Source organism: Algoriphagus aquatilis, from assembly GCF_042657405.1.
Taxonomy (GTDB): domain Bacteria; phylum Bacteroidota; class Bacteroidia; order Cytophagales; family Cyclobacteriaceae; genus Algoriphagus; species Algoriphagus aquatilis.
Window position 1 is genome coordinate 114651 of record NZ_JBHSKS010000002.1, and the last position, 351263, is coordinate 465913.

At 42.8% G+C, this 351263-nt stretch carries 316 protein-coding genes, 4 tRNA genes and 1 riboswitch (1 of these 321 only partly in view); of the genes, 180 read left to right on the forward strand and 140 right to left on the reverse strand.

What is annotated here, in order from left to right:
* A protein-coding gene (locus ACFPIK_RS02805) for an acyl-CoA dehydrogenase family protein (RefSeq protein WP_377911999.1) crosses the window boundary here: on the reverse strand, positions 1-751 show its 5' portion. 455 nt of this gene lie to the left of the window's left edge; the window shows 751 of its 1206 coding nt (coding positions 1-751); its start codon is at positions 749-751; the stop codon falls past the left edge of the window.
* Positions 752-867: 116 nt separating this feature from the next.
* Here ACFPIK_RS02805 and ACFPIK_RS02810 point away from each other — a divergent pair, with 116 nt between their 5' ends.
* Entirely contained in the window at positions 868-1842 is a 975-nt protein-coding gene (locus tag ACFPIK_RS02810) for a tryptophan 2,3-dioxygenase family protein (protein WP_377912001.1), read from the forward strand.
* 85 nt (positions 1843-1927) lie between these two features.
* Here ACFPIK_RS02810 and ggt (ACFPIK_RS02815) read toward each other — a convergent pair whose 3' ends face one another.
* Both ggt (ACFPIK_RS02815) and ACFPIK_RS02820 read right to left on the reverse strand, forming a co-directional pair.
* On the reverse strand, positions 1928-3631 hold the full coding sequence (ggt, locus tag ACFPIK_RS02815) for a gamma-glutamyltransferase (protein ID WP_377912003.1): 1704 nt from the start codon (positions 3629-3631) through the stop codon (positions 1928-1930).
* Between the two features lie 169 nt (positions 3632-3800).
* Positions 3801-4460, reverse strand: coding sequence for a metal-dependent transcriptional regulator (locus tag ACFPIK_RS02820; RefSeq protein WP_377912005.1), 660 nt, complete (start codon positions 4458-4460; stop codon positions 3801-3803).
* 252 nt (positions 4461-4712) lie between these two features.
* On the opposite strand from ACFPIK_RS02820, the gene ACFPIK_RS02825 reads away from it, so the two are divergent.
* On the forward strand, positions 4713-6917 hold the full coding sequence (locus tag ACFPIK_RS02825; protein WP_377912007.1) for a TonB-dependent receptor: 2205 nt from the start codon (positions 4713-4715) through the stop codon (positions 6915-6917).
* 436 nt (positions 6918-7353) lie between these two features.
* Here the strand turns inward: ACFPIK_RS02825 and ACFPIK_RS02830 are convergent, their stop codons facing one another.
* The 3 genes from ACFPIK_RS02830 to sdaAB are packed head-to-tail and all read right to left on the reverse strand — an operon-like array spanning position 7354 to position 10740.
* Entirely contained in the window at positions 7354-8676 is a 1323-nt protein-coding gene (locus ACFPIK_RS02830; RefSeq protein ID WP_377912009.1) for an efflux RND transporter periplasmic adaptor subunit, read from the reverse strand.
* A 3-nt stretch (positions 8677-8679) separates the two neighbouring features.
* A complete protein-coding gene (locus tag ACFPIK_RS02835) occupies positions 8680-10035 on the reverse strand; it encodes a TolC family protein (RefSeq protein WP_377912011.1) in 1356 nt (451 codons plus the stop codon).
* A 27-nt stretch (positions 10036-10062) separates the two neighbouring features.
* Positions 10063-10740 carry an L-serine ammonia-lyase, iron-sulfur-dependent subunit beta gene (gene sdaAB, locus ACFPIK_RS02840; protein WP_377912013.1) on the reverse strand — a complete coding sequence of 226 codons (678 nt, stop codon included), beginning with the start codon at positions 10738-10740 and terminating at the stop codon, positions 10063-10065.
* A 165-nt stretch (positions 10741-10905) separates the two neighbouring features.
* Here sdaAB and ACFPIK_RS02845 point away from each other — a divergent pair, with 165 nt between their 5' ends.
* The 5 genes from ACFPIK_RS02845 (at position 10906) to ACFPIK_RS02865 (ending at position 18328) form a co-directional block, all read left to right on the forward strand.
* Positions 10906-11718 carry an aminotransferase class IV gene (locus ACFPIK_RS02845; RefSeq protein WP_377912015.1) on the forward strand — a complete coding sequence of 271 codons (813 nt, stop codon included), beginning with the start codon at positions 10906-10908 and terminating at the stop codon, positions 11716-11718.
* Between the two features lie 125 nt (positions 11719-11843).
* A complete protein-coding gene (locus tag ACFPIK_RS02850; RefSeq protein ID WP_377912017.1) occupies positions 11844-13487 on the forward strand; it encodes a sodium/sugar symporter in 1644 nt (547 codons plus the stop codon).
* Position 13488: 1 nt separating this feature from the next.
* On the forward strand, positions 13489-14994 hold the full coding sequence (locus ACFPIK_RS02855) for a xylulokinase (protein ID WP_377912018.1): 1506 nt from the start codon (positions 13489-13491) through the stop codon (positions 14992-14994).
* 63 nt (positions 14995-15057) lie between these two features.
* Positions 15058-16371 (forward strand): xylose isomerase, encoded by a 1314-nt coding sequence (xylA, locus tag ACFPIK_RS02860; protein WP_377912020.1) that lies wholly within the window; start codon positions 15058-15060, stop codon positions 16369-16371.
* A 52-nt stretch (positions 16372-16423) separates the two neighbouring features.
* Positions 16424-18328 (forward strand): sialate O-acetylesterase, encoded by a 1905-nt coding sequence (locus tag ACFPIK_RS02865; protein ID WP_377912022.1) that lies wholly within the window; start codon positions 16424-16426, stop codon positions 18326-18328.
* Positions 18329-18441: 113 nt separating this feature from the next.
* Here the strand turns inward: ACFPIK_RS02865 and ACFPIK_RS02870 are convergent, their stop codons facing one another.
* From ACFPIK_RS02870 to ACFPIK_RS02880, 3 genes are all read right to left on the reverse strand, one after another.
* Positions 18442-19035: a hypothetical protein gene (locus ACFPIK_RS02870; RefSeq protein WP_377912024.1), complete on the reverse strand. Its 594-nt coding sequence runs from the start codon at positions 19033-19035 to the stop codon at positions 18442-18444.
* Between the two features lie 152 nt (positions 19036-19187).
* Positions 19188-20258, reverse strand: coding sequence for an alpha/beta hydrolase (locus tag ACFPIK_RS02875; protein ID WP_377912026.1), 1071 nt, complete (start codon positions 20256-20258; stop codon positions 19188-19190).
* A gap of 4 nt (positions 20259-20262) precedes the next feature.
* Positions 20263-20832: a hypothetical protein gene (locus ACFPIK_RS02880; RefSeq protein ID WP_377912028.1), complete on the reverse strand. Its 570-nt coding sequence runs from the start codon at positions 20830-20832 to the stop codon at positions 20263-20265.
* Between the two features lie 152 nt (positions 20833-20984).
* On the opposite strand from ACFPIK_RS02880, the gene ACFPIK_RS02885 reads away from it, so the two are divergent.
* The 5 genes from ACFPIK_RS02885 (at position 20985) to ACFPIK_RS02905 (ending at position 27125) form a co-directional block, all read left to right on the forward strand.
* Complete coding sequence (locus ACFPIK_RS02885) at positions 20985-21554, forward strand: hypothetical protein (RefSeq protein WP_377912030.1); 570 nt, start codon at positions 20985-20987, stop codon at positions 21552-21554.
* A gap of 376 nt (positions 21555-21930) precedes the next feature.
* Positions 21931-22524, forward strand: coding sequence for a hypothetical protein (locus tag ACFPIK_RS02890; protein ID WP_377912032.1), 594 nt, complete (start codon positions 21931-21933; stop codon positions 22522-22524).
* A 147-nt stretch (positions 22525-22671) separates the two neighbouring features.
* The gene (locus ACFPIK_RS02895; protein ID WP_377912034.1) at positions 22672-23829 is read left to right on the forward strand and encodes an acyl-CoA dehydrogenase family protein; all 1158 of its coding nucleotides are present in this window, start codon (positions 22672-22674) and stop codon (positions 23827-23829) included.
* A gap of 71 nt (positions 23830-23900) precedes the next feature.
* Positions 23901-25583, forward strand: coding sequence for an AMP-binding protein (locus tag ACFPIK_RS02900; RefSeq protein WP_377912036.1), 1683 nt, complete (start codon positions 23901-23903; stop codon positions 25581-25583).
* Between the two features lie 162 nt (positions 25584-25745).
* Positions 25746-27125: an MATE family efflux transporter gene (locus tag ACFPIK_RS02905; protein ID WP_377912038.1), complete on the forward strand. Its 1380-nt coding sequence runs from the start codon at positions 25746-25748 to the stop codon at positions 27123-27125.
* A 58-nt stretch (positions 27126-27183) separates the two neighbouring features.
* On the opposite strand, the gene ACFPIK_RS02910 is transcribed toward ACFPIK_RS02905, so the two are convergent.
* Positions 27184-29733 (reverse strand): TonB-dependent receptor, encoded by a 2550-nt coding sequence (locus ACFPIK_RS02910; protein ID WP_377912040.1) that lies wholly within the window; start codon positions 29731-29733, stop codon positions 27184-27186.
* Positions 29734-29947: 214 nt separating this feature from the next.
* Between ACFPIK_RS02910 and ACFPIK_RS02915 the strand changes: the two genes are divergently transcribed.
* Positions 29948-30358 (forward strand): RrF2 family transcriptional regulator, encoded by a 411-nt coding sequence (locus ACFPIK_RS02915; protein ID WP_377912042.1) that lies wholly within the window; start codon positions 29948-29950, stop codon positions 30356-30358.
* Between the two features lie 48 nt (positions 30359-30406).
* Here ACFPIK_RS02915 and ACFPIK_RS02920 read toward each other — a convergent pair whose 3' ends face one another.
* The 5 genes from ACFPIK_RS02920 to ACFPIK_RS02940 form a co-directional block, all read right to left on the reverse strand.
* Positions 30407-30730 carry a hypothetical protein gene (locus tag ACFPIK_RS02920; RefSeq protein ID WP_377912044.1) on the reverse strand — a complete coding sequence of 108 codons (324 nt, stop codon included), beginning with the start codon at positions 30728-30730 and terminating at the stop codon, positions 30407-30409.
* A gap of 192 nt (positions 30731-30922) precedes the next feature.
* Positions 30923-31285 (reverse strand): diacylglycerol kinase family protein, encoded by a 363-nt coding sequence (locus ACFPIK_RS02925; protein WP_377912046.1) that lies wholly within the window; start codon positions 31283-31285, stop codon positions 30923-30925.
* A gap of 5 nt (positions 31286-31290) precedes the next feature.
* Positions 31291-32094, reverse strand: coding sequence for a peptidylprolyl isomerase (locus ACFPIK_RS02930; RefSeq protein ID WP_377912048.1), 804 nt, complete (start codon positions 32092-32094; stop codon positions 31291-31293).
* A gap of 67 nt (positions 32095-32161) precedes the next feature.
* Positions 32162-32572 carry a c-type cytochrome gene (locus ACFPIK_RS02935; protein ID WP_377912050.1) on the reverse strand — a complete coding sequence of 137 codons (411 nt, stop codon included), beginning with the start codon at positions 32570-32572 and terminating at the stop codon, positions 32162-32164.
* A 73-nt stretch (positions 32573-32645) separates the two neighbouring features.
* Positions 32646-35297 carry a DUF7133 domain-containing protein gene (locus tag ACFPIK_RS02940; RefSeq protein ID WP_377912052.1) on the reverse strand — a complete coding sequence of 884 codons (2652 nt, stop codon included), beginning with the start codon at positions 35295-35297 and terminating at the stop codon, positions 32646-32648.
* Positions 35298-35502: 205 nt separating this feature from the next.
* On the opposite strand from ACFPIK_RS02940, the gene ACFPIK_RS02945 reads away from it, so the two are divergent.
* Positions 35503-36570 (forward strand): hypothetical protein, encoded by a 1068-nt coding sequence (locus ACFPIK_RS02945; RefSeq protein ID WP_377912054.1) that lies wholly within the window; start codon positions 35503-35505, stop codon positions 36568-36570.
* Positions 36567-37304, forward strand: coding sequence for a polysaccharide deacetylase family protein (locus ACFPIK_RS02950; RefSeq protein WP_377912056.1), 738 nt, complete (start codon positions 36567-36569; stop codon positions 37302-37304). The genes ACFPIK_RS02945 and ACFPIK_RS02950 overlap by 4 nt, the downstream gene beginning before the upstream one ends.
* A gap of 75 nt (positions 37305-37379) precedes the next feature.
* Here ACFPIK_RS02950 and ACFPIK_RS02955 read toward each other — a convergent pair whose 3' ends face one another.
* Positions 37380-38483 carry an alanine racemase gene (locus ACFPIK_RS02955; protein WP_377912057.1) on the reverse strand — a complete coding sequence of 368 codons (1104 nt, stop codon included), beginning with the start codon at positions 38481-38483 and terminating at the stop codon, positions 37380-37382.
* A 217-nt stretch (positions 38484-38700) separates the two neighbouring features.
* Between ACFPIK_RS02955 and ACFPIK_RS02960 the strand changes: the two genes are divergently transcribed.
* The 6 genes from ACFPIK_RS02960 (at position 38701) to ACFPIK_RS02985 (ending at position 46617) form a co-directional block, all read left to right on the forward strand.
* Positions 38701-39474, forward strand: a complete 774-nt coding sequence (locus ACFPIK_RS02960; RefSeq protein WP_377912059.1) for an MlaE family ABC transporter permease — start codon at positions 38701-38703, stop codon at positions 39472-39474.
* 7 nt (positions 39475-39481) lie between these two features.
* On the forward strand, positions 39482-40219 hold the full coding sequence (locus ACFPIK_RS02965; RefSeq protein WP_377912061.1) for an ABC transporter ATP-binding protein: 738 nt from the start codon (positions 39482-39484) through the stop codon (positions 40217-40219).
* A gap of 2 nt (positions 40220-40221) precedes the next feature.
* Positions 40222-41184 (forward strand): MlaD family protein, encoded by a 963-nt coding sequence (locus tag ACFPIK_RS02970; protein ID WP_377912063.1) that lies wholly within the window; start codon positions 40222-40224, stop codon positions 41182-41184.
* Positions 41185-41396: 212 nt separating this feature from the next.
* The gene (gene alaS / locus ACFPIK_RS02975) at positions 41397-44021 is read left to right on the forward strand and encodes an alanine--tRNA ligase (protein WP_377912614.1); all 2625 of its coding nucleotides are present in this window, start codon (positions 41397-41399) and stop codon (positions 44019-44021) included.
* An 18-nt stretch (positions 44022-44039) separates the two neighbouring features.
* Complete coding sequence (gene gatB / locus ACFPIK_RS02980; protein WP_377912065.1) at positions 44040-45500, forward strand: Asp-tRNA(Asn)/Glu-tRNA(Gln) amidotransferase subunit GatB; 1461 nt, start codon at positions 44040-44042, stop codon at positions 45498-45500.
* A 16-nt stretch (positions 45501-45516) separates the two neighbouring features.
* Positions 45517-46617: a redoxin domain-containing protein gene (locus ACFPIK_RS02985; protein ID WP_377912067.1), complete on the forward strand. Its 1101-nt coding sequence runs from the start codon at positions 45517-45519 to the stop codon at positions 46615-46617.
* Between the two features lie 376 nt (positions 46618-46993).
* On the opposite strand, the gene proC is transcribed toward ACFPIK_RS02985, so the two are convergent.
* Positions 46994-47794, reverse strand: a complete 801-nt coding sequence (gene proC / locus ACFPIK_RS02990; protein ID WP_377912069.1) for a pyrroline-5-carboxylate reductase — start codon at positions 47792-47794, stop codon at positions 46994-46996.
* A gap of 204 nt (positions 47795-47998) precedes the next feature.
* On the opposite strand from proC, the gene ACFPIK_RS02995 reads away from it, so the two are divergent.
* The 5 genes from ACFPIK_RS02995 to rfbB all read left to right on the forward strand — a co-directional run bounded on the left by ACFPIK_RS02995 (position 47999) and on the right by rfbB (position 52165).
* Positions 47999-48445, forward strand: a complete 447-nt coding sequence (locus tag ACFPIK_RS02995; protein ID WP_377912071.1) for a hypothetical protein — start codon at positions 47999-48001, stop codon at positions 48443-48445.
* A 10-nt stretch (positions 48446-48455) separates the two neighbouring features.
* Positions 48456-48656: a helix-turn-helix transcriptional regulator gene (locus ACFPIK_RS03000; RefSeq protein WP_377912073.1), complete on the forward strand. Its 201-nt coding sequence runs from the start codon at positions 48456-48458 to the stop codon at positions 48654-48656.
* A gap of 196 nt (positions 48657-48852) precedes the next feature.
* Complete coding sequence (locus tag ACFPIK_RS03005) at positions 48853-50019, forward strand: glycosyltransferase family 4 protein (protein WP_377912075.1); 1167 nt, start codon at positions 48853-48855, stop codon at positions 50017-50019.
* Positions 50020-50058: 39 nt separating this feature from the next.
* A complete protein-coding gene (locus tag ACFPIK_RS03010) occupies positions 50059-51111 on the forward strand; it encodes an NAD-dependent epimerase (RefSeq protein ID WP_377912077.1) in 1053 nt (350 codons plus the stop codon).
* 1 nt (position 51112) lies between these two features.
* On the forward strand, positions 51113-52165 hold the full coding sequence (gene rfbB, locus ACFPIK_RS03015) for a dTDP-glucose 4,6-dehydratase (RefSeq protein WP_377912079.1): 1053 nt from the start codon (positions 51113-51115) through the stop codon (positions 52163-52165).
* A 68-nt stretch (positions 52166-52233) separates the two neighbouring features.
* On the opposite strand, the gene serA is transcribed toward rfbB, so the two are convergent.
* On the reverse strand, positions 52234-54126 hold the full coding sequence (gene serA, locus ACFPIK_RS03020; RefSeq protein WP_377912081.1) for a phosphoglycerate dehydrogenase: 1893 nt from the start codon (positions 54124-54126) through the stop codon (positions 52234-52236).
* 218 nt (positions 54127-54344) lie between these two features.
* Between serA and ACFPIK_RS03025 the strand changes: the two genes are divergently transcribed.
* Both ACFPIK_RS03025 and ACFPIK_RS03030 read left to right on the forward strand, forming a co-directional pair.
* Positions 54345-54860, forward strand: a complete 516-nt coding sequence (locus ACFPIK_RS03025; RefSeq protein WP_377912083.1) for a DUF4920 domain-containing protein — start codon at positions 54345-54347, stop codon at positions 54858-54860.
* A 3-nt stretch (positions 54861-54863) separates the two neighbouring features.
* Positions 54864-55067: a hypothetical protein gene (locus ACFPIK_RS03030; protein WP_377912085.1), complete on the forward strand. Its 204-nt coding sequence runs from the start codon at positions 54864-54866 to the stop codon at positions 55065-55067.
* Between the two features lie 22 nt (positions 55068-55089).
* Here the strand turns inward: ACFPIK_RS03030 and ACFPIK_RS03035 are convergent, their stop codons facing one another.
* Complete coding sequence (locus ACFPIK_RS03035) at positions 55090-55971, reverse strand: HAEPLYID family protein (protein WP_377912087.1); 882 nt, start codon at positions 55969-55971, stop codon at positions 55090-55092.
* A gap of 42 nt (positions 55972-56013) precedes the next feature.
* On the reverse strand, positions 56014-56310 hold the full coding sequence (locus tag ACFPIK_RS03040) for a hypothetical protein (RefSeq protein WP_377912089.1): 297 nt from the start codon (positions 56308-56310) through the stop codon (positions 56014-56016).
* Positions 56311-56757: 447 nt separating this feature from the next.
* On the opposite strand from ACFPIK_RS03040, the gene ACFPIK_RS03045 reads away from it, so the two are divergent.
* The 7 genes from ACFPIK_RS03045 to ACFPIK_RS03075 all read left to right on the forward strand — a co-directional run bounded on the left by ACFPIK_RS03045 (position 56758) and on the right by ACFPIK_RS03075 (position 63191).
* Complete coding sequence (locus ACFPIK_RS03045; RefSeq protein ID WP_377912091.1) at positions 56758-57129, forward strand: DUF983 domain-containing protein; 372 nt, start codon at positions 56758-56760, stop codon at positions 57127-57129.
* A gap of 88 nt (positions 57130-57217) precedes the next feature.
* Positions 57218-57613: a DoxX family protein gene (locus ACFPIK_RS03050; protein WP_377912093.1), complete on the forward strand. Its 396-nt coding sequence runs from the start codon at positions 57218-57220 to the stop codon at positions 57611-57613.
* Positions 57606-57974: a DUF2237 family protein gene (locus ACFPIK_RS03055; RefSeq protein WP_377912095.1), complete on the forward strand. Its 369-nt coding sequence runs from the start codon at positions 57606-57608 to the stop codon at positions 57972-57974. The genes ACFPIK_RS03050 and ACFPIK_RS03055 overlap by 8 nt, the downstream gene beginning before the upstream one ends.
* 95 nt (positions 57975-58069) lie before the next feature.
* Positions 58070-58741 (forward strand): TetR/AcrR family transcriptional regulator, encoded by a 672-nt coding sequence (locus ACFPIK_RS03060; RefSeq protein WP_377912097.1) that lies wholly within the window; start codon positions 58070-58072, stop codon positions 58739-58741.
* A complete protein-coding gene (locus ACFPIK_RS03065; RefSeq protein ID WP_377912099.1) occupies positions 58741-60438 on the forward strand; it encodes a peptidase domain-containing ABC transporter in 1698 nt (565 codons plus the stop codon). The genes ACFPIK_RS03060 and ACFPIK_RS03065 overlap by 1 nt, the downstream gene beginning before the upstream one ends.
* A gap of 6 nt (positions 60439-60444) precedes the next feature.
* Complete coding sequence (locus tag ACFPIK_RS03070; protein ID WP_377912101.1) at positions 60445-61800, forward strand: HlyD family secretion protein; 1356 nt, start codon at positions 60445-60447, stop codon at positions 61798-61800.
* Positions 61797-63191, forward strand: a complete 1395-nt coding sequence (locus tag ACFPIK_RS03075; RefSeq protein ID WP_377912103.1) for a TolC family protein — start codon at positions 61797-61799, stop codon at positions 63189-63191. Before ACFPIK_RS03070 ends, ACFPIK_RS03075 begins: the two co-directional genes overlap by 4 nt.
* 3 nt (positions 63192-63194) lie before the next feature.
* Here the strand turns inward: ACFPIK_RS03075 and ACFPIK_RS03080 are convergent, their stop codons facing one another.
* The gene (locus ACFPIK_RS03080; protein WP_377912105.1) at positions 63195-64508 is read right to left on the reverse strand and encodes a tagaturonate reductase; all 1314 of its coding nucleotides are present in this window, start codon (positions 64506-64508) and stop codon (positions 63195-63197) included.
* A 43-nt stretch (positions 64509-64551) separates the two neighbouring features.
* Between ACFPIK_RS03080 and ACFPIK_RS03085 the strand changes: the two genes are divergently transcribed.
* Both ACFPIK_RS03085 and ACFPIK_RS03090 read left to right on the forward strand, forming a co-directional pair.
* A complete protein-coding gene (locus ACFPIK_RS03085; protein WP_377912107.1) occupies positions 64552-64833 on the forward strand; it encodes a DUF1330 domain-containing protein in 282 nt (93 codons plus the stop codon).
* Positions 64834-64972: 139 nt separating this feature from the next.
* Positions 64973-65635 carry a hypothetical protein gene (locus ACFPIK_RS03090; RefSeq protein ID WP_377912109.1) on the forward strand — a complete coding sequence of 221 codons (663 nt, stop codon included), beginning with the start codon at positions 64973-64975 and terminating at the stop codon, positions 65633-65635.
* Between the two features lie 55 nt (positions 65636-65690).
* On the opposite strand, the gene ACFPIK_RS03095 is transcribed toward ACFPIK_RS03090, so the two are convergent.
* Positions 65691-67319, reverse strand: a complete 1629-nt coding sequence (locus ACFPIK_RS03095; RefSeq protein WP_377912111.1) for a UxaA family hydrolase — start codon at positions 67317-67319, stop codon at positions 65691-65693.
* 48 nt (positions 67320-67367) lie between these two features.
* Here ACFPIK_RS03095 and ACFPIK_RS03100 point away from each other — a divergent pair, with 48 nt between their 5' ends.
* The 10 genes from ACFPIK_RS03100 (at position 67368) to ACFPIK_RS03145 (ending at position 75661) form a co-directional block, all read left to right on the forward strand.
* Positions 67368-68360 carry a sugar kinase gene (locus ACFPIK_RS03100; RefSeq protein WP_377912113.1) on the forward strand — a complete coding sequence of 331 codons (993 nt, stop codon included), beginning with the start codon at positions 67368-67370 and terminating at the stop codon, positions 68358-68360.
* Positions 68360-69028 carry a beta/alpha barrel domain-containing protein gene (locus ACFPIK_RS03105; protein ID WP_377912115.1) on the forward strand — a complete coding sequence of 223 codons (669 nt, stop codon included), beginning with the start codon at positions 68360-68362 and terminating at the stop codon, positions 69026-69028. The genes ACFPIK_RS03100 and ACFPIK_RS03105 overlap by 1 nt, the downstream gene beginning before the upstream one ends.
* Entirely contained in the window at positions 69028-70011 is a 984-nt protein-coding gene (locus tag ACFPIK_RS03110) for a TRAP transporter substrate-binding protein (RefSeq protein ID WP_377912117.1), read from the forward strand. The genes ACFPIK_RS03105 and ACFPIK_RS03110 overlap by 1 nt, the downstream gene beginning before the upstream one ends.
* Positions 70011-70484, forward strand: a complete 474-nt coding sequence (locus tag ACFPIK_RS03115; protein WP_377912119.1) for a TRAP transporter small permease — start codon at positions 70011-70013, stop codon at positions 70482-70484. The genes ACFPIK_RS03110 and ACFPIK_RS03115 overlap by 1 nt, the downstream gene beginning before the upstream one ends.
* A 2-nt stretch (positions 70485-70486) precedes the next feature.
* Positions 70487-71785 (forward strand): TRAP transporter large permease, encoded by a 1299-nt coding sequence (locus ACFPIK_RS03120; RefSeq protein WP_377912121.1) that lies wholly within the window; start codon positions 70487-70489, stop codon positions 71783-71785.
* A gap of 283 nt (positions 71786-72068) precedes the next feature.
* Complete coding sequence (locus tag ACFPIK_RS03125) at positions 72069-72401, forward strand: arsenosugar biosynthesis-associated peroxidase-like protein (protein WP_377912123.1); 333 nt, start codon at positions 72069-72071, stop codon at positions 72399-72401.
* Between the two features lie 40 nt (positions 72402-72441).
* Positions 72442-73497 (forward strand): arsenosugar biosynthesis radical SAM (seleno)protein ArsS, encoded by a 1056-nt coding sequence (gene arsS, locus ACFPIK_RS03130; protein ID WP_377912125.1) that lies wholly within the window; start codon positions 72442-72444, stop codon positions 73495-73497.
* Positions 73494-74117, forward strand: a complete 624-nt coding sequence (locus ACFPIK_RS03135) for a TIGR04282 family arsenosugar biosynthesis glycosyltransferase (RefSeq protein ID WP_377912127.1) — start codon at positions 73494-73496, stop codon at positions 74115-74117. The genes arsS and ACFPIK_RS03135 overlap by 4 nt, the downstream gene beginning before the upstream one ends.
* On the forward strand, positions 74089-75060 hold the full coding sequence (gene arsM / locus ACFPIK_RS03140) for an arsenosugar biosynthesis arsenite methyltransferase ArsM (protein ID WP_377912129.1): 972 nt from the start codon (positions 74089-74091) through the stop codon (positions 75058-75060). Before ACFPIK_RS03135 ends, arsM begins: the two co-directional genes overlap by 29 nt.
* Entirely contained in the window at positions 75041-75661 is a 621-nt protein-coding gene (locus tag ACFPIK_RS03145) for a DUF6134 family protein (RefSeq protein WP_377912131.1), read from the forward strand. The genes arsM and ACFPIK_RS03145 overlap by 20 nt, the downstream gene beginning before the upstream one ends.
* An 83-nt stretch (positions 75662-75744) precedes the next feature.
* Here ACFPIK_RS03145 and gap read toward each other — a convergent pair whose 3' ends face one another.
* Positions 75745-76758: a type I glyceraldehyde-3-phosphate dehydrogenase gene (gene gap / locus ACFPIK_RS03150; protein WP_377912133.1), complete on the reverse strand. Its 1014-nt coding sequence runs from the start codon at positions 76756-76758 to the stop codon at positions 75745-75747.
* Positions 76759-76942: 184 nt separating this feature from the next.
* On the opposite strand from gap, the gene ACFPIK_RS03155 reads away from it, so the two are divergent.
* The 4 genes from ACFPIK_RS03155 to ACFPIK_RS03170 all read left to right on the forward strand — a co-directional run bounded on the left by ACFPIK_RS03155 (position 76943) and on the right by ACFPIK_RS03170 (position 81587).
* Positions 76943-77014, forward strand: a tRNA-Glu gene (locus tag ACFPIK_RS03155).
* A 53-nt stretch (positions 77015-77067) separates the two neighbouring features.
* Positions 77068-77139: transfer RNA gene (locus tag ACFPIK_RS03160), tRNA-Glu, on the forward strand.
* A gap of 183 nt (positions 77140-77322) precedes the next feature.
* Positions 77323-80733 carry a DUF7133 domain-containing protein gene (locus tag ACFPIK_RS03165; RefSeq protein ID WP_377912135.1) on the forward strand — a complete coding sequence of 1137 codons (3411 nt, stop codon included), beginning with the start codon at positions 77323-77325 and terminating at the stop codon, positions 80731-80733.
* The gene (locus ACFPIK_RS03170) at positions 80730-81587 is read left to right on the forward strand and encodes a PIG-L deacetylase family protein (protein ID WP_377912137.1); all 858 of its coding nucleotides are present in this window, start codon (positions 80730-80732) and stop codon (positions 81585-81587) included. The genes ACFPIK_RS03165 and ACFPIK_RS03170 overlap by 4 nt, the downstream gene beginning before the upstream one ends.
* A gap of 34 nt (positions 81588-81621) precedes the next feature.
* On the opposite strand, the gene trpS is transcribed toward ACFPIK_RS03170, so the two are convergent.
* Positions 81622-82599, reverse strand: a complete 978-nt coding sequence (gene trpS / locus ACFPIK_RS03175; protein WP_377912139.1) for a tryptophan--tRNA ligase — start codon at positions 82597-82599, stop codon at positions 81622-81624.
* Positions 82600-82669: 70 nt separating this feature from the next.
* On the opposite strand from trpS, the gene ACFPIK_RS03180 reads away from it, so the two are divergent.
* From ACFPIK_RS03180 to ACFPIK_RS03195, 4 genes are read left to right on the forward strand one after another with little or no spacing between them, the layout of a single operon-like run.
* Entirely contained in the window at positions 82670-83767 is a 1098-nt protein-coding gene (locus ACFPIK_RS03180; protein WP_377912141.1) for a DUF1573 domain-containing protein, read from the forward strand.
* Between the two features lie 54 nt (positions 83768-83821).
* Positions 83822-88288, forward strand: a complete 4467-nt coding sequence (locus ACFPIK_RS03185) for a metallophosphoesterase (RefSeq protein WP_377912143.1) — start codon at positions 83822-83824, stop codon at positions 88286-88288.
* Between the two features lie 9 nt (positions 88289-88297).
* Positions 88298-89179, forward strand: a complete 882-nt coding sequence (locus ACFPIK_RS03190) for a hypothetical protein (RefSeq protein WP_377912145.1) — start codon at positions 88298-88300, stop codon at positions 89177-89179.
* 53 nt (positions 89180-89232) lie between these two features.
* The gene (locus ACFPIK_RS03195) at positions 89233-90279 is read left to right on the forward strand and encodes an acyloxyacyl hydrolase (RefSeq protein WP_377912147.1); all 1047 of its coding nucleotides are present in this window, start codon (positions 89233-89235) and stop codon (positions 90277-90279) included.
* A 158-nt stretch (positions 90280-90437) separates the two neighbouring features.
* Here ACFPIK_RS03195 and ACFPIK_RS03200 read toward each other — a convergent pair whose 3' ends face one another.
* The 3 genes from ACFPIK_RS03200 to mnmA form a co-directional block, all read right to left on the reverse strand.
* Complete coding sequence (locus tag ACFPIK_RS03200; RefSeq protein ID WP_377912149.1) at positions 90438-91898, reverse strand: M28 family peptidase; 1461 nt, start codon at positions 91896-91898, stop codon at positions 90438-90440.
* A 56-nt stretch (positions 91899-91954) separates the two neighbouring features.
* Positions 91955-92659, reverse strand: coding sequence for a pseudouridine synthase (locus ACFPIK_RS03205; RefSeq protein WP_377912151.1), 705 nt, complete (start codon positions 92657-92659; stop codon positions 91955-91957).
* Between the two features lie 106 nt (positions 92660-92765).
* Positions 92766-93977, reverse strand: a complete 1212-nt coding sequence (mnmA, locus tag ACFPIK_RS03210; RefSeq protein WP_377912153.1) for a tRNA 2-thiouridine(34) synthase MnmA — start codon at positions 93975-93977, stop codon at positions 92766-92768.
* A 169-nt stretch (positions 93978-94146) separates the two neighbouring features.
* On the opposite strand from mnmA, the gene arfB reads away from it, so the two are divergent.
* Positions 94147-94566: an alternative ribosome rescue aminoacyl-tRNA hydrolase ArfB gene (arfB, locus tag ACFPIK_RS03215; RefSeq protein WP_377912155.1), complete on the forward strand. Its 420-nt coding sequence runs from the start codon at positions 94147-94149 to the stop codon at positions 94564-94566.
* Between the two features lie 202 nt (positions 94567-94768).
* On the opposite strand, the gene ACFPIK_RS03220 is transcribed toward arfB, so the two are convergent.
* The 12 genes from ACFPIK_RS03220 to ACFPIK_RS03275 form a co-directional block, all read right to left on the reverse strand.
* On the reverse strand, positions 94769-95350 hold the full coding sequence (locus ACFPIK_RS03220) for a DUF2911 domain-containing protein (RefSeq protein WP_377912157.1): 582 nt from the start codon (positions 95348-95350) through the stop codon (positions 94769-94771).
* A gap of 28 nt (positions 95351-95378) precedes the next feature.
* Positions 95379-95819, reverse strand: coding sequence for a CHY zinc finger protein (locus ACFPIK_RS03225; RefSeq protein ID WP_377912159.1), 441 nt, complete (start codon positions 95817-95819; stop codon positions 95379-95381).
* Between the two features lie 54 nt (positions 95820-95873).
* Entirely contained in the window at positions 95874-96449 is a 576-nt protein-coding gene (locus ACFPIK_RS03230) for a DUF3347 domain-containing protein (protein ID WP_377912161.1), read from the reverse strand.
* Positions 96450-96579: 130 nt separating this feature from the next.
* Positions 96580-98349, reverse strand: a complete 1770-nt coding sequence (locus ACFPIK_RS03235; protein WP_377912163.1) for an efflux RND transporter periplasmic adaptor subunit — start codon at positions 98347-98349, stop codon at positions 96580-96582.
* Between the two features lie 6 nt (positions 98350-98355).
* The gene (locus tag ACFPIK_RS03240; protein WP_377912165.1) at positions 98356-99882 is read right to left on the reverse strand and encodes a TolC family protein; all 1527 of its coding nucleotides are present in this window, start codon (positions 99880-99882) and stop codon (positions 98356-98358) included.
* A gap of 4 nt (positions 99883-99886) precedes the next feature.
* A complete protein-coding gene (locus tag ACFPIK_RS03245; protein WP_377912167.1) occupies positions 99887-103717 on the reverse strand; it encodes an efflux RND transporter permease subunit in 3831 nt (1276 codons plus the stop codon).
* A gap of 91 nt (positions 103718-103808) precedes the next feature.
* A complete protein-coding gene (locus ACFPIK_RS03250) occupies positions 103809-104222 on the reverse strand; it encodes an HYC_CC_PP family protein (RefSeq protein WP_377912169.1) in 414 nt (137 codons plus the stop codon).
* 207 nt (positions 104223-104429) lie between these two features.
* Entirely contained in the window at positions 104430-104639 is a 210-nt protein-coding gene (locus ACFPIK_RS03255; protein ID WP_377912171.1) for a heavy-metal-associated domain-containing protein, read from the reverse strand.
* A 132-nt stretch (positions 104640-104771) separates the two neighbouring features.
* The gene (locus ACFPIK_RS03260) at positions 104772-107069 is read right to left on the reverse strand and encodes a heavy metal translocating P-type ATPase (protein WP_377912173.1); all 2298 of its coding nucleotides are present in this window, start codon (positions 107067-107069) and stop codon (positions 104772-104774) included.
* Between the two features lie 146 nt (positions 107070-107215).
* On the reverse strand, positions 107216-108550 hold the full coding sequence (locus ACFPIK_RS03265) for a metal-dependent hydrolase family protein (RefSeq protein WP_377912175.1): 1335 nt from the start codon (positions 108548-108550) through the stop codon (positions 107216-107218).
* Between the two features lie 199 nt (positions 108551-108749).
* Positions 108750-109334: a helix-turn-helix domain-containing protein gene (locus ACFPIK_RS03270; protein WP_377912616.1), complete on the reverse strand. Its 585-nt coding sequence runs from the start codon at positions 109332-109334 to the stop codon at positions 108750-108752.
* The gene (locus tag ACFPIK_RS03275) at positions 109309-111819 is read right to left on the reverse strand and encodes a TonB-dependent receptor (protein WP_377912177.1); all 2511 of its coding nucleotides are present in this window, start codon (positions 111817-111819) and stop codon (positions 109309-109311) included. Before ACFPIK_RS03275 ends, ACFPIK_RS03270 begins: the two co-directional genes overlap by 26 nt.
* A 72-nt stretch (positions 111820-111891) precedes the next feature.
* Between ACFPIK_RS03275 and ACFPIK_RS03280 the strand changes: the two genes are divergently transcribed.
* The 3 genes from ACFPIK_RS03280 (at position 111892) to ACFPIK_RS03290 (ending at position 114234) form a co-directional block, all read left to right on the forward strand.
* On the forward strand, positions 111892-112467 hold the full coding sequence (locus tag ACFPIK_RS03280; protein WP_377912179.1) for a Crp/Fnr family transcriptional regulator: 576 nt from the start codon (positions 111892-111894) through the stop codon (positions 112465-112467).
* Positions 112468-112751: 284 nt separating this feature from the next.
* Positions 112752-113960, forward strand: a complete 1209-nt coding sequence (locus ACFPIK_RS03285; RefSeq protein ID WP_377912181.1) for an MFS transporter — start codon at positions 112752-112754, stop codon at positions 113958-113960.
* Between the two features lie 64 nt (positions 113961-114024).
* On the forward strand, positions 114025-114234 hold the full coding sequence (locus ACFPIK_RS03290) for a hypothetical protein (RefSeq protein ID WP_377912183.1): 210 nt from the start codon (positions 114025-114027) through the stop codon (positions 114232-114234).
* A 61-nt stretch (positions 114235-114295) separates the two neighbouring features.
* On the opposite strand, the gene ACFPIK_RS03295 is transcribed toward ACFPIK_RS03290, so the two are convergent.
* The 17 genes from ACFPIK_RS03295 to ACFPIK_RS03375 form a co-directional block, all read right to left on the reverse strand.
* On the reverse strand, positions 114296-115630 hold the full coding sequence (locus ACFPIK_RS03295; RefSeq protein ID WP_377912185.1) for a transglutaminase-like domain-containing protein: 1335 nt from the start codon (positions 115628-115630) through the stop codon (positions 114296-114298).
* A 9-nt stretch (positions 115631-115639) separates the two neighbouring features.
* Positions 115640-116401 (reverse strand): malonate transporter subunit MadM, encoded by a 762-nt coding sequence (gene madM / locus ACFPIK_RS03300; protein WP_377912187.1) that lies wholly within the window; start codon positions 116399-116401, stop codon positions 115640-115642.
* Between the two features lies 1 nt (position 116402).
* Complete coding sequence (madL, locus tag ACFPIK_RS03305; protein WP_377912189.1) at positions 116403-116759, reverse strand: malonate transporter subunit MadL; 357 nt, start codon at positions 116757-116759, stop codon at positions 116403-116405.
* A 34-nt stretch (positions 116760-116793) separates the two neighbouring features.
* Positions 116794-118275 carry an acyl-CoA synthetase gene (locus tag ACFPIK_RS03310; protein ID WP_377912191.1) on the reverse strand — a complete coding sequence of 494 codons (1482 nt, stop codon included), beginning with the start codon at positions 118273-118275 and terminating at the stop codon, positions 116794-116796.
* Positions 118276-118370: 95 nt separating this feature from the next.
* Entirely contained in the window at positions 118371-118781 is a 411-nt protein-coding gene (locus ACFPIK_RS03315) for a hypothetical protein (RefSeq protein ID WP_377912193.1), read from the reverse strand.
* Positions 118782-118957: 176 nt separating this feature from the next.
* Positions 118958-119656, reverse strand: a complete 699-nt coding sequence (pgl, locus tag ACFPIK_RS03320; protein ID WP_377912195.1) for a 6-phosphogluconolactonase — start codon at positions 119654-119656, stop codon at positions 118958-118960.
* A 1-nt stretch (position 119657) separates the two neighbouring features.
* Positions 119658-121037, reverse strand: a complete 1380-nt coding sequence (gene zwf, locus ACFPIK_RS03325; RefSeq protein ID WP_377912197.1) for a glucose-6-phosphate dehydrogenase — start codon at positions 121035-121037, stop codon at positions 119658-119660.
* A 76-nt stretch (positions 121038-121113) separates the two neighbouring features.
* The gene (locus ACFPIK_RS03330) at positions 121114-121773 is read right to left on the reverse strand and encodes an ROK family protein (protein WP_377912199.1); all 660 of its coding nucleotides are present in this window, start codon (positions 121771-121773) and stop codon (positions 121114-121116) included.
* A gap of 241 nt (positions 121774-122014) precedes the next feature.
* Positions 122015-122608: an NAD(P)-binding domain-containing protein gene (locus ACFPIK_RS03335; RefSeq protein WP_377912201.1), complete on the reverse strand. Its 594-nt coding sequence runs from the start codon at positions 122606-122608 to the stop codon at positions 122015-122017.
* 221 nt (positions 122609-122829) lie between these two features.
* Positions 122830-124212 carry a tRNA uridine-5-carboxymethylaminomethyl(34) synthesis GTPase MnmE gene (gene mnmE / locus ACFPIK_RS03340; RefSeq protein WP_377912203.1) on the reverse strand — a complete coding sequence of 461 codons (1383 nt, stop codon included), beginning with the start codon at positions 124210-124212 and terminating at the stop codon, positions 122830-122832.
* On the reverse strand, positions 124209-124676 hold the full coding sequence (locus ACFPIK_RS03345; RefSeq protein WP_377912205.1) for a thioredoxin family protein: 468 nt from the start codon (positions 124674-124676) through the stop codon (positions 124209-124211). The genes mnmE and ACFPIK_RS03345 overlap by 4 nt, the downstream gene beginning before the upstream one ends.
* A gap of 2 nt (positions 124677-124678) precedes the next feature.
* The gene (locus ACFPIK_RS03350; RefSeq protein ID WP_377912207.1) at positions 124679-125575 is read right to left on the reverse strand and encodes a metal ABC transporter permease; all 897 of its coding nucleotides are present in this window, start codon (positions 125573-125575) and stop codon (positions 124679-124681) included.
* Positions 125565-126857, reverse strand: a complete 1293-nt coding sequence (locus ACFPIK_RS03355; RefSeq protein ID WP_377912209.1) for a metal ABC transporter permease — start codon at positions 126855-126857, stop codon at positions 125565-125567. The genes ACFPIK_RS03350 and ACFPIK_RS03355 overlap by 11 nt, the downstream gene beginning before the upstream one ends.
* A gap of 1 nt (position 126858) precedes the next feature.
* Positions 126859-127647, reverse strand: a complete 789-nt coding sequence (locus tag ACFPIK_RS03360; RefSeq protein WP_377912211.1) for a metal ABC transporter ATP-binding protein — start codon at positions 127645-127647, stop codon at positions 126859-126861.
* A complete protein-coding gene (locus ACFPIK_RS03365; protein WP_377912213.1) occupies positions 127644-128564 on the reverse strand; it encodes a metal ABC transporter solute-binding protein, Zn/Mn family in 921 nt (306 codons plus the stop codon). The genes ACFPIK_RS03360 and ACFPIK_RS03365 overlap by 4 nt, the downstream gene beginning before the upstream one ends.
* The gene (locus ACFPIK_RS03370; RefSeq protein WP_377912215.1) at positions 128561-129223 is read right to left on the reverse strand and encodes a metal-dependent transcriptional regulator; all 663 of its coding nucleotides are present in this window, start codon (positions 129221-129223) and stop codon (positions 128561-128563) included. The genes ACFPIK_RS03365 and ACFPIK_RS03370 overlap by 4 nt, the downstream gene beginning before the upstream one ends.
* A 323-nt stretch (positions 129224-129546) precedes the next feature.
* On the reverse strand, positions 129547-130674 hold the full coding sequence (locus ACFPIK_RS03375) for a glycosyltransferase family protein (RefSeq protein ID WP_377912217.1): 1128 nt from the start codon (positions 130672-130674) through the stop codon (positions 129547-129549).
* A gap of 21 nt (positions 130675-130695) precedes the next feature.
* On the opposite strand from ACFPIK_RS03375, the gene ACFPIK_RS03380 reads away from it, so the two are divergent.
* Positions 130696-131511 (forward strand): 2,3,4,5-tetrahydropyridine-2,6-dicarboxylate N-succinyltransferase, encoded by an 816-nt coding sequence (locus tag ACFPIK_RS03380; RefSeq protein WP_377912219.1) that lies wholly within the window; start codon positions 130696-130698, stop codon positions 131509-131511.
* A gap of 10 nt (positions 131512-131521) precedes the next feature.
* Positions 131522-132124 carry a tetratricopeptide repeat protein gene (locus ACFPIK_RS03385; RefSeq protein ID WP_377912221.1) on the forward strand — a complete coding sequence of 201 codons (603 nt, stop codon included), beginning with the start codon at positions 131522-131524 and terminating at the stop codon, positions 132122-132124.
* A 149-nt stretch (positions 132125-132273) separates the two neighbouring features.
* On the opposite strand, the gene ACFPIK_RS03390 is transcribed toward ACFPIK_RS03385, so the two are convergent.
* Complete coding sequence (locus ACFPIK_RS03390; protein ID WP_377912223.1) at positions 132274-133005, reverse strand: molecular chaperone DnaJ; 732 nt, start codon at positions 133003-133005, stop codon at positions 132274-132276.
* A 219-nt stretch (positions 133006-133224) separates the two neighbouring features.
* On the opposite strand from ACFPIK_RS03390, the gene ACFPIK_RS03395 reads away from it, so the two are divergent.
* The 4 genes from ACFPIK_RS03395 (at position 133225) to ACFPIK_RS03410 (ending at position 137392) form a co-directional block, all read left to right on the forward strand.
* Positions 133225-134760 carry a helicase HerA-like domain-containing protein gene (locus tag ACFPIK_RS03395; protein ID WP_377912225.1) on the forward strand — a complete coding sequence of 512 codons (1536 nt, stop codon included), beginning with the start codon at positions 133225-133227 and terminating at the stop codon, positions 134758-134760.
* Positions 134761-134795: 35 nt separating this feature from the next.
* Positions 134796-136010 (forward strand): BaiN/RdsA family NAD(P)/FAD-dependent oxidoreductase, encoded by a 1215-nt coding sequence (locus tag ACFPIK_RS03400; RefSeq protein WP_377912227.1) that lies wholly within the window; start codon positions 134796-134798, stop codon positions 136008-136010.
* Entirely contained in the window at positions 136007-136354 is a 348-nt protein-coding gene (locus ACFPIK_RS03405; RefSeq protein ID WP_377912229.1) for a hypothetical protein, read from the forward strand. Before ACFPIK_RS03400 ends, ACFPIK_RS03405 begins: the two co-directional genes overlap by 4 nt.
* A 78-nt stretch (positions 136355-136432) precedes the next feature.
* Positions 136433-137392 carry a YheT family hydrolase gene (locus tag ACFPIK_RS03410; RefSeq protein WP_377912231.1) on the forward strand — a complete coding sequence of 320 codons (960 nt, stop codon included), beginning with the start codon at positions 136433-136435 and terminating at the stop codon, positions 137390-137392.
* A 36-nt stretch (positions 137393-137428) separates the two neighbouring features.
* Here ACFPIK_RS03410 and lhgO read toward each other — a convergent pair whose 3' ends face one another.
* Positions 137429-138628: an L-2-hydroxyglutarate oxidase gene (lhgO, locus tag ACFPIK_RS03415; protein ID WP_377912233.1), complete on the reverse strand. Its 1200-nt coding sequence runs from the start codon at positions 138626-138628 to the stop codon at positions 137429-137431.
* Between the two features lie 68 nt (positions 138629-138696).
* Here lhgO and ACFPIK_RS03420 point away from each other — a divergent pair, with 68 nt between their 5' ends.
* The 5 genes from ACFPIK_RS03420 (at position 138697) to rplT (ending at position 144639) form a co-directional block, all read left to right on the forward strand.
* Positions 138697-141273, forward strand: a complete 2577-nt coding sequence (locus ACFPIK_RS03420) for a DUF5686 and carboxypeptidase-like regulatory domain-containing protein (RefSeq protein WP_377912235.1) — start codon at positions 138697-138699, stop codon at positions 141271-141273.
* Between the two features lie 108 nt (positions 141274-141381).
* A complete protein-coding gene (thrS, locus tag ACFPIK_RS03425) occupies positions 141382-143331 on the forward strand; it encodes a threonine--tRNA ligase (protein WP_377912237.1) in 1950 nt (649 codons plus the stop codon).
* An 84-nt stretch (positions 143332-143415) separates the two neighbouring features.
* On the forward strand, positions 143416-143970 hold the full coding sequence (gene infC, locus ACFPIK_RS03430; protein WP_377912239.1) for a translation initiation factor IF-3: 555 nt from the start codon (positions 143416-143418) through the stop codon (positions 143968-143970).
* A 24-nt stretch (positions 143971-143994) separates the two neighbouring features.
* Positions 143995-144189 carry a 50S ribosomal protein L35 gene (rpmI, locus tag ACFPIK_RS03435; RefSeq protein WP_377912241.1) on the forward strand — a complete coding sequence of 65 codons (195 nt, stop codon included), beginning with the start codon at positions 143995-143997 and terminating at the stop codon, positions 144187-144189.
* Between the two features lie 105 nt (positions 144190-144294).
* Complete coding sequence (gene rplT / locus ACFPIK_RS03440) at positions 144295-144639, forward strand: 50S ribosomal protein L20 (RefSeq protein ID WP_077350132.1); 345 nt, start codon at positions 144295-144297, stop codon at positions 144637-144639.
* Between the two features lie 50 nt (positions 144640-144689).
* Here rplT and ACFPIK_RS03445 read toward each other — a convergent pair whose 3' ends face one another.
* Positions 144690-146027 carry an Nramp family divalent metal transporter gene (locus ACFPIK_RS03445; protein WP_377912243.1) on the reverse strand — a complete coding sequence of 446 codons (1338 nt, stop codon included), beginning with the start codon at positions 146025-146027 and terminating at the stop codon, positions 144690-144692.
* A gap of 63 nt (positions 146028-146090) precedes the next feature.
* Positions 146091-146486, reverse strand: coding sequence for an START-like domain-containing protein (locus ACFPIK_RS03450; RefSeq protein WP_377912245.1), 396 nt, complete (start codon positions 146484-146486; stop codon positions 146091-146093).
* A gap of 212 nt (positions 146487-146698) precedes the next feature.
* Here ACFPIK_RS03450 and ACFPIK_RS03455 point away from each other — a divergent pair.
* The 8 genes from ACFPIK_RS03455 to bshB1 all read left to right on the forward strand — a co-directional run bounded on the left by ACFPIK_RS03455 (position 146699) and on the right by bshB1 (position 155091).
* Positions 146699-146772 (forward strand) — tRNA-Met (locus tag ACFPIK_RS03455).
* A gap of 169 nt (positions 146773-146941) precedes the next feature.
* Entirely contained in the window at positions 146942-148696 is a 1755-nt protein-coding gene (locus ACFPIK_RS03460) for an LptF/LptG family permease (protein WP_377912247.1), read from the forward strand.
* Positions 148697-148762: 66 nt separating this feature from the next.
* On the forward strand, positions 148763-149038 hold the full coding sequence (gene rpsO, locus ACFPIK_RS03465) for a 30S ribosomal protein S15 (protein WP_377912249.1): 276 nt from the start codon (positions 148763-148765) through the stop codon (positions 149036-149038).
* Between the two features lie 102 nt (positions 149039-149140).
* Entirely contained in the window at positions 149141-151282 is a 2142-nt protein-coding gene (pnp, locus tag ACFPIK_RS03470) for a polyribonucleotide nucleotidyltransferase (protein WP_377912251.1), read from the forward strand.
* Between the two features lie 63 nt (positions 151283-151345).
* Positions 151346-152209 (forward strand): sigma-70 family RNA polymerase sigma factor, encoded by an 864-nt coding sequence (locus ACFPIK_RS03475; protein WP_026954085.1) that lies wholly within the window; start codon positions 151346-151348, stop codon positions 152207-152209.
* 159 nt (positions 152210-152368) lie between these two features.
* Positions 152369-153313 carry a thioredoxin-disulfide reductase gene (trxB, locus tag ACFPIK_RS03480; protein WP_377912254.1) on the forward strand — a complete coding sequence of 315 codons (945 nt, stop codon included), beginning with the start codon at positions 152369-152371 and terminating at the stop codon, positions 153311-153313.
* A 9-nt stretch (positions 153314-153322) separates the two neighbouring features.
* Complete coding sequence (locus ACFPIK_RS03485) at positions 153323-154360, forward strand: peptidoglycan DD-metalloendopeptidase family protein (RefSeq protein WP_377912256.1); 1038 nt, start codon at positions 153323-153325, stop codon at positions 154358-154360.
* An 11-nt stretch (positions 154361-154371) separates the two neighbouring features.
* A complete protein-coding gene (gene bshB1 / locus ACFPIK_RS03490) occupies positions 154372-155091 on the forward strand; it encodes a bacillithiol biosynthesis deacetylase BshB1 (protein ID WP_377912258.1) in 720 nt (239 codons plus the stop codon).
* Here bshB1 and pdxH read toward each other — a convergent pair whose 3' ends face one another.
* Positions 155092-155727 carry a pyridoxamine 5'-phosphate oxidase gene (gene pdxH, locus ACFPIK_RS03495; protein ID WP_377912260.1) on the reverse strand — a complete coding sequence of 212 codons (636 nt, stop codon included), beginning with the start codon at positions 155725-155727 and terminating at the stop codon, positions 155092-155094.
* A gap of 96 nt (positions 155728-155823) precedes the next feature.
* Here pdxH and ACFPIK_RS03500 point away from each other — a divergent pair, with 96 nt between their 5' ends.
* The 5 genes from ACFPIK_RS03500 to ACFPIK_RS03520 all read left to right on the forward strand — a co-directional run bounded on the left by ACFPIK_RS03500 (position 155824) and on the right by ACFPIK_RS03520 (position 160068).
* On the forward strand, positions 155824-156393 hold the full coding sequence (locus tag ACFPIK_RS03500) for a YqgE/AlgH family protein (RefSeq protein WP_377912262.1): 570 nt from the start codon (positions 155824-155826) through the stop codon (positions 156391-156393).
* Between the two features lie 48 nt (positions 156394-156441).
* Positions 156442-158427, forward strand: coding sequence for a DUF349 domain-containing protein (locus ACFPIK_RS03505; RefSeq protein WP_377912264.1), 1986 nt, complete (start codon positions 156442-156444; stop codon positions 158425-158427).
* 109 nt (positions 158428-158536) lie between these two features.
* A tRNA-Thr gene (locus tag ACFPIK_RS03510) sits at positions 158537-158609 on the forward strand.
* Positions 158610-158973: 364 nt separating this feature from the next.
* Entirely contained in the window at positions 158974-159354 is a 381-nt protein-coding gene (locus tag ACFPIK_RS03515; RefSeq protein WP_377912266.1) for a GAF domain-containing protein, read from the forward strand.
* A gap of 21 nt (positions 159355-159375) precedes the next feature.
* A complete protein-coding gene (locus tag ACFPIK_RS03520) occupies positions 159376-160068 on the forward strand; it encodes a histidine kinase dimerization/phospho-acceptor domain-containing protein (protein WP_377912268.1) in 693 nt (230 codons plus the stop codon).
* A gap of 191 nt (positions 160069-160259) precedes the next feature.
* Here ACFPIK_RS03520 and ACFPIK_RS03525 read toward each other — a convergent pair whose 3' ends face one another.
* Positions 160260-161468: a glycoside hydrolase family 18 protein gene (locus ACFPIK_RS03525; protein ID WP_377912270.1), complete on the reverse strand. Its 1209-nt coding sequence runs from the start codon at positions 161466-161468 to the stop codon at positions 160260-160262.
* A gap of 194 nt (positions 161469-161662) precedes the next feature.
* Here ACFPIK_RS03525 and ACFPIK_RS03530 point away from each other — a divergent pair, with 194 nt between their 5' ends.
* A complete protein-coding gene (locus tag ACFPIK_RS03530; RefSeq protein WP_377912272.1) occupies positions 161663-164356 on the forward strand; it encodes a PVC-type heme-binding CxxCH protein in 2694 nt (897 codons plus the stop codon).
* A 176-nt stretch (positions 164357-164532) separates the two neighbouring features.
* Entirely contained in the window at positions 164533-164910 is a 378-nt protein-coding gene (locus ACFPIK_RS03535) for a hypothetical protein (RefSeq protein ID WP_377912274.1), read from the forward strand.
* Positions 164911-165037: 127 nt separating this feature from the next.
* On the opposite strand, the gene ACFPIK_RS03540 is transcribed toward ACFPIK_RS03535, so the two are convergent.
* The 3 genes from ACFPIK_RS03540 to ACFPIK_RS03550 form a co-directional block, all read right to left on the reverse strand.
* The gene (locus ACFPIK_RS03540; RefSeq protein WP_377912276.1) at positions 165038-166156 is read right to left on the reverse strand and encodes a Gfo/Idh/MocA family protein; all 1119 of its coding nucleotides are present in this window, start codon (positions 166154-166156) and stop codon (positions 165038-165040) included.
* Between the two features lie 321 nt (positions 166157-166477).
* Complete coding sequence (locus tag ACFPIK_RS03545) at positions 166478-167338, reverse strand: sugar phosphate isomerase/epimerase family protein (protein ID WP_377912278.1); 861 nt, start codon at positions 167336-167338, stop codon at positions 166478-166480.
* A gap of 3 nt (positions 167339-167341) precedes the next feature.
* Positions 167342-170812, reverse strand: coding sequence for a PVC-type heme-binding CxxCH protein (locus tag ACFPIK_RS03550; protein WP_417281685.1), 3471 nt, complete (start codon positions 170810-170812; stop codon positions 167342-167344).
* 150 nt (positions 170813-170962) lie between these two features.
* On the opposite strand from ACFPIK_RS03550, the gene ACFPIK_RS03555 reads away from it, so the two are divergent.
* Positions 170963-171847, forward strand: coding sequence for an AraC family transcriptional regulator (locus ACFPIK_RS03555; RefSeq protein ID WP_377912282.1), 885 nt, complete (start codon positions 170963-170965; stop codon positions 171845-171847).
* On the opposite strand, the gene ACFPIK_RS03560 is transcribed toward ACFPIK_RS03555, so the two are convergent.
* The 5 genes from ACFPIK_RS03560 to ACFPIK_RS03580 form a co-directional block, all read right to left on the reverse strand.
* Positions 171844-172521 (reverse strand): LytR/AlgR family response regulator transcription factor, encoded by a 678-nt coding sequence (locus ACFPIK_RS03560; RefSeq protein ID WP_377912284.1) that lies wholly within the window; start codon positions 172519-172521, stop codon positions 171844-171846. The two genes, ACFPIK_RS03555 and ACFPIK_RS03560, sit on opposite strands and share 4 nt — an antisense overlap.
* Entirely contained in the window at positions 172521-173945 is a 1425-nt protein-coding gene (locus tag ACFPIK_RS03565; protein ID WP_377912286.1) for a sensor histidine kinase, read from the reverse strand. The genes ACFPIK_RS03560 and ACFPIK_RS03565 overlap by 1 nt, the downstream gene beginning before the upstream one ends.
* A gap of 554 nt (positions 173946-174499) precedes the next feature.
* On the reverse strand, positions 174500-175966 hold the full coding sequence (locus tag ACFPIK_RS03570; protein ID WP_377912288.1) for an SLC13 family permease: 1467 nt from the start codon (positions 175964-175966) through the stop codon (positions 174500-174502).
* A 141-nt stretch (positions 175967-176107) separates the two neighbouring features.
* On the reverse strand, positions 176108-178135 hold the full coding sequence (locus ACFPIK_RS03575) for a M13 family metallopeptidase (protein ID WP_377912290.1): 2028 nt from the start codon (positions 178133-178135) through the stop codon (positions 176108-176110).
* A gap of 76 nt (positions 178136-178211) precedes the next feature.
* Positions 178212-179855: a M1 family metallopeptidase gene (locus tag ACFPIK_RS03580; RefSeq protein ID WP_377912292.1), complete on the reverse strand. Its 1644-nt coding sequence runs from the start codon at positions 179853-179855 to the stop codon at positions 178212-178214.
* 210 nt (positions 179856-180065) lie between these two features.
* On the opposite strand from ACFPIK_RS03580, the gene ACFPIK_RS03585 reads away from it, so the two are divergent.
* Positions 180066-180473 (forward strand): hypothetical protein, encoded by a 408-nt coding sequence (locus tag ACFPIK_RS03585; protein ID WP_377912294.1) that lies wholly within the window; start codon positions 180066-180068, stop codon positions 180471-180473.
* Positions 180474-180670: 197 nt separating this feature from the next.
* On the opposite strand, the gene ACFPIK_RS03590 is transcribed toward ACFPIK_RS03585, so the two are convergent.
* The 7 genes from ACFPIK_RS03590 to ACFPIK_RS03620 form a co-directional block, all read right to left on the reverse strand.
* Entirely contained in the window at positions 180671-181672 is a 1002-nt protein-coding gene (locus tag ACFPIK_RS03590; RefSeq protein WP_377912296.1) for a Gfo/Idh/MocA family protein, read from the reverse strand.
* 285 nt (positions 181673-181957) lie between these two features.
* Positions 181958-183076 carry an acyltransferase family protein gene (locus ACFPIK_RS03595; RefSeq protein WP_377912298.1) on the reverse strand — a complete coding sequence of 373 codons (1119 nt, stop codon included), beginning with the start codon at positions 183074-183076 and terminating at the stop codon, positions 181958-181960.
* A gap of 5 nt (positions 183077-183081) precedes the next feature.
* Complete coding sequence (locus ACFPIK_RS03600) at positions 183082-184419, reverse strand: Gfo/Idh/MocA family protein (RefSeq protein ID WP_377912300.1); 1338 nt, start codon at positions 184417-184419, stop codon at positions 183082-183084.
* Between the two features lie 23 nt (positions 184420-184442).
* Entirely contained in the window at positions 184443-185591 is a 1149-nt protein-coding gene (locus ACFPIK_RS03605; RefSeq protein WP_377912302.1) for an N-acetylglucosamine-6-phosphate deacetylase, read from the reverse strand.
* The gene (locus tag ACFPIK_RS03610; protein ID WP_377912304.1) at positions 185576-186901 is read right to left on the reverse strand and encodes a sugar MFS transporter; all 1326 of its coding nucleotides are present in this window, start codon (positions 186899-186901) and stop codon (positions 185576-185578) included. The genes ACFPIK_RS03605 and ACFPIK_RS03610 overlap by 16 nt, the downstream gene beginning before the upstream one ends.
* 286 nt (positions 186902-187187) lie before the next feature.
* On the reverse strand, positions 187188-187928 hold the full coding sequence (locus ACFPIK_RS03615) for a glucosamine-6-phosphate deaminase (protein ID WP_377912306.1): 741 nt from the start codon (positions 187926-187928) through the stop codon (positions 187188-187190).
* Between the two features lie 10 nt (positions 187929-187938).
* Positions 187939-188412 carry a hypothetical protein gene (locus ACFPIK_RS03620; RefSeq protein WP_377912308.1) on the reverse strand — a complete coding sequence of 158 codons (474 nt, stop codon included), beginning with the start codon at positions 188410-188412 and terminating at the stop codon, positions 187939-187941.
* Positions 188413-188466: 54 nt separating this feature from the next.
* Here ACFPIK_RS03620 and ACFPIK_RS03625 point away from each other — a divergent pair, with 54 nt between their 5' ends.
* From ACFPIK_RS03625 to ACFPIK_RS03645, 5 genes are all read left to right on the forward strand, one after another.
* Positions 188467-189816: a sterol desaturase family protein gene (locus ACFPIK_RS03625; protein WP_377912310.1), complete on the forward strand. Its 1350-nt coding sequence runs from the start codon at positions 188467-188469 to the stop codon at positions 189814-189816.
* 14 nt (positions 189817-189830) lie between these two features.
* A complete protein-coding gene (locus ACFPIK_RS03630) occupies positions 189831-190949 on the forward strand; it encodes an XdhC family protein (protein WP_377912312.1) in 1119 nt (372 codons plus the stop codon).
* Positions 190946-191527, forward strand: a complete 582-nt coding sequence (locus ACFPIK_RS03635) for a nucleotidyltransferase family protein (protein WP_377912314.1) — start codon at positions 190946-190948, stop codon at positions 191525-191527. Before ACFPIK_RS03630 ends, ACFPIK_RS03635 begins: the two co-directional genes overlap by 4 nt.
* A gap of 122 nt (positions 191528-191649) precedes the next feature.
* Entirely contained in the window at positions 191650-192027 is a 378-nt protein-coding gene (locus ACFPIK_RS03640) for a DUF4221 family protein (protein ID WP_377912316.1), read from the forward strand.
* Positions 192024-192833: a DUF4221 family protein gene (locus ACFPIK_RS03645; protein ID WP_377912318.1), complete on the forward strand. Its 810-nt coding sequence runs from the start codon at positions 192024-192026 to the stop codon at positions 192831-192833. The genes ACFPIK_RS03640 and ACFPIK_RS03645 overlap by 4 nt, the downstream gene beginning before the upstream one ends.
* A 359-nt stretch (positions 192834-193192) precedes the next feature.
* On the opposite strand, the gene ACFPIK_RS03650 is transcribed toward ACFPIK_RS03645, so the two are convergent.
* Positions 193193-193801 (reverse strand): Uma2 family endonuclease, encoded by a 609-nt coding sequence (locus tag ACFPIK_RS03650; RefSeq protein WP_377912320.1) that lies wholly within the window; start codon positions 193799-193801, stop codon positions 193193-193195.
* Between the two features lie 66 nt (positions 193802-193867).
* Complete coding sequence (locus ACFPIK_RS03655; protein WP_377912322.1) at positions 193868-195010, reverse strand: cysteine desulfurase family protein; 1143 nt, start codon at positions 195008-195010, stop codon at positions 193868-193870.
* Positions 195011-195082: 72 nt separating this feature from the next.
* On the opposite strand from ACFPIK_RS03655, the gene ACFPIK_RS03660 reads away from it, so the two are divergent.
* Both ACFPIK_RS03660 and ACFPIK_RS03665 read left to right on the forward strand, forming a co-directional pair.
* On the forward strand, positions 195083-195430 hold the full coding sequence (locus ACFPIK_RS03660; protein ID WP_377912324.1) for a hypothetical protein: 348 nt from the start codon (positions 195083-195085) through the stop codon (positions 195428-195430).
* Between the two features lie 267 nt (positions 195431-195697).
* A complete protein-coding gene (locus ACFPIK_RS03665; protein ID WP_377912326.1) occupies positions 195698-197734 on the forward strand; it encodes a glutamine--tRNA ligase/YqeY domain fusion protein in 2037 nt (678 codons plus the stop codon).
* Positions 197735-198540: 806 nt separating this feature from the next.
* On the opposite strand, the gene ACFPIK_RS03670 is transcribed toward ACFPIK_RS03665, so the two are convergent.
* Positions 198541-200703, reverse strand: a complete 2163-nt coding sequence (locus ACFPIK_RS03670) for a xanthine dehydrogenase family protein molybdopterin-binding subunit (protein WP_377912328.1) — start codon at positions 200701-200703, stop codon at positions 198541-198543.
* Positions 200704-200706: 3 nt separating this feature from the next.
* Entirely contained in the window at positions 200707-201165 is a 459-nt protein-coding gene (locus ACFPIK_RS03675) for a (2Fe-2S)-binding protein (protein WP_377912330.1), read from the reverse strand.
* Between the two features lie 249 nt (positions 201166-201414).
* Here ACFPIK_RS03675 and ACFPIK_RS03680 point away from each other — a divergent pair, with 249 nt between their 5' ends.
* The 3 genes from ACFPIK_RS03680 (at position 201415) to hrpB (ending at position 205794) form a co-directional block, all read left to right on the forward strand.
* Complete coding sequence (locus ACFPIK_RS03680) at positions 201415-202563, forward strand: Gfo/Idh/MocA family protein (RefSeq protein ID WP_377912332.1); 1149 nt, start codon at positions 201415-201417, stop codon at positions 202561-202563.
* 128 nt (positions 202564-202691) lie between these two features.
* Positions 202692-203198: a DUF2911 domain-containing protein gene (locus tag ACFPIK_RS03685; protein WP_377912334.1), complete on the forward strand. Its 507-nt coding sequence runs from the start codon at positions 202692-202694 to the stop codon at positions 203196-203198.
* 109 nt (positions 203199-203307) lie between these two features.
* The gene (gene hrpB, locus ACFPIK_RS03690; RefSeq protein WP_377912336.1) at positions 203308-205794 is read left to right on the forward strand and encodes an ATP-dependent helicase HrpB; all 2487 of its coding nucleotides are present in this window, start codon (positions 203308-203310) and stop codon (positions 205792-205794) included.
* 2 nt (positions 205795-205796) lie between these two features.
* On the opposite strand, the gene ACFPIK_RS03695 is transcribed toward hrpB, so the two are convergent.
* Together ACFPIK_RS03695 and ACFPIK_RS03700 are read right to left on the reverse strand one after the other, a co-directional pair.
* Positions 205797-206414 carry a hypothetical protein gene (locus ACFPIK_RS03695; protein WP_377912338.1) on the reverse strand — a complete coding sequence of 206 codons (618 nt, stop codon included), beginning with the start codon at positions 206412-206414 and terminating at the stop codon, positions 205797-205799.
* Positions 206415-206453: 39 nt separating this feature from the next.
* Positions 206454-206975, reverse strand: coding sequence for a HEAT repeat domain-containing protein (locus ACFPIK_RS03700; protein WP_377912340.1), 522 nt, complete (start codon positions 206973-206975; stop codon positions 206454-206456).
* Between the two features lie 48 nt (positions 206976-207023).
* On the opposite strand from ACFPIK_RS03700, the gene ACFPIK_RS03705 reads away from it, so the two are divergent.
* The 3 genes from ACFPIK_RS03705 (at position 207024) to ACFPIK_RS03715 (ending at position 209837) form a co-directional block, all read left to right on the forward strand.
* Positions 207024-207728, forward strand: a complete 705-nt coding sequence (locus tag ACFPIK_RS03705; RefSeq protein WP_377912342.1) for a hypothetical protein — start codon at positions 207024-207026, stop codon at positions 207726-207728.
* Positions 207729-208056: 328 nt separating this feature from the next.
* A complete protein-coding gene (locus tag ACFPIK_RS03710; protein WP_377912344.1) occupies positions 208057-208758 on the forward strand; it encodes a DUF4304 domain-containing protein in 702 nt (233 codons plus the stop codon).
* Between the two features lie 260 nt (positions 208759-209018).
* Entirely contained in the window at positions 209019-209837 is an 819-nt protein-coding gene (locus tag ACFPIK_RS03715; RefSeq protein WP_377912346.1) for a hypothetical protein, read from the forward strand.
* Positions 209838-210150: 313 nt separating this feature from the next.
* On the opposite strand, the gene ltrA is transcribed toward ACFPIK_RS03715, so the two are convergent.
* The gene (gene ltrA, locus ACFPIK_RS03720; protein WP_377912348.1) at positions 210151-211245 is read right to left on the reverse strand and encodes a group II intron reverse transcriptase/maturase; all 1095 of its coding nucleotides are present in this window, start codon (positions 211243-211245) and stop codon (positions 210151-210153) included.
* A gap of 658 nt (positions 211246-211903) precedes the next feature.
* Here ltrA and ACFPIK_RS03725 point away from each other — a divergent pair.
* Positions 211904-213022, forward strand: coding sequence for a hypothetical protein (locus ACFPIK_RS03725; RefSeq protein WP_377912350.1), 1119 nt, complete (start codon positions 211904-211906; stop codon positions 213020-213022).
* Between the two features lie 319 nt (positions 213023-213341).
* Here ACFPIK_RS03725 and ACFPIK_RS03730 read toward each other — a convergent pair whose 3' ends face one another.
* The 3 genes from ACFPIK_RS03730 to ACFPIK_RS03740 all read right to left on the reverse strand — a co-directional run bounded on the left by ACFPIK_RS03730 (position 213342) and on the right by ACFPIK_RS03740 (position 215208).
* The gene (locus tag ACFPIK_RS03730; RefSeq protein WP_377912352.1) at positions 213342-213719 is read right to left on the reverse strand and encodes a TM2 domain-containing protein; all 378 of its coding nucleotides are present in this window, start codon (positions 213717-213719) and stop codon (positions 213342-213344) included.
* Entirely contained in the window at positions 213712-214017 is a 306-nt protein-coding gene (locus ACFPIK_RS03735; RefSeq protein ID WP_377912354.1) for a DUF2752 domain-containing protein, read from the reverse strand. Before ACFPIK_RS03735 ends, ACFPIK_RS03730 begins: the two co-directional genes overlap by 8 nt.
* A 108-nt stretch (positions 214018-214125) precedes the next feature.
* Positions 214126-215208 (reverse strand): oxygenase MpaB family protein, encoded by a 1083-nt coding sequence (locus ACFPIK_RS03740; protein ID WP_377912356.1) that lies wholly within the window; start codon positions 215206-215208, stop codon positions 214126-214128.
* Between the two features lie 49 nt (positions 215209-215257).
* Here ACFPIK_RS03740 and ACFPIK_RS03745 point away from each other — a divergent pair, with 49 nt between their 5' ends.
* Together ACFPIK_RS03745 and ACFPIK_RS03750 are read left to right on the forward strand one after the other, a co-directional pair.
* Entirely contained in the window at positions 215258-216151 is an 894-nt protein-coding gene (locus ACFPIK_RS03745; protein ID WP_377912358.1) for a TolB family protein, read from the forward strand.
* Between the two features lie 13 nt (positions 216152-216164).
* On the forward strand, positions 216165-217088 hold the full coding sequence (locus tag ACFPIK_RS03750; protein ID WP_377912360.1) for an SMP-30/gluconolactonase/LRE family protein: 924 nt from the start codon (positions 216165-216167) through the stop codon (positions 217086-217088).
* A gap of 68 nt (positions 217089-217156) precedes the next feature.
* Here ACFPIK_RS03750 and ACFPIK_RS03755 read toward each other — a convergent pair whose 3' ends face one another.
* Positions 217157-217867 (reverse strand): DsbA family oxidoreductase, encoded by a 711-nt coding sequence (locus ACFPIK_RS03755; protein ID WP_377912362.1) that lies wholly within the window; start codon positions 217865-217867, stop codon positions 217157-217159.
* 63 nt (positions 217868-217930) lie between these two features.
* Here ACFPIK_RS03755 and ACFPIK_RS03760 point away from each other — a divergent pair, with 63 nt between their 5' ends.
* The 14 genes from ACFPIK_RS03760 (at position 217931) to ACFPIK_RS03825 (ending at position 233244) form a co-directional block, all read left to right on the forward strand.
* Positions 217931-218158: a hypothetical protein gene (locus ACFPIK_RS03760; protein WP_377912364.1), complete on the forward strand. Its 228-nt coding sequence runs from the start codon at positions 217931-217933 to the stop codon at positions 218156-218158.
* Between the two features lie 14 nt (positions 218159-218172).
* Positions 218173-219417, forward strand: coding sequence for an aminotransferase class V-fold PLP-dependent enzyme (locus tag ACFPIK_RS03765; RefSeq protein WP_377912366.1), 1245 nt, complete (start codon positions 218173-218175; stop codon positions 219415-219417).
* A 388-nt stretch (positions 219418-219805) separates the two neighbouring features.
* Entirely contained in the window at positions 219806-220489 is a 684-nt protein-coding gene (locus tag ACFPIK_RS03770; RefSeq protein ID WP_377912368.1) for a GNAT family N-acetyltransferase, read from the forward strand.
* 38 nt (positions 220490-220527) lie between these two features.
* On the forward strand, positions 220528-221721 hold the full coding sequence (locus ACFPIK_RS03775; RefSeq protein ID WP_377912370.1) for an argininosuccinate synthase: 1194 nt from the start codon (positions 220528-220530) through the stop codon (positions 221719-221721).
* The gene (gene argC / locus ACFPIK_RS03780; protein ID WP_377912372.1) at positions 221714-222679 is read left to right on the forward strand and encodes an N-acetyl-gamma-glutamyl-phosphate reductase; all 966 of its coding nucleotides are present in this window, start codon (positions 221714-221716) and stop codon (positions 222677-222679) included. The genes ACFPIK_RS03775 and argC overlap by 8 nt, the downstream gene beginning before the upstream one ends.
* A gap of 87 nt (positions 222680-222766) precedes the next feature.
* The gene (locus ACFPIK_RS03785) at positions 222767-223900 is read left to right on the forward strand and encodes an aspartate aminotransferase family protein (protein WP_377912374.1); all 1134 of its coding nucleotides are present in this window, start codon (positions 222767-222769) and stop codon (positions 223898-223900) included.
* A gap of 28 nt (positions 223901-223928) precedes the next feature.
* Entirely contained in the window at positions 223929-224873 is a 945-nt protein-coding gene (locus tag ACFPIK_RS03790) for a Rossmann-fold NAD(P)-binding domain-containing protein (protein ID WP_377912376.1), read from the forward strand.
* Positions 224874-224985: 112 nt separating this feature from the next.
* Positions 224986-225786 (forward strand): acetylglutamate kinase, encoded by an 801-nt coding sequence (gene argB / locus ACFPIK_RS03795; protein ID WP_377912378.1) that lies wholly within the window; start codon positions 224986-224988, stop codon positions 225784-225786.
* Positions 225786-226856, forward strand: coding sequence for a M20 family metallo-hydrolase (locus ACFPIK_RS03800; RefSeq protein WP_377912380.1), 1071 nt, complete (start codon positions 225786-225788; stop codon positions 226854-226856). The genes argB and ACFPIK_RS03800 overlap by 1 nt, the downstream gene beginning before the upstream one ends.
* A gap of 10 nt (positions 226857-226866) precedes the next feature.
* Positions 226867-228201, forward strand: a complete 1335-nt coding sequence (gene argH, locus ACFPIK_RS03805) for an argininosuccinate lyase (protein ID WP_377912382.1) — start codon at positions 226867-226869, stop codon at positions 228199-228201.
* 106 nt (positions 228202-228307) lie between these two features.
* Positions 228308-229849 (forward strand): SulP family inorganic anion transporter, encoded by a 1542-nt coding sequence (locus tag ACFPIK_RS03810; protein ID WP_377912384.1) that lies wholly within the window; start codon positions 228308-228310, stop codon positions 229847-229849.
* The gene (gene can, locus ACFPIK_RS03815) at positions 229846-230487 is read left to right on the forward strand and encodes a carbonate dehydratase (protein WP_377912386.1); all 642 of its coding nucleotides are present in this window, start codon (positions 229846-229848) and stop codon (positions 230485-230487) included. Before ACFPIK_RS03810 ends, can begins: the two co-directional genes overlap by 4 nt.
* Before the next feature lie 92 nt (positions 230488-230579).
* Positions 230580-230688: riboswitch (SAM riboswitch) on the forward strand.
* A gap of 183 nt (positions 230689-230871) precedes the next feature.
* Positions 230872-232176 (forward strand): O-acetylhomoserine aminocarboxypropyltransferase/cysteine synthase family protein, encoded by a 1305-nt coding sequence (locus tag ACFPIK_RS03820; RefSeq protein ID WP_377912388.1) that lies wholly within the window; start codon positions 230872-230874, stop codon positions 232174-232176.
* A gap of 18 nt (positions 232177-232194) precedes the next feature.
* Complete coding sequence (locus ACFPIK_RS03825) at positions 232195-233244, forward strand: homoserine O-acetyltransferase family protein (RefSeq protein ID WP_377912390.1); 1050 nt, start codon at positions 232195-232197, stop codon at positions 233242-233244.
* A gap of 51 nt (positions 233245-233295) precedes the next feature.
* On the opposite strand, the gene ACFPIK_RS03830 is transcribed toward ACFPIK_RS03825, so the two are convergent.
* A complete protein-coding gene (locus ACFPIK_RS03830) occupies positions 233296-233739 on the reverse strand; it encodes a DUF2147 domain-containing protein (protein WP_377912392.1) in 444 nt (147 codons plus the stop codon).
* A gap of 80 nt (positions 233740-233819) precedes the next feature.
* Here ACFPIK_RS03830 and pdeM point away from each other — a divergent pair, with 80 nt between their 5' ends.
* From pdeM to ACFPIK_RS03875, 9 genes are all read left to right on the forward strand, one after another.
* Positions 233820-234485, forward strand: coding sequence for a ligase-associated DNA damage response endonuclease PdeM (gene pdeM / locus ACFPIK_RS03835; RefSeq protein ID WP_377912394.1), 666 nt, complete (start codon positions 233820-233822; stop codon positions 234483-234485).
* 42 nt (positions 234486-234527) lie between these two features.
* Positions 234528-235418: a cell division protein FtsX gene (locus ACFPIK_RS03840; RefSeq protein WP_377912396.1), complete on the forward strand. Its 891-nt coding sequence runs from the start codon at positions 234528-234530 to the stop codon at positions 235416-235418.
* A gap of 3 nt (positions 235419-235421) precedes the next feature.
* Positions 235422-235631 carry a DUF3098 domain-containing protein gene (locus ACFPIK_RS03845; protein ID WP_377912398.1) on the forward strand — a complete coding sequence of 70 codons (210 nt, stop codon included), beginning with the start codon at positions 235422-235424 and terminating at the stop codon, positions 235629-235631.
* A gap of 38 nt (positions 235632-235669) precedes the next feature.
* Positions 235670-236353 carry a tRNA pseudouridine(55) synthase TruB gene (truB, locus tag ACFPIK_RS03850; RefSeq protein WP_377912400.1) on the forward strand — a complete coding sequence of 228 codons (684 nt, stop codon included), beginning with the start codon at positions 235670-235672 and terminating at the stop codon, positions 236351-236353.
* On the forward strand, positions 236340-237263 hold the full coding sequence (locus tag ACFPIK_RS03855; RefSeq protein WP_377912402.1) for a bifunctional riboflavin kinase/FAD synthetase: 924 nt from the start codon (positions 236340-236342) through the stop codon (positions 237261-237263). The genes truB and ACFPIK_RS03855 overlap by 14 nt, the downstream gene beginning before the upstream one ends.
* A 10-nt stretch (positions 237264-237273) precedes the next feature.
* On the forward strand, positions 237274-237969 hold the full coding sequence (locus tag ACFPIK_RS03860; protein WP_377912404.1) for a CoA transferase subunit A: 696 nt from the start codon (positions 237274-237276) through the stop codon (positions 237967-237969).
* Positions 237970-238030: 61 nt separating this feature from the next.
* Positions 238031-238690 (forward strand): 3-oxoacid CoA-transferase subunit B, encoded by a 660-nt coding sequence (locus ACFPIK_RS03865; RefSeq protein WP_377912406.1) that lies wholly within the window; start codon positions 238031-238033, stop codon positions 238688-238690.
* 57 nt (positions 238691-238747) lie between these two features.
* The gene (gene gldC, locus ACFPIK_RS03870) at positions 238748-239089 is read left to right on the forward strand and encodes a gliding motility protein GldC (RefSeq protein WP_377912408.1); all 342 of its coding nucleotides are present in this window, start codon (positions 238748-238750) and stop codon (positions 239087-239089) included.
* Positions 239090-239408: 319 nt separating this feature from the next.
* Positions 239409-242441 (forward strand): carboxypeptidase-like regulatory domain-containing protein, encoded by a 3033-nt coding sequence (locus ACFPIK_RS03875; protein WP_377912410.1) that lies wholly within the window; start codon positions 239409-239411, stop codon positions 242439-242441.
* A gap of 456 nt (positions 242442-242897) precedes the next feature.
* Here ACFPIK_RS03875 and ACFPIK_RS03880 read toward each other — a convergent pair whose 3' ends face one another.
* Positions 242898-244397: a peptide MFS transporter gene (locus ACFPIK_RS03880; RefSeq protein ID WP_377912618.1), complete on the reverse strand. Its 1500-nt coding sequence runs from the start codon at positions 244395-244397 to the stop codon at positions 242898-242900.
* A gap of 342 nt (positions 244398-244739) precedes the next feature.
* Between ACFPIK_RS03880 and pckA the strand changes: the two genes are divergently transcribed.
* Both pckA and ACFPIK_RS03890 read left to right on the forward strand, forming a co-directional pair.
* Complete coding sequence (gene pckA / locus ACFPIK_RS03885; protein WP_377912412.1) at positions 244740-246344, forward strand: phosphoenolpyruvate carboxykinase (ATP); 1605 nt, start codon at positions 244740-244742, stop codon at positions 246342-246344.
* Between the two features lie 110 nt (positions 246345-246454).
* Positions 246455-246892, forward strand: a complete 438-nt coding sequence (locus ACFPIK_RS03890; protein ID WP_377912414.1) for a peptidylprolyl isomerase — start codon at positions 246455-246457, stop codon at positions 246890-246892.
* 48 nt (positions 246893-246940) lie between these two features.
* Here the strand turns inward: ACFPIK_RS03890 and ACFPIK_RS03895 are convergent, their stop codons facing one another.
* Positions 246941-248512: a hypothetical protein gene (locus ACFPIK_RS03895; protein WP_377912416.1), complete on the reverse strand. Its 1572-nt coding sequence runs from the start codon at positions 248510-248512 to the stop codon at positions 246941-246943.
* 112 nt (positions 248513-248624) lie between these two features.
* On the opposite strand from ACFPIK_RS03895, the gene ACFPIK_RS03900 reads away from it, so the two are divergent.
* Complete coding sequence (locus tag ACFPIK_RS03900) at positions 248625-249221, forward strand: hypothetical protein (RefSeq protein WP_377912418.1); 597 nt, start codon at positions 248625-248627, stop codon at positions 249219-249221.
* Positions 249222-249228: 7 nt separating this feature from the next.
* Here the strand turns inward: ACFPIK_RS03900 and ACFPIK_RS03905 are convergent, their stop codons facing one another.
* The 4 genes from ACFPIK_RS03905 to ACFPIK_RS03920 are packed head-to-tail and all read right to left on the reverse strand — an operon-like array spanning position 249229 to position 255014.
* Positions 249229-249936, reverse strand: a complete 708-nt coding sequence (locus ACFPIK_RS03905) for a TrmH family RNA methyltransferase (RefSeq protein WP_377912420.1) — start codon at positions 249934-249936, stop codon at positions 249229-249231.
* A gap of 18 nt (positions 249937-249954) precedes the next feature.
* The gene (locus tag ACFPIK_RS03910; protein ID WP_377912422.1) at positions 249955-252573 is read right to left on the reverse strand and encodes a DNA gyrase/topoisomerase IV subunit A; all 2619 of its coding nucleotides are present in this window, start codon (positions 252571-252573) and stop codon (positions 249955-249957) included.
* A 41-nt stretch (positions 252574-252614) separates the two neighbouring features.
* Complete coding sequence (locus ACFPIK_RS03915; RefSeq protein ID WP_377912424.1) at positions 252615-254513, reverse strand: DNA topoisomerase IV subunit B; 1899 nt, start codon at positions 254511-254513, stop codon at positions 252615-252617.
* Positions 254514-254522: 9 nt separating this feature from the next.
* The gene (locus ACFPIK_RS03920) at positions 254523-255014 is read right to left on the reverse strand and encodes a DNA topoisomerase IV (RefSeq protein WP_377912426.1); all 492 of its coding nucleotides are present in this window, start codon (positions 255012-255014) and stop codon (positions 254523-254525) included.
* Positions 255015-255237: 223 nt separating this feature from the next.
* Between ACFPIK_RS03920 and ACFPIK_RS03925 the strand changes: the two genes are divergently transcribed.
* Positions 255238-255624: a hypothetical protein gene (locus ACFPIK_RS03925; RefSeq protein ID WP_377912428.1), complete on the forward strand. Its 387-nt coding sequence runs from the start codon at positions 255238-255240 to the stop codon at positions 255622-255624.
* Here the strand turns inward: ACFPIK_RS03925 and ACFPIK_RS03930 are convergent.
* Together ACFPIK_RS03930 and ACFPIK_RS03935 are read right to left on the reverse strand one after the other, a co-directional pair.
* On the reverse strand, positions 255605-256537 hold the full coding sequence (locus ACFPIK_RS03930; protein WP_377912430.1) for an ROK family protein: 933 nt from the start codon (positions 256535-256537) through the stop codon (positions 255605-255607). The two genes, ACFPIK_RS03925 and ACFPIK_RS03930, sit on opposite strands and share 20 nt — an antisense overlap.
* A 45-nt stretch (positions 256538-256582) precedes the next feature.
* Positions 256583-257077, reverse strand: a complete 495-nt coding sequence (locus tag ACFPIK_RS03935; protein WP_377912620.1) for a YkgJ family cysteine cluster protein — start codon at positions 257075-257077, stop codon at positions 256583-256585.
* A 72-nt stretch (positions 257078-257149) separates the two neighbouring features.
* Between ACFPIK_RS03935 and ACFPIK_RS03940 the strand changes: the two genes are divergently transcribed.
* Entirely contained in the window at positions 257150-257509 is a 360-nt protein-coding gene (locus ACFPIK_RS03940; protein WP_377912432.1) for an arsenate reductase family protein, read from the forward strand.
* Here ACFPIK_RS03940 and ACFPIK_RS03945 read toward each other — a convergent pair.
* Positions 257506-258339: a CvfB family protein gene (locus tag ACFPIK_RS03945; protein ID WP_377912434.1), complete on the reverse strand. Its 834-nt coding sequence runs from the start codon at positions 258337-258339 to the stop codon at positions 257506-257508. The two genes, ACFPIK_RS03940 and ACFPIK_RS03945, sit on opposite strands and share 4 nt — an antisense overlap.
* A gap of 288 nt (positions 258340-258627) precedes the next feature.
* Between ACFPIK_RS03945 and ACFPIK_RS03950 the strand changes: the two genes are divergently transcribed.
* Both ACFPIK_RS03950 and ACFPIK_RS03955 read left to right on the forward strand, forming a co-directional pair.
* Positions 258628-259518 carry a 3-hydroxybutyryl-CoA dehydrogenase gene (locus ACFPIK_RS03950; RefSeq protein ID WP_377912436.1) on the forward strand — a complete coding sequence of 297 codons (891 nt, stop codon included), beginning with the start codon at positions 258628-258630 and terminating at the stop codon, positions 259516-259518.
* A gap of 14 nt (positions 259519-259532) precedes the next feature.
* Positions 259533-260150: a deoxynucleoside kinase gene (locus ACFPIK_RS03955; RefSeq protein ID WP_377912438.1), complete on the forward strand. Its 618-nt coding sequence runs from the start codon at positions 259533-259535 to the stop codon at positions 260148-260150.
* A gap of 396 nt (positions 260151-260546) precedes the next feature.
* On the opposite strand, the gene ACFPIK_RS03960 is transcribed toward ACFPIK_RS03955, so the two are convergent.
* Genes ACFPIK_RS03960 through ACFPIK_RS03970 form a run of 3 tightly spaced genes read right to left on the reverse strand, consistent with a single transcriptional unit; the run spans position 260547 to position 261809 of the window.
* Positions 260547-261191, reverse strand: a complete 645-nt coding sequence (locus ACFPIK_RS03960; protein WP_377912440.1) for a DUF7255 family protein — start codon at positions 261189-261191, stop codon at positions 260547-260549.
* Between the two features lie 4 nt (positions 261192-261195).
* Positions 261196-261654, reverse strand: coding sequence for a DUF2452 domain-containing protein (locus ACFPIK_RS03965; RefSeq protein WP_377912442.1), 459 nt, complete (start codon positions 261652-261654; stop codon positions 261196-261198).
* Positions 261651-261809, reverse strand: coding sequence for a hypothetical protein (locus ACFPIK_RS03970; RefSeq protein WP_377912444.1), 159 nt, complete (start codon positions 261807-261809; stop codon positions 261651-261653). Before ACFPIK_RS03970 ends, ACFPIK_RS03965 begins: the two co-directional genes overlap by 4 nt.
* Positions 261810-261971: 162 nt before the next feature.
* On the opposite strand from ACFPIK_RS03970, the gene ACFPIK_RS03975 reads away from it, so the two are divergent.
* From ACFPIK_RS03975 to ggt (ACFPIK_RS03985), 3 genes are read left to right on the forward strand one after another with little or no spacing between them, the layout of a single operon-like run.
* The gene (locus ACFPIK_RS03975; protein ID WP_377912446.1) at positions 261972-262307 is read left to right on the forward strand and encodes an Hpt domain-containing protein; all 336 of its coding nucleotides are present in this window, start codon (positions 261972-261974) and stop codon (positions 262305-262307) included.
* 33 nt (positions 262308-262340) lie between these two features.
* A complete protein-coding gene (locus ACFPIK_RS03980; RefSeq protein WP_377912448.1) occupies positions 262341-264713 on the forward strand; it encodes a S9 family peptidase in 2373 nt (790 codons plus the stop codon).
* A complete protein-coding gene (gene ggt / locus ACFPIK_RS03985) occupies positions 264710-266413 on the forward strand; it encodes a gamma-glutamyltransferase (protein WP_377912450.1) in 1704 nt (567 codons plus the stop codon). Before ACFPIK_RS03980 ends, ggt (ACFPIK_RS03985) begins: the two co-directional genes overlap by 4 nt.
* 154 nt (positions 266414-266567) lie before the next feature.
* On the opposite strand, the gene ACFPIK_RS03990 is transcribed toward ggt (ACFPIK_RS03985), so the two are convergent.
* From ACFPIK_RS03990 to ACFPIK_RS04000, 3 genes are read right to left on the reverse strand one after another with little or no spacing between them, the layout of a single operon-like run.
* On the reverse strand, positions 266568-267296 hold the full coding sequence (locus ACFPIK_RS03990; protein WP_377912452.1) for a LytR/AlgR family response regulator transcription factor: 729 nt from the start codon (positions 267294-267296) through the stop codon (positions 266568-266570).
* Entirely contained in the window at positions 267293-268345 is a 1053-nt protein-coding gene (locus ACFPIK_RS03995; protein ID WP_377912454.1) for a sensor histidine kinase, read from the reverse strand. Before ACFPIK_RS03995 ends, ACFPIK_RS03990 begins: the two co-directional genes overlap by 4 nt.
* 22 nt (positions 268346-268367) lie before the next feature.
* Positions 268368-269234, reverse strand: a complete 867-nt coding sequence (locus tag ACFPIK_RS04000) for a TraB/GumN family protein (protein WP_377912456.1) — start codon at positions 269232-269234, stop codon at positions 268368-268370.
* 324 nt (positions 269235-269558) lie between these two features.
* Here ACFPIK_RS04000 and ACFPIK_RS04005 point away from each other — a divergent pair, with 324 nt between their 5' ends.
* Complete coding sequence (locus ACFPIK_RS04005) at positions 269559-270587, forward strand: sugar phosphate isomerase/epimerase family protein (protein ID WP_377912458.1); 1029 nt, start codon at positions 269559-269561, stop codon at positions 270585-270587.
* A gap of 35 nt (positions 270588-270622) precedes the next feature.
* On the opposite strand, the gene ACFPIK_RS04010 is transcribed toward ACFPIK_RS04005, so the two are convergent.
* From ACFPIK_RS04010 to ACFPIK_RS04025, 4 genes are all read right to left on the reverse strand, one after another.
* Entirely contained in the window at positions 270623-271492 is an 870-nt protein-coding gene (locus tag ACFPIK_RS04010; protein ID WP_377912460.1) for a DUF1684 domain-containing protein, read from the reverse strand.
* Positions 271493-271499: 7 nt separating this feature from the next.
* Complete coding sequence (locus ACFPIK_RS04015) at positions 271500-272369, reverse strand: sulfite exporter TauE/SafE family protein (protein WP_377912462.1); 870 nt, start codon at positions 272367-272369, stop codon at positions 271500-271502.
* Between the two features lie 109 nt (positions 272370-272478).
* Positions 272479-273636 carry a methionine aminotransferase gene (locus ACFPIK_RS04020; RefSeq protein WP_377912464.1) on the reverse strand — a complete coding sequence of 386 codons (1158 nt, stop codon included), beginning with the start codon at positions 273634-273636 and terminating at the stop codon, positions 272479-272481.
* 111 nt (positions 273637-273747) lie between these two features.
* Positions 273748-273990, reverse strand: coding sequence for a hypothetical protein (locus ACFPIK_RS04025; RefSeq protein WP_377912466.1), 243 nt, complete (start codon positions 273988-273990; stop codon positions 273748-273750).
* Between the two features lie 240 nt (positions 273991-274230).
* On the opposite strand from ACFPIK_RS04025, the gene ACFPIK_RS04030 reads away from it, so the two are divergent.
* Positions 274231-274746: a YdeI/OmpD-associated family protein gene (locus tag ACFPIK_RS04030; RefSeq protein WP_377912468.1), complete on the forward strand. Its 516-nt coding sequence runs from the start codon at positions 274231-274233 to the stop codon at positions 274744-274746.
* A 56-nt stretch (positions 274747-274802) separates the two neighbouring features.
* Positions 274803-275090, forward strand: coding sequence for a hypothetical protein (locus ACFPIK_RS04035; protein ID WP_377912470.1), 288 nt, complete (start codon positions 274803-274805; stop codon positions 275088-275090).
* 36 nt (positions 275091-275126) lie between these two features.
* Here the strand turns inward: ACFPIK_RS04035 and ACFPIK_RS04040 are convergent, their stop codons facing one another.
* Positions 275127-275249, reverse strand: coding sequence for a 30S ribosomal protein THX (locus ACFPIK_RS04040; RefSeq protein ID WP_377912472.1), 123 nt, complete (start codon positions 275247-275249; stop codon positions 275127-275129).
* 118 nt (positions 275250-275367) lie between these two features.
* Here ACFPIK_RS04040 and ACFPIK_RS04045 point away from each other — a divergent pair, with 118 nt between their 5' ends.
* The 5 genes from ACFPIK_RS04045 to ACFPIK_RS04065 all read left to right on the forward strand — a co-directional run bounded on the left by ACFPIK_RS04045 (position 275368) and on the right by ACFPIK_RS04065 (position 279879).
* Positions 275368-276099 (forward strand): LamB/YcsF family protein, encoded by a 732-nt coding sequence (locus ACFPIK_RS04045; protein WP_377912474.1) that lies wholly within the window; start codon positions 275368-275370, stop codon positions 276097-276099.
* Positions 276096-276785: a 5-oxoprolinase subunit B family protein gene (locus ACFPIK_RS04050; RefSeq protein ID WP_377912476.1), complete on the forward strand. Its 690-nt coding sequence runs from the start codon at positions 276096-276098 to the stop codon at positions 276783-276785. The genes ACFPIK_RS04045 and ACFPIK_RS04050 overlap by 4 nt, the downstream gene beginning before the upstream one ends.
* Positions 276782-277654: a 5-oxoprolinase subunit C family protein gene (locus tag ACFPIK_RS04055; protein WP_377912478.1), complete on the forward strand. Its 873-nt coding sequence runs from the start codon at positions 276782-276784 to the stop codon at positions 277652-277654. The genes ACFPIK_RS04050 and ACFPIK_RS04055 overlap by 4 nt, the downstream gene beginning before the upstream one ends.
* 98 nt (positions 277655-277752) lie before the next feature.
* Positions 277753-279264: a DUF4301 family protein gene (locus ACFPIK_RS04060; protein ID WP_377912480.1), complete on the forward strand. Its 1512-nt coding sequence runs from the start codon at positions 277753-277755 to the stop codon at positions 279262-279264.
* Between the two features lie 174 nt (positions 279265-279438).
* Positions 279439-279879 carry a hypothetical protein gene (locus ACFPIK_RS04065; protein WP_377912482.1) on the forward strand — a complete coding sequence of 147 codons (441 nt, stop codon included), beginning with the start codon at positions 279439-279441 and terminating at the stop codon, positions 279877-279879.
* A gap of 107 nt (positions 279880-279986) precedes the next feature.
* Here ACFPIK_RS04065 and ACFPIK_RS04070 read toward each other — a convergent pair whose 3' ends face one another.
* Entirely contained in the window at positions 279987-280901 is a 915-nt protein-coding gene (locus ACFPIK_RS04070) for a helix-turn-helix transcriptional regulator (protein WP_377912484.1), read from the reverse strand.
* Positions 280902-281050: 149 nt separating this feature from the next.
* On the opposite strand from ACFPIK_RS04070, the gene ACFPIK_RS04075 reads away from it, so the two are divergent.
* On the forward strand, positions 281051-282634 hold the full coding sequence (locus tag ACFPIK_RS04075; RefSeq protein WP_377912486.1) for a hypothetical protein: 1584 nt from the start codon (positions 281051-281053) through the stop codon (positions 282632-282634).
* On the opposite strand, the gene ACFPIK_RS04080 is transcribed toward ACFPIK_RS04075, so the two are convergent.
* The 4 genes from ACFPIK_RS04080 to ACFPIK_RS04095 form a co-directional block, all read right to left on the reverse strand.
* Complete coding sequence (locus tag ACFPIK_RS04080; RefSeq protein ID WP_377912488.1) at positions 282628-283503, reverse strand: DUF5777 family beta-barrel protein; 876 nt, start codon at positions 283501-283503, stop codon at positions 282628-282630. The genes ACFPIK_RS04075 and ACFPIK_RS04080 overlap by 7 nt on opposite strands.
* A complete protein-coding gene (locus ACFPIK_RS04085; protein ID WP_377912490.1) occupies positions 283500-284039 on the reverse strand; it encodes a YceI family protein in 540 nt (179 codons plus the stop codon). Before ACFPIK_RS04085 ends, ACFPIK_RS04080 begins: the two co-directional genes overlap by 4 nt.
* The gene (locus ACFPIK_RS04090) at positions 284036-284536 is read right to left on the reverse strand and encodes a QcrA and Rieske domain-containing protein (RefSeq protein ID WP_377912492.1); all 501 of its coding nucleotides are present in this window, start codon (positions 284534-284536) and stop codon (positions 284036-284038) included. Before ACFPIK_RS04090 ends, ACFPIK_RS04085 begins: the two co-directional genes overlap by 4 nt.
* Positions 284537-284613: 77 nt before the next feature.
* Entirely contained in the window at positions 284614-285135 is a 522-nt protein-coding gene (locus ACFPIK_RS04095) for a hypothetical protein (protein ID WP_377912494.1), read from the reverse strand.
* Between the two features lie 524 nt (positions 285136-285659).
* Here ACFPIK_RS04095 and smc point away from each other — a divergent pair.
* The 5 genes from smc (at position 285660) to ACFPIK_RS04120 (ending at position 292984) form a co-directional block, all read left to right on the forward strand.
* Positions 285660-289199: a chromosome segregation protein SMC gene (gene smc, locus ACFPIK_RS04100; protein WP_377912496.1), complete on the forward strand. Its 3540-nt coding sequence runs from the start codon at positions 285660-285662 to the stop codon at positions 289197-289199.
* 208 nt (positions 289200-289407) lie between these two features.
* Positions 289408-289845: an IS200/IS605 family transposase gene (gene tnpA / locus ACFPIK_RS04105; RefSeq protein WP_377912498.1), complete on the forward strand. Its 438-nt coding sequence runs from the start codon at positions 289408-289410 to the stop codon at positions 289843-289845.
* A 655-nt stretch (positions 289846-290500) separates the two neighbouring features.
* Positions 290501-291136 carry a KilA-N domain-containing protein gene (locus ACFPIK_RS04110; RefSeq protein ID WP_465251611.1) on the forward strand — a complete coding sequence of 212 codons (636 nt, stop codon included), beginning with the start codon at positions 290501-290503 and terminating at the stop codon, positions 291134-291136.
* Positions 291137-291376: 240 nt separating this feature from the next.
* Entirely contained in the window at positions 291377-292195 is an 819-nt protein-coding gene (locus ACFPIK_RS04115) for an ORF6N domain-containing protein (protein WP_377912500.1), read from the forward strand.
* Between the two features lie 285 nt (positions 292196-292480).
* Positions 292481-292984 (forward strand): hypothetical protein, encoded by a 504-nt coding sequence (locus tag ACFPIK_RS04120; protein ID WP_377912502.1) that lies wholly within the window; start codon positions 292481-292483, stop codon positions 292982-292984.
* Between the two features lie 3 nt (positions 292985-292987).
* Here the strand turns inward: ACFPIK_RS04120 and ACFPIK_RS04125 are convergent, their stop codons facing one another.
* Positions 292988-293761, reverse strand: a complete 774-nt coding sequence (locus tag ACFPIK_RS04125; RefSeq protein WP_377912504.1) for an HNH endonuclease — start codon at positions 293759-293761, stop codon at positions 292988-292990.
* 226 nt (positions 293762-293987) lie between these two features.
* Between ACFPIK_RS04125 and ACFPIK_RS04130 the strand changes: the two genes are divergently transcribed.
* Entirely contained in the window at positions 293988-294551 is a 564-nt protein-coding gene (locus ACFPIK_RS04130; protein WP_377912506.1) for a hypothetical protein, read from the forward strand.
* Between the two features lie 26 nt (positions 294552-294577).
* Here ACFPIK_RS04130 and ACFPIK_RS04135 read toward each other — a convergent pair whose 3' ends face one another.
* Positions 294578-295492: a ceramidase domain-containing protein gene (locus ACFPIK_RS04135; RefSeq protein WP_377912508.1), complete on the reverse strand. Its 915-nt coding sequence runs from the start codon at positions 295490-295492 to the stop codon at positions 294578-294580.
* A 226-nt stretch (positions 295493-295718) separates the two neighbouring features.
* Between ACFPIK_RS04135 and ACFPIK_RS04140 the strand changes: the two genes are divergently transcribed.
* Positions 295719-296678, forward strand: a complete 960-nt coding sequence (locus ACFPIK_RS04140; RefSeq protein WP_377912510.1) for a succinylglutamate desuccinylase/aspartoacylase family protein — start codon at positions 295719-295721, stop codon at positions 296676-296678.
* A gap of 39 nt (positions 296679-296717) precedes the next feature.
* Here the strand turns inward: ACFPIK_RS04140 and ACFPIK_RS04145 are convergent, their stop codons facing one another.
* Positions 296718-297806, reverse strand: a complete 1089-nt coding sequence (locus ACFPIK_RS04145; protein WP_377912512.1) for an aromatic ring-hydroxylating oxygenase subunit alpha — start codon at positions 297804-297806, stop codon at positions 296718-296720.
* 56 nt (positions 297807-297862) lie between these two features.
* Here ACFPIK_RS04145 and ACFPIK_RS04150 point away from each other — a divergent pair, with 56 nt between their 5' ends.
* On the forward strand, positions 297863-299173 hold the full coding sequence (locus ACFPIK_RS04150) for an APC family permease (protein ID WP_377912514.1): 1311 nt from the start codon (positions 297863-297865) through the stop codon (positions 299171-299173).
* A 343-nt stretch (positions 299174-299516) separates the two neighbouring features.
* Here ACFPIK_RS04150 and ACFPIK_RS04155 read toward each other — a convergent pair whose 3' ends face one another.
* The 4 genes from ACFPIK_RS04155 to ACFPIK_RS04170 all read right to left on the reverse strand — a co-directional run bounded on the left by ACFPIK_RS04155 (position 299517) and on the right by ACFPIK_RS04170 (position 304395).
* Positions 299517-301172: an amidase gene (locus ACFPIK_RS04155; protein ID WP_377912516.1), complete on the reverse strand. Its 1656-nt coding sequence runs from the start codon at positions 301170-301172 to the stop codon at positions 299517-299519.
* Positions 301173-301340: 168 nt separating this feature from the next.
* Complete coding sequence (locus ACFPIK_RS04160; RefSeq protein WP_377912518.1) at positions 301341-301898, reverse strand: CIA30 family protein; 558 nt, start codon at positions 301896-301898, stop codon at positions 301341-301343.
* Between the two features lie 206 nt (positions 301899-302104).
* Positions 302105-303010, reverse strand: coding sequence for a hypothetical protein (locus ACFPIK_RS04165; RefSeq protein ID WP_377912520.1), 906 nt, complete (start codon positions 303008-303010; stop codon positions 302105-302107).
* Positions 303011-303297: 287 nt separating this feature from the next.
* The gene (locus ACFPIK_RS04170) at positions 303298-304395 is read right to left on the reverse strand and encodes an alpha/beta fold hydrolase (RefSeq protein ID WP_377912522.1); all 1098 of its coding nucleotides are present in this window, start codon (positions 304393-304395) and stop codon (positions 303298-303300) included.
* 216 nt (positions 304396-304611) lie between these two features.
* On the opposite strand from ACFPIK_RS04170, the gene ACFPIK_RS04175 reads away from it, so the two are divergent.
* Together ACFPIK_RS04175 and ACFPIK_RS04180 are read left to right on the forward strand one after the other, a co-directional pair.
* Positions 304612-305187: a Crp/Fnr family transcriptional regulator gene (locus ACFPIK_RS04175; protein ID WP_377912524.1), complete on the forward strand. Its 576-nt coding sequence runs from the start codon at positions 304612-304614 to the stop codon at positions 305185-305187.
* A 74-nt stretch (positions 305188-305261) separates the two neighbouring features.
* Positions 305262-305942 (forward strand): hypothetical protein, encoded by a 681-nt coding sequence (locus tag ACFPIK_RS04180; protein ID WP_377912526.1) that lies wholly within the window; start codon positions 305262-305264, stop codon positions 305940-305942.
* Positions 305943-306057: 115 nt separating this feature from the next.
* Here ACFPIK_RS04180 and ACFPIK_RS04185 read toward each other — a convergent pair whose 3' ends face one another.
* Positions 306058-307059 carry a hypothetical protein gene (locus tag ACFPIK_RS04185; RefSeq protein ID WP_377912528.1) on the reverse strand — a complete coding sequence of 334 codons (1002 nt, stop codon included), beginning with the start codon at positions 307057-307059 and terminating at the stop codon, positions 306058-306060.
* A gap of 293 nt (positions 307060-307352) precedes the next feature.
* Here ACFPIK_RS04185 and ACFPIK_RS04190 point away from each other — a divergent pair, with 293 nt between their 5' ends.
* The 3 genes from ACFPIK_RS04190 (at position 307353) to ACFPIK_RS04200 (ending at position 310871) form a co-directional block, all read left to right on the forward strand.
* Positions 307353-309215, forward strand: a complete 1863-nt coding sequence (locus tag ACFPIK_RS04190; protein ID WP_377912530.1) for a sensor histidine kinase — start codon at positions 307353-307355, stop codon at positions 309213-309215.
* Complete coding sequence (locus tag ACFPIK_RS04195; protein ID WP_377912532.1) at positions 309208-309843, forward strand: response regulator; 636 nt, start codon at positions 309208-309210, stop codon at positions 309841-309843. Before ACFPIK_RS04190 ends, ACFPIK_RS04195 begins: the two co-directional genes overlap by 8 nt.
* Positions 309844-310157: 314 nt before the next feature.
* A complete protein-coding gene (locus ACFPIK_RS04200; RefSeq protein WP_377912534.1) occupies positions 310158-310871 on the forward strand; it encodes a head GIN domain-containing protein in 714 nt (237 codons plus the stop codon).
* 2 nt (positions 310872-310873) lie between these two features.
* On the opposite strand, the gene ACFPIK_RS04205 is transcribed toward ACFPIK_RS04200, so the two are convergent.
* Together ACFPIK_RS04205 and ACFPIK_RS04210 are read right to left on the reverse strand one after the other, a co-directional pair.
* Positions 310874-311224 (reverse strand): bleomycin resistance protein, encoded by a 351-nt coding sequence (locus tag ACFPIK_RS04205; RefSeq protein ID WP_377912536.1) that lies wholly within the window; start codon positions 311222-311224, stop codon positions 310874-310876.
* A gap of 97 nt (positions 311225-311321) precedes the next feature.
* A complete protein-coding gene (locus ACFPIK_RS04210; RefSeq protein WP_377912538.1) occupies positions 311322-312614 on the reverse strand; it encodes a sensor histidine kinase in 1293 nt (430 codons plus the stop codon).
* A 287-nt stretch (positions 312615-312901) separates the two neighbouring features.
* Here ACFPIK_RS04210 and ACFPIK_RS04215 point away from each other — a divergent pair, with 287 nt between their 5' ends.
* The 3 genes from ACFPIK_RS04215 to hppD all read left to right on the forward strand — a co-directional run bounded on the left by ACFPIK_RS04215 (position 312902) and on the right by hppD (position 316083).
* Entirely contained in the window at positions 312902-313801 is a 900-nt protein-coding gene (locus ACFPIK_RS04215) for a bile acid:sodium symporter family protein (RefSeq protein WP_377912540.1), read from the forward strand.
* Positions 313798-314799, forward strand: coding sequence for a 1-acyl-sn-glycerol-3-phosphate acyltransferase (locus tag ACFPIK_RS04220; protein ID WP_377912542.1), 1002 nt, complete (start codon positions 313798-313800; stop codon positions 314797-314799). Before ACFPIK_RS04215 ends, ACFPIK_RS04220 begins: the two co-directional genes overlap by 4 nt.
* A gap of 189 nt (positions 314800-314988) precedes the next feature.
* The gene (gene hppD / locus ACFPIK_RS04225) at positions 314989-316083 is read left to right on the forward strand and encodes a 4-hydroxyphenylpyruvate dioxygenase (RefSeq protein ID WP_377912544.1); all 1095 of its coding nucleotides are present in this window, start codon (positions 314989-314991) and stop codon (positions 316081-316083) included.
* Between the two features lie 262 nt (positions 316084-316345).
* Here the strand turns inward: hppD and ACFPIK_RS04230 are convergent, their stop codons facing one another.
* Positions 316346-318160 (reverse strand): glycoside hydrolase family 2 protein, encoded by a 1815-nt coding sequence (locus ACFPIK_RS04230; protein ID WP_377912546.1) that lies wholly within the window; start codon positions 318158-318160, stop codon positions 316346-316348.
* 29 nt (positions 318161-318189) lie between these two features.
* Positions 318190-319020: a hypothetical protein gene (locus ACFPIK_RS04235; protein WP_377912548.1), complete on the reverse strand. Its 831-nt coding sequence runs from the start codon at positions 319018-319020 to the stop codon at positions 318190-318192.
* A 181-nt stretch (positions 319021-319201) separates the two neighbouring features.
* Between ACFPIK_RS04235 and ACFPIK_RS04240 the strand changes: the two genes are divergently transcribed.
* Positions 319202-320932 (forward strand): phospho-sugar mutase, encoded by a 1731-nt coding sequence (locus ACFPIK_RS04240; protein ID WP_377912550.1) that lies wholly within the window; start codon positions 319202-319204, stop codon positions 320930-320932.
* A 76-nt stretch (positions 320933-321008) separates the two neighbouring features.
* Here the strand turns inward: ACFPIK_RS04240 and ACFPIK_RS04245 are convergent, their stop codons facing one another.
* Positions 321009-321953 carry a succinylglutamate desuccinylase/aspartoacylase family protein gene (locus ACFPIK_RS04245; protein ID WP_377912552.1) on the reverse strand — a complete coding sequence of 315 codons (945 nt, stop codon included), beginning with the start codon at positions 321951-321953 and terminating at the stop codon, positions 321009-321011.
* Positions 321954-322031: 78 nt separating this feature from the next.
* Here ACFPIK_RS04245 and murB point away from each other — a divergent pair, with 78 nt between their 5' ends.
* Positions 322032-323045, forward strand: a complete 1014-nt coding sequence (gene murB, locus ACFPIK_RS04250) for a UDP-N-acetylmuramate dehydrogenase (protein ID WP_377912554.1) — start codon at positions 322032-322034, stop codon at positions 323043-323045.
* Here the strand turns inward: murB and ACFPIK_RS04255 are convergent.
* Positions 323042-323524: a deoxycytidylate deaminase gene (locus ACFPIK_RS04255; RefSeq protein ID WP_377912556.1), complete on the reverse strand. Its 483-nt coding sequence runs from the start codon at positions 323522-323524 to the stop codon at positions 323042-323044. The two genes, murB and ACFPIK_RS04255, sit on opposite strands and share 4 nt — an antisense overlap.
* 137 nt (positions 323525-323661) lie before the next feature.
* Between ACFPIK_RS04255 and ACFPIK_RS04260 the strand changes: the two genes are divergently transcribed.
* The 7 genes from ACFPIK_RS04260 (at position 323662) to ACFPIK_RS04290 (ending at position 326679) form a co-directional block, all read left to right on the forward strand.
* Positions 323662-324240, forward strand: coding sequence for a DUF4136 domain-containing protein (locus ACFPIK_RS04260; protein WP_377912558.1), 579 nt, complete (start codon positions 323662-323664; stop codon positions 324238-324240).
* A 2-nt stretch (positions 324241-324242) separates the two neighbouring features.
* Positions 324243-324557, forward strand: a complete 315-nt coding sequence (locus ACFPIK_RS04265) for an Mpo1-like protein (protein WP_377912560.1) — start codon at positions 324243-324245, stop codon at positions 324555-324557.
* A gap of 111 nt (positions 324558-324668) precedes the next feature.
* Positions 324669-325025 (forward strand): response regulator, encoded by a 357-nt coding sequence (locus ACFPIK_RS04270; RefSeq protein WP_377912562.1) that lies wholly within the window; start codon positions 324669-324671, stop codon positions 325023-325025.
* A gap of 79 nt (positions 325026-325104) precedes the next feature.
* Positions 325105-325590 (forward strand): hypothetical protein, encoded by a 486-nt coding sequence (locus tag ACFPIK_RS04275; protein ID WP_377912564.1) that lies wholly within the window; start codon positions 325105-325107, stop codon positions 325588-325590.
* 58 nt (positions 325591-325648) lie between these two features.
* The gene (locus ACFPIK_RS04280; RefSeq protein WP_377912566.1) at positions 325649-325849 is read left to right on the forward strand and encodes a hypothetical protein; all 201 of its coding nucleotides are present in this window, start codon (positions 325649-325651) and stop codon (positions 325847-325849) included.
* A gap of 88 nt (positions 325850-325937) precedes the next feature.
* Positions 325938-326084, forward strand: coding sequence for a hypothetical protein (locus ACFPIK_RS04285; protein WP_377912568.1), 147 nt, complete (start codon positions 325938-325940; stop codon positions 326082-326084).
* Positions 326085-326241: 157 nt separating this feature from the next.
* A complete protein-coding gene (locus ACFPIK_RS04290; protein ID WP_377912570.1) occupies positions 326242-326679 on the forward strand; it encodes a DUF6526 family protein in 438 nt (145 codons plus the stop codon).
* Here ACFPIK_RS04290 and ACFPIK_RS04295 read toward each other — a convergent pair.
* The 3 genes from ACFPIK_RS04295 to ACFPIK_RS04305 form a co-directional block, all read right to left on the reverse strand.
* The gene (locus tag ACFPIK_RS04295; RefSeq protein WP_377912572.1) at positions 326664-327788 is read right to left on the reverse strand and encodes a glycerate kinase; all 1125 of its coding nucleotides are present in this window, start codon (positions 327786-327788) and stop codon (positions 326664-326666) included. The two genes, ACFPIK_RS04290 and ACFPIK_RS04295, sit on opposite strands and share 16 nt — an antisense overlap.
* Positions 327785-329134: an alanine/glycine:cation symporter family protein gene (locus tag ACFPIK_RS04300; RefSeq protein WP_377912574.1), complete on the reverse strand. Its 1350-nt coding sequence runs from the start codon at positions 329132-329134 to the stop codon at positions 327785-327787. Before ACFPIK_RS04300 ends, ACFPIK_RS04295 begins: the two co-directional genes overlap by 4 nt.
* A gap of 167 nt (positions 329135-329301) precedes the next feature.
* Entirely contained in the window at positions 329302-330894 is a 1593-nt protein-coding gene (locus tag ACFPIK_RS04305; protein WP_377912576.1) for a beta-N-acetylhexosaminidase, read from the reverse strand.
* Between the two features lie 228 nt (positions 330895-331122).
* On the opposite strand from ACFPIK_RS04305, the gene ACFPIK_RS04310 reads away from it, so the two are divergent.
* Positions 331123-332583 (forward strand): Gfo/Idh/MocA family protein, encoded by a 1461-nt coding sequence (locus tag ACFPIK_RS04310; RefSeq protein ID WP_377912578.1) that lies wholly within the window; start codon positions 331123-331125, stop codon positions 332581-332583.
* Positions 332584-332625: 42 nt separating this feature from the next.
* On the opposite strand, the gene ACFPIK_RS04315 is transcribed toward ACFPIK_RS04310, so the two are convergent.
* The 5 genes from ACFPIK_RS04315 to ACFPIK_RS04335 all read right to left on the reverse strand — a co-directional run bounded on the left by ACFPIK_RS04315 (position 332626) and on the right by ACFPIK_RS04335 (position 337743).
* A complete protein-coding gene (locus tag ACFPIK_RS04315) occupies positions 332626-334209 on the reverse strand; it encodes an OmpA family protein (RefSeq protein ID WP_377912580.1) in 1584 nt (527 codons plus the stop codon).
* 44 nt (positions 334210-334253) lie between these two features.
* Positions 334254-335225 (reverse strand): deoxyhypusine synthase family protein, encoded by a 972-nt coding sequence (locus ACFPIK_RS04320; RefSeq protein WP_377912582.1) that lies wholly within the window; start codon positions 335223-335225, stop codon positions 334254-334256.
* Positions 335226-335496: 271 nt separating this feature from the next.
* On the reverse strand, positions 335497-336126 hold the full coding sequence (locus ACFPIK_RS04325; RefSeq protein WP_377912584.1) for an OmpH/Skp family outer membrane protein: 630 nt from the start codon (positions 336124-336126) through the stop codon (positions 335497-335499).
* Between the two features lie 96 nt (positions 336127-336222).
* A complete protein-coding gene (locus ACFPIK_RS04330) occupies positions 336223-337125 on the reverse strand; it encodes a histone deacetylase family protein (protein ID WP_377912622.1) in 903 nt (300 codons plus the stop codon).
* A 60-nt stretch (positions 337126-337185) separates the two neighbouring features.
* Positions 337186-337743, reverse strand: a complete 558-nt coding sequence (locus ACFPIK_RS04335) for a hypothetical protein (protein ID WP_377912586.1) — start codon at positions 337741-337743, stop codon at positions 337186-337188.
* 93 nt (positions 337744-337836) lie between these two features.
* Between ACFPIK_RS04335 and ACFPIK_RS04340 the strand changes: the two genes are divergently transcribed.
* Positions 337837-338259 (forward strand): AlbA family DNA-binding domain-containing protein, encoded by a 423-nt coding sequence (locus tag ACFPIK_RS04340; RefSeq protein WP_377912588.1) that lies wholly within the window; start codon positions 337837-337839, stop codon positions 338257-338259.
* On the opposite strand, the gene ACFPIK_RS04345 is transcribed toward ACFPIK_RS04340, so the two are convergent.
* Positions 338248-338613, reverse strand: coding sequence for a phage holin family protein (locus tag ACFPIK_RS04345; RefSeq protein WP_377912590.1), 366 nt, complete (start codon positions 338611-338613; stop codon positions 338248-338250). The genes ACFPIK_RS04340 and ACFPIK_RS04345 overlap by 12 nt on opposite strands.
* A gap of 132 nt (positions 338614-338745) precedes the next feature.
* On the opposite strand from ACFPIK_RS04345, the gene ACFPIK_RS04350 reads away from it, so the two are divergent.
* Together ACFPIK_RS04350 and ACFPIK_RS04355 are read left to right on the forward strand one after the other, a co-directional pair.
* Positions 338746-339495 carry an acyl-CoA desaturase gene (locus ACFPIK_RS04350; RefSeq protein ID WP_377912592.1) on the forward strand — a complete coding sequence of 250 codons (750 nt, stop codon included), beginning with the start codon at positions 338746-338748 and terminating at the stop codon, positions 339493-339495.
* A gap of 174 nt (positions 339496-339669) precedes the next feature.
* Positions 339670-339999, forward strand: coding sequence for a BlaI/MecI/CopY family transcriptional regulator (locus tag ACFPIK_RS04355; RefSeq protein WP_377912594.1), 330 nt, complete (start codon positions 339670-339672; stop codon positions 339997-339999).
* 59 nt (positions 340000-340058) lie between these two features.
* Here ACFPIK_RS04355 and ACFPIK_RS04360 read toward each other — a convergent pair whose 3' ends face one another.
* Positions 340059-343301, reverse strand: coding sequence for a S41 family peptidase (locus ACFPIK_RS04360; RefSeq protein ID WP_377912596.1), 3243 nt, complete (start codon positions 343299-343301; stop codon positions 340059-340061).
* 173 nt (positions 343302-343474) lie between these two features.
* Here ACFPIK_RS04360 and tyrS point away from each other — a divergent pair, with 173 nt between their 5' ends.
* Together tyrS and ACFPIK_RS04370 are read left to right on the forward strand one after the other, a co-directional pair.
* Positions 343475-344767: a tyrosine--tRNA ligase gene (tyrS, locus tag ACFPIK_RS04365; RefSeq protein ID WP_377912598.1), complete on the forward strand. Its 1293-nt coding sequence runs from the start codon at positions 343475-343477 to the stop codon at positions 344765-344767.
* A gap of 138 nt (positions 344768-344905) precedes the next feature.
* Entirely contained in the window at positions 344906-345601 is a 696-nt protein-coding gene (locus ACFPIK_RS04370; RefSeq protein WP_111392916.1) for a TetR/AcrR family transcriptional regulator, read from the forward strand.
* A gap of 35 nt (positions 345602-345636) precedes the next feature.
* Here the strand turns inward: ACFPIK_RS04370 and ACFPIK_RS04375 are convergent, their stop codons facing one another.
* Together ACFPIK_RS04375 and ACFPIK_RS04380 are read right to left on the reverse strand one after the other, a co-directional pair.
* Positions 345637-346059: a hypothetical protein gene (locus ACFPIK_RS04375; RefSeq protein ID WP_377912600.1), complete on the reverse strand. Its 423-nt coding sequence runs from the start codon at positions 346057-346059 to the stop codon at positions 345637-345639.
* 69 nt (positions 346060-346128) lie between these two features.
* Positions 346129-347100 (reverse strand): zinc-dependent alcohol dehydrogenase family protein, encoded by a 972-nt coding sequence (locus tag ACFPIK_RS04380; RefSeq protein ID WP_377912602.1) that lies wholly within the window; start codon positions 347098-347100, stop codon positions 346129-346131.
* Between the two features lie 100 nt (positions 347101-347200).
* Here ACFPIK_RS04380 and ACFPIK_RS04385 point away from each other — a divergent pair, with 100 nt between their 5' ends.
* The 4 genes from ACFPIK_RS04385 to ACFPIK_RS04400 are packed head-to-tail and all read left to right on the forward strand — an operon-like array spanning position 347201 to position 351100.
* A complete protein-coding gene (locus tag ACFPIK_RS04385) occupies positions 347201-347968 on the forward strand; it encodes a glucose 1-dehydrogenase (RefSeq protein ID WP_377912604.1) in 768 nt (255 codons plus the stop codon).
* 9 nt (positions 347969-347977) lie between these two features.
* A complete protein-coding gene (locus ACFPIK_RS04390; protein ID WP_377912606.1) occupies positions 347978-349186 on the forward strand; it encodes an acyl-CoA dehydrogenase family protein in 1209 nt (402 codons plus the stop codon).
* Complete coding sequence (locus ACFPIK_RS04395) at positions 349183-350211, forward strand: phosphotransferase family protein (protein WP_377912608.1); 1029 nt, start codon at positions 349183-349185, stop codon at positions 350209-350211. Before ACFPIK_RS04390 ends, ACFPIK_RS04395 begins: the two co-directional genes overlap by 4 nt.
* A 4-nt stretch (positions 350212-350215) precedes the next feature.
* Positions 350216-351100 carry a 3-hydroxyacyl-CoA dehydrogenase gene (locus ACFPIK_RS04400; RefSeq protein ID WP_377912610.1) on the forward strand — a complete coding sequence of 295 codons (885 nt, stop codon included), beginning with the start codon at positions 350216-350218 and terminating at the stop codon, positions 351098-351100.
* The last annotated feature ends 163 nt before the right edge of the window (positions 351101-351263 follow it).

Here is a 351263-nt window from a genome sequence, read left to right on the forward strand (position 1 = left end):
CACCAAGCCCTGATTTGCCAGGAAGGAGGTTTTCCTTTGGCACTTTGACATTATCAAATACCAACTCACCGGTGCAAGAGGCACGAAGTGACCATTTATTGTGAGTTTCAGGGGTGGAAAAACCTTCCATGCCACGCTCTACAATCAACCCGTGAATTCTGCCTTCTTCATTTTTTGCCCAAACGACTGCAATATCTGCTTTTGGAGAATTGGAAATCCACATCTTGGCACCATTGAGCAGGTAGTGATCACCCATATCTTTGAAATTGGTGACCATACCACTTGGGTTGGAGCCATGATCAGGTTCGGTCAAGCCAAAGCAACCTAGCAATTCGCCGGAGGCCAGTTTGGGAAGGTACTTTTTCCGCTGCTCTTCTGTACCAAACTTGTAGATGGGATACATCACCAATGAACCTTGCACGGAAGCTGTTGATCTCATTCCGGAATCACCCCGCTCAATTTCTTGCATAATCAAGCCGTAGGAAATGTAATCCAATCCACCACAGCCGTATTCAACCGGAAGCTGTGGGCCAAAAGCACCTACTTCTCCAAACTTCTTGACTATTTCGTAGGGAAAATATGCCTTTTGAGCCCAATCCTCGATGTAGGGAGAGATTTCTTTTTTTACAAAATCCCTGATTGAAGATCTTATCAAAATCTGCTCCTCTGTGAGCAAGTCGTCAATGTCTAGAAAATCCACCCCTTCAAAAAGATCCTGTTTTAGGGATTTCTGGATCGCTGCCACCTCCATAGAATATTTGGTTTATAATTGGGAATAAGTCAATTTTGTCGGCATCATGGCCGCTCTTTGGTTTCGAAATTAAGGAGAAAGGCGCTGAAAAAACTACCTTTTTGACTAAAAATCCCATGTACGAAACCCAATTTGACCCAAAAATTTTAGAGAAAATCCATCAGCTTCAAGAAAAATTCAAAGCATCAGGTCAGGATATGCTATCCTACCTCGAGGGATTGCTATATGCAGACTATTTGACCTATTGGGAATATATCAATCTGGATACGCTTTTGTCGCTTCAGCAACCCAAAACGAGCTTCAAGGATGAAAAGATTTTTATCATTTATCATCAGATTACTGAGCTGTATTTCAAATTGATCATCTCCGAGATGGAGCAAATTGCAGATCAAAATCCAATTACCGAGAAATTTTTTCAAGCCCGGCTAGAGCGAATTCTAATGTATTTTGATCATCTGATTAGTTCCTTTGCCATGATGTGGAAAGGAATGGAGAAAGAACAATTTCTCAAATTTCGGATGTCCTTGTTGCCATCTTCAGGTTTTCAAAGTGCCCAATTCAGGGAAATAGAATTAATGGCTACGGATGCTTTTCACCTGATCACCTTGAGCAAAAGAACTGAATTTGATTACCATAGCCCTTCCGACGACTTATTTGACCATCTGTATTGGCAGCAGGGAGCGATTGAGTTGGCTACGGGTCAAAAAACACTTACACTGAAAAACTTTGAGGCCAAGTATGGTAAGAAACTCATTGAGTTGATAGATGATTACCGCCGAAAAAACTTATGGCAAAAGTACATGGAACTTGAAAATCCTTCCAAAGAAATGACCGAGCTAATGCGTCAATTTGATCTCAAAGCCAATGTTTTTTGGCCGTTGGCGCATTACAAATCTGCTGTCCGATACCTGCAAAGAGACCCGGTAGACATTGCTGCTACAGGCGGAACCAACTGGCAGAAATACCTGCCTCCAAGATTCCAGAAAGTGATCTTTTTCCCTGAACTCTGGACTGAGAAAGAAAAAGAGGAATGGGGTAAAGGTTGGGTAGTGAAGGAGATTTTCGGAGAAGAGATTCAAAAAGGAGAATAGGATCTTGCGAGAAGATCCGATGTTTCAGAATGTAGCTTTCTTTTTGAGAAAAATAAAGAATCTCAGAAAATCTCCATAGCCCTATCTAATAACCCGCCGCCTGTCCGTCCTTTCTGGATTCAGAGGCACCGATATAGACTTTGTTGACCTTGTCATAATAGATGGCTTGGTACCCGCCATAATGACCTACGGTGTATTCTACCCGATGGCCCATTTCCTTGAGCTTGCGGATGACTTCATAGGAAAATCCGCTTTCCAGGTTAAGCGAGCCTCCATTGGTCATTTTTGAGCCAGTCGGTTCTGATGAACCGTTATGCCGCATTCTTGGCGCATCGCCTGCTTCCTGCAGATTCATACCAAAATCAATCAGGTTGACCACAATCTGAGTATGTCCCTGAGGCTGAACCGATCCACCCATCAGACCAAAGCTGATCAGAGGCTCTCCATCTTTGGTGACAAAAGCCGGGATAATGGTATGAAAAGGACGCTTCCCTTTGGCTAGGGAGTTCCAATGGTTTGGATCTTGGACATTGAATTGTTGACCTCTGTTTTGCAAGACAAAACCTAATCCATCGGGAACCATGCCCGACCCAAACTCATCGTATATGCTTTGGATAAAGGAAACCATATTGCCTTCCTTGTCCGCCACAGTGAGGTAGGTAGTGTTTCCTTTTTCGATTTCCCCTGCAGGATAGGCTGTTGCTGCCTTGTTTGGATCGATAAGCTTTCGGCGTTCGGCTGCGTAATCTTTGGAGATCAATTTTTCCACCGGGATTTGATTGAATGCCGGATCGGCATAGAATTTTGCGCGGTCCTCGAATGCTAATTTCTTGGCTTCGGTCAGCACATGCAGGTATTCAGCACTGCCAAAGCCCATGGATCGGATATCATAACCTTCGAGGATATTCAGCATTTGTAGAACTGCAATTCCTTGTCCGTTTGGCGGAAGTTCCCATACGTCGTATCCGCGGTAATTGGTGCTGACGGGTTCCACCCATTCGGAGGTGTGCTTTTTCAGATCTTCATAGCGGAGATAGCCTCCGTTTTCTTTCATAAATCGGTCTATAGTTCGGGCGATTTCACCTTCATAAAAAGCGGATCTACCTTCCTTGGCGATCAAGGAGTAAGTTCTGCCTAGGTCCGGATTTTTGAAGACTTCCCCTTTTCGAGGGGTGTTTTTGCCATTAGGCATAAAAGTTTTTCGGAAACCTGGAATGTCCTGCATCTCAGGCCACATGTGATCCATTTGCCAAGCAATCACTTCGGTTATCGGAAAGCCGTTGTTGGCATAATCGATAGAAGGCTGGAGGATTTCCTGCATGGAAAGTTTCCCAAACCGCTTGTGCATCTCAAACCAACCGTCTACACATCCCGGAACCGATACGGGTAAAGGTCCGAGTAAAGGCACCGTGTTTAATCCCTTTTCCTTGAATACGTCCATAGTCAGTAATTCCGGTGCACGGCCACTGCCATTGAATCCGTAGAGCTTCTTGGTTTTGGCATCCCAGATGATCGCAAAGACATCACCGCCGATTCCGCAGCCGTTAGGTTCTACCAAACCCAGCATGGCATTGGCAGCGATGGCTGCATCCATGGCCGAACCGCCTTTTTTCAGGATGTCCAATGCAACCTGCGTGGCAAGAGGTTGGGCGGTGGCTGCCATGCCGTTTTGAGCAATGACTTCTGATCTGGTGGTAAAGGTTTTTCCTGTGACCCGGTCTTGGGAAAAGGAGAGGAGGGGAATGAAAATAGCAAACGATAGGAGAAAGAAAATCTTGAGGGAGCTCATAATTACAAAGTGATATAGATTTCTAATGTAGGATGAAGTAAAAAAATTGGATGTACCGAAAGTGTAAAATATCTACTTCTCACAGTTGAAACGGTGGGCCACTAGATGGTGAAACTGTGTGTCATTTGACTTACTTCAGTACTCTCAATTGAAACTGTGGGTCAAGGAGTTATTCCAAGACCCTTACTAATAGCCGTTCACAGACTTTTTCACTCAAGGTTTCCGAAGGATGGCCTGAATAACTTACCACCATGCTTTGGTCATAGGATTCCTTGGATAAAATACTCAATTGGGTTCCTAGGGAAAGATTTCTACTGTTGAGAAACTCTAAAAACTCGGTGGAAGAATTGGTCAGGGCTGCCAATTGGACCTTTTGTCCCGGCTTGGCATAGGAGAGTGGGGTGTAGGAAAGAGGAGTGACTTTTCCCTGAGGATCCGGAATGGGTGAACCATGTGGATCCACCGTGGGAAAACCTAACATCTGATCCATTCGCTCAAAAAATTTAGGTGCGTGGATGTGCTCAATCTGCTCGGCGACTTCATGCACTTCTTCCCAACCGAAGTTCATGACCTTCACCAAAAACATCTCCATAAGTCGGTGTTTTCGGATGATCAAGGCTGCTGTTTTTTGACCCTCTTTGGTTAATGTTACCGGCTTGTATTTTTCATACACTACCCAACCGCTCTTTTGGAGGGATTTTACCATGCTATTGGCTGTTGGTAAACTCACCTGCAAGCTTCCTGCTAAATCTGATAGATTCACTTCTCCTTGGGCATTTGCCAAGTTGTACAAGGACTTAAGGTAGTTTTCTTCTGTACTTGAGGCCATACTGATTAATTCTTTTCAAATTAAAATGTACTAGATTTAAAAAACAAATTTGTTAGAATAGTCTAACAATGTAATTTTGTGATTCTAATATGGCTATGGAATAGTTTTCTTTCCTAGAAAAATTACCTAAAGTCTAGAACCTTATTTTCAATTGTTAAGTATAAATGCAATATTGTTGCATAAATGAAAATGAAAAAGTTTATTCTATTGGTTGTAATTGGTATAATTTGCTCAAGTCTGTCGGCACAAGTTATGCTTAAGGGGCAAGTTAAATCCCCAAAAGGTGAATCACTTGAGATGGTCCAAGTGTTGATCAAAGAGACCGGAAAAGGAATCTTGACTGATAGCTTGGGAAAGTTTGAATTGGCTATACCTTCCAAAGAAAAAGTTACCCTACAATTTTCAAGGTTGGGCTTTCAGACTTTTTACAAAGAGTCTGGTCCACTAGATGGGGATCTTCAGATTGTCCTAACTGCAATAGATAATCAATTGGACGAAGTCGTCGTGAGTGGTACACTTCAGGAAGTCTCTCGTTTGGATAGCCCGGTACCGGTGGAAGTGTATAAAAGTTCCTTTTTCCGATCCAACCCAGCGCCCTCACTTTTTGAATCTTTTCAAAATATTAACGGGGTTCGACCCCAGGTCAATTGTAACATTTGTAATACAGGGGATATCCAAATCAACGGGTTAGCCGGACCTTACACGATGATTTTGATCGATGGGATGCCAATTGTAAGTGGATTGGCGACTGTCTATGGGCTTTCAGGGATTCCTCAGGCCCTTATTGACCGGATCGAGGTGGTCAAAGGACCTGCATCGACACTTTATGGCTCGGAGGCTGTAGCTGGTCTGATCAACGTGATAACCAAGAGACCGGAAAATGCGCCATTGGTTTCCTTGGATGCCTTTGGGTCTACTTGGGGAGAGCTCAATTTGGATTTGGGTATCAAATCTTCTTTTGGAAAAAATATCCAGTCCCTTACAGGAGTCAACACATTTTGGTATGATACACCGATAGACAACAATAAGGACGGGATGACCGATTTGACGCTTCAAAAGCGTTTCTCTGTTTTTCAAAAACTGCAAATCACCCAAAAGAAAGGAACTATTTTTTCGCTGGCAGGCAGATACATCCATGAGGACCGATGGGGTGGTCAGATGAACTGGACTCCTGCTTTTAGAGGTGGGGATGTGGTCTATGGAGAAAGCATCCGTACGCAGCGTTGGGAGATTTTCGGCAATTATCAGTTGCCAGTTAAAGAACAGATCAATTTCCAGTTTTCGGCAAATGGTCATAACCAAGATTCCTATTACGGCAATGTCTTTTATGGAGCAGATCAGCGGATTGGATTCGGTCAGATGACTTGGAATAAGTCGGTCGGAAAAAACCAGCTGTTGGCTGGGGCCGCTTACCGATTGACTTACTATGATGACAGTACTCCTGCCACAGCCGAAAGAAATGGTCAGGATAATTCTCCTTTTGTCACGCACCTTCCTGGGCTATTTCTTCAAAATGAGTTGAAGTTATCCTCGACTCAGAGCCTTTTGGGAGGGATCCGATACGATTACAACACGGTGCACGGCTCGATTTGGTCCCCAAGATTGAATTATAAAATCAGCTCCGATGACAAATCATTGATCTGGAGAACTTCCATCGGAAATGGATTCCGAGTGGCCAATGTATTTACCGAAGATCATGCTGCCTTGACCGGCGCTCGTCAGGTAGTCTTCGAAGAAGAGTTGGACCCTGAGAGAAGCTGGAATGTAAATACCAACTTGGTTAAAAAAATCTACAGCGATCGAGGCAATTATTTTAGTTTGGAAGGCAGTGTTTTTTACACTCAATTTTCCAATCAGATTATACCTGATTACGAAACCAATCCCAATCAGATCATTTACGCCAACCTAGACGGGACTTCCCGAAGTCAAGGGGCTAGTTTCAATTTTGATGGCTTGTGGGCTAATGGATTTAAGCTATTGGCAGGCGTGACGCTGATGGATGTATCTTTTGAGGAAAATGGAACCAGGGAAAGGCAGTTGTTTACCGAACGGTTTTCCGGAGTATGGACCGTGGGATATCACCTTCATCCCTTGGAACTGACGATTGACTATACCGGAAATGTGTATAGTCCGATGAGACTTCCGCTCTTGGGTGAATTGGATGACCGAGCTGAGTATTCCCCTTGGTGGAGTTTACAGAATATCCAGGTCACCAAAGGGTTGGGGGAAAAATGGGAGATTTATGGAGGGATTAAAAATCTACTGAATTATACACCTCCTGCCAACAGCATAGCGAGAGCTTTTGATCCTTTTGATCGTGGGGTGACTTTTGACGGAGTAGGGAATGTGGTCCCAACTCCAGAAAATCCGAATGGACTTACTTTTGACCCGACGTACATGTTTGCTCCCAATCAGGGCATCAGAGGATTTCTGGGGGTGAGGTATACTTGGAGGTAAGGTAAGTTTATGGGGATTTATCGTCTTTATATGGCTAGTGGTTCTATCTAGATTTCGCCGCTGGTAGGATCTCTACCAACAACCTTCGCCGCTGTTAGAGTCTTCACTAACAGCTTTAAAATCGCATGATTAGATTGAAAATTCCATTAATTTCTTTACGACGGCCTAATACATCCAAAAAAATCCATTTTCCTCAAAACCGTGAGTTGGGACACGCACGGAGGTATAGAAAGGGACTTCGACTCCGCTCAGTCCGCAATAGATCAATCTACAGATCAGGACCTTTTCTGAAGTTTTTAATCAATTCATCCAACTTGGTCATAACATTTATTGAGGACACTTAAGTTGGCAAGATAAAATCAATCCTATCTGACTAAAACCAAAAATCCCCATCCAATTTGATTTGGATGGGGATTTCTATTTATTCAAAGGGAAGTTATTTTTTCTCTTCTTCCTTCTCTTCAGGTTTTACTGCGCTCGCCTTTTTTACTTTTTCGCCTTCTTTGAGCTGTTTGCTTACCACGAAATAGGGGCCGGAGATCACTTCATCTCCTTCTTTCAATCCTTCAAGAATTTCAATGTTTTCGTAGTCAGAGATGCCTGTTTTTACCACACGAATTTTAGCCTCACCGTTTTCGCTGACAAATACAATTTCTTTAGACTTTGTGGTACCTCCCGAAAGGGTGTCTTGATGCGTTTCTCTGGTGGTTACTGCGGAGAGTGGAATAGCCACAGCATCATTTTTGGCATTGGTCATAATTTCTACTGAAGCAGTCATTCCTGGACGGAAAGGATAACGGTTTCCAGCTTTTACCAAGTCTTGGTAGGATTCATTCAGGATTCTGATTTTCACTTTGAATTCGGTCACTGCATCGGCAGAGGCCTTGGTGTTCGCCGTGTTTGCGATGCTGGTTACGATTCCTTTGAATTTTTTACCCGTAGAAGAATAGGCGTCCACGTCGATGATGGTAGTGTCTCCGAGAGAAAGTCTTACGATGTCATTTTCGTTTACATCTACTCTGACTTCCATTCTGGAAAGGTCAGCGATGGTCATCATCTCAGTACCTGCCATTTGCTGAGTTCCTACGACTCTTTCACCTTGCTCTACTTTAAGACTGGATACAATTCCCGAAACTGGAGAATTTACGTTGGTCAATCGAAGGTTTTCAGATGCTTCATTGACGGAAGCTTGGGAGCTCTTTACAATAAATTCTGCAGCAACAACACTTTGCTTGGCAGCTTCCAGATCTTTTTGAGCTGTGATGTAATTGGCAACAGCCTGCTCATAATCCGCATCAGAAATCGCCTTGGAGTCATGGAGTGTCTTTTGTCTTTTGAAATCCAGTTCAGATCGGGTAAACTGTGCTTCTGCACGCTGTAGGCTAGCTTTGGATTGAGCCAAGTTTGCCATTTGTTGGTTGAGATTAGCCCGGGTTCGGTCCAAAGCAGAGATGAAGTTGTCAGGTCGGATTTTGACAAGTAGCCTTCCCATTTCTACGGAGTCACCTTCCTGCACATTCAGTTCGATGATTTCACCAGCCACGTCAGGAGAAAGTTTAACTTCCACCTCAGGCTGAATTTCTCCTGATGCGCTCACCTTTTCGATAATCGCTGTTTTCTTTACCGTAGCAAATTCCACTTCGGTTTCTTTTGCTCCGCCAATCCAGCCTGCAGAACGGCCAATGATGGCAAATACAATAATCAAACCTACTGCTCCGAGTAGGTAATAGAGTAGTTTGTTAGACTTTTTAGTAGCCATGGTTTAGTTAAGATTGATGGGGTTTCCTAAATAGAAATCAAGCACCTTGATTCTGAAAATATAAGTGTATTTGGCATTAAGTAAATCTGCCTGTGCATTGAACAGGTTGTTTTGTGCAACCTGAAAATCGACTGAGTTGATAGCGCCTAAGTCGAATCGCTGTTGAGCGATTCGGAAAGTTTCTTCCAGACTTTTTACTCGAATCAATGATGCCTGATAGGATTGTTCAGCTGCAAAAGCTGAGTTATAAGCTGTTTCGATATCTTGTCTGAGTTTGTTTTTGGCTTCCATTTCAGAAACTTCAGCAAGTTGCTGCTGTACTTTTGCTCTTTGAAGATTTGCTTTGTTTCCAAACCGGGTAAAAATAGGAATGCTAAGGTTCAAAGTACCAGACTGTGAAAAGTTATTGTCCACTTGAGTCTTGAATGGGATGATTTCTCTGGATCCAGGAATAAATGCCTGATCTACGTAGTTGGAAAATGCAGAGATACCAGCATCCAGAGAAGGGTAGAATGCGCCTTTTGCGATTTTAACCCCATACTCTGCACTTTTCACATCTGCATTAGCAGCTTTGATTTGAGGCATCAATTTAACGGCTACTTCAAAAATCTCTGCTGGAGTTTCTCCTGTCATAGCTGCACGGCTTACCTCATATTCAGGTTCGATTACGTCAAAACTATCCGTGAATGGAATCTGTAAGGCTTGTGCAAGGCTTAACTTAGCTGATCGAAGCCCGTTTTTTGCGTTGATCAAATTAAGTTCATTGGTCGCGTTTTGCGATTGAAGATCCAACTGATCAGAAAGTGGGAGAGAGCCAGCTTCTACCAGCTTTTTGGTTCTAACAAGCTGTTCGGTGGTAGTTTTGAGTTGGTTCTCAGCGATTTTAACCTGCTCTCTATTGAATACCACATCAATGAAAAGGTTGATCACATTGAGTGTGATGTCATTTCTGGTAGCCTCTAGTGTGTACATGCCTGATTCCAGGTTTGTTTTGGCTTGGGCTACGCTGTTGTTGATTCTCATCCCTTGGAAAATCGGGGCGCCGGTATTACCAAAAAGGTTTACGTTGCCGATTCTTCTGGTTTCAAACAAGTTGGTTACGGGGTTGATTGAACGACCCCATCGGTAACCTGAGCTAGCTCCGGCGGTTAAGCTTGGCAACCTTCTACCTTGGCTTTCCATCAGGTTAGCTTCTGTGATTTGTTGGTTTAGCTCAGTTCTTTTGAGTGTAAGGTTGTTTTCGATGGCCACTGCAACACAGGTCTCCAAGTCTAATGGACCTGAAGGAACATTAGTCTGGGCTTGTGTTTGCTGCATCCAAAAGAGGCCAAAAAACAACAGGAGAAAAAGTTTTTTCATTTTTGATTCAGTTGGTTTACGTGATGGTTAAAGATCAATGTAGGGAATGTAAATTAACTCTTTTACCCATGGAAGGGATTTTAAATAGGAGGTTGTAATTTCTCTGATACCGGTGTCCATTTCTATGACATGGCAAGCCAAGTCATTTTTTCCTTTTCTGGAGACAGACATGGTGGCAATGTTGGTTTTTTCCTGAGCGATTACACTGGAAATAAAGGCAATGGCGCCGGAAACGTCATCTGCCTTAATGATTAAGGTGTGTGACTGGGCGGAAAAATTGGCTACAAATCCATCTACTTCTGCAATATTAATCACTCCGCCCCCCAGACTTTCTCCTACAACTTCTATAGATCTTCCATCTTTTTTCAGGTTGAGCTTGATGGTATTGGGGTGGTGGATGGAAGAATTTCCGACAGATTTGAAGATGTATTTTAAGTTTGAGCTTGAAGCCATTTCCAAGGCACTTTTGATTCTTGGATCATCGGTTTTAAAATCCATCAAGCCACCTAATATAGCCCGGTCACTGCCGTGTCCTTCATAAGTTCTGGCAAAGGAATTATAAAAAGTTACTGTAGCTTCATCAGGAACTCCTCCGAGTACTCGAATTGCAGCTCTTGCGATTCTGACCACTCCGGCAGTATGAGAGGATGAAGGTCCGATCATCACCGGTCCAATCATATCAAATACACTGCTTTTATTCGCCATAGGTCCGTATTGCCCAATTATAATGCTAACTCAATTAGAGATTCAAGATTACTTCATTTTTTGCAATCTATCGGTATTTTTCCGCCCTATTCGATGGTTTGTTTATCTATTTTAACACCTCTGATTCAGAACAGATATATAATCTGACCGAAAACGAACATAATCATGAGCGATACTGATACAACTTTTGTTTTTGATCCCCAAACTCAAACTTGGCTTTCACAAGATACTTTTTCAATACCCAACAGGGGAATCAATTTTGGTGATGGGATTTTTGAAACAATGGTTTACGATGGTCGAGGGATCAAGTTCTTTGATGAGCATCGATCCAGATTGATTCTTGGTTTGGAAACTTTAGGAATTTCGAAAAGCCAAATTGATATTCACGGATTGTCGGATTTTTTGAGCCATCAATTTTCGGATCAAAAGCTTCGTGTCCGTTGGACCATTTTTAGATCGGGTCTTGGGAAATATACTCCACTTGATAACGAATCGGTTCAAGTCCTCATGATCGAACCATTCCAAGCAGCCCCATTATTGAAAAAGATTGCCGGTGTATCCAATAAGGTTGCTTTGTCTTTTTCCTTGTGGAGCAGGTGTAAGACCTTGAATGCCATACCGTATGTATTAGCTGGAATGGAAAGACAGCAAAAAGGATGGGATGAAATCATTTTGTTGGATACGAGAGGAAAAGTAGCTGAGGCAGGTGCTTCGTCTATTTTTTGGGAGAAAAGGGGGGTGGTTTTTACTCCTAGTCTTTCCTGTGGATGCATTGCGGGTGTTTCTCGGTCGGTAATAATGGATAATCTGGTTCAAGCTGACGTTCCCATCGTCGAGGGTGAGTTTGAATTAGATGATTTGCTGTCAGCGGATAAAGTATGGACTTCCAATGTCACAGGTATTAGTTATTTGGAATCAATCGGTTCTTCCAAATTTTCTACTGAATCCATTCCTTTCCTTCAAGAAATTTTCGAATAATACTCCAATTAGAAGTTTGGGATATTTTCAGTTAGATCCAATCCCTTATATTTATCGACCTTAAAATGTAAATTTTAAACTAATAACCTTACTCATTACCCAAAAACCTCAATTAACCTTCGCGTATGCTCTTAGAACCCATTGACCTACTCGTCTTCTTTGGCTACTGCTTTCTGATCATCGGTATGGGAATTTTCGTTTCCCGTGAGAAGAAAGGCCATGTCAAAAACTCTTCTGATTATTTCCTTGCCAGTAAAGCCCTCCCTTGGTGGGCTGTCGGCGCTTCGTTGATTGCTTCCAATATTTCGGCAGAGCAATTTATCGGGATGTCCGGTTCCGGATTTGCACTTGGGCTAGCAATCTCTACTTATGAATGGATGGCTGCAGCTACCCTGTTGGTCGTTGCTATTTTCTTTTTACCGGTTTACATCAAAAAGGGTATTTATACCATGCCTGGTTTCCTCTTGGATCGTTACGATACCCGAGTGAGAACCACCATGGCTGTTTTCTGGCTTCTGCTTTATGTCTTTGTTAACCTGACTTCAGTACTTTACTTGGGTGCACTAAGCTTGAATACCATTCTGAACGTGCCATTAACCTATGGAATCATTGGTCTGGCACTTTTTGCAATGATCTATTCCATTTATGGTGGTCTAAAAGCGGTAGCGTGGACAGATGTGATTCAAGTAGTTTTCTTGATTGCCGGTGGCTTGGCCACGACCTACATTGCCCTTGGTATGGTGGGTAATGGAGATGCATGGGAAGGGCTCAATCTTTTGAGAAAAGAAGTTCCGGGTCACTTTTCCATGATCCTTTCCAAAGGTGAAATGATGATTCCTGATGGAAAAGGAGGTACAAGAGATGCGTATTTGGATTTGCCGGGGCTATCAGTTTTGGTAGGCGGGATGTGGATTACCAACCTTAGCTATTGGGGATTCAATCAATACATCACACAGCGTGCCCTGGCGGCCAAGAGCTTGGATGAAGCACAGAAAGGGATGATTTTCGCAGGTTTCCTTAAGCTTCTGATGCCTTTGATCGTGGTTATACCTGGTATTGCAGCTTTGGTGATTGTGAACAAAGGAATGGACGTTTCTTTCATTGAGTCTATGAAAGATCCTGTGACAGGAATTATCAAGTCTGACCGTGCTTACCCAACCCTTCTCCAAGTACTCCCTACAGGATTGAAAGGTCTTGCTTTTGCGGCTTTGACTGCAGCAATTGTTTCTTCTTTGGCTTCTATGGCCAACAGTACCTCGACCATTTTCACCATGGACATTTACAGTAAGTATTTTGGAAAAAATTCTTCTGAAGCAAATCAGGTAAAAGTAGGCCGAATCACTGCGGTGGTTGCCTTTGTAATCGCAGCTATTGTAGCCCCTGCTTTGGGTCAGTTGGATCAGGCATTCCAGTTTATTCAGGAATATACCGGATTTATCAGCCCGGGTGTTTTTGCGATTTTCTTCTTTGGTGTGTTCTGGAAAAAGACCACTTCCAATGCCGCTTTGGTTGGAGCTTCCTTGAGTATTCCTCTTTCGGTTGTGCTTAAAGTGGTGTTTCCTGCCTTACCATTTATCGATCGAATGGGTTTGGTATTCTTGATTTTAGCTATTTTGATGATTGTCATCTCTTTGGTGGAGGGCAAAGGGAAGGATCATCCAAACAGCATTGATGTCAATGCTGACTTGTTCCGTACCAGTACAGGATTTAAGATCGGTGCTATCATGATTTCGGGTATCATCGCTGCGCTTTACACTATCTTCTGGTAAAATGAGAAAGCTTTTATTGGGATTGGACATCGGTAGTTCATCGGTGAAAGCCTCCCTTCTTGACGCTGATTCAGGCAAATCAATTGCCTCTAAGGCATTTCCGGAAGAGGAAATGCCCATCAATTCCCCGCAGTCTGGCTGGGCCGAACAAGACCCCGACATGTGGTGGAAGTATGTCAAAGAATGTATTTCCTTTGTTCAGCATAAAGCTGAAGTCAAAAAGGGAGAACTTAAGGCTATCGGCATCGCATACCAAATGCATGGCTTGGTCTGTGTGGATAAAAATCAACAGGTGCTCCGTCCGTCCATTATTTGGTGTGATAGTCGTGCCGTGGCGATCGGAGAGAAAGCTTTTGCTGACTTGGGCAAAGACTACTGCCTGCCGCACTTGCTTAATTCGCCGGGCAATTTCACCGCTTCCAAGCTTCGTTGGGTGATTGAAAATCAACCTGAGATAGCTTCTAAAATTCACAAAATCATGCTCCCAGGAGATTTCATTGCGATGAAGCTGACCGGAGAAATCATAACCTCAGAGACAGGGTTGTCGGAGGGGATTTTTTGGGATTTCAAGCAAAATGGATTGAGTGAAAAGCTCCTGACGGCTATGGAAATTGCCAAAGAATGGATTCCTGAAGTAGTTCCTTCATTTTCAGTTCAGGGGAAAGTATCATCCGCTGCAGCAAAGGAAACGGGATTGGAAGCCGGTATACCAATTGCCTACCGTGCAGGTGATCAGCCTAACAATGCTTTTTCTCTTCAAGTCCTCAAACCCGGAGAGCTTGCAACAACAGCTGGGACTTCCGGAACGGTCTATGGAGTATGTGATGAGCCACTCTATGATCCGGATTCTCGAGTGAATACCTTTGTCCACGTCAACCATTCACAGAAAAAACCTTCCTATGGTGTGTTACTTTGTGTAAATGGCACTGGAATTCTGAATTCTTGGTTGAAAAAAGTCATGGGTGGACCTCGAATCACCTATGAAGAAATGAACAGTCTTGGAAACGGAGCTTCGATCGGATCAGAAGGATTGGTCTTTATTCCTTTCGGAAACGGAGTGGAACGAATCATGAAAAACAAGCCTGTAGGCGCTCAGCTCCTTGGATTGGATTTGCTTAAGCATGACAAAAAACATGTGGTCAGAGCAGCACAGGAAGGCATCGTGTCGGCTTTGACGTATGGATTCAGAATCATGAAAGACATGGGAATGAACCTACAAACCGTAAAAGCAGGTCATGCCAACATGTTTTTGAGTCCGCTTTTCCGTAAGACTTTTGTACACATGAACCGGGTAAATCTGGAATTGTACAACACGGACGGAGCACAAGGCGCAGCAAGAGGTGCAGGAATTGGAGCCGGGATTTTCGGTACCGAATCAGAGGCTTTTCATGGCCTTGAGCTTCTTGAGACCTTGGAGCCAAACACCAATTTCTATGACGTTTACGAAGAAGTTTATGCGAATTGGGAAAGACGCCTCTCTGAACTGATTAAAAGCAGAGAGATTTGATACCTTTTGCATGTTAAGCAACGAATAACCTATTTTCCTATTTTATAAAAACCCAAAAAGACAATGTCAAAGACTTATTTTCCAAACATCGGTAAAATCCAGTTTGAAGGAAGAGAAAGCGACAATCCATTAGCGTTTCGCTTTTATGATGAAAATCGCGTGATCGCGGGCAAGACTATGAAGGAGCACTTCAAGTTTGCCATTGCCTACTGGCATTCCTTCTGCGGCACCGGCGGTGATCCATTTGGACCAGGCACGATCGTGCATCCATGGGATGCCAGTGCGGATCCTATCCAGCGTGCCAAAGATAAAATGGATGCAGCTTTTGAATTCATTACCAAAATCGGCGTGGATTACTACTGTTTTCATGATATCGACTTGATCGATGAAGGCCCAAGTCTTGCCGAATACGAAAAGCGCATGCAGATCATTACGGATTATGCAGCAGATCACCAAAAAGCTTCCGGAGTGAAGTTGCTTTGGGGTACAGCCAATGTATTCAGCAATCCGCGCTACATGAACGGTGCTTCTACCAATCCAAACTTTGACGTATTGGCTTTTGCAGGTACTCAGGTGAAAAATGCTCTCGATGCTACCATCAAGTTGGGCGGTGAAAATTACGTGTTCTGGGGTGGTAGAGAAGGATACATGTCCTTGCTCAACACCGATATGAAACGTGAAAAAGAGCACCTTGCTAGATTCTTGACTATGGCTAGAGACTATGCCAGAAAGAACGGATTCAAAGGGACCTTCTTTATTGAGCCAAAACCGATGGAGCCTACAAAGCACCAGTATGATTATGACTCAGAAACAGTAATCGGATTCTTGCGTCACTTTGGTTTGGACAAAGATTTTAAACTCAATATCGAAGTCAATCACGCAACCTTGGCGGGTCATACCTTTCAGCACGAGCTTCAGGTAGCTGCCGATTCAGGAATGTTGGGATCAATTGACGCCAACCGAGGTGATTACCAAAACGGTTGGGATACCGATCAGTTTGCTTTGAACCTTCAAGAGCTCGCTGAATCCATGTTGGTGATTTTAGCTGCAGGTGGATTGCAGGGTGGTGGAGTCAACTTTGATGCGAAAGTGAGAAGAAACTCTACCGATCCGGATGATTTATTCTTGGCGCATATCGGAAGTATGGATGCTTTTGCGAGAGGATTGATCATCGCCGCTGATATCATGGAGAAGTCTGATTACCTCGAGCGCAGAAAGAATCGCTATGCTAGCTTTGACTCCGGTAAAGGAAAAGCCTTTGAGGAAGGTAAGCTGACTTTGGAAGATCTCAGAACCTATGCGTTTGAAGTGGGTGAACCTACCCAATTCAGCGGAAAGCAGGAGTATTTCGAAAACTTGATAAATCGATTCATTTAATCGAACTTGAAGGGAGGCAAAAGCCTCCCTTTTTCTTTTAACCCTTGAATTTATGAGAAGTCATTTTGCAGCACTTGGAATACTGATCTTGCTTTGGAGTTGTGAAGTCCCCATCCCACAGTCTCCGGTTGCCTTTCCCCGATTGATTTCAGAAGGTATGGTATTACAGCGTGACCAGACCATTCAGATTTGGGGAAAAGGGATTCCCAATGAGAAAGTGAGAGTTTCACTGGCTGGTGCCGTGGGAAGTACCAAAGTGCTTGAAGACAGTACTTGGATAGTTCAACTGCCTCCTATGCCCGCTGGAGGACCTTATGAGTTGGAGGTCAATGTTCAGAAAATCTCAGATGTGTACCTAGGTGATGTGTGGGTAGCCGGAGGTCAGTCCAACATGGAATGGGCACTCAAGGCCGGAGTAATTGGCAGGGAAGAGGAGTTTGCTAATGCCGATTTTCCTCAGATCCGATTTTTTAAAGTGCCTCAGGACTACAGTGCCCAGGAAAAAGATGATGTTTCCGGAGGTAGTTGGAAAATAGCCAATCAGGATAATTTACCGGACTTTTCTGCAGTAGCTTGGTTTTTTGCCAAGAAAAATCACCTCGAAAAAAATGTCCCGGTAGGAATCATCGAGTCTAACTGGGGTGGCACGCCTGCTGAAGGCTGGACGGAAGCATCTATTCTGGCTAATATCAAAGACAGGTCTTACACCGAAGAATCCAAAGAAATCATAGAAAATCAAGCCAAATGGAAGGAGATTCTTACCGAAAATGAGAAGCGTAAAGAGATGAGAGACTTGCTGGTCCGCCGTCCTGATTCACTCATGGCAGGGGAAGTAGCTTCGCTTGCCTACCCCGAACCGGGCTGGAAAAGTATTTCTTTGCCTTCATCAAATCCCCTTGAGCACATCGCGTGGGCACGCAAAAAATTCAACCTTTCCTCCAAAGCTCCTGTCTCGCTCACCTTGGCTAAAGTGGAGCAGATGGCGTTTGTTTACCTCAATGGAGTTCAGATTCATTACAAAGACTGGGGCGCACCGATGCCTGTCATGGATCTTCCGGAAGAGCTGCTCAAGGTGGGACAAAACGTCCTGACTGTGAGAGCGATCAATACTTGGGACAATCGACCAGTGATCGGATCATCGGGTGAAATGTACCTGACTCAAAGCGGAAAGAAAATCAATCTCGAAGGTGCTTGGTCTTATTCCAATGACGTGGTCGAGCCTCAACTTCCCAAAGTGGAGTATTTGAATTGGAAGCCGGGATTTATGTTTAATGCCATGATTGCGCCGTTGACAAACTACTCGGTCAAAGGAGTGATTTGGTATCAAGGCGAAAGCAATGCCGGACGGCCGGAGGAGTACAGAGAGTTGTTTGGTACGATGATTACCAACTGGAAGACGAGGTGGGGACAAGAGGAAATGCCTTTTTTGTTTGTACAGTTAGCCAATTTCATGGAACGAAAGGAATTGCAGCCGGATAGCAATTGGGCACTATTGAGAGAAGCACAGACCAAGACTTTGGAACTCCCCAAAACAGGAATGGCTACGATCATTGATATCGGCGAGGCTGAAGATATTCATCCGAGGAATAAAAAGGATGTGGGTGAAAGACTTTGGCTACAGGCTCGAAAAGTGGCATTTGATGAAGATGTGTTGGCTTCCGGGCCCATATTCAAAGAAATAAAGCGGGAAGGAAATCAATTGATGCTTACTTTTGGTGAAGTAGGAGATGGGCTGAAGTTGAGTAGTGGAGACTCAGTTGCAGGGTTTATTTTGGAAGATGCCGAAGGCCAATTTGAGGTGGCTAAAGGGATCATTTCAGGCTTGGAACAAGTGACTTTGACCATTCCAGAAGGTCTTACCCCAGTTGGAATCCGCTATGCTTGGGCAGACAATCCGGAAGTGAATTTGACCAATTCGATCAATTTGCCTGCAGTTCCTTTTCGTGCTTCTTTTTGATCATGAATTGAAGAATAAATAAAGCCGGAGTAGGTAACTGCTCCGGCTTTTCTACTTAGGCATGAGTTGGATTATCCTTTCTCTAGGATCACATTTTTTTAAAACCTGAAGACTTACTTTCTTCGAGGAGTTACTCCTGAAAAAGTGAGTCCGATCGCGTTAGCGCCGTATGAAACGCCAAATTCGTCCTCATAAGTTAGAATGGTGTATGAAAGTCCAATGCCTTTGTAAGCTATTTCTATCACTGGCCCTGCAGGGCTGGTAAGGCTAAAATTTCTACCCACACCGTCTGCATTGAATCGGATTGCCTGATGGCTTACAATTCCTGCTCCGATTCTCCAGTCGTCTTGAATGACCCAGTTGGCAGTAAAAATCATCGGGATTCGAGTAAGTCGAATGTGTGCATTGTCAGCAGCGGTGGTCACATATTTGATCCCAATACTTCCTCTTAGACGAAACTGCTCATTTTTGAGCATGCTCAATTCTCCACCTACACCAACTGAAATTCCCTGACCTGCATTTACTTTTTGAGAATCCCCATTGGTAAATGCAACCGTAGCTACTGGGTCACCTCCAAGCTCGAGTGCACCATTAATAAGCAATCGAAGCTTTGGCGTGCTTTTCACTTCTTGAGCAAAAGAGGTAGTGAAAAAGCAAAAAGAAGTTGCAAAGTAAAGGAAAGCGATTTTGAGTAGTTGTTTTCTCATTTGCGTTTGTTTCAAAAGGTTTGGGATAAAGTTTTTGATGAGGATGAAGGGTTTGATGCAGTAAAAAGTTTTGCTTTTTCACATGTTTTGGCCACAAGCATTAACCTTCCTATTGCCGTAGGAAGGGCTGCAAAGAAGTTGTGCTTGGTTGATCAGTCTTTTTGGATTTCTTTGAGTAATTCGTTCGCTTTGGCCATTTCCTCTACGCGTTCCTGAAAAGCAGCACGGGCCGGAACTTTGGCCACATTTTCCAGAAAATCAATGGTGCTGAACATGACTGTCTGCCAATCTTTGGAGGTGATCGATGAGGCGATGACATGGTCAGCTGTTCCTGGAAATGCCATCTCTTTTTTCAATTCAGGTGCTGTTCCAAGCTGACCGTACATTTCCAGCATTTTGGGCACTGATACCACAAAGTCTTGTTCCTGTTCACTCTTATAATAATATCCCAAAAAGACAGGCTGCTTCACTTTTTCAAAAGTCACCTTGTTCATGTTGCTATACATCAGTTTGGCTAGACTTTCATAGCCGTTGATATGTTGCACTTCAGACCAAAACTGACCTTTTTCTCCAGTACGCTTCATGTCCATTGACCCGTTTTCCGTCATGGTTTTTTCCATGATCAGCTTGGTCCAAGGTTTAAAAAATGTCTCCAGTCTGCCACCTGCGTCTCGAATTGCCGGGGAATACAGGACTAGCGCTTTGATATCCGGCTGCTGACTTGCCAAAAGCAATGTAAGGGCACCGCCCATCGAGGTGCCGACCACAATGACCGAATCTCCAAGGCTTTTGCCGATTTGGTATGCTTCTCCTGCACCATCCGCCAGTTTTTGAGCAGTCATGTACTCCATTCCATTTGGCCGACGAATGCCATGTTCAGGTAGACGGGTCACAAATACATTAGCTCCGAAATGTTCGCCTAAAAATCGATGAACTGGATCTCCTTCCATAGGCCCCGCACCAAACCCATGAATGTAAACTATGGAATAGGTGGTTTTTTGCTTGGTGCTGTCTGCCCATTGGATGTAGGCTTCGTTTCCGGGTTTAAGTCCTTTGACAGTATCTTCCCGCTGCTTGAGGTAGGCTTCTAGTTCATCTAGTTGGGTGGGAACTTCCGGAAAATGAATGGTAAGTTTTTCCTCTTGAACTTTCGGTCCTAGCATGTAAAGTACCGCTAGAATCATAGCTGATGCAAAGAGGCCCAAGAAAATTTTTCTTAGCATGGGGTCAGTTGGTTTTCAAATAGGGTGAAGTGGCGTCTAAATAGGATCTCGATCCATCTTTAAAGAATACAAATATTCTGCTTTTTAGCTGAGTAATGGTGTTTGGCTTCAGAGTTAATTTTGCTCCAAAGTAAACACTGACTTGGTCGAAAGTCTTAAGTTGAGCTATGTTTTTGCCTTCGGGGGTAAGTAGTGCATAAGAAATATCGGTGCCTACAGGAAGCCCGGCAAAGGGGTTAGTTAATATTACGGCCAAGTTGGAAATATTTTCGATACGAAAAGTCTCCTCACAGACCAAGGGATAAGCAAGGCTAGAGTCAGAAGAGTTGCTATTTCCGATCAGGCTTAGATCTAATTCGAAATTGTACCTGAAATCGGAAATAGAAACTGTATCTGAGGCCGTAGCATACCGTTGGTTTTTGTATGGGCTGAAGAAAACCTGCTTTATGCCAACAGCGTTGGCTGCTTTGGGAGAGGGACAACGATTGTAGGGATCTTCGTCAATTCGAATGCAAGATTGGATCATTGCAATTACAAAAAGTAGCGAAAACAATTGAGTGCCTCTATTTCTCATCCTGATCAATCTCCTTATTCTCAACATCCTTAAAATTAAATAAGCATTGGGAATTGTTCTAGTGGGGTGGATTTTTCCTGCCAAAGTTTAAATCTGTAGCAGGATTGTGGCCGGTATCGTTCTAATTTAGCAACATCTAAACTAAACCCACTATGAAAAAAGCACTGCTTTCCTTGTTTATATTCCTTACTGCCTATGGTATTCAGGCACAGGAAGTGATCACACCTTATCGATCTGTCTACCTCGAACTTGGAGGGGCAGGTATGGCTTACAGCTTCAATTATGATTTTAGATTTGATCAGAGCCGGATGGATTCTTGGGGGATGAGAGTAGGGGCGGGCGGTTACGGCAGAGAGGGAGATTCCTTTTTCTCCTTGCCGGTAATGGTCAATCGACTCTATGGCAAAGGCCCTCATTACTTCGAGTTAGGAGCTGGGCTTACCTTTTTCGCTTTTAACAATGAGCGCTATTCCTATTGTACCTCCGGCTATGTGGATACCAATGGCATGTATATCTGCACCAGTACTTCTTCGGAGGAATATCCTTACGAATTTATACTTCCAGTGGACGGTTCGCCGAGTGTGATGGGTACGATGAACTTTGGCTATCGTAAAATACCGGTGGATGGCGGATTTACCTGGAGAGTTAGCCTTACACCCATTTTTAACAACAACGGTTTTTGGCCGCTATTCGCAGGCTTTGGGTTTGGCTATGCCTTTTGATTTGGGCTAAAGCTAGTCTCATTTCGGACGAAACCTGTACGATCCCGTACAGGTTTTTTTGTTCCTAACTGGTTGATTTCAATGAGTTTGAAAATAAATCAAAATTAACTTTCCTTAATTTTAGCAAACTCGTGCAACCCGTGTTTTATTCTTTTTTCCTAGTAATCTGTTCGGTCTTGTGACAAGTGGACAAGCATTTTCCCAGAAGTGGTCAAAAAATGAGGAATTTTCGGATTAAGGTAAACTGACCAAAAAAACCTCATCCAGTTTTTTTAATCAATTTATTTGGTTTTTTACGCAGTTCATTTTTTTCGTTTTGGCATGTTGGTATGCGCTTGGCAAGAAGCTTAGCACAACACTAAACCAACAAATCATTATGAAAACCTTATTCACTTTCGCTCTTGCAGGTGCTTTATCTTTAAGCAGCCTTGCAGCAAATGCTTCCGACGACTTGATGGCATTGTCCGAAGTCAAAGCAAAATTTAAAACCGTCAACGTGCTTCTTAAAGGTGGAGTAGGCGAAGCCAAAGTATCTATTCTGGATCAATTTGGTAAAAAGCTTCATCAGCGGAAAGTTAAAGTCGGTGACAAGGATTTGATAATTCCGTACAATCTTGACCTCATGCCATGCGGGGAGTACCAAGTCAAAATTTCCACTGATCAGGAAGAGGTAACTTATGAGATTTCGACATTTGAGCCACTGAAAAAAACCGAGGAATTGCCTTTGGTAGCTTTCGGGAAAAAGGTCAGCGACGAGACCATCAACCTTACTGTAGCTGGATTGGACAGTCCCGGTGTGGATGTACAGATCAGGCATAATGAAACCAATAAGTTAATCTTCTCAGAAAAAGTAAACGAACCAGCTGCTTTCAAAAAGAACTATAAACTCAAGGGAATAAGTCCAGAGGAGGTTTATGTAAAAGTGACTGACAACCTAGGTCGATCCAAGGAACTGTTTTTTGAAAAATAATCCAGATAGAACAAAGGCTAAAACCCGGACTTAGAATCCGGGTTTTTTTTTGAAAAAAAGGAAAAGATTCGGTTTTCACATTTTCCAAGTGAAAAGGCATACAAGCTAAATTCTCTATTTTTGAAATAAGAAAAACTAAACCCAAATATGTTCGGACTACACAGATCGCTCTTCACCGAGGAGCATGAACTTTTCAGACAGAGTGTTCGCGATTTTATCGCCAAAGAGATTACTCCCAAAAATGCGGAATGGGAAAAGCAAAAGATGGTTAGCCGGGAATCTTGGCTGAAGCTCGGTGAAAATGGATTCCTAGGTATGCAAGCCCCGGAAGAGTTGGGTGGTTTGAATCTGAAAGACTTTCGATACAATGCCATTTTGATCGAAGAGCTTGGTTTGAGTGGCTGTTCAGGTCCCGCGATCGGGTATCCCCTGCATAGTGACATCGTAATGCCTTACATTTTGCACTATGCTACTCAGGCAGCAAAGCATAAATATATCCCAAAAATGATTTCAGGGGAGTACATCGGAGCGGTCGCCATGACCGAACCGGGTGCAGGGTCCGACTTGCAGGGTATGCGAACTACCGCGGTGGACCAGGGCGATCATTACCTGATCAATGGTTCCAAGACCTTTATTACCAATGGTTATTTGTCTGATGTCGTAGTGGTCGCTGCCAAAACAGATCCTACTAAAGGTGCTAAAGGCATTTCACTTTTTCTGATTGATAAAGACATGCCTGGTTTCTCAAAGGGAGTACCCTTCGAAAAAGTCGGCCTTCATGCCCAAGATACCTGCGAATTGTTTTTTGAAGAGGTGAAGGTTCCCAAAGAAAATCTGTTGGGAAAGGTGGGAGAGGGATTCAAATACCTGATGACCGAACTGGCCCAGGAAAGATTGGTGGTTGCTTTGGCAGCCTTGGCTTTGGCAGAGTTTGCGCTTTCAGCCACGATAGACTATGTCAAACAGCGAAAAGCATTCAATAAAAGCCTTTCGGATTTCCAGAATACCCGGTTCAAACTGGCCGAAATGGCAGCCCAAGTGGAGCAAGGGAGAATCTATTGCGACTACTTGGTTTTGCTTCACAATGAAGGAAAATTAGACTCTGCCATGGCTTCTGCTGCCAAATACAACATGACCGAACTCCAATGCAAAGTGGCCGACGAGTGCGTGCAGCTTCATGGTGGCTATGGCTACATGTGGGAATATGGCGTAGCGAGGGCTTGGGCAGATGCTCGCGTACAGCGGATCTACGCAGGCACCAATGAGATCATGAAGGAGTTGATTGCCAGAAAAATTTTGAGCTAGTTCAAAACCTTTGGTAGAACAAAGGAATTTTAAGTAATTGGAATCACAGAATCACCCAAAATCTCCGCGACATGAAAGACTTCCCATGGTTTAAATTCTATCCAGCCTTGGTAGAAAAAGAAGTAGACTGCAATGCTTACTCCAGCGTCAACGATCTCTTTGAAGAAAGTGTAAAAAAATTCAGTTCCTCGGTAGCCTATGAGTGCATGGGGAAGACGCTTTCATTCAGTGAGTTGGATCGCTTGAGTGCTCATTTTGCCAACTATTTGACCCAAGAGTTGAAATTGGCCAAAGGTTCAAGGGTAGCTATTCAAATGCCCAATGTGCTTCAATATCCTGTGGTGATGTTTGGTGCGCTTCGTGCAGGGATGGTGGTCGTCAATACCAATCCGCTCTATACACCGTCGGAGATGAAGCACCAGTTCAATGACTCAGGGGCTGACGTGGTAGTGATCGTGGCCAATTTTGCCTCCAACTTGGAGAAAATCAGAACTGAGATTCAAGCAAAGCATATCATTACCACAGAGCTTGGCGATCTATTGGGTGGACTGAAAGGTACCATTGTCAATCTCGTCGTGAAGCACGTCAAAAAGATGGTGCCTGCTTATTCACTGCCTGGTGCTGTTTCTCTTAAAGCTGCCCTTTCCAAAGGTGCCACTTATCAGCTGAAGCGTGTGAAGTGCAGCTTGGATGATGCGGCTTTTTTGCAATACACGGGTGGTACTACAGGAGTCTCCAAAGGGGCTGAATTGACCCATGGAAATATTGTGGCCAACATGCAGCAGATTTCTGCCTGGATGAAGCCAAAGCTTCGAGAGAAGGAAGAGATTGTGATTACTGCTTTGCCTTTGTACCACATCTTTGCCTTGACGGTCAATTGTCTGGCAATGCTCAAAATTGGTGCGCATAACGTATTGATCACCAATCCGAGAGATATGAAGGCTTTTATGGGAGATTTAGCTAAAAAGCGCTTCACCGTGATTACCGGGGTTAATACCTTATTCAATGGCTTACTCAATCAGGAGGCATTCAAATCTCTTGACTTTTCAGGATTGAAAATCGCAGTTGGAGGGGGTATGGCCGTGCAGAAAGCTACTGCGGAAAAATGGAAAGCTGTCACCGGAGTGCCATTGGCTGAAGGGTATGGACTAACCGAGACTGCACCTGTAGCCACCTGTAATCCTATCGATGGCACTGAGCGAATCGGTACCATCGGGATGCCATTGCCCAATACTGAAGTGATGATAGCTGATGATCAGGGTAATCCTGTTCCGATCGGAGAGCGTGGTGAAATTTTCATCAAAGGTCCTCAGGTGATGAGAGGCTACTGGAAAAGACCTGAAGAAACAGCCAATGTGATGCACGGTGAATGGTTCAAATCAGGTGATATCGGCGTGATGGATGAAGATGGATTTACCAAAATCGTCGATCGTAAGAAGGAAATGATTTTGGTCTCCGGTTTCAATGTGTATCCTAACGAAGTGGAAGATGCAATTGCCTCCTGCAATGGCGTCTTGGAAGTAGGAGTCATTGGCATGCCTGATCCAAAATCTACCGAAAAGGTGGTGGCTTATGTGGTGAAGAAAGATGCTTCACTCACTTCGGAGCAGGTTATTGAGCATTGCAAAGGCTATTTGACCAATTACAAAGTGCCCAAAGAAGTGTATTTCACCGACGAACTACCGAAAACCAACGTGGGTAAAATCCTCCGAAGAAAGATCAAAGAAGCTCATGTCGAAAAAGTCGGGGCTTGAGATTGGACTCTTGTTTAATCATTAGATAACTGAAGAAAACCGCGAATTCCCGCGGTTTTTTTCTTTTTTTTGCACCTCTCATCCAAAAGGAAAGTAAGCCTGATTTGGATGATCCCGATCAAAAATTTTCAAATCTTCCAATATCACAATTTTTCAATCCCAATGACCTGGCAATTAATCAAAGATGCAATTCAAGGGAAAGAGCAGGATTTCACCCGCCTTTCGCTGAAGACTGCCATTTTCATCTTGGCTATTCCGATGATACTCGAGATGATGATGGAATCTGCGTTTGCGGTGGTAGACATTTTCTTCGTGGCCAAGCTTGGGGAATATGCCATTGCCACGGTAGGATTGACGGAGTCGGTGATTGTCTTGACTTATGCGATTGGCTTTGGGATCAGTATGGCAGCCACAGCTTTAGTTTCGAGAAGATTTGGGGAAAAAGAGTATGACGAGGCAGGTTCGGCCACTTTCCAATTATTGGTAGTAGGCAGTATTATTTCAGTGGTGTTGGGAGTAGGAGGCTGGATGTTTGCGCCTCAGCTCTTGCAGCTAATGGGCGCAGAGGCCGAGGTAATTGCATCAGGTACGAACTATGCCCGAATAGTTTTTGCAGGGAATACAGCGATCATGCTGCTTTTTCTAATCAATGGGGCCTTTCGGGGAGCTGGACAAGCGCATCATGCCATGCGTTCGCTTTGGATTTCAAATGGGTTAAACATTGTCTTGGACCCCATTTTGATTTTCGGAATTGGATCTTGGGATGGGTTTGGATTGGATGGGGCCGCTATGGCTACCACATTTGGCAGAAGTATGGGAGTGCTGTATCAGCTGTACCATTTGTTTAATAGAAAGCATAGGCTTCGAATTCTTTCCCATCATTTCCGAATCAAATGGCTAACGATCAAGAAGATTTTGGATTTGTCTCTAGGAGGCATGGGCCAGTTTTTGATCGATTCTTTGTCTTGGGTGGCTCTCACCAGGATCAATGCTGAATTTGGCTCGGAATCCTTAGCGGGGTATACCATTGCATCAAGGATATTGATATTTACGATTTTACCTGCTTGGGGTCTTTCCGGTGCAGCGGCCACCTTGGTTGGACAAAATCTTGGAGCCAAAAAAATCAAACGTGCAGAGCAGGCAGTTTGGCTGACTACCCGTTACAATGTCATTTTCTTAGCCTCGGTGACCGGGATTTACATCTTGTTCAGCAATCAACTGGCAGGAATCTTTACTGACCTAGAGACTGTGAAGGCCGTGGCGGCACAAGGACTCTGGGTGGTGGCATTGGGTTACATTTTCTTTGCCATAGGCATGGTGTTGACTCAGGCTTTCAATGGTGCCGGAGACACTCGCACGCCTGCATGGATAAATATTGTTGTCCTTTTGGGAATAGAAGTGCCATTGGCTTATTTTCTTGCTTTTCCCATGGGCTTAGAATCTTTGGGAGTCTTTATTTCGATAGCACTTTGTCATTCATTTCATGCCTTGGTTTCTCTGTACTTTTTCAAAAAAGGGAAATGGAAGAGTAAGATGGTGTAGAGTCAGTTAATAAGAAAGCCAACTTAAATTGGCTTTCTTTCATCTGTTTTTGCAAAAGTTAAAATGCATATCGGAAAGTCAATCCATACGTAACAGGATCACCCAATACCGCTGCAAAGTGTCCTGCATTGCCCGCAGCAGGCAGCAATTGCTCGTAGTAGTTTTGATTGAGTAGATTTCTGGCCCAAACAAAGGCTGAGAACCCTTCTGTTACTCTGAATCCTGCTCTTGCATTGACTAGGGCATACCCATCCACATTCAAAAACTGCGAAGGCGATGGACTGGAAGAAAATTCAGATCGGAAAAACACATCTGTGCCTATGAAAAAGGTGCCTGACTTTTTGAAGAATTTGGCAGCTTTCGTGTATTCTCCACCAAATGAGCCAGCCCATTTAGAGACTCCCGGAAGCCTTCCTCCCGAAATATCTTTGAAAGCAGATTCACCCCCCGTTTCTTCCAATGGCACCGGTGCATTTGGAAAGGACACATAGATTGCATCTGTATAAGCCAACGCCGCATTGATCGATAAGAAAGGACTGACTTTTACATTTCCATCAAGTTCGACACCAGTTACACTCACTTCTTCAGCATTTGCCAGGTAGCCTCTGTTTACGCCCACCTCAGCTGTCTGAACTAATGTCTGGTAATCTTGAATGTTGGTATTGAAGAAGGTGACATTCAGCGAAGAGCCTTTGACCGGAGTGGTTTTGATACCCAATTCGAAATGCTTGACAAATTCAGGCTTGACTTCGGCTAGCTCCAGGAGGGGTTGCCCATTGGCAGTTGGGAGACCACCGAGATTGATTCCCACGGGCTTGTAACTAGTCGAAAAGGTCCCGAAACTGTTGATCTTGTCGTTGAATTGATAGGAAATGGTCGCTTGACCGGACCAATTATGATCTTCTACATCTGCTACAAATTGCTGAGGAGCATAAACCGACCGCTTGATCGCCAACAAGGCAGGGTCTGTAGTTTGGAGCCCTCCATAGGTTTCTCTCTTGAAATCCACGGCTTTTTGATCATAGTTGAATCGTATTCCGGGAAGAAAGTGGAGTTTTTCTGTGATTGCCCAGTCTAATTGTCCAAAAACAGCTGCGCCTACAGACTCCAGCGTGGAGAAGGTTCGTATTCCATAGCCGTCAAGGAGTCCTGGTGTAGCCCAAAGTGCGCTGGTTGAACTTTGGGAAAATCGCCATTGAGCAGCTCCTGATTCCTCAGTATGGTATGGGCTTGTTTTTAGATTTTGGCTTAAGTAAAACACACCCAAAACCCCGCTGAGTTTTTTGGAAAAATCACCTGCATAGCGAATTTCCTGTGAAAACTGCTCATGTCTGGATGGGGCTTGGGAAAGCGTCAGCACGGGTAATCCTGTGAAATCCCGGTCATTGGAAGGGCCCCAGTTCCAATACCTCCAAGCTGTCGTAGACGTGAGTGTCCCTTCCCCCAATTGCACATCTGTATTGAGTGAGATGCCCCCTAGGTCATTGTTAGACCTCCATGGCGTGTCATGATCTACAATTCGGTCAAATGCATTTCTGGATGGAAGTTGGTAATTCAAATCGTTAATGATTTGTTCGAATCGTCGATATGGCGCTCTTTTCGTCTCCACCACTCCTGCCACTACTTGCGCATAGCCATCAGGTCGTTGGGAGGTGGCATCAGCAGCCAGGATTAGTTCAACTTTACTGGATGGATTGAACAACAATTGACCTCTCACGCCAAAATTGTTAAGGTCATTGATCGCTTTACCTGTAGCGATGTTTTCGATTACTCCATTTCGTTGTGTGCCTGAAAAAGAGACCCTGGCTGCCAGATTTTTAGAAAGAGGCCCTGTAATGGAAGATTTGGCTTGAATGAATCCGTAATTCCCATAGCTCAATTCCACGGTTCCTCCCGGAGTATAACTTGGCAGACGGGTGGTGATATTGAATGCACCCGCGGTGGTATTTTTTCCAAACAAAGTTCCTTGAGGACCTCTCAATACTTCAATTTGTTCGATATCAATGAAATCCAAGGAGGTAGCTGCAGGCCTGGCATAGTAGACGCCATCCACATAATATCCCACTCCCGGATCAATGCCGTCATTGGTCAAGCCAAAGGTGGAGCCAAGGCCACGGATGTTCAGGGTGGTGTTTCGGGGATTTGAAGAATACAACTGAACGGTTGGGACCAGTTCCTTGACCCGGTTCACATTGAATGAACCTGATTCTTCTATCCGAGGGCCTCCGACTACCGATAGGGGAATGGGAACCTTTTGTACCTCTTCCGATCTGCGACGTGCAGTGATCAGGACTTCAGAGAGTTCGAGGTCGTCTTCCAATTTAATTTCAATCAATTGATCCGAAGGACTGGTCAAAGTGATCTGAGTTTCTTTGAAACTCACAAAATTGATTTGTAAGGAAATAGGATATTCTTTCTGATTGGCTAGGGTAAAGAAGCCCGATTCATCTGTTAATGTGTATGTATTAGAGTCTTTAATCAAAACAGTAGCTCCAATTAATGGAATGTTTTGGCTGTCAGTTACTCTTCCTTTAATAGCTGTCTGAGACCATAAGGGTGCGATTCCTGAGAAAAGTAATAGCCAAGCTAAGAGTAGGTTTTTGTTCATGTTATAGGTTTGAGAAATTATGTAAAATCTATTATTCCTATAAAAATGATAGGAAATATAGGCAAAGGTAAAAACCGATTTATTTTTTCAAATAGACAGCAGGTTTTTTTTTGAAAAAAACTAGGAAATGACTTAAGATGAATTCGAAAAATGAATTGCGAACTATTTGAAAGATTCTTTTTTGTACTTTTAAAATCTGTCGAAAATCTTTGTCATGCTTTCTAAAAAAGCCAAATACGCGATTAAAACCATTCTTTTTCTTCAAGACCATCCCGAACTATTGCCTATTTCGGCTAAAGCGATTGCAGAGAAAGAACACATACCCTACAAATTTTTGGAAAACATCCTTCGTGATTTAAAATCCCATCAGTTGGTGAAAAGTATCCGGGGTGCGGAAGGTGGTTATGCTTTGGCCAAAGACCCAAGCCAAATCAGTATAGCTCAAGTAATGCGGGCTATGGACGGACCGATTGCATTGATTCCTTGTATTTCGGAAAGGTTTTACGAGTCTTGTGCTGAATGTGAGGATGAGGAAACCTGTCGCATTAGAAAACTCTTTTCTGAGGTACGAACTGAGATGGTTGAAATTTTGGAAAGACCCATTACCACTTTGGCGTCTAAATGAAAAAAGCAGGATTTTCTTCCTGCTTTGAGTTGATTTTGCAATCAGAAGTTATTTAGTAATCAAGTAGATGCGCTGAGTATGATCACCTGCCAAAAGAGAAGCATTGTCGAATGTGGCTCCAAATTGCTGCTTTAGCTTTTCAGTGCTTCCATAAAACTCTGCGACCACTTCCAGGTTTTTGTTCACCAAGATGATGCTTGGCTGCGCTTTAAAACCTTCAATTTTCACTTCTATTTCTTCTTTGAACTCGGAGTCTGCAGATGGACTAAAAGACGACTTTGCAGCCTGACTTGGGGATGAAAGTAAAATCGAACCGATACTAATCCCCAAAATGAAAAGCTTTTTGGTAATGGATTGACTGTTCTTTTGCATGTTGTTATGTAGTTAGTTTAGTTATTAAAACTATCCCTACTAACGGGGCCTAAGCTCCAAGGTTGGCTCTTGTTTACAAAAAATCAGAATAAAAGATATAAATAATATTAATTTAAAATTTTTTATTTTGAAAAAACTTATAAAAACAAACTTATTTTGGATTTTGTCTCTGCTATGTCCTGATAAAATTTGCTATCCGAGCCAATAGGGGAAATAAATTAAACCGCCCACAATGAGTGAAGTAAGTGCTGCAAAAGTCACCGCGCCGGAGGCTACATCTTTGATGATTCCGATTTTTGGGTGGTAATCGGGGTGGATGAAATCACAGACTTTTTCAATTGCCGTATTTAGGCTTTCGGCACTCAATACCATCCCGATTGCCAGGATTTGCCAAATCCATTCTTCTCTGGTAATTCCAAAATAGAATCCCATAGCCGTAAAAATCCCTGCAATGATTAATTGGGAGATGATGGCATGCTCCGTTTGGATCAAAAAGAAAAATCCCTTGAATGCATACCCGATACTTCTTATTCTGCCGATTATAAACCTTTTCATTTTGCTTAAGGTAAAATTTTCATGCTGATGATTCTTACTTCGGTAGTGGGTCTATCTCTTTGATTGGTTGGAACCGTAGCAAGGGCATCAATTACCTCCAATCCACTAATGACCTCACCAAATAAGGTGTAGTTTTGGTCCAGGTGAGGTGATCCTCCTATCGATTTGTAAACCTCCCGATGAGCTTCGGGTAGTTGATACCTTTCAAATTTGCTATACTCCTTTGATCTCAAGGTCCATTTGGAAGTGAGTTCCTTGACCAAGATACTGTCCTTTGCCACTCTTGCAGCGTCCAAAGAGTCTAAGAGCGGTTTGTTTTCAGGGTCATTGACTGCATAGTGACTGGCAAGAAATTGATTGATTCGATTCTCATTGTGATTGAGTAGGCTGTCATTCATCACCCTGCCTTGTACGATGTAAAACTGAGTACTGCTCGATGCACGTTCAGGATTGTTGGTTCGTGCAGCTCCGAGTGCGCCTTTTTTATGAAAATGTTGAGGGACAATTTCTGCAGGAATCCGATAGCCGAGGTCAGAACCACCCAAGGTGTCGGTCAGTGTGGCATGTTTGCTCCGGATATCACCAGCTTGCACCATGAAGTTTTTGATTATTCGGTGAAATTGTAAGCTGTCGTAGGTGCCATTTTTCACCAACTTGATAAAATTATCCCTGTGCAAGGGAGTCTCATCATACAACTGGATTATCATGGTCCCATAGTTGGTTACCACTTCTACCTTGACAGGTTGGGAAAGTGGTAAAATGGACGTTAAAAAAAGGAATAGAAGAGATGAAACGAAGTGATAAGGCATAAAACAAGTGAATTGAGTTTTTGAATTAAAAACATTTTCAGCACAAACACTCAAGTCGCCTTAAGTTTTACTTTACATCCATTGAAAGAATGTAAGTCACCATGGATCGGGCTTCTGTTTCTGAAAGTTTGGGATGGGCACTCATGACCGGATAGCCCCAAGTACCTGAACCACCCGAAATGATTTTTCTGGAAAGAAGCTCGATATAGGATTTCTGAAGGGGATAGCGCTTGGCAATAGCAGAAAAGGAAGGTCCTTTTGCCCGATTTTCTTCGCGGTGACACTGATAGCAATCACTATAGGCAATAAGTACTTTTCCCTTTTGCGCCAAAAGTGTGTCTAGAGGTTCATTTTCTCCTTCAATTATATAAAAATCTTCTTCCACGACGGGGGAGACTAGGTCGATTTTCTCCTCCTTTTTAGTAGTAGTACATGCGGAAAGGATGAAAAATAGGGAAATAAGGACCTGGCGAATCATGATTTTCCTTTAGGATAAAGTAAAAACAGAAAGGTGAGTCCATCTACGAGACTCACCTTTCTCTTGATCAAGCTTACTTCTGCTGTTGCAAATAGCTGACTAATGATGCCAGTTCCTCGAAGGATAGTGAATTGGCTAATCCAGCAGGCATCATCGAAGTGTCCAATTGCTTTCGGCTTTTGATGGCTGATTTTTCTAGGGTTGTGGCATTTCCTCCGATATCTCGGATAGTAAGTTTTTCGGCAGATTCAGCAGTGACAAAGCCGGTGTAGGTTTTTCCGTCTTTGGTGTCCAAAAGTACCGTGGCAAAACCCTGTGAAATGGAAGCGTTTGGCTTCAAGATAGATTCGACAATCTGGTCTCGACTCATGATTGAGCCGATCTGTCCCATGTATGGACCTTTCATAGGCTGACCTTTTTCGATGGTATGGCAGGCCAAGCATCCCTGACTTGCAAACAAGGCCTTACCTTTTACAGCATCTCCCTTGACATCGGCCACACCCAAAATCACATCTTCGATGGAGGAATTTCCAACTTGACCTTTTTTGTTTTTGATCGACTCCAGATCGACTTTTTCCTCTTCTTCAGCTTCGGCAAGAAGGGTAGTTCCGAGTTCATTTATACCCAATCGGTTTCGATCATTCAACTCTGAGAGATAGGATTGTAGCTCGAGGTTAGTCTGCTGGGCTAGGAGAAACTCCCGGATTTTGGCAGAACCTTCCCATTCTTCGCCTTTGTAGTAAGGCCCATGGGTGTCAGGTCGCGTGCCCCACCACCAGCTGGCATCGTATGGAGCTTCTCGTTGATAAGTGCGTGACAGGGTGAAAAGAATCTCTTTTTGAACTTCTGGACTGGCATCTGAATAAGCAGAAATCAATCCATTTACTGCCTTTGTAACGTGTATGTACCGTAAGGCCCATAGTGCAAGTTTGGATTCATCGGAATCTATCGCTTCGATCAACTCATCCACAGGCTTGATTTCTACCAAAGCCTTCACTGCCAAATGAGGTAAAATGATTTCTGAATTTGGAGTAGCATGAGGTCCTTCGGTTTGGTAAGCGGGACTTTGAAAAGTGCCTGGAACTTTCATCGCCAATAGGCTTTTGGTAGCTTCAGGATTTCCAATTCGTCCCAAACCGATTATAGCAGCAGCCTGAACTCTCGGGTTGGCATCTTGGGTAGCAGCGGTAAATGCATCTAAAGGGACCTGTTGGAGGCAGCTTTTTCGATCTGACAACGCTCTCAAGGCAAACTCTCTCATCTTATCTTCCTTGCTCAGCTCTGCTAAAGCTTCGATCCCTTCCGCACATGTCAATTGAGCATAGGTATACACTGCGGCGACTCGATTTTGCAGGGGAAGTGATTTATCTTGAGCTAAAGCAAGGATCTCAGGGGAAATCTCTTTTGCTCCTCTTTGAAGTAATTCTTGCTGTGCAGCTAACCGAATTACTGCGTTTGGCGCTTTCAGTAATTCAACCAATGCTGAGGAAGTAGAATTTTTGAAATCAGGTGCAGCTTCCGGATTGAGTCCAACAGGAACCATCCGGATGACATAACCTTTTTCGGGATTTCCACGGTAGCCGGCACCGTCCCATGCGGACAAGTACATGATTCCTGAAGCATCCAAATCTAAATCCGTGATCTGGGAGAGTTTAAGAAAATGCTCTTCTTGCTGCTGAAAACCTGGCCCATCCGGCTTGACTCGATGTACAAAAAGCTCACTTTTTCCCCAATCTGCCATCAAAGGCGTGTGGTTGTAAGCAGAAGGCCATCTTGGATCATCCAAGAAAAAAGAACCTGTACCCGAACCACCACCCACGTCGACTAAAGCAGGCAGGATCTCTTCGGTGAAGTTTTTGAAAAGGCTAGGGTAGCCGTATTCTCCGGTCTGGTTGTAGGCGATAAAACGAACATTCCAACCACCTCCATCATTGGTATTGCCTCGGGTGAAAATATTCATGAAAGGATCAATCGCCACATCATAGATATTTCTGGTGCCATGGGCGTACACTTCCATTTCCGTACCGTCAGGACGCACGCGAACAATGCCTCCTCCGAGCATGGTCAATTTTTTTCCACTTCGGTCTTCTGCCTCAAAAAAACCAAAATCTCCAATAGCAATATAAATCCAGCCATCTATTCCCATGCGGATGCCATTGGTGCTGTGGTCGGTTCCTCGAGATCTGAGGGAATTTTGGTTACTGATGTTTTTGATCAGTGGCTGCGAAGGTCCGTCAGCGATGCCGTCTGCATTTTTATCTTCAAACACCACCAAATCCATATTGGAGGCAATGCTGTCTGTGCCAAAAACGGTGTGCAACACATAGACTTTTTCGCCCATGGCGATGATTCCTCTCGGATTGTCCACTTGAGCAAAAACCGTATGGCTATCCATGACACCATCTTTGTCTTGATCAATAAGGCGGACGATTTTTCCTTTTCCGGGCTCTTTTCCCAAGGAACCAATCATGTCCACGCCTACAAAAACTTCTCCTGTGGCTGCCACAGACAGACAAGATGGGCTGGGAACTAGATCCGGTCCTGCAAAATTGGTTAAGATGAATTGAGTTGAATCAATTCCGGACTGGCTGAAATCCGGTCCATTGAGTTGGTAGTAGTCGGTGAGCTCCTGTGAGTCAGCTGTCTTTGAGGGGCTAAACTCTGAGCAGGAATTCAGGGCCAAAAGCAGGGCTAGGCCTAGAAAAGGTCGATTAAATCGGGTCATTTGTGCTGGGATTGGTGGGTATGAAACTCAAGATAGCAGGATGAGTCTATTTTGCCGTCCTTCTTTGGCATTTACTCCATCTGCTGAACTAATACAGGATAAAAGGCGCTCAGATTGGGAGAATGGACTCGAGTTTTGAGGTATTTTTTTCAAATAGAGATTTCTTGAATACTTACATTTCTCAGGTTAGTTTCTATTTTTAGTCATGAACAAAACCAAAATTTGGATCACTTCGGCATTCTCCATTTCCTTGATTGGGTTTCTAGCCTGGATCTTCTTGGACACCAGTCCATTTGCTGAGAAGGGGGTGGAAAAAGTGAGTGAAGGATTGGAAGAGCTTGCTGAGGATAATGTTTTGCAAAAGATCGTCGACCAAGTCTTCCTTCCCGAGCACCTTGATACGGCTGACTTTGAAAAGCGGATCAAAGCCTTGGCTCATGACAGTATTCCAAAGCCTTGGCAGGTTTTTTCGGTTTTTCCTGAAAAGGGAGCACTTCTACCTTTTCACCGAATCGTGGCCATGTACGGTAATTTTTATTCGAAAAACATGGGGATTTTGGGACGTATTCCAGAAGAGGAATTAAAGGCCCTGTTCCAAAAAGAAGTTGAATTTTGGACCCAAGCCGATACAGTGACACCCGCACTTCCCGCTGTTCATTACATCGCGATCACAGCTCAAAAAGATCCCGGGAAAGAATCAGCTTATCGCATCCGAATGCCTGAAGCTCAAATACAAAAAGCGATTGAATTGGGCAGATCGATCAATGGCATCACGTTTTTGGACGTCCAAATTGGACATAGTACGGTGGAGCGTGAAGTGCCTACCTTGGAAAAATTTCTACTGGAAAAGGACGTTCATCTTGGTCTAGATCCCGAATGGTCCATGAAAGACGGAAGTGTCCCGGGAACCAAGATCGGAACCATGGATGCGGCAGAGATCAACTTTGCGATTGAGTACCTTTCTAAATTAGTCAAAGAAAATGGATTGCCTCCGAAGATTCTGGTGGTGCATCGTTTTACCAGAAATATGATCACCAATCACCAAGAAATCAAAGCGACTCCACAAGTGCAAGTTGTTATCAACATGGATGGCTTTGGATTTCCAGCCAAAAAAGTCTCCAGTTACCGAAGCTTTGTAGGTGGCATGCCGGTGCAATTCACGGGAATCAAGCTTTTTTACGTCAATGACACCCTTGAAGCGCCCCATCGACTGATGACTCCCCAGGAGATTTTCAAGCTGTATCCCATGCCGATTTATATTCAATACCAATGAGACAATCTCTTTTAATCCTTGGATTTTGGGTGATTGGGATCGCGTTTTGCCTAGGGCAGCAGACTTCTTTTCAGGCAGCACCTTCCCTGAGTTATCATAACGTGCGGCCATTTACCACGCAGGAACCGGCTTATTTTATTGATCCGGCGCGATTGGAGGAGCACATGAAAAAGTTGAAAGAACTGGGCTTTCAGTCTGTCCTTCCAGAGCATGTTGAGGCAAGGTTTTATCAAGGGAAAAAGCTTCCCGGAAAATCTATTCTGATCAGTTTTGATGACACTCGAGCGGATCATTTTCTTGCTGCAGCTCCGATTTTGGAGAAGTACGGTTTCCGAGGAGTCTTTTACATCATGACCGTGTCTATTGGGAAGTCAGGCTACATGACCAAAGCACAAATCAAAGAGTTATCGGATAGGGGACACACAATCGGCCTACACACTTGGGATCATCAGGATTTAAGAAAGTTGCCCGACGATCAATGGAAAATCCAGATCGATAAGCCCAAGGCACTTTTGGAAGAGGTCACTGGAAGAAAGGTCACATCCTTGGCCTATCCGTTTGGTCTTTGGAATACTATGGCTGTACAGGAACTGAAATCCAGAGGCCTTCGCTCTGCCTACCAGTTGGGTGGAAAAATGGATCCGAATGATCCTGTATTCACTATGCCGAGAATTCTGGTGCCGGGAAATTGGTCCGCTGAGCGATTGGTAAAGGAAATTGAAACCAGGTTCTAATTGATCTTTCTAAACAAAAAATGGCCTTCAGATTGAGCTGAAGGCCATTTTTACTTTAAAATCTTTGAATAGAAATCAATGGCAACCTTCTGCGTGGTCAATCTTTTTTTCATCCAAACTCAAGTATTCACCCATACAGTCTGCCGTCATGCACGAGTGGACAGGCAAAATGCCAAGCAGATCACCCACTTTTACCGCAGCCAAAAGCTCATCAGAAGCCTTGACGATGCCATGTTCCTGAGAAATGCTTTTCATGTAAGAGTAATGGGAAGGAATGCTCCAGCCTTTTTCATCCAGAAGCACCACTTCACCGAAGTTCTTACTTCCGTCGGCATTTACCAAAACGTCCTTGGCTAGGTGAACACCGCCTCCATGAACAAGGATCTCTTTTCGCTCCAGATTAATATCTACAACAGGCACAGCGAGGCACACGGCGATATCTTCTTTACGACAACTCCCCAGTTGGACTTGCATCAAATCGAAGAAGACAAAATTTCCAGGGCCCAGTTCATCTACATCTCCAAACTCTTCCATCACTGCACAGCCAGGCGTATCACCCAAACGGGTGACTAGATTTGGATAGGAGGATTGGTAAGTGGTTTTCAAAATGTGCAGGGCCTCCCGACTTTCTTCATGGATTTTTTGCTTATCGACTCCGTAATAGGTATGACCTGGATGCAGGTAAAAACCCTTGAATTGAAGTGCCGAAGAGGTTTTGGAAATTGAGAGGATCGCGTCTATGGTTTGAAAATCCGAAGTGGCTACACCTGTACGGCCGTAGCCCGCATCGATTTCGATGAAAAATCCGACTGTTTGAGTGAGTTGATCCGCCAGTGCTTGTATGGTTGAGGTATTGACAATTTGTACTGAAATACCTTGATTTTCAGCCAGTCGATTAAGTCTTGAAATTTCCCTCACATTGAAAGGAAAGGCGATGTGAATGTTTTCCCAACCCTGACCACAGAGGTATTCTGCTAGTTTAATAGAGGAGGCAGTGACTTCAGTAATGCCGTATTCTTTAGCCCAGTTTCCGATTTCATGAGATTGGGCAGTTTTCCAGTGAGGGATAAGCTTTTTCCCATGGCGATTGGCTTTTTCTGCCATTCGCTGGATATTGGCTCGGGTGATTGTTTCGTTTATTACTAAAGTCGGAGAGGCGATTAGATCCAGGTAAGGCATAATGAAAATTAGCTCGGGTTTATTGAAATTTTCATGAAAGTAGAAAAGGAAACATGATTTATGAAATTGAAATTAAGATAGAACCTCCTTCGCCATTGTTCCTCAGTTCTTTCCAAACACAACATTTGATTAAACCTGATTTTTATCAGGAATTATTTTGACTAAAAAGTCAGAAACTTGGCTAAGTTCTTTCCAATTTGAATGAATATATAATGTTATGAACTATCCCAATTTTTTTGGAAGTGAGTTTTTGAAAGAAGTAGGAGAAATCTCCCGCTTCACAGCTCGCTTTTTCAAAGAAGTAACCAAGCCCCGCCAGGAATGGGAGGAGTTTATCAACCAATGCTATTGGATAGGATACAAGACACTGACATTGGTAAGTATCACCGCATTTATCATGGGCTTGGTATTGACCATTCAGTCTCGGCCAACTTTGGTGGAATTTGGAGCGGCTTCTCTTTTGCCAGCTATGGTTTCTGTCTCGCTCGTTAGGGAAATTACCCCTGTGATTACCTCTTTGATCTGTGCTGGGAAAATCGGTTCGGGCATCGGGGCTGAGCTGGGTTCTATGCGGGTGACCGAGCAAATCGATGCCATGGAGGTGTCGGGTACCAATCCATTTAAATACTTGGTGGTCACACGAGTACTTGCCTCTACCGTGATGGTTCCAGTGCTTTCCTCTTTAGCCATTGCTATTTCCTTGTATGGAGGTTATTTGGGAGCGAATATCCGAGGAGAAGTGAGCTGGTCTTTGTTTTGGTTTCAGGCATACGATTCCCTTTCTTATGGAGATTTTATTCCGGCAATGATCAAGACCATTTTCTTTGGTTTTGCGATTGGCATCGTGGGTTGTTACAAGGGCTACACTTCACAAAAAGGAACTGAAGGAGTTGGCCGATCAGCTACCACTGCCGTGATTGTGGCCTCTTTGATGGTGTTTGTGATTGATTTGATCGCTGTACAGATTACTGATTTATTGGGACTAACCTGATTTCAACATGGAGCAGAAAACCATCATCGAAGTCAAATCCCTTTACAAGTCATTTGGAAAAAATCAGGTACTGAAGGATTTTTCCCTGACTCTCAAGGAGGAAGAAAATCTGGTGATTTTGGGAAAATCTGGTTCGGGCAAGTCGGTTTTGATTAAATGCATCATTCGACTCATCGAGCCGGATGCCGGAGAGATCCGAGTGTTGGGTCAGGATATCTCTGAGTTGGATCAGGATCAGATGGATTTATTGCGAAAAGATGTAGGATTCCTATTCCAAAGTAATGCGCTGTATGATTCCATGACGGTCAGGCAAAACTTGGAGTTTCCGCTCAGGCGTCATTGGTCAGCAGAAGAGCGTCAAGCAAATGCTGAATCGGCCGTTTTGGAGGCCTTGGAAGATGTGGGTCTTGCGCATACTATCGACATGATGCCTGCCGAACTTTCAGGTGGGATGCGAAAACGAATTGCATTGGCAAGAACTCTGATATTAAAGCCTAAAGTCATTTTGTATGATGAACCTACCACTGGTTTGGATCCGATTACGGGTAGAGAAATCAGTGAATTGATCGTCAAAATCCAGAAAAAGTATCAGTCCTCAGCGATTATCATTTCTCACGACATGAACTGTATTAAGATCACTTCAAACAGGATCATCATGCTGATCGAAGGGAGAAATTATGCAAGTGACACCTTTGAAAACCTAACCAAACTCCCTGACCCTAAGGTTAGAGAGTTCTTTGAATGATTATGAAGGATAACAAAAAAATAGCAAATACAAAGCTTGGGGCTTTAGTGGTGGCGGGGATGATTTTCTTGGTTTTCTCGCTCTACATGATCGGGAAAAATCAAAATATCTTCGGTTCATCTATAATCGTGATTGCAGAGGTAACTGAGGTAAATGGTCTCCTTCCCGGGAATAATGTCCGGTTTAAAGGAATGGACATCGGTACGGTTAGGGATATCGAAATGTGGAACGATTCGACCATTCATATCCGAATGCTCATTCACAAGTCCATGGTGCCCTATATCCAAAAAAACGCACTGACTACCATCAATTCAGATGGACTGATGGGGAATAAGATCATTCAAATTCACCCTCAAGAAGGGGGATCAGCGCCGATTGAGCCAGGAGATATTTTGTATTCCTTGCCTCAGCTGGACACCGAGGCGCTGATGGGGAAATTGGAAAATTCGGGAGAATACTTGGAAAAGACTTTAGCCAATCTGGCCGAAATCACCGATAAACTCAATCAAAGCGAGGCCTTTTGGAACCTGCTTTCGGATCCTACACTTTCGTCAGAGATCAAATCCTCTGTGGTCGAATTCAGAAATGCAGGAGCAAATGCTGCTCAGTTGGCGAAAGAGGGTAGAGACATGATTCGTACCCTCAGAGAGGGAGACGGGATGGTGAATAAGATTTTCACTGATACAGTCAGCGCCGCAAGGCTAGAGAATTCCTTAAAACAGCTGGAGCAAGCGGGTGCTGATGCGGCTTTGGTTATGAAAAGCGTTAGAGAAGTCATGGCTCAAGTGGAGTCAGGACAAGGAACAGCCGGGATGATTCTATCCGATTCCGCATTCAAAGCCCAAATGCAACGAACTATGCTAAATGTGGAAAGCAGTACCTACAATTTCAACCAAAATATGGAAGCCTTGAAGAGTAATTTTCTCTTTAGGAAGTATTTCAAAAAACAGGAAAAGGAAAAATAATAGGAGAATTAGAGACACCAAATGGAGTTTGACCGAACTGGATTCCTTTGGGACAGCATTGATGTAGTTTTTTTCTAATAGGGGTGAGGTATTCAATTTCCTGATCCATTTGCTCATAAGCCCATCAATTCTGTTAATTTTGTCACCCGATAAAAAGTGCCCAAATCAGGGGCTTGAACAAGATTTTACCTAAACAGCATCTCATACCTTCCATGGAAGCCAAGAAAATCAGAAGTACCTTCATCGAGTTTTTCCAATCCAAACAACATCAGTACGTTCCTTCTTCCCCCATCGTGGTCAAAAACGACCCTACCTTGATGTTTACCAACGCGGGGATGAACCAATTCAAAGACGCCTTCCTCGGTAATGAGATTGCCAAATATTCCCGTGTAGCCAATTCACAAAAATGCCTTCGCGTCAGCGGTAAGCACAATGACCTCGAAGAAGTAGGGGTGGATACCTATCACCACACCATGTTTGAGATGTTGGGAAACTGGTCCTTCGGAGATTATTTCAAAAAGGAAGCCATCGAATGGGCGTGGGAGCTTTTGACTGAAGTTTACAAACTTCCGAAAGACCGACTATATGTTTCTGTTTTTCAGGGTGATGAAGGAGATAAGCTAGAAAAAGATCAAGAAGCCTATGACCTTTGGAAAGGCATCGTGGCCGAGGATCGAATCATCATGGGCTCCAAGAAGGACAACTTCTGGGAAATGGGTGATACGGGACCTTGCGGCCCTTGCTCCGAGATTCACGTGGACTTGAGATCAGAAGCTGAGCGAGCAGCTATTCCAGGTCGAGACTTGGTCAACAATGACCATCCCCAAGTAATCGAAATCTGGAATTTGGTATTCATGCAGTTTAACCGTTTGGCAGATGGTAGCTTGAAAGAACTTCCTGCTAAGCATGTGGATACGGGAATGGGTTTCGAACGCCTGGTTCGTGCCATTCAGTTTAAGTCTTCCAATTACGATACAGACCTTTTTGGTCCATTCATCAAGGCGTTGGAAGTAAAATCAGGAAAGACTTATGGTAAGGATGAGCCGACTGATATTGCATTCCGGGTGATCGTAGATCACATCCGTGCGATTTCTTTCACCATCGCAGACGGTCAGATCCCTTCCAACAATAAAGCCGGATACGTCATTCGAAGAATCCTGAGAAGAGCGGTTCGATACGGCTACACTTTCCTAGGCTTCCATCAGCCATTTTTATATGAACTGACTCCATTGATTGCTGAGTATTTTGGAGATGTCTTCCCTGAGGTTAGAGCGCAGCAGGAGTTTATCTCCAAGGTGATTCAGGAGGAAGAGGCTTCTTTCTTGAGAACTTTGGACAATGGCCTAAAAATGCTCGAGACAATCAAAGCAGAACTCAATGCCAAAGGTGAAAAGGTAATTACAGGCAAGACTGCTTTCGAACTTTACGATACTTACGGATTCCCACTTGATTTAACTTCCTTGATTGCCAGAGAAAATGGGTTCTCGGTAGATGAGAAAGGCTTTGGAGAGGAGATGGAAAAGCAAAAGACACGCTCCAGAGCTGCTTCAGAGCAGGAGACAGGCGATTGGGTTTTTGTGCATGATGATCATGGCGTCGAATTTATCGGGTACGATTTTATGGAGACCTATTCTCATATCATCAAGCACAGAACCATCACCGATAAGAAGGGTGACCGATTTCAATTGGTTTTGGATAAGACCCCATTCTATGCAGAAAGCGGCGGACAGGTAGGAGATACCGGTTGGTTGATATCTGATTCTGAAAAGATTCGTGTGATCGATACCAAAAAAGAAAATGACTTGATTGTTCATTTTGTTGAAAAGCTACCATCAAGCCCTCAGAAACGCTTTTCCGCAGAAGTAGATCGTGAAAAGCGACAGCTTACCATGAATAACCACACCGCAACGCACTTGCTCCAGTCAGCTTTGAAAGAAGTTTTGGGTGACCATATTCAGCAGCGTGGTTCTTTGGTAAATGAAAACCTGCTTCGTTTTGACTTTTCACATTTTGGCAAAATGACAGACGAGGAAATAGCTAAGGTAGAAGATATCGTTAATGCGAAGGTTCGTGAGAATATTTCCCTAGTGGAGCAGCGGAATGTGCCGATTGAAGAAGCCAAGAAAATGGGTGCAACTGCACTTTTCGGAGAAAAATACGGTGACTTTGTGCGTGTGATCACATTTGATAAGGACTTTTCCGTTGAGCTTTGTGGAGGTACTCACGTATCTTCCACAGGTCAAATTGGGCTATTCAAAATTACATCAGAGGGATCTATTTCTTCGGGAGTAAGGAGAATTGAAGCAATTACTTCCAAAGCCGCCGAGTCCTATTTGCGTGAGCAAGAGACCTTGTTGAAAGAACTTCAGGAATTGCTGAAAAACCCAAGAGACTTGAAAAAGGCCATTGAATCGCTGATTCAGGAGCGAAACGAGCTGAAAAAGGAAATAGAAAGTTTGCATTTGGAGAAAGCCTCCGGTGTCAAAAATCAATTGCTGAGTCAGTTTGTAGGAAAAGAAGGGGTAAACATTCTGATTGCTCAGGTCGAGTTGCCAAATGCAGATTCTTTGAAGAAGTTGGCGTATGAGTTGAAAAATGAGGTGTCAAATGCCTTGGTGATTTTGGCAGCCAAGATTGAAGACAAGCCGCAGATTGCAGTCATTTTAGAAGATGCTTTGGTCGCTTCCAAAGGCTGGAATGCCGGTCAGCTCGTGAGAGACTTGGCAAAAGTAATTCAAGGTGGAGGTGGTGGACAGCCATTCTTTGCAACCGCAGGTGGAAAGGATTTGGCAGGTTTGGAGAAAGTGGTCGCGAAAGCAAAAGAAATGTTTTTATAATCGCCCAAAGTCCATGTAATGCTAAGCGAAGAAATCAAGAATAAATATCAGTTGGTAGTCGGGCTGGAGGTTCATGCCCAGCTACTTACTGAGAGTAAAATTTTTGCTGCCGACTCCACGGTATACGGTAATTTGCCCAACCGTCAGGTATCGGTGATTACACTTGGTCATCCGGGCACTTTACCAAAATTGAATAAAAAAGTCATTGAATATGCCGTGAAAATGGGCTTGGCATGCAATTCCGAGATTACTCGATACAATATTTTTTCCCGAAAAAATTATTTCTATCCAGATCTTCCCAAGGGCTATCAGATCACTCAGGATGTCGGGCCAATCTGCGTGGGCGGAATTGTTCCAATTATTTTGGCAGATGGTACCGAAAAGGAAATCAGACTCAATCGGGTGCATATGGAGGAAGACGCCGGCAAATCCATTCACCTGGCTGGGGAGACAGATACCTTGGTGGACTTTAATCGTGCTGGCACTCCATTGATCGAAATCGTATCAGAACCAGACCTTCGTACTTCAGAAGAAGCTTATGCATTTTTGGCAGAGATCAAAAAGCTTGTCAAATACTTGGATATCTGTGATGGGAATATGGAAGAAGGATCGCTTCGTTGCGATGCCAATGTGTCCATCATGCTTAAAGGTGCGACTGAATATGGTAAAAAGGTAGAGATCAAAAACATGAACTCTTTCCGAAATGTAGCCAAGGCGATAGACCATGAATTTGAGCGGCAGGTAGAATTGATCGAAAGTGGCCAAACCATTATTTCTGAGACCCGAACTTACGATCCAAACACAGGTACTTCTACCAGTATGCGGACTAAGGAAGACCTAAACGATTACAGGTATTTTCCGGAGCCAGATTTGAGCCCTGTGGTGATTTCAGAAGAGTGGCTTAATTCGATAAAGGCAACTATGCCTTTGCTTCCCAAAGAATTGTATCACAAGTTTGTGGATGTCTATGGACTGCCGACCTATGATTCGAGCTTTTTGACAGAAGCAAAGGAAATCGCAGGATGGTTTGAGGACCTATGTACCAAAACGACCAATTACAAAGCAGCATCCAATTGGGTAATGGGCCCAATCAAGTCGCTTCTCAATGAATATGCATTGCATATCAATGATTTTCCGATCAAAACCGAAACTTTGGCTAGCCTAATCGCTTTAATAGACGAGGGCAAAGTGTCCTTCACGGCAGCTTCTCAAAAGATCTATCCGGAGTTGGTTAAAGCGTCTGGAGAGCCCCCCTTGGAAATTGCCAAGCGCCTCAACTTGATTCAGGAGAGTGATGCAAGTTCTTTGAAGCCGATCGTGGAAATGGTGATCGCTGAGAATTCGGCAAAAGTGGCTGAATATAGATCAGGAAAAAAGGGCTTGATGGGGATGTTTATGGGAGAAGTCATGAAAAAATCTCAGGGTAAAGCAGATCCTAAAGTAGCTACCCAACTATTGACAGAATTATTGGAAAAGTAATCTTATGAAGAAAACTATGATTGGAGTATGGACCCTGGCCGTGATGGCCTTTTTTTCCTGTGGAGGGAATGACGCTGCCTCTGAGGGCAAAGTCCAGATCACCGGAAAAATAGAAAATGCACCGGAAGGTTTGGTTGTATTGACACAATACACCGACAGCAGACCGAAAGTACTGGACACCTTGGAGGTGGATTCCAAAGGTGAGTTTACCTATGACTTGGAGGTGACTACACCTACATTCTATGAATTGAATCTGTATGGTCAGCGTGCGGTAAAACTCGCCCTTTTCAAGGAAAATGTGGAGGTAATCTATAATTTTTCAGATCCAGCCAGTCTTCAAATTGAAGGTTCTGCAGATTCTAAAGAAATGCTCAAGCTTGAAAAGTTGATGGAAGAATACCAACTCACTGTCAACAAGCTAAACGAGCAGTACTACGAGGCGATGAGTAAAAATGATGTGGAGACGATCAAGCGAATTCAACTTGATGCCATGACTTTGGAATCTCAGCAAGCCGAAAAAGTAAAAGAAATGATTACCAGCATGGGGGACTCGTTCGCGTCATTGGCTGCTATAGGATTACTTAATCCTAAAAATGACTTTCCGTTTATTGACGAATTGATTACCAAGCTGAATACCAATTATCCCGGTACATCATCCATCATGCAGATGAAGCAGCAGCTGGACGAGATGAGAGCACTATCGGTAGGACAGGTTGCTCCTGACTTCGAGCTTCCTGACCCAAATGGAAAAATGGTAAAGCTTTCCGATTTGAGAGGAAAATACGTGTTGATTGATTTCTGGGCAGCTTGGTGTAAGCCTTGCAGACAGGAAAACCCCAATGTGGTGAGGTTATATAATCAATACAAAGACAAAGGATTTGAAGTGTTTGGAGTTTCCCTTGATCGTACCAAGGAAGATTGGGTGAAAGCGATCGCCGATGATCAATTGACTTGGACACATGTTTCGGATCTGAAGTATTTCAATTCAGCGGCTGCTGAACTCTATAAAATCGAGGCGATACCTGCAACTTACATGATCGATCCAGATGGCAAAATCATCGCTAGAGATCTGAGAGGTCCAAGTTTGGAAAATAAATTGGCAGAGCTGTTTGATTGATTTGAATTAAGTTTAAATCCTATAGAAATAGAAAAGCCTTCTGAGAAATCAGAAGGCTTTTTTAATGAGCAGAATTAATAAAAGAAAGGAAGGAGGAAAAAGTAACCAAACAGTCCTTCCTTCAAAAGTCGCTTCGCTGAAAAAGGAATAGCAAAAGTTGTTTATCACCCGAGACAAAACTAATGAAAATATTCAAAAGAAAAACAATTCATAATTTATTCTTTTTTCTAAATATTGTATTTTATTTATAAATAGTATGATTATATTGTTAAAGTAAATTTCCGTAAACGTTTTACTTTTTGGTAAAGGCATTTTTATAAGGGTAAAAAAAAATGCCTGCTATTTCAGCAGGCATTTAGAATGTATCAGGTAAAAATCACTTTTCTATTTTCTCATAACTGGCAATGACTCCTCTTACCATAGCCGAACTAAATCCTTGATGTTCCATTTCGTTTAGGCCAACGATCGTGCAGCCTTTTGGGGTGGTTACTTTATCTATGGCCGCTTCAGGGTGGATGTTTTTTTGAATCATTAATTCCGCTGCGCCTTTGACGGTTTGGTTTACGATTTTGCTGGCAGTCACAGAATCAAATCCAATCTGAATTCCTCCTTGAATCATTGCTCTCATGAACCTGAGCACGTAAGCGATGCCACATGCACCCAATACAGTCGCTGCTTCCATCAGACTTTCGTCAATGCTGATGGTAAATCCTATAGCATCAAACAACTCTTTGACTAAGTCTACTTGGCTGGACAGTGCATTTTGGTGGCAGACGCAGGTGATGGATTCCTGAATATCAGCTGCAATATTCGGCATGGCTCGGAATGCCACCGTAGCAGGATTGATTACCTCAAACATTTCACTTAAGGTAATTCCCGTAGCTAGAGATATGATGATTTGCTTTTTAGGATCAAGGACAGGGTTGATTTCTCTTAGGATGTTGGCGACGTTGTAGGGTTTCACACCCAAAAGCACCAAATCCGCATGTTCAGCAGCAGCCGCATTATTGGAATGTACATGAACCCCTTTGGCTTCAAATTCTGCAAGGCTTTCAGTATTCCTTTTGGTCAGGATCAGATTTTTCGGATCAAAGTCGCTCCGCATCAGCAGTCCGCTGGCTATGGAAGTACCGAGATTGCCACATCCGATGATGGCTATTTTTTGCTTGGATATCATGGATTTGATTTCAATAGGTTTGTTGGTCTAAAGTTAGTCAAAACCAAGGCCTTTTTGACACATTCAACGCTTCGATCAAATTGTCTCAGGCTTGAAATTGATTTTATATATTTTTTTTGGAAAAAAATTTTGACATAAAGTAAAGTTTATTTTACATTTAGTAAAAAATAGCTTACTTATTCATCCTGTAAACCAACGAACGTTATGCCTACTAAAATCCTGCTGCCGCATCACTTCCAGAAGTTTGGCTGGATATTCATTCTTCCTTTTGCCTCACTGCTGTTTGCAAGCAATTACTTCGAATTCAGTTTTTCCTTTTTGAATTTACCCATTCGGGTAGGGTCGTTATTTGAAGACTCCGTGGAAAATTTCACGAATGAATTTGCTTTGATTGGGGTGTTTGTATCTCTATTTCTGATTGCTTTTTCCAGAGAGAAAGAAGAGGATGAATTCATTCAAAAACTCAGATTAGATTCTTTATTAGTAGCCTGCTATGCTAATACCTTCATCTTGATTATCGGTACTTTGCTATTTTATGGCTTTGGTTACCTTGAATTTATGGGGTATAATATGTTTACCATCCAACTCATTTTCATAGCAAGGTTTCGATGGGTATTGTATAAGCAAGGACAATCACTTTTGGCTAGTTAAGATCTAGGAAATGAAAAACACCATCAAAGTAGAGCGCGCTAAAAAAGACATGACTCAGCAAGATTTGGCTGAGAAGGTTCAGGTATCCCGACAAACTATCAATTCGATTGAGGCTGGAAAATATGTTCCATCTACGGTTTTAGCTTTAAAAATCGCACGGGTTTTTGGAGTACGAATGGATGAAATTTTCGAATTGGAAGAAGGAGATTAGTCAGTAGAAAACCTCCAATTTTCTTTAACATTTTGGTTCTTGGGTAAAGTAAATAATGATTCATTGGGCAATATTCAAACTTGAGTTTTGCTGTTGAAATCAATCAGGTCCACTGAGATTTTGCTTTTTCCTTTGAAAATTTAGAAGGACTTCATTCGTTAAAATCTTACCTTTGACGCTTTAGAAATCCTTTTTGATGCCCAAACTTATTCGAATTACCACCGTTCCGCTTTCTCTCAAACTTTTGCTTTCTGGTCAAATGAAGTTTATGAAAGAACAGGACTGGGAAGTGATCATGGTGAGTGCAGATGGTAGGGAGGTGACCCAAGTGGTGAGAAATGAAGGCGTCAGACATGAGGTAATTCCGTTTACAAGAAAAATCACCCCAATACAGGATCTAAAATGTATTTGGAAGCTTTACAGACTTTTTAAAAAAGAAAGACCTGACATTGTTCATACCCATACGCCAAAGGCGGGTCTTTTGGGAATGATTGCAGCCAATTTAGCTGGTGTGAAAATCCGGATTCATACACTTGCAGGTATCCCGGCAATGGCAGCCGAAGGTGGCAAAAAGAGCCTGCTAGAAAGTGCTGAAAAATGGACCTATGCCAATGCAACTGAAGTCTGGCCTAATTCACGTGGTCTTTACCAATTTATCCTAGACCAGGGGTTGGCTTCTCCTTCTAAAATCAGAATCATAGGTAACGGATCCTCCAATGGAATTGATCTGGAGAAGTACAATCGAGAATCTTTGAAAGAAAATCACTTGGTGGCCGCGACTATGCGAATCATGCCAGGAGAAGATGATTTCATTATTTTGACCATTGGTCGATTGGTGAAGGATAAGGGAATCGAAGAGCTGGTTTCGGCATTTGTCAACTCCAAAATTGTTGGAATGTCCAAATTGGTGCTTTTGGGTGCTTTTGAGCAGGATCTCAATCCCCTTTCTCAAGAGACCATCCAGATTATTCGAGAGCATCCCAAAATTGTCCAAATCGACTGGACTGATCATGTAGCACACTACCTTGCTTTGGCAGATGTATTGGTTCATCCTTCACATAGAGAAGGGTTTCCAAATGTTCTATTGGAAGCAGGAGCCATGCATGTACCTATTATTTGCTCGGATATCATTGGAAACACAGATTTGATTTTTCAGCAAAAAACAGGATTGCTTTTCCCAGTTAAAGAGGCCATGGTTCTAAAAGAAGCCCTTGAATTTGCCTATGTAAAGCGGGATAAAATGGCCTATTATGCCAATAATCTTTATGACCATATCGTAGAGAATTTTAACAGAAATAAGATTCATCAAGAATTATTAACAAACTATCACCGTCTTCTTAAGGACTCCGATAAGGCGGAATAGTCTATATTTGCACTTTAAACCAATGCATTGCTTTTCAATATGAAATTCCTCGTGACCGGAACAGCCGGATTTATAGGTTTCCATGTAGCTCAGTATTTAGTAGATCGGGGAGATGAGGTAGTAGGCCTAGACGTGATTAATGATTACTATGATGTAAATCTGAAATATGCTCGATTAGAACATCATGGAATCCAAAAATCTTCAATTCAACTGGGTGAATTAGTTCAATCAACCACGATTCTCAAATACCGATTCATTCAATTGGATATATGTGAGAAAAAGCCTTTGATGGCACTTTTTGAGAAAGAAAAATTTGATATGGTGATTCATTTGGCCGCACAGGCAGGGGTCAGACATTCACTTACTCATCCTGAGGTCTATATTCAAAGTAATATTTCTGCTTTTCTAAATATCTTAGAATGCTGCCGTTTTCATCCGGTCAAGCATTTAGTCTATGCTTCCTCAAGTTCGGTCTATGGCTCCAACGAGAAGATGCCATTCTCCACTTCGGATTCTGTAGACCATCCTATTTCCCTATATGCAGCCTCGAAAAAGGCTAATGAATTGATGGCTCATACGTATAGCCATTTATTTGGAGTACCTACCACAGGATTGAGGTTTTTTACAGTATATGGACCATGGGGAAGGCCAGATATGGCATTGTTCTTATTTACAGAAGCCATTTTGAAAGGAGAAACCATAAAGGTCTTTAACTATGGAAAGATGAAACGTGATTTCACTTATGTTGATGATATAGTAAAGGGTGTTGTAAAAGTGGCAGATAGGCCTGCCAGTCCAAATCCCCATTTTGATCCACAAAATCCAGATCCAGGAAGTTCTAAGGCCCCTTATAAGATTTACAACATTGGTAATTCCTCACCTGTGCTATTGATGGACTATATCCATGCAGTGGAAAAGGGACTCGGAAAAACAGCAAAAATGGAACTTTTACCTTTACAACCAGGGGATGTACCCGCTTCTCATGCAGATGTAAGTGACCTTGTGAGAGATACTGGATATAAACCTGAAACCTCCGTTAATGAGGGAGTTAAGGCATTTACAGATTGGTATTTAAGCTATTACAAAAAATAAGATGTCAAAAATTATTTTAATTACAGGAGGTGCTGGTTTTATCGGTAGCCATGTGGTTCAACTTTTTGTGACCAAATATCCGGAATATACCATCGTCAATTTAGACGCATTGACCTACGCTGGCAATCTGGAAAATCTAAAATCGGTAGAGAATGCCCCCAATTATCTATTTGAAAAAGCAGATATTCAGGATGAAGCAGCTTTAGATAGAATATTTAAGAAACACAAAATCACTGATGTGATTCATTTGGCAGCTGAGTCTCATGTGGATCGATCGATCTCAGACCCATTGGCATTTGTTAAAACCAATGTTTTTGGAACGGTCAATCTCCTCAATGCTGCAAAAAAATATTGGACAGGTGAGCTGGAAAAGCATCTTTTCTATCATGTGTCTACCGATGAGGTATATGGATCATTACATGATGGTGGATTTTTCTTAGAAACAACTCCTTACGATCCCCAATCTCCTTATTCTGCATCCAAGGCTGCTTCAGACCATTTCGTAAGGGCCTATGCCAATACCTACAAGATGAAAACTGTGGTATCTAATTGTTCCAACAATTATGGCCCAAATCATTTTCCCGAAAAACTAATTCCACTGGTTATCAATAACATCAAAAACCTAAAACCTCTTCCTGTTTATGGAAAAGGAGAAAATGTAAGGGATTGGTTGTATGTAAAAGACCATGCGAGAGCAATTGACACCGTTTTCCATAAAGGAGTTCCTGGTGAGACGTATAATATCGGGGGCTTTAACGAATGGAAAAACATCGACATTGTTCGATTGCTTTGTCAGAAGATGGATGAAAAACTGGGGAGAGAACCGGGAACCTCTGAAAAGCTGATCACCTTTGTTCAGGATCGTGCAGGTCATGACTTGCGCTATGCAATCGATGCTACCAAAATTCAAAAAGAATTGGGCTGGGAGCCAAGCCTACAGTTTGAAGAAGGGATCGAAATCACCATCGATTGGTATCTTCAAAACGAAGAGTGGCTTTCCAGGGTCACTTCAGGAGCATACCAAGATTATTACAAAGAACATTACGGAAACTGACCTATAAATCAAAAATCCCTGAGAGTCAATCTCAGGGATTTTTGCTTGTAAATAGATGGAGTGATTAGTTAATAAAGAGTTCTAAATCTAATCGTACCCGGAATATTTTTCAAAGCTTCAATTGCATCTGTTTCATACACTTTATCAATGTCTGTGATTACATAGCCAATTTTCTCATTGGTCTTCAGGTATTGACCCACGATGTTGATGTTGTAGCTGGCCAGTACTTGGTTGATTTTTGCCAATACACCAGGTTCATTGTGGTGAATATGGATCAAGCGATGAGCATCTTTCAAGAATGGCAACTGAATATTTGGGAAGTTAACCGAATTGTAAGTATTGCCTGTGTTGATGTACTCCATGATTTTGCCAGGAACAAAACGTGCGATGTTCTCCTGTGCCTCCAGCGTACTTCCTCCAATATGTGGGGTCAAGATGGTATTTGGAAGGCCTTTTAGCTCAGATTCAAACGGTTCTTTGTTGTTTTTCGGTTCCTCAGGGAAGACATCTACCGCACAACCAGCCAAATGCCCCGATAAGATAGCGTCTCTCAAGGCCGGAATGTCCACCACGTGGCCACGACTCAAATTGACCAAAATGGCACCGGGCTTCATTTGGTTGATTTTTTCTCGATCAATCAGGCATTTATTATCCTTTCTCCCATCTACATGAAGTGATACCACATCACAGCTGCTCAATAATTCCTCCAAAGAATTGAGTTTGGTGGCATTTCCAAGCGCTAGTTTTTCGATGACATCGTAGTAGAAAACGTTCATTCCCAGATTTTCAGCAAGGACTGATAGCTGAGCTCCGATGTTTCCGTAGCCAACTATTCCCAGTTTTTTTCCTCGTATTTCAAATGAACCGGTTGCGGATTTGTCCCATTTTCCCTCATGCATACCTACTGACTTATCCTGAAATCTTCTCATTAGGAAAATGATTTCGGCAATAGCCATCTCTACTACCGAACGAGTGTTTGAAAATGGTGCATTGAAAACTGCAATGCCTTTTCTCTGACACTCTTCTAGGTCAATCTGATTGGTGCCGATGCAAAAGGCTCCAACTGCAAGAAGTCGGTTTGCATTGTCCAGAACTTTCTTGGTCACATTGGTTTTAGACCTGATTCCAAGAATGGATACATTCTTGATTTTTTCGCAAAGTTCCTCTTCACTCATGGCCCCTGTGGCGACTTCCACCTGGTAGCCTTCTTCTTTCAGAAGTTCCACGCCAATTGGATGAACATTCTCGAGAAGTAGAACTTTGATTCGGCTCTTGGGATAAGAAAACTTAGTGTTCAATTTATTGATGTATAAAATTTCGTCAAAACTAGGTGCAATATGATCCGCCTGACTGGTTACTCTAGGCCGGTGGACATTTTCTGTAAACGCATAAAACTTGTTTGCCAGTCCCGAGGCCTTAATTTCATAATCTGTATACCCGTCCCCGATGACAAAGATTTCGCCTTCCAGATTGACGTTTCTCAGCGTTTCAGACTTGCCATTATTTTTGGAAAGGGGGTTGTCTCTGTTGAAATCGATGATTTTTCCATTTTCATCATAGACAAAATCATTGGCAAAGACATTTTCCTTTTGGATTCCATATTGGCTGACGATCGGAATAATAAAGTCCTTGAATCCATTGGAAATGATGTAAACATCTTTTCCATTGTCTTTCAGCCATTCTTTATTTCGCTCAAAAGATTTGGAAACTTTCAATTTCAGTCGCTCAATGAGCTCTGAGATTTGATCACGATTAGCTTGAAGAATGGTGAGTCGTTGCTCCAGACTTTCTCTAAACGTAATCGTTCCTTCCATCCCTTTATCGGTGATGTCTTTGATGGCTTGGAGTTTAGAATCTTGATCTGGATCGTTTTTTAGACTTATTTCTCCCAAAATATCCAGGGCTTCGACCTGGGTAAACGTACTGTCAAAATCGATAATAAACTTCTTGGTATAAGGCATAAGAGCAGGGTCAATAGGTGCTAGCGTCTGTAAAATTACAGGATTGTTAAAAAAATTGAAGTTTTGTTGATAGAATTAATTCGAAAGTTTTTAATGCATTAGCTTTTTTGTAAAAAACACCCTAAAAATCAATCAAAATGACTGATTTAATTGCTGCTAATAATTTTGCTTTTTCAAGTTGGTTGATTCACTTACTTTTGGAATTAAATATTCTTTCTATGAAAAATACACATCTAATTTTGATTTTAGCTGTTCTTTTAGGGTTTGCCTCTTGCCAAAAAGCTGCTGAAGTGGCTCAGAAAACCACTTATGAAGTAGTGGGAGAGGCAGAAGTAGTTCCGGGTAATTATGGAGACTTGATCAATGAGGAGGCTGTCTTGACGACTGCGGAGATGGTCAGTAAAGTGGAAGCAGATGGTACTTTTGAAGGGAAGATTTCCGGTGAGATCAAGGAAGTCTGTACTAAAAAGGGATGCTGGTTTGCCATGGAATTGCCTAATGGTCAGTCTATGAGAGTGACATTTAAGGATTATGGGTTTTTCATTCCTACCAATTCTCAAGGATTTCCGATTGTCATGGATGGGGTTGCCACATTGTCCGAGACTGATGTAGAGACACTTCGTCATTTTGCTGAGGATCAAGGGAAATCCAAAGAAGAAGTAGAAGCTATCACTGAACCAAAAAAGGAGATTACTTTCGAGGCCACTGGCGTGGTCATCAAATCAAAAGCATAAGTAATGGCTTTGGCACTGGACAACCTAAGAGTAGGGAGGGTTTATCGATTGGTGAATCAGGGAGAGATCAGAAAGATAGAGGTGGTAGATCGGCTTTCGGGTGAAAATTTCCGAGTTAAAGACCTTGATACCTTGGAGTTTTATACGCTTTATGAGTTGCTTCAGTGGGGTAGAGGTAAGGATTATGATCTTGAGGAAATAAGATAAAAAGGGGCTGTAAGCCCCTTTTTTAATGAAAAGCCCTGAATCCAGGTTCATAAATGATCCTCATAAATGAACCAAGGCCGGCATCAGTTTGACCGATGGGAATAGCTGAGACAATTCCGATCATTAGGTTTTCGGCCAATCCCAATCTCATTTGTGGCCTTAGCGTGGTCGAAAGGGTTCCTCTTTGAATTTCTTGATTGACCTCCAAGCCAATGAAATTACGAGTTCCCGTGACCATGTAATGAAAATTCAGGTTAATGCCCAGATTGACCTCGGTATTATAATTAAATTCTTTTATGACTTTAGGACCGGTGTAAATCAGGGTATGATAATTGGTCCCCCATCTTTTGGCTGCTACTAAAAAAGGATTAAATACATTACCCTTCCATGCCTTTTCTTTACCCAATCGATTAAAATCTTGAATCTCAAATTCATGGATGTAGCCCAATGCCATGGATACATTTCTTTTTTCAGATACCAAAAAGGTGTATTGGGAAGCCAGTTTTAATGACTCAAGTCTGTTTGCAGGTGTTTTTCCTTCTCGCTGACCATTCCTGAAAGAATAAGTACTAAATGGCAATTCAATCTCCAGTCCTAGCCGATCGATGGGAGCCCATTCATATTCGATTAAAGTGTGAAACTCATCATATTTTCGTTTATCCTGCATACCCATACCCACATTCCATTCCTTTTCCCCTTTCCGAGCCCCAAGGTCTCTTATGAGATCAATGTACAGTGGTTCAGCATGTAAGAGTTTAGGTTTTCGAAAGGGACCAGGATTCTCTATTTCTTCCAAAAAGAGACTATCTAGTTGCTGTCTTTGGATCTTTAGGCTGTCTTGTTCGGTTTGCGCAAAGGCGTTTATAGTCCAAAGCCAAATGGCTAGGAATACTAATTTTTTCATTGATAATATGGTGTAGATTTTTGATTGATTAAAAGCAAAATTTCAATCTAAATCAGGCGGGGGGGAACTTAGAGAAAGAAAAATAGGCGTAAAATGACTTATATAGGCGTCACCGATTTGACTTAAAAATAGTTTTTCCACCATCCAAGAAAAACCCAAGACCGAAACGAAAAATATCTTCAAAGGCTTTAGGTGCTGATCTTCTTGTTCTGTTCCATTATCAGGTATAGCTTCAGTGTCACCTTCGAGACACCATTCGAAGATCATTTCAGAAACAGTATCCACAGGATCTTCAAGTTCCTGATTCTTCTCAGCAAAATTTACCGAAAGGTTGATCAAGTTGATTACCAGCACAGAATGGATGAATGATCTCCATCCATTTGATCTAAATGCTGTAATCAAATTTCCACTTTTAGTTTTTGCCATATTCAAAGTTACGTCATGGCTCTAGCTAAGTTTCTTAAAATAGCTTAAACCTGCAGAAATGAAATCTTACTTTGAATGTAAAGATGTGGTAAGAGATTGCCATCTAAGGCTGAAATGTGGTATTGTTCGATTCCAGGATGGCAAACGATAGGATAAATTTTTCAAGTCAAAAAATGAAAAACACCAAAGCCGATAGGTATTGCGTTCCTGGTAACTCAAAACGTATGTCTGACTATTTCTTTTACCTAGTCGAAAGTGGACGTAATTTTCTCCTGTTCTTGAATTAGCGATTGGATTGGTAACTCAAGTCACAGATGAATTACTGGGAATAAAGATAATTTCGTGTATAATTTTCAAGTTATGGCCAAGAGTCTAGGATTAGCAATTGCTACCGCTAAGTGTCCTTGTTGCAGAGAAGGAAATCTCTTTCCTGTTTCACCATTTAGTTATCGAAAACTGTCTGCAACGCAGAAACATTGTGAGGTTTGCGGATCAAACCTGATTCCCGAACCCGGTTTTTACGATGGGGCTATGTACATCAGTTATGCTTTCTCGGTGGCATTGGTAATAACCTCATTGGTCTCGGTAACGGTTTTGGTAGAGGATCCCAAGCTTTGGATGTATATGGCAACTGTGGTGGTCTTGAATATCATATTGCTTCCTGCTATGCTGCGATATTCCAAGACATTGTACCAATATGCAGCCGGTAAGCTGAAGTACAGAGGAGATTAATCTCCAAGTCGATGTAAATATTTGAACAAAAATTCCTCCGCTGACTTTAATTCAGGTACATTTTGGAAATTAATTACTACCTGAAATCATGAAGATTTGGCAAAAGAAAGTTATCATTCATTCACTAGCCTATTTTTATTTGGCAGCGGGGATCAATCATTTTGTTTCCCCTGATTTTTATCTTCCATTGATTCCTCCCTTTTTCTCCAATCCTGACCTTATCAATAGTTTATCAGGAGTTGCTGAAATCTTGCTTGGTTTGGGGATTATGTATTTTCCCACCCGAACTCGTGCTGCTTTTGGGATAGTCCTGATGCTTTTAGCATTTATTCCTTCTCATGTTTATTTCATTCAGATCGGATCATGCATAGATAATGGACTATGTGTAGATGCTTGGATTGGCTGGGTAAGACTCTTGCTTATCCATCCTATTTTGATCTATTGGGCCTATTGGGTAGCCAAAAATCCTAGGATATATGTTTAGAAATGTATTTGGGGAGCCTTTGATGCCATGCAGTCTTGATCCTCTTACCGGTTTTTTCAGGAATGGCTGTTGCGAAACAAGCCCTCAAGATTTGGGGACACATACGGTATGCGCGGTTGTAACAGCCGAGTTTTTGGAATTCTCAAAATCAAGGGGAAATGATTTAATGACTCCCAGACCTGAATATTTATTTCCAGGCTTGAAACCTGGAGATAAATGGTGCCTCTGTGTGATGCGTTGGGTAGAAGCTAAAAATGCAGGCGTAGCGCCATTTGTAGTGTTAGAAGCGACAAATGAAGCTTCACTTCACTATGTCACTTTAGAGGAATTAGTGGCTTTGGCTTGGCGGAGCGGTAATTAAAATTAACTTTTTGCGATTAATACTAACAAAAAGAATAGAAAAACAAACTTTTTAATTTTTAGACCCGTTTAGACTGAAGATTTGATTCACTCAAAATGGAATCTATACTGAAAAAAATACGAGTTGATGTCAGTTCCAGCCTTTATTTGAAAGATCCATTCAGTTCAGATTTGGGTATTTCGATCGTAAGGGAAGGATCTCTGATGATCCAAGAACTTGGACTAGAACAGTTTACTTTCAAAAAATTGGCTGCGAAAATAGGAAGTGCCGAGGCAGCTATCTATAGGTATTTTGAAAATAAACATAAGCTGCTCCTTTATCTAAATGCCTGGTATTGGGCATGGTTGGAGCACAATTTTGTGTTTGCCACTGCCAATTTAATTGACCCTGAGGAGAGATTGTCCCTAGCAATCCGGTTGATGGTCGAAGGACCTATTTATCGCCAAAATGATCATCTTGATCCTGATTTGCTTCGATATATAGTAGTAAATGAATCCTTGAAGGGATATATGACAAAGGAGGTTGACAGTGAGCATGAATCAGGAATATTTTCTCAAGTTTATAAATTCAGTGATCGAGTGACTTCTCTTATAAAGGAAATCAACCCTTCTTATTTATATCCGAAAACCTTGGTATCAACTCTGATGGAGTCCTCTCTGATGCAGTCCTTTAATTCCCAACATCTGCCCGGAATGATTGACGCCCAGCCCGGCAGCGGAGATCGTTTTAAATTCTTTCATCAATTAGTGAAAAAAGCCATATCCTAATGCATAGCTCATCCGGTTTAACACCAACTCAACGATTTTTTGGCCTCTTGAAGGAGGAAAAAAATCAAGTCTACGCGATATATTTTTATGCCGTATTGAATGGGTTGATTACCCTTTCTTTACCCTTGGGAATCCAGGCCATCCTTAATTTTATCCTAGGTGGACGAATTACCACCTCTTGGGTGATATTAGTGGTCATTGTGGCATTGGGGGTGGTTTTTGGAGGATTTCTCCAAATCTCCCAACTTCAGATTATGGAAAGATTGCAGCAGCGGATTTTTTCCAAATCAGGGTTATCTATCGCGTATCGATTGCCAAAAGTCAAAACTGAAATTCTTCACGGTGAGTATGGCCCCGAGATAGTAAACAGATTCTTTGATACCGTCAATCTCCAGAAAGGACTAGCTAAGATTTTGATTGACTTCTCAGCTGCTTTACTGCAGGTAGTATTTGGCTTGTTACTACTTTCCTTCTACCATCCGAGCTTTATTTTATTTGGATTGGGATTGTTCGGAATATTGGCATTGATTTTCTATTTCACAGCCCCGCGAGGTATGGAAACCGCTCTCAAAGAGTCCTCCTACAAATACCAAACTGCCTATTGGCTGGAAGAAGTGGGTAGAACACTCAATTCCTTCAAATTGGTGGGGAGCACTCGTTTGCCGATTCTCAGGGCGGATAAATTGATCCAGAAATATGTGGAATTCAGATCCAAACATTTCCATGTGTTGATTTTCCAATATAAAGTCATGATTGCCTTTAAAGTGCTAATTGTGACAAGTTTATTATTGGCAGGGAGCTTTTTATTGATCAATGACCAGATTTCTATCGGGCAGTTTGTAGCCGCAGAGGTAATCATTGTCTTGGTGGTCAACTCAGTGGAAAAGTTGATTCTTTCCTTGGAAACAGTATATGATACCCTTGTGTCTGTAGAAAAATTGGGGCACATCATGGATTTGGAACTGGAGCATCATGGCCCAGGAGAGAAGATCATCCAATCTCAGCCAGAAGGTTTGAAGTTTGGATTAGAGGATGTTATTTTTCAGCCTTTGGATTCACCAGAGCCATTGCTTAAGGGGGTTTCATTGACAATTCAGCCTGGTAAAAAAGTGGTGGTTACGGGTGAAAGCGGTAGTGGCAAGAGTGCCATGATGGCTTTATTCTCAGGACTCTATGAAGAATATGAGGGCAAAGTTTTGGTAAATGATCTTTCCTTGGAGTATATCAATCTGGAGAAATACAGAGGAATGGTAGGAGACTTCCTAGAGCTGCAGCAGATTTTTCATGGCACAATCAAGGAAAACATTTTGATGGGAAGAGATTACGATCAGGATCAAGTTGACTTCATTCTTGGCCTTGTAGATTTAAAAGACCACATCTATCAACAGCCTCTAGGCTTGGAGACCATGCTCCAACCTGAAGGCAAAGGCCTTTCTAAAACATTAGCCCATCAGATATTGCTAGCTCGTGGATTTGTCGGACATCCCAAAGCCCTGATTATGGAAAATGTCTTGAGTTACGTAGATCCACATATCAAAGAAAAGGTAGTGAACTTCATCATGAAAGGGGCGTGGACTCTCTTGATAGTATCTAATGAGGAAGCTGTCCAGAAAATGGCAGATGAGATCATTTACATGGAAAAAGGTAAACTCCTTTTCCAAGGAAGCTTTGAAGAGTATAAAAAATTTAAAAAGTAAAAGGCCATGTTGAACATATCTTCAAATACGATTAAGGAATCCATTCCTTTCAGCGGTGCCAAAAGTCTTGTGATGACACTTCCTCGAAAGGAAAGTCAAAAACGTCTCAGAATCCTTACAGGAGTATTGATAGCTGCTTTTATTATGCTTTTCCTGCCGTGGACTCAAAATATCCGATCCAAAGGCTATGTAACGGCACTACGACCAGACCAAAGACCACAGACAGTACATTCTATTATCGCAGGTAGAATAGAAAAATGGTACGTGGCCGAAGGCGATTTTGTGGCAGCAGGTGATACTATTTTGAGGATTTCTGAGGTAAAAGACGAGTATTTCGACTCTTTGCTTTTGCCTAGGACGCAACAGCAGGTAGACGCCAAATCTCTTGCAGCAAGATCCTATGGGGATAAGGTTTCAGCACTTCAGGATCAAATCGAAGCGCTACGGAGAAATAATGTACTGAAACTTCAGCAAGCACAGAACAAGCTGAAAATCGCAGAGCTAAAGGTTCAATCCGATAGTATTGGATTTGTACAGGCTAAAGTTGACTATGACATCGGAAAGTATCAGCTGGATCGAGCGGAGCAATTGTTCAAAGAAGGATTGAACTCTCTGACAGTTCTGGAAAGCCGAAGATTGAAATTTCAGGATGTTCAGGCAAAGCTCATTTCTTCTGAGAATAAATTACTAAGCAGTCAGAATGAACTCATTACGGCCAGAATCGATCTGGATGCCATTGACAATGAATTCAAAGACAAGCTTGCAAAAGCCGAGTCGGACAAATACACAGCGCTTTCTTCCCAATTTGACGCTGAAGCGACTGTGACCAAATTGGAAAATCAGTATTCCAATTATGAGCAAAGAACTCGTTACAGATACATTTTGGCTCCACAAAACGGCTACATCGCTAAAGCCATTCAAGTGGGTATTGGTGAAACGATCAAAGAGGGTGCTGAAATAGTGAATATCGTTCCATCAGAGGCTGAATTGGCAGTGGAGATGTATGTTCAGCCAGTGGATTTACCTTTGATCAAGGTGGGTAACAAGGTCAGATTCATATTTGATGGGTGGCCAGCCATTGTATTCTCAGGATGGCCACAGATTTCCAACGGTACATTTGGCGGTGTTGTAGTTGCGATTGATCAGTTTGCTGGTTCAAATAATCAATACAGGGTGTTGGTTGTAGAAGATCCTGAGGAGGATAATTGGCCTGATTTGTTGAGAATTGGATCAGGTGCTGATGGCATTGCCTTACTCAATGATGTGCCGGTTTGGTATGAGATCTGGCGTCAATTGAACGGTTTCCCGGCAGACTACTATTCTCAAGAAGAAAAAGACAAAGCAGCTTCTACCAAGAAATGAAAAAAGGAATTTTAATAGTATTGGTCAGTTTGATCTCTCTTACATCAAGAGCTCAGGATTCACTCAAATTGAATTTTGAGCAATTTATGGAGTGGGTAGAGCTTTACCATCCTATTGCTGTACAAGCTGAAATCAATCTGAGAATGGGGCAGATGGAAGTGAGGCAGGCAAGAGGCGGATTTGATCCGATGATTTATGGGAATCTGGACAAGAAAGAATACAAGGAATCAACCTATTTTGATAAAAGAGAAGCTGGCGTGGTGGTTCCTACTTGGATGGGGGTGGAGTTGAATGGGATTTTTGAACAAAATACGGGCAGATTTCTAAACTCAGAGAGTAATGTGCCTGCTACTGGATTGCTTTCCGCTGGTGCTTCAGTCAATTTGGGGCAAGGACTAATTTTGGACGATCGAAGAGCTACGCTTCGAAAAGCCCAAATCTATCAGCAATCCACAGAAGTAGAGCGTCAAAATATGCTCAATCAGCTTAATCTACAGGCAACTGACATGTATTGGAGATGGTCATTGGCAAAGGAAAACGTGGATGTCCTGCGTGAAGGAGTGGAGCTGGCAAAATTCAGGTTTAATGCGGTGAAGCGATTCTTCGAATTGGGAGATCAAGCCGCAATCGATACAGTAGAGGCCTTTACCCAATTGCTAAACCGTCAATATCGCCTGCAGATCGCTGAAAATACCTTCTTTGCAGCTACTCAGGAGTTAAATACATTTCTTTGGGATGAAGATGGTAATCCCATGGAACTTGGCCTCGGCGTCTTTCCTCAGGGACTCTTTGAGGAGTTTACTGAGGTTCCTGATGCCCAAGAACTCAGAACTCTGGTGGCAAGACATCCTGAATTGAGGTTGACTGATTTTGAATTGGCTAGTCTGGACGTGGAAAAAAGACTTAAAACCCAACAGCTTTTGCCCGTTGTCAAATTGAAATACAATTTCTTATCTGAGACGATTTCAGAGTTTAATCCCTCTCCCTTTTTTGAAAACAATTATAAATGGGGCGTTTCATTTTACACCCCTTTATTATTAAGGAAAACCAGAGGTGCTGTTGGTCTTACAAAGGCTAAAATCGAAATGAAACAGACTTCACGGGATCTAAAGGAACTTCAGTTGCGGACTAAGCTTGATTCAGAGTTGTATAATTGGTCTATTCTTAATCAGCAAGTCAATACGATTTCCCAAAATGTAAAAAGCTTGGAAGCACTTTTAGCCGGTGAAATGCGAAGATTTGAAATAGGGGAAAGCACTCTTTTTCTGGTCAATGCCCGGGAAGTAGCGGTATTTGATTCTAGACTTACTTTGAATGACTTGGCCTCGAAGCTTCGTACATCCTATGCAAAAATCAGATTTGCAGCAGGTTTAGGTTTTGAGGAAAACTAGAGTTTACCTAGTTTTCCTCACTTTTTCATAAGCAACTAAAAGGCTTCCTAAATCTTCAAATCCAAAGAGATCTTTGATTGAAATAGTGATTTTTTCAAATTCAGACAGTGATTCATTTTGGTTTAAGAAGTACTCTTTCACCTCTGCGGTATCTCTAATTTTATCAGAATGATTTAAGTAAAAAAGGATAAGAGAAACGAGTCCTAAAGTGGCAATAGGAGGTAAAGACCCTGTTTGTTGGATATGGAAGTCAAAGATTGGAGCAAGCCTACTCTTGAATTTAGCGATAGAATTCAATGATATATCTGCCAATTTGTGAGAAACGAAAGGATTTCTGAATCGATCCAGAACCTGATTTGCATAGCGTTCGAGGTCTTCTTTGGGACCTGGCAAACAAGGGTAGATTTCCATTTCCAATAATTGATTTAATACAATTAGATTTTCTTCATTGGACACATACTCTCCCACAGTTACAATTCCCTCTAGTAGTCCTTTTGCAGCCATAAAGGTGTGAAGTCCATTAAGTATCCTGATTTTCCGTAAGGAATAATAGTCGATTGAATTGCTTAATACAACTTCAGCTTTGCTATCTAAAAAAGGCAGCAAATGTCTGTCTTTCTCATCTCCCTCGATGGCCCAAAAGCAATAGGGTTCAGTCTGCACGACAAACGCATCATTTTCTTTTTCTTTCAATTCTAAATGGGAAGGAAATCCCGGGACAATTCGGTCTACCAAGGAATTCAAAAACCTGCATTGCTTATTGATCCAAAGGCTAAACTCTGTAGGTAACTGCCAATCTTGTGCGTGGTTCAACACAAATTCCTTGAGAAGGTCTCCGTTTTTAGGAAGCAGTTCACAGGGTAAAATGACTGTTTGGGCCGAAGGTAAATTCAGAAACCTACGATAAAGCCATTGGGTTAACCTGCCCGCAAAGGATTCCGCAAATTTTGTAATCGGACCTTCATTTTTCCAGACCATTCCTGCCTCCGTTACATTGGAAATGATCCATTTGACATCAGGATTAGCGGCGAAATCAAAAAACTTATCCGCTTCGGCAGGCAGGTGAAGACCATCTTTAACACAGGTTATCTTCTGAATTTCCTCCACCTTATTTCCAGTATCTATGCCAGCTACTGCCACGTGGTATTGAAACGTTTGATTTTTTAGACCTGCTAGGGTATTTCCACCTGTGCTTTGTATCATGCAGATATTCAGAGGTTTTTCTGGCGAAGAAATATCCTGAACCATAGGTTCAATGAATGCCCTGAGAAAATTTCCTGTCCCAAATTGAAGTATTTGAATAGTGCTGTTTTCCATTTCGTATTTATTAATCAGATTGGGCTTTCAAACCTTAAAGATTATGTCCGCCTTTATTTTAGGAGAAGTAGATATCCATAATATGGAAGTTTATGAAGATTACAAAAAATTAACTCCTGGGAGTCTGGAACCATTCGGGGGGAAGTTTGTCATTCGAGGATTACCCATTGAAGCATTGGAAGGAGAGTGGAAACATGACCGCTTGGTTTTATTGGAATTTCCCAATAGAGAAAAAGCCTTGGAATGGTACAATTCTGAAACTTACCAAGAGGCTAAGAAAATTCGAAAAAAAGCCTCTTCTGCCAACTTTTTTATTGTAGGTTGATGCATTTGGCATTTTTATTGGTATGAACTACAAAAAAAATGTTTTGAGGAGATTTGAAACTAATTTTTCAAAACAGTTTTTTTCTCGGAAATGTTAAAATAATGTCAAAAAAGATCAATCACCTAAATCAAAAAGTACTATGAAAAAGAATTACTTAAAATTAACAGGCTTGAGTTTGGCAATTGCCTTGCTCATTTCATCCTGTATGCCAGAGGGTGAAACACCCATGACTAGTGAAGCTGCTAAGCTAGCAAATGAAGTTGCTGATGCTGGTAGTCAAGAAGGGGGTTTTGAGAATTTGAGGAAATCTCCGAATGGTGTTGCCTATCAGGAGAAATTTACAAATTCTATTGGATTTGTACCCGCTGAGGGATTTAATCCAGATCTTAAGTTGCCAGCATTTTATCCAGGAACTGGAGTTGGGAATGCGACCTATATGGGAAAGGCTTATTCATTCATTAATCAGAGAGCTGAATTTGGGCCACAGGGTCCCGTTACCGTAGGTGCACCTGTTACTATGTTCTTTGCAGAACAGTTAGCTAATGAGTTTGGATTGACAAATATTCCTGATGAAGTGAGTTCTCTTACTACTGATGGTAAGGGAAATACCATTTACTTTAAAAATATTTTGAATGTAACCTCTCCAGTATCTGAGACAAGGATAAATTTTACAGCAGATGTCGAAATTATTGGAGGTACAGGAAAATTTGAAACTGCCTCAGGAATGGGTAAAGTAGTTGGTTTTTTTAATCCTGGAAATGGTGCTGGAGAAACCACATTAAGAGCAACAATAGTATTCTAATCACCCCTTTTAATTAAAAAAGAGCGGCCTTGAGTTCAAGTGCCGCTCTTTTATTTTATAGGGATACCCCTCTCTTCCAAGGGATAAAATCAAAGTTTCTTTTTTCCTCAGCTTTGGTTTGTATCCTTCCGCTTGCCACATCTATGATGTAATTCATCAGTTTATCTCCGGCTGATTCGATGGTATCTTCTCCAGTGATTACTGTACCCGTGTTAAAATCAATAATATCAGGCATTTTGGTGGCCATTTTAGTATTAGTTGATATCTTGATGACAGGGCTGATTGGATTCCCGGTAGGTGTTCCCAGTCCGGTAGTGAATAAAATGACATTAGCTCCGCTTCCTGCCAGTCCAGTGGTACTTTCCACATCATTACCAGGTGTACATAGCAAATTCAAACCAGGGGTTTTCACATATTCTGTATAGTCCAAAACATCCGAAATAGGAGCTGTTCCTCCTTTTTTGGCGGCACCACAAGACTTGATGGCATCAGTTAGCAAGCCATCTTTAATATTCCCCGGACTAGGATTCATGTCAAAACCACTTCCTACTCGCTTGGCAGCATCGTTATACGCTTCCATCAAGTGTACAAACTTCTCTGCGAGGCCAGGTGTCTCGCATCGATTGATCAAGGTTTGCTCTGCACCGCAGAGTTCCGGGAATTCTGATAGTATAGCGATCCCTCCCAAGGCAACAATTAAATCAGAAACCCTTCCTAATGTAGGATTGGCAGAGATTCCTGAAAAACCATCCGAACCTCCACATTCAAGGCCAATGACGAGTTTGCTCAAGGGTACAGGTTCTCTTTTGCATTTATTCGCCTCAATCAACCCCTCAAATGTTTCCTGAATTGCTTTAGAAATCAGAGCCTCAGTGGTACCTTCCTGCTGCTGTTCACAAATGACCAAGGGTTTTTGGCAGTTGAGTTGGGCCAGTTTTTCTTTTAGTATACTTACTTGAGCGTTTTGGCATCCTAGACTCAAGATGGTGGCGCCGGCAACATTCGGGTGGTGGATATAACCTGCCAATAAAGCACACAGTGCCTCGGCATCACTTCGCGTACCTCCACAACCCATGGAATGGGTCAGAAACCGAATTCCGTCGAGGTTTTCGAAGATTTTCGAGCCGGTTTTCGAGTGATTTTGCGAAACCGTTTCCGTAAATTTTTCGGTTTTTAGCCCCGAAATGAGGTTTTTGATCTGGATTTCATAAGGATTCGGTTGGGAAAAACCAAGTGCATTTTCAAAAGCCTCCTGGAGTAATTTTACATTGGTGTTTTCACAAAAAACCATAGGTAAAACCAACCAATAATTGGCTGTTCCTACCTGATTATCAGCTCTTTTATAGCCTAAAAAAGTCTTGTCTTTCCAAGCTTCAATAGCTGGTGAATTCCATTCAAAATTACCTGCTGTAAGTTCGTATTCACGAGTTTTATGCTTGATATTGGCAAGAGTGATGGCATACCCTGTAGGGATAGCCTGGGTAGCTTCTCCGACGACTGTACCATACATTAATATGTCCTCGCCCTTTGAAAAATCACGTAAGGCGAACTTGTGTTTGGCGGGTACAAATTCCTGAATATCAAGTTCAAATGAATTGGTTTTGACTTTTTCTCCTGGCTTAAGGTCAGTGAGTGCGACACCGACATTGTCCAATGGATCTAAAAGTAGGGAAGTGTTGTGCATCGTTTTTATTCCTTATTTTGGTCAAATTAGAGAAAAAAATATTCTTCCATGAAGAAAATTGTCACTATCGGTGAAGTCATGCTGAGACTTTCACCACCCGGAAATCAGCGTTTCTTCCAGACCCATTCCTTTGATGTGGAATTTGGAGGATCAGAAGCCAATGTCGGAGCTGCATTAGCTTATTGGGGGATGCACGTCGCTCATATCACTGCTTTTCCTGATCACGAGATCGGTTGGGCAGCGGCAGGTCAGCTTCGAAAAAATGGAATCGATACGCGATTCATTCCTCATATTCCCGGTAGAATGGGTGTCTATTACTTGGAGCAAGGTGCAATGCAACGGAGCTCGCAAGTAATCTACGATCGGGCTGGTTCTGCCTTTGCAAATTTTGACGGAAGTAAACTGGATTGGGATTCGATTTTGGATGGAGTAGATTGGGTGCATTGGTCTGGTATTACGCCGGCACTTTCCCAGCATTGTGCAGACTTAACTTTGACAGCCCTAAAAAAAGCTAACGAAAAAGGCATCAAAGTAAGTGGAGATCTCAATTACCGGAGCAATCTCTGGCAATTTGGAAAGGCTCCTCATGAAATTATGCCTGCTTTGATGGAACTCACTCACGTGATCATAGCAGGGACAAGAGACTTCAAGCAATGTCTCAATGAGGATTACAAGAGCTTTACTGAAGTAAGGAATATGGCTTTTGATCGGTATCCTAAGCTGGAATATATCGTGAAGACAGACAGAATCTCACACAGTTCATCAAATAACACCATCTCGGCCTCTCTTTACAGCAAAAAAAAGACATACTCCTCCAGATCCTATGAGTTGACCCACATTGTGGATCGGGTAGGTACTGGAGATGCTTTTGGTGGTGGATTGATCTACGGCCTGCTCCACCTGGGACCAAAAGATGCCATAGAGTTTGCTATGGCAGCCGGTGCTATCAAGCACAGTGTACCCGGTGATATTCTGCTTTGTTCTCTTCAAGAAGTTCAAGAATTGGCTGCCGGTGAAGGTGGCGGAAAAATCAAGCGATAATGAGAAACCCAACTCCCTTTATTAAGCGCATGCATGCCGGTGGTATGATGCCAATTTTCTTTCATCCTGATGAGCAAGTTTGTCTGGATCTACTTTATTCTGCCTATGAAGGAGGAGTGAGGGTAATCGAAATGGTCAATCGTGGCAAGGAAGCCAAATCAATATTTCCAAAAATAAGGGAAGCGGCCGACCGTATGCCAGGATTATATTTGGGTGCAGGCACAATTTATCATCCACATGAAGCGGAGGAGTTCATTGATATGGGTGCTGAATTTATTGTAGCGCCTGTGATGAATCCAAAATTGGGAGAATATTGTGCTAGGGTAGAAGTGCCATGGATCCCCGGATGCGGAACCGTTTCCGAAGTTTTTTTCGCGCAGGAACTTGGTTCTGAGCTAGTAAAGATCTATCCTGCTAACATTCTGACACCTGAGTTTGTCCCTGCAGTCCACGCAGTGATGCCAAAAATTGAAATCATCCCAACGGGTGGGGTAGAACCCACTGAAAAAAGCATGAAATCTTGGTTTGATGCCGGAGTGCTCTGTGTGGGTATGGGTTCTCAATTATTCAGAAAGGACCTGATTGCAAAAGGGGCCTTTTTGGAAATTCAGGAATCTGTCAAGAATGCTATGAACATTATCGCCTCTCTAAGAGACAATAGACCCTAATGAAATACAACCGATTCCTTCTCTTTGGATTGCTTCTTCTCTTTGGATATGGAGGCTGTCAGTCCGACTCCCGCATAAAAGTCATCAAAATGGGCCATGCTCAGGTGACGGCTCACCCAGTTCACAATGCCATGGTTTTTCTAGCCAAAAAGCTAGAAGAGAAATCCAAAGGTAGGATTAGAGTAAAAGTTTATCCCAATCAACAGTTGGGTACTGAACGCGAGCTTTTGGAGCTTTTACAGATAGGAAGCCTTGGTATGACCAAAGTTTCTGCGGCATCTCTCGAAGCTTTTTCTCCTGAGATCAGTGTTTTAGGGTTGCCTTTTCTTTTTAGAGATGATGACCATATTTCAAAAGTGTTAAATGGTGAAATAGGGACTGAGCTATTGCTGAGCTCCGAAAAATTTTGGCTTCGGGGTTTATGCTTTTATGATGCTGGAAAAAGAAGTTTCTACAGCAAAGCTAAACCTATTGAAACACCTGCTGACTTGACTGGGCTAAAAGTCAGAGTACAGGAATCAAAAATGGCGATCAATATGATCCGAAGTATGGGAGGTTCTCCGACTCCCGTTGCTTACGGGGAATTATACACTGCCTTGCAACAGGGAATTGTAGATGCCGCAGAAAATAACCTTCCGAGCTTTTACAATTCACGTCACTATGAGGTATGTAAATACCTCTCTATTGATGAGCATACGGCTATTCCCGATGTGGTTTTGGTAAGCACAGTGGTTTGGGATCAGTTGAGTCCAGAGGAACAACAATGGATGCAGGAAGCTGCAGATGAGTCTGCCATTTATCAATCCGAGCTATGGAAAGCTTCTGTGGAAGAATCCATGAGGGAAGTACAAAAGGCTGGTGTTCAAATTAGTTATCCTTCCAAAGAGCCATTCCAAACTCAAGTACAATCTGTTTATGAGTTGGTGACCAAAGAGAATCCGCAATTAGGTCAACTCATCCAACGAATTCAAAACACAAAGTGATGATATTGAAAGAGAAATTAGATCAATTTATCCGGGTTCTCATCGCTGTATTGATGGGATTGATGGTTATTAATGTGACCTGGCAGGTTTTTTCTCGTTACGTCATGGGAGATCCAAGCTCTTTCACAGATGAGCTTTCCAGGTATAGCATGATATGGTTGGGATTGGCAGGGGCAGCATATGTTTCCGGTAAAAATGGTCACTTAGCTATTGATATATTGCCAGAAAAACTGAAGGGTAAAAAGCTTCTTTACCTTCAATTATTTATCCATTCAATGGTGATTTTTTTTGGTGCAGTGATTATGGTTTGGGGAGGCGGTAACTTGGTATACATCACTCAGATTTTGCAACAGAAATCAGCTACACTTCAGATACCCTTGTCGTGGGTTTATGGCATCGTACCAGTTTCAGGATTGCTGGTCGTGTATTACCACATTTTCCATATCGTACAACTTATTAAAAATCAGGAATAATCATGGAGTGGATTGGTATTTTGATCTTGGTACTCAGCTTTGTGACCCTGTTGGTCTTAGGAGTACCCGTGGCTTGGAGTTTAGGACTTTCAAGCTTTTTCACCTTGATTATTACGGTAGCAGCCCTGCCTTCAGCGACTACTATTGCCCAACGGTTGGCTACTGGTTTAGATAGCTTTTCTCTTTTGGCGATCCCCTTTTTCGTATTGGCAGGAGAGATTATGAATAAAGGTGGAATAGCCAATCGATTAATTGATTTTGCAAAAGGACTTACAGGAAGATTACCGGGAGGTCTATTGTATGTGAATGTAATTGCCTCTATGCTGTTTGGTGCAATTGCAGGTTCTGCTGCTGCTGCTGCTTCTGCATTAGGAAGTATTTTGGGAAAGCGAATGGATGAGGAGGGCTATCCAAAAACCCTAGGGGCTGCGGTTAACATTACATCTTCCACCACTGGATTGATCATCCCTCCATCCAATGTTCTGATTATTTATTCTTTAGCCAGTGGTGGGGTCTCTATTGCGGCATTGTTTGTAGCTGGGTACTTACCGGGTATTCTGTTAGGTTTGGTTCTGATGGCCTGTGCTGCCATTTTTATCAAGAAAAATAATTTGCCTGCCGGTGAGCGCGTCACCTTGAGCTTCTTAGGTAAGTCCTTCTGGAGAGCAGTACCGAGTTTATTCTTATTGTTTGTGGTAATTGGAGGTATTGTCGCAGGTGTTTTCACTGCTACTGAAGCTTCTGCAATTGCTGTCGTGTATACCTTGGTTTTATCCTTTGCTTACAGGGAACTAAAATGGAGTGAGCTTCCGGGAATTTTGGTTAGATCATCTGAAACTACAGCTGTGGTTCTCTTATTGATCGGTACGTCCATGAGTATGTCCTGGGTAATGTCAGCAGAGGATATCCCGCAGAAGATCAGTGAGTTTATGCTCAATGTCAGTGATAACAAATGGGTGATTCTCATTTTGATCAATATTATTTTACTTATTGTAGGAGTATTTATGGATATAACGCCTGCAGTGTTGATTTTTACACCAATCTTCCTGCCTGTAGTTACCAAGGTTGGAGTCGATCCCGTTCATTTTGGGATAATGATGGTGGTCAACCTCTGTATTGGCCTTTGCACTCCCCCGGTAGGTTCTTTATTATTTGTAGGAGTTTCTATCGCAAAAATTTCACTTACCCAAGTCATTAAGCCACTTCTGCCATTCTTCCTTGCTATGATTATTGCCTTGGCTTTAATCATGCTTTTTCCTGAAATCACTTTGTTCTTGCCGAGGTTATTTGACCTCCTCTAATCATGCAAAAAGGGTCGCTGACAGCGACCCTTTTTTATTTCCCCTCATTTTAAAATTGAGTTGTGCTTGGAGTCCCATTCTTTTTCATGAAATCGCTGCAGTTAATTCAATGCTTCCTTGAAAGGTTTTGACTAATTTCTTCAGCTTAAAAAATGTCCTTGGATTCTAGAGCTTTAGCTATTGTTAGAATACTTTTTGAAACAACTTACATGAATAGGTTTTTTGGAGTATATGCATTCTGTATTTTCAAAATTGCTAAAACATCAATCCATATCCATTTATAATGAAAACCTACTACAATCCGGAAGACCTCAAGAAATTTGGTAAAATCACAGATCTTCAAAAGCCAATGGGAGATAAGTTTTTTACTTATTATGCTGAAGTCTTTAAAGAGGGAGCACTCACAGCTAGAGAAAAATCCCTTATTGCTCTAGCTGTTGCTCATGCTATCCAATGCCCTTATTGCATTGATGCTTACACGACAGATACCTTGGAAAAAGGCTGTGATGAAGAGCAAATGATGGAAGCTGTTCACGTAGCTGCGGCCATTCGCGGTGGTGCTTCTTTGGTTCATGCGACACAGATGATGAATAAGATCAATGAAATCTCCATGTAAGCGGTTTGTTTAAAGTCCCTCAAATTCAAAAAACCAAAAAGTGAAAACATTAAAAGCACAGCAACATGCTTTGGCCAACCCGGATGAGGAGCTTCACATATTGGAAACAGAGCTACCTTCTGGCTTTGCCAGCTTTAGCCAGCGTCTAGAGCAAGTTGGACTGTTTCCATTAATGCCTACAGGATTGGAGATTTTTCAAATGAATTTGGGAAAAATGTGCAATCAGGTATGTAAGCATTGTCATGTTGATGCAGGACCAGATCGCAAGGAAATCATGACCAAGGAGACCATGATGCAATGTCTCGAAATCATTGCAGTTGAGAAAAGTATTCACACTGTGGACCTTACAGGTGGTGCGCCTGAAATGAATTCGGAGTTTCGATGGCTGGTTTCCGAAATAAGGAAGGTCAGACCCGAGGTCAAAATTATTGTGCGATGTAACCTTACAATCATATTGGCAAACCCAAGATTTCACGATTTACCAGAGTTTTTCAAGGAAAACAGGGTAGAGGTGGTATCCTCTTTGCCTTACTTTACCGCACTCAAGACGGATGCACAGCGTGGCCAAGGTGTTTTTGAAAAGTCGATCGAAGCTTTGAAAATGCTTAATTCTGTGGGTTATGGAAATGATCATACTGATTTGATTATCAATTTAGTATATAATCCTTCAGGTGCGTTTTTACCTGGCTCACAAAATGAATTAGAAGCGGAGTTTAAAAAGAAACTCTGGGAAAGATATCAGATCAGATTCAATTCCTTATTTACGATTACCAATCTTCCCATTTCCAGATTTTTGGAATATCTGCTGAGGTCAGGTAATTATGAAAATTACATGGAAAAGCTCATTTCAGCTTTTAATCCTGTGGCTGCAGAAGGAGTAATGTGCCGGAATACCTTATCCATTGGTTGGGATGGTTACCTGTTTGATTGTGACTTTAACCAAATGCTTAATCTGAAGGTAGAGGTTAAAAATCATCAACACATATCGAATTGGAATTCCTCTGCCGTTTCCCAAAGAGCGATTGTAGTAAACAACCATTGCTTCGGATGTACTGCCGGGGCAGGTTCAAGCTGCGGAGGAGCTACGGCTGGATGAGTCAAGAGGCGCTTATTATTTTTCAGAAAAACCCAATCAAAGGCCTGGTTAAAACCCGGCTTGCATCTACAGTTGGAGATGAGTTGGCTTTGTCGATTTATACATTTCTTTTGAGGAAGACTTTCGAAGAAGTAGAACAGATTCCTCAAGAGAAAATGGTTTTTTTTTCCGACTTCATCCCAGGAAATAATCCTAATCCAAATCATTCTCTTTATCTCCAGGAAGGTGTGGATTTAGGAGAAAAAATGAAGAATGCTTTTCAAAAGATCTTTTCCATGGGGTTTCAAAAAGCAGTAATTATCGGGACAGATTGTCCTGAATTGACCCATGAATTTTTGAATCAGGCCTTCAATCTTTTGAACCAATCTGATTTGGTGATTGGTCCTGCAGCAGATGGAGGGTATTACCTACTTGGAATGAAGTCAGCGCATTCTTGTTTATTTCAGGGAATCAAATGGAGCACTTCACAGGTCTTTTCCCGAACTTTGGAACAAGCTAATCACCATAATCTTACTTTCAGTTTGCTTCCCAAACTCCACGATATAGATGAGGAAGAAGATTGGATGAGGTTTATTACCCAAAACCCTATCTATGGAAAATTACCTGGATACCACCATTGATGTCTACAAACAGGCAGCATTAAAGCCAGATGTAGGCCTTTGCTGTACCACCACACCTATTTGGCAATTACCGGATCTCAGCATTCCTAAAATCATGCAAGAGATGAATTATGGCTGTGGCAGCACTGTACACCCGAGAGATTTGGTCAATCAACCCAAAATTCTCTATGTAGGTGTGGGGGGCGGCATGGAAGTATTGCAGTTTGCCTATTTCTCCAGACAAATAAATGGGGTGATCGGTGTGGATGTCGTGGATGAAATGTTAGAGGCTTGTGATAAAAATCTCTCTTTAGCGGAACAATCCAATCATTGGTTTAAGCGAGAGTATGTTTCCCTAAAAAAAGGAAATGCGCTTTCGCTTCCTGTTGAAAATAATTCGATTGATGTGGCTGCGCAAAATTGCCTCTTCAATATTTTCACACCTGAGGATTTGAAGAGAGCACTTAAGGAAATGTATCGGGTACTAAAACCACATGGTAGACTTGTTCTCAGTGACCCGATCACCCAAAACCCAATGCCTGAAAATCTCAAAAAAGACGAGCGTTTGAGGGCACTTTGCCTTAGTGGTTCGCTCGCGATGCAGGACTATCTTAAGTTGATTACAGATGCAGGGTTTGGCACCGTGGAAGTACGTGCTAAGCGTCCCTATCGAATCTTAGCACCGGGACATTATAATACTCCTGAACTTATCTTTTTGGATTCCATAGAGGTATGCGCGATCAAAGATCCAATGCCGGAAGATGGCCCTTGCATTTTTACAGGCAAAACAGCCATCTACTTCGGAGATCAGGAATATTTCGATGATCATAAAGGTCATGTTTTGTTAAATAATCAGCCTTTAGCCGTGTGTGATAAGACGGCATCGGTCCTTAGCTCTTTGGAGAGAAAAGATATATATATTTCAGAATCAACCTTTTTTTACGATGGAGGAGGTTGCTGTTAAATTGAAAAAGATTACTTTATTTCTAGTCTTGGTTCTGTTTTTTTCGCAAAAAGGATCTGCCCAGACTGCTGAGTCTGCCAAGTATGAAATTGTCGTTTTGGGAATGAAAATCGGAAATATGGTGGCCCAAAAAGTGAGTCATTCTGACTCTTTGCTATATAAAGTGGACAGTCAAGTGAAATTTTGGTTTTTTGGAAATGTTGAATTGAAATTCAACACCCGGTCTCACTTTCTGGGAGGTAAACTGGTCAAGGCTAGATCTGACTCCAAAACCAATAGAGGGGATTTTTCTTCCAAAATTGATTGGAAGGGTAATCACTATGCTGTCAATGCTGCCTCTTATGAATATGAGAACGAAAGGCCTTTAAAAGGTCCGTATGCATGGAGTAGTGCTAAAATGTTTTTTCATGAACCAACCGATCGTGAGATTTTCCTATCAGAGGTTTATGGAGTGACTGGGCCAATTAAGAAAATTGGACCCGGAGCTTATGAGATTACGGTTGATGGAAATACAAACCGCTATTATTATGAAGGGGGTAAATTGGAAAAAATTATCCTCGAAAACGCAATTAAAAATTACCAGGTGAGGCTGATAAAATAAATTCGTGAGATGGGTTAATCACTGTTTATAGTTTGATAATAACCCATTTAATCCCCTCTTTCATATAAAAAGTCCAGCTGGCTTTACTTTTTGAAAAGCTTAACAGTCAAATCAACAAGTCGGTTGGCATAGCCGGATTCATTATCATACCATCCTACTACTTTAACCATTGATCCTTTTGAGGAGGTAAGTGCCTCATCGATGATACAAGAATGAGGATTTCCTATGATGTCCATCGAAACTATCGGATCTGATTCCACTTGGAGATATCCTTTTAAGCTCTCATTTTCTGCCTTTTTAAATGCAGAATTTACCTCCTCTACACTCACTTCTTTTCCCAATTCTACAATCAAGTCAGTCAAGGAGCCGTCTGGTACCGGGACCCTCATAGCTGATGCTTCAATCTTTCCTGACAACTCGGGAAGTACCCGATCCAAGGCCTTTCCAGCATTAGTTGTGGTAGGAATGATGGAATAAGCTGCAGCCCTAGCTCTTCTCAAATCCCGATGGGGTGCATCATGAAGGTTTTGATCATTGGTATAGGAGTGGACCGTCGAGGCAAATCCTTTGATCACCCCAAAATGCTGGTCTAATACCTGAATCATGGGTGCAAGGCAATTGGTAGTACAGGAAGCGTTGGAAACGATTTGCTCGGTTCCATCTAAATGATGGTCATTTACCCCCATCACGACCATCGGTATGGAATCCTCTTGAGAAGGTGCTGAGATGATGACTTTTTTGGCACCTGCTATGAGATGCATGTTGGCGCCCTCTCTATGTGTAAATCTTCCGGTGCATTCGATCACCACGTCTATATTGAGTTTTTTCCATGGCAATTCCTTCGGGTCTGATTTAGAAAGTAGGTTGATCTCATGATTGTTAACTCTAAGTTTGTCTGATACCAAGCTTATGTCAGATTCATATTTTCCATGAACCGAATCATATTTGAGCAAATGAGCAATGGCTGATCTATCTGCCAAATCATTTATTGCCACCAAGTTGAGCTGTGGATGAGTAAGCATAAGTTTGGCGGTGTATCGGCCTATTCTGCCAAATCCATTGATGGCTACTCGGATGATTTGAGGAGTGGTACTCATGAGGGCGATGTGTTTGGGCGAAATTAGATAAAAGCAAGAATACCTTTTCAAGTAAAATTTTAACCCTTTGGTTCAGCTTTTTAGGTATAATACCAAAGAAATATTTGTGGCCACTTTGGGATTATAAATCCAACCCTCTATATTTGCACAACCTTTTGAAAAAGCACGTTTTTCAGGTCAAAATGGTCCGTTCGTCTAGGGGTTAGGACGTATCCCTTTCACGGATAAAACACGGGTTCGATTCCCGTACGGACTACTAAATAGCTGATTAATAACAACTTAATTGGTTTTTGACATTTTTATTTTCATGGTCCGTTCGTCTAGGGGTTAGGACGTATCCCTTTCACGGATAAAACACGGGTTCGATTCCCGTACGGACTACAAGTTAGTTTGTCGATTAAAAAAAATTGACTTTACTAATTTTTGTTTTATGGTTGTTAGTGGTTAAAGTGAACAAAATCCCGGCCTTTGGTCGGGATTTTTGTTTTTTAGTCGATTTATATCAACGGTTAAAAAGGCATTTCCATTTTTTTTATTTTTCAGATTGTTAACTCCTTTTAAACTATGCTCAAAACCCATTATCAACCTATTAAAAAAGTCATCTACCTAGCTTCACTGGGCTTATTGTTATCCTGTAAAAAAGAAGAGCCAGTTGACCTTAGAATTACCACGCTTACCAAAGAAGAAATAGCACCACAGGCAGAAGCTGCGCGAAATTCAGTAACCCCTGTTTTGGCGGAGGGCTTGAAGTTGGAGGTATGGGGTGTCGACTCCCTGGTACGAGATCCGATTGCCATCCATGTCAGTGATGATGGCTCGATTTATTATTCAAGATCTCCTAGGAGGAATAATGCTGAGTTTGATATCCGTGGCCATCAGGATTGGGAAATCAGATCCATTGCCCTGCAGACAGTGGAAGACAAACGGAATTTTCTCCGAACAGAACTTTCTCCAGAAAGATCTTCAGAAAACACTTGGCTTAAAGATCTCAATGGTGACGGTTCTCACGATTGGAAGGACATGTTGGTCGAGCGAAATGAAGTCTATCAGCTTAAAGATACAGACGGAGATGGTCTAGCTGACTGGTCACAGATGCAGGTCTATGACTTTCACGAGGAAGTCACTGACGTAGCCGGAGGGATCATGAAAACCGATGATGCACTTTATGTTGCAGCCGGTCCTGACATGTGGAGACTGATGGATACCAATGGCGACGGCATCATGGATGATAAAAAATCCCTTTCCCATGGTTATGCCATACACATTGGCTTTGGTGCGCATGGGATGTCAGGTGTAGAAATGGGACCTGATGGTCGGATTTATTGGGGGATTGGTGATATCGGATTTAATGGAAAAGGGGATGATGGTACAGCGTACAAATACCCAAATCGAGGTGTAATCGCCCGTTCAAATCCTGATGGTAGCGATTTTGAAATTTTTGCGATGGGAGTGAGGAATACCCATGAGTTTGTTTTTGATCAGTATACTAACCTGATTTCGGTAGATAATGACGGGGATCATGCAGGAGAAAAAGAGCGTTTGGTTTACTTGACCCGTGGATCAGATTCAGGGTGGAGAATCAACTGGCAGTTTGGAAAGTACCGAGACCCTGACAATAATACGTACAAAGTATGGATGGACGAAAAGCTCTATTTACCGAGATGGGAAGGTCAAGCTGCGTACATTACTCCGCCAATTCTTAATTATGTGAGTGGTCCGACTGGAATGGTTTTCAACCCAGGTGCCGGATTGGGAGAGCGATGGAAGGATCACTTCTTCGTAGTCGAGTTTGTGGGTAGCCCTGCCAGCTCCGGATTGCATGCATTTCAGCTTCAGCCCAAAGGTGCTTCATTTGAATTGACCAAGACTGAGAAAATTGTAGGTTCATTTTTACCTACGGGCATAGACTTTGGACCTGACGGTGCCTTGTACATGGCAGATTGGGTGAATGGTTGGAATGATAAAAACTATGGAAGAATCTGGAAGCTGACCGATGAAACAGCCAAAGGGTGGGCGCTTCAAAAGCAAACAGAGGCTGAAATCAAGGCTGATTACAAGAAACTCTCCGAAGCTAACCTGAAGTCAAAGCTTTACTTTGAAGACTTGAGAATCAGAAGAAAGGCACAATTTGAACTTGTGAAGAGAGGAAAAAAGGGAGCCGAGATTTTTCAGCAAGTTATTCAGGATAAGAACAATCAAATCGCTCGAATCCACGGTATTTTGGGCTTAAGTCAATTGGGAAGGCTAAATGACATGAGTATGGCGGATCCTTTGGTCGCGCTATTAAAAGATGCCGATCCAGAGATAGCAGCTCAAGCTGCCAAATGGCTAGGGGATATCCGATACGCCAAAGCTGGCAAGGAATTGATTGCCAACTTGACTCATGAAAATGCCCGCGTTCGATTTTTTAGTGCTGAAGCATTGGGTCGTTCCAAAAACCAAGAGGCTATTCAGCCTTTGATTGCCTTGCTTGAAAGCAACAATGACGAAGATGCTTACCTAAGACATGGGGTCACCTATGCGCTTTCTCAGATCGGGAAAGTTGAACCGTTGGCTGCTTTAGCTACTCATCCTTCCAAAGCGGTCAGACTCGGTGCAGTCCTTGCTTTGCGTAGATTAGAATCTCCCGAACTCGCGAAATTTCTTAATGATTCGGACGAATACATTGTGACCGAAGTAGCTCGTGCCATTCATGACGATTTCTCTGTTGAAGCAGCATTGCCTGCGTTAGGAGCCCTTCTTTCTACTACCTCCTTTCAAAATGAACCACTCATCAGAAGGGCCATCAGTGCCAATCAACGGGTAGGAAAGGAGGAAAATCTAAACCATCTGATCACCTATTTGGCTAAGCCGGGAATTCCTGAAGTACTCAAAAAGGAAACAATCGCAGCAATCGGAACTTGGGCTAAGCCATCCTTGGTGGATCGAGTGGATGGAAGATACCGTGGTGAAGTGACTCGAGATCCTGGTGCGATCAAAGGAAAGGTGCAACCAGTCCTCGTCAGCCAAGCTTCAGCCAAAGAAGAAGCATTGCGAGTTGAATCAATCAAAGCGATAGGTAAGCTGGAAATCAAAGAATCAGCAGATTTGCTTTTAAGCAAGTTGAAAACAGATCCGGCTGAAGCAGTCAAAGTGCAAGCGTTGAATTCCTTGGTGGCTATGAATGCATTAAATCTAAGTGAAGCCATTTCCTATGCAATGAGCGACAATGCCGAGGCTGTTCGAGTGGCAGGTTTGGGACTATTAGCGCAGACTAGCCTTCCTAATGATCAAAAAGTGACTTTGTTGACAGATATTATTAAGAAAAGAACTTTGTCCGAAAAGCAAACAGCCCTTTTGACTTTGGGAGGTTTGGAAGGAAGCAAAGATCTTCCGGTTTGGAAAACTATCTTGGCGGATTTTGATGCTGGTAAATTGCCAGAGGGCACTTGGATCGAATTGGAAGAAGCGATTGCTGCTACAACTTCGGCAGATCTCAAAACCCAATTTGACGGAATCTTGGAGAAAAAGGCAGCAGGTGAAACTTGGAAGAAATACGCTGGAGCTTTGGCAGAAGGAAATGCAAGAAGAGGCCGAAATATATTCTTTGAAAATCAAACTGCACAGTGTATCCGCTGCCATGCCTATGACGACATGGGGGGCAATGCAGGCCCTGCACTTGACGCCATTGGAAAGACCCTATCCAAAGAGGAGTTACTGATTGCCTTGGTGGAGCCAAGTAAGAGACTGGCTCCGGGCTATGGAACGATTACCATCGAAATGGCTACCGGAGAAAAGGTTACCGGAACTCTTCTCGAGGAAAAGAAAGATTCGATGAGTGTAAAAGTGGGTAGTGATACCAAAGAAATTCAGAAAAAAGATATCAAATCCTCTCAAATGGCCGCTTCAAGCATGCCTCCAATGGGTACGTTATTGACCAAAAGGGAGCTACGAGATTTGGTAAGTTATCTGACCAACCTCCGCCGTTCTGAATGAAAAAGTTATTGATTGTTTCGTTGGGGATTATCGTGTTTATCCTGCTTTCTCTCCCTTGGGTATTGATCCTGGTGGGTAGAAACAAGCTGCATGATTACGATATTCCTCAAAGGGAACAATTGATTCCAAGTTCAGACTCAAAGAAAAAAGTCCTTGCCCTTTTCCCTCATCCTGATGATGAAGTGACTGTAGCAGGCACCCTGATGCGACTCAAGGAGGATGGCCATGAAGTCGTCCTTGTGTGTCTCACTCGAGGTGAAAAAGGAAAATCTTCAGGCATCCAAGATGAACAAGAGCTAGCCAGACTTCGAACTTCCGAGATGGAAGAAAGTGCCCGATTGATTGGTGTAGATCAGCTAATTATTTCAGATTACCCGGATAGCGGAATCGAAGATTTGGGTATGGATAGTTTGAAGAAGGTGGTTTTGAATCTAATTCTTGAAAAACAACCTGATATTCTGATTTCTTACGATTCCAACGTCGGATTGTATGGTCATCCCGATCACCGCTTGACTGGCAAAGCTATAGAAAAGGTGTTTTTGAAGGAAAAAGGGAAAGAGGGCTTTTCTCCGGATAGATTATTTCAAGTGACACTCTGCAAAAAGCAAGTCGAAGTTGCACTGAAACTTTCCTCAGGGTTTCAGAGGAATTATCCTGAAAACCCTGAAATGGGACTACCTCAACCTGACTTTTCAGTAAGGACTCAGCCTTATTTTGACCGGATTCTTCAAGTGATGCAAGCCCATCAGACTCAGCAAAATGTGCTAAAAGACCTGATGCCTTTTCACGACAAAGTTCCTGCCTGGATTTATTCAAGGATTTTTGACCGGGAGTATTTCAGGGAAGTGAAGTAAACAAAAAAGGTCCGACAAAATCGGACCTTTTTTCTTACCGGAATCCCAGTTTCTCTCTGATTTGATTCAAAAGTGGATACGCTACTTTTTTCGCTTTTTCTTCACCTTCGATTAGCCTTTTTTCGATTTCCTCGGGATGATTCATATAAAATTCAAACAATTCCCGCTCTTTAGCATACTTGGTCAAGACCACATCCAAGAGCTCCTTTTTTGCATGTCCATAACCGAAATTGCCACCAAGGTATTTCTCTCGAAGTGCCTGGACTTGCTCTTCGCTTGCGATCAGGCTATAGATTTTGTACACATTACAGGTATCGGGATTCTTGGGTTCTTCCAGTGGGGTACTGTCTGTAACGATGGTATTGATGTTCTTTTTCAGTTCTTTTTCCGGCAAAAAGATATCGATGATATTATTGTAAGACTTACTCATTTTCTGACCATCGGTCCCTGGCACAGTCATTACCTCTTCACTGATTCTTGCCTCCGGAATCGTTAGGATTTCTTCTCCTATGATCCTGTTGAAAGTGCTAGCCATGTCTCTCGTCATCTCCAGGTGCTGAAGTTGATCTTTTCCTACCGGTACCAGATTGGCAGAATAAAGCAAAATATCACTGGCCATCAGGACGGGGTAAGTGAATAGACCCGCGTTTACATCCGCAAGTCTTGAAGATTTATCCTTGAAGCTGTGTGCATTGGCCAGCATTGGAAATGGCGTAAAGCAGTTTAGATACCAAGTCAATTCGGTCACCTCCGGGATTCTTGATTGTCTGTAGAATACTGTCTTAGTGATGTCTAGTCCGAAGGCAAGCCAAGCAGCTGCTACTGCCAACGTATTTTCTTTGCGAATGCTTCCGTCCTTCTGTGTGGTGAGGGAGTGGAAATCAGCTATGAAAATAAAGGATTCCTCCTCACTGTTTTGGTTAATCAACTGGATTGCCGGAACAATCGCTCCCAAGATGTTCCCGAGATGGGGTCTACCTGAGCTTTGAATTCCTGTAAGTACTCTTGCCATTTGCTCAATTTTGGCGCAAATTAAGTAAATCGGGCTACAATCATGGGGAAAATATGCGTTAATTGCAGGTATGAACCGTTCGCTATCTTTTCTTTTTTCACTCGTGTTTCTGATGGTTTTTGGCCAAATGGCAAATGCACAAACACCTTTGATTCCAAAGTTGATATGGAAAGTGAATCGGATTGATCTAGGAACTATTCTCGAAGAACAAGGCCTTCAACGTGCCGAGTTTGAATTTACCAATCCTCAAGATTCTTCATTTATTCTCGAAGAAATATTGGCTGAGTGTGGTTGCACTTCCGTGGAATTTTCTCGGGATACACTTAAAAAAGGAGATAAAGGAAAAGTGATTATATCTTTTGATCCGACTTCAGCTGCAGGCTTTTTTTCCAAATTGGTCGTGGTAAAAGGGGATTCAGGAAGGATTCAAGATTCTCTTTTTTTGGAAGGCATCGCAATTCCATATCCTACTAACTTAAAGCTTGCTTACCCGGTCAAACTGGGTTCCTTGGGATTTAGGTTGAAGAAAATCAACATGGGAGACGTCTTCGACAATGAACCTAAAGTAAAGTACGTGGAGTTTTTCAATTTCGGGGAAGAACTTTTGGAACAGGGAAAATTTTCATTCAATGCCCCAGAATACATCAAAATGGAGCAAGTTCAGCCTTTTGTAAGGTCACAAGAACGAGGATTGATCAGAATCACCTACGATTCCAGACTTAAAAATGACCTTGGATTTTTTGAGGATGAAGTGTCATTGAGTTGGAAATCCAGCCCTTCTGATGAATTTAAACTACATGTGATCGCAGATTTGTTTGAGTATTTTCCACCTATTTCAAAAGATAAATTGGAAGAGGTCCCTCAGCTTTTGATTGCTCAGAAGGTGATTGACCTAAGAGAAATCAGCGCAAATTCCATCGTGAGAAGACAGGTTACTATCTCCAATGCAGGAAAAATGCCCTTGGAAATCCGAAAAATTCAGGGGAATTGTGACTGTCTTACGATAGAATCCCCAAAAAACACCTTGGCGCCTGGAGAAAGCATCCAGTTAAATCTGATTTTCGACCCTATGGGAAGAAAAGGAATCGATCAGAGAAATATTTATTTGTTCACTAATGATCCCTTAAATCCGGTTCAATTGATTTTGTTAAAGAGTAAAATTGAGTAAAGATGCCTCAATACCCAGTGCGTCTTTTGGAGGTTCAATTTAGTCTACACTACTATGAAAAGCAGGAAAAGACAGTTTGTTTTCGTTTTGATTTGGAGCCTCTGTTGCTTTCATCTTGCTTTTTCCCAGTCTAATTTTCGGATAAATCCTTACCTGCAAATCAATCAGCAAAAGGTTCAGATTCGCTGGTTTTCAGGAGAAAATCATTCTTCCAATCTTATTGTCAAAGACCATTCTGGCCAAACCGTTTTTTCAGGTGCAATTACCGGAAGTGAGGTTTCGGAACTCTATTACACGCAAGCCGAAAAGAGCCAAAGTATTGCTGGTCTTACCAATGGAAGTTGGATAGGACCCGACAACTATTTCCGCTATGAGAAATCATTGACTCTTCAAGCTGGAAAGACCTATCAGTATACAGTCAGCCTCAATGGACAGAATTTTTCCTCAAGTTTTAAAACTGCTCCCACATTTACCGATTGGGAATCCATTCGATTCGTGGCGCTTTCAGATTCAGAGACAGAGCCCCGAGGTCGCGTGACCCATAGAGCTTGGTATCCCGGTAAACCACTTTTCAGGCTTTTACCTGTTCCTGCCGCATGGAAAGCAGCATTTGGCACTACTACAGAAGAGAACATAGAGTTGCCAAATTACATGCTCACGGAGCAGAAGGGCTTTGCAGAAAATCTAAAGATCCTCAAATCCAGAAATCCTGACTTTGTGCTTATTCCAGGGGATTTGGTTCAAGGAGGTGCTTACATGCCCGGGTGGGATGAGTTTTGGAGACACACCGCAGGGGAGTTTGATCAAGTTTTTGACAAGTTTCCTGTTATTCCTGCCATTGGTAATTGGGAAGCTTTTGGGGCTATCAGTGGGGGATATGGGTTTAATGAACGTGGTGCATTCAATCCAGTATTGGGAAGAAGTCGCTTTCATCGATTTTTTGAATTTCCTTCAGAAGATCCCGATCAATACCATCGGCAAAGCTACTACCGCACGGATTATGGTCCGATCACCATTTTGACACTGGATTCCTCCAATGGAACGCCCGACCAAAAAAGATCCGATTTTTCTGATGCCCAAAAAGTAAAAAACAAGGAGCTGACAGATATAGGAACTGACACACAGGAAAATTATACCCAAGCCGAGTACAATGCCGCTGGGGGTACTGATTTGTCAGGTTTTGGGCCAGGTAGTCCTCAGTACCAATGGTTGGAAAAAAATCTACAGCAAGCTCAAGCTCAAGGTCAATTGATTTTCGTCCAGTTTCATCATATACCTTACAGTTCGGGGGAGCATGGTGTACCGATCAACCATGAATTGGCAACTGGTCAAGAGGGAGTCCCGATGCGGGTACTCAATCCGATTTTGGAGCAATACGGAGTGATTGCAGTTTTTGCTGGTCACGATGAGCTATTCGAACGAAGCTTTGTGGATGCAGATGGAGACGGCAAAGGGATTCATTACTACGATGTCGGGGTAGCAGGAGATGGAATGAGAGGAGTGAAGCGCAATTGGCTTGTAGATCCGCTTAGTACGCTGGATTATAACTCATTTTCCAAATGGACGGCAGATCAGAGTTCTGCCGAAATTTGGGATAATTCGGGTGGTAATCCTGTCTTGATGGATGGAGGAAAGCATTACGGGCATCTTGAAGTCAATGTGAAAAAAGTACTGGAAGGTGGTAAAACCTTTGCACAAATTGATTTTGAACCTGTTTATGCCTTTCCAGTAATGAATTCTCAATATCAGCTCCAGCGAGTGGAACGAAGGGTGTATTCAGATCCTGTCAGAATCATGGTGGAATTGAAAACAGCTGAACCTGCCGAGGTGCCGCAGTTTAAATCAAGCTTAACCGTTGAGCTGGATGCACAAGGCAATTACCAAACCAAGGCTTCAGATTTTCTCACCAATTCGGTCCAGGCAGATTGGACATTTACCTATTCAAGAAGTTTACTTTTTACCTGTATCGATCTTGGAGTAAAGGAAATTACAGTTACAGTCAAAAACGCCCAAAATCAGGAGTGGAGTGGGAAAGTAGATGTAACAGTTTTGGACAAAATCGCTCCTGACTTTGAAGCAACCGATGCCTTTCTAGCTTTCGATAAAATAGTAGGAAAAGTAACCTTGGATCCTGAGAGTTTTTACATCCGACAAGAGTTCATTACCGAAAACTGTTTGAATAATGGGGGAGTAAGTATTGAATTTGATCGGAGAGAATTGACCTGTGCTGATTTGACCGGTGACCCAATTTCGATTAGGATTACCCTTACTGACCGATCAGGAAATGCCACTACTAAAACAAGAAAAGTCACACTCAATCCAATTGAATCGAAGAAAATCTCCATTAGTCCAATTGACTCTTATCAAGGTATAGCCGGTGAAACCGTTGAAATTAAACTGGGTGAGGAGTTTACCTATACGGTGGATTCTTGGATTAGGGATGGTCAGGTTATCACGGGAGAAAAAGGAAAAACCTTGAGCGTTTCCCAATCAGGAACTTATTATGCCAGATTGATCCCATCTAGTGGATGCTTGGTTGAATCCAAAGCAGTAACTGTGAATTTACTTTCAAAGCCCTATGGTCCTTTCAAAAACCCTATTGAGCTCAATCTTAATGTTTCAGGTAATGCAACCTTAAGTCCATCTCAGGTATTTGTGACTTGGCCTTTGGCAGATCCTTCCCTGTCAGTGACTTTGAGTAAAACTGCATTTACTTGTGATGATCTTGGGGAAAAAGAAATACAAGTCACCATCAAAAATCAGTCGGGGCAGACTTGGACTGAACAGACCAAAGTAAAGATTCAAGATAAGGAAGCACCTGTTTTGGTTTCAAAAAGTCCAAATTTGATTTTTGATAAGGTCTTGGGAGTTTTAGATTTAAAAGCAGAAGATTTTGTCGGATCTGTAACTGACAATTGTGGAATCAAGTCCATTACCATCAATAAGGCTCGGATCACCTGTGATGATGTGGGATTGCCTATTGAGATTATTCTTACAGCTACAGACCTATCAGGAAATGTGACCTCCAAGGTGATTACGGTCCTTCCTTCAACTCAGGAATCCAAGAAAATTTCCATTTCCCCTGCTGATTCTTACGAGGGGACAGCAGGCGAGACTGTGGAGATCAAGCTAGGCGAAGAGTTTGTCTACACGGTGGAATCTTGGATAAGGGATGGTCAGGTTATCCCAGGAGAAAAAGGTAAGACTCTTAGAACTACCCAATCGGGAACCTATTTTGCCCGGGTGATCCCTAGCGGAGGGTGCTTGGTAGAATCCAAAGCGGTGACCCTCAATCTTCTTTCCAAGCCTTTTGGCCCGTTGAAAAATCCTGTTGAACTCAACCTAAATTCTAGTGGAAAAGCTTTTTTAAGTCCATCTCAGGTATTCGTGACTTGGCCATTAGATGCTTCCTTATCTGTCACTTTAAGCAAGACTGAGTTTACCTGTGCGGATCTTGGAGAAAAAGAAGTGATCGTCACGATCAAGAATCAGATTGGACAGTCTTGGACCGAAAAAACCAAAATAAAGGTTCAGGACAAGGAAGCACCAGCTTTGGTGACTAAGGAATTCATCTTGAATTACGATATTCAAAAAGGCCCTGTTGAACTAAAACCTGAGAATTTTCTTTCTTCTATTCTTGACAATTGCGCTGTGGCTCAAGTGACTGTTTCAAAAAATACGGTGACCTGCGAGGATTTGGGAAAAGAGATTTCGGTGGTAATCCGTGCTGTTGATACTTCTGGAAATGTCTCTGAAGCCACAGCTAAACTTACGGTTAGGAGATTGGAATCTACGCCTATTGCCATTTCAGGGCCTACACAGTTTTGCCAGGGGGAAAAAGGAACTTTGACTTTGACTTCATCGGCTTCATTTGAAGTGGTTCGTTGGAGAAGAAACGGTATAGAAATCCCTGGTCAAACAGGCAAGACCTTGGAAGTTAGCGAATCAGGTAAGTACCATGCCGTAATTAGGTATGTAGGAGGATGCCTTTCGGAGTCGGTTGATGTGGATGTAAAGGTCAATCCATTGCCTAGTGGGGAGATTCAGGTGGACGGAAATATACTAAGGGCTCCTGAGGGTAGTTTTACCTATCAGTGGTTTAGAAATGGAGAAAAACTGATCGGTTCTACCACCCGAATCCTCACGGTCGATTCGATGGGAGATTATTCGGTAGAATTGACTTCTTCTTCAGGTTGTGTTTCCAGACTTAAATCGGTGACCTTGACGGTTTCAGGTTTGGGTGGAAATTGGGTAAACCAACCGATGAATTTGATCCTTTTCCCTAATCCAAGCTCCTTCAAAATCCAACTCCTCCTGCCAAAAGATGACCTTTTGGATCCTTCTGCCATTCAAATATTTTCGTTGGATGGGAAGAAGGTGACAGACTTGGTGCCTATCGTTAAAGTTTCCGAAAATCAAGCTGAACTTGGCATTTTCGCTCTACCTTCAGGCACCTATATGGTGTGGATTTCTGGAAATTCACAAAACTCCTACCTTGGAAAATTCGTAGTTTTGAAATAAACCACAGTTATGAAATACCTCATTCGTTTAGTTATCTCTTTATTTTCCATTTCATTTTTTCTGATACCCATGACTTATGGTCAGACCATTCCTTTTTCTACTGGCCGTATTATTATTAGTTCAGATGGAAATGAACACGATGAAGATGACTGGGCTGCTACACCGATGTCATTAGCCCTGCTTGCCGCCAATGGTTTGCAGGATCGAGTTACAGTCTATTCATTTAGCGATCATACCTGGGGTTCAGACAAAGAAAAGCCCGGCGCAGCAGCACAAATGCGAGAAAGTGCATTTATCGGTGCTAAAATGTTTGGCTTCAAAAAGACCAAGTTTATCGAAGCAGTCAACGCTCCAAATTATGCCATCATTGAAATCACCACTCAAATCAATGAAAGCTCAGCGAAAAATCCATTGACCATCATCGCTGCAGGCCCAATGGAAGTGATCGGAAACTCACTGAATGAAGCGGATTCGACCAAATTGAAATACGTGCGATTGATTTCTCATTCTACCTGGAATGATGAGCATGCCGATAAGCCCTATGAATGGGAAACTCACAAAGGCTGGACTTGGGAAAAAATCAAAGAAAGCTTCGGTTCGAAAGGTCTTCAACTGGACCATATTTTGGATCAAAATGGAGGGGAAGGTTATGAGGGATTGAAAGCTAAAAAATCAGCCTACGACTGGATTAAAACTTCACCCAAAAAGGACGGAAAACCATTTGAAAAGGGATCTTGGGATTGGTTATATGGCAGATTGGAAGCTGCGCAAAAAGGAGATGAGTTTGATCCTTCCGATGCAGGAATGATCATCTATTTGCTCACCGGCAAGCAAAATACAAGTCCGGAGGATGTAAGAGCAATTTTAGAAAATCCACAAAAATTCAAATAAGGAGAGCAATCTCCTTTTTTTGTTTTTCGTAAGAAAAAACAGTGGAAAAGCTGATGAAAAAAGGACTGTTGCTGTTTGTTTTCCTGGTCTCTTTCGGAGCGAATGCCCAACAAAACTGGCATAGATTATCTCTGGAGAGCCAATATGGTTGGATTATTCCCCACAATTCCGAGCTCAAACAGATTTCTTCCAGCAATCCATTTTCGATCGGATTTTCTTCCCATTGGATGCGGACCACCCGAAAAAACTGGGATGCCTGCCATTGTTTTCATTACCTAGGGCTGAATTTTTCCCTAGTTGATTACCAAAATCCCCATGAGTTGGGGCAAGCTTGGAATCTATCCGGTACCTTCGAACCCATATTGCATCGAACCGATTCATTCATTTTTAGCCTCTCTACCGGTTTGGGAGTCAGCTACCTTACTCGAGTTTTTGATCCTATAGAAAATCCCAGAAATACCTTTTTCAGTGCTCCGATCAGTTTTTTATTGACTTTAGCTCCCAAAGCAATTTATAACCTCAATAATCATTGGGCCCTTCAAGCTTCCATGTCTTATCACCATATTTCCAACGGTGGGCAGCGCCAACCTAACAGAGGAATGAATTTTCCTATGTTGGGATTAGGGATAGTTCACTTCACCAGAAAGTCTGATTTGCCTGATTATGAGAAAAAGTCAACTTCCAACCGCTGGAATTTTTATACAGACTTGGCCATGAATACCCGTGAATCAACAGAGAAAACGCGTAGACCAAATTTGGTTCTATCTGTGGGTACTTTTCGCAAAATATCCGGAATAATTGGACTTGGAGGTGGTTTGGAAGTGGCCCGAGATTTTTCTCTACCCGTGCAGGAGAGAAGGATAGAGTCACTGATATCAGGTATGTATTTGGAGAATCATTTTCTTTTTGGCCGATTTGATTTCAGTCAGCGTTTTGGCAAATACCTACACAAACCTGAAGAGTATCTGCCAAACGAAGACTTTTTTCAGCGCTACACGCTCACTTATTTGATGGGTAATCACTTTGCGATAGGGGCAGGACTTAAAGTTCACGGACATGTGGCAGAGTATCTTGATTTAAGAGTAGGGTGGAAGTTTTAAATAGAAGGCGACTCCCTATAAAAACTTGGTCAATCATAAAGTAATAAGGAACCTATAATGCTCATAAAAACAAAAGCTTGATTTCTATCCGAAATCAAGCTTTTGTTAAAGGATTGCAGATTTACTGGATTAATGTCCAATCCAGGCTCCTAACCATTTTACTTGCCATACAATTGTTTGCTAACAGACTCATATTTATCGCCCTCTTTCCAAACAGGTTTTTGATCCCAATTAGCGATTTTTTGAGCTGAAAGAATGTAGGATTTCCAGTAGGTTTGAGCATAGTTCAGATCAAAACTACTCACATGGTCACCTGCTTTGTGGTAATATTTGTTGATCTCATCGTCAAAGGCGGTGAAGCCCAAGGAGAAGGTCGGTGCAGGAATTCCTTTTCTGGCAAAATTCACATTGTCAGAGCGATCGTATAATCCTTGCTCAGGAGACGGATCAGCCATGGCTTTTACCCCAAACTCACTCACAGCCTCTTCGATTAGGAAGTCAGCACTTGTACGACCCAATCCGATTACGGTTATTCTTGAGGTATCGTTATATCCTCCGTTGTCAATGTTCAGGTTGTAAATGATCTGATTGAGCGGAATGAGTGGATTATTTGCGAAGTAGGCGCTGCCTAACAGTCCTTTTTCCTCAGCTGTCCAGAGTGCGATCAAAATGGAGCGCTTGGGAGGATTTTTTGCAAAATACTTGGCGGCATTCATGACTGCCACTGTGCCCACCGCATTGTCGCGTGCACCATTGTAGATCGAATCTCCCTGTGCATCTGGCGTCCCCACACCTACGTGGTCATAATGTGCCGAGAGCAAAATGTATTCATTTTTCAGCTTTGGATCAGTACCTTCAATCCATGCTACCACATTTTTGCCGTCCACTGACCGATTCTCTTTTCCGGTAATGGCAAGATTTGCTGTGGTCAAAGCATCACCACGCAATTGGTTTTTTTGATCCTCCACCCATACATAAGTGAGATCACTGGCACTACCCTGATCAATGGTCAATTGACTTCTGTTTAGGAAATTGGCAGCCAACTGCCAAGGTACAGACGGAGCATTAAATCGCTCGATCAAGGCCACGGCACCGGCTTCTTTGGCACGTTTGGTTTTTTCTCCTCCTAGCGAAAAAAGATCAGAGGGTGTCAATCGATTGGGTGCGCCGACATTGGCGATGGCAATCTTTCCCTTCAGGTCTTTCCCTGCAAAATCCTCTGCCATTCCAAAACCTACTTCGACTACCTCAAAATTTCCTGAAAGGGATTTACCATCCAATACCAGCATGTTTTTGCCTTGAGTATAGTCTGCCGCCCCGATTTTGAGAGTCCCTGATTTGGGAGGGGTAGAAAGTCTGAAAGGTACGTTTTGGTAGTATCCGTCTGCTCCTGGAAGCGGCTTTGCTCCAGACTTTTTTAATTGATCGGCAATAAACGTGTAGGCGAGCTTCATTTCAGGACGTGCAGGATCGCGTCCTTTCAGTTCGTCAGATGCCAGATACGTAAAATGTGAAATGGCTTCCTTGCCATCAAATTTCTTCTCAATGTCTTGTTTTTGTGCCCAAACCAGGGAACTGGAGGCTATCAAAAAACTTAGTGTCAAAAGGGATTTTTGCATAGGGTTAGTATTGTTCTGGTCTAAAGTAAATCAAATTTCGGAAGAGGGTAATTGGTTCATAAAAAATCCTTGGGATTCCAATTCAATTCCTGCATAATTCTTTGGAAATGGACAGGAGGAGGGCAGGTGAGTGCTATTTTTTTATTTGAAATGGGATGCGAAAAACTCAGCTTCCATGAGTGAAGCAAGAGATTTTGCAAGGCAAATTGCTTCTCAAAAAAGATGTTTTGTTTATTGTCTCCGTGCTTTTTGTCTCCGATGATGTAGTGACGAATATGGGCGAGGTGACGTCTGATTTGATGGGTTCGCCCGGTGAGTAAGTCCATTTCCAGCAAACTGTACCGACTGGTTGGATAGCGTCCTGTGGAATTGTAGGGGATTTCTGACTCAGCCAATACACGGTAATTTGTCTGTGCTTCTTGGAGCCTGTTGGATCGCTCACTGTGGAGTGGATGGTCAATCAATCCTTCTTTTTCGGAAGGAATGCCGCGAACAATGGTGAGGTAATTTTTCTTGATTTCCCGTTCCATAAAGATGGCTTTGAGGGAAGGTAGGACATCCTCATTTTTTGCAAAGAGTAAAATCCCGCTTGTGGCCCGATCCAATCGGTGTACCGGAGATACCCAAGACCCGATCTGATCGCGAAGCTGAATCAGGGCATTTTCATCCTCCCCAAAAGCCTGACGCGTGCGATGAACCAATAAACCGGCAGGCTTATCAATAATCACTAAATGTTCGTCTTCGAAAAGGATTTCAAGCATTTCAATAGCCACGAAGGCAGAAAGTCACAAATAATTAGGAAGAAAGCCACAGATGCACAGATAATAAACCAATCTGTGCATCTGTGACAAATATTTAAATAGCAAATCAGAAAATCGTCCCGGAACCGATGCATTCTTCACCTTGGTACCAAGCTACAAACTGTCCCGAAGCGATTCCTTTTTGCGCGTTTTCGAAAACAACATACAAGCCGTTTTCACGCATAATCAAAGTGGCTTTGGAAAGGGGCTGACGGTATCGGATTCGGGAAACATATTCAGCGGATTCACCGGGAGTTAAGGCTAAATCTTCTCGAATCCAGTGTACTTGATTTTTTTTGACAAAAAGACCATATCGGTTCAAGCCGGGATGCTCTTCACCCAAACCGGTGTAGATCACGTTTTCTTGGGTATCAGTAGCGATCACGAAAAGTGGTTTTCCAGTACCTCCCACTTGAAGGCCTTTTCGTTGTCCCACCGTGAAATAATGCGCGCCAGTATGTTCGCCTAATACTTTTCCCTGATCTTGACTGTAATGGATCGGAAGGCAGATTGTATCCAAGGTGTCCTGATCCCAATCCACTGGGTCGATTCCTGCAGGAACACTCAATCGGTCAAAAACAGGCAAATTCTCAGGAATTTGGATGATTTTTCCCTTTTTAGGTTTGAGCTGCTGCTGAAGGAAGTCGGGGAGGCGGACCTTTCCAATAAAGCAAAGCCCTTGAGAATCTTTCTTTTCGGCAGTAATCAAGTCTGCAGCTTTGGCGATTTCCCGAACTTGAGGCTTTTGCAAATGGCCGATTGGAAAAAGTGCTTTGGCCAGTTGTTCCTGAGAAAGCTGACAAAGAAAATAGCTTTGATCTTTGTTGGGATCAGCTCCGGCGATGAGTTGGTAGATAGGGTTTCCATCCACCTCGATTTCCCGCTTTTGGCAGTAATGGCCAGTTGCCACAAAGTCCGCTTTGAGCTTTTGGGCAGCTTTTAGAAAGATGTCAAATTTGATTTCTCGATTGCAAAGAATATCCGGATTGGGTGTTCGTCCGGCTTCATACTCGGCAAACATGTAATCCACGATGCGTTCACGGTATTCTTCGCTGAGGTCGATGGCTTGGAAGGGGATTCCGAGTTTTTCGGCCACGAGCATGGCATCGGTAGAGTCTTCCATCCAAGGACATTCGTTGGAGATCGTGACGGATTCATCGTGCCAGTTTTTCATAAACATGCCGATGACCTCGTATCCTTGGTCAAGTAAAAGTTTGGCAGCCACGCTGCTGTCTACACCTCCGGAGAGGCCGACGACTACTCTAGGTTTTGTTCGCATAGGTAATGGTTAATGGATTCAAGGTCCATTAGGTTACGGGATGGAAACGCGTTGGCACTTTGAATAAGTTCACGAAGGTAATTTAAAAGAGTTATAAGGTTGCAATGTGATAAAGTTGTAAGGTTGGTACCTAACTTTACCATCTTGCAACTTTCCAACTTTTGAACTCATGAACTCCCTCGAAACCCGAATCAAGAACGGTGACTTTTTAGTCGAACTTCAGTTCCAAACAGCTCGTAGTGGGGGGCCCGGAGGACAGAATGTGAATAAGGTGGAAACCAAAGTTCAGCTCAAGTTTGATGTGAATAATTCTTTGATTTTAAGTGAAGAAGAAAAATTGACTCTACTTCAAAAAGTATCGAACAAGATCGATCAGGAGGGTTTTTTACAGCTTTCTTCTCAGGAGAAAAGGTCACAAATTCAAAATAAGGAGTTGGTAGTGAGGAAGTTTTATGATTTGTTGCGAACTGCATTTCACAAGAAAAAAGTCCGAAAAGCCACCAAACCTTCCAAAGGGGCCATCGAAGACCGCCTAAAATCCAAAAAAGCGCAGGCCGAGAAAAAGGCCAATCGGAATTGGAAGCACTAATGATTTACTGGGGGTCACTGTATAGCCTGAAAGTGAAAAGAGCAGTTCAATATTCAATGTTTACTTCCGGTTAAAAAGGGAAACCAGACTTTTCCAAAGTCTTTACTTTGGAAAAGTCTGGTTTTAATCATTTGTCCAACTGGCTAACTATTGGCTTTAGGAAGTTTTTAAACAACTAGAGCTTCCTATTTTAAGACAACCGTTAAAGATTTTTCATGTCAAATTTGATTTTGGTCTTATCCCAAGCCACGGAGATTGCTGCAGTTCCTTTTGAAGTTTCCTCTACAGTGTAGGTCAAGGATTCTACCACATCTTGTAATTGTTCCGGAACGACTGTAAAGCGAACCAAATCTTTGCTTGCATCATAGTCGTCGGCTAGATGCATATCCCATACTTGGTTGATAATTACTGTCCATTCCTTTTCTCCGGGGATAGTGAAAAATCCATACTTCCCGGCAGGAATTTCTTTATCGCCAATTTTTACACCTTTATCAAACTGAATCGATGTAGCCTTATGCGCACCCGTCACCCAAACTTCCCCAAAGGCCACAAGGCCTCCGAAAATCTGTCTTCCTCTTACGCTGGGCGAAGAGTAATCGAAATGAATATGGTTCCCATCCACCATCGCCATGGCTGAGGTTCTTGGACTTTTGGATGGCTTGTTTTCGGACTGTGCTGGTTGATGTTGGCTATGGTCTTCTGCGGCAGAAGATTGATTTTCTGTTTTCCCACTGCACGCAGCGGCTAACAAAAGGATTAAAAAGAGATGGATGGTATTTCTCATAGTTAAAGTAGTTTTTGGTGGATCAAAATTATTTTTGAAGTGGGACCTCAGTTTGGAAATACAAATGGTAATGCTTGCTGCAACCGGGGTTGAAACCTGATTTGCAATGCGGACAGGTATTGTTAGAGGCCATGTAATCTTTGATGCTCAACTCGTTTCCACAGACTCCGCAAAGAATGGCTTTCTGGTCAAATTCGGTTTTTGGCCAAACTTGATGCTCGTGATTGGCTTCTTCTTGGTGACAGGAAAAGCAGGGATAGTACTTCTCGCAGCACTTGAATTTGATGGCAATGATATCCAATTCGGAATGCCAATGCACACAGCGAGTTTGGTTGTCTACCGGCTTTCCATACACATTGATTCCACGGATTTGGGATACTTTAAGCGGTTCCAATACTTTTTGCTGGAAAAATGAAAGTGTGGAAAAAAGCAGAAGAAGGCTAAGGGTGAATAGGAGGTATTTTCTCATTTGGTATATTAATCAAAAGGCGAGTAAATGCGAGTACCCGCCTTTGAAAGGAAATCAGTTCAATGCCAAAGTTTCTTCCACTCGACCGCAAGTCAACATGGAGCTGCCAAACAGCGGATTTTTGACATCCTCGCTGGCGCTCAGCCACATGCCACCCGTATTTCCTTTGTACATCGGGCAATATTGATGGTATAATGTGCGGTCAGTTCCTGCGATTTTCAGCATGTCTTTCAATACCACACTCAAGGCTTGAAAACTTTCCCGCTGGGCTGCGATGTCTGCTGTGGCAAGTTTTTCGGCAAAGCCAGTGGCTTCCACTTGCAGTCTTTCCAATTCCTCAGGGTCATTGGTTTGAGCACCTGCGATGTCGTAGGATTTTAGGACAGCAACCAAGTCCGCACTTTTCGCAGCTGCAGAGGCAGCATCATCCGCAACCAAGGCATCTTTTACCGCCAAATAAGCATCGATGATTCCGCTGGTGGTTTTGGAGCTGCTTACCGAAACTGAATTGGCTGAGGATGCATCGCCTGAGGCGTGAGTTTCTGATCCAGTTTCAGTCGTGGTCGATTTTTCTCCGCAGGAAAAGAGCGCGAAAGAAAGGAGGGAAGCGAATAAAAGGGTCTTTTTCATGAGATTATATATGTATTGTTTTTTGAATTTTCTTTTTCAACCTGTGAGTGGGGACACTCACAGGGGCCACAGTTTTCAAGGAATTGAGACCTGTCAGGTTTTCAAAACCTGACAGGTCTGGATAGGTAAATTAATGCTTATGTGCTGCAGGAGCTGAAGGAGTTCCAGCAAGATTCATTACCGGCTGACCTTTGAAATAGGTTTGTTTTACTTCTCCACAAGCAAGCATGGATGCTCCGAAATAAGGGTTGGTGATGTCTTTTTTCTCACTCAACCAATAAGCCCCCTGATCTCCGAAAGCCATCGGACAGTAGTCTTTGTAGACCACATCTTTGTTGATGCCAAAGGTCTCGGTCATTTCCAATAGGTGAAAGGAAAGCATGGAAAAATGCTTTCGGGCCTCTTCGATATCTTTTGCCGAAGCCATTTTTACCCGGGCATCTTTCATCCCTTTCAGCATTTCCATCCATTTGTCGTGGGCCTGATCTTTCACCAAACCCATATTCACTTTGGAAAGGCTTTGATCGATGGCGACTAGAGCTTTTTGGGATTCATCCAGCTTATCTTTCACCAATCCATTTTTCACCTGAAAATAGGCATCTGCTACGCCAGTGATTTGATTTCTGAATTCCTCCGAAACCTCCAAGGATTTGGTTTGCGGACGCTTCATCATGCTGTATTGTCCTGAAAGCTGAGCAGCTGCATCTATGGCAAAAACTCCGTTGGTGACAATCTCTTCACCCGCCTGAAGACCGGACTCGATCAGGTAATTGTCTCCCATTCGGTTGCCCAAGGTCACTTCCCGCATTTCAAATCCCGGGATTTCGGAATTGGGAACTTTCACATACACCACCGAACGCTTTCCTGACCAAAGGACAGAGGTTCGGGGAACTGTAACTCCTGCCGAACTAGGTTTCTTTGCCGTTTGAATTTTGGCGGTGACAAACATTTCCGGCTTGAGTTTTCCGCCTGAATTGGTGACTTCAGCACGAACAGAGGCTGCCCGGGTATTGGCATTCAGGAGCGGATCGATAAATGAGATTCTTGCTTTGAAGTTTTCCTCCGGCATTCCTGCTACAGTAAAACTGATTTCATTTCCTGTGGAAAGTAAAGGCAAATCTGACTCATAGGCATCCAAGAGCACCCAAAGCTTGTTGAGATTGACCACATTAAACAATACAGATCCCGTGCTCACATAATCACCCACCGCAATATTCCGTTGAGTCACCACACCGGATTGGTCAGCAAGGATGTCAAATTTCTCCCGGATTGTTCCGCTTTGCTCGATTTCCGTGATTTGAGTTTCGGTCAGTTTCCAAAGCTTGAGTTTTTCCTTTGCAGCAATGTAGAGTTGAGGGAAATTGCCTTTGCTTTTTACCGCCTCAAGCAATTCCCGCTGCGCCGTGAGCAATTCCGGGGAATAAATTGTGGCAAGCCGCTGGCCTGCTTTGACTTGCTCTCCAGTGAAGGTCACAAATAGTTTTTCTATTCTTCCGGGAAACTTTGCCGTGATGGCTGCATTTTCTCTTTCGTCAGCCTGAATTTTTCCGGTGAGGAAAAGTTCTCCGGATCCATTGCTTCCACCGATTTTGGTGGTATGGATTTGTGCCAAAGCCACCGCTTCCGGAGTCATTTCAAAGACCATGGGATTGTCACTTCCCGAACTGGCTTGGGAGGCTGGAATCAAATCCATCCCGCAAATTGGACAGTCTCCCGGTTCGCCCAACTTGATCTGCGGGTGCATGGAGCAGGTCCAAAGTGTAAGAACACCGGATTCATTTTCGTGGGCATGTCCTTCATGGGATTCAGAGGAGGATGGTTTGAGTATCCATCCAATCCATCCTCCGACGACCAAGGTCACGAGGATCAGTGCTAATTTATTTTCAAGTATTTTTTTCATTTCAAATCACGGTTGAAGGGTGAGTGAAGTAGCAGCCAAAGCTTCCAATTGGGCAAGACTTTGCAGCTGCTGATTGAGTGCATTGATACGCTTTTGGTGATAGTCCAAAAGCTGCTGATTAGCCCGAAGCACCTCTTCGAGACCGGTGGCATTGCTGATAAAGGAAGTCTCCAAAAGTTGGATTTGCTGATTGACCAGCAGGATTTGGTCCTCGTAAAGTCGAAAATTTCGCTCGCTTTCCTCCCAAGTCCGGAAGGCATTTGCCCATTCCATAGCGAGGAGATTTTCCGTTTTTTGGCGATCCAACAGGGTCGACTCTTTGAGATATTCAGTCTCCTTGATTTTGGAATTGATTTTCTTTCGGTAGATCGGAAGGGTCAAACTGACCATGGGCATAACCATATTTTCACCGCCCATCTGCATGCCGTTTTCAGGCCTTGGTGCAAAGGTCATGTAATTGACTCCAGCACCCAGCATAGGCTTTCCTTCGAGTTTGGCCATTTTGGCTTGTTGTTCGAAGGCTCCGATTTCGGCCTGATACATGGCGAGCATGGGGTTGTTTTGGCGGATGCTGTCCAGAATTTCCTGTTTTTCCAAGCTCAATACGGGTTTTTCTAATTGGTCCGGGAGATTGATTTCCGCCCGGATTTCCCGATTAAGCAACTGATTAAATTTAATCTGAAGCGGTTCCTGATTGGCCTTTAGCTGCTCAATGGAGTTCTCCAACTCCCGTATTTGCATTCGGATCTGTAGCACGGCACTCATCCCTGTAGCGGAACCTCCCATCGGAGCTGCACTCATCCCAGAGCTCATTGGATTCGGGCTACTCATGGCGCTTGAGGTATTTCCACCCATGCCACCCATTCCACTTGAACTTCCAGCCGAGGTAGAATTCACAGTGGGCTGCGGCATAGATTGGGAACGAGCTGAGCTTGGTGCAGAGGTACCTGCCTGAAACCGAATCAGTGCCAGTTCCTCGTATTTTTTGAGGTATTCGAGGTTTTCCTGAGCGATCTTGATTTCCTCCTTTAGCCGAATCTGCTCATACCAAGTGGATTTGACCAGAAGTAGCAACTGATTCTTTTCCTCCAAGAAAAGCTGATACCGCGCTTTCGCCATTTGATTGGCTTCTTCCTTTTGGGTACCGATCATCCCAAACCAAGGGAACATTTGCATCAGGCGAAATTCGGCAGTTTGATTTCCCATCACAAATGCCATCGGTTCTATGAATACTCCTGCCTGTAGCTCTGGATCGGGCAAACTCGGTTGATTCACCCGCTCCGCCATGGCCTGATATCGGGCATAGGAAGCCTTCAGTCCGGGGTTGTTTTCAGCGGCTTGGATGAGGTAGTCGTCGAGGGATTGGGCTTTTACTTGGATTGTGAAAAGGGATGAAAGAATGAAAGTAGAAATCAGAAAGCTGAAGTCAGAAAGCTTAAACTTGGATTTCAACTGTCGAATATCGAATGAGGAATCCCGAAATCCGAAATCCCAACTCCGAAATCCCCAATTAATTAGTCTTTTGTTTTCCATGACCTTATGCGTTTGATTCATCGGTGAAAACCTCCGAATTGTGTTTCAATTTGCGTTCGGCCCACCAGCAATACAGGGTAGGCACAATAAATACCGTGGTGACTTCAAGGATCATTCCGCCCAAAGAAGGAATCGCCATCGGAATCATGATATCCGAACCCCGACCGGTCGAGGTAAACACGGGGACTAAGGCCAACAAAGTGGTTGCGGTAGTCATCATACAAGGCAAGACTCTGCGCTTTCCGGCTTCCAACACTGCCGCTCGAATTTCCTGTACGGTTGATGGCTTGTTTTCCTTGAAGCTTTGGTCCAAGTAGGAAGCAACCACCACACCATCATCCGTGGCTATTCCGAACAAGGCAATAAAGCCCACCCAAACTGCCACACTGAGGTTATACACTTTCATCTGGAACAAGTCGCGGAAATTGGTTCCAAAGAGGCTGAAGTCCATAAACCAGTCTTGTCCATAAAACCAAATCATCAGGAATCCGCCCGAGAAAGCCATGGCTATCCCTGTAAAGACAAACAGGGTAGTGGAGACAGCTTTGAACTGGAAATAGAGAATCAGGAAAATCAGGATCAAACACAAGGGAACCACGATGGCTAAGCGTTGCTCAGCTCGGATTTGGTTTTCATAAGATCCCGAAAACTCAAATCGAACACCATTAGGGACCTTCAATTCTCCCGAATCCATCTTTTCCTGCAGGTAACGCTTGGCATCTTCGACCACCGTTACTTCAGCAAATCCCGGCATTTTGTCCAGCAACACATAACCCACCAAGAAGCTGTTTTCGCCCCGAATCATATCTGGTCCAGGACGGTAGGTGATGTTGGCCACCTGACCCAAGGGAATGTAATTGCCCATGGGAGTTGGGATTTGAAGGTTTTCGATCGCATCCGGATCGTCCCGATATTCCCGTGCATAGCGTACCCGAATTGGAAAACGCTCCCGGCCTTCCACGGTCGTACTGAGTTTCATCCCACCAATCGCTGTCTCGATAAAGTCCTGCACGTCGACCACATTCATGCCATAGCGGGAGATTTGCTCCCGGTCGATATCGAGTTCGAGGTAAGGTTTACCTACAATCCGATCGGCAAAGACCGCTTCTTTTTTCACAGATGGCACCTCTTTCAGGTACTTTTCCAACTCTAAGCCAAAGGTTTCAATAGTCTGTAAATCTGGGCCATATACTTTGATCCCCATAGGAGCACGCATGCCGGTCTGAAGCATAACAAGACGCGTTTCGATAGGCTGAAGTTTGGGTGATGAAGTCACTCCAGGAAGATTGATCACACTGACGATCTCATTCCAGATATCATCCGGGGTGCGGATATGAGCTCTCCACTGACGGAAATATTCCCCGTCCTCATCTTCGATCAGGTCGGAAACCTTGATCTGATTGGGAGTCATGGTCGCAGGATCGTAGAAGGAACCATCCTTTAAGTCATACTTTCCATCCGAAACCTTGAAGCGAAGTCGGTTGCCATTGATATCCGTTGCGTACTCCGACTTGTAGTTGATCGTATTTTCAAACATGGAAATCGGGGCAGGGTCGATGGCAGTTTCTGCCCGTCCCGCTTTTCCTACCACCATATCGACTTCAGGAATCGCAGTCACCAACATGTCTAGCTTTTGAAGGACTTCTTTGTTTTCCTGTATTCCTGAATGCGGCATAGTTGTCGGCATCAAGAGGAAGGAACCCTCATTGAGCGATGGCATAAATTCCTTTCCCAAACCCGGAAAAGTATGCGACAATCCAGACCATACTCCGGTGGTACGGATGTTTACGCCCACGGCGTCGAAAGCTTTGGGGATAATTCCAAAGACTCGACCTAAACCTAACCAAACACTCGCTCCCAAAAGAATAACAACCAGTGGAAAGAGCAGGAAAGTGCCCTTATTCGCCAAACACCAATTCAGGATGCGGGGATAGACTTTGATAAATCCGACAAATCCTCCCAAAACCAGCCCCAAAAGCAAGGCTATGAAGATAAAGTTGGTTAGGATACTGACCGATACACCCAAAGGCATCCATTGCTGGGTCAGTAGCCAGGCCACAAAAATCAAGGTTACAGCAATGATGAGTAAGCTTTTACGCTTTTCAACTTTCTCTGGGAAATGATAAGCAAGCGTATGGACTAAGCCATAGCTAAACAGTAACCAACCCGCCCAAGACCAAAGTGTGAAGGCTACGATCGGACCCAAAATCACCAATCCATAATTCAGGAATCGACCGATTTTTCCCTTGGCCGATTTCATGCTGAATACCCAATGGGAAAACGCGGGCATAATCAACAAGGTGAAAATCACCGCTGATATCAGTGCGAAAGTCTTGGTGTAAGCCAAAGGACCAAAGAGCTTTCCTTCGGCTGCTTGAAGGGTAAAGACAGGTAAAAAGCTGATAATCGTGGTGCTGACAGCAGTCAATATGGCTCCCGAAACCTCCGCAGAAGCCAAGTAAACCGTCTTGAGCTTGGATTGGCCTTTGGGTGCCATTTCCAAATGGCGGAGGACATTTTCATTGAGAATAATGCCCAAATCCACCATGGTTCCGATCGCAATCGCAATCCCGGAAAGTGCCACGATATTGGCGTCTACTCCAAAGTACTTCATGAAAATAAAACACATCAGCACCGCCATCGGAAGCAAAGCCGAGATCAGGAGCGAAGCCCTGAGATTGTACACCATCACGATGATCACCAAGATGGTGACTAAAATTTGAAGGTTGATCGCTTCGTAAAGCGTGCCTAAGGTCTCATAGATTAGGCCTGTTCGGTCATAGAAGGGTACCAAAGTGACTTTCGAAACTGTGCCGTCGGCTAGAGTTTTGGTGGGAAGACCCTGAGAAAGTTTTTCGATCTCCGCTTTTACGCCTTCGATTACTTTCAGGGGATTATCTCCATAGCGGGCAATCACCACTCCGCCAACTGCCTCAGCCCCGCTCTTGTCGAGTATGCCTGACATGTTTCGGGTTTGGGGACCAATATTGACCTTGCCTATATCCTGAATGCGAATGGGAACATTATTGGTGACTTTGACTACGGCTTTGTCCAGGTCAGAAAGTTCTTCCACATAACCCAAGCCCCGGATAAAGTAATCCACTCGGTTAACCTCGATGGTATTGGCAGACACGTCCAAGTTGGATTTTCGTACCGCTTCCATCACATCCATTAGGGTGACACCGTGGGCTTTGAGTGCTGCAGGATCTACATCCACTTGGTATTCTTTGACATAACCTCCTACAGAAGCCACCTCTGCCACGCCTTCCACCGCGGTTAAGGCATAGCGGACGTAGTAATCCTGGATGGTTCGGAGTTCGTGCAGGTCCCAGCCACCAGTTGGATTTCCGTTTTCATCCCGACCTTCCAAAGTGTACCAATACACTTGTCCCAATGCGGTGGCATCCGGTCCGAGTTTGGGTTGAACACCTTCCGGCAAAAGTCCGGCTGGAAGGGAATTGAGTTTTTCCAGAACACGGGAACGGCTCCAGTAAAACTCGATGTCCTCTTCGAAAATGATATAGATACTGGAAAAGCCGAATGCAGAACTGGAACGAACACTTTTTACTCCAGGAAGTCCGAGCAGGGAGGTGGTGAGGGGATAGGTGATTTGGTCCTCCACATCCTGAGGAGACCGGCCCATCCATTCGGTAAAGACGATTTGTTGATTTTCCCCGATATCGGGAATGGCGTCAACAGGCACGGGATCTCGGGGAAGAAAACCCACGTTCCAGTTGAACGGTGCGGTGACGATGCCCCAACCGATAATCAGCAGGAGGAAAAGTACCGTAACCAGTTTGTTTTCAAGAAAATACTTGAGGATTCGGTTAATCATAATTCCAAGGTTTTAATACAGAATATGTATCCCGTTGCCTTTTGGCAAAAGGGTTTACTGCGGGCAAAAGTGATTTGCCCAAACCTTGGGTTTAGATTAAGTAGGTTTCGTAAAGGACGTGAAGATCCTCAACAGGTGGGGGGGAAGAGTAGCGGGGAAGTTCTGGATTTTCCTGAAGGGAAGGATCCATTTCAAAAATAAATATCTGAACAAGTGCTATTGCAAAGTTCAGGTCAAGTTTGATTTCAAATTTTTTGAGTTGAACATCCTCATCCACCTGGAGGTGTTCGGTGATGTTTTCGCAGCAGGACTTTTTGTCTTGGTGTTTATCCTCTTCATTTTCGCTGTGATCCATATCCATGGCCATACCGCAGTCGAGATGCTTTTCACCAAAACCAATTTCCGACTTCATCTCATGGCCCATGCAAAAATGCGTGGTCTTCGCCATCCCGATGGTGGAGAAGAGCACAAAAAAGGCAAGTGATATGGAAACAATAGTTTTCACTGAGTCAAAAGTACGGAATTTTAGTTGGGAAGTTCAAAATTAGACACAAGATGCAAGACATTAGACGCTAGACTTTGTAACTCAATTGTAGATTACAACTTTTCCAAAGTTTCAAACTTTGGAAAAGTTCTAAGGCCAGGCCTTTCATTTTGGAATAAGCATCTTGCTTCTAAAATCTTGTGTCTAACGTCTATTGTCTAGCGTCTCTTACTTCACATTCGCAATAAACCCTGCCTTCAGCACCGCTTTTTTGATGTCATCGGGTTCAAGATTTTCGGTTTCCACAGTTAGCGTTCGCTCAGGGTCTTGGAGATCCACGTTCCATGAATCGATTCCGCTTTGCTCATTGAGTTTGGGAGTGACTTTGGCGAGGCAGTTGGAACACTGGATGTTGGTTTTGAATTTGAGGACTTTCATCTTTTAAGATAGTTTTTTAAAATTAAAGAAGATAAAAAGATAGGAGATAAGAGATAGGAAGATAGGCACTTATCTCAGGTTTGGAGATCATCAAAGTCTCGTAAATCGTAATTCTGAAATCGTAAATTCTCATCAAATCTTCAAATTTTTCAATCTCAGGCTATTCATCACTACCGAAACCGAGCTAAAGGCCATGGCAGCACCCGCGATCATGGGATCGAGGAGAAAGCCATTGATGGGATAGAGCACGCCAGCCGCAATCGGAATTCCGATCACATTATAGATAAATGCCCAAAAGAGGTTTTGTTTGATTCCATTTACAGTCAGATGTGACAACCGGAATGCCTGAGGGATTTTCTCCAGATCGGACGTAATCAGGGTGATTTTGGCTACATCCATTGCGATATCCGAACCATGTCCCATGGCAATGCTGACATCGGCCTGAGCCAAGGCTTCTGAATCGTTGATTCCGTCTCCAACCATAGCCACTACTTTGCCTTTTTGCTGAAGTAATTTGATAAAGCTTGACTTATCCGAGGGCATCACCTCGGCTTTGAAGTGGTCAATCCCTACCTCATCAGCAACTGCTTTGGCAGTTTGCAGATTGTCTCCGGTTAGCATATAGACTTCCACCCCGGAATTCTGGAGCTTGGCAATGGCTGATTTTGAACTCGGTTTAATCTGATCCTGAATGCCTAAAATTGCCAGTGCATTTTCTTCATCCGCAAACCAAATCACGGTTTGTGCTTTTTCGCTCCATGATTTAGCTTCTGATTCAAGTTCGGTAGGAATATAAATTCCATTTTCGCTCAGCAGTTTTGCATTGCCCACAAAGTAGGTTTTGCCTTCAAATTTACCTTTTACTCCTCTGGCAGTGATGCTCTCGAAGCTTTCTAATTCGACCGATTGGAGATCTTGTTCTTTCAGGTATTTGACTACGGCCTCGGCTAGGGGGTGCTCGGATTTGGATTCGAGAGCTAGTAAAGTTTGTAAGTAGTTATTGGTTAGTGGTAAGAGGTCTTGTATTTCATTATTTACTGCTGACTTCTCACTATTTACTTCTAACTGAGACTGTTCACTGACCACTGACCACTGCATACTCACCACAGAAGGCTTGCCAGATGTAATCGTCCCAGTTTTATCCAAAATAATCGCATTGACCCTGTGACCGAGTTCAAGGCTTTCGGCATCACGAATCAAAATTTGATTTTCGGCACCTTTGCCCACACCCACCATAATCGCTGTAGGAGTGGCCAATCCCAAGGCACAGGGACAGGCAATGACAAGCACTGAGACCGCAGCAAGTAGGGCATGCGAAAAGGCATTTTCTCCTCCTACAAGCATCCAAACCGAAAAGGTAATCAACGCTATCCCGATAACCACAGGGACAAAAATCCCGGCTATCTTATCCACGAGTTTCTGTACAGGTGCCTTGCTTCCTTGGGCTTCCTGGACATGCTGGATGATTTGAGAAAGCAGGGTAGAAGCCCCCACTTTTTCGGCCAAGATTTCCAGACTGCCTTTTTGATTGATCGTTCCGGCAAAGACCTTGTCGCCGGCTTTTTTTTCCACTGGCACAGGTTCTCCGCTGATCATACTTTCGTCGATGTAGCTGGAGCCGACTTCCACTATTCCGTCCACCGGGATTTTTTCTCCGGGTTTGATCAGGATACGGTCTCCCAGTTGTACCTCTTCGATTTTGATTTCAAGGGTTTGACCGTTTTGGATTCGGGTTAATGTTTTTGGCTGAAGGCCGATCAGTTTTTTTAGGGCAGTTCCGGTTTGGGATTTGGCTCGTTCTTCCAGCATTTTTCCAAAGGAAATAAATACCACGATCACCGTAGCTGCCTCATAATAGACATGGGGGTGAATTCCTTGAGCATGCCAAAATTCCGGAAAAAAAGTGTTGAAGGCTGAAAAGAGGAAGGCAATCCCGGTACTCAATGCCACCAAGGTGTCCATGTTGGCTTTTCGGTGGCGGGCTTGTTTCCAGGCATTGGCATAGAAGTGTCGACCAAAGTAGAAAAGCACCGGAATACTCAGCGCCATGCTGATCCATTGGCCTGCTTCCCAATCCATAAAAAACATCCCCAAAACAAATACCGGTAAGGTCAATAATCCGGCTCCGATGGTCCGGGCTTTGACTTCCTGGTATATTTTAACTTGTTCTTCCTGAACAGTTTCACTGACAGCTTTTTCGCTAATGATGATTCCATAGCCCACATCCTGAAGGGCCAAATTGATGCTTTCAGGGGTTAGGCGATCATCCCATTCGACTTGGACGGTATTGGTGGCAAAGTTGACCGAGGCAGCGTGGATTCCATCGGTGTATTGGAGGATCGTCTCCACACTGGATGCGCAAGCTGCGCAGGTCATGCCGGTAACCGCAAAAGTCTGCTTATGTGTTTTTGTGGTAGTAGCTGTTTCCATTTTGTGAAATGATTACGCTACAAAGATGAGAGGTCCTTTGCTGGAAAGTTTTACAGGATTTTGCGAAAAAGTTATAAGATTTTGAAAAGCAAAAGTCCAGGCCGAAAGACTTGGGCCAAGGGATCTGAATGCGTTTATCCAAATATTTATTGAATCGAGTTCTTATAAATCTTCCCGTCTTTTATTACCACCAGAATGTTTTTCTCGGGTTCATTGATTAATTCTAAATTTTGGATCAGGTTGCCATTGATCAGTAGGATATCTGCCAAAGCCCCTTCTTCAATCACTCCCAATTTACCCGTGTAAGGACTTCTTTTTCCCGATAAGGCCAATAGTTCTCCATTGTTGCCCGTGGCCATTTGAAGGATTTCGACGTTGGAAAACCAGCGCTTCATTTTCAATAGCTGTACACCGGTTAAAGAAGCCTTTTGAGCATCGAAAAGTACATCTGAACCAAAGGCAATTTTCATTTTATACTTCTTTGCCAATTCAAATGCGGTATCTGTTCCCTGATACATTTCAAGTTGTTTGGCCCGGCTATCAGGGCTGAGTACACCTTTGTCACCTTCATCAATAAATGGCTGTAAGCTCCAAAATACTCCTTTATCTACCATCATTTTGACGGTTTCCTCGTCAATCATTTGACCGTGATCGATGCATTTCACTCCTGCACGAATCGATTGTTGGATAGCTCTTGGGGTATAAGCGTGGACGGTGACATAGGTTCCCCAGTTTTCGGCAGCTTCCACCGCAGCACGGATTTCCGCTTCGGTATATTGGGTCACATCCAGTGGATCATAGACAGAGGAAACGCCACCTCCAGCCATCAGTTTGATCTGGCTTGCTCCCAGCATCAACTGCTCGCGTGCTTTGAGTCGGACAGCATCGGGACTGTCTGCAATGGCAGCGGCATTGATCCGCTCGGCATAGCTGAAACCATTGGAAGCATCAGAAGGTACATCATTGGGAAGCCGAAAATCCCCATGACCTCCAGTCTGCGATATAAATGCACCTGAAGGCCAGATTCTTGGACCGGAGATCACCCCTGCATCGATGGCTTGTTTCAATCCGAAAACAGGCCCTCCCAAATCCCGAATACTCGTGAATCCCTTCATCAAAAGTGATTCGGCATTCTTTCCGGCTACCAGATTGACAAAGCCGATGTTTCCGGTCAATAGCGCGATTTGTGAAAGATTAGAAAACATCGCATGGTAGTGGGCATCGATCAAGCCCGGCATCAGGAATTTTCCTTTTCCATCGATGATTTTCACATTGGCGCTTTTGTTGGTAGGAATAGGAGAGGAGGAGATTTTTTTGATCGTATTTCCTTCGATCAGCACATTGCCCTTGATGGTGTTCGCATCTTTACCGTTGAAAATCTCCACATTGTTGATTAAGATGGTCTTTTGCTGAGAAACCGAAGGATGGTTTATTCCCAAAGCAAAAACAACAAGGAAAAAAGCTAGCATAAAAGTTTTCATACTCCAATAAGATTAAATCTGTTGATTAAGATAAGGAAGAAATTGGTTAAAGATTGTCCGTAACTGAACTATCATTCAAAAATTCATCGACTATTGTGTAGAAAGCCTGATGACCGAAAGATCAAAACCTGTAAGTTTTAGTCCAAAATGTAGTTGACAAAAGGCTTTCAGAAAAAAACCTGTTTCTAAGAACATGGAATTAAATCTCATCCAAACCTTTCCTTTTGGCTTTTCCCGAGCTTTTGAATTCTCTTGGGGTCAGTCCGGTTTCTTTTTTGAATTGTGCACTTAGATAAGCGACACTGCTGTATCCCATTTGAAAGGAAATTTCCGATAGGGTCATTTCTCCATAGAAAAGCAACTCTTTTACCTTTTCAACTTTTTGCTTGGTAAAATACCGTTCAATGGTGACTCCCTCTACGGCCGAAAAAAGTCGACTTAAGGAAGCATAATCTTGGTTTAAAGCTTTCGAAAGCTGTGTAGACAGATTTTCGTTCATTTCATTATCACGGTGATGAACCAGCTCTACAATCTTTGTTTTGATTTGTGAAATCAGTGCTGATTTCCCATCTTCCAACAATTCAAAACCTTTTTCTTTCAGCTTATTAGCCACTAATTCTTTTTCTTCCAAAGTCATTGGAGTAACTGTGACGGCATGTCCAAGAGTAACGGAAACACTTTTTCCCATTGAACTAAAAACATGCTCTACTGCTTCGATGCAGCGAGGGCAGACCATGTTTTTGATCCGAAAGACAGACTCAGAATTCTTTTTCTCCAAACTCACTTTTGACAAACTTAGATCGGTTTTTAGAACCGTTGATTGTGTAGGATAAGTTCACGATCAGCATATCCACTTCATAAATGTAATTGGTGGTGGTGTAGAAATCCCTTGGTCGGAAAGTAGTGATTCGCTGTTCATTGGACCTCAGTAATCCAAGATCCATGTTTAGCCACTGCAAATTCAAGGAGAGTCGATTGTCCAAGAAGGACTTTTTCACATTGAGCGATGGCTGATAAAATCTAGAATCCTCACCCTGGGCTGTTACCCGGTTGGAAAGGTAGTTAAAGGTAAATTGGGTAGTCAGGGTAGGAGAAAGGATCACAGTGGTGTTGAAGTTTATGGAATACACCCATGCCGATTGATTGATTGGACGATTGTCAAAATCTCCTTTAATCGAATATCGGTAGACATTTCCTCCAAAAAACCCCTTCCATTTTTGGGTAAAGAATAATTCACTGCCCATTTCCAAACCCACTGATTGCCCGATTCCCACATTGGAATAGATTCGATTCAGGATAGAGTCATTGTAGACCGTATTGACGCGATTTACCAGATTTTTGACGCGGGTGTAATAAGCCGTGGCAAAGAAGCTGTTGTCTTTCCAGGTTTTGATCATTCCTCCCTCGAGTTGGTCGATAAACTCCGGAAGTACGTTTGGATCGCCTTGTTCAAGGGTTTCACTGTGTTCTCTTTCGGGAAAAGGATTCATTTTGAAAGTAGTCTCCCGCTCCACTCGCTGACTAAAATTCAACTTCCATGTCAGGTCTTCTTTTGCTTGGTAAGCCAGATTTCCCGAGAAAAACGGCCGGATGTAATTGTATTGGTAAAGCGTGTCGATGGTGTTTCTTTTATCCTGAAGCTGAAAATCACGGTTCATGAATTCTACACGCACACCAACTCCGTAGCTCCAATTTTTGATGGATTTGTTGAGTTGAAGATATCCTGCATGGATCAAGCGATTGAGATTGACCTCGCTTGAAAACTCAGGAACAAGCTCAAAAAGGCCAGTTTCATTGTTTTTCCTTTCGTAGAAAAAGTCTCCCACGTGATTGAGGTAGCGAAACTGATATCCAGCCTGAAGCTGACCAATACTCAAGGGTTTGAAGGTGTAGTCCAAATTCCAGCGGACCCCATTGAGCGGATTGTCGTTGGTATTGTATTCATCCTGATACACGAAGCTTAAATTTGGATAGCCCAAGTTTCGGTTGATGGTGGGACCACCAAGCATGGTGTATTCGTAGAGAAAGGACGAGGAAAGTTTGGCTTTCGACCCAAACGTGTGGTTGTAATCCAAACTTCCTAGGACAAAGTCGCCTCGGCGATTTTGGTCGTTAGCATTAAAATATTGGAAAGGAGGAGTTCGCTGTCCGTTGACAACCCGATGATTGTCAAAGTAAAGGATATCGGCCGTTCTCACTCGGTCTCTCACACCTGCATAGAATCCTAGGGTAAAATTAGTATTGGCACTTGGAGTATATCCCAAGGTAAATCGACCGGAATAATTGAGTTCGTTGATACTTCGCTCCCCATTAGATGGAAAGTGTGTCTCCGTATCTACACTATAAGTGATGACATTGCCCACCCTTCTTCCGGATTGATCGTTTCGCTGATAGCTGCCTCCGAGGGAGATATCCCATTTGTCCTTGACATAGTTTAGATTGAAGTCGCCCCCGAAGCGTTTTTGGGATTCGGCATTGTCATAATTTTCGATAGAAGGAAGGCCAGCTCGAGTGTTGACTTGGAGGAATAGGCCATCTGTGGAACCTTTGGAAGTGGTGATGTTGATGATCCCGGCTTTGCCTTCCGAATCGTACTGGGCAGAAGGAGAGGAGATCCACTCTACTTTTTCGATGGCATTGGCCGGTAGCTGTCCAAGTATGCCTACGGGATCACCCTGTACGGGCTTTCCGTTGATCATCACGACGAACCCAGAGCTTCCTCGGATTGCCACTTGTCCCTCTGCATTGATACTCACACCGGGGAGATTTCGGAGTACATCGGTGGCAGTTCCACCTTTGGAAGACTCGAAATTATCAGCTGAGAAGCTTTGTTTCTGTGTTTGAAAATCTGTCGAGATTCGCTGTCCTTGCACCTCTACTCCTTGTAGTTCCTGGAGATCAGAACTGAGAAAAATGGGTTCCAAAGGCTTTTTTTCATTTTTGGAAAGTTGGATGCTGCTTATGATTAAGGTTTTATACCCTAAAAAACTAGCCATCGCGTAATATGAACCCTGAGGCAGATTGTCTATTAAAAACTTTCCTTCTGCATCAGTGATCCCACCGTTTAGAAGGGTACTGTCCGAACTCTTATATAAAGCCACCGAGGCAAACTCAATCGGTTTTTGAGAGGATTTATCATTTACCACACCTGATAATTGCCCTTGAGAAAACGCAATTTGGGAGAATAAACCAAGCGTAAAGAGGATAGAAAGTGCTTTCATTGCAGCCAAAATAGGGTTACTTTGATAAACAAAAACTAGAAAATCCATGAAAGGCTTTTATCTACCAAAAGTTTAAATTCCATCCCTCTTCACTGAAGGATTTGCCTAAATTGGCTTTCTATGGAATCAATGGACTCATTAGTATCCTTTTTAAAAAAGCTCCAGCCTATTTCATCGGAAGCAGAAACCGAATTGCTTGGCTTGTGTGAATGGAAAAACTATGTAAAAAATGAAGAAATCCAGGCCATAGGAGCTACTTGCAAGACCATTTATTTTATGGTTTCGGGAGTAGGGAGGATTTATTATCTCAAAGACGGAGTCGAAGTGACAGAATATTTTGCTTTTCCCAATGAGCTGATCATCCGCGCCGAAAGCCTATTTACCCAAAGCCCAAGTAAAAAGGCTATTCAAGTTTTGGAAGATTCCCAGGTGGTAGCTATTTCTGCCGATCCCCTGTTCCGCCTTTTTGAAAAGCATCATGAATTGGAGCGGCTTTTCCATAAATTGATCCAACAAGCTTATGTAGAGACGCTTAAACGGTTGGAAAATATCCAGTTTTTGACTGCCGAGGAGCGCTATGAAAAGTTGCTTGAAGAAAAACCCGAATTGATTCAAAAGATCCCGCTCAAACATGTGGCTTCTTTTTTGGGAATTACACAGGTGAGCTTGAGTAGAATTCGCGGGCAGAGAAGGTAGTGATCAGTGTTCAGTCGCAGTATTCAGTCGCAGTGTTCAGTCTGAGTGTGCAGTTTCTGGATACTGAGCTCTGATTACTAATCACTTACTTCTGATAACTGGTTACTCAGTACTGATTACAGACCTCTGACCTCTGATTACTGAACACTGACATCTGAACACTGACATCTGAACACTGATTACTGAACACTAAACACTAACAACTCCGCGATGAGTATTTTTTAACATATGTAAAAGCTTACCGAATCTGAACAACTGACTTTTGTAGGGTAAATCAAAAACCCATGGAAGCTCAACTCGGACTTCGACAAAACTGGAAGCAATTCTCCCTTTTAGTCTTGATTAATGCCTTTGTAGGCGGAATGATAGGGATGGAGCGCTCCATTTTCCCCGACTTTGCTTCTCAGGAATTTGGATTGGAATCACATGCCGCGATGCTTTCCTTTATTGTGGCATTTGGGCTGAGCAAGTCAGCTACCAATTACTTTTCTGGCCGATTTGCTAACCGATATGGTAGGAAAAACTTACTTCTATTCGGTTGGATGATGGTGTTGCCGGTTCCCTTGATACTCAATTTTGGTGAATCTTGGAGCTGGATAGTTTTTTCAAATGTTCTATTGGGAATCAGCCAAGGTCTTACCTGGAGCAGCACAGTGGTGATGAAAATTGACCTGGTGGGCGATAAAAACCGTGGTCTAGCCATGGGCTTGAATGAATTTGCCGGTTATTTGGCTGTAGGATTAGCGGCGGTTTTTAGTGCATATTTAGCATCAGAATATGGAATGAGACCGATACCCTTCGGGGTAATGATGACCATTGCTCTGATCGGTTTTTTACTTTCCTTTCTTGTAAGAGATACTCGGATTTTTGTCAAAGCTGAAGCAAAGTCCAATGAATTGCATCAAGCCAAAGGAGTCTTTTGGAATACTACCTTCAAAGACAAAACCCTTAGCTCAGTTACTCAGGCGGGATTGGTTAATAATCTAAACGATGGAATGATTTGGGGACTATTGCCAGTATTGTTGATTTCAAAGGGATTTGAATTGGAAGAAATTGGAAAGATTGCATCGATTTATCCAATCGTTTGGGGAGTTGGTCAGTTAGTGACGGGTAAAATGGCCGACTATTATTCCAAGAAGCGAATGCTTTTCTGGGGCATGTTGGTTCAAGGATTGGCTATTTTAGGATTGATTTGGTCAGATTCATATTTCGCTTTCACATTTCTTTCGGTAATTCTTGGTCTGGGTACAGCGGTAGTTTATCCCACTTTTTTGACGGCAATCGCAGCAGGCAGTCATCCGATCCAGCGCGCGGAGAGTTTGGGAACCTTCCGGTTTTGGAGAGATTTGGGATATGCAGTTGGAGCCCTGATTTCAGGAGTGTTGGCTGATCAATTTGGAATCTATGTGGCTGTTGGGTTTATTGGAATAGTGACATTGATTTCATCCTCCGTGATTGGTTTTAGGATGCCATCTCAAGAAAAGAGGTTCTAAAATGACAAGCTTTTAATTGATAATCCGTAATTTTGAACATCAATCACTTCAACCTTATCACATCATGAGAAAATTTAGATTTACCATTGCCAGTCTAATGATTGTTGGATTTCTATCTGCTACGCTTTTCACTTCTTGCGGAGGTAAAAAAGAAGAAGCAGCTGAAGAGGCTACAGAACAAGCTGAGCATCCTACAGAGGGTGGCGAGCATCCAGCAGGTGGTGAGCATCCAGCTGCAGACAGTACTGCTGCGGATAGTGCTGCTGCTCAGTAATTCAGAAGTAAAAAAAGAGGCCCGATTTACAAAATCGGGCCTCTTTTTTTTGTTCTTTATTTTAGGATTTTCTTTGGAAAGTAAAAATAGTAGGAGCTTTGACTTCCTTACCGTCAATCTCCAAATAAGGATAAGCTAAAAAATTAATGGGTCCTTGAGATGGGCCGGGATTGAGTTCTAAATCTCGTCCTCTGGTAAATTCAATTCGATTTGCCGGATGTCTTCCAAAATAATAAGTGGCCAAGGCTGTGTATTTATTGGCTTCGGAGATATCAACAGGCCACCATTTGCCATCAGCATAGAACTCCGCCCAGCAATGGTATCCGTCGATCCCTCCTTCATTGCGATCAGATGGAATTGACGCTCCAATGGCAAAACGGGCAGGAATACCCACCGACCGTGCCAAGGAAATAAAGAAAGAGTGAAATTCAGAGCAATTTCCAGTTTTGGAATCACAGGCATAGTTGGAATCTCCACGTCCAAAGTCCCCAAATTTCATGTAGCGCATGTTGTCAATAATGTAATCGTATAGCGCGCGGGCTTGAACCAAGTGGGAATCATTGAGTTTTGCCCCCAAGGTTTCTTTGGCAATCTGCTCAAAACGACCGCCTTTTGGCATCAATTTGTTGGAAACTAGGTCAATTTTAGGATCCGGAGCAGGTGCCTCGTAAGGTGTTTTTTCACGTCGCTGCACGGCATAGGAAATCTCAATGGTTTTTCCGCTGTCTTCCGGTTTGAGCTCCAGATATAATACTTTGTTTCGGTTCACTTGATCCAAGAGTTGACTGGATTTTCCGGGGACTTTCATGTCCAAGAGCTGCACTTCCTGAAAATCATCTGAAAGTGCGATGGGAATCCATATCTCTGCTTTTTCCTTTAACTCAGGAATATTCACAGTATAGTAAAATTCAAAATTGTCCTTTCCCTCAATGACACCGAGGAGATTATTGTCAGCTTGTTCGAGTGGCATTCTGTACCAGGTTTTATCTTCTTTTTGTTTCCAACTGTAAAATGGCTTTCCGTTCAGTTTGTGCACAGTGGTCTGAGTCACCGTCATTTCACCAGGTTTACCTTCCATGAAAAAATCCACGTCATATACGTCGCCCTTTTCATCCACTAAATCCACACAGGCAAAATGACTGTCAGGGCCAAGGTTAGAAAGGTATTCGGTGTGAACCCGTACCAGTTTCATCCGGAGGTCATGGTTTTCATCTTTTACCGGAAAAACACCTCCATTTTCAGCGGTTTTTTGATCGATGAAGGATTTGATTCCGGCTTCGATTTCAGCAATTTCAATTCTGGGACCGGAAATTATGGCTTTTTCCTCTTTTTCTTTTTGAGGAGCAGCGCAGGAGAAAAGCAGTGCGAACAGTCCGTAGGAAAAGATTTTTTTCATAGTGAGTTTTCAGCTTAATAGCCAATTTAATATCAAATAAAAGAGGGAAGGACACACCAAACAACCCAAGCCCGTGTAAAAGGTTGCTGTGACTGCCCCATAAGGAACTAATTTGGGATCTGTGGCTGCAAGTCCTGCCGCCACTCCGCTGGATGTACCCATGATTCCTCCAAATGCCATGGCTGCACCCGGAGAATCTAAGCCTATTTTTTTGGCAAGAATAGGTGTGAAAATCGTCACCGCGATGGTTTTAACCACGCCCGAACCAATACTAAGGGCAATCACTTCCGAACTCGCACCGATTGCTCCACCTGTAACCGGCCCTACGATATAGGTGCATGCACCGGCCCCAATCGTACACAAGCTTACTGCATCCCGATACCCCATCAACCAAGCCAAAGCAACACCTCCAAGGAAAAATACACCGATACCGAAGACCAAGGAAATCATTCCTATCCATCCGCTTTTTCGGATTAAGAAAAAACTTGCACCAGAGGCAGTCGCTACGATGGCAAAATCCCGGAACATAGAGCCGCCAAGCAGTGAAAGGCCTTGAAAAAGCTTTAAATCTGCTAATCCTTTTTCCCCATCTCCTAATAATCCTCCTAAATAACCGAATACCAAGGCCAAGAAAATAGCGATGGCTGATCCAGGTATCCTGGAAGCCAAGACTTTTTTGGAAAATACATCTGTAATCCAAGTCAATAGTCCAACCAGAAGGAAGGCGACAATCAAGCCGTTTTTGTCGATCAATTTTAGCAGTTCCTCCATTTCAGTCAAACTTCACGGATTTGATCAATACCTTAAAAACCCAAAAAGCAAGGAAAACGGGAACCGTCCCGGCCAAAATGGCTAATACTCCCGAGGAAAGGGCTGATTTTACATTGAGGCTAGCAGCCATCGCAATGACTACAGGAATGTAAAGCTTATTCCAAAACTCAATTCCAAATTCCAACTCATCCTTCCACCATCCCTTCTTTACAAATCCTTCCTTTACCAAAATCAAAAATATCATGGCAAAACCCACACCTCCTACATTGGCATCAATGCCAAGAAGGGTGCCCAATAAATCACCCATCCACATGCCAAGTAGAAAAGTGAATGAAAGTAAAGCGAGGCCTTTGATCATAAATAGAGGCGAGTTTTAGGGAATTGACTGAAGGTTAAACAAAGAGTTTTTTGAGGTCGTTCTTGACGACTTTACCCATGGCATTTCGGGGAAGTTCGTCAAGGATAAGGTATTTCCTTGGAGTTTTATAGGCGGGCATTTGTTCTCTCATCCACTGGTTGAGGACTTGGCTGTTGATTTCTCCCAAAGGAATAAGCGCTGCTACTACTAATTCGCCCCATTCTTCATCAGGAACTCCCACTACGCTACAGTCTTTGATCAGGGGATGCTTTCGCAAAACTTCTTCGATCTCCAAAGCAGATATTTTATAACCTCCTGATTTGATGATGTCGACTGAGTCTCTGCCCAAAATACGGTAATAGCCTTCCTCGACTATTGCAATGTCTCCGGTTTTGAACCAACCATCCGAAGTGAAAGTCTTGGCTGTGGCTTCTGCTTTACCCCAATATTCTTTGAAAACAGACGGTCCTTTGATCTGTATTTCTCCGGGCTGACCTGCAGGTACTTCTTCATTTTTTTCATCGACCAATCTGGCTTGTACTTCCGGAAGAGGTTTTCCAATGAAGCCAGCTCTTCTTTCACCATCATACGGATTGCTTATTGCCATGCCGATTTCAGTCATGCCATAGCGCTCAAGCAGGTAATGCCCTGAGATTTTTTGCCAAGTTTCCATGACAGACACGGGCAAGGCGGCCGAACCTGAAACCATCAATCGGAAGCGCTTCATACACTCATGAAGCTGAATTTTCTCAGATTCTGAACGAGATTCAAATTCAGTCACCAACTTGAAATAGATGGTAGGTACAGCCATGAATACATTGATTTTTCCTTCAAGAAAAAGTTCAAAAACCTGCTTGGCATCAAAAGGATGAAGAAATTGAACAGTAGCTCCCGCCCAAAGTGCACAAGACATCACATTGATGATGCCATGTACATGGTGGAGTGGGAGTAGGCATAGCGTGTAATCCTCTGCGGTCCATTTCCAAGCCTGAATCAGCGTGCTTACCTGAGATTCGATATTGGCATGCGTGGTCAATACGCCTTTGGGTAGGCTTGTCGTGCCAGAGGTGTAAAGGATCATGGCTCCACGGTCAGTGGATAGGTCAGGGAGAATTGTAGGAGAGATTGGTTTTTGAAGATCCATCAAGGTCAGCCACCTGAGGTTTTTATCTAGCGCATACTCTTTCAGAATACCTTCATATTCTGGGCCTGCAATAATGATTTCTGCTTGAGTATCTTCGATGACGTAGGCCAGCGAGGGAAGTGGATAAGTAATGCAAAGTGGAACAGCTATACCTCCGGCTTTCCAGATTCCCCATTGCACGGCCGTGTAGTCAATCCCCGGAGTAACCATAAATGCCACACGCGCTTCGTTTAGGTCGGTTTTACCCTCTAAAAGGTGAGTAGCCACCTGTTGACTACGTAGCGTAAGTTCTTGATAATTATGTGCACCGAGTGAATCGATGATAGCTGTTTTTGAGGGGTCTAAAAGGGCTTGGGTAAATAGGCGAAGCATGAATTCAGAATTTTGGGGAAGATAAAAAAACGCAGTGGATTCAGGCTTTCCAAAAATAAAAAAGCCTGATTCAATCAGGCTTAAAGTGGGTGGAATTACTCCTTTACTGGTTTTTTCCAGGAAGATCGGGTTCCTTCATTGAGGTCAAAGACCAAGTAAAGTCTCTCCGGTTTTTTAAAAGATCGAGTAGATTCGTAAATACAGTCTACACTATACTCATTGGCTAAAGTGTGTTCCTCCCATTTTCCTTCGTACTGCGCATAGTTGATCACCGTGATTTCATGATTTCCCTTTGGGACATCTACCGTAAATGATCCGGTTTTACTTTCAAGAGTTTCCGGTGATACACCGATTTCTCTGCCATCTATCCAAACGGATGTTCGGGTTAGATGATCAAAGCCATCTTCAATACCTGTGAATTTCACAAAAACGGTCAGCTTGGTGGTTTGAGCAAATGTCAATTGAAAAGAAAAGGCCAATAAAGCCAGCAAAAGAAGTTTTTTCATCTGATTAAATAGATTGAAACCGGGTTAAACTCCATTCGCTAAAGGTATGGATTTGGAAAAAAGTAAGGGTAAGGATAGGCATACGGAGAAATCCGTATTCTTTCACTTAGGGAGGAATTTCCTGGTCGACTTAGATAGAAAAGTAAAAAGACAGCTTGATGAGCTGTCTTTTCCGATTATGATTTCGAGAGATGTTTAGCTGCGGCCCGATCAGCAAAAATGGTAGCATGAGTCGGGTTTACTTTCCCCGCCGGAATACCTGGATCTTGCTGGAGAAGTCGTTGGAGCATTTCAGCTTTTTCTTCTCCTGTAACCAGCCAAAGGATTTCTTTAGCACGGTTGATCAGGGGATAGGTCATGGTCATACGCATTCGGCCTTGGTAGGGGAATGCAGTCATGGCAATATCCGAATCAGTCACCTCGCAAACCGAATCTCCGGGAATCAGAGAGGCTGTATGCCCATCGGCACCCATGCCCAAATGAATAAGATCCAACTCTCCCTGTTCTGCCACTTTCCGAATAGCCTCTTCGTAGGCTTTGGTTTCCTCATCGAGGTTTTCGGAGATGACATGCATGGGGAATACGTTGATTCGGGTCATAATACCCGATCCTTCTATGGATTTGAACAATTGGGTGAGGTTTCGCTCCTCATTTCCATCGGGGGCAACTCGCTCATCCACTTGAAAGAGAAACACTTTTTCCCATCTCAATTTGGCTTTAGCCAAGATCTTGAGCATCTGCCAAGGTGTCTTTCCTCCACTGATGGCCATTGTAAAGCTTCCTTTAGTCAGGATTGCAGTCCTTATTTTCTCTTCAATGTACTGAGCGGCTTTCTCTGCTACTTCGTCCGAATTATTAAAAATTTCCAGTGTCATATTATTTTTTGTTTACCTCAGGATTGTTCCAGCCTCCCGTGGGTACGATCAATTCATTGACTTGGTCGGGACCCCAGTTTCCCGGTTCGTACTCAAATACCGGATAGTCAGATTTTAGGTAATCATCCACGATCTTCCAGGCCTCTTCGACATAATCTTGTCGTGCAAAATGAGTCGGATCTCCCGCCATCGCATCGGTGAGTACACGCTCATAAGCATCCTTTTCATTGGGGAAAGGAGTAGGATTTCCCTGAATTTCAGATAATACCGAAGACATATCTTCCCCCTGCGCCATAATCAACATGCCGAAGGCAACCGTCACATCAGGGCTGATTCGGAAACGGATATGATTGGGTTGGGATGCAATGGAGGAATAGGCTGAAGGTAAATGTTTGAATTTGACCAGGATCTCAGTGCAGGTGACAGGCAGGTACTTACCGGCCCGGATATAAAAAGGTACACCTTCCCAACGAGGCGAGTCGATATGGAGTCTCATGGCTGCGAAGGTTTCCGTTTTGGAGTTGGGCTGAACCGCCTTTTCTCCCAAATAGCCTTTGTATTGGCCTTTGACCACGTCTTGGGCTTTGAGAGGAGCAATAGCTTTGAGCACTTTTACCTTTTCATCCCGGATGGATTCGCTGTCCAGTGCTTTGGGTGGTTCCATGGTCAGGTTGCAAAGAATCTGGAACAGGTGGTTTTGAATGACATCGCGGATGGCGCCTGTGACATCGTAGAATGCACCCCGGCTTTGGATTCCAAAATCTTCGGCCATCGTGATTTCCATGGACTCGATGTGGTTTTTGTTCCAAACGGGTTCGAGCAGGGAATTGACAAAGCGGAAAAAGACAATGTTGTTTACCGGCCGCTTGCCTAGGTAATGGTCGATTCGGTAGATTGCGCTTTCCGAAAACTTGGAAAGGAGCACTTTATTCAGTGCACTCGCTGACTCAAAATCTGTCCCAAAAGGCTTTTCCACAATCACTCGGGCACCTTTGGCACAGCCTGAGAGCTCCAATTGCTCGACGATTTTGGGAAAAAGGACAGGAGGGATAGCTAGGTAGTGAGTAGGATTTTTGGCATTTCCCAAAGCCTCTCGGATTCTTATAAAGGTCTGTGTATCGGTATAGTCACCGCCCACAAACCCAAGGAGGCTGTAGAATTTGGCGAACGATTCTTCATCGTATTGGCCGTATTTCTGCACACTTTCTTTGGCCCTTGCTCTGAGTTTTTCCAGGTCATAATCGCCTCTGGCTACACCGATGATAGGGGAATTGAGATTCCCTCTTTTGACCATCAAATGCAAGGCAGGGAATATTTTTTTATAAGCCAGATCGCCTGTTGCACCGTAAAATACCAGCGCGTCTGATTTTACTTGAGCCATAAATAGCTTGTGATATTGCGTTGAGATAAAATGAAATTGGAAGAAAATAGAACCTTCAAAGGAGTTTTATAGGAAATCAAACCTTAAAAGATCGCTCCCATAACCGGAAGCCACCAGTGAATGCATTTTTGTTTGATCCAAGTCTACAGTCAGCAGGGATTTCTTCCAGCAGTTTGGAATTTCCTCCTCCTAGCACAATTTGATCTGGCTGAAAACAGTGTCTAAAGTGATCGATGGTCAAGTAAACCATCTCCATCCATTTTTTCTTGCCCAATTTTTTAAGGGCTGCATTGCCTACGTGAGTTTCAAAAGTTCCCATTTTAAACGGGAGATGTCCGCCTTCCAGCGGCAGTAGTAGGTCTTCAAAAACCATAGCTGTACCCAGGCCTGTACCAAAACCCATGAATAAAAGTTTGCCTCCTTCATAGCTTCCAAGTGCCTGCATCACTGCATCATTGATAATTTTTACCGGACAACCAAAGGCTTTTTCAAAATCAAATCCTTTCCATCCGCCACCCATATTGACAGGGTCAGCTTCTATTTTACCGTGTTTTACTACGCCAGGAAATCCGATTGAAATCACCTCATACTTCCAATTTTTGGCGGCTTCTTTGACCAGAGGTACTAGTTCTTCCGGTCTGAAGTCGTTGCCAGACGGGATTTTGATCCGTTCGGGCTGACCGGTAGCTAGAATTTTGATGTTGGATCCTCCTATGTCAATGACCAGTACATTCATTCTTTTGAGTCAGGTTTGATTTTGACGGGTAAGGCAGCCCGTAGCAGATTTAGGTTTCAAAGCTTAAAGATAGTATATACTGAGTGGAGATGCAGAATTAAATTTTGATTCTAAGCTTCTAAGTCAATTTAACCGAATTAAAAATCAATGGTTTAGGTTTGAGAAAAATTAAAGACTAATGGTTTGATTTAATATAAAAATGAAAAAGGCGAGTATTGCTCGCCTTTTTTGATGAGATGATTTAGATCGATGCTGACTTCAGCGGATAGTTTGGATGCAAAATTCGGGTCTTAGTGGTTTTAGAACCGAAGATCTCCGGTTCGACAGTGATTTGGTCAGCGTCGATAGCCTTGTAGCCGATCAGTTCGACTAAACGGCGGACACGCAGTTTCTGAGGTATGGCTTCTCCAAATACCTTGGTTTCCTCTAATCGGCGGAATATGCCCGATTTGGGATAATCCACTCCAAAGTTGTTGAAAGCTCTGAAATGATATGCCTTTGGTGCTGCAGATCGGATCAAAACTGAGTTTGGGAGTTGGGAAATATCGGTGTGCGTACAATCAATGAGGATTTTATCGTCTGTCTCTGCGGTGTTAAGCACCTTGATGATTTCTGCCAAAGAGGTAGTCTCAGCACAGATCAGAATAATTTCTGATTGAATGATGGCTGATTCGTAGGGGCAAATGCGATGATTCAGTCGATTAAGGAGTTTCCACTCCGGAGCTTCGGTATCGAAATCCGAACTTACTCCAAACACTACCTCAAGACCTGCCTCGAGGTACTTTTTACCTAGCGTGTTGGAGAGCGAAGTGCCTCCAAGAAATCCAATTTTCATGTGCGTTCAATTAAATGAAACTGATAAAATGAGCTTTAAAAACTTCTGTTGATTTTTTGTAAACGACTGAAAACTAGGATAAATGAAGTATTTATCAAAATAAAATTTTGAAAAAATTCATAATACAATATATTATTCATTTTTCTTACTAAGAACTTCAAAAAAATTGTAATCAAATAACTAAGTAGATTTTTAGAATTCTGAAAATCAGTCTTGTGAAGTTACTTCCCGATACAAAACTTACTAAAAATATTCGCCAGCAAGTCATCCGTAGTCACTTGACCGGTGATTTCGCCGAGGTAGTGCAGGGCCCTTCGAATGTCCATCGCGAGGAAGTCGTTGGTCACTAGGCTGTCCAGTCCGGTGAGGACATCGAGTAGGGATTCGCGGGTTTTGGTCAGGCTATCGTAGTGACGTACGTTGGTGATGATGGTATTTCCGGTGCGGAATTTATCCAAGTTGACCAGCTCAAGGATGCGGAGTTTGAGGCCTTCCAGGTTTTCTTTTTGGCCCGCTGAAATAAAAATGGTGTCGGGATGATTGGCTTTTAACTCACTGATAATATTTGCCTTAGCCTTGTCCGTCTTATTTGCCACTTTCAGGAAAGGCACGCCCAAGTTTTCCAGTTTGTTGATGTCTCGATTGATCTCTACCAGATCGGTATCGCTCAGGTCAAAGAGGTACAGAATCAGGGAAGCGGTCTTCATTTTTTCCTGAGTTCGGCTTACGCCGATGGCCTCGATGGTATCGGTAGTTTCCCTCAAACCTGCTGTATCGATAAAGCGGAAGATGACGCCACCGATGCTGATTTCATCTTCGATAAAGTCTCGCGTGGTGCCTGCAATATCTGATACGATGGCTTTTTCCTCGTTAAGCAAGGCATTGAGCAGGGTAGATTTTCCTGCGTTGGGCTTGCCGGCAATCACGGTGGGAACCCCGTTTTTGATCACGTTGCCCAGGTCAAAGCTGAGGATGAGTTCCTCGACTATCCTGAGAATCCGCTCTACCAACCTTCTCAAGTCGTCTCTACTGGCAAACTCGACATCTTCCTCCACAAAGTCGAGTTCCAGCTCGATCATGGAAGCAAAGTGGATGAGTTGATTTCGGAGTTCTTGAATCTCTGAGGAAAAGCCTCCACGCATCTGGTTGAGTGCAGCTTGGTGGCTGGTTTCGGAGTCGGCATGGATTAGATCGGCCACCGCTTCTGCCTGTGCGAGGTCAAACTGCCCATTCAAAAATGCCCGTTGGGTGAATTCTCCGGGCTTGGCCAAGCGGATGCCCTTGCGGACAAAGAGCTTGAGCACCTGATTGATGATGTAGGAGGAACCGTGCGTGGAGATTTCCACTACGTTTTCCTTGGTAAAGGAGCGAGGGGCTTTGAAAATAGAGACCAATACCTCGTCAATGATCTTTTCCCCATCTCGAATGGTGCCGAAATGGATGGTGTGGGAAGGCTGATTTTCCAGGTTTTTACCAAAAAAGACCTCATTGGTCACGCGGATGGCGTCTTTTCCGGAAAGTCGAATCACGGCAATGGCCCCAACTCCCTGAGGAGTGGCTAGGGCGATGATAGTGTCTTCGCGCTCGGCGATATTGAAACTCATGGTTGTTTGACTCCGAAGGCTTTTTTCACTAAATCATTTAATCCTGCCAAAAAATCAGTTGCAGGTCGGTAGCCGGGGAGTTGGGCGATGTTTTGCAAGCCCGGTTCGATGATCACAAAGTTGGGATAGGACCGCACCCGCATGGCTGCTGCCATGTCGGCTTCAGAGTAGGTCTTGCCCATGAACTCAAATTTCCGATTGGTATCCTCGGCGTTGAGTTTGACGGCATAGAAGTTCTTTTTCAGATGGGCCACTACCGCAGGATCCACAAAGGTTTCTTTGTCCATCTTTTTGCACCAGCCACACCAGTCCGTGTACACGTCCACCAAAATCATTTTTGGGCTTTTGGCATTGGCCGCGATAGCCTCTTCAAATTTCATCCAGGTGATTTGTTCTTGCGCCGTAGCATTCAAGCTAAGCATCAGACCAAAGACCAACAAAAGGATTAAGTTCAGTTTTTTCATAATCACATCTCTAACGACGGGTTGGGGGAAGGAGTTCCTTTCCACCAAGTGGCATTTTTTCTCTTGAGGATGGCGCTAAGTAAAAAGAAAAATCCCGCTACAGTGACCATCATCCCTGCAATCGAACTGTCCATCCAATAGGCAAGGTAGTATCCAAAAATGGCAATTAAAATGCCAAGTCCTGCGGTGAGTTTTAAAAGTGGAATCAGACTTTTGGTCCAGAGGAAAGCTGTCGCCGGCGGCACGACTAACAAGGCCACCACCAATATCGCCCCAACGGATTCAAAGCTGCTGACAGTAGTATAGGACACCATGCTCATCAGGGCGAGGTTGATTCCCTTGGCATTGATACCAATTACAGAGCTAAAGCTTTCATCGAAGCTTGTTAGGATCAACTCTTTAAATAACAAGTAGATAAATCCTATGACGAACAGGAAATTCAAGCCCGAAAGCCAGGTGATTCTCGGGCCAAGATTCAGACCACTTTTCGTAATCCAAAGGTCAATCGGTAGGTAAGCAATCTCTCCATACAGCACACATTCCTGATCCAAGTCTACCTTGTAGGCAAATAGGTTGATTAGAATAATACCAATCGCAAAGAGTAGAGTAAAGGTGATCCCGATGGAGGCATCGAGCTGAACTTTGGCTTTTTTGCGCAAGCCTTCTATCATCAGCGTAGCCAAAATGCCCAACAATCCGGCACCGATGATGACTTCAAGGCTTCGCTGACTTCCTGATACAAAGAAGCCAATGACAATCCCAGGCAATACGGCATGAGAGATGGCGTCTCCGGTCATGGACATTTTGCGAAGCATCATAAATACACCCAGGAAACCACAAGAAATGGCGATAAGGGCGCCGGTGAAAATGATCAAAAACGCGTTGCTGTCAAAGGTCATGGTTTTCTCGGGGGATAGTTTCCTGATGGGGATCGAGGGTAGGAAAGTTGAGCCGCTTCTCGAGCAAGGCTTCCAGTTCCGGAGTGATCAAATGCTCCATTTGTTCGGCGGATTCATGGACGTGATCGGGAGCGATATTCATGAATTCATTGAGATAGAGTTCCCACAATCGGTGCAGACGAACGATACGCATTGCGTCTGAAATACCCTGTGGGGTTAGATTCACAAGTGATTCATTTTTAGCAATAAAACCTTCTTGTAGTAAATCTTTGATAGATTGGTCTATTTGGGCTTTCTGGTAGGGGTAGAGCTCATAGATTTCGTCTATGGTGAGGCCATTTTTGTTTTCTTCTTTTGCTTTATACAGCGCTTTCATCAGGTGGTCGCGGTGGGTTTTTCTCAAGTAGCTTTTTCTGGAAAAATACCGGAAGATGATCCCACTTTTCGGGGAAAACATAAAAGAAAGCAAGGCAAAAAGAGAAAGAAAAACCACCACCCAAGGACCTGTGGGCATTTGCGGCAGCACAAAGGAAATGTATGTACCCAAGATGCCGGAGACGATAGAAAAGCAGGCTGCCAAAATCAAAAGCGGATTGAGTCGGTCGGTCCAAAATCTCGCAGCGGCACCGGGCGTAATCAGAAGTGCAGCCATCAAGACTACCCCAATCGCCTGGATGCCGATGACCACAGCAAGAATCATGAGGACATTAAAGAGAAAACGGATCGCTTCCATGGGAAAACCGATCGCTTTCCCATAGTTCGGATCAAAGACCATCAGGCGAAACTCCTTTAACAACAGCGTGAGAACGGCGATAATGGTGAGTGAAAGTCCTCCATATATCATCAAATCGGTCTCTGAGATGCCTATGGCATTTCCAAAAATAAAGGAGTTTAAGCCCGCGATTTCAGGATTGCCTGACTTTTGGAGTGCGGTCAACATTACGATGCCAATTCCGAAAAAGACGGATAGAATCGTAGCGATGATGGTGTCTTCGCTTAGCTTGGTGTTTTTCTTCAGCCAGGAACTCAGAAATGTAGCCAAGGCACCTGACAGAAATGCTCCAGTGACGATGTAGACGGGGTTCTTTTCTCCTGCCAAAATGAACCCCAAACAGATTCCGGGCAATACCGCATGGGAAATGGCATCTCCCAAAAGCGCTTTCTTATCCAAAAAAGAAAAGGTGCCGACATAAGCCGAACCGATTCCCAACAGGGTGATGCCCAGTACCACCCAGGTGATCGAGGGATCTTGAAAGGTGAAGAAATAGACAAAGTCTTCCATACTAGCTTTTGAGCGGGTTAAAGTCTTTGTTTCGGATCAGGTCGGTGACCTTCGTCAGCAGATTCAATTTTCCACCATAAGTTTTGCGAAGCAAATCCTCTGTAATTACCGATTCTTTAGGGCCGGAGGCCACGAGGTGGAGATTGAGCATGATTACCCAATCGAAGAAGTTCATCGCCGAGTGTATGTCGTGGTGAACCACTAAAACGGTTTTTCCGGAATCGGCCATTTCTTTCAGCAACTGGAAAATGGCAGTTTCTGTGGCCATATCTACTCCTGCAAAAGGCTCATCCATGAGGTACAAGTCTGCCTGCTGCGCCAATGCGCGTGCGATAAACACCCGCTGCTGCTGACCACCGGACAATTCGGAAATTTGTCTTTCTAAAAATCCAGTCATGCCTACTTGCTCCAGACATTGCATGGCGAGATCTTTTTCTTTTTTTCCGGGTCTACGGAAAAGCCCCAATTTCCCATACGTTCCCATCATCACCACATCAAGCACCGAAGCGGGGAAATTCCAATCCACCGATTCCCGCTGCGGCACATAGCTGATTCTAGCCCGGACATCGTTGAGGGGTTTGTCAAAAATCCGAACATAGCCCGAAGTAGGAGGTACCAGCCCCATGATGGCTTTGATCAGGGTGGATTTGCCAGCACCATTGGGGCCAAGGATGCCGACAAGCTTGCCCGACGGTAGACTCAAGTCCACATTCCAAAGCACCGGATTTTGATCGTAGCTGACGGTGAGGTCATGGATTTCCAACACAGGATTTTCTACTTGGGTGATCATGGCAATAGGTTTTGGTAGATGATGTTGAGGTTGGTGGCAAACATTCCGAGGTAGGTGCCAGCGGGAGTATCCGGAGCGTCGAGGCTGTCGGTGTAGAGGGGACCTGCCAACTGTACGTTTTGTTTTTTTTCTGCAGCTCCGTTGGCTACCGCTTTTAGAGCTTTGGGAGAAATGGTTTGCTCTGCGAAAATGGCTTTGACCTGGTGCTCCTGAATGATTTGGATCAACTCCGTCAAGTCTCGGAGCCCGGGTTCGCTGAGTGTGGAGAGTCCCTGAAGTGAGTACACTTCGAGGCCATAGGCTTTTCCAAAATAGGCGAAAGCATCATGGGCTGTAACTAACACCTGATTTTTTGACTTCAATTCATTGACTTTGGTTCTAGTCTCTTGCTCAAGGATTTCCAGTTTTTTGAAGTAAGTGGCTGAATTCAATTCAATGTTTGACTTCCATTCAGGCTTCCATTTGACAAGTTCTGAACTGGCGTGCTTCAGGGCTTTTGACCAAAGGTTAATATCAAACCAAATGTGTGGATCGACACTGTGAGCTTCCGGACCGGAGCGGATGAGTTGGTCTTGTGGCACTCCTTGGGACACATCGATGATGGATTGAGTTAGGGTCAACTTTTCGAATATCTCGGTCATTTTGCCCTCCAGGTACAGGCCGTGATAGACAACCAGGTCAGCATTTGTAAGCAAGTCTAGATCTCTGACGGAAGCTTTATATAAATGTGGATCTACTCCGGCTGGCATGAGTGCAAATACATCAGCTTGTTCTCCTACCAGATTTTTGATCCCATCAGCCAAAATACTCGTCGTAGCCACGATTAGGGGCTTTTCTCTTTGGGTTTCGGAGTCAGGCTTGCATGCTCCTAGCAGGAGAATGGAAAAGAAGAAAAGAGCTAGAGGCTTTAAGTTCATGACTGTAACACCAAAATATTGCTTGCGACGTCTTTGGACATAAACAAGGTCTTTTTCTGATCCACAAGGATTTCCAGCGACCCATCAAATTCTACTTTATCCAGCACTTTGATTCGTGCGCCAATGTAGGCACCTACCTTGTCGAGGTAGCGGAGAAAAGCAGCCGAACTGTCCTTAACGGCTACGATTTGTCCGGTTTGGTTTACTTCCATTTCATTGAGTTGAACTCTTGGTCTTGCTCTTACGTCGCCAAACTCATCCGGAATGGGATCACCGTGCGGGTCAAATTTTGGAAAGTTTAGATAAGCATCGAGTCTTTGGATGAGCAAGGGGGACTGAATGTGCTCGAGTTGCTCGGCGACTTCATGTACTTCATCCCAAGCGAAGTTTAATTTCTCCACCAAAAAAACTTCCCAGAGTCGGTGCTTCCGGATGGTTTGTAGGGCTAGTCGCTTGCCGGTTTCTGTGATTTGCAGTCCGTAATACTTGCGGTACTCGATCACTTCTTTTTCGCCCAGCTTTCTGAGCATGTCGCTCACAGAGGCTGCTTTGGTTTTAATCTCCGCCGCAATGTCATTGGTAGATACACTTTTTTTCCCTCCGTCGGAGAGGTGGTAGATGGCTTTCAGGTAATTCTCTTCAGCAACAGTCAATTCCATAGGTAGCTCAAAATAATGAGTCAAATGTAAAAATTAAATTAGATATATCTAAAAATAAATTTCAGAAAAGCTAAATCGAGTGTGGAAAACCCAAAAATAGTCGTGTTTTCAGGTTTAGACTATTCTAAAAATATATTTAGATTTAAATTAAAAATGTTGTAAATACTTATTTATCAATTAAATAAAGGATTGATTTATTCCTGATTTAGACCAAAAAGAGTGAAAAAAGCCAGTTTCCACTTCTTGAATTTGAGTGTAAAAAATAGGGTAGGGGTGGATAAGTTTCCACACATATCCACTCTTTGGGGAAGAAAATGGAGGAATTAAGAAAGGAGATTTTGGATAGCTTGCTGAAAAAGAAGCTTTTGACTTTTCCATAGCACGGACTCGGGCACCAATGTGGAAAAGTAAGTTTGGTCTAAAGCATGTTGAAAAGTCGTGAGCGCGTTCTCTTTGTCGAAGAAGTCAACAGTTATCCCTCCTTGGTAGGAATTGAAAAATTTCTCCCACGTTGGATTTTGGTTCATCAGTACCGGAATTCCCAACGCTGCGCATTCAAAGAGTTTGGTTGGGATTTTTTCCTGAATCGCAGGATGTATCACGTAGGGCAAAAGTGCAGCATTTGAATTGATCACAACCTGCTCAATTCGGTAATAAGCAATGGGAGAATTTGAAATCTCCAGATGGATCTGAGGGCAAGTAATGGCCTGTTGGAGTAGCTGAATCTTGTAGGCATCCAGAGGACAATGCCCGATGACCTTCAGTTGAAAGTGAGGATATGCTTCCAGGATTTTTTGAAACCAAATCAATCCCTCCAAAGTGCCATACGCAGGAGTTAGAGTTCCAGTAATGCAGAATTTAAGTTCCTTAGTCGGATCCAGTCGGACTTGTGAAACCTCTTTGATGGCACCTTGGTATTTGTTTTCCAAGACTAAAAAAGGCGTCTTATCGGGCATTTCATCGCTGTAGCAGGTTTCAGCCAATAGGTACAAATCGATTCCTTTTATGCCCTCAGCTTTTCGGATGAGGTAGCTCGCCCATTTTTTCTTTACTTCATTTAAACTTGGATTTAAATCCAAATTTGTGATATAGTTCTCCTGCACATCGTAGACCAGCCGATACTTTAAAAATGACTTGAAGAAAGAGGCTAAAGGCAGGTATTCATACGTGCAGCAGATGAGCAGTTTTGGCTTCAGGTCAAGAAGTTTTTTTGCGAATCTCACTTGGGCCAACAGTCGATCTAACTTAGATCCAAAATGACTCATAGAAGAAAAAAATCGGTAATTACCAGATTCTACTGCCTTTTCATCAGAAAAACCTATGATGTTTAGCCTGTATTTACTTGTTTCGCCCAGCGAAAGGGCAAGCTTTTCATATGCCCGCACATCTCTAACCGGTTTTAAGGTAGAGGCGATCAAAACCTGCACCGGAGAAAACTGCTTTTGACTCATAAACGAAACTAAATAAAACTAATGGAACTCAAAACGATCATTGAGAACGCCTGGGAAAACAGGGAATTGCTTAAGGAAAAAGAAACTGAAATCGCTATCAAGACCATTATTGCTGATTTGGACGCAGGTCAAATCCGAGTAGCTGAGCCTACTGAGGATGGCAATTGGAAAGTAAACGATTGGGTAAAGAAGGCAGTGATCCTATATTTTCCGATCCAAAAGATGCAAACCATTGAGGTTGGCCCTTTTGAATTTCACGATAAAATGGCCCTTAAAACCAACTATGCCAAGCAAGGTGTACGAGTTGTTCCTCATGCCGTAACGCGATATGGTGCCTACTTGGCAAGTGGTGTAGTGATGATGCCAAGTTATGTTAATATCGGAGCCTATGTGGACAGTGGCACGATGGTTGATACTTGGGCTACTGTCGGATCTTGTGCACAGATCGGCAAAAACGTTCATTTGAGTGGTGGAGTGGGTATCGGAGGTGTGTTGGAGCCTGTCCAGGCAGCACCGGTGATCGTAGAGGATGGCGCCTTCATCGGAAGCCGGGCGATCATCGTAGAGGGAGTAAGAATAGGAAAAGAGGCCGTCATTGGGGCAGGTGTGACTTTGACCGCGAGTTCAAAAATCATCGATGTCACAGGTTCTGAGCCGGTGGAATATAAAGGATACGTGCCGCCTCGCTCGGTGGTGATACCGGGTTCGATTTCAAAAACTTTCCCTTCAGGGACCTATCAGGTTCCGTGCGCGTTGATCATTGGTCAGCGCAAGGCTTCTACTGATCTCAAGACCTCACTCAATGATGCGCTTAGAGAAAATAACGTAGCAGTCTAAACCAACTATCATGAGTATTTTAAGAAAAGTATTTTTAGTCCCGGTGATCGCCGGGACTTTGTTTTCTTGTTCTGAACAAAAGTCAAACCCCTCTGATCGATACTTTGAAAGTGGAGATTATCAGCAAGCTGTAGAAAGCTATACAGCGGACATGAAAAATAAGCCAAGCGATGTGAAAATGATTTACAATCGTGGCCGTGCTTACCAAGAAATGGGGAAATTGCTTGAAGCCCAAGCGGACTTTGAAGCCGCTTTAAATCTTGATCCCACCAATTTTCAGGTTTTATTGAGTTTGGCGGCTATCCAATTGGAGCAAAAAAGCTATGCAAGCGCCTTACTTTATGCGACCAAGGCAGAAGAAATTCCTGGAGCTCCAGCGATGGCTTCTTTTTTGAAAGCACGGGCTCTTCATCAGTTGGGGATGCCGGAGGACGCGCTTAAAGCCTATGGCAATGCAATCCAAATCGATAAGGAATTTGGACAGGCATATTATAATCGAGGACTATTGAAAATCGCAATGGAAAGAACCAAACAGGCCTGTGAAGATTTCAAACTGGCCTCGGCATTGGAATATCCGGGTGCATCAGAAGCATTTCAGAACTATTGCAAATGATTTAAAAGAGGTTGTCTGATTAGAGTATGGATTGTCACATGGAGCGTAGTTGAAATGTTGTTCCATTTACTGTATATGGCCTTCGACTTTGAGACTCCCGTCTCTCAGGTGCTCAGGCTGGCTCCAATATACCTTTTTAGACAACCTATTTATTTTTTCTCTGAATCGTGACTGTGGTCGTGAGCTGTGTGATCGCAAATGGCATCGGTGGCCAACTTACCCGATCCGGTGCAAGTACGGCATTCGGATACTTCTTTGCCGGAACCAGCGCATTCAGGACAGGTTAATCTTCCTTTTCCCGCACAACGCTCGCATTCAAAAAACTCAACAATGTTGAACACGTTCACTTTCTTGATCATTCCTGTGGCGGCACATCTGCTACAACCTACTATTCCTTTGGACTTGCAATAGTTACACGATTGTTCGATTTGTTTTTTCCCTTCGCAAGTGAAGCAAGCCCCAAACCGATAGCCTCTTCGGTCGCAAAGTTCGCAGGCTTGGATTTTTGCAAGTGGACCTTTCAGCTTTTCTTTTAGCTCAGATGCTCCTTGATAATTTTGACCTTTAAATCCAGTCAATTCCAAGTATTTGTTGAGAAAATTGTTGCTATTATCATATTGACCCAATTCAAAAAGAGTTTCTGAAAAGTAGTATGGCATCTCGTCAGGCAAAGGAAGACCAGAGTCGATTAGATTTCTGAAGATGGAATTGGCAGTTTGATAATCTTTTCGCTCCATAGCAGCCAAGGCACCTTTCATCCAACGGTCTGTTTGACCGAGGTTCACTTGCGAAAAGGTGTGAATAGAGGGAAATAAGACTAAGGAAAAGAGAAGGAGGAGTAAGTATCCGTATTTCACTGCATTTGGGTTAACGAGTAGCAATTACGTAACTAGATTTCTTTCCTTCAAGTTAAAAGTTGTGGGAATGCATTTTTTGAATCTTTCTACCTGTCATGATTGCAAACTCGACTGTTTCCAGGTAAGGGGTGAAAAGGTGTTTGAGTAGTTTTATGAATTGAAGAAATTCACACCAACATAGAACCATTTAGGCAAGAGTTGGCTCGGAGATTTTGTGTAGTTTGGGTTCAAATTTTTTACCAAATGACTAAATCAGACCAGTTTAAAAATCATCTTGCTGAAGGGCAACAGTTTAAAAAGGATTTCATCATACTCGGAACAGGTATCCTAGATGGAAGCCCTGTAGATCAAGCTCAAGTTAAAATTCCGCTGAAAACGCTCAACCGACATGGATTAATCGCTGGAGCTACAGGTACTGGAAAAACCAAAACCTTGCAGGTCATTGCCGAGCAGCTATCTCTAAAAGGCATTCCCTCGGTGTTGATGGATTTGAAAGGAGATCTTTCAGGAATAGCTACTCCCGGCGTAACCACTGATTTTATTTTAAAACGGTCCGCAACTATTGGGGTGGATTACCAGCCACAAGGACTTCCTGTGGAGCTAATGTCTATTTCTAATGAGAAAGGAGTTCAGCTGAAAGCCACTGTTTCGGAGTTTGGGCCAGTGCTGATATCGCAGATTTTGGAATTGAATGATACCCAAAGAGGGGTGGTGGCCTTGATTTTCAGGTATTGCGATCTTCACCATTTGCCGTTGGTAGACCTTAAAGATTTCAAGCGGGTCCTTCAATACATCACCAACGAAGGAAAAGCAGCGATTGAAAAGGAATTTGGCCAAGTTTCAGCTGCCTCAGTCAATACGATCATGCGCAAAATCATTGAGTTGGAGCAGCAGGGTGCAGAGCGATTCTTTGGCGAGCCATCCTTTGAGGTAGAAGATTTTGTTCGCGCAAAAGACGGTAAGGGAGTGATTTCCATTATTCGATTGACTGATATCCAAAGTAAGCCAAAGCTGTTTTCCACGTTTATGCTGAGTTTGCTCTCAGAGATTTATGAGACCTTTCCCGAGCAGGGAGATTCGGATCAGCCCAAACTTTGCTTATTCATCGACGAAGCACATTTGGTCTTTTCTACCGCTTCCAAGGACCTTTTGGAGAAAATTGAAGCGATCATCAAGCTCATCCGCTCCAAGGGCGTCGGTGTGTTTTTCTGTACCCAAACTCCCACGGATGTACCGGACAGCATTCTTGGCCAGCTCGGATTGAAAGTGCAGCATGCTCTTCGTGCGTTTACCGCCAAAGACAGAAAGGCGATTACCAAAACGGCCGAAAACTATCCGGATTCCCCTTTTTACAATACTGCCGACGTACTTACCTCCATGGGGATAGGCGAGGCACTGGTAACTGCACTTAATGAAAAAGGGATTCCTACACCTCTGGCTCATACCTTGATGAGGGCACCGATTACTCGAATGGATATTTTATCAGAATTGGAGATCCTTGGATTGGTGGCTAGTTCAGACTTGGTTAAAAAGTATAATGTGGATATCGACCGCGAAAGCGCCTTTGAACTGCTAGAACGAAAAATGATGTCTGTACAATCCGAACAGGAGAAAACCCTACCTCCGAGTACCCATTCACGCACAAGTACTCGAACCAAAGAAGACGAGTCTCTTCTGGAAGAGCTAAGTAAAAATACCATGGTAAGACAGATCGGAAGGACACTTTTTCGAGAGCTGGCCAGGGGAATTTTGGGTTCTTTTTCGGGTAGAAAAAGGTGATACTAATTAATTGTTAATCATAAGATTATACTGAGTTGAAAATTGCAGTAATCGGAGGTGGAGCGGCTGGATTTTTTGCAGCGATCCATGCCAGTGGACCCGGAATGGATGTGACTATTCTCGAAAAATCGCCAAAAGTACTTTCCAAAGTAAAAATCTCCGGAGGAGGCAGATGTAATGTGACCCATCAGCCTATGGAGATTTCTAAGTTGGTCAAAAACTATCCCCGAGGAGAGAAATTTCTAAAAAAGGCATTTCGCCACTTTTGTATTCCAGATACCATCGAATGGTTTGAGTCCCGTGGAGTGAAGTTGAAAATTGAATCCGATGGGCGGGTATTTCCTGTCTCCGATGACTCCCAATCCATCATTAATGCCCTTCAAAATGAAGTAGAAAAAAAGCGAATCAAAATCTGCTATTCGACTGGTGTGGAAGATATAGTAGCCACGGAGTCTGGATTTAAGGTTAGGACTACAAAAGGAGAATTTACTTATTCTAAGCTGATCATTGCTACAGGTGGACATCCTTCTTTGACTTCTTATGGTTTTCTTAAGAGCCTTAAGCACAAGGTTATAAATCCTATTCCTTCTCTTTTTACTTTCAACACACCTGGGGAAACCATTCGAGAACTTATGGGTATTTCGGTACCTGATGCCACCGTCAAACTGGAGAGTACCAAGTTGAGTTATCGTGGTCCTGTATTGATTACCCATTGGGGAGTAAGTGGTCCGGCAGTTCTCAAACTTTCAGCTTTCGGGGCGCAATGGATGCATGACCAATACTATCAGGCCAAAGCTATCATCAATTGGAATTCATCCTTTGGAGAACAAGAGTACCTTGATCATTTGACTAATTATGCCAAATCCCATCCACAGCGAAAGGTGTTGTCTCACCCGCTTTTTGGTATACCAAACAGACTTTGGGAACACTTTTGCGAAAAGGCAGGGCTTGAAGCTGACTTGATTTTTGGGAATACTTCAAAAAAACATTTCAATAGACTGGTGCAAAACCTTTTTTGCTATATTTTGGATGTTAAAGGTAAAACCACTTTCAAAGAAGAATTTGTCACCGCAGGAGGAATTGCACTGGATGAAGTAGATCCTGACACCATGCAAAGTAAGTTTCATTCGAATCTTTATTTTGCGGGGGAAGTTTTGAATTTGGATGGTATCACAGGTGGTTTTAACTTTCAGGCAGCTTGGACAACTGGATATATAGCCGGTATTTCAGTAAAACTAACACAACTATGACGAGTTATTACCCGGAATTGAATCAACGAATAGCCGAAATGTCAGATGGGGACGAGGAGTTCAGAGTGGAACTGACTCAAGCCATTTATAGAGGATTGGTTGAACTCAAGAAGGTCTATTCTGAAGGAAGTCAAGAAAAAGACATGCATAAGATTCAGCAAATTAGGCATAAGCTAAAGCCTACTTTGTCCATGTTTGATTTCGGATTGCTGACTCACAATCTGCAAGAAGGAAAGGAGATCCTTGAATCAAATGGGTTTGATGATCGGTTTCAGGTTCATTTTGCAGATTTCATCCAGCATGTAGAACAGGCCATAAAAGAAGTGGAATTGCTGGTCAACTAACCTACTTTAACTTTTCATAGTTTATTTGAATTCAACTCAGACCCAAGGATAGATTTGGGTCTTTTCTTTTGAATCCTAATGCCAATTCTTTCCTCTACTTACTCCAAACCGCCATTTTATCTCTTCAATGGTCATTTAGAAACGATCATTCCCAGCCTTTGGAGGAAAATTGAGGGGGTTAATTACTCTCGGGAGAAAATAACTACTCCAGATGAAGACTTTTTGAATTTGGATTGGTCTAAGGTGGGATCAAACAAGCTTTTAATTATTTCCCATGGTTTGGAAGGAGATTCCAACCGGCATTATGCCAAAGCTTTAGTCAAATTTTTCAATCAAGGCGATTGGGACGTTTTGGTTTGGAACAACAGAACCTGTGGTGGAGAAATGAATCTTCGCCCCATTTTATATCATCATGGAGCTAGCTACGATCTTGACACTGTCATTGAACATGTTTTGAAATCAGAAAACTATCAAGAAGTTGCACTTGCGGGGATCAGCATGGGAGGTGCGCAAACGCTAAAATATCTTGGTGAGAAGGGAGCATCACTTCCTTCACAAATCAAAAAAGCTGCGGTCTATTCGGTGCCTTGCAATCTTCCCTCAAGTGCTGAGACGCTAAAGCTTTCCTTCAATAGGTTTTATAAAAACCGCTTTCTTGGAAAATTGAAAAATAAAATGGCATTGAAAGCCGAGCAATTTCCGGAGCTAATCGATAAGGACTTGCTACATAGAGTTACAAGCTTTGATGAATTTGATACTTTTTTCACCGCCAAGCTGCATGGGTTCAAAGATGCATCAGACTTTTACCAAGGTGTCAGTGCAGATAATTGGATGGATCAAATTGCCATTCCGACTTTGATTATCAATGCGCTGAACGATCCACTTTTAGGAGAAAAATGCTATCCGGTAAAATTGGCTGAATCTAAGTCAGAAATCTTTCTGGAAATGCCAAAAAGGGGTGGTCATACCGGATTCACACTTGCCAATCAGGAATTTATGTGGGCAGAGTATCGGTTGTTTGAGTTTTTGAACTCATAAAAAAAGGGAAGCGAACGCCTCCCTTTTCTATTTCACTTAAAATCTTTTCAGTGCCATTTCTGCAACCGTACCCCCAATGGAAAGCGAACTTGTCGCCGCAGGTGAGGGGGCATTGAGTACATTGATCGCAAACGGAGATTCTCGGATGGCAAAGTCATCGAGTAAACCTCCCGTACGGTCGCAAGCTTGCGCACGAACACCAGCACCGCCATCTACCAAATCTGATTCTTGAATCTCCGGGATCAATTCCTGCAAGGCTTTGGTAAAAGCTGATTTTGAAAAGGAACGATAGAGTTCACCAAAACCCGTTTTCCAATACTTTCCTGCAACTTTTTGGAAACCTGGCCAAGCCAATGTTTCGGCCAATTCTGCAAGATTGATTTGAGACTTTTTGTATCCTTCTCTCCTGAATGCCAATACCGCATTCGGGCCTGCTTCTACACCACCTTTTTTCATTCGGGTAAAATGTACCCCCAAGAATGGGAAATTAGGATCAGGAACAGGGTAGATGAGGTTTTTAACCAGGTATTCTCTTTCCTTTTTGAGTTTATAATATTCGCCTCTGAACGGGATGATTTTCACATCATCAATCGCTTCGTCATTCATCCGAGCAACCTTGTCAGAATATAAACCTGCACAGTTGATGACCAACTTTGCTTTAAACTCACCTTTTGAAGTTTCAATGATATTGATTCCTTCTTTTTGGTTTATTTCCAATACTTTATGCTCCAAATATATTGCTCCTCCCTGCTGCATGATCTTTCGGCCGTAAGCCAAAGCCACCTGAAAATAATCCACGATGCCAGTTTGCGGAACGTGGATGGCAGCGACTCCTGTGCAATAAGGTTCATATTCTTTAAGCTCTTCCAAGGTGATTTTACGAGTACCAGTAAGGCCATTTTGGAGCCCACGCGCAAGCAGCGTATCGAGTAGGGGTTTTTGCTCTTCCCGGGTAGCTACGACCACTTTACCGGTGATCTCGAAAGGGATTTTTTCCTCCTTACAAAAAGTCACCAATTCGTGGTAACCATTGATACAGTTGGTGGCCTTTAGCGAACCCGGCTTGTAATAAAGCCCTGAATGGATCACTCCGGAATTGTTAGCAGTCTGATGCTTGGCTAGCTGATTTTCCTTTTCAAAAAGGGCAATTTTCAGATCGGGTCTAGACTTTAGGATTTTCATCCCCGTGGCTAAACCTACTATTCCTCCGCCTACAATTGCAATATCGTATGTCATTTCTGAATCAAATTTGCTCCAAATATAAGAGCGGTCATTTCAATTTTCCTTCTTGAAAACTTTTATGAATGACATACCGTTTTCAAATCTTCAAAAAGAAACAGGCCACCTGCGAAAATGCAGTTAACTTGCGAGAGTTTTCAAATATTTCAGACGCCAATCGATCAATGATTCGATCTTTTCTCATAGGATTTCTACTCCTTTTTTCATTCTCTTCCTACGGACAATACAGTATCAAAGGAAAAGTAACCGACGCCGAAACTGGGGATCCAATAGCATTTGCGAATGTCATCTTAACAGGCACTACTGTAGGGATCACAACAGACTTTGATGGAAGTTTTTTTATAGAATCCAAGGTGATTGCAGACAGTATCAAAGTCAGTTACCTCGGATATGTGACTCAAAGCAAAGCGCTTTCAAAGGAATCCACTCAAACTATCAACTTTCAATTAAGGCCCACTGCTTTTGAATTAGGCACTTTTGTATTTGAGGCAGGAGAAAATCCTGCATTTGAAATCATTCGCAGAGCTTCAGCCAAGCGAAAAGTTTTTGACAAAAGGGAATTAATCGCCTACGAAACGAAGAATTACACTAAGATCGAATTGGACGTGGATAACCTTTCGGAAAGTTTTATGCGAAGGAAATCTGTGCAATCGGTGACCTCGGTATTGGACAGTATCCGTCAGCTGACCAATGATGAAGGGGAAAAAATCCTTCCGGTGTTTTTTTCAGAGACAGTTTCTAAGTTTTATTATCGAAACAATCCCGAACTGAGGAAAGAAATCATCGAAAAGACCAAAGTGACAGGGGTGGGGATTACCGATGGATCCACCACTTCACAAATTACCGGATCGGTTTTTCAGGAGTATAATTTTTATAAAAACTGGTTACGGATACTTGAAAAAGACTTTATCTCACCGATTGCCGATGGTTGGAAGACGTATTACGATTACGACCTCTTGGACTCCGTATTGGTAGGTCAGGATACTTGCTACAAACTTCAAGTGTATCCAAGGAGAGAACAGGATTTGGCATTTACAGGCACAATTTGGATCAAAAAAGATGACTATGCCTTAAAGCAAGTGGACTTGACTATTCCAAAGGCTGCCAACCTCAATTTTGTAGAGCGGATTAAAATCCAGCAGGAATTAGCGCCAACTGTAGAAGGACCGCTTTTACCTTCTAAAACACGGGTTTTGATCAAAATTGGTCAGATTTCAGAAAGTACAGCAGGGCTTTTGGCGAAGTTTTATACGGCTACAGATAGTGCCATTATCAATCAACCCAAACCGACGGCATTTTTTAATCAGGCAGTCGAACTCAAACCGGACTTTAGTCAATATCCAGCTGATTTTTGGACTTCAACCCGTCCGGAGCTTTTGAGTGAGGAAGAGCTTGCAGTTTTGCAAATGGTGGATACGCTAAAGAAAATTCCGATTGTGAGGTTTTATTCCGAGGGATTAAAATTCTTTGCAACAGGCTATTTACCGATCAGGAAAGTGGATTTCGGCCCTTGGACAGAGTTTGGAAATTATAACAATGTGGAAGGTTTTCGCTTTGGTTTTGGCTTAAGGTCAAATTATAAGTTTTCCAATAAGTGGCTTTTGGAAGGATATGGAGCCTATGGCTTGGTAGATCAGCGTTGGAAATACAAAGCAGCGGTGACCAGAATTTTGGACAGAAAAAGATGGACAACTCTCCAAGTTCGCACCTCCCGAGAACTCGATCAGGTGGGATTGGAAATGGAAAATCTGGAGGGAAACAGTGTTTTTCTGGCAGCCAGTCGATTTGGTACATTGAGACGACCATTCGTTTCTACCAATCAGCGCCTGACATTCCAACGAGAGTTTTTTAAGGGATTTTTACTCACTTCAGGGTTGAATGTGGCTCAATTTGATCCGCTGTATAATTTCTACTACAGAGAAAAAGACACACAAGAGCTGCGGAGCAACTTTCAAACCACAGAACTGAGAGCGGGAATCCGCTACGGAAGGGATGAAGTTATCATCATCAATGATAACGTCAGAGCCTCTTTAGGTTCCAACAAATGGCCGATTGTAGAGCTGAATTATGCGCAGGGAATCCAGTCTCTTGGCGGGCAAATCTCCTACACAAAGCTGAACTTTTACCTGTATCAGCGTCTCACAATGGGCATTTTTGGAGTAGGTAGGTATGAGCTTGATGCGGGTAAAGTATGGGGCGAGGTGCCTTATCCTGTATTAAAAAATCATTTGGGGAATGAAACCCTGTTCTACACCACGGCTGCCTTCAACACGATGAATTTCAATGAGTTTGCCTCAGATCAGTTTATCAGCTTGAGATACAGACAATCTTTCGAAGGTTTTCTTCTGAATTCTATCCCGTTGATTAAAAAGCTTAAATGGAGAATGGTCGGCAGTGCCAATGTGCTGATGGGGTCTGTGCGGGATGAAAACATCCAAAATGTGCCGGCATTTGATCCATTTGGAAATTCATTGACTTCTTTCGGTAGATTGGATCCGACCAAACCTTATTTGGAACTTGGGTATGGCGTGGAAAATGTCTTCCGCTTTTTCAGGGTGGACTTTTTTCATAGAATGAGTTACCTCGATAATCCAGGGGCGAAACCTTTCCATGTGAAAGTGAGTGCGCAGATTATTTTGTAGTGCTTGATTTCAGTATTCATTCCTCAAAATTTTTCCTTTGCCCTCAGCTTACGCATATTTGCAAATTAATACACCTGCCTGTTTGTATAGGCAGAAACTAAAAAACACATGTCACAACAAATTAACATCACCCTCCCTGATGGCTCAGTGAGGGTTTATGACAAAGGAACCACCGGCCTACAGATTGCTGCAAGTATCAGCGAGGGTTTAGCCCGGAATGTCCTTGCAGCCAAAGTCAACGGTCATGTATGGGATGCTTCCCGCGAGATCCACGAGGATTCGAACCTACAATTACTCACCTGGAATGACTTAGAAGGTAAAAGTACCTTTTGGCACTCTTCTGCGCACTTGATGGCAGAAGCTTTGGAGTCGCTATTTCCAGGAATCAAGTTTGGTATCGGTCCGCCGATCGAAACGGGATTCTATTACGACGTGGACTTTGGAGATCACAAACTGGAAGGAGAAGAGCTCGAAATGATCGAAAACAAGATCATGGAGCTGGCCAAGTTGAAGTCAGAATTTATCCGTAAGGAAGTTTCCAAAAAAGACGCAGTAGCCTATTTCCAGGAAAAAGGAGATGAGTACAAACTTGACTTGTTGGAAGGTTTGGAAGATGGTTCGATTACCTTCTACGAACAAGGCAATTTCACAGACCTTTGTCGAGGTCCACATATTCCAAACACTGGATTCATCAAAGCGGTCAAGTTGACCAATATTGCGGGTGCCTATTGGAGAGGGGACGAGAAGCGAAAAATGCTAACCCGTATCTATGGGGTCACTTTCCCTAAAGCCCAAGAGCTTAAGGATTATCTCACTCTTTTGGAAGAGGCCAAAAAGCGGGATCACCGAAAACTTGGTCGTGAGCTGGAGCTATTCATGTTCTCTGAAAAAGTAGGCATGGGTCTGCCGCTCTGGCTACCAAAAGGCACCTTGCTGCGTGAGCGCTTGGTGGCATTTATGAAAAGGGCTCAGGATAAGTCAGGCTATCAGCAAGTGACTACCCCGCACATCGGAAGCAAGGTACTTTACGAGACCTCCGGACACTATGAAAAGTATGGGAAAGATTCGTTTCAGCCGATCACAACTCCACACGAAGGGGAAACCTTCTTGCTGAAACCGATGAACTGCCCTCACCATTGTGAGATTTATAAGCACAAGCCGAGGTCTTACAAGGACCTTCCTATCCGATATGCTGAGTTTGGTACCGTTTACCGATACGAGCAAAGTGGTGAGTTGCATGGCTTGACCCGAGTAAGAGGTTTTACCCAAGATGATGCGCATATTTTCTGCCGACCTGACCAGGTGAAAGAGGAATTCATCAAGGTGATTGATTTGGTGTTGTATGTGTTTAAGGCATTGGGCTTTGATGATTACACGGCCCAGATTTCACTTCGAGATCCTGAAAACAAGCAAAAGTACATCGGAAGTGATGAAGCTTGGGAAAAGGCAGAGTCGTCCATTATAGAAGCCTGCGCTGAAAAAGGGATGGAAACCGTGACAGAATTAGGCGAAGCGGCATTTTATGGACCGAAGCTTGATTTCATGGTAAAAGATGCCCTTGGCAGAAAATGGCAGTTGGGTACTATTCAAGTGGATTACCAGCTCCCTGAGCGATTCCAGTTGGAATACATCGGATCTGATAACCAAAAGCATAGACCGGTAATGATTCACCGAGCGCCATTTGGTTCTTTGGAGCGATTTGTAGCCGTATTGATTGAACATTGTGGGGGAGAATTTCCTCTTTGGCTTGCACCTGAGCAGATCAATATTCTTCCTATTTCCGAAAAATTCATCCAGTATGCAGAGGAGATTAAAGGAATCCTTGAAGATGCGGGCATTACCGGTCAGCTGGATAACCGGGATGAGAAGATCGGTCGAAAAATTCGGGATGCTGAAGTGAAGAAAGTTCCGTTCATGTTAATCGTCGGAGAGAAAGAACAAGAAGAAGGTAAAGTTGCGGTAAGAAAACACGGACAGGGCGACTTAGGCTCGTTCTCCATCGAAGAGTTTATCAACTACTTTCAAGGAATCATATCAGAATCATTAAAGAAAGAGTAATTCGGTAAAAATCCACTTCGTTTTTTGAATTGGAAATAATTCCGATATTTGCAGGCAATTTACTTTAAAACAATCATAGCTAACTTGAATCCAAGACCACAGCAGCCAAGAGGAAGACAAGAAGAACCTTATCGAATCAATCATAAGATTAGAGTCAGAGAGGTTAGGGTAGTAGGTGACTTTGTAGAAGGAGGGAACGCAGTTCTCACTGTCGAAAAAGCCATTAAAATAGCTCAGGACAATGAGCTTGACCTAGTTGAAATTTCTCCCAATGCAGATCCACCCGTTTGCAAAATTATCGATTACGCGAAGTTTAAATACGAGCAGAAAAAAAAGCAAAAGGAGATCAAGGCCAATGCGGCTAAAGTTGTTTTAAAGGAAATTCGTTTCGGACCTAACACGGATGATCACGATTTCAATTTCAAATTGAAACATGCTATCAACTTCTTGAAGGAAGGAGCAAAAGTAAAAGCCTATGTACACTTTGTCGGAAGAACGATTGTCTTCAAAGAACGTGGTGAAATGTTGCTTTTGAAGTTTGCGCAAGCCTTGGAAGATGTAGGTGTGGTGGAGCAAATGCCGAAGTTGGAAGGAAAGAGGATGAATATTTTCCTCGCTCCGAAACCAGGAAAGAAATAATTTCAACCAACTAAATACAGCAAAATGCCAAAAGTAAAAACCAAATCCAGTGCAAAAAAGCGGTTTTCCCTAACAGGAACCGGTAAAATCAAAAGGAAACACGCTTTTAAAAGCCACATCCTGACGAAAAAATCTACTAAGCGTAAGCACAACTTGACCAAAGCTGGTCTGGTACACGTTGCGGACGAAGGTAGAGTAAGAGATATGTTGAAAATCTGATTTTCAGCCCAACTCTTTAAAAATTAAGGTTTATTTATTCACCAGATGCTTTGGTAAACAAGTTCTCGATATTTCGAGGCACCAAGTGTCAAAAAACAAAAAACTATGCCTAGATCAGTAAACGCGGTAGCGTCAAGAGCAAGAAGAAAAAAAGTGCTTAAGGCCACAAGAGGTTACTTCGGAAGAGGTAAAAACGTGTGGACGGTAGCAAAAAACAAGTATGAGAAAGGTCTTCAGTACGCTTACAGAGACCGTAAAGCAAAGAAAAGAGAATTCAGAGCTTTGTGGATTCAGCGTATCAATGCCGGTGCCAGAGAGCACGGTGTTTCCTATTCTCAATTGATGGGATTGTTGAAAAAAGCAGAAATCGAACTTAACAGAAAGGTTTTGGCTGATCTTGCAATGAACCATCCAGAGGCATTCAAAGCTGTAGTTGAAAGAGTGAAATAAGGTCGGCACTACCTTATTTCGCGGAAGCCTTCCTTCGGGAAGGCTTTTTTTTAGAATAATTTGAAAATACCGTAACCCGATACCAGAAGGATAGCTGCAGTGCTAAGCCAAAACATCATTCGGGCAAAAAAGCCATTAAATAAAGCTAGAGGTTGATTCTTTTTATAAAAGTTGACTCCTCCAAAGACTACTATCAAAAGCATTACGGAACCGATAACTCCTCCAATCAAGACCATAAATCCTGGTTCTTTCAAAAACAGAAAGGTTAAAACCCAACAGACAGGAAATGTGATCGATAAGATCCTGATCGTTTTTGACCAAGATTCAGGGCTTTTGGAAATCCAGCCTAGTTGACTTAAAATATCTGGAAAAAGTCTTGTCCAATAAGCTAATGTGGCAAACACGCTGGAAAAAAGTGCAAAAAAGCCACCTATCAAGTAGGCAAAACGGGCTTCAGGTCCGAGTGCCTCTGTATAAATTTTAGCCAAACTACTAATCAGATCTGTTCCTTCCGGAATTATCTCTCTTCCATTTAAAATCGAAGCGCCTAATAGGTAGAATGCAGCTGTCACTACAGTGTAAACAAGCATAGCAACAAATGCATCCAAATACATGATTCCAATCCATCCTTTTGCCCTATTTTTCCATTCCACTGAGCCATCATTATGACCTACATAGGATGCATATCCCTTTTCCTGACACCAATAAGTGTAAGCGATGATTTCATCACTGGCTACTCCGGTAATGCCAAATGCACCAATTGCCACAAAAATTAATTCTGAGGGAAGTTGGAAAGTGAGCCCTGAAGCTACCTGCCCCCATGTGAAGCCAAATGGCGTGTAAAAAAGCGAAATCAGGGAGACCAAAGTGAGAACCGTAAATCCAAAAACCAGAAATGTTGAGGTTCTTTCGATCACCGTGTAATAGTTTTTGAGGAAAAAAAGAATCAAGGTAAAGCCTAGAAAAATGGCTATAAAACTCAGAGGGAGTCCCGGAAACATTAAATGAACCGTTATTGCCGCCCCTCCAAGCATTCCTCCTAACTGCAAGATTTTTAATAGGGTCAGCAGAAAAATCCCCCAAATTGACCAATGCCCTTTTCCAAGTTTTGGTCCCAAGAGCTCATTAAACTCGGCCATTAAAGGTTTGCTCGTAATGATGGCGTTTTTTCCATATTCCAATTGAATGGCAACTTTAATTAGACAGCTAACCAGAATTACCCAAAACGTGATGAATCCACCTTTTGCACCCAGTATTGTGGTGGCAATTAATTCACCCGAACCGACGATGGAGGCTGATAGAATAAATCCTGGTCCCAAAAATTTCAGTTTGGCAAAAAAGGAAGTTGGGGGAGTAAGGATTGAACCTTGCTTTTTTAATTCCTGCATAGGGGACGGTGGTAAAAGTGATTCAAGGGGATCTTATCTTCTTTGAATCACTTTTTAAAATGCTTATCCTCCAATAATTTCCTTGAGCTTACCGACCATTCCCTCCCAAATCGCAGAAAGTTCCTCTTCTTCATACTCATTGGAATAATCGATTACTTTTAAAAATAATGACTGGGTTAATTCATTTTCTTCAAGTTTAAACTCTATGAAGGAATGGTCTGAATTATCAGGATCTTTTGGGTCAAAAAACTCAAACTTTACATGAGCATTTGATCTCAGGATGACAAGCTTGGCAAAATGGTCTTCGTTGTCAAAATTAAATATGTAATTCTTGTCTTCGTCAATCCTTACTTCATCTGCAAACCACTCTTCTAAACCGCTCGCAGTACTCAGGTAATTGAAAACAATCTTCTTGGAAGCATTTATTTGATAATCAGCAACAAACTTATTTTTGACCATGATTGGGCGATTTAGGAGTGAAATTTTCACACATTTTATTAAAACTGAACTTGGATTTAAAAGGACAAGACATCATATTTGCATTCCCATTTGGGGAGGGCTTTTAATCCCTGATTTCATAAGGAAATTTGCTCTTGAATTCATTGGTTTGTGGTTTAATATAGCCATTAATTCGACAAATCAATATTAGAAAATGGTTTAAAAAATATCCCGGCGAGGTAGCTCAGTTGGTTAGAGCGCAGGATTCATAACCCTGAGGTCACGGGTTCAACTCCCGTCCTCGCTACAAAGGCTTTCAGAGATGAAAGCCTTTTATTTTTTAAATTTCTTTCTAAAACTTCAACCTTATTTATCGAATAGAGCTCATAATTCAGTTGAATAAAACCCTGCTCAGTTTTTTAATTTTGAACTTGGTACGCTGAAAATCGTTTTCTTTGCCGAGCAAGTTTTCGCTGATGAAAAAACTGGATAAGCTTATTCTAGGGTCATTTCTTGGTCCATTTATTTTAACCTTTTTGGTGGTAGACTTTATTCTACTGATTGTCAATATGCTTAAGTATTTTGACGAGATTTTTGGGAAAGGGCTTGGGTTTTGGATATATGCTGAATTAATCGGCTATTTCGTCATCAGTATTTCCCCGATGGCTCTTCCTTTGGCGGTGCTTTTATCTAGTCTGATGACCTTCGGGAATTTAGGCGAGCATTTTGAATTGACTGCCATAAAGAGTAGCGGTATTTCGCTTACACGAGCCCTCAGACCAATCGGGATTTTTTCAGTGATCCTTACGATTGTGGCATTTTTGTCCAATAATTACCTCGTGCCAAAAGTCAATCTGAAGACGTTTGGGCTTTTGTATGACATCCGGATGAAAACACCGGCCTTGGATATTAAAGAAGGAGTTTTTTACGCTGGAATTAATGGGTATAGCATCAAGGTAAACCGTAAGTTAGATGATGTCAGATTGCAGGATATTATCATCTATAACCACACAGAAGGACTGGGGAACGTCAACGTGACTTTGGCGGATTCAGGCAGGATGGAGACATTTTTAAATGATTCCTACTTGAAGCTAACACTTTATAAAGGTCAAAATTATAAAGAAGCAAGATCTACCAGGGGAATTTCTGAAGCTCCGGTAGAATTTTCACGTACTGAGTTTGAAGAAAATATCATGGTACTTGACCTATCCGCCTTCCAATTAAGCAGAACCCCTGAAGATCAATGGTCTACCAATCGAGCGATAAAAAGAATTGATGAAATTAAAGAAGGTCTTGATTCGATTAATTTCATTATCAATGATCTAAAATTCCAAAATTACACCAACGCTGCTAGCATTTATCCATTTTTTACCAGAAACAGGAAACTGACACCAGCTCAAGAGATTCTTGAATTGAAGGCTGAATATGACACGCTTCGTAAAGTGAAAATCGAGAATGAGAAATCATTGAAAGATAGTATCGATCGGGTTAGGAGGGAAGATTCATTAAGTAAATTGTCTGTTCTGAAAACTGATACCGCCACTAAAGTGGCCATTTCCTCAGAGGCAGTCATTCCTGATTCCGATTCACTTTTCAAAAGAAAATTAGCGGTGAAAAAAAATCAGGATTGGGATACAATCAGTCCAAAGCCAGACATCATTACCACTGTGGATACCATGGGAATACCCTTGGTTAATAAGAAGATACGAACTGAACCACTTACGGTCCGTGAAAGAGAAATTTTGGATTCAGTCATTTATGACCGTGGTTATATCACCAACGCCATTACGATGGCATTGAATAATGCGCGGAATTTGAAAAATACTTTCAATATAAAGATGAGCCAACATGATGGCCATTTGCGGGAGTATAGAAGATATGAAATTGCGTGGTATCAAAAATACAGTCAAGCCATTGCTTGCTTTATGATGTTTTTGATTGGAGCACCTTTGGGGTCAATTATTAAAAAAGGGGGCCTTGGATTGCCTGTTTTGATTTCTATTCTTTTCTTTATTTTATTTTACATGCTCACCATTACAGGTGAAAAATGGGCAAAAGAAGGGGTAACGGATCCGTTTTTAGGGACTATATTTTCTAACCTTTGCTTATTGCCATTTGGTCTCTTCTTCCTAAGGCAAGCCAGGAGGGATGCAAGATTGTTTGAGGCAGACTTTTACACAGGTATTTGGAAGAAAATCCAACAAATCATACCGCTGAAAAAAGCAATTTGAAGCCTCTATTTTATTATTGAATTTAAAACAATACCTTTGTAACTGTTTTATTAAATTTAGCTAAACATGTATTTAACATCAGAGAAAAAACAAGAGTTGTTTAAAAATCATGGACGGTTAAAATCTGCTACTGATACAGGATCTCCTGAATCACAGATTGCCCTCTTTTCACACAGAATCCAGCATTTGACTCAGCATCTGAAGTCAAACAAGAAAGATCACTCCTCCAGACTTGGTTTGATGAAGCTGGTCGGTAAAAGAAGAAGTCTTCTAGACTACCTCCATAAAAGAGATATCGAGCGTTACAGAGCAATTATTGCCGAGCTCGGAATCAGAAAATAATCCTTTCAGTAAGGTTCTCTTGGTTGAGAACCTTACTTTTTTCTTTTTAACCGATGAACCAGATTTTTTATTACTAAGACGCTTTAATTCTAACACGTATTTATGTTACCAAATTTGATCACCAAATCCATCACCCTTCAGGATGGTAGAGAAATTATCATTGAGACCGGAGCTTTAGCCAAACAGGCGGACGGTTCAGTAGTTGTGCGAATGGGAAAAGCAATGCTGTTGGCTACAGTAGTTGCAAAAAAAGACGCCTTGGATGGCGTTGACTTTTTACCTTTGTCAGTGGATTACCAAGAGAAATTTGCCGCTTCAGGTAAGATTCCAGGTGGATTTTTAAAAAGAGAAGGCAAACTCTCTGATTACGAAGTTTTGATTAGCAGACTAGTAGATCGTGCGATCAGACCTATTTTTCCAGATGATTATCATGCAGATACACAAGTGGCTATCACGCTGATGTCCAATGATGAGGAAGTTTTGCCTGATGCTTTGGCGGGTCTTGCGGCCTCAGCAGCCTTGGCCGTTTCGGATATTCCTTTCAATGGTCCGATTTCAGAAGTAAGAGTAGCTAAGATTGACGGCCAGCTTGTCATTAATCCTACTCCTTCGGCTTTATCTAAAGCTTCTCTTGAATTTATTGTAGCAGGTTCACTAGAGTATATCTTGATGGTGGAAGGTGAAGCATCTGAAATCCAGGAAGATGAAATGGTAGAAGCACTTCAGTTTGCACATGAGGAGATCAAGCGTCATTGCCTAGCTCAAATGGAGCTTACCAAGCTCGTTGGCAAAGAACAAAAAAGAGAATACTGCCACGAAAAATCGGATGCAGCCCTTTACGATAAAATGAGAGCGGAGCTTTACGATAGACTTTTTGAAGCAGTAAGTCGGCAGATTGCCAACAAATCCGAAAGATCAGCGATCGTAAAGGAAATCAAAGACTCTTTCATAGCGAGTTTGGACGAAAATCATGGATTTGAGACAAGCCTTATTGGGCCTTATTTTCATAAAATCCACAAAGAGGCTGCAAGGAATCTGACTCTTGAAACCAAAAAGAGATTGGACGGCCGAAATCTTGATGAAATCAGACCGATCTGGTCTGTGGTTGATTATTTACCATCTGCACACGGTTCGGCTGTATTTACAAGAGGCGAAACTCAATCTGTGACTACCTGTACATTGGGTACAAAGATGGACGAGCAAATGATCGACGGTGCTGTAATTTCCGGTTACAACAAATTCTATTTGCATTACAATTTCCCTGGATTCTCTACGGGTGAGGTAAAGCCAAACCGTGGTCCGGGAAGAAGAGAGGTTGGACATGGCAATTTGGCTATGAGAGCTCTAAAGAAAGTTTTGCCTCCTGAAAATGAAAATCCCTATACTATCCGTATCGTTTCTGACATTCTAGAATCCAATGGATCGTCTTCAATGGCCACAGTCTGTGCAGGTTCACTTGCCTTGATGGATGCCGGAGTTCAAATTACTGCTCCAGTGACCGGTATAGCGATGGGGATGATTTCAGATGCCAAAACCGGAAAGTATGCCATCCTTTCGGATATTCTTGGTGATGAAGACCATTTGGGTGACATGGACTTTAAAGTGACTGGAACTGAAAAAGGTATCACGGCTTGTCAAATGGATTTGAAAGTAGAAGGCCTTGATTATTCAGTTTTGAAAGAAGCGCTTTACCAAGCAAAAGAAGGAAGACTTCATATTTTAAGAGAAATATCCAAAACTCTTGCCGCTCCTAAACCAGATCTTAAGCCTCATACTCCACGTTCATTTATGATGTGGATTCCTAAAGAGTTGATTGGTGCGGTTATTGGACCAGGAGGAAAGGTAATCCAGGAAATGCAAAAAGATACCCAGACAACCATTGTTATCGAAGAGATTGACAATCAGGGTAAAATCAACATCTTCTCAGCTAATCAAGCCAATATGGATGCGGCTATCAGAAGAGTAAAGGCCATCGTTGCACAACCTGAGATTGGGGAAGTCTACACGGGTAAAGTGAAAAATATTCAGCCTTTTGGCGCCTTCGTGGAATTTATGCCAGGTAAGGATGGTTTACTTCATATCTCAGAAATCAAGTGGGAAAGACTTGAAAGTATGGAAGGTGTACTTGAGCCAGGAGAAGAAATCATGGTTAAGCTTATCGATGTCGATAAAAAGACCGGTAAGTTCAAGTTGTCCCGAAAGGTTTTGTTGCCTAAGCCTGAAAAACCAGAGCAAAAAGGGTAAGCCTGAAAGTACAAATACCTATCTTATCGAATATATTTTCAATTATAAAATAGTTAATCCTGAATGAGGCAGCTAAAAATTAGCAAGCAGATTACCAACAGAGAGTCACAATCCCTTGACAAATACCTTCAAGAGATTGGTAAAGTCGACCTGTTGACAGCTGATGAAGAGGTGGTATTGGCCAAAAGAATCCGTGAGGGTGATCAACTAGCGTTGGAGAAATTGACCAAAGCCAACCTTCGATTCGTAGTTTCTGTAGCCAAGCAGTATCAAAACCAAGGGCTTTCTTTGGGGGACTTGATCAATGAAGGCAACCTAGGTTTGATTAAGGCAGCTCAGCGTTTTGATGAGACTAGAGGCTTTAAATTTATCTCCTATGCAGTATGGTGGATCAGACAATCTATCCTACAGGCATTAGCCGAACAATCTAGAATTGTCAGACTTCCGCTTAACCGAGTAGGATCTTTGAATAAAATCTCCAAAACGTTCAGTGAATTGGAGCAAAAGTTTGAGCGTGAACCTTCTCCTGAAGAATTGGCTGAAGTATTGGAAGTAACTGCTTCTGAAGTAGTTGATACCATGAAAATTTCAGGCAGACACGTATCCATGGATGCTCCGTTTGTTCAGGGTGAAGAAAACAGCCTTTTGGATGTATTGGAAAATGACGGTGATGAAAAGCCAGACGATGGATTGATGAATGATTCCTTGAGAAAGGAAGTACAGCGAGCGCTGTCTACTTTGACTCAAAGAGAAGCAGACGTCATCACACTCTATTTCGGATTGAATGGCGAACATGCCATGACACTCGAGGAAATAGGCGAAAAATTCAACCTTACCAGAGAGCGTGTAAGGCAGATTAAAGAAAAAGCCATTAGAAGATTGAGGCATACTTCAAGAAGCAAAACCCTCAAACCTTATTTGGGATAATATACAAAAGGGGGCTCAGGCCCCCTTTTTCTTTCCTACATGTAAGTGAAACTTTATCATATTGATTATAAAGTAACAAGGCTCACTTTAGGGAATTTTAACTTTTCCCAGTTTTGTTGCTAGATAGTAAATCATAAAATTTAACCGATTAAAGGTATAATGAGCCAAGAAATTGAAAAGGTTAAGGTCCTGATTATTGGATCTGGCCCTGCAGGGTACACTGCGGCGATCTACGCTGCGAGGGCAGGTATGAAACCTGTGTTATATACAGGCGGACAGCCTGGAGGACAACTCACCATCACCACCGATGTAGAAAATTATCCTGGATATCCGGATGGAATCATGGGGCCCGAAATGATGGAAGATTTCAAAAAGCAGGCTGAAAGATTTGGAACAGACATCCGATATGGTTTGGTTACTCAAGTGGACTTTACTTTAAGACCGCATAAGGTTACCGTTGACGATCAGATAGAGATACAGGCCGAGACCGTAATCATCAGTACAGGAGCGTCTGCCAAATGGTTAGGATTGGAAAGCGAAAATAGACTGAACGGTAGGGGAGTTTCAGCTTGTGCTGTTTGTGATGGATTCTTTTTCCGAGGACAGGAAGTAGCCATTGTAGGCGCAGGGGATACTGCCTGCGAAGAAGCTTCTTACCTCGCCAATATTTGCTCAAAAGTCTACATGATTGTAAGAAAAAGCGAGATGCGTGCATCCCAAATCATGCAAAACCGTGTAAAAAACAATCCGAAGATTGAAATTCTCTGGAATTCTGAAACCGAAGAAATCCTCGGTGAAGAAGAAGTGACTGGGGTGAAAGTTTTGAACAATAAAACAGGGGAAATCAGAGAAATCGCAATTTCTGGCTTCTTTGTTGCTATTGGACACCAACCAAACACCGAGATATTCCGGAAATTCATCGATATGGATGAGGCTGGCTATATCAAAACCATTCCTGGAACTACCAAAACCAATGTGGAAGGAGTTTTCGCCTGTGGAGATGCGCAAGACAATGTGTACAGACAGGCGGTTACTGCAGCAGGTACAGGATGTATGGCGGCATTGGACGCTGAGCGTTTTTTGGCAGCGCATGAATTACATTAAAAACAGTTAATGAGGAGTTTAATTCTTAAGTCAATATTGGGATTTATCTTGAGCATTGGTCTTTTTCAGGCCAATGCTCAAGTTTTTCCTAAGATCATCAAAAAAAATCCCACAAATCCTGCACAGGCTCAGGAAAGGAGAAATATTGAACTGAGAGAATTTGACCAAGAAGGTTATCTGAGAACGATCTCTACCCAAACAGATTCTTTACTTTTTCAAAATAACGTAAACCTAGCAAGAATCAGGTCCATCATCAGTGAAGACCCATTTTCCTTAAACTGGGCACCTACCAATCAACTAATTCAGATTTCAGAGCAAATTCAGATAGACAGTATTTGGATTACCGCCTTTGAATATTTTTCAAACTGGGACAGCAAAAAGGTAGATATCTATAATCTTGATATTAAGAATTTCCAGGATAGCTTGGTTTTGAAGCTATATGATCAAAAATATGGTCAACATTGGAAGATGCCCCTCGATGATTTGTTGGTCAATTCCCGATTTGGACCAAGATGGGGTAGAATGCACTCCGGTACAGATTTGGACCTAAATACAGGTGATCCTATCTATTCTGCTTTTGATGGAATCGTTCGTGTGAAATCCTATGACAGGTATGGTTATGGCTATTATTATGTGGTCAGGCATAAGAACGGTTTAGAGACCCTTTACGGTCACTTATCCAAGCATGTGGCGGAAGTTGGGCAAGAAGTCAAAGCGGGAGACTACCTTGGAAAAGGAGGTTCTACGGGCAGAAGCACTGGCCCTCACCTTCATTATGAACTTAGATATAAGGGGCTTGCCTTTGATCCTGAAACAGTTTACGACTTTGAAAAGGGGGAATTGACCAAGCAGGAACTTTTGATCAATAAGCAGCTGTTTGGACATATTGCAAAAGCTCGAGCCGCTGCCTATCACCGCGTAAAAAGAGGAGATAATTTGGGTTCAATCGCCAGAAGATATGGAGTATCTGTTTCTCAGATCACCAGGCTCAATGGAATCTCCACAAGAACAATCCTAAGAATCGGTCAAAATCTAAGGGTCAAATAAGAATTACCACCATGAATAAATTGGATATTTTAGTCATTGCAGCGCATCCCGACGATGCAGAACTTGGATGTTCCGGTACTATCGCTGCTCACATTGCCAAAGGGTTTAAAGTTGGTATCGTGGATTTGACTCATGGGGAAATGGGAACCCGAGGTACACCCGAGATTAGGCTTCAGGAAGCAGCCGATGCGGCTAAAATTCTAGGTCTTTCTGCTAGAGAAAATCTGGGATTCAAAGACATCTATTTTAAAGATGATGAAGCACACCAGCTTGAATTAATCAAAGTCATTCGGAAATACCAACCAGAAATTGTGTTGGCAAATGCCATAACTGACAGACATCCGGATCATGGCAAAGGAGCTTCTTTGGCGTCAAATGCCTGTTTCATGAGCGGACTTCGAAAGATTGAAACCGAATTGGATGGGGTTGCACAGCAAGCTTGGCGGCCAAAATTTGTCTACCACTATATCCAAAACAATTACATTCAGCCGGATTTTATTGTGGATATCTCGGCACATTGGGATACTAAAGTGGCCAGTATCATGGCTTTCAAATCCCAATTCTACGATCCTGCCAGCCAAGAACCGGCTAGCTTCATCTCTTCTCCTGAATTTCTTCCATTTATTGAATCCAGATCGCGTGAATTAGGCCATCGAATCATGGTCAAATATGGAGAGGGTTTCACCGTGGAGCGATTTATAGGCGTCGATAATCTTTTTGACCTGAGGTAATCAAGGAGCAAGTCTCGAAATTTTCCAATCACCTTTAGCTTCTTTGGTGTAACAGATCCGATCATGCAGCCTGCTCGGTCTGCCTTGCCAAAATTCCATCCGATGGGGGACAAGCCTATATCCACCCCAGTGAGGAGGCCGTACCATGGTGGTTGGGGTGAATTTTTCTTCGATGACTCGCTGATTGGCTTCGATCACTTCTCTTCCAGAAATTTCCCTGCTTTGAGGCGAGGCCCAGGCTCCAATTTGTGAACCAAATGGTCTTGAGAAAAAATACTCATCGGATTCTTCTTCACTGATTTTGGCTACTTCGCCGATCACCCGCACTTGACGCTCGATTTCGGCCCAAAAAAAGGTGAGTGAAGCCTTCGGATTTGAATTCAGCTCATTGCCTTTTTCACTTTCGTAATTGGTAAAAAATACAAAGCCATGATCCAATTCTTTAAGCAAAACGATTCTTCCATTGGGAAATCCATCCAAGCCTAGGGTAGATAGACACATGGCATTGACTTCCAGTGCTTCTGAATCTATAGCTTCATCCATCCAAAGTTTGAATTGACGAAGAGGGTCTAGACTTACATCCTTTATTTCCAGGGATTTTAGGGTATAGTCCTTACGAATATCTGCTAATCTCATGGGATTGGGTTAATTTTCTGATCATTATACGAAGCTACTAGGGACATTGCATTTTTGAAATTTAAACTTATCTTTTTCTATCGATTTTGATTCAGCATGAATAACAACCCAAACAAAACCCCTCTTCCCGGTAATCTTTTAATCTCAGAACCTTTTTTGCAGGATGAAAACTTCATGCGCTCTGTCGTATTGCTCTGTGAACATAATTCAGAAGGAAGTTTTGGTTTGGTGCTGAACAAGCCCTCCATTCTTCACCTAAGCGAATTGGTAGAAGAGTTGTCTTTCATAGAAAGTGAGGTTTACATTGGAGGACCAGTAGAGCAAAATACACTGCATTTCATCTATTTCGGGGCTAAAGAATTGGAAGGCAGCATTCAAGTAGGGGAAGACCTTTGGTGGGGAGGGGATTTTTATGCGTTGGTAGAAAAATTAAAACTCAACATGATATCCCCACACTCCATTCGATTTTTTCTGGGCTACAGTGGTTGGTCATCAGGTCAACTTTCAGATGAATTGTCAGAAAATACCTGGATCATCTGCACCGAAAAAATTGACGCCCAAATCCTGGAAAACACCCCTGAAGAGCTCTGGAAAATACTTCTAAAAAACATGGGAGGGGAATTTAAGGTTATTGCAAATTATCCCCTTGACCCAAGATTAAATTAGGCAAAATGCCTACATTTGCCCATATTGCCTTGAAATAGTATCGATTTTATGACCGAGAAAAGTAACGAATTGTCCGATCAGGACAAGGTGACCCAAGCTTCTGAAAAAGAAGCAACAGGTATTGAGAATACAGCAGAAAGCGCTGAATCTTCTGTGGAACAAACAGAAACTTCAATACCTGAATCCGCAGATCAGCAAGATCCAACAGATCAGGTTTCTGAACCTGCTGCGCAAGTTGAACCCGTATCCGAAGAGGAAACTCCGACACCTGCTGAAGATTCTGCCAATGAGGCCGATGAAGCAACGGAAGAGGAAGATGATCATACTCCCGAGGATCTTTCTGGTTTGACTAAAAGCCAACTGCTTCACTTGCTGAAAGATAAGCTTCAGCATGGTGTATCTCTCAAGCTCGATAAACTTGCTCATGAAATCAAAGCTGCCTTTGATGATTTGGTAGCCAAGGATACGGAAGCTGCACTTTTGAAATTCAAATCAGAAGGCGGATCAGAAGATGATTTTCAATATCGCTACCACGAAGAAGAAAGAGAATTCAATAAGCTCTTCAATGACTTCCGTCATCAGCTCAATTCCCTAAGAAAAGAGGCTGAAAAGCAGAAGGAGCGCAACCTTCAATTGAAAACCGAACTACTCAACAAACTGAGAGATTTGGTGGATGGTGAAGAGACAACTTTGAGCATGGGTGCGATTAAGGCTATCCAGGAAGAATGGAAGTCGCTTGGTCCGGTACCTGCTGCACAAAGCAGAAACCTTTGGGCGAGCTTCAATGCCCTAATGGACCGTTTCTATGACAACAGAAGTATTTACTTTGAGCTGAAAGAACTCGACCGCAAAAAAAATCTGGAAAGCAAACTGGAGCTTTGCGAAAAGGCGGATGCGCTTAAAGAAGTAAAAGACCTCAAAGAAGCCATCAAACAGTTGAATGAACTTCATGAGGAGTTTAAGCATATCGGACCTGTGCCGAGAGACGAACAGGAAAATCTTTGGCAGCGATTCAAAGCAGCCTCCGATGCGGTTTACGACAGAAGAAAGGAATTCTTTGAAGGTCAAAAAGAAGTCTTTAAAAAGAATCTGACTGAAAAAGAAGCCCTGATCGGTCTATTGGCTCCATTTGGGGAATTTAAAGCGGACCGAATCAAAGATTGGAATACCAAAACCAAGGAAATCCTGGACATTCAAAAGGCTTGGGAAAAAATCGGTCCTGTGCCAAAAGAATCCGGGAAAGACATTAACAAAGCTTTCTGGGCTTCATTTAAGCAGTTTTTCCATCACAAAAACCTGTTCTTCAAAGAACTTGATGAAATACGGGCGACCAATCAGAAGAAAGCAGAAGAACTGATTGCCCAAGCGGAAGCTCTGATGGAAAACACCGATTGGCAAAGTACAGCTAATCAACTGGTAAAGCTGCAGCAAGAGTGGAAGAAGCTCGGTCCTACACCGGAGAAAAACCGTGATGCGCTTTACAAGAAATTTAAAGCAGCCTGTGATTCTTTCTTCGAAAACAGAAGAACATCCACCAAGCAGGCCAACAATGAATTTGATGCCAACCTCAAACTGAAGCAGGACCTGATCGCGGCCATCCATAGCGCAGCAGCAGGAGAGAGCCGCTCAGAGGAGGAATTGAGTGGATTTGTGACCGAATTCAATGAGATTGGATTTGTGCCTCGCAAAAACATAAAGGAGATTCAAAACCAGTTCAAAGAGGCTGTAGATAGCTATTTGGAAAAACTGGATCCTTCAGGCACCGGTAGGGAAGATTTCTTGTTTAGACTCAACTTAAACAAAATCCAATCAGACCCTAATGCCATTAAGACACTCAACAAAAAAGAGCATGGCATCCGCAAGCAAATCACCGATTTGGAAAACAGCATTTCCTTGTGGAAAAACAACCTTGAATTCTTTGCTGCATCCAAAACTGCAGACAAATTGAGAGATCAGTTTGATGTGAAGATTCAAAAGGCAGAAGAGGAGATCGATAAGTTGAAGAAGAAGCTTACCATCCTGAAGGAATTCTAAATTTTTCCGGCTCAAAATCTGAGAGATAGCGTTTTTTATGAAATTTCTCAGGTTTTGGGTTTGGAGTAAAAGAGAGTAAGCCTATATTTGCACCACCTAAACGGGGAACGCCTCTTTAGCTCAGCTGGTAGAGCAACTGACTTGTAATCAGTAGGTCGCTGGTTCGATCCCGGCAAGGGGCTCTGTTTTAAAACACCTAGATATTTCTAGGTGTTTTTTTTTTGCCCCATTGTAAACCCTAAACCTCTAAAATTTTTTGTTCTTATGTAAAAGAAAAAAGCATCCTGACGATTTTTACGGTGCGCTGTGATCTCCAGTGTTGATTACCTCTAGCAAGTGACTTTCCCTAATTTTTTGATCTGATCAATTGTGGGAAATAAAAGTGAGTTCAAAAGCCCCGAAACCTAGCTAGGAATTACGTAGGACCAGTTTTTTGGACACATACGGTTTACAAAAATGAACTTTTGGTTAAAGTTTAAAACCCTTTTGGTTTTCATTCTAACTATAGATTTTTTAATTTGAATTTGAAACCCGCTATAACTGAGAATGAACCGGCTAGCTGAACTCCGCTCTTTTGAAATCATGGATACCGATCCGGAGATTGAAATGCAGGAGATTGCTGAAATGGCCAAGACAATCTTCAATACACCCATTTCTGTGGTTTCGTTTATAGATGATCGCAGACAGTGGTACAAAGCCAAGATTGGAGTCAACTGGTCGGAGGTGCCTTTGGAAGATACATTTTGTCGATTTACACTCGATTCACCGGATCAAACGCTGGTGATTCTTGATCCACTATCCGACAAACGAGTACATGAAAACCCCTATTTGACCGCTGCGGATGGGATTCGTTTTTATGTGAGTGCCCCAATTGTTTCTTTTCAAGGGAATGTCCTGGGGACAGTGTGTGCTTGGGATCACCAATAGCATGAAGTCAAAGAGGCCCAATTGGAAGCGCTAAAATTATTAGCGAAGCGTGTAGCCATTTCTCTGGAAACAAGAAAACTACTAAAAGATCAACATCAAAAAATTGAGCTCTTTGGTCAAAAACTTCAAAAGCTTACCGAGCTGTCTCCAGGGGCATGGTTTAAGTTAAAAACTGAACCAGCTGCTAAGCATATCAAACTGGATTTTTTGAGTTCTGGAATATCCCGATTGATTCCGGAGGCCAATCGGGAAGAAATAATTACCAACCCATCTGTTTTCCTGCATTGGATAAGTCCAAATTTGAGGTTTTCATTTCTGCGTCAGTTTATCCATTCTGCCAAATGCAACAGCTCATTTGAAATGGATATTCCGGTGATTGTGGACGGTAAAAAGAAAATCTGGCTATGGATCAAAGCTCGACCTGATTTTGAAGACGGGGAAATCAATTTTTACGGTACCATACAGGACATCAGTCAAAAAATAGCTCATGTCAAATCTTTACGAAAATTCCTCTTTGATATTTCGCATAAGTTGCGTGCTCCCGTAGCCAAAATCAAAGGGGTAATTCATCTCTTACAAGAAGAAAATAACCCTGATTCTACCTTGGAAATGACTCCGATTCTCTATCGCAGCATGGATGAATTGGATCAGATTTTACATCAATTGAATCATGAGTATTCTGACTTGATCGATTTTGTTGAGGATGAAAACTGAACAATAAAGTCTGTAGCATCCGATTTTTTGCTGTTGTGGATTTGGAGATTGCTTTTCTCTAGCACAGAGGGAAAATATCCTGTTAGGTTACTACTTCCTTTCTAGATCAAATCCAAACCTACTTTCATCTGCCAAAAAAAAAGGAATGAGAGTTTCTCCCATTCCTTTCCCCTCAAAATTTCACTTTGGGCTTACTTTATGCCTTTTTTGGCTTCTTTATCGATCGCATCCAGCAAGCTTCCGGTCTCCTTGGTATCATTTCCCAATTCCCAAAACATGATGCCTCCCAACTGCTTGTCGATCGCATAGCGGGTTTTGAGAGCCACGGAGACGGTGTCATCATAAGAGACCAAGAGACTGTCGGCGGCTTGATACATAAAGGGAGCTTTGGCATTTTCATCCCAATACCTCACAAAACTGCTTTCAGCTTCATACTTGGATCGGATCTCGTGGTAGGCATACCAACCGATGTGAATGTCACGGCTCTTTTGATACAAACCCTGATGGGTAGGAGGGACGCCTTTCCAGACTCTGCCATAGAAGGCCGAGCCGATTACAATCTGAGCTGGCTTGACTCCACGAGCGACCAAGTAATCGACTATTTTTTCCACGGAGTGGGGTTCATGATCGGTTTTTTTCTTGGCGAGGTAGAGGCTGTCTAGGTGTGCTTGAAAGGGCGTACCTGCCAAATCCTCCTTGCTGGCACGTCCGAGCGGAGTATGGTGTCCGGTGTAGATGGACTCGCCCGATACCTGGTCGTAGGTCATTACATTCATGTAGTCCGCGTACTTCATGACTTCATCCACCTCGATAAAATCGTAATACCGCTCCCAACCGGCCGAGGCAAAGGTCAAGATCTTGGGAGAATCAAAGGTGTCCAGCATCTCTCGGAGGCCTTTCATCAGTGCGGTGAAGTTTTGGGTGTCTTCGGGTCTCGCCATGGTGCCCGCACCGGAGATTCCCGGATATTCCCAATCCATGTCCATGCCGTCGAGTTGGTACTGTTGGATAAATGCTCGGGCGCTTTCGATGAATTTGGCGCGGCTTTCGGCAGTCAAGGCCATGTCGGAGAATCCATCCGCTCCCCAGCCTCCGCAGGCAATCATCACTTTGAGGTTCGGATTTCGCTCTTTTTGCTTCACCAAAGCTTCAAGTTTGGGTCCAGAATCTTCTGGATTTCTAAACTTCATTTCCCCATCTACCACATTGGTGAAGGAAAAAATGATGTGGGTGAGCTTTTCCACGGGGATTTTTTCGGGTTGGTAATCCCTCTCCGGTACGTAATAGGCCATGACCACAGGACCCTTTGGCTGGGAAGGAGCAGGTTTTTCACAGGAGGTAAAAAGTACACCTACCCAAAGTAAAAGCAGGAATGGAAGAAGTTGAAATCTGGAAAACATAAAGATCTTGGTTGAAATTTTCAATGAATGTGAAATTACTTTTTGAAAAAAATTATAAAATAGGCAAAAAGCAAATATTTTTATCCCTGGATATCGAGTTTGTCCAAGGGTGGCACAAGAGAGTGAATAGGTTTGGAAAATAGTAAAAGGCGGTATCTTAAGAAACTGAAACAGAAGTTGCGAAACTTGATCATATGAGATTGAATTTGAAAAGAATGCTTTGCTTGAGTATCTGTGTGGCAGTCTATGCCTGTCAGGCACCTGAGCGATCCCCATTTGATGTGTCTCCTGCAGAGTCCATGGACCCTAAGCGTTTGGAGGAGCCTTTTCCTAGTGTTCCACTTCCTGAAGGGATAGACTTGGAATCTCCGATTTGGAAAGGCATTGACCTGAGTCCAAAACCACCCGTGGTGCCCGTCTCTGCCAATGAGCAGAAGAAATCCTTTGTGCTTAAGCCGGGATTTTCGATGGATCCGGTGCTTTCCGAGCCTCAGATTCGGGAACCTGCCTCCATACAGTTTGACGGAAATGGAAGAATGTACGTGCTGGAGCTCCGGACTTACATGCAGGACTTGGATGCCACCGGTGAGCTTTTACCCACCTCAAGAATTTCCCGTTGGGAAGACTTGGATGAGGATGGTGTGTATGAGACGGGGACAGTCTTTTTGGACAGTTTGGTGTTTCCTCGCTACGTGGTTCCTTTTGGCCCAAACAGCATCCTTTCGATGGAATCCAACGAGGATCATGTGTACCGATTTACCGACACGGATGGGGATGGCAAGGCAGATAAAAAAGAACTTTTTGCTTCTGGCCTGGGCAGATCCGGCAATGTGGAACATCAGACGAGTTTCCTCACTTGGGCCTTGGACAACTGGATGTACAGCACGTACAACAATAAGCGCATCCGCTGGACACCTACAGGAGTGATCCAAGAAGAAAGCGGTAATCCTTGGGGGCAGTGGGGTGTGACCCAGGATAATTACGGCACGATTTTCTTCCAAGATGGGGCAGGTGGCGTACCACAGGGCTTCCAATTTCCGATCGTCTATGGCAATTTTTCTGTCAAGGGTGCACTCAAGGAAGGATTTCGAGTTCCGTACAGCTTGGTGAAATTGGCCGATTTCCAACCCGGCATGCAGGAAGCTAAGCCTGACGGCTCCTTGGCCAATGTGACCGGAGCTGCCGGAAATGACGTCTTTCGTGGTGATCGTTTGCCCAAGGATTTGGTGGGTGATTACCTCTACGGAGAGCCTGTGGGCCGAATCGTAAGAAGAGTGGTCACCGAAAAGGTGGAAGGACTTTCCTACCTCCAAAACAAGTACATCAGCGAGGAGTCAGAGTTCATCCAATCAACAGATCCTTTGTTTAGACCGGTGGATATGGCCACCGCTCCGGATGGCACACTATACATTGTGGATATGTACCGAGGAATCATTCAGGAAGGGGAGTGGACGCAGGAGGGAAGCTACCTCCGTACCAAAATCCAGCAATACCAAATGGATGATGTGATTGGAAACGGTCGAATTTGGAGGCTTTCCTACGAGGGGATGCCTAGAAATACCGAAAAGCCTCGAATGTACGAGGAGACTTCCAAACAGCTGATTCGTCACCTCGAGCATCCCAATGGCTGGTGGAGAGACATGGCACAGCAGACCATGATCCTGAATCAAGACAAGTCGATTATTCCTGATCTGGTAGTGATGGCAAGTTCTTCCAAAAATGAACTCGCGCGCGTTCACGCCCTTTGGACCTTGGAAGGGTTAGGTGGATTGAATTCAGAATTGGTGAAAAAATTCATTTCAGATCCCAATCCCAAACTCAAGATGCAGGGATTGCGAGCGGCTGAAACCTTGTATAAGTATGGTGAAAAATCCTTGGCTGACCTTTATGCTTCAGCCGCATTGGATGCCAATCCTGAGGTGGCCATTCAGGCCTTGTTAAGTGCACGTGTACTCAAAATCGACAAGGTCGATCAACTAATCAAAGCAGTACTTCAAAAAAATTCATCACAAGGGATTCAAGTGGTGGGGACGCAACTTTTGGAAAAACTGGAAGAAGCCAAAAAAGCGGCAGAAACCAAGTTTGAAAAGGAGGAGTTGGCGCTGTTTGTAAAAGGGAAGACGATTTTTGACAGCTATTGCTCGACCTGTCATGGTCCAAAAGGCTTGGGTTCTCCGGCTGGAGAAGGCCGCCTGATCGCTCCGCCTTTCTCAGGTTCGCCGAGGATCCTTGGTCATCCGGAGTATGCTACCAAGGTAATGTTGCATGGCTTGAAGGGTGCGATTGAAAAGAAAGAGTACGAAGGGGTGATGATCTCCATGAAGACCAATACAGACGAATACATCGCCTCGGTACTTTCCTATATCCGCAATGATTTCGGCAATTCAGGTTCCTTTATCTCGCCTGAGTATGTGGCCAAAATCAGAAAGGAAACCGAGTCTAGAAAAGATGCTTATTCCTTTGAGGAATTGATCGGGGAAATCCCAAAGGCCTTGACTTTTCAGGACAATTGGAAAGCAACGGCTAGCAGCACAGCCCTTCAAGGTGTAGGATCTTCCAAAGATCCCGGTTATGCCTTTTCTTACAAAGGTTGGAAGACGGAAACTCCACAAGCACCGGGAATGTGGTTTATGGTGCAGTTGCCGAGTCCGCAAGCCATTTCAGAAGTCCAGTTTGATGCAGGCAAGGAAGGATTTCCATTGGAATACACGGTTTCCCTGAGTACAGATGGTAAAAGTTGGACCAAAGTAGCTCAAGGAAAAGGTAATCCAGGGATTAATTCATTGAGTTGGACAGGCACTGGCAAATTTATTTACCTGAAGATGGAGTCTCAAAGCAAGGGGGAACAACCTTGGTCTATGAAAAAATTGACGTTGTATTCGAGGTAATTCCCCTGAAAAATAGTCCTTAACGTCAATTATTTTCTAAAGAAAAACAGCTGATGGCTTTGAATAGCTTTCAGCTGTTTTTTTTTTAACCAGAAAAGAATTGCTCATTTCTAGTCCATCAGAAATTTGGATTTGATTTTTTCCTAAATTTTGAAACAATCTAACCCTTTCATCACATGAAAAAATTATCCAACATCTTACTCATTACCCTTTTTGCTGTAGTCGCAACGGCAGGTTTGTCAAGTTTCAAGACGCTTACACCAGAATATTTTGAAGGAAAATGGGCGGTAACCGTGAAGGACACTCCTCAGGGAACTGCTACTATTCCGATGAGATTTGAAACTAAAGAAGGAAAGACTATGGGCTACTTTATGGAAGATGCCTCTGGCACGGAAAAAGTGATGTCTTCCGTATCTATCTCCGGTGATGTCCTTACAGGCTATTTTAATATTCAAGGCTATGATGTTTACATCAGTTTGAAAAAAGTGGACGACGAAAATGCCGCTGGTTCGCTGATGGATATGTTTACCGCTGAGGCGAAGAAAGTGAAGTGATACCTCGAAAAGCTCGGTAACCATTTCTTGACAAGCTCGGTATCCTTTTCTCGACAAGCTTGGTAACTCTTCTCAGAATGATTAAGAGCAAAAAATAAGGCCTGGAGATCCTCCAGGCCTTTTGTTTTTACTTTTTGCTGAGTGTAAACTCAGGGAGGTATTTGATTTTGCCACCTTCCATAGCTGACTCATGCGCCAATATCCCCACGCAGGTGATGTTAGCTGACTGAGCTGCATCCGGGTAAGGTGCCCGACCCTCTGTCAAGGCCATCAAAAACTCGTGAACCAAGTGCGGGTGAGATCCTCCGTGGCCCGAACCTTGGATAAAGGAAAGGTGCTGATTTTCGTCCGAATCGTACACTCCTTGAGTGGTGAATGGAGCGATTTCCGCAGGAAGTAGATGCGCATAGTCAGGGATTTTCACTTTCTCAGGCACTTCGCCAGTATGGATCACGGAATCCTCATGCTCGATCAAGGTCCATTCAAATGACTTTTTGGATCCGTAGACGTCAAAGCTTTCGCGGTATTGTCTTGCGGTATTGAACAGCGATCGGGTCACCTCTGCTGCTAGATCAGAATCCTTCAACTTAATGTGGCAGGTCTCAATGGCGAAAGGCGAACCGTATTTTGGAATCAGATTTTCATCAATTCGACCTGATCCAAGGCAAGACACATATTCTGCCTGACCCTTTGGCAATGCCAAAACCGGACCTACACAGTGCGTAGCATAATGCATAGGAGGGAGTCCTTCCCAATAGCCCGGCCAACCTGCCATTTCCTGTTGATGGGAAGCACGCAGGAATTGGATTTTACCCAATTCACCTTTTTCATACATCTCCTTCACGAAGAGGAATTCACGGCTGTAGATTACCGTCTCCATCATCATGTAAGTCAAGCCTGTCTGTGCGCACAATTCCACGATTTGACGGCATTCTTCTACAGTCGTGGCCATAGGCACGGTACACGCGACGTGCTTTCCTGCTTTCAAGGCCTTGATACTTTGCTCGGCGTGATTTTGAATCGGCGTATTGATGTGTACCGCGTCGATAGTGGGATCTTTCAGCAGTTCATCGTAGTCGGTATAGACTTTTTCGATGCCAAATGCTTTTCCGATTTCTTCTGCTTTTTCTTTGTTCCGCTGGCACACGGCATACATGTTTGCCAAAGGATGTTTTTGGTAGATAGGGATAAATTCGGCACCAAAGCCTAGGCCTATGATGGCAATGTTAATTTGTTTTTGACTCATGGGTATTTAGTTTTTTAAAAAAGATGGAAGACCGAAGACGGAAGACGGAAGATACAAATTCAGAATGCTGAAGTATGAAATCCGAAATCTCCAAAAGCTGCCTTCGGAAGACCATTTCATTTTTTTGGGTTTCTTTTTGATTTAATTTTTTATTAAGTGATTAATTATTCTTGATTAGCTTTGGACTTCCTTGGTATCTTACTTTTACTCGATCTTCCGTCTCCTGTCTTCCGTCTTCTCGCTTATTTTTTATTCTGGTTCAGATTCGGACAGCCTTTATATTTTTCCATTTCTTCGGTCTCCTGTCTTCCGTCTTCTCGCTTAATCAGCGGCCCACTTCTTTAGAAACTCCAAGCCTTCCTTGGCAAAGCCATCTTGGCTAGGCACTAAGGGCTTCCAGATACAAACTGCACCCGCTAGCTCCTTTACATTAGGCGTGAAGCTTTCAATAGAGATTGTACCGGAATAGTTTATGGCTTCCAAACCTCGTTTCCAAGCCGCCCAGTTGGTTTGACCTGTTCCGGGTGTTCCTCGGTAGTTTTCAGACACCTGCACGTGGATCAATTTGTCTCCAGCCCGACGGATAGCCGCTTCGATGTCCGGTTCCTCAATATTCATGTGAAATCCGTCCAAAATCGCTTTGGCCTGAGGTTCATTGATGTCATGAATCAGCTGCATCAATTCCTCGGCCGTATTGATCAGGTCGGTTTCGAAGCGATTGAGTGTTTCGATGGCGATCTCCAATCCAAATTCACCTGCTCTTTTACTTACTTTCTGAAGGTTGGTGACGGCGCGATTCCATTCGATTTTCTTTTGCTCAGGAGATACCAATCTTGCTTTTCCTACTGCCGAATACATTGGTCCAGCCACAAATCCGGCGCTCAATTCCGACGCAATGTGAAAGCAGGCATCGAGGTAGTCAAAGCAGGTCTGGTGATAGTGAGGATCCTCATGGGTCAAGTCCCGTGTTGGTCCAAAAGCCCCGCAGATAATGGGACTAAGCCCATTATCCGCAAGTGCATTTTTTACCAGATCGATATCGATCAAGGCAGGATCTTCCACGGGAATCTCCACCGAATCGTAGCCGTAGCTTTTGATTTTTGGAAAAAGAGCGACCGTTTCTTTATTGAAAGGCGAAGTCCACAGCCAAGTACTGACTGCAAATTTTACGTCTAAAGCCATGTATTACTGCACGATCATGATCCCGTTCATAATTCTCCAGTGGCCTGGCACGGTACACACAAATGGGTATTCGCCCGGCTCAGTAGGTGCTACGAACACCAGTGATTCGCGTCCTTCCGGATCTACCAGTCGGGTGGCTGAGATTACTTGAGGGATCTTAGGCACAAAGTTCATTTCAGCACCTTTCGGATCACGAGCTAATTCGTCCGCTGCCTTTCCAATGGTTTCCATGGCACCTTTTTGACCTACGACCAAGTTGTGCTGCATGAAGTCAGGGTTTTCGAAGTCAATGGTAACCTGTGAACCTGCTTTTACGGTGAAGGAAGCCTTGTCAAACTTCATTTCATGAGGTATCACACTCAATTTGACAAAAGAGGTTCCATTTGCTTTGGCAGCATCAGCCAGGCTGGCCTCAGCCTCTAGGGAAGTACCAGGTTTCTTGAGTGAAAGGGTAGACTTGTTGCTCAAGCGACCACCAAACCACCACGTTCCTTCGTATTTGCCGACTACATTTTTGCTGTCATTTCTACCCACTCTTACACTTCTAGGCGAAAGTTCCTTAGGGAACAATCCTTTGGTTTTTCCTTTTCCGATTTCCTCACCGTTGATTTTGAGGCTCATGCTGCCGTCTGCAGTGAGTGTGGCATCGATGGTAAACTGCTCCTCAGGAAGAGCTTTTTTGGAACTCAAGATGGTCAGTTTTTCATCTTGTGCTACTGCAAAGTGAAGGGCATCTTGATAGATGTACAAGCTGTAGCCATTGGTATTATTTCCTTGAGCCACAAGCACCCCTTCCAATGGATTTTCAGCTTTAGAAATCATCATTCGGATCGCGATTTCTTTACCAGCCACGTCAGGTGGGAATAGGATGCTGTTTCGCTGATCCAACGGATATTGCTCCGCTACCAAACTTCTGCTGATTCGGTCTGACAGCGAAAGCTCAGTGTCACCACCTGCCTGAAGTGCTTTGGTATTGTCACGCTTGGCAAACTCAGTCGGATGGGAAAGAACAGCGGCAAACACCGCTTGAGGCAAGTAGGCATCTTTTCCGTTTTCCTCATTCTTAGCAGCTTCCAACAATGCCTTTGCAGCTTGCTCGGAGAATGGCATGTCAGATATGGCAAGGAAGGCATATTTACGTGTATGTAAATCCGGGTCATTGATGACTCCAGAAGCCAAAATTGCGCTAAGAGAAGCTTCAGATTTTGGAAGTACGCGGAGAGCGTTTTTGCGGACTGCGGCAGACGGATGAGAAAGTGCTTTTTCCACGGCTGCATTTGCATCGGCATTTTCTCCGGTCAATTCTCCCAAGCCATGAAGGGTCCAAAGTGCGTTGATGGCTGGACCGTTCAGACCCACTTTGTCCACTTTAGGATCTGCAATGATTTTGTATAGATCTGCCAATATTGACTTGTCTTGCTTTTCAACGATCAATCGCTGAGCAGTCAATCTCCAGAACATGTTATCACTTTGCAATGCCTCGATAAGTTCGTCACCGTCGGCATCTTTCAAGTCAAATGTTTCGGAATCTTCACCACCCTTGTATTTGATTCGATAAATACGGCCATGCTTGCTGTCACGAAGTGGGTTGATGTAGGCATTGCCCGCACCGTTTTCAAATCCTCTTGGGGTTGGGTTGTGCTGGATGATGAAGTTGTACCAATCTGCTACCCAAAGTGCTCCATCGGGACCTACTTCGGCATGAACAGGAGAGAACCATTCATCGGAACTCGCCAAAATGTTGAATCCGTTTTTCTCTTTGAAACCTGAACCATCCGGGTTGATGATGGCATTATGAAGCACGCGGCCAGTTGGTTCGGCTACGAAGGCTATTCGGTTCCAATATTTCTCAGGGAAACTTCTCGCGGTGTAGAAGTTGTGTCCTGCGGCTGCAGTGTAGCTTCCATGCCAATCTACCTGTCTCAAGAATGGAGTCAAATGTGGCATGTCGTAGTGACTGTCGATGCCATGGACCGTATTGGCAGAACCTTGGAAAATCGGACGCTTCAGGTAATTGTTAGCCATAGAGAAATACACGCTGTGCTGTCCGTTGGCTGTAGAAATGAAGGTTTCGAAATCTTCGGTGAAACCTAGACCCCAGGTATTGTTGGAGGTGTTGCCTAGGTATTGGAGGTTTTCTCCAGTCGGATCAAAGCGATAAACACCTTGTCCGAAAGAGTGACGACGTCCGCTTACTTCTCCATTGAAACCGGAGTAGCCTAGCACACCCCAGATTTTGTTATCAAAGCCATATTTCAGGTTTGAAGGACCAGCATGCGTATCGCTTTTGCCCCATCCAGTCAAAATGACTTCTCTTACGTCAGCGACATCGTCTCCGTCAGTATCTTTTAAGAAGACAAAATCAGGAGCCATGGAAATCAAAATACCTCCATTGACTGCCATGATTGAAGTAGGGATATTCAGGTTGTCTGCGAAAACTGTTGCTTTATCTGCTTTTCCATCGCCATCGGTATCTTCCAAGATTTTGATTTTGTCATTTCCTCCTTCCGTGCGTACCTCGTTAGGATAATCCACTGTTTCGATGACAAAGAGGCGACCACGCTCATCCCATGCAAAAGCCATCGGGTTGATGATCATCGGTTCGCTGGCAAATAGCTCCATTTCAAACTCAATAGGAAGCTGAACCAGTTTCATACTTTCTTCTGGTGAAAGCGGAAGCTGAAATCGAGGTGCCGGATCCTTCTTTTCGTAGTTTGGAATCTCAGCATCCTGGAATTGTGGGGTTGGGATCTGATAGGCTGCAAGCAGTTCATTTACTTTATCGCCTACAGCCCAAAGAATCCCGTTGGCGATCAATTCCTGAAACTCAGGTTGCTTCCAAGTCTCTTCATTGTGGCCATAAGCTGTATAAAATACTCTACCATCACCCTCTTCCAAAGTCCAGGTATAGGGCTCCTGATCGCGCTGCATCAAGACATGCATGGCAGGATTGAGTTGTGAATGGACATAGGTTTCATCCCAAGTTTCAAACTCAGAAATACCCTGCATGATAGGGTGTGCAGCGTCTACGATTTTGGCGGTGAACTTACCGTCGCCGTGGGATTTGAACTGACCGCCTACTGTTTTCACATACCAATCTGAATTTCGGAAGCACCAAGAGGCACTGTGAACCGGGATCAGGGCTTTGCCACTTTGGACATAATCCTTCAAAGCAGCTTCTTGACTGGCGCTGATAGAATCATGATTGGCATAAATCATCAGACCGTCGTAATTGTAAAGTACCTCCTCATTAAGATCATTTAGATCTGTGGTGTAGGTAAGGTTGATGCCTTTTTGGAAAAGGGGAGTTCCAAGGTGTAGCATCAATTTTTCCGAATTATGGTGTTCGCTTTCATGGCCGAGAACAAGGATTTCCACTCTTCTTGGTTCGGTCATGGAAAGGAATTGATTTTTTCTTCCACAGGAAGAAAAAAAGAGCACCATACTCAAGATCAAGAGACTGAGAGGTCTCAAATTCATGTTTTGGTTCATACTTTGGGTTATAATTTTTTTTGAAGATAATATTCTGGATTTAGCTCATGAATTCCTTACTGTTTTTCCTTGATTTATGACTGTTTTTTACCAAAATTAAGGGGGATTAGCAGTCAAAACGGTAATAATACAGTGAAAAATCCAGTACAAAAATCTCGAATACCAGAAGGCAAAGCCTTTGTTATCAAAGAGTTAATTGCTCCATACTTTGATGTCAACTGGCATTTTCACTCTGAATACCAATTATTTGTCGTGCTCAAAGGCAAAGGAACAAGGTTTATTGGTGACCATACCAAGAGCTTTAGAGAAGGGGACATGGTGCTGACCGGACCCAATTTGCCCCACTTATGGAAAAATGACAAAGCCTATCATGAGCCGGAAAACAAATTGGAAACCCATGGTGTGGTGATCTATTTTCCGGATAACTTTTTGAATGAGTCTGTATTTCAGTTGGATGAGTTTGAAGGAATTTCGAGGATGCTCAAGTTATCTGAAAGAGGCATCGAAGTGACCGGTGAGACCAATATCCAAGTGAAGAGAATGATGCTGGAGCTGCTCCATCTCAAAGGCACGAAGAGTATTTTGCACTTGCTCAAACTGTTGGATTTGTTGGTGGATTCGAAGGATTGTAAACTCATCGCCGATGCGGGATACATCAATACCAACAAAGAATCAGAAAAAGACCGAATGGGGCAGGTGTACGAATATGTGATGCAGAATTTTCAGTCAAAAGTGAGTTTGGAAGAAGCTGCTCAACTTTCCAATCTTTCGGTTTCTGCTTTCAGTAGGTATTTTAAATCACGAGTGAATAAATCCTTTTCTGATTTTTTGACCGAAGTTAGAATTGCCCATGCTTGCAAGCTTTTGCATGAAAGCGACCTGAACATCAGCGAAATTTCCTATGAATGTGGATTTTTTACCCTCTCCAATTTCAACAAACTATTCAGAGAACGGATGAAAAAGACTCCAATGGAATACAGAAGGGAATTTAAATCTTCATTTTACCCTAGAAACTAGCCATGGAGCTTTATTTTCACCTGGTCCAGAAAGGAGGAACTCACGGGCACAGTGAAACTTTTAGCCCAGACCTGGTGACGCTCCACTTTGGTGATTAGGTTTTGATTCACCAAAAAAGAACGGTGGGTTCTCAAGAAGTAGGATGGGAGTAATTTTTCAGTTTCAGCAAGGGTCATCCTGCTTTGGATTTTTTGAGCAGATAGTTGAAAAGTCACATAATTTCCTTGTGCCTCACAGTAAAGTAAGTCCGAAAAATCCACCCGGACCTGTCCATCTGAAGTTTTAACAAAAAGAAATGCAGGCTCATTTTTTGGCCTGAGGTCAATCCATTCTTGAGCCTTTTGGCAGGATTTGAGAAAGCGACTGAGGTTAAAAGGCTTCAATAAATAATCCAAGGCATCCAACTCAAAACCTTTGACCGCGTAGTCCGAATAGGCAGTCGTGAATACCACCAAGGTTTCTTTGGGTACCAATGCTGCAAGGTCAATACCTGAGATATCAGGCATATTGATATCCAGAAAAAGCAGATCAACCGACTGGTTTTTTAAATATTCCAAGCCAAGAATAGCATCGGTAAATACAGCCTCAAGCTTGAGAAAAGGTACCTTGGAGGCATGAGATTTAATCACCTCCAAGGCAAAAGATTCATCATCAATGGCGATAGCCTTAATCATTAGGAATGAATTTGAACTGAAAGATGAACAAAGAAATCAGTGTCGTTGGAAACAATGCTCAATTGATGCTTTTCCGGATAGAGAATTTCCAGACGTTTTTTGACATTGTCCAGACCGATGCCGGATTCTTCGCGGGATTTCTCATTTTGAGGCTTTTCAGGATGCACACTATTGACCAAGTCTAAATGTACCGAACCGGCCATGCAGCGGAGATTGAGACGTATCCAGGATTTTTCTTTGGCTGAAATGCCATGCTTGAAGGCATTTTCTACAAAGGGAATGATCAGCATCGGAGCGATTTCTCCCTGACATTGTGCATCGTTCAGCTGAATGTCCAGTTCGAGATTTGACTGAGATCCAAATCGCAAGAGCTGCAGGTCAAGGTAGTTTTTGAGGTAGTCAATTTCCCGGGAAAGAGGGATGGAGGGAAGCTGATTTTCATGAAGCATAAAGCGCATCATGTCGCCGAGCTTTTGGATTCCGTCAGATGTTTTTTCTGCATTTTCGATCAAAGCACTGGCATAAAGGGTATTCAGGGCGTTGAATAGAAAGTGTGGGTTGATCTGAGATCGCAGAAAGTCAAAGCTGGCATTTCCCTGATCAACTTGGGTAGAAAGGGTAGATATTCTTCCAATGAAGGAATCATATTTTCTAAAAAGTAAGGATGTCAGCGGAAAAAAGATCAATTGGATAAAGGCATTAACACCTAAGCCTCCGATGACGAAGATTTCTTCTTGATCTTCATTGGCGGCAATGATTCCAAACAAAATGAATAATACAGCCACTAGGCCCCAATTGTACCATCGGGACTGTTTGACTTTGCCTTGTTTCCTTTTGCCATACACCAAAAAGAAATTGTAGAAGCTGGCAATCAAAATCACAGGAATAAAAATCCCGAAAATAATGGAAGGTCCTTCACTGCTGACAGGATTGATTTGGATCAGAAAAAAGAAGGTAAACAGATAGGTGAAAATCAGGCGGGTGATATTGTACGCTTGGAAATCACGAAGTTTCGGTGGGGTGAGTGCTTGTGTGAGGAGATTGGAAGCAATGAGATAGCAGGCGTAAAGGACAATGATTCCAAGGTAGAACGTGGGAAAAGGAGCTGAAGTCAACTGAGCCTGATAGCCGAAAATGGCTGACACAGCAAATGCAACCAATCCAGTGAGGATGATTTTGAGGATGTTTTTCCATTTTTTTGGTTCGGTTTGGTAGCTGGGAATCAGGACCATGTGGACCAAATGGAAAGCTGAATATAGAACAGCAAGGATAAGAAGCCGGCTGGCGAATTTGAAAATTTCAAAACCAGAATCTTCAGAAAAACGAGGGCTGTAGCCAAAGAGAATAAATAGGAAAGCGATCAGGGTGGCACTGGTGACGATCCACCATTCGATTTGTCGGAAATCAAGACTTTTGGATTTCATGTGAGGAAGATAGAAATGATTTTTTAGAGAGTAAGAGTTGGTTTAACAATACCTTATCCATGAAGGGAATGAAAAAGGTGGTAAATGACGGCCAATAGGATGAGCAGGAAATAGGCCTTTTTCTGTTTTTGATTTCGCGCTAGTTCGGCATCCATAGAAGAACTATTCTTTTTTGGGAAAATAGCCAAGCAGAAACTTTGGGCGACTGGTAATTCATAAATGAGTTGGTTTAGCTTTCAGGTTGAAATTTTCAACAAGCTTAACCCAAGCTGCAGAAGCAGTCAAAAAAGTGTGACGAAAGAGGGGGTTTTTGGGGTGGAAATGGTTTTGGTCTACGGATTTTAGACCAAATACAAGAATTCAAAATTCGTCATCAAGCACTATATGTTGCATGTATTTTGAAAATCGAAGAATGATGGATGTCATTGCGGAATTAAGCTTGAATACCGAACACTGAATGAAGAATATCGAACACCGAACTGAAAATGCCGATTGAAGAACATCGAACGGCGAATAACGAATTGGTGAATATACACCTCGGATCTTGCTCAAACTCAAAACGGATAAGCCTCCAATTCAATACCCCAAAGCCATGGAAGGATGTAATAAATCATCAACGTAATGATGAGGATGGAAAGGATATTTAACCAAAGCCCCGCCTTTACCATGTCTTTCATCTGCAAATAGCCAGATCCAAACACCACGGCATTGGGCGGAGTAGCCACAGGAAGCATAAAAGCACAGCTTGCTGCTAAAGTCGCTCCCACCATTAGACCAAAAGGATGTAAATCCAACTTGATTGCCACTGAGGCCAGAATAGGCAAAAGCATCGATGCAGTTGCCACATTGGAGGTGACTTCTGTTAGAAAATTGACAGAGCTGATTATTATCAGAAGCAAAACAAAAAATCCTACTCCTTCGATCAGAGTAAACTTTTGGCCAATCCATTCTGCTAAACCAGTTTCTTTGAAACCTTCGGCCAATGCCAAACCACCACCAAATAGAATTAAAACACCCCAAGGAATCTTTTCTGCGGTTTTCCAGTCTAAAATCCGTTCGCCGGATCGAGAGGAGGGGAGAAGCAGTAGTAAAACCACCCCAATCAATACGATGATAGTATCGTCAATTCCAGGAATAAGCTTTGCCAAAAAGAAACTTCGGGTAATCCAAGAGAAACATACCAGCCCAAATACTGCAAGTACAATTTTTTCTTCAAAGGTTATTTTTCCTAAAGCTTTAAGCTGTTGATTTACAACTGATTTTGCGTCTCCTAAGCGAAAGTTTTTAGGCAGAGGATTGCCAAAAGACACCAAATAATACCAACAAATCCCTAATAGAATCAAAGAAAATGGGAGCCCAAAAAGCATCCACTCATCAAAAGCAATGCTGTAATCATACATTTCTTTGACTACTGCAGAAAGTATGGCATTGGTGGGTGTACCGATTAAGGTGGCCATCCCACCAATGGAGGCCGCATAAGCGATCCCCAACATGATGTTTTTGCCGAGATGGGACGCTAATGATTCATTGGAATTCCCAAGTTGCTCCTTAAACTGCCCAACCACTGCCAAACCAATAGGAAGCATCATCAACGCCGTGGCTGAATTGGAAATCCACATGGAAAGAAAACCAGTGGCGAGAATAAATCCCAAAACAATCCTCCTCAGGTCAGTTCCTAATAAATTTATTATGTTAAGTGCAATTCGTTTGTGCAGATTCCATTTTTCGATGCCCGTAGCCAAAAGAAATCCTCCCATGTACAGGAGAACCGTAGGATGCATGTAGTTGGCTGAAACTGCATCAATTTTCAATAATCCCAATAAGGGCATCAGAATAAGGGGAAGTATCGCTGTGCCTGCAATAGGCATAGCTTCGGTGATCCACCAGATAGCCATCCATAAAGTCATAGCCAACATAGCTTGCGCTTGCGGATTTAGATCAGGTGAAGAAAATGAAAATTGGATGATTAGGAAGGAAGCAGGACCTAAATAAAGACCTAGGCGAGGTAGCCATTGATTCATGACGGGTGAAAGTCGAAGGTTAAGTTGGGTTTTGGAAATACTCAGTTAGGCTAAGGAAATAGAAGATATGGATGATTTTATTTAATTTAACATAATATAAATTATACAACAAATAAAGCAGAGACAAAGGAGGAATTCATCCTACCAAATCTTAATTCTTTCCTCCGGAGCCTTGTAGTTTTTATCCCCGGGCTTTATTCCGTAGGCAGCATAGAATGGATCAAAGTTCATTAATGGCCCATTGACTCGCCACATAGCTGGAGAATGGGAATTGGTATTGACATAGGTGCGCATATACTCGTCCCGAACTTTCACTCTCCAGATTCTGGCGATTGAATAGCTAAAGCGCTGATCTGGAGTGAACCCATCAATCTTAGTGGTGTCTTGACCTTGCTTGGTCAATTTGAAAGCATCGTAAGCGATGTAGATTCCTCCATTGTCTGCGGTGTTTTCACCAATGGTCATCGCACCTTTGATAGGTACCGAATCCAGCACGGTAAATGAATCATACCGATCGATCAGCAATTGAGTTTTTGCTTTAAACTTTTCATAATCAGCTTTCGTCCACCAGTTTTTCAAGTTGCCATCCTTATCAAATTGAGCTCCCTGATCATCAAATGCATGGGTTAATTCGTGGCCGATGACCATTCCGATTCCTCCATAGTTGATGGCATCGTCTGCATTTTGATCGAAATAAGGGTATTGAAGAATTCCTGCCGGAAAGACGATTTCATTAAGCGATGGATTGTAATAAGCGGTCACTGTACTCGGTGTAGTCCCCCACTCTGTTTTATCCGGCGCCTTACCTAATTTCTTAAACTGATATTCTGCCTCATTTTTGCGAAGTGCCAAGACATTTTCGAAATAGGCTTCACGGTTGATTTCCACTGGATATTCACGCCATTTGTCAGGATAACCGATTTTTTTGGTGATGGCATACAGCTTTTCTTTTGCTTGGGTTTTCGTACTGTCACTCATCCAATCGAGCTGGTTGATCCGTTGCTCAAAGGCTTTTTGCAGGTTATTGACCAAGTCCAGCACGCGCTGTTTGGCGGCTTCATTGAAATATCTTTTTACATAAAGTTGTCCCAAGTCAAAGCCTAAATTCTGATCCACTTGCTGCACCATTTGTTGAGCTCGGGTTAATTGTTTGGATTGGCCTGAAACCACCTTGTTGTACTCAAAAGCAGCTTTTCTAAAAGGTGTACTCAGGTAATTGGCATTGGCAACCAGGGTTTGAGCTTTGAGGTAAGTCTTCCAATCTTCCAGAGCTTTTGTTTGAAGCAAAACATTGAGCTTGTCATAGTAAGCGGGCTGACGGATATCCAGGGAATCTGCTTTCAGACCTAAGTTGTCAAAAATGGATTTCCAGGAGATTTGCGAATGTTTTTTATCCAAATCAGCCACTGCTACTTTGTGGTAGTTTTCTTTCACAACTCTCCGTTCGATTCGGGTTTTGTGAGATTCTGCCAGTTGCTTTTCTAAGGCATAGACAGTTTGTGCAGCAGTTTGAGCCTTGGCTTCGTTTTCACCTGTCATCATCAGCAAGTCTGCCAGATACTTTTGATAGGCTTTTTGGATTCCCAAGGTGGACGAATCAGTCTTGAAATAGTAATCTCGATCAGGCAGGCCTAGACCGGATTGGCTCAAATGGATGATATTGATGGTACTGTTTTGATCATCTGGTGAAATACGCAATCCGATTAGCGATTGATTGTTAAACTTCAGTTCCGAAACCAGAAAATCCTCCATTTCCTTCAGATTGCTGATTTTATCGATTTGAGCCAAAATGGGTTGAATCGGCTTTACCCCGCGTGCATCGATGTCTGAAGTATCCATCCCTGAGGCATAAAAATCCCCAACTTTTTGTTCGATGCTTCCTTTAGGATGAGTTGTAGATGATACCTCATCCAAGATTGTTTCCAGGAGTTTACGTTGGGGAATGTTCAAATAAGAATAGGAACCTACACCTACTTGGTCTTCATCAATTTGTACCGAATTGTACCATTTGCCATTGACATGCATGAAAAAATTGTCTCCAGGGCTTATGGTAGAATCGAGCCCTTCCAAGTCCACAAATTGTCTTATTTCAGAATCATTTGGCTGAGGAGTATTAGACGTACAGGCTGTTGCAAAGGCAAGCAACGCAAAGAGGATTTTCTGCTTCATGGGTGATTGGATTTGACAAGAAATTAAAATAAAAAAAGGATGAGCTGTTTGCCCATCCATATAATTGTGATCAGGTTTAACGCATTTGACTTAAACCCACATAGTAATCCGGATCGACTTTTACCTCGGATTTAATTTTTACTTTTAGTTCTGACCAAGTGGTTTTAGGCTGAATTCTGATCTTTTCTCCAGCGATTTCCACGTCCACCGGCATGGTGAATGATGATAAGCAGGATATCCAACGGTAATTAAGTGTTTGATTATCTGAATAATAATATTCCAAAACCGGAACTCGCTCGTCTCTTAAATATTGGTCAAAGATTGGCTTTAAATCAGTCCCAAAAGCCTGAGAAATAAAGCTTTCCACCTGCTTTGTGGTCACGGTTTGATGATAAAATTCCCGATTCAAACCTCTGAGAATTTGTCTCCATTTCTCATCATCATTCAGAATTTCTCGGAGCATGTTGAGCAAATTTCCTCCTTTGTAGTACATATCTCCCGAACCTCGCTGATTCACTCCATAGGTGCCGATAATCGGACGATCATTGGCGATGTTCATTCGTGTGCCTCTGACATACTCCTGACCGGCTTCTTTTCCATAGTGGTAATCCAAAAAGAGGCTTTCAGAATAGTTGGTAAAGCTCTCATGAATCCACATATCGGCCACATCTTTATAGGTGATGTTATTAGCAAACCATTCATGTCCAGCCTCATGGATGATGATAAAGTCAAACTTTAAACCCCAGCCTGTGCCGCTCAGATCCCTGCCCCGATAGCCCATTTGGTAACCGTTGCCATAGGTCACAGAGCTCTGGTGCTCCATGCCTAGATAGGGCGCATCCACGAGCTTAAAGCCGTCTTCATAAAATGGATAGGGACCAAACCAATGCTCGAATGCCTTCATCATGCGTCCTGCATCCTGAAAATGAACTTTTGCCTTCTCCAGATTTTCTCTTAGGACAAAATAATCCATATCCAAAGTGCCTTTTTCTCCGGCGTACTTTTCTCCAAAATGAACGTAATCACCGATGTTGATATTCACTCCGTAATCATTGATCGGATTGACTACTGACCAATGGAAGGTGTCAGTATTTTGCCCCATATCAATGCCGACCAAACGTCCATTCGAAATATCCATCAAGCCCTTTGGCACGGTGACACTAATCATCAGGCTGTCCACCTCATCCGCCGGATGGTCTTTGAGAGGCCACCAGATGCTGGAACCGATTCCCTGATTGGAGGAGGCAATGAAAGGTTTTCCGTTGCTGTCTTTGGTCCAGGTAATTCCTCCATCCCAAGGCGGTCGGATGGCTTCTTTAGGTTGACCTTCGTACGATACAAGCAATTCTTCCAAGGTTCCAGGAACCTGTTTTTTCTTTAGCGTAACAAAGTGGGCCGCTCCTTCCCTTTTAAAATCCAGCTTCTCTCCTGCTTGAACTATCGATGTGATTTTCAATGGTTCTTGCAAGTCAAGCTGTAAAACCTGATGTTCAGATAGTACTCGATATCTTATTGTATTTGAACCTTTTATGGATTTGGTTTCAGGAAAGATTTCCACTGCCAAATGGTAGTAGTTCAGATCCCACCAAGCGCGTTCGGGTGTGATGCTTCCCCGGAGCGTATCCGCTCGGGTGATGCTTTGCTGGCCAATTCCAGCTAGGTGAGTTGAGAAAAAAAGGAGGCTGAATCCAATCAGTATTTTCACATTCAGTTTTGACATATTCTATAAAATTTCACTAAGAAAGTGACTTTTATCTAACATCTCAATACTAAAAACCAAAGACGTAGCTAATGTCCAAATCCATCCAATTTAATGTTGATTTCTGTTTCCAATTTGTGATTTGAATAAGGCTACGATCTTTGTCTTTGATATCTGGATTGTAGCGTGCTGTAATGAAATAACGTATTTTGAAAAAACACCCTTAGAAATATGCGGCCATTGATCATATCCTTCATTATTGCTTTACTTTTTTCCAGTTGCAATGTAGAAGATGGGCAATTAGAAAACAGGTTTGAGGAAGGTACTTACAGCGGTAAGTTCATCAGAAATTGGCCTTCGGGCCAAAGAAATACAGCGACCATCACCATGACTTTTGAGGATAATAAATGGAGTGGCTCTAGCAACATTCCGAAGTTTCCTGCCCTATGCCGAGGCACCTATTCTATCACTGGTAATAAAATCACTTTTCAGAATGAATGCCCATGGACCGCTGAATTTGATTGGAGCCTCATTCTTTTAGGTGAATTTACCTTAGAGAAAAGCGGTAAAGAATTGGAGTTCTCAAATTATAACCGTTCCGCTACTTTCACTGATCATTATAAGCTGATTAAAGAATAAGAACTACCTATATAAAACTCTTTGCCAACTCAACAATTCTTGAAAAGAATAACATTAACTCTTGAATAGCCTAAGTCTCTATTTAAGATTAGTATTAATGGATTCAAATGGTATTAAATACTGTAAGCGAGCACACAATCAAATGTAAAACAGAAGGTCGAAGTAGGTTAAATCCTACTGGTTTTTGATCTTCATCATTACATTGGAACTTCCAAATTTACTTTTGCCCCTCCCCGTCTTTTGCTTTCATCCGCCGCTTCCATAAAGGCATAGATTTCAAGTGTTTCTCTGGAATCGATGGGTGATTTTTTGGTACGGAAAAACTCTGCAATCTGAACTACCAAAGGTTCATACCCTTCAAAGGGTCCAAAAAACAGATTTCCATCGGTCCCAAAGGCCGTTCCTCCATAATCGTGTTTTCCGGATAGCATGCCCCGAAAGGTTCCAATCCGACCGTCTTTCCAAGTTCCCACTACGACTTCAGCATCCGGAGTCGAAAAGCGTGTCACTGATTCACAACCCGGTCCCATCGCTGTAAACAGGATTTCCACCCCATGAATCCCGTACCAAAACAGATCTGGATGACTGGGTTCGAGTGTCGCAGGGCTGAATGCATCACAGGCCAAAACTTTTCCGACTTTGTTTTCATGGCGGACGGCATGCACGTTTTTTTGGTAACGCAATGAGGAACAGGAAAACATCGGAACGCCCGCTGCTTCCGCTTCTTGGTAGATTTTTACGGCATCTGCAAAAGAAACCGCAACCGGCTTGTCGATAAATACAGGCTTTTTAGCCTTAAATACGGCTCTTGCCTGTTCCAAGTGAGGTTTGCCGTCATTGGTCTCCAGAAGCACCACATCTACTTTTTGAAGTAAAGCTTCGATGGAATCCACGATTTCCACACCTTGTTCTTTCACTTGATCGATGTAACCCGGAATTCGGTCCATACTGGATTTGATATCGCGGCTGCCGTAAGGATAGGCGGCTACGACGCGAAATCCCGCTAGTTCAGGCTTGGGATTCTCGGCATTAAAAAGCTTGGTAAAGGCTGGAGCATGTGAGGTGTCCAAACCAATGATTCCGATTTTAATTGGATTTATTTGGGTATTTCCAAGGAGGGAAAAAGGCAAGGAGCTTAAGCTTGCTGCAGCACTGAGAGCGGTGGTTTTCTTTATAAATGATCGACGGGATGGATTCATATAGTCTTGATGCAATGGGTTTTATAATGTTTTTTCAATTAATGGTTTTAATACAGATCGTGCCTATGGCACTCTTGGCGAAATCCTTTTCACAATATTCCCAGAATTGAATTCTGGGCTATTATAGAACGCGCTTTCAGCGCTTTTCCTTGATTTCAAGTTAGACACATGCCCTGAAGGGGCATCTTGTACAAGCCCCAAATTCAATTTGGGGCATTAAATTCAATCCGATTCAAAGAGCACCAAAGGTGCGATCTGTATTTAATCGTTTGGGAATCATTTTTCCTACACCTTAAAGAAAATCTTCTTGCGATACAGGAAGTAGAGCAATAGCCAAACCAACCCCAAAGCCCCCAAATTTTCCATCACCGGCATCCAATTTTCTCCTAAAGGTTTGTAAAGTCCCTCAAACAACAGCCTCGATGTATACCTGAAATTGACAAAGCGGTAAATCATGTAGATCGTCAAACTGTTCATTCCTACCACCACAAAGAAGAAGGCCCATTTCTGGAATTTCAGCATGTCGATAACCAAGTAGAAAAGTCCTAAAGACAGAAAGGCCAAACCCGAGGTAAGCATGATAAAAGAACTCGTCCACATGCGCTTGAAAATCGGGAAATGAAGATTCCAAATCAGCGCAATGCCTATGCACACCAGTCCGATCACCACCAACTCTTTGAGTTTTTGGTTGTCGGAGGATGCGACTTTTTTCAGGATTTCTCCTGCATGCGCTCCAAAGATTGTCAAACAGATTGCCGGAAAGGTGGTCAGAATTCCCAATTCATCAAATTGCCCTTGTAGCAGCCTTCCAGGCAAAAATGTTCGATCAAACCAACCTACCAGATTTCCCTCGAAACTCAAATCGCCTGCTGCAAATCCCGGCACAGGAACCAGAAATACTGCCGCATGGTACAACCCTAAAATTCCAGCGACAATCAACAGCCGCTTAATCGAATCAAAATTGAGAACCAGCACGACGGTAATAAATCCAGCTATTCCGATCCTTCCCAGCACGCTTCCCAGCCGGATCTGCTCCCAATCGAAAAACGGAAAAGGTGCATTTTTGTCGAGCATGCCCAATCCAATCAGAATCAACATTCGGACAAAAGCTTTCCTATAAATCTCATTTTTAGGAGCATGAGTTTCCAGAGTTTTGGCAAGAGAAAAAGGAATAGAAACTCCTGAAATGAACAGGAAAAGCGGGAAAATAAAGTCGTAAAAGGCAAATCCAACCCACTCCGGATGCTCAAATTGTAGGGCAATGGCATCTACCCATCCCATACCTGTTTTACCTTCAAGGCTTCTGAAAAACGCATCAGCACCACAAATCATCAACATGTCAAAGCCTCGAAGGGCATCGATGGAAACCAGTCGTTTTGATCCGTTGGAAAGGCTCATAGTCATGTGAATCAGAGTTTAGGTTCCCAGCCTTTTTGGTATTCCCTGCCCCAAAGTTTCATCGCTTCCTTGTCACCAAGGATCTTTCCTGAATTTTGGTCAATTTCTAAAGCTCTGCCTGTTCGGTAAGAAATATTGCCCAAATGGCATAGTAGCACGCTTTTTTGAATTTCAGGGTAAGGGGAAATCTGACTTTCTCCCTTATCGATGGCATTGATAAAATTGGTGAAGTGAGCGATGTCCATGTCAAAACCAGCGCCGCGTTGATCCACCACGGTATTGGTAGTGGGCTCGGCAGATTTCACTAGCTTATTGGCGTTGTCGTAGATTTTGTAGGAGTTGTTCAGGAGTTCGAGTGTTCCGTTTTCTCCGTGGAAAGAGACTCCTGAGCCCATCGCGTTGATGTCGCGAGCGTTGCAGCTACGACCTTCCCAAAGGATGGATTTTCCGTCTGCGAAATTGTATGAGGCAATTTGAGTATCAGGCGTTTCCCAATCGTCCTGAAAGTGATACCGTCCGCCGCTAGAATAGCATTTTTCTGGATATTCTACTTGCAATCCCCATCTGGCCAAATCCAAAAAGTGAACACCATTGTTGACGATTTCTCCTGTGCCCCAGTGCCAGAACCAGTGCCAATTGTAATGAATCAGGTTGTCTTTAAATTCTGCTCGGGGCGCAGGCCCTTGCCAAAGTTCAAAATCCAGCCATTCTGGAACGGCAGCGGGCTTTCCGTAGCCGATGGATTTTCGTGTATTCGTATACCAAGCTCTGGCATAATAAGCCTTTCCAATTGCGCCGGAGTGAAGTTCTTTCATCGCCTCCTGCACTCTTGGCCAGGATCGGCGCTGATTGCCCATCTGAACGATTTTACCATACTTTTTGGTGGCTTCCACGAGTAGTTCAGATTCGGCGGGATTGTGCGAACCGGGCTTTTCCAAATACACATGTTTTCCTGCCTGAAGCGCCATAATGGAGGCTGGCGTATGCCAAAAATCAGGCATGGCAATCGAGACTGCATCCAGCGTTTTGTCTTCCAAGGCTTTTCTGAAGTCAACCAAACCCGTTGGAGCCGTTTTTACTCCTTCTTTTAAGGCCAAGGCAATCCCGTTTTCCCGAGCACGGGAATCCACATCGCAGATGTAAGCGATTTCCACATTCGGGATTTTGGCGAACGCCTGAATATGCTGCGAGCCCCTGCTGTTGACGCCAATCACGGCAACACGGTATTTGTCTTTAAGTGGGTATTGGGAAAGGATATTAAAGGAAAAAGCGGAAGAAGCTGCACTGAGTCCCAAGGCTCCGGTTGCAGCAGTTTTGATAAAATGGCGGCGGTTGAGGTTATTTTTCATGGTGCTGTGGTTTTGAGTTTGGGTTAATCGAGCGGTATTTCTACTCCGTTTTTTAGGACTTTGAGAATTTTTAAAGTTTGATCTGGAGCTTGTTCTGCTACAATCAAGTCCGCATTTTGACCGATTTGGATAGGCTCAAAAGAAGTATCAAAGAGCCTTTGAGCTCGTATGGAAGCCATTTGCCAGGCTTCTGAAAGATTGGTCTGTTCGTTTTTTAGCAGAAAATTGATCCCTTGGAGGATATTCATGGCAGACCCCGCAAGGGTATTGGGATTTCCGAAAAGGTGGAGTTTGTTATTGAGAGTTAAGGTCACTTTTCCTCCAACTGCAGCATCATAATCCCCTGGTGGCATGCCTGCCAAAGCCACGGAATCGCTGACAAGGATGAGTTTTTCAGCTTTCACTTTCCTAAACACCTGAATCACTTCAGCAGGAAGATGAAATCCGTCCGCAATGATGGTGGCAGATAGGTTTTCGGCAGCCAGTTGAGACCAGAGGTAATTGGGATGACGGGCAATGATGCCGTGCATTCCATTTCCCAAGTGGGTGGAAAGCCCCGCTCCTGCTGTTACGGCTTCCAAGATTTGGGCATGGCTGGCATTGGTATGACCGATGGAAACCAAAATCCCGTATTCCATGCATTTTTCAATAAATGAGGCGCTTCCCTCCCATTCCGGAGAAAGGGTGATCATCCTAATCAGGCCTTCGCTTTCTTCAATCCACTTTTGAAACAAATTCCAGTTCGGAGCCTGTACAAATTCTCTGTAATGTGCACCTCTTGGTCCGTCTTCAGGAGAAATAAAAGGCCCCTCAATATGAATTCCTGTGATACAAGATTGGGCCAGGGAATCCATTTTGCGGTGCTGAACCACCTGCTGAATCAAGGCTGAAATCTTCTCCGGAGAGTTGGTAATAATCGTGGGAAAATGGCTTGTAACGCCGTATGAAAGAAGTTTTCTAGAAATTTGACCCAAAGCCAAAACGTCGGATTGAATAGCATTATAATCCAGGCCTCCGTAGCCATTCACTTGAATATCCGTGAATCCAGGTCCGACCCAGACATTTTCGGGACTAGTTTCGATAGATAAAACTGACTTGATCTTTCCTTCGGAAATTAAGATTTCCAGTGGCTTTCCATCCAAAAAAGACTTTCCGATCAGGCGAGTTTCCATCTTCTGATTTTATGTCCATGTATTGCATAAAACATCAAATACAGGTAGCAAGGAAATAGCACCCAATAGGCCTGCTGCACATTGACCGCGTCTGCCACGGCACCATAAGCAAGCGGCATAATCGCATTTCCGCAAAGTCCCATGATCATGATGGAAGCTCCGAGTTTGGTAAATCGACCCAATCCGTCCAAAGCCAAAGGCCAAATTCCCGCCCAGACCAATGAATTGGCCAAGCCCAACAACACCACAAACCAGATCGACACATCCGTCGTGATCCCCAAAATCGTCACTTGACCGGAGCTGAAAATGATCAGCAGGGTGAATACCGTGCCCAACAGCGTACAAATCCTAAGCACATTCACCTGAGAAATAACCTTGGGAATCAAAGAAATACCGATCAGATAGCCCAAAATGGTAAATGCCAGTGTGTAGGACGGAAAGACCTTGGCTTCCATCAATCCAATCCCAAAGGAATTGGCATAAGGAATGACCGTATCGATCGCGATGACCTGAGTACCTACATGCAGGAAAATTGCCACAGCCCCCAAAATCAAGTGAGGAAACTGAAAAATGGAGTTTTTTCCAGAATTCGCTTCTGCGACTTCAGCCGTCTCATGCTCGGTGTCAATTTCCGGAAGTGGAGAAAATCGTACAAATATCCCCAATGCCAAAAGCACGGTTCCTACTACGGAATAAGGCAAAATGACTCGCCGGATCAATTCATCTAAGGCTGCGTCTTTCGCCTCCGGAGTCATGGTGTCCAACTGCTGGAAAAGCTCATTATCCCCAACTCTTAGAATAACTGCCGCGAAAAGAATCGGTGCCAAAATTCCAGCTCCTTTGTTGAAAATACCCATCACGCTAATGCGTTGGGCAGCATTTTCTTTCGGACCCAAAACCGTCACGTAAGGATTTGCAGCAGTCTGAAGAACCGCCAAACCGGTTCCTAAAGTAAACAACCCCAATAGGAAAATCTCATAGGTTCGGCTCATTGCAGCAGGCACGAAAATGAAAGCTCCCACTGCCATGGCGAAGAATCCAACCATCATTCCTTTCTTAAATCCCACCGCTTTGAGCAGGTAGGAAGAAGGAACGGACATAACGAGGTAGGAAATGTAAAAAGCAAAAGCAACAAGGTAGGAATCGAAGTTGCTGAGGGTAAAGGCGATTTTGAAATAGGGAATCAAGATCGCATTGACCCAAGATACAAATCCGAAAATGAAGAAAAGCATCCCGATGATGCCGATGGAGATCCAAGTGTCCCGTTGGCTCAGCTGATCGGCACGAACCGCAGCGGTGGTTTTTGACATAGGCTGGTTTTGGGTTATAAGAAAAAAAGATGATTTAAAAATTATTGATGTGAGTGAAGACCTGCCTGAGGCAGACAGGCACTCACATCGGCGGTATTTTCGCCACCGTGAGTGTCCTCACTCACGGATTATCCTTTTAAATTCTCTTTTTCCATTTGCCTTAAATACCAATTTTTATGTCACCCATCCAAAAAATTTCCGATCAATGGTTGTAAAGCAAGGATGAAGCGGGTTCATCCAGAAAAATCTTCGCCCCCGTGAGTGTCCTCACTCACGGAACATTCATTTAAAGCTTATGAAGCAAAGATGAAGCAGGGTGATCCAAAAGGATCTGACAATCTTGATGCTCTTGCAAGATCGAAGCCGGGTGAAGATTGGAGATTTCTCCTTTCAAGCAGTCCTTAACAGCCTTCGCTTTTCTCAAATCAGGGACCGAACAAATGATGGATTTTGATTTCATAATTTGACGGATTGACATGCTGATGGCTTGGGTCGGTACTGCCTCCAAATTGGGAAACCACCCCTCTCCAAACTGTTGCATTCGGCAGGCATGGTCCAAATTGACTACTAAATAAGGCTTTTCCGTTTCAAAATCAGCAGGAGGATCATTGAACGCCAAGTGTCCATTTTCCCCAATTCCCACAAATGCCACATCAATCGGGTGGTTTTGAATCAAAGTCGACAGCCGCTCACATTCTTTTTCAGGGTCATTTTCTCCGTCAATCAAATGATAGGCTTTTAGCTGTGGGACATGATTGAAGAACCTTTCAACCAGATACTTTCTAAAACTGGCTGGATGCGTGATCGAAAGTCCAAGGTATTCATCCAAGTGAAACACAACCACCTTGCTCCAATCGATGTCTTTTTCAGCCGACAGCTGCTTCAGTGTTTCAAATTGACTCGTTCCAGTTGCCAAAATGATATTGGCAAAACCTTGGGTGGAAATTGCCTTTCTGATCAATTCAGCGCCGATTTTACCTGCTTTTTGACCTAGGTCGAGTGAGTTTGGAGAAATGGAAACGGTCATGGTTTGGGGTTTATTCAAGTTCTTCGAGACGGTAGTCAAAATCGCTTTGCAGGTCCTCATGAAGCGTGGAAATCAGCTTTTTTGCCTTTCCGATTTGGACTTCATACAGGTTGGTAATCACCGGGTGACGGAAACTCAGATAACCGTATTTCTTCATCATTCCACAGAAATACAAAATCAATTCCGCTTGGTCTGCTTTGTTTTTACTGAGTTTAAGCGCCTTGTTGAGTTTGCGGCGAATGGCTTGAGCAGCTTTTTTGGCCACATGATAATTTCGGGTGTTAGCCGTTTGAAAGGCCTCGTCCAGCTCCTCTTTGACCGAATCCACAAACAAGTTGGGCTGATCCCGTTCATTCAGTTTGAAGTAAAGGAAAGCCTTATTATCCCTGCTGAATTTGGCCAAATCAGTAATCAGGGCAATTAATTCCTTTTCAGAGAGGTAACCGAGGTCTTTTTTGAGATCTGCTAAAGATGGAATTTCCATGGCTAAAAGTAAGAAGTTTCCGATTGAGGCGATTTTCCACTTAAACCCCTTCTCTTGATTTTCATCAAAAATACCGCTCAAACCAAAGAAATCTTGAATGAAACCGAGTTTATCAATAAGTTTAAATCCAGAACGATAAACCCGATGGAAGCTTACGGACAGATCTTATTAATCGCCATGCCGGCCTTTTTTGTGCTGGTGTTATTTGAAAAATTCTGGGGGATTTGGAAAGGCAATGACACCGTCCCGCTCAATGACATGATAGCGTCCTTGAGTTCGGGCATTACCAATGTGACCAAAGACGTGCTGGGACTCAGTATTGCAGTGATTTCCTATAGTTGGTTGTTTGAAAAATTCTCCTTTTTCCAAATCGAAGCAACTTGGCTGGTATATGTGATTGCCTTTTTCGCTTTGGATTTTGCAGGGTATTGGACGCATCGGATTGCCCACGAATACAATATTTTTTGGAACAATCACATCGTTCATCACAGCTCGGAGGAGTTTAACCTCGCCTGTGCACTACGCCAAAGCATTTCTTCTATTGTGAAGATTTTCGCGATTTTTCTTATTCCTGCAGCAATTTTGGGAGTACCCCCACAAGTCATTGGTATCGTTGCACCGCTTCATTTGTTTGCTCAGTTTTGGTATCATACCCGTCATATTGGAAGAATGGGTTTTTTGGAAAAAATCATTGTCACCCCATCTCATCACCGCGTGCACCATGCGATCAATCCGGAGTATTTGGACAAAAACTACGGTCAAATCTTCATCTTTTGGGACAGGTGGTTTGGAACTTATCAAGAGGAAAAAGACGAGATTCCAGCTGTATACGGCGTGACTCGACCCGTTCAAACTTGGAATCCGATTAAGATTAATTTTATGCACCTTTGGCTTTTGATCAAGGATGCCTGGAGAGCTGAAAAGTGGTCAGATAAACTTAAAATCTGGTTTATGCCACTGGGCTGGAGACCTGCTGATGTAGCAAAGAAATACCCTGTCTCCAAAATCGAGGACGTGTACCATTTTGACAAGTACAATCCTTCACTTACCAAAGGCATGCTTATTTGGAGCTTCGGTCAATTGATCGCGTTGTTGCTTTTACTTAGCTACCTCTTTGGAAATTTGGCTGACATCGGCGCTCCGGGAATTTTCTATTATGGAGGTTTCGTTTTTCTTACCGTATATGCCTATACCGAACTCATGGATCGAAATCCGAATGCTTGGGCTTGGGAAGTGCTTAAGGCAGTTTACGCGATGTATTTCGTATTAACCTCAGGTGATTGGTTTGGATTGAATAAGTTTTTACCGGGTTCGGTATACATTTTCGTAGGGTACTTGGTGGTTTCAGCATTACTTTCGATTTGGTTTTCTTTTAAAAAAGAAAAACTTCAGCTTGCCAACTAATTCAGCCTATCTAAATGAAAGAACTTCAGCAGATCATCCAGGCTTACGAAGTTTGTAAATCAGAAAATCAATCCGTAGCCTTGGCCACCGTGGTGCAAGTGGATGGTTCAGCATACCGTCGGCCAGGTGCCAGAATGTTGGTCACTCAGGAAGGAAATCTGACTGGGGCAATCAGTGGTGGTTGCTTGGAAGGTGATGCACTTCGCAAAGCCCAAGCGGTGATCTTTCAGCAAAAATCCATGTTGGTTACCTATGATACTACGGATGAGGATGATCAGAAATTCGGTGTAGGCCTTGGTTGTAATGGAATCATTCACGTCCTGATCGAACCAATCAACTTCAAGAATACTGAAAATCCGGTTGAACTGATCAAAAAAGCACTTTCTGATCGGGAGACTTCACTCCTGCTCACACTTTTCTCCGTTCCAAATTCCAAATCAGAACAAATTGGAACGATTTACCTTAGAAAAGGAGGTCGGGAATTCGGGAGTTTATCCAAGGTTCATGCGGATTTCAGACAAGAATTAGAAAAGGAAATTATGGATTTTGATTCTCCTCAAAATCTAATTCAAGCTTATTCAGAATACCAGCAACTCTCGGTTTTCTTCGAAGTCATCAAGCCTCCAACTCGGATTCTCCTTTTTGGTGCCGGAAATGATACCATTCCGGTAGCTAAACTTGCAGAGATTTTAGGTTTTGAATTGGTTTTGATCGATGGAAGGAAAAACCTGGCGACTGCAGCCCGATTTCCACAGGCAAAACAGATTATTCAGGGACCCGCTGAAGAAGTCATCGATCAATTCGAAACGGATCTGAATACGGTGGCTTTGCTCATGACTCACAATTTTGAATACGAAGTCATTGTCTTGGAAAAACTCCTGTCCTTCATGATTCAATACATCGGGATTTTAGGACCAAAGAGGAAAACCGAAAAACTAATCCAAAGACTCGAATCCAGAGGAGTTCAAGTTTCTACAGACAATATCTATGCGCCGATCGGGTTGGAAATCGGTGCGGAAACTTCCGAGGAAATCGCCCTTTCAATTTTGGCTGAAATCAAGGCGGTTCTCAATAAAAAGCAGCCGATTTTCCTGCGGGACAAGCAAGGTCCTATTCATGAAAAGGTGGGATGAAAACCGCGATAATCCTCTTAGCAGCCGGCTCATCTTCCCGTTTAGGAAGACCCAAGCAATTGATTGAATTTCAAGGAAAAAAATTAATCCAAAAAGCTATTGATGAGGCCAAAAAAAGCAAGGCTGATTCTTTGGTGGTGGTGCTGGGATGGAATCATGAATTGATCAAAACAGGCTTTGATTCCAGTCAAACTTCCATTGTGATCAACGAAAGTTGGGAACAAGGTATGGCCACCAGTATGCAGGCTGGTCTTCGTTTTTTGAGGGAAAAAGAACATCCTGACCAAGTTATTTTGATGCTGGTAGACCAGCCCTATGTAGAGTCAAAGCTTTTGGATCGATTGATTTTGGAAAAGGAAAGAACCGGAAAAGGAATTGTGGCTTGCAGCTATTCGGATACTTTGGGAGTTCCGGTGATTTTTGACCAGAAATATTTTGAGGAATTGCTTATGCTAAAAGGTTCTGATGGAGCCAAAAAGGTGATTCTGAGAAATAAAGCTGATGTTTTTGAAATTGAATTTCCACTTGGAGCAGTGGATTTGGATACGGAAGATGATCTTTTACTTTTTAAAGATTAAAATTTTAATTTCTGTAAATCATTGATTTATAATTTCTTAAATAGAAATAAGATTAAAAAATTCATTTTTAATTTTTTTATAAGTAAAATTACTTGATAATTAATTATAAAAACGACGAATTCATGAAAAATTTTGTCAAACTTGGTTCAAGTTACCTTCTACTTACGGTTTTCATCTCCTGCACAAATTCAAACGATTCTAAAGTTGGAATTCCTTTCGCACAACCTGTCTCAAATATCGCGATCTCATTAGACAACGAAACACCAAATTTTTCAAACATTTTTGTACAACATTATTCAGAGGAAAATGAAGAATATTTATTTTTATACAATGATTTAGTAAATAGATTGTATAAATATAACCTTAATGATGGCAAGATTATCGATTCCAAGGACTTTCAAAAAGAAGGAGATTTCGGAATAGGTGAACCTAAATATTTCAAATTCATTAATAAAGATACTATTTTTTTTCAAATAATAGTGTTAATTATTTTTACTTGACTGATTTTAAAAATAGCTATAGCAAAAGATTTATATTTAATGTTTCAAAAGAAAAAAGAGGATTTGTTCCTCTTACTTCACATCGCTCAGGTATAATTTTTTATAAAGAAAAAGTGTATCTTACGAATCCGATGGCCTATATTCCGAGTGTAAAAGTGGCTCCTGATTTTTTTAAAGATTATAACAATTCAAGATTCATATTTGAATATGACATCCTTAGAGATTCAATTTTTGAAAATAATATGCTATTTCCTATCGAATATAATAAGGCGATTTATTCTGATTACTTTAACTTTATGAGTCAATGGTTTGTAGATGATAAAATATTATACTCTTTCCCGCTTTCTGATTCTTTGATTGAATATGCTATTTCTTCCAAACTTAGTAAAAGAATATATGCCGGATTTAGCAAGCGAAATAAATTTAAAAGCGAAGAATTGGCAAGTTCACAGACAGATTTGATAGATGTATCGTCAAATGAACAATTTAACTCCTTTATTGGCCAGTTCAACTATGATAAAATCTTATATGATGAATATAGGAAGTTATTTTACAGATTCATTGAATTTCCTATTCCCAATAATGTATTGGAAATTCCAGCAAGAATCAAACCATTAGGCATTTTGATCTTTGATCAAGATTTTAATAAAATTGGCGAATACGACCTAGGTTATGGGAAATACACTATTTCACATTGTTTTATATCATCAAAAGGATTGAATTTAATAAATTATGAAAAAATAATTTCTGAAGAGTCAAGTATTACTTTTGACATTTTTGACTTTAGCATGCCAGAGCAATTGTGAAAAATTAAAATCATTTGAAGGTTTAATTCTTGTTTATGATTAATATTCCTATCCAAAATGTTTAAATCAAGCTCTTGAATACTTAAACATTTTAAAGGAGACAAATGAATTTGAATTATTTGTTTTAGCTCCAAATTCATTTTCTCAAAAGAAATTATCCATTTTATTTCGTGAATATAAACCGCTGAAAATTCTATACGGCGTTGAAGCTGAATTAGATTGTGGAATGAAGAAAAACACTTCCCTATATATCAGAAATAAAGATCATATCAGAATATTGATGGATTTTTATTAAGGGGTTTTTCTGATATTTTTATTAATTTTATTTAAAAAAAATTTGAATAAATCTTTAGAATTCATTACTCAATATCTTTAAAAAACTCCTCCAGATCCAAGGTAAACCCTTCAATAACACTCGATTCCATCACATCTCCTGAAGTCAGTAATCTCGAGGGAACATATTTTCCATCCACCAAAGTATAGATCATTAAATCCTGGTTTTCGGGATGGTTGATCCAATATTCCCTGACTCCATGAGATTCATAGAGGCTGTATTTGTGTTTGAGTTCTGTCTTACTGTTTCCAGGAGAAAGGATCTCCACAATTAGATCTGGCGCGCCAATGCAACCACGATCGTCTAGTTTTTCAGGATCGCAAATCACGCAGATATCAGGTTGGACAACATCGTGTATTTTATTGTCTTCATTAGAGCCCTTTGGGAAACGAACATCAAAGGGAGCTGTATAGACTTGGCATTTTTGGCCCTTTAGAAAAGATCCAATTCTTAAGAAAAGCTCTCCTGAAGCTTTTTGATGAATTCTTCTAGGTGCTGCAGCAGCTTTTTTAAAAATCTTTCCACGGATCAGTTCGACGACTTCCTCAAACTGCCAAGTCAAGTAATCGGCATAGGAATACATGCCGTATTCAGCTTGAGGTTCATTGACAGTATCTGGCCTATTCGTTTCCATAGCTTAAATATACTGATCCTAAACTGCTTATGTTTTGATTGCCTTAAAATCAATCCTGCATTTTCTTTACTTTCTCAATTCTAGGACTACTTTTGTCACCCAATCCAAAGTTTGCTCAATATCGGATTCAGAAGTGCTCTTTCCTAAACTAAACCGGATCGAAGCTCTTCCCAAATCAGCGTTTAGCCCCATAGCAGCCAGTACATGACTGGGTTTGGGAGAGATGGAGGTACAGGCCGAACCAGAACTCACAGCCACCTTTTGATTCACTTTTTTGAGCAACTCCTCTCCTTCCACACCACCAAAAGCAATGTTGGCCACATGAGGCAATCGAGCTAGCTGACTTCCGTTCAGAGAAGTGTCTGATAATTCCAAAAGGCCTTTTTCCAGTCGATTTCGAAGAATTTCCAATCGATCTGCTTCCCTATTCATTTCCGCCAAGCGAAGCTCTGCAGCTTTTCCAAAACCTACGATTCCAGGCACATTAAGTGTACCGCTTCGCATTCCCTTTTCGTGACCACCGCCATGGATTTGAGCCAAGGGTTTGGGTAAATCATGGTTATGTCTCACATAGAGCGCCCCGACTCCTTTTGGACCGTAAAGTTTATGAGCAGAAATGGCCATCAGGTGAATTCCTTTGGTGAAAACGGGAATTTTCCCTGCTGCCTGAACTGCATCGGTGAAGAAAATCAGGTTTTTTGATTCTGCCAATTGAGCGATTTTTTCCACCGGATGAATCACCCCTGTCTCATTATTTGCCCACATTAGGCAGATTAGTTTAGTATGAGGCAAAATGGAATTTTCCAGTTCCTCTAAACTGACAGTTCCCTTGGAATCGACGGGCAAATAAGTTACTTCAGCACCACTTTTTTCGATTTCTGAAAAGGTATCCAAAACGGCTTTGTGCTCGGTCAGGGCAGTGATGTAATGCTGTTTTTCTCCCGAGTAAGCTTCAAAAGTTCCTTTGATTCCCAGGTTGATGGCTTCTGTAGCCCCTGAAGTAAAAATGATCTCTTTGGCTTTTGCACAGATCAGATTGGCTACTTTTTCGCGAGCTTCTTCCACGGCATTTTCTGCCACCCACCCGTAAGGATGACTTTTACTTGCTGCATTTCCGAAATGTGATCCAAAATAAGGAAGCATAGCTTCAATTACTTCCGAAGCACAAGGAGTGGTGGCATTGTAATCGAGATAAATCGGGTAATTCATGACCTAAAAATACACGATTCTCATTCGATCAATTACTGATTTCCATAACTTCAATTTCCAAACCATCAAAAAATGCAAGAAACCTGGACTTTTGATTTCCCTTTTTCCCAAAACCCAAATGAGGATTTAGCAAGACTTTTAGCAGAAAAAGATCGGGAACTCGGCATTTTCCTCTCCTACTATTACAAAAAAGAAGGAGCCGTCACCGAAAACGTAAAGCTCAAACTCGGGCCTGAATTTGAGTCAAACACTGCTGGTTCTATGGTCTTGGATTTTGATTTAGTACATTTTAATGCCTGTCTCGCTATCCATGAGCAGGTTCGTGAGGAAATGAAGATCAGATTCGAAATTGATCCAAAAGCCCAAAAAATCAAGCTGATAGGAGCCTATTGGCCGAGTCGGGAAATGGATGAGATTTAGACTTTAGACACAAGACGCTAGACATGAGATACAAAGTGATAAAAAGAGGAAGGGACAAGAACTCAAATTTTTGCGCACCTACGAGACTTTTCCAAAGTCTCTAAGCTTTTCAAAAGTAATAGTTCGGCAAATCGCTAAGATCTTGTGTCTAATGTCTTATGTCTAGCGTCTTATATGCTATCTAGATTTCCTTGCTTCTCGTCTCAAATATCCTTTTTGATTGCATTTCCTTTCAATTAAAGTATTTTTGGGCCTCTTAATTGCCTTATGAAAGAATCTGAAGAATCACTGAATTTTATTGAACATATCATCGAGGAAGACTTGGCCAACGGCTTTCCGCAAGAAAACTTACGCTTTCGTTTTCCGCCCGAACCAAACGGATACCTGCACATCGGTCACGCAGCTTCGATTTGCATGAACTTTGGTTTGGGTGAGAAATACAATGCCCCTGTAAACCTGAGATTTGACGATACCAACCCTTCCAAAGAAGAGCAAGAATATGTGGATGCGATCAAGCGAGACATTGCTTGGTTGGGTTTCCGTTGGGCCAACGAATGCTATGCTTCAGATTACTTTCAGCAGCTACACGATTGGGCAGTTCAGCTGATCAAAGATGACAAGGCTTATGTCGATCAGCAGACATCTGAGCAGATCGCTGCGCAAAAAGGTACTCCCACTACGCCAGGAACTGACAGCCCTTTCAGAAATCGTCCCATAGCTGAAAGCCTTGATTTATTTGCCCGAATGAAAAACGGGGAGTTTCCTGCCGGAAGCTACGTGCTGAGAGCCAAAATCGACATGGCTTCACCCAACATGCACATGCGTGATCCGATTATGTACCGGATCATAAATGCCCATCACCACAGAACAGGCAATGATTGGTGCATTTACCCCATGTATGACTGGGCGCATGGTGAATCTGATTATGTAGAGCAGGTTTCTCACTCTCTATGTACGCTAGAGTTTAAGGCCCATCGTGAACTTTACGATTGGTATGTAGATCAGATTATTGATCCGAAAAAACTCAGACCAAAGCAGCGCGAGTTTGCGAGGAGAAATCTTAGCTATACCGTGATGAGTAAGCGAAAGCTGCTCGAGTTGGTACAAAAGAATATAGTTTCCGGTTGGGACGATCCGCGAATGCCCACCATTTCTGGTTTGAGAAGAAGAGGCTACACTCCTACCTCGATACGTAAATTCAGTGATTTGGCGGGTATTGCCAAGCGTGACAATGTAACGGATGTCTCTTTGCTCGAATTCTGTATCCGTGAAGACCTGAATAAAACGGCTACCCGAGTCATGGCCGTGCTAAATCCGGTAAAATTGGTAATCACCAATTATCCTGAAGGCCAAACCGAGATCCTTCAATTGGAAAACAATCCGGAACAGGAAAATTCCGGAACCCACGATGTGCCATTTTCCAGAGAATTGTACATTGAAAGGGAGGATTTTAAAGAAGACGGTGGTAAAAACTTCTTCCGACTTTCCTTAGGTAATGAAGTTCGTCTGAAAAGTGCTTACATCATTAAGGGTGAATCTGTGGTGAAGGATGATTCCGGAAATATTCTGGAAATTCATTGTACCTACGATCCGGAAACCCGCTCTGGTAGCGGAACAGAAGCTAGTGAGCGAAAAGTAAAGGGCACCCTTCATTGGGTTTCAATTGCCCATGCGATCACAGCTGAAGTCAGAGAATATGACCGTTTGTTTTTGGATGAGGCACCTGATTCACATGAAAACAAGGGGTTTTTGGAGTTTATTAACCCGAACTCTTTGAATGTCATCAAGGAAGCGTATTGCGAACCGTTCTTAGCAAATGCGACGATGAGTGATAAATTCCAATTCCAGCGTTTGGGCTATTTTACCCTCGATCCTGATTCCAAAGATGGAAAATTGGTCTTTAACAAAACCGTTGGTTTGAAAGATACCTGGGCCAAGCAAAACACTCAGACTCCAGCTCCAAATCAACCGAAACCTCAGGTTCAGCCACAGCCTCAAGCTCAGAAAAAAGCCTTGAACGAGATCCAGCAAATTGGAAAGAAATTGACCAATCTGTCTGGTGAAAAGCTGGAAACAGCCATGAATTCTATCAAAGAGTTTGCGGAAGAAGTGACTTATGAGGAATTGGAACCTTTGTTTGCAACTGCAGCTAAGAAAACGGGAACCCGAATAGCCACGATGCTGGCTTTGGGAGTGTTATTGAATAAAGGTCAGGCTAAAAATCAGGCTATTACAGAATTTATTGAGTCTGGAAAAGTAGATGAAAATGAGATTCTGAGAGCTGAGGCAGAGAAATTAGGCTAAATTAGAAATTGTACTGAAAGTGATAGACCTGCTGGGTGTTGAAATCCTGGCAGGTCTTATTTTTTGAACCATTAAGGAAGTTAAGGGAATTGAGGTTTTATTATTAGGAGTTGTCCTGCTCCTCCAGAAACTTGACGCTATGAATTGGAAAATGTTGTTTTTGGAAAGCAGCATAACACGAATGTCAACTATTTAAAATTTTCCACCACATAGCCACAATAGAAAACATAGAGTTTTAAAAAATTCATCTTAAAAACTATGTGGCTCTATGTATCTATGTGGTAAATACTATTTTGTCTAGCGTCACCAGATACTTTACTAATTCCATTAATCCGCGAATGCTTCTTTTGGAAAAGCAGCATAACACGAATGTCAACTTTTTAAAATTTTCCACCACATAGCCACAATAGAAAACATAGAAGTTAAGCTAATCACCTCAAAAATTATGTGCCTCTATGTGTCTATGTGGTTAAATCAATTTAGTCCTGCATCGCCCCTTACACTTGGCTAAAAAAAGTGGAAATGCTGCTTTTGAGAAAAAATTGAAATAAAAGTTCCCGCAGATTTTCGCAGAAAAAGACACAGATGATCACAGATTGGTGATACTTCTGTAAACGTTGATCATTTTTTTGCAGCATGCAAATTCTGTTTTTCAGAAAGCAGCATAACGCAACACCTAAATTCCCTTAATTTCTTCATGGTGAAATACAAAAAATGCTGCCTCCGAAGAAGCAGCATTCCAATTTTTGTGCTGAGCGATTTGTGCTGAGCTTGACGAAGTAAGTCGAAGCTTCAAATTTTAAATTCTAAGCTCTTTTTATTTCCAACTTGATATCTGAAAATTCCTTCTGCTCGATAAATGGCTGACTTCTAAGTCTCCTGCCGGTTGCGGCGAATATCGCATTAGCAATCGCTCCGCCCGTAGGAGGCAATGCAGGCTCTCCCAATCCGGTCGGATCAAATCCTGAATCGATGAAATGGGTATCGATTTCCGGTACTTCCTTCATTCGGATCAGTCGGTAAGTATCGTAGTTGCGCTGCTTTGGAACCCCATTCTCAAAGGTCAGGTTGGTGTACATTGCATGGCCCATTCCATCTACGATTCCACCTCTTACTTGATGGTTTGCGCCTGTTGGATTGACCACCATGCCACAATCGGTTACAGCTGTGATCTTTTTCAAGGTTGGGGTATTTCCCTGCATTTCGATATCAGCTACTTGAGCCACATACGAACGGTGTGAAAAATACACACTGAAGCCCTGTTTTACATTTGGATTCTTTCCCCAATTGGATTTTTCAGCGGCAGTTTTTACCACTCCGATCATTCGATCCACATCGTAACCCAACTCACCCACTGGATTGGTTTTGGCTCGATTAAGCAATTCCAATCGGAAATCCACCGGGTCTTTTCCTGCTGCCAAAGCGACTTCATCCAGGAAGCTTTGCTCTGCATAGGCCAAGAAGTTGGTAATTGGAGCTCTCCAAGCGTTTGTCGTGATGCTTGACTTGTGTTCAATGCTTTCGATCAACACATGGTCAACCGCACCTGATGGGAAGTTATTTTCACGAGTGGTATTTCCTGCATTCATCCCTACCCCACGAAGTTTGTATCCAATCATTGTATTATTGGCATCCAATGCGGCTTCAAATCGATATCGAACAGCAGGACGGTAAGCACCTCCCGTCAGTTCATCCTCTCTACTCCATGTTACTTTCACAGGGGCATTGATCGAACGGGAAACTTCAACTGCTTCAATCACATAATCTGCCCGAAGTCTTCGACCAAATCCTCCGCCCAAACGGGTGATTTCTACGGTAACATTTTCCGGAGGAATCCCTAAAAGGGTTGCAGTTTCTTGTCTGGCCCGATCCGGAGTTTGCGTAGGTCCGACCAGTTCTACTTTGTCTCCTTGAACATGAGCAAAGAAGTTTTCGGGTTCCATCGGAGAATGGGCCACGAAAGGACACTGATATTCTGCAGTTACCACTTTGGCTGCAGACTTGAAGGCCACATCCACATTTCCATCTTTCCGCTTGGTTTCGGCTTTTCCTTTGACCAACAGCTCGGCAAATAGACGATCATGATCGGCTGTACTTTCCACTGCGCCATCTGGTTCGTATTCAACCTTAAGGAGTTTTTTGGCTTTCAAAAGCGGCCAAGTGGTATTTCCAACCACCGCAACACTGGTTCCGAATGTCACAACATCTGTTACACCTGACACGGCTCTAGCCGCCGAATCATCCACGGATTTGATTTTCATTCCGAAAGGAGCACGCTGAATCATCGCATGCTTCATCCCTTCTCTCTGAAAGTCTAATCCATAAAGTGGCTTACCGGTATACATATCCTTGGCATCCACGTTTTTCACAGGGGTGCCAATAATTTTGAAATCCTTTTTGTCTTTTAAGGTCACCTCTTCTGGCGCAGTCATGGCAGCTGCTTCTGTGACAAACTCACCGAAATGGCCCTTTTTGCCAGATCCTGGGTGAGAAATAATGCCCTTTTCAACAGTGATTTCCTCAGCAGGTACATTCCAAGTTTTAGCTGCTGCTGCCACTAGAACAAACTTGGCTGTAGCTCCAGCTTTTCTCAGTCTTTCCCAGCTGTGAGGCATTGCACCCGAACCACCCGTAAGTTGACGGTCATATTTTTCAGGATCAAGATTGGCCTGGACCACTCTTACTTTTTCCCAATCCGCCTCCAACTCCTCGGCCACGACCATGGGAAATGATGTCTTGATGTTTTGTCCCAATTCCGGATTAGGTGAATAGATCACCACATCTCCCGTTGGAGAAATGGATAAGTAACTGTTAAAGGATTTGGCTTGTGAAAGGATCTCTTCTGTGCTCAACACTTCCACTTTGGGAGAATCACAGCTGAACCAATTGAACCCGATAAACAAGCCTCCTGCTGTCGTACCGGCTATCTTCAGAAAATCTCTTCTGCTTGCTTTAGTGACTGTTTTCATGGCTTATTTGGTTTTGGCGGCTAAGGCTACTGCTTCACGAATCTTATGATAGGTACCGCAACGGCAGATATTTCTGTTCATCGCGTTATCAATTTCTTCCATGCTTGGATTTGGATTTTGCTCCAAAAATGCCGCCGCAGTCATGATTTGACCTGCCTGACAATAACCGCATTGGGCTACATCCACTTCTTCCCAAGCTTTCTGAACCGGATGGTCACCTTCTTCCGAAAGACCTTCGATGGTCGTCACTTCAGAATTGCCGACGCTGGAAATCGGAGTCACACAGGAGAAAGTTGCTTTTCCGTCTAAATGAACCGTACAGGCACCGCATTGTGCAATGCCGCATGAAAATTTGGTTCCGACCATTCCTAGACTGTCACGAAGTACCCACAAAAGCGGGGTATCATCTTCGACATCCACGGTATGGGACTTGCCGTTGATTTTTAGGTTAAAGTTTGCCATGGGTTATAAGTTGTTAAGACTTTCAAGTTAGGGATAATTTTTTTTGAAAATACCTGCTTTTGAATACTTGGTTTTAAGAAGGTTATGAATTGCAAATGGCTTACATGACTGTCATCTCAAGGGTTACTTTATCTCAGAAATTGAATTGTAAGAATCACTGAGCAGCTTATTTACGTCCTAAATTGATTTTTCTAAGCTGATAAAATTTCTAACTTCGATCCGTCTGTTTTTTAACAAAACCCTAAACCTATGTCCCAAACCATCAAAGCGGCTATCGTAGGTACCGGATTTATCGGTCCGGCGCACCTTGAGGCCCTGAGAAGAATTCCCAATGTCGAAGTAGTTGCCTTGGTTGAAGTCAATCAAGAATTGGCTAATGAAAAAGCCAAAATGCTTGGAATACCCAGAGCTTATACTTTTGACGACATGCTCAAGCAGGCCGATATTGATGTAGTGCACATCTGTACGCCAAACTTTCTCCACTACTCCCAAGCCAAGGCGGTCATGGAAGCGGAAAAGCATGTGATCTGTGAAAAACCTCTGGCAGTAAAAATTCATGAAGCTGAAGAACTTGTAAAAATTGCAAGTACCACCGGCTTGGTCAATGCTGTTCACTTCAACTTACGCTACTACCCGATGGTACGTCAGATGAAAGTGATGCGTGAAAAAGGTGAACTCGGGGAAGTGTACTCAATTATGGGTTCTTACCTTCAGGATTGGCTTTTCCTTCAGACTGACTATAACTGGAGATTGGAACCGGACAAATCCGGGGACTCCCGTGCCATCGCCGATATCGGATCTCACCTTTTGGACATTACCGAATACGTCACTGGCTTGAAAATCACCGAAGTGATGGCTGATTTCTCTACGGTTCACAAGACCCGATTGAAGCCATTGAAGCCGATCGAAACCTATTCGGGTAAAATGCTAACCATGGATGACTATCAAGAAGTGTCGATCAATACCGAAGATCATGCGACGGTTATGCTTCGTTTTGATAACGGTTCGAAAGGTTCTATCACCGTGTCACAAGTAAATGCAGGACGTAAAAACCGATTAAATATCGAAATCGCAGGTTCCAAGTCTAATTTTGAATTCAATTCAGAGCGACCAAACGAACTGTGGATCGGCAAACGTGAAAAAGCAAATGAGCACTTGATGAAAGATCCATCCTTGTTCCATAGAGAAGCATCATCCCTGATCAGTTTCCCCGGTGGACACAATGAAGGCTTCCCTGATACCTCCAAGCAGATGTTTAAAGAGGTCTATGCGGCCATTGCGACAGGCAAGCAGCCCGAAAATCCAAGCTTCCCGACCTTTGCGGATGGTCTCAGAGAACTCATCATCGGTGAGCGTATTGTAGAAAGCAACAAAAAACAAGCTTGGGTTAGAATCTAAGCTTTGATATCGAAGCCTTCCAATTTTTACGGAAGGCTTTTTTCATTTCGCTGCAACTTTGTTTTGCAATTAGGAGTTAGCAGAATGGAATTAATTTAAATCATTTCTATAACCAACCCTTTATTAACATGAACTTCAAAAAAATCTTCTTTTCACTTTCCCTAGCCTTATTGGCGTCTGTGGTTTCTTTTGCTCAGGAAAAAGCAAGTCCGGCAAGAACAGCTGAAGGAACAGCTGCAGGCAGCAAAATCACCATCAAATATTCCTCTCCCGCTGTCAAAGGCAGAACAATTTGGGGTGACCTTGTGCCACTGGGTCAAGTATGGAGAGCTGGTGCCGATGATGCAACCACCTTTACTACTACCAAAGACATTAGCATAGAGGGACAAAAACTACCTGCAGGTACTTACAGCTTCTTTATTATTCCCGGAGAAAGTCAGTCAACCTTCATTTTCAACAAGGTGGCCAAGCAATGGGGAGCATATACCTATGATGCAAAACAAGACGCATTAAGGGTAAACGTACCTTCTCAGCAAACTTCTACAATGGAAGAAAGACTCGTATATGAAGTGAAGCCTGACTCTTTCGAGATTCGTTGGGAATATGCAAAAGCTTCAGCTAAAATCGGTTCTTAAGTGTTAGATCCACTTTGAAAAAAACCATCGGAAATAATTCGATGGTTTTTTTATGCCTTTTTTAAGCTGAATCTCGATTAGTAACTTCTCGTGGGTAATTTTGTGGACCATGCCAAAATTTGATCCTTTTTCATTTGACCTACCCGTTTCAGAAATCATCCCCGAGGTCAAAAAACACCTTTCAGCTTCCAACTCCTTAATCATCCAAGCCCCTCCAGGTGCCGGAAAAAGTACACTCTTGCCTTTGACTCTTTTAGATGAACCATGGCTTGCAGGCAAAAAGATCATTATGCTTGAGCCTCGTCGCTTGGCCACCAAAAGCATCGCCCAGCGAATGGCTGATATGCTTGGTGAAGAAGTCGGAAAAACAGTGGGCTATCGAATCCGATTTGAATCGGCCATCTCCAATCAAACCCGGCTAGAAGTGATTACAGAGGGGATTCTGACCCGAATGATGCATCAGGACAATGCTCTGGAAGAGGTTGGATTGGTGATTTTTGACGAATTCCACGAACGCAATCTCTTTTCTGAGGTGGCTTTGGCGCTAGCCAGAGAAGTACAGCAAGTGCTTCGACCGGATTTGAGAATTCTGCTAATGTCAGCCACCATAGATGCAGACCAGCTTTCTCAGCTATTAGGATCAAAAGTGATCCAAAGCCAAGGAAGACAATATCCCGTAGAGGTGAATTACCTCAATGAAGTGGACGAATATGCCATCGGTGAGGATACCGCTCGGCAAATCATCCCTTTGACCAAGAAGCACACCGGCGATTTTCTGGTCTTTTTGCCCGGTCAGGGCGAAATCAAAAAGACCGAAGAAATCCTCAAAAGAGCACTTCCTGAGGATGTCATTGTCCCACTTTTTGGGCAACTTTCTCCATCGGAGCAAAATCGCGCTATTCTCCCCCATCCTTCAGGAAAGCGGAAAATCGTTCTTTCCACAGACATTGCAGAGACATCCTTGACCATCGAAGGTGTCCGGGTGGTGGTTGATTCCGGCTTTGCCAAATCGAATCGATTTGATGCCCGTTCAGGACTTTCCCGTTTGGTTCTGCATCGCATCAGCAAGGATTCGGCGGATCAGCGAAGTGGACGGGCAGGCAGACTGTCTTCCGGTCATTCTTATCGGCTGTGGTCAAAAGCCACCCAAGCGCAATTGGCAGAATATCGGACTCCAGAACTTTTGGAGGCAGATTTGACTTCGCTGGTGCTCGATATGAAAGCTTGGGGCAAAGAAGATATCCGATCCATGACTTGGCTGACACCACCTCCAGCAGGTACGTTGGCACTTTCTGAAAAAGTACTCGAAGCCATCGATGCGGTGGAAGTCGGAAAATTGACCGACCACGGGAAGGAAATCCATCAGCTGCCCGTTCATCCACGAATCGCACACATGCTCATCTATGCCAAACGGATGAATCAATTGGCTTTGGCCACGGATATCGCTGCGGTATTGGAGGAAAGAGACCCGCTCCCTGCTGATGCAGGCGTGGATTTGAATTTGCGGATTGATGCCTTGAGAAAGTTTCGTGATCGAGGTGTCAGCATGTCTCGGATCAAAAAAATCGAAAAAGTAGCCGCGCAGTATCGCCGTCTTTTCAACATTCAGCCCGAAAATAAACCCGCTGACCCATGGGCCACAGGGCTACTTTTGGCCTATGCCTATCCAGAACGAATTGCTGCTGCTCGTCCGGGAAACAATGCCCAATTTCAGCTTTCCAATGGGAAAATCGCCCAAATCGGTCATCGCGATGACTTGGCGCACGAGTCTTGGTTGGCGGTTGCGCATGTAGATGCACGAGAAGGCCTGGGTAAAATCTGGATGGCAGCCCCGCTCAACCCAAAAGACTTGGCTCCTTTGCTCAAGACCAAGGAAGTCTTGGAATGGGATCGAAAAAAAGGGGGACTGATCGCGCATTCAGAAATCCGGATTGGTGCCATCATTTTAGGAACAAGACCGCTCCAAAAGTTCGATAAGTCCTTGGCCAAGCAAGCTATTCTTGAGGCAATTCAGGAAGAAGGACAATTCCTCCTGGATTGGAATGAGGAGGTGATGCAGCTGATTTTTCGGGTGCAATCCTTGAAAAAATGGAATCCAGATCAAAATTGGCCGGATTGGTCAGTTGAAACGCTTTGTCAAAGCTCACCGGAATGGTTGGAACCTTATTTGGAAAATATCTCCAAAAACGAGGATTTCAAAAAACTGGACTTGAGTCAAATTCTCCTTCATTCCCTTTCTTTTGAGCAGCAACAACTTTTGGAATCTTTGGCCCCTTCAAAAATTACTGTTCCTTCGGGCAGTCAGATCAGGCTCGAATACAAAGAAGAGGGAGTTACTCCCCTGCTTTCCGTTCGACTGCAAGAATTATTCGGCTTACTCGACACGCCCAAAGTCAATCAGGGAAAAGTGGCGGTATTGATCGAAATGCTGTCTCCGGGTTACAAACCGGTGCAGCTTACTCAGGATTTAAAGAGCTTTTGGGCCAATGGCTATTTCGAAGTGAAAAAAGAACTGAAAAGGCGCTACCCCAAACACGAATGGCCAGAAGATCCCATCAGTGCCGAAGCGGTACGAGGAGTCAAAAAACGGTTTTAAACTTAGAGATGATCCAAAAAATCAAGCAATTGGAGAAATGAGGCGATGGTAAACGGTGTCAATTCCTTTTGTTTGATTTGGTGAAGATATAGTTGCCTTAACTCTTCATATCCCTCCCTGTGGTACAATCTGGCTAGAGTAACCCCTCTAAAAGCGTGATAAACAAAATTTTGGTTGGGAAAGGGTTGTGCTTGCTGTATTTCAAATGCCAATTCTAAAGATTTAGAATCAGACATCGTATCCAGCCAGTGAAACCCATGTTTGACCAAAAATTCCTCGCCTTTTTCGATGGCTTCAATTAGATTGAATTCATGATCCAACACAAATCTCTTCGGAAAGCCCGCCTGAATCGCATCGGGAGATTGAATTAGGGTAATTGATCGCTGTGCGTAATCGCTCAGCGTGGGAAGGAACTTGTGAATAATAGTCTCCACCAAATGATTCCTGATTCCCAATTTGTACTCTAAATAAGAAACATCAGGATACTCGGTATAATGCACGAAGATTACCTGGTTACCTTCGGTAAATGGCTTTTCAAACAATAGATGTTGGGGATGAAAGGCAAATCCAAAATCTCTGAAAAACCCAAAATGCAGATCGATAACTTCCTCTTTCCTCATAGTTTAAAAACAGAGGAAAATGGCAAATGTTGTATCCGATCAGGAGAATAATTCTTTCAGCTCCTGTAGCATAGGCTCCACTTCTGACTTTTTCAAGATCAGACTTCCTTCATCTTCAGGATTGTGCAAGTAATGGTTCCAGTGTTTTTCCGCTTTTCGGATGGTACGCGGGGTAATGTCAAATTCCACACTGTCCAAGTAATCTTTGGCTAAGGTAGATGCCTTAAAATTGCCAAACAGGTACACTCTAAAAATGTCCACAAAACGCTCAGCCAAGTCAAATTCCTCTAAAATCTGAGCGAATGCCCCTTGAACTGACTTATTCTTTTTGTCAAAAATCGCCTCAAAAATCGCATCCAAAGACTCTTCATTCCATGAGGTCTTGGATAGTGCACGACATGCGAGGTAAGCGATCTCCCAATTATCTCCTTTCACGAGGGTAATCAGATGATTTTTAGTTTCTTCATCCGCCATCGCTCCCAATTTATCCGCAAAGTGATAGGCTTCGTCTTCTTTTGGGTCGCACATCCGGTTGAGGACTTTTTGGATTTCTTCCTGCATGATTTTTCGGTTTCTTTGCACAAAGATAGCCTAAATGGCTTCCCAAACATGACCATTCCCCAATCCATTTCTTTAAGCTTATCTGATGCGGAGCAAATCCTTACTCATGCAAAGGAGTCCCATTGGATCGTGAATTACGAGGAGGAAAAGCATCAGTTGGTTTTGGAAAAGGAAAATGAGTGGCTGGCAAAAATGTACTTGCCTTGGACTTACGAGTGGGATGAAAAGAAGGGATTGGACGTTCGGCCTGAAACCCATTTTTCCTTGGCTTTGATCCGTGCAGGGCAGGCTGCGGTAGGGTATTTTCATCAAGGGCAACTGATCGATCACCGGGTTTTTCGGGCTTATATGGTCCGACAAAAGCAAGGAAAATCCCAAATCAAACACCTGAAAACCAAAGGAAAATCCAGAGCCGGTTCACGTATCAGATTAGCTGAAACCGCACGTTTTTTTGAAGAAATCAACGAACGGCTTCAAACCTACTCCGCGCAGTATCCCATGGATTTTTGGGGGATCAGTTGTGCCAAAACGATGTGGCCCTACTTTTTTGATTCGGAGGTCTCTCCTCCTTTTTCTTCCAAGGATGCCAACTTGATCGAACTGCCTTTTCATATCGCACAGGCCTCTTTTGAAGAACTGGAAAAAGCCGGGAAGCTATTATCCCAATTTCACCTGATCCTATCTGACAAGGGAAAAGATGCGATTAATCTGAAGTCAAAAGAAATAGAAATCACCGATTCGGAAGACTGGTAAGATTTGGAAGGTTGTTCATCCGAGAGATTCACTAGTTCTCCAAATCTTAGAGATCATACTTGTATCGGCACAGATCGCCTTCTTATTCAGGGAGGTACAGCGGAAACCATAAAAATCTATGAGTTCTATTTGCCAGGCCAAGTGCGCGAACTGGTAAACTAAGATTTGGAGGAGAAAGGTAATCGGGCTATTTTGATAAAGATTTCGGAGGAAGAAGGGCTGAAAAATAATAGTTACCTCAAGGTGCACTAATCTGCCGAAAATTGGGTGCATTAGAGTGCCAAAGGTGTATAAATAAATGAGTTACCGGCAAGCTTAAAAAACTGCAATGCAAGAAGCTAAATTAAAACAACAGTTTGATGATATACTTAAATTGACCATTACACCTGCATTGAAAGGTTTGGGGTTCAAGAAAAAAGGACTTCATTTTAATAGAAGTATGAATGATATTTTCCAATGTTTGAATATTCAGAAAAGTAAGTGGAATTCTTATGATGAAAGCATAAGCTTTACTTTTAATTTGGGTTTTTACAGTGGAAAAATCAACAGTATTTTAACTGAAAAGGAGGATTCAATTTTGTCACCTCAGTTTAATGATTGTTTTATTCAAGGAAGAATCGGAAATCTCACTAAACGTAAAGACCATTGGTACGAATTAAATAATAAAGAAAGTTTTGAGGTAATAAGAGAACAAGTTGCAAACCACATTGAAAGCTTTTTAATTCCTCACTTTGAAAAGTATAATTCCCTCGCAAAACTTGTAGAGCTTGTAGAAAAAAATGAAAGTGACCGAATTTACATGGTTTCGCCAATAGGGAAGTTTATATTATTGATGATAACAAATCAAAAAGAGATTGCTACCAAACATATAAAGGTTGAGTATGAAAACGCTTTGAATCCACAAGAAACAACACATACAATAAATTATCCTAATGGAACAAGCAAAGTTTACACTTCAAAGCCTCATGTAAATCAAGTTTATGTAGACTTCATAAAAAAGTTTGCAAAATATTATGATATCGAACTCTAAAACAAAAGGAAGCCAGGTGGTAACATCACCTTGGATACAGCGGGCGGTTCCGGGTAAATAGAAAGTTCAGTATCTTTAATAAGTTAGGAGTAGGCTGGAAGCGAACGGCTCCAAATGCCCGCCATCTCCAAGCTGAATCACGTTAGCACCCATACTTAAACAGACAACAACTAATGAGAACATTTCTAATTCTTACAATATTACTTCTGACTTTTGGCTGTTCCAATAAGGACAATTCTAAACGTTCAAACAGTGACAGTTTGCAAACGACCAATATTGACACTTTACAAACGAATAAAGATTTACTGAATGAGAACATTCAATACATTGGCTTCATAGACAAATTTTATTTTTCTAAGGACAATGAAGCCTATGTTGAACTGTATTTCATAAAAGACCAGACAAACGCAGACGAGTACGAGAGAATAGTAAAACTTGCTGACTCTTTAATTTATGAAGACGATGAAAACAGCAGGCACAAATTTCCCGACAATTTATCGCAAAAATATTTTGACCTTCGGGGACTTTCAAAACTTAAAATATATGACCGAAACAACAAACTTTTTTGTAATGCTGACTTTGTTCGTGTTGAGTATTTAAATCAAAACATTTCTTCACCTTTTATCGCTGTATTCAAGACAGAGAAATTAATCAAAGAAGATGGTTATTATGGAATAAGTAGTTTTAGTGGGATGTTTGAGCAATTAAGTTATAAGGTTTCAAAAGACACTATAATGACGCAGAATATTTTGACAAAGCTAAACGAGCTGAGACCTTATTACGGACTTGAAAACAACGGAACTCATTTATCCTTTTCAGACAACGACACAATACTATCAATTATTAATTCAGAGAATTTTGCTTATGTTACATTGACAATTAACAAGGACTTTAAAGTTTTATACAAAAGCACAGACTTTGAAAACATTGATGAAATAAGAATTATTCAACTAACTAAAAATGGACTCCCATATATCTTAACAAGAAATGTAAAACCCGATACAGATGTAATGTGGGACAACTTATTAATTTACGATGGAACAAATTATAAAGCGACAAACAGACAACGGAATGAATAGTACGGGTGCTAATCGAGTAGACGGCCCTACCGAGTTTCCTCGATAGGGTGCGCCTCTCACACCACCGTACGTACGGGTCTTCCCGAATCAAGTTCGGGACAGGCTGTATACGGCGGTTCACTGGATTGTAGGTTGCGATTTTTGGTAATAGGAAAGCATCGATTCATACCCTTTCCTTCTCAGACGAGACAGCGTGATAGTCGTCGTCAGAATCGGACTCTGAGCGACTGCCCACCCCCCTTTCCTAGTTCTGCTAAATGCATAGGCATGGTCTGGGTCTACTCCCAATCTGATCAGGTTTTTACGTTTCCGCTCAGGCTTTTTCTCCCGAAAGCTTTCGGGACCAGATGCAGTAGCGAAGTCGGTTTCTCAGCCACTCATCGAGTGATTTCAGTTTAGCTGTGATGCTGGCAAGGCGGTAGTTATTTACCCAGCCCCGCCATACCTCGCTCAACTTTTGAAGCCTTTCCTCAAAACTATACGGTTTTGTCTTCTTGGTGATCTGTTTGAGTTTACGTTTGAGTGAGACCCAGCTGTTTTTCTTCACTACCAACTGATATTTTCCTTTGACTCCTCTTTCGTAGGTCGGGACAAATGCATGTCCTAATAACTCAAAATCGGATGGTCTTCGGATGCCACTCTTTTCCCTGTTGATGGGCAATTTGAGTTTGTCTCTTAGGAAGAGATAAATCTCATTGCCGACTTTTCTGGCTTCCTTCTTTGACTTGGTGTAGATGCTGAAATCGTCCGCATAGCGGACGTATTTCAGGTTTCTCCGTTCCAGTTCCTTGTCCAACACATCCAGAAGGATATTGCTTAGGAGGGGGCTGATCGGGGAACCTTGCGGAACGCCTTTTCGACGTTTGTGCAGTTTTCCGTTGATCTGGATCGGTGCACGCAGCCACTTTCGGATGAGCCTTAGAGTGGTCTGACATTTTACCCGTTGGTAAATGAGTTCAAGTAAAATCGAATGGTCCACTTCGTCAAAGAATCCTTTCAGGTCGATGTCCACAATATCCTGATAGCCATCATTGATGTAATTCAGCGCTTGTGTCACGGCCTTGTGGATGTTCTTTTCGGGACGGAACCCATAGCTGTGATCTTCAAACGTGAGTTCATACTTGGTCATCAGTACTTGGCTTACCGCCTGTTGGAGCCATCTGTCCACTACGGTGGGAACTCCAAGCAACCTTGTCTTTCCGTTACTCTTGGGGATTTCCACTCCCTTGATAGGCTTGGGTACATAACTATGGTTGAGGATGGAGGTCAGAAGGCTGTTCCTGTTGCTTTCCAGAAAGGAAAACAGTTCGGTGACCTTCATATCGTCCACACCTGACGAACCTTTGTTCTGCACCACCTTTCGGTAGGCTTTGTACAGGTTCTTACGGTTGAGTACTTGTTCTATCATTCTTTAATCTGTTAACCCTGTCCGCTTAAGAAAAGGCTATTCCGCAGGACGGAACTCCTCATCGAATTTGGACGTAATCCAATGTTCGGCCCTTCGCCAGTTTCATGAGGCCTCCATAGTTCTTATGGCTCGTTTCTGCTGGTTACTATGACCTCTGCTGACTTCTCTTGGATGTTCTCGACATCCAGAGACCTCCCCAGGTAAGAGCATATTCCTTCCCCCAATTTCCACTGGATCTACCAGGCAGGCACTTGATGGTTCCCCACCCTTGGGACGTCAGTATGCTGTGCTACCTTATCCGACCTGTCAGGCCTCTGTATCCAGTTCCTGTACGTTGGAACCGGGGTTTGCAGGCTCGCTTCCTTCAGTGCATGCCTTACGACAAACCACCTTGCGACTTGCTAATGCTTCAGGACGTTACCCCCGCGCACAAGGGACTTCCACCCTCTGGAATATTTTGATATCTTCGATACCAGATGCCCATGCTGGGCACACACAGCCGTTTTGCAAAAGCGGGGGTTTCGTGCTTCTATGACAGTGAAGTGCTAAATTCAAGCTTTGTGCATCTAATGAAGTTTAGTGCTGAAAATCCCCGCCTTCGCAAAGCGGCAAACCGTTAGTACCAATATTAAATGACATCAGAACCAACAAATAGAGAATGACAACAATTTCAAGATGGGTAGTTCCGAGTTATTTTACGGAAGAAAAACATAAAACAGACGAGTTGATTTTCGACTTGACTGACCACTTGAAACTTATGCTGAAAAATGAAGTTTGGAATAGAAAATTTGATTACAGTTTTAGCACTGGACTAAAAAACACTAATCAAACAGAAATAAAAAGTGCAATAATAAAAGTTTATCCTCGTTTTATTTCGGGATATGTTAATGAAAAACGAATCCCAGAACTAATCGAAAAAGTTTGTGGAAAAATTGCGACTCATTTAAAAGTTAAGAGTTACAAAGAATGGTCTCATCAAATTGGTTTTTCAATAATTGAAATAGAATACAATACCAAAACCAAAAATATCCCTTCAAAGAAAGATTTGATTGATGATTACATTCCACATTATGAAATGGAATTCATTGAGATATATCATCAACAATTAGCAGTCCTTAAAGAATTGGCTTCCTTTTTTCTTGCTGGTCTTCATTTAAGTTTTCCAACTCAATCAATTATGATGAGGAATGACACACCATTAAATGACGGATTTTTTCAAATAAAATCAGGTAGTAAAAGTTATGCAACTAAAGTAGCTTCTAATGCCTTTATGCACGAAATACTTATTGAAACAAGCAAAAAATCGAATATTGATATAAATCTTAAGGGACTTGCGTCTGTATGGCATTATGATTTATGGCCATTAAAGAGATACCTCAATGCTGTTGAATCAGACCAAATTTCAATGGACAATTTACTAGATTTGATTTATGCCCTTGAAGGTTTATTTGAAAAGAACACGTCCTCTGACTTTGTTAAATCAATGTGCATACTAAGTTTATGCAAGACAAGGAAAGATGCACGACAAATGAAAAGCTTATTAGATGTTGCTTATCGAATAAGAAATGACATTGCTCACGGAGAGCGTTCATATGACCCTTATGATTATGTAAAACTTGATGGAAAAGAAACACTCGCTCAAATGATTTATTGGAAAATGAAAACCATTGTTGCAGTAATGATGATTAGAGGTATTTCCAAACTTCTGAATAATCCAGAAATGCGAAACTTAAGATTTAATACTGACGACTTTATAAATTTGACCTTTGAGAAATGATAAGAAATACTGGTGCTAACAGCCGTTTGCCGCAATGGGGGCTGACGTGGTTAAATCAAGTGCAGTGCTTCTATCAACATTTGTGCTTGCAACAATTGTGCTTGGTTGACAGTGAAGTGCTCCGAAATCCGCCACTGCGCCAAGCGCCAAAACGTTATATCCAATCTTAGAAAGACACTTTATTTTCAGCCCTTCCCAACCCGTTTTGGAAGGGCTTTTTGTTGGCAACCTTCACTAGTAATCTACAAACAAAAAAACCTTTGGCCTCGACGAGCGAAACCAAAGGTTAGGTTAGTGGTGTAAGTAATTAGGCTAGTTCTTAGAAGCTTGAGCTTCCAGAACTTGGGAAATTGTTGGAAATCATCGCCATGGTCTCATGGGCTACTTTGATGTTAAACTCATAAGCCAAGCTCTTGTAATTGACCAAGTCCACGATGGTACCGATGAAGCACAAGCCAAGGGTTAGGATGTAGAGAATACCCAAACCCACCTGACCAAGTATAAATCGGTGTAGTCCGGCGAATCCAAAGAAACCAAGCAAGGTCAAGATCAAAATCATCTGAGAATCCTTTCTTCTAGCCCGGTAAACCTGCGCAAAGAGCGAAGCTTGATCCTCGTCCATATTTTTCATCAATCCCTGAATGTAGCCCAGTTCCATACCTTCCAGTTCAGGGAGATGCCTCAATACATTAGCCATAATTGTGTGTTGTTTTTAGGTTTTTGATTAAAGTCCAAATTCGGTGAAGGATCACACCAAAGGCCAGCATTGCCAGTGGGTGCATGGACCAGGAGGCCTGAATCTCTCCCCGCGCGAGGAGGCTCATCGACCGTCCCAATCCACATCCCGGACACCAGCTGAAGCCCATGCTATCCAGTGGGCAAAGGCTGAAATGATGTCCTGCATCTGGATTGATCGTGAAGATGGCAATTAAGCTACCGATCCAAAAGATCAATTCCAAAGGGATGCGTCTAAGCCATGAGGTGATTTCCTTCATGCAGGACAAAGTACGAAAAAGGTGCCATCTGGCAAATGTGGCCTATATGCCCTGATTTCCGCGTTGGTGTAAAAATCTTGGATGATTTGCGTACAAGAAAGTGTCCGATTATGTACGCTTTAATTCGGGAAGTTTGATTTCGAGTACTTTTCCAAACTGGGCTTGCTGCTGAGTTTGGAGGTTTTTCCTCAGCGCTTTGTATCCTTTCTTTCCTCCAAAATTCTTCCTTCCTGCAAAGTTAAACACCAAACCCAAGATCTCTCCCGGGACCTTGATTCCTGGTTTCAGGTTTAATGCTTCTGATGCCTCTTGACCTAAGAAAAAGGAAAGAATTCCCTCCGCCTGAGCGTTGAGCACCGGATCGAGTATTGTTTTTTGGTAAAAATGAAGCAGACCTTTTACCAAACGCTGCCCTGCTTCTGAGGATTTCAAATGCCTTTTTCGGATCAGCTTATCCAATTCAAATGCCTCCTTAGTCGTGGTTGGCCAAAATTGAGTTTCTATTCCCATCAGCTCCCCGATCCATTTCCAATAGCTCAAGACCGATTCGTATTCTTTTTCCGAAGGTGCTGCGCCCATTTTGGCCAAACCTCTCAATACGATATGGCTAAAGGCCAGATTGGTGCCGAGCATATCTTCTTGATTCACAGGTTGCCCGAAAGCCAACTCCCAGTCTTTAGCATAATTCATGATGAAATACCTACTCAATGCATGGATCAATCGGACTTTAGCACAAACCAAATATGCTTGATCTTGCTCTGAAAAAGCTCCCGGGCGAAAGATCTCCAAGACAAAGGAGGCAGTCTCCCCTAGCCTCTCCCCGATCTGATCCAAAATCCGATTGGACCGAACCAATACCTGCGCACCATCGGCAAAGGCATAGCAGTAAGGCAGCGCATAAAAGCCAAGCATAGCGAGGTAGAGGTCTCCTTTTTCCTCAAAAAAATCCTGAGCTGATCGGAGATCGGATTCAGCATACTCCTGTGCCTTATCAAGGTAAAAAGTAAAAAATGCCTTCAGTTCGGCTGGAAATTCCTTTGGAAGTTCTTCAGGAATCACATTCCATGCATTGATCTCAGTGATCAAACTTGGGTTTTGGACCAAAGAAAAAACCGCCTGATCAGCTAAGGTATCCTGCCTCTTTCTGAGTTGATCAAAAACGGAATTGGTGTAAAACTGTAATTTCTCCACGCCATTCTAACCTGCATTTTGTAATTTGGTTGGCCTAGAATCTGATTTCATGTCAAAAAATATAGCTCTTCTTGTTTTTCTTTCTTTGGCGATCTGTCAAACCCTTCACGCTCAGGCTGCTTCTGATCTTTGGGTAGTCGATACCGAAGGAAAGGGTGGAAAGATCAAACTCCTTACTTCCACTGCAAAACCCCTCACCAATCGGCCGGAATACGACAATCAGCCCAATTTCATCAACGACTCGGAATTGGTCTTTTCGGCAGCGGATCAAAATGGCAACCATGACATTATCCTGTATAGTTTCCGCACAGGCAATTTTACCAACCTGTCCAAAACGCCCGACCGAAGCGAATATTCCCCAAATCTCACCGACTGCAAGCAATACATTTCGGCGGTAGTCGTAGAGCCGGATGGAAAGCAGCGGCTTTGGCTGTATCCGATTATCGGTGAAGCGCCCGAGCTTTTGTATGATGACATTGCCCCGGTGGGCTATTACGACTGGTATGACAACAAAGCGGCCATGTTTGTATTAGGAGAACCCAACAAACTGGTCTATGCCCGAGGAAAAGGGAATGTGCAGGAGATTTCTAAAAATATTGGCAGATCTGTCAAAAAACGCCCAAATACATCCGAAATCGCCTACCTGGACCGTAATGACTTAAAGTCAACCTCAGAAGGAGATCAAGTAAGCATCAAGTCAATTAACTTGAAAACCAATACCACCGAATCCTTTGGATACACCCTGTCGGGTTCGCAGGATTTGATTTGGATCGACAAAAACCATTTGCTGATGGCAAAAGGAAATGAGGTCTTTATCAAAAATGTGAGAGATTCAGATTGGCTTTCTCTCGGAAAAATCGAATCTTCGACCCATCAGAACATTACCCGAATGGCATACAGTCCAGAGTTGAACAAGCTCGTGTTTGTCATGAATAGAAAATAACACCCAATAACCTATGAACAACTTATTCAAATCTGCGGTGGTTTTGTCCGCACTTCTTTTGGCAGGAAATACGCTGCAAGCTCAAATCGATGACAAACGCGGTATTGTAGCCAAAGGAGCACAATTGGAAAAAGTAAAGGACGGCTTCAGTTTCACGGAAGGTCCTGCAGTCAACCGTCAGGGAGACATTTTTTTCACAGATCAGCCAAATGATAAAATCTACCGCTGGAATCCCAATTCCAATCAGATTACACTATTCAAAGAAGGTGCAGGCAGATCCAATGGCTTGTATTTTCAGTTGGATGGCAAGCTCATCGCTGCGGCTGACTTGAACAATGAATTGTGGGAGATAGATCCTCAGACCGGAAAAGAAACTGTGTTGGTACCTTCTTTTCGAGGTAAAAAGCTCAACGGTCCAAATGACGTTTGGGTGAGACCCAAAGGAGGCTTGTACTTCACTGATCCACTCTATCCAAGACCCTATTGGGAAGGAATCCGGAGCAAAGAAATGCAACAGGACGGGCAGCACGTGTATTACTTATCTGCGGATCGAACTGAACTATTTCGGGTAGCTGAAGACCTCAAACAGCCCAATGGCATTGTGGGTACTCCTGATGGCAAATACCTGTATGTAGCAGATATCGGAGACAAAAAAACCTGGAAATATGAGATTCAGGAAGACGGGTATTTGACCAACAAAACACTTTTCTGCGAAATGGGATCCGATGGAATGACCATTGACGAGCGTGGCAATGTGTACCTGACCGGAAAAGGAGTCACCGTATTTGACCGAAACGGAGAGCAAATCGCACATATTCCGGTTCCTGAAAACTGGACCGCTAATGTGGCTTTTGGTTCACTTACCCGAAATACCTTGTTTATCACTGCGATGGGATCTGTCTATACCCTAAAAATGAAACACAGAGGAGTTTGGTGAAAAAGCTGGAAGTGGGAAGACCGAAGACCGAAGTTTTCTTCCGTCTTCGGTCTTCCGTCTTCGCGCTACTACCAACAATTCCCATCCACATCGCAGCTTTCGCCTTCGTTTCCGGAAGCAATGTCTAGCACAGGGTTATTTTTAGCGTATTCCGCCCAAGCCTTTTCCAGAGTCTGATCAAATACCTCATCCGGTTGAGCTCCTGAGATGCCGAATTTTCGATCCAACACAAAGAAAGGCACTCCCCTCACTCCGATTTGTCTGGATTCATAAATATCCTGATAAACAGCTTCTTCATACTGATTGGATTCAAGCATGGGTTTAATTTTTTCCTCAGGCACCCCAACTTCTTTTCCAAGCTGTATCAAGGTATCGGTATCATCCACATTGAGACCATCGGTAAAGTAAGCCTTCAGCAATCGCTCCTTCATAGCGTCTTGAACGCCAAATTCTTTGGCCAAGTGAATCAGGCGATGGGCATTTTTGGTATTGGCTACCACAGCCTTATCAAAGTCAAAAGTCAAGCCTTCTGCCTTGGCCAATCCCACTACTTGGGAAGTGATCTGTTTGGTTTGCTCCATGGACCAGCCTTTAGATTTGGAGAGATCTTCCAAAGTGCTGACACCTGGCTTGGTTTGCTGATCAGGATTTAACTGAAAACTCTTCCACTCGATTTCGACTTTTTCTTTAAATGGAAATTTCTGTAGCGCCTTTTCCATCTTTCTTTTTCCGATGTAGCAAAAAGGACACACGACGTCAGACCAAATCTCGATTTTCATAAGTTTCTATTTTTCAATTCACCAGAAAAAGAAGGCACTGCACCTACGGCACCTTTTTTTCTCATGGCATTTGATTGGATTTTTACTTTACTTAAAGCACAAATCGGAAATCACCCTAAAGAGTTCACCAAAACTGTGAAAACCAAAGAATGCCCTTCCTGTGCCATGGAAGTCGATGCCAAGGCAAAAGTTTGCCCCATTTGCCAGTTTGAATTCCCCAAGCGCTCGCCTTGGATTACATGGATGGCGATCTTTTTGGTGATCATTTGGCTACTTTCCTACATCCTTTGAAACCACCCACACCTATGAATAAACGATCTTTCCTGAAGTATTTGGCCGCTTTTGGCATTGGAGGAAGTGTCTTTCCTGCGGCTGCAAAACCTTTTTCACTAGATCAACTCGACTGGAATTCCGATGACATTTGGGATCAAATCCGTGCCGGCTACCGAATCAAGCGAGACTACATCAACTTCGAAAATGGATACTATTGCTTTCTCCCCGAAGAATTGTTGGAAAAGCAAATCGCTCACATCCGAGAAGTGAATTTTCAGGCTTCCCACTACATGCGAGGGGTTCAATTTGAAAATAAAGCCAAGTCCGCAGCAGCCCTTGCCGCTTTGGTTGGTGCAGATGCAGAGGAAGTGGTATTAACCAGAAACACGACCGAATCTTTGGATTTGATTATTTCCGGTTATCCTTGGAAGCCCGGTGATGAAGCAGTTTTTTCTAATCAGGATTATGGAAGCATGCAGACGATGTTTGAGATGGCTTCCAAACGCTGGGGGATTAAGACGGTAAAAATCGACATCCCGATGGACCCCAAAAATGATGAGGAGGTGGTCGAGGCCTACCGAAAAGCCATCACCCCGAAGACCAAACTGATGATGGTGCCGCATATCGTCAACATTACAGGGCATATTTTACCCGTGAGAAAAATTGCAGACATGGCTCATTCCTATGGAGTAGAGGTTATGCTCGATGGGGCACATGCGGTAGGTCATTTCACTTTTAACATGCATGAACTCGACTGTGACTACTACGGATCCAGTCTTCATAAGTGGTTGAGTGTACCTCTTGGAGCTGGAATGCTGTATGTGAAAAAAGACAAAATCAGTAAAATCCAACCGCTTTTGGCTCCTTTTGACCTCAATTTAAAAACAATCGCATACCTCAATCATATCGGAACACACCCTGCTGCAACGGATTTGACAGTGATCGATTCCATTGAATTTCAAAACCGCATTGGAGCAAAGAGAAAGGAAGATCGATTGAGATTTATCCAAAAATATTGGTCGGATCAGGTCCGAAACCATCCTGGAATCAAAGTAAACACTCCAGAAGATCCTTCCCGTTGCTGCGGCATTGGAAATGTATGGGTGGAAAAATACACACCTGCGGAAATGGGTAAAATCCTGTTGGAGAAATACAAAATCTTCACCGCTCCGATCGATGGCTCCGGGGTGAAAGGCGTGAGAGTAAGTCCCAATATCTATACTACCACTGCCGAATGCGACCAATTGGTAAAAGCACTCAAGGAAATGGCTTCTTAGAATTAGAATTTCCCAAATAAAAGCAAGGCCTTTGTACCGATTACAAAGGCCTTTTTTGCTTTTATTTCAAAATTTTCAAGAAATAGGCCTGAATTTTAAAAAATAATCCTTGCAATTGTTTTTTTGAGGTATAACATTTGCAGCCTCAAAAGCATGATCAAGTTCAACACCATAGCGAACCTTTCTTTTCTTCAAGTCAACTTCTCGTTGGCATCTGAAGCTATGGTTAATTTTTCTCCTTTGTTGAGGTCTAGGCAGACGTTTAGGGTTTGACCCTGCGTACTTTATTGTTTTCCTACGTGGAAAACTCCTCCCGACCAATCCATTTACTAAATCTTAATTCACAAGCCCTGCTCTCTCCGGAGACAGTACAATTCATGCAATTTCAATGGAAGAAATCTCTTTCAACATCATTGTAGCCGATTCCACTCATAAGAAGTATTCCGAGCAGATTACAGCTGAAATGGAAAACTCTGCAAAAGCTAGAGGAACAGGTATTGCCAAGCGGAGCCCGGCCTATATCGAAACCAAAATGGATGAAGGAAAGGCAGTCATTGCCTTGACTTCGGATGGGGTTTGGGCAGGATTCTGCTATATTGAAGCTTGGGGTCACGGCAAGTTTGTGGCTAACTCCGGTTTGATTGTGTCGCCGCAATTCAGGAAGTATGGATTGGCAAGAAAAATCAAGCAGGAAGTTTTCAAACTGAGCCGTAAAAAATATCCGGAATCCAAAATCTTCGGTTTGACTACCGGTGCAGCCGTGATGAAGATCAACTCGGAATTGGGCTACATTCCTGTATCCTACTCTGATCTGACCGATGATCAAGAATTTTGGAAAGGCTGCCAAAGCTGCGTGAATTATGAGATTCTCATGTCGAAAAATCGACAGAATTGTCTCTGTACAGCAATGCTGTATGATCCACAAGCCAAAAAGAACCACACCGAGGATCTTGCGCTGAGGGATGATTTTGAGAAGGAACTGAAGCTGTTTGATCGTTGGGTCAGATTGAAAAAGTTCGTCATGCTCAAACTCACCAAGTCGAAAGACACCTTGAAAAGTATATTTCTATAACCTACTCATCCCGTGATGGGACAAACCTACTAGACAATATGAAAAAAGTCGTTTTAGCGTACAGCGGAGGTCTTGACACGACATTTTGCGCCTTGCATTTGACCAAAGATCTGGGCTACGAAGTCCATGCAGCTATAGTAAATACGGGAGGATTTTCTTCCGAAGAATTGAAAACCATCGAAGAGCGCGCAAAGACACTAGGTGTATCTTCTTTCACGATTTTGGATGTGGTGGATTATTACTACGAGTCCGTGATCAAATATTTGGTTTTCGGCAATGTGCTGAAAAATGCAACTTATCCCCTTTCGGTATCTGCCGAGCGAATCGTGCAGGCTAAATCTCTGGCTGAATATGCCAAATCCATTGGCGCAAAAGCTGTAGCCCACGGATCTACCGGTGCCGGAAATGATCAGGTGCGCTTTGATATGATTTTTCAAACCATCGTGCCGGATATCGAGATCATCACTCCTATTCGTGATTTGAAACTTTCCCGTCAGGAAGAAATCGAATACCTTAAAAAGCATGGCGTTTCCATGAATTTTGAGAAAGCCGCTTATTCGATCAACAAAGGAATCTGGGGTACATCGGTGGGTGGAAAAGAAACCCTGACCTCTTCCGAATACCTTCCTGAGGAAGCTTGGCCTACGCAAGTATCTGAGCACGAGCCAAAAGAAATTAAATTGACTTTTGATCAAGGTGAATTGAAAGGTGTAAACGGAGTGACTTATGATAATCCGGTGGATGCTATCTTGAAGGTTCAGGCTTTGGCAGCACCTTATGGAATCGGTCGTGATATTCACGTGGGTGATACGATCATCGGCATCAAAGGCCGCGTAGGATTTGAAGCGGCTGCACCGATTATCATTATCAAAGCCCATCAGTTGTTGGAAAAACACACCTTGACCAAGTGGCAGATGTTCTGGAAAAATCAGCAGGCTGAATTCTACGGAAATCACCTCCATGAAGGTCATTACCTCGATCCGGTGATGAGAAATCTCGAGGCTTTCTTGGCAAGTACCCAAGAGTTTGTTTCCGGTGATGTTCGTGTATTGCTTCAGCCTTACCGTTTCACCTTACTTGGAATTCATTCCGAGCATGATTTGATGTCTTCCAAGTTTGGAAGCTATGGAGAAATGAACAAAGGCTACACAGGAGAAGATGTCAAAGGATTTACCCGAATCTTGGGTAACCAAACTGCCATCTTCCACAAAGTCAACAGCGGAAATGACTAAGATCAAAACAGCGGTCATTGGAGCGGCAGGCTACACCGGAGGCGAACTCCTTCGGATTTTGGTTCATCATCCGGCGGTCGAACTGGTATGTGTCCACTCCAATAGCCAAAAAGGAAAAAAAGTCATCGAATCACATCCGGATTTGATTGGAGATTGTGACTTGGTATTTACCGACGTAGTGCCTTCTGAAGTGGATGCCGTGTTTTTGGGCCTTCCCCACGGAGAGACCAAAGGCTTTTTGGAAGCTCACTCCTTTTCTCCTGAAACGGTTATCATTGACCTTTCAACAGATTTCAGAGATGAATCGCACGGGTTCATTTATGGCCTTCCTGAGGTAAACTCCTCTAAAATTAAAACCGCGAAACGAATCGCAAATCCAGGTTGCTTCGCTACAGGGATTCAATTGGCTTTGGCACCGGCAATTTCTAAAGGTTGGATCAAAGATCAGGTACACATTAGTGGAATAACAGGTTCTACAGGTGCAGGAAAAAAGCTTGCTGAGACTTCCCATTTCAGCTATCGAACAGGCAATATGTCGGTTTACAAGCTTTTCACCCATCAGCATCTCAAGGAAATCAAGCAGACTTTCAGGCAATTGAATCCTGACTTTGGGTCAGAACTCTTGTTTGTTCCTTATCGGGGCAATTTCTCCCGTGGAATTTGGGTGACGGCTTATTTTCCTTTTGAAGGATCCGAAGTCGAGGCAGTGGCAGCTTATCAGGAATTCTATAAGGATGCGGCTTTTACGTTCGTGTCCACTCAGGATATCGACTTGAAGCAAGCAGTCAATACCAATAAGTGCATTCTATTTGTCCAAAAAGAAGCCGGACAATTGGTCATTTATTCAGCGATTGACAACCTATTAAAAGGTGCTTCCGGTCAGGCCGTGCAAAACTTCAATTTGGCCTTTGGACTGGAAGAGAAGTTGGGACTCAATCTTAAATCAATAGCTTTCTGATTTCGGAAATGGGATTTCGGATTTCGGACCAACCGAAATCATACATCCGAAATTCGAAATAAATCAAGCAGTAAATCGTAATTCCCCATGAATCTTTTCGACGTATATCCCCTCATTCCCGTCACCATTGACCGCGCAGAAGGCTGTCGGCTTTGGGACGATCAGGGGCAAGAATATTTGGATCTCTATGGAGGTCACGCAGTGATTTCCATCGGGCATACGCATCCGCATTACGTGAAGCGAATCAAAGATCAACTGGACAAAATCGCTTTTTACTCCAACTCAGTTGAGATTCCAATTCAGCAAGAGTTGGCCAAAAAACTAGGACACCTCTCCTGCCTACATGACTACCAGCTTTTCTTGGTCAACTCAGGCGCAGAAGCCAATGAAAATGCCATTAAAATGGCCTCGTTTGCTTCTGGCAAGTCTGGTTTCATCGCATTTTCAGGCGCTTTCCATGGCCGAACTTCCGGAGCTGTGGCTTTGACAGACAATCCGAAAATCGTAGCTCCATGCAATGCTCGAGAAGATTTTCACATCCTTCCTTGGGGTGATATCGAAGCGGTAGAAGAAGCGCTGAAGTCCAATACCATCGCAGGCATCATCATAGAAGGAATTCAAGGGGTGGGTGGAATTCAGGTTCCCGAACCAGATTTTCTCCGTGGCATTTCCTCTTTGGCTAAGAAATACGAAGCCAAATTAATCCTCGATGAGGTGCAATCCGGCTATGGCCGTACGGGTCGTTTCTTTGCCCATCAGTGGGTAGATGGCATCATGCCTGACCTCATCACGATGGCCAAAGGTATGGGCAACGGTTTCCCAATCGGTGGCTTGATGATTTCTCCGGAATTCAAAGCGAGCTATGGCTTGTTAGGAACCACTTTTGGAGGAAATCATTTGGCTTGCGCGGCGGGATTGGCAGTGTTGGAGGTTTTGGAACAAGAAAATCTGCAAGCTAAAGCATTGGAGCTTGGAGATCGATTGATCGAGGAATTGAAGACGATTCCGGGAATCATTGAGGTTCGAGGAAAAGGGTTGATGATCGGGATTGACCTAGATCGGGATGCGGGTCCTGTCCGCAATGAATTGGTCAAAAAATACCACATGTTCACCGGTTCGGCTGCCGGAAAACAGACAATACGTCTGCTCCCACCTTTGTCTGTCGAATGGAATCAGTTAAATTCGTTCTTGACCGCTCTGAAGGAAATTCTAGCCAATTGAGTTTCTCGGAGCCAATTCAACCCACTACATGAAGTACTTCACCCAATTTGAATCCAAAGAGCTAGGTCAGGAATTGATCGATTTGGCTCTCGCCTATAAAGCCAATCCACGTCTTGACCAAGCCAAAGGCCAAGGCAAGCGTGTCGGTTGTATTTTCCTCAATCCTTCTCTCAGAACACGAGTTTCTACTCAAATCGCTGCCCAAAATCTGGGCATGGAAGCCATGGTGCTCAACATGGACAAGGAAGGTTGGGCCCTAGAGATGCAGGAAGGTGCCATCATGAACAAAGGCACCGTGGAGCATATCAAAGATGCTGCAGGAGTCTTGGGTTCCTATTTTGACATTTTAGCGATCCGTGCATTTCCTTCTCTGACCAACAAAGAAGAAGATATGACGGACTTCATCTTTGGTCAATTCATCAAACACAGCGGAATTCCAGTGGTGAGTTTGGAATCGGCTACCCGACATCCTTTGCAAAGTTTAGCCGATCAGATCACCATTCAGGAGCATTTGATAGGGAAAAAGAAACCAAAAGTAGTTCTTACCTGGGGGCCTCATATCAAATCTATTCCTCATGCCGTGGCCAACAGCTTTGCCGAATGGTCACTTGGAATGGGACATGACCTCACGATCACCCATCCCGAAGGCTACGAACTCCATGAGTCTTTCACCGCGGGTGCTACCATCGAATACGATCAAAGCAAAGCCCTTCAGGATGCTGATTTTGTGTATGTTAAAAACTGGTCGGCATTTAATGAGTATGGGAAAATCTTATGCACAGATTCCCGCTGGATGCTGACAGAGGATCACTTTAAAAATGCATCTAACGGTAAGGTAATGCATTGCTTACCGGTGAGAAGAAACCTCGAGCTTTCTGATGAAATCTTAGACGGTTCCCGCTCTTTGGTACAAAAGCAAGCTGAAAATAGAATCTACGCTGCACAGGCAGTACTTAGTAAAATGCTCGGTTAACCTTTTTTAGCTTCCAAACCTATGAAATCGAGCATGACAAAAATGATGAACTTTACTTTTCAGGTTCAACATGCGAGATTCCATGTGGCAAATAAAAAAAATTAACGATCACATGAAAATCTCTATTATCAAAATCGGCGGAAACGTCATCGACTTCCCGGAGAAGTTGGATGAGTTCTTGGCCCTTTTCGCCAAGTTTCCTGGGCATAAAATTCTCATTCACGGAGGAGGTGTGTTGGCTTCCCGATTTGGAGAAAGTATGGGCGTGATGCCGGAAATGGTCGATGGTCGACGAATTACGGACAAGGATACCCTGGACATCGTAACGATGGTCTATGCGGGTCTGATCAATAAGAACATTGTGGCCAAACTTCAGGCTTTGAAAGTGAATGCCATCGGGATGACCGGTGCGGACGGCAACCTGATCCGATCCATCAAGCGGCCGGTCAAAGGGATTGATTATGGGTTTGTAGGAGATATTCAGGAGATCAACACCGAATTGGTGGATACCCTGCTCAGTGCGGGACTTCAACCGGTGGTCAATGCCATCACCCACGATAAAAAAGGCCAATTACTCAATACCAACGCGGATTCCATTGCCTCGGCTTTGGCTACCAGTCTGGCAAAAGATCACCATGTCAACCTTTACTTTTGCTTCAATAAAGCTGGGGTATTGATTGATGAGAAAAACGAAAATTCAATCATCCCACTGATCAATGAGGATATTTATGCCGAATTGAGAAAGGAAAATGTGATTCATTCCGGAATGATTCCCAAGCTGGACAATGCCTTTGAGGCCTTGAAAAAAGGGGTACATCATGTGTGGATTGGAAAAGCTGAAAATCTTCTTTTGGCAGCCAAAGGAAAAAAATCCGGAACCATCATCGAGCGTCAACGATACGATTTGTACTGATGGAAGATTTGAAAAGATTGTTTGATGATGCGGTAGATCTTCTGGAAAAGTTGATTTCCACTTCTTCCTTTTCCAAAGAAGAAAAAGAAACCGGTGATCTCATCGAGCAGTTTTTAAAGGAAAAAGGAGTAGAAACCCATCGCAGCGGAAACAACATTTGGGCTTTTGCATCTGAATACAATCCTGTTTTGCCAACAGTTTGGCTTAATTCCCACCACGACACCGTCAAGCCGAATTCTGGCTATACCAAAGATCCCTTTATCCCGATCGTAGAAGACGGGAAGCTTTTTGGCCTCGGGTCAAATGACGCCGGTGGCCCGTTGGTGTCGCTCTTGGCCACCTTTTGCCATTTTATAGGAAAAGACCTACCCTTCAACTTGTTGATGATAGCTTCTGCGGAAGAAGAAATCTCCGGTCAAAACGGTATTGCTTCCCTCATTTCTCAGCTTCCCGAAGCTGAATTGGCCATTGTTGGAGAACCTACGCAGATGCGATTGGCAGTTGCAGAAAAAGGATTACTTGTCGTCGATGCCAAAATTCACGGCAAAGCAGGTCACGCCGCAAGAGAAGAAGGAATCAATGCCATCTATCTGGCTTTGGAGGATTTGGAAGAAATCCGAAACTTCCAATTCAGCAAAACCTCACCTTTTCTAGGTCGCACCAAAGTCACTTGTACGGTGATTAAAGCCGGGCAGCAGCACAACGTAGTTCCTGACCTTTGCGAATATGTACTGGACGTCAGAGTAACCGATGCTTATACGTTGGAAGAAGCATTGGAAGAACTGCGGGATATTCTCAAAGCTGAATTAACTCCCCGCTCGCTCCGTCTTCAATCATCACATTTACCCAATGATCACTTAATGTATCGCGTGGCGGATGCTTTGGACTTGGAGACCTTTGGCAGCCCTACCCTCTCGGACCAAGCCTTGATTCCCTACCCTTCGGTCAAAATCGGCCCAGGAGACTCGGCCCGTTCGCATACCGCAGACGAATACATTTACCTGGAAGAAATTAAATCCGGTATCCAAGGTTATATCTCCATTATCAATCACTACGCAGCACTCAGCTAAACTTTGAATCATGAAAATCTGGCAAAAAGCTACCGATAGCAAAAAAGAAGTCGAACAATTTACCATCGGTCGTGATCCGGAATTTGATATTCTTCTCGCACCGTTTGATGTTCTCGGATCGATGGCCCATGCGCATATGCTTACCAAAATTGGTCTGTTGACTCAAGAGGACAATCTGATCCTCCAGAAAGGATTGAAGGAAATCTATTTCGAAATCGAAAAGGGTCAGTTTCAAATCGCTCCGGGCGTGGAAGATGTTCATTCACAAGTAGAATTTTTGTTGACCGAGCGATATGGAGAGGTAGGGAAAAAGTTACACAGCGGAAGAAGCAGAAATGATCAGGTTTTGGTGGATCTGAAGCTGTATTACCGCGCTGCCATTCGGGAGATTCTTGAAGAAACTCAGACTCTTTTTGATTTGCTGATTTCCTTGGCAGAAAAGCACAAAAACGATTTGATGCCAGGCTATACCCATACCCAATTAGCCATGCCTTCTTCGTTTGGATTGTGGTTTGGGTCATTTGCGGAAGGTCTCACGGAAGATCTAGGAATGCTGAAGGCAGCATTTGACCTGAGTAATAAAAACCCGTTGGGTTCTGCTGCGGGTTATGGGTCGAGTTTTCCCCTTGATCGAACTTTAACCACCGAGCTTTTGGGATTTGCTGATCTGCACCACAATGTAATCAATGCCCAAAACAGCCGTGGAAAAACAGAAAGAACCCTAGCTTTTGCTTTGGCAGGTATCGCCGGAACGCTCAACAAACTAGCGACCGATGTGTGCTTGTTTATGAACCAGCATTTTGCGTTCATTACCTTTCCTGACAATCTGACTACAGGAAGCAGCATTATGCCCCACAAGAAAAACCCGGATGTTTTTGAACTGATCCGGGCAAAAACCAATCAGATACAGGCGGTGCCGACTGCTGTGAGCTTTCTTTTGACAAACATGAGTACAGGTTATCACCGGGATATGCAGCTGCTGAAGGAGGAGATTTTTCCTGCTTTTGATACGTTGAAGTCCTGTCTGTGCATGAGCACCTTTATGCTTAAAGAAATCAAAGTGAAGCAAAACATCCTTCAAGATTCATTTTACAAGCATCTCTTTTCAGTCGAAGTAGTGAATGACCTCGTACTACAGGGTGTGCCTTTCCGAGATGCTTACAAAAAAGTGGGCCTGGATATCGAGGCGGGTCAATTTGCACCCGATCAGAGTCAAGTCAATCATTCCCATGAAGGAAGTATTGGAAACCTTTGTTTATCAGCAATAAAATCAAAAATGGCGACCCAGCTTTCTGACTTTGATTTCAAGAAAATAGATCGGGCATTTCAAGAATTACTCAAATAACTCGAGCAATTTAGCTAAAGGCAGAAATCTTAATTTTCATTTGTGAATTTTACCTTTATCTTAAAATGTTTTTATGATAAAAACTTCAGAGCAAGAGTAAACTTCTATGAAAAGCCTTTTAGGTTCCAATTTACGCTATGATCTTAAGGCCAGTTTGGTGGTCTTTTTGGTAGCACTTCCCCTTTGTTTAGGTATAGCCATCGCAAGTGGCGCTCCTCCTATGTCAGGTTTAATCGCAGGTATAGTTGGTGGAGTAATAGTGGGAGCATTTTCCAAATCTCATGTGTCAGTCAGTGGTCCTGCTGCAGGCTTGACAGTCATTGTTTTGGATTCCATTTCCAGTCTGGGAACATTTGAGCTTTTTCTGGGAGCGTTGGTGGCGGCAGGCTTGATCCAATTGATTTTAGGTTTTGCCAAGGCTGGAGTTTTGGGATACTATTTTCCTCATTCAGTCATCAAGGGAATGCTTACCGCCATTGGATTGATCTTGATTTTGAAGCAGATTCCACATGCGCTAGGCTATGACAAGGACTTCATAGGTGACTTTGCCTTTCAGCAGATGGATAAGCATAATTCCTTCACAGAGATTTATTATGCATTTCAGTATTACAGTCCAGGAGCTATCCCAATTGTATTGATCGCTTTAGCCATTTTGATATTTTTTGAAAGACCTCAAGTCAAAAATCACAAACTGCTCGGAGCAATACCGGGAGCATTATGGGCTGTTTTATCTGGAATTTTATTGAATAGTTTATACGCTAAGGTTCAGCCTGATTGGCTATTGAAGGATGAGCATTTGGTTTCTATTCCTTCTTTAACCAGTTTGAGTCAACTTCCTTCACTTCTCACTTTTCCCGACTTTGGGTTGATTGCCGATTCAGCTTTTTGGATTGTGGCCGTGACATTGGCTGTGATTGGAAGCATTGAAACTTTACTATCCATAGAAGCAGGCGACAAAATGGATCCATACAAGCGGATCACACCTTCCAGCAAAGAATTGGTCGCTCAAGGAATTGGCAATACAATTTCGGGATTGATCGGTGGACTACCGGTGACAGCCGTGATCGTGAGAACATCCGCCAATATTGCCTCAGGAGCGCGGACGAAGCTTTCCGCGATTTTTCATGGTATACTTTTAATGGTTTTAGTGTTGAGTATTCCAGGATTTTTGAACCAAATTCCTTTGAGTTGCCTTGCGGCTGTGCTTTTTATGGTAGGCTATAAACTTGCCAAACCTTCGATTTTTATTCATGAATTTGAAAAAGGATGGAACCAGTTTTTACCATTTTTTTTCACAGTAATTGCCATTCTATTGACAGACCTGTTGGTGGGAATTGGTATTGGAATGGTGGTTGGGTTGTTTTTTGTAATGAAAACCAATTTTCAACGATCCGTCACCGTTACAGAACTGAACGGCAACTACTTAGTGAAGCTTCAAAAAGATGTTTCTTTTCTCAATAAAGCTCCATTGATGAAGGAATTGACTCAAATACCTGAAGGAAGTTATGTGATTTTGAATGCTTCCAAAGCGGTATTTATCGATCATGATATTCAAGAGGTTTTGAATGATTTCATTGCTTCAGCACATTCCAAAAATATTACCATCACCATAGAAGGATACACCTATCACTTAAGAGAAGTCCAATGAACCCATACGAGAAACTACTATTACAAAACAAAGCTTGGTCGGAAGAGAAGCTTCAAGTAGATAAGGACTTTTTCAACCGTCTAGCCCATCAGCAGCGACCGAAATTCCTTTGGATAGGCTGCTCAGACAGCCGTGTTCCTGCGAATGAAATCACGGGAACCGATCCTGGTGAAGTTTTCGTCCACCGGAATATCGCAAATATGGTGGTGCATACTGATTTGAATTTGCTCTCAGTCCTACAGTATGCGGTGGAAGTGCTCAAGGTAGAGCATATCATCGTATGCGGGCATTATGGCTGTGGTGGTGTAGAAGCTGCCCTGGGCCATCAAAGCTTTGGATTGATCAATAAGTGGCTGCGAAATATCAAAGAGGTATATAAAACCTATGAATCAGAGATCGATTCAATCCCAGACCATAAAGCCCGCGTCAACCGTCTTGTGGAGTTAAATGTCCTGGAGCAATGCCAGGATTTACTGAAGACTTCAATTATTCAAAAAGCATGGAAAGACCGCCAGTCACCTGAAATTCATGGTTGGGTATATGGCTTGGATAATGGATTGGTGAAGGAATTAACTACGATTAAACCAGATTTTGACAACATTCATCCTGTCTTCAGGTATTCAGACGATCAATTCTGAAAAATTCAAAAAAGAATTTAAGCCCCTATTGTTTGATTTTCAAAAATAGGGGCTTTTCTTTGCAGCATCCTTTCACTTTTTTCCAGTGTGAGGATTTATAAAGAAGAGGCGAGAGACAGGCTCTAAGACCCTCTGGCAACCTGGAAAATCCAAGGTGCCAATTCCTGCCAAATGAGAAGGTCTCATTTGGAACTATAAATTCCTCGTATGATGAAAAGGCATCTTTACCTCCTCCAATTTCTTAGGCTTCAAGCCAAAAAATCAAAATCTTCAGGATCATCGGACAGATTGAATCATTCTGGTTCTATGCTCTTTTCGTGTTTTTCAGGATTTAACAAAACCTTTCTTTTCTAATAAATTCTTAACCCTTTAAACCTCAATTTTATGTCAGCAATCTATCGTTTTGAAACTCTTCAGCTACATGCCGGACAAGCTCCTGACCCTGCAACTAATTCGCGGGCTGTACCGATTTATCAGACCACATCGTATGTTTTCAACTCTGCCGAGCATGGTGCCAATCTGTTTGGATTAAAAGAATTTGGAAACATCTACACCCGGATCATGAATCCGACCACGGATGTTTTTGAAAAAAGAATTGCAGCCTTGGAAGGCGGTGTAGCAGCTGTAGCTACCAGTTCAGGGCAAGCAGCACAACTATTGGCCTTGCACAACATTCTTCAGGCAGGGGAAAATTTTGTCTCCTCTCCTTACTTGTATGGAGGAACTTACAATCAGTTTAAGGTGGCATTTAAGCGCCTAGGGATTGATGCTCGATTTGCCAAAAGTGACAAAGCAGAAGATTTGGAGAAACTGATTGATGATAAAACCAAAGCCATCTATCTGGAAACAATCGGAAATCCTGAGTTTAACATTCCGGATTTTGAATCAGTAGCTGCACTAGCCAAAAAGCATGGAATACCCTTGGTCGTAGATAATACTTTTGGTGCGGGTGGATTCCTTTGCCAACCTATCGCTCATGGAGCAAATATTGTGACAGCTTCAGCGACCAAATGGATCGGTGGACACGGAACTTCCATTGGTGGTATCATCGTAGACGGAGGTAACTTCAATTGGGGTAATGGAAAATTTCCTCAATTCTCAGAGCCATCTGAAGGATACCATGGCTTGAATTTCTGGGAGGTTTTTGGCGAAAACAACCCACTTGGACTTCCCAATATTGCTTTTGCCATTCGCACACGGGTAGAAGGTCTACGGGATCTGGGACCTGCTATTAGCCCATTTAACTCGTTCCTCTTACTTCAAGGCATCGAGACACTTTCCCTTCGAGTGCAACGTACGGTGGACAATGCTTTGGAAATTGCCAAATGGCTGGAAGCTCATCCAAAGGTCTCCAAAGTAAATTACCCTGGACTTACCTCTTCACCTTATCACGATGCTGCCAAAAAATACCTTAAACATGGTTTTGGAGGAGTGCTGAGTTTTGAGATCAAAGGCGATAAAGCATCCACTTCTCATTTCATCAATAAGCTCCAGTTGATTTCTCACTTAGCGAATGTAGGAGATGCCAAGACGCTGATTATTCAGCCCTCTGCTACAACGCATCAGCAACTCAACGATGAGGAACAAAAAGCTGCTGGTGTGACTCCTACCCTGCTTCGATTATCCCTTGGCATCGAACACATCGAAGATATCAAGGCTGATTTGCAGCAGGCATTTGACCAAATCTAATTACTCCTAATTACCCCAATGAACCTTATCAGCGAATTCGCAGACTTGACTATGACGCAGGAAATTTTCCATTCCCAAGAGCCTCTAACCTTAGAATCAGGTGAAATTCTTTCTCAATTTCATCTCGCCTACACTACCTATGGTCAGCTCAATCCGGAAAAATCCAATGTCATCTGGGTGGTCCATGCTCTGACAGGAGATTCAAAAGCTGCAGAATGGTGGAGCGGACTGATCGGAGAAGATAAATTCTTTGATCCGGGCAATCATTTCATCATCTGCGCCAATCTTCTGGGAAGCAATTATGGCTCATCAAATCCATTCAGCATCAATCCCGAAACAGGAGAAGCTTATTTCTATGACTTTCCCCAAGTAACGCCAAGGGACTTAGCTGCAAGTCTGGAAGCCCTGCGAATTCATCTGGAGTTAGAGAAAATCCATACGCTGATCGGAGGTTCACTAGGTGGGCAAGTTGCACTGGAGTGGGCAGTGACTTTAGGTCAAAAACTGAAAAATGCCGTGATTTTGGCATCTACAGCTAAAACCTCTCCTTGGGTAATCGGATTCAACGAAACCCAGCGGATGGCCATTGAGTCTGATTGTACCTGGGGAAATCGGAAGGAAGATGCTGGTAAAAAAGGCTTGGAAACAGCACGTGCCATTGCCATGCTCAGCTACAGATCTCCAGCTGATTTGAGAATCAAGCAAAGTGATCAAGAAGAAAAACTAGATGGATTTAGATCATCATCCTATCTCAGATACCAAGGTCAAAAACTGGCCAACCGCTTCAATGCACTCTCCTATTGGACCTTGACCAAAGCCATGGATAGCCATGATTTGGGTAGAAACAGAGGAGGCGTAGAAGCTGCTTTAGCACAGATTGAAGCCCGTGTATTGGCTATAGGGGTAAATTCTGATATACTTTTTCTTCCACAGGAATCACAGTTTATCAGCCAAAAAGTGAAAAGAGGAACGTATAAGGAAATCGATTCTACAGCAGGACACGACGCCTTTCTGATCGAATTTGAGCAGCTGGCCTACATACTCAAATCATTTTATTTGGAGAATTAAATTCAGATCTATCAGAATAAAGGCCTGTGGGATTAACCCACAGGCTTTTTTTTACTTTTTCACTTTGGTCCATTCGACAGTCCGACCTACAAATGAGAAACCGAGGTATCCTTTTACTTCCAAGATTTCCGGTGATTTGAGCTTGAGTTCGCAAGAATAGGTCTTGCCGGATTGAGGATCATAGATTTCCCCTCCTTTCCAAATCCCTGAAGAATACTTAAGCCCTGTGAGGAGTGGCAAGCCTAGCAAGGGTCTTGTTTTCAGTTTGGGGTCCGAGTTTTCTTTATCGGTGGCAGGCTTGCCCTGTGGATTGGGATCTTTCAGCCACACTATTTTTCCAATAAATTCAGTCCCTTTTTTTTGAATTTCGACTTGAGCCGTTTTTTCGGTGTTGTACCATACCCCTAAAATCGCGCTTTCAGTTTGTGCTAAGGATAGAGCTGGAATAGCAAAGATGAGGGTGATAAGCAGTGAAGTAAATTGTCGCATTTTCATGAAAACATCGGTTTGATATGCTTAAATACGAATAGCTTTGAAATTGTTTTTGACTTAGAAATAAGAAGTAGTTTGTAATAATGAGTGTCACCGTACCTTTCAAGGGCTTTTCACTGGAGTTATTGGCTAAAAAAGTGTTATGGATCAAGGAATTAGAAATCCTTTTGATAGCAGACTTGCATTTTGGAAAAGCGGCACATTTTCGAAAGTCAGGGATTCCCATTCCTGAACCTGTTCATGACGCCGACTTCAAAACCCTAAAAACACTTCACCAAGAGATTCAACCTAGACATACCTACTTTCTGGGCGATCTCTTCCATAGTGTCTGGAATGAACAATGGGAGGTTCTGAATTCCTTCTTGGAAACTTTCCCTCAAACTCAATTTCACTTGGTTAAAGGCAATCATGACATTCTTCATCCATCTGTTTACCGGCAGTCTGTATTGAAAATCCATCAGGAACCTTTGGTCATTGAATCGTTCGCACTTTCCCATGAACCCTTTGAAAAGGCTTTGGATGGCAAGTTGAATATTTGTGGGCACCTGCATCCTGGAGTATTGTTGAGGGGAAAAGCTAGGCAATCCGTCAGAATACCTTGTTTTTACAGAACCGGATCCACCTTGATTTTGCCAAGTTTCGGAAACTTCACCGGCTTAGCTCTAGTAGAACCCAAAGACGGTGATCAGATTTGGGGAATTTCAGGGGAAAAAGTCATTCCTATCCTTTCTGGCACATCGATTGGGTAAATCCCATCTGCTTTCCTAATTTTGAATTGAATTTTGTAATCCATGGCAAGTCCTGCACGAAAGAAAAAAACACTAGGCTATTTCAAATTTGGAAGTGTGCTATTCAGCACCACTCTTTCACTTTTTATCGTGGGTTTATTTGGAATCATTTTGATTCAAGCTCAGTCTTTGACCAAGATGATCCGGGAAAATATTGAAATTCAGGTTTTTTTGGATAAAAATCTCCCCGAAGATCAATTGGCTTCACTCCAAAAAGACCTTGCATCTAGGCCATTTGTCCTGATCAAATCCGATAGTTCTTCTCTTAGATTTATCTCAGAAGAAGAGGCTGCTGCCACTTTCGTGCAAAATACAGGAGAAGACTTTACCAAGTTTTTGGAAGACAATCCGTTGAGAGACAGCTTTGTATTTTCCGTATCCGATGAATACCAAAGCTCAGAGCAAATCGATGTAATCGCCAAAGAACTTCAGGACATTCCAGGAGTGTTTGAAGTCTCTTACATGACAGATTTGGTCGATTCTATTAACAAAAATCTGCTGAAAGTCAGTCTGGTCATGGGAGGTTTCATTCTCATTTTGATCATCACAGTGATCATGTTGATCAACAATACCATTCGAATCGCACTTTTCTCTCAACGCTTTTTGATCCGATCCATGCAATTGGTGGGTGCTACCAGAGGTTTTATCCGAAAGCCATTCTTGGTAAGAGCGTTCTTTTTTGGAATGCTAGCAGGATTGATTGCATCAGGAATCCTTTACGCATTGATCCAGTACACCCAAGCCAATATTGAAGGATTTGCTATGCTTCAAAACCTTGAATTAATGTTAATTCTCTTTGGAGCCTTAATTCTGATCGGTGGAATTCTGTCTGTATTGAGTACTTTGCGCGCTGTGAACAAATATTTAAACATGTCTTTGGACGAACTTTATTAACCCATGAGCAATACATCTTTTCCCTTTTCCAAGAAAAACTACCGACTAATGCTGATCGGAATGGCGCTTATCGTACTTGGATTTATCTTGATCGGAATGGACGGTGAGCCCCATGGCAATGGAGTTTTGGGATTGACCATAGGTCCCATTGTGACATTGGCAGGCTTTATTTTTGAGTTTTACGCCATTTTTGCAAAATCAGAGAAGAACTGATTCCAATCGCTTTTCTTGGAAAAGCAACCTCACAAAACATGCAGCAAGAAGCTTACGGAGAAGTTTTCCTTATCGATAAACCTCTGGAATGGACCTCATTTGATGTGGTCAAAAAAGTGCGAAACGCCCTTAAAATAAAGAAAGTAGGTCATGCGGGCACTTTAGATCCATTGGCTACTGGTCTTCTGATCGTATGTGCAGGCAAAATGACCAAGCAGATCGAGACCTTCATGGGTCAGGAGAAAGAATACACCGGAACTTTTGTTATCGGTGCTACCACTGAATCATTCGACCTGGAAAAGCCGGTGATACCGGTTTCAGATCCTTCTTCGATCTCCCTCAGCCAAGTCCAAGAAGCAGCAGCAAAACTTACAGGGAATATTCTGCAGATACCCCCGATGCACTCAGCCATCAAAGTAGATGGAAAACGGGTTTACGAATCTGCCAGAGCAGGGAAAGAAGTGAAAATGGAACCTAGGCCAGTGGAAGTTCGTGAGTTTGAAATCACCCGATTTGAAAGGAATGAAATTGATTTTAGAATTTCCTGCTCCAAAGGCACTTACATTCGGAGTTTAGCTCGAGACATGGGTGAAATCTTGGGTGTTGGAGCTTATCTCAAAAAACTCTGCCGAACCCGTATCGGTTCATATAAACTGGAAGACGCTAGTGAATTGCAATCCTTGGTTGAAGAACTAAAAAATCGACCCCATGAGAATCTATGAAGGATTGGAGGATTTTCTCCCCGTACCCAATGCGGTGGTTACCTCAGGGACGTTTGATGGTGTACATCTTGGTCATCAAAAGATTATTCAGCGGATTCGAGAACTGGCCCGTTCGATTCAGGGTGAGACAGTTCTGATTACTTTTTGGCCACATCCCAGATTGGTACTTTACCCTACCGAACATCACCTGAGACTACTTTCTACTTTTGAAGAGAAAGCCAACCTTCTGAGGCAATTTGGAATTGATCATTTGGTTACCATCCCCTTTACCCAGGAATTTTCTCAAATGACCTCAGAAGAGTTTATTCGAAAGATTTTGGTAGAAAAAATCCATACCAAAAAGCTGGTCATTGGATACGATCACAGATTTGGGAAAAACCGGGAAGGAAGTTTTGAATACTTAAAATCCCATGGGCAGGAATTTGGCTTTGAACTCGAAGAAATCTCCCGCCAGGATGTAGATGAAATTGGGGTGTCAAGCACCAAAATCCGAAAGGCACTGGAGAGTGGCGATATCAAAACTGCCACCAATTACCTTGGTCGGCTTTATGAGCTTAACGGTTTGGTCGTTAAAGGTCAGCAAATCGGACGATCCATTGGATTCCCCACCGCCAACATTCATATTCCAAACGATTACAAACTTATCCCTCATGATGGCGTTTATGCCGTAGAGGTAAAAGTGGAAGGTGTCCTATACAAAGCCATGTTGAATATCGGAAATCGGCCAACTGTAGACGGTACAAGAAAAACCGTGGAAGCCCACCTATTTGATTTTCAAGGTGACTTATATAACAAGCTAGTAACTGTCTCCTTCAAAGAATTTATTCGAGAGGAGCGGAAATTCGAAAATCTGGAAGCCTTAAAAAACCAACTGGTTCAAGACCAAAAATTGGCCAAATCGATACTATAAACCCAAATCAATGATTACGAAAACTGTCAAAGACGCTCGGGAAGCTGTGGCTGATATTCCAAGTGGGGCCTTTCTGATGATGGGAGGCTTTGGATTGAGCGGAATTCCTGAAAACTGTATTTCTGCTCTTTTGGAGAGGGAAATCAAGGAGTTAACCATCGTGTCCAATAACGCGGGAGTGGACGATTTTGGCATCGGTCTCCTTTTGAAAAAGGGAATGGTGAAAAAGATGATTTCAAGTTATGTGGGTGAAAATGCGGAATTTGAGCGACAACTACTCAGTGGAGAATTAGAAGTCGAACTTATTCCTCAAGGCACATTGGCAGAAAGGGTAAGAGCCGGAGGTGCTGGAATACCTGCTTTTTTCACTCCCGCAGGTGTGGGAACAGAAGTGGCCGATGGAAAGGAAATCAGGGAGTTTGAAGGTAAATTATACTTGATGGAAAGATGGCTTCAGGCTGATTTTTCTTTGGTAAAAGCGTGGAAAGGCGATACTGCTGGCAACTTAATCTTTCGTGGCACAGCGAGGAATTTCAATCCTATGATGGCTGCAGCCGGCAAAATCACCATTGCAGAAGTGGAAGAACTGGTACCTGCGGGGGAGCTGGATCCCAATCAGATTCACACACCGGGAATTTACGTACAGCGAATCTTCCAAGGTAAAGATTACGAAAAGCGAATCGAACAGCGGACCATTTCCAAATAACTGGAGTTCTCATTTTTTCTTATGTCTTAGGTCTTTTGTCTTAAAACTTAGAACAACCCAAATGCTAACCAAAGAACAAATCGCTCAAAGAATCGCCAAAGAGGTGAAAAATGGGCAATACATAAATCTAGGCATAGGCATCCCTACCCTAGTTGCCAATTACATTCCCTCCGACTTAGACGTAGTTCTTCAGTCTGAAAATGGACTTTTGGGAATTGGCCCCTTCCCTAGCGAAGATCAAGTCGATCCCGATTTGATCAATGCAGGCAAGCAAACTATTACGATGGTGCCTGGATCGGCATTGTTTAACTCCGCTGAATCTTTTGCCATGATCAGAGGTGGACATGTCCATTTGACAATTTTGGGAGCCATGGAAGTTTCAGAAAACGGCGACATTGCCAATTGGAAAATCCCGGGAAAAATGGTCAAAGGAATGGGTGGTGCCATGGATCTGGTAGCCTCAGCCAAAAATATTATTGTGGCCATGCAGCATTGTTCAAAGGATGGCCAATCAAAACTTCTACCTACCTGCGGCTTACCGATTACCGGAATCCGATGTGTAAAAAAAATAGTATCAGACCTTGCGGTTTTAGAAATTGCCCCCGAGGGCGGATTCATTCTTAAGGAAAGAGCGCCGGGAATCAGCGTTGAAGAAATCCAAGCTAAAACTGCGGGTAAACTGATGATTGATGGAGAAATACCAGAAATGAAATTCGATTAATTACCTATGAGGGAACCTCAAAAGATGAAAACCAGTTTCCCGATAAAATTCTAACCCATGAAAAAGTCAGAAATCAAATTCCAGGTAGAGCTGGATGCGAATAACCTTCCTAAGTCAATTCTCTGGGATGCTTCAGATAAAGAGGCAGAGGGCCTCGAGTCTTCAAAAAGTATAAGTTTGAATGTTTGGGACAACCTGAATCATTCTACATTGAGGATTGATCTTTGGACAGAAGACATGTCAGTAGCCGAGATGAAAAGGTTTTACATAGATATTATCGGAGGCATGGCGCAGACTATTTTGAATAGTACAGGTGACGAATATATGGCTGAAGAAATGAAAGATCTTTGCGATCGAATGGTCAAGCATGTAAATGAGGAGAACAAGAAAAATTCTTGATTCAATGAAATTAGACTTAAAAAAGGCCCAGATTCATTAGGGCCTTTTTGTTTTTTAAAAATTATTGATCAAAACAATTTTTGTTGAATTATTAAGGAAAAGTGAGCTTAACTAAGCTTTCGCTAATAGATTTTGATTTTTTTTAATTTATCTCAAAAAACCTTCTCAGTTTCCAAATTGAGCCGCTTATTGAAATTTTGCAAGACATACATTTTTTCTAAACAAGCCATAGAAAATTATCTTTTTAACATAAATTTCGAATAATTGAGTCGAAATATATCCGATTCATTAATCATCCAAACATCTTACAAAATAGCCTATGAAAAATTTTACCAGAAAAATCTGGGGCTCAGTGTTGTCATTTGCGCTGCTAGTTTCCTTGGGAACTACCATGGCAATAGCCCAGACCACCATCTCCGGTACGGTTACTGATGCAGGAACCAAGGAAACACTGGTTGGGGTAAATATCATCGTAAAAGGAAAAGTGATCGGAACCATCACTGACCTTTCGGGAAAATTCACTCTCAATGTCAATCAAGCTCCACCTTTTACCTTGGTATTTTCCATGGTTGGTTTTAACTCCAAGGAAGTGGAAGTAACTGGTGGAATGTCAAATCTCTCCGTAGAATTGGCAGAATCTTCAATTATGGGTCAGGAAGTAGTGATTTCAGCTTCTCGAGTAGAAGAAAGCATCATGAAATCACCTGTCTCTGTAGAAAAGATGGACATTATCGCTATCAGAGAAGTACCTCAAGCAAGTTTCTATGATGCTCTAAACAACATGAAAGGTGTAGAAATGAGCACACAGTCACTCACTTTCAAATCGTTTAACACCCGCGGTTTTAATGCCAACGGTAACGTGCGAACTGTGCAGATGATTGATGGTATGGACAACCAAGCTCCAGGTCTAAACTTCTCTGTTGGTAACATTGTGGGTATTTCTGAGCTTGATCTAGAAAGCGTTGAATTGCTTCCTGGTGCATCTTCTGCCCTATATGGTCCAAACGCGATCAATGGTATTCTCTTAATGACTTCTAAGAATCCATTCCAATATCAGGGTCTTTCTGCGAATGTCAGAACTGGTATTATGAACGAAAGCAGCAGAACCAATCCAAGTACCGGTTTCTATGATTTCAGCGCTAGATATGCTAAAGCATTTAGCGATAAAGTTGCCTTCAAAGTAAACATGTCCTATTTGAGAGCAGATGACTGGCAGGCAAATGATTTCAGAGATCAGTCTTTGTTGAATGGTTCTACAATTGCAACAGGATCTCTGGCAACTAACCCTGCATACAATGGTGTGAATATTTACGGGGATGAGACCAATGTCAACATGTTTAGCATCGCTCAGCAAATGGTGGCAGCAGGAGCTCTTCCAAATGCAGCATTGGGTGTAATCCCTCAGACTTTCGTTTCTCGTACTGGTTACAGAGAATCTGATCTGGCTGATTATGGCACCAAATCATTGAAACTGAATGCTGCATTGCATTGGAGAATCACTGACAGAGTAGAAGCTATTCTTCAAGGAAATTATGGTTTTGGTACTACGGTTTATACCGGAGCTGACCGTTATTCCATTGCCAATTTTAACATGGGCCAGTACAAAGCTGAATTGAAAGGCACCAACTGGTTTTTGAGAGCTTATACCACGCAAGAGCGTTCTGGTGATGCATTTGCAGTAGGTATCGCTGCTCAGGGTATCAACGAGGCTTGGAAGCCAAGTACCACCTGGTTCCCTCAGTATGTCGGAGCCTTTGCTCAGGCTAAGTTACAGGGTGCTAATGATGCTACTGCACACGGAGCAGCAAGGGCATTTGCAGATCAGGGTCGTTTGGTTCCTGGTACTCCTGCTTTTGAAGCTGCCAAAAATGCAGTTACCTCTAGACCAATCCCTGGAAATGCAAGTGGTGTAGGTGCGCAATTCGTAGATAAAACTAACCTATATCATTTCGAAGGTTCTTATCAGTTTGCTGATATCAAATGGGCTGATTTCGTAATTGGAGCCAACTACAGAATCTACCAATTGAATTCAGAAAAGACCTTATTCGCTACTGATGAGAATGGTGATGAATTCTCCATTAAAGAATATGGTGGATATGCACAAGGCTCCAAGCGCTTGTTTAATGACAAATTTAAATTGACAGCCTCTGTTCGTTATGACAAAAATGAAAACTTTGAAGGACAGTGGTCTCCGAGAGTTTCAGGTGTATACTCTGCTGGAAATCACAACTTCAGAGCTTCTTACCAAACAGGTTTCCGAATCCCAACTACCCAAGACCAATACATTGACTTGGTAACGCCTCAGGCAAGATTAATTGGTGGTTTGCCTTTGTTCAGAGACCGATATAACTTCTCTGGAAATCCAGTATATACCCTGGCGACTGTGACTCAGTTTGGTGGTGCTGTTTTGGCAGCTACACAGCCAAATTCTCCTGTTTATCAGGCAAGTATCCAACAAGCCACCCAGTTGGCAATTCAGCAAGCTACTGCAATCGTAACAGCACAAGTACAGGCGGGACAAATTTTACCTCAAAATGCACCTGCTGCAATCGCTGCATTGGTTCCTTCATTGGTTCCTCCAATTGCTGCTCAATTGGTGCCTGCTAATGCTGCAGCTGCCAATAAAGACAAATTGGTCACCTATCAACCAACTACCTTCCGTCCTGAAGTGGTTAAATCTTACGAAATCGGTTACAAAGGATTGTTCTCCAACAGATTGTTGATCGACTCTTATGTTTACTTCAACCAATTCCAAAACTTTATTGGTGGACAAGTATTGATTCAAGATAGAAACTTCAATCCTCAGAATCCTGCTTCTGCTCTTGGTTTGAATCTATTGTCTGCAAATACACGAAATGTGTACTCCATGCCGGTCAATAGAACTGAAGTGATCCGCTCTTGGGGTTGGGCTTTGGGTGCTGATTACAAGCTTCCAAAGAATTACTCCATTGGTGGTAACGTATCTTACAATACACTTAGCAACTTGGATGAATTGGCTGAAACAGGTTTCCAGCCTTCTTTCAACACTCCTGAATACCGATATGTAATCAACTTTGCAAACAGAGAAATTGCCAAAAACCTAGGTTTTGCAGTCTCTTACAGATGGCAGGGTGAATTTGCTTGGCAGTCCTCTTTCGTAGCTCCAGCAGTTTCTTCACAGCAGCTTTCTGTGATGCCAGCATTCGGTACGTTTGATGCTCAAATGAGCTACAAACTGAAGTCGCTCAAATCCATCGTAAAAGTAGGCGGAACAAACCTATTCAACAGCACTGGTTACAGACAAGCTTGGGGTAACCCAACAGTCGGTACCATGTACTTCGTGAGCTTGACCTTTGATGAGTTCTTGAACTAAGATCGAGTTCTTCCCATTAACCAAAAGAGGCTGTTCAAATGAACAGCCTCTTTTTTATTTATTGGATTTGATTTCATGAATAATATCTAATTTTTGAACGGCACTTGAATTCCAGACCTAGATCTAGGAAATGGTTATCCAGCATCTCGATTTACATTAATACCCTAGCTTTTTTCAAATCAGCCATCTACAAAAGCTCTACCTGAATCAGAAAATAGTTTCATTATTGACTACATTTTAAACTAGGTGACTAGACTTCTTTAGCGGAAAAGATATAATTCCTTTACCATAAGAAATGTATCCTAAAATGAGAAAAGTGAGCAATTCTCAATCAAAGCACCTGATTGTTTTTGATCCATTAAAAATGAATGAAAACTAATTTTTCCTGATGGGAAGAGCAAAAAAAACACCTGCTTGACAGACCAAACAGGTGTTTTGAATATTCTATTAGTTGGATTAATGTACCTCTCCCATCTTTTTTCTAAGAATGGGTTTCAGCAAGAATAAAACCGCTGCTGATCCAATTACGGTATAGACAATCAGCATAAACTGATCAGGCATGGCCGCAAGTCCTTCCTCCGAACCCCCGCTCGCTTCTCCCGCAATCAATCCAGCAAATAGGTTCCCTAGTGCTACAGAAAGGAACCAGATGCCCATCATCTGACCTCCGTAGCCATTTGGCGCCAATTTGGTTACCAAGGAAAGCCCAACAGGAGACAAGCTCAACTCTCCAAAGGTGTGGAGCAAATAGGTGATGATCAACCAGCTTGGTGCAGCTAGCTCACCAGAAGCCGCAATTTTAGTAGCGAAATACATGACAAAAAAACCTAGACCCAACAGCAATAATCCAAAAGTGAATTTGAGCGGTGAGCTTGGTTCGAGGTTTTTCCTTCCAAGCCACACCCAAAGGGCTGCAAAAAACGGAGCGAAAATGATAATGAACAAGGAATTGATCGATTGAAAATAACCGGTAGGAATATCCCAACCTAAGATGGTGCGATCAGTGAATCTTTCTGCAAATAGATTTAGCGTAGAACCGGCCTGTTCAAAACCAGACCAAAACATGGCTGAAAAAATGAACAACACCGCAATAACACCCACTTTATTCTTATCAGCTTTCTTAAGTCCTCCAAAAGCAATGACATACCCCAGATAACCAAAGGCTACTACTGCAATGACTGAACCCGATGCTCCGGCAATAGCTGATGCATTAATTGGAATTACCCCAGTAAACAAAACGGCTATGACAGCAGCCCCAATCAATCCAATCAAGGAAGTAATGGACCGAAGCTTCTTCTGAGCGGATTTTTCAATTTCTGTCACCACCACTGGTGCCTCACCATAACCATCCAAGGCACCGCCTGTGAGTTTGTACTGAATAAGCCCAAAAACCATCCCCAGACCTGCCAAACCAAAACCAAGGTGCATATCGTACTCTGCTACCGTCGAACAGGCAATCGGAGCAATAAATCCACCGATATTGATACCCATGTAGAATATAGAAAAGCCGGCATCTCGCTTGGAACTACCTGCAGGATAGAGCTGACCAACAATGGAACTGATATTAGGCTTAAGTAACCCTGTCCCTAAAACAATCAAAATAAGTCCTAGGAAAAAGGAAGTGGTATCTAACGTGCTGAGTGATTCCTTTACTTCTGAAACACCGGTAATCCAAGTTTGAATGCCTGGCAAGGCCATCATAAAATGTCCTAATGCGATGATGATTCCTCCATACCATACAGACTTTTTCAAACCAAACAGACGGTCAGCTAACCATCCCCCAGGCAAGGCTAACAAGTAAACCCCCATGGTATAAAGTCCATACACAGCACCGGCCGTCTTATCATCAAATCCCAAACCACCGTCCACGATAGCTTTGGTCATAAATAGAATCAAAAGGGCACGCATTCCATAATAGCTGAATCGTTCCCACATTTCGGTGAAGAAAAGGGTCATCAAGCCCTTTGGGTGTCCAAAAGCGGTAGGACCGCTGAATTCTGAGGTTGCTTTATTTTCCAATTGAGTGAAAATTTGGGTTTAATTTATTTTACAATGATAAACTTTTTTGTCACTCGATTGCAAAAATGAAACAGTTGAAAGCCCTCCTTTTACTTCTTAGGCAGCTTCCTTTTTTCTAATTTTAGATACAAAATACTTTCAAAATAGCTTACCAAATAATTTTCTGTATTCTTTACGAAATCGATTGAAAAGCTAAAAAACAAACCTTTTTTGATTTCTAATTTTGAAAACTTGCTTAATTTTGAGCAGACAATTTTCAGAATATAAACCCAACACTGTATGCAGAACACCGTTCTGGAACCCAAAAATTCTATTCTTTCTTTTCTTGAATCCCGATCAGAACGAAAGATCTTTTTCAACCTTTCCCCTGCTGAGCTCATTGAGCAGGCATTGGCTCGAAAGGAAGGATGCCTTACTTCCACGGGAGCCTTTATGGCAGATACAGGCAAGTTTACCGGCAGATCTCCAAAAGATCGGTACATCGTCAAAGATGAACTTGCCTCAACAGCTGTTTGGTGGGGAGAAATCAATATTCCCATTTCCGAAGGGGAATTTGACCTCCTTCTTTCTAAAATGATAAAGCACTTAGAAACGAAAGATCTTTTTGTAAGAGATGTTTTTGCAGGTGCTGATGAAGATTACCGGCTAAATATTAAAGTCATTAATACTCTAGCTTGGCATAATCTATTTTGCTCCAACATGTTCCTAAGGCCTACTGAAAAGGAATTGTCTGATTTCAAACAAGATTTTACGATCATTTGTGCTCCTGATTTTGAGGCAGATCCGGATGTTGATGGGGTGAAAAACCCTAATTTTTCCATTATCAACCTAAGTAGACGAATCATTTTAATAGGTGGTACGGGCTACACCGGAGAGATGAAAAAGGGTATTTTCTCTGTATTGAATTTTATTTTACCCCATCAAAAAGGTGTTCTTTCCATGCACTGCTCCGCCAATGTGGGTAAAGAAGGTGACACAGCTATTTTCTTCGGGCTTTCCGGGACAGGAAAAACCACCCTTTCCGCAGATCCAAACCGTTATTTAATCGGTGATGATGAACACGGCTGGTCGGAGGATGCTGTGTTCAATTTTGAAGGGGGTTGTTATGCCAAAGTGGTGGATCTTACCCGAGAAAAGGAGCCTGAGATTTTTGACGCGATCAAGTTTGGGGCCGTTGTAGAAAATACCAGATTCATACCCGGAACTAGAGAGGTTGACTATGCCAATACCGAAGTAACAGAAAATACAAGGACGGCCTACCCTATTCATCACATTGCTAATGCCCTCGAACCCTCCATTGGAAGTGCTCCCAAGAACATTTTCTTTTTAACGGCTGATGCGTTTGGTGTGATTCCACCCATCTCCAGACTGAATAAAAGTCAAGCCATGTATCATTTCATTTCTGGCTATACTGCAAAGGTGGCAGGAACAGAAATGGGAATTATTGAACCCAAATTGACTTTCTCAGCATGTTTTGGGGCGGCTTTTCTACCGCTTCACCCTACCGTATACGCTAGCCTTTTCGGTGAAAAAATGGAGAAAAACGAAGTAAATGTATGGCTGATCAATACCGGATGGACTGGCGGTCCCTATGGAGTAGGTTCTAGAATGAAACTTGCCTATACCCGAGCGATGATTTCGGCTGCATTAGAAGGGAAACTGGATTTTGCGCCCATGCACACTGATCCTATTTTTGGTTTTCAAGTTCCCAAGATTTGCCCAAATGTGCCAGCAGACATTCTTAGTCCAAGGAACACTTGGTCGGATCCTGAAGCCTATGACATTCAGGCAAAGAAATTAGCGCAGGCGTTTGTCTCAAATTTTAGTAAGTATGAGAATTTTGCATCCAAGGAAATTTTAGAAGGGGCACCTATAGTGGCCTAAGATTAGAGATTTCTTTTCCTTTTCTACTAAATGTCTCAGAAAAACCGGATCAACTTCTATTTTTGCGCAGCATTAGAATGAAAATTAACAAAGCCTGAATTTTATTGAATATGAAAACAGCGGAAATTATTACCGAAAAAGGTACCATGAAGGTGGAGTTTTACGAGAAAGATGCCCCAGGCACCGTTCAAAACTTCGTAGATCTTGCCAACAAAGGATTTTATGATGGATTAACTTTTCACAGGGTAATTCCAAATTTTGTCATCCAGGGAGGTTGTCCTATTGGAAACGGAACCGGAGGACCTGGTTACAAAATCAAATGCGAAATCGATGGAGGTAATCAATACCATGACAGAGGTGTGCTTTCCATGGCCCATGCGGGAAGAAATACTGGAGGTTCACAATTCTTCATCTGTCATAGTAGAACAAATACGGCTCACCTTGACAGAAACCATACCTGTTTTGGAAAGGTAGTGGAAGGTTTGGAGGTCATCGATGCCATTCGAGCAGGTGATAAAATTGAAAAGATTGTCATTCACGAAGCATAAAAAAATCCCCTCGAAATGAGGGGATTTTTGCTTTTAGACTAACTGCTTTTACTTCTTTTTTCCACTTTCAAGTTCGCTCAAAATCTGTAAAACCTCTGAGTGAATTTTTGGTGCTGTTTCCGGCCCTAAAGAATTGATCTCGCCATAAGGTCTGTCCTTGTAATCATAGGTAAAAGGAGGCTTTACATCCCATTGGCTTTTGGGCACGATGTAACCGATCATGTCATTGGACATCCCCGCAAAAAACTTAAACTGCCCTGGAATTTTTGTCTGTAAAGCTGGTACTTCCACTGGCTCGAGTCCAAAATCTGCACCATCAGGTGATTCCACCCCGCCATGAAGGATTTCTGGATAGAGTTCACCGGGTACATGGACAAACGAGGCAGGCCCAAGGGTCCATGCAGCTACCTCAGATCTGATTTTTTTCCAACCAATAAATCCCCTATCAAAAATTCCTAAAAAAGCCGCCAACTGAAACAATCCATTATCCATTTGCAAGGCTATCGATTTAGCCCTCAGACCAAGGTTAAGACTCGAGTAAGTAATCAAGCTGGTGTCCTGAAGAATTTCCAGGGTTGCTTTTGCCAAAGCTTTTCCCTGAGCCTTGATTTTTTCAGGAGATTGCTTCTGGATTTTTTCCAAAGTAAAAGGATCTTCCACGACCATATCCGGAAAGGTGGTCATCAATCCGCCTACAGCTCCATTCAAAAAAATAGCCACTCCTCCTACTCCATCAATTTTTACAGAGTCATTTATTTGTATACCCTCTTCAACCATGTTCCTCCAAGGGTCCGGAAAATCAGAACTCAATTGGATATTTTGGGACCAAAGCGTCTCGGGATGATTTCCCCAGTTCATAAGGGTCCCAAGTGTCTGACCGCTTTCGGCATCCAAAACCTGCATGAGTTTCAGAGACGCATCAAAAACCAGAGGAGGTCGAGTATCCCCTACCAATGGCTTGAGTTTTTCCTTTTCTTCGGCAAATCGGAATTTGGCAGGCCTTCTGGAAGCATCTGCTTCACTCACTGCCTGCTGGATACCCTTCAATACTTGATTGAGATAATCGGGATTCACTCCTCTGGAATAGTCAGATGGTCCCCACATGCCCATCAAATCAGGAGAGGAGTGCACGTGTGTACTAGCAATAATCACATAATCCAAGTCAGGATTACTTTCCTGAATCAATTTTCTACTTGCAATGACTTCATCATTCCCAAAGCCGATCATATCAATCACACACAATGCAATCTTGAGTTCGCCTGATTCCAATACCATGGCTCTGGCCCAAAGTGGATCCAATACCGATTGTGCTGGCCTGGAATTATGAAAACCCGCTAGCCAAATGGCATCAAACTGTCCGTTACCATTGCTGTCTTCATAGGTATCTCCTTTTTCGGGATTATACCTTGAATCTCCGTCCACATCGCTCCATGTTTCGAATTGCTTTGGAGTTATATCTATTTTGGCAAAGCCTGCATTCACGATGCCTGCTTCAGCGCTCAAATTTAGGTTGACATCGTACCCGCTATGGCGATCGCGAAATTGATAAGCTCCAAAGCCAATCAATCCTATCAAGAGGGCAGTCAGTGTGACAAAGGTGATTTTGAGTATTTTTTTCATGAGTGAAAGGTTCTGAAAGTCATTCTAAACTACTAAAAGTTTGACTTCCTCGGCAGCCAGATTCTAATTCTGGAATGATAATTGAAATTCAGCTTTTCCAACTAACATCACGATGCAAAAAAGTCTGGTTATTTTCTTTATTTGTTTTCTTTTAAATGGTATTCAAGTAAACGCCCAACGCTATGGTACTGCACTAGGTCTTAGGTTGGGAAATTCGGATATCAACCGAACCGTAGGTTTAAGTCTACAGCAACGAGTGATGGAAAGGGTAACCATAGAAGGAATCCTGCAGACCGACTTTAGCCGCAATACCACGCTATCTGTTTTGGCACAAAAGCATCACCCAATCATTTCTAAGCGATTCAATTACTATTATGGAGGAGGATTGTCCTTTGGAAATGAGGAAAGCTTTGTTAAGAACCCAGCTACCAAGGAAATCATCCATACCTATGGAAACGCAACCACGGGAGTTGACTTGATCGCAGGGGTGGAAATGACGCTTGCCAATGCCGTGATTTCGCTTGATTATAAGCCCAACATCAATTTAGTCGGAAGAGAGGAATTTTACCGGGGACAAGTTGGACTTTCGGTTCGCACAGTCTTGGTGAAAAGCAAAGAACAAAAGAAAAAGCAACGACAGCGCCAGAAAGCAAAACAGGCCAAAAACCAACCTCAACGAAAGCCAATTTCAGACATTTTCAAAAGGTAAATTTGATTTAGGTAGACTTATGTTTCCAATATACTTTTTCATGGATATCGGAATGCTTCACAATTTCTCGGTACCATTTCATACGAAGCTGGTTTTTTTCATCCTCGGATAAGTAAAAATCAGCATGTGCAAAAGCTCCAGCTTTTTGGATCAGGTCATGTAGAAAAATCGAAGCAGAAACAGAAATGTTAAAGCTGTCTGTAAATCCAAACATCGGGATGTGAACCAAACCATCTGCCTTTTGCTTCACTTCCTCGCTGATGCCTTCGTGTTCATTTCCGAAAACAAGCGCCAGCTTTTCTGAAGGTTGCAAGTCATAGATTGAAATTGATGTTGGTGACGGGCTTGTGCCAAGGATTTTATAACCTTTTGACCTCAATTCAGCAAAACAGGCATCCACTGAGGATGAACCATCCTCTTGAAAATGCTTGTGTAAATCCACCCATTGTGATGCGCCTCGAGTCACGTAGGGATTGATTTTGTACTGATTGGTCTTTTCGATCACATGGATGTCCTGCAGACCAAAGCAATCGCAGGTTCGGATCACTGCACTGGCATTGTGAGGCTTAAAAATATCCTCCAATACCACGGTAAGGAATCGTGTTCGCGTACTCAGTACCCGCTCCATCACTGATTTTTTGTGCTCCGTGATGTATTGGCCCAAATACTCCAAAAGGCCTTGGTCAAAATGGATGGAAGTATTTTCCTCTCTCATATTCAAAAAGAAGGGCTATTAAAATAGCCCTAATTGTTCTTCATCATCTTTCTTTGGCGTGAGGTCGATCGTAGTTCCAATCTCCAATTGATCATCGGATTCAGTTGAAGCCTCATCTGCATCATCAGATTCTTCCGCTTTCGTAGGTTCGGATTCTATCAGTTGGATTTCTTTGACCGGATAGGCACTGACTTTGTTTCCGATAGCTTTCCAACCTTTGACATCGATGAGCATTTCCAAATCATACTCCACTTGCTCTTCTTCTTTTCCTTTGGTCACGGTCACCACCACTTGAGCTTGACTGTCAGTAGTAACCAACTTGAGGTAAGACTGCTTGTGGTCTGAGATAAAGTTGAATCTCTTATTGATAGTGGTCGTCTCGATTAGGAATCGCTTCACAAAGTACGTCTTGGTAGCTCCGTCAAAGTAGATTGCTGAAAGCACTTTCTGCGGGTCAAATTTTTGGATTAACCGTACATCGCTGGATTCGTAGCGATTGGTGAGTTCAAAGCTGGTCAACTCATAATCGCCATTTTTGTAGCAAACCAAAATCTTGTCATCACCCAAGAAATTCCCAATCAGTCTTCCTCGCTGATCAGTATTCAGTCGTCCTACGGAAGGGTCATAGTACACATTCAATCCTCCAAGGGTAGACTTTCCTTCCATCTTAAACTGGATTTTACGGACAGGATATTTGGTCAGGATATTTCCTCCGGCACCTCTTCCTTTGATCTCAATTTCAGCAAAGTCAAAGTCAAAGACTTTAACTCTCGCTTTTGCGCCCTGAGTCAAGTACACAGTTATTGTTTCAGCTTCACCATTGGGATTTGCGGTCAGATAAAGAACCTTTGACCCCTTGGTACCTTTGGTCAAATCATATTCCTTATCCCGGGTGATCCCTCCTACCTGGAATCGCTTCACCATGCATCGGCCCGAAGTGCCATCCAAGTAGATCAAGTTATAGGTCATTCGCTCATCATTCTTTCGGAATACGCCTACAAACAAAATATCCTTCCCCATGAAGAGCTTTTCCTGGATTTTGGAGACCACCATTTTTCCATCCCTACGAATGGCAATGATGTCGTCCAGATCCGAACAGTCGCATACAAACTCGTCTTTCTTCAATCCAAATCCGACAAATCCATCTACTCGATTGACATAGAGTTTGGCATTGTTTGCAGCCACTACCGCGGCTTGGATGGTGTCAAATGCTCGAATTTCAGTTTTTCGCTCTCTGCCTTTGCCATACTTATCCAACAAATTCTGGTAATAAGCAATCGCGTAATCGGTCAAATGCTTGAGGTTGTAATTCACCTCTTTGAGCTCTTCCTGAAGACGCTTCATCAGTTCGTCTGCCTTGAAGGCATCAAACTTGGAGATTCGCTTGATTTTAATTTCTGTCAGGCGAATTAAATCCTCCTGGGTAATTTCTCTGTAAAAGTCCGGTTTGTAAGGATCAAGGCCTTTGTCTATAGCTTCTAATACAGCTTCCCAAGTGGTGCATTCCTCGATATCTCGGTAGATTCGGTTTTCGATGAAAATCTTCTCCAAAGAGGAAAAGAGCAATTTTTCCAAAAGCTCCCCTTTTCTGATCTCCAATTCCCTTCGAAGGAGTTCTTTGGTTTGCTTGGTGTTGTACTCCAGGATTTGATTGACCGTCAGAAATACAGGCTTGTCCTCGATGATTACGCAGGCATTTGGTGAAATGGAAACCTCACAATCCGTAAAGGCATATAAGGCATCAATGGTCACATCCGGAGAAACTCCAGGTGCCAATTGGATCTGGATTTCTACATCTTTGGCCGTATTATCCACCACCTTTTTGATCTTGATTTTGCCTTTATCATTGGCTTTCAGGATCGAATCAATCAAGGAGTCTGTCGTGGTGCCGTAAGGTATCTCCTTGATCAAAAGAGTTTTGCTATCTTCTTCCTCAATTCTGGCTCTTACCTTGATTTTTCCACCTCTCAGCCCTTCTTGGTAATCAGAAAAATCAGCCAGACCACCAGTTAGAAAATCAGGCAAAATATTGGTCTTATTTCCTTTCAGGATTTCGATAGAGCCTTCTATGAGTTCGCGGAAGTTGTGAGGAAGAATTTTGGTAGAAAGACCTACCGCAATCCCTTCCACACCCTGTGCAAGCAAAAGCGGAAACTTAACAGGCAATGTAACGGGTTCTCTTTTTCTTCCATCATAGGAAAGCTGCCACTCCGTCGTCTGAGGATTAAAGACTACTTCCAGTGCAAACTTGGAAAGCCGGGCTTCAATGTATCGAGCCGCTGCTGCACCGTCACCGGTACGCACATCGCCCCAATTGCCCTGGGTCTCGATGAGAAGGTCTTTTTGACCTAAGTTCACAATTGCATCACCAATCGAAGCGTCACCGTGAGGGTGATATTGCATGGACTGACCGATGATGTTAGCGACTTTATTAAATCGTCCATCATCCATCTCCTTCATCGCGTGAAGGATTCTGCGCTGAACAGGCTTTAAGCCATCTTCGATGGCCGGAACCGCCCGCTCCAAGATTACATAGGAAGCATAATCCAAAAACCAGTCTTTATACATACCCGTCACCGGGATGGAATCATGCAAGCTTTCTTCTTTGCCTTCAGTCAGGTTAGTATCGTCGCTCATTTACTTAGTCAAACCAATATTTTTAAATCAAACTGTAAAAATCAAGCCGCCTCAATCTCTTCTTCCTCTTCTGCTTTTTTAGGATCATCGAGTGCCAAGTCTTTTTCAATCCTCAAGTTGTCGATGATGAAGTTTTGTCGGTCAGGGGTATTTTTCCCCATGTAGAAAGTCAGCAAATCGGAGATTTTAGTGTCTTTGTTTAGAATAATAGGATCCAATCGAATGTCCTCCCCGATAAACTTGCCAAACTCCTCAGGGGAAATCTCGCCCAATCCTTTGAACCGGGTGATCTCAGGCTTGCTGCCCAGCTTGTGGATAGCTCGCTGACGCTCTTCATCAGAGTAGCAGTAGATCGTTTCCTTTTTGTTTCTCACCCGGAAAAGAGGGGTATCCAGGATGAATAGGTGCCCGTTTTTTACCAAATCCGGGAAAAACTGAAGGAAGTAGGTCATAATCAGCAATCGGATGTGCATGCCGTCCACGTCAGCATCGGTGGCAATGACGATTTTTCGAAAACGGAGATTTTCTATGCCGTCTTCGATGTTCAAGGCGTGCTGAAGCAGGTTGAATTCCTCATTTTCATACACCACTTTTTTAGTCATGCCAAAGCAGTTGAGTGGCTTTCCACGTAGAGAAAAGACCGCCTGGGTCTGAACATCTCGGCTTTTGGTAATCGAACCCGAAGCTGAATCCCCTTCCGTGATAAAGAGCATCGTTTTGTTCTTGATGTCTTCATCGGCTTTAGGATCATCGTAATGCACCCGGCAATCTCTCAGTTTCTTATTGTGAAGGTTAGCCTTCTTTGCCCGCTCATTTGCCAACTTTTTAATGCCAGAGATTTCCTTTCGTTCTCTTTCTGACTGAAGGATGCGTTTTAAAAGAGCATCAGCAGCAGCAGGATTTTTGTGTAAGTAATTGTCAAGTTCGGTTTTGATGAAGTCGTTGACAAAAGTCCTGAGCGTAGGTCCATCAGGCCCGATATTTTGGGAACCTAGTTTGGTCTTGGTTTGTGATTCGAAAACAGGTTCCTGAACCCTCACCGCAATGGCTGCTACTACTGACTGGCGGATATCCGAAGCATCGTAATCCTTCTTATAAAACTCTCGAATGGTCTTAACAATAGCCTCTCGGAAAGCCGCCAAGTGGGTTCCCCCTTGGGTAGTATACTGTCCATTGACAAAGGAATAATATTCTTCTCCATAGCTACCCGAGTGGGTCAAGGCCACTTCTATGTCATTTCCTTTGAGGTGGATGATCGGATAGCGGATGCTTTCCTCATCTACTTTGTTGGAAAGAAGATCATAAAGCCCTTTGTCAGAGAAATACTTCTTCCCGTTGTAATTGATTGTCAGGCCTGCATTGAGGTAGGCATAGTTCCAGATTTGATTTTCGAGGTATTCAGGGATGAAGTGGTAGTTTTTGAAGATAGAAGCATCTGGAGAAAAAGTTACTCGTGTTCCATTTCGTTCGGATGTTTTTTCTACTGCCGGGTCATTGACCAAAACACCTTTTTCAAATTCAGCCATTTTGGTTTCTCCGTCTCGGAAAGACTGGACTTTGAAAAAGTCGGATAGTGCATTCACCGCTTTTGTACCGACACCGTTTAGCCCTACAGACTTTTGGAATGCTCCTGAATCATATTTTCCACCGGTATTGATCTTGGATACACAGTCGATGACCTTTCCCAAGGGAATGCCCCGACCGTAGTCTCTTACCTCTACTTTATGCTCCGAAATCTTCACATCGATGTTTCGTCCATGTCCCATCATGTGTTCATCGATGGAATTGTCCAGGATTTCTTTTACCAAAACATAAATTCCGTCATCCTGTGCACTACCATCGCCTAATTTTCCGATGTACATCCCAGGTCTAAGACGGATGTGCTCGCGCCAATCCAGGGATTTAATACTGTCTTCGGTATATTTTACTGGTTCTGCCATAATTCTGATTTAAGAGCGCTGAACAGCTTTAAATTTACCAACAAGTAAAACAAATAGAGCCACCACCCAAACAACAAGTAGGATAGGCATAAGGAAAAACCACAGGTTGTAAGAAGTGGCACCTATTTCCTCTTGATTGTTGATGGCATGCACATACAAAGCAAGAATACCCAAACTCAAATTGACGATGCCACCAAAAGAATAAAACCAGGCTAAAATATAATCTCGGTAAGGATCACCTATCGGAAAAATCCGATGCATCTTTTTGTTGGCCTTGGTCTCCAAAGATTTGGGAGTATATAAGGTGATTGCATTGAGTATCACAAAAAAGGTAATCATACCATAGAAGAAGTCGCCTTTTTCCCAATCGCGGTTGATGGCGCCACTTTCATCCATACTGATACCGACCTGCTCCGGCATAGCTGAATAGAAGTACAGAAGAAAGAAAATGAAAACAAGAATACTGACGAAATAGAAGGCTTTGCCGAATCTGTAGTACATGAATAGAGTGATTGAACGTGCTAATATAACCGATTTGGTTAAACCTTTGCGGCAGGCAGTGGGTTCAGAAAAAGTCATTTGGTGACTGAGAAAAATACTCTTTCACCCAAATGCATGAAGATCAACCTTCTAATCTATCCGATCTCAAATGAACAGAATTGGGGTCGCTTAAATTTAATTTCACAAAAAAATCACTCCATCTTTGTTTCAGAATTCTATCCCTATGCTACGTAAATCAACTTACATTTTCATATTCACCTTGTTGACACTTTACTCATGCAGTGGTCCGATCGATGCCGGAAAAATCAATCTGGAAAATTGGAAAGCTGACCGATATGGATGCAAAGGACTTAGAATGCAGGATTTGGAAGAGCTACGGCAAATCAAGAACAACTTTCTGGGTGCTGACAATCAATCCTTGATCAAGACCTTTGGACGTCCTGACCGAGTAGAATTGGTAGACAAAAGTCAAAGCTTTTTCTTCTATTTTTTGGAACCTAGCTCGGATTGCGAAGGGGTAAAAAGCGAAAAAGAACCCCTGAGAGTTCTTTTTCGAATGAATGCATTAAGCAAAGTATCTGAAGTCACGATTACAACCCTGAATCCATAAAGCAAAGTGCAGCGGCACCTAAGGTACCAGCATTGTTTTCAAGGGTGGCTTTTTTGAGTTTCAGGTCTTTCACGTAGTATGGTGTGAGGTATTTCCTTGTGTTGTATTCGATGGTAGGCATCATAAATTCCAAACCTGCTGAAATTCCACCACCAAAATAGACGTCCGTCACATCGAGAATTCGAATAGTGGACACGATAGCTTCGCTGATGATTTCAGCTACTTCCTTAAAGACCATCAGGGAAACTTCATTTCCAGCCTTGGCAGTGTCCACCAGCAAGTGAGTGCCGAGCTCTTTTCCTACTAGTTCCCCTGCCTTTTCTGGATATGCGGCCACCAAATTGGCCATAATTCTTAAAATGCCATTTCTCCCTATCAAGGTTTCCAAACCGGCATTTCCTCGGGAAAGCATGTGCCCCATTTCCAAGGCATTGCCTCTGGAGCCTTTAAACACCTGTCCGTCCAGCACCAAAGCGCTTCCAATTCCTGTACCCATCGTGATGAAAAGGAAATTGTCCGATACATCTCCTTTTCCATAATGAAACTCACCGATAGCTGCTGCAGCTGCGTCATTTTCCAGATAAAAATCGTGGTGAGGATATCGCTCCTTTAGGCTTGCTTTAAGAGGAAAATTATTCAAATCAGGAATGGCCGGGATCTCCAATGGAGTCATGCGGTCTTTGGAAATCATGCCTGGAAGTCCGATTCCAACTTTGGACACCAAGGGATATTTTTCGAGATACTTTCCGATCACTTTGACGAAATTCGGTCCAAAGCCATCTGCATGCTCTCTGTATTGGGTTGTATCTTCTTTCTGGAAGTCAAGCATTTTGCCTTCCTTATCGACTAATCCGATCTTTAAGTGAGTTCCCCCCACATCTACTCCGAGAAACTGAGTCTCCGATGAATTCATAGTTATTTTTCTAGGTTTGATTGCCAAAAAAGCAAAACTATTGCTTCACTTCCTATAATCTTTGCCGATCTCGTAAAAAATTTTGAGAACTGCCGGACAGACCAACGTGTTTTTGAGACTTAGATCCAAAATACCTAACATGTTTTTTCGGTCTGTGTGAGGATATTCGCGGCATGCTTTTGGACGATCCTCATATACCAGACATTTATTATCAGCCCCTAAAAATGGACAAGGAGCTGAGTTAAGGACATAGTCCCCATCCTCATCCCGGTGTAAATATTCATCGATAAACTGACTGCTTTTCATGCGAAAATTTTTGGCCAATCGATCAATGTCGGTCTGTATAAAAATCGGACTCGTAGTCTTACAGCAGTTGGCGCAATCAAGACAGTCTATCTCAGAAAAAACCTCCTCGTGAACCTTATGAAAGGTTTCATCCAAATTTTTAGGCTTGGTCTTTTTGAGTTTCTCCTTAAGTTTTTTGTTTGAGGGAAAATCCGATTTGCTCTCTTTGGAAAATTTTTCCAGATCAACAGAAATATTCACAACTTATTGAATTTCAATTTTTTGTAAAATTCATTAACTTACTGAAACACTAAACCCAATCCCGCTATGAAAATTCATCCATCAGAGCTTTATTTCTACTACAGCTCCAATCAACTTGGTGAAAAACTGACCAAAGCGTATGCAAAATCTATGACTCGTTTTGTCAATGAAATTGACCTCAATCATGAAAAGCTTACCGCTACCCAATGGGATCAATTATTGCTCAAATTGAATCTCAGGGCCAAAGACCTCCTTAATCGAGCTCATCCAGATTACCAGAGATTGATTGCTGGAAAAGATTGGGATCAGGAAGGCTGGCTGAATATTCTCGTCAACTACCCTTATCTAATAAAAGCTCCAATTGCGCTTTATAGAGATAAGGCAATCCTTTGCGTTACTCCTACAGATATCCTCAAGCTTGACTAATCCCGACAAAGACTGATTCCATCTTCCAGGATTTGTATTTCTCTTGCTTTATACAATTGACCAATGCACTGCTTGAAGTGTTTTTTGCTCATCCCAAGAACACGTTTGATTTCTTCGGGATCAGACTTGTCATGAAGTGGCAAAAAGCTCTTTTCTTCCAGCAATTGGAGGATTTTTTCAGAACCCTCATCGTATTTCACTCTACCTATTGGTAGGACTTGAAGATCAATTTTTCCATCATCTCTGCGTTTTTTTACCCAAAGTTTTCTCCTTTCTCCTATCTCCAAAGGTTGAAAAACTTCATTGGCATAGATCAGGCCCTCATAGCGATCCTCGAGAAGTACCTTATATCCAAGGTCTGTTTTTTCAAAAATCAATCCTTCACAGGAATTCCCGGGTTCGTAATCTTTAGGAGCTGGATACATAAACTCCCGATATTTACTCACACCAATCAATCGTTCTGTTTTGTAATCTTTACAGACTCTGATGAAGTATTTCTGACCTGGAGTCATAGGCTTAGCCATCTCGGAATTGGGCACAAAAAGATCCTTAAGTAATCCCCAATCCATAAAAGCTCCAAATTTGGTCACCTCTTTACATTCCAACACAGCAAATTCATCCAAAAGTGCTTTGGGCCGATCCGTAACTGCAACAGGTCGATCTTCACTATCGGTATAAACAAATACCTCCAATTCATCACCTTCTTTTTCGTCACCTTTGAGGTAACCTTTTGGTAAAAGCACTTCTCCCCCGTCAGATAAAGCCAAATAAGCTCCAAAGTCAGTAAATCGATTGATATAGAGTTTGCTGATCAGTCCTAGTTCTTTCATCAGTATCTAAGTTGCGGATTGGGATTAGTTCTCTCCAAATAGTTGAAATTTAAAAATCATGCATGACCATCAGTTATTTCTTAAGATCAACTCTAGATGATTTTTTCGACTCAAAGGTAAAGATTAATCCCAGCCAACGAGAAGAAAAATCCGACAAACAAAGTCAGGAATCATCGGTTCGAAATTGGAATTCGCTTGGCTTAAGAGTAGCTTTGAATTCCTCAACAAAGGCTGATTAAGCCAAAATAAACCCAAATATTCACGTTTTTATCTCGAAATTAACCAGTTATGAAAGCTATCTCTGTTATTGGTTCGGGCACCATGGGAAATGGTATCGCTCATGTCTTTGCCCAACATGGGTATAAAGTTTCACTTGTCGATATTTCGGCTGGACAGTTAGAAAAAGCACTTTCCACCATTTCCAAAAATATGGATAGACAAGTGATTAAAGGTGCCATTTCGGAGGAGGATAAAAATCAAGCACTTAACAGAATTAGCACATTCACAACCTTGAAGGAAGGAGTAGAAAGTGCGGATTTGGTGGTGGAAGCAGCCACAGAAAATATGGCGCTTAAGTTGGACATCTTCCGTCAATTGGATCAATTTGCCCCTGCCCCTGCCATTTTAGCTTCCAATACCTCTTCTATTTCGATCACAAAAATCGCCGCTGTGACCAAACGACCAACTCAGGTAATCGGAATGCACTTCATGAATCCTGTGCCGGTAATGAAGCTAGTCGAGGTGATTCGAGGCTATGCTACTTCTGATGAGGTCACAGAGATCATCATGGATCTTTCCAGAAACCTTTCCAAGGATCCGGTGGAAGTAAATGACTATCCGGGATTTGTGGCAAATCGAATCCTGATGCCTATGATCAATGAAGCCATTTACACGCTTTATGAGGGAGTGGCTGGAGTTTCAGAAATTGATACCGTGATGAAACTTGGTATGGCCCATCCCATGGGACCTCTCCAATTGGCAGATTTCATTGGGCTGGATGTATGCCTTTCCATTTTGCGGGTGCTTCATGATGGATTTGGCAATCCAAAATATGCCCCCTGCCCTTTGCTTGTCAACATGGTAGAGGCTGGATATAAGGGTGTGAAAACAGGCGAAGGATTCTATCGATATACCCCCGGAAGCAAAGATCTAGTAGTTGCTTCCAGGTTTTCCAAGTAATTTAAATTCTACACATGCATTTAGCAGTATCCGGAAATATCGGGAGTGGGAAAACCACTCTCACTGAGAAATTGGCCAAACACTATGGGTGGAAGGCAGAATTTGAAGCGGTGGATGATAATCCCTATTTACCTGATTTCTATGAAGACATGAAACGGTGGTCATTTCACCTTCAGGTCTACTTTCTCAATTCCCGTTTCAATCAAATCAAGAAAATTCAGGAGAGCACCATTCCAACCATCCAAGATCGTACGATTTATGAGGATGCTTACATTTTTGCAGCCAATCTGTATAAAAGTAAGCTTCTGACCGAAAGGGATTATTTCAATTACCGAAGCCTTTTTGACTCGATGATTTCTCATGTTAAGGCTCCGGATCTATTGATTTACCTCAAAGCCGATATTCCCAAACTGGTTGGACAAATCGAAAAGCGTGGAAGGACCTATGAAACTGCCATGCGGATCGACTACCTAAAAAATCTCAACTCACACTACGAGGATTGGATCTCCAATTACAAGGAAGGGAAGCTGCTGATCGTGGATGTCAATGAATTGGATTTTGTGGAGAGGCAATCAGATTTTTCATTCATTGTGGAAAAAATAGAACGCGAAATGTTTGGGCTTTTTGCATGATTACCGATAAAAAAGGGATTTCGAAGGAAGTCCCTTTTTTTTAACATTAAGAAGTTTAGGGCATTAAGTTGATTCTAATCAACCCTTTAAAGTCTTAATAATCAAACCCTAAATTTTCTTAACTTCTAAATGGTTGAAAATATTGTTTCTTCTCTGTGTCGTTGTAAATAAACTCTCCGCTTTAAACCAGCCAGGGGTTACACCCCTGGCTAAGATAGAACGCTCCGTTGGAGCTATGCTGTGAAAGAAACATCAAAAAGAGCACTCAAAACCTGCGGCCTATCCTGATTTACAATCAAATGGTATCTTTTAAATTTCCTTAACTTCTAAATGGTTGAAAAAAAGTTTAAATCCTTAGTTCCATCGGACATCGAGCATCGGACATCGGACAAAAAATCATCCCAACTTCCTCATCAACCAATTGTATATCATAGTCCGCTGTTCTTCCTTGGGGTTTATCAAAAGCTGATCGAGACGCTTGAGCGAACCCCCGGTCATGATGGTTTCGTAAGGATTCAGCCGAATGAGCTTGTATCCATGGATACGGGTTTGAAGATCGATTTGAGCAGCATTGTAGGCCATCAATTTCCAGCCAATCGGACCATTCCCTGAAAAATCTCCGGGATCTGAAGCTTTTCCGAATAAGGTGGAAGCAACCGACGGACCTTGCCAGATCCGTTGAGGCATTCCGGCTTTCAAGGCTTCTTTTTCGTAAGTACGACAAAGTCTCTTGTAGCTTTCCGCAAAAGGAAAATTCAACTCTTCATAAAGTCCTGATTTTAAAGAACTCAAGCGATATCGGTGAAAATGAAGTTCATCGTCCCAAAGAATAAAATGCCGACCAAGTTTAAAGTCAAATTTTAGCTTTTCCAGTAAAGGAAGCGAACCATTTCCTCCCAATTCGTTGAGGATTTTCTTTAGCCATCCTTTGCCTTTTTCGTCTAGGTATTTTGGCACCACTTCCAATTCGGGTTGCCAGTCGTAGTCAGCCCCACCCTCTTTGAGAATCAGGTCGAGCTGTCGGGTCATCAGGTGTTCCATTTACTCAGGTGTTTTCTCTCAGGATTTCCCAAGTGTGGTCTGCAAGTAATTTTACCTCAGCCACAAAATTTGCCCAATCCTTTTTGCGTCCCCATTCCTCCGGAGCAATCATACTCATGAAGTCGGTTCCGTCTGCCTTCTGGTACAAAAAATAACGGTGATTGATCAGCGGCTCGAAAGCAATTGATGCACCATAGATCCGCTCAGATACTTCTACTCTAGCTTGAATCTTCTTAGCCTGATCTGCCAAAAGCCTCATTTGCTCGTAGATTTGAGCCATCTGCATATCAGTCTGACTATGCATGGCTGCCACGGCCCTACCGGTAATTTTCCCTTGGTCCTCAGGCTTGATGATGGCGCTTCCCGAATGATGGGCATAAGGCAAAGTACCGGGATTTTCGGTAGTCTTTTCCTTCATTAATTCTAGGTCGAGCTTGTCGACATCTATTTTCTTTCCGATCATTTTTTGGGAGATTCTACTTCGTTGGATATTCTTTCCTTCAGATTGCCTTTTGAACCGGGAAATGTGGTTCTCCTTGAAATATCATAACTCACATAAAGGATGATCAGCATAAAGAGGACAAACAAGGCCAGAAAGATCTTTTTATTCTTTTGCATGAGTTTGAGCGATTCTGAAAGCAAAATTAAGCAATGAGTTTTTCAAGTGAATGGTTTCAAAACTCATCTATAGAAATAAAGCATTTTGAAAATTGTTTATAAATTTAGCTTATTCCTTTTTGGAATGGATTTTTAATACCTTATCCATACTTTAATCACACTATGTATCAACTGATTAGCGAGAAAGCCATTTATCAGTATTTTGGGGATGACGACCATGATATGATTAGAGAGATGATTGAAATCATCTTGAATACCAACATCAAAGACTTAAAAGAACTCGAAACTTTTTACGGAGTATCGGATTTTGCTACGATCAAAAAACGCTGCCACAAAGCCAAACCTTCCATGAGTTATGTTGGCGCACTGAAAGTCAGAAAAACCCTGGAAGAAATTGAAGAGAAGCTTGAGAGCTCTCATTCCCTTAATTCACAATTACAAAATCAATTGGGAATTTTGGAAACTGAATTGAATGACTTTCTATCTAAATTGAACTAATTACCCATATCACCCTACAATCACCCTATTCAAATGCTCCGGAAACTTCTATTTCTGCCTGGTTTACTGTGCTTTTTTGCAGTAGTTCAAGCACAATCTCCACTTACTGTGGACTACATCATGAGAGACCCAAAGTGGATGGGGACCTTTCCTTCGGCCCACTCTTGGAGCGAAGACAGCAAGCAGATTTTTTTCAGGTATAATCTCGAAAATGACCCCGCCGACTCCCTATACAAAATTGATCTTACCAAACCTTCTCAGATTTCAAAAGTCCACTGGCCGGAAGAAAAGCTGCTCAGAAAAGAACTTTCCACTTTCAACTCAGACCAAAGCTTAAGACTGTACAAAGAAAAGAACACCATTTACCTGGAGGACAGAAAGAAAGGAAGCACCTCTGCCTTAGTGGAATGGTTTGAATCTTTCACCAACCTTCAGTTTTTGGCTAATGAAAACCTGGTTTCCTTCATCTCGGGATCAAATGTTTTACTGGTGGATCGGACTACAGGTAAAGTCACAAAACTCACTTCTATCATAAATGGTCCAAAACCGGCTGCAACTGCTGCTTCACCATCCTCCAAAGTTTCTTTCCTCGAAGCCGAAAACCTCTCGCTGCTTCAAGTAGTCAATGAGCGAAAATTAGCGCAACAGCAAACTCGGGCCTATCGGGAAGCTATCCGGCCCAAGAATCAGGAATTTGTTTTCTACACCGAAGGTAAAAACCTGTCCAACATGCAGGTGAGCCCGGATGCACGATTCGTGACTTTTTCTGTATTCAGTCCTGCATCCAATAAAAACACCAAAGTGCCCGATTATACCGCTGCTTCTGGATACACGGAAGATATAAATACACGTCCCAAAGTCGGAACACAGCCCAACAAAGTTGAAATCGGAATCTATGACTTGGAGCGGGATACAGTTTATTATGTCAAAACGGCCAATCTTCCAGGCATCAAGGATTTACCTGATTATGTCAAAGATTACCCTGAAAAGACTTGGGAAGAAAAAGTTCGGGATTTGACTCTTTCTGCTCCTTACTTTTCTCCTGATGGCAAACGGGCGATTATTCAAGCCCGAGCTTTTGACAACAAAGATCGCTGGATTGCCGAAGTCAATTTAATGACCGGTGAATTGAAAAACCTAGATAGACAGCGAGATGAAGCCTGGGTGGGTGGACCCGGGATAGGTGGCGCGTTTGGAGGAGGTACTCTAGGCTGGCTTCCTGATTCCAAGCACATCTATTTCCAATCTGAGGAGACTGGATATTCGCATTTATACCTCTTGGATGTGACTACAGGTCATAAGAAAGCGCTTACAGCTGGAAAATTTGAAGTCTTCGATCCATTTATTTCCAAAGACAAAAAATCATGGTACCTCACCACCTCTGAAGTCGATCCGGGTGAGCGGCATTTTTACCGAATGCCGATCATGGGCGGTAAAATGGAAAAACTTACGTCCATGACAGGCGAAAATGCAGTGGTGCTTTCTCCTGATGAAAAGAAGATGGCCATCCTCCATTCCTACTCCAATGTGCCTACCGAACTCTATGTTCAAGAAAATAAGGTTGGAGCTATTCCTCAAAAATTGACTTCCGGCCAAACAGAGGAGTTCAAAGCCTATGCTTGGAAAGATCCGCAAATTGTCAGATTTGCTGCTCAAGACGGTGCACAGGTTCCGGCACGACTATACCTTCCTGAGCCAAGCAAGAAAAATGGAGCTGCTGTGATTTTCGTTCACGGCGCAGGTTACCTCCAAAACGCGCACAAATGGTGGAGTACTTATTTCAGAGAATACATGTTTCATAACCTGTTGACTGATCTGGGATACACCGTCTTGGATATCGACTACCGGGCTTCAGCAGGCTATGGTCGGGATTGGCGTACCGGCATCTACCGGCACATGGGAGGTAAAGACCTTTTAGACCAAGTCGATGGCGCCAAATACCTCATCACTCAGCACGGAGTTGACGCTGGAAAAATCGGGATTTATGGGGGTAGCTACGGAGGATTTATCACGCTGATGGCTCTCTTTAATCATGGAGACCTGTTCAAATCCGGGGCAGCACTTCGCTCGGTGACGGATTGGGCGCATTACAATCATGGCTACACTGCCAACATTTTGAATACCCCTGAGGAAGATCCCATCGCTTACCGTCGCTCTTCTCCGATCTATTTTGCCGAAGGACTAAAAGGAAACCTCCTGATTGCTCATGGCATGCTGGATGTCAATGTGCATTTTCAAGATGTGGTCAGACTGGCCCAGCGACTGATCGAACTCAAAAAAGACAATTGGGAAATGGCCGTTTATCCGGTAGAAGATCATGGATTCGTAGAACCAAGTTCGTGGGCAGACGAGTATAAGCGTATCTTGAAATTGTTTAACACCACCCTTTTGGAAGAGAAGAAATGAACAAATCTGGAATAGTATCACTCGCTCTTGCCCTTTCCGTTCTGGTTTTTTCCTGCGGAAAGCAAGAAGCAACCCCTTCAGCCAAAGTAGGCCTTATCGCTGAAAAAGCCATGGTGGTTTCAGCTAGAGAAGAAGCCTCACAAATAGGTTTGGAAATTCTGAAAAAAGGAGGAAATGCCTTTGATGCAATGATGGCTACCGAAATGGCTTTGGCCGTGGCTTTTCCTTTTGCTGGAAACTTAGGAGGCGGAGGTTTTATGGTATATCGTATGGCTGATGGAAGCGTTGGTTCGATAGATTACCGGGAAAAAGCTCCTCAGGCAGCCTCCAAAGACATGTATTTGGACGAATATGGGGATGTCATTCCGGACCTGAGTACCAAAGGAGCATTGGCTTCAGGAGTGCCGGGGACGATTGCCGGTATTTTTGAAGCACAAGCCAAATTCGGAAAGCTGAAACCTGCCGAAATCCTTCAGCCCGTGATTGATCTCGCCCGAAATGGTTTTGTGGTGACCAAAGCACAAGCCGAGCGACTTCAGCGAAATCGGGAAGTATTTGTGGAAGTAAATGGGCCTGAGACCTTTTTTGCGAAGGAAATCAAAGAAGGCGACACCCTCAAAATCCCCATCTTGGCAGCTACACTGGAGCGAATTGCCAAAAACGGAAGAGATGAGTTCTATAAAGGCGAAACAGCTAAAATCCTCGCTCGACACATGCAGGAAAAGGGCGGCATCATTACGGAAGCAGATTTAGCCGCTTACGAGGCCGCTTGGAGAGATCCAATCGTATTTCCATACCGAGATCTGAAAATCATCTCCATGGCCCCTCCCAGTTCAGGAGGTATCACTTTGGCTCAGATCTTATCCATGTTGGAGCAGCATGATTTGAAAAAACTCGGCCACCATTCGCCGGAATACATCCAACTTTTGGTGGAAGCTGAGCGAAGAGCCTATGCAGACAGAAACTTCTATTTGGGCGATCCTGACTTCGTAAAAATACCTGTAGATCAATTGCTTGATAAAGAATATTTAAAGTCAAGAATGAGCAATTTCTCTTTTGAAAAAGCCACTAAATCTGAGGAGATTTCAGAGGGAAAGATTGCTTTTGCTGAGAGCATGGAGACCACTCACTATTCGATTGTAGATGCGGAAGGCAATGCCATTTCAGTGACTACCACACTGAATGGTGCCTATGGATCGAAAGTGTACATTGATGAATTGGGCTTTTTCATGAATAATGAAATGGATGATTTCAGCTCCAAGCCCGGGATTCCCAATATGTTTGGTCTGATCGGCGCTGAGGCGAATAGCATTGCCCCTGGCAAACGAATGCTCAGTTCCATGACCCCCACTATTGTCGAAAAAGGAGGCAAACTCTGGATGGTGGTCGGCACTCCGGGTGGTTCTACCATCATCACTTCCGTACTACAAACGATCCTGAACGTCGCTGAATTTGAGATGGGAATGCAGCAGGCTGTAGAAGCACCGAGATTTCACCATCAGTGGCTTCCTGACTTGGTCAATTTTGAGCCGGATTCTTTTGACTCCACGCTCATTGCCACTTTGAAATCAAGGGGCTATCTGATCAATGAAAAAAACAGCCCGATTATCGGCAAAGTAGATGCGATTTTGGTTTTGCCGGATGGCAAGCTGGAAGGCGGCGCTGATCCTCGAGGGGATGATAAGGCGGTAGGTTTTTAAAATAAGTTATAAAAGGGGCTGTCTTTCAAGTAAGTGTTGTCAATTAGAGGGAAGCGGAAATATAGTCCAGAACGCTATAAATGGACTTAGACTACGCTCAGGCAGACAATACTTCACATGATGAGACAGCCTCTTCCTTTATTTTGTATCCCATTTACACCCCCGTAATCTCCCTAAACTTGGCACTTTGGCGCTGACTCAGATCGATTTTATGTCCTGATTTTAAAATGATTAATAGAGTGCTGTTAAAATAGGGTTCGATCTGCTCGACAAAATCCAGATTGAACATGTACTGCCGATTGGCTCTGAAAAACAGGTCCTCAGGAAGCTTTTGCTCCAAATAGGTTAGGGATTTATGCAGAAGCGGCTTATGCTTTTCATAGTACACTCGCACATAGTTGCCCTCGCTTTCCAAGAGGTATATCTTCGAGATTTGGACGAAGTGGCATTTTTCCCCATCCTTAATAAAAATCTTCTTCTCGGCACTCAAGCGTCCATCTTCCGTGGATGAGTTTTGAGTGGCCTGTTGCTTTGCCCTAAACCTCTGAATGGCTTCTGCCAATCTCTGGGGATTGACGGGTTTCAGAATGTAATCCAAGGCATTGACCTCAAATGCTTTGATCGCAAACTGATCATAGGCAGTCACGAAAATGACTTCTTTGACCTCTTCCAGACTTTCCAAAAACCCAAATCCATCTTTTCCGGGCATATTGATATCCAGGAATATCAAGTCAGGCTTCAATTCATTGCACTCCTGAATGGCCTGGTCTACCCGATCACTGGCACCAATAATCTCCAAATCCTCGAAAGGCGCCAATAAAACCTTGAGCTCTTCCAATGCCAAAAGTTCATCATCGACCAAATAAACACGTTTCTTTGTCATGAGATAGGATAGATTAAAGTGGATTTTACCAGTTGATTCCCAAAATTATCGAGGTGGAAAGAAGCATTCTCCGGAAATAGATTTTCAAGTCTCTTTTGAAGATTGGTCAGTCCGATACCCATCGAAAAGTTTTCTGCCAATTGGCCTGAGTTGACCACTTCGACGCAGATTCGGGCTCCTTTTATTTTACTTTCAATCTTGATGATTCCGCCATCAGGCAGTTTTGTGATTCCATGTTTGATGGCATTTTCAGCCAAAGTCAGTACCATAGCGGGAGGAATCCTTTGATCGAGGGTCTCCTCCTGTAGTACAATTTCTACTTCCAGCCGCTTTCCAAATCGGATTTGCTCCAATTCCAAGTATTTCACTACCTCATTGATCTCTTCATTGATACTGATCAAGGGCGCTTTTTCATAATTCAGCGAAAATCTCAGCAATTCGGAGAGTTTGATGATCGCATCCCTTGACTTTTCCTGATCGATCAAAACCAGAGCTTTGATGCTGTTGAGGGCATTAAACAAAAAATGAGGATTAAGTTGAATTTTCAAAAGCTCTAATTCCGCTGATTTGGCTACGTTTTCCAACATCAACTTTTGCTCGGTAATTTCTGCATTGCGCTTTAGAATATGATACAGGTAATAGATAATGATCCATACCAAAACATACCTACCCAAATTCATAATCTGACCCAAAAATGATATTAAAGTCGACTGAGATAGTAAAGTACTCGGGTCAATAAATGCATAAGGAAGGTAAAGCATAAAAGACATTAAAAAAGCGATCATCAAGGTGTCAAAAAATGCCTTACTCCAAATTCTGGAGAGACTTTTTTCAAAAACATGAGACCTGATAAAAACTGACTTGTAGGCATGCGAAACAAACAATCCTACCAATGAGTAAAAGGTAAATTGCTGAAAGAAAGCCCACTCAAATTGGCCATGAATAAAAAAGGTGTAATTGACTGTTTCGATAAATATGATCGAACTCCAACCAAGTATCTGCAAAAGCCAATACACCTTGGTTTTTCCTAATGGCCATTTTTTCCCCATAAGTCCAGCGAGTATCCTTGGATTATTTGACAGGTTCGACTTGATATCCCGCATGTTTCAGCAAAGAAATCACCCCATTTTCACCTGCCAAATGCCCGCTTCCCACGGCCACAAACACACTTTCTTTAACCATTTTCTCTTGAAGTTGGGGGATCCAAGCCTTGTTTCTACTATCTAGCATAATGCCTCTGTATTCTTTCATCATCCCGTCTTGGTTCATGGTTTGATATAGGGCTTCAATATCTTCCTCCAGGTAGGCAGTAACCATAGCCTTAAATTCCTCTGCACCTGATTCATCTTTGATCATTTTAACCAATTCATCCAATTGGACTTTAGCAGGTATTTGATCAAAAGTTCCCATTTGAATTTCGACAGTTTCCAGTCCTTCGATGGGTTTACTTTGGCTTTGAGCTTGAGCGGTGAAATAGCCCTCAAAACTTTCTGTCTCTGGACATGGCAAGGTTTTGATCAATGCCATAGACGAAAGCACGAAAGGTTTCAAAATTCCGATTTGAGCCAGGCCTACTCCAAAATTTTTCATAAAAAATGCATCCATCACGCTGGCATCTTCTTCTGAAAGTTCTCCTTGAATATTTTTCATTCCGGGATTCAAAGAATGCTGTTGAATGTTGGTCATCAGCTGTGGATCACTCAAATCAAGTTCCATCACAAGCTTTTCGCTGCTTTCAAAAGCTTTTTTCACTCGATCATTTATCACAAAATCTTCTTTACAGATGATGTGAATGGTACCAAACAGGTAAGATTCCTTGGAAAGTCCGTTACCTGAAATCTTCCAAAGCAATGATCCTTCTTGAGAAAAACTCAAAAAGGATACGTGTAAGAAAATACAAAATGTAAAAGTGAGCTTGAGTAAATGACGGTTATACATGATCAGAAAATTAAATCCAGAGGAAAGATCGGAGAAAAAGAGCAAAACCCACCTTCAAACCTCCATCAATGCAGGTTTTGAGAGATGAATGAAGTGTTAAAAATTCGATGATAACCTTCGCTTAAAGTAGATTATTGCCAAAAAAATCATTTCAATCCGCTTTGGATTAATTTTTTGAGGCCTAGTCGGAAAAAATTCTAACTTCCATTTTCTAAACCTTTAAACCCATTAACCATGAAATCAAACTGTGTGAATGAATCTTTCCAAGAGATCATTCTGCGAATTGGGAGATTTCCTGTGGCCTAAAAAAACAATCTAACTCACATGAAAAACCGTCGCGAATTTCTTCAAAAATCAGCCTTAGGAATTGCCGGATTGGTCACCGCACCATCTTGGCTCCAAGGTGCTCCTGCCCTGATCAAGTCCTTTAATAAACCGGATTCTCTAATCAATGGAGTCCAAATCGGCTGTATTACCTATTCTTTTCGATCCATGCCTGACCAAAGTGCCGAGGCTACACTGAAGTATGTCGTTGATTCAGGGATCTCTTCCATCGAATTGATGGGTGATCCTGCAGAAAGTTTTGCAGGAATGCCAACCCCTACCTTTAACCGTACTCGGGTCTTCCAATTGGGTGGAAAGCAACGGAGAGGCGAAACACTCACCGAAGATGAAAAGAAAGAATTGGCAGATCTTCAAGCACAAAGTGCTGCCTACACCAAAGTAGTTGCGGAGTGGAGAGCAAATGCAGACATGAAAAAATTTGAGCAGGTTCGCAAAATGTACAAAGATGCGGGCGTGACCATCTATGCCTTCAAACCCAATGCATTTGGAGCAAACAATTCAGATCTAGAAGTGGCTTACGGAATGAAAGCCGCCAAAGCCTTGGGAGCTAGCCACGTGACCTTGGAGCATCCCTCCAACGATGAACAAACCCTTAGACTTGGTAAACTTGGAGAACAAAACGGTATGTCGGTCGGCTACCATGGCCACGAGCAGGAAACGTTTACTTTCTGGGATACTGCCTTAGCTCAAAGCCCAAAAAACGGTCTCAACCTTGATGCAGGCCACTATATCGCAGCAGGACATACAGATCTTATTCCTCTGATCGAAAAGCATCATGCCCGCATCCTCAGCATGCACACCAAAGACCGACAAACCCCTGCAAACGGAAAAGGTAACTTGGCTTGGGGCACCGGAAATACGCCTATTGGAGATATCCTCAAGCTAATGCAAAAAAACAAATACAAATTCCCTGCAACCATCGAATTGGAGTACCAAGTACCTCAAGGTTCAGATGCAGTGAAGGAAGTACAGAAGTGTTTGGAATTTTGCCGCAAAGCACTGGGATAAACAAAAAAGCGGGTCGTAAATGGCCCGCTTTTTTTTTAATGTCCTTTAGGATCCTTCTCCCCCACTTTCAATACTATGGGAAGCCGATTTACCTTTGGAGGGATAGGACAGGTAGCAAAGGCCGTAAATGCACAAGGAGGATTGTAGGAGAAATTAAAATCAATCTCGGTCATCCCGGTTTTATCCGGATAGCTTACATAAAGGTATCTTCCAGTAGGATAGGTCTCTTGCCCACTGGTTTCGTCAGAAAAGATCACAAAAAGCTTACCTGCTTCATCCAGAGCATGTAATTGGTACTTTTCATCCCCAATCTCAAACTTCAAAATCCCCATCACTTTCCATTCAATCACCTGACCAAGGACATTGGGTATTTCCATGGTCTCGTTGAATTTGGGTTCAAAAAATGCTTTTACTTTCAATGATGGATCATAGTCAAAAACTGGAATTCCTTCAAATTTCCCCAATTCCGGATGTGTCAAATCCCTCAGCCTAACCGCATATTGTCCGCCTCGTTGGATAACTGTCCATTTCCAATGATCAAAATAAACCCCTCCTTTTGCATAGGATGAAACAGGATACTGGAGGGTTTTGGCTGGAAATTGAAGGTTACTTTTTTTGGCAACTTTTGGATTGAAAAAGAACCAAACCGAATCATTGACTAGCTGAAAAGTACCGATATTCCTTTTTCCTGCTTGACCTGAAAGGATCAAACTATCATCTGAAATCTCATTCAAGTAGGCATTTTTTTCGTCCAACCAAAGCAATCCAGAAAGATTAATCCAACCGTCTTCGCCTGTTAATTCGGCTATCCTGTCCTTTTTCCAATTTTCAAATTCAGTCACTTGGGCATTTGCTTGTTGGATGAATAATAAGAAAATCAGGGGTAATGCGGCGAACCTATTCATGAAGCTATCAGAGGGCGAGATAAAAGGTACGTATGCTTAGGAATATAATCAAAATTCCTACTGCAATCATTAAGTACTTTGGCTTGATCAATCTGCATATGTAAGCGGCAAAAGGTGCAGCCACAATTCCTCCCAAAATCAACCCCAGCACAGGGGCTAAACTGAGTTCTTTGACAAAAAACAAAAACGTCGAAGCACTGGCTAGCGAAACAAAAAACTCCACAAAGTTACCTGTGCCAATGGCATAACGAGCGATTTTTCCCTTACTCAACAAGGTACTGTTTACAATCGGTCCCCAACCTCCGCCGCCTACCGCATCGGCAAAACCTCCAGCCGAGGCCAATACAGGAATTGATTTGCTTTCACGATCAAACTTTGGCACTTGCTTCTTTTTGACTTTTCTAAGAATGACAATCCCCATGACAAAAAGGTAAACGGCAATTACCGGTTTAACCAAATCAGGATCTAAACTGGATAGGATATACGCTCCTATAATTGATCCCCAAACCCCGGGAATCAAGAGTTTTTTGGCCAATTTCCAGTCCACATTACCCATTTTCCAGTGAGAAATTCCAGAAGCCAAACTAGTAAACACCTGGGCAAAATGAACCCAAGCGGATGCAGTAGCCGGTGGAATTCCAATACCCAATAAGATCGAATTGGAACTCACTCCATAAGCCATTCCTAATGCCCCATCGATACTCTGTGCTATAAATCCTACTAACAAAAACCAAAGAAACATCTCCATATCTATCTCCCAGGATTTGATGGATTCGGTGAGAGTCTGCGTCACCAATAGGACAAACATCACACCTGCGAAGGCAAAAAACATGGACCAAAATGGCTCTGTTCGTAGTCGGATAATTAGCTTTTCCATCTAAGGTTTGGAATCTGATTAGGTTTGAGATTCCAAATGTAACGGAAAATTTTATTTCCCTATTAATAAGGTAGGGTATATAGAAATAATATTGTTAAAATTTATTTCCTCAATAAATGATGCTTTTCAATCCTTTGAGGCGATTTAAAGCCTCCATCAATTCGCGTTCTTCTTTGGCAAAACAAAAACGAATGATTTTATCGTCTCTCCTGTCTGAGTAGAAAACTGAAATCGGGATACATGCAACTTTCAATTCTTTGGTCATTCGTTCCGCCAATACTCGGTCAGGTAATTGAGACAAATGCCCATAGGATACCAATTGAAAAAAACTGCCGGTGGAAGGCACAAACTCGAGCTCAGTTTGGGCTAAGCCCTCAGCAAAAAGATCTCGTTTCTTTTGATAAAAATCCGGAATACTCAGGTAACGCTCTGGTTCCTCTAGGTATTCTGCCAAAGCATACTGAATCGGAGTCACTGTACTAAAGGTGACATATTGGTGGACCTTTCGAAATTCCCCGGACAGGACTTCAGGGGCGATGCAATAGCCGATTTTCCAGCCTGTCACGTGAAAAGTCTTTCCAAAAGAACCACACACAAATGTTTGATCTCTAAGAATGGGATGTGAACCGATGGAAATATGTTGCCTATTATCAAATGTAATATGTTCATAAACCTCATCACTGATCACATAAATTCCTGTATTCTCCACCAATTCGGCCAGTTGATTGACATCTTCAACCGACCATACATACCCACTAGGATTATGCGGCGAGTTGACCATAATGGCTCTGGTTTTCGAAGTAATTGCCGTCTTGACCCGCTCCCAATCGACTGAAAAATCACCTTGATTCAAGGGTACATATACCGGAACACCACCATTTAAGGTGATAGCTGGCTCATAACTATCATAGGCAGGCTCCAAAACAATCACTTCATCTCCCGATCTTACTACCGAGGTTACGGCACAGAAAATGGCCTCTGTAGCACCAGAAACTATCGTGACTTCCTGGTCAGGATTAGGAAAATAACCTTGTGTCAGTTGGGTTTTCTTCGCCAAAATATTCCTCAATGCAGGTATTCCCGACATGGGAGAATATTGATTATATCCTGCTTGGGTGTATTTGGCCACCATTTCCAACAAAATCGGATCAGACCCAAACCCGGGAAAGCCTTGAGATAGATTGATGGCTCCTTCATCAGTGGCCATTTTGGACATGATGGTAAAAATGGTGGTCTCGATATGTGGTAGCTTTGAAATTAAAGTCATTGTAAAAGAGGATTTCTTGTCTTGAAGAAAAGGATTTTTTCTCAAACCTCTAAAATGAAAAAAGCCGCAGAACAACTTTCTACGGCTTTAAGATTTATTGAAAACGTTGGTTTAGTTTACTTTTTCAGCATTGGATTGAGTCAATGCTTTTCCTCTTTCGAGTGTTTCAAGTCCTGCAACTTTGACTTTTTTACCTAACTCTTCTCCAGCTTTTTGAAGTTGGACCAAGATCTTTGAAAGCTTTTCCTTTTGTGGACCTAGCTTTTCACGATTGCGATAGACCAAAGCACCAGCTACGACTCCGGCAGCTAGACCTCCTATCCATAAGGCAAGTTTTGTTTTTGAAGTTTTCATTTGGGTAGTTTTATGGTGGTTAAATCAATGAATAATAACCTGAAAGTTTCCGGTATTTAAACCGTTCCATGCAAAATTGATTTGGCTGCTGTTAAGTGCACGGATGTATACACTTGAGGTTGTGTATTTCGAGGAATATTTTGTCAAATTCTGTTAATTTCAGTGTAATTATCAGGATTTTAGAAGGTTAAAGATCTGATTTGAATTCTTTTGATTCGTATTTATTGATTTTCTAAAAGTATGTCGACCTACAATTTTCAATCTCAATTGAGCAAATTTGATTTCAACCACTGGCATTTCCATATCCCAGTTCCGGATGAAATTGCCACAGCTTTGATGGATGATTCCCACCGAAGAGTATTGGTGTGGCTCGCTGAGGATGGCCCTTATCATATGGCATTACTCAAGGCTAAATCATGCTGGTACCTATTGATCAATCAAGACCTTAGAAAAAAACATCAATTAGAAGTAGGGGCTCCTGTCTTCCTAAGGTTAGAAAGAGATTTTAGCGAGTTTGGGCATGAGGTACCGGAGGAATTCCAAGTGCTTTTGGATCAGGATGAAGAAGGAAATGCTTTTTTTAGAAAATTGACACCGGGAAAACAAAGAAGCCTGATCTACTTAGTATCTCAGGTCAAAAATTCGGATTCCAGGATGAAAAGATCTCTGGCTATTTTGCATCATCTCAAGGTAGCCGGAGGAAAATTAGACTTCAAACAACTCAATAGCTGGATCAAACATTACAATAATCTGTAGCGTTTTTTACCTTAGCATTGTCTATTACGATAAGAAGACATTTAAACAATCTCCAAATGAAATTAAATCACTTAATCCTATTGATTTTCAGCCTATTATTGGTTTCCTGTTCGCTGGATTCTGCAGAAGATCCATTGGAGGTTTTTCGTGAAATTGCCTATAATTCTTTGTCATCAACTGAAAAGTCCACTATCGTGGGTGACTGGAAAAAAGCTGAGGTCTCGGCTTGGGTTGACGGCAATTACTTGGTCATATTTCAAACCACGGATAGTGCCACAAGAGGCCCAATTCGCGTAGTAGTGGATCCGGATACAGGCCGTGTAGTAGAAAAATTACCAAGATGACAATAAAAAAGAGGGCGAAAGCCCTCTTACTTTTTACTACTTGTCGAGTTTCAGTTTGATTTTTCTTGCCAGCTTGTTCTGTTTTTTCTTAGGTCGGCTGGCTCCAAATGATCCACTGTTGATTTTACCTTTTTTGGATTTAATGTCTCCTTTTCCCATGGTTTTTCAGATTTAAGTTAACAATGCACCAAGTTAAAAAAGAGGAAAAAATGAGTCAAATCAATCTTTACTTAAGCACACTTTTATGGATTGACTTTTCTATTTTAGCCCAAAGAATATGAAAAAATCACCTCATTCTCTTCCTGAAATCAACTGTGACCTGGGAGAAGGCATCTCCGGGGAGGAATTTATTTTCCCCCTGATCGATGCAGCCAGCGTCGCCTGCGGGGGGCATTTCGGATCGGAAGAATCGATCCGGGCCACACTGGAGCTCGCTAAAAAATTTCAGAAAAAAGCAGGTGCACACCCCTCCTATCCCGATCAGGAAAACTTTGGCCGAATTTCCCTGAACATCAATCAAACTGAATTGAAAAATAGCCTTGAAAAGCAAATTCATGCTTTCAATAAGGTCGCTGACTCTCTCGGAATCTCCATGGATCATATCAAGTTTCATGGTGCGCTGTACAACGATGCCGCGAAGGATCCTATTTTGTCTGATTTCCTGACAGATTTCATAAAGTCAACTTGGCCAGGTATTCCTGTATTGGTTCCTCCTCATTCCTTTATGGAAGAATATTCCCTCAAGAAAGGATTACCTTATCGACTCGAAATCTTCGGAGATCGAGCCTATTTAGATACCTATCAACTCGCACCCAGGAGTATGCAAGGTTCTCTTTTGACTGAAAAAGCGCAAGTAGAAAAGCACCTCAAATCCATTTTCTTCGAAAACGGTATCCGATCCGTTGACGGTACGCTACTTCCCATTCAAGCTGATACGCTTTGCTTCCACGGAGATAATCCGGGGATACAAAGTTTTTTACCTTACCTGCGAAAAACCTATTGGACTTGAAGCCCCGCTATCTGCAACTCACACCTCAGATTGGAGAACTGGTGTGGCAGCAATCTCCGACAGATGATTTGCTGGCTATGCAGCTTGCCTACATTCAGCTGCTGGAGCATCATTTTGGTGATAAGCTGATTGAGTTCAGACAAGGTTTTACCCGAATCAGTTTGAGGTGGAAAGAAGAAACAGACCACCGAGATTTTCAAAAAATTCTATCTGATCTCAATCCTGTACCTGTGGTACTACCTGAAAAAACCTGGGAAATCCCGGTTTGCTATCACGAATCATTGGCTTTTGATTTGGAGGCATTCTGTAAAACCAAAGGATTGACGCTTGACCAACTCATGGCGATCCACACGGGATCAACTTATAGAATCCACTTTTTTGGCTTTCTACCTGGATTTTTCTACTTAAATGGACTCCCTGAAATCCTCCATTCTCCAAGAAAAGCAACCCCTTCCCTTTCTGTCCCAGCAGGATCGGTAGCGATTGGTGGTGCTCAGACAGGAATTTATCCTTGTCAAAGTCCAGGGGGATGGCACTGCATTGGCCAGACGCCAATTCCTCTGTTTGACCCAAAGTCTAAACCACCCGTGTGGGCAAAATCCGGCGAACAAATCCAGTTTAGATCCATCACCTTGGAAGAATTCAACAACTGGTCGGATGCTAATTCATTTTTCAAACAACCATGAATAAGGAAAAAGGATCAGCTCTCATTTTGCGAACCGGACCGGGAAGCAGCATTCAAGATCAAGGAAGATTTCTTGGATCACACTATGGCATACCTTCTTCGGGTGTGATGGATCAGAAAAGCTTGAGGTGGGTCAATCATGTCCTGCAAAATTCCCCCAACGATGCAGTGCTTGAGATTTCATCTCCAGGATTTACGATTCAGTTTGATTGCACTACCCTGATTTCAATTGCCGGGGCCACTTCGGTTGTCAAGGTTAATTCCAAAGAGGAAGGAAATCCCAGTTTGATTGGGATTCAAGCGGGAGACATATTAGAAATCGGAGGTTTTATTACGGGAAGCCGAATTTATCTTGGCATCAAAGGAGGATTTCTGTCTCCGCTTTTTCTCGGATCTAGAAGCTTCTTTTTACCCGTCACCGGACAATCCATGCTCAAAAAAGGTGATATCCTGGAATATGATAGCTTCATACCCTTTTCCAAATCTCCGGCTCAAGCCAAACCTCGCTGGAGTTCTTCTTGGCTAGAAGAATTTGATGTAAAAGCTTTTCCGGGACCCGACTGGAATTTACTTTCTCCTGATCAGCAAGAAAAAATCAGGAAAACAGAATTTCACCTTTCCAAGCTATCCAACCGAATGGGCATTCAGCTGGAAGAACTCGTGGAAAATACCTTACCCGAAATGCCGACCAATCCTGTTTTTCCGGGCACAATTCAATTGACATCAGGCGGTAAGCTCCTCCTATTGATGCGGGATGCAGGAGTTACTGGGGGGTACCCGAGAATCCTCCAACTCCCAGATGAATCTGTTTCATTGCTTTCTCAAAAAAGTCCCGGCCAGTCCATTCGATTTATTATAAAGGATTTTTAAGCTCATTTTCAGCAGTTTGGAAAGAATTAAACATGGATCATTTGAGGATTAAGTTTAGCCGATTAACTTGAAGAAAACCATTTTCAACTACTATAGACATGGACGCTGTTATTTTCGAAAAAGTCAAAAATCAGGGCATGAACCCTGAAACCGTAGCCCAGCAAATTGAAAACTTTAAAAACGGATTTCCTTTTCTCAAAATCCTTGGACCTGCCACTCCAGATCATGGCATCAAGGTTCTCAATTCGGACGAGCTGACTCATTTTCTACACATTTACCCAAGTAAAGCGGCTTCCAAGGAAGTGGTAAAATTTGTGCCTGCATCAGGAGCAGCTTCCCGCATGTTCAAGGATTTGTTTTCATTTTTGGAGGGTGATGGAGATTTGGAAAAAAGCAGTTTCACCAAGAAGTTCATTCAAAACATTGAAAAATTCGCATTTTTCGAAGATTTAGACCTTTATCTCCAATCACAAGGAAGCGGGATAGCAGCCTGCTTAGCTAGCGGTGACTATAAAAAAATCGTTGCGGGATTGCTTTCTGAAGAGGGTTTGGGGTATGGATCCCTGCCCAAAGGCCTGCTTCGCTTTCATAAATATCTCAGCGAAAACCGTACGCCAGCCCACGAGCACCTGATCGAAGGAGTACAATATGCGGTAGGCAAAGGAAACACAGTGAAAATCCACTTCACCGTTTCCCCCGAACACGAAGCAAAATTCAAAGCTGAAATAGAATCGGTACTTCCAGAGCTAAAGGCCGCAACAGGCTTGGCATTTGAGATTTCATACTCCCAGCAAAAAAAATCCACCGACACCATCGCGGTAACAATGGACAATGTGCCATTTGAAGAGGAAGATGGCAGCTTGCTCTTTCGCCCTGCCGGACATGGAGCGCTTTTGGAAAATCTAAATGACATCAAAGCCGACTTGATCTTCATCAAAAACATCGATAACGTCGTACCTGACCGACTTAAATCCACTACCAAGGAGTACAAAATGGCCATTGGTGGATTGCTTTTGGAAGCTCAGGAAAGAATCTTCGATGCCATCCGAGGTTTAGACCAAGAAATCACCCACGCATCGGTTGCCCAAGCAGCGCAAGTTTATCATGAGGTGTTGGGTGGAAAAATCCCAACCACTGAATCCGGACAATCTTTGGAAGAATTGGCTAGATACATCAAGGAAAAGCTAAATCGTCCTATCCGAGTCTGTGGCATGGTAAAGAATACCGGCGAACCCGGAGGAGGGCCTTTCTGGATTGAGGAAAAAGATGGTTCGCAGTCCCTACAGATCCTGGAAACTGCACAGATCGATCTAAATGACCCAAGTTCAAAAGCTCAGATGATGGCTTCGACTCACTTTAATCCGGTTGACTTGGTTTGCGGAACCAAAGACTATCAAGGTAGATCCTTTGATCTTTTGGAGTTTAGAGACATGCAGACTGGCTTTATTACCGAAAAGTCAAAAAGCGGTAGAGATCTGAAGGCTTTGGAATTGCCGGGACTTTGGAATGGCGCCATGGCAGGCTGGAACACCCTGTTTGTGGAAGTTCCACTTATTACTTTCAATCCAGTAAAGACCGTCAATGATTTGCTAAGAGACGAGCATCAATAAATTGATTTAGAAAACTAAGACAATGAAGTCCTCTAGAGTTAGCCAAACTTTAGAGGACTTTTCATTTTAAATCCCTGATAATAATCAGCTTACCTTATTCCTATGGTCAGATTTTTTTAAAAAGAATTAAGGGAAATTAATCCCATAATTCAGTGAAACAAAACAACTACTGCCATGAAAACTTTCCTGAAAATCATCACACTGATTATTCTTAGTAGTCTAATAATTGGCTGCAAGTCGTATCGACCCATCGAAAAAGTTACGGTGAAATCAGATCCCACACTCTCCCAACATGAGAACCTTTCACGACAGCTTAGCCAACTAAGCAAAGGTGAGAAAATTGAAATAAGGTTAAAAAACGGGGAAACTCATTTAGCCCTTTATCAATCTCATACTTCAGATTTGGTCGCTACTCAACTGCCAAGCAAGACGAAAAAAGGTCCTCAAGAGACTATTTCTAAGAACTTTAACCTAAGTGAAATTGATAAAATTAAAGTTTGGACTACAGATTATGTACTTACTCTATCCATACCAGGAGCTGTCTTGATTGGTGGAATCATCTATTGGGCAACTTGGGATTTAAATCTTGATTTGGACTGGGATCAGACTAATTGAACATGTTGCATCTAAGACCTACTACTAGGCACCATGCCTAAAACTTCAATTAACAAACTCAATGACCAATTTTTAAGGATATTTATTAATCATTGAAAATTGATCATTTAATAGCTTCCTTTTTCCAATTGCTCTTTCAAATAAGATTTCATCTCCTCTCCTTCCTCTACCTTGACTTCGCCGGGTAGGCCAAGGATAAACCTCGCCAAACCGGGTAGATGTGGGATTTCACCCTGGAAATAATATTGATTACGATTTTTTATCTGCATAAAAGGTCGGGCATTGGGATGCTCCTCGAGCATAAGTTGATAGGCTTTTTTACTCAGCTTGAGCTTGACGGAGTACTTTCCTTTTCCAGTAAATCCAAAAAGAGCTTGTTCGGGAAGCTGGTGTTTTGACTCATGTTTCCAAGATTCAGAAGCAAGGATGACTTCACCTATTCGCTCAATTTTGAACATTTTCATCGTCTTGCTCTCCACCTCCAAAGCATGGATATGCTCATAATCCGAGGTAAAACCGACTGGTTCCACCAATCGATCTGAAACCGTATCGCTGCTGAGTGAATAATATTCCTTTAACCAAATCTGCTTTTTCCCTGCAATACCCTGACCAATCAAGTCTACTTGACGTCCCAAGTTGGCCCGGAATAGTTGTTCGGATCCTTGTTTCACCTCTGATTTGAGTTGGAGTTTTTGCAAAACAGAATCCTTTAACAGATTGCCCTTGCCTTGACTTTCAATCAGACCTTTGAGCCATTGATTCTCTTCCGATGAAAAAGTGCTGTATGTCGATGCGCTTGGAAGATATTCGGGACGCTCCTGGATTTTGTATTTGCTAAATTCCTTAACGACAACAAACCCAAGCGCCTCCAATAGCTTGAAATAGCGGTAAATCGTGCGTTCATCGGTCTCAAGTAACTCTGCAAGTCGGTGCACCGGCTTCCCGATTGTACCTTGAAGTAGGTTGATCAACTTGAAAACGCGAAGAATCTTTTGCTGTTCGATTTGTCCTGATTGTGCCATAGGTAGTGACGATAAGTGTCTAAAAGTAGAAACTTCAGGCTAATCTAACGAATAGTTTGACGCATATTGTCAAGGAATAAAGAAGGAAGGTTGGTGGCATAAATCATACATTGACTTGAACCAACCACTCTTTCCCCTATTTTTACTTCATGGCCACATTTTTAAGCAACAGAAATCCCAAATCTTTGGCGCTCTTGGCTGGATCAACTTTTTTATTTCTGTATTGGCTGATTGGATTTGACGGGATTACCTTCTCGGATGACGTGTATTATTTGCTGGCGGGGAAGAAATTTTGGGAAGGTACCATGGAGGCCAATGCCTATCACTTTTCCACCCGCTGGGGAGCGTATGTGCCTTCGGGCCTAATTGGTTGGCTTTTGGGATTTCAAGCCCATCGGATTTCTCTCATTTCTTTGTTCAGCTACCTCGGGGCTTTGGCACTTTTACTCAAAGTCTTACCTCACAAATCCAATCCTTGGATCCTGGTGTTGTGGTTTTCAACCCAAGTTTACTTCCTCCATTTTCTCACCAAAGTCTATCCAGATTCCTCACTGGTTTTCTGGGTGGTACTAATTCCATTCTCGGCTTTCTTCAGACATGAAAAACCCTTTTTGGCTGCCTTGGGATTGGTTTCAGGATTGTTTTTTGGCTTTTTGACAAAAGAGACCATCGTGCTTTTAGGTCCCTTACCTTTCCTACTGTATTATTTTGACCGAAGAAACAAAACAGTTAAAACCTCCTTTTACCTCTCGATCTTGGGTATCGGGCTATTCTTCGCTGCCAGCTACTTGGGCTACTTTTGGGTTGAGTTTGGTGATCCTTTCTATCGAATTACCTCCATCAATGCAGGCCATTACATCTCCGAGTTTACCTATGCCGACAAAGGGATTTGGTCCATCCTGCGGAGAATCAGTTACCTACCGATCCTCACCTTTGTGGAGCGTGGCTATTGGCTTTGGATAATCCTGGCTTTTCCTGCACTAAGTTGGCAATGGAAAAAACAGACAACCCCGTTTCTTGAATTTTCCATCGCAGCAATCCTCCTACTCATCGGGTTTTGGCTGATGACTTCTACTTTGGAGTTTTACAATCCCATCTATTTGAATCCCCGACACCTAATCATTGTAGTTCCCATTTTAGCCTTTTTGATCACCTCAGGATGGGAGGTTTGGCAGGCAAATCCAAAAATGCGAAGGATGATTTTGGCCTTGATTCTACTGGGTGTTGGCATCAGTCTTTTCCAAGGTGACTTCAAAATGGCTGGATTTCAAGCAACCTTTTTTCTACTGATTCTTCCTCAGAAATTGCCTTTTCGTTCACTTCTCATCGTGTTGATTTTAGCTATTCCTGCACTGTACTCCATATTCTATCAGCACAAGCTAAAGAGCTATCCAACTTTACTCAGTACCTTAAAAGAAGAGGTTATAAACTCAGAAAATCAGGAAGTTATTTTGGTCAATAATTTCATTGATTTCAGTAAGGAAGTCCTTCTTGAAGGGGATAGCATAGCCCAATCTAAACTGGCAGGCATCGAGAAAATCGATTCGATCCAACAGCTGAATCCCTCTCGAATCCTTGTGATCATCTATCGCTATTACCAGCACGCCTATCCCAAAGAACAGGTGGATGTGGATGCCTTGGAAAATTGGCTTTCAACAGAATTTGTACTTCTAGAGGAAAAAGAAAAGGACCAGATTTGGGTCCGGTCCTTTGAAAGAAAGTCAACTCAATAACTCCGTTTTTTCTGCCCCATCGCGAAGATTCGATTGACATTGAAACCCAAGCGAAATTCCTCCCCCGGTACGCCATTTCCACCTGCCAATAGGTATTGCTCATTGAGTGCCTGAGAAGTCACAAAGTACATCTGAAACACATGCCCTCCGGCTTCCACATCCCAACCGATCCCGAAATTACTTCGGAGCTCAGAGTTGAGGTTGGGAATGTACTGTAGCGTCAGTGAAGATCGATCGGTCACCTTGATCTTGCCGCTCATGCCGAGTGCCATGTACAGGTTTTGATCTCCTTCAATCTGATAGATTTCAAGCGGATTCACAAAATAGCTTAGCATGGGACTGAGTTGGAAACTGATCTTGGGAGAAAATCTTCTCGCCAACATCACCTGCGCAGAATAGGCCAATCGATCCGAGAAATCAGGACGCTCCAAAGGTCCCAAAAAACGGTAGGGATTGCTTACCGCACCCATTCCACCAGCCACACTGACAGATAGAGGAATCTTATCATTCTGAGTTTGTTCCAGCAAGTGATACCTTCCATACAAGTTGTAAAATTTATCCCTGCTGCTCCGGGCAAATCCAAGTGACAATTTTTCACTCAACCCAAATTCAAAGCTAAACTGGATATTTGCCCCATTATCCAAGCCCCAGAGATTTTCAACACCACCATCCAGAGTGCCAAAGGTGTGCATGATGGCAAAGTGCATGGATCTCTTCTCCAAAGGCTCCACCGTCAGCAAATTGATATGCCTGGGTGCATGAAAGATCAAATCCACCGGAAGATTCTCATCCTCCAGTTTACGCTCCAGCTGTGCGAAAAGTGAACCGCTCCAGCCCAAGGCCAATAAAAGTGTGATCAGTTTCTTCATTTTTTGGGATTCAAGATTGCTTCAATAGATACCTGCTGCTCGGCAGCCAATTCGTAAAAGACCAATTTGGGAATGTCGATCTTGTAATCGTTCAAGGCCACGACCCAGGCTGCTTTCAGTTCGAGACTGCCGTTGGTCAGCTTTTTCAGATTTCCGGTGACGGTGATCTCTCGCTCCACGCCATGAATTTTGAATTTTCCCCGTACGGTCACTTTCTCAGAAGCTCCGTTGAGTTTGGGTAGCGTTTCAAACTTGCCTGTAAACTCCGCAAACGGATACTTTTCCGTCTCCAAGTAATTCTCCCTCATGTGCTTGTCCCGGAGTGTAATTCCCGTCTTGAGGGTATTGAGGTCCAGAAAAAAATCCACCAGGTTTTTATCCAAATCGATCAAGCCTTTTAGCGTTTTGGATTCACCGGTAAACTCGCTGAGTGAAGCTTTCGAAAGGAACGTGGCTTTTCCATTGGCAGTCTGGTATTCTTGTGCATGGACCGAGAAACTCCAAAGAAAAGACAGGATACAAACCAGTCGGATCATTTGGTTACGGTTAGCGTGGTTCCATTTACGCTTGCAGTAAATAACGCCAAGGGCGCATTCGCTGGTCCCTGAAGAACTTTACCAGCTGAGTCAAACACCGAACCATGGCAAGTACAGGTAAAGCGACTGTTGGCAAAAGACCAACTGTCCGAGCATCCTGAGTGGGTACACACCGAAGTCATCGCAACATAGGAACCATTAATATTAGCGACCAGGGCGCGGGCATCTTGAATCAACAGCCAACCACCCGAACTGGCTAGTCGAGTTTGGATGGTTAAGTCAATTCGGATGGTGTTTCCCGAAACTGTGATTCCTCCGGATTGACCGGGGTTTCCGGTATTATTCCCATTTCCGGGATCTGCATCATCGGTCGAGGAACAGGAAGTAAAAAAGGCCACTCCAAAGGTGCCCATGACTGCGGCAAGACCCGCTTTTTCAATAAATTTTCTTCGGGAATCAGTAAGCTTTCCTGAGGTAGTTGGGATAGACTTTTCCATAAAAGATTGATTGTTAGGTTTTGTGATAGCACTTACGAACAATCAATCAATTCGGATCAAAAAGGTTTTGATCGGTCTTAAAAATGTTTGGGTCTTAGAATCTCACTCACGATGATGGCTTCTTTTACCGTCTTTGGGTTTTTCAAAAGCTCAGCATATTTATTCACTTTTGGAGCTGCGATTTCCTGCGATTTGAAGCGCTTAAACTCAGGTTCGACGAAAGTCTTATTGGCTAAAGCTTGGTAGGGATTCTTTTTCACCGAAGATTCAAAAGCTCCCTCGTAAAATTTAGCCTCATCATCCACTTCTTCCACAGGTTCAAAGCGTCGTTTAGGCTGAGTTTTTGGTTCCTGAAAAGTAGTTGGAGCGGGTGCAGTAAAGACAGGTTGAGGCTTTGGAGCAGGAGGCGCTTCCTGGGCTGGAGGATTCTGGGCATTTCGGATCTCCTTAAGCAATTCTTCAAAAGTCAACCCCTTTGGTGGTGCTTCAGGCTGATTTTCATCGGAATCCATAGGTTCTGCCGACTTCTTCTTTTTGGAAGCATTGTAAATAAAATACGCCACAATCGCGATGATGTAGATGATCTGTCCTAAGTCCATGAAGGTAAGATAAGGGAAAAAAGATTTCGATGGGAATATAAATACGATTGACGAATTACGATTGACGACACCCAAGATTGCTCCCTACAGTTACGAGATAATCAGAAGTAAGGACGAGTTACGATTTACGAATGACGACATTCTAAGGAACTTCAATCATTAAACTTCTAGGAAACATTCAAATGGTTCAAGTCTGCAGAAGTGCCTGCTGCTAAATTGGTTCAAGTCTTCAGACCTGCCTGCTGAAGGCAGGCTTGGACCCTTTTGGATGCAGTCTTCAGACCGCTTTACTGTTCATCATTCGGCCTTCTTTATTCGTTATTCGACATTTACTTAAACTTTCGAATGTTAAAATTTCGAATACTGAACATCGAATGATGAATAGCGAAGAAAAGTCAAGTCTACTCTAGATGTCGTAAATCGTAAATCGTCATTCGTAAATCCCACAAGCATATCTCATCAAATTATTGCCAAATCCATCCTTTCCCCCTATTTTGAAACCTTAATCGCGAGGAAAAAAGAGCATGCTGCTTAGCAAACTGGAAATCAAAGGATTCAAAAGTTTTGGGGATAAAATGGTCATTCACTTCGACAAGGGTATCACCGGTGTCGTGGGTCCAAATGGCTGTGGCAAATCCAACGTGGTCGATGCCATCCGTTGGGTGCTCGGCGAGCAAAAATCCCGAATGCTACGCTCCGACAAGATGGAAAATGTCATCTTCAACGGAACCAAAAACCGTAAGCCTACCAACATGGCCGAGGTTTCCCTGACTTTTGAAAACACCAAAAACCTCCTTCCTACCGAATACACCCACGTCACGATCACCCGACGCTACTACCGCACCGGGGAAAGTGAATACCAAATCAACGGCGTCACTTGTCGCCTGAAGGACATCACCAACCTATTCATGGACACGGGGATCACGTCCAACTCCTACGCGATCATCGAACTCAAGATGATTGAAGAGTTACTCAATGACAAAAACAACTCCCGACGGGAACTCTTCGAAGAAGCTGCCGGGATCTCCAAATTCAAAAACCGCAAGCGGGAAACACTCCGAAAACTCGAAGATACCGATGCCGATTTGGCAAGGGTTGAGGACTTGCTGTTTGAGATTGATAAGAATTTAAAATCGCTGGAAAAGCAAGCCAAGCAGGCTGCCAAGTACTTTGAGATCAAAGCCGATTACCGATTGGCCAGTATCAACTTGGCCAAGAAATCCATCGAGCAATACGCTCAGGCTCTGATTGAAGCCAATTCAAAAATCACGCAGGAATCCGACCGTAAGCTTCAAGTTCAAACCCAAATCGCTGACCTGGAGGCCCAACTCAGCGAACTCAAAGCCGAGTTGATCCATAAGGAAAAGCTCCTTTCCTCCCGACAAAAGACGCTCAACGAGCACGTCAATAAAATCCGAGCCTTCGAGTCGGAGAAGAAAATCAAAAACGAACGGCTACGATTTCTCGAGGACCGCTCCCAAGCATTGCGCGAGCAGATCGAAAATGACCGAAAGTCAAACGACCGTGCAGGCTTCTCCATTCGCTCCTTGCAGCAGGAAAAAGAGTCGGCAGAAAAGATCTTGGGTGAAAAAGAATTCGTGGTTTCCCAACTCCGGGAAGAATACGATACCCAAAAGCTCCTGACCTCCGAAAAGCAGCAAGCTCAAAAAGAGGTTTCCCTACGCTTCGAAAGTCTCAAAGAACGGGTTTACCAACTCGGCAAGGAAGTCGAAATCAAGCAAATCCAGCTCAGCACCCTCAAGCAGGAACTCGAGCGTACGTCCTCAGATGACAGTTCGCAGGAAGCCAATTTGGTGGAGTTTGAGGATAAAATGGCGGAACTGAAAGCACAGCTCGATGCCGCACAATCCTCCTACGCCACCCTGAAATCCAAGCAGGAAGATCAGGATCAGAAGATCGAAGAAACCAATCGGGTGATCGAAATGATCCGCGAAGAGTTGACCACCTCTTCCCGTAAGCTGGACTCCAAGACCAACGAATTCAACCTGACCAAATCACTGGTCGAAAACCTCGAAGGCTTCCCGGAAGCCATCAAATTCCTCAAGAAAAACGACTCTTGGGGCAAGGATATTCCCCTCCTCTCCGACTTGCTCACCACCGATGAAAAGTATCGTGTGACCATCGAAAACTACCTCGAAAACTACATGAACTATTACGTGGTGGACACCGAGGTACAGGCGATTGCAGCGATCCAGTTGCTCAGTGATGCAGCGAGAGGCAAGGCCAATTTCTTTGTGTTAGAGCATTTTGAACGCTTCAAGCCCGGCCAAAGCAAGCTTTTTGCCAATGCCATTGCTGCCACGGAGATCATCGAGTTTGATGTCAAGTACGGTCGTCTGATCAACTTTATCCTGGACAATGTCTACCTCGTGCAGGGAGATTACAAGGATTTTCCAACCGATCCGGACTGCATATTCCTCTCCGAAACAGGAAAATACACCAAACGTAAGTTTTCCATCTCGGGGGGTTCGGTGGGGCTTTTCGAAGGAAAACGAATCGGCCGTGCCAAAAACCTGGAAAAGCTCGACAAGGAAATCAAAGAACTGGGCAAAAAGGTCAGCACGACCCGCAGCAACCTGGACCAAAAACTCAGCGACCTGCTCAAGCTCAAGGAAGTCAGCTACAAAAAAGCACTGGAAGAAAGCCAAGTTGCCATCAACGAGCTCAATTCGGCCTACGTATCCATCCGAACCAAAAAAGAGCAATTGGCTGAGCTACTCAGCTCCAATGCCAACAAGCGGGAAGATATCCTCGACCGCATCGCGACCTTGGAAGAAAGCCTGACCACGATTCAGCCCCGTTTGGCGGAAGAAAAGGAGCAGTTTGACGGTTTGGCAGAGCAGGTGGCACTCCTGACGGAGGAAGTGGAAGCCGAAAACAAGCGCTTGGCCGAAAAGTCCCAAACCTTCAATCAGGAAAACATCACCTACATCCAGCAGGTCAACCGGGTGAACAACCTGGAACAGGAGATTGAATTCAAGCAGAATGCTTTCGAAAGCTCCAAAGAGCGGATCGAAAAGTCCCAAGCCGAACTCGCCCAACTCGATGCCGAGATCAAAAGTCTACTGGACAACAATGAAGTCAAAGACGACGAATTGATCGAACTCTATTCTGAGAAGGAAAGCATCGAACAGGGCGTGACCGAAGCCGAAAAGGACTACTACGGCGCCCGAGGCCTGATCGATGAGACCGACACGCGCATCCGCAGCCTGCAAAAATCCAAGGAAGGATTTGACCACCTGCTCAGCGAACTCCAAAACGCCATCAATGAGATCAAACTCAAGATGAGCGGGATGAAGGAGCGACTGAGCGTGGAGTTTGAGCTTGACTTGGATCAGCTGATGGAGGAAAATCCGAACCTCGATTCGGAATTTGCAGACTTTGCCGAGGAAGAACTTCGCGATCTGGTGCGCAAGCAGAAAGAGCGACTGGAAAAAATCGGTCCGATCAATCCGATGGCGATGGAAGCCTACGACGAGATCAAGATCCGTTTCGACTTTATCACCGGACAGAAGGCCGATTTGGTCAAGGCCAAGGAATCTCTATTATCCACCATTTCTGAAATCGATCAAGTGGCCAAGGATACGTTTTTGGATGCCTTTGGAAAGATCAAAGAGAACTTTGTGAAGGTCTTCCGCTCCCTCTTTACCGAGCAGGACGACTGCGACCTGACCCTAGTCGATCCGGACAATCCGCTGGAATCCCCGATCGAGATCATGGCCAAGCCCAAGGGCAAGCGTCCCCTTACCATCAACCAACTGAGCGGTGGGGAAAAGACCCTGACGGCCACTTCCCTACTCTTCTCCATCTACCTGCTGAAGCCGGCCCCCTTCTGCATCTTCGACGAAGTGGACGCCCCACTGGACGATGCGAACATCGACAAGTTCAACCAGATCATCCAGAAGTTCAGCTCCGAGAGCCAGTTTATCATCGTGACACACAACAAGCGCACCATGGCCAGCACGGATATTATGTATGGAGTAACCATGATTGAGGCGGGCGTGTCGAGGGTAGTTCCGGTGGATTTGAGGGAGTTGGCTTGATTTGATAAAATTTCGGCTAAAGCCCAAGCGATTGTTTGAATCCATGTTGCCTCCAGCTGAAGCAGGAGGCAATTCAACCATTCGTATTGTTCGATAGGATTTTTGAATTGGAATGGTGAATAGACATGGCCTTTAGGCCATTCCATTTGAATCATAATCGTATTTAATCGGGCTTTATCCCAAATTCTTCATCTTCAATTTTTCAAGTATGCCATTCGTAAAAATTTACATCCACCTCGTCTGGAGCACCAAAAACAGGGTACCACATTTGAATTCGAAAGAACTCAGATTAACTGTCTGGAATCATATCCGTGAAAACGCACAGAAAAAAGAAATTTTCGTGGATTTCATCAATGGATACTCAGATCATTGCCATTGTTTGATTTCTCTAGGAGTGGATCAAACCATCGAAAAGACAGTCCAGCTTCTAAAAGGTGAGTCTTCTTTTTGGATCAATAAAAATGGTTTGACCTCTGAGAAATTCGAATGGCAGGATGAATATTTTGCTGTTTCTGTATCAGAATCTCAGATAGATAGGGTTCGAGACTATATTAAAAAACAAGAAGAGCATCATCTGAAAAAGACTTTTAATGAAGAATATGAAGAATTTATATCCAAATATGGCTTTCAGAAATTGAAGGGTTGATTGGGCTAAAGCCCAGAATGATTTTTCATCCATTTCAATGCCTCCAGCTGAAGCAGGAGGCAAATCAATTCAAGAGACAAATCAAATTTTCTGCTCTATCAATAATTATGATGTTTCGACCATTATTGAATAGGAATGTGCCTTTAGGCCATTCCAAAATTTGGATTCCCATTCCCTCTGGGCTTTAGCCCAATTAAATCCCATAAGCCTATTTCGCATCAACCAACTCGCGATCACTCAAATGACTTCTTTGGTTCGTCACCGAAATAATTTGACTGAATTAAGAAGTTGAAAACCGAAAATCAGCCTTATTTTAGCAAAGCCACAAGCACAATCGAAGCGGCTCCGAGAGCCAGTTTATCATCGTGACGCACAACAAGCGGACTATGACCAGCACGGATATCATGTATGGAGTCACGATGATTGAGGCGGGCGTGTCAAGAGTAGGTCCGGTGGATTTGAGGGAGTTGGCGTAACGACTTTGCGAGGAGGAAGCACGTCGACGAAGCAATCTACTACCTAATTTAAGTTCTGAATTCGTTGTTCGTGGTTTAGCCTTTAGCACTCTACAAGTTGGCTTCTTTGTTTCTTTTAGCCTTGAGGCTCAACTCTTATATTTAACTCGTAATCAACTTTTTACACCAAATACACTTTTATGGCAAAAGGAAAGAAAATATCGGTTCAGGGTACAGTGATAACCCTTCTAATTGAAAAATCTGGTGAATTTATTTCACTAACTGACATGCTAAAGGCTAAGGATGGGCAATTCTTCATCTCCGATTGGTTAAGGAACAGAAATACTTTAGAGTTTTTGGGAATTTGGGAGTCAGTAAACAACCCAGATTTTAATTATGGCGAATTCGCCACAATTAAAAGTCAAGCTGGATTAAACAGCTTTAAAATCAGTGTTAAAGAGTGGGTTGAAAAAACAAAAGCTATTGGATTAAAAGCAACTGCAGGGCGATATGGAGGCACTTATGCACATATAGATATTGCCTTTGAATTTGGCATGTGGATTAGTCCTGGTTTTAAAATTTACCTGATTAAAGAATATAAACGACTCAAAGAAGACGAAAACAACCGACTCAAGCTAGAATGGAACTTCCACCGAACCCTAGCCAAAGTCAACTATCATATCCATACCGATGCGATCAAAGAAAATCTAATCCCTTCTGCAATCTCCAAAACTCAAGTAGCTATCATCTATGCCAATGAAGCCGATGTACTGAATATAGCCTTGTTTGGAAAAACAGCCAAACAGTGGAGAGATCAGAATCCTGAAAAATCATGAAACATCCGAGACTATGCTACTATTGAGCAACTCGTGGTCTTGTCAAATATGGAAAGCACTAATGCCCTACTGATTCATCAAGGTTACTCCCAACCCGAGCGCTTACTCCACATCAACCAACTCGCGATCACTCAAATGACTTCTTTGATTAGGCACAGAAGGAATTTGGAAGATTGAATTTTTAATCAAAAAGCTTTATTTTGAGCTTCTAACCGCACTTTTAAACCTCATTTTTCCCTTATGACACCAAGCTCAATGATCTCCCAAGAGGAAATAGAAAATCGAATTTTTACCATAAGAGGCCAACAAGTAATGATTGACAGGGATTTGGGTGAAGTTTATTGTGTAGACACCAAAGTTCTGAACCAAGCTGTAAAAAGAAATTTGGAAAGATTTCCGGATTCTTTCAGATTCCAACTTTCTGAGGAAGAAAAAAATGAACTGGTCACAAATTGTGACCGGTTTAATAAACTCAAACACTCCACTTCCAATCCCTTTGCTTTCACCGAGCAAGGTGTAGCCATGTTATCAGCGGTCTTGAGGAGCGAAACTGCAATTCGTGTAAGTATCCAAATCATAAAGACATTTGTTGCCCTTCGAAAAATTACTACCGAAAATCAACTTCTGTTCAAAAGATTGGAAAAGGTTGAACTCAAACAACTGGAAACCGACCAAAAATTTGACAGAATATTTAAGGCCTTGGAAAGCAAGGAGCATATCCCTAATCAAGGTGTATTTTTTGAAGGAGAGGTATTTGACGCGTACGAGTTGACATCCCGCATCATTCGATCTGCTAAGTCTAGCATTATCTTGATTGACAATTACATCAATGAAACTACCTTAACTCACCTATCAAAGAAGAATCAAGGAGTCAAAACCATTTTGTTTACCAAAACCATCTCCAAACAAATCGACTTGGATATTCTAAAGGCCAATGAACAATATGGAGGATTTGAAGCCAAAGTATTTGAAAAAAGCCATGATCGGTTTTTGATCATTGATCAGGAAGAAATCTACCATCTCGGTGCTTCTTTAAAGGATTTGGGTAAAAACCTGTGATGAGCTTGTCGAATCATGGTTCGCTTTCTCAAGATTGGAAAAAAAGTCAGTGAAAAGTTTAATAGACTCACTTCCTTTCTAAACTGGGATAGGTCAACAGCTTTTTCTTCCACCTGCAGATAAGCTTGATTGCCAGATAGTAAAGGAATTTGCCACAACCTGTGCAATTAAATCAACCCGATCGCTTACTCCTCCTCAAACAACTCGCGATCACTCAAATGACTTCTTTGGTGAGGCGCAAATCTCATCTGATGTAATAATTTAAGATATGAATAAAAGATTTATATGAATCCAAAAATTAAAAATGAATTAAATTCTTTAATGTTCAATTCTCTTGAAGATGAAGGGTTTTTTAAAGCCTTAGAATTACAATATGGGAATACCATACCGCTATTTCATGCCACAGATATTTTAAGCTATGAATCAATTAAAAATGATGGACTAAAAATCATGGAAGGATCTAATTATTTACATTTTGGTTATTCAAAGCAGTTATACTTCCAAATAGGTAGATCTGATTATGTTGATGAAAATAGATCAATACTTTTGAAATATGATGCTCCAATTGACTTTCTTAGAGCATTTTGTTTTGTTGATTTAGATAATGTGACTGTTAAAGATGCTGATTTGGTGAAATTTGGAATTAATTTGGATCTAATAACAAGCGAAATGAAAGATTTCCTAAAATACTATATTTGGAATGATTTTAATATTGAAGGAATGGAAATAATGATAAGAGAAAATGATGAAGAAGAAATTGATATAATTATTCCTGAGAGAATATTATAACTCCTATTTCAAATACTTAATTTCATTGTGGTACACTAAAAAATCAGGATCAGGCAAATACCGATTTGGTAAAATTATTTCCTTATTATGATGTTTTTCAAAATAATTCTCAAAAGTTTCTTTACTCATCGTATCAACAATTTTGGATGATACTAAAATCTTGTAATCTGTAGTCACTGTTATTAGTCCTAGTTCAAAAGCTCGATCATGAAGTGAGTTTAAACACAATCCATTCCTTGGATTCATTCGGTTTTTCTCATCGAGACTCCATGGAATTATGTGACCAGCAACTAGTAAACTTGGATGGTTAATACCAGTAATACAGCATGTGTTTTTATAAGAAGCCAAAATTGCTCTTCTAAAGAAATTTTGATTTACTCGAGTTTTCACTAGTTGCTCCCTTACAAGTCCTTCTTTAGGTAATTCGGATAAATCAATTTCATTCAATTCCTCAACCGTCTTGTTTTCAAATTGAGCCCTAAGCTTTTCACTTTCAAAACTCAGGTCTTCTAAATTTCCGAAAAACTCATTCCAAATCTCCTTATCAAGCTTTGAAGTGTTTTTAAGTCCTCCAATTCCTCTTTCTTGAAGGCTTGGATCAAAACTTCCAAAGTTTCCAAGTTTAAATACAACCGAGCCAGGAGTTCTCCCAATGAAATTTGCAAATTTTTGAATCTCCGGATTTCGTTCATGGATTTTTCCAAACTCCATTTTCCAATAGAGATTAATTGCAAGGATTAATTCTTCTCTAGTCCAAAGTTTTTGACCTTTTTTCATTATCAAAAATTCAAAATTCTGTAACCTCAAATTTATACTGACACTTCTCGTCAAAACATTGGTGAATCTGAACCACAACTTTAGCTTCATCTTCGAAAACTTCCTGAAAATCAGTTCTAGCGCCACAATTAGGGCAAGTAACTGTTTGGTCACTCATTAAAAAGGTATCCAATTCGTTTTCCATATCTTAAAAGATCAGTAATCAAGAATAATCAAAACTCTTGAAATGAACAAAATCCTTCCCCTCTCCACAGAATACATAACTCCTTCCCGATCGATTGAAATCCTAACGCTAATCAATCAAAAGAAATCAAAATTGATCTATATCTACAATTACGAAGGAACTCATTTTCGCTTTTTTGAATCGCTTTTGAGTCTAATTGCCTTTTTTGAGCAAGGAATTGAACCTAAGATTTCTTTTTTGTCCGAACAGGAATTAGACAAGTTCTTAGAAGGATTTGGTCTTGGAGAATTGTCAACCGAGCTTAATATCAAACTGAATTATCGTTACCGAGATGCAGGAAATTATAAGCGGTTTGGGTCAGTAATTTTTTCAAATCTGAATAGGCTATCTATTGAAAAAGCAACCAAACTGATTCAAGAAAAGCTGATCTCAGAGGAGTTTTTTGTACCCAAAAATTGGAATTTACCTAAGCTTCATTTCCACCATTACGACTCAGAACTTGACCACGACTACCACGAATTTGAATCTTGGGAACTAACGGAGGAAGCGGCTACTGATCAACGAGATGCACGGGTATTTTTAAACAAGATCAAAAAAGGCCTTTAGTGCTGATCGAAAGTTGGCTTCAAACCTTACTGACCTATTCCCGCCCTTTCCTCCGACCGAAAGTAAAAAAACCAACACACGTACATCCCACAGGTCAGCACATGCCAGACCGCATGGCCTTGGAAGAGGGAGTCTGGACCGGTAAAGCGGTCGGCAATATCCAAATCCCGAATCCAAGACCCCAGTATCAAGGCAAGCACTCCTGCTACAAACCAGCGAAGCTGCAAGTACCGACCCGGCGTGAACGTACTCACCCCTGCAAATAGAATCAGTAAACCGCTGAGGTAGCCCGAGATCTCGGCAAAGGAATAGTCCCACTTGTAATAGCTGAAATACACCGAACCAAGGACCGCAGCCATTGACAGCACGGGCCAACTCGGGAGAATTCGGTGGGTTTTGGGCAGGCGCAATTGCGGCAGCCAACTCCCAATAGCCAAGCCTGCAAGACAAATCAGGGTTGCATACATGGCGCCCACGTCGCACTGCTGTCCATAGCGGGTCAGAGAAGCATGAAAAAACCCGCTTCCCAGCCCTAGGTAAATCCCTGCTATTCCAAACAGAAAGGTCTGCACGGGTGTACTCGTCAGGTAGCCTCGCTCGAGTGACCATTTTCGCTTCCAATCATAGATCGAAAGCGCCACTGCATAGAAGCCCAAACATACATAGACGATGTTGGACCAGGTGTTCATCCGAGTGCGGAAGACGCTGTCAGGATAGATCCGCTCACCATATTCAGGCCGGAGAAACTCCTCCGCCGGCACCCAATCCGCCCATACTGCCTGTTGCCGAAGTGTCAGAAAAATGACCACAGCGATCAACAGGACGATCCCTGTCCCTCCGAGTGCTAGTCCGTGGACCCAGCGCGGCAATTGGTCTAGCTTCAATCTGGCCGCCGGCCCGAGTCGAAGGCGCTGTTCGATGGAATCAAGAGATTGAGGCATAGCGGTCTTGGGTTTGGTCTGAAAACTTTGGGTTCAAGTTAGATTTTAATGTGTTTAGTTGGTTTAGGTGCGCAAAATAACAACACCTCGGATTTGGAAAAGAATCAGCTGAGAGATTAGAACAATCATTTTTGGATTTGAAGGATTACAAACCTGTCTTTTTGCTGATCGGTCTTTGAGGAATCACATCTTTTTGTACTTTCCTAGCTTAAGAAATGCCACTGATATGATCGAGTTAATCCAGTCCCATTTTGCCCCAGGCAGCACTTCACTTGCCAGCTCCAAGACCAGAGGGTTTATTTCAGTACCCGGCACTCCCGTAGAGATGCCCTTTACCTTTATTCATGGAGCGTCGCCTGGTAAAGCCATTTTGCTTACCGGCGGTGTCCATGGGGGCGAGTACCCCTGCATCGAAACGGCCATTCAATTGGCCAATGACTTAGACCCTGCAACCGTGTCAGGAATGATTCTGATCATTCATCCCGTCAATCCAGCCGCCTTTTTGGCCCGAATGCAATACTATGGGCCCTATGATGGGAAAAATCTAAACCGGGTTTTCCCCGGCAAAGCCACGGGTACCGTAAGCGAGCGGATTGCCTATCAAGTGAATCAGTTTCAGCAGGCGGCAGATTTTTTCCTCGATCTCCATGGGGGCGATATCCACGAGGCGTTGGTTCCTTTTGTGATTTATTCCAATCTGGGTGGTCCCGAAGTGGCGGAACAGTCGCGCCTTGCTTCTGCCCTGCTCGGCTTTCCCTATGTGGTAGGCTCAGTCTCAGACAACGGTTCCATAGGTGCTGCTGCCACCGTGGGCACACCGGGCTTTTTAGCAGAACTTGGCCAGTGCGGCCGCTGGAATCAGGGCGAGGTCGATCAGTACAAGACTGCCGTGGTGAATGTGCTGCGCGGGTTGGCTGTACTACCGGGAGAGCCCGTGCAGTATGAGGTGGAGTTTTTGGAGAAAATGCTGGTCACTACTGCCACGGCTGATGGATGCTGGTATCCCTCGGTCGCATTGGATGAGGTGGTGAAAAAAGGCCAGAAACTGGGAGAAATACGGGATTTCTTCGGCACGGTGAAAGCGGAGTACCTGTCAGATTCAGATGGTATCGTCCTCTATTTGGTGACTTCACTCGCTATCCTGACGCAAGATCCGCTTTGCGCGATTGGGGTATCTGCCAAGTAAATTGATGGGATCCCATTTCTCATAAAGTAAAGGCGGATTTTACTCCGTCTTTCCCAAAGCTTCAGCCAAAAGCCCATGAAAATGGTGCACGCCTTTTTCCATCTGTGGAGAAAATCGGCCTGTCTGATAGACTCGTGAACTCATCCCGCGAAACACACCCTCGACGACAAACTCATCTTCCCGCTCCACTTTGTCCAAGGCAGCCCCTGCTCCCGTATCGAGCTTGCTTTCGTCGTACACATAGGTCAGAAAACTTACCTTGGTGCGGTTGATTGCAATGGGCTTGACGATATTGATCGAGCAACCCCAAGGGTAAAAGTTGAACATCATGTTGGGAAAAAGCCAAAAGTAGTAGGCGCTGATCTGCTTGCCGTAGTCCTCGTGATCACTGGGAAGATCAAAAACATGCTCCCCGCCCGAGGAATGCCCGACTTGCAGGTTGGCATTTGGGTAGAGGATGGTCTCGTACTTGCCATAATCGAGGACAGCATTGAGGCTGTCATGGACAAAGGGAATGTGAAATCCCTCCAGGTAATTGTCGCAGTAGAGTGCCCAATGGGTATTGACCAGGTAATCTTTGTTACGGCTTTTGTCCTCCCGAAACTGCTCCAAGGGCAGGAAACCCACTTTGCGGTTCATCGCATCCAAGACGGCCTGAAAATCCATCTCTTCATTCAAGGCTGTAAACAGCCACGGTCCCCACTGAAGCAGAGGGAATCGGGTAAGGTCATCGGCTTTTCTCGGGAAGTTTTGTGCCTCCTTAAACTGCGGCATATGCTGAAACTCGCCCTTCAGGTCAAATCTCCTGCCATGGTAGGCGCAGGTAATCTGCCGGGACTTGCCCGGAGCGTGACAGAGAATATTACCACGGTGGGTGCAGACATTGGAAACGCAAGAGAGCTGCCCCTCAGAATTAGTGAGCAGCATGGGTTCCTCCAAGCCAAACTCCAGGAAGGAAAAAGGATGGACCTGCTGAGGCAGTGATACTTTGGTCACGTCTCCTGCATATTGCCAGGTTTTGGCGAAGACTTTTTCGATCAACAGGTCAAAAACCTCCTGAGAACGGTAAAAAGAAGAAGGCAAGGTCTCAGCCTGCGTAATGTCTGGATGAATGAAGAAGGGTTGCAATTATCTTTCTATCTTGATGGCCTGCTAAATTACTCTTTTTAAACCCAATCCCGTCTTTGAACCCTACTGAAAATACGCGATCTCTAGGCTTGGTCACCGTCATTTCCTTGGTGGCGGGGGGTATGATCGGTTCGGGGATATTCACACTTCCTTCGGTTTTGGCACAATTTGGAGGAATCAGCCTCTTAGGTTGGCTGGTTGCTGCTATCGGGGCGTGGATTTTGGCCCAACTGATGAGCGCTTTAAGCAAAGTTATCCCTGAGACGGGTGGTCCCTATGCGTACACCAAAGCCGCTTTTGGAGAACTCCCTGCTTTTGTGGTCGCATGGGGATTTTGGCTGTCTATGTGGAGTACCAATGCGGCAATTGCCCTCACCTTTTCGGGGTATTTTGGGGTCTTTTTCCCTAAAGTCAGCCATTCACCTTGGTTTTCAGTCACGGTTTCACTCTCGGCAATTTGGGGGCTCTCCTTGCTCAACAGCCTTTCCATCCGATCTTCCGGCCATCTGCAGGTAGTCACCACCCTCTTGAAAGTTCTTCCCATTCTGGTGGTCGCTTTTGGAGGAATCATCTTTATCGATCTGGATAATTTTTTCCCATTCAATACCTCCGAGGAATCTTCCATTCAGGCGATTACCACTTCCTCGGTACTTTGCTTTTATGCTTTTATGGGAATCGAGGCTGCTACTATTCCGGCAGGAAACATCAAGCAACCTGAAAAGACCATCTCCAAAGGCACCAAAATCGGGGTGGGTTTGGTGATATTTCTATACCTGTTCAGCTCTTTTTCCCTCTTTGGAGTGCTGTCTCCCGGGGAAGTAGCACAAAGTCAGGCACCTTTCAGTGATGCAGCGAATCTAATTTTCGGAATCAATGCGGGCTATTTGGTGGCAGCCGGAACCTGCATAGCCAGTTTTGGGGCGCTCAATGGTTGGATTCTACTCCAAGGGCAAATCCCCTACTCCATGGCCAAGGACGGCTTGCTTCCCAAGGCTTTGGCTTACAAAAATCATTCAGGTGCTCCGAGTGTAGGCGTGGTGGTCTCCAGTGTGATGATTACGATTTTATTGCTTTTCAATCAAAGTAAAGGCTTCAGTGGCTTGTATGAATTTATGGTTTTGCTGACCACAACCACCTCATTGGCTTTCTATTTCGGAGCAGTAATGGCTTTTGCCTATTTTTCCTACACCGGCCAATTGGGATTTAAACGGGATTGGAAATCCATGGTAGTTAGTCTGCTGGGATTAGGCTTTACGGCTTGGATCTTTTTTGGCGCTGGATGGGATTCGGTACTTTTGGGAGTGCTGGCCTTGCTTTTTGGGATTCCCGTTTTTTGGTTGAGTAAGAGGGGAAGGGATGAGGGGTGACCGATGTCGGATGTCGGATGACCGATGAGGGAAGACAGGAGACGGAAGACCGAAGACGGAAGACGGAAGACGGAAGTGGGGTGACCGATGTCGGATGACCGATGTGGGAAGACCGAAGACGGAAGTGGGGTGACCGATGTGGATTGTGGATTGTGGGTTGACGCTAAGGAGGATCTCGTAATTCGTAAATCGTACTTCGTAATTGAAATGACCGATGTGGGATGTATGATGACGGATGTTGGGTGTGGGTTGACGCTAAGGAGGATCTCGTAATTCGTACTAGGTAAATCCCTATGTGGTAATTCTACTTAGCGAATTAGAGCCTTTGTGCCGATAAATCTTTTTACTTTTCAAACAAGGGCGGGTGCTTTTTGTCAAAGTCTGTAGCTAACTGATACGCTCTAGCAAAAGCCAAAATGCTTCCCTCATCATACAGATTGCCCAACAGGGTAAAGCTGGTAGGTCTACCCTTTTGGTCAAATCCATTGGGCACACTCACGGCCGGATGCCCGGTCAGGTTGGTGATGAGGAGCTGTCTGCCCCGGTTCGAAGGAGCAATGATGACCTCGTATTCTTTAAATAATGCATGCATGGCTTCGATCAGGAGTGCTCGCTGCCGGTTAGCTTGCAGGTATTCCACCGCAGGAATAAACCGCGATTGGCGGAGGGAATTAGCGCGTGACGCTTCCTCTTGCTCGGTGAGCAGATCTACTTCCCCACTCCGTACCAATTCTTCAAAAAATGCACCCGCCTCGGCTCGGAGGATGATGTCAAAGACGTCATAGGGAAAATTGGCAGGCAATTCGATTGGGGCTGGCTCCACTCCCATCGTTTTCAATACTTCCAAGGTAGCTTTGAGGTTAGCACCTGACTCAGTCGTGTCGGATTCGATATCTTTTTTCAGGTAGGCGACCTTCATTTCAGCAGGTGATTTGCTCACCCGATTGAAAGGGGCCTCATTGGTACTCGGGTCCTGGGGATCTTTGCCATAAAGCAGGCTGAAGACGATCTCGCAATCCTCGGCAGATCGGGCAAGTGGGCCGATTTTGTCCATAGACCAGCTGAGGCTCATGGCCCCCTGTCGGCTGATTCGGCCGTAGGTGGGGCGCAAGCCTGTGACTCCTGATCTAGAGGCGGGTGCCGTGATGGAGCCGAGGGTCTCCGTACCGATGGCAAAGGCTACCAAACCCGCGGAGGTGGCTGCACCGGAACCGGCAGAGGAACCACTCGCACCCTGGGTGAGGTCCCATGGATTTTTGGTTTTGCCCCCAAACCAGACATCACCCCTTGCCAGTTCACCCGAAACGAGCTTGCCTAGCAGCACGGCTCCCTCCTCTTCCAAGCGTCTGACCACATAGGCCGTGGCATCAATTACTTGGGTGGAATACGGCGCAGCGCCCCAGGTGGTCGGATATCCGGGAACAGCCAAGAGGTCCTTCACGCCATAGGGAATCCCATGCAGGATGCCCCGGTACTTGCCCGCGGCGAGCTCCTGATCTGCCCGCTGTGCCTGTTTGAGGGCCAGGTCTTCCGTCAGCGTGATCACGCTTTGGAGTTGGCTGTCGTAGCGCTTGATCCGATCCAGGTAGAGCCGGGTCAAGGCCTCAGAAGTGATTTTGCGGTTTTTGATCAGCGAAGCCAACTGCGGAATCGTGTAAAAAGCGACCTCCTGAAGATCAGCAGGCAGACTTACCTCATCCGAGATCTGAAATGGGGGATTCTCTTTTTTCTCAGGAAACTGAAATCCCATGGGTCGTGGATCAAACTGGACTGCAGGTAAGGTCTCGTAAGGAACAGGATAGGCACGAAGGCTGTCATACCCTGATTTATTCTCCTTGAGGTAGTTGTATACCACGTCAATTCGCTCACTTTCAAACTCCAAACCGATCAGTTTTTGGCTGTGTCGGATGTCTTTTTTGGTAAAGCCAGCTTCGTTGGTTTTGCAGGAAAATAAGCCCAAAGCAAAAGCGAGCAGCGCGAAGAAAACGGATGGTTTCACAGGTGGTGGAGTTGATCAAGGAAAGAAAGATTCACCAAAATGGGTTCGATGAGTAAGATAAGGGAAAATCAAAAAATGCAGCAAGGTAATCGTGCTGACCGGAAAAATGGAAGGTCAAGGGAGGGGTAAATCTGGAGGAATAGGAACCTGAAAAATCTGATTACCTAATCAATAAAACTTGAGGTAATCGATCCATAGCTGAAAGCTTCCCTCCTGCTTGTCTGCTAGTATAAATCCTATCCGTTGGATGTCTTTGAGTTGGTTGGGATCGATCCCCTGGCTGATGGTAACTCCCATTCTGCTGATTTCAAGATCTTTCAAGGGAATGGTGAGCGTGACCCAATTTTGGGTTTTGGAACCGAACTTTGCCCGAAACTTGGGAAGGTAAAAGGGGGTGTCTTTTTCGATCAAAATCTCAAACTTCCGATCGGTGTCTGATTTGTATCGGATCTCGCAAAAGCGATATTCCGAAAGGTCGTAATCGCCCAATGGACCTCGGAGCGAGACAAATCCACCGTTATTTCGCAGCGATACCACCCCAGTAAAGAGTAATGCATCTTGGTCCAGTTTGGCTTGAGACTGAGACATCCCACCCATCACTCCGTCATTGATGATGGACCAGCGACCGAAGTTTTTTCCTTCTCCAAAATCAAAAATCAAGGGTTCCTTCATCGTAACTGAGTTGAGTTGAGCGTATAAAAACAAGCCAAGAATAACAGTCCACATGTAACCTAAAGGGCTTTGGGTGTGGGATTGTTTCAAAGTCAGGGAAAAATAGGGAAGTACTCTTTTTTACTAGTTGGCTTTCTGCCGATGACCCACCCTGCCTTGCCACCGCAAAGGTGTTTAGGAGCTTGAGAAGTTTTCCTTCTTAGATGTCCTCAATTTCTCAGGAGAAAAAAGGCATCCCAAGCCAATCTCACCCACCACTTTTACCCCTCTCTTTCCTCTGACCTGAAGTAAAAAAACAAACACACGTACATCAGGCAAGTCAACAGATGCCAGATGGCATGACCTTGAATAAGGGAATCCGGCCCAGTAAACCGATCTGCGATATCCAAATCCCGGATATAGGAACCCAGCACCAACGCCAGGATTCCTGCCACAAACCAGCGGATTTGGAGGTATTTACCCGGCGTAAACGCACTTACCCCTGCAAAGACAAAGAGCAGGCCACTGAGGTAGCCAGACACTTCAGAAAAGGAATATTCCCATTTGTAATAAGTAAAGTAGATGGAAGCAAAAACCACAACCACAGACAATAGCGGCCAACTAAACAGAGTTCGTCGGGTTCTGGGTATCCGGAGCTTTGGCAGCCAACTGCCCAAGGCCAGACCTGCCAGGCAAAGCAGTGTGGCGTACATCCCGCCTACATCGCATTGCTGTCCATAACGGGTCAGGGAAGCATGGAAAAATCCACTGCCCAACCCGAGGTAAATCCCCGCTAATCCAAACAGAAAGGTTTGGATTGGTGCGAAACACAAGTACCCTCGCTCCAGCGTCCAGGTTCGCTTCCAGTCATAAACAGCCAACCCAATCACGTAAAACCCGAAGCAGACATAGAAGATATTTGACCAGGTATTGATCCGAGTGCGAAAAACGCTGTCGGGATAGATCCGCTCTCCGTATTCCGGATGTAGAAACTCCTCAGCGGGCAGCCAATCCGCCCAAACGGGTTGATTTTTGAACATCAGGAAAACCAAAAGAGAAAGCAACAAGACGATAAATGTCCCTCCTAAACCCGTCCAATGAACCCAGTTGGGGAGTTGATCAAGCTTCAATCGCTCCTTGATCGATAGGATCGTTGGCTGATGGTGAGAGTCAATGGGTTCAGGCATTTGGTTTTGGAGAAATAGAAATCCGTGATTGGTTAGGAAAGGGACGTTTCTTAAAGATTACTATCCTTGCGGTGGATTCAGTTATCGGTATCCTAATTTGCCAAAACTTTTCACAAACCTTAGAAAACCTATTTTGTATTTTATGATTATCCGCTTTTCTACGAGTACCCAACTGAGAAAAGGTTTGAAGTACGATTAGAGGTGTTGTGGTCAGTGGACGAATATCCGCAATCTTTAGAACCGATGACCTACTTAGGGGTAAGCTTTCGGATATTCATAGAGAAGGCTCATTTGCCCCCTTCATGGGACAGTTGATCTGCATACGGTCGCACAGTCTGCACCAACTCTAATAAAAACTTTCCTTGCTCTTCCAGAAAAGGCATATGTCCACTGTAATCAAAGGAAATCAGCTTTTTTTGTGGAGCTTGGATGGTTTCAAAATAGGCAGCAGCCGAAGAAAACGGGGTGTGAAGATCATGCCGCCCCATCATTAAAATAACGGGAAGTTGAAGTTCGGTTGGAAAAGGTGCCTGAGCTCCCCGAGGCAGGAGTTTCCGGGTAATCCAAGAAGTACTCTGCTCCAGACTTTCCACTTCTGCTTTGCTGTAGTCCGGAGAGAGCAAAGGCAAGTCAAAATACAGATTCATATCCGGCTTGCCATACCAACCCCCATTAAATACTCGGGACCATTTACGCACGGCAAGCATTTTTCGGATCGGAGTCGAACCATCAGGATTGGGGTAAGGCGCAAGAGATTTCAATTCATCAATAGCATTTTGATTTCCTGACGATTCAGCCAATTGGATTACCGTATCATAAATCACTTTTTCAGGACTTCCGGGGGACATCTGCCCTACACCAAGGTAGGCATGGAGCTTTTGAGGAATCCGGGAAGCCATGCGAACGCCCAAGGAAGAACCATAAGAGTAGCCCATGAGGAAGATCTTTTCTTTATCCAATCGCTCCCTGAGGTGGTCCACAAGGAGGTAAGCATCCTGGATAAGAGTCTGGAAACTCAGCTGCTCTGCCAACAAGGTAGTATCTGAAGACACCCAGTTTTTGCCGGCTCCTCGTTGATCCCAATGGACTACCGTGAAAAACTCCTCCCAAGGGGTCTGGAATGCCCAACTCACTGGCAATAAGGGACTGGCTGGACCACCATGGAGAATCAACAATACCGGATTTGCCTTATCTCTTCCCCGTATGCTGATCCACTGTTTGGCGCCATTGAGGACAATTTGATCCAGGATATCAATTCCTTGAGGCGTGTGAATCTCCCTCAATTCTCCCAAGAGAGATTGGACTTCGTTTGCGGAACTGTGATTGGTTTGAGCTGCGAGCTGAATGCTTGCTAGTGAAAAGAGGAAAACAAAAAGAGTCTTCATAGGGAGATCTGTCTTGAATTTCAAATAAATCGAAGACAATCCATTTTTAAAAATAAGATCGATGGGATAGCCTGTCATTTAGGCAAAAGCCTGTAAGCCTTATCCCGGGACATGGATTTGAAGAGGATGTGTTGACGCTTATGGGCAGGCGATGCGCAGGATTTCCCTGTTCCGAACAAATATTGAGTATCTTGAACCCAATACCCAAAATTGACCATGAGCCCATTGGATTTGCTTTACCGCTACATGCATGCGAGGACAGGTCTTTCCGAACAGGAATTTGAACCGATCGCGGCATGCTTTCAGCCATGCTCCTACAAAACCAACCAGTACCTCCTCCGGGAAGGTGAAGTGTGTCAGCACAATTATTTTGTCACTAAGGGAAGTTTCCGAATGTTTCAGGTGAATGCAGAGGGCATGGAACTGACCCGTTACTTCGCTTTTGAGAATAAGTTTGGCACCAACCTCACCAGCCTGATCGAGGGATCGCCCTCCATAGAAAATCTCCAAGCCATCGAGCCATTGGAGGTGCTTAAGATCTCCAAAAAGGACTTTTTTGACTTGGTAGATAGCAATCCAGCGATCAATAAGATCTATCGAAACATCCTTGAAAATGCCTACATCACGTCTCAAAAGCGGATTTATGACTTACAGGGAATGGCTGCTTTGGATCGCTTACGCTGGCTCTTGGAGCAGTATCCTATGATTTTGACTGGAATTCCCAGTCGGATGATTGCCTCCTATCTGGGCATTACGCCCTACACCTTGAGTCGGCTCAAGGCACAATTGTAGGCGGAAAGTCTTGCCCTAGAGCAAGTTTCGATAAAGCTTGCTGTACTACTTTTGAGGTATTATCTCCCAAACCAATGAGCCCAATATTTACAAACCGTACCATTTGCTTTCTTCTGCCTGTTTTCAGCCTTCTGGGCTTATTTTCACAACCAGTAAAAGCGCAAGGACCTCCTACTCCACCTACCCCTGTGGAATTGATGTTTGGCCATGAGCGATTGGATTTTCAGCTGGTTTTCAAACGGAATTTTGCCCCTCAAAGCAAATTCAGTCTCTTGACCATAGCGGTTTTTTCTGAGAATTATGCCAAAGAAAAGCGCATCGGAGATTCCATGGTGATTCCATTTCAGGTCAATTATGCATTAGGCAAAAAGGGTTTCTCCTTGGCAGCAGGAGCGGAAGCCAACTCGGTGGCTGGCTTCGGAACCACCTTGGGATTGACCCATGGATATGCCAGCAAAAAATGGCTGGCTATCTCCGTGCTCAACTACCAGCTGGGCGAATCCAAAGACATGAAGCTTTTTGGACTCTACGAATACAAGCCACAGCTCAATGAGACCTGGTCTTTTTATTCCAGGCTACAGGTCGTGTATAATTATTCCTTAGCCGAATCGCAGCACAACAGAAGCTTTCTTTACTTGAGAGCAGGGTTGAAAAAGGGTCCAATGGGCTTTGGTCTGGGTGCCAACTTTGATCAGTATGGCCCAGCCAAAATCGCCAGAGACAACTACGGGGTATTCACCCGATGGGAATTTTGACCAAAAGTCAGCAAAAGGAAAAACCTGCCAAAAAATTGAAATTTGGCAGGTTTTTGGTTTTTAACCCAAAAGAAATACGGCGATTGAGTCAAATATCTAGAATGAAAAATTGAACTCAGGGATCGATGCAAAAGCTTCCGCTTACATTGACAAACTGATTATTGAGGGAAGGATATCCATCTCCTGAAGCCTGAAAGCTGTAAGTTCCTGTGATTTTTGGTGACACCGTGAGGATCTTTAACGTACCCATGTTCTTATTTTTACCAAAATCCCGATTGGTTCTCCAGTCATCATTCACGGTTCCATTGAATGCAATCAGTCGACCGACAGCACCTGTACTCGTCAATCCAGTTCCCGTACCGGCATTTCTAAATTCAAGCGTTTTATTAGCCACGAGATTGGATCCAGTCAGCATGATCTGGATGACATATCGAGTGCCACCTGCAGATCCATCCAAAACTAAGGCTACGTCAGAGGCTTTATAATCCGAAAAAATGGTATTCCCAGCTACTCGCTTTCCCGTGCCTGTGGCCGCACCGGATTTAATTTGAGGCCAGTAACTGACCAAATTTTTGGCATCGATGGAATTGACGCAAGAAGTAGAACCTGAGCCTCCGCCTGTGGATCCACCACCACTGCTCCCTCCGCCGCCTGAAATTCCACCGGTTCGCTTGGTGTCGAAATCAATTTCAAATTCATACACCAATTGCTTGATTTGACTAGAATTGGACGCTTTAAATTCGCCTACTGCTGTCAAATTAAAGCTTCCTGTCCCTTCGTAAGTATCTGTAGCTTTTACGGTAAAGTTATTCAAACCACCTATCCCACTGACGGGCGTGTAAATGTTGCTTACCATCGTCATCGCATCGTCGAGGTAATCTTCGATTAGATCAAAACTCTTGTTTTGAGAAGGAACCTTCAAATAATAGGTATCTCCACCAACCGTCATGGTTAGGAAAATGAATTCTTCCGACACAGAAAGTTCTTGAATATTGCCTGTGCTTAGATCTGCTCTGACTCCATCTATCAGCAAATAGCCGTCTGCAATTATTTGCTCCAATGAACCGTCTGCCGAGTTGAATTGAAAAAGATACTCTTTGACTTCACTTTTTAACAACTCACATCCAGTTAAAGGAAGTAGACTAAACAGGATAAATAGACTTTTCGCGAAAAAATATTTTGATTTTTTTGGCAGATCTAAGGTGAAATTTTCAAATAGAAACATGTGGATTTTAAGTAAAGTAAAGGGTGCTTTTTGAGAAGACTAAAGCTCCAAAGTCAATCATATCACAATAATCGGCTCAATTCACTCCAGTGTCCTATACCTATTTTTAGGTAATTTTTTGACTGTTCACTTAAAAAACGATACAGTTTATATATTGGAATCAGATTCACCCAACCCATTTCGAATTGCTTTCTTACTATTTAAGGATTTGTCTCAAATTCTGTTTTGCAGCTCCTAACAAGGTATTTGTACCGGCATCTCTTGCTTTATTGCCGCTAGTGATGGGTTCTTGCGCTAAACTGGATGATCAAAGTCCTCGGTTCAGCGTTTTTTCAAACGAGAACTATTCTGCCAAAGAAGCATGGGCTATTGCCGACACCCTAAAGCAAGAGCTAACCCAGTTTAATCCCGGAATAACTAGCAGCCAATGGTGGCTAGGGCTCACCGTGACCAATCCTACGGATTCAGTTCAACAGCTACTCTTCCTACCGAACAACCCTCATATCAACAAAATCAAGGTTTTCGAAAATGAGTCGAACCTTCTTTCCATAGAATTGGGAGATTTTTTTCCTTTTGAAAAGCGGCCCTTTCCAGATCGGGACTTGATCATTCCATTGAAAATCCCTTCAAACAGCACCAAACATTACCTAATGCTCTTGGATAAGGTGGGCGAAACTTTCCATATCGAACCCGAGGTGATGGATTTTCAAAGTTTCTACAAACGAAAAACCATCGATACATTAGTCATTGGCTTGTTTTTGGGATGGATGGCCATCGTTTTCATTTTTGCAATTTTCTTTTCCACCGAACTAAAATCTTGGAGTGGAGCAGTCTATGCGGCGTATGTATTAACTATTTCCCTTTGGCTGGCTACTCATTGGGGCTTGACTTTCCAATACTTATGGCCTGAGCAGATTGTATGGGTAAGTAAAGCAAGGCCCTTTTTCAACCTCCTGACCAATGTCTTGATCCTTCTTTTGGTGGTCCTGTTTTTTCCTCCAAAGACTACAGGAAAAATGACCGCCAAATTGATCTGGGCAATCCTGATCATCCAGTTGTGCCTTATTCTTTCCATTTTTCTCGAGCCAGACGTATTGGGCAACCCGGAAGCGAAAATCAACCTGCTCCAATTCACCTTGGTCGTCTCCCTTTTTTCTAGTGCATTGGTGTTGTATTATCCCTTTTTGCAATGGAGAGCAAAGGTTCCTTTGGCCGGATATTACTTTTTGGGAATTGCCTTTTTGGTACTTTTTGGTATCATCCTCCAGCTCAACCAAAAGATCCTTCCATTGGGTCTTCCTCACCAACTGGTGGATTTTGGAAGTGCTTTTGGCCTGATGGTGGAGACGGGTATGATTACGGCGGCTTTTGCTCGAAAAGCCTCTTTATTCAAAAAGGAGAAAGAAAAATTGACAATTGCCATTTTGGAAAAGGAAAAGCAGGTTGCGGACCAGTTGATCCAGATGCAGGAGGACGAAAGGCAAAGACTTGGAAGAGATTTGCATGACAGCATCGGAGGCATGCTCGCGAGCTTGTACATCAAAACGGAAACCATCTCTGATCAATATCCAAAAGGCCCTATGGAAGAGTTCAAGCAGCTCATTCAACAAAGCATCCAAGAAGCACGATCACTCAGTCACAACCTCACTCCTCATTATTTGGAAGAAAACGGACTGGAAAAAGTGTTGAAACTCCAGTTGGATTTACTTTCACAGAAATATGGCATCAACTTCAATTTCTATTTCCATATAACTACACCTCTACCCAAATCGCTTCAATTAATCCTGTATCGAATCTCTAATGAGCTCTTGCAAAATATCGTGAAACATTCCCAAGCAAGTGAAGCACTGCTCAGCATTTCAGAACAAGACGGTAAAATCGAATTGATTGCTGAGGATAATGGCAAGGGTTTCGAACTTTTATCCAACTCCAAGGGTATTGGATTGAAGAATATCCGTGATCGAGTGGATTACCTCAGAGGGACGCTCGAGCTAGAAACGAATTCTACAGGCACCACCCTAACTATTAGCATCCCTTTGCATGTTTAATTTCAGCGAATTAAGACTAGTCCACATTGACGATCATTTACTTTTTGCCCAAGGAATCTATTCACTCCTTGGCCAGGAGACCTTCATTGAAGAATTGATTCATGCGGAGAATTTTCAAGAAGGGTTGAAAATTGCTATCCACCATCAACCCGACATCATTCTACTAGACTATTTTTTGCCGGATTCCAAAGGAATAGAATCTATCCGACAGCTTCGCGAAGCCTGTCCTACCAGTAAAGTGATCTTATTAACCATGGAAACCAATCCAGAGGTCATTACTAAGTGCCGAAATGAGGGTGCAGTAGGCTTCCTTCCCAAGTCAATCAGTAAGAAAGAACTTTTGGATGCCTTAAAAAATGTGATGGAAGGAATCCCGACTTTTCCTGCTGTAACTGAAATCAATCCCAAGGTAAACAGGTCTCAATCCAAGCTAAACATTCTCAGCAAGCGTGAAAAACAGATTGCCAATCTGATAGCCGAAGGATTTACCTCGGTAGAAATTGCTGAAAAACTTTTCCTGAGTGACCTGACGGTCAATACACACCGAAGAAACCTGATCCAAAAATTGGGATTGAAAAACTCAGCCCAATTAGTGGCCTTTATCGAAAACCTGAAGTTTTCAGAATAGTGAAAATTCATTGACACTAGGTCATTCCAAATTTCACATCAGGACTTCATCAATTCCAAAACTACCTCCAATTAAAGAATAGTTTTATCTATGGCGTTTAACAGCTGGTTGGCTCTTTCCTAGTCAAACAAGGTCACTTTATTTATTTTTTTTTGAAAAAACTGAGATCGATCACTTGAGCCAAAATCGGACACTGTTGTACACTTTGATACAATCTGAAGGAATTCAAAATATTAAAGCCTTGAATATCTTGCACTTTCAAAATTAGCACGGATATTTCTACTTTATATTTTGTAAACAAAACTCAACTCACCATGAAATCAGGATTTTTCCTTTACCTATTTGCAGGCCTAGCTTTGATCTCTTGCCGCCCGAATGAAAATGGTTCCGACAACCGATTCAGTGAAGAAAAAAATATAGAAGGGGTTTCCAGACTCCAGATCAATGGCGTTTTCAACCTACAGCTTACCCAATCCGACCAGGAAAGTCTTACCATAGATGGAAGTCCGGAACTTGCTGAAAAACTCAAAATCACTCAAGAGGGAGATTTGTTGATCCTGGAAATGGAAGAATTCAACACCGGTTTTTTTGACAAAAAAGAGCTAAAAGTTAACCTCGCCATCTCCAATTTGGAAGAATTCCAGTTTGACGGAGTAGGCAATATTCAAACCACCGGAACCTTCATCGTGGATAGAGTGAAGATCCTTGGCGAAGGTGTCGGCAACATTGAGATGGATTTCCAAACAGAAAATTTGGATGCTGATCTCAATATGGTGGGAAAGATGACTCTCAGAGGTAAATCCACTAAAGTGACTCTTCAAAATGAAGGGATAGGAAATATCGACGCCTCACAGTTGATCGCTCAAGAAATGGAGGTAAAAAGCTCCGGCATCGGTAAAATGGATGTGCACTGCGAAGGCAATCTCTCCATGGTGGTCGAAGGAATCGGAAAAGTAACTTACAGTGGCAACCCAAAGGTGATCAAGAAAGAGATATCCGGAATCGGAAAGGTGGAAGCAAAAGAATAAACTCAATCCAACAACTGACCAAAAGTCAGTAGCGTGTGATTGGGATCCAAAATGGCAAATTCTCTCATTCCCCAAGGCTTGTTTTCCAAGGAACCATTGGGGTGAATCGGTACCTCTCGCTGGAGAAAATCCTCATATAAGGAATCGATACCCTCAACCATTCGAAGGTAAATCATCGCATAGTTGCTCAACGGATCCAGATCAGGAAAATGAAAAAAGTGGAGCTCTACCTCTGCTTTTTTCATGACCAAGTAATCCGGATACCGACTTTGAGTAGAAAACAATAGGTGTTTTTCAAAGAACTCACGGGTCTGATCAAGATCCCTGGCAGGCAGGCGTGGAATGACTTTCATGGGTAATTTTCAACTTGGTGTTTTGAAAAGTACAACAAAACCTACCCTTTCAAAAAAATGAAGCTGATTAGACCCGTTCAAAGGGTATCATTCAACCTTACAGGGCTTTGTTTAATGAAAAATAATGCCTCCCTTTTTCGTAGCGATAGGAAAGATTCATCCCGATAGATTCTGCAATCTCTTTACTGAGCGAAAGCCCCAATCCAGAGCCTTTCTCTTTTTGAGTACCATAGCCTGGCTCGACCATCAAGGTAAAGAGGTCTCTTTGGGTCTTTTCGGTAAGGACTTCGCCGGGATTAGATACTTCCCAAGCCAAAAAATCCAATGAAGCAGATAGGGCTAAAGTGACCTCTTCTCCTTCTTTCGAAAATTTAATAGCATTGTCCAACAGGTTTTTTAGGATGATCTTGACAGGATTGGGATCAAGGTCAAGAATAAGGTTTTCGCCTTGCTGTTGGTAGGTAAGATTCAGATTTTTGGCTGAAGCGGTCACTTCCATGGTATCAAAAATCTCCTTAGTTAAGCCTTGGATGTGAGTGGTCTCCTTTTTCTCATCCTTTTCACCCAATTCTATCATCACCCAATTCAAGGTATTGTTAAGGACATTGCTCAGGTGAATATTTTGCCTCTTTAAGTTTTTGAGCAGGGTTTCCATATTGCCATGATCCAAAATCCCCATCTCAAAAAGCTCCAAAGTAAGTTGGAGAGAAGCCATTGGACTTTTTAAATCATGTGATAGCAGCGCAAGGAGCTTGGTTTTCTTGTGATTGAGAAGCTCAAGTTTTTCATTGGCTTCCTCCTTTTCATTTTTGGTCTGTACAAGAAGGTTGTATTGGGCATTGTAATTTTTAAGCAAAATCCAAAGTCCCATGACCCAAAAAACCAGAATCCAAAAGAACCCTAGTACATTATCCCAAAAAGCCCCAAAAGGGGTAGAATATTCGGTATTGATGGCTATCCAGCCATTTACCTCGGCAAAATACAAACCCGCAAATGTGAAAAACACCAAGGTGAGCCAAATCCATTTCAATACTCCATTGACCAATGCTGTAATGACAATCGTAAATAGGAAAATGGTGTAATCCGTAGGTCCATTCGATCCTTGATTGTAAAAGAAGTTAATGACGATACCGATGTAGCAAAAAACCAAGATGGCATTGAGCATCCATTGATGGGGTAGCTTTTTGATGATCAAAAAATAGGCGATGAAAAATGGGATGGATAAACCCAGTTTCATCAGAACAATAAAAAGTGGAACCTCAGTAAACAGGTTGGTAAATCCGAAAATCAACATCAAAATCCCTCCAAGCAACATGGTGTACAACGTAAGTTTGCGCTGTAAATCCACCAAACTATGTGGTTTTTTAGTGGTAATAATCGATTCAGCCATGTTGGGTTGATGCGTGCTTTCGGGGTTTTGAAGGAAAAAAAAAGACCTAAAACTTATCAATTTTGGTCTTTTTGATTCTTACGTTTCAATATTATAATGATTTAGTTATATAAAACATGGAATTCTGCCTCCTACTCCCAAACCATGTTTAAATTGAAACAAATGGCTAAGATTTGTATACCATTAGTTTTTTAAAGTGTGAAGGAATTTGGAATCTTTTGACGGACCAGGACCTGCGCATTAAGGAAGAATTTTGATTTTTCAGCAATTCCTTTGATTTTCGGAGAATGTCCCAAAATCCCCTCGACACAGTAAGGCTGAATTTCTCTCAAGGAGATCTCCTTTTACTCAATTTGGCCTTGGCGCTGATCATGTACGGAGTGTCATTGGATCTAAGATGGGCCGATTTTAAATACTTGCTCCAGCATCCCAAAGCATTCTTTTTGGGCGTTTTTTCTCAGTTTTTTGTACTTCCATTATTAACATGGGTGATCATTTCACTACTTAATCCACCGCCAAGTGTGGCATTGGGTATGTTTCTCGTGGCCGCTTGCCCTGGAGGAAATGTTTCCAATTTTCTAACTAATCTAGCCAAAGGAAATACAGCGCTCTCCGTAAGCTTGACTGCTTTTTCCAGTGTTTCGGCCATATTTCTTACTCCTTTGAATTTTGCGATTTGGGCAGGTTTCTATGCCCCAACCTCGCTACTTCTTAAGGAAATCAGTCTTGATATCAGTGAGGTTTTTTTCACTGTCGGAATCATCCTGGGAATTCCTTTGATCTTGGGTATCCTCACCCATCAAAAACTTCCTGATTTTGCAGCAAAAGCCTCCAAAATCCTCAAACCCCTAAGCATTCTGATTTTTGCTGCATTCGTGATTATTGCTTTTTCCGGCAATTTTGACCTATTCATCCAATACATTGGGATGATATTTTTCTGGGTGTTGATGCATAATTTCGCAGCACTTGGAGCTGGCTTCCTAACCGCAAAAGTGGGAAAACTACCTCTAGCAGACATCAAAACCATCACCATCGAAACTGGCATTCAAAATTCCGGGTTGGGCCTCGTGCTAATTTTTACCTATTTTGAGGGCCTTGGAGGGATGGCTATAATTACGGCTTGGTGGGGAATCTGGCACTTGATTTCAGGTATGACTGTAGCAAGTCTTTGGAAAAATAGGAAATGAAAAACGCATTCAATGCCATTCTGAGGCTTTTGGTTAAAGTGGCACTCCATGGTTATTTCAAAAAAATCATCGTCGAGGGCAAAGAAAATATACCCGAGAATCGTCCCGTGATTTTGGTGGCAAATCATCAAAATGCCTTGCTCGATCCACTCTTATTGGCCACCCACACTCATTTGAAACCTTGGTTCCTCACTCGGGCGGCGGTTTTTGTCAATCCCTTCATTTCCAAAGTCTTGAATTACATCCGTATGCTTCCCGTCTATCGGGTGAGGGATGGATTCTCGACCATTCAGCAAAACCACCAGACTTTTGAAACCACCTTTGAGGTATTACGTGCAAATGGGACGGTGGTGATTTTTGCAGAAGGCAGCCATAGTCTGACTAGAAACCTTAGGCCACTGAGTAAAGGATTTACCCGGATGGCCTTTGGACTCAAGGAAAAATCCCCCCAACTAGAACCGGTTATTTTCCCGGTAAGTATTGGATTCAGTGCGCATAAACGATCAGGAAGTACCGTTAGGATTACTTTTGGAAAAGCCATTCCCGTGGATATGCCTCACAGCCAATCCGGCAAGTTGACCAAATCCGTGGAGAAAGCTTTGAAATCCATGATGGTAGATTTGCCTGACGAGGGCTATCCCGAAACTTTGCAAACACTGCTCGATCATCGAGTTGACCTCACCTCAAAATCGGAAGTTGAAGGCTTTTTAACTCATGGCAAGGTCAACCACCCGATCAAGGAATCTTCCTCTCTGATCAATAAAATGATGAAGATTTTTCATTTTCCTCTCTACTGGATCTGGCTTTGGATAAGACCAAAAGTGGAGGATGAAGTATTTACAGGGACCTGGAAGTTTCTGATTGGATTTGGGCTGGCTTTGGTTTGGTATTTAATTTTAATGCTGCTAGCCGTAAGCACTAGTTTGGGCAGCTGGGCCTTAGCATTTTTGATCATGGCTTGGCTTACGCTTTGGAAAAACACGAATCCCCAAGAGTAACCTGTTTACATGAAACATCAGGCCATATACCACTGTAAAACAATACGTTGAATAGATTGATGTTTTTACTTTTCATCAATTTGGTTCAGGTATTTTTTTAAAAGAAGTTGAAAAAAGAAAATTTAAAACCAAATAATATTTGGCTTTGTTTTTACCTTTGATCCAGATTTAAACCCAAACATAACGATCATGACTGAAGACTTTCTGCCCATCAATGGGACGGATTTTGTAGAACTCTATGTGGGCAATGCCAAGCAGAGTGCGCTTTTTTACCAATATGCTTTTGGTTTTGAGTTGATTGCCTATGCAGGACCTGAGACCGGCGTAAAGGATCGGGCTTCTTATGTATTGAAGCAGGATAAAATCCGATTGGTCCTCACCTCTCCCCTTTCCGCTGATCATCCTATCAATCACCACATCCAAACCCATGGTGATGGAGTAAAAGTATTGGCGCTGTGGGTCGATGATGCCGAAAAATCCTGGAAAGAAACTACTTCAAGAGGTGCTGAATCAGCGGGAGAACCAACCATTCTGAGCGATGCGCATGGTGAAGTAAAAGTGGCCAGCATCAGAACCTACGGTGACACCATTCACACCTTTGTGGAGCGTAAAAACTACCATGGTATTTTCTTACCGGGCTTTAAACCCAGAAAAAGCACATACCAATCCACTTCCATCGGATTGAAATACATTGACCACTGTGTCGGAAATGTAGACTTGGGTGAGATGAATCGTTGGGTGGATTTTTATGAAAATGTGATGGGCTTTAAGCTGCTGATCACCTTTGATGACAAAGACATCTCCACAGAGTATTCTGCCCTGATGTCGAAAGTCGTTTCCAATGGAAATGGTTACATCAAATTTCCAATCAATGAACCTGCCGAAGGAAAGAAGAAATCACAGATTGAAGAGTATTTGGATTTCTACGGAGGCGCTGGAGTGCAGCACATGGCTATCGCTACAGATAATATCATTCACACCGTGAGTGAATTAAGAAAAAGAGGTGTGGAATTTCTTGAAGTTCCTTCTACTTATTACGACGACCTGTTGGATCGCGTAGGTCAAATCGATGAGGACCTGCAGCCGCTCAAGGAGCTGAATATCCTGGTGGATCGAGACGAAGAAGGATATCTATTACAAATATTTACCAAGCCTGTCCAAGATCGCCCAACGCTCTTCTTTGAAATTATCCAGCGAAAAGGAGCTACCTCTTTTGGAAAAGGCAATTTCAAAGCGCTTTTCGAAGCGATTGAGCGTGAACAGGAACTGAGAGGGAATCTGTAAAAATAGATGTAAGACTCTAGACACAAGATGTAAGACAGAAGAATTTAGAGGTCTAGTTAGAGTTTGCTCCCAGGTCTATGAAAATGAGAAAAGCCGAGTCACAAAGCCCGGCTTTTTAATTTCAAATTTTTAAGGTATGGAGGACAATCCCAACTTTTCCAAAGTTTGAAACTCTGGAAATTTCTAATTTCAAAGATCTCTAGTGTTAACCATCCAGTATCTAGACTCTTATGTCTTATGTCTAAAGTCTAATGTCAACTCTCTACTTATACAGCTTCTCATGCATTTTCTTCAACTCCTCAAGGGCTATCTTGATCACTTGACGGTCATAGGTCATGAGTCCGTTGGTTTCGATCTCCACATCGGTTGTTTGGGTGTACACCGCCGCAGCCAATCCTCTAGGAATGTATTTTGCCAAATCATCGATTAAAGCAGAATACCTGGCCTTTAGATCTTCGGCAGTAGAAAAACTCTGATAACCCCAATTGTCCTTTTGCTGCCAAGTATGACCTTCCAAAGGCAATCCCAAGCCTCCAAATTCTCCCAATACCATGATTGATTTATCTCCAAAAATCTTTGGGTCTGGCATTACCGGATCGGGGTAATTATGGAGATCGAGGATATCTCCCACTACTGTGGAGCCTTCCATTTCAAAATTGCCCCCTGAAGCAGAATTGATCAATCTGGTTGCATCCAAGTCTCTAGTCATTTGAGTGATTTCACCCGTTTTGAATTGTCCCCATGCTTCATTGAAAGGAACCCAAACCACAATGGATGGGAAAAATCTAAATTCATTGATGATCTCTTTCCACTCTGTTTTGAAGATTGCTTCCGACTCTGGAGTTCTGACTTTTTCCACACCTTCACGAATGACACCAGGGCGTACTTCCCATCTATTGCCCATGTCACCACTAGGCATATCTTGCCATACCAGCATGCCCAAACGATCCGCGTGGTAATACCAGCGAGCCGGCTCTACTTTGACGTGCTTACGGATCATGTTGAAACCCATTTCTTTGGTTTTCTCGATGTCAAAAAGTAGGGCTTCATCAGTCGGGGCAGTATACAAACCATCTGGCCACCAGCCTTGATCCAAAGGTCCGTAATGAAATAGTGGTTTGCCATTCAGGAACATCCGCTGATATCCATCTGCTGTTTTAGCCATTCGGATGTCTCGATACGCCGCATAGGACTTCACTTCCTCGATGAGCTTTTTTCCTTCCCAGACTTTGATTGACACATCGTACAAAGTCGGTGAGTCAGGAGACCAAGCTTTTGGAGCATTGAGTTTTACAGGAAGTGGCGCATTGCTTTTTCCTCGAAAAGAACCCGCTACGGTAGCACCGTCTTTCAAGGTAACCTCTACCTCTAATCCCTCTTTACTGGAAGTGACTTGGGGATAAAAGACTTGTGTCCCATTTTCCCAATCTGTGTTGGAATAAACAGAGGCCAAATAGCTTTCCGGTACCGTTTCTAACCAAACCGTTTGCCAGATTCCGGTCACAGGAGTATACCAAATCCCTTTTGGATCTTTTACTTGCTTACCTCGGGGCTGAGGGCCTGAATCACTTGGGTCCCACACACGAACCCGGATTTTTTGGGTTCGGGTTTTCGACAGCTGGTCAGTGATATCAAAAGAAAAACTGTCAAATCCACCGAAATGCTTACCTATGGAAGTACCGTTTACCCACACTTCGGTCTCCCAATCAGAAGCACCGAAATGCAGCAAAACCCTCTTGCCTTTTCGGTCTAGGGTAAGATCAACTGTTTTTTCGTACCAAAGCTCATTCTCAGGACCGACTGCTTTCTGGACGCCTGACAGATAAGATTCTACCGGAAAAGGGACAGTGATCTTTCCTGCAAAACCAATTTCAGGAAGGCTGCCTTTGGGTAAAATGGCATAATCCCATGGGCCATTGAGGTTTTGCCAGGAAGACCTGACCAATTGGGGACGTGGATATTCCGAATGTGGCGCCTCCTTGGAAACCTGATCGGTCCAGGGAGTTTTCAACCTAGCAGTCTGTGAAAAGCTCACCTGACTGACAAAAACAAAAAGTAAAAGAAGAATCTTTTTCATAGTGCTTGGAATTTTGGGTTGATCGAAAATTAATGAAAATCAAACCAGAGAATCATGGCACTTAATTCCAATGGTTTGTAAAGGTTATTATTGGAATCACCAGAGGGTGTCTCAATTTCAGTGGAGGAATTTCCTTGACTTGGGGCTTGGAAAAGAAAACTCAGATCTGACTGTAAAAGCCCACTTTGATGATTTTTCAGGTCTGCTACTTTTAAAATCAAATTGGGGGTATCCGAGCTGATGGACAAGGCTACCGATTCAAAAGCCAGATTGACTTTTTCTATGCCCTGCAGAAAAAATGGCTTTGAAGGTTCATTTTCTGTTTGGTGGTCCATCCAAGTCCCCGTGCCTAGCCCTTTGGCACTCCAATTTAAATTTTTAAGCTCATAATTAGGAAGATCAAAACCTAAACCCAGCGTCGAAGAAGCCTGAAAATCAAACGTACCTCGCGCTTCCATTTTGAGCCGTCCCGAGGCGAGTACTGTCCAGGTAAGCGTAGCCGGCCAAGGAGAGTAAGAAGATTGAATTTGAATCGATCCGTCTTTTAGTTTTTTCCAAGTCACAGCTTTGAAGCCACTTTCCAGGCCTTCTGTACCCGCCACTTGTGCAAAGGTTAACACATGCATTCCGATTTTCACCTTTTCCAAAGTGCCTTTTGATTTACCAAACACAAAAAGCCGCTCTCCTACTTGGATATGAAGCTCAGTGGTGGATTCCCTTACCTTGATGGGATCAAGACTTTCTGTAGCGGAAACCCAGGTAGTAGTCAAACCTTTTGAAAATTGAATTGGAGTGGCCAATACAACTACACAAAAGGAAATCAAAGCAAAGGTGAATTTTGCTGCGATGGGGAAATTCATGCGATTGAACAAGGGTAATTGATCGAACAAAATAGATTTAATCCATCTGAATAAAAATTAAAACCTCTTTAAATAGATAGATTTGGCCGTTTTCAATTAAAAAAAGATCATTTACGGGTCTTGGTTAGCATATTTTGACATTTTATCTAACTTAGAACCGTACAGTAATTTTTATAAAAAAATGAGTTCTATCGACCCTGCAATCTTAAGCAAAGCCCAAAGTTGGCTAGATGGCAATGTGGACAGCGAAACCAAAGCGTCCATTCAAAAACTAATCAAGGAAAACCCTACGGAATTGGTTGATTCCTTTTATCAGGACTTGGAGTTTGGCACAGGCGGACTTCGCGGATTGATGGGGGTTGGCACCAATCGGATGAATGTCTACACAGTAGGCATGGCTACTCAAGGCTTGGCCAATTATTTATTGCAATGCTTTCCCGGAGAAGTCATCAAAGTGGCTATCACCCACGACTCACGAATCAACAATACGCTTTTCGCAAAAACCACTGCCGATGTATTGACTGCAAACGGTATCCAGGTGATGTATTTCAGAGAGATGCGGCCTACTCCCATGCTTTCTTTCGCGGTAAGGCATTTTGGTTGCAAATCCGGCGTAATGATTACCGCTTCACACAATCCTAAAGAATATAACGGTTACAAAGCCTATTGGGAAGACGGTGCACAAGTAGTGGCCCCTCACGATAACAACATCATCAAGGAAGTCCAAAAAATCACCTCCTTTGACCTCGTCAACTGGAATAAAAATGATGACCTGATCCATTACATCGAAGAGGACTTTGATGCCATCTATATGGAAAAGGTAAAAGGACTGAGCTTGGCAAAAGCTGAAATCCAAGCTCAAAAATCCATGCCGATTGTTTTCTCACCTATTCATGGCGCCTCCGGCAAAATGGTTCCTGCCGCATTAAGGGCTTTTGGTTTTGAAAATATCCACGTGGTGAAAGAGCAAATTGAACCGGATGGCACTTTCCCTACAGTCATTTATCCAAACCCCGAGGAAGCAGAAGCTTTGACGCTATCGATCGAATTAGGAAAAAAAGTAGGTGCTGAGTTGGTACTCGCCTGCGATCCGGACGGAGACCGCTATGCAGCTGTGGTACCCAATGAAAAGGGAGAATTTGAACTCCTCAATGGTAACCAAACCGGTACTCTCCTGTCCTATTACTTGCTCTCTCGTTGGAAGGAAGCCGGCAAATTGGACGGCAAACAGTTTATGGTAAATACCATTGTGACCACTGAATTGATCAATGAGATTGCCGCTGGTTTTGGCGTGAAATGCTTCAATGTATTGACAGGGTTTAAAAACATTGCAGCCATCATCCGTGATTTGGAAGGAAAAGAAACCTACATCGGGGGTGGTGAAGAATCTTATGGCTATCTCGTGGGAGATTTTGTGAGAGACAAAGATGGGGTCAGCGCCTGCGCCATGGTCGCAGAAGTCATCGCCTACTACAAAACTCAAGGGAAAAACGTGTTTCAGGTATTGGCAGAGATTTACAGCCAATTTGGTTTTTACAAAGAGTCACTTATTTCCGTGACCAAAAAAGGAAAAGACGGAGCCGAGCAAATTCAGAAGCTGATGGCAGACTTCAGAACCAATCCTCCCAAAGAAATGAATGGCTCGGCGGTGGTGAAAATCGTGGATGTAAAAAACTCTACTGTAACACACGTCCAAACTGGTCAAGTAGAAAAATTGGATATGGACAAATCCAATGTGATGCAGTTTTACTTGGCTGATGGAAGCAAAATATCCGCAAGACCATCAGGTACCGAGCCAAAAATCAAATACTATTTCTCCGTGAATACACCGATTACCGACCCGAAAGCGTATCGAGAGGTTGAGGCCAAATTGGTAGAAAAACTGGATGGTTTAAGAGCGTATTTTAGCTAAACTGAACCTTATTCAAATGGAAAAGCACCGGAGTGATTCGGTGCTTTTTCATTAGTATTCCATGACATAGTTCAACTCATTCTTTCCCCAAATGGATCAATGCATCTCCCACATTGATCACCGGATTATTGTTTACTCCGATCACATGTCCATTGGTCGTTGCTTTTACGGGTACGATCACTTGTCCATAAGGATCAGAAATATGCGCTAGCAATTCTCCTTTTCTCACAAAGTCTCCCAGCTTGACCAAGCAGGAAAATATCCCGGAAGCTTTGGCTCGGGTCCATTCACTTTCCTTAAGAATAATTGTTGACTGTGGAAGTTGTGGTGAATTGATCATTTCCAGGTGATGAAGCAGCCGTTTGGTTCCAGAAATTCCTTCTTCAATGGAATAATTATCCAATCGCATCGACTCACCACCTTCATAGACCAAGAGGTGTTTCCGACTTTTATAGGCTGTTTTCCGAAATGATTTTTCGATATGCTTGGAGTGGACTACATAGTGAGTTCCAAATGCCTTAGCAAGCTCCAAACCCACTTTATCCTTGAAATCCACCCGGATTTGTGGATGATTGGAAAGCATCCTTCCTCCAGTATGAAAGTCAATTCCAAAATCAATCAATGGGATCACTTCTTCGCTCAATATAAATGCGATCCTCGATGCCAAGGATCCCTTTTTACTACCCGGAAAACTTCGATTCAAGTCTCTACCGTCAGGGAAAGTCCTGCTATTGGAAAGAAAACCATAGATGTTGACTAAGGGAATAATGATCAGTGTCCCACGCTTCAACTCTAAATTATCATCGAATTCTTGCAGGAGCTTTTTCGCTGTGACTACCCCGTTGATTTCGTCCCCATGCACCCCCCCGCTGATCAATACGACAGGACCTTCATTTTTAGAAGATCTAATAAAAATCGGGAGATCAATTACCGTATGCGTGGGTAGTTTGGCAATAGGCAATTCAATATTAACTGATTGACCGGGTTTGACCCGAATACCGTTGATTTGGATTTCTTTCATGTACAGCGCTCAGAGATCAAATTATCCATTTCGCAATGGCATAAAATCTTGTTTATTTCGCAGGACAAGCCTTGGCCCATGAAGATACAAGAAAACCTTTCGCTGAAACCCTTCAATACTTTTGGAATTGATAAAAAAGCACAATTCTTTACAGCAGCTCACACGATAAATGAGTTGAAAGAGGCGCTTATTTGGGCAAAAGAAAGAGATTTACCCATCTTTATTTTGGGAGGAGGAAGCAATATTCTCCTGACTAAAGACATCCTTGGATTGGTGATCAAGGTGGAACTGCAAGGAATTGAAGTCATCCACGAGGATGAAAATCAGGTGTTGGTAGAGGTCGGTGCCGGGGTAGTTTGGCACGAATGGGTGTTATACTCACTCGAAAAGAATTGGGCAGGAATTGAAAACCTCTCTTTAATTCCAGGCACCGTGGGGGCCTCACCTATGCAGAATATCGGAGCTTACGGAGTTGAAATCAAGGATGTCTTTCACAGTCTAAAGGCTTTAAATAGGAATACCCTAGCAATAGAAACCTTTGATGCGGTTGACTGCAAATTTGGATACAGAGAAAGCGTATTTAAGCACGAATCGAAGGATCAATACATCATCACCTCAGTTTGTTTTAAACTTTTAAAGATCCCTGAATTCCACGTAGAATATGGTGCTATCCAAGATGTTCTCAAAGAAAAAGGCGTTTCAGAATTAAGTATTAAGGCAGTAAGTGAAGCCGTAATTGCGATCCGTCAATCCAAACTACCTGACCCGAAGCAACTTGGAAATGCAGGTTCATTCTTTAAGAATCCTACGATTCCAGTCAGCCAATTCGAAAATTTAAAAAACAAGTATCCTACTATTCCAGGATATATGGTACCGGAAGGCATCAAAATACCCGCTGGATGGCTTATCGAACAATCAGGTTGGAAAGGAAAGCGATTGGGTGAAGTAGGGGTTCATGCCAAGCAGGCATTGGTTTTAGTAAATTATGGGGAAGGTACAGGTGAGCAAATAAAAAACTTATCAGAGCAAGTCAGGGCTACCGTAAGGGATCAATTCGGAATAGAGTTAAACCCAGAAGTAAACTTCATTTAAATAAGTGGGTCTATCACTTCCAAGTTTTTGGAATATCGATCTACGGTAACCCCAAATTTTTTCAAAAAATCTACTCCCTCATCTGATCCTATTCCTTTGTACTCAGCATAGGAAAACAGGTAAACTACCTTTGAAATTCCCATTGAAAAGATAATTCTGGCACAAGCTAAGCATGGAGCAAGGGTAACATATAGTGTAGAACCTTCCACAGCAGTATTGTTTTTTACGGCATACAAGATCGCGTTCTGCTCTGCATGCAGGGCTAAAGAACAACTCCCTTTGGAATCACGGGCACAGCCATGTTCGGGAAACTCTACATCACAGTTGTGCGTGCCTGCGGGAGGTCCATTATACCCTATCGAGATGATCCTGGTGTCTTTAGTCAAAACGGCTCCTACGTGCTTTTTTATACAATGGGAACGCTTGGCAAGATTAACCGCCAATTCCATAAAAATATCGTCAAAATCAGGTCTACTCATCAGGAAGTTTTTTTCAAAAGTAAGAATCTCAAAACTAGACTGGAAGTCATATTGACTAAACTGGTTTGTTTTTTCGTTAAGAAAGAAAAATTAACTTCAAACTGTTCAAAACATTTGAACCCAAATTACATTTTCCCATGAAGATGAACTTAAGACTTCCTATATGCTTGGTTGCGGGATTAATACTGTTTTCATGCAGTTCTATAGAAGTTTTCAAAGAGAATACCGAGATCCCGATTCGCAAAAGTTACAAAAGCTTTGTGATCGTCAATAAAGAATTGGGAATGCAGGGATTTTCAGATCAAAAAATCGATGAAATGATCAAGTCAGAACTTCAAACCCAACTGGAGTTAGCTGGAATGATTTACGACCCTAAGCAGCCCGATTTGGTAATTCGGTACCATTCGAATGAAGATCCAAGACAAAAGGAGATAGTGAATAACATGAATCCCTATCCATTTTGGGGCTATCGAATCTACGATCCTTGGTTTTTCAATCCCTATAATTTCAACAATCGCCCAAGAGTAAGTACCTCAAACTATGAATTGCTTCAGGTCATTCTTGATTTTCTTGATCCTGTTCAGGATAAGTATTTGATGACCCTCACAGCAGTGACAGAAGTCACTAATCCCAAGTCCAAACCAAAACTTGCCCTAAAATCCTTAAAAAGTGCAACAGAAACATTTGTAAATCTCAATCATCCCACCCAAAATTAATCATGGAAAAAAGATACACCTCCATTCAAGAATTTTATCCTTATTACCTATCAGAACACCAAAACCCTATTTCGAGAATCCTTCATTTTGTCGGAACCGGATTGGTAATTGCCATTGTAATTATCTCCCTGATTGTCAATAAGTATTACTGGATTTCAAGCATTCCTTTGGTAGGTTATGGATTTGCATGGGTGGGTCATTTCTTTTTTGAGAAGAACAAACCTGCTACATTCAAATACCCTCTGTATAGCCTGGGTTCAGATTTCATATTATTCTTTGATCTATTGACCGGAAAGCAGCGATTCAACCCCAAATGACCTTCTTCTTGAAATTTTACAATTTTTAATCAAAACTATTTGCTTTTTAAGATTTAGGCCTTACTTTTGTATAGGTTATAATGTATTTCAGTAGCACATATTTGCACTTTGATGTTAACAATTGTTCTTATAGACGACGATCCAATCAGTACTTTCGTAACTGAAAAACTGATTTCAAAAAACGTAAAGGAGCCGTGCGAGTTCTATAAGTATCAAAGTGCAAAACGAGCACTTGAAGAAATTCAGTCAATCAAGCCCCACTATTTATTTTTAGATTTGAATATGCCTGAAATGACAGGATGGGATTTTTTGGACAGGTTTAACCCTAATCATGAAGAAGCACAAATTTACATCTTGAGTAGTTCGGTAGATGAAAGAGATATCACAAAGGCTAGTCAATACGCTATCGTCAAAGACTACTTATCAAAGCCTTTGATAAAAAAATACATCAAAAATATCTTCAACTGATCTAAAAAAGGTCAGTTTTTTTTTTGTTTCAACAAAACCTAGGTTTCTGTATTTTGGTTATTTACAAAAAACCAGAGAAATGGCTACACCTAATCCTGAATTGATCGCTGCCATCGAGCGGACCATCTCTAACTTACAGTCAGGTGCATCTTACCAATGGGGACATATGGGTGCATGTAACTGTGGAAACCTAGCACAAGAATTAACCAAATTTTCCAAAGCAGAAATTCACCAATTTGCCATGCAGCGTCATGGAGACTGGAATGAACAACTGATTGACTATTGCCCGACCAGTGGATATCCCATGGATTTGATGGTAAACAAAATGCTTGAATTTGGTTTGACAATTGACGATTTGAGCCACCTTGAGAGGCTTTCGGATCCAGCCATACTCTCTAGAATTGAAAAAGAAAAAAGAGATCAGTTAAACAAAAACCGAAGAGAAGATGTCATTTTTTATCTTCAAGTGTGGGCTAATCTGCTGAGAGAAAAGTGGCTAGGAGAACAAGATATTTTGGACGAAATTATTTCTGAAAAAAAATTAAAGTTACCTGCATTGGTGTAAATGAATTTTTGCCTTATTTCGTACTATTCAATCATTAAAACCCCTTTAAACGACAGCTATGGAGGATTTTGAAGAAGAATTCGATGAATTTGACGATCTCGAGGAAGAGGATGAATTTGAGGACGAGTTCGAAGATGAATATGATCTCGATGAGGAAAACGAATTAATTGACGACAATTTCGTGGACTTCGATGAAGAAGAGGAAGAAGACTTTGACGACTTCGAAGATGAAGAAGAATTTGACGATGATTTAGATTAATCTGTGGATGTTCAACTCTTAATTAGTCTTTGCTATTTAGGATGATGGACATTATCTTCGACCATTAATCTAAAAAACCTCATTTATCATGATACTACTAGATGTATTCAGTTCACCACTCATGTTTGGAGCACAATTGTTCCTATTGATTGTGTGTATTCTTGTTGGTCTTGGTGCTGGTCTATCTGCAGTAGATGCCAAAAACACCTTCAACAAAAAGAAAGCTGATCATTGATCTTTAATTATAAAATTTTAAAAGGAGGCTATAGCCTCCTTTTTTTTTACCTAGGATACACTGAATACTTCTACCGCTTAATGAAATCGAACAATTCAGTTTGATTTCATTTCAAGTTCTCTAAATCACTGATTTTACTTCATTTAATCCACTAAATATGACTCCACAGAATTACAAAAATCACGCTCGATATTATCCTTTTCATCATTTCATCGTTACTCCTCTTACCTTAATTCTCCTAGGTTGGACGATAGCTCGTACAAATTTCACCACATCGGAAAGTAGCGCTGAAAGTTTATACCAATTACTTATTGCTCTTATTTTGGCTCTGTTGCCATTATTGGCAAGAATTTATGCGCTAAAACTCCAAAATCGGATGATCTTAAATGAGATGAGGATTCGCTATTTCCATCTGACGGGGAAACCTTTTTATGACAAGGAAAATCAATTGAAATTGGGTCAAATCATTTCATTAAGGTTTGCAAGTGATGAGGAACTATTAGTATTAATGGAAAAATCAATCGAGAAAGGGCTTTCGCCAAAAGAAATCAAACTCCAAATCAAAAACTGGAAAGGTGATTACCGACGGGTGTAATCATTGAATAAACCCTCCTTTAATGAAGAATTTATAAGCCTTTGAAGATTTTCAGAGGCTTTCTTTTTCAACAAAAGGTCAGAAAAATCCAGATCAGGTAGTTTTAAAACCAGGTCAAATCCTGCATTCTCTGCCTCAGATCCGGAGGAGATCAATGCAATCTTTTTGCCTTTATATTTTGCCATCTGAAGAAGTTCATAACAGGCTTTCCCTTCGGAACTTTGATCATCATACCTGCCCTCTCCTGTAATTATCCAGTCCGCTGATTCTATCTTTTCTTTCAACTTTACTTTTTCAAAAAAATAGTTGGCACCATATGCCAGCTTAGTTTCAAAAAAGAAATCAAGCCCTAAAGCGATTCCACCTGCAGCACCAAAACCCGATCGGTCTTCCCAGGCTTTCCCGGTTTTTTTAATCAAAAGATCAACCAGCCGTCGATGCTGTGATTCAAAATCAAGAAGTTCATCCTTGTCGAGCCCTTTTTGAGGACCAAAGACCCTAACAGCCCCCCTTTCTCCAAAGAAGGTGTTTTTCACATCACAAAGGCAGGTGAATTTTACTTTCGGTTTATTAATTGGTAGTTGGATAAACTTGGTTTTTGGGATCAAATCAGTTGAAAACATGTGCAATTCCCTTCCCTTTTGATCCAAAAAATGAAATCCCAATGCTCTTAAAATACCTGTTCCGAAATCAATTGTAGCACTCCCTCCTAAACCTAAAACAATCTCCTCAGCCCCTAGCAGCAGTGCTTGTTGAATGGCTAGTCCTGTTCCAAAGGTTGAAGCGGTTCGTGGCTCCTTTTGGAAGTCTTGCAATATTCCCAAACCGGAAAATGTAGAAACATCCAAATAGGAAACTTTGGATATTTCATCCCATCCAAAATGTCCTTGGATTGGTTGGCCAACTGCATTAAGGGACCAAACATTCACTTTTTCAAGTCCCAGATGATCTATCAATAATTCACACGTTCCATCTCCTCCGTCAGCAATAGGTAATAATTCAATTCCCGAATCCGGCAAAATTTCCCTAATTGATTTTTCAATCAAAATAGAGGCTTCGCTTGCAGTCAAAGTCCCTTTGAATGCATTTGGAGAAACAAGGAACTTCATTTTTTCTGCATTCTCGAAAAGTAATCTTTGGTAGCTGCCCGAACTTTAGGAGCTAAATAAAGCGCCGCAATCATGTTTGGAAATGCCATGACCGCATACATTCCATCCACCAAGCTTACGACCACATCCAAAGAAGCCACAGCACCAACAACAATCGTGATCAAATAGAAATAATTGTAATAATCTGCCTTATCAGCCCCAAATAGATAATTGGCGCACTTATGACCATAATAGGAATAAGTAAACATAGTGGAAAGAGCAAAAACCAAAACCGATACCATCAATAAATACTTACCCACCACAGGAATTCCCATTTCGAAAGCTGCTAATGTCAACTTAACTCCATCATTTTCTGTCGTTTGCCATACGCCTGTCAGTAATATCGCCAAAGCAGTCAACGTACATACGATTACCGTATCAATGAAAGGACCTAACATGGCAATCAATCCTTCACGAATTGGCTCCTTATTTTTGGATTGACCGTGTACCATCGGTGCTGTGCCGATACCGGCTTCATTGGAAAATGCCGCTCTTCTGGCTCCCACGATAATTACTGATCCTACAGCACCACCCATGACTGCATTTCCGGTAAAGGCATCCACAAGGATAAGTTTGAACATCTCAGGAATGCCATCATAATATTTTATCACAATCAATAAAACTGTGAAAAAGTAAATCCCCACCATAAATGGGACCATCTTCGAAGCTACAGCTGCTATTCGTTGAATCCCTCCCAGAATCACCACAGCTGTCAAAGACATCATAATTATTCCGATAATCCACCTGTTTCTTACAGTTTCGCCCATGGTATCAGGTTCGATTAATACCGCTTGGATCACTGCTGTCAATTGATTGGCCTGAAAAATTGCCAAAAGCCCAATCACACCAGCAATACAAAATACATAGGAAAGGAATTTCCATTTCTTCCCCATTCCATGGTCAATTACATACATTGGACCTCCCTGAATCACTCCGGCAGAGTCTGTTCCTCTATACATTATAGCCAAACTACAGGTGTAAAATTTGGTAGCCATTCCCACAAAAGCAGCAATCCACATCCAAAAAATAGCCCCCGGACCACCCATATTCAATGCAATAGCTACCCCTGAGATATTTCCAAGCCCCACCGTAGATGCAATTGCAGAATACAAGGCTTGACGGGAGGTGATTTGACCAGGAGCCAAATCGTCATCGTATTTACCACGGAGAAGTCCTATGGCATGGCCCATTTTAGTAAACGGAATAAATCCAGAGTGAATGAAAAAAAAGGTGCCACCTCCAAGAAGAAGTACTAAAATCGGAGGTCCCCAAATCCAGTTACTAAAGGCAATAATTAATTCTCCCATGAGACTTGATTGATTGTAGTGCTTTTATAATTGAATTCGATAATAGGCCCATTTTCTCCTAAAACCAAGAATTCAATTAACTGAATAAGATTATGAAGAAAAGAATGTTGCCTGACAATCATAAAAAATGAAAAACCCGATAGGTATCAGCTATCGGGTTTTTATACTTACCACTTGATTTTGGGAGACTTATAAAATTCTACTCCTTGAGCATCCCAACGTTTTCCCTGAACAGGAATTCGCTTCGAAAATCCCTCCCAACTTCGTTTTTCCTGCGAAGTCCATGAAATTTCTGCTGAGGCGGCTAACCTTGGAAAAGCCAAATAGCTGATATCCTCTCTGTTGGTCACTGTTTCGGTCCAGAGTGGAGCTTCAATTCCCAAAATATTTTCCTTGGCAATCCCTTGAGCATACTCAGATGGCTCCCATAGGTAGGCGGAATCTAACTCTACATAAGCAGCCCAATGAAGACCAATTCGTGTGGTGCTATCATATTGCATGTCCAAGTAGATCTTTTTGGCTGGGGACATCAGCACTTTGTTGCCTTGATCTTTTGCCAACTTGGCGTTTTCTTCTTTTGCCCAAAACTGAGCAACATTACCTGGAAGCAGCTTTGCAGTCGCTACTTCATCCCAACCAATACTTGTCTTTCCATATTTGGAAACGATATCCTGCACACGCTCCACAAAATAGATATAGTCCTCTTTTTCGGTCACATGAGATTCATCACCACCGATGTGGAAATAAGGACCTGGTGTGATATCTGAAATTTCTCTCACCACACTGTCCACAAAAGCATAAGTAAGTTCCAACTTGGGTGCAAAGGTACTCCAGCCTACCTCTATACCGGTGTAAAGCTCGGAGGCTTGCGGATTTTTTAGAGGCATGGTGTAGTCAAGAGGAGCTTTATTGACAGAGTCCAGTTTTCCATTTGGAAGGTTTACCCCGGGATTCAATTCAGCATAAGAAGCCAGCGCAGCATTAGTATGACCAGGCATGTCCACTTCGGGAACTATCGTAATAAATCTTTCAGCTGCATAGGCGACAATTTCTTTGTACTCCTCTTGGGTGTAGAAACCACCATCCCCACCTCCTACTTCCGTACTTCCGCCGATTTCCGTCAGTTTAGGCCAAGATTTAATTTCAATTCTCCAGCCTTGATCATCGGTTAAGTGCAAATGCAGGTAGTTTAATTTTAGCTGAGCCATTTGATCGATGTAGAATTTTACATCTTCTACTGAAATAAAATGTCTGGCTACATCCAGCATCGATCCTCTGTATGCGTACGCCGGAGCATCTTTGATGTTACCTTGTGGAATTGACCAATCCACCTGCTGAACTGATGCTTGATTAATCTCTACTGGCAACAGCTGAAGGAGAGTTTGAATCCCGTAGAACAGACCTGCTTCACCCGAAGAGGAAATTTTTATTCCGTCTTCACTTACCTGAAGTTCATAGGATTCCGAAGCATCAGATCCGGTTAATTCTAAGGTGATATCTCCACCATCAAAAGAAACCGGCAATTCAAATCCTGTGGAAGGCCTAAGCTTACCCGCCAAGTATTCTCCCAAGTGGGTCAGTTTTTCACTTGATCCTATAAGTTTGATTCCGGATGAGGTGCTCAATTCATAGGTTCCGGAACCATCAGTGATTTCCTGTGGAAGCGGTACCAATCCTGATTCGGTCAATTTGGGAGATTTTTGGCAAGAAGCTAATGCCAACAAACTTCCGATTAGCAGAGTCCAAAGTGTTTTTTTCATGGGTGCGATTTTGACCAAACTTAATCTAAAATTTTATAAAAGTCTTTGCCGCCAGTAAATTTTAAAAACCTGATCAATCCAACATATTTCTGAAAAAAAAGTATGAAGGAGCTTATCCCCATTCAAAGGAAATGATGAGGTTTAATTCTAAAACCCATTCTTTTTTCAAAAAAATTGCCATTAATTACTGATTCAAATATTGTACTACATCTCATAGATCAATAACCCATGGAGAACAACAAACCAAATGAGAAAGAAAACTCAAGAAGAAGTTTTTTGAAAGGCTCAGCCTTGGCAGTAGCTGGATTTTATATTGTGCCTAGACATGTATTGGGAGGACCGGGATTCATTGCTCCTAGCGACAAATTAAGAGTAGCTTCAATTGGTGTTGGAGGCATGGGATATGGTGACGTAAGTGGAGTATTCCGAAGCGGAAAAGCAGACATTGTAGCCCTCTGTGATGTTGATGACACACGTGCTGCCAAAGCAAGACAAGACCATGCAAAAGCAGCTTACTACAAGGACTATAGAGTCATGCTCGAAAAAGAGGGCAAAAATATAGATGCAGTGACTGTATCTTCACCAGATCACATGCATGCCGTGCAAGCCATGATGGCCATGAAAATGGGGAAGCATGTCTATGTCCAAAAACCGATGTCACATGATATTTACGAAGCACGTGTTCTAACTGAAGCAGCGGAAAAGTATAAAGTAGTCACCCAAATGGGAAATCAGGGTTCATCAGGTGATGGAGTCCGACAAATGGTTGAATGGTATAATGCAGGATTGATTGGTGAAGCAACCAAAGTCTGGTCTTGGACCAACAGACCTGTTTGGCCTCAAGGAATCCAATGGCCTAGCACTCCAGCCACACCTCCGGCAGATTTGGATTGGGATCTTTGGTTGGGTACTGCCCCTTACAAAGACTTTGTTGGCAACCTGGTTCCATTTAACTGGAGAGGCTGGTGGGATTACGGTACTGGCGCTTTGGGGGATATGGCCTGTCATATTATGGAGCCACCGTTTCGAGTATTAGGATTGGGGTATCCTAAATCGGCTGAATGCTCCGTAGGTTCTGTGTATGTAGGCGAATTTCAGAGAGGATATTTCCCTGAAAGCTGCCCTCCTTCCTCACATATTACCCTCAGATTTGATCGTCCAGGCAAAGAAGATTTGGTATTTCACTGGATGGACGGAGGGATACAGCCTACACGACCAGAGGAACTTGGACCTAATGAAATCATGGGTGACGGTGGAAATGGTGTCATCATCGAAGGAACCAAAGGAAAAATGATGTGCTCCACCTATGGTGCAAATCCTCAGCTTTTGCCTACTACCCGAACCAAAGAAGTTTCAGTTCCAAAAACGGAGTACCGAGTACCGGAGGGGGATAGAGGCCATTACAACAACTGGGTCGAGGCTTGCATTGCTGGTTATGGTTCTAAAGAATTCAATCAATTGAGTTCTCCTTTCTCAGTAGCAGGCCCGTTGACAGAGTCCGTGTTAATGGGAAATCTTGCCATTCGAAGCTACGATTACCGAGTGCCAAGAGCTGGTTCACAAAATCAGTTTGACTATCCGGGAAGAGGAATCAAATTGGTGTGGGATGGTCCGAATATGAAGATCACTAATTTCGATCCGGCCAACCAGTTTGTAAGAAGACAATACCGAGAAGGATACTCTCTTTAACCAAGAACGGGCTTTCAGAATTTGAAAGCCCGTTTTATTTCATCAATTTTCGACTACAAGCTCAACCCTACGGTTTTTTGCTCTTCCTGCTTCCGTAGCATTTGAAGCAATCGGTTTGGAGCCACCCCAACCAGAAATTCGAAGTTTTTCAAAATTTACCCCATTTGATACCAAGTAATTTCTCACTGCAGTAGCCCGCTGAAGCGACAGCTCTTTACTTAATGTTGGATCTCCAAGGTTGTCTGTATGTCCATTGATTCTGACTACCAAGTTTGGCTGATTGAGAAGAAAATCTGCTATTTCTTTAAGTGTGTTTTGGGTTACTTCACCTTCCAGTTCTGCGGTGCCCACTTTGAAGTTTACATCTTTAAGAATAACCGAACTGCCTGCTTCTGCTTTCGTCAAAAGAACCACCGTTTTTCCTTTTCTCATTAGATCAGATAAAGGAAGTACAGACGGAAAGTATCCTTTCGAAGAGATTTTAGCGCTGGTTACCCCTGCTTTTTCCAAATCAGAAATTTTACTTTCAGAAGGTAAACTGATGGTCTGATTTCCTTTTTGCCAAACCAAAGAAAAAGGTACCTCAATTTTCAACTTGCCATCCATTACTAGCCACGAAACAGGAATTTCTGCTTCATCGGTCACGGAGGACTCTGATTTCAGAGGTACTTGTTTAGGTGCCGGTGAACTAATTGCCTGAACAGAAGATTCTGGCTTCGATTGTATTGCAGGTGTGGCTTTCACTAGACCACCACTTGGCTGTGCAGCAGGTACTTGAAAATCAGAAGGAATTACCAAAGGGACGGGCTGGGAAAAAGTCATCAAATCAGCATACCCATCACTGTTTTGAGTACTTGTCCATACTACTTCCTCTTTAGATAAAAAAGTAATGGATGCCTCTGAACCCTTGGTACTGATCTGCTCCCATTTTTCAGGTTTACTCCAGGTATCCCATGCTTCACCCATTTTCTTGGCGATCAGGATATCCTTTCCAGTAGCACCTAGATGCGAACTGGAAGAATAGAAAAGTAAATTTGATTCAGGATCAAAATAAGGCCCCATCTCCTGAGCAGAACCGTTAATTACCATCCCCAGATTAACCGGACTTGACCAATCTATAACTCCTGTCTTTTCGCTGAGGTAGATGTCTTCATTTCCATAGCCTCCTGGCTTTTTCCCAGCCAAAAAAAGAAGTTTTCCGCCATGTGCTACTCTTCCAGAAATCAATCCTTCAAACTCATTGAGTCCCGGCAGGTTGACCATACGAAGGAAATTCCATTCCTGACCAAATTTTGAATATTGCTGAATTGTTTTGCTGTTGTTTTCAATTCGGAGTACCAATAGAGTGAGTACGTCCTCCAATCCTAAAACCAAATCATATCCTGCCGAACTCAAGTCTGGACGATGTGTTGCTTCGGTCCAAGTTCCATTCTGGTCCTTTTTGGTCATCCAGATATCGCCAGGATCTGTCTTTCCACCTGTGTTTTTAGGATGAAAAGCTCTTGTGAAAAACAAGGTATTGTTTCCAATCCAAACCGGGTTGGTATCATCATTTGGGCTATTCGCACCAGAAAGTGATTTGAGCTGCTGAGCCTCAGTAGTAGAAATGCAAAAAGCAAGCAACATGGCGCTGCTTGCTTTTAAAATAATATGATTCAATTTTTTCATTCTTATTGATCCAACACGATGGCAAACACGAGTGGTGCCACGATGGTTGCATCAGATTCGATGATAAACTTTGGAGTTTCTTTCCCTAGCTTGCCCCAAGTGATTTTTTCATTTGGAACAGCTCCTGAATAAGATCCATAAGAAGTCGTCGAATCAGAGATTTGACAGAAATAACCCCAAAGTGGAACGCTATCACGTTGTAAATCTTGATGTAGCATCGGTACCACACAGATAGGGAAATCACCTGCAATTCCCCCGCCAATCTGGAAAAATCCGACTTTACTTTCTTCGGTGGCATTGACAGAGTACCAATCTGCTAGAAAAATCATGTATTCAATTCCGCTTCTTACGGTATGAACATTTTTCACATCGCCAGAGATCACGTGACCTGCATACATGTTTCCAAGGGTTGAATCTTCCCAACCCGGCACAATGATCGGAAGGTTTTTCTTGGCAGCTTCCAAAAGCCAGCTATTCTTAGGATCAATTTGGAAGGACTGATCCAATTTTCCGGAAAGAAGAATTTTGTAGAAAAACTCATGAGGAAAATAGCGCTCTCCTGCAGCATCTGCTTTCATCCATTCTTCCAGAATCACATTCTCAATACGACGCATAGCTTCCATTTCTGGAATACAAGTATCGGTTACTCGGTTCATGTGTCTTTCCAAAAGCTCTTGCTCCTGCTCAGGAGACAATTCTCTGTAATTTGGCACTCTCTCATAATAATCGTGTGCCACGAGATTGAAGACATCTTCTTCCAAATTGGCCCCAGTACAGGAAATGATTTGAACTTTGTCCTGACGGATCATTTCCGCAAGGGAGATTCCCAACTCAGCAGTTGACATGGCGCCTGCAAGGGTTACCATCATTTTTCCACCTTCGTTGAGATGTGTTTTATAGCCCTCTGCTGCATCTATCAAGGCAGCTGCATTGAAATGTCTGTAATTGTGTTTTAAAAATTCAGTGATTTTCATGAGTTTATATTTGTTTTTATACCCTATTGCATCCCAAAAGATTCGCTAAAACTTTGGGATCCGTTCAACATTTTTATTTATGAAAATTGCTTTGTGATGATTAATCGATGTCTAGCCAAAAGGATACATCTCATTTAGCTTTTTCTCTTTCACCACCTCTGTCATCAAAATTCAACCAGCTTTCTGATAATAGAGCCGCAAAATTATCCATTTTTCACCCATAAAAAAACCCAGATAAAATCTGGGTTTTAATGATGAAATAGATCATCAATTATTTTTTGGCTGTACTATCTGCTGCGGCCGGAGCAGTGACAGCATTAGGATTAGCGTTGTATTTTTTATTCAATCCTTCGATCACAGATTGGGTGACGTCAATGGCATCTGTAGCATACCACATGGCTCCGCCACGGGTGTAGCTTAGAATGATGTCAATACCGTTTTCCTTAGCATATTCTTGCATGTAGGTTTGAACTTGCTCATAAACATCATTTAAAAGCTTTTGCTCATCTACTGAAAGTTCCTGCATTAGGTTATTTCTGTAAGTCATCAGGTTTTGCTCTTTCTGAACCAATTCATCCTGTTTTGCACGAATTTGATTCTGAGTCATATTACCTCCTGTTTGCTGGAAAGTAGCTACTTCCTGTTCAAAACCTCTTGCTCTAGATTGAAGATCTGCATCAAATTTTTTACCCTTTTCGGTGATTTCTTCAGATTTCTTTTTGAAGAACTCATACTTATTGATGACGGAATCAGTATAAACGAAGGCTACTTTCATATCGCCAGCCGCAACTCGCTCTTCAGATGTAGAATCAGAAGCAACAGATTCGGTCTTTTGACCGCAAGAGTAGAAAAGCACTGAAGCCAAACCCAGTACTCCGATAAATTTCAATCCTTTTTTCACTTTTTTTTGATTATAGTTGACAGGTCGCAAATATAGATAAAGTATTCATTTTGCAAGAATCACCTTTATTTTGATCTATCCGATTAAAAATTGGTCTCAGAAATAGAGGTCTTGCGCTAATCTATAAACCTGCGCATGAGCATCAATAATATCTTTAATGTGCTTGCTATACCCACCTCCCATACAACACATGACAGGTGCTTTGATTTCTCGGGCCAAAGTCAAGACCATTTTATCCCTTTTATATACCCCGTCTATTGTCATGGACAATCTCCCAAGTTGATCTGAATCCAAGACATCTACTCCGCATTGATAAATGATAAAGTCAGGCGAAAAACGATTCAATATGTTATTCAACTCTTTTTCCAAAACTTTCAAATACGCATTATCCTCCGTTCCATCTGGAAGTCCAATATCCAAATGTGAGGTCTCTTTGCGATGGGGATAGTTTTTTTCCCCATGCATACTGAAAGTAAATACATCGACGCTATCCTGAAAAAGCTCTGCTGTGCCATTTCCCTGATGTACGTCCAAATCAACCACCAAAACTTTTTTAACCAATTGATTTTGAATCAAATAGTTGGTTGTGATTGCAATATCGTTTAGCAAGCAAAAACCCTCTCCCCGATTAGAAAAAGCATGATGGGTGCCGCCGGCTATATTCATGCCTATACCAAATTCTAAAGCAAAAAGAGCTGCCTGCACTGAGCCACCCGCAATTTGTATTTCTCTTTCGACCAATTCTTGACTCAATGGAAACCCTGTCGCTCTTATTTCTGATTTTGAAAGTTGAAGAGATTGCAGTTTCTCAACATAAAAGGTGTCATGCGTATTCAAGATCCACTTTGTGTCGATTGGCTTTGGTTCAAAAAAATTAGAGTCAACCACTGTACCCTCATACCGAAGCTGATCCGGAAGTAGAAGGTACTTTTCCATAGGAAATCGATGTCCTACGGGTAATGGATGCGAGTAAGTAGGTGACCAGGCGATTTTGAGCATAAAAAAGGCGTCAGTAAAACCGACGCCGCAAAGGTATGTTTTCAATAAATTTAGAAAATATCAAATTTCATCTTCCTCGGTTTGGAATGAATATAAAGTTTCATCAAGAACTAACGTGTCATCGTTGAATTCTTGAATAAATTTAGCAACCACCTTCTCATTGATTTCTTCCACATTCAAAGCGGCATCCAAACCTATCCCAAAATCATGATTGGTATCCAAGTCAACAAATTCTTGAACCTTAACAGCCTCTTCTTCCTCCAAATCCATGATAATCTCTGTTATGAACCATCCTATTTCTTCTTCCTCGCTGGAAAGGGGCTTCATATTTCCGTTTTCATCTTCCTCGTAATTGATTCCTTTAAAATTGGGAAACTTTTTAGCGGCTTCATGCTCAGCAAGCTCATAAATCTCACTCGCATGATGCAGCCTCAACGTGTACAATGCTGCGTCATAAATCACTTCTTTTCCTTCATACTTTCCAATGAAATAGAAGTTTACAAATTCCTCAGAATTTTCGTCATCCGGAATAATTTTGAAATTTTTACCGGATTTTTTCAATTCGGCCCTGAGGTTTTCAATATGAGTTGGATCAAATCCAGGATTAGTAAAAGGCATGTCTTAAAAATTTAATTCAACAAGAAATCTCTATAGTCAGTTTGATAGGGTATAAAGCTGACTTAATATAGTCCTAGAAAGTAAAGTAATAAAATGTTTTCAAAAAAATTTGATCATGAATTTGTTAATAAACTGCTAAAGCAGAAAGAAGGCAAGTCCTTGGATTTCAAGCTAAAGATTACTTCTAAAGAAAAAATTGCAAAAACTATTTCGGCATTGGCAAATTTAGAAGGTGGATTTATCCTGATTGGTACTTCTGACCAAGGCAAGATCATAGGTATAGATCCTGAAGAAGAAATGTACATGATCTCAGCTGCCAATGAAGAATTCTGTATTCCAAAAGCATCAATCTCCCTCCATGAAGTAAAAATCGACGATGAAGATCTTGAAAAAGAGGAAAAGTCTGTTTTGATAGTAGAAGTTAATCCTACTCAAGGACCCGTTATTTATGTAAATCACAAAATTGGAAAACCCAAAGCCTATCGAAGGGAGAAAGATAAAACCTTAGCTATCTGAATCAAGACTATTTCCGAATATTCCATTTATCAGACTCAAAACAATCGAAAAAACAAAAGCCCACCCAAATCCATCGACTGTAAATCCTGAAAGTAACTCTGCTGCTAAAAGAATCACAAGTGCATTGATCACCAATAGAAATAGGCCAAATGAGATTAAGGTGATGGGAAAAGTTAAAATCACCATCAATGGTTTGAGAGTGAGGTTTATCAAAATTATGACCGCAGCCAGGAGGAAACTTGTCAGCCAAGAATCCACCTTAATCCCGGTCAATAAATAATCGGCCAGAAGAACTGAAATCCCCCCCACTAATATCTTGGACACTATTGATTTAACTTTTCTTTTTTGCTCCATAACGCCAACTTTTATGAACAACTGTAAAAATGACTTAAATCATATTTTAAGTGTTTTATACCTTAGATGGAAATTAGGAAAATATTGGATCTCAAAACCTATCTTTGTATCTAAATTCAAACCATTACCCGAGTGATTATCATTATCTTCTTCTTACTTCACTGGTATTTCTCCCTGTTTTGCCAGAGTTTCTTCCTTCATCGTTATGCTGCTCACCAAATGTTTGTGATGAGCAAGTTTTGGGAAAAATTCTTCTATTTCTTCACTTGGATATGGCAAGGTAGCTCCTACCTCTCCCCAAGAGCCTATGCAATTCTTCATCGAATGCATCATGCTTACTCGGATACACCAAAGGATCCCCATTCCCCGCATCATACCGAGAACCTCTTTACTATGATGTGGAAGACCAAGAATATTTACAATGACTACTTCAGCTTCAAATTGAAACCTGAGGAGCGTTTTTCTAAAGACATCCCTGACTGGAATAAGTTTGACAAGTTTGCAGATAATATGGCCATAAGACTTGGATGGGGAGTTTTTTATGTAACTCTTTACGTGGTATGCATTTCGGTTTTTGAATTACCTGGCACACATTGGTGGATGTATTTTCTTTTGCCGATTCATTTCCTGATGGGACCTGTTCATGGCGCGATTGTTAATTGGAGTGGTCATAAATACGGCTATTCTAACTTTGACAACAATGATCAGTCTAAAAACTCACTTCTCTTGGATGTATTGATGCTCGGTGAGTTGTTTCAAAATAATCACCATAAGCTCCCAAATAGACCTAATTTCGCTGTAAAGTGGTATGAATTTGATCCAACTTATCCGGTTGTAAAACTTTTACACGCCACCGGAATAATTAAATTAAGGACTGCCTAACTCTTAGGTGAAATAAAAAAAGAAAGCTTCTCGAATGAGGAGCTTTCTTTTTTTTGACTGTTTATCAAGAGGTTAGTAAATAAAATCAACTAAAAGGTAAAAATATTTTTGAGTATTTTTTGAAAAAAAGAAACTAAACGAATAATTTACTATCGAATTAAAACTTAACACCTTATGAAACCATTAACCAGAGCAGAGGAAGAAATCATGCAGATCCTCTGGGATATCGAGCGAGGCTTCGTGAAAGATATCCTAACACCAATGACTGAACCAAAACCTGCTTACAATACGGTGTCCACCATTGTAAGAATTCTAGAAAGAAAAGGCTTTGTAAGTCATAAATCTTATGGCAAAAGCCACGAATATTTTCCAATAGTTTCCAAGGATGAATACAGAACGTTCATCATTAAGAGAATGCTAGAAGGCTATTTCGAAAGCTCTTTTGCTAAGATGACTCAGTTTTTCAAAAACGATGAATCACTGAACACCAAACAATACCAGTAATTTACTTTAAGTGGATAAGCATTAAGAAACCCCGGCCTTTTGGACCGGGGTTTCTTTTTTTATTTGATATCCTTAAGCAGTTCTTCCACTGCTTTTTGGAGTTGTTGATCTATGCCTTTATCTATATTTCCAGGCATATTTTTCACCTCAAACTGAGGACGGGTTTCATTATTTTCGAGCCATTCACCTGCTTTATTTTTTGCAGAAATCGGCACAGCGCCCCAACGGGTTCCATCCGGAAGACTTTCCCATCCTGCAAAAGAACAGGTTCCAGGTGTCGGCATTCCCACAGTCTTACCAATCTTCAAATCTGTGTAGCCACAGGCAAAGCAATGACCATCAGAGTAGTTGGCTTCGTTAAACATCGCCAATGTGGGCTTAGTCCATCTGGCTGTAGGCTCTCCTCCCACTACTTTGTCTGCTGTGGCATAGGTCAAAAACGACTCACCTGTGAAAAACATGGCCAAATCAGCCACCAAGTCACCCCCTCCATTGAATCGGGTATCAACCACTATGCCTTCCTTTTCATAATACTTACCCAGCATGTCTTCGTAAACGTTTCGGTAGGGTCCGTCACTCATTCCAGGTATATGCACGTAACCCAACTTACCACCACTTAGCTTTTCTACCTCATCTTGATTCTTTTTCACCCAACGCTTGTAGAGCAATTGATTTTCAGCTCCCAGTGATATAGGTTTTACCGTGTATTGGATTCTGACACTTGTCTTTGGGTCCAAGACTTCAATCAAGGTAAATTTGTCTGCCTTTCTATTTAGCAGCCTTGCAAAATCCAAATCCGGTGTAATCAATTCCCCATCGATTCGCTCGATAATCATACCCACAGAAACTTTGATATCAGACTTATCCAATGGACCCCCGGGAATGATTTCTGTAATCTTAATGCCATTACCGGTATGCTTATAGTCAAAGAATACTCCCAAAGCTCCTGTAGCATCGGCCATTGATACCGATCGGCTAAATCTCGCACCTGCGTGAGAAACATTCAGCTCACCAATCATTTCGGAAAGAAGCTCAGCAAATTCATAGCTATTTCCGATATGAGGCAAATACTTTTGGTAAGCCGGTTTGATCGCATTCCAATCTATTCCATGCATATCAGGCGTGTAGAAGATCCCTTTGGTACGTAACCACACATGTTCAAAAAGATGCGCTGTCTCTGCATTTTTATCAAACGTCATTTCGCCAGCAATCTTGATTGCCTCCCGTTTCATTCCTTCCGGATTGATTTTGGCTATACTTCCATCAGCAAGTAGGAATAGATTTTTTTGGTCCTTATCCCATACCAATCGGCCGGAATTTGCATCTAACGCAATTTCCTGCTTTGTCTCTTTGGTTCTCAGGTTGGTTGACCAAAGGTTCATTCCTTTTTCAAATCGGGCAAGGTAGTAGAGTTTCTCCCCGTCCTTGGAAAGTACCGCATCTCCCATGTTAGACGAGTGAATGGTCAATCTGGCCTTTCGATCCTCAATTCCTTCCCAATCAAAAACCAGTGTTTCAACCTTTTTATCATCGGCTTTTACATCTGATTTGGATTTATCTTCGGTCGAAGCAGGCTTTTTGGCCTTTTCAATCTCCTTCACTAATTCAAATTCATCTTTGGTCAATCGAAACTTGTCCCAAGCAGCCTGATCAAAAAACAACGCATAAACATCCTCTTCCATCCTTCCACTGGTAGCATAGCTTCTCAGGCCATCCCGATTGGAAAACCAGATCATCTGCTTGCCACCGTTTACCCACTTGGCATTGTCATCGGAATAGCCGCTTTGGGTGAGTTTTCGCATTTTCTCTTTTCCGGAAGCATCCAAAAGCACTACTTCAGAATTGGTCATGGTCGGTCGATAGCTTGCAAGGAGCCACTTGCTATCCGGACTCCAAGTGAAATACTGATCGCCGTCACTCATGTGAAAAAGCAAGTCAGGCCCCATCAAGGTCACAGTCGCTTTGGTAGCCAAATCCATGACTTTCAGGCTTCTTCTTCCTTCTACATAAGCCAATTTCTTCCCGTCAGGAGAAAATTTAGGCAAATAAGCATCGCTTGCCAGACTTACCATTGGCTCTTCTTTCAGCAGAGTAGCCGCAAAGAAAAAAGGCTCCTCTGACCTTACTTTGGAACTTTTATAAATCTGCCATTTACCTTCACGCTCAGAAGCATAGACCACCGACTTTCCATCCGAAGCAAATTCCACAAAACGTTCTTGCTCAGGTGTATTCGTGATTCGTTTAGTTAGCGAACCATCCACTGAAGTGACAAAAACCTCTCCTCTCGCAATGAAGGCAATTTCTTTTCCATCAGGAGAAATAGACATTTCCCTCACTCCACCATTGATGGAGATGTAATTATCCGGATTTGAAATAGCTTGAGTAGCGATGGATACTTGTACCTTTTTAGGTTCACTACCTTTTCTCATCGTGTACAATTCCCCGTCGTAGCTGAAACTCATCATTCCGTCTTTTGCTATAGACAGAAACCGAACAGGGAAATTTTTAAATGAAGTCAATGCCTGAGTTTGGCTAGGGTTACCTACAGGCATGCTGTAGATATTAAAGCTGCCGCTAGCCTCGCTGAGGTAGAAGATTTCCGATTCGTCAGGTGAAAAAACCGGATTACGGTCCTCCCCATAGAATTTGGTCAGCATCACATGCTTATTTGTAGCAGCATCATACATCCAAATGTCACGGGCAATACCTGACTGATGATGCTTTCTCCATTCGTTTTCACCGCCTTTTTTATCATGATAGATCATCTTAGATCCATCCTTGGAGCTTTGGACATACTCCGCAGAAATAGTCCAAACTTGGTCTACTCTGCCACCCTTTCTATTTACTTGATACAATTCCGGCTGAGATCCAGTCGGGTACTGACGGTGCTCAGCCAAGTCCATTCGGGCTGCTCCAAAGATCACTTTCTGATCATCTGAACTGAAGTCAAAAGGCATCTCATCGGTCGAATGATAGGTCAGTCGAGTTGCTTCTCCCCCACCGGCACTCATGACAAACACGTCAAAATTGCCATAGCGATCGGAAGCAAAGGCGATTTGCTGCCCGTCACGTGACCAAACAGGCTTAAAGTCATGCGCTTCGTGGTAAGTCAGTTGAGTAGCTTTACCACCTGCACTTGGAACAAGGTAAAGGTCGCCCTTGTAGGTAAAAACAATCTGGCTTCCGTCTGGAGATATGGATGGATAGCGAAGCCAATTAGGAGCTGTTTGGGCTTGCGTAGTGTTTCCTAAAAGAAGAGAAGCACTAAAAGCCAGAGTTAGGAATCGTTTTATCATAAACATTAAAAGGATTTGTGCGAAAGTAAGCAAAATAATCAGCCACTATCATGCGGCTTTCTGAAGAGTGGTAATGCAATAATGTTGCGCAACATAAGCAAAAATTCAATCCAAATTGAAATTTCCATACTCCCCCGATAACCCTATATTTGCGGGCAATTAAATAAGACCTTTTCCCAATGAATTCATTTATACAAGAGCTGAAATGGAGAGGAATGCTCCAGGACATGACCCCAGAGATCGAGGAGCACCTTGCCAAAGGAATGGCTTCCGCCTATTTGGGTTTTGATCCTACGGCAGATTCCCTTCACATAGGCCATTTGGTGGGTGTGATGACTTTGCTCCATTTTCAAAGAGCAGGTCATAAGCCATTCGCTTTGGTAGGTGGTGCTACCGGTATGATTGGTGACCCGTCTTTCAAATCTGCTGAGCGAAATCTCTTGGACAAAGCCACGTTGGATCACAATGTGGCCTGTATCCAGGGTCAGCTTTCCAAGTTTTTGGATTTTTCTGGCGCCACTTCCAACAAAGCAGAATTGGTCAACAATTACGACTGGATGTCTCAGTTTTCTTTTCTGGATTTCATTCGGGATGTTGGAAAGCACATCACAGTCAACTACATGATGTCCAAAGACAGTGTAAAAAGAAGACTGGAAGATGGAAACGGGCTCTCCTTTACTGAATTCAGCTACCAGCTGATTCAAGGCTATGACTTCTACCATCTTTGGAAAAATAACAACTGCACCATCCAATTGGGCGGCTCGGATCAGTGGGGAAATATCGTCACAGGTACCGAATTGATCCGCAGAATGGGCGGAGGAAGTGCTTTTGCCCTTACGGTTCCCCTGATTACCAAAGCAGATGGTACTAAATTCGGTAAAACCGAAAGTGGTTCTGTTTGGCTTGATCCGGAGAAGACTTCTCCTTATGCTTTCTATCAGTTTTGGCTGAACGTCTCTGATGAAGATGCCTCCAAATACATTCGCATTTTTACCGTTTTGGATCAGCAAACCATCGAAAACCTGGAAGCTGAACATGCCCAAGCGCCTCACTTGAGAACACTCCAAAAGGAAATCGCCAAGCAAGTGACCATCATGGTCCACAGTCAGGAAGACTACGATATGGCGGTAAAAGCTTCCGAGATTCTTTTTGGGAAATCCTCTACAGAGGACTTAGCTTCCTTGGATGAGCGAACATTCTTAGCTGTATTTGAAGGTGTTCCTCAGGTGCAATTGAGTAAAGAAGAATACGCCTCGATTGAGAATGTATTGGATCTTTTCGGTGAAAAAACCCAAGCTCAAATTTTCCCATCCAAAGGAGAAGCCCGCAAAATGATTCAAGGTGGTGGCGTTAGTATCAACAAGGAAAAAATTGCTGATCCCAATGCTCCATTGACCTTCAGTCTATTACAGAACAAGTTTCTTTTGATCCAAAAAGGAAAGAAAAACTATTACATTCTGGAAGTAAAATAAATCTCCTGACTATCAGTAAAAAGGCCTCAATCACAAAATTTGAGGCCTTTTTTTATTGAACACGATTCGAAAAACACTGCTTTTTTGACCTTGATTTAATATCTTTGAGTTCACTTTTCAACCAAGATTATCAAACCCATGGCAGGAGAAAAAAACAAGGAAAAACTCATTCTAGATTCAGCAGTAGCCCTGTTCACTACCAAAGGATATAATGCCACTCGCATGGAAGATGTGGCCAAGCGGGCAGGAATCAGCAAAGGTTTGACCTATTTCTATTATAAAAACAAGGAGGATTTGTTCATGGCATTGACCAAAAAGGCCTTTGATCAGTTTAAGGAAGAATTTCGTGAATCCTTCCGCTCCAAAGGAAAAAACGGGTTGGAAATGATCACCGATTTGGTGCAACGAATTTGGGTTTTTGCCAAAGAGCAACCGGTTTATTATCAAGCCATCCTTCACTTTTTGGACGTGATGAAAAAGTACACCAATCCAAAGCTGAGACATGAGATAGATCCCTTGATCCTGGATTCTACCCATTTCCACAAGCTATTGGAACTCCACCACGAACCTGCTAGAATAGGAATTCAGATGGTATCTCAGGGAATCAAGGATGGAAGCATCCGTCCAGAACTACAGCCTGAAATCACCTTTTACACCATTTGGAGTATGATTATCGGTTTCGAAAAAATGAGCGGACCTATAGAATTCGAAGGGAAGGAAACCAAAATCAGTCCTGAATCTTGGCAACCCGGTTTCATTAAATTAATGCAGGATATGCTGAAAGGAACCGTGCAGGCTAGCAAACCGCAAATTGTGCAAGCAAGTTTATTCTAAAACAAGAAAGGCTGTCAATAGACAGCCTCTCTTATTTATCTGCTTTTCCAAAGCTCTTTGAGTTGCATTCCATTGACCAATAATACAAATCGGGCGGGATTAGGGACAAGGACAATTCGCATGTCTACCTTGCCCAGTTGATCAGACTCAATCGGCACACCTTGATTACCGCTCACTTCATAGGTGATGATACCTTTTGCATCAGGCAGCATTTCCTTGTACTGATTGGCCAAGTAGGCAGTTGGAAGTAAAATATCCGTATCAGATTTCAGTTTAGCATAAATTTTCTCCAACTGGGGTTCGAGTACTTCTTCATACGCATCGTTGAAGTCGTCCTCCAGATCATGTAATTCTTCTTCCAGATCATCATAGCTATCATCACTATAGTCCATTTGACTAAGCTCATTTCGTTTTTTGACAATTTCGGTAAGCTGCTGATCTAACTTTTCCCAATTCATGGAGTAAAATTTGTTTTGTTAAAGTACAAAGATGGCTAATCCTGAAGTTTTCGCCGAACAAATGAACGATTATTCACTGACCAAAAGGATTTTTCCGTTTCTGCCAGGCCTTTCATAGGCCTCGATAGCGGCTTTAAAGTCCGAAAGCGGAAACTTGGCTTCAATATCCACCTGAGAATTTTCATTCATCAAAAAGCCAAAAACGGTCTGAAAAGCCTTCATCCGAGCATCTGCCGCCATTTCTTCCATCCATGTACTCAACCAAAATCCCTCAATTTTCAGGTTTTTGAAAATCAGCAAACCACTGTTTACGGGCATATTTTCCAAAGCCAAAGCGCCAAAAACCATCATTTTGCCTTTGGGTCTCAGGCATGCCAACGCTTTTGCGCCTAGCATACCTCCTACGGCATCAAAAATCACATGAACTCCGCCTTCGGTTTTTTCAGGAACCACTCTCTGGATTTTTTCTGTTTCAGTATTGATCACTAGGTCAGCACCAAGTTTTTCTAAAACTTCTTTTTGAGCATCATGTCTGACTGTGGCAGCCACTTTAATTCCTTTGGCTTTTGCCATTTGAATAGCAAATTTTCCAAAAGCGGAAGCACCTGCCGTGATCAATAACCAATCTCCTGCTTGAAGTCCTGACTCCTCGATCATGCCGTATGCGGTCATCGGATTGACAAAAGCCTGACAGGCCACTTCATCCGGCATTTGAGGAGGTATAGGAATTACTAAAGCTGCTGGAACACAGACAAATTCTCTCCAAGTCCCGATGGCTGTAAACATCACGCGGGTATCGGCTTTTACTTTACCGGTTTCATCACCCTGCTCCACAATTCCACTAGCCTCAAATCCTGCGCTGCTAGGCAATTTTGGTGTGATGCCATACATCCCGCGCACAAACATGATATCAGAGGGATTAATATTTCTCGCTTTTACTCGGATCAAGACTTCGTGAGGCTTAGGATTAGGTACTGCACTTTCTCTAAGTTGGAGCACTTCTAATGGGTGCCCAGTTTGTTCAAAAATCAGTTCTTTCATTTGGTGTTTATTTGGTCTATTTGGGTAAAATCAATGGGTAATTGCATGTTTCTCTGGCTTAATTTTCCCTATCTTTTGGAAGTAATATAACCCAAAACTCATGGATTTATCTTCAGTTTTTTCTTTGGAAGGAAAAGTTGCCCTCATCACAGGTGCAAGCAAAGGAATTGGTTTTGCAATCGCTGAAATTTTTGCAGCAGCAGGTGCAAAAGTAGTCATCAGCAGCAGAAAACAGGACGCATTGGACGAAATGGCCAAACAGCTTTCATCCAAAGGATATGAAGCTACAGGCATAGCCTGTAATGTCGGCAACATGGCTGAATTACCCATTTTAGTCGAAAAGACAGTTGAAAAATACGGAACCATCGACATTCTCGTCAACAATGCAGCTACCAATCCGGTATTTGGTCCAGTCCATGAAACCAGCCTTGAAGCATTTGATAAAATCATGAATGTCAATGTAAAAGCAGCTTTTGAACTTTGCAGGCTTTGCTACCCCCACCTTAGAAAGTCATCTGGAGCCTCGGTCATCAATATTTCGAGTATAGGTGGAATCTCTCCCGAGCATGGTTTGGGGATTTATTCTGTATCCAAAGCTGCCTTAATTTCTCTTACCAAAGTCTTCGCCAAAGAATGGGGCGACTCCAAAATCCGTGTCAATGCCATTTGTCCCGGCTTGATTCAAACCAAGTTCTCGGAAGCACTTTGGACCAATGAAAAAATCATGTCCATGATTATGAAACAGCTTGCGATCAAACGCGCCGGCACATCTGAAGAAATCGGTGCCATGGCTCTTTTCTTGGCTTCAGCAGCTTCTTCTTATACCACCGGAGGAGTCTTTACCGCCGATGGTGGCTTTACCATCTAATTTATCCTAATGCATCCAGCCCAAAATATACCTCAAGAAGCTTTACCCCAACTTCTTGAAAAATACCGTGAGTTTGTCAAGGAAGAGCTTTTTCCGATTGATCTGAAAGTCGTTCAGGGGCCTTTTAAAAGTTTCCTTCCAATCTTAAATGAACTTAGAGCGAAAGCAAAAGAGCTTGGTCTATTTGCTCCTCACCTATCCACACAGGATGGAGGCGTCGGATTGAATCTGGTTCAGTTTGCTCAGGTTTCTGAGATTTTGGGCCAAAGTCCGATTGGCCACTACGTATTCAATTGTGCTGCTCCTGATATCGGAAACATGGAGTTGCTCCATCTTTTCGGCACCGAAGCGCAACAATCAACCTGGCTGAAACCTCTTCAAAAAGGTGAAATCCGGTCATGCTTTGCCATGACCGAACCCAAAATGCCAGGAAGTAATCCGGTTCATTTGGGTACCATTGCTCACCGCGAAGGAAATGACTATGTGATCAACGGACACAAATGGTTTACTACCGCTGCCGATGGGGCCAAATTCACCATTGTGATGGCTCTAACCAATCCCGAGGCCGAAAACCCTTATCAGCGGGCAAGTATGCTATTGGTTCCTTTGGATAATCCAGGCTATCAACTGATCCGAAACATTCCGATTATGGGTGAAGCGGGAGAGGATTACCTTTCTCACGGAGAGGTGAAATTTGAAAACTGCCGGGTACCAGTATCCAACCTGATCGGAAAAGAAGGACAAGGATTTGCATTGGCACAAGAACGACTTGGACCCGGTCGAATTCACCACTGCATGCGTTGGATTGGGATCTGTGAGCGGGTTTTTGATCTGATGTGTAAAAGAGCCATTTCACGTCAACTAGATCCCGGAAAAGCACTTGCTGAAAAACAGACAATCCAAAATTGGATCGCAGAAAGTCGTGCAGAAATCAAGGCCAGCCGACTGATGGTGATGGATACTGCACAGAAAATGCAGGAATTGGGAGCCAAAGCGGTAAAGGAGGATATTTCCACCATTAAATTCTTTGTCGCAGACGTCCTCATGAAAGTGATCGACCGTGCCATTCAAGTCCATGGAGCTTTGGGAATCACGGACGATACATTGCTTTCGTTTTGGTACCGACACGAGCGTGGCGCAAGAATCTATGATGGTCCGGACGAAGTGCATAAATCAGCCTTGGCTAGAAGTATTTTGAAAAATTACTCGGGAAAATGAATACTGACTTAAACTTCGATTCCCTCAACTCTTATTTGGCAACTGCCTTTTCATGTCACGCATCCCAAATCACGATTACCCAAATTTCTGGTGGCTATTCTAATTTGACTTTTTTGGTGGAAACACCCGAACAAAAACTGATCTTAAGAAGACCTCCTTTCGGAGAAAAAATAGCCAAAGCCCATGACATGGGCCGAGAGTTTCGGATTTTGGAAAGCCTAGAAAATGCTGGCTATTCCAAAAGTCCAAAACCTATCTTGTTTTGCGAAGACGAATCTGTTTTTGGCGCTCCGTTTTTTCTGATGGAGTTTGTTGACGGATTTATCCTTCGGAATAAACTCCCAATAGGCATCGATTTTAAAGAAGAGGATTTCAAAACGCTGTCTAAAAATGCACTAGACTGCTTGATTGAACTCCACAGTTTGGAACTTGAGGACTCAGGCTTGATTCAGCTTGGAAAACCGGAGGGGTACACCCATCGTCAAGTAGAAGGATGGTCAGAACGCTATTTTAAAGCCAAAACCCATGAACTTGCCTACATGGAGCTGACCGCTGCTTGGCTAAAGAACAATTTACCTGAACAGGAAATCGTTTCTTTCATCCACAATGACTTTAAGTATGATAATCTGGTCTTAGGCCGAGATTGTAAAACTGACATTCAAGCTGTTTTGGATTGGGAAATGGCAACCGTAGGAAATCCACTGATGGACTTAGGAACAACCTTAGCCTATTGGGCTCAGGATAATGATCCACAAATTCTGAAAATGTTTAATCTGAGCCACCTTCCCGGAAATTTCACTCGACAGGAAGTCATCAACTACTATCACAAAAAAACAGGTCTATCCATGGATCAGATGACTTTTTACTATGCCTTTGGATTGTTTAAAGTAGCGGTGATTGCTCAACAAATATTCAAACGTTATTCACAGGGCTTTGCCCAAGATCCACGATTTTCAGCTTTAATCCATGTAGTAGAGGCAGCTGGAAAAATGGCTCAAAACTCTATCCATACCCAAAAAATCTAACAATATGCCTATTCATAAAATCTGTATCCTTGGCGCAGGTACTCTTGGTTCACGAGTTGCTCTCCAATCTGCTATTTCAGGCTTTGAAGTCCGTGTCTATGACATCAATCAAAAAGCCTTGGATTTCGGCCAAAAAACTATGGAAAAGATCCTTCGCCAACTGGTCAAAGCGGGACAATTGAATGAAAGCCAAGTCCCGGAGATTTTTTCCAGAATCCAATTTACACTTGATCCTTCTGAGGCAGTGAAGGACGCTGATTTCATCAATGAAAACGTAACCGAAGAAGTGGATATCAAGAAAAAAGTCTGGAAGCAGTTTGGTGAGATCGCTCCTGAAAAGACCTTGTTTACTACCAATACTTCTTATTTGCTCCCTTCCATGTTTGCGGAGGAAAGCGGCCGTCCTGCCAAGTTTTGTGCATTTCACTTTCACGATGTGTTCTATTCCCGAGTAGTAGACATCATGCCACATCCGGGCACAGATCCAGTTATGATTCCGATGCTCGAAGAGTTGGGAAGAAAACTAAATCAAGTTCCAGTATTGGTCAAAAAAGAAAACCCCGGCTACATCTTTAACACCATGCTGATGGCTTTAATCGGAGCTGCTGGAAAGCTATTAACCCGCGAAGTAGGAAGTATCGAGGATATTGACCGCTCTTGGATGGTCAATTTTCATATGCAGATGGGACCTTTCGGAATATTAGATTCGATAGGGTTGGATACAGCTTGGCATGTCACTCACAAGATGCCGGATGCTGCTTCTCAGGCATTTGCTTCACTTTTGAAAACTTATATTGATCAGGGAAAACTTGGTGAGAAAACCGGAGAAGGATTTTATTCCTATCCCAATCCTATTTATAGAAATCCTGATTTTGTGAAGGAAACTTGAATTCCTCTTTTATCCTGCTTCTCCAGAAGCAGGATCCTCAAGTTTGGCTAATTTCTGGTATGAAACGCTGCTGCTAGTGTAGGATTATCTGATTTTTTGAGTGCTTGTAATTTTTTCTGGATGTTGACGAAGTCGGAGAAATTGATTTTTGAGGCGTCAGCCC

Coding starts and splice junctions, on each gene's coding strand:
- ACFPIK_RS02810 (WP_377912001.1), top strand. CDS start 868: ATGTACGAAACCCAATTTGACCCAAAAATTTTAGAGAAAATCCATCAG.
- ggt (WP_377912003.1), bottom strand. CDS start 3,631: ATGAGCTCCCTCAAGATTTTCTTTCTCCTATCGTTTGCTATTTTCATT.
- ACFPIK_RS02820 (WP_377912005.1), bottom strand. CDS start 4,460: ATGGCCTCAAGTACAGAAGAAAACTACCTTAAGTCCTTGTACAACTTG.
- ACFPIK_RS02825 (WP_377912007.1), top strand. CDS start 4,713: ATGCTTAAGGGGCAAGTTAAATCCCCAAAAGGTGAATCACTTGAGATG.
- ACFPIK_RS02830 (WP_377912009.1), bottom strand. CDS start 8,676: ATGGCTACTAAAAAGTCTAACAAACTACTCTATTACCTACTCGGAGCA.
- ACFPIK_RS02835 (WP_377912011.1), bottom strand. CDS start 10,035: ATGAAAAAACTTTTTCTCCTGTTGTTTTTTGGCCTCTTTTGGATGCAG.
- sdaAB (WP_377912013.1), bottom strand. CDS start 10,740: ATGGCGAATAAAAGCAGTGTATTTGATATGATTGGACCGGTGATGATC.
- ACFPIK_RS02845 (WP_377912015.1), top strand. CDS start 10,906: ATGAGCGATACTGATACAACTTTTGTTTTTGATCCCCAAACTCAAACT.
- ACFPIK_RS02850 (WP_377912017.1), top strand. CDS start 11,844: ATGCTCTTAGAACCCATTGACCTACTCGTCTTCTTTGGCTACTGCTTT.
- ACFPIK_RS02855 (WP_377912018.1), top strand. CDS start 13,489: ATGAGAAAGCTTTTATTGGGATTGGACATCGGTAGTTCATCGGTGAAA.
- xylA (WP_377912020.1), top strand. CDS start 15,058: ATGTCAAAGACTTATTTTCCAAACATCGGTAAAATCCAGTTTGAAGGA.
- ACFPIK_RS02865 (WP_377912022.1), top strand. CDS start 16,424: ATGAGAAGTCATTTTGCAGCACTTGGAATACTGATCTTGCTTTGGAGT.
- ACFPIK_RS02870 (WP_377912024.1), bottom strand. CDS start 19,035: ATGAGAAAACAACTACTCAAAATCGCTTTCCTTTACTTTGCAACTTCT.
- ACFPIK_RS02875 (WP_377912026.1), bottom strand. CDS start 20,258: ATGCTAAGAAAAATTTTCTTGGGCCTCTTTGCATCAGCTATGATTCTA.
- ACFPIK_RS02880 (WP_377912028.1), bottom strand. CDS start 20,832: ATGAGAAATAGAGGCACTCAATTGTTTTCGCTACTTTTTGTAATTGCA.
- ACFPIK_RS02885 (WP_377912030.1), top strand. CDS start 20,985: ATGAAAAAAGCACTGCTTTCCTTGTTTATATTCCTTACTGCCTATGGT.
- ACFPIK_RS02890 (WP_377912032.1), top strand. CDS start 21,931: ATGAAAACCTTATTCACTTTCGCTCTTGCAGGTGCTTTATCTTTAAGC.
- ACFPIK_RS02895 (WP_377912034.1), top strand. CDS start 22,672: ATGTTCGGACTACACAGATCGCTCTTCACCGAGGAGCATGAACTTTTC.
- ACFPIK_RS02900 (WP_377912036.1), top strand. CDS start 23,901: ATGAAAGACTTCCCATGGTTTAAATTCTATCCAGCCTTGGTAGAAAAA.
- ACFPIK_RS02905 (WP_377912038.1), top strand. CDS start 25,746: ATGACCTGGCAATTAATCAAAGATGCAATTCAAGGGAAAGAGCAGGAT.
- ACFPIK_RS02910 (WP_377912040.1), bottom strand. CDS start 29,733: ATGAACAAAAACCTACTCTTAGCTTGGCTATTACTTTTCTCAGGAATC.
- ACFPIK_RS02915 (WP_377912042.1), top strand. CDS start 29,948: ATGCTTTCTAAAAAAGCCAAATACGCGATTAAAACCATTCTTTTTCTT.
- ACFPIK_RS02920 (WP_377912044.1), bottom strand. CDS start 30,730: ATGCAAAAGAACAGTCAATCCATTACCAAAAAGCTTTTCATTTTGGGG.
- ACFPIK_RS02925 (WP_377912046.1), bottom strand. CDS start 31,285: ATGAAAAGGTTTATAATCGGCAGAATAAGAAGTATCGGGTATGCATTC.
- ACFPIK_RS02930 (WP_377912048.1), bottom strand. CDS start 32,094: ATGCCTTATCACTTCGTTTCATCTCTTCTATTCCTTTTTTTAACGTCC.
- ACFPIK_RS02935 (WP_377912050.1), bottom strand. CDS start 32,572: ATGATTCGCCAGGTCCTTATTTCCCTATTTTTCATCCTTTCCGCATGT.
- ACFPIK_RS02940 (WP_377912052.1), bottom strand. CDS start 35,297: ATGACCCGATTTAATCGACCTTTTCTAGGCCTAGCCCTGCTTTTGGCC.
- ACFPIK_RS02945 (WP_377912054.1), top strand. CDS start 35,503: ATGAACAAAACCAAAATTTGGATCACTTCGGCATTCTCCATTTCCTTG.
- ACFPIK_RS02950 (WP_377912056.1), top strand. CDS start 36,567: ATGAGACAATCTCTTTTAATCCTTGGATTTTGGGTGATTGGGATCGCG.
- ACFPIK_RS02955 (WP_377912057.1), bottom strand. CDS start 38,483: ATGCCTTACCTGGATCTAATCGCCTCTCCGACTTTAGTAATAAACGAA.
- ACFPIK_RS02960 (WP_377912059.1), top strand. CDS start 38,701: ATGAACTATCCCAATTTTTTTGGAAGTGAGTTTTTGAAAGAAGTAGGA.
- ACFPIK_RS02965 (WP_377912061.1), top strand. CDS start 39,482: ATGGAGCAGAAAACCATCATCGAAGTCAAATCCCTTTACAAGTCATTT.
- ACFPIK_RS02970 (WP_377912063.1), top strand. CDS start 40,222: ATGAAGGATAACAAAAAAATAGCAAATACAAAGCTTGGGGCTTTAGTG.
- alaS (WP_377912614.1), top strand. CDS start 41,397: ATGGAAGCCAAGAAAATCAGAAGTACCTTCATCGAGTTTTTCCAATCC.
- gatB (WP_377912065.1), top strand. CDS start 44,040: ATGCTAAGCGAAGAAATCAAGAATAAATATCAGTTGGTAGTCGGGCTG.
- ACFPIK_RS02985 (WP_377912067.1), top strand. CDS start 45,517: ATGATTGGAGTATGGACCCTGGCCGTGATGGCCTTTTTTTCCTGTGGA.
- proC (WP_377912069.1), bottom strand. CDS start 47,794: ATGATATCCAAGCAAAAAATAGCCATCATCGGATGTGGCAATCTCGGT.
- ACFPIK_RS02995 (WP_377912071.1), top strand. CDS start 47,999: ATGCCTACTAAAATCCTGCTGCCGCATCACTTCCAGAAGTTTGGCTGG.
- ACFPIK_RS03000 (WP_377912073.1), top strand. CDS start 48,456: ATGAAAAACACCATCAAAGTAGAGCGCGCTAAAAAAGACATGACTCAG.
- ACFPIK_RS03005 (WP_377912075.1), top strand. CDS start 48,853: ATGCCCAAACTTATTCGAATTACCACCGTTCCGCTTTCTCTCAAACTT.
- ACFPIK_RS03010 (WP_377912077.1), top strand. CDS start 50,059: ATGAAATTCCTCGTGACCGGAACAGCCGGATTTATAGGTTTCCATGTA.
- rfbB (WP_377912079.1), top strand. CDS start 51,113: ATGTCAAAAATTATTTTAATTACAGGAGGTGCTGGTTTTATCGGTAGC.
- serA (WP_377912081.1), bottom strand. CDS start 54,126: ATGCCTTATACCAAGAAGTTTATTATCGATTTTGACAGTACGTTTACC.
- ACFPIK_RS03025 (WP_377912083.1), top strand. CDS start 54,345: ATGAAAAATACACATCTAATTTTGATTTTAGCTGTTCTTTTAGGGTTT.
- ACFPIK_RS03030 (WP_377912085.1), top strand. CDS start 54,864: ATGGCTTTGGCACTGGACAACCTAAGAGTAGGGAGGGTTTATCGATTG.
- ACFPIK_RS03035 (WP_377912087.1), bottom strand. CDS start 55,971: ATGAAAAAATTAGTATTCCTAGCCATTTGGCTTTGGACTATAAACGCC.
- ACFPIK_RS03045 (WP_377912091.1), top strand. CDS start 56,758: ATGGCCAAGAGTCTAGGATTAGCAATTGCTACCGCTAAGTGTCCTTGT.
- ACFPIK_RS03050 (WP_377912093.1), top strand. CDS start 57,218: ATGAAGATTTGGCAAAAGAAAGTTATCATTCATTCACTAGCCTATTTT.
- ACFPIK_RS03055 (WP_377912095.1), top strand. CDS start 57,606: ATGTTTAGAAATGTATTTGGGGAGCCTTTGATGCCATGCAGTCTTGAT.
- ACFPIK_RS03060 (WP_377912097.1), top strand. CDS start 58,070: ATGGAATCTATACTGAAAAAAATACGAGTTGATGTCAGTTCCAGCCTT.
- ACFPIK_RS03065 (WP_377912099.1), top strand. CDS start 58,741: ATGCATAGCTCATCCGGTTTAACACCAACTCAACGATTTTTTGGCCTC.
- ACFPIK_RS03070 (WP_377912101.1), top strand. CDS start 60,445: ATGTTGAACATATCTTCAAATACGATTAAGGAATCCATTCCTTTCAGC.
- ACFPIK_RS03075 (WP_377912103.1), top strand. CDS start 61,797: ATGAAAAAAGGAATTTTAATAGTATTGGTCAGTTTGATCTCTCTTACA.
- ACFPIK_RS03080 (WP_377912105.1), bottom strand. CDS start 64,508: ATGGAAAACAGCACTATTCAAATACTTCAATTTGGGACAGGAAATTTT.
- ACFPIK_RS03085 (WP_377912107.1), top strand. CDS start 64,552: ATGTCCGCCTTTATTTTAGGAGAAGTAGATATCCATAATATGGAAGTT.
- ACFPIK_RS03090 (WP_377912109.1), top strand. CDS start 64,973: ATGAAAAAGAATTACTTAAAATTAACAGGCTTGAGTTTGGCAATTGCC.
- ACFPIK_RS03095 (WP_377912111.1), bottom strand. CDS start 67,319: ATGCACAACACTTCCCTACTTTTAGATCCATTGGACAATGTCGGTGTC.
- ACFPIK_RS03100 (WP_377912113.1), top strand. CDS start 67,368: ATGAAGAAAATTGTCACTATCGGTGAAGTCATGCTGAGACTTTCACCA.
- ACFPIK_RS03105 (WP_377912115.1), top strand. CDS start 68,360: ATGAGAAACCCAACTCCCTTTATTAAGCGCATGCATGCCGGTGGTATG.
- ACFPIK_RS03110 (WP_377912117.1), top strand. CDS start 69,028: ATGAAATACAACCGATTCCTTCTCTTTGGATTGCTTCTTCTCTTTGGA.
- ACFPIK_RS03115 (WP_377912119.1), top strand. CDS start 70,011: ATGATATTGAAAGAGAAATTAGATCAATTTATCCGGGTTCTCATCGCT.
- ACFPIK_RS03120 (WP_377912121.1), top strand. CDS start 70,487: ATGGAGTGGATTGGTATTTTGATCTTGGTACTCAGCTTTGTGACCCTG.
- ACFPIK_RS03125 (WP_377912123.1), top strand. CDS start 72,069: ATGAAAACCTACTACAATCCGGAAGACCTCAAGAAATTTGGTAAAATC.
- ACFPIK_RS03135 (WP_377912127.1), top strand. CDS start 73,494: ATGAGTCAAGAGGCGCTTATTATTTTTCAGAAAAACCCAATCAAAGGC.
- arsM (WP_377912129.1), top strand. CDS start 74,089: ATGGAAAATTACCTGGATACCACCATTGATGTCTACAAACAGGCAGCA.
- ACFPIK_RS03145 (WP_377912131.1), top strand. CDS start 75,041: ATGGAGGAGGTTGCTGTTAAATTGAAAAAGATTACTTTATTTCTAGTC.
- gap (WP_377912133.1), bottom strand. CDS start 76,758: ATGAGTACCACTCCTCAAATCATCCGAGTAGCCATCAATGGATTTGGC.
- ACFPIK_RS03165 (WP_377912135.1), top strand. CDS start 77,323: ATGCTCAAAACCCATTATCAACCTATTAAAAAAGTCATCTACCTAGCT.
- ACFPIK_RS03170 (WP_377912137.1), top strand. CDS start 80,730: ATGAAAAAGTTATTGATTGTTTCGTTGGGGATTATCGTGTTTATCCTG.
- trpS (WP_377912139.1), bottom strand. CDS start 82,599: ATGGCAAGAGTACTTACAGGAATTCAAAGCTCAGGTAGACCCCATCTC.
- ACFPIK_RS03180 (WP_377912141.1), top strand. CDS start 82,670: ATGAACCGTTCGCTATCTTTTCTTTTTTCACTCGTGTTTCTGATGGTT.
- ACFPIK_RS03185 (WP_377912143.1), top strand. CDS start 83,822: ATGAAAAGCAGGAAAAGACAGTTTGTTTTCGTTTTGATTTGGAGCCTC.
- ACFPIK_RS03190 (WP_377912145.1), top strand. CDS start 88,298: ATGAAATACCTCATTCGTTTAGTTATCTCTTTATTTTCCATTTCATTT.
- ACFPIK_RS03195 (WP_377912147.1), top strand. CDS start 89,233: ATGAAAAAAGGACTGTTGCTGTTTGTTTTCCTGGTCTCTTTCGGAGCG.
- ACFPIK_RS03200 (WP_377912149.1), bottom strand. CDS start 91,898: ATGCAAAAATCCCTTTTGACACTAAGTTTTTTGATAGCCTCCAGTTCC.
- ACFPIK_RS03205 (WP_377912151.1), bottom strand. CDS start 92,659: ATGCTTGAAATCCTTTTCGAAGACGAACATTTAGTGATTATTGATAAG.
- mnmA (WP_377912153.1), bottom strand. CDS start 93,977: ATGCGAACAAAACCTAGAGTAGTCGTCGGCCTCTCCGGAGGTGTAGAC.
- arfB (WP_377912155.1), top strand. CDS start 94,147: ATGAACTCCCTCGAAACCCGAATCAAGAACGGTGACTTTTTAGTCGAA.
- ACFPIK_RS03220 (WP_377912157.1), bottom strand. CDS start 95,350: ATGAGAAATACCATCCATCTCTTTTTAATCCTTTTGTTAGCCGCTGCG.
- ACFPIK_RS03225 (WP_377912159.1), bottom strand. CDS start 95,819: ATGAGAAAATACCTCCTATTCACCCTTAGCCTTCTTCTGCTTTTTTCC.
- ACFPIK_RS03230 (WP_377912161.1), bottom strand. CDS start 96,449: ATGAAAAAGACCCTTTTATTCGCTTCCCTCCTTTCTTTCGCGCTCTTT.
- ACFPIK_RS03235 (WP_377912163.1), bottom strand. CDS start 98,349: ATGAAAAAAATACTTGAAAATAAATTAGCACTGATCCTCGTGACCTTG.
- ACFPIK_RS03240 (WP_377912165.1), bottom strand. CDS start 99,882: ATGGAAAACAAAAGACTAATTAATTGGGGATTTCGGAGTTGGGATTTC.
- ACFPIK_RS03245 (WP_377912167.1), bottom strand. CDS start 103,717: ATGATTAACCGAATCCTCAAGTATTTTCTTGAAAACAAACTGGTTACG.
- ACFPIK_RS03255 (WP_377912171.1), bottom strand. CDS start 104,639: ATGAAAGTCCTCAAATTCAAAACCAACATCCAGTGTTCCAACTGCCTC.
- ACFPIK_RS03260 (WP_377912173.1), bottom strand. CDS start 107,069: ATGGAAACAGCTACTACCACAAAAACACATAAGCAGACTTTTGCGGTT.
- ACFPIK_RS03265 (WP_377912175.1), bottom strand. CDS start 108,550: ATGAAAACTTTTATGCTAGCTTTTTTCCTTGTTGTTTTTGCTTTGGGA.
- ACFPIK_RS03275 (WP_377912177.1), bottom strand. CDS start 111,819: ATGGATTTTCTAGTTTTTGTTTATCAAAGTAACCCTATTTTGGCTGCA.
- ACFPIK_RS03280 (WP_377912179.1), top strand. CDS start 111,892: ATGGAATCAATGGACTCATTAGTATCCTTTTTAAAAAAGCTCCAGCCT.
- ACFPIK_RS03285 (WP_377912181.1), top strand. CDS start 112,752: ATGGAAGCTCAACTCGGACTTCGACAAAACTGGAAGCAATTCTCCCTT.
- ACFPIK_RS03290 (WP_377912183.1), top strand. CDS start 114,025: ATGAGAAAATTTAGATTTACCATTGCCAGTCTAATGATTGTTGGATTT.
- ACFPIK_RS03295 (WP_377912185.1), bottom strand. CDS start 115,630: ATGAAAAAAATCTTTTCCTACGGACTGTTCGCACTGCTTTTCTCCTGC.
- madM (WP_377912187.1), bottom strand. CDS start 116,401: ATGGAGGAACTGCTAAAATTGATCGACAAAAACGGCTTGATTGTCGCC.
- madL (WP_377912189.1), bottom strand. CDS start 116,759: ATGATCAAAGGCCTCGCTTTACTTTCATTCACTTTTCTACTTGGCATG.
- ACFPIK_RS03310 (WP_377912191.1), bottom strand. CDS start 118,275: ATGCTTCGCCTATTTACCCAAGCCCTTTTAGACCCCTCAAAAACAGCT.
- ACFPIK_RS03315 (WP_377912193.1), bottom strand. CDS start 118,781: ATGAAAAAACTTCTTTTGCTGGCTTTATTGGCCTTTTCTTTTCAATTG.
- pgl (WP_377912195.1), bottom strand. CDS start 119,656: ATGACACTGGAAATTTTTAATAATTCGGACGAAGTAGCAGAGAAAGCC.
- zwf (WP_377912197.1), bottom strand. CDS start 121,037: ATGGCTCAAGTAAAATCAGACGCGCTGGTATTTTACGGTGCAACAGGC.
- ACFPIK_RS03330 (WP_377912199.1), bottom strand. CDS start 121,773: ATGAATGTACTGGTCATTGACATAGGAGGATCCAACATCAAAATTCTA.
- ACFPIK_RS03335 (WP_377912201.1), bottom strand. CDS start 122,608: ATGAAAATTGGATTTCTTGGAGGCACTTCGCTCTCCAACACGCTAGGT.
- mnmE (WP_377912203.1), bottom strand. CDS start 124,212: ATGAGTTTCAATATCGCCGAGCGCGAAGACACTATCATCGCCCTAGCC.
- ACFPIK_RS03345 (WP_377912205.1), bottom strand. CDS start 124,676: ATGAAAAAACTGAACTTAATCCTTTTGTTGGTCTTTGGTCTGATGCTT.
- ACFPIK_RS03350 (WP_377912207.1), bottom strand. CDS start 125,575: ATGACCTTTGACAGCAACGCGTTTTTGATCATTTTCACCGGCGCCCTT.
- ACFPIK_RS03355 (WP_377912209.1), bottom strand. CDS start 126,857: ATGGAAGACTTTGTCTATTTCTTCACCTTTCAAGATCCCTCGATCACC.
- ACFPIK_RS03360 (WP_377912211.1), bottom strand. CDS start 127,647: ATGATCACCCAAGTAGAAAATCCTGTGTTGGAAATCCATGACCTCACC.
- ACFPIK_RS03365 (WP_377912213.1), bottom strand. CDS start 128,564: ATGAACTTAAAGCCTCTAGCTCTTTTCTTCTTTTCCATTCTCCTGCTA.
- ACFPIK_RS03370 (WP_377912215.1), bottom strand. CDS start 129,223: ATGGAATTGACTGTTGCTGAAGAGAATTACCTGAAAGCCATCTACCAC.
- ACFPIK_RS03375 (WP_377912217.1), bottom strand. CDS start 130,674: ATGAGTCAAAAGCAGTTTTCTCCGGTGCAGGTTTTGATCGCCTCTACC.
- ACFPIK_RS03380 (WP_377912219.1), top strand. CDS start 130,696: ATGGAACTCAAAACGATCATTGAGAACGCCTGGGAAAACAGGGAATTG.
- ACFPIK_RS03385 (WP_377912221.1), top strand. CDS start 131,522: ATGAGTATTTTAAGAAAAGTATTTTTAGTCCCGGTGATCGCCGGGACT.
- ACFPIK_RS03395 (WP_377912225.1), top strand. CDS start 133,225: ATGACTAAATCAGACCAGTTTAAAAATCATCTTGCTGAAGGGCAACAG.
- ACFPIK_RS03405 (WP_377912229.1), top strand. CDS start 136,007: ATGACGAGTTATTACCCGGAATTGAATCAACGAATAGCCGAAATGTCA.
- ACFPIK_RS03410 (WP_377912231.1), top strand. CDS start 136,433: ATGCCAATTCTTTCCTCTACTTACTCCAAACCGCCATTTTATCTCTTC.
- lhgO (WP_377912233.1), bottom strand. CDS start 138,628: ATGACATACGATATTGCAATTGTAGGCGGAGGAATAGTAGGTTTAGCC.
- ACFPIK_RS03420 (WP_377912235.1), top strand. CDS start 138,697: ATGACATACCGTTTTCAAATCTTCAAAAAGAAACAGGCCACCTGCGAA.
- thrS (WP_377912237.1), top strand. CDS start 141,382: ATGTCACAACAAATTAACATCACCCTCCCTGATGGCTCAGTGAGGGTT.
- rpmI (WP_377912241.1), top strand. CDS start 143,995: ATGCCAAAAGTAAAAACCAAATCCAGTGCAAAAAAGCGGTTTTCCCTA.
- rplT (WP_077350132.1), top strand. CDS start 144,295: ATGCCTAGATCAGTAAACGCGGTAGCGTCAAGAGCAAGAAGAAAAAAA.
- ACFPIK_RS03445 (WP_377912243.1), bottom strand. CDS start 146,027: ATGCAGGAATTAAAAAAGCAAGGTTCAATCCTTACTCCCCCAACTTCC.
- ACFPIK_RS03450 (WP_377912245.1), bottom strand. CDS start 146,486: ATGGTCAAAAATAAGTTTGTTGCTGATTATCAAATAAATGCTTCCAAG.
- ACFPIK_RS03460 (WP_377912247.1), top strand. CDS start 146,942: ATGAAAAAACTGGATAAGCTTATTCTAGGGTCATTTCTTGGTCCATTT.
- rpsO (WP_377912249.1), top strand. CDS start 148,763: ATGTATTTAACATCAGAGAAAAAACAAGAGTTGTTTAAAAATCATGGA.
- pnp (WP_377912251.1), top strand. CDS start 149,141: ATGTTACCAAATTTGATCACCAAATCCATCACCCTTCAGGATGGTAGA.
- ACFPIK_RS03475 (WP_026954085.1), top strand. CDS start 151,346: ATGAGGCAGCTAAAAATTAGCAAGCAGATTACCAACAGAGAGTCACAA.
- trxB (WP_377912254.1), top strand. CDS start 152,369: ATGAGCCAAGAAATTGAAAAGGTTAAGGTCCTGATTATTGGATCTGGC.
- ACFPIK_RS03485 (WP_377912256.1), top strand. CDS start 153,323: ATGAGGAGTTTAATTCTTAAGTCAATATTGGGATTTATCTTGAGCATT.
- bshB1 (WP_377912258.1), top strand. CDS start 154,372: ATGAATAAATTGGATATTTTAGTCATTGCAGCGCATCCCGACGATGCA.
- pdxH (WP_377912260.1), bottom strand. CDS start 155,727: ATGAGATTAGCAGATATTCGTAAGGACTATACCCTAAAATCCCTGGAA.
- ACFPIK_RS03500 (WP_377912262.1), top strand. CDS start 155,824: ATGAATAACAACCCAAACAAAACCCCTCTTCCCGGTAATCTTTTAATC.
- ACFPIK_RS03505 (WP_377912264.1), top strand. CDS start 156,442: ATGACCGAGAAAAGTAACGAATTGTCCGATCAGGACAAGGTGACCCAA.
- ACFPIK_RS03515 (WP_377912266.1), top strand. CDS start 158,974: ATGAACCGGCTAGCTGAACTCCGCTCTTTTGAAATCATGGATACCGAT.
- ACFPIK_RS03525 (WP_377912270.1), bottom strand. CDS start 161,468: ATGTTTTCCAGATTTCAACTTCTTCCATTCCTGCTTTTACTTTGGGTA.
- ACFPIK_RS03530 (WP_377912272.1), top strand. CDS start 161,663: ATGAGATTGAATTTGAAAAGAATGCTTTGCTTGAGTATCTGTGTGGCA.
- ACFPIK_RS03535 (WP_377912274.1), top strand. CDS start 164,533: ATGAAAAAATTATCCAACATCTTACTCATTACCCTTTTTGCTGTAGTC.
- ACFPIK_RS03540 (WP_377912276.1), bottom strand. CDS start 166,156: ATGAGTCAAAAACAAATTAACATTGCCATCATAGGCCTAGGCTTTGGT.
- ACFPIK_RS03545 (WP_377912278.1), bottom strand. CDS start 167,338: ATGGCTTTAGACGTAAAATTTGCAGTCAGTACTTGGCTGTGGACTTCG.
- ACFPIK_RS03560 (WP_377912284.1), bottom strand. CDS start 172,521: ATGATTAAGGCTATCGCCATTGATGATGAATCTTTTGCCTTGGAGGTG.
- ACFPIK_RS03565 (WP_377912286.1), bottom strand. CDS start 173,945: ATGAAATCCAAAAGTCTTGATTTCCGACAAATCGAATGGTGGATCGTC.
- ACFPIK_RS03570 (WP_377912288.1), bottom strand. CDS start 175,966: ATGAATCAATGGCTACCTCGCCTAGGTCTTTATTTAGGTCCTGCTTCC.
- ACFPIK_RS03575 (WP_377912290.1), bottom strand. CDS start 178,135: ATGAAGCAGAAAATCCTCTTTGCGTTGCTTGCCTTTGCAACAGCCTGT.
- ACFPIK_RS03580 (WP_377912292.1), bottom strand. CDS start 179,855: ATGTCAAAACTGAATGTGAAAATACTGATTGGATTCAGCCTCCTTTTT.
- ACFPIK_RS03585 (WP_377912294.1), top strand. CDS start 180,066: ATGCGGCCATTGATCATATCCTTCATTATTGCTTTACTTTTTTCCAGT.
- ACFPIK_RS03590 (WP_377912296.1), bottom strand. CDS start 181,672: ATGAATCCATCCCGTCGATCATTTATAAAGAAAACCACCGCTCTCAGT.
- ACFPIK_RS03595 (WP_377912298.1), bottom strand. CDS start 183,076: ATGACTATGAGCCTTTCCAACGGATCAAAACGACTGGTTTCCATCGAT.
- ACFPIK_RS03600 (WP_377912300.1), bottom strand. CDS start 184,419: ATGAAAAATAACCTCAACCGCCGCCATTTTATCAAAACTGCTGCAACC.
- ACFPIK_RS03605 (WP_377912302.1), bottom strand. CDS start 185,591: ATGGAAACTCGCCTGATCGGAAAGTCTTTTTTGGATGGAAAGCCACTG.
- ACFPIK_RS03610 (WP_377912304.1), bottom strand. CDS start 186,901: ATGTCAAAAACCACCGCTGCGGTTCGTGCCGATCAGCTGAGCCAACGG.
- ACFPIK_RS03615 (WP_377912306.1), bottom strand. CDS start 187,928: ATGACCGTTTCCATTTCTCCAAACTCACTCGACCTAGGTCAAAAAGCA.
- ACFPIK_RS03620 (WP_377912308.1), bottom strand. CDS start 188,412: ATGGAAATTCCATCTTTAGCAGATCTCAAAAAAGACCTCGGTTACCTC.
- ACFPIK_RS03630 (WP_377912312.1), top strand. CDS start 189,831: ATGAAAGAACTTCAGCAGATCATCCAGGCTTACGAAGTTTGTAAATCA.
- ACFPIK_RS03635 (WP_377912314.1), top strand. CDS start 190,946: ATGAAAACCGCGATAATCCTCTTAGCAGCCGGCTCATCTTCCCGTTTA.
- ACFPIK_RS03640 (WP_377912316.1), top strand. CDS start 191,650: ATGAAAAATTTTGTCAAACTTGGTTCAAGTTACCTTCTACTTACGGTT.
- ACFPIK_RS03650 (WP_377912320.1), bottom strand. CDS start 193,801: ATGGAAACGAATAGGCCAGATACTGTCAATGAACCTCAAGCTGAATAC.
- ACFPIK_RS03655 (WP_377912322.1), bottom strand. CDS start 195,010: ATGAATTACCCGATTTATCTCGATTACAATGCCACCACTCCTTGTGCT.
- ACFPIK_RS03660 (WP_377912324.1), top strand. CDS start 195,083: ATGCAAGAAACCTGGACTTTTGATTTCCCTTTTTCCCAAAACCCAAAT.
- ACFPIK_RS03665 (WP_377912326.1), top strand. CDS start 195,698: ATGAAAGAATCTGAAGAATCACTGAATTTTATTGAACATATCATCGAG.
- ACFPIK_RS03670 (WP_377912328.1), bottom strand. CDS start 200,703: ATGAAAACAGTCACTAAAGCAAGCAGAAGAGATTTTCTGAAGATAGCC.
- ACFPIK_RS03675 (WP_377912330.1), bottom strand. CDS start 201,165: ATGGCAAACTTTAACCTAAAAATCAACGGCAAGTCCCATACCGTGGAT.
- ACFPIK_RS03680 (WP_377912332.1), top strand. CDS start 201,415: ATGTCCCAAACCATCAAAGCGGCTATCGTAGGTACCGGATTTATCGGT.
- ACFPIK_RS03685 (WP_377912334.1), top strand. CDS start 202,692: ATGAACTTCAAAAAAATCTTCTTTTCACTTTCCCTAGCCTTATTGGCG.
- hrpB (WP_377912336.1), top strand. CDS start 203,308: ATGCCAAAATTTGATCCTTTTTCATTTGACCTACCCGTTTCAGAAATC.
- ACFPIK_RS03695 (WP_377912338.1), bottom strand. CDS start 206,414: ATGAGGAAAGAGGAAGTTATCGATCTGCATTTTGGGTTTTTCAGAGAT.
- ACFPIK_RS03700 (WP_377912340.1), bottom strand. CDS start 206,975: ATGCAGGAAGAAATCCAAAAAGTCCTCAACCGGATGTGCGACCCAAAA.
- ACFPIK_RS03705 (WP_377912342.1), top strand. CDS start 207,024: ATGACCATTCCCCAATCCATTTCTTTAAGCTTATCTGATGCGGAGCAA.
- ACFPIK_RS03710 (WP_377912344.1), top strand. CDS start 208,057: ATGCAAGAAGCTAAATTAAAACAACAGTTTGATGATATACTTAAATTG.
- ltrA (WP_377912348.1), bottom strand. CDS start 211,245: ATGATAGAACAAGTACTCAACCGTAAGAACCTGTACAAAGCCTACCGA.
- ACFPIK_RS03725 (WP_377912350.1), top strand. CDS start 211,904: ATGACAACAATTTCAAGATGGGTAGTTCCGAGTTATTTTACGGAAGAA.
- ACFPIK_RS03730 (WP_377912352.1), bottom strand. CDS start 213,719: ATGGCTAATGTATTGAGGCATCTCCCTGAACTGGAAGGTATGGAACTG.
- ACFPIK_RS03735 (WP_377912354.1), bottom strand. CDS start 214,017: ATGAAGGAAATCACCTCATGGCTTAGACGCATCCCTTTGGAATTGATC.
- ACFPIK_RS03745 (WP_377912358.1), top strand. CDS start 215,258: ATGTCAAAAAATATAGCTCTTCTTGTTTTTCTTTCTTTGGCGATCTGT.
- ACFPIK_RS03750 (WP_377912360.1), top strand. CDS start 216,165: ATGAACAACTTATTCAAATCTGCGGTGGTTTTGTCCGCACTTCTTTTG.
- ACFPIK_RS03755 (WP_377912362.1), bottom strand. CDS start 217,867: ATGAAAATCGAGATTTGGTCTGACGTCGTGTGTCCTTTTTGCTACATC.
- ACFPIK_RS03760 (WP_377912364.1), top strand. CDS start 217,931: ATGGCATTTGATTGGATTTTTACTTTACTTAAAGCACAAATCGGAAAT.
- ACFPIK_RS03765 (WP_377912366.1), top strand. CDS start 218,173: ATGAATAAACGATCTTTCCTGAAGTATTTGGCCGCTTTTGGCATTGGA.
- ACFPIK_RS03770 (WP_377912368.1), top strand. CDS start 219,806: ATGGAAGAAATCTCTTTCAACATCATTGTAGCCGATTCCACTCATAAG.
- ACFPIK_RS03775 (WP_377912370.1), top strand. CDS start 220,528: ATGAAAAAAGTCGTTTTAGCGTACAGCGGAGGTCTTGACACGACATTT.
- argC (WP_377912372.1), top strand. CDS start 221,714: ATGACTAAGATCAAAACAGCGGTCATTGGAGCGGCAGGCTACACCGGA.
- ACFPIK_RS03785 (WP_377912374.1), top strand. CDS start 222,767: ATGAATCTTTTCGACGTATATCCCCTCATTCCCGTCACCATTGACCGC.
- ACFPIK_RS03790 (WP_377912376.1), top strand. CDS start 223,929: ATGAAGTACTTCACCCAATTTGAATCCAAAGAGCTAGGTCAGGAATTG.
- argB (WP_377912378.1), top strand. CDS start 224,986: ATGAAAATCTCTATTATCAAAATCGGCGGAAACGTCATCGACTTCCCG.
- ACFPIK_RS03800 (WP_377912380.1), top strand. CDS start 225,786: ATGGAAGATTTGAAAAGATTGTTTGATGATGCGGTAGATCTTCTGGAA.
- argH (WP_377912382.1), top strand. CDS start 226,867: ATGAAAATCTGGCAAAAAGCTACCGATAGCAAAAAAGAAGTCGAACAA.
- ACFPIK_RS03810 (WP_377912384.1), top strand. CDS start 228,308: ATGAAAAGCCTTTTAGGTTCCAATTTACGCTATGATCTTAAGGCCAGT.
- can (WP_377912386.1), top strand. CDS start 229,846: ATGAACCCATACGAGAAACTACTATTACAAAACAAAGCTTGGTCGGAA.
- ACFPIK_RS03820 (WP_377912388.1), top strand. CDS start 230,872: ATGTCAGCAATCTATCGTTTTGAAACTCTTCAGCTACATGCCGGACAA.
- ACFPIK_RS03825 (WP_377912390.1), top strand. CDS start 232,195: ATGAACCTTATCAGCGAATTCGCAGACTTGACTATGACGCAGGAAATT.
- ACFPIK_RS03830 (WP_377912392.1), bottom strand. CDS start 233,739: ATGAAAATGCGACAATTTACTTCACTGCTTATCACCCTCATCTTTGCT.
- pdeM (WP_377912394.1), top strand. CDS start 233,820: ATGAGTGTCACCGTACCTTTCAAGGGCTTTTCACTGGAGTTATTGGCT.
- ACFPIK_RS03840 (WP_377912396.1), top strand. CDS start 234,528: ATGGCAAGTCCTGCACGAAAGAAAAAAACACTAGGCTATTTCAAATTT.
- ACFPIK_RS03845 (WP_377912398.1), top strand. CDS start 235,422: ATGAGCAATACATCTTTTCCCTTTTCCAAGAAAAACTACCGACTAATG.
- truB (WP_377912400.1), top strand. CDS start 235,670: ATGCAGCAAGAAGCTTACGGAGAAGTTTTCCTTATCGATAAACCTCTG.
- ACFPIK_RS03855 (WP_377912402.1), top strand. CDS start 236,340: ATGAGAATCTATGAAGGATTGGAGGATTTTCTCCCCGTACCCAATGCG.
- ACFPIK_RS03860 (WP_377912404.1), top strand. CDS start 237,274: ATGATTACGAAAACTGTCAAAGACGCTCGGGAAGCTGTGGCTGATATT.
- ACFPIK_RS03865 (WP_377912406.1), top strand. CDS start 238,031: ATGCTAACCAAAGAACAAATCGCTCAAAGAATCGCCAAAGAGGTGAAA.
- gldC (WP_377912408.1), top strand. CDS start 238,748: ATGAAAAAGTCAGAAATCAAATTCCAGGTAGAGCTGGATGCGAATAAC.
- ACFPIK_RS03875 (WP_377912410.1), top strand. CDS start 239,409: ATGAAAAATTTTACCAGAAAAATCTGGGGCTCAGTGTTGTCATTTGCG.
- ACFPIK_RS03880 (WP_377912618.1), bottom strand. CDS start 244,397: ATGACCCTTTTCTTCACCGAAATGTGGGAACGATTCAGCTATTATGGA.
- pckA (WP_377912412.1), top strand. CDS start 244,740: ATGCAGAACACCGTTCTGGAACCCAAAAATTCTATTCTTTCTTTTCTT.
- ACFPIK_RS03890 (WP_377912414.1), top strand. CDS start 246,455: ATGAAAACAGCGGAAATTATTACCGAAAAAGGTACCATGAAGGTGGAG.
- ACFPIK_RS03895 (WP_377912416.1), bottom strand. CDS start 248,512: ATGAAAAAAATACTCAAAATCACCTTTGTCACACTGACTGCCCTCTTG.
- ACFPIK_RS03900 (WP_377912418.1), top strand. CDS start 248,625: ATGCAAAAAAGTCTGGTTATTTTCTTTATTTGTTTTCTTTTAAATGGT.
- ACFPIK_RS03905 (WP_377912420.1), bottom strand. CDS start 249,936: ATGAGAGAGGAAAATACTTCCATCCATTTTGACCAAGGCCTTTTGGAG.
- ACFPIK_RS03910 (WP_377912422.1), bottom strand. CDS start 252,573: ATGAGCGACGATACTAACCTGACTGAAGGCAAAGAAGAAAGCTTGCAT.
- ACFPIK_RS03915 (WP_377912424.1), bottom strand. CDS start 254,513: ATGGCAGAACCAGTAAAATATACCGAAGACAGTATTAAATCCCTGGAT.
- ACFPIK_RS03920 (WP_377912426.1), bottom strand. CDS start 255,014: ATGTACTACAGATTCGGCAAAGCCTTCTATTTCGTCAGTATTCTTGTT.
- ACFPIK_RS03925 (WP_377912428.1), top strand. CDS start 255,238: ATGCTACGTAAATCAACTTACATTTTCATATTCACCTTGTTGACACTT.
- ACFPIK_RS03930 (WP_377912430.1), bottom strand. CDS start 256,537: ATGAATTCATCGGAGACTCAGTTTCTCGGAGTAGATGTGGGGGGAACT.
- ACFPIK_RS03940 (WP_377912432.1), top strand. CDS start 257,150: ATGAAAATTCATCCATCAGAGCTTTATTTCTACTACAGCTCCAATCAA.
- ACFPIK_RS03945 (WP_377912434.1), bottom strand. CDS start 258,339: ATGAAAGAACTAGGACTGATCAGCAAACTCTATATCAATCGATTTACT.
- ACFPIK_RS03950 (WP_377912436.1), top strand. CDS start 258,628: ATGAAAGCTATCTCTGTTATTGGTTCGGGCACCATGGGAAATGGTATC.
- ACFPIK_RS03955 (WP_377912438.1), top strand. CDS start 259,533: ATGCATTTAGCAGTATCCGGAAATATCGGGAGTGGGAAAACCACTCTC.
- ACFPIK_RS03960 (WP_377912440.1), bottom strand. CDS start 261,191: ATGGAACACCTGATGACCCGACAGCTCGACCTGATTCTCAAAGAGGGT.
- ACFPIK_RS03965 (WP_377912442.1), bottom strand. CDS start 261,654: ATGATCGGAAAGAAAATAGATGTCGACAAGCTCGACCTAGAATTAATG.
- ACFPIK_RS03970 (WP_377912444.1), bottom strand. CDS start 261,809: ATGCAAAAGAATAAAAAGATCTTTCTGGCCTTGTTTGTCCTCTTTATG.
- ACFPIK_RS03975 (WP_377912446.1), top strand. CDS start 261,972: ATGTATCAACTGATTAGCGAGAAAGCCATTTATCAGTATTTTGGGGAT.
- ACFPIK_RS03980 (WP_377912448.1), top strand. CDS start 262,341: ATGCTCCGGAAACTTCTATTTCTGCCTGGTTTACTGTGCTTTTTTGCA.
- ggt (WP_377912450.1), top strand. CDS start 264,710: ATGAACAAATCTGGAATAGTATCACTCGCTCTTGCCCTTTCCGTTCTG.
- ACFPIK_RS03990 (WP_377912452.1), bottom strand. CDS start 267,296: ATGACAAAGAAACGTGTTTATTTGGTCGATGATGAACTTTTGGCATTG.
- ACFPIK_RS03995 (WP_377912454.1), bottom strand. CDS start 268,345: ATGGGGAAAAAATGGCCATTAGGAAAAACCAAGGTGTATTGGCTTTTG.
- ACFPIK_RS04000 (WP_377912456.1), bottom strand. CDS start 269,234: ATGTATAACCGTCATTTACTCAAGCTCACTTTTACATTTTGTATTTTC.
- ACFPIK_RS04005 (WP_377912458.1), top strand. CDS start 269,559: ATGAAAAACCGTCGCGAATTTCTTCAAAAATCAGCCTTAGGAATTGCC.
- ACFPIK_RS04010 (WP_377912460.1), bottom strand. CDS start 271,492: ATGAATAGGTTCGCCGCATTACCCCTGATTTTCTTATTATTCATCCAA.
- ACFPIK_RS04015 (WP_377912462.1), bottom strand. CDS start 272,369: ATGGAAAAGCTAATTATCCGACTACGAACAGAGCCATTTTGGTCCATG.
- ACFPIK_RS04020 (WP_377912464.1), bottom strand. CDS start 273,636: ATGACTTTAATTTCAAAGCTACCACATATCGAGACCACCATTTTTACC.
- ACFPIK_RS04025 (WP_377912466.1), bottom strand. CDS start 273,990: ATGAAAACTTCAAAAACAAAACTTGCCTTATGGATAGGAGGTCTAGCT.
- ACFPIK_RS04030 (WP_377912468.1), top strand. CDS start 274,231: ATGTCGACCTACAATTTTCAATCTCAATTGAGCAAATTTGATTTCAAC.
- ACFPIK_RS04035 (WP_377912470.1), top strand. CDS start 274,803: ATGAAATTAAATCACTTAATCCTATTGATTTTCAGCCTATTATTGGTT.
- ACFPIK_RS04040 (WP_377912472.1), bottom strand. CDS start 275,249: ATGGGAAAAGGAGACATTAAATCCAAAAAAGGTAAAATCAACAGTGGA.
- ACFPIK_RS04045 (WP_377912474.1), top strand. CDS start 275,368: ATGAAAAAATCACCTCATTCTCTTCCTGAAATCAACTGTGACCTGGGA.
- ACFPIK_RS04055 (WP_377912478.1), top strand. CDS start 276,782: ATGAATAAGGAAAAAGGATCAGCTCTCATTTTGCGAACCGGACCGGGA.
- ACFPIK_RS04060 (WP_377912480.1), top strand. CDS start 277,753: ATGGACGCTGTTATTTTCGAAAAAGTCAAAAATCAGGGCATGAACCCT.
- ACFPIK_RS04065 (WP_377912482.1), top strand. CDS start 279,439: ATGAAAACTTTCCTGAAAATCATCACACTGATTATTCTTAGTAGTCTA.
- ACFPIK_RS04070 (WP_377912484.1), bottom strand. CDS start 280,901: ATGGCACAATCAGGACAAATCGAACAGCAAAAGATTCTTCGCGTTTTC.
- ACFPIK_RS04075 (WP_377912486.1), top strand. CDS start 281,051: ATGGCCACATTTTTAAGCAACAGAAATCCCAAATCTTTGGCGCTCTTG.
- ACFPIK_RS04080 (WP_377912488.1), bottom strand. CDS start 283,503: ATGAAGAAACTGATCACACTTTTATTGGCCTTGGGCTGGAGCGGTTCA.
- ACFPIK_RS04085 (WP_377912490.1), bottom strand. CDS start 284,039: ATGATCCGACTGGTTTGTATCCTGTCTTTTCTTTGGAGTTTCTCGGTC.
- ACFPIK_RS04090 (WP_377912492.1), bottom strand. CDS start 284,536: ATGGAAAAGTCTATCCCAACTACCTCAGGAAAGCTTACTGATTCCCGA.
- ACFPIK_RS04095 (WP_377912494.1), bottom strand. CDS start 285,135: ATGGACTTAGGACAGATCATCTACATCATCGCGATTGTGGCGTATTTT.
- smc (WP_377912496.1), top strand. CDS start 285,660: ATGCTGCTTAGCAAACTGGAAATCAAAGGATTCAAAAGTTTTGGGGAT.
- tnpA (WP_377912498.1), top strand. CDS start 289,408: ATGCCATTCGTAAAAATTTACATCCACCTCGTCTGGAGCACCAAAAAC.
- ACFPIK_RS04110 (WP_465251611.1), top strand. CDS start 290,501: ATGGCAAAAGGAAAGAAAATATCGGTTCAGGGTACAGTGATAACCCTT.
- ACFPIK_RS04115 (WP_377912500.1), top strand. CDS start 291,377: ATGACACCAAGCTCAATGATCTCCCAAGAGGAAATAGAAAATCGAATT.
- ACFPIK_RS04120 (WP_377912502.1), top strand. CDS start 292,481: ATGAATCCAAAAATTAAAAATGAATTAAATTCTTTAATGTTCAATTCT.
- ACFPIK_RS04125 (WP_377912504.1), bottom strand. CDS start 293,761: ATGAAAAAAGGTCAAAAACTTTGGACTAGAGAAGAATTAATCCTTGCA.
- ACFPIK_RS04130 (WP_377912506.1), top strand. CDS start 293,988: ATGAACAAAATCCTTCCCCTCTCCACAGAATACATAACTCCTTCCCGA.
- ACFPIK_RS04135 (WP_377912508.1), bottom strand. CDS start 295,492: ATGCCTCAATCTCTTGATTCCATCGAACAGCGCCTTCGACTCGGGCCG.
- ACFPIK_RS04140 (WP_377912510.1), top strand. CDS start 295,719: ATGATCGAGTTAATCCAGTCCCATTTTGCCCCAGGCAGCACTTCACTT.
- ACFPIK_RS04160 (WP_377912518.1), bottom strand. CDS start 301,898: ATGTGGACTGTTATTCTTGGCTTGTTTTTATACGCTCAACTCAACTCA.
- ACFPIK_RS04165 (WP_377912520.1), bottom strand. CDS start 303,010: ATGCCTGAACCCATTGACTCTCACCATCAGCCAACGATCCTATCGATC.
- ACFPIK_RS04170 (WP_377912522.1), bottom strand. CDS start 304,395: ATGAAGACTCTTTTTGTTTTCCTCTTTTCACTAGCAAGCATTCAGCTC.
- ACFPIK_RS04175 (WP_377912524.1), top strand. CDS start 304,612: ATGAGCCCATTGGATTTGCTTTACCGCTACATGCATGCGAGGACAGGT.
- ACFPIK_RS04180 (WP_377912526.1), top strand. CDS start 305,262: ATGAGCCCAATATTTACAAACCGTACCATTTGCTTTCTTCTGCCTGTT.
- ACFPIK_RS04195 (WP_377912532.1), top strand. CDS start 309,208: ATGTTTAATTTCAGCGAATTAAGACTAGTCCACATTGACGATCATTTA.
- ACFPIK_RS04200 (WP_377912534.1), top strand. CDS start 310,158: ATGAAATCAGGATTTTTCCTTTACCTATTTGCAGGCCTAGCTTTGATC.
- ACFPIK_RS04205 (WP_377912536.1), bottom strand. CDS start 311,224: ATGAAAGTCATTCCACGCCTGCCTGCCAGGGATCTTGATCAGACCCGT.
- ACFPIK_RS04210 (WP_377912538.1), bottom strand. CDS start 312,614: ATGGCTGAATCGATTATTACCACTAAAAAACCACATAGTTTGGTGGAT.
- ACFPIK_RS04215 (WP_377912540.1), top strand. CDS start 312,902: ATGTCCCAAAATCCCCTCGACACAGTAAGGCTGAATTTCTCTCAAGGA.
- ACFPIK_RS04220 (WP_377912542.1), top strand. CDS start 313,798: ATGAAAAACGCATTCAATGCCATTCTGAGGCTTTTGGTTAAAGTGGCA.
- hppD (WP_377912544.1), top strand. CDS start 314,989: ATGACTGAAGACTTTCTGCCCATCAATGGGACGGATTTTGTAGAACTC.
- ACFPIK_RS04230 (WP_377912546.1), bottom strand. CDS start 318,160: ATGAAAAAGATTCTTCTTTTACTTTTTGTTTTTGTCAGTCAGGTGAGC.
- ACFPIK_RS04235 (WP_377912548.1), bottom strand. CDS start 319,020: ATGAATTTCCCCATCGCAGCAAAATTCACCTTTGCTTTGATTTCCTTT.
- ACFPIK_RS04240 (WP_377912550.1), top strand. CDS start 319,202: ATGAGTTCTATCGACCCTGCAATCTTAAGCAAAGCCCAAAGTTGGCTA.
- ACFPIK_RS04245 (WP_377912552.1), bottom strand. CDS start 321,953: ATGAAAGAAATCCAAATCAACGGTATTCGGGTCAAACCCGGTCAATCA.
- murB (WP_377912554.1), top strand. CDS start 322,032: ATGAAGATACAAGAAAACCTTTCGCTGAAACCCTTCAATACTTTTGGA.
- ACFPIK_RS04255 (WP_377912556.1), bottom strand. CDS start 323,524: ATGAGTAGACCTGATTTTGACGATATTTTTATGGAATTGGCGGTTAAT.
- ACFPIK_RS04260 (WP_377912558.1), top strand. CDS start 323,662: ATGAAGATGAACTTAAGACTTCCTATATGCTTGGTTGCGGGATTAATA.
- ACFPIK_RS04265 (WP_377912560.1), top strand. CDS start 324,243: ATGGAAAAAAGATACACCTCCATTCAAGAATTTTATCCTTATTACCTA.
- ACFPIK_RS04270 (WP_377912562.1), top strand. CDS start 324,669: ATGTTAACAATTGTTCTTATAGACGACGATCCAATCAGTACTTTCGTA.
- ACFPIK_RS04275 (WP_377912564.1), top strand. CDS start 325,105: ATGGCTACACCTAATCCTGAATTGATCGCTGCCATCGAGCGGACCATC.
- ACFPIK_RS04280 (WP_377912566.1), top strand. CDS start 325,649: ATGGAGGATTTTGAAGAAGAATTCGATGAATTTGACGATCTCGAGGAA.
- ACFPIK_RS04285 (WP_377912568.1), top strand. CDS start 325,938: ATGATACTACTAGATGTATTCAGTTCACCACTCATGTTTGGAGCACAA.
- ACFPIK_RS04290 (WP_377912570.1), top strand. CDS start 326,242: ATGACTCCACAGAATTACAAAAATCACGCTCGATATTATCCTTTTCAT.
- ACFPIK_RS04295 (WP_377912572.1), bottom strand. CDS start 327,788: ATGAAGTTCCTTGTTTCTCCAAATGCATTCAAAGGGACTTTGACTGCA.
- ACFPIK_RS04300 (WP_377912574.1), bottom strand. CDS start 329,134: ATGGGAGAATTAATTATTGCCTTTAGTAACTGGATTTGGGGACCTCCG.
- ACFPIK_RS04305 (WP_377912576.1), bottom strand. CDS start 330,894: ATGAAAAAAACACTTTGGACTCTGCTAATCGGAAGTTTGTTGGCATTA.
- ACFPIK_RS04310 (WP_377912578.1), top strand. CDS start 331,123: ATGGAGAACAACAAACCAAATGAGAAAGAAAACTCAAGAAGAAGTTTT.
- ACFPIK_RS04315 (WP_377912580.1), bottom strand. CDS start 334,209: ATGTTGCTTGCTTTTTGCATTTCTACTACTGAGGCTCAGCAGCTCAAA.
- ACFPIK_RS04320 (WP_377912582.1), bottom strand. CDS start 335,225: ATGAAAATCACTGAATTTTTAAAACACAATTACAGACATTTCAATGCA.
- ACFPIK_RS04330 (WP_377912622.1), bottom strand. CDS start 337,125: ATGCTCAAAATCGCCTGGTCACCTACTTACTCGCATCCATTACCCGTA.
- ACFPIK_RS04335 (WP_377912586.1), bottom strand. CDS start 337,743: ATGCCTTTTACTAATCCTGGATTTGATCCAACTCATATTGAAAACCTC.
- ACFPIK_RS04340 (WP_377912588.1), top strand. CDS start 337,837: ATGTTTTCAAAAAAATTTGATCATGAATTTGTTAATAAACTGCTAAAG.
- ACFPIK_RS04345 (WP_377912590.1), bottom strand. CDS start 338,613: ATGGAGCAAAAAAGAAAAGTTAAATCAATAGTGTCCAAGATATTAGTG.
- ACFPIK_RS04355 (WP_377912594.1), top strand. CDS start 339,670: ATGAAACCATTAACCAGAGCAGAGGAAGAAATCATGCAGATCCTCTGG.
- ACFPIK_RS04360 (WP_377912596.1), bottom strand. CDS start 343,301: ATGTTTATGATAAAACGATTCCTAACTCTGGCTTTTAGTGCTTCTCTT.
- tyrS (WP_377912598.1), top strand. CDS start 343,475: ATGAATTCATTTATACAAGAGCTGAAATGGAGAGGAATGCTCCAGGAC.
- ACFPIK_RS04370 (WP_111392916.1), top strand. CDS start 344,906: ATGGCAGGAGAAAAAAACAAGGAAAAACTCATTCTAGATTCAGCAGTA.
- ACFPIK_RS04375 (WP_377912600.1), bottom strand. CDS start 346,059: ATGAATTGGGAAAAGTTAGATCAGCAGCTTACCGAAATTGTCAAAAAA.
- ACFPIK_RS04380 (WP_377912602.1), bottom strand. CDS start 347,100: ATGAAAGAACTGATTTTTGAACAAACTGGGCACCCATTAGAAGTGCTC.
- ACFPIK_RS04385 (WP_377912604.1), top strand. CDS start 347,201: ATGGATTTATCTTCAGTTTTTTCTTTGGAAGGAAAAGTTGCCCTCATC.
- ACFPIK_RS04390 (WP_377912606.1), top strand. CDS start 347,978: ATGCATCCAGCCCAAAATATACCTCAAGAAGCTTTACCCCAACTTCTT.
- ACFPIK_RS04395 (WP_377912608.1), top strand. CDS start 349,183: ATGAATACTGACTTAAACTTCGATTCCCTCAACTCTTATTTGGCAACT.
- ACFPIK_RS04400 (WP_377912610.1), top strand. CDS start 350,216: ATGCCTATTCATAAAATCTGTATCCTTGGCGCAGGTACTCTTGGTTCA.